Annotated in this window: 477 protein-coding genes, 7 tRNA genes and 1 pseudogene (2 of these 485 cut by a window edge); 238 read left to right on the top strand and 247 right to left on the bottom strand. The window is 67.3% G+C overall.

What is annotated here, in order from left to right:
- From leuS to hisH, 5 genes are all read right to left on the bottom strand, one after another.
- Nucleotides 1–474, bottom strand: partial view of a leucine--tRNA ligase gene (leuS, locus tag ACSR87_RS09835; protein WP_498530340.1) — the beginning only. The gene continues 2,403 nt to the left of window position 1, outside the view; only the first 474 of its 2,877 coding nucleotides appear in the window; the start codon lies at nt 472–474; the stop codon falls past the left edge of the window.
- A 219-nt stretch (nt 475–693) separates the two neighbouring features.
- A complete protein-coding gene (hsp14, locus tag ACSR87_RS09830; protein ID WP_498530339.1) occupies nt 694–1,137 on the bottom strand; it encodes an archaeal heat shock protein Hsp14 in 444 nt (147 codons plus the stop codon).
- A gap of 116 nt (nt 1,138–1,253) precedes the next feature.
- Nucleotides 1,254–1,664 carry an archaeal heat shock protein Hsp14 gene (hsp14, locus tag ACSR87_RS09825; RefSeq protein WP_498530338.1) on the bottom strand — a complete coding sequence of 137 codons (411 nt, stop codon included), beginning with the start codon at nt 1,662–1,664 and terminating at the stop codon, nt 1,254–1,256.
- A gap of 139 nt (nt 1,665–1,803) precedes the next feature.
- On the bottom strand, nt 1,804–2,610 hold the full coding sequence (gene pheA, locus ACSR87_RS09820) for a prephenate dehydratase (protein WP_498530337.1): 807 nt from the start codon (nt 2,608–2,610) through the stop codon (nt 1,804–1,806).
- A 54-nt stretch (nt 2,611–2,664) separates the two neighbouring features.
- Nucleotides 2,665–3,324 (bottom strand): imidazole glycerol phosphate synthase subunit HisH, encoded by a 660-nt coding sequence (gene hisH / locus ACSR87_RS09815; protein WP_008577123.1) that lies wholly within the window; start codon nt 3,322–3,324, stop codon nt 2,665–2,667.
- A gap of 450 nt (nt 3,325–3,774) precedes the next feature.
- On the opposite strand from hisH, the gene ACSR87_RS09810 reads away from it, so the two are divergent.
- From ACSR87_RS09810 to phnE, 3 genes are all read left to right on the top strand, one after another.
- Nucleotides 3,775–4,632 (top strand): PhnD/SsuA/transferrin family substrate-binding protein, encoded by an 858-nt coding sequence (locus ACSR87_RS09810; protein WP_008577120.1) that lies wholly within the window; start codon nt 3,775–3,777, stop codon nt 4,630–4,632.
- 93 nt (nt 4,633–4,725) lie between these two features.
- Nucleotides 4,726–5,529 carry a phosphonate ABC transporter ATP-binding protein gene (gene phnC, locus ACSR87_RS09805; RefSeq protein ID WP_498530336.1) on the top strand — a complete coding sequence of 268 codons (804 nt, stop codon included), beginning with the start codon at nt 4,726–4,728 and terminating at the stop codon, nt 5,527–5,529.
- Nucleotides 5,519–6,484 (top strand): phosphonate ABC transporter, permease protein PhnE, encoded by a 966-nt coding sequence (gene phnE, locus ACSR87_RS09800; protein WP_008577116.1) that lies wholly within the window; start codon nt 5,519–5,521, stop codon nt 6,482–6,484. Before phnC ends, phnE begins: the two co-directional genes overlap by 11 nt.
- A 133-nt stretch (nt 6,485–6,617) precedes the next feature.
- Here the strand turns inward: phnE and ACSR87_RS09795 are convergent, their stop codons facing one another.
- Genes ACSR87_RS09795 through ACSR87_RS09785 form a run of 3 tightly spaced genes read right to left on the bottom strand, consistent with a single transcriptional unit; the run spans nt 6,618 to nt 8,017 of the window.
- Nucleotides 6,618–7,214, bottom strand: coding sequence for a uracil-DNA glycosylase (locus ACSR87_RS09795; RefSeq protein ID WP_498530335.1), 597 nt, complete (start codon nt 7,212–7,214; stop codon nt 6,618–6,620).
- A gap of 24 nt (nt 7,215–7,238) precedes the next feature.
- The gene (locus ACSR87_RS09790) at nt 7,239–7,850 is read right to left on the bottom strand and encodes an endonuclease dU (protein ID WP_498530334.1); all 612 of its coding nucleotides are present in this window, start codon (nt 7,848–7,850) and stop codon (nt 7,239–7,241) included.
- Nucleotides 7,847–8,017 carry a DUF5786 family protein gene (locus tag ACSR87_RS09785; protein ID WP_004044482.1) on the bottom strand — a complete coding sequence of 57 codons (171 nt, stop codon included), beginning with the start codon at nt 8,015–8,017 and terminating at the stop codon, nt 7,847–7,849. The genes ACSR87_RS09790 and ACSR87_RS09785 overlap by 4 nt, the downstream gene beginning before the upstream one ends.
- A gap of 129 nt (nt 8,018–8,146) precedes the next feature.
- On the opposite strand from ACSR87_RS09785, the gene ACSR87_RS09780 reads away from it, so the two are divergent.
- Nucleotides 8,147–8,773, top strand: coding sequence for an MBL fold metallo-hydrolase (locus ACSR87_RS09780; RefSeq protein WP_498530333.1), 627 nt, complete (start codon nt 8,147–8,149; stop codon nt 8,771–8,773).
- Nucleotide 8,774: 1 nt separating this feature from the next.
- Nucleotides 8,775–9,155, top strand: a complete 381-nt coding sequence (locus ACSR87_RS09775; protein ID WP_498530332.1) for a hypothetical protein — start codon at nt 8,775–8,777, stop codon at nt 9,153–9,155.
- 15 nt (nt 9,156–9,170) lie between these two features.
- Here ACSR87_RS09775 and ACSR87_RS09770 read toward each other — a convergent pair whose 3' ends face one another.
- Together ACSR87_RS09770 and trxA are read right to left on the bottom strand one after the other, a co-directional pair.
- Nucleotides 9,171–9,317, bottom strand: coding sequence for a 50S ribosomal protein L40e (locus ACSR87_RS09770; protein ID WP_004044485.1), 147 nt, complete (start codon nt 9,315–9,317; stop codon nt 9,171–9,173).
- A gap of 113 nt (nt 9,318–9,430) precedes the next feature.
- Entirely contained in the window at nt 9,431–9,697 is a 267-nt protein-coding gene (gene trxA, locus ACSR87_RS09765; protein ID WP_049896156.1) for a thioredoxin, read from the bottom strand.
- A 239-nt stretch (nt 9,698–9,936) separates the two neighbouring features.
- Here trxA and ACSR87_RS09760 point away from each other — a divergent pair, with 239 nt between their 5' ends.
- The 4 genes from ACSR87_RS09760 to ACSR87_RS09745 all read left to right on the top strand — a co-directional run bounded on the left by ACSR87_RS09760 (nt 9,937) and on the right by ACSR87_RS09745 (nt 12,628).
- Nucleotides 9,937–10,101, top strand: coding sequence for a preprotein translocase subunit Sec61beta (locus ACSR87_RS09760; protein WP_004044487.1), 165 nt, complete (start codon nt 9,937–9,939; stop codon nt 10,099–10,101).
- A gap of 55 nt (nt 10,102–10,156) precedes the next feature.
- Nucleotides 10,157–10,765, top strand: coding sequence for a pyridoxal 5'-phosphate synthase glutaminase subunit PdxT (gene pdxT / locus ACSR87_RS09755; protein ID WP_405309257.1), 609 nt, complete (start codon nt 10,157–10,159; stop codon nt 10,763–10,765).
- Nucleotides 10,766–10,843: 78 nt separating this feature from the next.
- Nucleotides 10,844–11,146, top strand: a complete 303-nt coding sequence (hisE, locus tag ACSR87_RS09750) for a phosphoribosyl-ATP diphosphatase (RefSeq protein WP_498530331.1) — start codon at nt 10,844–10,846, stop codon at nt 11,144–11,146.
- 228 nt (nt 11,147–11,374) lie between these two features.
- Complete coding sequence (locus ACSR87_RS09745; protein ID WP_498530330.1) at nt 11,375–12,628, top strand: MFS transporter; 1,254 nt, start codon at nt 11,375–11,377, stop codon at nt 12,626–12,628.
- 30 nt (nt 12,629–12,658) lie between these two features.
- Here the strand turns inward: ACSR87_RS09745 and npdG are convergent, their stop codons facing one another.
- The 4 genes from npdG to ACSR87_RS09725 all read right to left on the bottom strand — a co-directional run bounded on the left by npdG (nt 12,659) and on the right by ACSR87_RS09725 (nt 15,057).
- A complete protein-coding gene (npdG, locus tag ACSR87_RS09740; RefSeq protein WP_498530329.1) occupies nt 12,659–13,327 on the bottom strand; it encodes an NADPH-dependent F420 reductase in 669 nt (222 codons plus the stop codon).
- A 90-nt stretch (nt 13,328–13,417) separates the two neighbouring features.
- Nucleotides 13,418–13,633, bottom strand: a complete 216-nt coding sequence (locus ACSR87_RS09735) for a DUF7534 family protein (protein ID WP_498530328.1) — start codon at nt 13,631–13,633, stop codon at nt 13,418–13,420.
- 49 nt (nt 13,634–13,682) lie between these two features.
- The gene (locus tag ACSR87_RS09730; RefSeq protein WP_498530327.1) at nt 13,683–14,537 is read right to left on the bottom strand and encodes a TIGR01548 family HAD-type hydrolase; all 855 of its coding nucleotides are present in this window, start codon (nt 14,535–14,537) and stop codon (nt 13,683–13,685) included.
- A gap of 88 nt (nt 14,538–14,625) precedes the next feature.
- On the bottom strand, nt 14,626–15,057 hold the full coding sequence (locus tag ACSR87_RS09725) for a UPF0146 family protein (protein WP_498530326.1): 432 nt from the start codon (nt 15,055–15,057) through the stop codon (nt 14,626–14,628).
- Between the two features lie 39 nt (nt 15,058–15,096).
- Here ACSR87_RS09725 and ACSR87_RS09720 point away from each other — a divergent pair, with 39 nt between their 5' ends.
- From ACSR87_RS09720 to rtcA, 3 genes are all read left to right on the top strand, one after another.
- On the top strand, nt 15,097–15,618 hold the full coding sequence (locus ACSR87_RS09720) for an archaemetzincin family Zn-dependent metalloprotease (RefSeq protein ID WP_004065304.1): 522 nt from the start codon (nt 15,097–15,099) through the stop codon (nt 15,616–15,618).
- Nucleotides 15,619–15,699: 81 nt separating this feature from the next.
- Nucleotides 15,700–16,149 carry a universal stress protein gene (locus ACSR87_RS09715; RefSeq protein WP_498530325.1) on the top strand — a complete coding sequence of 150 codons (450 nt, stop codon included), beginning with the start codon at nt 15,700–15,702 and terminating at the stop codon, nt 16,147–16,149.
- Entirely contained in the window at nt 16,150–17,253 is a 1,104-nt protein-coding gene (rtcA, locus tag ACSR87_RS09710; RefSeq protein ID WP_498530324.1) for an RNA 3'-terminal phosphate cyclase, read from the top strand. It begins immediately after the preceding gene.
- A 25-nt stretch (nt 17,254–17,278) separates the two neighbouring features.
- Here the strand turns inward: rtcA and ACSR87_RS09705 are convergent, their stop codons facing one another.
- From ACSR87_RS09705 to ACSR87_RS09690, 4 genes are all read right to left on the bottom strand, one after another.
- Nucleotides 17,279–17,761, bottom strand: a complete 483-nt coding sequence (locus tag ACSR87_RS09705) for a YbhB/YbcL family Raf kinase inhibitor-like protein (protein WP_498530323.1) — start codon at nt 17,759–17,761, stop codon at nt 17,279–17,281.
- 54 nt (nt 17,762–17,815) lie between these two features.
- Nucleotides 17,816–18,757 (bottom strand): VOC family protein, encoded by a 942-nt coding sequence (locus ACSR87_RS09700; protein WP_498530322.1) that lies wholly within the window; start codon nt 18,755–18,757, stop codon nt 17,816–17,818.
- 132 nt (nt 18,758–18,889) lie between these two features.
- Complete coding sequence (locus ACSR87_RS09695; protein WP_498530321.1) at nt 18,890–20,704, bottom strand: ribosome biogenesis/translation initiation ATPase RLI; 1,815 nt, start codon at nt 20,702–20,704, stop codon at nt 18,890–18,892.
- A 2-nt stretch (nt 20,705–20,706) separates the two neighbouring features.
- Nucleotides 20,707–21,021 (bottom strand): EMC6-like membrane protein, encoded by a 315-nt coding sequence (locus ACSR87_RS09690; RefSeq protein WP_498530320.1) that lies wholly within the window; start codon nt 21,019–21,021, stop codon nt 20,707–20,709.
- Nucleotides 21,022–21,145: 124 nt separating this feature from the next.
- Here ACSR87_RS09690 and ACSR87_RS09685 point away from each other — a divergent pair, with 124 nt between their 5' ends.
- A complete protein-coding gene (locus ACSR87_RS09685) occupies nt 21,146–21,439 on the top strand; it encodes a MarR family transcriptional regulator (protein ID WP_004044502.1) in 294 nt (97 codons plus the stop codon).
- 114 nt (nt 21,440–21,553) lie between these two features.
- Here ACSR87_RS09685 and ACSR87_RS09680 read toward each other — a convergent pair whose 3' ends face one another.
- Both ACSR87_RS09680 and ACSR87_RS09675 read right to left on the bottom strand, forming a co-directional pair.
- Nucleotides 21,554–23,434 (bottom strand): PINc/VapC family ATPase, encoded by a 1,881-nt coding sequence (locus tag ACSR87_RS09680; protein WP_008577095.1) that lies wholly within the window; start codon nt 23,432–23,434, stop codon nt 21,554–21,556.
- A 117-nt stretch (nt 23,435–23,551) separates the two neighbouring features.
- Complete coding sequence (locus tag ACSR87_RS09675; protein WP_498530319.1) at nt 23,552–25,183, bottom strand: methyl-accepting chemotaxis protein; 1,632 nt, start codon at nt 25,181–25,183, stop codon at nt 23,552–23,554.
- 164 nt (nt 25,184–25,347) lie between these two features.
- Between ACSR87_RS09675 and ACSR87_RS09670 the strand changes: the two genes are divergently transcribed.
- The 5 genes from ACSR87_RS09670 to ACSR87_RS09650 all read left to right on the top strand — a co-directional run bounded on the left by ACSR87_RS09670 (nt 25,348) and on the right by ACSR87_RS09650 (nt 31,738).
- A complete protein-coding gene (locus ACSR87_RS09670; protein WP_498530318.1) occupies nt 25,348–26,442 on the top strand; it encodes a M20 family metallopeptidase in 1,095 nt (364 codons plus the stop codon).
- A gap of 350 nt (nt 26,443–26,792) precedes the next feature.
- Entirely contained in the window at nt 26,793–28,307 is a 1,515-nt protein-coding gene (locus ACSR87_RS09665) for a carboxypeptidase M32 (RefSeq protein ID WP_008577089.1), read from the top strand.
- A gap of 91 nt (nt 28,308–28,398) precedes the next feature.
- Nucleotides 28,399–28,575 (top strand): HVO_0416 family zinc finger protein, encoded by a 177-nt coding sequence (locus ACSR87_RS09660; RefSeq protein ID WP_004044508.1) that lies wholly within the window; start codon nt 28,399–28,401, stop codon nt 28,573–28,575.
- A gap of 157 nt (nt 28,576–28,732) precedes the next feature.
- On the top strand, nt 28,733–30,583 hold the full coding sequence (locus tag ACSR87_RS09655; RefSeq protein WP_008577086.1) for a UvrD-helicase domain-containing protein: 1,851 nt from the start codon (nt 28,733–28,735) through the stop codon (nt 30,581–30,583).
- Between the two features lie 6 nt (nt 30,584–30,589).
- On the top strand, nt 30,590–31,738 hold the full coding sequence (locus tag ACSR87_RS09650; RefSeq protein ID WP_498530317.1) for a M24 family metallopeptidase: 1,149 nt from the start codon (nt 30,590–30,592) through the stop codon (nt 31,736–31,738).
- Here ACSR87_RS09650 and ACSR87_RS09645 read toward each other — a convergent pair whose 3' ends face one another.
- Nucleotides 31,739–31,981 (bottom strand): DUF7533 family protein, encoded by a 243-nt coding sequence (locus ACSR87_RS09645; RefSeq protein WP_498530316.1) that lies wholly within the window; start codon nt 31,979–31,981, stop codon nt 31,739–31,741.
- A gap of 147 nt (nt 31,982–32,128) precedes the next feature.
- Here ACSR87_RS09645 and ACSR87_RS09640 point away from each other — a divergent pair, with 147 nt between their 5' ends.
- Nucleotides 32,129–33,955, top strand: coding sequence for an SLC13 family permease (locus ACSR87_RS09640; RefSeq protein WP_498530315.1), 1,827 nt, complete (start codon nt 32,129–32,131; stop codon nt 33,953–33,955).
- 1 nt (nt 33,956) lies between these two features.
- On the opposite strand, the gene ACSR87_RS09635 is transcribed toward ACSR87_RS09640, so the two are convergent.
- Nucleotides 33,957–34,691, bottom strand: a complete 735-nt coding sequence (locus ACSR87_RS09635; RefSeq protein ID WP_498530314.1) for a DUF502 domain-containing protein — start codon at nt 34,689–34,691, stop codon at nt 33,957–33,959.
- A gap of 109 nt (nt 34,692–34,800) precedes the next feature.
- Here ACSR87_RS09635 and ACSR87_RS09630 point away from each other — a divergent pair, with 109 nt between their 5' ends.
- Nucleotides 34,801–35,412 (top strand): riboflavin synthase, encoded by a 612-nt coding sequence (locus tag ACSR87_RS09630; protein ID WP_498530313.1) that lies wholly within the window; start codon nt 34,801–34,803, stop codon nt 35,410–35,412.
- A 69-nt stretch (nt 35,413–35,481) separates the two neighbouring features.
- Here ACSR87_RS09630 and ACSR87_RS09625 read toward each other — a convergent pair whose 3' ends face one another.
- The gene (locus ACSR87_RS09625; protein WP_498530312.1) at nt 35,482–36,519 is read right to left on the bottom strand and encodes a PrsW family intramembrane metalloprotease; all 1,038 of its coding nucleotides are present in this window, start codon (nt 36,517–36,519) and stop codon (nt 35,482–35,484) included.
- Between the two features lie 157 nt (nt 36,520–36,676).
- Between ACSR87_RS09625 and ACSR87_RS09620 the strand changes: the two genes are divergently transcribed.
- Nucleotides 36,677–37,051, top strand: a complete 375-nt coding sequence (locus ACSR87_RS09620) for a DUF7532 family protein (protein ID WP_498530311.1) — start codon at nt 36,677–36,679, stop codon at nt 37,049–37,051.
- Nucleotides 37,048–38,454 (top strand): ribonuclease FAU-1 family protein, encoded by a 1,407-nt coding sequence (locus ACSR87_RS09615; RefSeq protein WP_498530310.1) that lies wholly within the window; start codon nt 37,048–37,050, stop codon nt 38,452–38,454. Before ACSR87_RS09620 ends, ACSR87_RS09615 begins: the two co-directional genes overlap by 4 nt.
- A 319-nt stretch (nt 38,455–38,773) precedes the next feature.
- Here ACSR87_RS09615 and ACSR87_RS09610 read toward each other — a convergent pair whose 3' ends face one another.
- The 7 genes from ACSR87_RS09610 to ACSR87_RS09580 all read right to left on the bottom strand — a co-directional run bounded on the left by ACSR87_RS09610 (nt 38,774) and on the right by ACSR87_RS09580 (nt 45,142).
- Nucleotides 38,774–39,106 (bottom strand): NifU family protein, encoded by a 333-nt coding sequence (locus ACSR87_RS09610; protein ID WP_004058105.1) that lies wholly within the window; start codon nt 39,104–39,106, stop codon nt 38,774–38,776.
- Between the two features lie 160 nt (nt 39,107–39,266).
- Entirely contained in the window at nt 39,267–40,742 is a 1,476-nt protein-coding gene (locus tag ACSR87_RS09605) for an LVIVD repeat-containing protein (RefSeq protein WP_498530309.1), read from the bottom strand.
- A gap of 446 nt (nt 40,743–41,188) precedes the next feature.
- Nucleotides 41,189–42,157, bottom strand: a complete 969-nt coding sequence (locus ACSR87_RS09600; RefSeq protein WP_008577071.1) for an ROK family protein — start codon at nt 42,155–42,157, stop codon at nt 41,189–41,191.
- Nucleotides 42,158–42,241: 84 nt separating this feature from the next.
- Complete coding sequence (locus ACSR87_RS09595; protein ID WP_004044521.1) at nt 42,242–42,919, bottom strand: TIGR00266 family protein; 678 nt, start codon at nt 42,917–42,919, stop codon at nt 42,242–42,244.
- Between the two features lie 80 nt (nt 42,920–42,999).
- On the bottom strand, nt 43,000–43,458 hold the full coding sequence (locus ACSR87_RS09590) for a universal stress protein (protein WP_008577067.1): 459 nt from the start codon (nt 43,456–43,458) through the stop codon (nt 43,000–43,002).
- A 192-nt stretch (nt 43,459–43,650) separates the two neighbouring features.
- The gene (locus ACSR87_RS09585) at nt 43,651–44,031 is read right to left on the bottom strand and encodes a DUF5611 family protein (RefSeq protein ID WP_004044523.1); all 381 of its coding nucleotides are present in this window, start codon (nt 44,029–44,031) and stop codon (nt 43,651–43,653) included.
- A 70-nt stretch (nt 44,032–44,101) separates the two neighbouring features.
- Entirely contained in the window at nt 44,102–45,142 is a 1,041-nt protein-coding gene (locus ACSR87_RS09580; protein WP_498530308.1) for a DUF7093 family protein, read from the bottom strand.
- A gap of 104 nt (nt 45,143–45,246) precedes the next feature.
- Between ACSR87_RS09580 and ACSR87_RS09575 the strand changes: the two genes are divergently transcribed.
- Together ACSR87_RS09575 and ygfZ are read left to right on the top strand one after the other, a co-directional pair.
- The gene (locus ACSR87_RS09575) at nt 45,247–45,546 is read left to right on the top strand and encodes a DUF6432 family protein (RefSeq protein ID WP_498530307.1); all 300 of its coding nucleotides are present in this window, start codon (nt 45,247–45,249) and stop codon (nt 45,544–45,546) included.
- A gap of 142 nt (nt 45,547–45,688) precedes the next feature.
- Nucleotides 45,689–46,786, top strand: coding sequence for a CAF17-like 4Fe-4S cluster assembly/insertion protein YgfZ (ygfZ, locus tag ACSR87_RS09570; protein ID WP_498530306.1), 1,098 nt, complete (start codon nt 45,689–45,691; stop codon nt 46,784–46,786).
- 30 nt (nt 46,787–46,816) lie between these two features.
- On the opposite strand, the gene ACSR87_RS09565 is transcribed toward ygfZ, so the two are convergent.
- The 4 genes from ACSR87_RS09565 to ACSR87_RS09550 form a co-directional block, all read right to left on the bottom strand.
- Nucleotides 46,817–47,899, bottom strand: coding sequence for a geranylgeranyl reductase family protein (locus tag ACSR87_RS09565; protein WP_498530305.1), 1,083 nt, complete (start codon nt 47,897–47,899; stop codon nt 46,817–46,819).
- A gap of 75 nt (nt 47,900–47,974) precedes the next feature.
- Nucleotides 47,975–48,991, bottom strand: a complete 1,017-nt coding sequence (locus ACSR87_RS09560; RefSeq protein ID WP_498530304.1) for a hypothetical protein — start codon at nt 48,989–48,991, stop codon at nt 47,975–47,977.
- A gap of 49 nt (nt 48,992–49,040) precedes the next feature.
- Complete coding sequence (gene uvrA / locus ACSR87_RS09555; protein ID WP_498530303.1) at nt 49,041–51,989, bottom strand: excinuclease ABC subunit UvrA; 2,949 nt, start codon at nt 51,987–51,989, stop codon at nt 49,041–49,043.
- A gap of 120 nt (nt 51,990–52,109) precedes the next feature.
- Nucleotides 52,110–52,466, bottom strand: coding sequence for a cell division protein SepF (locus tag ACSR87_RS09550; protein ID WP_004044531.1), 357 nt, complete (start codon nt 52,464–52,466; stop codon nt 52,110–52,112).
- 220 nt (nt 52,467–52,686) lie between these two features.
- Here ACSR87_RS09550 and ACSR87_RS09545 point away from each other — a divergent pair, with 220 nt between their 5' ends.
- Complete coding sequence (locus ACSR87_RS09545; protein ID WP_498530302.1) at nt 52,687–53,367, top strand: DUF1028 domain-containing protein; 681 nt, start codon at nt 52,687–52,689, stop codon at nt 53,365–53,367.
- Nucleotides 53,368–53,410: 43 nt separating this feature from the next.
- On the opposite strand, the gene ACSR87_RS09540 is transcribed toward ACSR87_RS09545, so the two are convergent.
- Entirely contained in the window at nt 53,411–53,890 is a 480-nt protein-coding gene (locus ACSR87_RS09540; protein WP_004044533.1) for an RNA-binding protein, read from the bottom strand.
- Nucleotides 53,891–54,037: 147 nt separating this feature from the next.
- On the opposite strand from ACSR87_RS09540, the gene ACSR87_RS09535 reads away from it, so the two are divergent.
- Together ACSR87_RS09535 and ACSR87_RS09530 are read left to right on the top strand one after the other, a co-directional pair.
- Nucleotides 54,038–54,340: a DUF7562 family protein gene (locus ACSR87_RS09535; RefSeq protein ID WP_008578483.1), complete on the top strand. Its 303-nt coding sequence runs from the start codon at nt 54,038–54,040 to the stop codon at nt 54,338–54,340.
- A 120-nt stretch (nt 54,341–54,460) separates the two neighbouring features.
- The gene (locus tag ACSR87_RS09530; RefSeq protein ID WP_004044535.1) at nt 54,461–55,780 is read left to right on the top strand and encodes an RNB domain-containing ribonuclease; all 1,320 of its coding nucleotides are present in this window, start codon (nt 54,461–54,463) and stop codon (nt 55,778–55,780) included.
- 138 nt (nt 55,781–55,918) lie between these two features.
- Here the strand turns inward: ACSR87_RS09530 and ACSR87_RS09525 are convergent, their stop codons facing one another.
- The 6 genes from ACSR87_RS09525 to ACSR87_RS09500 all read right to left on the bottom strand — a co-directional run bounded on the left by ACSR87_RS09525 (nt 55,919) and on the right by ACSR87_RS09500 (nt 59,083).
- Nucleotides 55,919–56,158 carry a DUF7385 family protein gene (locus ACSR87_RS09525; RefSeq protein ID WP_498530301.1) on the bottom strand — a complete coding sequence of 80 codons (240 nt, stop codon included), beginning with the start codon at nt 56,156–56,158 and terminating at the stop codon, nt 55,919–55,921.
- 96 nt (nt 56,159–56,254) lie between these two features.
- Nucleotides 56,255–56,629, bottom strand: coding sequence for a hypothetical protein (locus tag ACSR87_RS09520; protein WP_498530300.1), 375 nt, complete (start codon nt 56,627–56,629; stop codon nt 56,255–56,257).
- Between the two features lie 742 nt (nt 56,630–57,371).
- Nucleotides 57,372–58,373: a tyrosine-type recombinase/integrase gene (locus ACSR87_RS09515; RefSeq protein ID WP_498530299.1), complete on the bottom strand. Its 1,002-nt coding sequence runs from the start codon at nt 58,371–58,373 to the stop codon at nt 57,372–57,374.
- Nucleotides 58,370–58,603, bottom strand: a complete 234-nt coding sequence (locus ACSR87_RS09510; protein ID WP_498530298.1) for a DUF7389 domain-containing protein — start codon at nt 58,601–58,603, stop codon at nt 58,370–58,372. The genes ACSR87_RS09515 and ACSR87_RS09510 overlap by 4 nt, the downstream gene beginning before the upstream one ends.
- Nucleotides 58,600–58,791 carry a hypothetical protein gene (locus ACSR87_RS09505; protein WP_115860522.1) on the bottom strand — a complete coding sequence of 64 codons (192 nt, stop codon included), beginning with the start codon at nt 58,789–58,791 and terminating at the stop codon, nt 58,600–58,602. Before ACSR87_RS09505 ends, ACSR87_RS09510 begins: the two co-directional genes overlap by 4 nt.
- Before the next feature lie 106 nt (nt 58,792–58,897).
- Nucleotides 58,898–59,083: a ribbon-helix-helix domain-containing protein gene (locus ACSR87_RS09500; protein ID WP_042666125.1), complete on the bottom strand. Its 186-nt coding sequence runs from the start codon at nt 59,081–59,083 to the stop codon at nt 58,898–58,900.
- A gap of 101 nt (nt 59,084–59,184) precedes the next feature.
- Between ACSR87_RS09500 and ACSR87_RS09495 the strand changes: the two genes are divergently transcribed.
- Nucleotides 59,185–59,445: a hypothetical protein gene (locus ACSR87_RS09495; protein WP_042666122.1), complete on the top strand. Its 261-nt coding sequence runs from the start codon at nt 59,185–59,187 to the stop codon at nt 59,443–59,445.
- 216 nt (nt 59,446–59,661) lie between these two features.
- Complete coding sequence (locus ACSR87_RS09490; RefSeq protein ID WP_008612858.1) at nt 59,662–59,925, top strand: hypothetical protein; 264 nt, start codon at nt 59,662–59,664, stop codon at nt 59,923–59,925.
- A 10-nt stretch (nt 59,926–59,935) separates the two neighbouring features.
- Here the strand turns inward: ACSR87_RS09490 and ACSR87_RS09485 are convergent, their stop codons facing one another.
- The 7 genes from ACSR87_RS09485 to ACSR87_RS09455 all read right to left on the bottom strand — a co-directional run bounded on the left by ACSR87_RS09485 (nt 59,936) and on the right by ACSR87_RS09455 (nt 62,947).
- The gene (locus ACSR87_RS09485; protein WP_008612859.1) at nt 59,936–60,520 is read right to left on the bottom strand and encodes a tyrosine-type recombinase/integrase; all 585 of its coding nucleotides are present in this window, start codon (nt 60,518–60,520) and stop codon (nt 59,936–59,938) included.
- A gap of 101 nt (nt 60,521–60,621) precedes the next feature.
- A complete protein-coding gene (locus ACSR87_RS09480) occupies nt 60,622–60,900 on the bottom strand; it encodes a hypothetical protein (protein WP_498530297.1) in 279 nt (92 codons plus the stop codon).
- Between the two features lie 135 nt (nt 60,901–61,035).
- Nucleotides 61,036–61,260 (bottom strand): hypothetical protein, encoded by a 225-nt coding sequence (locus ACSR87_RS09475; protein WP_188423500.1) that lies wholly within the window; start codon nt 61,258–61,260, stop codon nt 61,036–61,038.
- Complete coding sequence (locus ACSR87_RS09470) at nt 61,257–61,871, bottom strand: ATP-binding protein (RefSeq protein ID WP_498530296.1); 615 nt, start codon at nt 61,869–61,871, stop codon at nt 61,257–61,259. The genes ACSR87_RS09475 and ACSR87_RS09470 overlap by 4 nt, the downstream gene beginning before the upstream one ends.
- A 2-nt stretch (nt 61,872–61,873) precedes the next feature.
- Complete coding sequence (locus ACSR87_RS09465) at nt 61,874–62,314, bottom strand: hypothetical protein (protein ID WP_498530295.1); 441 nt, start codon at nt 62,312–62,314, stop codon at nt 61,874–61,876.
- Entirely contained in the window at nt 62,307–62,768 is a 462-nt protein-coding gene (locus ACSR87_RS09460; RefSeq protein WP_498530294.1) for a hypothetical protein, read from the bottom strand. The genes ACSR87_RS09465 and ACSR87_RS09460 overlap by 8 nt, the downstream gene beginning before the upstream one ends.
- Nucleotides 62,765–62,947: a hypothetical protein gene (locus ACSR87_RS09455; protein WP_188423497.1), complete on the bottom strand. Its 183-nt coding sequence runs from the start codon at nt 62,945–62,947 to the stop codon at nt 62,765–62,767. Before ACSR87_RS09455 ends, ACSR87_RS09460 begins: the two co-directional genes overlap by 4 nt.
- A 129-nt stretch (nt 62,948–63,076) precedes the next feature.
- Between ACSR87_RS09455 and ACSR87_RS09450 the strand changes: the two genes are divergently transcribed.
- From ACSR87_RS09450 to ACSR87_RS09405, 10 genes are all read left to right on the top strand, one after another.
- Complete coding sequence (locus ACSR87_RS09450; RefSeq protein ID WP_498530293.1) at nt 63,077–63,274, top strand: sugar kinase; 198 nt, start codon at nt 63,077–63,079, stop codon at nt 63,272–63,274.
- A 3-nt stretch (nt 63,275–63,277) separates the two neighbouring features.
- Nucleotides 63,278–63,784: a hypothetical protein gene (locus ACSR87_RS09445; RefSeq protein WP_498530292.1), complete on the top strand. Its 507-nt coding sequence runs from the start codon at nt 63,278–63,280 to the stop codon at nt 63,782–63,784.
- 10 nt (nt 63,785–63,794) lie between these two features.
- The gene (locus ACSR87_RS09440) at nt 63,795–64,235 is read left to right on the top strand and encodes a hypothetical protein (protein WP_498530291.1); all 441 of its coding nucleotides are present in this window, start codon (nt 63,795–63,797) and stop codon (nt 64,233–64,235) included.
- An 81-nt stretch (nt 64,236–64,316) separates the two neighbouring features.
- Nucleotides 64,317–64,724, top strand: a complete 408-nt coding sequence (locus tag ACSR87_RS09435) for a hypothetical protein (RefSeq protein WP_498530290.1) — start codon at nt 64,317–64,319, stop codon at nt 64,722–64,724.
- Nucleotides 64,724–64,915 (top strand): hypothetical protein, encoded by a 192-nt coding sequence (locus tag ACSR87_RS09430; protein ID WP_498530289.1) that lies wholly within the window; start codon nt 64,724–64,726, stop codon nt 64,913–64,915. Before ACSR87_RS09435 ends, ACSR87_RS09430 begins: the two co-directional genes overlap by 1 nt.
- Nucleotides 64,912–65,487 (top strand): hypothetical protein, encoded by a 576-nt coding sequence (locus ACSR87_RS09425; protein ID WP_498530288.1) that lies wholly within the window; start codon nt 64,912–64,914, stop codon nt 65,485–65,487. Before ACSR87_RS09430 ends, ACSR87_RS09425 begins: the two co-directional genes overlap by 4 nt.
- A complete protein-coding gene (locus tag ACSR87_RS09420; RefSeq protein WP_498530287.1) occupies nt 65,484–65,927 on the top strand; it encodes a hypothetical protein in 444 nt (147 codons plus the stop codon). Before ACSR87_RS09425 ends, ACSR87_RS09420 begins: the two co-directional genes overlap by 4 nt.
- Nucleotide 65,928: 1 nt before the next feature.
- Entirely contained in the window at nt 65,929–66,354 is a 426-nt protein-coding gene (locus ACSR87_RS09415; protein WP_498530286.1) for a hypothetical protein, read from the top strand.
- Nucleotides 66,347–66,547: a hypothetical protein gene (locus ACSR87_RS09410; protein ID WP_498530285.1), complete on the top strand. Its 201-nt coding sequence runs from the start codon at nt 66,347–66,349 to the stop codon at nt 66,545–66,547. The genes ACSR87_RS09415 and ACSR87_RS09410 overlap by 8 nt, the downstream gene beginning before the upstream one ends.
- Nucleotides 66,537–66,671, top strand: a complete 135-nt coding sequence (locus tag ACSR87_RS09405; RefSeq protein ID WP_498530284.1) for a hypothetical protein — start codon at nt 66,537–66,539, stop codon at nt 66,669–66,671. The genes ACSR87_RS09410 and ACSR87_RS09405 overlap by 11 nt, the downstream gene beginning before the upstream one ends.
- An 18-nt stretch (nt 66,672–66,689) precedes the next feature.
- Here the strand turns inward: ACSR87_RS09405 and ACSR87_RS09400 are convergent, their stop codons facing one another.
- The 8 genes from ACSR87_RS09400 to ACSR87_RS09365 form a co-directional block, all read right to left on the bottom strand.
- Entirely contained in the window at nt 66,690–67,178 is a 489-nt protein-coding gene (locus tag ACSR87_RS09400) for a ribbon-helix-helix domain-containing protein (RefSeq protein ID WP_498530283.1), read from the bottom strand.
- Nucleotides 67,179–67,422: 244 nt separating this feature from the next.
- Nucleotides 67,423–67,989, bottom strand: a complete 567-nt coding sequence (locus ACSR87_RS09395; protein ID WP_498530282.1) for a hypothetical protein — start codon at nt 67,987–67,989, stop codon at nt 67,423–67,425.
- Between the two features lie 277 nt (nt 67,990–68,266).
- A tRNA-Ala gene (locus tag ACSR87_RS09390) sits at nt 68,267–68,338 on the bottom strand.
- A gap of 255 nt (nt 68,339–68,593) precedes the next feature.
- Entirely contained in the window at nt 68,594–68,902 is a 309-nt protein-coding gene (rpsJ, locus tag ACSR87_RS09385) for a 30S ribosomal protein S10 (protein WP_004044563.1), read from the bottom strand.
- A 2-nt stretch (nt 68,903–68,904) separates the two neighbouring features.
- The gene (gene tuf, locus ACSR87_RS09380; RefSeq protein WP_004044564.1) at nt 68,905–70,170 is read right to left on the bottom strand and encodes a translation elongation factor EF-1 subunit alpha; all 1,266 of its coding nucleotides are present in this window, start codon (nt 70,168–70,170) and stop codon (nt 68,905–68,907) included.
- Nucleotides 70,171–70,361: 191 nt separating this feature from the next.
- Nucleotides 70,362–71,315 carry a homoserine dehydrogenase gene (locus tag ACSR87_RS09375; protein WP_498530281.1) on the bottom strand — a complete coding sequence of 318 codons (954 nt, stop codon included), beginning with the start codon at nt 71,313–71,315 and terminating at the stop codon, nt 70,362–70,364.
- The gene (locus ACSR87_RS09370; protein WP_498530280.1) at nt 71,312–71,881 is read right to left on the bottom strand and encodes an amino acid-binding protein; all 570 of its coding nucleotides are present in this window, start codon (nt 71,879–71,881) and stop codon (nt 71,312–71,314) included. The genes ACSR87_RS09375 and ACSR87_RS09370 overlap by 4 nt, the downstream gene beginning before the upstream one ends.
- 298 nt (nt 71,882–72,179) lie before the next feature.
- Nucleotides 72,180–74,363 carry an elongation factor EF-2 gene (locus ACSR87_RS09365; protein ID WP_498530279.1) on the bottom strand — a complete coding sequence of 728 codons (2,184 nt, stop codon included), beginning with the start codon at nt 74,361–74,363 and terminating at the stop codon, nt 72,180–72,182.
- 190 nt (nt 74,364–74,553) lie between these two features.
- On the opposite strand from ACSR87_RS09365, the gene ACSR87_RS09360 reads away from it, so the two are divergent.
- On the top strand, nt 74,554–75,309 hold the full coding sequence (locus ACSR87_RS09360; protein ID WP_498530278.1) for a DUF5781 family protein: 756 nt from the start codon (nt 74,554–74,556) through the stop codon (nt 75,307–75,309).
- A gap of 99 nt (nt 75,310–75,408) precedes the next feature.
- On the opposite strand, the gene ACSR87_RS09355 is transcribed toward ACSR87_RS09360, so the two are convergent.
- The 9 genes from ACSR87_RS09355 to ACSR87_RS09315 all read right to left on the bottom strand — a co-directional run bounded on the left by ACSR87_RS09355 (nt 75,409) and on the right by ACSR87_RS09315 (nt 85,860).
- Nucleotides 75,409–76,023 (bottom strand): 30S ribosomal protein S7, encoded by a 615-nt coding sequence (locus ACSR87_RS09355; RefSeq protein ID WP_498530277.1) that lies wholly within the window; start codon nt 76,021–76,023, stop codon nt 75,409–75,411.
- 2 nt (nt 76,024–76,025) lie between these two features.
- Nucleotides 76,026–76,454, bottom strand: coding sequence for a 30S ribosomal protein S12 (locus ACSR87_RS09350; RefSeq protein WP_004044570.1), 429 nt, complete (start codon nt 76,452–76,454; stop codon nt 76,026–76,028).
- A 226-nt stretch (nt 76,455–76,680) separates the two neighbouring features.
- On the bottom strand, nt 76,681–77,574 hold the full coding sequence (locus tag ACSR87_RS09345; protein WP_498530276.1) for a mechanosensitive ion channel family protein: 894 nt from the start codon (nt 77,572–77,574) through the stop codon (nt 76,681–76,683).
- Between the two features lie 54 nt (nt 77,575–77,628).
- Nucleotides 77,629–78,048 (bottom strand): NusA-like transcription termination signal-binding factor, encoded by a 420-nt coding sequence (locus tag ACSR87_RS09340; RefSeq protein ID WP_004044572.1) that lies wholly within the window; start codon nt 78,046–78,048, stop codon nt 77,629–77,631.
- 2 nt (nt 78,049–78,050) lie between these two features.
- Nucleotides 78,051–79,310: a DNA-directed RNA polymerase subunit A'' gene (gene rpoA2 / locus ACSR87_RS09335; protein WP_498530275.1), complete on the bottom strand. Its 1,260-nt coding sequence runs from the start codon at nt 79,308–79,310 to the stop codon at nt 78,051–78,053.
- Nucleotides 79,303–82,227 carry a DNA-directed RNA polymerase subunit A' gene (locus ACSR87_RS09330; protein WP_498531054.1) on the bottom strand — a complete coding sequence of 975 codons (2,925 nt, stop codon included), beginning with the start codon at nt 82,225–82,227 and terminating at the stop codon, nt 79,303–79,305. The genes rpoA2 and ACSR87_RS09330 overlap by 8 nt, the downstream gene beginning before the upstream one ends.
- 12 nt (nt 82,228–82,239) lie before the next feature.
- The gene (gene rpoB / locus ACSR87_RS09325) at nt 82,240–84,069 is read right to left on the bottom strand and encodes a DNA-directed RNA polymerase subunit B (RefSeq protein ID WP_004044575.1); all 1,830 of its coding nucleotides are present in this window, start codon (nt 84,067–84,069) and stop codon (nt 82,240–82,242) included.
- A gap of 1 nt (nt 84,070) precedes the next feature.
- Complete coding sequence (locus ACSR87_RS09320; protein ID WP_004044576.1) at nt 84,071–85,636, bottom strand: DNA-directed RNA polymerase subunit B''; 1,566 nt, start codon at nt 85,634–85,636, stop codon at nt 84,071–84,073.
- The gene (locus ACSR87_RS09315; RefSeq protein ID WP_004044577.1) at nt 85,633–85,860 is read right to left on the bottom strand and encodes a DNA-directed RNA polymerase subunit H; all 228 of its coding nucleotides are present in this window, start codon (nt 85,858–85,860) and stop codon (nt 85,633–85,635) included. Before ACSR87_RS09315 ends, ACSR87_RS09320 begins: the two co-directional genes overlap by 4 nt.
- 267 nt (nt 85,861–86,127) lie before the next feature.
- Between ACSR87_RS09315 and ACSR87_RS09310 the strand changes: the two genes are divergently transcribed.
- Together ACSR87_RS09310 and ACSR87_RS09305 are read left to right on the top strand one after the other, a co-directional pair.
- Nucleotides 86,128–86,200 (top strand) — tRNA-Asp (locus ACSR87_RS09310).
- Between the two features lie 29 nt (nt 86,201–86,229).
- Nucleotides 86,230–86,302, top strand: a tRNA-Asp gene (locus ACSR87_RS09305).
- Nucleotides 86,303–86,703: 401 nt separating this feature from the next.
- Here the strand turns inward: ACSR87_RS09305 and ACSR87_RS09300 are convergent.
- The 3 genes from ACSR87_RS09300 to ACSR87_RS09290 are packed head-to-tail and all read right to left on the bottom strand — an operon-like array spanning nt 86,704 to nt 88,462.
- Nucleotides 86,704–87,060, bottom strand: a complete 357-nt coding sequence (locus ACSR87_RS09300; RefSeq protein ID WP_498530274.1) for a fluoride efflux transporter FluC — start codon at nt 87,058–87,060, stop codon at nt 86,704–86,706.
- Nucleotides 87,057–87,392, bottom strand: a complete 336-nt coding sequence (locus ACSR87_RS09295; protein ID WP_498530273.1) for a CrcB family protein — start codon at nt 87,390–87,392, stop codon at nt 87,057–87,059. The genes ACSR87_RS09300 and ACSR87_RS09295 overlap by 4 nt, the downstream gene beginning before the upstream one ends.
- A 20-nt stretch (nt 87,393–87,412) precedes the next feature.
- Nucleotides 87,413–88,462, bottom strand: coding sequence for an ATP-binding protein (locus tag ACSR87_RS09290; protein ID WP_498530272.1), 1,050 nt, complete (start codon nt 88,460–88,462; stop codon nt 87,413–87,415).
- 75 nt (nt 88,463–88,537) lie between these two features.
- Between ACSR87_RS09290 and ACSR87_RS09285 the strand changes: the two genes are divergently transcribed.
- On the top strand, nt 88,538–88,981 hold the full coding sequence (locus ACSR87_RS09285) for a DUF7382 domain-containing protein (protein WP_498530271.1): 444 nt from the start codon (nt 88,538–88,540) through the stop codon (nt 88,979–88,981).
- Nucleotides 88,982–89,005: 24 nt separating this feature from the next.
- On the opposite strand, the gene ACSR87_RS09280 is transcribed toward ACSR87_RS09285, so the two are convergent.
- Nucleotides 89,006–90,274 carry a TiaS agmantine-binding domain-containing protein gene (locus ACSR87_RS09280; RefSeq protein WP_498530270.1) on the bottom strand — a complete coding sequence of 423 codons (1,269 nt, stop codon included), beginning with the start codon at nt 90,272–90,274 and terminating at the stop codon, nt 89,006–89,008.
- A 142-nt stretch (nt 90,275–90,416) separates the two neighbouring features.
- Here ACSR87_RS09280 and ACSR87_RS09275 point away from each other — a divergent pair, with 142 nt between their 5' ends.
- Entirely contained in the window at nt 90,417–91,391 is a 975-nt protein-coding gene (locus ACSR87_RS09275) for a transcriptional regulator (protein ID WP_498530269.1), read from the top strand.
- 58 nt (nt 91,392–91,449) lie between these two features.
- Here ACSR87_RS09275 and ACSR87_RS09270 read toward each other — a convergent pair whose 3' ends face one another.
- The 6 genes from ACSR87_RS09270 to ACSR87_RS09245 all read right to left on the bottom strand — a co-directional run bounded on the left by ACSR87_RS09270 (nt 91,450) and on the right by ACSR87_RS09245 (nt 96,873).
- Nucleotides 91,450–91,704: a glutathione S-transferase N-terminal domain-containing protein gene (locus ACSR87_RS09270; RefSeq protein ID WP_004065346.1), complete on the bottom strand. Its 255-nt coding sequence runs from the start codon at nt 91,702–91,704 to the stop codon at nt 91,450–91,452.
- Between the two features lie 102 nt (nt 91,705–91,806).
- Entirely contained in the window at nt 91,807–93,195 is a 1,389-nt protein-coding gene (locus ACSR87_RS09265) for an aryl-sulfate sulfotransferase (protein ID WP_498530268.1), read from the bottom strand.
- 91 nt (nt 93,196–93,286) lie between these two features.
- A complete protein-coding gene (locus tag ACSR87_RS09260) occupies nt 93,287–94,759 on the bottom strand; it encodes an NCS2 family permease (RefSeq protein WP_498530267.1) in 1,473 nt (490 codons plus the stop codon).
- 186 nt (nt 94,760–94,945) lie between these two features.
- Nucleotides 94,946–95,659 carry a phosphoribosyltransferase family protein gene (locus tag ACSR87_RS09255; protein ID WP_498530266.1) on the bottom strand — a complete coding sequence of 238 codons (714 nt, stop codon included), beginning with the start codon at nt 95,657–95,659 and terminating at the stop codon, nt 94,946–94,948.
- Nucleotides 95,660–95,733: 74 nt separating this feature from the next.
- Nucleotides 95,734–96,264: an orotate phosphoribosyltransferase gene (pyrE, locus tag ACSR87_RS09250; RefSeq protein ID WP_498530265.1), complete on the bottom strand. Its 531-nt coding sequence runs from the start codon at nt 96,262–96,264 to the stop codon at nt 95,734–95,736.
- Nucleotides 96,265–96,330: 66 nt separating this feature from the next.
- On the bottom strand, nt 96,331–96,873 hold the full coding sequence (locus ACSR87_RS09245; RefSeq protein ID WP_004065352.1) for a CDP-2,3-bis-(O-geranylgeranyl)-sn-glycerol synthase: 543 nt from the start codon (nt 96,871–96,873) through the stop codon (nt 96,331–96,333).
- Between the two features lie 126 nt (nt 96,874–96,999).
- Here ACSR87_RS09245 and ACSR87_RS09240 point away from each other — a divergent pair, with 126 nt between their 5' ends.
- Complete coding sequence (locus ACSR87_RS09240; RefSeq protein ID WP_498530264.1) at nt 97,000–97,839, top strand: proline dehydrogenase family protein; 840 nt, start codon at nt 97,000–97,002, stop codon at nt 97,837–97,839.
- Between the two features lie 81 nt (nt 97,840–97,920).
- Nucleotides 97,921–98,565 (top strand): DUF502 domain-containing protein, encoded by a 645-nt coding sequence (locus ACSR87_RS09235; protein ID WP_008577012.1) that lies wholly within the window; start codon nt 97,921–97,923, stop codon nt 98,563–98,565.
- Between the two features lie 83 nt (nt 98,566–98,648).
- Here the strand turns inward: ACSR87_RS09235 and ACSR87_RS09230 are convergent, their stop codons facing one another.
- Nucleotides 98,649–99,587, bottom strand: coding sequence for a branched-chain amino acid transaminase (locus ACSR87_RS09230; RefSeq protein WP_004044594.1), 939 nt, complete (start codon nt 99,585–99,587; stop codon nt 98,649–98,651).
- A gap of 90 nt (nt 99,588–99,677) precedes the next feature.
- On the opposite strand from ACSR87_RS09230, the gene ACSR87_RS09225 reads away from it, so the two are divergent.
- Nucleotides 99,678–100,568: an NAD-dependent epimerase/dehydratase family protein gene (locus tag ACSR87_RS09225; RefSeq protein WP_498530263.1), complete on the top strand. Its 891-nt coding sequence runs from the start codon at nt 99,678–99,680 to the stop codon at nt 100,566–100,568.
- A gap of 30 nt (nt 100,569–100,598) precedes the next feature.
- Here the strand turns inward: ACSR87_RS09225 and ribB are convergent, their stop codons facing one another.
- The 3 genes from ribB to ACSR87_RS09210 all read right to left on the bottom strand — a co-directional run bounded on the left by ribB (nt 100,599) and on the right by ACSR87_RS09210 (nt 102,621).
- Complete coding sequence (gene ribB, locus ACSR87_RS09220) at nt 100,599–101,288, bottom strand: 3,4-dihydroxy-2-butanone-4-phosphate synthase (RefSeq protein WP_004044596.1); 690 nt, start codon at nt 101,286–101,288, stop codon at nt 100,599–100,601.
- On the bottom strand, nt 101,285–102,025 hold the full coding sequence (locus ACSR87_RS09215; RefSeq protein ID WP_498530262.1) for a DUF120 domain-containing protein: 741 nt from the start codon (nt 102,023–102,025) through the stop codon (nt 101,285–101,287). Before ACSR87_RS09215 ends, ribB begins: the two co-directional genes overlap by 4 nt.
- 443 nt (nt 102,026–102,468) lie before the next feature.
- Nucleotides 102,469–102,621 (bottom strand): DUF7563 family protein, encoded by a 153-nt coding sequence (locus ACSR87_RS09210; RefSeq protein ID WP_498530261.1) that lies wholly within the window; start codon nt 102,619–102,621, stop codon nt 102,469–102,471.
- Nucleotides 102,622–102,834: 213 nt separating this feature from the next.
- Between ACSR87_RS09210 and argS the strand changes: the two genes are divergently transcribed.
- Nucleotides 102,835–104,598, top strand: a complete 1,764-nt coding sequence (gene argS / locus ACSR87_RS09205) for an arginine--tRNA ligase (protein ID WP_498530260.1) — start codon at nt 102,835–102,837, stop codon at nt 104,596–104,598.
- Between the two features lie 45 nt (nt 104,599–104,643).
- On the opposite strand, the gene ACSR87_RS09200 is transcribed toward argS, so the two are convergent.
- Nucleotides 104,644–104,781 (bottom strand): hypothetical protein, encoded by a 138-nt coding sequence (locus tag ACSR87_RS09200; RefSeq protein WP_004044600.1) that lies wholly within the window; start codon nt 104,779–104,781, stop codon nt 104,644–104,646.
- Between the two features lie 39 nt (nt 104,782–104,820).
- Complete coding sequence (gene minD / locus ACSR87_RS09195) at nt 104,821–106,671, bottom strand: cell division ATPase MinD (protein ID WP_498530259.1); 1,851 nt, start codon at nt 106,669–106,671, stop codon at nt 104,821–104,823.
- A gap of 156 nt (nt 106,672–106,827) precedes the next feature.
- Here minD and prf1 point away from each other — a divergent pair, with 156 nt between their 5' ends.
- Complete coding sequence (gene prf1, locus ACSR87_RS09190; RefSeq protein ID WP_004044602.1) at nt 106,828–108,072, top strand: peptide chain release factor aRF-1; 1,245 nt, start codon at nt 106,828–106,830, stop codon at nt 108,070–108,072.
- A gap of 66 nt (nt 108,073–108,138) precedes the next feature.
- Here prf1 and ACSR87_RS09185 read toward each other — a convergent pair whose 3' ends face one another.
- The 11 genes from ACSR87_RS09185 to ahaH all read right to left on the bottom strand — a co-directional run bounded on the left by ACSR87_RS09185 (nt 108,139) and on the right by ahaH (nt 119,711).
- Nucleotides 108,139–108,522: a DUF6276 family protein gene (locus ACSR87_RS09185; protein WP_498530258.1), complete on the bottom strand. Its 384-nt coding sequence runs from the start codon at nt 108,520–108,522 to the stop codon at nt 108,139–108,141.
- Nucleotides 108,523–108,604: 82 nt separating this feature from the next.
- A complete protein-coding gene (locus tag ACSR87_RS09180; RefSeq protein WP_004044604.1) occupies nt 108,605–109,312 on the bottom strand; it encodes a V-type ATP synthase subunit D in 708 nt (235 codons plus the stop codon).
- 198 nt (nt 109,313–109,510) lie between these two features.
- A complete protein-coding gene (locus ACSR87_RS09175) occupies nt 109,511–111,487 on the bottom strand; it encodes a bacterio-opsin activator domain-containing protein (protein ID WP_498530257.1) in 1,977 nt (658 codons plus the stop codon).
- 129 nt (nt 111,488–111,616) lie between these two features.
- The gene (locus tag ACSR87_RS09170; RefSeq protein WP_188148022.1) at nt 111,617–113,023 is read right to left on the bottom strand and encodes an ATP synthase subunit B; all 1,407 of its coding nucleotides are present in this window, start codon (nt 113,021–113,023) and stop codon (nt 111,617–111,619) included.
- 4 nt (nt 113,024–113,027) lie between these two features.
- Nucleotides 113,028–114,788: an ATP synthase subunit A gene (locus tag ACSR87_RS09165; RefSeq protein ID WP_498530256.1), complete on the bottom strand. Its 1,761-nt coding sequence runs from the start codon at nt 114,786–114,788 to the stop codon at nt 113,028–113,030.
- 6 nt (nt 114,789–114,794) lie between these two features.
- Nucleotides 114,795–115,115 carry a V-type ATP synthase subunit F gene (locus ACSR87_RS09160; RefSeq protein ID WP_004044608.1) on the bottom strand — a complete coding sequence of 107 codons (321 nt, stop codon included), beginning with the start codon at nt 115,113–115,115 and terminating at the stop codon, nt 114,795–114,797.
- Nucleotides 115,112–116,158: a V-type ATP synthase subunit C gene (locus ACSR87_RS09155; RefSeq protein ID WP_498530255.1), complete on the bottom strand. Its 1,047-nt coding sequence runs from the start codon at nt 116,156–116,158 to the stop codon at nt 115,112–115,114. Before ACSR87_RS09155 ends, ACSR87_RS09160 begins: the two co-directional genes overlap by 4 nt.
- On the bottom strand, nt 116,155–116,739 hold the full coding sequence (locus tag ACSR87_RS09150) for a V-type ATP synthase subunit E (RefSeq protein ID WP_004044610.1): 585 nt from the start codon (nt 116,737–116,739) through the stop codon (nt 116,155–116,157). The genes ACSR87_RS09155 and ACSR87_RS09150 overlap by 4 nt, the downstream gene beginning before the upstream one ends.
- A gap of 21 nt (nt 116,740–116,760) precedes the next feature.
- A complete protein-coding gene (locus ACSR87_RS09145; RefSeq protein WP_004044611.1) occupies nt 116,761–117,018 on the bottom strand; it encodes a F0F1 ATP synthase subunit C in 258 nt (85 codons plus the stop codon).
- 172 nt (nt 117,019–117,190) lie between these two features.
- Nucleotides 117,191–119,392: a V-type ATP synthase subunit I gene (locus tag ACSR87_RS09140; RefSeq protein ID WP_498530254.1), complete on the bottom strand. Its 2,202-nt coding sequence runs from the start codon at nt 119,390–119,392 to the stop codon at nt 117,191–117,193.
- A complete protein-coding gene (gene ahaH, locus ACSR87_RS09135) occupies nt 119,379–119,711 on the bottom strand; it encodes an ATP synthase archaeal subunit H (protein ID WP_004044613.1) in 333 nt (110 codons plus the stop codon). The genes ACSR87_RS09140 and ahaH overlap by 14 nt, the downstream gene beginning before the upstream one ends.
- Nucleotides 119,712–119,866: 155 nt before the next feature.
- Between ahaH and ACSR87_RS09130 the strand changes: the two genes are divergently transcribed.
- Nucleotides 119,867–120,490: a methyltransferase domain-containing protein gene (locus tag ACSR87_RS09130; RefSeq protein WP_004044614.1), complete on the top strand. Its 624-nt coding sequence runs from the start codon at nt 119,867–119,869 to the stop codon at nt 120,488–120,490.
- Between the two features lie 66 nt (nt 120,491–120,556).
- Here the strand turns inward: ACSR87_RS09130 and ACSR87_RS09125 are convergent, their stop codons facing one another.
- Nucleotides 120,557–121,039, bottom strand: coding sequence for a type IV pilin domain-containing protein (locus ACSR87_RS09125; protein WP_008579688.1), 483 nt, complete (start codon nt 121,037–121,039; stop codon nt 120,557–120,559).
- A 39-nt stretch (nt 121,040–121,078) separates the two neighbouring features.
- Nucleotides 121,079–122,470 (bottom strand): DUF7094 domain-containing protein, encoded by a 1,392-nt coding sequence (locus ACSR87_RS09120; protein WP_498530253.1) that lies wholly within the window; start codon nt 122,468–122,470, stop codon nt 121,079–121,081.
- A gap of 146 nt (nt 122,471–122,616) precedes the next feature.
- On the opposite strand from ACSR87_RS09120, the gene ACSR87_RS09115 reads away from it, so the two are divergent.
- The 4 genes from ACSR87_RS09115 (at nt 122,617) to ACSR87_RS09100 (ending at nt 126,637) form a co-directional block, all read left to right on the top strand.
- The gene (locus ACSR87_RS09115) at nt 122,617–123,636 is read left to right on the top strand and encodes a helix-turn-helix transcriptional regulator (protein WP_498530252.1); all 1,020 of its coding nucleotides are present in this window, start codon (nt 122,617–122,619) and stop codon (nt 123,634–123,636) included.
- Nucleotides 123,637–123,705: 69 nt separating this feature from the next.
- Nucleotides 123,706–124,503, top strand: a complete 798-nt coding sequence (locus tag ACSR87_RS09110; protein WP_498530251.1) for an electron transfer flavoprotein subunit beta/FixA family protein — start codon at nt 123,706–123,708, stop codon at nt 124,501–124,503.
- The gene (locus ACSR87_RS09105; RefSeq protein WP_498530250.1) at nt 124,500–125,453 is read left to right on the top strand and encodes an electron transfer flavoprotein subunit alpha/FixB family protein; all 954 of its coding nucleotides are present in this window, start codon (nt 124,500–124,502) and stop codon (nt 125,451–125,453) included. The genes ACSR87_RS09110 and ACSR87_RS09105 overlap by 4 nt, the downstream gene beginning before the upstream one ends.
- A gap of 341 nt (nt 125,454–125,794) precedes the next feature.
- Nucleotides 125,795–126,637: a polyprenyl synthetase family protein gene (locus tag ACSR87_RS09100; RefSeq protein ID WP_008576980.1), complete on the top strand. Its 843-nt coding sequence runs from the start codon at nt 125,795–125,797 to the stop codon at nt 126,635–126,637.
- A gap of 38 nt (nt 126,638–126,675) precedes the next feature.
- On the opposite strand, the gene ACSR87_RS09095 is transcribed toward ACSR87_RS09100, so the two are convergent.
- Together ACSR87_RS09095 and ACSR87_RS09090 are read right to left on the bottom strand one after the other, a co-directional pair.
- Nucleotides 126,676–127,809 carry a DUF373 family protein gene (locus tag ACSR87_RS09095; RefSeq protein WP_498530249.1) on the bottom strand — a complete coding sequence of 378 codons (1,134 nt, stop codon included), beginning with the start codon at nt 127,807–127,809 and terminating at the stop codon, nt 126,676–126,678.
- A 130-nt stretch (nt 127,810–127,939) separates the two neighbouring features.
- A complete protein-coding gene (locus ACSR87_RS09090) occupies nt 127,940–129,823 on the bottom strand; it encodes a PAS domain S-box protein (RefSeq protein WP_498530248.1) in 1,884 nt (627 codons plus the stop codon).
- A gap of 108 nt (nt 129,824–129,931) precedes the next feature.
- Here ACSR87_RS09090 and ACSR87_RS09085 point away from each other — a divergent pair, with 108 nt between their 5' ends.
- On the top strand, nt 129,932–130,927 hold the full coding sequence (locus ACSR87_RS09085) for a radical SAM protein (protein WP_498530247.1): 996 nt from the start codon (nt 129,932–129,934) through the stop codon (nt 130,925–130,927).
- A 144-nt stretch (nt 130,928–131,071) separates the two neighbouring features.
- Here ACSR87_RS09085 and ACSR87_RS09080 read toward each other — a convergent pair whose 3' ends face one another.
- Nucleotides 131,072–131,758, bottom strand: a complete 687-nt coding sequence (locus ACSR87_RS09080; protein WP_498530246.1) for a hypothetical protein — start codon at nt 131,756–131,758, stop codon at nt 131,072–131,074.
- A 90-nt stretch (nt 131,759–131,848) separates the two neighbouring features.
- Between ACSR87_RS09080 and ACSR87_RS09075 the strand changes: the two genes are divergently transcribed.
- The 3 genes from ACSR87_RS09075 to ACSR87_RS09065 all read left to right on the top strand — a co-directional run bounded on the left by ACSR87_RS09075 (nt 131,849) and on the right by ACSR87_RS09065 (nt 133,807).
- A complete protein-coding gene (locus ACSR87_RS09075; RefSeq protein ID WP_498530245.1) occupies nt 131,849–132,331 on the top strand; it encodes a TRAM domain-containing protein in 483 nt (160 codons plus the stop codon).
- Between the two features lie 76 nt (nt 132,332–132,407).
- Nucleotides 132,408–132,902, top strand: a complete 495-nt coding sequence (locus tag ACSR87_RS09070; protein WP_008576971.1) for a Tfx family DNA-binding protein — start codon at nt 132,408–132,410, stop codon at nt 132,900–132,902.
- 119 nt (nt 132,903–133,021) lie between these two features.
- The gene (locus tag ACSR87_RS09065; RefSeq protein ID WP_498530244.1) at nt 133,022–133,807 is read left to right on the top strand and encodes an SDR family oxidoreductase; all 786 of its coding nucleotides are present in this window, start codon (nt 133,022–133,024) and stop codon (nt 133,805–133,807) included.
- A gap of 18 nt (nt 133,808–133,825) precedes the next feature.
- Here ACSR87_RS09065 and ACSR87_RS09060 read toward each other — a convergent pair whose 3' ends face one another.
- On the bottom strand, nt 133,826–134,830 hold the full coding sequence (locus tag ACSR87_RS09060) for a mannose-1-phosphate guanylyltransferase (RefSeq protein ID WP_498530243.1): 1,005 nt from the start codon (nt 134,828–134,830) through the stop codon (nt 133,826–133,828).
- Nucleotides 134,831–134,896: 66 nt separating this feature from the next.
- Entirely contained in the window at nt 134,897–135,178 is a 282-nt protein-coding gene (locus ACSR87_RS09055; RefSeq protein WP_008576965.1) for a DUF7091 family protein, read from the bottom strand.
- 168 nt (nt 135,179–135,346) lie between these two features.
- Here ACSR87_RS09055 and ACSR87_RS09050 point away from each other — a divergent pair, with 168 nt between their 5' ends.
- From ACSR87_RS09050 to ACSR87_RS09040, 3 genes are all read left to right on the top strand, one after another.
- Complete coding sequence (locus tag ACSR87_RS09050; protein WP_008576963.1) at nt 135,347–136,282, top strand: replication factor A; 936 nt, start codon at nt 135,347–135,349, stop codon at nt 136,280–136,282.
- Complete coding sequence (locus tag ACSR87_RS09045) at nt 136,283–136,873, top strand: RPA family protein (protein WP_004969002.1); 591 nt, start codon at nt 136,283–136,285, stop codon at nt 136,871–136,873. It begins immediately after the preceding gene.
- 164 nt (nt 136,874–137,037) lie between these two features.
- Nucleotides 137,038–137,451, top strand: a complete 414-nt coding sequence (locus ACSR87_RS09040; protein WP_004044633.1) for a DUF8146 domain-containing protein — start codon at nt 137,038–137,040, stop codon at nt 137,449–137,451.
- A 39-nt stretch (nt 137,452–137,490) separates the two neighbouring features.
- On the opposite strand, the gene ACSR87_RS09035 is transcribed toward ACSR87_RS09040, so the two are convergent.
- The gene (locus ACSR87_RS09035; RefSeq protein WP_008576960.1) at nt 137,491–137,952 is read right to left on the bottom strand and encodes a DUF5814 domain-containing protein; all 462 of its coding nucleotides are present in this window, start codon (nt 137,950–137,952) and stop codon (nt 137,491–137,493) included.
- Nucleotides 137,953–138,102: 150 nt separating this feature from the next.
- Between ACSR87_RS09035 and ACSR87_RS09030 the strand changes: the two genes are divergently transcribed.
- Nucleotides 138,103–138,175, top strand: a tRNA-His gene (locus tag ACSR87_RS09030).
- A 518-nt stretch (nt 138,176–138,693) separates the two neighbouring features.
- Entirely contained in the window at nt 138,694–139,518 is an 825-nt protein-coding gene (locus tag ACSR87_RS09025) for a competence/damage-inducible protein A (protein WP_498530242.1), read from the top strand.
- Between the two features lie 18 nt (nt 139,519–139,536).
- Here the strand turns inward: ACSR87_RS09025 and ACSR87_RS09020 are convergent, their stop codons facing one another.
- The gene (locus ACSR87_RS09020; protein WP_008576955.1) at nt 139,537–140,709 is read right to left on the bottom strand and encodes a M50 family metallopeptidase; all 1,173 of its coding nucleotides are present in this window, start codon (nt 140,707–140,709) and stop codon (nt 139,537–139,539) included.
- 86 nt (nt 140,710–140,795) lie between these two features.
- Here ACSR87_RS09020 and ACSR87_RS09015 point away from each other — a divergent pair, with 86 nt between their 5' ends.
- The 6 genes from ACSR87_RS09015 to ACSR87_RS08990 all read left to right on the top strand — a co-directional run bounded on the left by ACSR87_RS09015 (nt 140,796) and on the right by ACSR87_RS08990 (nt 146,351).
- Nucleotides 140,796–141,185, top strand: a complete 390-nt coding sequence (locus ACSR87_RS09015; RefSeq protein ID WP_089779715.1) for a cupin domain-containing protein — start codon at nt 140,796–140,798, stop codon at nt 141,183–141,185.
- Nucleotides 141,186–141,326: 141 nt separating this feature from the next.
- A complete protein-coding gene (locus tag ACSR87_RS09010) occupies nt 141,327–143,381 on the top strand; it encodes a DEAD/DEAH box helicase (RefSeq protein ID WP_498530241.1) in 2,055 nt (684 codons plus the stop codon).
- Between the two features lie 71 nt (nt 143,382–143,452).
- Nucleotides 143,453–145,309 (top strand): SLC13 family permease, encoded by a 1,857-nt coding sequence (locus ACSR87_RS09005; RefSeq protein ID WP_498530240.1) that lies wholly within the window; start codon nt 143,453–143,455, stop codon nt 145,307–145,309.
- A gap of 49 nt (nt 145,310–145,358) precedes the next feature.
- Nucleotides 145,359–145,431, top strand: a tRNA-Pro gene (locus tag ACSR87_RS09000).
- A 66-nt stretch (nt 145,432–145,497) separates the two neighbouring features.
- Nucleotides 145,498–146,016: a PD-(D/E)XK family putative nuclease gene (locus ACSR87_RS08995; RefSeq protein WP_498530239.1), complete on the top strand. Its 519-nt coding sequence runs from the start codon at nt 145,498–145,500 to the stop codon at nt 146,014–146,016.
- Nucleotides 146,017–146,144: 128 nt separating this feature from the next.
- Nucleotides 146,145–146,351 (top strand): DUF8053 family protein, encoded by a 207-nt coding sequence (locus ACSR87_RS08990; protein WP_282349170.1) that lies wholly within the window; start codon nt 146,145–146,147, stop codon nt 146,349–146,351.
- 3 nt (nt 146,352–146,354) lie between these two features.
- On the opposite strand, the gene ACSR87_RS08985 is transcribed toward ACSR87_RS08990, so the two are convergent.
- Together ACSR87_RS08985 and ACSR87_RS08980 are read right to left on the bottom strand one after the other, a co-directional pair.
- On the bottom strand, nt 146,355–146,600 hold the full coding sequence (locus tag ACSR87_RS08985; protein ID WP_498530238.1) for a type II toxin-antitoxin system HicA family toxin: 246 nt from the start codon (nt 146,598–146,600) through the stop codon (nt 146,355–146,357).
- A 1-nt stretch (nt 146,601) separates the two neighbouring features.
- Entirely contained in the window at nt 146,602–146,862 is a 261-nt protein-coding gene (locus ACSR87_RS08980; protein ID WP_008576934.1) for a type II toxin-antitoxin system HicB family antitoxin, read from the bottom strand.
- Between the two features lie 277 nt (nt 146,863–147,139).
- Here ACSR87_RS08980 and ACSR87_RS08975 point away from each other — a divergent pair, with 277 nt between their 5' ends.
- The 4 genes from ACSR87_RS08975 to ACSR87_RS08960 all read left to right on the top strand — a co-directional run bounded on the left by ACSR87_RS08975 (nt 147,140) and on the right by ACSR87_RS08960 (nt 150,259).
- Nucleotides 147,140–147,400, top strand: a complete 261-nt coding sequence (locus ACSR87_RS08975; RefSeq protein ID WP_498530237.1) for a DUF7386 family protein — start codon at nt 147,140–147,142, stop codon at nt 147,398–147,400.
- 39 nt (nt 147,401–147,439) lie between these two features.
- Nucleotides 147,440–148,216, top strand: a complete 777-nt coding sequence (locus ACSR87_RS08970) for a hypothetical protein (protein WP_498530236.1) — start codon at nt 147,440–147,442, stop codon at nt 148,214–148,216.
- Between the two features lie 233 nt (nt 148,217–148,449).
- Nucleotides 148,450–149,463: a hypothetical protein gene (locus tag ACSR87_RS08965; protein ID WP_498530235.1), complete on the top strand. Its 1,014-nt coding sequence runs from the start codon at nt 148,450–148,452 to the stop codon at nt 149,461–149,463.
- A 7-nt stretch (nt 149,464–149,470) separates the two neighbouring features.
- Complete coding sequence (locus tag ACSR87_RS08960) at nt 149,471–150,259, top strand: sce7726 family protein (protein ID WP_498530234.1); 789 nt, start codon at nt 149,471–149,473, stop codon at nt 150,257–150,259.
- Between the two features lie 386 nt (nt 150,260–150,645).
- On the opposite strand, the gene ACSR87_RS08955 is transcribed toward ACSR87_RS08960, so the two are convergent.
- A complete protein-coding gene (locus tag ACSR87_RS08955; RefSeq protein ID WP_498530233.1) occupies nt 150,646–150,822 on the bottom strand; it encodes a hypothetical protein in 177 nt (58 codons plus the stop codon).
- A gap of 217 nt (nt 150,823–151,039) precedes the next feature.
- On the opposite strand from ACSR87_RS08955, the gene ACSR87_RS08950 reads away from it, so the two are divergent.
- A complete protein-coding gene (locus tag ACSR87_RS08950; RefSeq protein ID WP_004065446.1) occupies nt 151,040–151,231 on the top strand; it encodes a hypothetical protein in 192 nt (63 codons plus the stop codon).
- A 62-nt stretch (nt 151,232–151,293) separates the two neighbouring features.
- Here the strand turns inward: ACSR87_RS08950 and ACSR87_RS08945 are convergent, their stop codons facing one another.
- The gene (locus ACSR87_RS08945; RefSeq protein ID WP_498530232.1) at nt 151,294–151,578 is read right to left on the bottom strand and encodes a DUF7861 family protein; all 285 of its coding nucleotides are present in this window, start codon (nt 151,576–151,578) and stop codon (nt 151,294–151,296) included.
- 3 nt (nt 151,579–151,581) lie between these two features.
- Entirely contained in the window at nt 151,582–153,183 is a 1,602-nt protein-coding gene (locus tag ACSR87_RS08940; protein WP_498530231.1) for a spermidine synthase, read from the bottom strand.
- Nucleotides 153,184–153,314: 131 nt separating this feature from the next.
- Here ACSR87_RS08940 and ACSR87_RS08935 point away from each other — a divergent pair, with 131 nt between their 5' ends.
- Nucleotides 153,315–153,998 carry a CRISPR-associated protein Cas4 gene (locus tag ACSR87_RS08935; RefSeq protein ID WP_498530230.1) on the top strand — a complete coding sequence of 228 codons (684 nt, stop codon included), beginning with the start codon at nt 153,315–153,317 and terminating at the stop codon, nt 153,996–153,998.
- On the opposite strand, the gene ACSR87_RS08930 is transcribed toward ACSR87_RS08935, so the two are convergent.
- The 3 genes from ACSR87_RS08930 to ACSR87_RS08920 form a co-directional block, all read right to left on the bottom strand.
- The gene (locus tag ACSR87_RS08930) at nt 153,984–154,595 is read right to left on the bottom strand and encodes an L-threonylcarbamoyladenylate synthase (protein WP_498530229.1); all 612 of its coding nucleotides are present in this window, start codon (nt 154,593–154,595) and stop codon (nt 153,984–153,986) included. The two genes, ACSR87_RS08935 and ACSR87_RS08930, sit on opposite strands and share 15 nt — an antisense overlap.
- A 91-nt stretch (nt 154,596–154,686) precedes the next feature.
- A complete protein-coding gene (locus tag ACSR87_RS08925; RefSeq protein ID WP_004045368.1) occupies nt 154,687–155,193 on the bottom strand; it encodes a redoxin domain-containing protein in 507 nt (168 codons plus the stop codon).
- Nucleotides 155,193–155,456 carry a glutaredoxin family protein gene (locus ACSR87_RS08920; RefSeq protein ID WP_498530228.1) on the bottom strand — a complete coding sequence of 88 codons (264 nt, stop codon included), beginning with the start codon at nt 155,454–155,456 and terminating at the stop codon, nt 155,193–155,195. Before ACSR87_RS08920 ends, ACSR87_RS08925 begins: the two co-directional genes overlap by 1 nt.
- 161 nt (nt 155,457–155,617) lie before the next feature.
- Here ACSR87_RS08920 and ACSR87_RS08915 point away from each other — a divergent pair, with 161 nt between their 5' ends.
- Complete coding sequence (locus ACSR87_RS08915; RefSeq protein ID WP_498530227.1) at nt 155,618–157,033, top strand: hemolysin family protein; 1,416 nt, start codon at nt 155,618–155,620, stop codon at nt 157,031–157,033.
- Between the two features lie 87 nt (nt 157,034–157,120).
- On the opposite strand, the gene ACSR87_RS08910 is transcribed toward ACSR87_RS08915, so the two are convergent.
- The 3 genes from ACSR87_RS08910 to ACSR87_RS08900 are packed head-to-tail and all read right to left on the bottom strand — an operon-like array spanning nt 157,121 to nt 158,806.
- Nucleotides 157,121–157,396 carry a hypothetical protein gene (locus ACSR87_RS08910; RefSeq protein WP_498530226.1) on the bottom strand — a complete coding sequence of 92 codons (276 nt, stop codon included), beginning with the start codon at nt 157,394–157,396 and terminating at the stop codon, nt 157,121–157,123.
- Nucleotides 157,393–158,592 (bottom strand): inorganic phosphate transporter, encoded by a 1,200-nt coding sequence (locus ACSR87_RS08905; RefSeq protein WP_498530225.1) that lies wholly within the window; start codon nt 158,590–158,592, stop codon nt 157,393–157,395. The genes ACSR87_RS08910 and ACSR87_RS08905 overlap by 4 nt, the downstream gene beginning before the upstream one ends.
- 46 nt (nt 158,593–158,638) lie before the next feature.
- On the bottom strand, nt 158,639–158,806 hold the full coding sequence (locus ACSR87_RS08900) for a DUF7859 family protein (protein ID WP_008576886.1): 168 nt from the start codon (nt 158,804–158,806) through the stop codon (nt 158,639–158,641).
- A gap of 96 nt (nt 158,807–158,902) precedes the next feature.
- Here ACSR87_RS08900 and ACSR87_RS08895 point away from each other — a divergent pair, with 96 nt between their 5' ends.
- On the top strand, nt 158,903–159,868 hold the full coding sequence (locus ACSR87_RS08895) for an ArsR/SmtB family transcription factor (RefSeq protein ID WP_498530224.1): 966 nt from the start codon (nt 158,903–158,905) through the stop codon (nt 159,866–159,868).
- A 207-nt stretch (nt 159,869–160,075) separates the two neighbouring features.
- Here ACSR87_RS08895 and ACSR87_RS08890 read toward each other — a convergent pair whose 3' ends face one another.
- The gene (locus ACSR87_RS08890) at nt 160,076–160,594 is read right to left on the bottom strand and encodes a metallophosphoesterase (protein ID WP_498530223.1); all 519 of its coding nucleotides are present in this window, start codon (nt 160,592–160,594) and stop codon (nt 160,076–160,078) included.
- Nucleotides 160,595–160,727: 133 nt separating this feature from the next.
- On the opposite strand from ACSR87_RS08890, the gene ACSR87_RS08885 reads away from it, so the two are divergent.
- Complete coding sequence (locus tag ACSR87_RS08885; RefSeq protein WP_498530222.1) at nt 160,728–161,672, top strand: cation diffusion facilitator family transporter; 945 nt, start codon at nt 160,728–160,730, stop codon at nt 161,670–161,672.
- Nucleotides 161,673–161,732: 60 nt separating this feature from the next.
- Here ACSR87_RS08885 and ACSR87_RS08880 read toward each other — a convergent pair whose 3' ends face one another.
- A complete protein-coding gene (locus ACSR87_RS08880; protein WP_498530221.1) occupies nt 161,733–162,758 on the bottom strand; it encodes a threonine aldolase family protein in 1,026 nt (341 codons plus the stop codon).
- A 116-nt stretch (nt 162,759–162,874) separates the two neighbouring features.
- On the opposite strand from ACSR87_RS08880, the gene ACSR87_RS08875 reads away from it, so the two are divergent.
- Nucleotides 162,875–163,957, top strand: a complete 1,083-nt coding sequence (locus ACSR87_RS08875) for an aminopeptidase (protein WP_498530220.1) — start codon at nt 162,875–162,877, stop codon at nt 163,955–163,957.
- 289 nt (nt 163,958–164,246) lie between these two features.
- Complete coding sequence (locus tag ACSR87_RS08870; protein WP_008576870.1) at nt 164,247–164,399, top strand: hypothetical protein; 153 nt, start codon at nt 164,247–164,249, stop codon at nt 164,397–164,399.
- A 5-nt stretch (nt 164,400–164,404) separates the two neighbouring features.
- On the opposite strand, the gene lrp is transcribed toward ACSR87_RS08870, so the two are convergent.
- A complete protein-coding gene (gene lrp, locus ACSR87_RS08865) occupies nt 164,405–164,863 on the bottom strand; it encodes an HTH-type transcriptional regulator Lrp (protein ID WP_004045355.1) in 459 nt (152 codons plus the stop codon).
- 126 nt (nt 164,864–164,989) lie between these two features.
- Between lrp and glnA the strand changes: the two genes are divergently transcribed.
- A complete protein-coding gene (gene glnA, locus ACSR87_RS08860) occupies nt 164,990–166,360 on the top strand; it encodes a type I glutamate--ammonia ligase (protein ID WP_004045354.1) in 1,371 nt (456 codons plus the stop codon).
- 132 nt (nt 166,361–166,492) lie between these two features.
- Here glnA and ACSR87_RS08855 read toward each other — a convergent pair whose 3' ends face one another.
- From ACSR87_RS08855 to ACSR87_RS08845, 3 genes are all read right to left on the bottom strand, one after another.
- The gene (locus ACSR87_RS08855) at nt 166,493–167,458 is read right to left on the bottom strand and encodes a phosphatase PAP2 family protein (protein WP_004065476.1); all 966 of its coding nucleotides are present in this window, start codon (nt 167,456–167,458) and stop codon (nt 166,493–166,495) included.
- 1 nt (nt 167,459) lies between these two features.
- On the bottom strand, nt 167,460–168,797 hold the full coding sequence (locus ACSR87_RS08850) for a YihY/virulence factor BrkB family protein (RefSeq protein ID WP_115891750.1): 1,338 nt from the start codon (nt 168,795–168,797) through the stop codon (nt 167,460–167,462).
- Between the two features lie 88 nt (nt 168,798–168,885).
- Complete coding sequence (locus tag ACSR87_RS08845; protein ID WP_498530219.1) at nt 168,886–170,016, bottom strand: tRNA (guanine(26)-N(2))-dimethyltransferase; 1,131 nt, start codon at nt 170,014–170,016, stop codon at nt 168,886–168,888.
- 144 nt (nt 170,017–170,160) lie between these two features.
- Between ACSR87_RS08845 and ACSR87_RS08840 the strand changes: the two genes are divergently transcribed.
- The 8 genes from ACSR87_RS08840 to ACSR87_RS08805 all read left to right on the top strand — a co-directional run bounded on the left by ACSR87_RS08840 (nt 170,161) and on the right by ACSR87_RS08805 (nt 175,683).
- Nucleotides 170,161–170,505, top strand: coding sequence for an SWIM zinc finger family protein (locus ACSR87_RS08840; protein WP_004065483.1), 345 nt, complete (start codon nt 170,161–170,163; stop codon nt 170,503–170,505).
- A gap of 96 nt (nt 170,506–170,601) precedes the next feature.
- Nucleotides 170,602–171,429 (top strand): HVO_0234 family beta-propeller protein, encoded by an 828-nt coding sequence (locus ACSR87_RS08835; RefSeq protein ID WP_004045348.1) that lies wholly within the window; start codon nt 170,602–170,604, stop codon nt 171,427–171,429.
- 60 nt (nt 171,430–171,489) lie between these two features.
- Nucleotides 171,490–172,341 carry a ribose-phosphate diphosphokinase gene (locus tag ACSR87_RS08830; RefSeq protein ID WP_498530218.1) on the top strand — a complete coding sequence of 284 codons (852 nt, stop codon included), beginning with the start codon at nt 171,490–171,492 and terminating at the stop codon, nt 172,339–172,341.
- A 54-nt stretch (nt 172,342–172,395) separates the two neighbouring features.
- The gene (locus tag ACSR87_RS08825; RefSeq protein WP_004045346.1) at nt 172,396–172,626 is read left to right on the top strand and encodes a DUF7860 family protein; all 231 of its coding nucleotides are present in this window, start codon (nt 172,396–172,398) and stop codon (nt 172,624–172,626) included.
- The gene (locus tag ACSR87_RS08820; RefSeq protein ID WP_006600772.1) at nt 172,627–173,262 is read left to right on the top strand and encodes a uracil-DNA glycosylase; all 636 of its coding nucleotides are present in this window, start codon (nt 172,627–172,629) and stop codon (nt 173,260–173,262) included.
- 288 nt (nt 173,263–173,550) lie between these two features.
- Entirely contained in the window at nt 173,551–173,967 is a 417-nt protein-coding gene (locus tag ACSR87_RS08815) for an HIT family protein (protein ID WP_008610406.1), read from the top strand.
- Nucleotides 173,968–174,055: 88 nt separating this feature from the next.
- Nucleotides 174,056–174,871 (top strand): DUF7847 domain-containing protein, encoded by an 816-nt coding sequence (locus ACSR87_RS08810; RefSeq protein ID WP_004065504.1) that lies wholly within the window; start codon nt 174,056–174,058, stop codon nt 174,869–174,871.
- A gap of 68 nt (nt 174,872–174,939) precedes the next feature.
- Entirely contained in the window at nt 174,940–175,683 is a 744-nt protein-coding gene (locus ACSR87_RS08805; RefSeq protein ID WP_498530217.1) for a ParA family protein, read from the top strand.
- A gap of 87 nt (nt 175,684–175,770) precedes the next feature.
- On the opposite strand, the gene ACSR87_RS08800 is transcribed toward ACSR87_RS08805, so the two are convergent.
- From ACSR87_RS08800 to ACSR87_RS08790, 3 genes are all read right to left on the bottom strand, one after another.
- Nucleotides 175,771–176,904 carry a tyrosine-type recombinase/integrase gene (locus ACSR87_RS08800; protein ID WP_006600775.1) on the bottom strand — a complete coding sequence of 378 codons (1,134 nt, stop codon included), beginning with the start codon at nt 176,902–176,904 and terminating at the stop codon, nt 175,771–175,773.
- A 1,269-nt stretch (nt 176,905–178,173) separates the two neighbouring features.
- A complete protein-coding gene (locus ACSR87_RS08795; protein ID WP_006600776.1) occupies nt 178,174–181,695 on the bottom strand; it encodes an LAGLIDADG family homing endonuclease in 3,522 nt (1,173 codons plus the stop codon).
- A gap of 53 nt (nt 181,696–181,748) precedes the next feature.
- Nucleotides 181,749–182,354: a conditioned medium-induced protein 4 gene (locus ACSR87_RS08790; RefSeq protein WP_498530216.1), complete on the bottom strand. Its 606-nt coding sequence runs from the start codon at nt 182,352–182,354 to the stop codon at nt 181,749–181,751.
- Nucleotides 182,355–182,522: 168 nt separating this feature from the next.
- Here ACSR87_RS08790 and ACSR87_RS08785 point away from each other — a divergent pair, with 168 nt between their 5' ends.
- The 4 genes from ACSR87_RS08785 (at nt 182,523) to ACSR87_RS08770 (ending at nt 186,697) form a co-directional block, all read left to right on the top strand.
- A complete protein-coding gene (locus ACSR87_RS08785; RefSeq protein WP_115860596.1) occupies nt 182,523–183,101 on the top strand; it encodes a biotin transporter BioY in 579 nt (192 codons plus the stop codon).
- A complete protein-coding gene (locus ACSR87_RS08780; RefSeq protein WP_498530215.1) occupies nt 183,102–183,803 on the top strand; it encodes an energy-coupling factor ABC transporter ATP-binding protein in 702 nt (233 codons plus the stop codon).
- The gene (locus tag ACSR87_RS08775; RefSeq protein WP_498530214.1) at nt 183,797–184,501 is read left to right on the top strand and encodes an energy-coupling factor transporter transmembrane component T family protein; all 705 of its coding nucleotides are present in this window, start codon (nt 183,797–183,799) and stop codon (nt 184,499–184,501) included. The genes ACSR87_RS08780 and ACSR87_RS08775 overlap by 7 nt, the downstream gene beginning before the upstream one ends.
- Before the next feature lie 81 nt (nt 184,502–184,582).
- Nucleotides 184,583–186,697: a (Fe-S)-binding protein gene (locus ACSR87_RS08770; protein WP_498530213.1), complete on the top strand. Its 2,115-nt coding sequence runs from the start codon at nt 184,583–184,585 to the stop codon at nt 186,695–186,697.
- A 42-nt stretch (nt 186,698–186,739) separates the two neighbouring features.
- Here ACSR87_RS08770 and ACSR87_RS08765 read toward each other — a convergent pair whose 3' ends face one another.
- The 9 genes from ACSR87_RS08765 to alaS form a co-directional block, all read right to left on the bottom strand.
- Complete coding sequence (locus ACSR87_RS08765) at nt 186,740–187,702, bottom strand: L-lactate dehydrogenase (RefSeq protein WP_282349096.1); 963 nt, start codon at nt 187,700–187,702, stop codon at nt 186,740–186,742.
- Between the two features lie 192 nt (nt 187,703–187,894).
- Nucleotides 187,895–188,347, bottom strand: a complete 453-nt coding sequence (locus ACSR87_RS08760; RefSeq protein ID WP_004045327.1) for a ferritin-like domain-containing protein — start codon at nt 188,345–188,347, stop codon at nt 187,895–187,897.
- A gap of 117 nt (nt 188,348–188,464) precedes the next feature.
- The gene (locus tag ACSR87_RS08755) at nt 188,465–188,839 is read right to left on the bottom strand and encodes a VOC family protein (protein WP_498530212.1); all 375 of its coding nucleotides are present in this window, start codon (nt 188,837–188,839) and stop codon (nt 188,465–188,467) included.
- Between the two features lie 44 nt (nt 188,840–188,883).
- Nucleotides 188,884–189,207: a 4Fe-4S dicluster domain-containing protein gene (locus tag ACSR87_RS08750; protein ID WP_498530211.1), complete on the bottom strand. Its 324-nt coding sequence runs from the start codon at nt 189,205–189,207 to the stop codon at nt 188,884–188,886.
- A 202-nt stretch (nt 189,208–189,409) separates the two neighbouring features.
- Entirely contained in the window at nt 189,410–189,700 is a 291-nt protein-coding gene (locus ACSR87_RS08745) for a DUF7853 family protein (protein WP_004065541.1), read from the bottom strand.
- Nucleotides 189,701–189,808: 108 nt separating this feature from the next.
- On the bottom strand, nt 189,809–190,972 hold the full coding sequence (locus ACSR87_RS08740) for an acyl-CoA dehydrogenase family protein (protein ID WP_498530210.1): 1,164 nt from the start codon (nt 190,970–190,972) through the stop codon (nt 189,809–189,811).
- 163 nt (nt 190,973–191,135) lie between these two features.
- A complete protein-coding gene (locus ACSR87_RS08735; protein ID WP_163488461.1) occupies nt 191,136–191,849 on the bottom strand; it encodes a type 1 glutamine amidotransferase in 714 nt (237 codons plus the stop codon).
- A 114-nt stretch (nt 191,850–191,963) separates the two neighbouring features.
- Entirely contained in the window at nt 191,964–192,740 is a 777-nt protein-coding gene (locus tag ACSR87_RS08730; protein WP_498530209.1) for an alpha/beta fold hydrolase, read from the bottom strand.
- Between the two features lie 108 nt (nt 192,741–192,848).
- The gene (gene alaS, locus ACSR87_RS08725) at nt 192,849–195,617 is read right to left on the bottom strand and encodes an alanine--tRNA ligase (protein WP_498530208.1); all 2,769 of its coding nucleotides are present in this window, start codon (nt 195,615–195,617) and stop codon (nt 192,849–192,851) included.
- Between the two features lie 122 nt (nt 195,618–195,739).
- Between alaS and ACSR87_RS08720 the strand changes: the two genes are divergently transcribed.
- Nucleotides 195,740–196,225: a TspO/MBR family protein gene (locus ACSR87_RS08720; RefSeq protein ID WP_004045319.1), complete on the top strand. Its 486-nt coding sequence runs from the start codon at nt 195,740–195,742 to the stop codon at nt 196,223–196,225.
- Nucleotides 196,226–196,372: 147 nt separating this feature from the next.
- A complete protein-coding gene (locus ACSR87_RS08715; RefSeq protein ID WP_498530207.1) occupies nt 196,373–198,733 on the top strand; it encodes a GAF domain-containing sensor histidine kinase in 2,361 nt (786 codons plus the stop codon).
- A gap of 67 nt (nt 198,734–198,800) precedes the next feature.
- Here ACSR87_RS08715 and ACSR87_RS08710 read toward each other — a convergent pair whose 3' ends face one another.
- On the bottom strand, nt 198,801–199,784 hold the full coding sequence (locus ACSR87_RS08710) for a replication factor C small subunit (RefSeq protein ID WP_498530206.1): 984 nt from the start codon (nt 199,782–199,784) through the stop codon (nt 198,801–198,803).
- 150 nt (nt 199,785–199,934) lie between these two features.
- Here ACSR87_RS08710 and samp2 point away from each other — a divergent pair, with 150 nt between their 5' ends.
- The 3 genes from samp2 (at nt 199,935) to ACSR87_RS08695 (ending at nt 201,043) form a co-directional block, all read left to right on the top strand.
- Complete coding sequence (gene samp2 / locus ACSR87_RS08705) at nt 199,935–200,135, top strand: ubiquitin-like small modifier protein SAMP2 (protein WP_498530205.1); 201 nt, start codon at nt 199,935–199,937, stop codon at nt 200,133–200,135.
- Nucleotides 200,136–200,143: 8 nt separating this feature from the next.
- On the top strand, nt 200,144–200,581 hold the full coding sequence (locus tag ACSR87_RS08700) for a GNAT family N-acetyltransferase (protein WP_498530204.1): 438 nt from the start codon (nt 200,144–200,146) through the stop codon (nt 200,579–200,581).
- An 81-nt stretch (nt 200,582–200,662) separates the two neighbouring features.
- Entirely contained in the window at nt 200,663–201,043 is a 381-nt protein-coding gene (locus ACSR87_RS08695) for a DUF7344 domain-containing protein (protein ID WP_498530203.1), read from the top strand.
- A 9-nt stretch (nt 201,044–201,052) separates the two neighbouring features.
- Here the strand turns inward: ACSR87_RS08695 and ACSR87_RS08690 are convergent, their stop codons facing one another.
- The 4 genes from ACSR87_RS08690 to larB all read right to left on the bottom strand — a co-directional run bounded on the left by ACSR87_RS08690 (nt 201,053) and on the right by larB (nt 203,881).
- The gene (locus ACSR87_RS08690) at nt 201,053–202,426 is read right to left on the bottom strand and encodes a phosphoglucomutase/phosphomannomutase family protein (RefSeq protein WP_498530202.1); all 1,374 of its coding nucleotides are present in this window, start codon (nt 202,424–202,426) and stop codon (nt 201,053–201,055) included.
- A gap of 62 nt (nt 202,427–202,488) precedes the next feature.
- On the bottom strand, nt 202,489–202,728 hold the full coding sequence (locus tag ACSR87_RS08685) for a GIY-YIG nuclease family protein (RefSeq protein WP_004045312.1): 240 nt from the start codon (nt 202,726–202,728) through the stop codon (nt 202,489–202,491).
- Between the two features lie 94 nt (nt 202,729–202,822).
- Nucleotides 202,823–202,972, bottom strand: a complete 150-nt coding sequence (locus tag ACSR87_RS08680; protein ID WP_187367346.1) for a DUF7563 family protein — start codon at nt 202,970–202,972, stop codon at nt 202,823–202,825.
- A 147-nt stretch (nt 202,973–203,119) separates the two neighbouring features.
- Nucleotides 203,120–203,881 carry a nickel pincer cofactor biosynthesis protein LarB gene (gene larB / locus ACSR87_RS08675; protein ID WP_004045311.1) on the bottom strand — a complete coding sequence of 254 codons (762 nt, stop codon included), beginning with the start codon at nt 203,879–203,881 and terminating at the stop codon, nt 203,120–203,122.
- A gap of 184 nt (nt 203,882–204,065) precedes the next feature.
- On the opposite strand from larB, the gene ACSR87_RS08670 reads away from it, so the two are divergent.
- Nucleotides 204,066–204,233, top strand: coding sequence for a DUF1931 family protein (locus ACSR87_RS08670; protein ID WP_004045310.1), 168 nt, complete (start codon nt 204,066–204,068; stop codon nt 204,231–204,233).
- Nucleotides 204,234–204,397: 164 nt separating this feature from the next.
- Here the strand turns inward: ACSR87_RS08670 and rpiA are convergent, their stop codons facing one another.
- From rpiA to ACSR87_RS08650, 4 genes are all read right to left on the bottom strand, one after another.
- Nucleotides 204,398–205,090, bottom strand: coding sequence for a ribose-5-phosphate isomerase RpiA (gene rpiA, locus ACSR87_RS08665; RefSeq protein ID WP_498530201.1), 693 nt, complete (start codon nt 205,088–205,090; stop codon nt 204,398–204,400).
- A 60-nt stretch (nt 205,091–205,150) separates the two neighbouring features.
- Entirely contained in the window at nt 205,151–206,275 is a 1,125-nt protein-coding gene (locus tag ACSR87_RS08660) for an ORC1-type DNA replication protein (RefSeq protein WP_498530200.1), read from the bottom strand.
- A gap of 117 nt (nt 206,276–206,392) precedes the next feature.
- Nucleotides 206,393–206,662 (bottom strand): hypothetical protein, encoded by a 270-nt coding sequence (locus ACSR87_RS08655; protein ID WP_008576786.1) that lies wholly within the window; start codon nt 206,660–206,662, stop codon nt 206,393–206,395.
- A gap of 83 nt (nt 206,663–206,745) precedes the next feature.
- Nucleotides 206,746–208,740, bottom strand: coding sequence for a MutS-related protein (locus tag ACSR87_RS08650; RefSeq protein WP_498530199.1), 1,995 nt, complete (start codon nt 208,738–208,740; stop codon nt 206,746–206,748).
- Nucleotides 208,741–208,917: 177 nt separating this feature from the next.
- Here ACSR87_RS08650 and larE point away from each other — a divergent pair, with 177 nt between their 5' ends.
- Nucleotides 208,918–209,811, top strand: a complete 894-nt coding sequence (gene larE, locus ACSR87_RS08645; RefSeq protein ID WP_498530198.1) for an ATP-dependent sacrificial sulfur transferase LarE — start codon at nt 208,918–208,920, stop codon at nt 209,809–209,811.
- 54 nt (nt 209,812–209,865) lie between these two features.
- On the opposite strand, the gene ACSR87_RS08640 is transcribed toward larE, so the two are convergent.
- Nucleotides 209,866–210,504, bottom strand: coding sequence for a histidine phosphatase family protein (locus ACSR87_RS08640; RefSeq protein ID WP_498530197.1), 639 nt, complete (start codon nt 210,502–210,504; stop codon nt 209,866–209,868).
- A 74-nt stretch (nt 210,505–210,578) separates the two neighbouring features.
- Here ACSR87_RS08640 and ACSR87_RS08635 point away from each other — a divergent pair, with 74 nt between their 5' ends.
- Nucleotides 210,579–211,061, top strand: a complete 483-nt coding sequence (locus ACSR87_RS08635) for an SRPBCC family protein (RefSeq protein ID WP_498530196.1) — start codon at nt 210,579–210,581, stop codon at nt 211,059–211,061.
- Between the two features lie 30 nt (nt 211,062–211,091).
- Here the strand turns inward: ACSR87_RS08635 and ACSR87_RS08630 are convergent, their stop codons facing one another.
- Nucleotides 211,092–211,412 carry a hypothetical protein gene (locus ACSR87_RS08630; protein ID WP_498530195.1) on the bottom strand — a complete coding sequence of 107 codons (321 nt, stop codon included), beginning with the start codon at nt 211,410–211,412 and terminating at the stop codon, nt 211,092–211,094.
- Between the two features lie 112 nt (nt 211,413–211,524).
- Nucleotides 211,525–212,874 (bottom strand): Sec-independent protein translocase protein TatCo, encoded by a 1,350-nt coding sequence (gene tatCo, locus ACSR87_RS08625; RefSeq protein ID WP_498530194.1) that lies wholly within the window; start codon nt 212,872–212,874, stop codon nt 211,525–211,527.
- A 130-nt stretch (nt 212,875–213,004) separates the two neighbouring features.
- Here tatCo and tatCt point away from each other — a divergent pair, with 130 nt between their 5' ends.
- The 4 genes from tatCt (at nt 213,005) to ACSR87_RS08605 (ending at nt 216,401) form a co-directional block, all read left to right on the top strand.
- Nucleotides 213,005–215,161, top strand: coding sequence for a Sec-independent protein translocase protein TatCt (gene tatCt / locus ACSR87_RS08620; protein ID WP_498530193.1), 2,157 nt, complete (start codon nt 213,005–213,007; stop codon nt 215,159–215,161).
- A gap of 119 nt (nt 215,162–215,280) precedes the next feature.
- Nucleotides 215,281–215,457: a ribbon-helix-helix domain-containing protein gene (locus ACSR87_RS08615; RefSeq protein ID WP_007275542.1), complete on the top strand. Its 177-nt coding sequence runs from the start codon at nt 215,281–215,283 to the stop codon at nt 215,455–215,457.
- Entirely contained in the window at nt 215,450–216,169 is a 720-nt protein-coding gene (locus tag ACSR87_RS08610; protein WP_498530192.1) for a queuosine precursor transporter, read from the top strand. Before ACSR87_RS08615 ends, ACSR87_RS08610 begins: the two co-directional genes overlap by 8 nt.
- Nucleotides 216,170–216,224: 55 nt before the next feature.
- Nucleotides 216,225–216,401 (top strand): hypothetical protein, encoded by a 177-nt coding sequence (locus tag ACSR87_RS08605; RefSeq protein ID WP_004065585.1) that lies wholly within the window; start codon nt 216,225–216,227, stop codon nt 216,399–216,401.
- A gap of 72 nt (nt 216,402–216,473) precedes the next feature.
- On the opposite strand, the gene ACSR87_RS08600 is transcribed toward ACSR87_RS08605, so the two are convergent.
- The 3 genes from ACSR87_RS08600 to ACSR87_RS08590 all read right to left on the bottom strand — a co-directional run bounded on the left by ACSR87_RS08600 (nt 216,474) and on the right by ACSR87_RS08590 (nt 218,754).
- The gene (locus tag ACSR87_RS08600; protein ID WP_008576747.1) at nt 216,474–216,875 is read right to left on the bottom strand and encodes a DUF7475 family protein; all 402 of its coding nucleotides are present in this window, start codon (nt 216,873–216,875) and stop codon (nt 216,474–216,476) included.
- Between the two features lie 148 nt (nt 216,876–217,023).
- Nucleotides 217,024–217,803 carry a 23S rRNA (uridine(2552)-2'-O)-methyltransferase gene (locus ACSR87_RS08595; protein WP_008576746.1) on the bottom strand — a complete coding sequence of 260 codons (780 nt, stop codon included), beginning with the start codon at nt 217,801–217,803 and terminating at the stop codon, nt 217,024–217,026.
- Nucleotides 217,804–217,968: 165 nt separating this feature from the next.
- On the bottom strand, nt 217,969–218,754 hold the full coding sequence (locus ACSR87_RS08590) for an Lrp/AsnC family transcriptional regulator (RefSeq protein ID WP_008576745.1): 786 nt from the start codon (nt 218,752–218,754) through the stop codon (nt 217,969–217,971).
- 264 nt (nt 218,755–219,018) lie between these two features.
- On the opposite strand from ACSR87_RS08590, the gene ACSR87_RS08585 reads away from it, so the two are divergent.
- Nucleotides 219,019–219,168, top strand: a complete 150-nt coding sequence (locus ACSR87_RS08585; RefSeq protein ID WP_498530191.1) for a hypothetical protein — start codon at nt 219,019–219,021, stop codon at nt 219,166–219,168.
- The gene (locus tag ACSR87_RS08580) at nt 219,165–221,414 is read left to right on the top strand and encodes an amino acid permease (protein ID WP_498530190.1); all 2,250 of its coding nucleotides are present in this window, start codon (nt 219,165–219,167) and stop codon (nt 221,412–221,414) included. Before ACSR87_RS08585 ends, ACSR87_RS08580 begins: the two co-directional genes overlap by 4 nt.
- Here the strand turns inward: ACSR87_RS08580 and ACSR87_RS08575 are convergent.
- Nucleotides 221,411–221,878, bottom strand: a complete 468-nt coding sequence (locus tag ACSR87_RS08575) for an arsenate-mycothiol transferase ArsC (RefSeq protein WP_498530189.1) — start codon at nt 221,876–221,878, stop codon at nt 221,411–221,413. The genes ACSR87_RS08580 and ACSR87_RS08575 overlap by 4 nt on opposite strands.
- 273 nt (nt 221,879–222,151) lie before the next feature.
- Here ACSR87_RS08575 and ACSR87_RS08570 point away from each other — a divergent pair, with 273 nt between their 5' ends.
- Nucleotides 222,152–222,895 carry a DNA polymerase sliding clamp gene (locus ACSR87_RS08570; protein ID WP_004065599.1) on the top strand — a complete coding sequence of 248 codons (744 nt, stop codon included), beginning with the start codon at nt 222,152–222,154 and terminating at the stop codon, nt 222,893–222,895.
- Between the two features lie 65 nt (nt 222,896–222,960).
- Here ACSR87_RS08570 and ACSR87_RS08565 read toward each other — a convergent pair whose 3' ends face one another.
- Both ACSR87_RS08565 and ACSR87_RS08560 read right to left on the bottom strand, forming a co-directional pair.
- The gene (locus tag ACSR87_RS08565) at nt 222,961–224,766 is read right to left on the bottom strand and encodes a sensor histidine kinase (protein ID WP_498530188.1); all 1,806 of its coding nucleotides are present in this window, start codon (nt 224,764–224,766) and stop codon (nt 222,961–222,963) included.
- 71 nt (nt 224,767–224,837) lie between these two features.
- On the bottom strand, nt 224,838–225,431 hold the full coding sequence (locus tag ACSR87_RS08560; protein ID WP_498530187.1) for a DUF7474 family protein: 594 nt from the start codon (nt 225,429–225,431) through the stop codon (nt 224,838–224,840).
- Between the two features lie 165 nt (nt 225,432–225,596).
- Here ACSR87_RS08560 and ACSR87_RS08555 point away from each other — a divergent pair, with 165 nt between their 5' ends.
- Nucleotides 225,597–226,706, top strand: coding sequence for a DNA primase (locus tag ACSR87_RS08555; protein ID WP_498531053.1), 1,110 nt, complete (start codon nt 225,597–225,599; stop codon nt 226,704–226,706).
- 110 nt (nt 226,707–226,816) lie between these two features.
- Here ACSR87_RS08555 and ACSR87_RS08550 read toward each other — a convergent pair whose 3' ends face one another.
- Nucleotides 226,817–227,020: a DUF7472 family protein gene (locus tag ACSR87_RS08550; protein ID WP_498530186.1), complete on the bottom strand. Its 204-nt coding sequence runs from the start codon at nt 227,018–227,020 to the stop codon at nt 226,817–226,819.
- Nucleotides 227,021–227,239: 219 nt separating this feature from the next.
- Here ACSR87_RS08550 and ACSR87_RS08545 point away from each other — a divergent pair, with 219 nt between their 5' ends.
- Nucleotides 227,240–227,887: an SWIM zinc finger family protein gene (locus ACSR87_RS08545; protein ID WP_498530185.1), complete on the top strand. Its 648-nt coding sequence runs from the start codon at nt 227,240–227,242 to the stop codon at nt 227,885–227,887.
- A gap of 27 nt (nt 227,888–227,914) precedes the next feature.
- On the opposite strand, the gene hjc is transcribed toward ACSR87_RS08545, so the two are convergent.
- Together hjc and ACSR87_RS08535 are read right to left on the bottom strand one after the other, a co-directional pair.
- A complete protein-coding gene (hjc, locus tag ACSR87_RS08540; RefSeq protein ID WP_089777244.1) occupies nt 227,915–228,337 on the bottom strand; it encodes a Holliday junction resolvase Hjc in 423 nt (140 codons plus the stop codon).
- A gap of 71 nt (nt 228,338–228,408) precedes the next feature.
- Complete coding sequence (locus ACSR87_RS08535; protein WP_498530184.1) at nt 228,409–229,197, bottom strand: TrmB family transcriptional regulator; 789 nt, start codon at nt 229,195–229,197, stop codon at nt 228,409–228,411.
- A gap of 121 nt (nt 229,198–229,318) precedes the next feature.
- On the opposite strand from ACSR87_RS08535, the gene ACSR87_RS08530 reads away from it, so the two are divergent.
- Nucleotides 229,319–229,651, top strand: a complete 333-nt coding sequence (locus ACSR87_RS08530; RefSeq protein WP_115802708.1) for a DMT family transporter — start codon at nt 229,319–229,321, stop codon at nt 229,649–229,651.
- Nucleotides 229,652–229,727: 76 nt separating this feature from the next.
- On the opposite strand, the gene ACSR87_RS08525 is transcribed toward ACSR87_RS08530, so the two are convergent.
- Nucleotides 229,728–231,014, bottom strand: coding sequence for an adenosylhomocysteinase (locus ACSR87_RS08525; protein WP_498530183.1), 1,287 nt, complete (start codon nt 231,012–231,014; stop codon nt 229,728–229,730).
- A gap of 99 nt (nt 231,015–231,113) precedes the next feature.
- On the opposite strand from ACSR87_RS08525, the gene ACSR87_RS08520 reads away from it, so the two are divergent.
- Nucleotides 231,114–231,425 (top strand): helix-turn-helix domain-containing protein, encoded by a 312-nt coding sequence (locus tag ACSR87_RS08520; protein WP_004045280.1) that lies wholly within the window; start codon nt 231,114–231,116, stop codon nt 231,423–231,425.
- Nucleotides 231,426–231,513: 88 nt separating this feature from the next.
- Here the strand turns inward: ACSR87_RS08520 and ACSR87_RS08515 are convergent, their stop codons facing one another.
- Nucleotides 231,514–232,806 carry an amidohydrolase gene (locus ACSR87_RS08515; protein WP_498530182.1) on the bottom strand — a complete coding sequence of 431 codons (1,293 nt, stop codon included), beginning with the start codon at nt 232,804–232,806 and terminating at the stop codon, nt 231,514–231,516.
- 163 nt (nt 232,807–232,969) lie between these two features.
- Between ACSR87_RS08515 and ACSR87_RS08510 the strand changes: the two genes are divergently transcribed.
- Both ACSR87_RS08510 and ACSR87_RS08505 read left to right on the top strand, forming a co-directional pair.
- On the top strand, nt 232,970–233,317 hold the full coding sequence (locus ACSR87_RS08510) for a DUF7471 family protein (protein WP_498530181.1): 348 nt from the start codon (nt 232,970–232,972) through the stop codon (nt 233,315–233,317).
- A complete protein-coding gene (locus ACSR87_RS08505; protein ID WP_004045277.1) occupies nt 233,314–233,826 on the top strand; it encodes a winged helix-turn-helix transcriptional regulator in 513 nt (170 codons plus the stop codon). The genes ACSR87_RS08510 and ACSR87_RS08505 overlap by 4 nt, the downstream gene beginning before the upstream one ends.
- Nucleotides 233,827–233,850: 24 nt before the next feature.
- Here the strand turns inward: ACSR87_RS08505 and ACSR87_RS08500 are convergent, their stop codons facing one another.
- A complete protein-coding gene (locus tag ACSR87_RS08500; protein ID WP_498530180.1) occupies nt 233,851–234,951 on the bottom strand; it encodes a peptidase in 1,101 nt (366 codons plus the stop codon).
- Between the two features lie 77 nt (nt 234,952–235,028).
- Here ACSR87_RS08500 and hisG point away from each other — a divergent pair, with 77 nt between their 5' ends.
- Nucleotides 235,029–235,874 carry an ATP phosphoribosyltransferase gene (gene hisG / locus ACSR87_RS08495; RefSeq protein WP_498530179.1) on the top strand — a complete coding sequence of 282 codons (846 nt, stop codon included), beginning with the start codon at nt 235,029–235,031 and terminating at the stop codon, nt 235,872–235,874.
- Nucleotides 235,875–235,906: 32 nt separating this feature from the next.
- On the opposite strand, the gene ACSR87_RS08490 is transcribed toward hisG, so the two are convergent.
- The 4 genes from ACSR87_RS08490 to ACSR87_RS08475 all read right to left on the bottom strand — a co-directional run bounded on the left by ACSR87_RS08490 (nt 235,907) and on the right by ACSR87_RS08475 (nt 238,289).
- Complete coding sequence (locus ACSR87_RS08490) at nt 235,907–236,875, bottom strand: CPBP family intramembrane glutamic endopeptidase (protein WP_498530178.1); 969 nt, start codon at nt 236,873–236,875, stop codon at nt 235,907–235,909.
- 18 nt (nt 236,876–236,893) lie between these two features.
- Entirely contained in the window at nt 236,894–237,271 is a 378-nt protein-coding gene (locus ACSR87_RS08485; protein WP_498530177.1) for a DUF7473 family protein, read from the bottom strand.
- Nucleotides 237,272–237,349: 78 nt separating this feature from the next.
- Nucleotides 237,350–237,919 (bottom strand): TATA-box-binding protein, encoded by a 570-nt coding sequence (locus tag ACSR87_RS08480; protein WP_004045271.1) that lies wholly within the window; start codon nt 237,917–237,919, stop codon nt 237,350–237,352.
- Nucleotides 237,920–237,977: 58 nt separating this feature from the next.
- Nucleotides 237,978–238,289, bottom strand: coding sequence for a DUF5658 family protein (locus tag ACSR87_RS08475; protein ID WP_008576715.1), 312 nt, complete (start codon nt 238,287–238,289; stop codon nt 237,978–237,980).
- Between the two features lie 157 nt (nt 238,290–238,446).
- On the opposite strand from ACSR87_RS08475, the gene ACSR87_RS08470 reads away from it, so the two are divergent.
- Complete coding sequence (locus ACSR87_RS08470; RefSeq protein WP_008576714.1) at nt 238,447–239,403, top strand: methyltransferase domain-containing protein; 957 nt, start codon at nt 238,447–238,449, stop codon at nt 239,401–239,403.
- 102 nt (nt 239,404–239,505) lie between these two features.
- The gene (locus tag ACSR87_RS08465; protein WP_008576713.1) at nt 239,506–239,715 is read left to right on the top strand and encodes a hypothetical protein; all 210 of its coding nucleotides are present in this window, start codon (nt 239,506–239,508) and stop codon (nt 239,713–239,715) included.
- Nucleotides 239,716–239,753: 38 nt separating this feature from the next.
- Here the strand turns inward: ACSR87_RS08465 and ACSR87_RS08460 are convergent, their stop codons facing one another.
- The 3 genes from ACSR87_RS08460 to ACSR87_RS08450 all read right to left on the bottom strand — a co-directional run bounded on the left by ACSR87_RS08460 (nt 239,754) and on the right by ACSR87_RS08450 (nt 241,898).
- Complete coding sequence (locus tag ACSR87_RS08460) at nt 239,754–240,203, bottom strand: hypothetical protein (protein WP_498530176.1); 450 nt, start codon at nt 240,201–240,203, stop codon at nt 239,754–239,756.
- Between the two features lie 66 nt (nt 240,204–240,269).
- Nucleotides 240,270–240,872: a protein sorting system archaetidylserine decarboxylase gene (locus tag ACSR87_RS08455; RefSeq protein ID WP_498530175.1), complete on the bottom strand. Its 603-nt coding sequence runs from the start codon at nt 240,870–240,872 to the stop codon at nt 240,270–240,272.
- A complete protein-coding gene (locus tag ACSR87_RS08450) occupies nt 240,873–241,898 on the bottom strand; it encodes an AAA family ATPase (RefSeq protein ID WP_498530174.1) in 1,026 nt (341 codons plus the stop codon).
- 141 nt (nt 241,899–242,039) lie between these two features.
- Here ACSR87_RS08450 and rnz point away from each other — a divergent pair, with 141 nt between their 5' ends.
- Nucleotides 242,040–242,987 carry a ribonuclease Z gene (rnz, locus tag ACSR87_RS08445; RefSeq protein ID WP_008578549.1) on the top strand — a complete coding sequence of 316 codons (948 nt, stop codon included), beginning with the start codon at nt 242,040–242,042 and terminating at the stop codon, nt 242,985–242,987.
- A gap of 48 nt (nt 242,988–243,035) precedes the next feature.
- Nucleotides 243,036–243,914, top strand: a complete 879-nt coding sequence (locus ACSR87_RS08440) for a PhzF family phenazine biosynthesis protein (protein ID WP_498530173.1) — start codon at nt 243,036–243,038, stop codon at nt 243,912–243,914.
- A gap of 40 nt (nt 243,915–243,954) precedes the next feature.
- Here the strand turns inward: ACSR87_RS08440 and ACSR87_RS08435 are convergent, their stop codons facing one another.
- Both ACSR87_RS08435 and ACSR87_RS08430 read right to left on the bottom strand, forming a co-directional pair.
- On the bottom strand, nt 243,955–244,299 hold the full coding sequence (locus ACSR87_RS08435; RefSeq protein WP_498530172.1) for a DUF8108 domain-containing protein: 345 nt from the start codon (nt 244,297–244,299) through the stop codon (nt 243,955–243,957).
- An 8-nt stretch (nt 244,300–244,307) separates the two neighbouring features.
- Nucleotides 244,308–245,303 carry a prohibitin family protein gene (locus ACSR87_RS08430; RefSeq protein ID WP_498530171.1) on the bottom strand — a complete coding sequence of 332 codons (996 nt, stop codon included), beginning with the start codon at nt 245,301–245,303 and terminating at the stop codon, nt 244,308–244,310.
- A 175-nt stretch (nt 245,304–245,478) separates the two neighbouring features.
- Between ACSR87_RS08430 and ACSR87_RS08425 the strand changes: the two genes are divergently transcribed.
- Nucleotides 245,479–247,476 (top strand): DUF460 domain-containing protein, encoded by a 1,998-nt coding sequence (locus ACSR87_RS08425; protein WP_498530170.1) that lies wholly within the window; start codon nt 245,479–245,481, stop codon nt 247,474–247,476.
- Between the two features lie 30 nt (nt 247,477–247,506).
- On the opposite strand, the gene ACSR87_RS08420 is transcribed toward ACSR87_RS08425, so the two are convergent.
- Complete coding sequence (locus ACSR87_RS08420) at nt 247,507–247,719, bottom strand: hypothetical protein (RefSeq protein ID WP_498530169.1); 213 nt, start codon at nt 247,717–247,719, stop codon at nt 247,507–247,509.
- Between the two features lie 81 nt (nt 247,720–247,800).
- Entirely contained in the window at nt 247,801–248,181 is a 381-nt protein-coding gene (locus ACSR87_RS08415; protein ID WP_498530168.1) for an ATPase, read from the bottom strand.
- A gap of 20 nt (nt 248,182–248,201) precedes the next feature.
- Between ACSR87_RS08415 and ACSR87_RS08410 the strand changes: the two genes are divergently transcribed.
- Both ACSR87_RS08410 and ACSR87_RS08405 read left to right on the top strand, forming a co-directional pair.
- A complete protein-coding gene (locus ACSR87_RS08410; protein ID WP_498530167.1) occupies nt 248,202–249,188 on the top strand; it encodes a tyrosine--tRNA ligase in 987 nt (328 codons plus the stop codon).
- 99 nt (nt 249,189–249,287) lie between these two features.
- Nucleotides 249,288–250,121: an alpha/beta hydrolase gene (locus tag ACSR87_RS08405; RefSeq protein WP_498530166.1), complete on the top strand. Its 834-nt coding sequence runs from the start codon at nt 249,288–249,290 to the stop codon at nt 250,119–250,121.
- A gap of 25 nt (nt 250,122–250,146) precedes the next feature.
- On the opposite strand, the gene ACSR87_RS08400 is transcribed toward ACSR87_RS08405, so the two are convergent.
- Nucleotides 250,147–250,326 (bottom strand): DUF7470 family protein, encoded by a 180-nt coding sequence (locus ACSR87_RS08400; RefSeq protein WP_004065675.1) that lies wholly within the window; start codon nt 250,324–250,326, stop codon nt 250,147–250,149.
- A 104-nt stretch (nt 250,327–250,430) separates the two neighbouring features.
- On the opposite strand from ACSR87_RS08400, the gene eif1A reads away from it, so the two are divergent.
- The 5 genes from eif1A (at nt 250,431) to ACSR87_RS08375 (ending at nt 254,941) form a co-directional block, all read left to right on the top strand.
- Complete coding sequence (gene eif1A, locus ACSR87_RS08395; protein WP_004045248.1) at nt 250,431–250,721, top strand: translation initiation factor eIF-1A; 291 nt, start codon at nt 250,431–250,433, stop codon at nt 250,719–250,721.
- A gap of 88 nt (nt 250,722–250,809) precedes the next feature.
- Nucleotides 250,810–251,682, top strand: a complete 873-nt coding sequence (rio1, locus tag ACSR87_RS08390; RefSeq protein ID WP_498530165.1) for a serine/threonine-protein kinase Rio1 — start codon at nt 250,810–250,812, stop codon at nt 251,680–251,682.
- A 93-nt stretch (nt 251,683–251,775) separates the two neighbouring features.
- Nucleotides 251,776–252,318 (top strand): KH domain-containing protein, encoded by a 543-nt coding sequence (locus ACSR87_RS08385; RefSeq protein ID WP_004065679.1) that lies wholly within the window; start codon nt 251,776–251,778, stop codon nt 252,316–252,318.
- A gap of 248 nt (nt 252,319–252,566) precedes the next feature.
- Nucleotides 252,567–254,219 carry a thermosome subunit alpha gene (thsA, locus tag ACSR87_RS08380; RefSeq protein ID WP_004065681.1) on the top strand — a complete coding sequence of 551 codons (1,653 nt, stop codon included), beginning with the start codon at nt 252,567–252,569 and terminating at the stop codon, nt 254,217–254,219.
- A gap of 308 nt (nt 254,220–254,527) precedes the next feature.
- Nucleotides 254,528–254,941 (top strand): hypothetical protein, encoded by a 414-nt coding sequence (locus ACSR87_RS08375; RefSeq protein WP_498530164.1) that lies wholly within the window; start codon nt 254,528–254,530, stop codon nt 254,939–254,941.
- A 186-nt stretch (nt 254,942–255,127) separates the two neighbouring features.
- On the opposite strand, the gene ACSR87_RS08370 is transcribed toward ACSR87_RS08375, so the two are convergent.
- The 4 genes from ACSR87_RS08370 to ACSR87_RS08355 all read right to left on the bottom strand — a co-directional run bounded on the left by ACSR87_RS08370 (nt 255,128) and on the right by ACSR87_RS08355 (nt 256,408).
- Complete coding sequence (locus ACSR87_RS08370; RefSeq protein ID WP_498530163.1) at nt 255,128–255,331, bottom strand: hypothetical protein; 204 nt, start codon at nt 255,329–255,331, stop codon at nt 255,128–255,130.
- 52 nt (nt 255,332–255,383) lie between these two features.
- Nucleotides 255,384–255,659 carry a hypothetical protein gene (locus ACSR87_RS08365; protein WP_498530162.1) on the bottom strand — a complete coding sequence of 92 codons (276 nt, stop codon included), beginning with the start codon at nt 255,657–255,659 and terminating at the stop codon, nt 255,384–255,386.
- 240 nt (nt 255,660–255,899) lie between these two features.
- Nucleotides 255,900–255,973: transfer RNA gene (locus ACSR87_RS08360), tRNA-Arg, on the bottom strand.
- A 57-nt stretch (nt 255,974–256,030) separates the two neighbouring features.
- Nucleotides 256,031–256,408 (bottom strand): YccF domain-containing protein, encoded by a 378-nt coding sequence (locus tag ACSR87_RS08355; RefSeq protein ID WP_498530161.1) that lies wholly within the window; start codon nt 256,406–256,408, stop codon nt 256,031–256,033.
- A gap of 139 nt (nt 256,409–256,547) precedes the next feature.
- On the opposite strand from ACSR87_RS08355, the gene ACSR87_RS08350 reads away from it, so the two are divergent.
- Complete coding sequence (locus ACSR87_RS08350) at nt 256,548–257,117, top strand: AAA family ATPase (RefSeq protein WP_004045240.1); 570 nt, start codon at nt 256,548–256,550, stop codon at nt 257,115–257,117.
- Nucleotides 257,118–257,119: 2 nt separating this feature from the next.
- Nucleotides 257,120–257,536, top strand: a complete 417-nt coding sequence (locus ACSR87_RS08345; protein WP_049922186.1) for an RNA-binding domain-containing protein — start codon at nt 257,120–257,122, stop codon at nt 257,534–257,536.
- A gap of 34 nt (nt 257,537–257,570) precedes the next feature.
- Here the strand turns inward: ACSR87_RS08345 and ACSR87_RS08340 are convergent, their stop codons facing one another.
- The 4 genes from ACSR87_RS08340 to ACSR87_RS08325 form a co-directional block, all read right to left on the bottom strand.
- The gene (locus ACSR87_RS08340; RefSeq protein WP_498530160.1) at nt 257,571–258,593 is read right to left on the bottom strand and encodes a nucleoside recognition protein; all 1,023 of its coding nucleotides are present in this window, start codon (nt 258,591–258,593) and stop codon (nt 257,571–257,573) included.
- A 74-nt stretch (nt 258,594–258,667) separates the two neighbouring features.
- On the bottom strand, nt 258,668–259,228 hold the full coding sequence (locus tag ACSR87_RS08335; protein ID WP_498530159.1) for a magnesium transporter: 561 nt from the start codon (nt 259,226–259,228) through the stop codon (nt 258,668–258,670).
- A complete protein-coding gene (locus tag ACSR87_RS08330) occupies nt 259,229–259,810 on the bottom strand; it encodes a magnesium transporter (RefSeq protein WP_498530158.1) in 582 nt (193 codons plus the stop codon).
- A gap of 109 nt (nt 259,811–259,919) precedes the next feature.
- Nucleotides 259,920–261,317, bottom strand: coding sequence for a signal recognition particle protein Srp54 (locus ACSR87_RS08325; protein WP_498530157.1), 1,398 nt, complete (start codon nt 261,315–261,317; stop codon nt 259,920–259,922).
- A gap of 90 nt (nt 261,318–261,407) precedes the next feature.
- Between ACSR87_RS08325 and ACSR87_RS08320 the strand changes: the two genes are divergently transcribed.
- Together ACSR87_RS08320 and ACSR87_RS08315 are read left to right on the top strand one after the other, a co-directional pair.
- Nucleotides 261,408–262,400 (top strand): D-2-hydroxyacid dehydrogenase, encoded by a 993-nt coding sequence (locus ACSR87_RS08320; protein ID WP_498530156.1) that lies wholly within the window; start codon nt 261,408–261,410, stop codon nt 262,398–262,400.
- A 33-nt stretch (nt 262,401–262,433) separates the two neighbouring features.
- Entirely contained in the window at nt 262,434–263,051 is a 618-nt protein-coding gene (locus ACSR87_RS08315; RefSeq protein ID WP_498530155.1) for a LysE family translocator, read from the top strand.
- A 42-nt stretch (nt 263,052–263,093) separates the two neighbouring features.
- Here the strand turns inward: ACSR87_RS08315 and ftsY are convergent, their stop codons facing one another.
- From ftsY to ACSR87_RS08275, 8 genes are all read right to left on the bottom strand, one after another.
- Nucleotides 263,094–264,467, bottom strand: coding sequence for a signal recognition particle-docking protein FtsY (gene ftsY, locus ACSR87_RS08310; RefSeq protein ID WP_498530154.1), 1,374 nt, complete (start codon nt 264,465–264,467; stop codon nt 263,094–263,096).
- Nucleotides 264,468–264,499: 32 nt separating this feature from the next.
- A complete protein-coding gene (pfdA, locus tag ACSR87_RS08305) occupies nt 264,500–264,970 on the bottom strand; it encodes a prefoldin subunit alpha (RefSeq protein ID WP_498531052.1) in 471 nt (156 codons plus the stop codon).
- Entirely contained in the window at nt 264,970–265,146 is a 177-nt protein-coding gene (rpl18a, locus tag ACSR87_RS08300; protein WP_007275895.1) for a 50S ribosomal protein L18Ae, read from the bottom strand. Before rpl18a ends, pfdA begins: the two co-directional genes overlap by 1 nt.
- 81 nt (nt 265,147–265,227) lie before the next feature.
- The gene (locus ACSR87_RS08295; RefSeq protein ID WP_498530153.1) at nt 265,228–265,893 is read right to left on the bottom strand and encodes a translation initiation factor IF-6; all 666 of its coding nucleotides are present in this window, start codon (nt 265,891–265,893) and stop codon (nt 265,228–265,230) included.
- A gap of 3 nt (nt 265,894–265,896) precedes the next feature.
- Nucleotides 265,897–266,175 (bottom strand): 50S ribosomal protein L31e, encoded by a 279-nt coding sequence (locus ACSR87_RS08290; RefSeq protein WP_004045216.1) that lies wholly within the window; start codon nt 266,173–266,175, stop codon nt 265,897–265,899.
- Between the two features lie 3 nt (nt 266,176–266,178).
- On the bottom strand, nt 266,179–266,331 hold the full coding sequence (locus tag ACSR87_RS08285) for a 50S ribosomal protein L39e (RefSeq protein WP_004045214.1): 153 nt from the start codon (nt 266,329–266,331) through the stop codon (nt 266,179–266,181).
- Nucleotides 266,332–266,480: 149 nt separating this feature from the next.
- A complete protein-coding gene (thpR, locus tag ACSR87_RS08280) occupies nt 266,481–267,035 on the bottom strand; it encodes an RNA 2',3'-cyclic phosphodiesterase (protein WP_498530152.1) in 555 nt (184 codons plus the stop codon).
- Between the two features lie 26 nt (nt 267,036–267,061).
- On the bottom strand, nt 267,062–267,679 hold the full coding sequence (locus tag ACSR87_RS08275; RefSeq protein ID WP_498530151.1) for a histidine phosphatase family protein: 618 nt from the start codon (nt 267,677–267,679) through the stop codon (nt 267,062–267,064).
- Between the two features lie 91 nt (nt 267,680–267,770).
- Here ACSR87_RS08275 and ACSR87_RS08270 point away from each other — a divergent pair, with 91 nt between their 5' ends.
- Nucleotides 267,771–268,511, top strand: coding sequence for a tetratricopeptide repeat protein (locus ACSR87_RS08270; protein WP_498530150.1), 741 nt, complete (start codon nt 267,771–267,773; stop codon nt 268,509–268,511).
- The gene (locus tag ACSR87_RS08265) at nt 268,512–268,814 is read left to right on the top strand and encodes a DUF424 domain-containing protein (RefSeq protein ID WP_004968868.1); all 303 of its coding nucleotides are present in this window, start codon (nt 268,512–268,514) and stop codon (nt 268,812–268,814) included.
- Between the two features lie 45 nt (nt 268,815–268,859).
- Here the strand turns inward: ACSR87_RS08265 and ACSR87_RS08260 are convergent, their stop codons facing one another.
- Nucleotides 268,860–269,948, bottom strand: a complete 1,089-nt coding sequence (locus tag ACSR87_RS08260; RefSeq protein ID WP_498530149.1) for a PAS domain-containing sensor histidine kinase — start codon at nt 269,946–269,948, stop codon at nt 268,860–268,862.
- A 220-nt stretch (nt 269,949–270,168) separates the two neighbouring features.
- Between ACSR87_RS08260 and sufS the strand changes: the two genes are divergently transcribed.
- The 3 genes from sufS to sufU all read left to right on the top strand — a co-directional run bounded on the left by sufS (nt 270,169) and on the right by sufU (nt 272,606).
- Nucleotides 270,169–271,443 (top strand): bifunctional cysteine desulfurase/selenocysteine lyase SufS, encoded by a 1,275-nt coding sequence (sufS, locus tag ACSR87_RS08255; protein ID WP_498531051.1) that lies wholly within the window; start codon nt 270,169–270,171, stop codon nt 271,441–271,443.
- A 74-nt stretch (nt 271,444–271,517) separates the two neighbouring features.
- The gene (locus ACSR87_RS08250) at nt 271,518–272,105 is read left to right on the top strand and encodes a mechanosensitive ion channel domain-containing protein (protein WP_498530148.1); all 588 of its coding nucleotides are present in this window, start codon (nt 271,518–271,520) and stop codon (nt 272,103–272,105) included.
- Between the two features lie 72 nt (nt 272,106–272,177).
- Complete coding sequence (gene sufU, locus ACSR87_RS08245) at nt 272,178–272,606, top strand: Fe-S cluster assembly sulfur transfer protein SufU (protein ID WP_089777204.1); 429 nt, start codon at nt 272,178–272,180, stop codon at nt 272,604–272,606.
- 59 nt (nt 272,607–272,665) lie between these two features.
- Here the strand turns inward: sufU and ACSR87_RS08240 are convergent, their stop codons facing one another.
- From ACSR87_RS08240 to htpX, 5 genes are all read right to left on the bottom strand, one after another.
- Nucleotides 272,666–273,079 (bottom strand): helical membrane plugin domain-containing protein, encoded by a 414-nt coding sequence (locus tag ACSR87_RS08240; protein ID WP_498530147.1) that lies wholly within the window; start codon nt 273,077–273,079, stop codon nt 272,666–272,668.
- A gap of 10 nt (nt 273,080–273,089) precedes the next feature.
- On the bottom strand, nt 273,090–274,235 hold the full coding sequence (locus ACSR87_RS08235) for an NAD(P)/FAD-dependent oxidoreductase (protein ID WP_498530146.1): 1,146 nt from the start codon (nt 274,233–274,235) through the stop codon (nt 273,090–273,092).
- 225 nt (nt 274,236–274,460) lie between these two features.
- The gene (gene radA / locus ACSR87_RS08230; protein WP_498530145.1) at nt 274,461–275,492 is read right to left on the bottom strand and encodes a DNA repair and recombination protein RadA; all 1,032 of its coding nucleotides are present in this window, start codon (nt 275,490–275,492) and stop codon (nt 274,461–274,463) included.
- Nucleotides 275,493–275,752: 260 nt separating this feature from the next.
- Complete coding sequence (pspAB, locus tag ACSR87_RS08225; protein ID WP_498530144.1) at nt 275,753–276,358, bottom strand: PspA-associated protein PspAB; 606 nt, start codon at nt 276,356–276,358, stop codon at nt 275,753–275,755.
- Between the two features lie 6 nt (nt 276,359–276,364).
- Nucleotides 276,365–277,246 carry a zinc metalloprotease HtpX gene (gene htpX, locus ACSR87_RS08220; protein ID WP_498530143.1) on the bottom strand — a complete coding sequence of 294 codons (882 nt, stop codon included), beginning with the start codon at nt 277,244–277,246 and terminating at the stop codon, nt 276,365–276,367.
- Between the two features lie 124 nt (nt 277,247–277,370).
- Between htpX and ACSR87_RS08215 the strand changes: the two genes are divergently transcribed.
- Both ACSR87_RS08215 and ACSR87_RS08210 read left to right on the top strand, forming a co-directional pair.
- Nucleotides 277,371–278,012, top strand: a complete 642-nt coding sequence (locus tag ACSR87_RS08215) for a phosphoribosyltransferase (protein WP_498530142.1) — start codon at nt 277,371–277,373, stop codon at nt 278,010–278,012.
- 37 nt (nt 278,013–278,049) lie between these two features.
- Entirely contained in the window at nt 278,050–279,177 is a 1,128-nt protein-coding gene (locus ACSR87_RS08210; protein ID WP_498530141.1) for a 60S ribosomal export protein NMD3, read from the top strand.
- A 136-nt stretch (nt 279,178–279,313) separates the two neighbouring features.
- Here ACSR87_RS08210 and ACSR87_RS08205 read toward each other — a convergent pair whose 3' ends face one another.
- The 3 genes from ACSR87_RS08205 to ACSR87_RS08195 all read right to left on the bottom strand — a co-directional run bounded on the left by ACSR87_RS08205 (nt 279,314) and on the right by ACSR87_RS08195 (nt 282,108).
- Entirely contained in the window at nt 279,314–279,508 is a 195-nt protein-coding gene (locus ACSR87_RS08205; protein ID WP_004045182.1) for a DUF7317 family protein, read from the bottom strand.
- A 404-nt stretch (nt 279,509–279,912) separates the two neighbouring features.
- The gene (locus tag ACSR87_RS08200) at nt 279,913–281,823 is read right to left on the bottom strand and encodes a helicase C-terminal domain-containing protein (protein WP_498530140.1); all 1,911 of its coding nucleotides are present in this window, start codon (nt 281,821–281,823) and stop codon (nt 279,913–279,915) included.
- 81 nt (nt 281,824–281,904) lie between these two features.
- Nucleotides 281,905–282,108 carry a DUF7561 family protein gene (locus tag ACSR87_RS08195; RefSeq protein WP_004045177.1) on the bottom strand — a complete coding sequence of 68 codons (204 nt, stop codon included), beginning with the start codon at nt 282,106–282,108 and terminating at the stop codon, nt 281,905–281,907.
- Nucleotides 282,109–282,225: 117 nt separating this feature from the next.
- Between ACSR87_RS08195 and ACSR87_RS08190 the strand changes: the two genes are divergently transcribed.
- From ACSR87_RS08190 to ACSR87_RS08180, 3 genes are all read left to right on the top strand, one after another.
- The gene (locus ACSR87_RS08190; RefSeq protein WP_498530139.1) at nt 282,226–283,110 is read left to right on the top strand and encodes a YkgJ family cysteine cluster protein; all 885 of its coding nucleotides are present in this window, start codon (nt 282,226–282,228) and stop codon (nt 283,108–283,110) included.
- Between the two features lie 109 nt (nt 283,111–283,219).
- A complete protein-coding gene (locus ACSR87_RS08185) occupies nt 283,220–284,152 on the top strand; it encodes an NAD(P)H-binding protein (protein WP_498530138.1) in 933 nt (310 codons plus the stop codon).
- A 94-nt stretch (nt 284,153–284,246) separates the two neighbouring features.
- Nucleotides 284,247–284,942 (top strand): DUF7530 family protein, encoded by a 696-nt coding sequence (locus ACSR87_RS08180; protein WP_498530137.1) that lies wholly within the window; start codon nt 284,247–284,249, stop codon nt 284,940–284,942.
- 26 nt (nt 284,943–284,968) lie between these two features.
- Here the strand turns inward: ACSR87_RS08180 and ACSR87_RS08175 are convergent, their stop codons facing one another.
- Nucleotides 284,969–285,145, bottom strand: a complete 177-nt coding sequence (locus ACSR87_RS08175; protein WP_004045169.1) for a DUF5786 family protein — start codon at nt 285,143–285,145, stop codon at nt 284,969–284,971.
- A 165-nt stretch (nt 285,146–285,310) separates the two neighbouring features.
- Here ACSR87_RS08175 and ACSR87_RS08170 point away from each other — a divergent pair, with 165 nt between their 5' ends.
- Nucleotides 285,311–286,318 carry a DUF5784 family protein gene (locus ACSR87_RS08170; protein ID WP_498530136.1) on the top strand — a complete coding sequence of 336 codons (1,008 nt, stop codon included), beginning with the start codon at nt 285,311–285,313 and terminating at the stop codon, nt 286,316–286,318.
- A gap of 156 nt (nt 286,319–286,474) precedes the next feature.
- Here ACSR87_RS08170 and ACSR87_RS08165 read toward each other — a convergent pair whose 3' ends face one another.
- Nucleotides 286,475–286,759 carry a DUF5789 family protein gene (locus ACSR87_RS08165; RefSeq protein WP_004045161.1) on the bottom strand — a complete coding sequence of 95 codons (285 nt, stop codon included), beginning with the start codon at nt 286,757–286,759 and terminating at the stop codon, nt 286,475–286,477.
- Nucleotides 286,760–286,891: 132 nt separating this feature from the next.
- Here ACSR87_RS08165 and ACSR87_RS08160 point away from each other — a divergent pair, with 132 nt between their 5' ends.
- Together ACSR87_RS08160 and ACSR87_RS08155 are read left to right on the top strand one after the other, a co-directional pair.
- Nucleotides 286,892–287,686 (top strand): PHP domain-containing protein, encoded by a 795-nt coding sequence (locus ACSR87_RS08160; RefSeq protein ID WP_498530135.1) that lies wholly within the window; start codon nt 286,892–286,894, stop codon nt 287,684–287,686.
- A gap of 75 nt (nt 287,687–287,761) precedes the next feature.
- Entirely contained in the window at nt 287,762–287,926 is a 165-nt protein-coding gene (locus tag ACSR87_RS08155) for a DUF6757 family protein (RefSeq protein ID WP_004045157.1), read from the top strand.
- An 80-nt stretch (nt 287,927–288,006) separates the two neighbouring features.
- Here ACSR87_RS08155 and ACSR87_RS08150 read toward each other — a convergent pair whose 3' ends face one another.
- On the bottom strand, nt 288,007–288,519 hold the full coding sequence (locus ACSR87_RS08150) for a DedA family protein (protein ID WP_498530134.1): 513 nt from the start codon (nt 288,517–288,519) through the stop codon (nt 288,007–288,009).
- Nucleotides 288,520–288,624: 105 nt separating this feature from the next.
- On the opposite strand from ACSR87_RS08150, the gene hemB reads away from it, so the two are divergent.
- The 7 genes from hemB (at nt 288,625) to hemL (ending at nt 296,180) form a co-directional block, all read left to right on the top strand.
- Nucleotides 288,625–289,608 (top strand): porphobilinogen synthase, encoded by a 984-nt coding sequence (gene hemB, locus ACSR87_RS08145; RefSeq protein ID WP_405311495.1) that lies wholly within the window; start codon nt 288,625–288,627, stop codon nt 289,606–289,608.
- Between the two features lie 340 nt (nt 289,609–289,948).
- A complete protein-coding gene (locus ACSR87_RS08140; RefSeq protein WP_498530133.1) occupies nt 289,949–291,367 on the top strand; it encodes an ammonium transporter in 1,419 nt (472 codons plus the stop codon).
- Nucleotides 291,364–291,723: a nitrogen regulatory protein GlnK1 gene (gene glnK1 / locus ACSR87_RS08135; RefSeq protein ID WP_498530132.1), complete on the top strand. Its 360-nt coding sequence runs from the start codon at nt 291,364–291,366 to the stop codon at nt 291,721–291,723. Before ACSR87_RS08140 ends, glnK1 (ACSR87_RS08135) begins: the two co-directional genes overlap by 4 nt.
- A gap of 379 nt (nt 291,724–292,102) precedes the next feature.
- A complete protein-coding gene (locus tag ACSR87_RS08130) occupies nt 292,103–293,476 on the top strand; it encodes an ammonium transporter (protein ID WP_498530131.1) in 1,374 nt (457 codons plus the stop codon).
- A gap of 3 nt (nt 293,477–293,479) precedes the next feature.
- Nucleotides 293,480–293,851 carry a nitrogen regulatory protein GlnK1 gene (gene glnK1 / locus ACSR87_RS08125; protein ID WP_498530130.1) on the top strand — a complete coding sequence of 124 codons (372 nt, stop codon included), beginning with the start codon at nt 293,480–293,482 and terminating at the stop codon, nt 293,849–293,851.
- A 192-nt stretch (nt 293,852–294,043) separates the two neighbouring features.
- The gene (locus ACSR87_RS08120) at nt 294,044–294,751 is read left to right on the top strand and encodes a CPBP family glutamic-type intramembrane protease (RefSeq protein ID WP_498530129.1); all 708 of its coding nucleotides are present in this window, start codon (nt 294,044–294,046) and stop codon (nt 294,749–294,751) included.
- A 91-nt stretch (nt 294,752–294,842) separates the two neighbouring features.
- A complete protein-coding gene (gene hemL, locus ACSR87_RS08115; RefSeq protein ID WP_498530128.1) occupies nt 294,843–296,180 on the top strand; it encodes a glutamate-1-semialdehyde 2,1-aminomutase in 1,338 nt (445 codons plus the stop codon).
- Between the two features lie 34 nt (nt 296,181–296,214).
- On the opposite strand, the gene ACSR87_RS08110 is transcribed toward hemL, so the two are convergent.
- Nucleotides 296,215–296,400: a hypothetical protein gene (locus tag ACSR87_RS08110; protein ID WP_239638788.1), complete on the bottom strand. Its 186-nt coding sequence runs from the start codon at nt 296,398–296,400 to the stop codon at nt 296,215–296,217.
- Nucleotides 296,401–296,523: 123 nt separating this feature from the next.
- Entirely contained in the window at nt 296,524–296,913 is a 390-nt protein-coding gene (locus ACSR87_RS08105) for a hypothetical protein (RefSeq protein WP_498530127.1), read from the bottom strand.
- Between the two features lie 124 nt (nt 296,914–297,037).
- Here ACSR87_RS08105 and hemC point away from each other — a divergent pair, with 124 nt between their 5' ends.
- From hemC to recJ, 5 genes are all read left to right on the top strand, one after another.
- A complete protein-coding gene (gene hemC / locus ACSR87_RS08100) occupies nt 297,038–298,111 on the top strand; it encodes a hydroxymethylbilane synthase (RefSeq protein WP_498531050.1) in 1,074 nt (357 codons plus the stop codon).
- Between the two features lies 1 nt (nt 298,112).
- Nucleotides 298,113–298,997 carry a uroporphyrinogen-III C-methyltransferase gene (gene cobA / locus ACSR87_RS08095; RefSeq protein ID WP_498530126.1) on the top strand — a complete coding sequence of 295 codons (885 nt, stop codon included), beginning with the start codon at nt 298,113–298,115 and terminating at the stop codon, nt 298,995–298,997.
- Nucleotides 298,994–299,737: a uroporphyrinogen-III synthase gene (locus ACSR87_RS08090; RefSeq protein ID WP_498530125.1), complete on the top strand. Its 744-nt coding sequence runs from the start codon at nt 298,994–298,996 to the stop codon at nt 299,735–299,737. Before cobA ends, ACSR87_RS08090 begins: the two co-directional genes overlap by 4 nt.
- Before the next feature lie 24 nt (nt 299,738–299,761).
- Complete coding sequence (locus ACSR87_RS08085) at nt 299,762–300,943, top strand: MFS transporter (RefSeq protein WP_498530124.1); 1,182 nt, start codon at nt 299,762–299,764, stop codon at nt 300,941–300,943.
- Between the two features lie 136 nt (nt 300,944–301,079).
- The gene (recJ, locus tag ACSR87_RS08080) at nt 301,080–302,510 is read left to right on the top strand and encodes a RecJ family nuclease (protein ID WP_498530123.1); all 1,431 of its coding nucleotides are present in this window, start codon (nt 301,080–301,082) and stop codon (nt 302,508–302,510) included.
- On the opposite strand, the gene ppk2 is transcribed toward recJ, so the two are convergent.
- On the bottom strand, nt 302,507–303,337 hold the full coding sequence (gene ppk2, locus ACSR87_RS08075) for a polyphosphate kinase 2 (protein ID WP_498530122.1): 831 nt from the start codon (nt 303,335–303,337) through the stop codon (nt 302,507–302,509). The two genes, recJ and ppk2, sit on opposite strands and share 4 nt — an antisense overlap.
- A 555-nt stretch (nt 303,338–303,892) precedes the next feature.
- Here ppk2 and ACSR87_RS08070 point away from each other — a divergent pair.
- From ACSR87_RS08070 to ACSR87_RS08055, 4 genes are all read left to right on the top strand, one after another.
- On the top strand, nt 303,893–304,114 hold the full coding sequence (locus tag ACSR87_RS08070; RefSeq protein ID WP_004065778.1) for a DUF7557 family protein: 222 nt from the start codon (nt 303,893–303,895) through the stop codon (nt 304,112–304,114).
- A gap of 158 nt (nt 304,115–304,272) precedes the next feature.
- On the top strand, nt 304,273–304,590 hold the full coding sequence (locus ACSR87_RS08065; RefSeq protein WP_498530121.1) for a DUF5783 family protein: 318 nt from the start codon (nt 304,273–304,275) through the stop codon (nt 304,588–304,590).
- 44 nt (nt 304,591–304,634) lie between these two features.
- Nucleotides 304,635–305,012 carry a NifU family protein gene (locus tag ACSR87_RS08060; protein ID WP_004045112.1) on the top strand — a complete coding sequence of 126 codons (378 nt, stop codon included), beginning with the start codon at nt 304,635–304,637 and terminating at the stop codon, nt 305,010–305,012.
- A gap of 78 nt (nt 305,013–305,090) precedes the next feature.
- The gene (locus ACSR87_RS08055) at nt 305,091–306,632 is read left to right on the top strand and encodes a sulfatase (RefSeq protein ID WP_498530120.1); all 1,542 of its coding nucleotides are present in this window, start codon (nt 305,091–305,093) and stop codon (nt 306,630–306,632) included.
- A gap of 21 nt (nt 306,633–306,653) precedes the next feature.
- On the opposite strand, the gene ACSR87_RS08050 is transcribed toward ACSR87_RS08055, so the two are convergent.
- Nucleotides 306,654–307,550: a ketopantoate reductase family protein gene (locus ACSR87_RS08050; RefSeq protein ID WP_498530119.1), complete on the bottom strand. Its 897-nt coding sequence runs from the start codon at nt 307,548–307,550 to the stop codon at nt 306,654–306,656.
- Nucleotides 307,551–307,622: 72 nt separating this feature from the next.
- Entirely contained in the window at nt 307,623–307,910 is a 288-nt protein-coding gene (locus tag ACSR87_RS08045) for a DUF7130 family rubredoxin-like protein (RefSeq protein ID WP_498530118.1), read from the bottom strand.
- Nucleotides 307,911–308,086: 176 nt separating this feature from the next.
- Between ACSR87_RS08045 and ACSR87_RS08040 the strand changes: the two genes are divergently transcribed.
- The gene (locus ACSR87_RS08040; RefSeq protein WP_498530117.1) at nt 308,087–309,349 is read left to right on the top strand and encodes an outer membrane protein assembly factor BamB family protein; all 1,263 of its coding nucleotides are present in this window, start codon (nt 308,087–308,089) and stop codon (nt 309,347–309,349) included.
- Nucleotides 309,350–309,507: 158 nt separating this feature from the next.
- Here the strand turns inward: ACSR87_RS08040 and ACSR87_RS08035 are convergent, their stop codons facing one another.
- From ACSR87_RS08035 to ACSR87_RS08025, 3 genes are all read right to left on the bottom strand, one after another.
- Nucleotides 309,508–314,604, bottom strand: coding sequence for a DNA polymerase II large subunit (locus ACSR87_RS08035; RefSeq protein WP_498530116.1), 5,097 nt, complete (start codon nt 314,602–314,604; stop codon nt 309,508–309,510).
- Nucleotides 314,605–314,606: 2 nt separating this feature from the next.
- Nucleotides 314,607–315,026, bottom strand: a complete 420-nt coding sequence (locus ACSR87_RS08030) for a PPC domain-containing DNA-binding protein (protein ID WP_008576578.1) — start codon at nt 315,024–315,026, stop codon at nt 314,607–314,609.
- 83 nt (nt 315,027–315,109) lie between these two features.
- Nucleotides 315,110–315,277: a DUF7556 family protein gene (locus ACSR87_RS08025; RefSeq protein WP_004045091.1), complete on the bottom strand. Its 168-nt coding sequence runs from the start codon at nt 315,275–315,277 to the stop codon at nt 315,110–315,112.
- Nucleotides 315,278–315,512: 235 nt separating this feature from the next.
- On the opposite strand from ACSR87_RS08025, the gene ACSR87_RS08020 reads away from it, so the two are divergent.
- The 23 genes and pseudogenes from ACSR87_RS08020 to ACSR87_RS07910 all read left to right on the top strand — a co-directional run bounded on the left by ACSR87_RS08020 (nt 315,513) and on the right by ACSR87_RS07910 (nt 342,373).
- Nucleotides 315,513–317,351: an ABC transporter substrate-binding protein gene (locus ACSR87_RS08020; protein ID WP_498530115.1), complete on the top strand. Its 1,839-nt coding sequence runs from the start codon at nt 315,513–315,515 to the stop codon at nt 317,349–317,351.
- Between the two features lie 212 nt (nt 317,352–317,563).
- A complete protein-coding gene (locus ACSR87_RS08015; protein WP_498530114.1) occupies nt 317,564–318,613 on the top strand; it encodes an ABC transporter permease in 1,050 nt (349 codons plus the stop codon).
- 6 nt (nt 318,614–318,619) lie between these two features.
- A complete protein-coding gene (locus ACSR87_RS08010; RefSeq protein WP_004065798.1) occupies nt 318,620–320,059 on the top strand; it encodes an ABC transporter permease in 1,440 nt (479 codons plus the stop codon).
- Nucleotides 320,056–321,135 (top strand): ABC transporter ATP-binding protein, encoded by a 1,080-nt coding sequence (locus ACSR87_RS08005; RefSeq protein WP_004065800.1) that lies wholly within the window; start codon nt 320,056–320,058, stop codon nt 321,133–321,135. The genes ACSR87_RS08010 and ACSR87_RS08005 overlap by 4 nt, the downstream gene beginning before the upstream one ends.
- Nucleotides 321,132–322,466 carry an ABC transporter ATP-binding protein gene (locus tag ACSR87_RS08000; protein WP_498530113.1) on the top strand — a complete coding sequence of 445 codons (1,335 nt, stop codon included), beginning with the start codon at nt 321,132–321,134 and terminating at the stop codon, nt 322,464–322,466. The genes ACSR87_RS08005 and ACSR87_RS08000 overlap by 4 nt, the downstream gene beginning before the upstream one ends.
- Nucleotides 322,467–322,468: 2 nt before the next feature.
- Nucleotides 322,469–322,924 (top strand): DUF7555 family protein, encoded by a 456-nt coding sequence (locus tag ACSR87_RS07995; protein ID WP_498530112.1) that lies wholly within the window; start codon nt 322,469–322,471, stop codon nt 322,922–322,924.
- A 61-nt stretch (nt 322,925–322,985) separates the two neighbouring features.
- Nucleotides 322,986–323,564 (top strand): DUF7529 family protein, encoded by a 579-nt coding sequence (locus ACSR87_RS07990; protein WP_008576573.1) that lies wholly within the window; start codon nt 322,986–322,988, stop codon nt 323,562–323,564.
- 132 nt (nt 323,565–323,696) lie between these two features.
- A complete protein-coding gene (locus tag ACSR87_RS07985) occupies nt 323,697–324,551 on the top strand; it encodes a CBS domain-containing protein (RefSeq protein WP_498530111.1) in 855 nt (284 codons plus the stop codon).
- Nucleotides 324,544–326,328: a glycine--tRNA ligase gene (glyS, locus tag ACSR87_RS07980; RefSeq protein ID WP_498530110.1), complete on the top strand. Its 1,785-nt coding sequence runs from the start codon at nt 324,544–324,546 to the stop codon at nt 326,326–326,328. The genes ACSR87_RS07985 and glyS overlap by 8 nt, the downstream gene beginning before the upstream one ends.
- 6 nt (nt 326,329–326,334) lie before the next feature.
- On the top strand, nt 326,335–326,937 hold the full coding sequence (locus tag ACSR87_RS07975) for a dolichol kinase (RefSeq protein WP_498530109.1): 603 nt from the start codon (nt 326,335–326,337) through the stop codon (nt 326,935–326,937).
- Between the two features lie 43 nt (nt 326,938–326,980).
- Nucleotides 326,981–327,457, top strand: a pseudogene (locus ACSR87_RS07970) (cation:proton antiporter regulatory subunit); the annotation flags it as partial.
- Between the two features lie 9 nt (nt 327,458–327,466).
- The gene (locus tag ACSR87_RS07965; RefSeq protein ID WP_498531049.1) at nt 327,467–328,681 is read left to right on the top strand and encodes a cation:proton antiporter; all 1,215 of its coding nucleotides are present in this window, start codon (nt 327,467–327,469) and stop codon (nt 328,679–328,681) included.
- A gap of 540 nt (nt 328,682–329,221) precedes the next feature.
- Nucleotides 329,222–330,436: an argininosuccinate synthase gene (locus tag ACSR87_RS07960; protein WP_498530108.1), complete on the top strand. Its 1,215-nt coding sequence runs from the start codon at nt 329,222–329,224 to the stop codon at nt 330,434–330,436.
- A gap of 1 nt (nt 330,437) precedes the next feature.
- The gene (argH, locus tag ACSR87_RS07955; protein ID WP_405311535.1) at nt 330,438–331,904 is read left to right on the top strand and encodes an argininosuccinate lyase; all 1,467 of its coding nucleotides are present in this window, start codon (nt 330,438–330,440) and stop codon (nt 331,902–331,904) included.
- Nucleotides 331,905–332,224: 320 nt separating this feature from the next.
- Complete coding sequence (lysW, locus tag ACSR87_RS07950) at nt 332,225–332,404, top strand: lysine biosynthesis protein LysW (RefSeq protein WP_004045057.1); 180 nt, start codon at nt 332,225–332,227, stop codon at nt 332,402–332,404.
- Between the two features lies 1 nt (nt 332,405).
- On the top strand, nt 332,406–333,281 hold the full coding sequence (gene lysX / locus ACSR87_RS07945) for a lysine biosynthesis protein LysX (protein ID WP_498530107.1): 876 nt from the start codon (nt 332,406–332,408) through the stop codon (nt 333,279–333,281).
- Nucleotides 333,278–334,321, top strand: a complete 1,044-nt coding sequence (gene argC, locus ACSR87_RS07940) for an N-acetyl-gamma-glutamyl-phosphate reductase (RefSeq protein ID WP_498530106.1) — start codon at nt 333,278–333,280, stop codon at nt 334,319–334,321. The genes lysX and argC overlap by 4 nt, the downstream gene beginning before the upstream one ends.
- Nucleotides 334,322–334,375: 54 nt before the next feature.
- Entirely contained in the window at nt 334,376–335,308 is a 933-nt protein-coding gene (locus ACSR87_RS07935; protein WP_498530105.1) for an acetylglutamate/acetylaminoadipate kinase, read from the top strand.
- Nucleotides 335,308–336,444, top strand: a complete 1,137-nt coding sequence (locus ACSR87_RS07930; protein ID WP_498530104.1) for an aspartate aminotransferase family protein — start codon at nt 335,308–335,310, stop codon at nt 336,442–336,444. The genes ACSR87_RS07935 and ACSR87_RS07930 overlap by 1 nt, the downstream gene beginning before the upstream one ends.
- Nucleotides 336,441–337,592, top strand: coding sequence for a [LysW]-lysine hydrolase (locus tag ACSR87_RS07925; protein ID WP_498530103.1), 1,152 nt, complete (start codon nt 336,441–336,443; stop codon nt 337,590–337,592). The genes ACSR87_RS07930 and ACSR87_RS07925 overlap by 4 nt, the downstream gene beginning before the upstream one ends.
- Before the next feature lie 79 nt (nt 337,593–337,671).
- A complete protein-coding gene (gene argF / locus ACSR87_RS07920; protein ID WP_004065839.1) occupies nt 337,672–338,568 on the top strand; it encodes an ornithine carbamoyltransferase in 897 nt (298 codons plus the stop codon).
- Nucleotides 338,569–338,710: 142 nt separating this feature from the next.
- Nucleotides 338,711–340,915, top strand: coding sequence for an ATP-dependent DNA helicase (locus ACSR87_RS07915; protein ID WP_498530102.1), 2,205 nt, complete (start codon nt 338,711–338,713; stop codon nt 340,913–340,915).
- Between the two features lie 81 nt (nt 340,916–340,996).
- Nucleotides 340,997–342,373: a cytochrome P450 gene (locus ACSR87_RS07910; protein ID WP_498530101.1), complete on the top strand. Its 1,377-nt coding sequence runs from the start codon at nt 340,997–340,999 to the stop codon at nt 342,371–342,373.
- A gap of 53 nt (nt 342,374–342,426) precedes the next feature.
- On the opposite strand, the gene ACSR87_RS07905 is transcribed toward ACSR87_RS07910, so the two are convergent.
- Together ACSR87_RS07905 and ACSR87_RS07900 are read right to left on the bottom strand one after the other, a co-directional pair.
- The gene (locus ACSR87_RS07905; RefSeq protein WP_498530100.1) at nt 342,427–342,924 is read right to left on the bottom strand and encodes a 2'-5' RNA ligase family protein; all 498 of its coding nucleotides are present in this window, start codon (nt 342,922–342,924) and stop codon (nt 342,427–342,429) included.
- Between the two features lie 53 nt (nt 342,925–342,977).
- Complete coding sequence (locus tag ACSR87_RS07900) at nt 342,978–343,172, bottom strand: DUF7554 family protein (protein WP_004045037.1); 195 nt, start codon at nt 343,170–343,172, stop codon at nt 342,978–342,980.
- Between the two features lie 100 nt (nt 343,173–343,272).
- Between ACSR87_RS07900 and ACSR87_RS07895 the strand changes: the two genes are divergently transcribed.
- Together ACSR87_RS07895 and ACSR87_RS07890 are read left to right on the top strand one after the other, a co-directional pair.
- Nucleotides 343,273–344,478, top strand: coding sequence for an SPFH domain-containing protein (locus ACSR87_RS07895; RefSeq protein ID WP_498530099.1), 1,206 nt, complete (start codon nt 343,273–343,275; stop codon nt 344,476–344,478).
- Nucleotides 344,479–344,921: 443 nt separating this feature from the next.
- Entirely contained in the window at nt 344,922–345,416 is a 495-nt protein-coding gene (locus ACSR87_RS07890; protein WP_008576549.1) for an acyl-CoA thioesterase, read from the top strand.
- Between the two features lie 39 nt (nt 345,417–345,455).
- Here the strand turns inward: ACSR87_RS07890 and ACSR87_RS07885 are convergent, their stop codons facing one another.
- The 5 genes from ACSR87_RS07885 to uvrB form a co-directional block, all read right to left on the bottom strand.
- The gene (locus tag ACSR87_RS07885) at nt 345,456–345,896 is read right to left on the bottom strand and encodes a universal stress protein (protein WP_498530098.1); all 441 of its coding nucleotides are present in this window, start codon (nt 345,894–345,896) and stop codon (nt 345,456–345,458) included.
- Nucleotides 345,897–345,965: 69 nt separating this feature from the next.
- Nucleotides 345,966–347,048, bottom strand: coding sequence for a sulfite exporter TauE/SafE family protein (locus ACSR87_RS07880; RefSeq protein WP_004065846.1), 1,083 nt, complete (start codon nt 347,046–347,048; stop codon nt 345,966–345,968).
- 14 nt (nt 347,049–347,062) lie between these two features.
- Nucleotides 347,063–347,257, bottom strand: a complete 195-nt coding sequence (locus ACSR87_RS07875) for a hypothetical protein (RefSeq protein ID WP_042665333.1) — start codon at nt 347,255–347,257, stop codon at nt 347,063–347,065.
- Nucleotides 347,258–347,456: 199 nt separating this feature from the next.
- Nucleotides 347,457–347,876, bottom strand: a complete 420-nt coding sequence (locus ACSR87_RS07870) for an NUDIX hydrolase (RefSeq protein ID WP_498530097.1) — start codon at nt 347,874–347,876, stop codon at nt 347,457–347,459.
- A gap of 6 nt (nt 347,877–347,882) precedes the next feature.
- The gene (gene uvrB / locus ACSR87_RS07865) at nt 347,883–349,991 is read right to left on the bottom strand and encodes an excinuclease ABC subunit UvrB (protein WP_498530096.1); all 2,109 of its coding nucleotides are present in this window, start codon (nt 349,989–349,991) and stop codon (nt 347,883–347,885) included.
- A gap of 88 nt (nt 349,992–350,079) precedes the next feature.
- Here uvrB and ACSR87_RS07860 point away from each other — a divergent pair, with 88 nt between their 5' ends.
- Nucleotides 350,080–350,349 carry a DUF7553 family protein gene (locus ACSR87_RS07860; RefSeq protein ID WP_498530095.1) on the top strand — a complete coding sequence of 90 codons (270 nt, stop codon included), beginning with the start codon at nt 350,080–350,082 and terminating at the stop codon, nt 350,347–350,349.
- 145 nt (nt 350,350–350,494) lie between these two features.
- Here the strand turns inward: ACSR87_RS07860 and ACSR87_RS07855 are convergent, their stop codons facing one another.
- On the bottom strand, nt 350,495–351,094 hold the full coding sequence (locus tag ACSR87_RS07855) for a transcription antitermination protein (protein WP_498530094.1): 600 nt from the start codon (nt 351,092–351,094) through the stop codon (nt 350,495–350,497).
- A 195-nt stretch (nt 351,095–351,289) separates the two neighbouring features.
- Here ACSR87_RS07855 and ACSR87_RS07850 point away from each other — a divergent pair, with 195 nt between their 5' ends.
- Nucleotides 351,290–352,732, top strand: a complete 1,443-nt coding sequence (locus ACSR87_RS07850) for a short-chain fatty acid transporter (RefSeq protein ID WP_498530093.1) — start codon at nt 351,290–351,292, stop codon at nt 352,730–352,732.
- Between the two features lie 52 nt (nt 352,733–352,784).
- Here the strand turns inward: ACSR87_RS07850 and ACSR87_RS07845 are convergent, their stop codons facing one another.
- Nucleotides 352,785–353,645: a sulfurtransferase gene (locus ACSR87_RS07845; RefSeq protein ID WP_004968763.1), complete on the bottom strand. Its 861-nt coding sequence runs from the start codon at nt 353,643–353,645 to the stop codon at nt 352,785–352,787.
- 251 nt (nt 353,646–353,896) lie between these two features.
- Here ACSR87_RS07845 and ACSR87_RS07840 point away from each other — a divergent pair, with 251 nt between their 5' ends.
- Nucleotides 353,897–354,673 (top strand): sulfurtransferase, encoded by a 777-nt coding sequence (locus ACSR87_RS07840; protein WP_498530092.1) that lies wholly within the window; start codon nt 353,897–353,899, stop codon nt 354,671–354,673.
- A 9-nt stretch (nt 354,674–354,682) separates the two neighbouring features.
- Here ACSR87_RS07840 and ACSR87_RS07835 read toward each other — a convergent pair whose 3' ends face one another.
- On the bottom strand, nt 354,683–355,735 hold the full coding sequence (locus tag ACSR87_RS07835) for an AI-2E family transporter (RefSeq protein WP_498530091.1): 1,053 nt from the start codon (nt 355,733–355,735) through the stop codon (nt 354,683–354,685).
- A 130-nt stretch (nt 355,736–355,865) separates the two neighbouring features.
- Between ACSR87_RS07835 and ACSR87_RS07830 the strand changes: the two genes are divergently transcribed.
- The 3 genes from ACSR87_RS07830 to ACSR87_RS07820 all read left to right on the top strand — a co-directional run bounded on the left by ACSR87_RS07830 (nt 355,866) and on the right by ACSR87_RS07820 (nt 359,913).
- Nucleotides 355,866–357,002 (top strand): thiamine ABC transporter substrate-binding protein, encoded by a 1,137-nt coding sequence (locus ACSR87_RS07830; protein ID WP_498530090.1) that lies wholly within the window; start codon nt 355,866–355,868, stop codon nt 357,000–357,002.
- A gap of 9 nt (nt 357,003–357,011) precedes the next feature.
- A complete protein-coding gene (locus ACSR87_RS07825; RefSeq protein WP_498530089.1) occupies nt 357,012–358,733 on the top strand; it encodes an ABC transporter permease in 1,722 nt (573 codons plus the stop codon).
- 94 nt (nt 358,734–358,827) lie between these two features.
- Nucleotides 358,828–359,913 (top strand): ABC transporter ATP-binding protein, encoded by a 1,086-nt coding sequence (locus ACSR87_RS07820; protein ID WP_405311562.1) that lies wholly within the window; start codon nt 358,828–358,830, stop codon nt 359,911–359,913.
- 28 nt (nt 359,914–359,941) lie between these two features.
- On the opposite strand, the gene ACSR87_RS07815 is transcribed toward ACSR87_RS07820, so the two are convergent.
- The gene (locus tag ACSR87_RS07815) at nt 359,942–360,622 is read right to left on the bottom strand and encodes a class I SAM-dependent methyltransferase (RefSeq protein WP_498530088.1); all 681 of its coding nucleotides are present in this window, start codon (nt 360,620–360,622) and stop codon (nt 359,942–359,944) included.
- 125 nt (nt 360,623–360,747) lie between these two features.
- Here ACSR87_RS07815 and ACSR87_RS07810 point away from each other — a divergent pair, with 125 nt between their 5' ends.
- Together ACSR87_RS07810 and ACSR87_RS07805 are read left to right on the top strand one after the other, a co-directional pair.
- Nucleotides 360,748–361,206, top strand: a complete 459-nt coding sequence (locus tag ACSR87_RS07810) for a DUF2391 family protein (protein ID WP_498530087.1) — start codon at nt 360,748–360,750, stop codon at nt 361,204–361,206.
- A gap of 93 nt (nt 361,207–361,299) precedes the next feature.
- On the top strand, nt 361,300–361,878 hold the full coding sequence (locus ACSR87_RS07805) for a DUF7090 family protein (protein WP_498530086.1): 579 nt from the start codon (nt 361,300–361,302) through the stop codon (nt 361,876–361,878).
- Between the two features lie 21 nt (nt 361,879–361,899).
- Here ACSR87_RS07805 and ACSR87_RS07800 read toward each other — a convergent pair whose 3' ends face one another.
- The 3 genes from ACSR87_RS07800 to ACSR87_RS07790 form a co-directional block, all read right to left on the bottom strand.
- The gene (locus ACSR87_RS07800; protein ID WP_498530085.1) at nt 361,900–362,754 is read right to left on the bottom strand and encodes a DUF7089 family protein; all 855 of its coding nucleotides are present in this window, start codon (nt 362,752–362,754) and stop codon (nt 361,900–361,902) included.
- A gap of 4 nt (nt 362,755–362,758) precedes the next feature.
- Nucleotides 362,759–362,845: a hypothetical protein gene (locus tag ACSR87_RS07795; RefSeq protein WP_422653684.1), complete on the bottom strand. Its 87-nt coding sequence runs from the start codon at nt 362,843–362,845 to the stop codon at nt 362,759–362,761.
- Between the two features lie 162 nt (nt 362,846–363,007).
- Entirely contained in the window at nt 363,008–363,253 is a 246-nt protein-coding gene (locus tag ACSR87_RS07790) for a ferredoxin (protein ID WP_498530084.1), read from the bottom strand.
- Nucleotides 363,254–363,362: 109 nt separating this feature from the next.
- On the opposite strand from ACSR87_RS07790, the gene ACSR87_RS07785 reads away from it, so the two are divergent.
- Nucleotides 363,363–365,855: an ATP-dependent DNA helicase gene (locus tag ACSR87_RS07785; RefSeq protein WP_498530083.1), complete on the top strand. Its 2,493-nt coding sequence runs from the start codon at nt 363,363–363,365 to the stop codon at nt 365,853–365,855.
- Nucleotides 365,852–366,346, top strand: a complete 495-nt coding sequence (gene cgi121, locus ACSR87_RS07780) for a KEOPS complex subunit Cgi121 (RefSeq protein ID WP_498530082.1) — start codon at nt 365,852–365,854, stop codon at nt 366,344–366,346. The genes ACSR87_RS07785 and cgi121 overlap by 4 nt, the downstream gene beginning before the upstream one ends.
- A 161-nt stretch (nt 366,347–366,507) precedes the next feature.
- Here the strand turns inward: cgi121 and ACSR87_RS07775 are convergent.
- Nucleotides 366,508–366,580: transfer RNA gene (locus ACSR87_RS07775), tRNA-Gln, on the bottom strand.
- 132 nt (nt 366,581–366,712) lie between these two features.
- Between ACSR87_RS07775 and ACSR87_RS07770 the strand changes: the two genes are divergently transcribed.
- On the top strand, nt 366,713–367,285 hold the full coding sequence (locus ACSR87_RS07770; protein WP_008576515.1) for an IMP cyclohydrolase: 573 nt from the start codon (nt 366,713–366,715) through the stop codon (nt 367,283–367,285).
- 91 nt (nt 367,286–367,376) lie between these two features.
- Nucleotides 367,377–368,036: a metallophosphoesterase family protein gene (locus tag ACSR87_RS07765; protein ID WP_008576514.1), complete on the top strand. Its 660-nt coding sequence runs from the start codon at nt 367,377–367,379 to the stop codon at nt 368,034–368,036.
- A 29-nt stretch (nt 368,037–368,065) separates the two neighbouring features.
- On the opposite strand, the gene ACSR87_RS07760 is transcribed toward ACSR87_RS07765, so the two are convergent.
- Together ACSR87_RS07760 and ACSR87_RS07755 are read right to left on the bottom strand one after the other, a co-directional pair.
- The gene (locus ACSR87_RS07760; protein WP_498530081.1) at nt 368,066–369,412 is read right to left on the bottom strand and encodes a tryptophanase; all 1,347 of its coding nucleotides are present in this window, start codon (nt 369,410–369,412) and stop codon (nt 368,066–368,068) included.
- 225 nt (nt 369,413–369,637) lie between these two features.
- Nucleotides 369,638–370,816, bottom strand: a complete 1,179-nt coding sequence (locus ACSR87_RS07755) for an aspartate kinase (protein ID WP_115801961.1) — start codon at nt 370,814–370,816, stop codon at nt 369,638–369,640.
- A gap of 187 nt (nt 370,817–371,003) precedes the next feature.
- Here ACSR87_RS07755 and ACSR87_RS07750 point away from each other — a divergent pair, with 187 nt between their 5' ends.
- Together ACSR87_RS07750 and ACSR87_RS07745 are read left to right on the top strand one after the other, a co-directional pair.
- Nucleotides 371,004–371,432: a hypothetical protein gene (locus ACSR87_RS07750; RefSeq protein WP_004044961.1), complete on the top strand. Its 429-nt coding sequence runs from the start codon at nt 371,004–371,006 to the stop codon at nt 371,430–371,432.
- Nucleotides 371,433–371,539: 107 nt separating this feature from the next.
- Complete coding sequence (locus tag ACSR87_RS07745; protein ID WP_498530080.1) at nt 371,540–372,349, top strand: ZIP family metal transporter; 810 nt, start codon at nt 371,540–371,542, stop codon at nt 372,347–372,349.
- A gap of 123 nt (nt 372,350–372,472) precedes the next feature.
- Here the strand turns inward: ACSR87_RS07745 and ACSR87_RS07740 are convergent, their stop codons facing one another.
- Together ACSR87_RS07740 and ACSR87_RS07735 are read right to left on the bottom strand one after the other, a co-directional pair.
- Nucleotides 372,473–373,600 carry an oxidoreductase gene (locus tag ACSR87_RS07740; protein WP_498530079.1) on the bottom strand — a complete coding sequence of 376 codons (1,128 nt, stop codon included), beginning with the start codon at nt 373,598–373,600 and terminating at the stop codon, nt 372,473–372,475.
- Nucleotides 373,601–373,738: 138 nt separating this feature from the next.
- Entirely contained in the window at nt 373,739–375,340 is a 1,602-nt protein-coding gene (locus ACSR87_RS07735; protein ID WP_498530078.1) for a DNA-directed DNA polymerase II small subunit, read from the bottom strand.
- 144 nt (nt 375,341–375,484) lie between these two features.
- On the opposite strand from ACSR87_RS07735, the gene ACSR87_RS07730 reads away from it, so the two are divergent.
- Nucleotides 375,485–376,267 (top strand): S26 family signal peptidase, encoded by a 783-nt coding sequence (locus ACSR87_RS07730; protein ID WP_498531048.1) that lies wholly within the window; start codon nt 375,485–375,487, stop codon nt 376,265–376,267.
- 41 nt (nt 376,268–376,308) lie between these two features.
- Here ACSR87_RS07730 and ACSR87_RS07725 read toward each other — a convergent pair whose 3' ends face one another.
- Nucleotides 376,309–378,015, bottom strand: coding sequence for a Cdc6/Cdc18 family protein (locus ACSR87_RS07725; protein WP_498530077.1), 1,707 nt, complete (start codon nt 378,013–378,015; stop codon nt 376,309–376,311).
- A 1,397-nt stretch (nt 378,016–379,412) separates the two neighbouring features.
- Here ACSR87_RS07725 and ACSR87_RS07720 point away from each other — a divergent pair.
- The 4 genes from ACSR87_RS07720 (at nt 379,413) to ACSR87_RS07705 (ending at nt 384,430) form a co-directional block, all read left to right on the top strand.
- The gene (locus ACSR87_RS07720; protein WP_004044952.1) at nt 379,413–380,054 is read left to right on the top strand and encodes an Era-like GTP-binding protein; all 642 of its coding nucleotides are present in this window, start codon (nt 379,413–379,415) and stop codon (nt 380,052–380,054) included.
- A 6-nt stretch (nt 380,055–380,060) separates the two neighbouring features.
- Complete coding sequence (locus tag ACSR87_RS07715) at nt 380,061–380,453, top strand: DUF2073 domain-containing protein (RefSeq protein WP_004044951.1); 393 nt, start codon at nt 380,061–380,063, stop codon at nt 380,451–380,453.
- A 48-nt stretch (nt 380,454–380,501) separates the two neighbouring features.
- Nucleotides 380,502–381,488, top strand: coding sequence for an OapC/ArvC family zinc-ribbon domain-containing protein (locus ACSR87_RS07710; protein ID WP_498530076.1), 987 nt, complete (start codon nt 380,502–380,504; stop codon nt 381,486–381,488).
- Between the two features lie 344 nt (nt 381,489–381,832).
- Entirely contained in the window at nt 381,833–384,430 is a 2,598-nt protein-coding gene (locus tag ACSR87_RS07705) for a DEAD/DEAH box helicase (RefSeq protein WP_498530075.1), read from the top strand.
- 24 nt (nt 384,431–384,454) lie between these two features.
- Here the strand turns inward: ACSR87_RS07705 and ACSR87_RS07700 are convergent, their stop codons facing one another.
- Together ACSR87_RS07700 and ACSR87_RS07695 are read right to left on the bottom strand one after the other, a co-directional pair.
- Entirely contained in the window at nt 384,455–384,844 is a 390-nt protein-coding gene (locus ACSR87_RS07700) for a universal stress protein (RefSeq protein ID WP_498530074.1), read from the bottom strand.
- A gap of 80 nt (nt 384,845–384,924) precedes the next feature.
- Nucleotides 384,925–385,524, bottom strand: a complete 600-nt coding sequence (locus ACSR87_RS07695) for an Sjogren's syndrome/scleroderma autoantigen 1 family protein (protein WP_049897090.1) — start codon at nt 385,522–385,524, stop codon at nt 384,925–384,927.
- Between the two features lie 206 nt (nt 385,525–385,730).
- Between ACSR87_RS07695 and mdh the strand changes: the two genes are divergently transcribed.
- Nucleotides 385,731–386,645, top strand: a complete 915-nt coding sequence (gene mdh, locus ACSR87_RS07690) for a malate dehydrogenase (RefSeq protein ID WP_498530073.1) — start codon at nt 385,731–385,733, stop codon at nt 386,643–386,645.
- A 64-nt stretch (nt 386,646–386,709) separates the two neighbouring features.
- On the opposite strand, the gene ACSR87_RS07685 is transcribed toward mdh, so the two are convergent.
- A complete protein-coding gene (locus tag ACSR87_RS07685; protein WP_498530072.1) occupies nt 386,710–388,449 on the bottom strand; it encodes an excinuclease ABC subunit C in 1,740 nt (579 codons plus the stop codon).
- Nucleotides 388,450–388,581: 132 nt separating this feature from the next.
- Here ACSR87_RS07685 and ACSR87_RS07680 point away from each other — a divergent pair, with 132 nt between their 5' ends.
- Nucleotides 388,582–390,105, top strand: coding sequence for a methyl-accepting chemotaxis protein (locus tag ACSR87_RS07680; protein ID WP_498530071.1), 1,524 nt, complete (start codon nt 388,582–388,584; stop codon nt 390,103–390,105).
- A gap of 23 nt (nt 390,106–390,128) precedes the next feature.
- Here ACSR87_RS07680 and ACSR87_RS07675 read toward each other — a convergent pair whose 3' ends face one another.
- Nucleotides 390,129–390,665 carry a VIT1/CCC1 transporter family protein gene (locus tag ACSR87_RS07675; protein ID WP_498530070.1) on the bottom strand — a complete coding sequence of 179 codons (537 nt, stop codon included), beginning with the start codon at nt 390,663–390,665 and terminating at the stop codon, nt 390,129–390,131.
- A gap of 111 nt (nt 390,666–390,776) precedes the next feature.
- Here ACSR87_RS07675 and ACSR87_RS07670 point away from each other — a divergent pair, with 111 nt between their 5' ends.
- From ACSR87_RS07670 to ACSR87_RS07660, 3 genes are all read left to right on the top strand, one after another.
- A complete protein-coding gene (locus ACSR87_RS07670) occupies nt 390,777–391,052 on the top strand; it encodes a DUF7967 family protein (protein WP_498530069.1) in 276 nt (91 codons plus the stop codon).
- Between the two features lie 114 nt (nt 391,053–391,166).
- Entirely contained in the window at nt 391,167–392,147 is a 981-nt protein-coding gene (locus tag ACSR87_RS07665; protein WP_498530068.1) for an ABC transporter ATP-binding protein, read from the top strand.
- A complete protein-coding gene (locus ACSR87_RS07660; RefSeq protein ID WP_498530067.1) occupies nt 392,144–393,067 on the top strand; it encodes an ABC transporter permease in 924 nt (307 codons plus the stop codon). The genes ACSR87_RS07665 and ACSR87_RS07660 overlap by 4 nt, the downstream gene beginning before the upstream one ends.
- Before the next feature lie 63 nt (nt 393,068–393,130).
- Here the strand turns inward: ACSR87_RS07660 and ligA are convergent, their stop codons facing one another.
- The 4 genes from ligA to ACSR87_RS07640 all read right to left on the bottom strand — a co-directional run bounded on the left by ligA (nt 393,131) and on the right by ACSR87_RS07640 (nt 397,746).
- Complete coding sequence (gene ligA / locus ACSR87_RS07655) at nt 393,131–395,230, bottom strand: NAD-dependent DNA ligase LigA (RefSeq protein ID WP_498530066.1); 2,100 nt, start codon at nt 395,228–395,230, stop codon at nt 393,131–393,133.
- Between the two features lie 100 nt (nt 395,231–395,330).
- Nucleotides 395,331–395,549: a DUF6199 family natural product biosynthesis protein gene (locus ACSR87_RS07650; protein WP_498530065.1), complete on the bottom strand. Its 219-nt coding sequence runs from the start codon at nt 395,547–395,549 to the stop codon at nt 395,331–395,333.
- A 91-nt stretch (nt 395,550–395,640) separates the two neighbouring features.
- On the bottom strand, nt 395,641–396,993 hold the full coding sequence (locus ACSR87_RS07645) for a cytochrome P450 (protein WP_498530064.1): 1,353 nt from the start codon (nt 396,991–396,993) through the stop codon (nt 395,641–395,643).
- Between the two features lie 99 nt (nt 396,994–397,092).
- Complete coding sequence (locus ACSR87_RS07640) at nt 397,093–397,746, bottom strand: helix-turn-helix domain-containing protein (RefSeq protein ID WP_498530063.1); 654 nt, start codon at nt 397,744–397,746, stop codon at nt 397,093–397,095.
- A gap of 171 nt (nt 397,747–397,917) precedes the next feature.
- Between ACSR87_RS07640 and ACSR87_RS07635 the strand changes: the two genes are divergently transcribed.
- The 9 genes from ACSR87_RS07635 to ACSR87_RS07595 all read left to right on the top strand — a co-directional run bounded on the left by ACSR87_RS07635 (nt 397,918) and on the right by ACSR87_RS07595 (nt 406,644).
- Entirely contained in the window at nt 397,918–399,237 is a 1,320-nt protein-coding gene (locus tag ACSR87_RS07635) for an O-acetylhomoserine aminocarboxypropyltransferase/cysteine synthase family protein (RefSeq protein WP_498530062.1), read from the top strand.
- Nucleotides 399,234–400,481, top strand: a complete 1,248-nt coding sequence (gene metX / locus ACSR87_RS07630; RefSeq protein WP_008576473.1) for a homoserine O-acetyltransferase MetX — start codon at nt 399,234–399,236, stop codon at nt 400,479–400,481. Before ACSR87_RS07635 ends, metX begins: the two co-directional genes overlap by 4 nt.
- Nucleotides 400,482–400,610: 129 nt before the next feature.
- Nucleotides 400,611–401,906, top strand: coding sequence for an O-acetylhomoserine aminocarboxypropyltransferase/cysteine synthase family protein (locus ACSR87_RS07625; RefSeq protein WP_498530061.1), 1,296 nt, complete (start codon nt 400,611–400,613; stop codon nt 401,904–401,906).
- Between the two features lie 106 nt (nt 401,907–402,012).
- Entirely contained in the window at nt 402,013–403,134 is a 1,122-nt protein-coding gene (locus ACSR87_RS07620) for an inorganic phosphate transporter (protein WP_006600870.1), read from the top strand.
- A 140-nt stretch (nt 403,135–403,274) separates the two neighbouring features.
- Nucleotides 403,275–403,664: a ferredoxin Fer gene (fer, locus tag ACSR87_RS07615; protein WP_004974109.1), complete on the top strand. Its 390-nt coding sequence runs from the start codon at nt 403,275–403,277 to the stop codon at nt 403,662–403,664.
- A 119-nt stretch (nt 403,665–403,783) separates the two neighbouring features.
- Nucleotides 403,784–404,725 carry a hypothetical protein gene (locus ACSR87_RS07610; RefSeq protein WP_498530060.1) on the top strand — a complete coding sequence of 314 codons (942 nt, stop codon included), beginning with the start codon at nt 403,784–403,786 and terminating at the stop codon, nt 404,723–404,725.
- Between the two features lie 73 nt (nt 404,726–404,798).
- A complete protein-coding gene (locus tag ACSR87_RS07605; RefSeq protein ID WP_498530059.1) occupies nt 404,799–405,851 on the top strand; it encodes an A24 family peptidase in 1,053 nt (350 codons plus the stop codon).
- A gap of 82 nt (nt 405,852–405,933) precedes the next feature.
- A complete protein-coding gene (gene hisI, locus ACSR87_RS07600) occupies nt 405,934–406,302 on the top strand; it encodes a phosphoribosyl-AMP cyclohydrolase (RefSeq protein ID WP_498530058.1) in 369 nt (122 codons plus the stop codon).
- Between the two features lie 90 nt (nt 406,303–406,392).
- A complete protein-coding gene (locus tag ACSR87_RS07595) occupies nt 406,393–406,644 on the top strand; it encodes a hypothetical protein (RefSeq protein WP_498530057.1) in 252 nt (83 codons plus the stop codon).
- Nucleotides 406,645–406,686: 42 nt separating this feature from the next.
- On the opposite strand, the gene glmM is transcribed toward ACSR87_RS07595, so the two are convergent.
- A complete protein-coding gene (gene glmM / locus ACSR87_RS07590; protein ID WP_498530056.1) occupies nt 406,687–408,051 on the bottom strand; it encodes a phosphoglucosamine mutase in 1,365 nt (454 codons plus the stop codon).
- A gap of 164 nt (nt 408,052–408,215) precedes the next feature.
- Here glmM and hisA point away from each other — a divergent pair, with 164 nt between their 5' ends.
- The gene (gene hisA, locus ACSR87_RS07585) at nt 408,216–408,932 is read left to right on the top strand and encodes a 1-(5-phosphoribosyl)-5-[(5-phosphoribosylamino)methylideneamino]imidazole-4-carboxamide isomerase (protein WP_004065951.1); all 717 of its coding nucleotides are present in this window, start codon (nt 408,216–408,218) and stop codon (nt 408,930–408,932) included.
- A gap of 56 nt (nt 408,933–408,988) precedes the next feature.
- On the opposite strand, the gene ACSR87_RS07580 is transcribed toward hisA, so the two are convergent.
- Together ACSR87_RS07580 and ACSR87_RS07575 are read right to left on the bottom strand one after the other, a co-directional pair.
- Complete coding sequence (locus tag ACSR87_RS07580) at nt 408,989–409,177, bottom strand: hypothetical protein (RefSeq protein WP_498530055.1); 189 nt, start codon at nt 409,175–409,177, stop codon at nt 408,989–408,991.
- Between the two features lie 45 nt (nt 409,178–409,222).
- Nucleotides 409,223–409,381, bottom strand: coding sequence for a hypothetical protein (locus ACSR87_RS07575; RefSeq protein WP_498530054.1), 159 nt, complete (start codon nt 409,379–409,381; stop codon nt 409,223–409,225).
- Between the two features lie 121 nt (nt 409,382–409,502).
- Between ACSR87_RS07575 and hisB the strand changes: the two genes are divergently transcribed.
- Nucleotides 409,503–410,096 carry an imidazoleglycerol-phosphate dehydratase HisB gene (gene hisB / locus ACSR87_RS07570; RefSeq protein ID WP_004044873.1) on the top strand — a complete coding sequence of 198 codons (594 nt, stop codon included), beginning with the start codon at nt 409,503–409,505 and terminating at the stop codon, nt 410,094–410,096.
- A 36-nt stretch (nt 410,097–410,132) separates the two neighbouring features.
- Here hisB and ACSR87_RS07565 read toward each other — a convergent pair whose 3' ends face one another.
- On the bottom strand, nt 410,133–410,819 hold the full coding sequence (locus tag ACSR87_RS07565) for a DUF8528 domain-containing protein (protein WP_498530053.1): 687 nt from the start codon (nt 410,817–410,819) through the stop codon (nt 410,133–410,135).
- Between the two features lie 150 nt (nt 410,820–410,969).
- On the opposite strand from ACSR87_RS07565, the gene trpY reads away from it, so the two are divergent.
- Both trpY and ACSR87_RS07555 read left to right on the top strand, forming a co-directional pair.
- Nucleotides 410,970–411,473 (top strand): TrpY family transcription regulator, encoded by a 504-nt coding sequence (gene trpY, locus ACSR87_RS07560; protein WP_008576448.1) that lies wholly within the window; start codon nt 410,970–410,972, stop codon nt 411,471–411,473.
- Between the two features lie 327 nt (nt 411,474–411,800).
- Complete coding sequence (locus tag ACSR87_RS07555) at nt 411,801–412,433, top strand: IMPACT family protein (RefSeq protein ID WP_498530052.1); 633 nt, start codon at nt 411,801–411,803, stop codon at nt 412,431–412,433.
- A 284-nt stretch (nt 412,434–412,717) separates the two neighbouring features.
- Here the strand turns inward: ACSR87_RS07555 and ACSR87_RS07550 are convergent, their stop codons facing one another.
- The 4 genes from ACSR87_RS07550 to ACSR87_RS07535 all read right to left on the bottom strand — a co-directional run bounded on the left by ACSR87_RS07550 (nt 412,718) and on the right by ACSR87_RS07535 (nt 415,464).
- Nucleotides 412,718–412,921 (bottom strand): DUF7569 family protein, encoded by a 204-nt coding sequence (locus tag ACSR87_RS07550; RefSeq protein WP_004044866.1) that lies wholly within the window; start codon nt 412,919–412,921, stop codon nt 412,718–412,720.
- Between the two features lie 165 nt (nt 412,922–413,086).
- Nucleotides 413,087–413,767: a uracil phosphoribosyltransferase gene (gene upp / locus ACSR87_RS07545; protein WP_004044864.1), complete on the bottom strand. Its 681-nt coding sequence runs from the start codon at nt 413,765–413,767 to the stop codon at nt 413,087–413,089.
- A 108-nt stretch (nt 413,768–413,875) separates the two neighbouring features.
- Complete coding sequence (locus ACSR87_RS07540) at nt 413,876–414,109, bottom strand: DUF8107 family protein (RefSeq protein ID WP_498530051.1); 234 nt, start codon at nt 414,107–414,109, stop codon at nt 413,876–413,878.
- Nucleotides 414,106–415,464, bottom strand: coding sequence for a CobW family GTP-binding protein (locus ACSR87_RS07535; RefSeq protein ID WP_498530050.1), 1,359 nt, complete (start codon nt 415,462–415,464; stop codon nt 414,106–414,108). Before ACSR87_RS07535 ends, ACSR87_RS07540 begins: the two co-directional genes overlap by 4 nt.
- A 101-nt stretch (nt 415,465–415,565) precedes the next feature.
- Here ACSR87_RS07535 and ACSR87_RS07530 point away from each other — a divergent pair, with 101 nt between their 5' ends.
- The 3 genes from ACSR87_RS07530 (at nt 415,566) to ACSR87_RS07520 (ending at nt 418,789) form a co-directional block, all read left to right on the top strand.
- Nucleotides 415,566–415,862, top strand: a complete 297-nt coding sequence (locus tag ACSR87_RS07530; protein WP_004044859.1) for a DUF7990 family protein — start codon at nt 415,566–415,568, stop codon at nt 415,860–415,862.
- A 1-nt stretch (nt 415,863) separates the two neighbouring features.
- Entirely contained in the window at nt 415,864–416,829 is a 966-nt protein-coding gene (locus tag ACSR87_RS07525; protein WP_498530049.1) for an ArsA family ATPase, read from the top strand.
- Nucleotides 416,830–416,965: 136 nt separating this feature from the next.
- Complete coding sequence (locus ACSR87_RS07520; protein WP_498530048.1) at nt 416,966–418,789, top strand: carbon starvation CstA family protein; 1,824 nt, start codon at nt 416,966–416,968, stop codon at nt 418,787–418,789.
- 55 nt (nt 418,790–418,844) lie between these two features.
- On the opposite strand, the gene ACSR87_RS07515 is transcribed toward ACSR87_RS07520, so the two are convergent.
- Nucleotides 418,845–419,507 (bottom strand): DUF8052 family protein, encoded by a 663-nt coding sequence (locus ACSR87_RS07515; RefSeq protein ID WP_498530047.1) that lies wholly within the window; start codon nt 419,505–419,507, stop codon nt 418,845–418,847.
- Nucleotides 419,504–419,884 carry a cupin domain-containing protein gene (locus ACSR87_RS07510; protein ID WP_498530046.1) on the bottom strand — a complete coding sequence of 127 codons (381 nt, stop codon included), beginning with the start codon at nt 419,882–419,884 and terminating at the stop codon, nt 419,504–419,506. The genes ACSR87_RS07515 and ACSR87_RS07510 overlap by 4 nt, the downstream gene beginning before the upstream one ends.
- 88 nt (nt 419,885–419,972) lie before the next feature.
- Here ACSR87_RS07510 and ACSR87_RS07505 point away from each other — a divergent pair, with 88 nt between their 5' ends.
- From ACSR87_RS07505 to ACSR87_RS07480, 6 genes are all read left to right on the top strand, one after another.
- On the top strand, nt 419,973–420,182 hold the full coding sequence (locus tag ACSR87_RS07505; RefSeq protein ID WP_008579894.1) for a DUF8007 family protein: 210 nt from the start codon (nt 419,973–419,975) through the stop codon (nt 420,180–420,182).
- Nucleotides 420,183–420,255: 73 nt separating this feature from the next.
- On the top strand, nt 420,256–420,948 hold the full coding sequence (locus tag ACSR87_RS07500; RefSeq protein ID WP_004065968.1) for a DUF5828 family protein: 693 nt from the start codon (nt 420,256–420,258) through the stop codon (nt 420,946–420,948).
- Nucleotides 420,949–421,070: 122 nt separating this feature from the next.
- Nucleotides 421,071–421,307 carry a DUF8001 family protein gene (locus tag ACSR87_RS07495; protein WP_004044839.1) on the top strand — a complete coding sequence of 79 codons (237 nt, stop codon included), beginning with the start codon at nt 421,071–421,073 and terminating at the stop codon, nt 421,305–421,307.
- Between the two features lie 82 nt (nt 421,308–421,389).
- Nucleotides 421,390–421,761 carry a helix-turn-helix domain-containing protein gene (locus ACSR87_RS07490; RefSeq protein WP_004044838.1) on the top strand — a complete coding sequence of 124 codons (372 nt, stop codon included), beginning with the start codon at nt 421,390–421,392 and terminating at the stop codon, nt 421,759–421,761.
- 94 nt (nt 421,762–421,855) lie between these two features.
- A complete protein-coding gene (gene thrC / locus ACSR87_RS07485; protein ID WP_498530045.1) occupies nt 421,856–423,115 on the top strand; it encodes a threonine synthase in 1,260 nt (419 codons plus the stop codon).
- Nucleotides 423,116–423,263: 148 nt separating this feature from the next.
- Entirely contained in the window at nt 423,264–423,842 is a 579-nt protein-coding gene (locus tag ACSR87_RS07480; RefSeq protein ID WP_498530044.1) for a hypothetical protein, read from the top strand.
- Nucleotides 423,843–423,878: 36 nt separating this feature from the next.
- Here ACSR87_RS07480 and serA read toward each other — a convergent pair whose 3' ends face one another.
- A complete protein-coding gene (gene serA / locus ACSR87_RS07475; protein WP_006600886.1) occupies nt 423,879–425,456 on the bottom strand; it encodes a phosphoglycerate dehydrogenase in 1,578 nt (525 codons plus the stop codon).
- A gap of 138 nt (nt 425,457–425,594) precedes the next feature.
- Between serA and ACSR87_RS07470 the strand changes: the two genes are divergently transcribed.
- Nucleotides 425,595–426,260 carry a DUF7504 family protein gene (locus tag ACSR87_RS07470; protein ID WP_498530043.1) on the top strand — a complete coding sequence of 222 codons (666 nt, stop codon included), beginning with the start codon at nt 425,595–425,597 and terminating at the stop codon, nt 426,258–426,260.
- A gap of 30 nt (nt 426,261–426,290) precedes the next feature.
- Here ACSR87_RS07470 and ACSR87_RS07465 read toward each other — a convergent pair whose 3' ends face one another.
- Nucleotides 426,291–426,728 (bottom strand): DUF7522 family protein, encoded by a 438-nt coding sequence (locus tag ACSR87_RS07465; RefSeq protein WP_008576422.1) that lies wholly within the window; start codon nt 426,726–426,728, stop codon nt 426,291–426,293.
- 139 nt (nt 426,729–426,867) lie between these two features.
- Here ACSR87_RS07465 and serB point away from each other — a divergent pair, with 139 nt between their 5' ends.
- From serB to ACSR87_RS07445, 4 genes are all read left to right on the top strand, one after another.
- Nucleotides 426,868–427,515 carry a phosphoserine phosphatase SerB gene (gene serB, locus ACSR87_RS07460; RefSeq protein WP_498530042.1) on the top strand — a complete coding sequence of 216 codons (648 nt, stop codon included), beginning with the start codon at nt 426,868–426,870 and terminating at the stop codon, nt 427,513–427,515.
- 51 nt (nt 427,516–427,566) lie between these two features.
- On the top strand, nt 427,567–427,758 hold the full coding sequence (locus tag ACSR87_RS07455) for a hypothetical protein (RefSeq protein WP_498530041.1): 192 nt from the start codon (nt 427,567–427,569) through the stop codon (nt 427,756–427,758).
- Nucleotides 427,759–427,993: 235 nt separating this feature from the next.
- Nucleotides 427,994–428,410: a DUF2178 domain-containing protein gene (locus ACSR87_RS07450; RefSeq protein ID WP_498530040.1), complete on the top strand. Its 417-nt coding sequence runs from the start codon at nt 427,994–427,996 to the stop codon at nt 428,408–428,410.
- Entirely contained in the window at nt 428,407–428,619 is a 213-nt protein-coding gene (locus ACSR87_RS07445; RefSeq protein WP_498530039.1) for a helix-turn-helix transcriptional regulator, read from the top strand. The genes ACSR87_RS07450 and ACSR87_RS07445 overlap by 4 nt, the downstream gene beginning before the upstream one ends.
- A gap of 31 nt (nt 428,620–428,650) precedes the next feature.
- On the opposite strand, the gene lpdA is transcribed toward ACSR87_RS07445, so the two are convergent.
- The 5 genes from lpdA to lipA form a co-directional block, all read right to left on the bottom strand.
- A complete protein-coding gene (gene lpdA / locus ACSR87_RS07440) occupies nt 428,651–430,078 on the bottom strand; it encodes a dihydrolipoyl dehydrogenase (protein ID WP_498530038.1) in 1,428 nt (475 codons plus the stop codon).
- Nucleotides 430,078–431,649, bottom strand: a complete 1,572-nt coding sequence (locus ACSR87_RS07435) for a dihydrolipoamide acetyltransferase family protein (RefSeq protein ID WP_498530037.1) — start codon at nt 431,647–431,649, stop codon at nt 430,078–430,080. The genes lpdA and ACSR87_RS07435 overlap by 1 nt, the downstream gene beginning before the upstream one ends.
- A 3-nt stretch (nt 431,650–431,652) precedes the next feature.
- The gene (locus tag ACSR87_RS07430) at nt 431,653–432,636 is read right to left on the bottom strand and encodes an alpha-ketoacid dehydrogenase subunit beta (RefSeq protein ID WP_405311622.1); all 984 of its coding nucleotides are present in this window, start codon (nt 432,634–432,636) and stop codon (nt 431,653–431,655) included.
- Nucleotides 432,633–433,739 carry a pyruvate dehydrogenase (acetyl-transferring) E1 component subunit alpha gene (gene pdhA / locus ACSR87_RS07425; RefSeq protein WP_498530036.1) on the bottom strand — a complete coding sequence of 369 codons (1,107 nt, stop codon included), beginning with the start codon at nt 433,737–433,739 and terminating at the stop codon, nt 432,633–432,635. The genes ACSR87_RS07430 and pdhA overlap by 4 nt, the downstream gene beginning before the upstream one ends.
- A 296-nt stretch (nt 433,740–434,035) precedes the next feature.
- Nucleotides 434,036–434,971, bottom strand: a complete 936-nt coding sequence (gene lipA, locus ACSR87_RS07420; protein ID WP_498530035.1) for a lipoyl synthase — start codon at nt 434,969–434,971, stop codon at nt 434,036–434,038.
- A gap of 650 nt (nt 434,972–435,621) precedes the next feature.
- On the opposite strand from lipA, the gene ACSR87_RS07415 reads away from it, so the two are divergent.
- Nucleotides 435,622–437,909, top strand: partial view of a DEAD/DEAH box helicase gene (locus ACSR87_RS07415; RefSeq protein WP_498530034.1) — the 5' portion only. It continues 55 nt past the right edge of the window; 2,288 of the gene's 2,343 nt are visible here — the first part of the coding sequence; it begins with the start codon at nt 435,622–435,624; its stop codon lies beyond the right edge, outside the window.

Here is a 437,909-nt window from a genome sequence, read left to right as displayed (position 1 = left end):
CTTCGAGTAGCGCTCGTTGTTGGTGGTGAACTCGCGCCGCCAGTCCACCGACAGGCCGAGCGACTGCATCCCCTTCTTGTAGTGTTCCTCGATGAAGTACCGCGCCCAGCCCATGGGCGATTCGAGGTCAGAAAGCGTGTCCTCGGGGACGTTGTAGGTGTCTGTCAGCACCGAGAGCTGTTTCTCCTCGCGGTTTTGCAGGCGCTCGACCGCGCCGATGATGGGCGTGCCGGTGACGTGCCACGCGATGGGAAACAGGACGTTGTCGCCCTGCTGGCGTCGGTAGCGAGCGTACACGTCGGGAACGGTGTACGTCCGCGCGTGCCCGATGTGCATCCCGCCGCTGGGGTACGGATAGGGCACCGTCACGAACGTCGCGTCGTCGGCGTCTGCGTCCGGGTCGGCCTCGTATCGGCCGGACTCGGACCAGCGCTCCCGCCAACGCGCTTCGAGTTCCTGCGGGTCGTAGTCCATATCCGTGGTAGTGGCACCCCGGCCTAAAATAACTCCTATACTCGACTTGCGCGGCTGTCTGATTCCGGCAGATGTTGCCTCTCAGTGGCATGGGTGCGACTGGAGAAATCGAGTCGTGAGACGGTGTATCACAAAGACAGCAAAACGGAGAACGTGAGAGACCCACCACGGGTAGACCATCGCGGGCGACGTGTCAGAGACTCCAGCGTCACCGCCGACTCAGTCGATGTCGATGCGGCGGGAGTCGTCGGGGTCGGCGTCGCGCTTGGGGAGAGAGACCGTCAGCACGCCGTTGTGATAGCTGGCGGACGCGCCGTCCTCGTCGACCGACTCGGGGAGGCGAATCGTCCGGCGGGCGGACTCGTGGCGGCGTTCGCGGCGGAGGTACTCGCCCTCGGCGCGTTCCTCGTCGAGTTCGCGCATCGCTTCGACCGTCAGCGTGCGGTTAGCGACCGACAGGGCGATGTCCTCCTTCTCGTAGCCCGGAAGGTCGACGGTGACGACGATTTCGCCGTCGTGGTCGGTGACGTCGATGGCCATCTCGTGGCGGACCTGCGCCATCATGCCCGAACGGTCGAACTGTCGTCCCATCTCGTCGAACTGGCGGGACATTCGCTCGAACAGTTCCTCGAAGTCGTCGAAGGGGTTGGTACGTCGCATCATGTGTGTTTTCACCGAGGCATACGGACGCCGTCTGAGGAGATAATCGTTGCCGGAACGTGGATAGCAGTTCGCACGGCTCGGGAGCCAGAGCGCCGGTATGCAAAAGATGAGCCGCGTCACTCGATGTCGATTTCGGTCGAGTCGTCGCCCGCGGGTTCGGCCTTCGGGAGCGTCACGGTCAGGACGCCGTTTTTGTACGATGCAGTCACCTCGTCGCGCGCGACTTCGGCGGGGAGCGTAATCGTCCGGGAGACCGAGCGCTGACTCCGCTCGCGGCGGACGTACTGCTCGTCGTCGACCTCGCTCGACTCCTCGTGGTCGGCCGCGATGGTGAGTCGCCGCCCGCTGACGCTCACGTCGAGGTCGTCCTTCTCGAAGCCGGGGAGGTCCGCGACGACCTCGATGGCCTCGTCGTCGTCGACGACGTCGAGGGAGATGTCTTGGAATCGACCGATACCGGACTCCTCGAACGACCGGCCCATCCGGTCGAACAGGTCTTCTATCTCGTCGAACGGGTTTCGCTGCATACGCGTTTAGATACGTCGCCGACGACAAAGAAAGATGTGCTCGGACTCACACGTTGAGAGCGACCGGGCGGACGTGACGGAGCGGGACGGGGTGGACGCAGCGAGGTGCGGCGCTGGGCGTCTCGGCGTCGAAACGGCGTCAGTACAGGACGTGTCGGGTGTCGTACGACCCGAGGACGCGGACCCAGCCGTTGCTGGCGATTCCCTCCACCTCTTCGAGCGCCCCTTGCATCCGCTCCTCGTAGAGACCGGCGTCGGCGTCGATGTGGAACAGGTAGTCACCGAGGCGGTTGCCGCTCGGCCGCGACTCGATGCGCGAGAGGTTGATGTCGCGTTCGGCGAACGCTTCGAGCAGTTCCAAGAGGAGTCCGGGGTAGTTGGCGTTGGGGTAGACGACGAGCGAACTCTTGCCGCCGGCGTCCGAGCGGGCGGACTCGGGGCCGATGACGAGGAACCGCGTCGCGTTCGACGACTGGTCCTGGATGTCCTCGGCGATGATTTCGAGGTCGTCGCCAACGTTGTCGGGGTGACCGATGCCCGCGACCGACGGGTCCGCGCGGGCGCGTTCGACCCCGCGGGCCGTGCTGGCGACGGCTTCGAGCTTCGCGTCGGGGTAGTTCTCTTCGAGGTAGGACCGACACTGCGCGAGCGCCTGCGAGTGGCTGGCGACGACATCGAAGTTCGCGCTCTGGGCCAACAGCGCGTGGCGGATGGGCGTGACGATTTCCTGGACGACGCTCACGTCCGAGTTCGCCACGGCGTCGAGGCTCTCGGTGACGCTCCCTTCGATGCTGTTTTCGATGGGGACGACACCGCGCTCGAACGACCCGTCGGCGACCGCTTGGACGATAGACGTGACCGATTCTCGGAAGGCGACGTCGTCGGCGACCGCGCGGGCGGCGCGATGGGAGTACGTGCCCGACGGACCGAGCGTGACTGCCTGCATGGGCACCCCTTCACGAAGCGGCGACAAAAGACCGTCGGGGCAGGCAGATTCGGCCTATCGCTCCGCGCAGAACTCGACGAAGTTGCGGAGGATGGTCAGCCCGGTCTCGCCGGACTTCTCGGGGTGGAACTGCGTGCCGAAGACGGTACCCGCCTCGTTGGCGACGACCGCGGGGAACGCCACGCCGTAGTCGGTCGAGGCGACGACCGCGCCCTCGTCGTCCGGGTCGGCGTAGTAGGAGTGGACGAAGTAGGCGTACTCGCCGTCGACGCCCTCGACGAGCGGGTGGTCGCGCCGGACGTTGAGTTCGTTCCAGCCCATGTGCGGGACCTTCTGTCCCTCGTCGAACCGGACGTTGCGGCCGGGGATGAAGTCGAGTCCCTCGACCTCGCCCTCGCCGGCGTGGTCGGCCTCCTCGGAGGAGGTGAGCAGCATCTGCATCCCGAGACAGATGCCGAAGACGGGCGTCCCGTCGGCGGCGGCCTCGGCGAGCGGTTCGCGGAACGGTCCGGCGTTTTCCATCCCCTCGGAGAACGCGCCGACGCCGGGGAGAACGATGCCGTCGGCGTCGTCGAAGTCGGCGGGGTCGTCCGAGATGACGACGTTCGCCCCCGCGCGTTCGAGCCCGCGCATGGCGCTCCGGAGGTTTCCGAGCCCGTAGTCGACCATCACCACGTCGGCGAGGGTCTCCTCGGGCGGCTGTGTCGTGCTCATACCGAACGTCCGCAGAGGACAGCAAAGTGATTTTCCCTCGGGGTGAGTGCTCCGCGCGAGAGCCGTCGGAGACCGGCCGCGCGACCCTGCCGCACGCCTCTGACCCGTCGCGTGAAGGGGTCCGAAGTCCGAACTCGAAGCCCCCACGGGGGCTTGCAGGGGCGATAGCGCCGTCAGCCTGAGAACACCAATTCTATTCAATACGAATATAGAGAAAAAATAGCAAATCTTAACAACAAGTGTCGGAATTACAAGACGAGTTCAATGGCGAGTAGACGAGAATTCATCAGAACGGCAGGAATCACTGGCGTCGCGGGGTTGACGGCGCTCAGTGGATGTACGGGTGGCGACGATAGTTCGGAATCGACGACGACCACGACGGAGTCGGGAGCGTCCTCGGAGACCGAGGCGACGACGTCGACGACGACCGAGTCGTCACCAGAGTCCATCATGTTCGCGCTCACGCCCGCCGAGTCGGACGTGGACGTGGAAGCGCAGTATCAGCCGCTTTTCAACTACATCGAGTCCGAGGTCGGCGTCACGGTCGAATCCACCGTGGCGGCCGACTACGCGGCGGTGTTACAGGCGCTCGACAGCGGGCAGGCCGACATCGCCGACGCCGCCCCCGCAATCGCTATTCAGGGCGGGAACGAGGGCATCACCGAGGTCATCGGCATCCGCATCGCCTACGGGGCCTCGCGATACTTCTCGCTCATCACGACGACGCCCGACAGCGACATCGAAGAGCTGACCGACCTCGAAGGCGAGACGGTCGCGTTCGCTGACCGCCTCTCGACGAGCGGGGCGCTGTTCCCGCTGTCCATGCTGAGCCGAGCCGGACTCGACACGGGCGGCGCGCCCGACGGCAACCCGGTGGACTTCGAGGCGCAGTTCTCCGACCACTCGACGGCCCGCGAGACGCTCATCAACCGCGACGACGTCGTCGCCGCCGGTACGGGCGCGTTCTCGACGGCCCCGCACGTTCCGGAAGACCAGTTCCCCGACCAGTTCCTCGATATGTCCGCCGAAAACGACGGCGACCTCGGAACGGCGTCGCCCGAACTGCAACTGCTGTCGTGTTCCGACCCCATCCCGCGTGCCCCGATTCTCGGCCGCACCGACATGGACCAGGGGCTGTACGACGACATCGAAGAGGCGCTGCTCAACGTGACCGAAGACGACCTCATCAACGAGGACCTCGAAGACGACCAACAGCTCTGGTTTACCGGGGTCGACCAGGGCTCCGTCGACGACTACGCACCCGTGCAGGAAGTCCTCGACGAACTCGGCGTCACGCTCGGTCAGTAAGCGCGACTCCCCGGTTTTGTTCCCGTGCCGTGCGGTCGATAGCCGACGAACGGCTCGACCGCACGCGAACTACGCGACGCGACAGACACGATAATGAGTACGATTGAAGTAACGAACCTCAGCAAATCCTACGGAGATGTCACGGCCCTCGACGACGTCTCGTTTACTATCCCGGACGGCGAGTTCGTCGTCGTCCTCGGGCAATCGGGGGCGGGGAAATCGACCCTCCTCCGCTGTCTCAACGGAATCACTCGCCCGACGAGCGGGTCGATTACCATCGACGACGCGAACGTGATGGGGCCGCGAAACGACGTGGCAATGATATTTCAGCAACACTACATCCTCGGACAGATGAGCGCGTACAGCAACGCGCTCACCGGGGCGCTCGGCCGGACATCGTTCCTCGGCAGCCTGCTCGGCATGTACGACGGCGACGACAAGCAGGAGGCACTCCGCGCGCTCGAAACCGTCGGACTGCTCGACGAGGCCAACCAGCGCGCCGGGAAGATGAGCGGCGGGCAGCAACAGCGCGTCGGCATCGCCCGCGCGCTGGTCCAGAACCCGAACCTCCTGCTCGCGGACGAACCCGTCGCGAGCCTGGACCCCGCGAGCGCGGAGACGGTGATGCGGTACATCCGCGACGCGGCCGACGAGCGCGACTTGACGACCATCGCGAGCCTCCATCAGGTCAACATCGCCCGCGAGTTCGGCGAACGGTTCATCGGAATGAAAGACGGACAAATCGTCTTCGACGGCTACCGCGAGGACTTCAACGTCGACGTTATCGACCGCATCTACGGCGACATCGAGACGGAGGCCATCCGCGAAGAACAGACCGACGAGCCGCCCGAAAACAACGCGGCCGCCACAAGCGGAGCGAGGTCACATGAGTACTGATACCGACCGAATCGAGGACGCACTGCGGAACATCCAGATTGCAAAGCGAGTCAGACTGCTGTTTTCAATCGTCGTCCTCGTCCTCTTCGCGTGGTTCTTCACGAACGCGCTGAGCGAGGTCGGCTTTTCCATCGGCGAAATCGTCGAGTACTGGCCGGAGTTCACCGACGCGCTGGGTGACTTCTTCCCGCCGGGGACGCTGTTCGGCGTCATCCCCTTCGTCGACGTCAGCCAGTACTGGGCGTTCATCCAAGAACGGAACCTCCTCCTCCAGTTCCAGGACGGCAACCCCGTCCTCGGCGCGGTGTTCGTCACGTTTGCGATGGGCTTTGCCGGGACGGTCCTCGGCATCCCCGGTGCGCTCATCCTCGGCGTCCTCGGCTCCGAGCGCGTGACGCCGTACCCGTTTAACTTCATCTTCCGCGGGACGATGAGCGTCATCCGCGCCATCCCGGCGCTGGTGTGGGCGCTCATCTACATCCCCCTCGGCGGCGTCTCGCCGTTCACGGCGACGCTCGCCATCGGGACCGACACGATGGGGAACCTCGGTCGCCTATTCACGGACGCCCTCGAGGAAGTCGAGGACGGACCGATAGAGGCCATCGAGTCGACCGGCGCGAACAGCCCCCAGAAGGTCGTCTTCGGGATGCTCTCGCAGGTCTTTACGCCCTTCATCGCGTGGACGATGTACATCCTCGAAATCAACGTCCGCATCGGTGTCACGATGGGACTCATCGGCGGCGGCGGCCTCGGACAGGTGCTTCAGACCCAACGCGGTCTGTTCCGGTACACGAACATGATGGCGACGATTCTCGTCATCTTCATGCTCGTCGTCTCCGTCGAGTTCGTGAGCCAGCGGGTCCGGTCGTACATCCGCGGCAACGAGGAAGGGACGAGCCTGCTCAAACTCATCGTCGAGTTCCCGCAGCGGATGGCCCGCTCCGTCTGGGAGTAGGCGTCCGCCCGCTCGGTGACGCACCCGCGGTTCGGTTTTTATCGCTTCCCCGCGTCTCACAGCGTCGCCCATGTCGTCGCCGCCGACTGCACTAGGTCGCGTCTCGCCTCCTCGCCGGCCGCCCGCGCCGCGCTCAGAAGTCACCGAGACTGGCCTGTCCGTCCGCGGAGTCCGCGAGCCCCGAGAGGTCGGCGGCGCGCGCGATGGTCTCGAAGAAGCCCTCGCGTTGGCTCCGGTCGTACAGCGTCGCCGCGGGGTGGACGGAGAGGAGGACGCGGTAAGAGGCGTCCCCGACGCGGGCGTCCACGACCGACCCGGACTCCTTGGTGATGGCGACGCCGCGGTCGAGGAGGTGCTGGGAGGGCACCTTTCCGAGGGTGACGATTAGCTCGGGGTCGACGAGTTCGAGTTCGCGGGCGAGGTAGCCCCGGCAGTTCGACAGTTCGTCGCTCGTCGGGTCGCGGTTGTCCGGCGGGCGGCACCGCACGCAGTTGGTGATGCGAACGTCGGCGCGGGCGAGGCCGGCCTCGCGGAGCGCGTCGTCCAACACGGAGCCGGAGCGACCCACGAACGGCTCGCCGCCCTCGTCTTCCTTCGCGCCCGGCGCTTCACCGAGGAAGAGCAGGTCGGCGTCGTCGGGGCCGACCCCGTTGACGATGCGACTCCGCGAATCGACGAGTTCGGGGCACCGCTCACAGCCCGTCACGCAGAGGCCCTCCATGTGTTCCATACTCGGTTCGAGGGCGGGGACGGCTTAATCCCCGGCGAAGCGTCGCGCGGCGCGGGCCGCCAGTCGGGCCACGCGAATCGGCTCGGGGCGGCCGCCGGACGGGGTGAACCCGCGGACGACTTGCGCGGCCTCATCGCCGTCGCAGCCGGCGGCCCGGACGAACACCGTCTCGCCGTTCACCTCGACGGGTCGGCGGGGCGGGGCCGCGCGGTAGGTGTCGAGTCGGCGGTCGAGCGCCGCGCCCGAAAAGTGCGCCGCGAGCGCGGGCTCGAGCCCCTCGCTCTCCTCGAAAGAGACTGAAAGGACCGGGCGGTCGAGCGCCGCGGCGAGGCGGTCGATGTCGACGAGGTTGAACCACGCCGGAGCGATGCCGGAGACGAGCAGGTAACGTACGTCCTCGCGGTCGAGCGAGGAGTACAGCGCCGCGACGGCGTCGGTCGCGTCGTCGCCGCCGACGGTGCACGTCTCGAAGGCGAGGCCGTCGACGACCCGGTCGGCGCGGACGACCGCGCCGCAGAGGACGCTCTCCGGAGACGGGTCTGTGGAAAAATGAGCGTCGTCAGCGTCGTCTGTGGGTGCGCGCGCCGCCCCGGAGTAGGATTCCGCGACCCCGAGGGCGCGAGACCCCGACTTCACTCGTCTTTAATCTCCTGGAGCCGGTCGAGGAGTTCGTCGTTGGACGCGCCGATTTCGAAATCGACCTCGCCCTCGTGTTTCTCCTCACTCGTCGTGACGCCGTCTTCCTCGTCGAAGTCGACGTTCTGGTCTCCTTGTTCGGACTCGTCGTAGCTCCCAAATCCCATACAGACGTACGTACACGACCGAGCCCCAAAAAGGATTTGTCGCGTGAGCCCGATGTTCGGGGGCGATTCACGCGGCGAGGTGACGCCTCACCCGCCCGACTTTTTCCGGTCGAGCGCGTACGCGGCGGTATGGAAGTCATCCCAGTCACCGCCGACGCCGAGACGTTCACCTGTAACGCCTATCTCGTCCTCGGCGAGCGAACCGTCCTCGTCGACGCCGGGACGATGCCGGGCGTCGAGTCGGTCGTCGCAGAACACACCGACGACCTCGACGCGGTGGTCGTCACCCACCAGCACTCCGACCACGTCGGCGAACTCGACGCGGTGGTCGAGCGGTTCGACCCCGACGTGTATGCCTACGCCGACCACCCGCTTCGGACCCACGAGCTCGGAGACGGCGACCACGTCGAGATGGGCGACGAGTCGTTCGAAGTGGTCTACACGCCGGGCCACGCCGACGACCACGTCTCGCTCGTGAGCGGGCGGTCGCTGTTTTCGGGCGACGTGTTCGTCTACAACGACGGCGCGTTCGACGACGGCAGTTTCGGCCGCACCGACATGCCGGGGCAGTCCCGCGAGCGCCTCATCAACAGCCTGCACACGCTCTCAGACCGCCTTCCCTCGACCGTCGAGGCGCTGTACGCCGGCCACGGCGACCCCTTCGAGAACGAGGCCGGCGGCGACACCGTCCGCGACGCGCTCGAACGCGCAATCGAACGCGCGGAGCGGCGCGAGCCGAAGTACCCGGAGGCCTGAGATGGCGACCGACGCGGTCACGGAGCCGAGCGATGACCTGACGCGACTGCACTACGTCGGCGTCGCCCTCGCGGCCGTGACCGGCGTGATTCACCTCGTCCTCGGCGCGGGCGCGCTGGCCGCGAACCCCGCCGATCCGCTCGGCATCGCGTTCGTCGGGGCCGCCGCGGGGTTCGCGGCCGGTATCGTCGGCGTCCTCCGCGGCGACGAGCGCAACCGCTCGCGGGTGGTGTTGCTCGGTATCCCCTTCACCGCCGGGCAGGTCGTCCTCTACGTCGCGCTGAACTGGCCGAATATCTTCGGCATCGGCGGCGTCGCGGACAAACTCGTCCAGCTTGCGCTGCTCGCGGTGCTGTTCGCGCTGTATCGGCGAGACGCCTGAAAGAAGCGTGCGGGCTTACGCGGCGCGGCGTTCCTTCGACTTGGGTCGAAGGTGCTTGTAACCGCACTTGCGGCACTGCTTTGCCTTCTGGGGATTGCGCGCGTTGCACCGCATGCAAATCTGCTTCTCGAGCGTCCGCTTCGTCGCAGCGTCACTAGCCATGCATACGAGTCCCGCCGCCGGTCGTATAACGCTTGCGAGACACACCGCCGGCGCTCGCGGCGCGCTCGGCGGTCGTCCGGATGGGTCGGAAAACGCGGCGGTCCGCGGCGCGCTTACGCGCCGGCCTGGCTCAGCGCCGATTCGATGTCGTCGCGCTGGGTGACACCGACGAAGCGGTCGACGATGCCGTCGTCGTTCTCGACGATGAGCGTCGGAAGCGAGCGAACCTGATACTGGTTGGCCACGTCCTGCTCCTCGTCGACGTCGACCTTGACGAACTCGACGGTCTCGTAGTCGCCTTCGAGCTCGTCGAGAATCGGGTCCTGCGTCTTACAAGGGCCGCACCAGTCCGCGTAGAAGTCCAAGAGTCGAACAGTCATCGTATCCCGACGCAACTTGCCCGCCCCGGCGCATAAGGATTACTCATGGGCCCGCGGCTCTCCGGTTGTGCGCCCGTCCAGTTCAGTCGAATTCCAGCCGTCTGAGCGTCGAGACGGCCGTCAGCCGACTCGCCAGCCGAACGGATTCGCCGGCAAGTCGGGAGGCGTTCCGGCCGGGCGACCCCGCGGCACCGGAGCGAGCCGAAACGTTTAGGCAGCGGACGCACGGACGGTGGAACATGAGCAAGGGCCAGAACAGCGGCGGTCTGATGTCGAGTGCGGGCCTCGTCCGCTACTTCGACGCGGAGGACCGCAACGCGATTCGAGTCAACCCCAAGACCATCTTCGCCGCGGGGGCGCTGTTCGGCATCGGCGTGCTGGTGCTGAACTCGCTCGCGTTCTGAACCGCGCCGACCGCCGAACGGACGCTTTTTGTCCACGGCTTCCCGAGACCCGTCTATGACCACGCTACGCGCCGGCGTCGTCGCCGTGCAGGGCGACGTGTCCGAACACGCCGACGCCGTCGAGCGGGCCGCCGAGGCCCACGGCGTCGACGCCGAAATCGTCGAGATTCGAAGCGACGGCCTCGTCCCCGACTGCGACGTGTTACTCATGCCGGGCGGGGAGTCGACAACCATCTCCAGACTCCTCGAACGCGAGGGCATCGACGACGAGATTCGCGCCCACGTCGAGGCTGAAAAGCCCGTCCTCGCCACTTGTGCCGGCCTCATCGTCGCCTCCCGTGACGCCAAGGACGACCGCGTGACGACGCTCGACCTCCTCGACGCGACGGTCGACCGCAACGCCTTCGGCCGGCAGGTCGACAGCTTCGAGGCCCCGCTGGACGTGGCCGGTCTCGACTCGCCGTTCCCCGCGGTGTTCATCCGCGCGCCCCTCATCGACGAGGTCGGTGAGGGCGTCGAGGTGCTTGCCGAGTGGGACGGCAACCCCGTCGCCGTCCGCGACGGCCCCGTCGTCGGCACCTCCTTTCACCCCGAGTTGACGCCCGACAGCCGCCTCCACGACCTCGCGTTCTTCGACGAACTGGCGGTCGAGATCGACGCCTGAGCGGCCGGCTAACTGGCTGAGTGACGGCCGCTCGCCGGAACCAGAGGGTCTTTTTCCGCGCCCGCCCGTCGTGCGACCATGGACGCCGACACCCCGACCGACGAGGTCTTGGACGAACTCTTTGCGACCATCGAGTCGCGCAAAGCCGACCTCCCCGAAGACTCCTACACGACGACGCTGTTCACCCACGAGAAAGGCGAGAACTACGTCCTCGAAAAGCTCGGCGAGGAGACGACGGAGACCATCCTCGCGGCCAAGGACGACGACCGCGAGGAACTGCTCTACGAGAGCGCCGACCTCGTCTACCACCTGCTCGTCGTGCTGTCGATGAAGGACGCCTCGCTCGACGACCTGCGCGACGAGCTGAAAGCCCGCTTCTGAGACGGGGTCCCGCGACCGCGACCGCGACTGCGATGCCGTCGCCGGTAGTCGCTCGCCGCGCCGACGCCCGCAGTTCCCGGACGAGACGGCCCGATTGCAAAGCACCAAGAGCGTGCGTTTACGATAGCGCACCCTCTCGATGCACGCCCCTCGAACCCGCGACTCCCAGTCCGCTCCCGCGCACCCCACGCCCCACCGCGCCGCGTCCGCCTCCCGAGGGTCGGCGGCGTGAGTCGGCTGTTCGGCGGCGACGAGCCGTCAGTCGAGTTCGTCGCGGGCAGCCTCATCGCGGGCGTCTTCTTCGGCGGCGTCGGCGCGGGCGTCGCCTTCCCGACGTTGCCGACGCTCGGCCCCATCATCGGCATCACGCCGTTCGTGGTCGGTCTCATCCTCTCGGCCAACCGGTTCACCCGGCTGGTCGTGAACACGCCCGCCGGGCAGATACTCGACCGGATGGGGACGCGCCGACCGATGATAGCCGGCTTCGTCGTGCAGGGGCTGTCGCCGTTCGGCTACGTCCTCGGGCTGAATCCCGGGCCGATTCCGCTCGACAGCGCGACCGTCTTCCTCCTGTCGCGGGCCTGCTGGGGCGTCGGCTCGGCGTTCGTCTTCGTCGGCGCGTTCAGCACTATCACGCACGTCACCTCGGGCGAAAACCGCGGCAAGTGGGTCGGCTACATGCGCGGCGGGCAGAGCCTCGGGTTCCCCGCAGGCCTCGTCGTCGGCGGCCTCGTCACCGACGCGTTCGGCTACGCCACCGCGTTCGCCGTCGCGGGCTGTGCGGGGCTGTTCGCCGCCCTCGTCGCCATCTCCGTCCTCCCGGACGTGAAAACCGACGTGACGGCGGCGAGTTCGCTCCGCGAGGTGCCGCGGCTGGTCAGCGCCGATATCCGCATCTTCACCGTCGGCACCGTCAACTTCGCCGTCCGATTCCTGTTTTCGGGCGTCCTCCTCTCGACGGCCGTGCTGTACGCGACGGCGAACGACATCTCGCTCGGCGGCCTCTCGGGGGCCGGCGTCAGCGGCGTCGTGATGGCCGTCGGCGTCGTCGCGTCGAGCGTCACGACACTCGTCGTCGGGCGGTACTCCGACCGGCTGTCGAACCGTGCGGCGCTGACGCTCCCCGCGCTGGCCGTCCTCGCGGCCGGGTTCGCCCTGCTGGCGCTCGTGGCGACGCTCCCCTCGACGCTCGCGGGCGTGGCGCTCATCGGCGTCGGCGTCGGCGGGTCGAACCCGCCGCTTTTGGCCTATCTCGGAGACCTCAGTCCGGCCGACGACGTGGGCAAACTCGGCGGCGTCTACAACGTCTTCGGGGACTCGGGGTCGACGCTCGGCCCGCTCGTGGCCGTCCCGCTGGCCGAGGTGGTCGGCTTCCGCGTCGAGTACCTCGCCTGCGTCGCGCTCATCGCCGTCGTCGGACTGCTCGTTGCGCGGACGCTCTACGGAGAGGCGGCGACGGTGCCGCGGTCAGAACTATCGTGAAAACGGGATTCAGACGCCGGTCGGACGGCGCTACTTGAACTGGATGCCGAGGTCGTGCAGGCCGTCGTTGTTCCGAGCGACGTTGATGAGAAGCGGGGTGATGCCCTCGATTTCGGAGGCGTTGGCGAGGCCGCCGCCGTCAAGCGCGCGGAGGCCGTCGATGCCCTCGGCGAGCAGGCGGACCGTCTCCTTCGCGTCCTCGTCGTCGGCGACAAGGAGGGTGTCGATGCCGAGGTCGGCGTCGAGGTCGGCCAGTCGGCCGGCCGCGAGGTTGTGGAACGCGCCGACGACCGGCACGTCGTCGGGGGCCGCGTCGACGACGAGCGCCGTCACACTCCCCGCCTTCGGCGGGTGGTAGTGGAAGCCGTCGTCGTCGCGCTTCATGCCCGCCGCGGGCGTGACGAGCACGTCGCCCTCGGACAGAGAGTCGGAAACGGCCTCGACGGTGTCGGAGACGTGGTACGGCGGCACGGCGAGGACGACCACGGAGGCACGGTCCGCGGCCATCTCGTTCGTGAAGCCGTTTACCTTCACGTCGCGGCCGCGGCTGGAGAGTTCGGTCTCGTACTCGTCGGCCTTCTCGCGGGCCTTGTCGGGGTCGCGCGACCCGATGATGACCTCGTGGTCGGTGTGGTAGGCCCAGCGGAGGGCGAGGCCCTCGCCGATGTCGCCGGTCCCACCGAGGAGTGCGATTCGCATACACACACCTCCGGACCGAGCCGACCTAAAGGGTTGTGCGACCGGTCGGTTCTGCCTGTGTTCGCGGCGGACGGCGGCGGGTGGACGGCGCTATCGACCCCCATCGTCGGACTCGACGAGCGCCTGCACCCGCTCGAAGCCGTCGCGGTAGACGAGCCACCACGCGACCACCGGGGCCAAAAGCAACGGCGGGCCGACGAGCACCAACTGCGCGAACGGGTCCGGCGGCAGGAGGTACGTCCCGACGACGACCACGAGCGCGTCGAGCGCGAGCAGCGTGACGACGAAGGCGCGGAGGTGTCCCATCAGCGGCCCTCCGGGGTCGAACCGGGAGTTGGAGTCTGCGTCAGAACCATCAGTCGAGCAGGTCCGGAACCTCGTTTACGTCCTCGACGACGGCGGCCGCGCCGATTTCGGAGAACTTCTGTCGGCCGTCGTCGCCGGTCAGACCGCCCGAGAGGACGCCGACGCCGTAGTAGACGCGCTCGGGGTCGGCGGCGTCGGCGTTCAGCGCCGTCTTCACGTCGTCGAGGGTGTCACCGACGAAGACGACCGAGTCGGCTCCGAGGCGCTCCGCGACCGTCACGAGCGCGGCGGGGTGGGGCTTGCCCTCCTCCCAGTCGTCCATCGTGAATCGGTGGTCGTCGGCCACGTCGAGGGCGACGCGGTCGAGCGCGATGTCGGCCTCGGCGGCGGGGCGACCCGTGACGACGCCGAGTTCGCGGTCGCCGAGGGCGTCGAGCGTCTCCTTTTCGAGGAGCACCGGCTCGTCGTGGATGTAGCCGGGGGCCTCGAACGGCGGGTCGCCGCCTTCGAGGTCGCGGTAACGGTCGCTCCCGAGGTAGAGCGCCTGAAACGTCTCGCGGAGCGCCTCGGGGTTCCACTCGTCGAAGACGACGCTCGGCTCCGAAAGCAGGGCTTCGACGGCCGCCTCGGCGGCGTCGAGGCCGCCGCCGCGGGCCTCGATTTCGTCGGTGAACGCGGCGACCGACAGGTCGGTCTCGCGGGCGGCGAGGACGTACAGTGCCGCCGCGTAGGTGAGTTCCCAGTCGTTGTTGAAGCCGCCGGCGTCCTTGAACAGCTGGACCTCGTCGCGGGAGATGGTCGTGCCGTAGTGTCGGTCCACGGATTCGACGATAGCGCGCCGGTAGGAGTCGGCGACGTCGACGAGCACTCCGTCGATATCGAGGACGACAGCGTCCGCGTGCATACCGGATGCGCGCGACGAGCGGGCAAGTGCCTTACTCTTGGGCCCGGGCGAGCTAGTCCCGCCGGGCGAGCTAGTCCCGCCGGGCGAGCTAGTCCCGCCGGGCGCGCTGGTCCCGCCGTCCGCGCTCGGCGGCGTACAGGGTGTCGCCCGGCAGCGACTCGCGGGCGACCGGAACCGACGGCTCGTCGTAGCCGAGCGTGGTAAACAGGAAATCGGCATCGGCGCGGCGGGCGACCTCCGCGGCGGGGCGGTGGAGTTCGACGGGGGCGTTCAGCGCGTAGACGACCTCGGCGGCGGCGTAGGGGCCGAGGTCGGAGGCGTCGGCGCGGGCGAACACGTCGTCGCGGACGAACGAGACGCCGTCGGGGACGGGGACGTCGTGCACGTCGACGGCGACCACGTCGACCCCGCGGGCGGCGAGGGCGGCCGCCACCGACGGCTCCCGGCCGACCCCGACTTCGACCGCGCGGTCGTACCCCGACAACCGTCCGACGAGCGCGTCGCGCAGCGATTTTTTCACGTCGGGATATTTATGAAGCGCCCCCGCTTAATCCCTCGCATGCTCGTCGATATCGTGCCTATCGGGGATATTTCTGCGGCCGTCAAGCGGGAGGCATCCGCCGGACTCCGCTCCGTCTACGACTGCGACGTGACCGTGCAATCGAATCAGGCGATACCCGAGGGCGCGTTCGACCGGAGCCGAAACCAGTACCGGGCCGAGCAGTTCATCGAGCTGGCGAGCCGCATCGGGCGCGGCGAGAAGAACATCGGCATCACGGAAAAAGACCTCTACTACCGCCGCCGAAACTACGTCTTCGGCCTCGCGTACCTCAACGGCAACGGCTCCGTCATCTCCACGTACCGTCTCCAAACCTCCAGCGACGGCGGCATCACGAACAAACCCGCCGAAGAGGTGCTGTCCGACCGCGTGCGGAAAGAGGTCGTCCACGAAATCGGCCACACCCTCGGCCTCGAACACTGCGACAACAACAAGTGCGTCATGTCCTTCTCGCCGACGGTCCGAGAGGTCGACGTGAAAGAAGAGAACCTCTGTGGCACTTGCAGTCGGCTCGTCCACTAGCGCCCGAACGCGAGTCCCGCCCGTCTGGTCTCGTTCCGTCTCGACTCACCCTTTTTCTCGTCTCGACACCTGTATTCAGGTATGAACTTCGTCGTTGCAGTAGACGGGTCTGCGGCCGCCGACAGAGCGCTCGACCACGCGCTCGCCATGCTCGAACCGCTGGGTGCGACGGTCACAATCGTCCACGCGGTCGAACCGCAGGTCCTCGTCGAAGGCGGCGAGGAGCCGGTCGCGGGCGTCGCGGGGGCCGGCGACCGTATCGTCGCCGAGAGCCTCGAAGACGCGGAATCGCGCGCCGAACGCGTCCTCAACGCGGCCGCCGAACGCGCCGCCGACGCCGGCGTCGACGCGGCCACGGAACTCCTCTACGGCGACCCCGTCGAGGCGATTCCGGCCTACGCCGACGAGGCGGACGCGGACGGCATCTTCGTCGGCCACCGCGGCCTCTCGAAGCGCTACGAGGGACTGGTCGGCAGCGTCGCCAAGGAACTCGTCGAACGGGCGTCCTGCCCCGTCACCGTCGTCCGCTGAATGCGACGACTCGACGGCAGAAACGGCGGCGGCCAACCCCTTCGGACCGCCCTCGCGCTCTCGCTCGTCACCGGCGAACCGTTCGAGATGACGAACGTCCGCGGGAACCGCTCGACGCCCGGGCTGAAAGCCCAACACGTCGCCTGCGTCTCGGTCGCGGCGGCCGTCTCGAACGCCGCGGTCGACGGCGGCGAGGTCGGCTCCTCGACGCTCCGCTTTTCGCCCGGCGACGTGCGAGCCGACCCGGTCGAGGTCGCCGTCGGCACCGCCGGGAGTGCGACGCTCGTCTGCGAGACGCTCCTCCCGGCGGCCGTCGCCCTCGACGACCCGCTTTCGCTCGCCGTCACCGGCGGCACCGACGTTCGGTGGTCGCCGCCGGCCGACTACCTCCGGTACGCGAAGCGCCCGCTGTGTTCGGCGTTCGGCGTCGAGTTCGGCGTCTCGGTGCCCCGCCGCGGCTTCTACCCGGCCGGCGGCGGCGCGCTTTCGCTCCGCATCGAGCCGGCCGAGCCGACGCCGCTGGCGCTGGACCGCCGCGCGGACCCCGACGAACTCCGGGTCTACTCGGTCGAAAGCGACTCGCTCGCGGACGCCGCGGTGGCCGACCGGCAGGTCGAAGGCGTCCGCGACGCGCTCGCCGAGGCGGGCGTCGAGCTCCCCGTGCACGCCGCGGCCTCGTCGGTCGAAAGCGACTCGCCCGGGTCGGCCGTGGTCGTCGTCGCGCGGGGCGGAGAAGGCGAGAGAGGCGGCGACTGCTCCGCGTCGCTCGTCGCCGGCTTCGACGCCTACGGCGAGCGCGGCACGCCAGCCGAGGCGGTCGGGTCGCGGGCGGCCGCCTCGTTTCTCGACTGGCTCGGCGGCGACGCGCCCGTGGACCGCCACATGGCCGACCAGCTGCTCGTCTGGGTCGCGCTCGCCGGGGGTCGCCTGCGAATTCCCGCCGTCACGGACCACGTGCGGACGAATCTCGACGTGATTCGAGCCTTCGGCTACGACGTGGCGCTCCGGGCGGCCGGAGACGGCGATGGCGGCGCGGGGACGGGGACCGGGGCGGGCGCTGATTCCGGCGCGGGCGCAGTCGTCGAGTCCGACGGCGGCCGGTGACCGGAGGGGCACGTTTTCGGCCGTTTCAGGGCGCGTAAGTCCCGTTCAATTTCGTCTCGGCGACGACGTGTCCCGCGATAGCGCGTTTCAGGTCGGCTTTCGTCGCGCCGGCGTCGAGGTCGAGGGAGGTGTCGAGCGCGTACAACAGGAACCGATAGGTGTGCTCGCCGTCCGGGGGGTTCGGGCCGCCGTAGCCCGGTTCGCCGTAGCTGTTGGTTCCCTCGACCGCGCCCGGCGGCGTCTCGCCCGCCTCGATGGCGTCAGTCTCGGGGTCGATGTTCCAGACCAGCCAGAGGTCCCACACCTCGCCCGCGGGTTTCACCGCGTCGGGGTCGTCCATCACGAGGGCGAGCGAGGCGGTCCCGGGTGGCACGCCGCCGATTCGGAGCGGCGGGCTCTCGTTTTCGGTCGCGTAGCCGTGGGTGCGGGGTATCGGGCTTCCGTCGTCGAACGCCGGGCTCCGGAGGGTGAGCCCGCGGCGGCGCTCGCTCGAATCGCTCGATATCATACCCTCTCGTTGGGCGACCAGCGACAAAATTACTCGTTCGGGAAATCCGACGCGTCAGCGGTTGCGAACGACGCGAACGCCGATTCCGTCGGAGTCGGAGACGACGAGCGACTCGGTCGCGGTGGACCCGTCGGCCGCGTCAGTCGCGTCGCCGTCGCCGGACCCGGGCTCGTCGGACCCGTCCCGTTCGACCTCGTGGCCGGCGCCGACCAGCGACTCGCGGACCGCGTCGAGCGTCGCGGCGTCGGGGACGACGACTTCGAACCATTCGATGCCGCGGCTTTCGCCGGCCGGGGCGCTTCGGGTGTTCCAGCTGTTCAGGCCGACGTGGTGGTGGTACTCGCCGGCGGCGACGAACGCCGCGCCGGGGGAACCCTCGTCGCGGACGCGCATACCGAGCGCGTCGACGTAGAACTCCCGCGACCGGGCCACGTCGGTGGCTTCGAGGTGGACGTGGCCGAGGTCGGTGCCGGCGGGCGCGCGCTCGTCGCCGGCGGCGTCGGCGGCGAGCGCCCCGAGGTCCAACGAGAGCGTGTCCATCGACACCCGGCGGTCGTCGGTCCACGGCCACTCCTCGCGCGGGCGGTCGCGGTAGACTTCGACGCCGTTGCCCTCCGGGTCGCGGAAGTACAGCGCCTCGCTGACGAGGTGGTCGGACGCACCGGAGAGCGTCGCACCCGTGTCGCTGGCGCGGGTTCGAGCGCGGGCGAGCACGTCACCGAGCGCGCCGCGGTCGGGCACGCGAACCGCGAGGTGGAACAGCCCGGCCTCCCGGCGACCGCGCTCGGGGGCGTCGGAGTCCTCGTCGAGGACGACGACGGGCGTCTCGCCGGCCGAGAGCACCGCTCGCGACCCGTCGCGGTCGACCTCGACCGCGAGGCCGACCACGTCGCGGTAGAACGGGACGACGCGGTCGAGCGAGCCGACGCGGAGCGCGACCCGGCCGAGGTGGGTGTCGTCCGTGAGCGAGCCGTCGGATGGGGAATCGTTCGTCATACCTCCGTCTTCGAGCGTGGCCGTGAAAACGTCCGTAGTAACATCGGAGTCACTCGCGGCGCGGCGTGTAACCGGGGCGAGTCGGCGGGAAAAGGAACGAAGCGGACGGAAACGCGGACGGGCGACGGGTCGCTACTCGGCGTAGTAGTACTCGCCGGCGCGCTTCTGCTCGCGGTCGAGTTGCGAGTCCGGCTTGTTGATGCGCGGGCGCTGGGTGCGCTCGTCGCGGCGGAACGTGATGTCGAGGTCCGACAGGAAGTCGTTCATACCGTCGCGCATCTCCTGCGGTTTCGAGGCGTGGCCCTCGATGGACGGCTCGCCGTCGAACACCATCAGGCGGTCCGCGAGCAGGTCCATCATGTAGATGTCGTGGTCGATGACCATCACCGTCGCGTCGTGGTTCTCGGCGTAGCGGCGGATGGCCGAGGTGGCCTGCACGCGCTGTTCCACGTCGAGGTGGGCCGACGGCTCGTCGAGCAGGTAGAGGTCGGCGTCCTGCGAGAGACACGCCGCGATGGCGACGCGCTGGCGCTCGCCGCCCGAGAGGTCGGTGAGATTGCGCTCCATGATGCGGTTGAGCTGGAGCGGGTTCGCGATTTCGGTGTTCCAGTACGACGAACCGAACTGGTCGGTGATAGACGAGAGGAACGCGTCGACCCGCATCGGCTGGTCGATTTCGATGTACTGCGGCTTGTAGGAGATGTCGAGCGCGAAGTCGAGGTCGCCCGCGTCGGGCGTCAGGTCGCCCGTAAACAGCTGTGCGAGCGTGGACTTCCCGATACCGTTCGGACCGACGACGCCGAGCACTTCGCCGTTGTAGATGGTGCCGGATTCGACTTCGAGCGAGAACTCGCCGTCGCCGTAGGACTTGGCGAGGTCGGGGTACTCGACGAGGGGTTCGGCCTTCGTCGTCTCCCGCGGCGCGTGTTCCTCGAAGGTGATGGCCTCCGGGCGGATGCGCATGTTCTCGTTCGAGAGGTAGCCCTTCAGATACTCGTTGATGCCGTTTCGGACCGACTTGGGGTCGGTGATGACACCGTACGCGCCGGGCTCACCGTAGGCGACGTGGAGCGTGTCGGCGAGCAGGTCGAGGATGGCGAGGTCGTGTTCGACCACGAGCACCGCGCGGTCTTCGTCCTCCGCGAGTTCGCGGATGAGCCGCGCGGCGGTGACGCGCTGGCCGATGTCGAGGTACGGCGAAATCTCGTCGAGGAAGTAGAAGTCGCGGTCGCGGGCGAGCGTCGCCGCGAGGGCGACCCGCTGAAGCTCGCCGCCGGAGAGCGTCTCGATGTCGTTGTCGACGACGGGACCGATGTCGAGGCGGTCGATGTAGGAGTCGAGCGCGCCGCGCTCGTCGGTCGCTTCGAGGAGTTCGCGCGCCGTCCCGTCGAACTGCTTGGGAATCTGGTCGACGTACTGCGGCTTGCGCGCGATGGAGACCTCGCCGTCGCGGACCTCCTCGACGTAGTTCTGGAGTTCGGTCCCGCGGAAGCGGTCGAGGACGGCCTCCCACGTCGGGTCGTCGTCGTAGTTGCCGAGGTTGGGGACCATCTCGCCCGCGAGGGCGCGGACGGCCGTGGTCTTCCCGATACCGTTCGGGCCGAGGATGCCCGTGACCGACCCGGACTCGGGGACCGGAAGCCCGTACAGCGAGAAGGCGTTTTCGCCGTAGCGGTGGGTCGGCTCCTCGTCGAGTTCCGACGGGAGGTTGATGATTTCGATTGCATCGAAGGGGCATTTCTCGACGCAGATGCCGCAGGTCTCACCGAGACAGATTTCCTCGGAGATGCGCACCTGGTCGGGGCCGCCCTGCTCGGCGTCCTCGCCGCGGAGCGTGATGCACTCTTTGCCCGTCCGGTTCGGCGGACAGAAGTTCGAGCACTCGTAGCTACAACGGTCCGGGGAACACCGGTCCAAGTCGACGACGGCGATACTATCGTCGGCCATCGTTAGATCTGAACACCCGAAGTCAGCAGGATGGCGAACGTGATGAACCAGAGCGCGAAGGTCATGAACACCACGTAGAGGTAGTCCTTCGCGCCGAACCCGTTGACGTCGACGCCGACGACGCGAAGCACCGGGAACTGGATGAGGACGAGCGCCCCGAGGATACCCACGGCCAACTGATTGGTCGCGGCCTCGGGACTCGTCCCCACCACAGCACCCGAAACCACCGCGGCGGCGATGCCGGCGAGGCAGGCGAGTGTCGTGACCGTCACTCCGCGAATGTGACTGGAGAGTCCGGTCTGCGTTTCCGTGGCCATGTGTTCCCGTGCGATATCCGGCGTCAAAAGCCGTTCGTTCCTCCCGCCGCCCCGCGGATAAAGCGTTGTCGGCCGGTCGCAGGCCAACAAGGTTTATGCTGGTAGCGCGTTTCGATTCGTAACGATGGCTGGAACAGAAGAGGAGAGTCTCGACGACCTCCCACCGAGTGCGAAGCTTGTTTTCAAAGTGCTCGAATACAACGGTCCGCTCACCCAGAAAGGCATCGTCGAAGAGTCGATGCTCTCGGCGCGAACCGTTCGCTACGCGCTCGAACGACTGGAGGGAATCGGTATCGTCGACGAGGACGTCTACTTCGCCGACGCCCGACAGAACCTCTATCAGTTGACCGATCTCGCGCCGCAGCAGGCGCAGGCCAAAGCCGACGGCGGCAAGGAAAAGGCCTGCTGCGCCGAGTAATCAGAACCGCCGCGGAACCACCGCACGCTTCGCAGTCGGTGTCGTAAGAGACCAGTTGCGACGTGTCGACCCGGTCGAACTCCGACCGACGAAAACGACGATTCGGCCGTTCTGTTAGGCCGGAACGACCGTAATCTGCTGTTTTCTGTCGATTGCGTTCTCCAGTTCCTCGGCGATGGCGCTGCCGCGGGAGACCTGAATGTCGCCGCCGCGACCGACCGTCGCCGTGAACAGGTACTCCCCGTCGGCGCGGACCTCGACCGTCTCACCGACGTGGCCGTCCATCCGAACGACGACGTGCCGCGAGGTGACCTCGGGCGTCACGACGACGCCCTCGTCGGTCCCGCCCGCGGAGGCTGACGCGCCGGACTGTCCGCCGGCGTTCGCACCCGCGTGCTGTCCCGACGACGAGGGCTTCTCGTCGTGGGTCCGCACGTCGATATCGATTCCAAGTCGGTCTTCCACGTCTGAGATGCGGCCGCCGCCCTTCCCGATGACGTAGGAGATATCGTCCTCTTCGACGTAGACGACCGCGCGGTTCTGGCCCTGCAAGTCGACGTCGACGTGGCCGCGGGCGATGGAGCGAATCTCCCGTTCGATTTCCTGTTTCGCCAGCCGGGAGACGCCGCTTTCCTTCTCTTCTCCGTCCTCGCCGAGCGGGACGGTGACAACCTGCCGGTTGAACGTGTAAATCTCGTACTTCGGGGTGCCGGTCTCGAAGTCCCGAATCTGGATGACCGGGCGGGCGAGGTCCTCCGCGAAGAGGCCCTCGGGCACCTTCACCTCGGTGCGCACGTCGTACACCGTGTGGACCTCGCCGTCTTCGATGTAGACGACGGTGTCGACGACCTGCGGAATCATGCCGAGTTCGACCCGGCCGACGAGGCGCTGGAGCGCGTCGATGGCGCGGGTGGCGTGGACGACGCCGACCATGCCGACGCCCGCGAGGCGCATGTCCGAGAACACCGAGAAGTCCTCGGTCTTTCTGACCTCGTCGTAGATGGTGTAGTCGGGGCGCACGAGCAACAGCGAGTCGGCCGTCTTCGCCATGTCGCCGCCGAGGGCGGTGTACTGGGTGATGTCGGGACCGACCTGGAGGTCGCGCGGCTTCTCCATCGTCTTGACCGCGTAGTCGCTGTCGTTGAGGAACTCGGCGACCGCCTGCGCGAACGTGGACTTCCCGGCCCCGGGCGACCCGGCGATGAGGACGCCGCGCTGGCGCTCGGAGAGTCGGTCGCGGAGTTCGTCGGCGAACTCGTAGTCGTCGAGTTCGGTCTTGACGATGGGCCGGACGGCGGTGATTTCGATGCCGTCGGCGAACGGCGGACGGGCGACCGCGATGCGGTAGTCGCGGAACTGGACGATGTCCATGCCCGGCTCGGAGAGTTCGACGAAGCCGTCGGTGGCGGCGCGGGCGGAGTTGACGATGTCGTCGGCCCACTCCTTCATCGTCGCCTCGTCGGTCGGCTCGTCGGCGATGGGCTGGTAGTGCATCTCGCCGACCGCGCCGCGTTTGGCCTTCGGCCGGGTGTCGGTCTTGAGGTGGACCGACATCGTCTGGTCGTCGAAGAACCGCTCGATGATGAGCCCGCCGGAGCCGCGGACCGCGGCCTCGACGTACTCGACCGAGACGCCCTTCGCCTTCGCCACTTCAGCCTGCACCACGTCGCTCGTCAGGAGCGTCGCCGACCGCTCGGTGGCGATGTCGCGGATGAGCGCGTCGATGTCGCCCTCGCCGGCACCTTTCGTCTCGCCCGAACTCGGGCGACGGCCGACGTACGTGAGGTCGATGACGCCGTCGTCAGCGAACTCTGCGAGACGCTGGAGCTCCGAAAGGCCCTCCCAGCCCGTGTCACGGCCGTCGTTGGCCTGCGATTCGAGTTCGCTGACGACCGCCTCGGGGACGAGTACGTCGGCACCCTCGTAGGTGCCGTCGTCGACTCGCTCGGACACGCGACCGTCGATGACCGCGCTCGTGTCCGGCACTATCTTCATGCGCGTGAGTTTGGGCGGGTGACGGATAAGGTTGTAGATAAAAGCGGTGACACCGCCGGCGGGGCGTCGGATGGTACCGCGTCCCGCGTTCCGCGCCCCGCGTCCTGCGACCCCGACTCAGTCGTCGCCCGGCGCGACGGCTCGCTCGCCGTCGACCACCTCGAACGACTCGACGAGGTCGTCGAGGTCGGCCGCCTGCGACGACAGCACCTCGGTCTGGTCCGCGAGGTCGCCGATGGACTCGGACTGCTCCTGTGCGGTCTCGACGACGGTTCGCGACTGGCCGGCGGTCTCCTCGGAGATGTTCGCCACGTCGTCGACGCGGGCGGCGATGTCCGCCGCCGACTCGGCCTGCTGGTCGGTCGCGGCGCTCACCTCGGCCACGCTGGCGTCGATATCCGTCACCATGTCCACGATGGTCTCGAACTCGCTGATGGCCTCCGTGACCGTCTCCAGACTGTCGGCGACCTGCCGGTTCATCTCCCGCACGTCCGCGAGCGTCTCCTCGGAGTGCTCGGTGATGTCTGCGATGAGGCCCGAGACCTCGTCGGCGGAGTCGCGGGTCTCCTCGGCGAGCGACTTGACCTCCTGTGCGACGACGCCGAAGCCGTCGCCGGCCTCGCCCGCGTGGGCGGCCTCGATAGCCGCGTTGATGGCGAGCAGGTCGGTCTGCGAGCCGACGTGGTCGATGAACGCCGCGATTTCGTCTATCTCCTCGATGCTCTCGGTGAGTTCCGCGACGGCGTCGGCGGTGCGGTCGATGCGGGCCTCCACGGTGTCTAACTCCTCCATCGCCTCGGTCGCGGCGGCGCGGCCGACCTCGCCGCGCTCGGAGGCCGTCTCGGCCGTGGTGGCGACCTCGTCGGCGGAGGCGGCTATCTCCTCGACGGTCGCGGAGAGCGTGTTGAGTTCGTCGGAGACCGTCTGGAGGTGTTCGGTCTGCGTCCCCGCGCCGTCGGAGATTTCGGTGACCGAGGCGGCGACTTCCTCGCTGGCGGCGTCGGCTCGGCGGACGTGCTCGCGGGCGGTCGAACTCATCTCCGACACCTCCTGTGCGAACGACTGCACCTCCCCGATGGTCGACGAGAGGGTGTGGACGAGGTCGTTGTAGGTCGCCGCGACCTCCTCGTATCGCTCGTCGTCGACGCCCCAGTCGTCGATGTCGATGGTGGCGGTGAGGTCGCCCGCCTGCGCCCGCGAGGTCGCCTCAGCGAACGCCTCCACGAGGTGCTGGAGGTTGCGCGTGTAGTCCGCGAGGTCGCGCTGCATCCGGTCGAGCGCGTCACCGAACTCGCCCGGTAAGTCCTCGTCGAGCGCCGGGTCGTCGAACCGCTGGTCAGCAAGCGCGCCCGCCTGCGAGGCGACGACGCAGAGGTGGTCGTGCATCGCGCCGAAGTCGTCGGCGAGGCGAGCCACCTCGTCGGTGCCGCTCACGTCCGGGGGGCGGACCGACAGGTCGCCCGCCGCGACGCCCGCGGCCGCCGACGAGATGGACTCGATTGGCGAGACGATGTCTTTTCGCGTGATGATAATCGTGTTGACGAACGCGAGGCCGGCACCGAACAGGAGGAGCGCCGAGAGTTCGAGTCGGAGCGCGCCGGTCGCGACCCACGGAAGCGCGGCCTGCGCGATCGAGACCGCGAACTGGATGGCGACGGCGGCGACGACCTTTCTCTCGACCGAACCCGAGATGCCGAGCGCGTCCATGCTTCCCCAGAGCAACCGTTCGTACGTCGAGACGAGTCGCATACTCCGACGTGTGGGGTATACGTCATAAGCCGGACCGGGTATTCTCGGAATTTGATAACGGTCCCCCGCGGGGCGGCGCGAGGGAGTGCCCGACCGCAGTCGCGACGGGTCCGCGGCGGGACCCGGACGCACACGCTTTTGGAGCGACCCGCCAACGGGCCGGCATGGACGAACTCCGCGACCTCACGGAGACGCTCGTGTCGGTGCCGAGCCACGAGGACGAGACCGCCGCCGGCGACGCCATCGAATCGTGGCTCCGCGAGGAGACCGACGCCGACGTGACCAGAGACGACGCGGGGAACATCGTCGCCCGCGTCAACCCCGGCGCCGGCGAGTCGCTCGCGCTCGTCGGCCACCACGACGTGGTTCCGCCGGCCGACCGGCAGACCACGGACGACGGCGACTACGTGGTCGAGACCCGCGACGGCCGCCTCTACGGCCGCGGCGCGGCGGACATGAAAGGAGCCGTCGCCGCGTCGATGCTCGCTTTCCGCGACGCCGCCGCCGACGCCGATTCGGAGGTCGTCTTCGCCTCGTTCGTCGGTGAGGAACTCGGCGGGGAGGGCGTCCGTGCGGCCCTCGACGACGGCTTCGAACTCGACTACGCCGTCGTCGCCGAGGGCTCGACGAACTACACCGGCCCGGACCGGACGGACGTGGTCGTCGCCCATCGGGGCCGCCGGGCGAGTACCCTCGTCGCGTCCGGGACCGCCTGCCACGCCAGCGAACCCGAGCGCGGCGAGAACGCCGTCTACCGCGCGACCGACGCCGTGGACGTGGTCCGCGGCCTCTCCGTGCCGGACGCCGAGGTCCTCGGCCACCCCGTCTCGGGGAGCATCGCCGTCACCGAAATCGACGGCGGGAGCGCGTGGAACGTCATCCCCGACCGCTGCGAGGTGACCATCGACGAGCGGACCGTCCCCGGCGGCTTTGCTGACCTCGCGCTGGCGGCGGAAATCGAGGGCGTCGAGCGGGTCGTCGAACAGGACCTCCCGCCGATGGCGTGCGACGACGCCGAGTTCGCTGACCGCGTCCTCGACGCCGCTCGGACGGTCCACGAGGCCCGCGGCGACGCGACCCCCGAACAGACGACGAAACCCCACGCGACCGACGCCGGATGGCTGGCGCAGGCAGGTACGACTTGCGTCGTCTACGGCCCCTCGGAACCCGGCGAGGCGCACACGAAAGACGAGAGTGTGGCGCTCGACGTGCTGGCGCGGTGTTACGAGACGTATCGCGCGCTCGTTGAAGACTGGTGAGAGCCACCGACTCCGCCCGCGACGACACCTGAACACTCCACTCGCAACGATACCTGAACACTCCATCCGCGACGACGCCCGAGACACCACCGGGCGGGACTGAAAGGGGCCGCGAGCGAGGGCGAACCCCGGCGGCGTGAGCACCGCAGGCCGGCGGCCGAGGAGCGCGCGTCGCCGCGGGAGTCGTCGCTCGCGGGGGCTTTCGCGGTGGTATCGACCGCGGCCGTTACGTCGGGGGCGATTGCGGTATCCCCGGGGACGGAGCGGCAAGCGACAACCGCGTATCAAAAGCCCACCACGGATACCCACCTCCTGCGATTTAATACGCCTCCGAGACCACCGTTCGTACCATGGCACAGTCCTCCGCGGAATCCGACTCGGAGTCGGCGTACGACCGACTCCTCACGAAGTACAAGCGAATCGCCAACGTCGAGAACGCCGGCGGCATCCTCTCGTGGGACCAGCAGGTCATGATGCCCGACGAGGGGACGCCCGCGCGCTCCCAGCAGATGTCCGCGCTCTCCGCCTTGAGCCACGAACTCCTGACCGACGACGAGTTCGGGGACCTCCTCGACGCGGCCGAGGCCGACGATCCGACCGACGAGCAGGCCGACGTGCTGCGCGAACTCCGCCGCGACTACGAGCGGGCGGCCCGCGTGCCGAACGACCTCGTCGAGCAGATTTCGGCGGCGTCGTCGGAGGCCATCCCGGCGTGGAAGCAGGCGAAAGCCGAAGACGACTTCGAGAAATTCGCGCCACATCTGGAGAAACACGTCGAACTGAAGCGGCAGTACGCCGAGCACATCGACCCCGACCGCGACCCCTACGAGGTGCTGTTCGAGGACTACGAGCCGTGTCTCCCGCTCGAACAGGCCGAGGAGATTCTCGCCGAGGTGCGCGAGGTGCTCGTCCCGATGATAGAGGACATCCGCGAGTCCGACACGGACCTCGCGGTGGACGCCTTCGAGGGCGAGTTCCCCGAGGACGACCAGGAGGAACTCGTCCGCGACGCGCTCACGACGCTCGGCTACCCGTGGGAGCGCGGCCGCCTCGACACCGCCCCGCACCCGTTCTCGTCGGGGACGCAGTTCGACGCCCGCGTGACGACCCGCTACGACGAGTCAGACGTGCTCGGGTCGCTGTTTTCGACCGTCCACGAGTTCGGCCACGCGCTGTACACGCTCGGCCTGCCCGACGAGCACTACGCGACCCCGCTCGGTGAGGACCGCAACCTCTCGGTCCACGAGTCGCAGTCGCGGCTCTGGGAGAACCACGTCGGGCGCTCGCGGGCCTTCTGGCGGCACTTCCTGCCCACGCTCGAAGACCGGTTCCCCGAGGTCGACGCGACGGTCGAGGAGGCCTACGAGGCGGCCAATCAGGTGTACGACGACAACCTCATCCGCGTCGAGGCGGACGAACTGACCTACCACCTCCACATCGTCATCCGGTTCGAACTCGAACGCGACCTCATCGCCGGCGACCTCGCCGTCGAGGACGTGCCGGAGGCGTGGAACGACAAGTACGAGGAGTATCTCGGCATCCGCCCGGACACCGACTCCGAGGGCTGTCTGCAGGACATCCACTGGGCGTACGGGAACTTCGGCTACTTCCCGACGTACTCGCTCGGCTCCATCATGGCCGCCCAACTGTTTTCGGCCGCAGAGGAGGAAATCGACGACCTCGACGGGAAACTGACCGACGGCGAGTTCGACGACCTCCGGGAGTGGCTCCGGGAGAACGTCCACCGCCACGGCCGGCGCTACGAGACGAACGACCTCGTGAAGCGAGCCACCGGCGAGGCGTTCGCCGCCGACGACTTCCTCGACTACGTCGAGTCGAAATACGGCGCGCTGTACGACCTGTAAGCGAGCGGAACAGTCCGCCGCAGTCGCCCGATTTTCGACGACTCGGAGTCGTCGTAGGAACTAAATAGGGGTATGCCATATCATACCATGTATGGCCTCAGCACCCAGTGACGACTTGTTCGACCAGTTCTTGACCGACCGCGGTCACGAGACAGAACCGGCACGCTGGGACCGATCCTATAACAAGTTGCAGTGCCCCGACTGCGGGGCCCTGCACGACATGGGCGCGGCGACCTGCTCCGTCTGCGGGTGGGTGCCGGAGGCCTGACGCGTCCGAACTGACCACGCCACGAGCACCTGTTCTCGACGGTTTCTCACCCGTTCGGTGAGCCGTCCGCGAACGCCCGGCGAGTACGCTACTCCGGGCGCGTTCGCCCTCGTCCGAAGCACGTCGCTTATCACCGATAAGACCGTGAACGTGCACAATGAGCGAATCCGACGTGACCGTCACCCGGCTGTTCGGCGGCCCGGGAAGCGGGAAGACCACGGCCTTGCTCGACAAGGTCGAGGAGATTCTCGAACAAGACGGCGTCACCATCCGCGACATTCTCGTTGTCTCTTACACCCGAGCCGCGGCGGCCGAGGTCCGCGACCGGCTCGCGGAGCGACTCGACATCAACCCCCGGTCGCTGAAGGGGAACGTCTCGACGATGCACGCGAAGGCGTACGAACTCTTGAGCCTCTCGCGGAACGACGTGGTCGGCGAGAGCGACAAACAGGAGTTCTGCGAGGAGTACGGCATCGAGTTCGAAGACGAGTACGGCGGTGCGGGCCGCCGGACCGCCCGCTCGACCACCATCGGCAACAAGGTCATCGCCACGAGCCAGTGGCTCCAGCGCACCCGCCGCGACGTGTCCGACTGGTACGACGTGCCGTTCCAGTGGAACGTCGAGGAGGTCCGCCTCCCGCCGGAAGTCGACCCGAACGCCCAAGAGGGCAACAAGTACACCCCGACGTGGCCCTCCGACGACGACCGCATCGACATCCCCGAGGCCATCCGCGCGTGGCGCGCCTACAAGGGCGAACACGGGCTGGTCGGATTCGCTGACATGCTCGAACGCGTCAAGCAGCGCGCGCTCGTCCCCAACGTCGACTACCTCGTCATCGACGAGTTCCAGGACATCACGACCCTCCAGTACGACGTGTACGAGGAGTGGAAGCCCCACATGCGGGGCGTTCTCATCGCCGGCGACGACGACCAGGTCGTCTACGCGTGGCAGGGCGCGGACCCGAACCTCCTTCTCGACGCCGAACGCGACAACGACGAGATTCTGCCGAACTCCTACCGCCTCCCGTCGAACGTCCTCAACGTCGTCAACCGAGAGATTCGCCACATCGACAAGCGACAGGAGAAGGACCTCAAGCCCCGCAAGGAGGGCGGCGCGGTCGAGGCCGTCGAGAGCCCGTCGATGCTCGAACTCGCCCGGAACGTCCGCTACACCGTCGAGAAAGACGAGGGCACCGTGATGGTGCTGTTCCGCGCGCGCTACCAGATGTTCCAGTTCATCGACGAGTTCCTCCCGTCGGGCATCCCCTTCTCGACGCTGACCGACCAGCGCATGTGGACCGACCGGCTCACGCAGTACGTCCGCGCGGTCGAGGCGCTCGACGCCGAAGAGCCCGTCAACGGCTTGGAGGCCCGCCGCCTCGCGGACATGCTCCAGGACTCCGCGTTCGGCACGAACGACCGCGACGACCTCTTCGACGCTATCGACGACAGACAGGAGGAAGTCGGCGTCGACGACATCACGAACATCGAGTTCACGCCGAAGGAAATCAAGAACTTCGCGCCCTTTGCCCCCGACAGTTCGTCCGCGAGCGACATGGTCCGCAAGGTGACGAGCTTCCAGCGCAAGTCAGTCAACGCGTACTTCGGCGGCGGCTACGAGGAGATGGACCCCAGTCGCGTCCGCGTCGGCACCATCCACTCCGCGAAGGGTCGCGAGGCCGACCACGTGTTCATGGCGACCGACCTGACCGAGAAGGTGGTCGAGCAGATGGCGGCGTCCGTCTCCGACGAGGAGCTCGAAGCCCGCGGCATCGAGGAGTTCACCGCGACGACGAGCCCCGTCCCGCTCATCACCGACAACGAGCGCCGCGTCTTCTACGTCGGGATGTCCCGCGCCCGCGAGCGCCTCATCGTCCTCGAAAACCTCGTCACCGGCGCGCCGACGCTCCCCATCAGCGTCCTGCTCCACAACGAGATTCGCGAGGACCCCGCGCAGGAACTCGTCGACGACGCGCAGGAACTGCCCGCGCCCGAACCCGAGGCGTAACGTCTCGTGCGGTGGAGTCCGCGCGGCGGCGACGCCATCGACGCCGCCGTGTCCGAGCGAGACGCCGTCGGCTTCGTCGCCGTCTCCCGCGGTGCCGACCCGACGAGTCACTACCTCACCGGCCGCGCGTTCGACTGCGACCTCGTGTTCGTCCGCGTCGACGGCGAGACGCATCTCCGAGTCCCCTCGACCGTCGAACCGCCGTCGCTCCCGGTCGCCTCGGTCCGCGTCGACGACAGGCCGCCGGGGACGGCCGCCGCGGCCGTCCTCGCGGAACACGGCGCTTCCGAAGGGACCGTCCTCGCGCCCCGGACGGTTCCGCACGACGCCGCGCTCCACCTCGAAGCGGCGGGCTACGACCTCGCGTCGACCCCGGCGGTCGAAGCCGCCCGCGCCGTGAAAGACGACGCCGAGCGCGACGCTATCGAGGCCGCTCAGCGCGCGGCGACCCGCGGCGTCGGTCGCGCCGCCGCGATACTGTCGGCGGCGACGGTCGAGGAAGGTGACGGCGGCGACGGCGACGACAACGGCGACGACGAACAGTCCGTCCTCCACTGGGACGGCGCACCGCTGTCGACCGAGCGACTCCGCCGGCAGGTGAACGCGACGCTCGCGGCCGAGGGCGTCGATGCCGCGGGTGCGACGACGGTTCGTGCGGGGACCCGAGGCGACGGGGGCGAGCCGGTCGAACTCCGGCCGGGCGAACCGATAGTCGTCTCGGTCGGCCCGCGCGGGCCGACCGGTTACCGGGGCGCGCTGGCCCGAACCTTCGTCGTCGACCCCGACGGCGGGTGGGAACGCCGGGCGCACGTCGCCTGCGACGCCGCCAGAAAGGTCAGTCTGGTCGAGGCGGACCCCGGCGACGACGCCGGCTTCCTCGGGAGCGAACTCCGGGCGGAGACCGCCGCGTTCGGCTTCTCGATGGCCGACGAGGTGACGAGAGACGTGGGCGGCGGCATCGGCCTCGCGGCCCGGGAGGACCCGCCGCTCGACGGCGACCGAGAACTCGTCGCCGGCAACGTCCTGCGCGTCCGCGCCGCGGTCACGCACCCGGACCACGGGCGGGTCGAACTGACCGACGTGTTGGTCGTCGGCGACGACGGTCCGCGACTGCTCGGCGGCGCGCCGACCGGTCTCGACCCGAGTCGCTGGTAGTTACTCCTCGTCGTCCGGCTCTTTCGCGACGCCGCCGACGACTTTCTCGGCCGCGAGCGAGGGGAGGTCCTGCGGCATGGTAAGGAACTTCGGGAGCGCGACCATCAGCACCGCGAGAAGGAGCATCGCGCCGCCGAAGACGGTCCGCCCGTCGGCGAGGAGCGTGAGGCCGAAGCCGCCGACGGGGATGGCGAAGATGAGGGTCGCCGCGAGACCGATCATCTCCATGATTCCGAGTCGCATCGCCCGGGGCTACACCGCGGGCGACTAAAAGCGTCGCGACCGGCGCGTGGGCGCGAGCGCCGATGGGGCGGGTGAGACGGGCGACCCGTCGCCGCGTCCGACAGTCTCGCGGGGTAGGATTAAGCCGCCTCCGAATCGACTGCCCGCATGGTCGCCGTCACGTCCGGAATGCTCGTCGTCTTCGCCCTCGTCGTCGTCACGATGGCGCTGTTCGTGACGGAGGCGGCCCCGCCGGACGTGACGGCCATTGGCGTCATCGTCGGGCTGGTCGTCCTCGAACCGTGGACGCGAGTCGACCTCCAGACGGGGCTGTCGGGGTTTTCGAGCGCCGCGACGATTACCATCCTCTCGATGTACGCCCTCAGCGAGGGGGTTCGACAGACCGGCGCGATTCGCGTCCTCGGCGACGCGGTCGCCTCGTTCACGAACGGCAGCGAGAGCCGACTGCTCGCCGCGGTCGTCGGCCTCACCGGCCCCATCGCGGGCGTCGTCAACAACACGCCGGTCGTGGCGGTGTTCGTGCCGATGGTGTCGGACCTCGCGGACCAGGCGAACGTCTCGCCGTCGAAGCTCCTCATTCCCCTCTCGTACGCCTCGATGCTCGGCGGCACGCTCACCCTCGTCGGGACGGCGACGAACCTCGTCGCCAGCGAGGCCTACGCCGAAGCCACCGGACTGCCGCCGTTTTCGATGTTCACGTTCACGCCGCTCGGGGCGCTCGTGTTCGTCGTCGGCGCGGGCTACCTGCTTGCGGTCGCGCCGCGGCTCCTCCCCGAGCGAATCGAGCCCGGGAACCGAACCGGCAACTACGGCGTCGAGCCGTTTCTCGCCCGCGTGCTCGTCCCCGCGCGGTCGCCGCTCGTCGGCATCCCCGCGGGCGACGTCTCCGACGACACCTACCGCGACCTCAACGTGGACATCCTCGACGTGCTCCGCGGCGGCGAACACTTCATCGCGGCCGACTCCGACCGCGAGGTGGCCGCCCGCGACATCCTGACCGTCCGGGGCGACCCCGCGACGATTCGGCGCTTCTGCGACCTCGCAGACCTGCGATTTCTCCCTCGCGCGTCGGTCACCGACGCCGAACTCGACCGCCCCGACCGCGTGGCGCTCGTCGAACTCGTCGTCCCCCGAGAATCCGGCCTCGTCGGCGAGACCATCGGCGGCGCGCGACTCCGCGAGCGGTACGACGCGACCGTGCTCGCGGTCCGCCGGCGCGGCGGCGACCTCATCCGCGAGCACTTCCGCGACGTGGACCTCCGAGCCGGCGACTCGCTGCTCCTCCAGACGACGAACGAGACGGCGCGGTATCTCCGCGACAGCGGCGACTTCGTCGTGACGAGCGAGGTCGCAGACGAGTTCATCGAGGACAACGGCGGGCTGTCGCCCACGGCGTTCCGGGCGTTCGCCGTCGTCGCGGCGGTCATCGGGCTGGCCGCGCTCGGCGTCGTCCCCATCGCCATCGCCGCGCTCGGCGGCGTCGCCGCGATGGTCTCGCTCGGCTGTCTGTCCGCGAGCGACGCCTACGACGCGGTGAGCTGGAACGTCATCTTCCTGCTGGCGGGCGTCATCCCGCTCGGCCGGGCGCTCCAACTGACCGGCGGCGTCGCGCTCATCTCTGAGTTCGTCGGCGTCGCCGCGACCTACCTGCCCGTCATCGCCGTGGTCGCCGCGTTCTACCTGCTCACGGGGCTGCTGGCGAACGTCATCACCCCAGTCGCGAGCGTCGTCCTCCTGCTCCCGGTCGCCATCGACACCGCGTTCGGCCTCGATGCCGACCCCTTCGGCTTCGCGCTCGCGGTCACGTTCGGCGGGAGCACGGCGTTTATGACGCCCATCGGCTACCAGACGAACCTCATGGTGTACGGGCCGGGCGGCTACCGATTCACCGACTACCTCCGCGTGGGCGCGCCGCTCCAACTCCTGCTCGCGGTCGTCACGACCGCCGGCATCGCCCTCATCTGGGGCGTGTAACTCACTCGGCCCGGCTCTCGCCCGCGTTGCGACGCTGGTCAGTCTCCGCCCGGACGCCGTCCTCGCCGTTCGAGGGGTCGTACCCCGCGGGTCCGGAGGGGAGCGTCTCGGGGTCGTCGACGCTCAGCCCCGTGGTGACGAGCAGCCGGAGACCGCGGCGGACCGGCATGTCGAGTTCGCGAATCTCGTCGGCCGAGACCATGACGAGCGCTCCGGCGGTCGGGTTCGGGCTGTGCGGGACGAACACGGTAAACAGGTCGTCGTCGGAGACCTCGGAGACCGACGGCGGGGCCTCGTTTGTGACGAAGCCGATGGAAAACAGCCCCTCGCGCGGGTACTCGACCAACACCACGCGGTCGTAGCCGGCGGTCGGTTCGGTGAGCGACTCCGACACCTGCCGGACGCCGAAGTAGATGGTGCGGACGAGCGGCAGGAGCCGAACGCCGCGCTCGAAGCTCCCGAAGAGCCGCTGACCGAGGCTCATCGACGCGAGGTAGCCGAGAAGCGAGATGGCCACGGCGATGGTGAGCGCCGACAGCACCTGCGAGATGAAGACGATGTCGCCGGAGTAGTTGAGCGCCCCGGCGAGGAAGGGCGTCACCTGGCGGACGACCGGGCGGAGCGCGGCGGTGATGCGGTTGAACGCGAACTGGAGGACGAACACGGTCACGGCCAGCGGGGTCACGAGAATGAGGCCGGTGACGAAACTGCTCCGCAGTCGGGCCAGAACGTCCATACCGACTCTCCGGACGATGACGGTAAAATTGTATGGGCGAGAGTGTCACGAAAACGTGATGGTGAACGGAAACGATAGGCATTAACTGCACCCGACCGAAGCCGCGGGTATGTTCACGGGAATCGTGGAGGGTCCGGGCGAAATCGTCGCTGTGACCGACACCGACGGCGGTCGCCGCCTCCGCATCCGAACCGACCTCGCGTTCGACGACCTCCACCACGGCCAGTCAATCGCGGTCTCGGGCGTCTGCCTGACCGTCGAGGCGTTCGGTGACGACTGGTTCGAGGTGTTCCTCGCGGCCGAAACCGTCGAGAAGACCGACCTCGGTGATGCGGTCGAAGGCGACCGCGTCAACCTCGAACGCGCCCTCGCGGCCGACGACCGCTTCGACGGCCACATCGTGCAGGGTCACGTCGACGGGACGACGACGGTCACGAACGTCGAGCGCGTCGGCGACGACTGGTTCTTCGAGTTCGACCTCCCCGAGTCGCTGGCGAACTACGTCGTCCAGAAGGGCTCGGTCTGTCTCGACGGCATCAGCCTCACCGTGGCCGACCGCCGCGAAGGCTCCTTCGCCGTGGCCATCATCCCGACGACCTACGACCTGACGACGCTCTCCGAAAAGGCGGTCGGTGACCCGATTCACGTCGAGGTGGACGTGGTGGCGAAGTACGTCGAATCGATGCTCGACGGCTACGCCGAGCGACTGGTTGCCGAGTAGGAGTGGGGAGACGCCACGGTTCGCCCCGGTTCGTCTCGGGTTGCTTTTTCCTGCCGTCGCCGCCTCGCTTCAGTCCTCGAACTCAGTCTGCTCCGAGCTGAACGACGCCGCGCTCGGACCGGGCGCGTGAGCGCTGTGGTAGGCCTGACTGTACCGTCGGAGCTTCCCGATGAGGTAGAGCCCGAAGACGCCGTCGTAGATGATAACGTAGACGAGGAAGGCCGCGAGGCCGCCGAGGCCGGTTATCGCCCCGATGGCGGTCGAGCCGAGGCCGACCGTCGAGTTGTACGTCGCGTGGACCAGCGCCGCGAGGATGAGGCCCTTGATGACGATGGGGCCGGCGTTCTCCTTGTTGAACTTGGCGAGGCCGAGGTAGTAGCCGGCGATGGCCGAGTAGATGACGTGCCCCGGCCCGGCGAGCGCGCGGACCGCGGTAATCGTCCCGCCGGCGGCGATGATGCCGACGCCGCCGGAACCCACATCGAGCCCTGAAGAAGTGAGATTCCGAGTGATATACAGCGCGTTTTCGATGGTGGCGAAGCCGAGGCCGGCCATCGCGCCGTAGACGGCCCCGTCGATGACGGCGTTGAAGCTGTCGTGAGAGTAGGCGTACAGCCTGACCGCGAGGAGCTTGACGGTCTCTTCGACCGGGCCGACGACGAGGAAGTAGAACACGACGCTGCCGAGGAAGCCGAGCGCCAGCTGGAACTCGCCCGCGATGGTCTGGCCGACGTTGCTCAGAAGCGAGTTGAGAATCGCCGCGAACGTGGCCGTGAGGACGCCGAGGAGGAACGTCACCACGAGCATCGAAAGCGGCTCGTTTTGGGTCACGTCGGAGTAGTAGACGTAGCCGGCGAGCGCGAGCGCCGGCAGCGCCGAAAGCAGGGTGAGCGCGCCGACCTGCGGGTCGGTGAGCGCCGAGAGGCCGCCGATACCGACGAGGATGAGCAGCGCGGCGAGGATGACGACCACTCGCGTCGACGCGACCAGCAGCCGGTAGAGCGCGACCGCCAGCCCGTCAACCGAGGTTCGTTCCTCCCACGTGGCGATGTCGTAGAGGTCGCCCGAGCCGTCGGACGCCTGCTCGACTGGGTCCTGCTGGTCCATTACGTGGCATAAAGGGTATTGCGTCTGGTAATAGCTTCGGCTACGGCATCCCGTGACGTGGGGGGCGGAGGGTCGACAGTCGGATGGCCGGCGACCGGCGACCGACTGGTCGACGGCCGACCGTACGACGTTAATGCCTCCGCTCCGAAGGCCGGGTATGCACTTCGACCCCCGCGAACAGGCGGCGCTCCGCGAGGTCGGCCTCGACACCGACGACCTCCGGGCCGCGTCGGACCTCGTGAGCGACGCAGTCGAATCGGACGCAGACGCCATCGCCGCGTTCTTCGGCGACGGCGGCACGGTCTACTCGGACATGGAGATGGCCCACAGCGCGAGTGACGTGCAGGAACACGCCGTCGACCACGTCGACCTCTACACCCACGGCGCGGAGCTCCGGGGCTACCTCAAGTTCGACTCGTGGGGCGTCCCCATCGAGGGCGGTCGCGTGCTCTCGGAGGAGACAGTCGAACTGACGCTCGGGCCGACGGTCGACGCCCGCGTCACCTTCGCCCGCGACGCCGACGAGCTATGAGAGTCCGCGTCCGCGGCATCTACGCCACCGCGCTCACGAGCGTCTTCCTCGACGCCGGCCACGACGTGGTGCAGGCGTCCGGCCCGATTCGCGAGCGCTTCGACGCCGAGTTCGACTCGTCGGACCACGACGTGTCGGTCGAGACGACGCGGAACCGACAGGGCGTCGGCGCGACCGGCGCGCCCGAGGCGGTCGAAGCGGCCACCGAACGCCTCTCAGACCTCGGCATCGACACCTTCGCGTGGGACGACCCCGCGCCGACCGGCGCGGTGTTCGACGCCCGCGTGACCGACACCCTCGGCGGCGGCGCGGTCTGCGACCTCGGAGAGACCGAGGGCTACCTCTCGTACGGCGACATCGACGGCCGCGTCGAGGTCGGCGACGAGGTCCGCGTGCAGGTCGCGGAGTCGGCCCCGCCGTGGGCTTCCCGCCGCGCCGAACTGACCGGCGAGGTCCGCGCCGTCGCGGGACTGGCGACCCTCGACCCCGATTCGGAGGGCGTCCGCGTCGACACCCGCGACGAGGCCGCCGCCCGCGAACTGGCCGGCATGACGGACCTCCTCGGCGGCGACCCGCCCGAGGGCTGGGGCATCCGCTGGCACCGCGACGCCGTCGACGCCGACATGAGCGCCCTGAACGACGCGCTCGACCGGGCCGCCGAGGTGGCTGAGGAACTCGACGACGCGCTCTCCGAACCCGTCGACGCCCCGCGGCCGGTCGCCGCGCCCACCGCGACGACGTGGGTCTGGTTCGGTCGCGAGACCCGCTTCGAACTCGATTCCCAGCGCCGGGCCGTCGAGACGACGATGCCCGGCCACCACCGGACGAAGGCCGCCTCACCGAAGGCCTCCGCCGGCGTCGACCTCGCGGAGGCGCTCTGCGAATCGGTCGGCGACGGCGAGTTCCCCTTCGGCGTGGTGACCGCGCAGTTCGGCCCGCTCGAAGGCGACGACGTGGAAATCGGCCACGGGAAGCCCGACGGCCGGCTCATCACGCTCGGCTCCGGCGAGGTGACCGAACGCGACCCCGAGGGAACCGTCGAACTCCGGCGGGGCATGAGCGGCGGCGGCACCTACGACGCCCTCGGCGTCGACCGCGAGTCCGGCGACGTGGCGGTCACGAAGTTCCGAGAGGGGCGGTGGTGGTATCCGACGGTGTACCGCGATTCCGACGGCGGTATCAAGGGGACCTACGTCAACATCTGCACGCCCGTCGAGTGCTTCCCCGATGAGATTCGATATATCGACCTGCACGTCGACGTGGTGAAACACGCCGACGGGACGGTCGAACGCGTCGACGACGACGAACTCGACGCGGCCGTCGAGGCGGGACGCATCTCGGAAGAGCTGGCGGAAAAAGCGCGGTCGGTGGCGTCGAGTCTGGAGTCGGCGCTGTCGGGGTAGGCGTCGCAACTCCGGAAGACGGTCAGTCGTCGTTGCCGGGGAGGACTCGGTCGTCGCGGTGGCGGGAGGCGTCGGCGGCCGATAGCTGGGCCGGCAGACGAACACCCCGCGAAGGCCACACGGAGAGCGAGCGTGAAAAAGACCAATATAGTCATACGGTCGACACGACTGGATACGTATTGAGAACCGCGGAACGGGGCGCTCGTGTCGGAGGGAACAGTACGGCTACGACCGAAGGGAGTAGCCGCCTTTTTGGTCCAGATTTTTTGGCGGGGTTCGAGGCAACGAAGTTGCCGAGGACCCCGTGAAAAAAGGTGGGCTAGAAGTGCCCCGGACCCTCGTCGCCGTACTGGAGTTCGCCGCCGCGGCCGCCCTCGACGGTGCTGCTGCCGTGGTCGCCGGAACTGGGGACCTTGACCTGCACGTCGGTGATTTCGTCGAACGTCATGATGAGGTCCGACTGGATGTTCTGGGCGGTGATGTTCGAGATGCCGCACCCGGCGCACGCACCCCCGAGTTCGACGACGACTTCCCCCGATTCGGCATCGGCCTTGCGCACGACGCTGTTGCCGCCGTGCATCTGGATAATCGGCATCTGACCGACCATCCACGTCTCGACGCGCTCTTTGAGGCTCTCCGACTCGTCGCTCATACCCCGATGCTTCGAACCCCACGGATTAGAATGAAACGGTTCTCCCGACGCGCCGGCCGGCGAGAGAAAGGCTGTCTCGGTCGTTCGTGATAGACTCGACGCGGGAACCACGCGGTGCGGTGTTCCCGTCGACGCTCTCGGGCGCGAGCGTCGGTCGCCCTCAGTCGCGCCGCTCGCGACGGCGGACCAGCCAACCGGCGACGCCGAGCGCCGCCGCGCCGACGCCGAGTCCGAACCCCGGCGCGTCGGTCGTCGAGGTCGACGGTTCGGTTTCGGACGCCGGCGCAGCCGCCTCGCTTCCGGTCGGGGACGGCGTCGGCGTGTTGACGAGCGATTCGGTGGTCGGCTCCGCCCCGAGCGTCGGCGGGTCGCGCTGGTCGCCGGCGTGGTCGGGGAACGTGTAGAGCGCGGGCGACGCGTCGCCGACGCCCCAGTTCGACGCGACGAAGACGCCCTCGTCGGCGAACGAGTAGGCGTACTGCGCGGTCCAGAAGCTCGCGCGCTCGGGGTCGCGCCACCAGGCGAGTTCGACGGGGTCGGCCGGGTCCGACACGTCGTGGCGCTTGACGCCGCCGCGGTACCACGAGGTGTAGAGCCTGTCGTCGCGGAAGTCGAAGTTGTGCGCCGTGGTCCAGACGCCGCCGAGCGTCGGGTCCGGGCTGGCCGGCGGCTCGATGGTCGAGAGCCGCTCCGGATTCGCGGGGTCAGTCACGTCCCAGAGTTCGACGCCGCCGGGGCCGCCGACGAGCTCGGTCGTCCCGTCGTCGCGGTCGACCTCGATTGCCCACGACTCGACGCCGACGCCGAGGAGGTCGCCGGCGTCGTCGGTGGCGACGTAGTGGTGGTTTCCGGGCGGCGTCCGCCGCTCGCGGTTGCGGCCGCGAGGGGTTAGCGCGGCGAGTGCCTCGGGGTCTCCGGGAGAGACTGCCCCGAGGACCGACGGCGACGCGGGGTCCGAGAGATCGACGAGCCACGTCCCGGCGTCCCAGAGAGCGACGTGCGCGACCGCGTCGCGGACCCACACGTCGTGGACGGACCGCATCGAGGGCGGCACGTCGGCCCAGCGGTCGTCGGCGTCGACGACCGACCAGCGGCCGAGTTCGTCGCCGGAGTCGATGTCGAGGACGACGAGCGGATTTCGGTCGCCGTCGTTAGCGGTCAGATACGCCCGGCCGTCGGCGGCGAAGCAGTTGTGGATGGGAAAGCCGGTCTCGTGGAACGCGATTTCGTCGGGGTTCGCGGGGTCGGACACGTCGACGACGAGGACGCCCGCCGGCGCGCCCGGAATCGGGTTGGCCGGTCCGACGACCAGCAGGGTGTCCCCGTCGAGTTTCGCGTCGTAGAGGCCGCGGAAGGGGCCGTCTTCGCGGTCCGAAAGCGGGTCGCGGCGCTCGGCGAGGAGTTCCGGGCGGTCGGGCGTGGAGATGTCGACGACGGCGTAGCCGCTGGTCGCGGCGACGAAGACGGTCTCGCCGTCGGCCGACACGACGGCCTCTTTCGCGCCGTCGATGTCGATGCGGCCCAGCGGCTCGAAGGGACCGGGATGTGCGGTGGCGGGACGGGAACCGGCGACGGCAGCGGTCGTGACGGCGAGCGCGCTCCCGCCGACGGTGCGGAGGAACTGGCGGCGGTCCACGGTGAATCTGCGGGTGCCGAGGGGAAAAATCGGACGGAGGTGCTGGTACTGAAACGAGCGAGGACCGCTCAGTCTGCACTGGGTTGCGTGAGAACTGAAGCGACGCCGGCGGGGATGGGTGGGTGGGTGGGTGGGTGTGGGTGGGTCACCCCGGCGGCGTCGGTCGGTCGACGATGATGGTGGGGGTTGTCGACCAGTCCCGTTCTAGGCTTCCGGTGGAACGCCCGTGCACCGTTCGGTTCGACGAGAACGGGAACGCGCCGACCGGCGCGCCGAGCGACTCGGCGTCGTCGGGTGCACGTCATCGCGTTTCTCGACCGGGGTTATAAGATTGCGCCACCGAGTATCAATCGAGATAATTCGGTTGTGGTGACAGGAAGTGCCACGTCGCAGCCGCGAGCGGTCACCGGTACCATCTGCGCCGAAACCCGCGAATCCTCGCGGCCTCACAGCCGCGAACGGTCACCGGTGCCACCGGTCATCGCGCTCGCCAACGCCCCCTCGACCACGACCTCGTCGCCGAGCGTCGTCAGTTGAATCTCGGGGATGTTCGACATGACCATCTCGCTCATCTGCTCGCGGATGGGCTCCAACACGAGGTCCGGGTTGTTGAGCGCGACCGCGCCGCCGACGTAGATGATGAGCGGCGCGTACGCGTGGACGATGTTGGCGACGCCCATCGCGTTCCAGTGGCCCAGTTGGCTGATGATGTGGTCTGCGAACTCGTCGTCGCCGGCGTGTTCGAACACGTCGACCGCGGAGAAATCGGGGTCGGAGATGGGGAGCGCGGTTTCCACGGGGTCTTCCTCGTGGAGTTCGCGAGCGTACTTCGGGATGTTGTTCCCCGAGCAGTAGCCCTCCCAGTGACCGTTGTGGCCGCAGCCGCACGTCATGAAGCCGTGCGGGTCGAGCGTCAGGTGGCCGACCTCGCCGGCGTTGCCGTCCCATCCGGCGAGGACGTGCCCGTCGACACAGACCCCCGCGCCGATACCGGAGGAGATGGTGAGGTACACCATGTCGTCGGGGTTGCGGTCGGAGTGGAACCGCTCGCCGATGACGCCGGCGTTCGTGTCGTTGTGCAGGTACACCTCGTCCGTCTCCAACAGCACCGAGAGGGGACCGGTCAGCGGGATGCGGTCGATGGTGTCCGGGAGGTTCGCCGGGTTTTCGACCGCGCCCTCGGCCAAGTCGAGCGGGCCGATAGCGCCGATACCGGCCGCGACCGCGTCGCTCGGGTCGATGCCCGCCTCGGCACACGCCTCGCGGACGACGCCGAGGACCGCCTCGGTGACCGCGATTCCCGTCGGGCCGCGCGGAGTGTTGTCACGGGCCTCTCCGAGGACGGTTCCATCGTCGTCGCCGACCACGGAACGGACGTTCGTCGCCCCCAAGTCGACGCCCACGTAGTACGCCATCGTTCCCATAGGGATGCGCCCACCACTTAACTAAGCGGGATTTTCGGTAGATTTACTCGCGGCGATGTAAGTCCCGGGTCGGGGTTACGCGGAGTTGTTGGTCGGGAGTTTAGGGATGAGCCACGAGAGGAACGAGTCCATGCTGCGCGACTGTATCCAGACGGTTCCCGGGCCGGTGAACGTACAGACGAGGCCCTCGCCGCTGAACAGGGTGGACTTCAGGCCGCCGACGCGCTCGACCGAGAAACTCGTGGTTTCGTCGAAGGCGACGATGTGGCCGGTGTCGACCGTGTAGCGTTCGCCCTCACCGAGTTCGACCTCGTGGATGGCCCCGTAGCTCGACAGGAAACTGTCACCGGTGCCGGTCAGTTTGAGCAGGAACAGCCCCTCGCTCCCGAAGAAGGTCTTCGCCCCGCCGAAGGAGGTGTCGAGGTCGAGCGCGGGGTCGGAGGCGATGTACGACCCGGACTGCACGTACAGGGTCTCGTCTTCGAGGCCGTGGTGGACGATGTCGCCCGGCAGCGGGGGCGCGAAGGAAACCTCGCCCGCCTGCCGCGCGCTGAACGTGTTCTGGAAGAACGACTCACCGCCGAGGACGCTCCGCTTGAGCGACCCGAACAGGCCGCCTTTCGCGTTCGTCTCGATGTCGATGCCGTCGGAGTAGCTGACCATCGCGCCGGCCTCCGACCGGAGCGACTCGCCCTCGTCGAGCGAGACGGTGAGGAGGGCGAACGACGGGCGGTAGTCGATGGTGTGGTCCATGCGGGAGTTGACGGCGCGCTAAGATATGTAGTTGCCTGCGAAAATCGGGAACATCGAGGGGTCGCGCCGCCCGCGACCCGTCACTTGGTGTCCGCGCGGACGAACGTCACGGGGCACGACGCTTCGAGCATGACCTCCTGTGCGACGCTCCCGAAGACGGCCTTGCCGGTCGGCGAGCGCTTCCGACCGCCGACGACGAGGCGGTCGGCGTCGACCTCGCCCGCGAGTTCGACGAGTTTCTCGCCGTGGTGGCCGACTCGGCCGTGGATAATGTAGTCGATGTCTGCGTCGTCGAAGCGGCGCGTGAGTTCGCGGACGGTGGCGTGTCGTCGGGCCACGTCGTCCGCCGAAACCTCCTCGGCCGTGATATCGAAATCGAGGTTGTCGAGCGCGTCGTCGTACTCGTCTTTCGTGAAGACGTGCCCGATGACGACCGTCGCGCCGGTCGGCCCGGCTACGTCGATTGTCTCCTCAGCGAGTCTGTCGATGCGCTCGGCGTCGCCCGCGCCGACCGCGAGCAGGATAGTTTCGATAGCCATACCAGTCCGTTCGTCCCGGTATCACTTAACCGTGCCGGAGATTTTTACTCGAACCGAAGTAAAAATTCATATCCGACCGTGTTACGGTCGCTCGCACTGAGTGTGTCACGAGGGAGCGATATGTGCGTTTCGCTGGCAGCGCGGCCGCTCGGTGGGCGACTGCGTGAGAAAATCCGGACCACGTCGGACGGCTCAGACGTCGGGCGCGTCGTCTTCGACCGCGCGCTTCATCGAATCGCGGCGGGACTTCGCGTCGCGGCCCGTCGCCTCCAGGAGGAAGTCGTTTTTCGCGCTGACGGCCTCGCCGGCGGCTTCGAGGTCTTCGGGAGCGAGGTCGGCCGGGTCGGCCTCCTCGAAGTTGACCGCGAGTTTGTCCTTCTTGCCGCTGTACTTGACCGCGCCGGCGACGATGCGGGTGAACACGGGGTTCTTGGGCTCGCCGACGACGTAGAGGTCGCTGCCTTTGAACTCCTCGGTGCCGGTGATGGGGCCGAAGTAGTCTTCGACCGTCGCTTCCATGTCCGGAATTCGCTCTTCGAGCGTCTCCCCACGACGCATCTTGTACTCCTTCATGGACGCCTTTTCGACAGGGTATGGTTTACCTGTTTCGCGACTCCGCGACGCCTGCGAGGGCGTGCCGCGGTCAGGACTCCCGCTCGGCTATGTAGCCCTTTTTACACTCGGGGCAGATGTCGCCGGCCCGCATCGACGACGAGGACGCGCCGCGGGCGTGGCCGCAGTTCGGACAGTAGTACTCGACGGCGTCGTCGGGGGCTTCGTTGCCGACGTTCGACTCGTCGGCCCGGACGAAGTCGTCTTCGTCCTCCGCCTCGACGTACTGCCCGTTCGCCTGCTGGGTCGACGAGCCGTTGTTCTCGGGCGTCAGACCGCCGCCGAACGAGACCGAGACGGGCTCGCCGTCGTCTGGCTGGGCGTTCCAACCCTCGTCGTCGCCCGGCGCGTCGGGCCACGCGCCGCGTTCGCGGGTCTGGCTCCCTTCGGGCTCCGCCTCGGCGTCGGTCTCGACGCCCGCCTCTGCGTCCGCGTCGATGAACTCCGCGTCGTCGCCGTCGGCCGGCGGCGTCGGGTCGTCGGTCTCGACCTCGTCGACCTCGTCGGGCCACTGCGTTCGGTCGCGGGTGGCCGACTGCGATTCGTCGTCGTCGAGGATGATGCCGTCGTCGGTCACGGGCGGCGCGTCGGCGGTCCCGGCGTCAGCAGTGCCAGCGTCGGCGCTCGCGGCCGGCTGGTCGCCGGGCTGGTCGGCCGGCTGGGCGTCGGGCGTATCCGCGCTCGCGGCCTCGGTCGGCTGTTGCGCCGCGGGGTTCGGGGTGGCGTCCGCGTCCGTCTCAGCGGCGGTTGCGGCGTCGGCTTCGGCCCGCGTCTCCGCGTCCGGAGCCGTCTCGATGGCGGCGTCCTCGGCGTCGGAGACGCCGGGCTGCGGGTTCGCCGGCTCGAAGCCGGCGGCCGCGGTCTCGACTTCGCCCTCCGTCATCCCGACCTCCTCGGGCGTTCGGATGGCCGTGACCTCCTTGTTCTCGCTGATGACCTGTTCGTGTCCGCACCGCGAGCAGACCTGTATCTCCCGAATCGAGACGACCACCTCGTCGCCGCGTTCCTCGCGCTCCCGTTCCGTCTCGGCGTCTCCGTAGGAGTGCCCGAGAAGACGGCAAGTAAGTCCCATTACGCGAGGATTCCGGGATTCGGAAACAAAAAGCTACCCCCTGCCCGTCGGACGCCCGTCAGACGGGCGGTACAAGTAAACAGGAGGCGAACGATGTACCCGCTATGAGAGCGAGGCGGGAGTTTCGGAACCGCCGCGACATCGAGGTCGCGGTGCTCGACGCGCTCGTCGACCGCCACGACGAGGGGATGACGGTGTTCGAACTCCGTGCCGCCGTGGACGCCGACATCGACACCATCGAAGCGGCGCTGTCGGCGCTGAAAGACGAGAGCCTCATCGTGGTCGAAGAGGCCGACACGGGGGTCCTCATTCACGCCGACGAGCGCGTCGTTCCGGACCCGAGCGAAGCCGTCGAAGAGGACGCGTCGCTGTTCGAGAGACTCCGCGAGCGGTTCGGGCTCTGAGCGCGGCGACGCGGAGCACAGACTCGTTTTGACTACCCGCCCGCCGGCCCGCGACCGAAAACCGGGACGGCCCCGCACCAAAAGCCGGGGGTGTCGTCCGGGAGTGGGAGGGTTTTACGCGCCGAAGGCGAAACGGGGAGTAATGACACTCGTCGCCGACATCCACGAGGCACACGGTGCGACGTTCGAGACGCGCGGCGGAATCGAGGTCGTGAGCCACTACGGCCGCCCCGAGCGGACCCACCGCGCCGTCAGAAACGGCGTCGGCGTCATCGAACACGGCTACGGCGTGGTCGTCGTCGAGGGCGAAGACCGGGTCGACTACGTCGACAACGCGGTGACGAACACCGTCCCCGACGAGGACGGCGAGGGCGTCTACGCCCTGCTTCTCGACCCCGACGGCCGCATCGAGACGGAGATGTACGTCTACAACGCGGGCGAGCGCCTGCTGATTTTCACCCCGCGGGACCGCGCCGAACCGCTCGTCGAGGAGTGGGGCTCGAAGACGTTCCTCCAGCGCGTCAAGATACGCGACGCCTCCGACGAGTTCGGCGTCTTCGGCGTCCACGGCCCCCAGTCGACCGAGAAGGTCGCGAGCATCCTCTCGGGAGCGGGCGCACCCGAACCGGGGCTCTCGTTCGTCCGCGGCTCCATCGGCGGCGAACTCGGCGTCACGGTCGTCGCCTCCGACAACCCGACCGGCGAGGAGGGCTACGACGTCATCTGCCGCGCGAAGGACGCCGAAGACGTGCTCGACGCGCTCCTGTTCTACGGCAACCCCTCGGTCCCGGTCGGCTATCGGACGTGGGACAGCCTCACCGCCGAGGCCGGCACGCCGCTTTTCGAGTCGGAACTCCGCGGCAACGTCCCGAACGTCGTCGGCGTCCGCAACGCGCTGGACTTCGATAAGGGCTGTTTCGTCGGTCAGGAACTCGTCTCGAAGATAGAAAACCGCGGGCGACCCTCGCGCCGGCTCGTCGGCTTCCGCGCCGACGCCCTCCCCGCCGCCGGTGCCGAGGTCACGGCGGACGGCGAGTCGGTCGGAACCGTCACCCGCGCCGTCGAGAGCCCGATACTCGACGCGCCCATCGGCTTCGCGCTCGTCGACTACGGCCTCGACGCCGACGCCCTGACAGTCGCGGTCGACGGCGACCGCGTCGAGGCGACCCGCGAGTCGCTGCCGTTCGTCGAGGGGAGCGCGGTGTCGGCGCGGATTCCGACGTATCCGGGCGAGAACTAGACTCGGTGTGCTTGGCGGCTCCCGGCCGTCTCAGAGCAGTTTCTTCAGGTGCTCGCGCGAGAAGAACGAGCTCGGCTTGTCCATGTGGACGCCGATTTCCCCAGACAGCGACCGGAGGCCGACCCGTTGGAGCCACTCGGGGAAGGAGTAACACCGGCGCACGAGGTGGCCCAGCCGAATCTCCCGCGAGAGTTCGTCGCGCCACGCCGACTCGTAGGCCGACAGCGTCTCGGGGTCGTCGGGGTCGATGGTCGACGCGGCGATGTCGGCCGCGGTCATCCCGTAGAGGATGCCGCCGCCAGTGAACGGCTTGGTCTGCGCGGCCGCGTCGCCGATGAGGAACGCCCGCCGGGTCGTCGTCCGGTCCGGCGGGCCGATGGGAATGGCTCCCGAACAGAAGTGCTCCGTCTCCACGTCGTAGGTGTTCGTGAGCGCGTCGAACATTTCGTTGACCTCAGCGCCCGGCGGGGCCGCGAGGCCGTACTCGACGCCGGCGTCGCCGCGGGGGATGCGCCACGCGAAGAATCGCGGGACCGTGAGGTGCACGTCCACGAAGTCGCCGTCGTCCGGCTCGGGGTCGAACGCGAGGACGCCGTGGAGCGTCTCCGACGGTTCGGGGAGGGAAAGCGCCCGACGGACCCGCGAGGTCGGGCCGTCGCAGCCGGCGACCATCTTCGCCTCGAACCGGACGGTGCCGGCCTCGCCGGCGACGCTGGCGGTCAGTCGGACACGGTCGTCGAGTTCCTCGACGGCGGTGACGGTGTGGCCCTCGCGCACGTCTGCGCCGGCGTCGCGAGCGCAGTCAGCGAGGGTGCGGTCGAGTTCGACGCGGTCGATGACGTTCGAGACCTCGCTTTGCTTGTAGAACGGGTAGGCTTTCGAGTTCGGGCCGCCGACGCGGAAGTTCGCCCCGTAGATTCGGTTCTGAAACAGGCGGTCGCGCGCCTCGTCGGGGACGTACTCCCAGATGTCGGTGCTGACGTGGCCGGAGCACGCGAGGGGCGTCCCGACCTCGCCTTTCTCCAGCGCGAGCACGTCGTAGCCCGCGTCGGCCGCGCGGCGGGCGAACCGCGCGCCGGCGGGACCGACGCCGACGACGGCGAAATCGTACATGGTTGGGCGTCGCCGCGCCGACCCATGAATCTTCTCGCTTCGGGCGGCGGCGCGAACCGACCGAAAACCGCCCGACTACCCGACGACCGCCAGTCCCGCGGCGGTTCGTCGCGTCCCGTCCCACGGGACCTCGATGCGGTCCCACGAGTCACCGAAATCGGTCGTCCGATAGAGGCCGCGGTCGTTCGCGGCGTAGCACTCGCCGCCGCTTTGCCCGGCGGCCAAGACCGCGCGGGTCGCGCCCGACCCGGTCGGCAGGCCGGTCTCGTCGAGGCGGTCCCACGACTCGTCGCCGTCGCCCTCGTCGTCCGACGAGTCTCGCCTGCGGTAGAGGTACGCCGCCGCCGACTCGACTCGGTGAGCGCGCATCGGCCCGGAGGCGGCCGTCAGAAGCACCGAGTCCGGGTCCGCGGGGTCGACGACGACGCTCCAGCAGTAGCCGTGGCCGAGCCCCGCGGTCGGCGTCGTCCACGTCTCGCCCGCGTCGTCGGTCTCGGCGTAGCCGTCGCCCGCGGCGACCCGGACGCGGCCCAGTCGGTCGGGGTGCGTCGCCATCGAGTGCGTGTCTCGCTTGCTCGACGGCACGCGGTCTTGCCACGTCTCCCCGCCGTCGAGCGAGCGGACGAGCGCCCCGGCTTCGACCGCGACGAACAATCGGTCGGCGTCGGTCGGGTCCGGCTCTATCCAGCGGACGTGGTGGGTGTGCGGGCGGGGCGGAAACGCCCACGACGACGCCGAATCGAGGGTCGAAAGCGGCGCGAGTTCGGTCCACGTGTCGCCGGCGTCGCGAGAGCGGAAGACGGCCGAGGGCTCGGTGCCGGCGTAAATCACGTCCGGGTCGACCGGCGAGACGGCGAGGCTCGTCACCGACTCGGGGAGCGCGTCGGTGCCGACCGCGTGCCACGACGCCCCGCCGTCGGTCGTGCGGAAGACGCCGGCGTCGAAGGTCCCGCAGAACGCCCGGTCCGGCGCGCGCGGGTCGGCCGCGACGCACTCGATTCGGTGCTCGCCGAGTCGTCGTCGAGCGGTGAAGTTCTTCGACGACCCCGAGACCGCGAGGACCGCGCCGTTCGCTGCGGCGTAGAGGTGCATGGGGGACGTAGGCGCTCGGGGATGAAAAATCGACCCGCGCGGACCGCGCTCAGTCGTCGTTCGCCACTTTCGCGGGCTTGCGGCGGTCCGACCGCGGGCCTTCCTCGTCCACGTCGGGGAGGTAGTCGCGGAGGTACCGGCCCGTGTGGGAGTCGGGGTTCGCAGCGATTTCCTCGGGCGTGCCGCTAGCGACGATAGTGCCGCCGCCCGCGCCGCCCTCGGGACCGAGGTCGACGATGTGGTCGGCGTTCTTCACGAGGTCGAGTTCGTGTTCGACCACGAGCACGGTGTTGCCGTTGTCGACGAGGCGCTGGAGCACCTCGATGAGCTTCCGCTCGTCTTCCTTGTGGAGGCCGGTCGTCGGCTCGTCGAGCAGGTAGAGCGTGTCGCCGGTCTGCTTCTTGCCGAGTTCTTCCGCGAGTTTGACGCGCTGTGCCTCGCCGCCGGAGAGCGTGGTCGACGGCTGGCCGAGCTGCATGTAGCCGAGGCCCACGTCGTGGAGCAGTTGGAGGCGGCGGCGAATCTGCGAGTTCGCCTCGAAAAAGTCGAGCGCCTCGTCGACCTCCATGTCGAGCACGTCGGCGATGGTCTTGTCCTTGTACGTCACGTCGAGCGTCTCGGCGTTGTAGCGCGCGCCGTTACACTCCTCGCAGGGCACGTACACGTCCGAGAGGAAGTTCATCTCGATTTTGACGTTGCCCTGCCCCTTGCAGGCCTCGCAGCGGCCGCCCTTGACGTTGAAGGAGAACCGACCCTTCTCGTAGCCGCGCTGTTTCGAGAGCTTCGTCTCGGCGAACAGCTCGCGGACGTAGTCGAAGACGCCGGTGTACGTCGCCGGGTTCGACCGCGGGGTGCGGCCGATGGGCGACTGGTCGATGAGCCGCACCGTCTCGATTTCGTCGTAGCCCTCGATGGCGTCGTGCTCGCCGGGGTCGACGGAGGTGTTGTCGTTCATCCGGCGGGCCAGCCCCTTGTAGAGAATCTCGTGCATCAGGGTGGACTTGCCCGACCCCGAGACGCCGGTGATGGCGGTGAACGTCCCGAGGGGAAGCGGCACGTCGAGGTCGTCGAGGTTGTGCTGGCGCGCGCCGCGGACGACGAGTTCGCCGTCGCCCTCGCGCCGCGCGTCGGGCACGTCGATGTCCTTGCGACCCGAGAGGTAGTCGGCCGTGATGGAGTCGTCGGCCGCGACGATGTCGTCGAAGTCGCCCTGCGCGACGACCTCGCCGCCGCGCTTGCCCGGGCCGGGGCCCATGTCGATGATTTCGTCGGCCCGGCGCATCGTCTCCTCGTCGTGTTCGACGACGATGAGCGTGTTACCGAGGTCGCGGAGGCCTTCGAGCGTGTTGAGCAGCTTGTCGTTGTCGCGCTGGTGGAGGCCGATAGACGGCTCGTCGAGGACGTAGAGGACGCCCACGAGGCCGGAGCCGACCTGCGTGGCGAGGCGGATGCGCTGGGACTCGCCGCCCGAGAGCGTGGCGGCCTCGCGGTCCAAGGTGAGGTATTCGAGGCCGACCTCGGTCATGAAGCCGAGGCGGGCGCGAATCTCCTTGAGAATCTCCTGTGCGATGGTCCGGTCGCGCTCGGAGAGCTCTGTTTCGAGGCCCTCGAAGTGTTCGAGCGCGCCCGCGATGGTCATGCGGTTGACTTCGGGGAGCGTCGTACCGCCGACGCGGACGTGCCGGGACTGCTCTTTGAGCCGCGAGCCGTTGCAGTCCGGACAGGTCGTGACGGCCATGAACTCCTCGATGTGGTCGCGCGTCCGGTCGGAGTCGGTCTCGACGTGGCGGCGTTCGAGGTTGCCGACGACGCCCTCGAAGGGGTGTTCCTTGTGGCGCGTGCCGTTTTTCGTCGTCCACTCGAACACCACGTCCTCGATGGTGCCGAACAGGAAGGCGTCCTGCACCTCGTCGGAAAGTTCTTCGAACGGCGTGTCGACGCTGACGCCGAAGTGGTCCGCGACGTTGTCGAGCTGACGGCGGTAGTACGTCCGGTTGTAGCTCCACGGCTCGAAGACGTGCTTCAGCGGCTTCGAGGGGTCGGTGACGACGAGGTCGGGGTCGACCTCCTTCGCCTTGCCGAGGCCCTCGCACTCCGGGCAGGCCCCGTGGGGGCTGTTGAACGAGAACGAGCGCGTCTCGATTTCGGAAAAGCGGAACGACGAGTTCGGATTGCCGAGTTCCTCGGAGAACTCGACGACGAGGCGGTCGTCGCCCTCGCCCGCGAGCGACCCGGTCGACCGGGTGTTGGAGGCGAAGGGGAGGTCCTCGGGCGGGTCGGGGACGATAAGTTTGAGGACGCCGCCGGCCTCCTCCAGCGCGGTCTCGACGGAGTCAGCGATGCGGGAGCGCGCCTCGGGCGCGACTTTCACGCGGTCGACCACCACGTCGATGGTGTGGTCGTAGTTCTTGTCGAGTTCGGGCGTCTCGAACGAGAGGTCGAACTCCTCGCCGTCGACCTCGACGCGGGCGTAGCCCTCAGAGACGAGGTCCGAAAACAGGTCCTTGAACTCGCCTTTCTGGTCGCGGACGACCGGCGCGACGACCTTCGCGCGGGTGCCCTCGGGGAGTTCGAGAATCTGGTCGACCATGTCCTGTGCGGACTGCTCGCCGACCTCCTCGCCCGTGATGGGGTCGTATTGGGTTCCAACGCGGGCGTACAGGAGGCGGAGGTAGTCGTGGAGTTCGGTGACGGTCCCGACGGTCGACCGGGGGTTGTTGGCCCCGTTCTTCTGGTCGATGGAGATGGCGGGCGAGAGACCCTCGACGGCCTCGACCTTCGGCTTGTCCATCTGGCCGAGGAAGTTCCGCGCGTAGGCCGAAAGCGACTCGATGTACCGCCGCTGGCCCTCCGCGTAGACGGTGTCGAACGCGAGGGAGGACTTGCCTGACCCCGACAGGCCGGTGACGACGGTGAACGTCTCGCGGGGGATGCGAACGTCGAGGTTCTTGAGGTTGTGCTCTTCGGCACCGCGAACCTCGATGTAGTCCTTGCTCATTCGGACGACTCTAGGAACGAGAGGACCGAATAGCCATCGGTTCGGGCCGTTCGAGCCGCATCGCTCGCGTCTGCGAGTCGGAGAGAAACTGGTGCGTAAGCGGGGCGTTGTCCGCCGGCGTCAGCCGTTGAGCTTCTGCCGCGAGATAGAGATGCCCGTGGGCGTGATGACGATTTGGTCGTCGCCTTTCTGGACGATGTCGCCGTCGACCTCGCGCGCGACCTGTCGGAGGTCGTCGATGATGTGCTCCATCGTGCTGTCGGAGGTCGTGTGGCGGGTGATGTCCGCGATGACCAGATTGCCGTCGTAGACGGCGTCCTTGATGGCGATAACGTCCTGCTGGCCGCCGATTTCGGCGATGTGAACCGAGAGGCCGGCGTCGCCGCGAGCGGTGTCGAAGTCGTCGAGGTCGAGTTCGACGTAGTCCTCGGTCGTTCGGGAACCACCACCACCGAGAATCTTACTCATGATACCCATAGGACGTAGAGAGGCCACAACGGGGTTAGTTCTTACGTCAGACGATTGTCTGATTTCAGACAGGTCTCGCCCCGACGACGCGCCGAATCGCCGGCAGGACCGCCGCGAGCGCGTGCGACCGTGGAGTCGGCGGTTCTCACGGGCGTCCGACGCGCGCGGGACGGCCGCGGCGTTTCGCCGGGTGTTTTTAGCCAGCGGCGCGCGGGGGCAGACGAACACGATGACCTTCAGCATCTGCGTCCGCGAGTCGTACGTCGACGCCGACGGCGACGACCAGCACCGCTTCGGCGTCGCCGTGACGACCCGCCTGCCGGGCGTCGGCGCGCTCTGCCCGTTCGCAACCGAACACGGCGCGGTGGCGACACAGGCGCTGACGAACGTCGAACTCGGGGAGAAAGGCACGGACTACCTCGAAGACGGCCTCGCCGTCGACGACGCCTTACAGGCGCTGTTGAACGCCGACGACGGTCGGGCGGAACGACAGCTCCACGGCGTCGGTTCGGAGGCGACGTTCGCTTTCACCGGCGACGACTGCCTCGGCTGGGCGGGCCACCGCGAGGGCGACGCCTACACCGTCGCGGGCAACCTGCTCACGGGCGAGGCGGTCGTCGACGCTACCGCCGACGCGTACGAGCGGACCGCCGGCGGCGACGAACCGCTCGCGAAACGACTCATCGACGCGCTCGGCGCGGGGCACGCCGCGGGCGGCGACAAGCGCGACGACCTCGATATCCAGAGCGCGGCCGTCGTCGTGACTTCGACCGAGGACCGCGAGATGGAGCCGTACTACAACGACCTCCGCGTCGACGCGACGGAGACGCCGCTTCGCGACCTGCGGGAGACGTTCTCGATGGCGCGGGAGGGGTACGAGGCGGCGCTGGAGAAGTACGCCGAAGCGTAGCCGAGCGGAGCGCACGCCGAGCCCTGAGACCGCGGCGGTCGGCTCAGACCGAGAATTCGAAGAGGTCGTCGCCGACGTGGTGGATGGATTCGACGACCTTGCCGGAGTCACCGACGAGGTCGGCCCCGTCTTCGAGCGCGCGACCCACGGCGAGCACCTTGCCGTGGGTCTCCTCCGCGATGACGACCAAGTCGCCCGCCTCGATGGACTCGTCGGCCTCGGTGATGCCGGGACGCATCACGTCGGCCCCGCTGGAGACGAACGAGACCGCGCCAGCGTCGACCGTGACGACGTTCGTCGTCGGCGGGAACTGGTTCGCGCCCTTGACCGTGAGAAACGGCTGGTCGTCGACGTACATGACCGCCGGCTCGCCGTCGACGAGGACGACCTCGTAGTCGGCGTCCGCGAACTCGACCGCCTCGAACGCGTCGCCAGCGAGGGCGACGCCGAGGGACGATTCGATGGAGTCGCACAGCGCGTCGATCTCGTCGCTTCGGAGGTGGTGGCGGGACTTGACCTTCATACCGGGTCGTGGACGCTCACGGCCGATAAATCGACCGCTCCGCATCGACCCGCGGCGAGCGTCGGCGATGACGCCCGGTCGGCGTCCGACGCGCGTCAGACCGCGACAGGATAAACTGCTAAGTACGATTGGGTCCACTCCCCTCATATGTGGCGCTCCCGGACGAACCGGGACCGGAATCGTGTCGTGTGCATCGCATGCGGTGACGCGGTCCTCCGGTCGGCGGCGCGCGAGTACGACAAAGAGGGGAACCGCTGGGAACGACACGGCAAGCGGTTCGAACACCTCTGTAAGTCCTGTTACCGGGGACTCTGCCACCAGCCCCGCGAGGAACTCGAAGGCCTCCTCGTCGACATCGAAGCACACGGCATCTCCGACGAGGAGTTCTTAGTCCGCTACTTCGACGCGGTCAAAGAGCGGTACGAATCGCCCGGCGAGCGCGGTCGCTGAAGACGGGTTCGGCGGCCCGTCGCCGGGCCACGCAAACGCGCGTCGACGAGTGATATCGATTCTCGTACGTCGCGGCTCGTGCCCGACACTCATTTCTCCCTGCCCCGTCTAGTCGGGGCTATGTCAGACGACGCGCAGGCGTACGCCGGGACCGCCGAAGGGCAAGGACCGGTGGAGATAGACGCCGAACTCGCGCGACACCTCCAGAACAAGCGCGAGGAACTGTTCGAGGAGTTCGAGATTCGTGACGCGTTCCCGCCGGAAGTCCTCTCGGAGGCGCGTGCGCGCACCGACGGCGTCCACGAGGAGATCGAAGACGAACTCGAACACCGCAAAGACCTCCGGGACCTCACGACGTGGACGACCGACCCCGTCGACGCCCAGGACTTCGACGACGCCCTGAGCATCCGCGAGAACGAGGAGACGTACACGCTGTGGGTCCACATCGCCGACGTGACCCACTACGTCCACCCCGGCTCGGAGATGTGGGCCGAGGCCGTCAAGCGCGGCAACACCGTTTACCTCCCCGCCTACACCATCCACATGCTCCCGCCGGCGCTGGCCGAGACGGTCTGTTCCCTCGTCCCCGAGGAGGACCGCCTCGCACACACCGTCGAGATGGAGATCAAGAAGGACACGCTCTCGTTCGAGTCTATCGACATCTACAAATCCGTCATCCACTCCAACGAACGGCTCACCTACACGCAGTGTGAAAACCGGCTGGAAGACCCCGACCTCCCACTCCACGAGGAGAACGCGCTGGTCTTCGACCTCGCGGACCAACTCCACGAACAGCGCAAGGAAGACGGCTCGCTCGTTCTCAACCCGAGCCGCGACCGCGCCCACACCATCATCGAGGAGTGCATGCTGAAGGCGAACAAGGCCGTCACGCACGAACTCATGTGGAACCGCGGCGTCGAGGCGATGTACCGCGTCCACCCGCAGCCGACTCCCGACCAGTGGGACAAGGCGCTCCGCGAAATCACCGAACTCGACGGCGTGAGCATCCAGTCCACGTCGTGGGACGAACCCCGGAAGGCCGTCAACGACGCCTTGGAGAGCGCGAACTCCCGCACGCTGAACAAGATTCAGCGCGCCGTGCTGAAGGTCATGCCCCGCGCGAAGTACATGAACGACCCCTTCGGCGGCCACTACGCGCTCAACTTCGACATCTACGGCCACTTCACCTCGCCCATCCGCCGGCTGTCGGACCTCATCAACCACTGGATCGTCCACGAAAACGACGTGCCCGAGGACCTCGTCGAACTCTGCGACCGCGCCTCGGACCGCCAGAAAGACGCCGAGACGGCCGAGCGACTCTACAAGCAGTTCCTCCAAGAGGTCGGCTTGGACCCCTACGCGGTCAACAACCGCGGTATCGTCACCGTCGACGACGACGGCGAAGTCATCGACGAAAACGGCCTCCCGCCGCAGGAATAATCCGGCGGTCGCTCCCGTTCGACCACTTGTTTTTGGCCGACGAGAATCCACCGGCCGCTACTGGCGAGACGGGCGCGGAGTGACGGAGTCGTAACCGAGAGGCTGAAACGGTGGCCCGCGTCCGACCGCCACGACCGCTTACTCCTCTTGTTTGTGCGTGAACAGCAACACGTCGCCGTCGTGTTGGGTCACACAGAGGTCGAGCATCATGCTCAGTTCGAGGCTGTTGTAGTCGTTCTCGCAGACGACCAAGTCGTCGAACGGCTCTTCGCACGCCGGACAGGCGATAGAGACGGTGTTTTGGTAGGTGGTGACGCCGCCGCTGGACTCGTAGGGCGTGAGCGACGACCGGAGTTCGTCGAGTTCCTCGTCGTTCATGGACGTGTTGTGCGCGGGGCGTGCGTATAATTCTTCACGGTCGGACATCGGTCACGGTCGGACGTGACGGCGGATTGCCGACTCGCGACTGCCGGCTCACGATGGCCCGGCGTCGTCCAGCCCGCAGACCCACCGGAAGTGCGGATGGACCCACGACAGCCCCGCGGCGTTGGCCTCGACCCACGACGATGGGTCGCTCAGCCGACGCGACAGCACCTCCGCGCGTTCCTCGTGCGTTCCCTCCCGGTCGAACGGGATCAGTTCGAGCGTCTGCGACGCGGGATTGAAAAAGACCGCCCGCTCGGTGTCCGCGTCGAGGCCGACCAACCGCGAGCCGTTGGCGTCTCTCTGGAGCAACGCCTGCGCCATCCGGTGTTGGTGGACCCCGCGACGCGTCTCGCGGAGTTTCGACACGATTGCTCGAAAGAGGGCCGTCGGGTCCGACGGGGGTTCGCCTCGTCGCGTTTCCATACCGACGCCCTCGAAGCGAGACGGTAAGAGGGTCCGCCATGAGCGGAGTGAAAGTGTCGGGTTCGGCGGAAGTGAACGATGTTTCCGAGCGCGCTCGACGGCTAGGTCACGCTCGGACGACGAACAAAGCCGGTTTTCGTTCAGCAACGCTGACCGGCCCGAGCGCGTCCGGTACGACGGGGAGTGGTACTTCGTTCGGGTCGCGATTGTGTAGTCGTAGAACGCGACGACTCAGTATTCGTCACGGTGGGTAGCGTCACAAAAACAGCAGTGGCCTAGGCCGTGAGGTACTGAGTGAAAATGGCAATGTTAAAACAATTCTTTGCGTGCGATTATAGTATGGAATCCCCTCCAAAAGACTTCATGCTGGGGCGGTCCAGCGCATGGTCCAGTAAATTTGGACTGGTGATTATTTCGCTACCCTCTATTGGATTCTCTGCGGTCGTATCACGGTTCCTTGGTGTCAACTCACCAAATTCAATCGTTGAACTCTTCTATTTTCTAAGCACGTTCTGCACCGTACTTCTCATATCAATGTTCAGTACGTACTTCGTGGCATATCAACTCGGTATGGGACAGAAATGAGAAACCGGACGTGCATCTGTCTGCAACGCAGTAGTGACTCGTCGGACTCCTAAGTGACGACTCGCCGTGTTGCGTCGCGAAAATGGTAGTGGACTCGCGGGGAAGGTTCCGGTCGGAAATCGCACGGGGCTGTGCGGCTGGCAGGTAGTGTTGTGACTCATGGCAGGTTCTGGATTCGAACGTTCATCTTCTCGCGCGGGGTCCGCGCGTCGTAGTGCTGGTACAGGATGTCGAGCGACACGTCCGACCGCTCCGAAATCGTCTCCGGCGAGACCTCGCGGTTCAGGTAGGCCGTGATGTGTCCTCGACGAACGGCGTGGGGCGACCGCGACGACGGGCACCGACTCGGATAGCCGTCTGACCCGACCGCGTCGCACGTCGCTCGCTTGCGGTCGTGCGGACAGTCGCCGTACTCGCAGGGGCGCGTCAGCTTCCCGACCCACTTGTAGATGGTATCGCCGGTCGGACGGCCGTATTTCGACGTTATCAGCGGGCGGCGGCCGTGGTCGTCGACGACATCGTGCCGGTTCGTCGCGGCGTACTCGTCGACGACCTCGAACCACTCCGGTCCGAGGTAGACCCACCGCTCGCCCTTCGTGCCGTTCTTCAGAGCGGTATCGGTCTCCGGCCGGTGGACCAACTCGACAGCGTGGTCGTCGGCGTGCAGGTCACCGACATCGAGCGCCCGAAGCGCACCCCGACGCATCCCGGTCCGCCAGAGCAACGCCATGATGACGTGCTCGCGGCTCGCGTACTGGTAGCGGTCGAGGTAGTCGAGAATCGACTCGGCGCGGTCCGCCGACAGGTGGATGTCGCGCGCCTCGGCACCGTCGGGAAGATCCGGCGCGTGAACGCGCTCGCGAAGGCCGTCCTCGACGCCCTCGATGTCGGCCCAGAAACCGAGCGCCGCCCGCACGGTGCTCAGTTGCTTCTGGAGCGTGATGGGCGCGATGTCGCCTCGACGCCACGCGACGAAGTCGGCAAGGTCGCGGCCGGACAGGTCGTTCAGGTTCTCGATGCCGACCTCCTCGCACCAGTCGAGGAAGTGATTCAGTCGAGTGCGCGAGTTCTGCAGGGTCGACGCGCGGACGCTCGGTTCGCGGTGACGCAGGAAGCGCGTGACGCCCTCCTCGGGGGAAAGCGGTTCGAGGTCGGTCACGCGCTGGCACCTCCGAGTTCCGTCTGGGCGTCGTCGCGTCGGCGGCGACCGTCCGGCTGGATGGTGCGGATGTCGTCGGCCCACTCGCGCAGTCGCTCGCGGGCACCGTTCACCTTCTCGTCGAGTTCTTCGAGCGAGTCGGCCGAGACCTCGACCTGCATCTTCTCCTTGTCCTGCGACCCGGTGCCGCGGGTGACGACGAGCTTCACGTCGAACGAATCGTCACTCATCCTTCCAACACCTGCTCGACGTTCTCGCAGGGGACCCACGACGGAAGTGGACCGCCGCAGAGACGGATGTAGTCGTCGTAGAGGACGATTCGGCCCTCGTGTCGAACAGTCTCGTCGCTACCGCTCTCGAAGTAGAACGCGACTCCGTGAGGGATGACCGCGACCGGCGTCGAGTGAACAGTCGTCACGGTCAGAACACCTCGACGCAGTACGCAACGCTGGACTTACGTGCCGCGCGCGACTGCTCCGAACCGGGGACCGTCGGGTTGCTGGCAGGCACTTTGGCGGGTCCCCTCATGCTTCTGCAGGCGCTTCGTCGGTCAGTTTGTGCTCTGGAACTCTAAACGGTGAGTCAGGTGCCTGACGGATGAGGTGCCGAATGTAGCCAGCACGGCTCATCTTGTGCACTTTCGCTATTTCTTCGATGTCGTCAACCATCTCGATTGGCATCGAGACGGAGACGGTCACATTCCGGGACATTACATCCTGTCTGTATTCATGTATTCACTTAACAATTGGGGACAAGTATACAACCGGCAAGCGTCACCACTTAGTAAGAGTAATTCAATAATTCAATTATCATGGCACAGGCGAGTTTCCGGTTCGAGGACGACATCGAGGACCGGATAGAGCGCCGAATACTCCCCGGCCAGTCCAAGAGTATCTGGTTTCGGTACGCGACCGAATCGACGATTGCCGTCGACCAGATGCTGGACGAACTGTTCGAACCGTGGGAGTACGACAAGCGACAGGAGCTAATCGAAGCGGCTGTGAAGAAAGAGGTCGACCGCCGAAAGAACGGCCCGCACGACTTCGACAACCAGAGTAACGACCCGCTCTAACTCGCCTTCAAACTCACTTTCGCTGGCTCGGTTGTGCATTCTCTCGAATCACTTCACGCACCCACCGCTCTCTAGTCCAGTCATCGGGTTTCGCATCGTCAATCCACTCTATCCTCTCGTACGGCATCGAGACCGTCAGAAGTACTTGAACGCTCATAGTCAGTTTGTTTATAGCGAGAGCGAGGATTAAAACCACGTGCAGTTGACGTGTTCGGCATGGGGTTCATCCGAAATATCTGGAAGAACTGGCAACTGACGCTTCTTGTTCTGATTTCGATGGGCGGGCTCTACGGCGCGCTCGCGAGCTTCGCGCGAGTGTACGACCTGCGGCTTGTTCAGTACGATGTCACCGAGGCACTTCAGCTACTGCAGGCGTCCTACGTCATCCTCGTGCTGACCGTCATCGTCCTCGGTGTCGTCGTCGTCGGTCTCTCGATTACGGTTTGGCGTCTGTCGGTGCAGGTTGAGAACATCGGCTGACCTATCCGACCTACAGCCACCCGATTTTCTCCATCCCACGCGCCTGCGCTTCGAGACTGTACGCGCCGAGGTAGTTTTCTCTGAACGTCTCCCAGTCGGCCCACCCGCCCCATTCCATGATGATACCGTGCTCGACCTCGCTCTCGACGAGGTGTTGGCCCCACGTCCGGCGGAGGTCGTGCGGACCGAGGTAGGTCCATCCAACTTCGCCGGTCGCGTCGTGACGGCGCTCGGCGGCTTTCTCGACCCACCGCCGGACGGTCCGCGTTGTGTGCTCGACGACGGGCACGTCGCTGTCGTCGTCGCGCCAGTCGTCGGCGGCGGCGATGGTCGCGGCGAGTTGCTCGGGGATGGGCGTCTCGCGATACTTGTCGCCCTTCCCGGCCCAGACGCGCAGGAACTTGCCCGCGGTCGTGTCGACCACGTCGTCGGGCGCGACATCGACGGCCTCCGCGACGCGGAGCCCGCACCGGACCATGAGGCCCATCGCGATTCGCTGTTCGGTGTCGTCGGCTTCGTCGAGGAGGTCGGTGACCTCGTCGGGCGTCAGCCAGACTTTCTTTCCATCCTTCTCGGGGTAGTTTTCCATCTTCATGTGTCTGATTTCCTCGCTAAGCAGACAAAATAGCGCTATTTCCTAGAGTTTTGGGGTCGGTTCAGGGGCCGGTGGGCGTGATTCTGTCCGAGAATCAGGTGTTATCGGTCGAAGGGCCACCACCCACCTGCCCCGACGTAGACCGCATACGAGCACGTGAGAGCCATCGCGATAAGATGGGTCGGTGTCGTGACCGTGGTGGTGCAGAAAAGCCAGACGACGGTCACGAGGGCGAACAACCAGTACGGAATCACTAGGCACCAGTTGACCGACGACTCTTGCTCAGGGTCTTCTCTGGGGGCGACGTAGACTGACCTCGGCTCTGTCTCTCGCTCGTCACGTGTCCCCGGCATCGACCACTCAGGACGGTCGTCGGTCACCGGCCGTCCCTCCATCCTCGACGAGCCGCGCGCGCCGCGACGTAGACCGCGGCCGCGAGGCCGACCAACTCTCCGACGACGCCGAACAATCGACTCGACGGACTGGGTGGCTCAGGCGGTGGAAGGAGGAGGTCGTCACTCACGCGACTCACCCCACGAGATGACGAGTGCCTTCTTCGCGTCGGTCGTCAGTGGGTCCTGTATCTGCGACTCTGGCGGCACGTCGTAGGTCCACCACGAGACGACGTCGTCCGATAGCCACTCGGCGAGCGTCCGAAGCGCGTCGACGACATCGGTCTCGTCGTCCTCGACGGGCTGGAGATACACCCGCGTCCCGCCGAATCGGAAGTGCGTGTTCATGCGTACGCCTCCTGCGTCTCCGCGCGGTGCAGTACGTTCATCCGCTTGTCGAAGACGACGTACTGGTACGGCTCGGTCGGGAGGTCGTCACGCGGTATCGAGAAGTACCGCAGAAAGCCGTCGTGGAACACGGCCCACTCACCGACCCACACCCAGAACTTGCATTGCTTGATGGGCGTGTAATCGAGGTCCGACGGGTCCTGCGTGGCGATAACGACCTTCAGCGCCTTGTCGCGGTCCTCGTGGAGCATCCGCTTCACCGGGTTGTCCGACTCGACCTCGCCGTCGGGGAGGACGTTCTGCGCCTCGTCGAAGATGACCTGCGTCGGGAAGCCGGTCGCCTCGTGGTACTCGTGGGCGACCGTCCGCGCCTGCCGCGCCGTTTCGAGCGGGGAGTCGGTCACCCAGTTCAGTCGCGTCGCGTCCGACGCGCGAGCTTCGCCGACCGACCGGACCGTCGCGGCGTCGTCGAGGTCGCGCCCGGTGATGCCGTCGGTGTTGGTGAAGTTGACCCAGATGCTCAGGCCGGGGAACTCGGCTTGCATCTCGCGCAGCAGGGTCGTCTTCCCGCCGCCGGAGTCGCCGGTAACGACCGTGTGGTACGCCTGCATCGTCACGCACCTCCGACACCCGCGAGCGGCGCGAGGTCGTCGTCGAGGTCCTCGTCGTTCTGACCCGCGTCGTCGCTCTGGTCGCCGTCGTTCTGCTCCTCGACGTGGTCGAGAATCAGGACGGCCGTCTCGGCGAGCCCGACGACTACGTCGAAGCCGGCGGGCATCCCGTCGATGTCGCCCATCTTCTGGAACCCGCGGAAGACCCGCTTCGGGCCGCCGCGCTCCGGAGCCCACGGCGATTCGATTTCGTCGAGCGACCGCTTCGGTTCTGTCGAGAGAACCATGTCGCGGAGCGTCGACGACGACCCCACCGACTCCTCCGCGGGCGCACCCTCGGCGGCCGCGTGGTTCGCCGTAGCGCCCATGTTCGGGACGCCGGCGTCACGGACGAACGTGTCGCCCGGCGACGGTGGGGACGGTATCTCGCCGTCCTCAGGCATCGTACGCCTCCCCGCACTCGATGCAGACGCGGTCGTACTGGGTCAGGACCGCCGTGTTCTTCGCGGACGGGTTGCGAGCGCGCAGAACAGCGTCGGCGTCGACGTAGTCGTCCGACCCGCAGTCGGGGCACCCGTCGACCTCCTCGGTGTCCTTGCCGCCGTCCGTGACGGGCTCAGGCGCGCCGTGGATGGGGTTTCCGCCGTCGGTCATCGCCTTCTGAGTGTCCGACACTTCGATGTCCCCCGATTCGGGCGGGTTCGCCGGGTCACTGTCGGGGACTGAACCGCGCTTGCCTGCTGGCTCACCAGCGCCGTCGAGGGGCTGAATCATCGTGTCCCAGTCTCGAAGCGGGCACCCCGGCCGGTGGTTGTGGATTCCCTGCGCCGCGTAGAACAGCCCGCAATGCTCGCATTGCTGGTCCGTGGGGTTCTGAGGCTCTTTACTGCCGTTCATGCGATGAGCCCTCCGAGCATCGAGACGCCCGACTGAGTGACGTGTACTGCACCGCTGAGTGCGCCACACTCGCCGAGGATGCCGATTCCGAACGCTCCTTTCACGAATGGTCTCGTCTCGTCCGAAGCCCGGAGATAGGCCACGAGCGTGCCGAGAACTAGTGTCGGGTAGCCAATCATACTGTGTCGAACAGTCAGGCGACCGTGAATGTAAAATAACGAGTGCTGTACGACGCTCAATAATTGAATTGTTGAGCGTATTCCACTACACTTCGAACTTTTTCACAATCGCCCGTTGTCGGAGACGCAATGGCAAAAGTACCGCTTGAACTACTCGGCATCGAGGTCGACACCGACGACCCCGGTGAATCCGCACAGAACCTCGGTCTCGGGGTTGTTGGCGTCGCCCTCACGATGGGCGTCGTCGGAGCAGGAGCGTACGTGTACAACAGCATACGGCAGAAAGCCGGCGTCACCGACGACGACGTGAACATCCCGGGGGTCTAACCGATGCCGGGAACACTCAGCTACAACGGAGACCTCGCCGAACTCGACGGCGACGTGCGACCTATTCGCGGCGACGACCTCGACCAAGACACGCTCAAGGCTGGCGCGGAGGTCACGGTCTACCGCGAGAAGGTCCCGCAGGACAAGGACCTCTGGTTCGGAGCGGGCGGGAAGGACCGCGCAAGCGCGGACTCCTCGCCCATGCACGCGGACATCGTCGCCTCCGGCAACGGGAGCGGCACGGCGGGCGACACCATCGGCGGCACGCTCTACGCCGCCATCACCGACTCCGACGGCCGCGCGCTCTACACCCGCAAGCTCGGCGACTTGGAGCTTCTCTCCGAGTTCGCCAGCGAGTCGCCCACCGAGCGTCCGCTGATGTACTCGCTCGCGCCGTACGCGATGCCCGGTCGGTTCGTGGAGTTCCGCATCGACGCCGACGCGAACAGCGACGGCAAGGAAATCGACCCGGCTAACAGCGACGTGATGCTGTACCGGAGTTCGCTGTAGAGGTCCCACCATGGGAATTTTATCGAAGCTCACGACCGACGAGCGCCGCGAGACGCCGCACATCCAAGACGAGGTCCCGGCCGACACCACCGGCCACGAGGTCGCGTGGGTCGCGCCCGCCGACTGCACCGTCGAGCAACTGTCGCTGTGGGCGGCCCCCGGGTCGGAGGACGCCCTGCGTTTGCGGCCGGTGATTCGGCGCATCCGGGGTGACCCGGACAACCCGGAGTCTGCCGAGGATACCGACATTCCGAGCTACGGCGACGGCGAGCAGTTCGTGACCGGTGAGCCAGACGGCGACCGCTACCACGTCAACGCGGAGATGCGCGAGGGTGACCGAATCGTCATCATCGCCGACAACGAGAGCGCCGACTACGGTTACCGCTTCCGCGCGCTTCCAACCGTCGACAACCTCGGTGGGATTCGGCGCGTCATCGGGGGGGTGTTCTAAATGCCGGGGCGGCCGCCGTGGAGCCAACCCGGTACGCAGGGTGGGGGGCAAACCGTCGCCACGCAGAACCGACCGGAAATCGTGAAAGTCAGCAAGGACCAGACCGACGACGTGCCCGACGGGTCAACCGAGACGACCTCGTTCACGCCCCCGGAAGGAAAGATGTGGCGACCCGTCGGTCTATTCCTCCAAGTTGACACGGAAGCCGATTCGCCGGGTGGCGGCCACAACTTCGCGCTCAACTCGGTGGGCCTCTCGGTCCTCCGAGGGTCATCCAACTACACGGACGAGATCAAGTATTTGGACGGGGCTTTCGTGACGGCGAGCAACTACCAGATTCCCGACTCAGACACGGGAGTCCTTCAGGCACTCCGCTCGATGCGAGCCACGCCATCGTCTCCAATCTCGGTGGCGTACCAGAACAACCTCGGGGTCGTCCAACAGAACACCCGCCAGATAACGCTCGTCTTCGAGGAGAGTGGTTTCTGATGGACTCTGTTGCCGTCTCGAAGGTCGGCGGTGAGTTTCCGGACACCGAGACAATCACCGTCGGCGAGCAGGTCGACCGGCGCGTCACCACCAAGACCGGACCGACGGTCGTCACCGTCACCGTGACGGAGATTGCCGAGCTCCCCGGCGGCGGCTACCAGGTGTCCTACACGCACGGGAGGCAGGCATGATAATCGACCAAGACGAGTCCGGTGGTGGTGTGCCCGGAGGCAGCGACTCAATCCCGGACTACTCCAACGACGATGACGACAACACCGTCCCGACCGACGACTACGACGGCACGGGCGGGTACGGCTCCATCGGTGACGACGATGATGACGACGATGACGACAACGGCCTCGACCCCGGCAACTCTGAGAGCGGGATGCCGGGCGGAGGTGACCCGGCGAACGACGCCGTCTCCCCCGACCCGAACGAAAACAGCGACGGCGACGAGGTTACGGTCAACCCCGACGGCTCGGTGAGCATCGACGAGGACCGACTGAGCGGCGACTATGAGTCCGTCGAGGATGTCGTCGACGAGGTCCGCAACATCGTCGGCGGCGGGTCGAGCGAGACGCCGCAAGTCGGTGACATCACCGCTCTGGAGGAGCAACTTCGCAACCTCCGCGAAAGTCTCACCGGGATGGGCGAGTCGACCGGCGACTCGTCGAGCGGCGGGCTTCTCGCGGTTGGCGCGGCTGGCATCGCGGTCGTCGTCGCCATCGGCGCGGCGGTCCTCGCGGGAGGTGACGACAAGTGAGCGGTCCGCTCGGACTCGACTGGGTCGATAACTCCGAGGAGTGGGACCCGTCCGACCCGGCCGTCCTTGCGACTGTGCGCGAGCACGGCGGCGACACCTTCGCCGACCGCATCCACCTCTTAGCAGACGGTCGCCTCCGACAACAGGTCCTGATGGACGGCAACCCGTTCGCCAGCACTTACTTCGACGTCGACCCGTCGCTCGTGTCCTCGACGAGCGAGAGTGACGACGGCGAGACCTCGGTCGGCGGTGGGTCGTCCTCGCCCTCGACCGAGTCGCCGGGCGGCTCGTCGAGCCCGTCGACGGGTACGGATGACTCGGCCGAGAGCGCGCCGGGTGTCGGGTGGCTCCTCGATGGCGACGGGTCACGACGAAACTTCATCGCGCTCGTCGCGGCCGCCGCGGTCGCCATCGGCGCGGTCGTTCTCGGAGGTGACTGACGTGAGCCTCTTCGACGGGTTCGTTGAGACTGCGTCGCGCGGCGCGAATGAGATGATAGAGGCTGGTGAGAATGCCACCGGCATCGAGTACGAGTGGACTGGTGTCGAGCCGACCGACGTGGGTCCACTTCTCGGTGGGCCTGCTGGGTGGGTCTATCTCGCGGGCGAGCAACAGCTTCCCGACGGTCCGGTGACAGACATCGTCGACGGGACTTTCGGCGGCGACGACTCGCCTCTGAGCAACCCAAGTGACGAAGGCGGAGACGACACGGCGATGTGCCAAGCTATCGAGAGCGTGACGGGTCTCTCGTGCTCGGACATATCGCTCGGCGTCCGCATCCTCTTCGGGGTCGTCATTCTCGGTGCCGTTCTCTGGCTCGTCCGGCCACTCCTCACAATCGTCTCGGGGGTGGTCGGCGGTGAGTGAGCTGACCGACCTCCTCCTCCAGACGACCGACCCGGTGACGGCGCTACTCCTCCTCGGGCTCGCCGCGCTGGTACTCTGGGTCCGACAAGACCTCCACGAGGACCTGCGCATCATCCGCGGGCGCGTGCGGCGCGTCGAGGACTGGGCGGTGGCTACCGACGGTGGCGTCGAGGAGGACGACGATGAACGGTAGTGTCACCCTCAGTCCGCTGGAACTCCTCGCAGTCGCGGCGCTCCCACTCTCGGCGATTTCGGGAGTGCTGAAGGCGCAGATACAGCGACGGTTCGGAGAAAAACAGGCGGACGAGTCGACTTGACGGCCGATTCGACTCTTCTTAGTCGGCTCCTATTTCTCTGTTAGCCGGGTTGGTGAGCTCGTCCATCTTTGTCTCGGCATCGTCAGACTCAGACGGTGACTCGGTTTCAGTTCGATTCGCACCTCGGACGTACAGCTGACCTGAACGGACAACGAGCCAGTCCAGACGTTCGAGCGGTTTTAGGTACAGGTCTCGGATGAGTCCCGAACTGGTCGAGAACTTCGATGCGAGCGCTGTCTCGGCAACCTCGACTTTCACGCGCTGGTCGCGGCCACCACGAGAGAGTTTGAGTAGCTGGCGGTACGCTTGTCGAAGGTCGTCGTCTTCGGGAAGGTGCTCGGCGCTGTCGTCGTCGCTATACTGTTCGAGTTCACTTCTCAGCGCCTCGCGGACGATTTCAGCCATGGGCTTTCCGGTCTGTTCTGAGGCAGATTCGAGGGCGTCCCGCAGGTCGCTTTCGCACCTGACGCTGAACTCGGCACCCTTCCCAGAACTTGTGAAGGTCATCGACTCACCACCACACATTCGACGGCGGTGTGTGGTCCACTCGAAACAGGGGTTCGGGGTGCAATATGAACGGCTCGCACATCTGAAAAGTTGATTCTCTGACCCTCGTTTCGAGTAAAGGTATACGCGCACGTCACCCCCATCCGGTGGCTGTGCGGAGGTCTCGCGCGGGGGTGTGCGCGCCCGCGAGAGCGTCGGGGCTGGTCGACTCGTGGTGCTGGTGCTCGGGAGTAGGTGGTGCAGGTCATAGCTGGTCCTCCGGGTGGCCGAAGACGCGCCCGTCGTGTCCGGTGGTCGGTGCGTCGATGGCGGTCCAGTCGTGCGAATCGTCGCGAGGACGTCCTTCAGCACACTCACCGGGCGGAGCTTCGTCAGCGGAAGCGACAGCGCCGCATCCGTCGCACTTCAGGGCTCGCCGGCCGCGGCCGCCGTCGGCGACAAGGTCGGGTTCTGGTTCGGTCGCGCTCGGTGCAACGTGCTCGGCTGTGTCGTGGGCGGTGATGGGTTCGCCGGTGACGTCGAGCCCGGCGGCGTCTCCGAAGTGGTTGTGCGACCACTCGGCTTTCCGCAGGACGCACAGGTGGGCGCACGGCGAGTCCTCGTCGTCGCGGAACTCGAAGCCCTTGCAGTCGCACCCGCCGACGCGAGCACCGCGCTCCTTGCCGTACTCGACGGCGTGCGTCTCGCCACCCGGGAGAGTGACGAGGTAGGTCGTCGGGCCGGTGCGCTCGACCAGCGCCGCGACGGGGTCGCCCCGCTCCCACGAGGTCGTCAACTCGTCACGCTCACGCTTGAAGTCGAGATACTGCACTACGCCCCACCTCCGTTGCACTCAGGGCAGGTCCGGCGAGGGAGTCCGCCGCGACTCGTCGTCGTCGTGAGACGAGACCCGCAGGTCGGACAAAACCGTCTCATCGTCGCCCCCCGAAATCACTCGGCTCATCGACAGACGGCAGAGACCCGACTAACGAGGTCTCGTGAACTCTCGATGGGTGGGGTCTTTCTTTCGCTCCCCCAGAAACGAGACTTGGCGCTACGAACGCTGTCGCTCCGGTTTTTGGAACCTTCGGAGCCGAGTTAGAATTGGATGGACTCGCGGGGATTTGAACCCCGGGCCTCTTCCTTGCGAAGGAAGCGATCTGCCACTGATCTACGAGCCCTCATTCCCACGGAGTCGTGGGATACACTTATACCCTATGTTTTGTCCGCAGTCGGGCATGCGATAGCATCCCGTTCCGTCGGGCGATTCTGCGGGCAATTGCTCGCGTGTCGAACGGAAGGTGAGATGACACGCGCCTTAGCGCTGAAGGTCAGCTCGGAGGCAGAGTCCTCCGGACGCGCGCCTCGACAGCCGCGAGTGTGACGGGCGAGCCGTCACGAACGAGCGGCCCGGGAGAGCCCGGACAGCGCCGTCGTTAGTCTTCGAGGACGATCTCGATGCTGACGTCGTTCGGAACCTGAACGCGCATCAGCTGGCGCAGAGCGCGTTCGTCAGCGTCGAGGTCGATGAGACGCTTGTGGACGCGCATCTCCCAGTGCTCCCACGTCGCCGTCCCCTCGCCGTCAGGCGATTTTCGGGCGGGGACTTCGAGCGTTTTCGTGGGCAGCGGGATCGGCCCGCTGAGGTTGACGCCCGTCTTGTTCGCGATCTCGCGGACGTCGTCGCAGATATCGTCGAGGTCTTCCGGACTCGTGCCGGCGAGCCGAACGCGTGCCTGTTGCATCGTTATCGCTCGTTGACTTCGAGCACTTTGCCGGCCGCGATGGTCTGACCCATGTCACGGACAGCGAAGCTGCCGAGCTCCGGAATCTCGGAGGACGGCTCGATGCTGAGCGGCTTCTGCGGACGGACGGTCACGATGGCAGCGTCGCCGGACTTGATGAAGTCCGGGTTCTCCTCAGCGACCTCACCCGACGCGGGGTCGAGCTTCTGGTCGATGGACTCGATGGTACACGCGACCTGCGCCGTGTGGGCGTGGAAGACCGGCGTGTAGCCAGCGGTGATGACCGAGGGGTGCTGCATGACGACGACCTGCGCCTTGAACGTCTCGGCGACCTTCGGCGGGTCGTCAGCCGGGCCACAGACGTCGCCGCGGCGGATGTCGTCCTTGCCGACGCCACGAACGTTGAAACCAACGTTGTCGCCAGGTCCGGCCTGGTCGACTTCCTCGTGGTGCATCTCGACGGTCTTGACCTCGCCGCCGACGTCAGAGGGCTGGAAGCTCACGTTGTCGCCGGGGTTGAGGGTACCCGTCTCGATACGGCCGACCGGGACCGTACCGATGCCGGAGATTGTGTAGACGTCCTGGATGGGCAGGCGCAGCGGCGCGTCCGTCGGCGGCTGCGGTGCCGGCAGGTTGTTGAGTGCTTCGAGGAGGATGTCGCCGTCGTACCACGACGTGTTGTCGGAGCGCTCGGCGATGTTGTCGCCCTCGAAGGCCGAAATCGGGACGTAGGTCGCGTCGTCGGAGTTGAAGCGGACCTGCTTGAGGAGCTTGTTGACCTGCTCCTTGACGTCCTTGTACTTGTCTTCGCTGTAATCGACGACGTCCATCTTGTTGACCGCGATGATGAGTTCGCCGATGCCCAGGGTGCGGGCGAGGAAGACGTGCTCGCGGGTCTGCGGCGCGACACCGTCGTCGGCGGCGACGACGAGAACCGCGTTGTCAGCCTGCGAAGCACCGGTGATCATGTTCTTGACGAAGTCGCGGTGGCCAGGACAGTCGACGATGGTGAAGTAGAACTCGTCCGTGTCGAACTCCTGGTGGGCGATGTCGATGGTGACACCGCGCTCGCGCTCTTCTGCGAGGTTGTCCATGACGTAGGCGAATTCGAATCCGCCCTTGCCCTTCTCCTCGGCTTCCTCTCGGTGCTGCTCGATGACGTGCTCCGGGACGGAGCCGGTCTCGAACAGGAGTCGGCCGACGAGCGTACTCTTACCGTGGTCGACGTGGCCGATAATGGCCAGGTTCTGGTGGGGTTTGTCGCTCATTGGTGTGGTCACGCGCTAAGGCGCTCTGTGGGGAATGTTTTTGCTGAAACCCCTAAAACGATTTCGATACGCGCTACGGGCCGTCTAACCGCCGTACTGCGATTTGCGGAACCATACCACGGTCGTGGGGGCAGGGAGTTCAGCCGAGGTCGACAGTCGAAGAAAACGAGAGGTACGAGCCCTCTGTACGCCTATTCGAGCCGAGAAACGTCGGACAAGACGGCCGTCGCCGTCTCGGGACCGCCCGCTCCGCGGCCGCTGATGTTCAGCTGCCCCGCGTGTTTGGTCTCCAACTGGACGATGTTCTGCGTGCCCGTGACCGACAGCGCGGAGCCCTGCGGAATCAGCCGCGGAGCCACGCGAACCCCGTCGGCGGTCGCCTCGCCGATGAGTCTGACCGTCCGGCCGTCCTCGGCGGCGAGGTCGAGCGCCGTCCCCGGGACGTTGCGGATTCCCTCGACTGCGGCGTCGTCGAGCGCGTACTCCGTCTCGCCGTCGGAGAGGACGTTCGCGAGGATGACGAACTTCAGCGCGGCGTCGATGCCGTCGACGTCGAAGGTCGGGTCGGCCTCCGCGACGCCGAGGTCCTGCGCCTCCGCGAGGACGTGTTCGTAATCGAGTCCCTCGGCGGCCATCCGCGAGAGGATGAAGTTTGCCGTCCCGTTCAGCACGCCGCGCGCGGCGGTCACGTGCGGCGCGCCGAGGTCCGAGATGGTCGAGAGGATGGGAATCGCGCCGCCGACAGCCGCCTCGAACTGCACCGTCCCTCCGCTTTCGGCTTCGAGCGCGCGCAGGTCGGCGTAGCGTTCTGCGACCGGGCCTTTGTTCGCGAGCACGACGTGGCGGTCGTCGGCCAGCGCCCGCTCGACGTGCGAAAAGCCGGGTTCGGCGTCACCGAGCGTCGTCGGCGTCGCCTCCACTAACACGTCGTAGTCGGCGTCGAACACCGCTCCGGGGTTCGCCCCGCCGACCACGCCCTCGCGTTCCTTGCGGTCGTGGACCGCGCTCGGGTCGAGACCGTCCGGGTCGACCACGGAGGACGACGAGTCCGCGAAGGCGACGACCTCGTGGCCGTAGTCGCCCGCGAGGTCGAGCACCGAGCCGCCGACCGCGCCCGCACCGAGCACGGCGAGTCTGAGGCTCATTGGGTCCCCTCCGCGAGCGGCTCGACGACGTGCAGCTCCTTCTCGGCGGCGATGTCGCGGACGACTCCGAGCGTCTCGTCGACGCGGCCGGAGCGGACCGCGAGTCGGAGCCGTGCGCTCGACGCCTCGTCGGTCCCCTCGCGGGCGGACAGCGACAGGTCCTGAAGCGTCGCGTCCGCCGAGGACTCGATTCGGTGGAGCGTGTCCGAGAGGTCGGAGTCGACGATGTCGCCGACGAGGATAACCATCACCTCTTCGCCGAAGTGCTCCGCACCGGCGCGGATGACGTTGACGCCGGCGTCGCGGAGCGCCTCGACGATACGCGCGAAGCGGTCGGGCGGGCATTCGAGGTCGACCTCCACGGGGATGTGTCCGCGCGGCGTCAGGCTCCCGCGCTCGTGGAAGATGGAAAGCAGATTCCCGCCGTTGTCGGAGATGGGCTTGAGCGCGGCCAAAAGCTGTCCGGGCTCGTCGACGAGTTCGAGCCGAATCGTGTGCGGTTTCGGCATCTCGCCGCTTCCGTCGGCCTCGGCGTCGCTCTCGCCGTCGAGGTCCTGTGCGCTCATCGCCCCACCTCCGTGGGCCGTCCCGACGCTGTTGTCCGCGACGCGCGGTTCGGTCGTGGTTTCGCGTCGTCGCGCCAGGAGTCGAGAGACGTACCCTTACGCATATCTACCCGTGATTCGGCCACGCGGTATAAGCCTTCGCAGCCGACACGGTTTGCCGACGCCGGGAGCGTGCTGGCATGTGTCACAGACGGCCGCCGAGAAGCGAAGCGAACGGTAGATGCGGCGCGGATGGGGCCGACGGACCGGGGCTATCGCTGCCCGGGTGAAAAAACGAAAGCGGCGCGAAGGGTCGCGCTTAGATGTAGTCGATAGCCTGCGAGAGTTCGAGCTTCATGCCCTTGCGCTCGCGGATCTCCATAATCTTCTCGCGCTGGAGGTTGTCCGAGAGCACGCGGAAGCCGGCGTTTTCCGTGTTCCAGGAGGCGCGACCTTCCGTCGCGGAGCGCACGTCAGACGAGAAGCCGATCATCTCTTCGACGGGCGCGATGCCCTCGATGACCATGAGGTCACCTTCCTGGTACATGTCGTCGACGCGGCCGCGGCGACCCTGAATCTCGCCGGAGGCCGAGCCCATGTACTCGGACGGAACGTCGATGCGGACGTTCTGGATGGGTTCGAGGAGCTTCACCTGGCCCGCGATGAGCGCGCGGTGGACCGCGTCACGCGTCGCAGGGATGACCTGGGCGGGACCGCGGTGGATGGTGTCCTCGTGGAGCCGCGCGTCGTGGAGGCGGAGGAGCGTCCCCTGAACAGGTTCCGCGGCGAGCGGACCGTCGTCGAGCGCCTCTTCGAGACCCTCGATGACGAGTTCCATCGTCTCGTTGAGGTGCTGGATACCCTTCGTGTCGTCGATGAGGATGTTCGTCCCGTGGATGTGTTCGACGTTCTGGGACGTGTCCTTGTCCATGCCGGCTTCCTGGAGGGCCTCGCGGCGCTCCAGTTCGGGCATGTCCATCGAGATTTCGCCGAGCTTGATGGAGTCGACGATGTCCTGCGAGAGGGGTTCCGCCGTGATGTAGAACTTGTTGTGGCGGTTCGGGGAGACGCCCTCGACCTCGTGGGACGAGCCCTGAACCTGCTCGCGGTAGACGACAATCGGCTCACCGGTGCGGACCGGGATGCCCTGGTTGTCGCGGATGCGCTGGGTGATGACTTCGAGGTGGAGCTCGCCCTGACCGGAGATGAGGTGCTCGCCCGTGTCCTCGTTAATCTCGATGCGGATGGTCGGGTCTTCCTTCGCGACCTGCTGGAGCGTCTGGATGAGCTTCGGCAGGTCGTCCATGCGCTCTGCCTCGACGGACTTCGTGATGACGGGCTCGGAGATGTGCTCGATAGACTCGAACGGCGTCATCTCGACGGACGAGACGGTGGAACCCGCGATGGCGTCACGGAGACCCGTGACGGCCGCGATGTTCCCCGCGGGAACGCCGCGGTCGAGTTCCTCGCGCTCGCCGCCCATGAACACACCGACGGACTGGACGCGGTTCTTGCCCGCGGTCCCGGAGACGTAGAGCTCCTGACCCTTGCGGATGGTTCCGGAGAACAGGCGACCCGTCGCGATTTCGCCCGCGTGGGGGTCCATCGAGATGTCGGTCGCCATGAAGACGACTTCGCCGTCGTCGTCGACTTCGCGCATCTGGCGCGCGATTTCAGACTCGGAGTCTCCGCGCCAGACCGTCGGGATACGGCGGGGCTGGGCGTCGAGCGGGTTGGGGAAGTGCTCCGCGACCATGTCGAGGACGACGTCCGAAAGCGGCGTGCGCTCGTGGAGTTCCTGGCGGTCGCCACCGCGTTCGAGTTCCATGATGTCGCCGAAGGAGATGCCGGTCTCCTCCATCGACGGCATGGAGACGCCCCACTTGTAGAGGGCGGACCCGAAGGCGACGGTCCCGTCTTCGACGGAGACCGTCCAGTCGTAGTCCTTCTCCTCGGTCATCCCGCGGATGAGCTCGTTGACGTCGGTGATGACGTCGACGAGGCGCTTCTGCATCTCCTCGGGACCTTCCTGCAGTTCGTTGATGAGGCGGTCGACCTTGTTGATGAAAAGCGCCGGCTTGACGCCCTCGCGGAGCGCCTGACGCAGGACCGTCTCGGTCTGCGGCATGGCACCCTCGACGGCGTCGACGACGACGAGCGCACCGTCGACTGCGCGCATCGCGCGCGTCACGTCGCCACCGAAGTCGACGTGGCCCGGCGTGTCGATGAGGTTGATGAGGTGGTTCTCGCCTTCCCATTCGTGGGTCATCGAGACGTTTGCGGCGTCGATGGTGATGCCGCGTTCCTGTTCGTCTTCCTTCGTGTCCATCGCGAGCTGCTGGCCGGCAGTCTCGTCGGAGATCATGCCTGCACCCGCGAGGAGGTTGTCGGAGAGGGTCGTCTTACCGTGGTCGACGTGAGCGGCGATGGCGATGTTCCGGATCTGCTCCGGCTTGTCCATCAGTTTCTCACATTCCTGGACGATCTTCTTTCGTCGGCCCATTATACAAGGGTCTACCGGCAGGAGGGTCAAAAGAGTAGTGTTTTTGCCGAGCGGATTTCCCATTTTCAGCCGCCCTACCGCCGGGGTATGAGCATTTTTGTCACGATAGGCGCGACTGTCCGCCGGACGCGAATCTCGTCGCCGCGCTCGGCGCAAGAGTCATGTTGGTTGATAACATTCCTCAACTTGAATGGACCTCCGAGTCGTCGGGGGCGCGCCGGCAGACCCGTTCTTGAGCGCCGCCGACCTGTTCGAAACCGAGTTCGAGCTTTCGTACCCCGTGTTCGTGCGCGTGCGGGACGACCCCGACTCCCGAACGTGGGCCGGCCACTATCAGGACCGTCACGTCCTCAACATCTCCCGGCAGGCCGCCACCAGCGCGATGGCCCGCGAGCTCGCGCTCCACGAGCTCTCGCACATGGCCCGAAACGAGGAGGGTCACGTCTCGCACTATCAGTCGACGCGCGAGGCGGTCTTTCTCGCGCTCGCGGGCCGGACCGTCGAGCGCCGAAAGCTCGCGCACTGCTATCAGATTGCCAACCACTGCAAGGACATCTACGCCGACGACCTGACGCTGTCTGTCGCGCCCGCGGACAAACTCGTCCAGTTCCTCGAATCGCAACTGGCCGCGGCGCTCGCTGACCGACCGCAGTCGCCCGCGCGGCCGGGCTCCCGACTCGTCACCGCAGGGTCGGACCCCGACATCACGGCCGTGAACGCCGCGTTCGCCCTCGCGCTCGTGGAACGGCACGACCTCGTCGAACCGGACCACCGGCTGTACGACCTCGCGCACGCCGCGGCCGACGACGCGCCGTCGGTGTCGCTCGACACGTTCAAAGAGCGGTTCCGGACGCTCGCCGCCGACCCCTCGAAAAGCGAGTACCGCCGGACGCTCGTGGACGTGGTGAAAAACTACGTCGTCAACCCCGGAGTGGCGGCCGACTGAACGCCGCGCGACGACTGCGAGAAAGCGGCGAACGAACAAGCGACCCCGCCGTACGGCGTCGTCACTCGCCGCGGTGAAAAACGAAAGAGAGTGGAGAGATTACCGGGCCGCTTCGGCGACGCGCTCTTTCTCCTCTTTCTGGGAGATGGCGTACGTCTGGACGTCGTAGTCGGCCGCGCCGACGAGCTGCTGTGCGAGCGCCTCGGCGGCGGTGGTCGTGGACTTGTAGGAACCGCTGAGGGTACCCTGCGCGATGAACTTCAGCGCCTCGTCGACGCGGCGCTGCGGGGCGACGTCGACGGCCTGCGGGACCGAGATGCCGCCGTACTTGAGGCGGACGGTCTCCTCGCGGGGACCGGCGTTCTCGACCGCGCGGATGAGCACCTGCACGGGGTTCTCCTCGGTGCGCTCGTTGACGATTTCGAACGCGTCCTTGACGATTTTGCTCGTCTTCTGCTTGTGTCCCGTGTTGTCCTCGGTCTGCATCAGGCGGTTGATGAGCCGCTCGACGATGCTGATCTCGGACTTCTGGAACTGCTTCGAGGCGTGACGACCCATCGTGTGGGCGATGGGCGTCGCCTTGATGTACCGGCTCATGCTGGGGTCGGTGTACTCCATCTCGGAGACGTCCCAGACGCCGAACAGAAGCGCGTTCTCTTTCGCTTCCTCGCTGCTCGCGGGGGACTCGGGTTCGGGTGCGTCGCTTTCCGACATTGTTAGCGCACCGGCTTTTCAGCGTTCCCGCGGACGAGTTCGATCATCGAGACGCCGTTGACCTTCTCGACCTTGTAGTTGACGCCCGAAAGGTCGCCCATCGCGCGACCCTTCGCGCCGCCGATACCGGCGATGGTGACTTCGTCGTGCTCGTCGATGAACGAAATCGCGCCGTCACCGGGACAGAAGGCGGTGACCTGCTTTCCGTTCTTGATGAGCTGAACACGGACGCATTTCCGAATCGCCGAGTTCGGCTGCTTTGCTTCGATACCGACCTTCTCGAGGACGATGCCGCGACCCTGCGGGGCACCCTCGAGCGGGTCGGACTTCTTGCCGAGACCGCGCTCACGGCGCGCGTACTCAGAGTCGGACCAGCGGCGCTTCTGCCGGTCCTGCTTGAGCTTGCGCGCGGCGTATTTGCCGTTCGCCATAGTGAACAACAGTTCCAGATGGAGCTACTTAAGCCTCCCTTTTCGAATCCGACGAGACGGCTTCAGGAGCGATTAGCGACCCCTAAGGAGGCATCTGAGGTCGTTTCGTAGATTCGAACGACGGCACCTCCGCGTCGAAGAGGGACTAAACCGCCCGGAGATGGTGTCGTTTCACCCACGCATGCGAACGACCGCCACACCGGAAGGTTTCGGTCTCGCGGGCGGCTCACTCGCCGTCGCGCTCGCCGACGAGGTCCACGTCGAGGCGACCGCTGACCTCCCGTCCCGACGCCGGCCCGAGCGTCAGCCCCTCCTCGTCGAACCGTCGCTTGACGCGCCGTCGGTACTGTGAGCGAACGTCCACGAGGCTCACGTCCATCGGTGATTCGACCCAGAACTCCGTCTGGAGCCCGACCGAACTCCCGGCGAACTCGACGATGCGCGCGGTCGGCTCCGGGTCGTCCAGCACGCGGTCGTCCTCCCGCGCCGTCTCGACGAGTTCGCGGAGCGCCAGTTCCGCGTCGTCGGCGTACGCGATATCGACGCGTTCGGTGATTCGGTAGCGCTCTCGGCCGTACGGGCGGGTGAGGGCGTTCGTCGTGAGCTCCGTGTTCGGCACGGAGATGGTCTCGTTGTTCACCGTCCGCACGCGCGTGACCCGGAAGTCGACCGCCTCGACGACGCCCTCGCCGCCCGGCCACGATATCCAGTCGCCGACGTTGAAGTCCGGGTCGGCAACGAGAAAGAGCCCGCTGATGAGCGCGCCGATGACCTCCTGTCCGGCGACGCCGACGACGAGCGTGAGCGCCGCGACGATGAGCGCCGTGTCCGTGAGCACCGAGGCGTAGCCCGCGCCGACGACGCCCGCAAGCGTCGCGAGCGCGATGACGAAGGCGTGCGCGTAGGTCTCCGTCGCCGACTGCAACGTCGGGTTGTTCCGGTTCCGGGCGCTGACGAGTCGCGTCACGCCGGGGACCAACAGCAGCCGGCCGACGAGATAGACCGCGACCGCCGCGGCGGCGAACCCCGCGGTCGCGCTCGCGAGCTCCTCGTACTCCGAGAACTGCGTCGGGTCGAGTTGCCCGGCGGCGACCCCGACCGACGGTCGTGTCGACGACATGCGTAGCTCGCCGTTCGGTGGGGACAAAAACGTGTGGTCGAGGCGGCCGCCGCGTTACGTCAACTGGATGTCGTCGATGTCGTAGTGGCGACGCGCCAACTCGCGGGCGGTGTCGATGGTCTTCCCGCTCGCGCCGATGGCGACGCCGCGGTCGGCTTCGGCGACCTCGACGTACGCGACGGTGTCGTTCTGCCGCGAGAGCGTTACGTGTCGGACGGCCGCCGGCGCGAGCGCGCTCGCGACGAACGCCTCGGGCGTGTCGGCGTCCTCGACCAGTTCGACTGTCCGGCCGAGTTGGCGTTCGACCGACTGGACGGTCCGTCCGCCCGGACCGATGGCCGTCGCCATGTCGCCCGCGGCGACGAGGAAGACGACCCGGTCGTCGAAGACGAGACAGTCGTGGGCGGTCGCCTCCGTCTCCTCCTCGAAGAGGGCGATGAAGCGCCGGGCCGTATCCGACAGCGTAACTTTCATCGTCAGTCGTCGGACGGTTCGGGTGCCGCGTTGGCGTCCGCGTCCTCGACGTCGAGCGAGCCCATGCGGAGGTCCACGTCGCCGGTGCCGATAGCAATCGGCTTGCCGACGATGACGTTCTCGATGACGCCGTCGAGGTCGTCTTCCTCGCCGTGGATGGCGGCGTCGAGCAGGTGGTTGACCGTGACCTCGAACGCGGCGCGGGCGAGGACGGAGTCCTTCGACCCGGAGATACCGTGACGGCCGATGGACTCGATGGTCCCGTCGTTCGTCATGATGTCCGCGACGAGCATCAGGTGGCGGATGTTCACGTCGTCGAGGCCCTGCTCGCGCAGCGTGTTCATCGTCTCGTCGATGATGGCTTCGCGGGCGGCCTCGATACCGAGCTGCTTGTGCACCTCGTGGATGTTGTTCGAGGTGGTCCGGGAGGCGTCGACGCCCTCGATGGCGAGCGCGTCGCCGAACGCCGAGCCCTCGGTGTAGAGGACGAACTCCTCTTCGTCGGTGTCCTCGTTGTTCTCCTTCCGGATGACGACGCGGGAGACCTCCTCGATGCCCTTGAACACGATGTCGCGCAGCTCCTCGACGAGTTGGAGGAGCCGGCGGTAGCTCGGGCTCTCGGGGCCGAACTCGATGAGCGTCCCCTCGCGTCGGGTCTTGATGCCGAGCGCGTCCTCGATGGTCTCGGCGATCTCGCTCGCGACGACGCCCTCGTCGTCGTACGTCGGCCAGCGTTCGAGGAGCGTCTCGTCGTTGAGGTTTACCTGCACGACCATGTCGGCGACGTTGGTCGAGATGTCGCCGAGCGCCAGAATCTTCGTGGACTCGATGTTCCAGACGACCTGGTGGGCGAGTTCGCGGTTGTTCGCGTACTCGTCTTCGAGGTACACCGTCATCATCGGCGTGTCGGGGGTCTTCCGCGCGTCCACCAGCTCGATGAGCCGCGGCAGCCCCTGCGTGACGTCGATTTCGGCGACGCCCGCGTAGTGGAACGTGTTCATCGTCATCTGCGTCCCAGGCTCACCGATGGACTGCGCCGACACCGTCCCGACGGGGTCGAGCGGGTCGACGCGGGTGTCGAGGTAGCGCGCCTCGACGGCCTGCGCGATTTCGCCGGCCTGGTCGAGGGTGACGCCCTCGCGCTCTTCGATGGTCTGGTAGATGCGGTCCTTCAGGCGTCGAGACAGCTCTTTGGACTCGACGACGTCGACGATGGCGTCGTCGACGAACTCGTAGTCGGCGGTTGCGTCGTGTTCAGTCATCGGATTCGACCCCCGCACGGGCGTCGACACGCGGTTCGGCGTGCTCGGAGAGGTTGGTCGGCGGTTCGCGCTCGCCGAGGAAGCGTTCCTTCTCCTCGTTGGAGCTGAACTCCGAGGTGAGGATGCGGTCGGCGATGTTCTCGACGTCGATGGGCATCTCTTCGTCGGACGAGACCTTCACCGGGCTCGTGCCGTCCTCACCGAACTCGAACTGGACGATGGTCCCCGACGTGTCGCGGACGGAGCCGTCGTACTGCGCTTCGAGCTCGGAGAGGGCGTTGATGAGCCGGCGCTGCAGGTAGCCGGACTTCGAGGTCCGAACTGCCGTGTCGACCAGCCCTTCGCGACCACCCATCGCGTGGAAGAAGAACTCACGCGGCGTGAGGCCGGCGCGGTAGGAGTTCTCGACGAAGCCGTGTGCTTCCGCCGAGAGGTCGCCTTTCTGGTAGTGGCTCAGGGTGCGGCCCTCGTAGCCGCGGTTGATGCGCTCGCCCCGAACCGCCTGCTGGCCGACACAGCCGGCCATCTGGGTCAGGTTGAGCATGGACGCACGCGCGCCGGATTTCGACATCACGACCGCGGGGTTGTCCTCCTCGAAGTGGTCCTCCGCGATTTCGCCGGCGGAGTCGCGCGCCTTGCCGAGGCGCTGCATAATCTTCATCTCCAGCGTCTCGTCGACGGAGCGACCCGGCAGCGATTCGAGCTCGCCCGCCTCGTAGATTTCGATGAGCTCCTGAATCTTGTCGTAGGCGGCGTCGATGGCCTCGTCGACCTGCGCCGTCGCCTCGTCCGGGATGGACTCGTCGTCGATACCGATAGACAGCCCGAAGTGCATGATGGCGCGCATCGCGAGCGAGGCAATCTCGTTGATGAAGATGCGCGAGCGCGTCTTCGAGTAGTCCTTCGCGAGGGCGTCGACGATTTCGCCGCCGAACGCGCCGACGGCGTCCTCGTCGATGGTGCCCTGAATGAGCTGGCCGTCTTCGATGGTGACCGTGTCGCCGACCTTCGAGGTGAACTCCATGTTCAGGTCGTCCGGCAGGAGTTCCGAGAAGATCTGCTGGCCGGTCCAGTAGGCCTGCCCGTCCTCGTTTTCGCCCGCGGGCTCGGGGAGCGTGTCCACGCGCGTCGCGCGGAGCAGGTCGAGCGCCTGCGTCTCGACGAACTCGGGGTTGTCGTGGGTGAGCAGGTAGGTGCCCGAGATGTGGTCCTGAATCGCGCCGATGATGTTCTCTCCGAAGCGCGGCGAGAGAATCTGCTCTTGGACGCGCATGAGAACGCGCGCCTCGGCACGGGCCTCCTCGTTCTGGAGGGCGTGCATGTTCATCTCGTCGCCGTCGAAGTCGGCGTTGTACGGCGGACAGACGACCGTGTTCAGACGGAACGTCTTGTACGGCATCACGACGACTTCGTGCGCCATGATGGACATCCGGTGCAGCGACGGCTGTCGGTTGAAGATGACGATGTCGCCGTCGACGAGGTGGCGGTTGACCTCCCAGCCGAGTTCGACTTTCTCCGCGAGTTCCTCGCAGTTCTTCTCGGTCACCTTCAGACGGCGGCCGTCCGGACGGCGGACGTAGTTCGCGCCGGGGTGGCTCTCGGGGCCGTTACGGACGTACTGGCGAGCCTCGTCGATGTTGCGCTCGGTGACGTTCATCGTCTGGGTCATCTCGGACGCGACGCGGTCCGGGACGCCGACCTCGTTGAGCGAGAGCGTCGGGTCCGGCGAGATGACGGTACGCGCCGAGAAGTTGACGCGCTTCCCGGACAGGGAGCCGCGGAAGCGACCCTCCTTGCCCTTCAGGCGCTGGCTGAGCGTCTTCAGCGGGCGGCCGGAGCGGTGACGCGCCGGCGGCGTGCCCGAAATCTCGTTGTCGATGAACGTGGTGACGTGGTACTGGAGCAGTTCCCAGAGGTCCTCGATAATCAGCTGCGGCGCACCCGCCTCGCGGTTCTCCATGAAACGCTGGTTGATGCGGATGATGTCCACGAGTTTGTGGGTCAGGTCGTCCTCGGAGCGCTGGCCGTTGTCCAGCGTAATCGAGGGACGCGCCGTGACCGGCGGGACGGGGAGGACGGTCAGAATCATCCACTCGGGGCGCGACCGGTCGGGGTCGATGCCGAGCGTGACGAGGTCCTCGTCCGGGATGTCCTCGAACCAGTCGCGGATGTCCGAGGGCATCAGCTTGTTCATGTCCTCTTCGGTGAGGTCGAGGTCGAGCGCCTTTTCGAGCGCCTTGCGGTCGTCGCCGACCGGGCGGAACTCGCCGGCGAGCACCTGATTGACGCGCTCGGCGTCGAGACCGGTCTCGTTGGCGAGGGTGACGGGGTCGACGCCCTCGTCGTCCTCGTCGTCGGGGTCGGGCTGCATCGCTTCGGCGATGCGCTCGGAGTAGTCCCCGGCGAGCACGTTCTGGACCTCGTAGTAGGTCGTCGGCTTCTCGTGTTTGATGTCGTGCTGCGGCGAGCCGCAGTGAGGACAGCGGTTGGCCTTGCGGGCCTGCCGGACCGCCGACTTCATCACGTCGCTCCAGTCGTCGCCGAGTTCCTTCGTGCGACCGAGCTTGTCGCGGTACTCGTCTGCTTCCTCGTCCGTCAGCGAGAGGCGACCGCACTCCCGACACGTCGAGCGGAGCAGGCGGCGGATGAGCTTCGTGAAGCCGACGTGGATGACGGGCGCGGCCAGTTCGATGTGGCCGAAGTGCCCGTTGCACGACCCGGAGTGCTGGCCGCAGGTGCGGCATTGCAGCCCAGGGTCGATGACGCCCAGCCGCGGGTCCATGAGACCCATGTCGATTGGGTAGCCGTCGTCGTCGTAAGTGTCCGCGGTGATGACCTTCGTCGCGGACATGTCTCGGTACGTCTCCGGGTCCATCAACCCGAACTGGATGCTGCCGATTTCTTTGGGTGTCTGCATTGACATGAGTGGTTAGACCGCGTCCTTCAGTTCGATTCGCGGGCGGACGCCGAGCGCGACCATCTCGTCGAGAAGCAGCTTGAACGCGTAGCTGATCTCGATTTCGTGGATGTTGTCCTCGTCGCCGGTGACCGGGTCGTAGATGCGGCGCTGGTCGCGGTCCTCGACGGCGACCATGCCGGTGTCGGCGGAGATGTAGACCTTCTCCTTGTCGGAGGAGTCGAGCAGGCGCTCCTGGAGCACCATCGCGGCACCGTGGCCGATGACGGTGTCGCGCTCCATCTCCCCGAGACGGAGGCCACCCTCGCGGGCGCGACCCTCCGTCGGCTGGCGGGTGAGCACCTGCACGGGACCGCGCGAGCGGGCGTGCAGCTTGTTGCTCACCATGTGGTACAGCTTGTGGTAGAAGATGATGCCGACGAAGATTTCGGCCTCGATCTTCTCGCCGGTGACGCCGGAGTACATGACCTCCTTGCCGGAGGACATGAACCCGCGCTCTTCGAGCGCCGAGCGGAGCTCCTCTTCGTTTTCGCCCTGGAACGCGGTGCCGTCGACGCGGCGGCCTTCGAGCGCGCCGACCTTGCCGCCGAGCATCTCCAGCACGTGGCCGACCGTCATGCGCGACGGCAGGGCGTGCGGGTTGAGCACGAGGTCGGGCACGACGCCGTCGGCGGTGAAGGGCATGTCCTCCTGGGGAGCCAAGTGGCCCACGACACCCTTCTGTCCGTGCCGGGACGCGAACTTGTCGCCGAGTTCCGGAACGCGCTGGTCGCGGACGGACACCTTGGCGAGCTTCGAGCCGTCTTCGCCCTCCATGAGCGTGACCGTGTCCACGACGCCGGATTCGCCCGAGCGCATCGTGACGGAGGTCTCGCGGCGCTTCTGCGGCGAGAGCCCCGCCATGTCGTCGGGCTCTTCGAGGAACCGCGGCGGCGAGGTCTTGCCGAGCAGCACGGAGTTCTCGTCGACGACCGTCTCGGGGTTGACGAGGCCGTCCTCGTCGAGGTGCGAGTACGCGTCTTCACCGCGCGCGCCGCGCACGTCCTGCGACGGAATCTCGAAGCGGTCTTCCTGACCGCCGGGGTAGCGGCGCTCTTCGCCCTCGTAGGTGCGGAAGAAGTGCGAGCGGGCGAGGGCGCGTTCGACCGAGCCTTTGTTCATGACGAGCGCGTCCTCGATGTTGAAGCCCTCGTAGGACATGACGGCCACGACGAAGTTCTGGGCCGCGGGTCGCTCGTCGAACCCGATCTGCTCCGTGGTCTGCGTTTTGACCATCGAGAGCTGCGGGTAGTGCATGAGGTGCTGGCGGGTGTCCGGGCGGATGCGGTAGTTCGCCGCGGGCAGCCCCAGCGACTGCTTCATCATCCCTGCCCCCATCGTAATGCGGGGCGAGGCGTTGTGCTCCGGGTACGGAATCATCCCGGCACCGATGCCGAAGATGAGCTGCGGGTCGATTTCGAGGTGCGTGTGGTCCTCGTTGAGTTCGTCCTCGTCGACCGCGACGTAGATGTCTTCTTCCTCCTCGGCGTCGATGAACTCGACGAGCCCGCGCTCGACGAGGTCGTCGAAGTCGAGTTCGTCGTTGTCGAGCGCCTCGACGTGGTCGTCGTCGAGGAGCGGCTCGCCGTCTTCGACGACGATGAGCGGACGGCGGGCGCGGCCCGCGTCGGCGTTGATGATGACTTCGCGGGTGCGCTCTTTGACGGAGACGTTCACCATCTGGCTCACGTCGCCGCGGCGACGCGCCTCTCGAATCTGTGCCGCGAGTTGGTTGGGGTCCGGGTGGGTCCCGACGAGACTACCGTTGACGTATACTTTCGCTTCTCGCTGTGCCTGAGCCATGTTAGTCGTCCGCGGGTGCGGCGTCGACGCTGTCGATGCCGGGGATACCCTCGACACCCATCGACGCGAGTTCTCGTTTCAGCGACTGTTCGTCTTCGACGTTCTGGGAGAGCTCCATCGCCTGCGCGAAGTTCTTCACCAGCCCACAGTTCGGTCCCTCGGGGGTCTCGGAGGGACAGATGCGACCCCACTGGGTCGCGTGCAGGTCGCGCGCCTCGAAGTGCGGCTGCGACCGTGACAGCGGACTGCGAAGGCGACGCAGGTGCGACAGCACACCCATGTAGTCGGTGCGGTCGACGAGCTGGGAGACGCCGGAGCGGCCGCCGACCCAGTTGCCCGTCGCGATGGGGTGTTCGAGCCGCTCGGTGAGCACGTCGGACCGGACGACGGTGTTGACCGTCAGGTTCCGGTTCCGCATGTTAGCGCGTTCGAGCTGGTACTTCACGTCGCGAGCCAGCTTGTTGAGCGCCGTCCGGAAGAGGTCCTTCATGAGGTCGCCGGAGACCTTCAGGCGCTTGTTGGCGTAGTGGTCCTTGTCGTCGGAATCGCGGCGCTGGAGCGCGAGTTCGAAACACGCCTCGGCCATGCGACAGAGGTAGTACGCCTTGTTCATGCGCACTTCCTCTTCTTCCGCGCCCTCCTCGTGGAGGTGCGGAAGCAGGTAGCGGTCGATGACGTAGTTGGCGCGCTTGAGCTGGTAGTTCTTGCCCTGGCCGCCGGCGACGCGCTTGCCGAGCGCCTCGATGGCCTGCTCTTGGGTCTGCACTTCGGCCTCCTCGAGGTTTTCGAGCATGAACTTCACAATCTCCGGGTCGTCGGAGACGCGGTGGACGATTTCCTCGTCGGATTCGAGACCGAGCGCGCGGACGAGCGTCACGAAGTTGACGCTCCCGGAGACGGACGGGAACGAGACTTCGAGGAGCCCCTCGCGGTTGCGTTCGCAGAGCACGAGCGCGCGGTAGCCGCGGCGCTGGCTGAACGTCTTCGCGACCTGAATCTCGTCGCCGTACTTCGTGTCGTACTCGGCGAGAATCTTGTTCGGCGCCAGGTCCTCCGAGGTCATGAGCACGCGCTCGGAGCCGTTGACGATGAAGTAGCCGCCGGGGTCGACGGGGTCCTCGCCGATTTCGACGAGGTCCTCGTCGGAGAGCTCCGCGATGTTACACTTCGAGGAGCCGACCATGATGGGCATCCGGCCGACCTTCGTCTCGGCGGTGTCGACGACGACCTCCTCTTCTTCCTCGCCGCCGCGGACGATGGACATCTCCATGAACACGGGGGCGGAGTAGGTGATGTTGCGCAGGCGCGCTTCCTGCGGGAAGAGGAGTTCCTCGGAGCCGTCGGCCTCGCGGACGCGGGGCGTCTCCACGCGGACGCCACCGAGTTCGACGTAGACGGGTTCCTCGCCCTCCTTGTCGCCGATGTCCGTTTCGATGGTCGCCTTCTCCTCGACGACGTCCATCATGCCGCGTTCGAGGAACGCGTTAAACGAGCGGAAGTGGTGTTCAGCGAGCCGTTCTTCGGAGAAGTACTTGCGAGAGACCTCGCGTCGCGCTTGTCGGTTCATTCAATCACCAGTCGATATACGACTGCTTTGTCTGTCGTTCGAGAGTTCCGAACGATCTTGATGACGTCGCCGGGCTCTGCGTCCTCGGGGAGCGCCGGGTCCTTCAGCTTGATCTTCGGGAGATTCGTCTTCTCGACGTTGTACTCCTGTAACACGTCCTCGACGGCCTCGTCGTCGAGTTTCGTGTGTTCCGGAACCAGTTTGTGTTGGCTTACGTCTACCATGTATGGTGCTGCTGGGTGCTGGAAGAAGCTGTCACGGGATACTACGGCTGATTTTGGGACGCACCCATTTAACCCTTGCCAACTGCGTCGGAGAAAGGCGACGCTATCGGCAGTCACGCACCGGAGATGCGCGAATCGTCACACGTTGGCATGGGGTGTCGCGATATAAATGTCTTCGGGGCGAGAATCGCGGTACCGCGGGCCAAGGGCAACCCAGATGGTAAGTCTTATCTATAAACCTCGGCTACGAATGAGTGCAGACGGAGGGCCCGGGTGGTGTAGTGGCCCATCATACGACCCTGTCACGGTCGTGACGCGGGTTCAAATCCCGCCTCGGGCGCTCTCCGTACCGCAAACTCACTTCAGTAAGCCCGGGTGGTGTAGTGGCCCATCATACGACCCTGTCACGGTCGTGACGCGGGTTCAAATCCCGCCTCGGGCGTACTTTTCGATGAATTACTCACTGAGCGCCGAGTCTCGTCTCGGCGCGAACGTAATTCTCGTAAATACCCAAAAGGGATTGAACCCGACGACGAGCGAGTGAAAACGAGCGAGTCGGCACGGTTCAAATCCCGCCTCGGGCGCTTTTCCGAACGTTACAAGCCAAGCGACGCGTCTTGTCGCGTCGCGACCCCTACGTGCTGTAACCGCCAGACAGAGGGATTTGAACCAGGGAGCGACGCGAACGGAGTGAGCAACGCGACCGAGGTTCAAATCCCGTCACACCCGTTCGTTCACGTCGTTCACTCACGGGAGTTCCTGAGTTCACCTCACGCTGTTCGGTGAACTCCCGCCTCGGGCGTACGTTTCGACGAATTACCCAGCGAGCGCCGCGCTCCGCATTCAGGCAACCAACCCGCCCATCGCCCCTCCAATCGCAACCCCGACCAACGCCGCCACGAGCGTCCCGAACGCGTACCGAGCCGCCGTGCCGTAGTCGCCCGCCTCTGCGAGTTCCGCGACGCCGACCGCGAACGACGAAAAGGTCGTAAAGGCCCCGCAGAAGCCGGTTCCGGCGAGGGTCGCGGCCGCGTCGCCCACGGGCGCGGTGGCGATGAATCCCAGCGCGACGCTCCCGAGAACGTTCACCGTGACGGTGCTCCACTTGCCGACGACTCGCTGGTCGACAGTGTGTCGGGAAACCGCGCCGGCCATCCCGCCGACGCCGACGAGGACGGCCGAGAGAAGCGAGAGACTCATCGCCGTCCTCCGAACGCGAGGCCGAGCGCGGCGGCGGCGAAGCCGAGCGCGTAGTTCGCGCCGACGTTGAGCGCGCCGCCCACCGGCGACAGCGACGCGGTCTGGACGGCGAACGTGCTGTACGTCGTGAGCGACGAGAGCAGCCCGGTTCCGAAGAACAGCTGCGCCCGGCGGGAGGAGACCGACGTGACGAACGTCCCGAGGGCGAAGCTCCCGAAGACGTTCACCGCGAGCGTGCCGCCCGCGCCGGGAATCGCGACGGAGACGGCGTAGCGAAGCGTCGCGCCGGCGAACCCGCCGAGGGCGACCAACGCCAGTTCCGAGCGGTCCATACGGCAGTTCTCCGGGGAGGCTACTCTATGGTTTCGGAACTGCCAGACTCGGAAACCGCCCGCGGCGTCGCGCCGCCGTCGGGCGTCTCGCGGGGGCGAACCCGAACGTCGTGGACGGTCTCCGTAGTGTCGTCAACGACGAGCGCACAGCCGCGTTCCCGCGGGAGTCGAACGCGGAGCGACTCGTCGAAGTACGTCGGGTCGGCGGCGGCCATCGCTGACACGTCGGGGCCGGCGGTGAGTCGGTGGACGACCCGGAGGTCGGCCTGCGAGACGGCGACCTCGGGGAGCGCCGAGGGGCGTTGGGTCGCGAGGACGACGCCGACGCCGGGGGCTCGTCCGCGCGTGAGAAGCGTTCGAAGCGCGGGGTCTGCGAGCCCGCCGACGAACGCGTGGGCCTCGTCGAGAAGGAGCCACGGGATTCGGGAAACCGAGCCCGCGACGCGGGCGTCGTAGAGGCCGCGGGCGACGACGCGAACCACGGCGCTCGCGGGGGTCGCCTCCAGTCCCGAGAGGTCGAGCACGTCGGGGTCGGGGCCGCAGAGCGACCGCGGGTCGAGCCCCTCGGGGTGAAACACGTCCCACGAGTCGGCCAACGCGAGGTGGTTCGCCGCGGCTCTGCGCGTTTCGGGGGCGGCGTCGTCGTCGTCGACCGCCCCGCGCATCGCCACCAGCGAGTCTTCCTCGGCCGCGAGTCGCCAGACGAGCGACCCCGCGGGCGCGGTCGGGTCGAGACCGAGCAGCTCCGGCCACGCGCTCGGCGGGAGCGCGTCGGCGCGGACGCGCGGCGAGTCGTGAACCGTCGCGTCTATCGGCGACTCGGTGAGGCCACAGAAGACGCCCATCGGGTCGATGACGACCGGCGCGACGCCCGCAGCGCGTGCCAGTCCTTCGGCCATGACGCCGAGCGTGTGGGACTTCCCGCTGCCGCGCTTGCCGACGACGGCGGCCGCGTGCGGACGGTTCACGTCGAGGCCGACGGTCGCGCCGTCGCTCCCGTCGCGGGCGCGGTAGCATCCGAGTCGACAGACCGGGCCTTCCTCGTCCGACTTGCGGCCGATGGTGTGCATGGCACGGACTGGCCGCGCGATGCGACTTGAACTCCCGGACGAGGGTTTATATACGAACCCGCGGCCAGACGGTCCATGCTCGATATGTTCCGGTCAGACACGCGCGCTATCGAAGGACTCCCGGTTCGCCTCGTCGTCGCCCTCGTCGTCGGCGTCGCCAGCATGAGCGTCATGCTCAACATGCTCTCCGGCGTGCAGGGTCTCGCCACCTCGGAACTCGACGTGAAACCGACGCCCGACGTGGTCGGTCCGGGCGAACAGGACCTCAACTTCACCGTCGTCGACCACGAGGGCAACCCCGTCGAGGGCGCGACGGTTATCGTGAAGTCGGGAACCGCCGAAATCGACGGCGTGGCGACGGCGAAAAGCGGTGACGGCGGGTCTGCGACCGTCAACGTCGACGCCGAACTCGGCGCGAACCGCGAGGACGGAACGCTCGTCGTGGACGTGAAACCGCCCGCCGGGGAGTCGTTCGTCGACCGCCGCGAGAACACGAACGTGCTGGTGGTTCAGGACTGAGCGCCGAACACGCGAGCCGCGACCTCAGCGCTCCGGGTGCGTCGCCGCGTCGAAGCCGCCGCGAACGAGCGGCTTGGCGATGTGTCGGCGGGCGCACGGCGGCACCTCGTACCAGCCGGGTTCGAGGTCGCGGTCGACCGCCCGCTCGACTTTCCCGGGCGCGTCGGTCCCGCAGTCGCGGCACCGATACCCCTGATTTCTTCCGGCGCTTTTCATCGTCCGCCCGCAGTCGGGACAGACGGGCGTCGCGGGTTTCGTCCGCACGAGGTCGCGGACCGCGAACTTCTCCAGTTTGAGCGTCCCGTCTCCGACCTCGCCGCAGGCGGTGACCGCGTCGCCGACGCGGAGCGCCCGCACGCGGTTTCGGAAGCGCTTCGTCGGTTCGAAGGCGGCGACCGAGACCGCAGAGCCGTCGGCTTCGAGGTCGAAAAAGACGTGACCACCCGGTCGGGTCTCCGGTTCGGAGGCGACGGTGCCGGCGACGCGGTAGGCGCGGCCGTCGCGGAGGTCCGAGACGACGCCGTTCCGGAGGTGCGCGTCGGTCCCCTGATTCGTGCGAAACGTCGCCGAGCGGTCGACGGGTTCGGAGTCGATGGCGGCGGCGACTCCGCGAACGGTATCGGCGTCGTCGCCGCGGATGCCGTGGAGAATCGGTCCCGGCGCGTTCGGCACGCAGACAGCTTCGCCCTCCTCGCGGTCCACGGTGTCCCACGCGTCGGGATACGCCGCGTCGGCGGCGTCGAAGACGGAGTCGACGTCGACCTCGCGGGGCGTCCCGCAGCGGTGGAACTCGCGGTAGGAGATGTGTTCGTGGGTCCACTCGTCGAAGGCGGCCCACGCGCCGACGGCCGCGAGCGCGCCGATGCGGCCTCGACCGCCGTGCCAGCCCTCGGTCAGAAAGCCGGAGCGCTCCGCGAGGTCGACTGCCGCATCGAGGTCGTGGAAGTCGCGGACGGCGTCGCGGGCGAAGTCGGCGACGGCGGTCGAAACCGTGTCGGGAGACCCCGGCGCGACGACGATACCCGGGCTGGTCCGGTCGTCGTCGAGGACGGCCCAGCGGTCGAGTTCCTCGCGGGCGAGGTCGAACGCCGCGCCCGCGGGGAGGTCGGTGTGAATCGCCAGCGCCGCGTTCCCGCGGGTCTTGTGCTCGACCGCCGGGTTCAGCCGGACGAGGAGTCGCCGCTCGACGGTCCCGCCGCGCGCCTCGACGGCCTCGGCGACGAGCGTCGCCAGATAGGTCGTACACATCCCGAGGGTGCGGGAGTCGGTGTCGTCGAGGCCGATGACGGTCATACGCGGAGATTGCCGGACGGCGCAGTAACGCCTTTCGGGTCGATTACGGCTATATAAATGCGGCATCGGGAAGGGAGATATCACGGCGAGGGCGTCGGTATCGGGGAAAACGCTTTATGGGCCGAATCGCTTATTGCCCCCTATGTCCCGGTCAGCGCTGGTTGGTAATGTCGCCGCGATGCTCCAAGACGCGGGCTTCGTCGTGAGCGACCGCATCGCCATCCGGCCGAAGAGCTTCGACCTCGCCGCTCGGAGGGGCGAGGACCTGTTGCTCCTCAAGATACTGGGGAACATCGACGCGTTCGACGGCGTCACCGGCTCGGAGATGCGACGCCTCGGCTCGTATCTCGACGCCACGCCGTTGGTCGTCGGGCTTCGAACCCGAGACGAGGACCTCAAACCCGGCGTCGTCTACTTCCGCCACGGCGTGCCGGTGTTGAACCCCGACACCGCCATGGACCTGTTCGTAGAGGAGGTTCCCCCGCTCATCTACGCCGCCCCCGGCGGACTGTACGTGAGCCTCGACGGCGACGTGCTCTCCGAAGAGCGGCAGGAGCGCGGATGGAGCCTCGGGCAGCTCGCGACCGAACTCGGCGTCTCGCGGCGCACCGTCTCGAAGTACGAAAACGGCATGAACGCGAGCATCGAGGTGGCGATTCACCTCGAAGAGCTGTTCGACCGTCCCTTCTCGAACCCGGTCGACGTGCTCACGGGCGCGGAGGACGTGCGCGACGCCGAGCCGACGCCCGACGACCCCGACGTGGACCCCGACGACGAACACGTCCTGTCGGTGCTGACGCGCGCCGGCTTCACCGTCCACCCGACCGCCCGCGCGCCGTTCAAGGCCGTCAGCGAGGACGCCGGGCGGAAAAAGGAGACGAACGTCCTCACCGGACACTCGCCGTTTACCCGGAGCGCCGAAAAGCGCGCCCAAATCATGTCGTCGCTCGGCGAAATCACGCGGACGCGCTCGGTGTACTTCGTCGAGGAACAACAGAAGCGCGAGTCGGTCGACGGCACCGGCATCGTCAGCTGTGAAGAACTCGCCGCCATCGACGACCCCGACGAGATTCGCGACCTGATTCGCGAGCGGACCCGCGACCCCGCCGAGAGCTAATCGTCGCGGGGTGGGCGGCGAGCTGTACTGCCGGCGGAAAAATCAGTGACGGGCGCGCTTACGCCGCCGAGCCGTAGGTCTCTTCGAGGTAGTCGACGATATCGTCACTCTCGGGCATCCCCTCGACGCCGTGTTCCTCGTCGACGAGGACGGGGACGCCGGTCTGGCCGCTTACCTCTTCGACTTCCTCGCGCTCGGCGTGAGCGCTGGGGACCATCCGCGACTCGTATTCGAGGTCGAGGTCGGCGAGTTTGTCTTTCACCTTCGCGCAGTACGGACAGCCTTGCAGTTCGTAGAGGATGAGGTCGGACATCAGCCTGGGGTATGGAGCCGCGGCTAATGAGTGCCATGGTCTTCTGCAATCGAACCACACGACCCCGAAAGGCGCGCCGCGGGGTCGGCCGCGGGGTCAGCGTTATCTCCCGAACAGCTCGCGGACCGCGTCGAGTAGTCGCTGGCGCATCAGATACAGTTCGCCGGCGGTCGCGGTGAGCCCGACGCCGACGGCGCACACCGCCCAAAACAGGTCCCACGGCGTCATCCACACCGGACGGAGCCACGGCAGGACGTGCGACAGTCGCGTCGACAGCCCGCTCATCGGTTCTTCGAGCGGCGTCCCGGCGAACGTCGACTGAACCCGCGAGACGAAGCCGACGCTCCCGTCTCCGCCCGCGGTGATGTTCGCGCTCCCGGTGATGGGGTACGAACCGCTGGCGTTGAGGTCCCGAATCGTCGGCCCGGAGGACTCGTCGCCGTGGGCGACGCGCTCGGCGTCGTACGGCCCCCACGTCGCGTAGTACTCCCAGACGACCTCGCCGGTCGGCGTGACCTCTATCACTCGGTGGTTGAGCGTGTCGACGATGAGCGTGTTGCCGTTGGGGAGGCGGTCGGCGTCGCGCGGCCAGTTGAGCGTGTTCTTTCCGACGGACCACGTCCGGACCCACTCGCCGTCTTCTTTCGCGTACTCGACGACGCGGTTGTTCCCGCTGTCGGCGACGAGCATGGTCGGCGTGCCGTTCTCGCTGACCAGCCAGTCGGGATTGTGCTGTTCGTTGAGCACGTCGTAGTCGTCGTCGGTGCCGAGGCGCTCGACGATGTCTTTCGACTCCATGTCGACGACGATTGCCTGGTCGAAGTTTCGCGGCGACAACAGGAGCCGACCGTCGCCGATGTAGTCCACGTCGTTGACGTGGCTCCAGTCGGCGTTGTAGCCGCCGTCGGTGTCGGCTGGGAAGTGGTTCTTGAAGTACCACTCCCACGTTATTTCGTCGGTCGTCCGGTTGTACACGACGATGCGGTCCTCGCTGACGCCGGCGGAGTCGTTCCACTCGCGCATGTTGGCGATGAGGAGTTCGTCCTCGCCGAAGGCGTCAACGTCGTGGGTGTCCTCCATATCGAAGCGCTGTTCCCAGACGCGTTCGCGGGTGTCCGGGTCGAGTTCGAAGACGACGGTGTCGGTCCCGCGCGGCGACGAGACGAGCAGGTTCCCGTTCGGGAGCGGGTCGACGTCGAAGAACCACGCGTTCCCGTTGACCGAGTCGTCGTACGTCCACTGGAGGCTCCCGCGTTCACCGACCGAGACGACCCGAGCGGGTTTCTTCGGGTTCGTGTTGCCCTGGAAGGTGTAGCCTTGGACGCTCACAATCGTCGACCCGTTGGCGGGGCTGGTGACGGTCCCCGGTTGGAGGCTCGTCTGCTGCCCGGGGTCGTACGTCACGGCAGAGACGGCCGAAGGAGCGAGAAGGCCGATAATGAGGAGGAACACGGCTCCGCGGAGGGCGAGCCGTTCGTTGGGAATATTCATATGGAGTGGGTTAGCACCGGGGTTGTTCAATACTTTATGAATCCGATTAGGTCGTGAGAAAATCAGCGCGACGAGAGAGTCGTCGGCGCGGTCAGACCTGCGCCTGGAGCATCCCCGAGGTGCGGATGACGAAGTAGAGGACGAACGCGACCGCGAGCGCCCACTGGCCGGCGCTGACATCGTCGTACTCGCCGGCGGCGACCTTCACGAGCGGGTACGAGACGATGCCCGCCGCGATGCCGTAGGCGATGGAGTACGTGAAGGGCATGACGAGGATGGTCATGCCGGCGGGGATGGTGAACGTGATGTCGTTCCACGCGATGTCCACGACGTTGCGGAGCATCACGACGCCGATGACGACGAGCGCGATGTGGGAGGCGTACTGCGGGATAGCCGTCGCGAGCGGGACGATGGCGAGCGAGCCGAGGAACAAGAGGGCGACGACGAGCGCGGTGAGGCCCGTTCGGCCGCCCTCCTCGACGCCGGTGGCGGACTCGACGTAGGTCGTAACCGTCGAGGTGCCGAGCATCGCGCCCGCGGTGGTGCCGACCGCGTCGGCCATGAGCGGCTTGTCGATGTCGGGGAGGTCACCGTCGTCGTTGAGGAAGCCCCCGGCCTGCCCGACGCCGACGAGCGTGCCGGCGGTGTCGAAGAAGTCGACGAAGAAGAACGTGATGACGATGAGGGCGAAGCTGAACGCTTCGACGTTGCCGAAGCCGGAGATGAACGCCCCGGCCAGCGGCGTGATGTCGTAGGTTGCGGCACCTCCACCGGGCATAACGAGGTCAACAGCACCAAGGAGAGGGAGGGAAATCGTTGTCGTCGTTGCACCCGCGACCAGACCCGCATCAGGAGCAACGAACCCGAAGGCAGTAACAGCCCATCCGAGAATCGCCGTGCCGGCGATGCCGATGATGATAGAGCCGGGGACGTTCGCCGCGTAGAGCGCGAACGTGAAGAACAGACCGACGATGGAGACGATGGCGATGGGGTTCGACGCGAGGTCCCCCATCGTGACGAGCGTCGAGTTGTCGTTGACGACGATGCCCATCGCCTGCAACCCGATAATCGCCAAGAACAGTCCGATACCGGTCCCGACGGCCATCTTGACCGGTTCGGGGAACACCTTGATGATGGCTTCCCGCGCGCCGACGGCGGTGAGCGCGATGAAGATGAGTCCCTCGACGAAGACGGCCGCGAGCGCCGTCTGCCACGGGACGCCCAGCGCCCCGACGACGGTGAACGCGAAGAAGGCGTTCAGGCCGAGCCCCGGCGCTTGCGCGAAGGGTCGGTTGGCGTAGAACGCCATAATCGTGGTCGCGATGGCGGCCGCGATGATGGTGACGACGGCGAGCATCGACTGGACTTCGCCCGGCGTGTAGCCGGCGATGGCGATGCCGTCGACGCCCTCGATGTACGGTTGGTCTGTGAGAAGCGACGGGTTGACGACGACGATGTACGACATCGTGAGGAACGTCGTGATGCCCGCGAGAATCTCGGTCCTGACCGTGGACCCGTGTTTATGCACGTCGAAGTAGTTTGCGAGGGTTTCAGAGAGCCCCATGATGCACGACTAAGCATACCCACGATTGCACACATAAGCATTACCATCCTCCCGAGCAGAATTATCCACGAACGTGAATTAAACCACCCATTCGACGTGTCAGACCGGCACGGAAGTGCCTATTTCTACGTCGCCCGTAATTGAACTGAGTAGTTCAGAACAGTTTATCCGCGGGTCCGTGAGCCGTCAGTCGAAACTGCTCAGCGCGCCGACCGGCGCGTCAGTGAGTTCGCGGGCGCGGTTCGTTCCCTCGTCGCCGACGGCGATGAGCGCGAAGACGCCGGCGATGTCGGCGTCGGCCTGCAAGGCGATGTCCAAGAGGAGTTCCTGGGTCTCGCCCGAGCGGATGAGGTCGTCCACGACGAGGACGCGCTCGCCGTCGTCGATGGCGCTGGCGGGGAGGTAGTAGGTGAGTTCGATGCCGGACGCGAGGCGCTGACGGGATTCGATGAAGTCCTCGACCGCGGTCTCTTTCGACTTCTTCGCGTACGCGAGGCGCGCGCCGAAGTAGCTCGCCATCGCCGCGCCGAGGGTGATGCCGTCGGTCGCCGCGGTCAAAATCACGTCGGGGCGTTCGAGGTCCAGCGTGTTCGCCGCGACGGGCGCGACGAGGTCGAGGAACGACTGGTCGAAGACGACGCCGGAGTTGTCGACGTAGCCCTCGTCGTCGAATCGGACGCGGGCTTCGAGTTCGTCTGCGAGCGCGTCGCGGCCGACGCCCTCGACGACCTCGCGGGCGCGTTCGACCCCGGGCAGGACGTGCCCGTTGACGTAGCGGTTGAGGTCGCCGGCCGGCAGTCCTGTGAGTTCGGCCAACTCGTCGTACGTCCGGGTCTCTTTGAGCATCCGGAGCACGGAGACAGCCTGCAACTGGAGTGCGGCCTTCTCTGCTCTGTTCATGCCTCCGGCTTCGTACTTGCACAAAAATGAATACTTCGATTGTCGATTCCGAGTGAATTAGTCACAAGCGTGTATTAGCCGTCGGCGTCGGCCAGCAGGTCCTCGGCGGTGAGAAGCGACTCCAGTTCGATGTCGTGGTCGGCCAACAGCTCCGCCGCGCCCTCCTGTCGGTCCACGACGACGACGACGCGATCGACGACCGCGCCGGCCTCGCGGAGCGCCTCCACGGCGTCGACGGCGCTCTGGCCGGTCGTTGCGATGTCTTCGAGGACGACGACTTCCTCGCCCTCCTCGAGCGCGCCCTCGATGCGCTTTGCCGTCCCGTACTCCTTCGCCTTCTTGCGGGCGATGACGTACGGCTTGTTCGTCTCGACCGCGGTGGCGGCCACGAGCGGGACCGCGCCGAGCGCGACGCCGGCCAGTTTGTCGTCGTCCGCGACGCGCTCTGCGAACGCTTCGGCGATGAGCTTCAGACACCGGGGGTCGGTCTCGAAGAGGTACTTGTCCACGTAGTAGCTCGACGTGCCGCCGTGGGAGAGCTCGAACTCGCCGAACTGGACCGCGTCGGCGGCTCGGAGCGCCTCGATGAGTGCTGCGTTCGCCATCTTGTTTCGAGAGGGTTCAGGGAGGCGCTTAAGCGGGACGGTTCGGGTGGGCGGTAACCGCGTGGATTACCACGGCTCGTTTTTTAGTCCCAGCAGGTACGCGCCGACGTTGGTGACGACGTGTAACACGGGCGTCATCACGAGCACCACCGCGAGCACGGGCAGGGAGAACGTCGCCGCGAACCAGCCGGGCGCGGCGACGAACGCGAGGGCGAGCGCGCCGACGACGAAGTCGAGTTGGTCGAGGCCGGGGAAGGCAGCCCCGCGCTCGCGACCCGAGCGACGCTTGATGAACGACGCGCCGATGTCACCGAGCATCGCGCCGAGCGCGAGACCGAACCCGGCGGCGAGCGGGAACGTCGGGAGCGAGACGCCGAGCGCGCCCGAGGCCGCGGGCCCGACGGCGTTGAGGACGACGGCGAGGAGCGTCCCGGCTAGCGTCCCGGCGGCGGTGCCGCGCCACGTCTTGCCGTCCCCGAGGACGCGCCGACCGCCCCACGTTCGGCCGCCGTCGATGGGGCGACCGCCGCCCGCGAGGACGGCGGCGTTGTTCGGCACGTACGCGGGCAGCATCGCCCAGAAGGCGGTGGCGACGAGAGAGACGACCATACCGACCCGTCGGCGGCGAAGACTGTAAGTTCCGACGGTTCGTCGCCGGGCGAGGCGACGGTGTCGTTCGATTTCGCGCCCGAATCGATGATAACCCTCAATAGCTGACGGTCGCAATCGTTCGTTATGATTCCGCCCATCGCGAGCAGGTTCGTCGCGGGAGAGTCCGCGGCGGGAGCGCTCGACCACGCCCGACGGATGAACGACGACGGCGTGGCGGTCATCCTCAACCTCCTCGGGGAGCACTACGCCGAGCGCGCCCCCGCGGACGAGGACGCGGCGGCCTACGTCGACCTCGTCGAGGACATCGCCTCGACCGGCATCGACGCCTGCGTGTCGGTCAAGCCCTCGCAAATCGGCCTCGACGCGGGCGACCGCGTGTTCGAGGAGAACTACCGGCGCATCGCAGAGGCGGCCGACGAACACGGCGTCTTCCTGTGGTGCGACATGGAGGACCACGAGACGACCGACGTGACCCTCGACGCCTTCGAGGAGCTCGCCCGCGAGTTCGACGGCGGGATGGGACTGTGCGTGCAGGCGAACCTCAAGCGCACGCCCGACGACCTCGAACGCCTCACCGACGTGCCGGGGAAAATCCGCCTCGTCAAGGGCGCGTACGACGAGCCCGCGTCGGTGGCTCACAAGCAGAAATCGGCGGTGAACGAGGCGTACAAGGAACTCCTCGCGTACCTGTTTCGGGAGTACGACGGCGGCATCGCGGTCGGGAGCCACGACCCCGAGATGATTGACTACGCCCGGGACCTCGGCGCGGAGTACGACCGCAACTACGAGGTGCAGATGCTCATGGGCGTGCGCGAGGACGCCCAGCGCGAACTCGCCGCCGACGGCGTCGAGGTGTGGCAGTACGCGCCCTACGGCGACAAGTGGTTCTCCTACTTCTACCGCCGGGTCCGCGAGCGCAAGGAAAACGCCCTATTCGCGCTCCGCGCGGTCGTCGGCGTCTGATCGGGAGGCGAACAACGGCGCGTGTCTCTCGTCCCACACTAGAAATCCCCTTATGCCCACGGGTTCACGTACCCGATATCAATGTCCTCGTGGAGACGCGATTTTGCCAGCGGTCTCGTAGTCCTCGTCCCGCTCATCGTCATCCTGTACATCCTCGCCTTCTTTTATAACGGAATCACGTCGATTCCGTACGTTGCGACGGTTCTTTCCACCGACGGGACGGTGACGCCGCTTTCGGAGGCGCTCGGATTTGTCATCTCCATCATCATCTTCCTGCTTTTGGTCCTCTCGGTCGGCTACCTGATGCGGACGACGGCCGGCCGCCTGCTCGAATCCGGCCTCGACGCCGCCATGAACAAGGTCCCGCTCGTCCGAATCGTCTACAACGCTTCTAAACTCGCGGTCGAAACCGCGCTCACCGGCACCGAAGACCTCCAGAAGCCGGTCCGTCTCGAAACGTGGCCGGGCATCCGCATGACCGCGTTCAAGACGGGGAAGACGACCAAAGACGGCCGGGAAGTCGTCTTCATGCCGACCGCGCCGAACATCACCACCGGGTTCGTGATGGAGGTCGACCCCGAGGATATCGAAGAAACCGGCGAGAAGGTCGAAGAAGCCCTCACGCGCGTCCTCTCGGCCGGGTTCGCAGAACAGGAAACCGTCGACGAGTTCGACATCGAAGTGACCGAGGAGTCCGGCGACGGGCAGGTCGCCGCCGACGAGTAAGGCTCGCGCCCCGCGCCGGCGGTCGTCGCTATCGGCTCGCGTCGGGACCGCGGCAAAAAACTGGTTTTCGCGGGCGTCTCGGGTTACTGCTCGTCGACGTAGGTGAACCACTCTTCGTGGTCGTCGGTGCGGCGCTCCACGAGGTCGAAGAAGGCGGACTGGAGCTCCTCCGTGACCGGGCCGCGGGTGCCCTCACCGATGACGACGTTGTCGACCTTGCGGATGGGAGTCACTTCGGCGGCGCTGCCGGTGAAGAACAGCTCGTCGGCCGTGTTGAGTTCGCCGCGGCTGATGGTCGCGCTGTCGTCGACCTCGTAGCCGCGCTCGCGGGCGAGCGTGATGACGGTGTCGCGGGTGATGCCGTCGAGGATGCTCTGGGAGAGGCCGGGCGTGTAGATTTTCCCGTCGCGGACCATGAAGATGTTCTCGCCGGGACCCTCGGCGACGTTGCCCTCCTTGTTCAAGACGATAGCCTCGACGTAGCCGTTGCGGCGGGCTTCCTCGCCCGCGAGCATGGAGTTCACGTAGAGCCCGGTCGTCTTCGCGTTCGTCGGAATCTGGCTGGAGGCGTGCTTACGCCACGACGAGACCATCACGTCGACGCCGTTTTCGAGCGCGTCCTCGCCGAGGTAGGTGCCCCACGGCCACGCCGCGATGGCGACCTCGGTCGGGTTGTCCTTGGGGCTGACGCCGAGCGAGTCGTAGCCGTAGAACGCGATGGGACGGATGTAGCCGCCGTCGAGGTCGTTGCGCCGGATGACCTCCAGCGTCGCCTCGGTGAGTTCCTCGCGCGTGTACGGAATCTCCATGTCGTAGGGCTTCGCGGACTGATAGAGCCGTTCGAGGTGCTCCTCCCAGCGGAAGATGGCCGGGCCGCGGTCGGTGTCGTAGGCGCGAACCCCTTCGAAGACGCCCGTCCCGTAGTGGAGACCGTGGGTGAGGACGTGCACCGTCGCGTCCTCCCAGTCCTTGTACTCTCCACTCTGCCAGATCGTCGAGACATCCATCTCGTCAAATCCCATGTAGTGGCCTTCGGCGGCCCCCTCTAAAATCATGACGACCCGACTACCGCGTCCCCCGCGGTTTTGTCTGCGGGCCGCCATGACGGGGGTATGAGCCTCGAATCCGTCGCGGTCACGGGCGGGACCGGGAACCTCGGACCGACCGTGGTCGCCCACCTCCGCGCGAGCGGCTACACCGTCACGAATCTCTCGCGGCACAGCGAATCGGCGCTCGCGGACCGCGACTACCGCGTGAGCGCGCTGGACCCGGGCGACCTCACGGCGGCGCTCAGCGACGTCGACGCCGACGCACTCGTCCACCTCGGAGCCATCTCGACGCCGACGAACGACCCCGGCCACCGCGTCTTCGAGAGCAACGTCCAATCGACCTACGTCGTCCTCGAAGTCGCCGCCGCGCTCGACATCGACCGGGTCGCCCTCGCCTCCAGCATGAGCGCCATCGGCGGGAGCTTCGAACCCGACCCCGCCCGAATCGACTTCCTCCCGGTGGACGAGAGCCACCGCGCGACGCCCTCGAACCCCTACGGCCTCGGGAAGTACGTCGCAGAACAGACCGCCGCGGGGTTCGTCCGCCGCGACGACGCCCCCGAGACGGTCGCCAGCCTCCGATTCCCGTGGATGCCGAGCGAGGAGGAGGCCCGCCGGACCTTCGCGGAGGCCGACCGCTCGCTGTCGGGACTGCGGGACGCCGGGCACTTCCACACCGCGCGCAACACGCTGTTTGCGTACCTCGGTCGGGAGGACGCCGCGCGACTCGTCCGCCGGGCGCTCGAAGCAGACTTCGCGGGCCACGAGGTGTTCTGGGCCGCGGCCGCCGACACCTCGACGACCGTCGAATCTGCGACGCTCGCCAGTGAGGTCTACCCCGACGCGGAGACCAGAGAGCCGCTTTCGGGCCACGAAGCGCTCGTCTCGACCGAGAAGGCGAAGCGACTGCTCGGGTGGGAACCGACGTGGTCGTGGCGCGACGGGCGCGCGTGAGAAGGTAAATCCGGGCGACCCCTCGGTCGTTCAGACGAGTTCGTCGATGAGGCCGTCGCCGTCGACGAAGGCGAAGCCGTGTCGGTCGGCGTAGTCGCGGGCGGCGTCTTTCGGGAGCGCCGCGCCGGTCTCGTCGTCCAGCATCTCGCAGACGACGACCGCGGGCGAGATACCCGCCTCGTCGGCCAATGCGAGGCCGAGTTCGGTGTGGCCCTGGCGGTCCGAAAGCAGGTTCGGCGCGCCGCGGAGCAGGTGGACGTGACCGGGCGCGCGGAACTCGCCGCCGAAGTCGTCGGCGTCGTACTCGCCGGCGCGGGCGGCCTCGGCGACGGGTGCGAGCCGAGAGATGGTCATCGCGCGGTCGCGGTCGGTGATGCCCGTAAACGAGTCGCGGTGGTTCACCGTGAAGGAAAACGACGACCGCGAGTCGTACGCGAGGTCGTGAGACGACGCGGCCGGGTGGTCGAGCACGTCGTCCATGAACGGGAGACCGAGAGACTCCGACACGTCGTTCGGAAGGGCGACGCAGACGAGGCCGCCGGCGTCGTTGCGCATCCGGGCCACGTCGGCGGAACCGACCGCGCCCGCGGGGTAGACGAGGTCAGTCTCGCCCTCGCGGTCGTCGAAGTCGTGGACGAGCACCGGCTCGCCGGCGCGGAAGGCGTCGAGGACGCGCGAGACGGCGTCGAAGTCGCCGGTCGATTCGGCGGTGCGGCTCATTCGTACTCCGCCTCCTCGACGCGGACCGTGACCGCGTCGCCATCGTCGAGGTCGAGTTCGTCGCGGAGCTTGTCGGGCGCGATTATCTCTAGTTGCGACTCGTCGTGGTGGGTCCGCTCGGGGACGATGATGTGGACCGGCTCGTAGGAGTCGCCGCCGGCTGCGACGGAGGCGGCGTAGCACGTCGCCGGGCCGAAGGTGCGCTCGTCGTCCTCCCAGCCGTCGATGGGAACCGCGTCGAGGGCGGTCATCCCGGCGCGGGTGCGGACCGCGTCGTCGTCGAGGCGGACGTTCAGCGTGCCGGGGAACGGCTCGTAGCCGAGTCGGTCTTTGAACTGCTTCATATACCCCGAAAGCGAGATGTAGTGGCGACCCTCGCCCATTCCGCCGGTGACTTCGCCCTCGAGGACGACCACGGAGGGCGTCTCGAAGATGCGCCGGTAGTCGGCGTACTCCTGTCTGAGCGCGGACTCGCCCGCGTCGGTGATGGTTATCCACTGGCCGTCAGAGACGACCTCGCGGTCGATGAAGTCGGCCTCTTCGAGGCGTTGAAGCCGGCGAGAGGCCGTCTGGTTCGACACGTCGAGTCGATTCGCGACGCCGGAACAGGAGAGCTTGACCGGGCCGGAGCGCCCGCCGTCGAGCGCGACGAGCTTGAGCGTGGCCAACTCGTCGTACCCGACCGCCGCGGCGACTGCCGATTCTGACATACTCCCGGCTTCGAACGCGCGCCCCATAAGCGTATCGTAAGTGGAATGCGTCTCAAAAATGAGATGGGTGACGGGGAGAGAACCGGCGGGGTGGAACCGCCGTAGATACGCGATAGTTCCAATCGGGAACGGGTAAGTCCGTCGGTCAGTCTACCGCGGTGAGAAGGAATGGGTCCGGGGGAAGCGCAGCCACACCGCGTGATTCGACGAGTGGGCGTCAGCCGTTGGAATCGGTGGAGCGCGGCTCACGGCCGAGGTGGCGGTCCGCGGCCGGGGGCGATGGACCGGGACCGAATCGGGGCACGTCGGGCCGAGTTGGGGCGACGTCGAACGAGTCCGAGGCGCGCGGAACGGTGGGGACGACACGGGACGCTGTGGGGAAGCGAGGGAGTGATACCGTGCGTGCGGTTCCGCGCGCCCGAATCCGTGAATTCGTCCGAATCCGTCGGGTCGACGACCGAACGGCGACCTCAGAGCGACGACGCCCGCCGCTCGGAGCTGACCTGTGAGATACCCGCGTTCGCCGAGCAACTGGGACACGCGTAGACGTTGCCGTCCTCGTCACCGAAGACACGGACGAAGTCGTTCGACACGAACGCATCGCAGTGGTTGCATTGACTCATGGGTGGGTGGTGAGAGCGGCGGGTCGCCGCCCCGTGGTTTGAACGTCGTCCCCGGACGATATACCACTACTACCTTACTAGTAAGGTATCGACGCGGGTGGCGCTAAGACCACCCCGAAAACCGAGGGGAGCGAACGTCCCCCGGTCGGCACGGGCCGCGGTCGCCCGGACGGTTCGGAAAGGCCTTTAGCCGCCTATCGAGAATCCGCGTACATGTTCAGACAGTTCCGTGAGGAGGTCGAGACGGCGCTCTCTGCGGCGCTTTCGTCGCTCGACCTGCCCACCGACGACCTCGGGGTCGAGGAGCCGCCGGAGGACGTACCCGCGACGCTCGCCTCCAGCGTCGCCTTCCGACTCGCCGGGGTCGTCGGCGCGCCGCCGCCGAAAATCGCCGCCGACATCGCAGACGAACTCTCCGTCGAGGGCTACGACTACCTCGCCACGGTCGACACGCAGGGCCCGTACGTCAACTTCCACGTCTCCGACGCCTACTACGACGACACCCTCGACGCCGCCGCGAGCGACGAGGCGTACGGTCGCCTGCCCGCGACCGGCGACAGCGTCGTCGTCGAGCACACGAGCGCGAACCCGACCGGGCCGGTCCACGTCGGCCGCACCCGCAACCCGGTCATCGGCGACGCCGTCGCCAACCTGCTCGACTTCGCCGGCAACGACGTCGAGCGCCACTACTACGTGAACGACGCCGGCCGCCAGATGGCCGTCTTCACGTGGGCCTACGAGACGTTCGACGAGGATGACCTCGAGGGCGAACCCGCACGGGAGCGCGTCGAGTACGACCTCGTCCGCTACTACCGCAAGGGCAACGCGTTCCTCGAGGAGGCCGACCCCGAGGAAGTCGAACGGGCCGAAGCGGAAATCACCGAGATTCTCCAGGGCATCGAGGAGGGCGACGAGGAGACGTACGCCCGCGTCGAGACCGTGGTCGACCGGGTGCTCGGCGGCATGCGCGAGTGCCTCGAACGCCTCCCCGCGGAGTTCGACGAGTTCGTCAAGGAGACGCGGTTCATGTTCGACGGGAGCACCCGCGACCTCGCGGAGCGCCTCAAGGAGACCGACCACGCCGTCTACGAGGAGGACGCGTGGCAGCTCGAACTCGACGACTACGGCTTCGAGAAGAACCTCGTGTTCCTCCGGTCGGACGACACCTCGCTGTACACGACGCGCGACCTCGCCCACCACGAGTGGAAGTTCGACAACTACGACCGCGCCGTGACCGTCCTCGGCGAGGACCACAAGCTCCAGTCCGGCCAGCTCCGCGCCGCGCTCGACATCCTCGGCAACGACGTGGACAAACTGGAGAACGTCATCTACTCGTGGGTCAACCTCCCCGGGGGCGAGACGATGTCCACCCGGAAGGGGACGGGCGTCATGCTCGACGACCTCCTCGACGAGGCCATCGACCGCGCCCGCGACGAGGTCGAGACCCGCCTCGAAGGCCGCACCCGCGACGACGACCTCGACGAGGCCGACATCGACCGCATCGCCCGGCAGGTCGGCATCGGCGCGGTCCGCTACGACATCGTCTCCAAACAGCCCACGAAGACCATCACCTTCGAGTGGGACCAGGCGCTCAACTTCGAAGCCCAGTCCGCGCCGTACATCCAGTACGTCCATGCGCGCTGTTGCGGCATCGCAGACGAGGCGGCCGCCGCCGGTCTCGACGCGAGCGAGGCCGACCCCTCGGTGCTGACGACCGACGCCGAGCGCGACCTGCTGGCGACCATCGCGCGGTTCCCCGCGGTCGTCGAAACCGCGGCCGACGACCTCGAACCCCACACCGTGGCGACGTTCGCCCGCGAACTCGCAGAGGTGTTCAACACCTTCTACCGCGAGTGTCCCGTGCTCGACGCCGACGAGGAGGTCGGCGCGGCCCGACTCGCGCTCGTGGAGGCCTCGCGGAACGCGGTGGCGAACGCGCTCGCTATCGTGGGCGTGGAAGCGCCCGAGTCGATGTGACCGCGGGCGAATCGGGTGTTTCGGTGACGGCGTTTTTCGAGCGGTTCAGAAGAAAAGCGGGAGCGCGACGGCCCCGGAGATGAGCGACCCGCCGACCGAGAAGACGACGGCGGCTCCGCTGCCGAGCGCGAGAACGAGAAACAGGACTATCCACCAGAAGGGAACGGACTCGGATTCTGCCATAGAGGGCATTCCGCAGACGCGAGTAAAAGACCTTCCCGTTTAGCCGAGGAAGCGACTGAGGAACCCCGTTTTCTTCTCGTCGCGCTCGTCGTCGTCGAACGACTCGACCTCCTCGACGAGCGAGGTGGTGTAGACGCCCTCCTCGTCGTCTTCGGGTGAGTCGTCGGCGTCCGGGTCGGCCTCAGTCGCGTCCGATTCGGCCTCGGCCGCATCCGGTTCGGCCTCCGCAACGAGCGGTTCGTCCGCGCCGGGCGCGTCCGCCTCCTCGACCGACGCCGAGGACGCCGAGCGCGACTCGTCTGCGACCGCGCCTTCCGCGAGCGGGTCCGCGTCCGCCGAGTCGGTGTCGGCGTCGACGTCCGAAACGACTTCGTCGTCGGCCACGGCGACCGTCTCCTCGTCAGCAGCCGGCGTCCCGCGGGTGACCGCGTCGAGGTCAGCCGCCAGCGGGTCGGTGTCGGACTCCTCGTCACCGACCGGGTCGGAGTCCGCGAGTACCGGGTCGTCGGACGCGTCGGCGGCCAACGGGTCGGCCGGCGCGTCGTCGCCGGGGTCGACCGCGGAGTCCACGGCGGGGTCTGCGGCGGACTCGGACGCGTCCGCGCCATCGGCAGGGTCGGGTTCCGCGGGGTCGTCCGGCTCCTCGACGGTGCTGGCGGAAAACGGAATCGACGCCGCGAGGTCGTCGTCGGTGTCCGAATCGACTGCTGGCTCCGGTTCGGTCTCGGCGTTCGGTTCCGACTCCGGTTCGGTCTCGGCGTTCGGTTCCGCCTCCGGTTCGGTCTCGACAGTCGATTCTTCCTCGGGCTCGGCTTCGACGTTCGGTTCCGCCTCCGATTCGGGTTCGGGGTCCGCCGTGGCCCGGTCTTCGTCCGCGACTGCGGCGGCGTCGGGGTCGGCCACGGAGTCCGACCCCGAATCGGGTTCCGGAGTCGCCGCCGGCCCTTCCAGTGAGTCGGCGTCATCCTGGGCGACCGAACTGTGTTCGCTCGTCGCCGCCGGGGCGGCTCCGTCGTCGACCCCGTCGCCGCTGTCCTCGACCAAGTCCGAGTCGGAGTCAGGGCCGGGGTCGGGCTCCGGGTCGGCGGCGTCCGCCGGTTCGGGAGTCGCGTCCGCTTCGTCTCCCGCGTCCGTCGCGTCCGCCTCGTCCGTCTCGTCCGCCTCGTCGTCCAGACCCGGAACCGGGACCGGCTTTCCGGTGAGCGCCTCGGCGAGCGCGCGGTACCCCGCGGTCGCGATGCTGTCGGGCGAGTGAACGACGACCGGGTCCCGCGTGCTGAGCGCTTCGCGGATGGCCGGGGACTCGGGGACGACAGCGATGACGCCGGTATCGAGGAGCGAAGCGACCACGTCGGCGTTCGGCTTCGACTGGTCGACGCGCGTGAGGACGACGCCGACCACGTCGGCACCGATGCGGTCTGCGAGCTGTCGGGTCTTTTCCGTGTCACCGAGCGCCTCGCGCTCCGTCGTGGAGACCAGGATAACCTCGTCGGCGAGCTTCAGCGGGACGAACGTGTCGTCGCTCAGCCCCGCACCGGTGTCGATGATGACGATGTCGTAGCTCGCTTCGAGCGTCGAGATGATCGGTTCGAGCTCCTTGGCGTTCGCGGTCGCGAACGCTTCGAGCGCGTTCGAGCCGGGGAGCACCGAGAGTCCCGCCGGTCCGTCGTAGACGGCGGTCTCGACCGCCGCCTCGCCTGTCAACACGTCGTGGAGCGTCGCCCCGTCGGGGTCGACGCCGAGCGCGCCGGCGAGGTTCGGCATCCCGAGGTCACCGTCGACGACGACGACGTCGTGACCGGCCATCGCGAGCGTCGTCCCGAGGTTGGCCGTGCTCGTCGTCTTTCCAACCCCGCCTTTCGCGCTGGCAACTGCGTACACCCGGGCCATAATTCCAACGTCGAAGTCCACCCGTGACAGCAACATAAATGTTCTCCGACCGTGCTCGTCTCCGCACGTCGGTTCGGACGGCCGCTCGTGCGGCGAGATACCGCGGCACGTGCCCAGTCAAAGGTTACTTAGCCGCTGGAGGGACTAGGTGGAGTGATGAGTAGCGACGCCGAGGAGGCGAGCGAGGACCGCCGAAAGTACGAATTCAAGAAGGTCATCGAAGACCTGCGAGAGTACGAAGGGTCGGGAACGCAGCTCGTCACCATCTACATCCCCGAAGACAAGCAGATATCCGACGTGGTCGAACACGTCATCACGGAGCACAGCGAAGCGTCTAACATCAAATCGAAGCAGACGCGAACGAACGTCCAAGACGCCCTGACGAGCATCAAGGACCGACTCCGGTACTACGGGAACTTCCCGCCGGACAACGGCATCGTGATGTTCTCCGGCGCGGTCGACGCCGGCGGCGGCCAGACGACGATGGTCACCAAGGTACTCGAAAGCCCGCCGGAGCCGATTCAGTCGTTCCGGTACCACTGCGACTCGAACTTCCTCACCGGGCCGCTCGAAGACATGCTCATGGACAAGGGCCTGTTCGGCCTCATCGTCCTCGACCGCCGCGAGGCCAACGTCGGCTGGCTCAAGGGCAAGCGCGTCGAACCCGTCAAGAGCGCCTCGTCGCTCGTCCCCGGCAAGCAGCGAAAAGGTGGTCAGTCGGCCCAGCGTTTCGCCCGCCTCCGCCTCGAAGCCATCGACAACTTCTACCAGGAGGTCGCCGGCATGGCCAACGACCTGTTCGTCCCCAAGCGCCACGACATGGACGGCATCCTCGTGGGCGGCCCCTCGCCGACGAAAGACGAGTTCCTCGACGGCGACTACCTCCACCACGAACTGCAGGACCTCGTCGTCGGGAAGTTCGACGTGGCCTACACCGACGAGTCCGGCCTCTACGACCTCGTCGACGCCGGGCAGGACGCGCTGGCCGACCAGGAGGTCATCAAGGACAAAAAGCAGATGGAGGAGTTCTTCGAGAAGCTCCACCGCGGCAACGAGTCCACCTACGGGTTCGAGGCGACCCGGAAGAACCTCGTGATGGGGTCGGTCGACCGCCTCCTCATCTCCGAGGACCTGCGGAAAGACATCGCCGTCTACGACTGCGGCGGCCAAGAGGAGTACGAGCTCGTCGACCACCGTCACGACACGCCCACCCACGAGTGCGACGACGGCTCGGAGGCCGAACTGAAAGACCGCGAGGACGTCATCGAGTGGCTCATGGACCTCGCAGACCAGCGCGGCACCGAGACGAAGTTTATCAGCACCGACTTCGAGAAAGGCGAACAGCTCTACGACGCGTTCGGTGGCATCGCCGGCATCCTCCGGTACTCCACCGGCGTCTAAGCGACCTCCTCCTCGGCGTCTTCGCGCGCCACGGTATCGGACAGCACAGAGCGGCGGCGCTCGCGCTCAGAGGAACGCGTCCAACTGTGACTGCCGCCGAGCGACGTCGAAGTGCGGGTCGGTCGCCGCCCGCTGGAGTCGGTCGAGCGTGAGGTGCACGTCCGCGCCGGCGCGCTCTGCGAACTCGACGCAATCGACGATACCGGCGCGGTTGAGCGCGAGCGAGTCGAGCATACCGACGAGGAGCGCGAGCGCCGCGCCCGCGTCACCCTCGGGGAGCGCGTCCGCGAGCGGCCGCGAATCGCCCTCCGTGAGTGGTGCCTCGGTCGAGTGAAGTCGGAGACAGTCGGCGCACAACCCGACGGTCAGCGCCGCCTCGGGCGCGTGGGCTTCGAGCGGTTCGGGCACCGCGAAGACGGCGAGTTCGCCGTCACAGTCGGGACAGGACATGAGACGTTCTACGCGCCGATAGGATGAAAAACGGTCGGAGACCCGACCGAGAGAGGAGTCGAGAGAGAACAGGCGGCCCCGGTCAGTCTGCGGTCGCCGCTTCCGCGTCTGCGTCCGCGTCGGCTTCGGCCGCCGCCTTCTCCGCGGCGCGTTCTTCCTTTTCTTCTTCTTCCTTCTTCGCCTTGATTTTCTTCAGGCGGAAAATCTCCTCGCGCTCCTGTTCTTCGAGCTTCTGCTCGATGTACTCCTGATTCTCGTACAGCTCCGGGAGCAGTTTGAACTCGAGCGCGTTGACGCGGCGCTTCGTCGTCTCGATTTCCTCGAGCATCTTCTTCATGGCCGTCTCGACCTCCGCGGCGAGGATGATGGATTCGAGGAGTTCCTCGTAGGCGTCCGCGGCCTCGTCGATGCGGGCCGAGGAGCCGAGCAGCCCGTAGCCGCGCTGGTCGAGGCTCTTTTTCACGCGCGAGGACTCGATCTGCGGGACGACGACGCCCATGATGTTCTTCGACTGCGTCGTGATTTCGGGGTACTCCTTCAGCGCGGAGGCCGCGCCGCGGACCGCCACGTCGCCCTCCATGGCGCGGGCCATGTTGATTTTGTTCTGCGCGCGCTCGTAGTCCTGATTGAGGTTGGCCCGCACGTCCTGGGCCTGGTCGAGGATGTCCATGAACTCCATGATGAGCCCGTCACGCTTCTGTTCGAGCGTGTCGTGGCCCCGCTCGGAGAGTTCGATGCGATCTTCGATCGCCATCAAGTTCTTGCGGGTCGGCTTGACGTCTTCGGCCATCGTTGCCGGGGGTTGTTCGCCTGGGGTGTTAATCTTTTACTGTCTGGCCGGCCGGACCGGGCGAAATCGGGCGTGCTTGGAAGTGTCACGTCCGCGGGTCGGTACCGCGATTCAGTCCGCAGGTCGCCACGGGGGCTGAAGTCGTCACACCGGAGGCGGTAGCCGTTGAGCGACCGTCAAAAAACCGGAGCCGCCCGGCTAGTATGGGTCTCTATCGAAAAGTCGTGAGATGAGTTTGCGCTCCGCGGCGTGCAGGTGCTGGTGGAACGTCGCCCGCGAGACGCCCATCGTCTCCGCGAGTTCCTCGCCGGTGACGGCGTGAGGCCACTCGAAGTAGCCGCCGAGGTAGGCGAGTTGGAGCGCCGACTGCTGTCGGTCGGTGAAGTCGTCGGTGACGCTCGCGACGAACTCGCGGCGCGCCTCCGGCGGTTCCGACCGATTCGTGACGGAGTGGAGTTCGGCGTTCGCCGCGACCGTCTGCAAGTCGTCGAGGAGCGCCCGGCCCGCCACGCGGTCGGAAATGATGACCGTGAGCCGACAGCCGAGGCGGTCTACTTCGAGGTCGACGAGCCGCCCACCCGCGTCAGCGACGAGGTGAAGGAGCGACCCGTCGTCGAAGGTGAGCTCGTAGAGTTCCGCGTCGTCGCCGCGGGGAAGAACATCGACGCTTCGAAGGCCGTCGAGGTCGGTGTCGGCTTCCTCGAACTCGGTCGCGGGGTGCGTCGAGACGAACAGGCTCACGGTCCCGTCGTCGTGTTGGGCCGAACCGCGATACGAGAGTTCGCAGTCGCCCGCGACGGCGAGTCGGACCAACGGCTGGGTCTCGTCGCGCACGTCGAGTTCGAGTTCGAGCCGCTCGTCGGACAGCAGTGACCGCCGGCTCTCGAAGGCGTCGATGGCCGCGCCGACCGCCCGCCCGAGCGTCCCGAACACCACTCGGACCTGGTCGTCGAGTTCCGCGACATCGGTGTAGACTGTCAGGACGCCGTAGAGCGTCCCGCTGTGGACCAACGGGACCGCGATGACGGAGTCGAACGGGACGAGCGTCTCGGCGTGGACGCTGCCGTCGCCGACGGCCGCCGACTGGACGGCCCGCGACTCCGCGGCGCGAGCGGTGGGGTCGTCGGGATTCGACCGACTGATTTCGAGGCCGTCGAGGAACGCCGTGTCCGTGCCGGCCCGCTCGTTGGGAACGATGACCGCCGGCGAGAGGTCGCAGTGGCCGACCCACGCGCAGTCGAACGACCCCGCGGCGGTGACGCGGTCGCAGACGGCCGCTTCGAGTTCCTGTCTGCTCTCGGCGCGGACGAGCGCGCTCGTCACGTCCGCCAACAGCCCCTCGATGTGCTCGACGAGCGTCTGGAGGCGCGCGCGCTCCTCGTCGACTCTGGCGGCGTAGCGCTCGGCGGCCGCCTCCGCGCGCACGCGCTCGGTGATGTCCGTCTGGAAGCCGACGTAGTGGGTCACCTCGCCGTCCGGCCCGCTTAGCGGCGCGACATCGACCCGATTCCAGAACGTCTCGCCGTTCGCGCGGTAGTTCAGCAGTTCGACCGACGCCGACTCCTCGGCCTCGATGGCGCGGCGGAGGGCGGCGACTCGCTCGGGGTCAGTGTTCGGCCCCTGAAGATACCGGCAGTTCCGCCCCAGCGCCGCGTCGGCCGAGTAGCCGGTCATCGTCTCGAACGCCTCGTTGACGTAGACGAGCGGTCGGTCGGGCAGCGAGCAGTCCGCGATGGTGATGCCGACCGGAGCCTCGTCTATCGCCTGTTCCTTCAGGTCCTCCGTGATCTTGCTCGCGGCCGCCGCGCCGCGGCGACGCCACGCGACGGCGCTTTCGACCCGTTCTGGAAGCCGTTCGAAGAGGTTCGAGTCGACGACCGGGACCACGTCGGCCGCGCCCGCGTCGCGGGCGGCCGCCGCCGAGAGGTCGCCGTCGGGCGGGACGACGACGACCAGCGGAACCGCGAGCGCACCGTGGACCGCGTTCACGTGGGCGAGGCGGTCGGTTCCGAGCACGACGCAGTCGACCGATTCGGCCTCGGCGCGCCGGCCGGCCGCGTCGACCGAGGGGGCGACCGACACCGAAAGCGGCGAGAGTACGTCCACGAGTCGCTCCCGGTCGACGGCGGGACCGACGACCGCGAGGACGCGGGTGGAAGACGAGGTGGCGTCCATGCGGAGTCGTCGTGGCCGAGACGTAAGGAAGTTCTCGCGGGCGACGCGCGGCCGCGCGGCTCGGGAGGCGAGTGTCGCGAATAGAAGCGGAGAATCGAACCGAGGGACGAACGCGGCGTTCGCCGCGGTCTAGGCTTCCGCTTCGACCGACTCGGCGTCTTCGTCGTAGTAGTCCTCGATGAGCTCTTCGTCGATACGGTTGAGCTCGGACTTCGGAAGCGTCGACAGGAGGTCCCAGCCGATGTCGAGGGTGTCCTCGATGGACCGGTCCGTGTCGAAGCCCTGGTTGACGAACTCGGCTTCGAAGCGCTCTGCGAAGTCGAGGTACTTGTTGTCGCGCTCCGACAGCGCCTCGCGACCGACGATGTTCACGAGGTCTCGCAGGTCTTCACCCTCCGCGTACGCCGCGTACATCTGGTCGGACACGTCGGCGTGGTCCTCGCGGGTGAGGCCCTCACCGATACCGTCGTCCATGAGACGCGACAGGGACGGAAGCGGGTTGATCGGCGGGCGGATGCCCTGCGAGTTGAGGTCGCGGTCGATGTAGATCTGCCCTTCCGTGATGTAGCCGGTCAGGTCGGGAATCGGGTGCGTGTCGTCGTCACCCGGCATCGTGAGGATGGGAATCTGCGTGACAGACCCCTCGCGGCCCTCGATGCGACCCGCACGCTCGTAGAGCTGTGCGAGGTCGGTGTACATGTAACCCGGGTAGCCACGGCGACCGGGGACCTCTTCGCGAGCCGCGCCGATTTCGCGGAGCGCCTCGCAGTAGTTGGTCATGTCGGTCAGGATGACGAGGACGTGGTAGTCCTTGTCGAACGCGAGGTACTCGGCGGTCGTCAGCGCGAGTCGCGGCGTGACCGTCCGCTCGACTGCGGGGTCGTCCGCGAGGTTCGTGAAGACGACCGAGCGTTCGAGTGCGCCCGTGCGCTCGAAGTCCTCCATGAACTCGTTGGCCTCTTCCTGCGTGATACCCATCGCGCCGAAGACGACTGCGAACTCCGATTCTTCGCCGCTGTCTTCGTCCTCGGGCACCGTCGCCTGACGGGCGATCTGGAGCGCGAGGTCGTTGTGGGGAAGCCCCGACGCGGAGAAGATGGGGAGCTTCTGGCCGCGGACGAGGGTGTTCATGCCGTCGATGGCGGAGACGCCGGTCTGGATGAACTCCTCGGGGTACTCGCGGGAGTAGGGGTTGATTGCCGCGCCGACGATGTCCCGACGCTCGTCGGGGACGATCTCGGGGCCGCCGTCGATGGGCTGGCCGGACCCGTCGAGCACGCGCCCGAGGAGGTCCTCGGTCACGGGCATCTTGAGGGTCTCGCCGAGGAACTTGACGGACGCGTTCCTGTCGATACCGGTCGTGCCTTCGAACACCTGAATCGCGACGAGGCCCTCGGAGGATTCGAGGACCTGTCCGCGCTTGGTCTCGCCTTGGGGCGTCTCGATTTCGACGATTTCGTCGTAACCGATCGGCTCGTCGACCTCGGCGAACACCAGCGGGCCGCTGATTTCGGTGATGGTCTGGTATTCCTTCATGGTCTCAGTACAGCTCGCGGAGCTGCTCGGTGATCTCTGCTTTGAGGTCCTCGATGTACGCCTCCCAGTCTTCCTGCACACCGATGCGGTTCAGCCGGGGAGCCGCCTCGATGGCCTGAATCTCTTCGACGGGGACGCCGGCTTCGAGCGCCTTGAACGCCTCGTCGTTGAACGTGTGGATGGCGGTGAGGATTCCGTACGTCTTCTCGGGGGAGCAGTACGTGTCCGTCGGGTGGAACGCGTTCTGCTGGAGGTACGCCTCGCGGAGGTAGCGAGCGATTTCGAGGGTCAGCTGCTGGTCCTCCGGGAGGGCGTCCTTACCGACGAGCTGAACGATTTCCTGCAGTTCGTTCTCCTCGTCGAGCACGTCGACGGCCCACTGGCGCTCTTCGGCCCAGTCGTCCTCGACGTTCTCGACGAACCACGGGTCGAGCTGCTCTTGGTAGAGCGAGTACGACTCGTTCCAGTTGATGGCCGGGAAGTGACGGCGCTCTGCGAGGTCCGCGTCGAGCGCCCAGAACGTCTTGACGATACGCAGGGTGTTCTGCGTGACCGGCTCGGAGAAGTCGCCGCCCGGCGGCGAAACCGCGCCGATGACGGAGACGGAGCCTTCCTCGCCGTTGACGGTCGTGAAGTAGCCGGCGCGCTCGTAGAACTCGGAGAGACGCGCGGCGAGGTACGCAGGGTACCCCTCTTCGCCGGGCATCTCTTCGAGACGCGACGAAATCTCGCGCATGGCCTCTGCCCACCGGGAGGTGGAGTCGGCCATGAGCGCAACGTCGTACCCCATGTCGCGGTAGTACTCCGCGATGGTGATGCCGGTGTAGATACAGGATTCGCGGGCTGCCACGGGCATGTTGGACGTGTTCGCGATGAGGCACGTCCGAGCCATGAGCGGGTTACCCGTCTTCGGGTCGTCGAGTTCCGGGAAGTCCTCGATAACCTCGGTCATCTCGTTACCGCGCTCGCCGCAGCCGACGTAGACGACGATGTCCGCGTCGGCCCACTTGGCGAGCTGGTGCTGCGTGACCGTCTTCCCGGAGCCGAACGGCCCCGGAATCGCTGCCGTTCCACCCTTCGCGATGGGGAACAGACCGTCGAGGATGCGCTGCCCCGAGACGAGGGGTTCGCGCGGAGTCTTCTTCTCCGCGGCGGGGCGAGCCTGACGCACCGGCCACTCCTGGTGCATCGTGATTTCTTCGCCGTTGTCGAGTTCGACGACCGTCTCGGTGACGGAGAACTCGCCTTCCTCGGCGGCGACGACCTCGCCGCCCTCGAAGTCCGGCGGGACCATGACCTTGTGCTCGATGGTCACGGTCTCGGGGACCGTCCCCACGACGTCGCCGGAGGCGACCTCGTCGCCCTCGGAGACGGTGGGTTCGAACTCCCACTCCTTTTCGAGGTCGATACCCGGCGCGTCGACACCGCGGTCGAGGAACGCCGAGTTCATCTTCGACTCCAGCACGTCCAGCGGACGCTGGACGCCGTCGTAGATGGCGTCCATCATCCCCGGGCCGAGGTCGACGGTCAGCGGTTCGCCCGTACTCTCGACGGGTTCGCCGGGACCGACGCCGGAGGTCTCTTCGTACACCTGAATAGTCGTGAGGTCGCCCTCGATTTCGATGACCTCGCCCATCAGCCCTTCGTCGCCGACGTAGACGACGTCGTTCATGCGGGCGTCGAGGCCACGGGCGGTCACGACCGGACCACTCACGCTTGCGATGACACCGTCCTCGCGAACGGAATCTTGTGTTGCCTGACTCATGTTTGGTTATTCGTCCATCAGATCGATACCGATTGCTCTCTTGATCTGGTCACGGAGGCCGCTCGCGCCGCCGGAACCGCCGAGCGTCACGAGCGTCGGCTCGATGCTGCGCTCGACCGACTGCCGGGCGTTACGCGAGAGGTGGTCGAGGTCGTCTTCGTGCATCACGATGATGCCGACGTCCTCGTCCTCCAGCGTCCGCGTCACGGCCTCGTCGAGTTCGTCGTCCTTCGCTTCGTCCGGGACGTTCTCGAACTTGCGGACGCCCGCAAGCCGAAAGCCCGTGGTGAAGTCCGGACTGCCGATAACTGCGATTTCCTGGCTCATAGGATGACCAGCTCCGCTTCTATTGCATCGGGGTCCAGCCCGGCTTCGCGGCCGCGGGCGATGGCCCGGATGTTGTCAACCTCGCGCTCCTTGGCGAGGATGTACGAGACGATTGGCGTGACAGAAAGCGGGAACACGTAACCGAGCGTGTCCGCGTACTCCAAGAGCGCCGCGTCGAGGGCGCGCTCGAAGCCGATGAGGCTGTCTGCCGCTTCGAGGTCCGAAAGGGCCGCCGAGAGGCGGTCGCCGTATCGGCTGTCACGAATTTTCGACACCAGCTCGTCCGGGCTGGTCGCCAGCGACGCGAGCTCCGTCGCGCGGAACAGCGTGCCGCCCTCGATGAAGTAGTCGACGGGGTCGAGGTCGGCACCGCTGCGAGCGATGCGGAGCGCGTTTCGGGCGTTTCGGAAGTCGATTTCGGCTTCGAGGAACTCGCGGTACTGCTTTGCCTCTTCGCCGACGACCAGGTCGTCGAGCAACTGCTCGTAGAAGGCGCGGTCGACCGCGTTCTCCAGCGGGACGAGGACGCCGACTTCCTCGTACTCCTCGTAGGCGGCCGCGAGGCCGTCACCGAAGATGGTGCCGGAGAGGACGCTGACGACCTCTTCTATCTCGCCCGCGTCGAGCAGTCGCGAGATGAGGCGGTCGTCGAACTCGCCGGCGCGGATGAGGTCGGATTCGACCTCCTCGCGGGACGCACCGGAGTAGAGACCGCGGATAATCGTCTTCACGTTCCACGCGTCGAACTTGCGGAGATACCGCGCGATGAGGTCGTAGAGGCGGCCGTCTGCCCAGCCGAGGATATCGTTGAACTGCTTCGCCAGATTCTGGTTCAGCGCGTACTCGATGAGGTCGACGCCGGAAAAACGGCTGCCCAGCGCGTTGACCTCGGTCTCGTACTCCGATTCCTCCATGAACCGGGCGATTTCGGCCGGTCCCATGCGGACCAGTTTGCGGTACTCCTCGTCGCCGAACAGGGCACTACGTCGCGCTCGAACGCGAGCGATGACGTATTCGGGATTCGAGCCGCCGGTAGTGCTCATTGGTCGTCGAACAGTCGCGCACTCACTTCCTTCAGGTTGTCCTCCCAGACTGTGTCGAGGACCGAGTCGAAGGTGTTGTTCACCCGGACGCGCGAGTTCGACCCCTCGACCACGACGCCACCGAGGCAGTCGCGCTCGCCGGCGAACTCGTAGCCGTCGTAGTCTTCGAGGATGCTCGAAAGCAGCTCCTCGTCGTCGGCGCGGCCGTAGACGGAGACTTCGTCTGCGTCTTCGAACTCGACCGCCGCCGCGTCGAGCAGCGAGCGGGTGAGCTCTTCGCGACGGTCGCCTTCCAGCTCGGCGAGTTCGCGTTCGACCTGCTCGCGGACGCGCTGGAGCACGTCACGACGGGCGCTGAGTCGGGCCTGCTTGGCTTCGAGCTTCGCGCTGGAGAGCGCCTGTTCGCGCTCCCGTTCGAGTTGTTGCTCGACGTCCGCCTTCCGCGATTCGAGGAGCTCTTCGGCGTCGGCCTCGGCCTCGGCGACGATCTCGTCTGCCTGTTCCTGGCCGTCCTGCCTGATGTCCTCTGCGCGTGCGCGGGCTTCGTCTCGGATGTCCTCAACGACGTTGTCCAAACTCATAATGGGAAAGAGAGGGGGTGCTTAGGCCGCGAAGACAACGACCAGTGCGAGGATAACGAGGGTCTCGGGGAGAACCGTAAGGACCAGCCCGTTGACGAAGAGGTCGTCGTCTTCCGCGATGGCGCCCATCGCGGCGGAGCCGATGCCACGCTCCGCATAGCCTGCGGCGAAGGCGGCGATACCGACGGAGAGGGCCGCCGCGGCGTCGGCGGTGATAGCGGGCGAGGAAGCGGCTTCACTCTGCAGTGCAGTCATGAGGGGTTCGATTGCTTCAATCATTGTGTGTTCCTGAGTACCGGATTGTCGTCTCCGAACGTCTGCATGTGGCGTCAGCCGTATCATAAAGGTTCCCAAAACGTCTGGACGGTCTGTCTACGACGGCGGAATCGTCGTCATTACAAAAGCGGCCGCTCCGAGCGGACAAAAGTCAAAAAAGAATCGACGATGAGGGTTAGTCTTCGGTCGTGAACTCGCGGTCGTAGCCGAACGGGTTGTACGCGCGGCCGCCGCCCTCGAAGAACTTGTTGAAGAACTCGACGTACTCGAGACGCACGGCCTGCAAGCCGGCGCTCGTGACGCCGAGCGCGAGGACGACCAGGTGACCGACGACGAGGACGAGCAGTCCGCCCACGACGCCCGCGGCACCCGTGTGGAAGATGCCGCCGAACAGAATCTCGGTCACTTCGTGGCCGTGATAGCTCACGGTTCCTGCCGCTTCGAGTGCAGCAGCGTCGGGCATTCCGCCGAGCCCGAAGTGCCAGCCGCCGTGGTCGTCGACGTACACGCCGAAGACGAGCAGGTTGACGGCGAACGCCATCGACGCCTTCGCGATGAGGACCGCGCCGAGACGCGTGTACGACAGGACGTTCGAAAGCGGGGCGGCGAACTCGACGAGTTCGGCCAGTTCGGCCGTCCCGAGCAGCCCCGCGCCGAGGAAGTACAGCCCGAGGCCGATCCAGCCGACAGTGTACGAGAAGCCGGAGAAGCCGAGCGGGATGAGCCCGTCAGCCGCGAACGTGGTGAACAGGAACTCCGGCGGGACGCCACCGAGCGCGTCGCTGAAGATCCAGATCCACAGGCCGTTCAGCATGAGGATCCACGAACCGCTTTCGAGGACCGCCTCCTTCGCGCCGTGGAGTTCGTAGTTCTCGAAGAAGTCGAGAATGTACCCCACGTTGATGTGGAAGATACCGACGGCGACGCTCACGGTGAGCCAACCGAGGGCCCACTCAGAGGTGGCCGGCGACAGCCCCTTCTCGATGGGCGGGTGCGACAGCCCGAGCATTCCTTCCCAGAAGTACTGGGTGATGAGGTGGAAGCCGAATATCTCGCCGTAGAGGATGCCGAACAACGTCGTAAACAGCCCCGCGGCGAGGGTGACGCCACCCATGCTCTTGAGCGCACCGTCCTCGAACTTCGAGTAGAGGAAAAAGCCGATGGCGGTGTAGATGACACCGTACCCGAAGTCACCGATCATGAACCCGAAGAACGTCGGGAACGTCAGGAACAGGATGATGGTCGGGTCGAGCTCGTGGTAGTTCGGGCGGTTAACCGCCTGCACGAGGATTTCGAACGGCTTGACAGCGCCGCTGTTCTTCTGGACGACCGGCGGGTCGTCGCTGGACATCGAGACCGTTCCGCCGTCGGTAACGGCGGCCGTGCCGCCGGTCTCGGTGACGTCCTCTCGCGCGTGGTCGTGTCCGTCGCGCGAGAACTCGGCGCGTTCGAGCTCCTCGACGGCGACGTGCTCACCGACCTCGTCTTTGAGCGTGCCCGCGAACGTGTTGTAGCGCTCCGTCGGAATCCAGCCCTCGGCGACGAAGGCGTTCTCCGTCGTCGCGAACGAAAGCGGCGCTTCCGTCTTCTGAACGTCGATTGCGAGTCGCTCTTCGGCGGCGAGGAGGAACTCGCCCTCCTCGACGGCGATGTCGTGGAGCTCGGATTCGACGGTTTCGAGCTTCGACTCGGTTTCGCGCTTCTTCTGTTCGAGGTCACGGATATGCTCTTCGGGGCTTCCCGAGGCGTCCGGGACTTCGAGCGTGGCGAACTCGACGCCGACCAGCGCGTCGGCGAGCGCCATCTCGTCGGCACCGTCGACCGGCCGACCGAAGACGGCGTGCGTGCGCTCGCCCGAGAAAATCTCGTAGGCGCGGATGTCGTCGGCGTCGACGACGGCGCGCTCGACGGGCTCGACCTTCCCTTGGCCGACGACGACCTGCAGCGTCTCGTACCCCGAAAGCAGGTCGAGGTCGAGTCCGAGGTCGACGAACGGCTCCATCGCGTCGATTTTTTCGTCCACCGCGCGGAGCTCGTTTTCGAGCTCGGAGCGGCGGTCGTCCAGTTCATTGACTTCGGCTCGAATCTCTTCGAGGGGCTCGCCGAGCGCGTCGTCGGGGACGATGCGCTGCCGGCCGGAGTCGGTGTCTTCGACCCCGAGGATGCTTTTGAGCGAGCGGACGGTGACGAGCTTATCGGACGCGCTCTCGGCGCCCTCGATGGGCGACCCCGTCTCGAATCCGAACTCCTCCTGCCACGAGCCGTCGTATTCGGTGACGTGCAGCAGTCGGAGGTCGTGGACGGCCTCGATGACCTCGGGCATGACGCCCTTGGAACCGGTCACCGAGACCTTGCTCATCTGCTCAGGTCTGAGCATCCACCGCCTCCTCGAATTTGCCGATGGCGAACTCGACCGCGTCGTCGATGTGGTCTTCCGCCTCGGCAACCAGTTCGTCGCGGGCGTCCTCGCCTTCTTCGAGGATGCGTTCCCGCTCCGTCTCTATGTCCGCGCGTCCCTCCTGAAGACGCTCGGATTCGAGCTCTGCGGCCTCTTCTTCGGCCTCGGAGCGAATCTCATCGGCTTCCTCACGCGCCTCCGCGACGAGCTCCTCACGTTCGGCCTCGGCCTCTTCAACGATGTCGTCGGCCTCCTGCTCGGCCGTTTTGATTCGTTCGAGAACCTCTTGTCTCGGCATACTCGTATCACAGGAACGTTGCACAAGCGCTGTATAAGGTGTTTGCGGAAAGTCTGTGACAGACGCTCGGAAAACGCGGCGATTTACCCCCCTCGAACGCCGACCGGCGCGGCGAATCCGCACCGTTATCATCGGCGAGTTCTAATCCCGGCGCGATGGGAGTCCTCGAAAACAAAGCGCGGGCCCGCCTGTTCTACAAGTACCTCTCGAAGGTGTACGACCGGGTGAACCCGTTCATCTGGAACGAGGAGATGCGCGACGAGGCGCTGGAGATGCTCGACATCCAGCAGGGCGACCGCGTCCTCGACGTGGGCTGTGGCACCGGCTTCGGAACCGAGGGACTGCTCCGCTACACCGACGACGTCCACGGCCTCGACCAGAGCATCCACCAGATGCAGAAGGCGTGGGAGAAGTTCGGCAAGCACGACGAGGTCCGATTCTACCGCGGGGACGCCGAGCGGCTCCCCTTCGCTGAGGACTCGTTCGACGTTATCTGGTCGTCCGGCTCCATCGAGTACTGGCCGAACCCGGTCACCGCGCTCGAAGAGTTCCGCCGCGTGGTGAAACCGGGGAGCAAGGTGCTCGTCGTCGGCCCCGACGACCCGAAATCCGGCGTCTTCCAGAAGCTTGCGGACGCCATCATGCTGTTTTACGACGAGGAGGAGGCCGACCGGATGTTCGAGGCCGCCGGCTTCGTCGACATCGAACACCACATCCTCCAACGCCAGCCGGGGAGCCCGCGGGCCATCGTCACCATCGCGCGCGCACCCGAGGAATAATCGCTGACCGCCGCGGTCGACGCGGTCGCTCGTGTTCGTCGCTGTCAGCGCATCGTCGCGACCGACTCACGACGCTGTCGCTTCGAGCGCCGCGACCGGCGTGTCGCCGTCGAAGACGCGGACGGTCACCGTCGCACCCGGCTCGATAGTCGGGTCGTTCGTCCCCGCGAGTTCGAGGGTCGCCGTCTCACCGACGGTCCACCGGGGGTCGGCCGCGGCGTTGAACGGGCCGGTCGGACCGGGTTGGAACCCGCTGGCCGAGAAGAACGGCACGGGCGGTTGGTGCGCGAGCGACTCACCGTCCACCGAGATACGAACCGCGAGCGAGTCCACGTCGAGCGGCGCGCCGCCCTCGTGAGTCAGCGACAGCGTGTCACCCGAGACCCCGAGCGACAGCGCCGTGGGTCGAGTCGGCGTCGGCGAGGCGTCGGCCGCGTCGAACGCCGCCGCGCCAACAGCGGCCGCGATGACGACCACGAGACCGATGAGGAGCACGCTCCCGATGAGTACTGACGAGCCGCGGGTCGAGCGGCGGAACTGACGAGGCATCGAGACGGGGTGGTCCCGTCATGGGATAAGAAGCTCCGGTCAGCTGACCGTCGGAGAACCGACCGTTGGCGAGTCGCCGGGTGCGCCCTGCGGGACCGTCCGGGAGGGGCCGGGCGACTCGGTCGATTCGGTCGGCGTCGACGTGACCGTCGGGGACGTGTCGTTTTCCGTGGCGGTTGGGTTCGCCGCGAGGGTGGGCGTGGGCGTCGGATCGGCCGTGAGCACGACCGCCGAGTTGCCCTTGATAACCGTGACGGTGTAGGGCGCTGACGGCGAGACGGTCCAGAGCGTCCCGTCGGAGCCGGTGTGACCCAACAGCGTGCTCTCCTGGCTGGCTTCGAGTCCAATCGTGACGTTCGCGTCGACCGGGTCGCCCGTCTCGCTTTCGTTCAACTGGATTCGGAGCGGTCCGCCGGGGTAGGTCCGGTCGACGGTGAGCGCCAGCCCGTCTCTGACCCCGGTGGCGGTGGCGGTGGTCGAAATCGACCTGAGGGGACGCGTCTGGGACTCCTTGAACACGCGTCCGCTTCCGGTGTCAACGTACGCCGTCAACTGCCCGTAGTTGTAGTTGATTCGCACGCGGTGGCTGTCGCCGGCACTGATGACGTTGGTCCCGTTCTGTGCGGTGCGGCTGGAGTAGATAGTCGGGTAGTTCTCCGCGACGATGTCGAGCGCCTCCTCGTAGGTGACCGTGCGCTGGTCGCGGTCGCGGAGGTCCGCGCGGTAGGCCTCGCGGACGTACTCGCCGTTGGCGACGACGCTGAGGACGACCCCGGTCTCGCTCGTCCGCACGGAGAACCGCGCGGCGTCGGCCTCGCCGGTCATGACCGCGACCGCGTGCGTCCGAACGGGACCGGTGAACGTGTCGAGTTCGCGTTCGAGCGCCGCGAGCCGCCCGGAGCTAATCGAGAAGTCCGACGTTCGGCTCGTGACGTCACGGAGGGCGACGCGCCGCTCGTTGAGCGCCCGCGCCTCGGCGTCGATTCGCGCGAGTTCGATGAGGAGCTCTCGCGCGGTGAGGTTGTCGTCGTTGAACCGTTCGATGACGGAGCGCTGTGCGCTCTGGAGCGCGATTGCGCGCTGCTCGATGCCGTTTAGCTCGTCGAGGATGAGCTGTTGTCGGGTGCTGTCGTCGCTCGCGGACTCGATGCGCTCGATAGACGCCCCCGTCTGAATCCGCCCGCCGGCCCTGAGCGCGGAGAAGTCGAGAGAGGGACCGAGGTCGACGTGGTGGGCTTCGACCGTCGACCGGACCAGCTCCGACGACGGGATATCGAGGACGTGAATCGTCTCGTTGGACGGCGACTCGACCTGTGCGTGGGTCGCCCCATCGAGCGCCAGCGAGGGGGACGAGCCGTCGGTCGGACCGACCGCGCCGAGCACCGGCGACGCCACGAGGAGCATGACGACGACGAGCGGGAGGGCCTTCATCGCCGTGAGGGTACACGGGGGCAGTACTAAAATGACCCTCTTGCTGCTGTCGACGACGGCGACGACGGGGGCGTCTCTCGACGGCGTCTGACGCTGTTGAATCGATGGAAAGCGTTTTCATCGCCGGACGAAACGGATTTACGTATATGCGGAGCGCCGCCCTCATCGTTGCCCTCCTCACCATCGTCGCCGGCGTCGCAGTCCCAGTGACGGCCACGGACGTGGCCGCGGCCGGCACGCAGAGCGCGGACGCGGTCGCCGGCGTTCCCGACACCGATGTCACCGATTCGAGCGCGGACGCGGACGAGACAGCGACGCTCGCGAAGCTCGGCCGCGGACCGCTCGCCGCCCAACAGACGACGCTCGAACGGTCACCGGAGACGGAAATCTCGATTCAACTACGCGCTGATCGCTCCGCGAACTGGCGGGTCGAGACGCGCTACGAGCTCGAGACGCAAAACGAGACCGGCGTCCTCGTGTTGACGTTCACGTGGACGGACTTCGCGGAACAGACCAGCGAGGGTCTGCGCGTCGGCGACGCCTTCTCGGCCGGTAACGACGGGACGTGGCTCACGTCGCTTCGGTCGAATCAGAACCTCACGATTCAGACGCCGCCGGGGTACGCCGTCAGCGACACGGACATCCCGCTCGAGAACAACGCCGTCGTCGTCGAGGGGCCGCGAACCTTCGAGTCGACCGAGCAGTTGAGCGTGACGTACGTCTCGACGGGCCCGGAACAGACGATTCCGTGGACGCTCGTCGGCGGCGGTGCGGTCGTCCTCGCGGTGCTCGTGGCCGGCGTCGTCCTGTTCACACGGCGGGGGCCGAGCGGGGCGGAGCCGGCCGGAGCGTCGGTGAACTCCGAACCGCGACGGGAGCCGACGCCGGAGCCGACCGACGAGTCCGCACCGGACGACGACGGTGAGGAGCGCGACGAGGTCGACGTCGACCTCGACCTGCTTTCGGACGAAGAGCGGGTCGAACTCCTCTTGGAACGGAGCGGCGGGCGGATGAAGCAGGCGAACATCGTCAAGGAGACCGGCTGGTCCGACGCCAAGGTCTCACAGCTCCTGTCGGCGATGGCCGACGAGGAGCGCGTCGAGAAGCTGCGTCTCGGCCGCGAGAACCTCATCTCGCTGCCCGACGAGGACGAAGACGAGGAGTAATCGGGCGACGGCGTCGCGGACGGCCGCGGTGCGAAAACGTTTATTCGCCCCGGTCGGTAGTGAACGTTGATGAAAATTCTCGTAACCGTCAAGGAGGTAGCCGAGGTCGAAGAGGACTTCGAGCTCGACGGGCTCCGCGTGGCGGACCAGTACCTCGACTACGACCTCAACGAGTGGGACGAGTACGCGGTCGAGGAAGCCGTCCAAATCGCCGAGGGGAGCGACGACGACGTGGAGGTCGTCGCCGTCACCATCGGTCCCGAGCGGTCCGAAGAGACCATCCGCATGGCGCTCGCCAAGGGCGTCGACCGCGCGGTCCGCGTGTGGGACGACGCGCTCGACGGCGTGGACCTGCTCGACGTGGCCGCGAAGACGCGCCTCCTCTCGGCGGTCGTCGAAGACGAGGACCCCGACCTCGTCCTGACGGGCGTGCAGGCCAACGACGACAGCTTCGGCGCGACCGGCGTCTCGCTCGCCTCGGCAATCGGCTTCGAGTGGGCCGCGGTCGTGAACGCCCTCGACCTCGACGCCGACGGCGGCGTGGCGAACGTCCGCCGCGAACTCGAAGGCGGCGTGGAGGAACTTACCGAGGTCGACCTCCCCGCGGTCCTCACCATCCAGACCGGCATCAACGAGCCGCGCTACGCCAGCCTGCGCGGGATTCGACAGGCCCAGTCGAAGGAAATCAAGCCGCTCGCGCTCTCCGACCTCGGCCTCGACGCCGCGGCGGTCGAGTCCGACCTCGTCTTGACCGACGTGTACGAGCCGGAGACCGAGTCCGACGCGACCTACTTCGAGGGTGACGCCGGGGAGCAGGCCGCCGACCTTGCGACCGTCCTCCGCGAGAAGGGGGTGGGCGCGCAATGAGCGACGTGCTCGCCGTCGTCGAGCACCGCCGCGGAAGCCTCCGCGACGTGTCGTTCGAACTCGTGACGGCCGGGAGCGACCTCGTCAGCGACACCGGCGGCGAACTCCACCTCGCGGTCATCGGCGGCGACGTGGACGCCTTCGCCGGGGAGCTCTCGCTCGCCGGCGTGGACACGATTCACACCGTCGCCGAGGGCGACGAGTTCAACCACGACGTGTCCGTGCAGGCCGTCGAAGCGCTCGCCGAGGAACTCGACCCCACGTACGTCCTCATGGGCAACACGGTCAACGGCCTGGACTACGCCCCCGCGGTCGCAGAGCGCCTCGACCGCCCGCTCGTGACCGACGCCATCGGCCTGGAGAACGACGGCGGTCTCGTCGTCACCCGCGAGATGTACGCCTCGAAAGTCGAATCCACCGTGGAAGTCGACGCCGACCGCGCCGCGGTCACCGTCCGCCCGGGCGAGTGGGACGCCGCCGAGGAGTCGGGCGAGCCCGCCATCGAGGCGTTCTCGTTCGACCTCGATGAGTCTCGCGTGCGCTCGCGCGTGACCGGGTTCGAAGAGGTCGGCAGCGGCGACGTGGACATCGCCGACGCCGACGTGCTCGTCTCCGTCGGCCGCGGCATCGAAGACGAGGAGAACATCGAACTCGTGCAGGAGCTCGCCGACGCGCTCGGCGCGACGCTGTCGTCGTCGCGGCCCATCGTCGACAACGGCTGGCTCCCGAAGGACCGGCAGGTCGGCCAGTCCGGGAAGGTCGTCACGCCGAAGTTCTACATCGCAGTCGGCATCTCCGGCGCGGTCCAGCACGTCGCCGGGATGAAGGGTGCTGAGAACATCGTCGCCATCAACACCGACCCCAACGCGCCCATCTTCGATATCGCTGACTACGGTATCGTCGGCGACCTCTTCGACGTGGTACCGGAGCTCATCGAGCAGTTCGAGTAAGTACCCGGCCGTTTTTGGTCCAGATTTTTGCGGACGCGAACTCGTGAGCGTCCGGAAAAAGGTGGTCGTACGTGGTACCGGAGCTCATCGAGCAGTTCGAATAGAACCGTTTGCGCTGCGGGCGGCCTGGGGCCGCCCTCGGCAAAAGCGTCACCAAAAACGCTCCTCGCTCACGGCACGGGGCAGCGTGGACGAACGTGAGACGCCCAGCGTGAGAGAACGCGAAAGGGCACACAATCTCGACCTTGCTGACGGGTCAGGAACCGCCGACGGCGACCGCCTCCGCGCTCGGTTTTCGGAAATCCGGTACGTACTTCCCTACCCAACCCTACGAACCGACAATGGAATACCTGGAGCGCCGGGTCACGATGGTAAACGACCGCCTCGAGGAGGTCGTCTCGGCGGTCGAGCCGTCGGAGCTCGCCGACCAACTCGACCACGTCGCTCTCGCGGGGGGCAAGCGCGTCCGCCCCGCCGTGACCATCCTCGCCTGCGAGGCCGTCGGTGGCACCCCCGAAGACGCCGTCGACTTCGCGGTCGGCGTCGAACTCGTCCACAACGCCTCGCTCGTCGTCGACGACATCATCGACCGGTCCGACATCCGCCGCGGCACGCCGAGCGCGTGGGCCGAGTACGGCTACGGCCCGGCCATCATCGCCTCCGACGGCCTGCTCGGGGAGGCGTTCGCCCTCCTGTCGTCGTCCGACCGCGCCACCCGCATCGTCGCCGAATCGATGGTCGAACTCGGCGAGGGCGAGGCGACCGAACTCGTCGCGGTCCCCTCGAACGAAGCCGAGTACATGCAGCTCGCCCACCGCAAGACGGGCGCGCTGTTCCGCGCCGCCGCCGAACTCGGCGCGGTCGCGGCCGGCGGCGACGCCCACGTCGTCGAGGCGTTCGGTGACTACGCGGCCCGCGTCGGCGTCGCCTTCCAGATTCGCGACGACGTGCTCGACGCCACCGCCGACGCCGAGGAACTCGGCAAACCCACGGGACAGGACGCCGAGATGGGCCGGCCGTCGCTCGTGCAGGTGACCGACCTGACCCCCGAGGAAGCGAACCGCCGGGCCCGCAAGCAGGCCGACGAGGCGCTTTCGGCCCTCGAGTCCTCGGGCGTCGACGACTCGGAGCCACTCGAATATCTCCGCGACCTCGCGGAGTTCGTCATCGTCCGCGAGAGCTGAGGAGTCGAGCGGAAACACAGTCTGCGGGGGAACGCCGATTACGCCGGTTGCTCGTTTTCGCCGTCCGAGCCGGTCGGGTAGCGCGACTCCGCCACCGCGAACGTGAGCGTGCTCAGCACGCCGAGGAGCGTGCCGACCGTGAGCGCGACGGCGAGCCCGGGGAGGTAGAACTTCTGGACGCCGACGACGCCCTCGGGGAGGAAGAAGCCGGACAGCGCGTACAGAACGATGGCGATGGCGAACACGTAGAACGGCGCGTTGAGGTAGCGCCACTTGAACCGGTCTTGGAGGTACTCGTCTGTCACCTGTCCGAGACTGCTCGTGATGCCGGCGGCGGCGAACCACTCGACTGCGCCGTGGACGAGCGTGGCGAGGACGAGCCCCGCCGGGGGGTCGCCCGCGACGCTCTCCGAGACGGTTTCGAGGAGTTCGACCCCGCGGACGCCGCCGACGACGAGGAGCGCCGCGGCGGCGACGTAGGTGATGATGGTGACGCGGCCGGCGTAGAGGACGTTCCGCGCGCGGTTGGCCGCCTCGTCGACGGCTGATTCGAGGCCGAGTCCGCGAAACAGCGTGTACAGCCCGAGGAGCGCCGAGATGAGGCCGAGGACGACCGCACCGGGCACGTCGAAGAAGCTGGCGATGGTGACGAAGGGGTAGATGAGAAGCAGGATGCCGAGCGGGACGAGGATGGTCCCGCGGGTCTCGGGGTCGGCGAGCACCTGCTTCATCGTGTAGTACATCGATTCGAGGTTCTGGGCCTGCCTGACGACGACCCGGCGAACCCCGTCGATGGGGACGCGAGAGCGGATGACCGGGAGGACGGACTCGTCCTGTGCGCCGTCGGTGATGACGATGGCGTGGACTGGCTCGCCGGTCGAGAGGCTCGCGAGGACGGTGTCTATCTCGTCGCCGATGGCGCGGTTCGCCTTCACGTCGCTGCCTTCCAACCCGGTGACCGCCGCGACTTCGACCTCCTCGTCCTCCGATTCGAGGAGTTCGTCGTGGACCTGAATGCCCTGAAAGAGGACGTTCACGTCGGAGTCCTCCGGGTCCGCGGTGGCCAGCGCCACCGCGGCGTCCTCGACGCGCTGTCGGCCGACGACGGGCGTCGACAGACCCGTCTTGCGGCCGAGGTCGTCGTCGAGGTCGACACAGAGGACCAAGAGCATCGTTGACTCCTATGCCACGGGGATATATCTGCTTTCGGGGGAGCGGTCGCGGTGGCGCGGTCCGTCGGTCTCACCGAGCGAGCGGTCGGCCTCGGGCGCGCGGTCGCGACCCGCCCGTGAGCCGCGGCGCTCACTCCGCCGCGCCGGCCTCGCCGACGGGGTCGAAAAGCACCTCGAAGCGCGCGCCGGCCGCGCCGTCGACGGCCCGAACCGCCCAGCCGTGGGAGTCGGCAATCTGCCGGACGATGCCGAGTCCGAGGCCGTTTCCGTCGCCGTCTTTGGTCGAAAAGCCGGCGTCGAAGACGCGGTCGCGAATCGACGCCGGGATGCCGGGCCCGTTGTCCTCGACGAAAAAGCCGCGGCGCGACGGAAGCGCGCCGACGCGAATCACGAGGTCGGTCGGCTCGTCGCCGCGGTCGGCCGCGCCGGCGCGGCCGTTTCGAGCGTGCTGCAGCGCGTTCCGAAACAGGTTCTCGAAGAGGCGCGTCGTCCGGCTCTCGTCGGCTTCGACCACCGGAAGCTCGCCGATTTCACAGCGGACGCGGTCGGCGTTCGACGAGCACATCTCCCAGCCGGTGGCCGCGGCGTCGGCCAGCGAGACCTCCGTCGCGTCGAGGACGGAGCGTTCGTCGCGGGCGAGAGAAAGCACGTCTTCGACCACGTCGGTGATGCGTCGGTGGGCGCGCTCGACGTGGTCGAGGTGGCTGTCGTCGTCGAGTTCGCGTGCGAGTTCGAGCCGGCCCTGTGCGACCGCCAGCGGCCCGCGGATGTCGTGCGAGAGGACGCGGGCGAAGGCGTCGAGCCGGGCGTTCTGCTGGGCGAGTTCGCGCTCGTGGCTGATGCGTTCCGTGAGGTCGGAAATCACGCCGAGGATGTTCGTCACGTCGCCGTTCTCACCGAGGAGCGGGACCGCGCGGGCGGTGGCCCAGTGGATACGCTCGCTCCCCTCGGGAACGAAACGGAACTCGAACTCGTATTGGTCGTCGACGGCACCGTCTCGGATGTCGACGAACATCTCGTCGATAGCCCGCGTCAGTTGGTCTCGGTCGTCGACGTGGATGAGGTCGAGGAACGAGTTCGGGTCATCGTAGAGAAGCGACACGTCGCGTCCCCAGACGCTCTCGAACTGGTCGTTGATGTAGACGATGTCGAACTCGGTGGGCTCCGAGATGAACACCATATCCGGGAGCGACGAGATGATTTGGCTGGTGAGGCGCTCGGACCGTCTGAGGAGTCGTTCGGACTCCAGTCGGGCCGTGACGTCCATCGCGGTCCCGACGACGACCGGCTCGCCGTCGACCGTCGTCCGCTGGCCGGTGATTTCCAGCGCGGTCAGCTCGTCGGCGTAATCCCGGACGCGGACGGTGTACGACATCGATTCGACGCTGCCGTGGGACCTGTTTCGCAGGCTCTCTTCGACGATGGCGCGGTCTTCTTCGACGACGAACTCGGTGATGGGTCGGCCGACCACCTCGTCCGTGTCGTAGCCGAGCAAGTTCGAGAGATACTCGTTGACGAACGCGACCCGGCCGTCGCGTATCACGTACAGGCCGACGAGCGACTGCTCGGCGACGACGCGGAGCCACGCGTGCAGTTCGTCGAGTTCGGTCGACTGGCGGGCCGCGGCGACCGCCTTCGAGATGCGGTGGGCGAGCACCGCGATTTGAGCGTCGGTCGGTCGCTTGTCGACCACGTCGGCGACGCCGGCGGCGATCGCCTCGCGGACCGTCTTCTCGGAGTCGAGCCGGGTGAACAGAATCACGGGCGGCGGGTTCGGCAGCTCGCGGACGCGGAGCAGCGTATCGAGACCGGCGGTGTCGTCGAACTCGGTGACGATACAGTCGAACGGCGTCTCGGCGTGCGTCGCGAGCGCCACGGTCGGCGCGTCGACCGCCGCGACATCGAGGCGGTCGCAGGCGTCGAGCGCCGACGCCGTGTCCGCGGCCGTCTCGGTGTCGTCGACGAGGAGCACCCGTACTGGGGGCTCAACACGAACGACGGGACCGAGAGACATGAGATGGTGTCAGTCACAGACAATAATAATCGTACCGGCGAAACCGGGGAGCAACCGACCGAAGTCGGACGCCTTTTGACGGTGCGCCAAGTAGGTGTCCGTAATCGAATGATCTCGAAGGGATGCGAACAGTGCGCCATGGGCGGGAAGATGGTCCTGTTCGTCTACGGGTACTGCGACCAGCGCGATTGTTTCTACTGCCCGCTCGGCGAGAATCGCAAGAACGTCACCGACGTGTACGCCAACGAGCGGAAAGTCGAGTCCGACGCCGACGTCATCGAGGAGGCGAAACGCATGGACGCGCTCGGGTCGTCCATCACCGGCGGCGAACCGCAGGAGGCGCTCGACAAGACCTGCCGATACATCTCGCTTCTCAAAGACGAGTTCGGTGAGGACCACCACATCCACCTCTATACGGGAATCACGGGCGGCCGCGAGAACATGCGCCGCCTCGCCGAGGCCGGTCTCGACGAGATTCGCTTCCATCCGCCGCTCGAGCTCTGGGGCGATATGCACGGCACCGAGTGGGAAGATATCCTCTACATCGCCCGCGAGGAGGGCCTCACCCCGACGTTCGAGATTCCGGGCATCCGCGCCGAACGGGAGTTCCTCGAGTTCCTCGACGAGGGGGCCGCGGAGTTCTGCAACATCAACGAGTTCGAGATGTCCGACGGGAACTACCGGCGGATGCAGGAGAAGGGCTACGAACTGCAAGACGGCCACATGTCGGCGGTCGACGGCTCGAAGGAGGCCATCCTCGACGAGATGGGCGACCACGAGCGCGTCTACTTCTGCACCTCCGTGTTCAAGGACGCCGCCCAGCACAGAAATCGCCTGAAGCGCATGGCCCGCAACCTCCGCCGCCCCTTCGACGAGGTGACGGACGACGGCACGCTCGTCTACGGCAAGACCTACACGCCCGCCGAGCGGTTCATCGAACTCGGCGTCCCCGACGAGTTCTACAGCATCAAGTCGAACCACGTCGAGGTCGCGTGGTGGCTCCTCGAAGAGATGATCGAAGACGGCGACGTTGACGACGGCGAAATCGTCGAGCAGTACCCGACCTACGACGGCACGGTCGTCGAGCGGACGCCGCTGGCCTGAGTTCCGGTGTTTTTGGTCCAGATTTTTGCGGAGTGAGCGAACGCGAACTCCGGAAAAAGGTGGGATGGAACCGTGGTCGAGCGGACGCCGCTGGCCTGAAGTCTGCGTCGTTTTTCCAGATATGTCCGGAGGTTCACGCGCCCGTCACGACCGAAAGCGGTGAGGCTGCCCCCGGTTTCTCGCGAGCGCGACGGACAGACTCGGCGTGAGTGCCGCGGCGACAGCCGCGGCCGTGGTCGGCCCGAGAGGGAGACCCGTCGCGACGCCGGCGGCCGCGACCGCGACGCCGACGAACACGCCCGCGGCGATGCCGGCGCGCTGCTGGCGGTGTGTCGGCCTGAACCCGCGGGCGTCGGCGTAGAGCGCGCCCGAGAGTCCGAGGACGAACCCGAGGAGCGCGCTCGTCGTCCCGAGGCGCGGGGCGAGCGCGAGAAACGCCGCGCCGACGACCGCACAGCAGGCGAGCGACTGGACCGGCGACAGCGGATTCACGTCCGCGCCGAACCGGACCGCGTAGGCGACGGGCGGAAGCGACACCACGACGGCGGCGAACACGCCGTCGAGCGGTTCGACCGTCGCGCGTTCGAGGACGGCGGTCGCCGCGGTCAGGAGGCCGATGGCTACGCCGAGGCCGAGGACGACCCGCGGCGGGAGCGCCTCGGAGGGGTCGTCAGACCGGAGGACGCCGAAGGCGGCGAAGGGGTAACAGACGGCGGCACCGAACAGGAGCGGGCGAAACAGCGCGCCCGAGAGAACCGCCGCGGAGACGGTCGCAGAGAGGCCGAGGAAGACGCCGATAAGGAGTGCGAACTCGGGGACGCGTTCTGCCATACCGCGGGGTTCGAGCGCGCGAGGGAAAGCGTTTCGGCGGGCGACGGGCTACCCGCAAGCGTTTAGAGTGCCCCTAGTGTACCTCCCCGCATGTCCGACTGTCCACTCGCGGACGACTGCCCGAGCTTCTCAGAACGAATCGCGGGCATGGGGTGCCAGTACTACGGCGACCGCGGCGGCGCGGAGTGGTGCGACCACTACGAGCGCCCCATCTCCGAGCTCAAACAGCAGCCCGTCAAGCCGGGAGAGGAGGTCATCGTCACCGTCGAGGACATCCACGAGAGCGGTGCCGGCGTCGGGCGGACCGAAGACGGCTTCATCGTCTTCGTGGACGGGCTCCTGCCGGACGCGCGCGCCATCGTCCGCATCGACCGGGTGAAGGGGAGCCACGCCCGCGCGAAGAAAATCGTCGAGCGCCTGCCGCTCGACCCCGAAGCCGAGGGGGACGAGGCGGGCGAGACGAGCGGGACGGGCGAGTCAACCGGCGCGGACGCCAAATCGAAGGGAAGCGGTCGCGACGGTCCGAAGCGCCCCGAGGCGCTCGGCAGCCGAGACAACTTCTGGGGCGAGTAACGCCGAGTCGGCGGCGGCGTCCCGTGGACAGTCAGCCTGCTGTATCTTTTTTCACCCCCGAGACCTACCCCGAGGTATGAGCGATGCCGGACGCGACGACGAGACGGTCCCCGACGTAGACCAACTGCTCGACAGGGCGGGGTTCGACCCGGACGCGAGCGTCCTCACGCGAAGGCAAGCGGAAGTGCTCGCGCTGCGCGAGCGTGGGGTCCGCCAGTCGACTATCGCCGACTTCCTCGGCACCTCGCGCGCGAACGTCTCCAGCATCGAAGCCAGCGCCCGCGCCAACGTCGAGAAGGCCCGCGAGACGGTGACGTTCGTGGACGCGCTCACCGCGCCGGTTCGCGTCGAGGTCCCGACCGGAAGCGACCTCTACGACGTTCCCAAGCAGGTGTACGACGCCTGCGACGAGGCGGGCGTGAAGGTGAACCAGACCGCGCCGGATCTGATGAAAATCGTCTCCGACGCGGCCGGCGACGCGGTGGAGGGGAGAGAAATCAAAGAACAGCTGTTCGTCGGCGTCACGAGCGACGGCCGCGTCCGCGTCCGCAGACACGCCGACGGCGTCTGAGCCCGTACAGCGTACAGCGCGCAGCCGACCGCACCGACCCGCCGTTCTGACGGCCCCGATTCGCCACACGTCGTGCCGCGAGGCCCACGCTTTTGCTCGCGGCGGTCGTCGCCCCGGACATGGAACTCGGACTCGACGGCGACACGGTCGTCGTCACGGCGAGTTCGGCCGGTCTCGGGCGCGCGAGCGCCGCGGCGCTGGCCGACGAAGGAGCGAACGTCGTCGTCTGCGGGCGCGACCCCGAGCGCCTCGCGGCGACCGAATCGGAGCTTGGCGACCTCGACGGCGACGTCCTCGGCGTCAAGACCGACATCACGAGCAAACGGGACGTCGAGGCGCTGGTCGAAGCAGCCGTCGAGGAGTTCGGCGGCGTCGACCACGTCGTTACCTCGGCCGGCGGCGTGCCGCCGGGCGGCTTCTCCGACCTGACCGAACAGGAGTGGTACGGCGCGTTCGACATGCTCGTCATGAGCGCGGTCTGGACCGTCCGGGCGGCGCGGCCGCACCTCGAAGCGAGCGACGCGGGCACGATTACCTGCATCACGTCCACGTCGGTCAGAGAGGTCATCGACGACCTTATCCTCTCGAACGCGGTCCGCCGCGGCGTCATCGGCCTCGTGAAGTCGCTGTCGCGCGAACTCGCGCCGGGCGTGCGGGTGAACGCGGTGCTACCGGGCGCACACGAGACGAGCCGCATCGAGGAACTGGTCGAGGCGGCCGTCGAGCGCGGCGACCACGACAGCTACGAGGAGGGCCTCGACTCGTGGTCCGACGGGATTCCGCTGGGCCGCGTCGGCGACCCGCGGGAACTCGGTGACGTGGTCGCGTTCCTCGCCAGCGACCGCGCGAGCTTCGTCACCGGGGCCTGCGTCCCGGTCGACGGCGGCCGGCTGCGGAGCGCCTGACGCGGCGCTCGACCCGTCTCAGAACGCGTCGCGGTCGCGGAGGACCGAGACCGCGTCGCGGACTCTCTGCGCTTGTTCTTTCGGCACGACGAGCACCCGGTCGTCCCACGCGACGACCGCGAGGTCGGAGACGCCGACGAGCGAGACGTTCGCGCCGTCGGTGGCGACGACGTTGTCCGCGGCGTCCACGAACACCGGGTCGTCCCCGAGCGCGACGTTGCCGTCCCCGTCGGCGGCGACGATTCGTTCGAGGGCGTCCCACGAGCCGAGGTCGTCCCACTCGAAGTCGACCGGGACGACCGCCGCGTCGGCGGCGCGCTCCATCACCGCGTAGTCGATGCTGACGGCCTCGGCCGCCGCGAATCCGGCGTCCGCGTCGCCGTCGTCGAGGGCGTCGAGGAGGGAGGAAAGCGGCGAGTCGCGCGCGGCGGAAAACAGCGCTTCGGGCGTCCACGCGAACATCCCGGCGTTCCAGAGGTAGCCCTGGTCGACGTAGCGGGCGGCCGTCTCGGCGTCCGGTTTCTCGTGGAACGCGGCGAGGTCGCGGGCGTCGCCGCGGTTCGCGCCGGGTTCTATGTAGCCGTAGCCGGTCTCCGGGCGGGTGGGTTCGACGCCGAAGGCGACGAGGGAGTCGGTGTCGGCGGCGACGCGCGCCCCGCGGGTCATCGCCTCCGCGAAGCCGTCGCCGACGTGGTGGTCGCTCGGGAGGACGACCACGACTGGGTCGTCGTACGATGCGGCGATGCGGTGGGTCGCGTAGACGAGCGCCGGGCCGGTGTCCTTGGCCGCGGGCTCGACCACGACCTCGGCGTCGGGCGCGTGGTCGGCGATGTCGCCCGCGAACGCCGGCCGCGTCGAGACGACGACGTGGTCGGCGAAGTCGGCGCGGGCGACGGTCTCCGCGAGCAGCGAGCGGTCGCCGCCGAGCGGGAGGAACTGCTTGGGCCGGTCGCTCCGGCTCGCGGGGTACAGGCGGGTGCCGGTGCCGCCGGCGAGGACGAGCGCGACGAGTGGGCGGTCCATACGGGCCGGTGGTGCCACAGCCTCAAAACCGTACCACGTCGCGCTCGCCTCGCTCCCCCGCGTCGCCTACCACGTCTCGACCATCCCCTCGCGGATGTCCTCGACGCAGCCCTGACAGTCGGGGTGGTCGGGGTCGAAGCAGGCGGGCCGGCCCTTCCCGTCGACGGCGACGGCGCGGCGCTCGGCGTGGCGGCGACAGACGAGTTTCGCGCGGCCCTCGGCGTCCCGCGGGAGCGACTTCGCCGGGGGCGAGTCACGACCGTCTCGGTAGGCGCGCTTGGCCTCCTCGTAGCGCTTGCCGGCCGAGCGGGCGGCGCTGCGGATGATGCTTTCGAGGCGGTCGTCCATGGTGTCGAATGCGTCCCCGTGGCTATCAATTCCTCGCTCGGTGCGACGGTTCTGGCGCGCTCTCCGGCGTGACGTTCACTTTCACTCCGGCTCAGACATTTTTATATGAATACGCATCCAACCTCGATATGCCTCCCAATGGAAACCAAGGTGGAGGCGAGGTAGACCATGACTGATTTGCGAACCCACGCGGCTGAGATAGCCGACCAGTTCTCGGACCACCTAGACGTGTCCGCGGACGAAGTCGAAGAACGTTTAGAGAGCCTCGTCAGCGAGTACCGCGTCCCCGTCGACGAAGCGCGGCGGAGCGTCGTCAACAGTTACCTCGACGAGGCCGGCATCGAGCGCGACGAGCTCGCCGGCGGCGCCGGCGGGAACGAACAGACCCTGCTCAACGACATCGACGAAGACGAGCAGTGGGTCGACGTCCGCGCGAAGGTCGTCGAACTCTGGGAACCCCGGAGCGAATCCGTCGCGCAGGTCGGCCTGCTCGGCGACGACTCCGGGCGGATGAAGTTCATCGCCTTCACCACGTCCGAACTCCCCGAACTCGAAGAGGGGAAGTCGTACGCGCTCGGCAACGTCGTCACAGACGAGTACCAGGGCAACTTCTCCGTGAAGCTCAACCGGACGACGAGCATCACCGAACTCGACGAGGAGATCGAAGTCGGCGACGACTCGACCAGCGTCGAGGGCGCGCTCGTGGACATCCAGTCCGGGAGCGGCCTCATCAAGCGCTGTCCCGAGGAGGGCTGCACGCGCGTCCTCCAGAACGGGCGCTGTTCCGAACACGGCAGCGTCGAAGGCGAGTTCGACCTCCGCATCAAGGCCGTCGTCGACGACGGCGACGAGGTCCACGAAGTCATCTTCAACCGGGAGATGACGGAGGAGCTGACCGGAATCGAACTGGACGAGGCGAAGCAGATGGCCATGGACGCCCTCGACACCACCATCGTCGAAGAGGAGATGCGCGGTGACCTCGTGGGGTTCTACTACCGCGTCACCGGCCCGACGCTGGGTCGGTACGTGCTCGCCAACGAAGTCGAGCGGCTGCGCGAGCCAGCGGACGCAGAAGAACTGCTCATCAAAGCGAGGTCGATGTAAATGAGTTCCAACGAGATCCCCACCCGAGAGGTCGCCCGGCGCGTCTTCGCACAGGAGTTCAACGACGCCGGTTACACGTTCAAGGAGTCCGACGACGAGCGCGCGCCCGTCTACCTGCTGCTTCCGACGGGCGAGAGCGCGAACCGCGTCTTCCTCGTCGGCACGCTGACCGAGAAGGAAGACGTCGGCGAGGACAACGAGTACTGGCGCGGTCGCATCGTCGACCCGACGGGGACGTTCTTCGTCTACGCCGGCCAGTACCAGCCCGAGGCCGCCAGCGCGCTGCGCGACCTCGACGCGCCCGCCTACGTCGCGGTCGTCGGCAAGCCGCGGACCTACGAGACCGACGACGGCAGCATCAACGTCTCCGTCCGCCCCGAGTCCATCACCGAGGTCGACGCGGCCACGCGCGACCGCTGGGTAACAGAGACCGCGGACAAGACGCTCGACCGCATCGCGGCGTTCGACGACGAGGGCGACGAGTACGCACGGATGGCCCGCGAGCACTACGACCTCGACCCCGAGGAGTACAAACGCGCCGCCATCGCCGCGCTCGAAAGCCTCGAACAGGCCGACGAACTGAGCGCGTAAGCGGGCGTCTCGCTCCGTTTCGTGCGCGTCGGCAACCTGAACGACGACCGACGACCGACGGCCGAGTTCCACCGTCACACGCCCCTTTTTGCGACGAATTACGACGCCCGGGACCCCTCGTCTGACGAACCATTAAGTGGCCTCACCACGGACCGACCAATATCATGGGCAACAAGAACAAGACCATCTCGTTTCGCGTCAACGAGGACGCGTTCGAGACCCTTCGGGAGATAGCCGAGGAGCGGGACATCTCCCTGTCCGCCGTCTTCCGCGACTACGTGGACACGTTAGTTGCCCACGACGGTCAGGTGCAGGTCGTCCCCAAACACGAACTCGAAAAGCTGCGCGAGGGCGAAGACGAGTCGTTCCCACCGACCGTGGAGGTTCCCAAGAGCTTCATCCGCGAGCACGAGCGCCTCGAACTGGAGGCCGAACACCTCCGCGAGCAGCTCGAAGAGCACAAGGGCTACGTGAACTACCTGCGCGAGCAGGTCGAAAACGACCACGACGACGTGGAGGAGGTCATCCAACTGGAAGACCTCGATACGGGCGACGAGCCGTCGTTCCGCCTCGGCTAAGCGCCGTCGTCTCCGCCGCGGCGTCCGTGCCCACCGATTTCAGCGAGGACCGACGAGGTCCTGCTTCGCCCGCCGCGCCTCGTCCTGCATCTCTCTGTCTCCTTCCACGTCCGCGAGCGCCTCGACCGATTCGAGCGTCCGGACCGAGTCGTCGAGGAACGAAAGCACGTCACCGGGGTAGGCGTACACCATGTAGTCGTCTGTCATCACGTCCACGATGGCGTCGGGGCCGAGGCCCTGCGCGCGGAGTTCGAGCAGGTACTCGATGAACTGGCGCTCGGGGTAGCCGGTGTAGATGTCGTCGGAGTTCTCGCAGTCGAGGAAGTCCTGCGCGAAGTCGAGCAGGCGGTCGCGGGTGGCGTCGTCCACCTTGGCGAGTCCCTCGCCGGAGTAGAGGATTTCGAGGGTCGCACCGCTGAAGACGCGCTTAGGGATGTTCGTATCCAGTTGCGAGACGATTTGGCGGTGGTTTTTGAGATAGATCTTGTCGGTGATAGCCACTGCTACCCGCGACTTCGGGCCACCGCGGCAAAAGCGTCCCGCTCGCCGTCGCGGAGGGGCCGATGGGGATGGCCTCTGTTACGTACTGTCATTCCGGGGCCGTAGCGTAACGTATTTTAGTCGTAGCGAATTAGGATGGATTGCAACGTGTCCGGGTTGGGGTAGTGGACTATCCTTCAGCCTTGTGGAGGCTGAGACGCGGGTTCAATTCTCGCACCTGGACCTTCTCTCTACATTTTGGCCGGCGAGCACCGCGTCGCGTATGCGGGCCCGTCTCGAAATTTACGGTGGGGTATGGCTGCGAGATTGAACCAGTGAGCAACTTGTTGCGAACGAGGTTCAATTCTCGCACCTGGACCTCTTCTCTAAATTTCGACCGGCGAGCGCCGCGTCGCGTGTGCGAGCATCTCGAACCGCCCACCAGACCCAAGTGCGCCACACACTAACATTCATCATGGGATGAGCACCCAACTCCGCGCGGACGACTCGGTGTTCGACCGCATCCGCGACGCGATACTCAACCGCGGCGACCCGGAGGACAACGAAGACCCCGTCGGCCCAACAGTTCCGACGGGCTAATCGGTCGGTCCACGAGGTCGTCGTCGGTCCACCTCGCTTTTCGGCGCTCGAACCGTCGGGCGCGACCAGTCCCGAAGCGGCGGTGCTATGGCCGTCGTCGATAACGCGAAGGGAACGCCGGAAACGGGCAGGTCTTTCGTCTGGAAGTACTAGCACTCGGCCATGCAAATCGCCATCCTCACCGTCGGCAACGAACTTCTGGCGGGAGACATCGAGAACACGAACGCGACGTGGTTAGCTCGGCGGCTCACCGAGGGTGGGGCGACGGTGGCGCGGATTCAGACGGTCCCCGACGACCACGGGGTCATCGCCGGGACGGTCGCTGACTGGGCGGCCGCCTTCGACGCGGTCCTCGTCACGGGCGGCCTCGGCGGGACGCCGGACGACATCACGATGGAGGCCGTCGCCGCCGGTCTCGACCGGGCGTTCGTCGTCAACGAGGAGGCCGCGGCGCAGGTCGAATCGACCATCGCCGCGATTCTCGAACACCGGTCCGACATCGACTTCGACCTCGAACCGGAGTGGTACGCCTCGATGCCCGCCGACGCCGAGGTGCTCCCGAACGAGGAGGGGCTCGCGCCCGGCTGTCGGGCGGGGAACGTCTACGTCTTACCGGGCATCCCCACGGAGATGAAGCCGATGTTCGAGTCCATCGCCGAGCGGTTCGCCGGCGACGTTCGGTCACGGGTGGTCTACGCCGACGCGCCGGAGGGGGCGGTCGCCCGCGAACTCGGCGTCGTCACCGAGCGCTTCGGCGTGGGCGTCGGGAGCTATCCCAACAGCGGCGGGCCGACGCGAATCAAGCTCACCGGCGGCGACCCGGCGGCGCTCGACGAGGCGATGGCGTGGTTCCGGGCGAACGCGACGGTCGACTTCTACGAGAGCGAAGCCGCGGTCGAGGCGGCACACGAGGCGGAGACGGGCGGCGAAGAACGAAGTCAAATCGGCCGCGACGACGGGCGGTTGGGCAGCCACGGCGGCGAGTAATCGAGCCAGCGATGCGGGTCAGCGAAGCTGTGCGAGGCCGGCGTCGGAGCGGGGCATGGCGTCGAGCGACCCGCGACTGCGGATGATGTTGAAGGCGGTGACGAGGTCCGACCGGGAGACGAGGCCGACGAGTTCCCCCGCCTCGTCGACGACCGGGAGGCGGCCCACGCCGCGTTCCTGCATGAGGGCGATGGCGTCCATCGCGTCGGCGTCGGGGGTGATGGTCGCCAGTTCGTCGCTCATGATGTCGTCGACGCGGAACGCGTCGCGTTCGACCTCCTTGACGCCGCGGGCGTCGTCGAGGGTGACCATGCCGACGAGGTCGCCGTTTCTGAGCACCGGGTAGCCCGTGTGGCGCTCGACGAACATGCGTTCGAGGAGTTCCGCGACGGAGGTCTTCTCGTCGACCACGTCGAGGTTATCGCGGCCGGTCATGATGTCGCGGACGACCACGTCTTGGAACGTCGCCTTGAGGACGGTCTGTTGGGCCTCGCCGGACGCGCCCATGTAGATGAAGAAGGCGAGCGCGACGAGAAACAGGTTGAAAAACAGGCCGAACAGGCCGAGCAGGAACGCGAACACCTTGCCGACCTCGGCGGCCATCTGCGTCGCTTTCGCGTGCGGGCGGTTCCGTGCGAGGAGCGCCCGGAGGACGCGCCCGCCGTCCATCGGGAAGCCGGGGAGCATGTTGAACACGGCGAGAGAAACGTTCACCAGCGCGAGGTAGCCGAGGACGAACTGCGCGGGGGCCTGCGACTCGGGGAGCAACAGGAAGCCGGCGTAGGAGACGACGCCGATGGCGACCGAGACGACCGGGCCGGCGACGGCGATGGTGAACTCCTGTTTCCAGTCCTCGGGTATCTCCTTGAACCGGGCGACGCCGCCGAAGAGCCAGAGCGTGATGGACTCGATTTCGTAGCCGTAGCGCATGGCGACGAGCGAGTGGCCGAACTCGTGGAGCAGGACGCCGGCGAACAGCCCGATGGCGGCCGCGCTCCCGAGTACCCACTGCATCGACCCCGCGGAGATGGCCGCGCCGTCGATGGTCGAGCCGAAGAGGTCGTTGACGATGAGCGCGAGATTCGTCACGTCCGAGCCGATGAGCCACGCGAAAAGCGGGAGAACGATGAGGAACGTGAGATCCAACTTTATCGGGATGCCGAAGACGCTACCGATGCGGATTCCTCGCATACCCGTAGTAGCCGCGGAGGGGCCTTAAGCAGTCAGGGCGGAGAGACGGGGAAATGCTTACGCGGGCGGGCAATCGACGAGGAGATATGAGCGATTCCCGACCGGAGCCGGTGGTCAAGCGGAGCGCGGACATCGAGTACGAGGCGGTCGGCGCGGCCGACGGGATGTCGAAGGGCGTCCTCGTCTCCGAGGCCGACGGCGCGCCGAACTTCGCCATCCGGCGGTTCGTCCTCGATTCGGGTGCATCGGTGCCAAAACACACCAACGAGGTCGAACACGAGCAGTACGTCCTCTCGGGCCGGTACGTCGTCGGCATCGGGGACGAGGAGTACGAGGTCGAAGCCGGCGACTCGCTTCTGATTCCCGCCGGCGTCGTCCACTGGTACCGAAACGAGTCCGACGAGGAAGGGGCGTTCCTCTGTGCGGTCCCCAACGGCGACGACGCCATCGAACTCGCCGACGACGCCGACGCCTGAGCGCGGTTGGCCGTCAGTGGCCGTCAGTGGCCCTCGGGGGTCGGGGCGCGAAGACACGGTACGAAGGCGCGTGCGGGTCGCTATCGAATCTGAGCGGTCGCAGGCGAATCGCTGAAATACCACGTCGCCGTAGCAGGCACCGTGTCTAAACAGGTCACCCGCGTCGACACGCTGTTTCTCCACCAGACGGGAGACGACTACCTCGTCGTCGCCCGCCGGGACGGAAAGCGGGTGCTCCGCGGCAAGCTCGAACTCAAAGAGACGAACGCGGGGCCCCGCCCCCTGCGCTTTCTGGTGACGCGGAAGGGAGAGGATTCGCCGCGCGACCCGAGCCAGTTCGTCGAACTCGCCCGGTCGGCCGCCCGCATCCGCATCTCGCAGCAGACGCCGAAGGACGGCCGCGACGAGCTAAAGGAGATGCTCGACGGCTACCAGCTTGAGGCGCTGACGGTGCGGACCTGCCGCCGCTGTGCCGTCAACGGGCGCTACTCGCCCATCACCGACGACACGGCCATCAAGGCCGAACACGAGCACATCTGCCGCGACTGCGCCGTCCAAGAACTGGAGGGCGAACTCTCATTCGCGGGCGGCCTCACGCAGGCGGCCCAAGAGCGCCTGGAGGAACTGCTGTACGAGACGGGCGACCTGACCCGTATCACGAACCTACTGCAAGGCGAGTTGGACCCCGACCTGACGAAGTTCGACACCATCAGCGCGACGACGGAGGACGTGGAGTTGGTCGAGACGAGCACGCTCGACCTCCACCCGAACCTGAAGTCGATGCTGACGGAGCGCTTCGACACCCTGCTCCCCGTCCAGAGCCTCGCCATCGACAACGGCCTGCTCGACGGCGACGACCAACTCGTGGTGAGCGCGACGGCGACCGGGAAGACGCTCGTCGGCGAACTCGCCGGTATCAACCGGATGCTGAACGACGACGGGAAGATGCTGTTTCTCGTCCCGCTCGTCGCGCTCGCCAACCAGAAACACGAGGACTTCAAGGAGCGCTACGGCCACCTCGGCAAGGTGACCATCCGCGTCGGCGCGAGCCGAATCAACGACGACGGCAACCGCTTCGACCCGAACGCCGACGTCATCGTCGGCACCTACGAGGGTATCGACCACGCGCTCCGGACGGGCAAAGACCTCGGCGACATCGGCACGGTCGTCATCGACGAGGTCCACACCCTGAAAGAAGAGGAACGCGGCCACCGCCTCGACGGGATGATAGCCCGCCTGAAACACTACTGCGAGTCCCGCGCGGACCGCCGCGAGGGTTACGGCGGCGCGCAGTGGATTTACCTCTCTGCGACCGTCGGCAACCCGAAGTGGCTCGCACAGAACCTCCGGGCGAACCTCGTCGAGTACGAGGACCGCCCCGTCCCCATCGAGCGCCACGTCACCTTCGCCGACGGCCAAGAGAAGCCGCGCATCGAGAACCGCCTGGTGCGACAGGCGTTCGACTCGAAGTCCTCGAAGGGCTACCGCGGCCAGACTATCATCTTCACCAACTCGCGGCGGCGGTGTCACGAAATCGCCCGGAAGATAGACAACAACGCCGCGGCGTACCACGCCGGCCTCGACTACGGCCAGCGAAAGCGCGTGGAGCGGCAGTTCGCCAATCAGGACCTCGCGGCCGTCGTGACGACCGCCGCGCTCGCCGCCGGCGTCGACTTCCCGGCGTCGCAGGTCATCTTCGACACGCTGGCGATGGGCATCGAGTGGCTCTCCGTCCAGGAGTTCAGCCAGATGCTCGGCCGCGCCGGCCGACCCGACTACCACGACAAGGGCGTCGTCTACCTGCTCGTCGAACCCGACGCGAGCTATCACAACACGATGGAGATGACCGAGGACGAGGTGGCGTTCAAGCTCCTCAAAGGCGAGATGGAGGAGGTCAGGACGGTGTACGACCAGTCGTCGGCGGTCGAGGAGACGCTGGCGAACATCGTCGTCGCCGGCACGAAGGCCAAGGCGCTCAACAACCGCATGCTCGGGGAGTTGCCGACGACCCACGCGGTCGGGAAGCTCTTGGAGTGGGGCTTCATCGACGGCCTCGACCCGACGCCGCTCGGCCTCGCCGTGACCCGGCAGTTCCTCTCGCCGAAAGAGGCGTTCGCCATCCTCGACGGCATCCGAAAGGGGTCGTCGCCGTACGAAATCGTCGCCGACCTCGAACTCGACGAGGAAGGCCGGTAGCGACGACGTGCTCGGCCGAGAGACAGTCCGAATCCCGCACGCTTTTTGGCCGCCGACGCGTCGGTGACCGCGTGGTAGCGATAACGCCGGACATCCTCGTCGTCTTCGCCGTCATCCTCGTCGCGCTGGCGTTCTTTGCGACCGAGCCCGTTCCGGTCGACGTGACGGCCATCGGCGTGATGGTGTCGCTGATGCTGATTCAGCCCGCCTCCGAGGCGCTCGCCTCGGCGGGGATGCTCGGAGCGCCAATCATCCTGTTCGAGTCGTACCCCGGCGACGCCCTCTCGGGGTTCGCCAACACGGCGACGCTGACCGTCCTGGCGATGTTCATCCTCAGCGAGGGCGTCCAGCGGACCGGCATCATCCAACTGCTGGGCGCGAAGATATCGACGTTCACCGGCGACAGCGAACTCCGACAGCTCGGCGCGACCGTCGGCGTCGTCGGCCCCATCTCCGGCTTCATCAACAACACCGCCGCGGTCGCCATCCTGCTCCCGATGGTGACCGACCTCGCGGAGCGCGGACGGACCTCGCCGTCGAAGCTTCTCTTGCCGCTGTCGTACGCCTCGATGTTCGGCGGCATGCTGACGCTCATCGGTACGTCGACCAACATCCTCGCCAGCGACGTCTACTCGCGCATCACTGGCGAAGCACCCTTCTCGATGTTCGAGTTCACCGCGCTCGGCGCGGTGGTCATGGCCGTCGGCGTCGTCTACCTCATGACAATCGGCCGGCGGCTCACCCCGGAACGAATCGAACCCCGACGCGACCTCACCGAGGAGTTCGAGATGGCGGAGTACCTGACCGAGGTCGTCGTCCGCGAGGACTCTCCGCTCGTCGGCCAGCAGGTCCAGCGGGCGCTCGTCGAGACGGAGTTCGACGTCGACCTCCTCCAACTCATCCGCGGCGAGAGCGTCTTCCTCGAACCGCTCGGCCCGAAGGAAATCCAGCCGGGCGACGTGTTCACCCTCCGGACCGACCGCAACACGCTCGTCGAACTGCTCGACGTGGAGGGCCTCGACCTCGTGCCGGCGACCGTCACCGAAGACGAACTCGAACTCGCCGACCGCGGCCAGAACCTCGTCGAAGTCGTCGTCGCGCCGGGGTCGGCGCTGGTCGGCGAGTCGCTCGCCTCGGCGAGTTTCAGACAGCGGTACGACGCGACCGTGCTCGCGCTCCGCCGCGGCGGCGAACTCATCCGCCGGCGGATGGACAACCTCCCGCTCCGCGTCGGCGACACGCTGCTCGTGCAGGCGACCGTCGAGAGCATCGAGCGCCTCGACAACAACCGCAACTTCATCGTCGCCCAGGAAATCGAGCGCCACGACTACCGCGAGTCGAAGATTCCGGTGGCCGTCGGCATCGTCGCTGGCGTCGTCGCGCTCGCCGCGCTCGGCTTCCTGCCCATCGTCGTCGCCGCGCTCCTCGGCGCGCTCGCCATGGTCGCCACGAAATGTCTCCGCCCGACCGAACTGTACGACGCCGTCCAGTGGGACGTTATCTTCCTGCTCGCTGGCGTCATCCCGCTCGGCATCGCAATGGAGAACTCCGGGGCCGCCGGCCTCCTCGCGGAACTGGTCGTGACGACCGGCGACTACCTCCCCCTCATCGCCGTCCTCGGCGTGTTCTACTTCGTGACGGCGCTCCTGACGAACGTCATCTCGAACAACGCGAGCGTCGTGCTCATGATTCCGGTCGCCATCGAGGCCGCGACGACGCTCGGCGCCGACCCGTTCTCGTTCGTCCTCGCGGTCATGTTCGCGGCCTCGACGGCCTTTATGACTCCCGTCGGCTACCAGACGAACCTGTTCGTCTACGGTCCCGGCGGCTACAAGTTCACGGACTACATCCGCGTCGGCGGCCCGCTCCAGTTGCTTCTCGGCGTGGTGACGACCGTCGGCGTCGCGTACTTCTTCCCCCTGACCTGACGGGGCGGAACGAAACCCTTTACTCCGCGACGGGGAGAGTCGTATGTGCGGGACCGTGGGTTAGCCTGGTATACTTCGGGCCTTGGGTGCCCGTGACCCCGGTTCAAATCCGGGCGGTCCCATTGGGTTTATAAACAAGGCGGCCCGTTTTACCGCGTTTCTCCACCCGAACAGAGGGAGGTCTGCGCGTGAGCCTCGCGCCCTCGAAGCGCGCGGGTGAACGCGCTGAAGCCGACCAGATTCAACGCGTCGACGGCTTCGAAGCCGCACCGAAGAACGGAGACGACGGGCAAGAACTCCCGTACGACATCGTCTGCGTCCGCGCAGTCTGGCCGTCACCAGACCTCCCCTTCGTCGGCGTGCTCGTCCTCGAACAGGGCTCCGAAGTTGAGTCCAAATCCTGCGCCGTCGTCATCAACGAATCGCAGGATCGTGGACGCTACTACCTCAGAAAGAACCAGCACGAAGCGCTCGTCGAACTCGGAGCGTTCTATCTGTTCTCCGTCCGCGACCCGAATACTGACGAGTTCATCGCTGCGAAAGTCGTTCCCGCGACCTCGGTCACTGACCTCAACGTCTCATGGATCGAGGCGGAGGGGCACGCGACCTTCGGACAGATCACCTGGACGCAGATCTTTGACCGCGAGGAGGTCGAGTCGCGACGAGCGCCGCGGCGTCCTCCGGGTCGAACTCCATTACGTACATGATACGAAGACGGCGGCTACCCGTTGTGCAATAACATTCAGGAATTCCGGAGGATTTGGTGCGTGGTCCTATCGAGATTCTCACCCCGTCCGAAGGATTAAGTACAGACGGGTGGCCGACCGCGGTAGCGATGTTCAGAAAACTTCGAAATCACGATGGGACGCCGCTGATCGCGCTAGATAAGAATGAGTTAGAGATGGATGGGGTTCTCGAGGACGGTACAGCACCGGAGGGGAAACAGATGCACGTACAGCGTCTCGACGAAGGCGTGTACGTGGTTCGGAACGTGACGGACGGTGGAATCGCAGAGCTCCCGGAATCGATTCCGCACCGATGACCGTTACAGCGTCTGTTCGACCCACTCGCACCACGAGTGGAAGTCCTTCGCGCCGGACTGCTTGGCGATGGATTGGAGCGTCCCGGTCGGGATATCCGACTTCATCGGCACGGTTACCGTTCGAACTTCGTCGGTCTCGGGATGTTCGTACCGCAACTGAACGTGGCTCCCGGTTCGGCCAGCGGGTTCGAAGTCATGGCGGGTCAACGCCTTCACGACTTCCCGGCCGGAGAAGGTCGTTCGCGCCACGTTACTGCATGAAGTCCGGAAGCTCTCGATCGTCGAACTCGTCGGGATCGAGTCCCAACTCCTCAAGATCTTCGTCCGTGACGGGTTCGCCACCTCCTTCGTGCAGTAAGAGTGCCTCCGAGAGCATCCGAAGCGCCTCAGACTTCGTCTCGCCGAAGGATGCGATCCCCGTCTCGATGTCTCGGGCGGTGATACTGCCGTCATCCTCGTGGATGAACTCGACGCCCTCCTCGCCGTTATCATCACGGGTCGCACTAGCCATACTGAACTCGAATCGGTCTCGGAGGATAAGCGTTCGGACGGGCCGTAACCCCGTGCAGACCCCTTTTCAATTCCTCCCCCCAGGGGTCAGGCGTGAATGTATACGGCATCCTCGATGTATGCACCTTCGTCGACGTCGACGAGACATAGATTTGGGCTGGTCCGACCAGGTGGCCGGCGCGGTCGTGGTCATGGGTCACCCAGGGTATAAGAAGAATCAGCGTTCGTTCACTCGAGATGCACGCAAATCGACCCCCGGTGCATACGGTGGTTCATAAATGACCAAGCGAACCAGCCTGAAGTTGACCGATGAACGGCAGCTGCTCTTTGACAAAGCGAGCGAGATCGTAGCGCGAGACGCATCGGACGATCCACCACGGAGTGATGTGATCGACGCGGCGCTCACGCACTTGATTGAGAGCTACGAAAACCTCGAGGATGCTCGGGATGCGTATCCGCCGCAGACTGTGAAGGACTGTTGCAATACGTCCGTGTTGGGGATGCGGTATCGGACGAGTTTGGAGAGTCGATGGAGGTAGGCCCTTCTGTTAAGTAGGTGCTTTTATTCGTATAACAAGATGGATTTTGGACCAACGGTTTTATCAGCTGCAATTGGAGGGCTGGCTGCAACGTTAGGAGCAAAAGGGGTCTGGAAATGGATTACGAGGCCCAAGCTCGTTGCCGAACCAGAGGCAATGAAGCTGGAAGCAACTCACTATGAAGATCCTTGGCGCCACGGTCAGTACTTTGTCAAGGTCAAAAACCGAGGACGGTCACTAGCCAGCAATTGCAAGGTTAGAATTTCCCTTGAGGGTTCGTTGGAAACAACGCAATCAGAGCCAGTAGATTCACCAGAAGGGATGGAAATGAAAGATGTTCCTGTGACCAAATCATATTCCATCAACATTTCAAGGAACTGGGAAGAGCATGAATCACCGACCAGAATAAACATCAATCGTGGAGAAATTTCCGAATTTTTTCTATGTCATGTTGATTGGGAGTGGTCTCCACCCAATAGATCCGACACAAGTATTGAATTTGCTGAAAGGCATTCTCCAGAGTCTTTTGAAGAAGGAGATAGCTTCTGGAAGTCAAAACCAATTCGAATAGAGAATAATGGGCTAATTCCTTCGGGACCAGTCGTAGATTTAGAAGCAAAGATGTCACGTGACGAGTTTGAAAAAATCAACTGGGACACACAGAAGATTATACTCACGAATTCAAACGGCAAAAAAGTAGAATACGAATTGAATTTTGAATGGAATGATTCAATTCCAGACATAACACTAACACAAGGAGAGTCTCTAAGCCGTGTTTACCCTATGATGTACTCACTTCCGGAGAGAGATCCTTAGTATGGTCAAGAATAGATGTTAATTCTCATCACGCGGAGATTGTTGGATCAAGTAACGAAGATAACCTATTCTAAGCCAGAAAGAACTATATTTGGAAAGACTAACGTCCCAAAATCCAGATTTTAACTATATTTATAACATTCCTCATGTTATGTGGAGAGGCCTACACGCGGCTATCACAGGTATGCGGTTCTGGAGAATAGTTAAGTAATTATAATAACTATTTCATCACGATGAGTGAATATGGATACGTACCCGTGGTCCGACATGGGTACAATGAAAAGAGAGTACTCGAGGAGTTCAAAGACCACGCAGACAACGTCCGACTTGACTACGCCGACAAGATAACACCTCTAATTGAACTAATTGAAAAAGACGACATTGACGAACTCGACTCTTACCGTCAATTCAGTAGTGAACGGTTCATTGAATACCCGTACCACTTGAGAGACTCAGATAACAAGCACGCTAGCAGCGTTCAAGAACTACTCAATGACTTCGGTGATATCGAGAAGATCTATCGAGAGGCGATTGAGGATACTAATGACATTCCAGTCGTCTCGGGATCGGCACAACGTCCTATGGACTACGGCAACCATCGGAGTCGGTACCTTTCGCTCCAATCAGAATATGATCGACTAGCTATTCGGTTGAATATTCGGGGCGTTGCGCTCGACTCTAGACAAAAGCAAGATGTCTTAGAGATAATTGACGAATTGCGTGCAGAAGATGTGATACTGCTGGATTTAGTAGACGTTGGTGGCATGGATACTGGAGCCTACCAAAATCTCGAGTGGGCAGCTAATCAGATCGACGAACAAGAGTACTATGTGTTAAATGCGTTCCAGTATACCGAATCTAATCACAACTACGGGCCGATAGCGGCACAGAAACTCGGTGCAGCTGGTTTCGGAGATTACGTCATCAATATGCGCTTCCCACAAGAGATGAATTTTGCACCTCCAGTCTCGTACATCCGTCTATACGACCCTGAGATTCACGAAATTCAAAACTATGGAGGTTCCAACTATGATGATGCTTTAGACGAGCTAAACAAGTCCAATGACTGGAATCCCTCTGCCTCACCATTTGTTGCTGAAGCATTGGATGACCCGAACCTTGATCCGTCAACTTGGAAGAGGATTAGGATGGGGCACTATATGTGGTCTGTTGCGGACGACACTCTGGACAGGATGGAGACAGACATCGGACCTGATTTAGACGCGAAAGGAGATAGAGAGACATAGAATAGGTATGGCCACGAAAGAGGATCTAATTCGAGAAATTGATTTCAATTATCTAAAGCACATCGCTGTAGAGACGTGCCTACTAAAAAATAGTACGAGGTATTTTGATTTCGAAGACTTCGTTGAGGGTTTCGTTCGAGCACTAAGCCGAAACGAATGTGTATTTTTCAATGAATCATACAAGGACGATAAAGACCCCAAAGCAGCGGCAAGTGAATTTAATTATAAATTCCGCCCAGACGAAGACGTACTCCGAACAGAGTTCCTCTCATTTCTGACTTGTAGCTCGGATTGTAATAACGAAGCCATATTCTGTGAATTTCCGGTTGGGAATAACCGCTCTGACGTGAACCGATTCAACGGATCTTCGCACACATATGAGCTGAAATCACCACGTGATTCGTTCCGTCGATTGGACGACCAGCTTGAAACCTACAGTAGAACATTTGAATATACATTTCTTGTAGTTTCGGAAAATGTTGACATTCCAACCGATATCCCAGATCCAGTTGGGTTGATCTCCTATAATTATCCGGAGTTTGATTTCCAAATTGTCAAAGAACCTCTCCGTGCCAACAACTTATCACCCCAATTCCAGTTGGAACAACTCCAGCTGAAGGAGTTAGAGGATCTATCTGGCGATGCTTATGATAATAGTCAGCCTTTGGACAGTAGACGACAACAGCACATAGAAACAGTACTGTGCAACCACACACCCGAAGAAATCAATGAGGAATTTAAAACGTTAATCAAGAACCGATACTTGTCCTCGCCTACGCCAGACCCTGCAGATTAATTCGATTTTTGAACAGACGATACTATTTGTCTTTTTGTGATTTAGACCTCACACCAGACTAGACCAACACTCTGGCCTCACCTTATCTGGCGGTCTCGGCTTCGGAACCGGCCGAATCAACCCCGCGTTCACCTTCCCGTCGAGATACAACTGACCCCAAATCGTGATCTCAAACATATCGGCGTTCCGCTCGTCGATAAACGGCGACGCCAACCCAGCGTGACACAGTACACGACACCGCTGTCGAATCTGGTGAAGCGTCGTCTCACGACCAACCTCCCAATGAATCGTCTCCGGCGAACCCCAGCCATGCTCGTGGAGATACTCGAGAATCCGGTCATCACAGATGGTCATCCAGTCACCTGATTTCCGCATCTCAGATTGCGTCACGCGGACGCAGAGCCCTCTTCACCATTCTCGCCGTTCAGTTCTTCAGTGCTGAGTTCTCCTTCGAGATAGCTTTCGCCGGTGGCTGTGATGACGTAGACACCATTTCCGAGGTGCTGGAGTAGCCCTTTCTCGTTGAGCTTCGAGAGCCGCCGCGAGAGCGACGAACGAGACACCAGAAAGTGTTTCAGCAGAACCCTTGTGGGATTGAAGTGTACCGCTGTCTTGCGATTACACCTACCGTCTCAGATAGTTTCAACAGAACTCCTGTGAGATTGAAGTCTAATAGTGGGACTCACGGGATGGGCGACTGCTGTGTTTCAATGACCAAACGAGAACCACGAGACGGCGGCGGGAAGACTTTTGCAACGAGCGGGAAACGTCTCGACTGAGATGTCAATCCAGCCGCTCGATGTCCTCGGCGGGGTCATGTTCCTCGCCGGCCTCGCGGTCGTGACCGGCGTGGTCGCGTCCGCGGTCGCCGCGGGTCAGCGCCTCGGCGTCGGTGCTCTGCTCATGGTGCTCGGAACGGCCGCCGTCGCCGGGCCGCGCATGTATCAAAAAGCCCTCGAAGCGACGAACTAACCGGCATCGCACCCGGTCCGACCCGTTTTTCTGGCCGTCAGGTCGAGTGTGCGGCCGCAGAGTTACCGCCGCTTGGTTCGATACCAGAATCGACAGTCGACGGGCGACTCGCCGGCGTCGACATCGAGTCGGCGGAGAAACAGGTCGCGGACCGCGAAGGTGACGACCAGTTCGACCGAGCCGTCGCCCGCACGTTCGACCGTCTCGTCAGCCGGTCGGTCGCTGCCGGCCGGGCGCGCGCGGACCACCCAATGGCCGTCGCGTTCGACGGCCGACTCGACGACGCCCTCGGTCCAGCGGTCGCGGTCGTGCGTCGGCTCTCTGGCGTGGATTCTGTCGTGGACCATCGCCTACGTCGCCCTCGCGACCGCGCTCCGGGTAGTGGCGTTCCTGTCGGCCGCGCGCTGTTCGGTCTCGTTCGTCCGCTGGATGACGTAGCGTTGGCCGACCATCGGGTCCAAGAGGCTATCGACCGGGGCGCGGTCGTCGGTGAGAAGCGGCACGTCGTCGGTGGGTTCGTCGTTCCGGTAAGAGGTGAGTTCGGCCGCGAGGTCGATGCCGATATTCCGGTTCCGGTTCCGACGTTGTAGCTCCTCGGCGGTCACGAGCGTTTCGTCTTTCGTCGCCACGACCTCGATGTTCTGGACGACGACGCGCCCGGCGGTGGGGAAGCTGTACACCTGTGGATAGACCGACTGTATCGTCTTGTACTCCGCGCGGTAGAACTGCGAGGCCGGGCCGCTGGGCGCGGAGATGACGTTGGCGAACAGGACGCCGTCGTCGTCGAGGCGGTCCGACGTGAGCTGCATGAACTCCTGTGTCGTCAGCTGGAACGGGACCTTGTCTTTCTGGTAGGCGTCGAGGACGATGAGGTCGTACGTCCGGTTCGTCTCCCGGAGATACTGCCGGCCGTCCATCGTGTGGACGTTGAGTCGCGGTGACTCCTCGACGCGGAAGTACTCCTCGGCGACGGAGACGACCTCGGGGTCGAGTTCGACCACGTCGACGGTCACGTTCGGGTACTTTTCCAAGAACACGCGCGGGCCGGTGAACCCGCCGCCGCCGACGAACAGCACGCGGTCGATATCGTCGGACAACAGGAAGGGGACGTGAAAGTACGACGTGTAGTCGAAGACGTGCCGCGTCGGGTCGTCGAGGTCCATCGCGCTGTGGGGCTGGCCGTCGAGGTAGAGCGTCCGCGTCCCGCCCGCGTCGGCGACGCGAAGCTCTTGGTAGGCAGTCTGGGTGTGGTAGACGGTGCTGCCGCGGGAGTCGAGACCGACGCCCCCGGTCACGGACGCGAGGACGAGGACGGCGGCGATGCCGACGCTCCAGACCGCTTCCTCTCGACCGATATCGGGTCGGGCGAGCGCGAGCGCCGTCACGACCGAGACGAGGCCGAAGACGAGCCCGATGTTGGTGACGCTCAGGGACGGGATGAGAACGTACGTGGTGGCGAACGCGCCGATGATGCTCCCGACGGTGCCGACGGCGTAGACGTGCCCCGAGGCCGACCCCACGTCGGTCCGCCCGGAGAGTTCGGCCGCGTAGGGGCTGATGAAGCCGAGGAAGTAGGTCGGCGGCCCGAACAGGAGCGTGATGGCGGGGAGCGACGCGAACCGACTCGGGACGGGGAGGCCGGCGGTCGACTGGATGAACAGGTCGCCGAGGAGAATGACGCCCGCGATGTACGCCGCGGTGCCGATGAAGACGCGGGCGAGCGCGCCGGTCGACGCCTGCTCGGCCTGCTGTCCGCCGCGGTGGTAGCCGAGGCTCAGCGCCGCGAGGAAGACACCGATAATGCTCCCCCACGTGTAGATGCTGCTGCCGAACTCGGGAGCGACCATTCGCCCGGCGAGAATCTCCAGACCCATGCTCGTGACCCCGGAGACGAACACGGCGAGTTCGGGCCGCGTCATCCGGAGCCACGAGCCGGCGGCGGTCGATGCCATGTCAGTAAGCCAAGGGACACGACCGTATTAATTCACGCACGGCGGCGAGCCATATGCCGCCGGCGAACGCAGATGCCGCCGTGCCGCGCATCGTGCGAACCCTCTTACCCGATGCCGGAGCCAGCCCTCCCGTGTCCGCTCTCGTCGCCGCCTCCGACCTCGCTCGCGCCGCGTACTGCCCGCGACAGCTCTACTACGCCCGCCGCGACGACGACCGAACGCCGCCGCCCGCGGTCCGCGAGGTTCGCGCGCTCGCCTTCGACTACCCCAACCTACTCGACGCGACCGATGACGAACTCGCGTCGCGGCCGATTTCGGTGTCGCCCGCGGCGTACCGCGAGCGCCTCGCCCGACTCCGCGAGCGCGACGACTGGGACGCGCTCACCGACCCCGTCGCCCGCGACGAACTCCTCGCGGGCAAGGACTGCCGTGGCGTCGCGCACAAACTCGTTCGCCAATCCGGCGACGAGCGTGACCAGCCGCCGGTTCCCTCGCTCGTCTCGCCGGGCGAGCCGCCCGAGCGCGGCGTCTGGGAGCCCCAGCGCGTCAGGGCCGTGGCGCTGGCGAAGGCGCTCGCGTGGGAGCGCGAGGCACCGGTGCCGCGGGCGCTGGTCGAGTACCCGGCGGTCGGCGTCGTGCGGACGGTCAGGCTCACGACCGGGAACAAGGCGGCCTATCGGCGGGCGCTCCGCGTCGCCCGCGACCTCGATTTCGTCCCGTCGCGGCTCCGCGACTCCGCGAAATGCGAGTCGTGCGCCTACCGGGAGCGCTGCGGCGTGAAAACGTGGTCGTTAGCGTCGCTACTCGGTCGGTGAACCGTCGTCGTCGTGCTCGTCTAACCACGCCTCGATGTCGTCGGCCATCGCGCCGCGGCGGTGGACGACCCCGCGACCGGGGTCGACGACGGTGCTCTCGGTTCCGGGTGTCGTCCCGCCGTCGAGGACGGCGGCGACCGCGTCCCGAATCTCGTCGGAGAGCTGCGAGGGATGCGTGATGCTCCCGGTTCCGGAGCGGTTGGCGCTGGTCGCGGTGACGGGCGTCCCGGCCGCCCGAAAGAGGTCGACCGCGAGTTCGTGGTCGGGGATGCGGACGCCGACGCGGTCTTTCCCGGCGACGAGCGCGTCCGGCAGACTGTCGCGTCGCTCCACGACGACCGTCACCGGGCCGGGAAGGAACCGGCGCATAAAGGCCTCCTCGCGGTCGTCGACCTCGACGAACTCCAGCGCGGCGTCCACGTCGGGGAAGCCGGCGGAAAGCGGGTTGTCTCGGTCGCGACCCTTGATGTCGAAGACGCGTTCGACCGCGTCGGCGTTCGTCGCGTCCGCGCCCATGCCGTAGACCGTCTCGGTCGGGTAGACGACCGCCTCGCCGCGGCGGATGGCGGCGGCGGCACGCTGTACGTCGTCGCTCATGTACGAACCGACGCGCAACGGGCGAAAAAGCGTGACGAAACGGCGATTTCGCGGGCGAATGCGGTCGACGCGGCGAGCGTCGGGAAGCGGCTTACAGGTCGTCGAGGGCGTCGGCGATGCCCTCGTAGTCCGGGAAATCCGGCCACTCCGCGGCGACCCAGCGGTACTGGACCGTCCGCTCCTCGTCGAGGAGGAACACGGCGGGGCGGTGTTCGGTGACGCCGGCCATGCCGTCGAGGTCGTGTTCGAGGTCGTAGTCGGCGGCGACGCCGGCCGCGGGGTCCGAAAACAGGCGGGCGTCAACGCCGCGCTCCGCGAGGAACGACTTGTGCTCGTACGGCGACGAGATGGAGACGCCGACCGTCTGTACCTCGTCGGGGACGCCGCGGTCGCGGAGTTCGTTCCAGACGTACGTCGCGGGGAACGCGCCCGCCATCGTGTGAAACACGAGGAGGACGGGCCCGTCGTCGGTGAGGTCCGAGAGGGCGGCGTCCTCCCAGAACTCCGCGTTGACGAGCGGGCGGGTGAAGTCCGGGGCGGTATCGCCCACGGACGGAGCGTCGTGGTCGGGCAGAGAGACGACGTCGAACTCCGGCATCAAGCTCCCTCCCCGTAGGTGTGTTCGAGGTAGTCGACGATGTTCGCCGACTCGGACATCGTGACGCCGGTGTTGTCGTCGACGATGGCCGGGACCGAGCGCTTGCCCGAGACGCGCTTGACGACGTTCCGGTCGGAGTGCATCGGTTCGACGAACCGCGACTGGTAGGCGAGACCCTGTTCGTCGAGCGTGCGGACGACCCGCTCGCAGAACGGGCACGCTTGCAGTCGGTACAGCGTAATCGCCGGTTGCTCGTCGGACATGGGCGGCTGTTGGGCAGAGCGTCGCCTAAGCCCTTCGCTCGCGGGCATCCGCGCCGCAACATCGGTTCGACGGCCGGACCGGGGAGAGCGAACGACGCGCCGGCCGAGGCAGTGTCGAGGGCAACTCTTAATTCCGGTCCCGCGCAAGACAGTGTAGTTACATGGGTTTGCCGCCGATACAGTTACCTCCAGCCTCGACACTCGCGGCCGCACAGGTCTCGAATATTCCGCTGGACGACACGACGATCACAGTCCTCGGCGTGGCTGCGATTATCGTTCTCGTCGGTCTCTCGGCGTTCTTCTCCTCGTCCGAGATCGCGATGTTCTCGCTCGCGAAGCACCGCGTCGACTCGATGGTCGAAGAGGGGATTCCGGGCGCGGAGCGGGTCAAGTCGCTCAAAGACGACCCGCACCGCCTGCTCGTGACCATCCTCGTCGGCAACAACATCGTCAACATCGCGATGTCGTCGCTGGCGACCGGGCTCCTCGCCGTCCTCGACTTCGGCGCGGGCGAGTCGGTCCTCATCTCGACGTTCGGTATCACCACGCTCGTCCTCCTGTTCGGTGAGAGCGCACCGAAGTCCTACGCCGTCGAGAACACAGAATCGTGGTCGCTCCGTATCGCACGCCCCCTGAAGTACGCCGAGCTACTGTTGCTCCCGCTCGTCGTCCTGTTCGACCACCTGACGCGGCTCGTCAACCGCGTCACCGGCGGGCAGACCGCCATCGAGACGACGTACGTCACCCGCGACGAGATTCAGAACCTCATCGAGACGGGCGAGCGCGAGGGCGTCATCGAGGAGGAAGAACGCGAGATGCTCGACCGCATCTTCCGCTTCAACTCGACTATCGCCAAGGAGGTCATGACGCCCCGCCTCGACATGACCGCCGTCCCGAAGGACGCGACCATCGACGAGGCCATCGAGACGTGCGTGCAGGCCGACCACGAGCGCGTCCCCGTCTACGACGGGAACCTCGACAACATCATCGGCATCGTCAACATCCGAAACCTCGTCCGCGAGAAGTACTACGGCGAACGCGGCGTCGGCATCGCCGACATCGTCTCGCCGACGCTCCACGTCCCCGAGTCGAAGAACGTCGACGAACTGATGGCCGAGATGCAGGACACCCGGATGCAGATGGTCGTCGTCATCGACGAGTTCGGGACCACCGAGGGGCTCATCACCCTCGAAGACATGGTCGAGGAAATCGTCGGCGACATCCTCGAAGGCGACGAGGAAGAGCCGTTCGAGTCGGTCGACGAGAACACCTACCTCGTCCGCGGCGAGGTCAACATCGACGAGGTGAACGAGATGCTCGACATCGAACTCCCCGAAGGCGAGGAGTTCGAGACGCTCGCCGGCTTCATCTTCAACCGCGCCGGCCGCCTCGTCGAGGAGGGCGAGGAAATCAGCTACAACGACATCGTCATCCGCATCGAGCAGGTCGACAACACGCGCATCATGAAAGCCCGCATCCGGACCAACGCGGGCATCGAAGCCGCCGACGGCAACGGCGACGGCGACGACGAGGAAAACGGCGGCGACGAGGAAGCGGAAGTCGAGCCCGACACCTGACCTGACCTGACCTGACCTGACCTGACCTGACGACGCGACGGAGTCGCCACCGCCGACACCCGGTCGAACCCGTTTTCCGACCGCGAGTTATCCGAGGAGCGCAACCGACAGCACCACGAGCACCAGCGACGCCAACGCGAGAAACACCAGTCCGGTCGCGTCGGCGGTGCCGTCACCGAGCCGTCGCGCCCGTCCGCGGAAGCGAATCGCCAGCGCGAACGCGCCGAGGCCGACGGTCCCGAAGGCGAACCCGCGGAGCGAGATGCCGGTCACGACCGCCATCGCGACGTGGTAGACGCCGAAGGCGGCCCAGAGCGCGGACACGAGGGTGGTAAGCGCGACGCGGAGCGCACGGACGTTCACACGCCGAGTACGCTCGACGCGAGCGTAAAGACGCCGTAGCCCAGTCCGAGCGCGAGGGCGAGCGAGCCAATCCACGCGAGAACGGTGTAGAGCATCTTCCGCCCGGAGACCCCCGAGCCGCCGGCGGCGTAGCCCGAACCGATGATGGCGCTGACGATAATCTCGTTAAAGGAGACGGGGACGCCGAGGGCGACGGCGGTCTGGGCGATGGCGAACGAGGGAATCATCGCCGCGATGGAGCGCCGGGGGCCGAGCGAGGAGTAGTCCTGCGCGAGCGCCTTAATCATGCGCGGCGCGCCGGTCCACGACCCCGCGAGGAGGCCCAGTCCGCCGCCGACGAGGAGCGCCGGGAGCGGGACCGCGACCACGTCGAGGAGGGGAACGAGCGGTCCGATGGCGAGGCCGACCTGACTACCGCCGGCAGAGAAGGCGACGAGACCGCCGAGAACGAGCAGGAAGCGCCGTTGGCCGCGAGTCTTGTCGGTCGTCACCCAGCGGCCGACCACGGCGGCGGCGGCGAGCGCGACGAGAAGCGAGGCGGCGACGAACCAGCCCGTCTCGCCGAGGACGCCGAGACCGGTCAGTTCGACCGCGGCGGCCCGGGCGATCGAGGCCGACCCCGACGCGCCGCCGAGGCCCGCGAACTCCATGTTGGCGACGAGCAGGCCGACGAGGCCGGCGAGCGCGGGGACGGTCCACCGTTCTGAGACGCCGTCGGCCCGGAGGAGTCGGGCGGTCGCGTACGACGCCCCGCCGCCGACGAAGGGCGTGAGCACCCACAGCGAGACGATTTGTTGGTACTTCGACCACGCGGGGTCGCCGCCCATGGCGAGGCCGACGCCGACGACCGCGCCGGTGACGGTGAAGGCGGTCGCGATGGGGTAGCCGGCGAAGACGCCGATTGCGACGAGCACCGCCGCGGTGAGGAGCGCGACGACCGCCGCCCCCGCAGTCAGCGTGACGCCGCCGATGAGTTCCGTCCCGACCGCGTTGGTGACGTTCGCACCTTGCAGAAACGCTCCGGCGAAGCCGAGCAGGCCGACGATGAAGCCCGCGCGCATCACCGAGATGGCGTTGGCTCCGACCGCGGGCGCAAAGGGCGTCGACCCAGACGACCCCGCGCCGATAGCCCACGCCATGAACAGGCTGGCGAGCGCGGCGACGACGAACGTGGCGAGCGTCGCGGTGGCTACCACGGGGCTCCCCCCAGGCTGTCGTCGGCGTCGGCTGTTGTCCCGTCCATCAGCGGTGGCGCGCCTCGTCGTACCCCTCGCTCAGTCCGAGAAGCGTCCGACGGATGAGGAGATAGCCGAAGAAGACGAAGAGCAACAACGCGGCGAGCAACCCGACGAACACGGGATTCCCCGCGAGAAAGTCGACGAGACCGTCTACGACCAAAGGGTCGGTCATGTGGGTGGGTTCGGCGGGCACGAGGTATAGCAATTTCGGCGACGGGTCGTGAAAGAATACGAACACTCATGGGAAGCGGTGAGTAACGCCGATTCGATGGCCGACCTCATCCCCTCCAGCCCGGGCGACCCGGACGACGACCGGGACGACCGAGACCCCAAGGTCATCGGCCTCGACAGCGACGAGGCGGACGACCTCCTCGGCGCAATCTCCTCGTCGACCGCCCGGACGGTCCTCGCGTCGCTCCACGAGTCGCCGGCGACGCCCTCCGACCTCGCCGCCGAAATCGACACGTCCCTCCAGAACGTCCAGTACCACCTCGGCAACCTCTCGGAAGCGGGGCTCATCGAAGTCGCGGACACGAGGTACTCCGAGAAGGGCCGCGAGATGAACGTCTACACGCCCGCTGACCGGGCGCTCGTCGTCGTCGCCGGGCGCGAAGACGAGACGAAGGGTCTGAAGGGCGCGCTCACGCGCCTCATCGGCGGCGTCGGCGTCCTCGGCATCGGCGCGGCCGTCGTGAACCGACTCGCCCGTGCCGGGTCGGTGCTTCCGTTCGGTCTCGGAGGCTCGGCCGGCGGCGCGGGCGACTCCGGTGCCGGCCAGAGCGGCGGCTCGGGAGCCGACCTCAACGCGACCCGGACAGCCGATTCGGCTAACGCCACTCCCGCGGCGGCCGAGACGACATCGACCCCGACGCAGGCGGCCACAGAGACGGCGACGACGACCGACGGCGGCGGTGGGTTTAGCATCGCCGAGGCGACCACGACCGCGGATTCGACGACGCAGACCGCGGAAGCGACCCGAACCGCGGTCGAGTCGACGCCGACCGTGACGGAAGCCGCGCAGACCGCGACGGAGACCGTGACCGCGACGCCGACGCAGACGCCGGTTCCGGACACGACGGCCGCGCAGACGGCCACGGAGACCGCGGCGCGGGTCACGTCCGGGTCGGGCGGACTCGCGGAGACCATCGGGACGCTCTCGCCGGGGACGCTGTTCTTCCTCGGCGGGCTGACCGTGCTTCTCGCGTGGGTCGCGGTGGGCGTGCTGCGTGACTAAAACGGCTGTTTGAGCTTACGGTGCGTATTTGATACCGTCACCCGTAGGAGTGAGTGCGAGGTCGCGCGTGGCCCCCAACGACGACGGGGCTGCCATCCGTGCCCCCTGCCCCTCTTCCCGTCGTCTCGCGCGGCCTCGGACTGCCCCCCAACAGACCCGCTCCGGTCTGTTCCCGCTGCTTCTTCCGGCCCTCCACCGGACCTCGTCCTATTCCTCGGGGACGATACGAAACGTCTCGAACGTCTCGCCGTCGACCGTGACGAGTCGCCCGCGGAGGCCGCCGTCCGGCAGTTCCTCCAGTTCCGCGTGCGCCTTGCGGTTGCCCCGCGGTTGGGCGTGGCTTCCCGGGTTGAGGAGCGGAATCGGCCCGGTGCCGTGAAAGCCCGGCCGGTGGCTGTGTCCGAAGATGACCGCGTCGGCCCCGCGCTCGCGGCCGAACATCGACAGCGCGGTGTTCCCGCCGCGGCGGGTGTGAGTCACCGCGAACTCGACGCCGCCGTAGGTGACGTTCCGCGCCGCGGGAATCCGGTCGCGAATCTCGGAGCCGTCGTTGTTGCCGTACACCGCGAGGAAGCTGTCGGCCTCGTCGACGAACGCGTCGAGGACGGACTCGCGCATGAAGTCGCCCGCGTGGACGACGAGGTCGGCCTCGCGGACCGCGTCGAGGGTTCTGTCGGTCAGGCGATGACCGTCCGTGCTGTGGGTGTCGGAGACGACGACGAGCATGCGCGGGGCTAGGGCCCGGAGGGATTGAAACCTACCGACTGCGGCGTCGGTCCGCCCGGCGGCCCGTCGAGGATGGTCCGTCTCTCGATTCGCCGTCGGTAGCTCTATCCGGGCGGGGGGAGTGGCCCACGACATGGCAGGCAGTACGTCCGTCGTCGTCGCCGCGCTCTTCGCGAACGGGGCGATTGCGATTCTCAAGTTCCTCGGCTTCCTCGCGACCGGGAGTCCCTCCATGCTCTCCGAAACGTATCACTCCATCTCCGACACCGGCAACCAGGTGTTTCTCCTCATCGGCATCCGCGACAGCAAGCGCGGCGAGACGCAGTCGCACCCCTTCGGCCACGGGAAGTCGCAGTTTTTCTACTCCTTTCTCGTCTCCGTGATGTTGTTCGGTATCGCCGGCTGGGAGTCGGCCAAACACGGCTACGACGCCCTGATGCATCCCGGCCACGGCGGGGGCGGCGAGGCGCTCGTCCTGCTCGGCTTCGAAATCGAGCCCGTGTTGGTCAACGTCGCCATCCTCCTCGGGGCGATTGCCTTCGAGAGCTACGCCTTCCTGAAGGCGAACGCCGAACTCCGCCGGCAGATAGAAGAATACGAGTGGAGCGGCCTCGTCGAGGCCTTCCGGGAGACGAGCGACGTGACGACGCTCACGGCGTTCACGGAGGACACCGTCGCCCTCGTCGGCGCGGTGCTCGCGCTCGTCGGTATCGGCCTCACCGAGCTCACGGGCAACGAGCTGTTCGACGCCGGCGCGGCGCTCCTCATCGGGATACTGCTCATGGGCTTCGCCATCGCGCTCGCGTGGGAGAACAAACGCCTGCTCATCGGTGAGAGCGTCCCCATGGACGAAGAACAGGCGCTCCGCGACATCGTCAAAAACGACCCGCGGGTCGTCCACGTCGACCACTTCCGCGCGTCCTACGTCGGTCCCGAGAAACTGCTCGTCGCCCTCGACGTGAGCTTCGACCCCGAACTCGACACCGAGGAACTGGACGACCACATCACCGAAATCGAGGACGAACTCAAGGCGGCCGACGACCGGGTCCACTTCGTCTACATCGAACCCGAGTTGTAATCCGAACGAACCGAGTGGGCCGCCACCGGCCGACCGCGACTCACGGCGGCTTCCCCCGACCTACCGCGATTCGACCGCGTCGGCGACGAGGTCGACCGCGCGCTCCACGTCCGCACGCGAGACGTTCAGATTCGTCGTAAAGCGGGTGTGGTACTGGCCGAAGGTTCCGCCGAGGACGCCCGCGTCGTCGCACAGATTCACAAACTCCTCGGCCGTCAGTCCGGCACCCTCGGAGTCGACGACGACGATGTTCGTGTCGGGCGTCGGCACCGACAGACCGGAAACGGCGTCGAGACCCTCGGCGAGGAGCGTCGCGTTCTCGTGGTCGTCGGCGAGGCGGTCGACGTTGTCGAGCGCGACGAGCCCCGGCGCGGCGATGAGACCGGCCTGTCGCATGCCGCCGCCGAACTGCTTTCTGACGCGGACGGCCTCCTCGATGAACGACTCGGGACCGGCGAGCATCGAACCGACTGGCGCGCCGAGCCCCTTCGAGAGACAGAACATCACCGTGTCGACGCGCTCGACCATCGCCGTCGGGTCCTCGTCGAGGGCGACGCAAGCGTTGAACAGGCGCGCGCCGTCGAGGTGGACCGGAATCCCGAGGTCGCGGGCGGCGTCGGCCGCGGCGTCGATATCGGCTTTCGGAACCGCGACGCCGCCGCGGGCGTTGTGGGTGTTTTCGAGACACAACACGCCCGTGCCGGCGACGTGAAGCGACTCCTCGCGGGCGTGGTCGCGGACCTGTTCGGGCGTCGGCGCGGCGCGCTCGCCGGCGTCGTAGGCGCGGACCTGCAAGCCCGACAGTTGGGCGAAGCCGCCGACCTCCCACTTGTAGACGTGCGCCTTCTCGTCCACGAGCGCCTCTTGCCCGGGGTCGGCGTGGACGCGGGCGGCGATTTGGTTGCCCATCGTCCCCGACGGCACGAACAGCGCGGCCTCCTTGCCGACGAGTTCGGCGGCGCGCGCTTCGAGTTCGTTCACGGTCGGGTCGTCGCCGTACACGTCGTCACCGACGGCGGCGTCGCGAGCGGCCTCGCGCATCTCGTCTGACGGGAGCGTGACGGTGTCGCTTCGGAGGTCAATCATGCGCGGAGAGACCGCGCCGACGGAGAAATAATCGGTGGTCCGCGGGGCGTTCTCGGCCGGGGGCGCAATATTTGCGCTTCGAAAGGTGTTTGCCCCGGGGACACACACGACGCGGTATGGACCCGCGCATCCGCGAGCACGCACAAACCATCGTCGACCACTCCACGAGCGTCGAGGCCGGCGACAACGTCGTCGTCTCCGCGCCCTCGGTGGCCGAGGACCTCGTCACGGCCGTCCACGAACTGCTCGGCGACCGGGGTGCGAACGTCGTCGCGATGGACGCGAACCCGCGATTCACCCGCGCGTTCCTCCGCGCCGGCGACGACGACTACGAGACGCCCGAACACATGCTGGCGCTTTACGAGGAGACCGACGTCATCATCCGCGTCCGCGGCGAGACGAACGCCACCGAACAGAGCGACGTGCCGCCGGAGACGAACGCAGCGTACAAGCGCGCCTACAAGCCCGTGCAGGGCGAGATGCTCACGAAGCGCTGGTGTCTCACCCAGTTCCCCGCGAAGGGGAGCGCCCAACTCGCGGGCATGAGCACCGAGGCCTACGAGAACTTCGTCTACGACGCCGTCACCCTCGACTGGGAGGCGCAGGGCGAACTCCAACAGCAGTTAGTCGACATCCTCAACGACGGCGACGAAGTGCGCATCAAGTCGGGCGACGAGACCGACGTGACGATGCGCATCGCCGGCAACACCGCCATCAACGACACGGCCGAACACAACCTCCCCGGCGGCGAGGTGTTCACCGCGCCCGTAAAGGACTCCGTGAACGGCGAGGTCCACTTCGACCTGCCGCTGTACCGGCAGGGCCGCGAGGTCTCCGGCGTCCGCGTCCGCTTCGAGGACGGTGAAGTGGTCAACTACTCCGCCGAGGGCAACGAGGAGGTCTTAGACGGCGTGTTCGACACCGACGAGGGCGCGCGCTACCTGGGCGAACTCGGCATCGGCATGAACCGCAGCATCGACCAGTTCACCTACAACATGCTGTTCGACGAGAAGATGGGCGACACCGTCCACATGGCCGTCGGCTCGGCGTACCCCGAGACGGTCGGCGCGGACAACGAACTCAACGAGAGCGCCGAGCACGTCGACATGATCGTCGACATGTCCGAAGACTCGGTCATCGAGGTCGACGGCGAGGTCGTCCAGCGAGACGGCACGTTCGTCTTCGAAGACGGGTTCTGACCGGACCGCCGGCTCCGCCGGGCAGCGAAAACTCGCAACATTTCATCTCCAGTTTATCGCCCGGTGAATCGGCTCGCGTCGTCCGGGTTTCCAGTCGAAACGAGAGCCTTCGAGCGGTCGTCGGAAACGGCGCGGAGCCGCGGGCGAAACTCGGGCGGAACGCCGGCCGCATCGAGCGACCCTCGCGGGTCTCCAGTCGAGGCGGGTCCCGTCCGGATATAGACAATTCGATGACAACTATACACACACGCCAGTAGATTTATTCCGCCCAGTCGACGAACACGAACCGATGCCAGCGGTTCAGTGCCGGGAGTGTGGACGCGACGTGGCGGTCCACGAGATAGAGACGACGACGAAGACGACGCCCGACGGCTTCGACACGCGATATCGGTGTCCCTACTGCAAGGCGGAGATGCGCGACGTAAAAACGCGAATCGTCTGACGGCGTTACTCTTCGAGGTCGAGGTCGAACTGCTCGTTTTCGGTGACGGCGTTGAGCACGACCGAAGTGTTGGACTCGCGGATGTCCGCGTCGGTGAGCAGTTTCTTGATCTGCGTGTTCATGCCGTCGGTGTCGCGGAACTTGCCGATGGCGATGATGTCGTAGTCGCCGGTGACCTCGTACACCGAAATCATCTGCTTTTCGGCGCGGAGGCGCTCTGTAATCTCGGGGAGCGCGGAGCCCTCGACTTTGAGTTGGATGACCGCGGTCACGTCGTAGCCGAGCGCGTCGTAGTTGACGCGGGGGGTGTAGCCCTCGATGACGCCTTCGTCTTCGAGGTCTCGCAGGTGGTTCGAGACGGTCGTCACCGACACGTCGAGCTCTTCAGCGAGGCTTCGCAGACTCGCTCGACCGTCGCCGAGGAGCGCATTGATGAGCTTCGCGTCGAGGTTTTCGTACGTCATTACATCCAAAGACCGTCCGGGGGCATTAGAATTTTACGAATATCCAATTCTGTGGCGAGGTGCGGGGAATTGCATTAAGCGGAAATGTCTTTATAGTGCGGGTGTTCGAATCGCGTGTTCAGGAAAATGACGGAAGACAACGCACTCACCGACGGCGGCCTGAGCGACGAGGCACAGGCAGTCATCGACGAAATCGAAGAGAAGAACGTCGACTTCCTCCGACTCCAGTTCACCGACATTCTCGGAACGGTGAAGAACGTCTCCATCCCGGCTTCGCAGGCCGAGAAGGCGTTCACCGAGGGTATCTACTTCGACGGTTCCTCCATCGACGGCTTCGTGCGCATCCAGGAGTCCGACATGCGCCTCGAACCCGACCCGTCGACGTTCGCCGTCCTTCCGTGGCGGAAGAAGGAAAACAGCGCCGCCGGTCGTCTCATCTGTGACGTGTTCAACACGTCCACCGGCGAGCCCTTCAGCGGTGACCCGCGTGGCGTCCTCAAGCGCGCTATCGAGCGCGCCGAGGAACTCGGCTATGACGTGAACGTCGCTCCCGAACCGGAGTTCTTCCTGTTCGAAGAAGACGAAGACGGCCGCGCGACGACCGTCACGAACGACGCCGGCGGCTACTTCGACCTCGCCCCGAAGGACCTCGCGTCCGACGTGCGCCGCGACATCATCTACGGCCTCGAAAGCATGGGCTTCGACATCGAAGCTTCGCACCACGAGGTCGCCGAGGGTCAACACGAGATTAACTTCACGTACGACGACGCCCTCTCGACGGCCGACAACGTCGCCACGTTCCGGTCCGTCGTCCGCGCCATCGCGGCCGAACACGACCTCCACGCGACGTTCATGCCCAAGCCAATCCCGCGCATCAACGGCTCCGGCATGCACACGCACATCTCGCTGTTCAAGGACGGCGAGAACGCGTTCCACGACGGCGACGACGAGTTCGATCTGAGCGACACGGCCAAGAGCTTCGTCGCGGGCATCCTCGACCACGCGCCCGCCATCACGGCGGTCGCTGACCCGACGGTCAACTCCTACAAGCGCCTCGTCCCCGGCTACGAAGCGCCGGTCTACATCGCGTGGTCCGACCGCAACCGCTCGGCGCTCATCCGCAAGCCGGCCGCCCGCACGCCGGCCGCCTCGCGCATCGAGGCCCGCTTCCCCGACCCGTCCTGTAACCCGTACCTCGCGTTCGCCGCGCTCATCCACGCCGGTCTCGACGGCGTCGAGAAGGGCCTCGACTGCCCCGACCCGGTCCGCGAGAACATCTACGAGTTCGACGAGGCAAAGCGCGAAGAGTACGGCATCGAGACGCTCCCGAAGGACCTCGGCGGCGCCGTCGACGCCCTCGAAGAGGACGAAGTCATCCAGGAGGCCCTGGGCGACCACGTCTTCGAGAAGTTCGTCGAAGCCAAGCGCTCCGAGTTCAAGGACTACCTCGTCGACGTCTCCCAGTGGGAGCTCGACCGGTACCTCGAGACGTTCTAAGCGTCGCGCACGCCCAACACCGATTTTTCTTTCGCTCCCGCTCGCCGGAGAGCGACAGCCACCGGTATCGCAGTCGGCGAGAAACCAGAGACAACACTACCTAGAACCTGAGCAACACACCGAAACAGGCTCTCAGTCGGCGCGCCGGGTCGCTCCGTTTCCGAGCCCGAGTCGGCCCTGTATCCGCGGCGCGACGAGGATGAACGCGACCACCGCCGCGGTGACGAGCACCGTCACCGGAACCGAGGCGTCGGCAACGTCGACGCCGACCCAGAGGCCGCCCGCGCCGAGGAACGCGACGAGCGCGACCGGCGGCGACAGCGTCGGGAGCGACTCGTGGCCGGCGAGTCGCGTCCAGCCGAGGAGACCGCCGAGCGACCCGCCGAGCGCCGCCGCGGCGTTTTCGGTGTGCCCGGAGAGACCCGTGGCGAACACCACCGCGAGCGCGAGGACGCTGAGGCCGGCCGCGATGGCGAACAGGCGCGCCGGGTCGAGATGGCCGGTCGCGTCGGGGTCGTCCGCGGCGGCGACCACGGACACCGCCTTCAGGAAGCCGAGGCCAAGGAGGACGCCGACGACGATGTCGACACCGTAGTGGACGCCGAGGAAGACCCGCGAGAGCGAGACGATGCCGACGACGACCGCCGCGGCGACGAGCCGGCGGCGACGGTCCCACACGTCGAGAAGCGAGACCGCGGCCCCGTAGACGACGGTCGTCCCGAGGGCGTGGCCGCTCGGGAACCCGAAGCCGTCGTCCGTCGTGAACGAGACGAACAGGTCCGAAAGCGGCGACGGCCACGCGGGCGCGGCGGCGACGGCCGCGGTCGGCGGTCGCGGCAGGGCGAAGCCGACTTTCAGCGCGGTGACGAGCGCCAGCGACCCGAGCGCGAGGCCGACGAAGGAGGCCGCGGTTCGCCGCGGGCGCGCCGTGATTCGGGGCCGACAGAGCCAGTACAGCGAGGTGAACGCGACGAAGAAGAACCACTGGTCTCCGAGTTGGGTGACGAGACCGAACAGGAAGACGAGCGCGTCCGGGGCGTCCGCGAGCACCAACTCCCCGAACCCGCGGGTCTGAAGCGAGAGCGCGGACCGGAACATCTCAGCCGCGGCGTTTGCGGACCGCGTCGATGGCGCGCCCGGGGACGCCGAGGGCGCTCAGGCCGATGCCGAAGATGACGAACAGGACGTAGAGTCCGAGCGTCGATAGGAAGATGATGAGCATGGCGACGACCGCGATGAGGTCCGACTGGAGGTAGTGAAACGCGCCGAGCGTGAGGACGACGCCGTAGCCGAGCACGAGGTAGGGACCCCACCCGCGGGCCTTGCCGCGGCGCATCCGGCGGCGGACGTAGCGCTTCAACTCGGCTTCGAGCTTGGGCTTTTCGACCGTCCGGTCGGTCACGTCGTCCTCGAATGCGTCGAGGTCGGCCCGAAGTTCCTCGACCTGCGATTCCAGCTCCTCGATGTCGGGAGCGCCGCGCGGGGAGACGGACGCGCCGGTCTCCGCGTCGTCGGCGTCCTCCGTCCGCGGCCCATCGGTGTCACCTCGGTCGTCGCTCATATCCGTACGAGCGTCATGTCGGCCTCCCGTATGTTGTACCTGCCGGTCCACTCCGGGCGGTCCCCCCGGCGGGTCACGCGGTTCTGCGGGCGACGCGTCGCCGCCGACCCCCGCGAGGACCGCGTTGACGACCGCGCCGGAAAGCAGGATGAGCCCCGAGAAGTAGAACCACGTCACGAGCAACAGGAGCGTCCCGAGCGCGCCCGCGACCGACGCGCCGGCCACCGACGCGTAGATGCCGAAGCCGACCCCGAGGAGGGTCCAGCCGACGGCCGCGAAGACGGTCCCCGGCACGACCTGTCGCGGCGAGAGGTCGGCGTCGGGGAAGACGTAGTACAGCGGGAAGAACGCCGCACAGAGCGTGAGCAACAGCAAAAGCGGCGAGAGCAGTTGGAGAAACGGCACGTCAAGCAGGCCGAGCAGCGCGGTCAGCACCGCGACGCCGATGGTGCCGACGCCGATGCTGGCGAGGGCGATAGCGCCGTCGCGGAGCTGGTCGAGGAGGCCACCCGCCTCGGAGCCGTAGATGCGCGAGAAGGCGATGTCGAGGCCGCGAAAGAGCTTCAGCGCGCCCCACACCGTCAGCCCGAGGCTCACCGCCCCGACGCTTCCCTGCCCGGTTCGGTCGGAAAGCGCCTCCTCGACGAGGCCCTGGCCCGTCGGAACGAGGTACTGCTCGACGAGCGTCTGGAGTTGCGCCTGCAGTTCCGCGCCGCCGACGGCGGTGGCGACGACGACGCCGAGGACGAGAAGCGGAATCAGCGAGACGAGCGCGTAGTACGAGATGCTGGCCGCGAGAAACGAGATTTCCTTCTCCCGAATCGTGTCGACGACCGCCCGCGCGACGGGAACGGCGGTTCGGATGTTGGCGCTCACGTATCACCGAAACGACACGGGAGGCAAAGAAGCTACCCGCCGAAGCGGCGGTGTGTACCGGTTACGACGCGGTTCGCCGTCGCCCTCGTCACGCCTCGGGGTCGAGCGCGGCGGTCGCCTCGCGTATCTCAGCGACCGTCGCGTCGGTCTTGAACGCGGTGCCGTGGTAGTGGGCGGGGGTGGCGTCGTAGCCGGCGTCGCGGAGGGTTTCGAGGAACGTCTCCATCTTCGAGGCCGACCGGCCCCAGAGCTTACAGAGGCGGTGCTGGTCGAAGTGGGTCGGCGTATCGAGTTCGACCGCGAGCGTGTCGAGGAGCTTTCGGGCGCGTTTCGCGGTGCCGAAGTCCTCTGTCACCTCGTCGCGGACGGCCCCGGCGAACGCCGGTTCGGAGACGGGACCGAGCCAGATGGGGCCGGCTTCGAGAATCCGGGTCGAGTCGCAGTTGGCGCACGCCTCGGGCGGGTGGGCGATGAGCGAGCGCTCGGTCTCGCGGTGGAGGCAGTCCTCGCAGTGGTAGACGAAGCCGGTCGATTCGAGGAGTTCGTCGGCCTTCGTCGCCCGCTCGTCGAGTTCGAGATACGCCCGCGCGTAGTGGCGCGTCGCGTGCGAGAGAATCGGGACGGCGGCCTTGTCGTAGCGGGCGGCGGTGCGGACCATCGCGCCGAGGAGCGTCCGAAGCCCCATCTCGGGGTGGTAGTCGGTGTTCTGCGGGAGACAGCCGTACTTCCGGATGCCGCTTTTCTGGTGTGCGCCGCACAGCGGGGCGGTGTCGGTGGCGGTGACGCAGACGAGGTCGCGGGTGTTGGCGAAGGCGGGGTCCGCGAAGGGCATCGGCGTGCCGAAGGGGTCGAGGTCGACCACGTCGAAGACCTCGTCGTACATGAGGGCGTTGGCGTTGCGGTGGACCGCCTCGCCGCCGTTGCCGGCGCGGTCGAGGTTCGACTGGGCGAGTTCGACGGCGTCGGCGTCGAGGTCGGCGCAGGTCACGTCGTAGCCCTCGGCGGCGGCGCGGACGCCCCGGATGCCCGAGGCGGCCATCGCGTCGAGGTAGCTCTCGGCGCGGGGTTCGCGCTCGCGGAAGGCGCGGAGGACGGCCGCGGTGATGTCCCGGTTCAACTCCTGTGTGGGGTTGTAGAAGACATCGTCGCCGGTCCCCGCTGACGCCCCGTCGCGGGCGTCGGGAACCTCGATTTCGACGCCTCCCTCGCTCACGTGCATACCCGCAGTCGCCCGCGCGGGCGGAAACCGGTTGCGATGCGATTGTGCGGTGCGGTTGTACGACGCGATTGCGACGCGATTGCGGCGGTCGGTCCACCCCGCGGCATCGAATGCGTTTTCACCGCCACCGACGAACTCGGGAGCGTGGATTCGGCCGACGACTGGCGAGCGGCGCTCGCGGAGACCGGGCGACTCTCGCCGCAAATCGTGCAGGCCATCGTCGACGCCCACGGCGACCGGGGCGTCACGGCCATCGAGGCCGTCTCCGAGCGGCGGGTGAAGCGCTACCGCGACTTCGACGTGGTCGTCGGCTACGACGACGAGTACGTGGTCGAAGACCGGGGCTGTACCTGCAAGGACTCCCAGTACAACCTCGACCCCGACGAGGGCGAGCGCTGTTGGCACGTCCTCGCGGTCGACGTGGCCGAGGCCCTCGACGAACTCGACCACCACGACATGTGGTACTCCGACGTGCGGGAGTTTCTGTAAGCACACGGCTCACTCGCGCGCCCGTTCGGCCCGTCGCCGCGCCGCGGGAACGACCACAATCCTTTCCGAACCCCGCCGCGAACCTCGGGCCAACGGATGGCTGATTTCGACCTCTCTATCGACGAAAAGCGGGTGTACGCGGACAAGTCCGGCAAGCAGACGGCGTACGTCGCCGCCGGCGTCGGGGTCGTGACCGTCGACGTCTCCGACGACCTCGTCGGGGGGTTCCGCATCGACCGCCGGTGTACCGCGCTGGACGCCGCCGGGTCGCCCGGGGAAGTCGTCGTCGCCACCGACGAGGACGTGCTGCTCGTGCAGGGCGACGACTACCACGAACTCGACTTCGGCCCCGCGGCGGCCGTCGGCTTCCACCGCAATCGCGTCGTCGCCGCCGACGACTCGGGTCGGGTCGCCCGCTTCGACGAGTCCGGGTGGACCGACCTCGGCGCGGTCGGGGCGGTCCGCGCCCTCGACGGGAGCCTCGTCGCGGCCGACGACGGCGTCTACCGAATCGGTGACGGCGGCCTCTCGCACGTCGGCTTGAACGACGTGACCGACGTGTCCGACCCCGCGGGCCGCCTCGGCGGCGACTCGGGAACCCCGCTCGCCGCGACCGACTCGGGACTGTACGCGCTCGGCAACGGCTGGATGGACGCGCTCGACGGGGCGTTTTCGGCGGTCGCGTCGATGCCGGACGGCCGCGCCCACGCGGTCGGCCCGGACGGCGTCGTCGCGCGCGACGAGGAGTCGGGCGCGTGGGAGGCCGCGCCGATTCCGCTGGACGAGTCGGTCGTCGCGCTCGCCCACGACGCGCGGGCCGCCTACGCCGTCACCGACGCGGGGAGCTTCTGCGTTCGGCTGACCGGGGGCGACTGGCGGACGCAGGTGCTCGGGTTAGAGACGGTCGGCGTCGCGGTTCGCTGACACGCGACGCGGCTGAACGCAACGAAAAGCGGTTTTACCCCCCACGAGAGACGAACGGGTATGCTCGTACCCGGCGCATCCTCGCAGGCACTCGCGGCCGCGCTCGCCGACGAACTCGGCGAGTCGCTCGCGGCCGTCGAGTACGACCGCTTCCCCGACGGCGAGACGCTGGCCACGGTCCCCGGTTTCGACGCCGACGCCGCCACCATCGTCGCCAGCACCGCCAGCAACGACGCCTACGTCGAACTGCTCCAACTGCAAGACGCCGTCCGCGAGGCCGGCGCATCGGCGGTCACGACGGTCATCCCGTACATGGGCTACGCCCGACAGGACAAGGCGTTCGAGGCCGGCCACCCGATTTCGGCCCGCGCGGTCGCCCGCGCCGTCAGCACGACGACCGACCGCGTCGTGCTCGTCAACCCCCACGAGGACGCCGTCGCCGACTTCTTCGACGTGCCCGTCGACATCGTCGACGCCGCCGGGCGACTCGCGGAGCCGCTCCCCGAACTCGACGCCCCGCTGTTTCTGTCGCCCGACTCGGGAGCCATCGACATCGCGGAGACCGTCCGCGACGCCTACGGCGAGGGCGAGACCGACTACTTCGAGAAGGTGCGCCACTCCGGGACCGACGTGGACATCACGCCGAGCGACGCCGACTTCGCGGGCCGCGACGTGGTCATCACCGACGACATCATCGCCACCGGGTCGACCATGAGCGAGGCCGTGTCCGTCCTCGCCGACGGCGGCGCGAAGCGCGTCTTCTGTGCGACCGTCCACCCGCTTCTCGCCCGCAACGCCCGCACGAAACTCGCGCGCGCCGGTATCGAGCGCGTCGTCGGTACCGACACCATCGAACGCGACGTGAGCGAGGTGTCCGTCGCGCCCGTTCTCGCCGGCGAAATCGAACGATAACGTATCACACACTCTCTCGAAACGGTTTTGCCAGTCCCCGCATCTCGGGATAGTATGGGACGCTACGGAGACATCGACTACCCGCGGATGACCAAGACCGGCCTCGGACTGGGGCTCGCGCTGTTCCTGTTCGGCGCTATCGGCGCGAAAGTCGCCCTCGCGGTGAGCGGCGGTGCCATCCCCGGCTGGGAGCGAACGCTGTTTTTCGACGCCGAGTGGCTCGGCATCGCGCTGGTGCTGTTCTCGCCGATTATCTTCGGCATCGTGCTCCCGCTGACGGAGTAGATGGTCGACGCCGACCCGCGGTTCCCCGACGCCGACGAGACGCTCGTCCTCGAACCCGACTGCGCGCGCTGTCCGGCGCTCGTCGACTGCCGCAACCGCATCTCGTGGGGCGTCGGCCCCGACGACGCGACCGTGATGGTCGTCGGGGAAGCGCCGGGCGCGGGCAACCCCGACGCCGACCGCTGGCGGGGCGGCAACTGGACCGGGATGTCCTACACGGCCCGGCACTCCGGCCGCCGCATCCGCGAGACGATGGCCGCCGTCGGCTACGAATCGGGCGTCTTCTACACGAACGCCGTCAAGTGCTTCCCCTCGGACGGCGAGGGGTCGAACCGCGCGCCCACGGCCGCCGAGAAGGCGAACTGCCGCGACCACCTCGTTTCCGAACTCGAAGCCGTCGACCCCGACGTGGTGGTCCCGACCGGCCGCCACGCGACCGAAAGCGTCCTCGCGCTCGACGACGCCTCGCTGGACGGCTTCCTCGATACCGTCCTCGACCCCGTCGAGAGCGAGCGGTTCGGCTACACCGTGGTCCCGCTTTTACACCCCTCGTACCGCGACGTGTGGCTGTCGCGTCTCGGCTACGAGTTAGACGAGTATCTGGCCGACTTGGAGGCGTTGCTTCCCGAGCGGTAACCCACCGATCATTGCGCAATTCAGTAGATGTATTGCGCAATCTGAGATGGATTGCGCGCAATATCAACTAGTTCGCCGAGGGAACAGCGGGAGGTTGCGCAATCGAGGGTCGATTGCAGTTGCGATTGCGTGCAATTGGCGCAGTTGCGTCTCTCACAGACGAGACCCTCCACAATCGGCCGGGGAGGTTCGGTGGACACGCTCCACCTGTGCCGACAGCGAGACAGACGAGACGGCACGCACGGACCGGTCCGAACTTTCTTTTCCTCGCCAATCGACGTGCCACGTATGTCCGACTGCATCTTCTGCGCCATCGTCGACGGCGACATCCCGGGCCGAATCGTCCACGAGACCGACCACTCGCTTGCGTTCCTCGACGCCAACCCGCTCGCGCCCGGCCACACGCTCGTCGTCCCGAAAGAGCACCACGCCCGCCTCGACGAGGTTCCGGCCGACGCCGCGGCCGACCTGTTCGCCGCCGTGAACGACCTCGTGCCGCGCGTCGAGGCGGCGGTCGACGCCGACGCGACGAACGTCGGCATCAACAACGGCCCCGCCGCCGGCCAGGAGGTCGACCACGTCCACGTCCACATCGTCCCGCGGTTCGAGGGCGACGGCGGCAGTCCCATCCACGCCGTCGCGGGCGAGCGCCCCGACCTCTCCGACGAGGAACTGGCCGACATCGAGGCGGCCATCTCGGGCTGAGGGCACGCTGTCGCTCCAGCCGGCGCTACATCTCCCGCCGAACGTGTCGATGTAAAAACATATACGGGCGCCGCGAGTGCCGACTGTCGTGGCAGTCCTCCAATCGTTTCGAACGGCCCTCCGAATCGTCACCGAGACGCCGGTGCTCGTCGCGTTCGCCCTCGCGTTCGGCCTCATCGGCGCGTTGAACAACGCCTCCGGTCCGGCCGGGGCCGTCGGCTCGCTCCTCCAACTCCTCGCCGTGCCGGCGCTCACCGGCGCGTTCTACACCGTCGCCGACGGCGCGCGCCCCGGCTCCGACACCGACCTGCGCGCGTCCACCGCGGCACAGCGCTACTACGTCAGCCTGCTCGGCGCGACGCTCCTCGCCGGATTGGTCGTGTTCGTCGTCGCGATGGTCGTCGGCGGCAGCGTCCTCGGCTACGTCGGGTTCGACCGACTCAACGCGGTGCTGAACGGCTCCGCGAGCCTCACGCCCGCCGAACTCGCCGCGTCCGGGGTGGCGCTCGTGGTCCTGATGGCCGTCGTCTACGTCTTCACCTTCTTCGACACCGCCGTCGTCCTCGACGGGCAGACCGCCGGCGGGTCGCTCAGCAGAAGCGTCGACTTCGTCCTCAGCAACCTCCGGGCCGTCGTCGGCTACGCGGTCGTCGCGACCGCAGTGACCTCGGTCGTCGACCTGCCGGTGCTCTGGTTCGTCACCCTCGACGGGGCGACCACCGTCGCCGGCGCGGTGACGGCGTTCCAAGCGCCGATGTCGACGGTCGATATCGCCGTCGTGGCCGTCGGTTCGACGGTCACGACGCTCGTCGGCCGAACGTACAAGGTCTGTTTCTACCGGGCCTGCGCGGACGCCGCGCCGGGAGCGGACCCGGAATCGGGTGACGGCGAGTGGACGGCGTAGTCGCGCGTCCGGCGACGCCGGCGGCGGGCGACCGAAGCTATTAATCTGAGCACCCGACCACTCGCGGTATGTCCATTCCCACCACCATCGCGCTCGTCGGGGCCACCGGCGGCGCGGGCACGACCCGACTGTCGCTCGAACTCGCCGCAGCGCTCGCGACCGACGGCCGCGACGTGGCCGTCCTCGACGCGGCGTTCGCCACGCAGGGCCTCTCAGACTACGTTTCGGGGACGCTCGACCCCGACGCGACGGCGCTTGTCACCGACGCCGCCGACGTGCCGCTGGAGTCGGGGCTGGTCGCGTTCGAGACCGACGCCGAGGGACGCGTCGCCGTCTGCCCGGCCGCGGCCCCCTTCGAGCGGCTCGCGCGGGCGATGACGCCCGACGCCGCGCGGGCGTTCGAAGGTCGTATCGCCGAGGCCGCAGACGGCTTCGACCACGTCCTCGTCGACGCGCCGCTCCTCGCGTCGAACCAGACGGTCGCCGCCGCCGCGGCCTGCGACCGGGTCGCGCTCGTCGCGCCCGCCACGGACCGCGGTGCCGACGCCGTCGGTCGACTCAGCGCGCGGGCCGCCGACATCGACACCGACGTCGACGCCGTCGTCTCCACGTTCGGGGAACTCCGCGACGCGGACGTCGTCGTCCCCGAAACCGAGGCGGACGGCATCGCCGACGCGCCGGCGTGCCGCGACGACGCCGAACTCGCGGCGGGCGTCGCCGCGGTCGCGGAGGTCGTCCTCGACGTCGAAATCGAACCCGCGGCCGCCACCGGCGGGGTCCTCGGCTCGGTCGGCGAGTACGTCCGTCGCTGAGCGCACGGGGCGTCGAGTACGTTGGGAGAACAGTCGTGCGTCTCGGCCGCTGGCGGTTGTTGGATTTCAATCCAGAGTTCAACCGCATCACAACGAGAATTCGGTAGAAAGACCCAGCGAGTACATATTTTCTAGATATACAGTCTCGATATCCTCATAGTATGTATGGATATAGCTGTCAATCGTCTCTCGATTCGGGTCAGCACTCTCAATTCGATCTCCACGCATATACTGAACCAACTCACGTGGGATCTCACACTCGACTTGCCAGTATGTGCTAAACCGATGCCGCCCGTAATGACTCGTCACCGCTCGATGAACATCGGTCTCGTCATACTCTGGCCTGAACACGCTCGTCCACACGCGGTTGATCGCTTCAGGGGTGATTTGCGAAGCTGTCGTGTGACTCTGGAACACCCACTGACTCCCCGTATCTGGTCGTACCAATAAGTGCTGCACGAGTGATTGGTACACCTCGTCATCTAGTGGGAGGAGTCGCGCTCGGTGTGACTTATTCCCCGGTTCCTCGTATCTCGACGGGATGTAAACCGCCTGGGAGAGGTCCTCGACGATGGGGGTTGTTCCAAGTCCAGGGTATGCTGTGTTCAGTTCCTCGTGGTCAACTGCGAGGTTCGCCAGTCGGAGATTACTCACCTCACCGGCCCGCAGACCCAGTTTGAGTTGTAAGACGACAATGAGACGGTCGCGGACATCGGTGATCGTGCGGACGATTTCACCGAGGCGCGTTGGCGAAATTCTCGGCGGGTCTTTCGAGGGGGGTTGTGACAAATCCGTTGTCGCGAACACGTACTCGAACGGATTGTAGCCAGGATCATGCGGGAACACTGAATCGGCCTGCCAGTAGCGATACACTCGATTGAGTCGGTGAAGCCGTGTCCGAATTGTCACGGGCTTCAGCTCTCGCGTTGAGAGACAGTTCTCCACGTACCGGAGGATATGGTCCTCGCTCGGACACGCCGGGTGCCGTCCTACACTGGACATATGGCGAGTCCACTCGTCGATGAGTTGCTGGTATGCTTGTGTGGTTCTAGGGGCAGGGTCGTCTGGCTCGAGGCCACATTTCAGGAAGACCTCAAATGGATCCACCGCCAGCGCTTCGAAGGTCGACTCGTACACCGACAGGGGATCACGTTCTCGTCCGAACGCGGCGCCAATTTCATCGCGAAGTGCATTGCCCGCCGAGTCATAGTCGTCGGTCATTGCGGTGCACCTCCCAACATCATTGTTCTCCTGTCTTCTTCGCCCACAGCGCTTGTGCCGTGGGATAGCTCGCCGCCGCCATCCACACGGGATGATACACGTGTGGGTATCCTGGATGCCGCTGAAGCCATGTGAAGAACTCTTCAACACGAATCCAGTATTCAGAGTAGACTGTGTTGAGCGTCCGCGTCTCCGTTAACTCTGCAAGCCACGCCTCCACGTCGACCGGTCTTGCACACGCGTGATGCCGACCCCGCGACTCTATGTACGACGTGAATGCGGAGCCTGCTTTCCGCAATGTTGCACGGTACGCGTTCGAATCGAAATTGGGGTTCCGTGAGTTGACGAATTCATCCCACACATCTCGTGTCTCAAACGTCGATGAAAACCGCTCTAGTCGTGATCGAGAGGGGACGTCATTCAGTTGTTTGTAGATGCCCATCCGCCGGTGTACGTTGTTTGATTTTTGTCGATTCATACGAATTCGACCGCTTCAGGCAGCCGACACCCCTGTCGGCTGCCAATAAAATCTCATGTTCGACTTGATGGCTGAGAGTGTACGATATCACCAGTACAGGGCACGGGTGTATCCGCAACAAGACGTTCACAAGGCGTCTTCGACATCTGTTCCGAGTGAGTTCGTATATAGTCTACATGGCCATGAATATCCGCGATAGGCCCTGAGGCCCGAATTAGTGAATTTTGGATTCCTACTCAACTCGTGTTCCGTACTGTACCGAAATTCCGTATTGCCGGTACACCTCGACGTAGGTAGGGTGTATCGGGGATATAGAAATATGCTGTCCACTCGAATAACCACCTGAGACTGACAGTGAGTCAGAGCGAATCACCAGTGGTTGAAATCGTCGTAGAGAGTATACAGCCCTGTTCGAGCTAGTATTCGACTTCACGTCGACGTCTCGAAATAGGTATCTGACGGCCGTTTCACGACAGCACCACGGGCGATAGCTGGCTACACCCCTGTTCGAGCCTTATGTTGCGGATACACCCAATCGGTGTACTCGAAGCGGGGAGAGTGAATCCGTCTCGATATGAAGTGGGGGTTGTGATGCAAAGGGAGATTTCTCTGACTGCTCTTCCGGAAGCTTCTCAAAGGATTCGGCGGCGATAGCTTGCCGGGAAGTGACTTCATAAACTTTGCAGTTTTGACTATCTCGGTACTTGTGAGAGGAAGAATTGAGACCGTCCACAGGCGCTCCCAGACCGGCTGACATCGACGCAGTCGGCCAAGACTCGGGCGATAAATGTCTACGTCGCGCGGTACACGTCGCCGCGGGGCTCGTAGATGTCGCCTTTCATCTTCAGCTTGTCAAGCTGGTCGTTGACCGTCTTTTCGTCCATGTTCAGTTCGCTGTTGGCGCGTTCGAGGACCTCCTCGTGGGGCGCGCCCTCCTCGTACTCCTCCTGCATGGTTCGGATGAGTTCGAGCAGGTTCTTGATGCGGTCGCGCTGGGTCTTCGAGCGGCCCGTCTCGACGATGTCGGCGTCGAATTCGCCGGTCTCTGGGTCCATGCCGATGTCGCGCAGGCAGGACTCGACGATGCCCGTGACGCGCTCTGCGTCCTCGCGAGTCACCTTGTCCGAGAGGCGGACGCGGGCCGAGGCCTCGCCGAGGCGGACGAGCGCTTCGAGCTTCCGGGCGGTCACGGGAACGGGCGCGTCCTCGTCGGCACCGCGGGCGCGGAAGTCGACGTAGAAGTCGCGGATGACCTCCTTCGCCTCGTCGGTCATCGTCGGGTAGCAGGTGCGCTTCGCGTAGGCGATGTACTTGCGGAGCAGGTCCGCGTCGATGGTGGGCGCGACCTCGTCGGTGACGGCGTCGACCTGCTGTTCCGTGAACTCGGAGTTGGCGACGTTCGTCCGCTGGGTGTTCAGCTCGCCCGCGTAGTTGGTCTTGAGGATGTGGTCCGCGAGCTTGGAGTCCTCGTCGGGGTCGGGGTCGTCCGTGACCGTGAAGATAAGGTCGAACCGCGAGATGAGCGCGGGTTCGAGGTCTATCTGCTCGCCGATGGGTTCGTACTGGTCGAAGCGGCCGTACTTCGGGTTCGCCGCGCCGAGGAGCGAACACCGCGATTTGAGCGTCGCGTTGATGCCGGCCTTGGAGACCGAAATCTGCTGTTGTTCGAGCCCCTCGTGCATCGCAGAGCGGTCTTCGGGCCGCATCTTGTCCAGTTCGTCGACCGCCGCGATACCCTTGTCCGCGAGGACGAGCGCGCCGGCTTCGAGCGTCCACTGCTGGCCGTCGCCGAAGTCGTCGCGGACGGCGGCGGCGGTGAGACCTGCCGAGGACGAACCCTTACCGGAGGTGTAGACCGAGCGGGGCGCGATGTGGCGGATGTACGATAGCATCTGAGAGTTGTGCGAGACGAGCCCGTTGGAAACGTAGCTGTGGGTGCCTTCGACTTCGAGGTCGTACACCCACTCTTCGGCGGGTTCGACGCGCTCTATCGACTCGATGCACTCCCAAGCGACGTTGCCGTCGACGAGCGACCGGAGTTCAGAGACGCGGTCTACAACCGAGCGCCCCCCGTCAGCGACCGCTCGTGCCCCTTCGCCGTCTCGGCTCTGTAGTGCGTCTTCGAACGCCGAGACGACACGGGAGAGGCTTCCGCGACTCGGGGTTCGGTCGCCCCGTTCGTAGTGCTGGTACGTCGACCGCGGAAGCCCGCATTCGGCCTGCGTGAGCCCGAGTTCCTCGCGGAGTTCCCGAAGCTCTCCGCCGGCGGGAATCAAGTCGGTGTTCGTGTTCCCGTCCGTTCCCACGAATTCGGCGGTTGCGAGCGACTTCCGTTCGGTCACGAATCCGATTTCGTCGACGTACGTCTCGAAGTCGTCACCGCTGATTCGGAGCCGGTAGCTCCCGTTGTGTCGGGGGCGCAGTTGCGACCGGATGCCAGCGGTGAGCAGGAGCGTTCGAACGTCTTCGAGGAGTTCGCGGCTCATCGAGGCGACCGTTATCTCTCGTTGACTCGCCGAGACGTGGCCTTCGCCTTCGATGAGCGCGCGGAGGAACGCCCGCCGGGTGTCCGCGCTCGCAGACATGATCTGCTCCGGGATTCGTTGCTCGGCCGAGCCCGCCAAGAGCGTCGGGGAGAGGTTTTCGAGGAAGCTAACGAACTCCCCGGACCCACAGATGACCTCGCGCGCGCGCTTTCCTTCGTGCGAGGACCGCTCGAAGTGGTTGACGCCGAGACGGTCGAACGCGTCTGCCACGTCGTCGAGCACTTCGCGGTCGTTGTTCGTGACGGAGACGAACCCAGTCGCATCGTCGCGCTGTTCGACGTACCCCTCAGCCACGATGTAGCCGATGAGCCGAGCGAGCCAAGGCTCCCACTCGTCTGGGAGTTCGAGTCGAATCGCGTTGTGCGACTTCGAGCGCCGGAAGTCGACGTCGAGTTCGTCCCGACCCGTCGCCGGAAGTGAGTTCGGTGCCGCGAGGAACGCTCCTTCGGTTAGGCCGTCCGCCCTGACCGCAGTCGTCACCCCGTCGGTGCGGGTGAACAACGGATGGGAGGGGGTGACCTCGATTTCGCGGCCGGTGTTCGTCCGGATACGGAGCATTCGGTCCGGAGCCTCTCGCTTCCAGACTTTCGTCGCCTGTCGCGGCGTGAGCGTTCCGTCGGGGCCGAGCGACGGGACGGTGAACTCCGCGGTGTCCCAGACGCCGTCGTCAATGGGTTTCGGGTCGTCGAGGTTCGATTCGACCAACTCTCGAATCGGCACGTCTCGCCCGTCGGCGAGCGTGACTCGCGTGTCTCCGTCGACACACTTCCCGGTACCGGGGTCCCCTATCAACAGCATGTGCAGGTCGCCGCGAATCCGCGAGCCGTCGGGCAGGTGCTTCGTGACGCCCGAGAACAGTTGGAGAATCATGGCCATCTTCTCCTGCTCGTAGCCGTAGATAGCGGGCGCGACGGACTCGACCATCTTCTCGTAGATGGCCGGGTCGTTCGAGAGTTCGACGATTTCGGCCACGTCCTCGTCGGATATCTCCATGTCCTCGAACTCCTCGTCCTCGATGGTGAGCGAGATGCCCTCCATGTAGTAGTCGAAGACGGGCGTCTTCTCGTTGCCCGATGTCTGCTGTTCGATGTGGAGGACGCCGACGACGGTGACGTGGTCGCCGGCGGTGACCTTGCCGGTCACGTCGTCGGAGAGGTTGATGTCGATGCTCTGCGGCGTCTCGCCCCCGCGCAGGCCCTCGGGGGACTCCTGGACGCGCAGTTTCTGTGAGTCGACGAAGTTCGACTGGTCGAAGTCGATGCGGAACGGCCCCTGGCGCTCGCATCCCTGACACTCGTGGGGTTCCTGAAAGCCGCCGTCGCCCTGCGGGATGTAGCTCATCGTCCCGCAGCGCTGGCACTCGAAGGCGGCTTCCGTGATTTTCGGACGCACGTCGGTCGCCTTCCGGACGATACCCTGCACCGAGATGAGCGTCCCGATGTGGTCGTCGTTGACCCTGAGGTTCCGGATATCGACCGTCTCGGGGAGGTTTCGCATCCGGACGTGCGCCTGCCCGAGTTTCACGTCCGCGGGGAGGTCGAACAGGCGCAGCGCCTCCTCCGCGTACTCCTGGAACTGGCCGGGCTTCGTGATGTAGTCGTCCGCGAGTTCCGAATCGAACCGATAGAGGTCGTCGTAATCGATGTGCAGCGACCGCTTTTCCTTCGGGTACTGCTGTGCGAGCGTCCCGATCTCCTCTCGGTAGTAGTTTCGGTAGAACTCGATGAACCGTTCCGTCAGGTCTCGGTTCTGGGGGGCCTGCGCCATCGCACAGGGGTATGTCCCCAATCGGTTAAGAACCTTCGTCGTTCGGCCGACCGTTACAGCGACACGTCGGTCTCGATATCTTCCGTCGCCTCGCGGAGACCGTCGCGGCGGGCGTCCTCGGCCATCCGGTTCGAGAGGTCGTCGTCGGTCAGAAGCTCCGCGAAGTCGTCGCGGAAGCGGTAGTTGGCCCGGCTCGAACGGATGTCCGCCTCGGCGACGGGGCGGCACTCGGAGACGACCTCGACGGGCACGTCGAGCGCCTCGGCGATGGCCTCGTCGTCCGCGCCGTCGACGAGCAGGGTGTCGAAGCGGTCGGCGTCGAACGGGAACTCGCGGTCAGCGTCGCGGACGAGGTGGAGGTCGAACCGGGCGGTGCGAACCGCCTCGGGCGACGCGTCGAGTTCGACCGCGAGGTCGGCGTCGGAGTCGCCGTCGAAGAAGCCGACGACGAGCGCGACGAGCGCGTCGTCGTCGAACTCGGTGTCGAACGCGTAGCGCTCGCGCATCGTCGCCACGATGTCGCGGACGTGCTCGCGGACCGCTTCGGGGTCGTCCACGTCGGCGAGCGACCCGCGCGACTCGGACTGCTGTTCGGTCACGGTGTCCGAGCCGGTCGCCTCGATGAAGATGTCGCGGAGTTCGGCGGTCTTCTCGTCCATACCCGGAACGTGGCACGCCCAGCGTCTTTAATGATGCTGACCCGACTAACCGGAGAGCCGCCCGAGCGCCGGAGAGACGCCCCGAATCGGCCGACGAGCATCGAACCGACCTCCCGCCCGAGTCTGTAAACCGATAAGTTAAACTGGGTTTACGAGACAGCGACGAGCATGGCAACCGAACACGAGTCAGTCGAACTCGTCGGCGACGAACTCGTCGGCAACATCGCCCGCGCGGCCCTGTTCGCGGCGCTCATGGGCGCGAGCGGGTACGTCTCGTTCCCGAACCCCATCTCACCGATTCCGGTGACGATGCAGGTGCTCGTCGTCTTCCTCGCGGGCATCTTCCTCGGCCCCGTCTGGGGCGGCGGCTCAATCGCGCTCTACCTCGCCGCCGGCGGTCTCGGCGCGCCGGTGTTCGCCGGGGGCTCGGCAGGGCTCGCGCCGCTCGTCGGCCCGACCGCCGGCTACCTCTGGTCGTACCCCGTCGCCGCCGTCGTCGTCGGCCTCGTCGTCCACGGCGGTATCAGCGTCGGTGACTACCGCGTGAGCACTCCCCGGCTCGTCGGCGCGATGGTCGCCGGGACCGTCGTCGTCTACGCCTTCGGCACGCTCGGCTTCGCGTACGTCAATCGCGTCGGCCTCGAATCCGCCTTCTGGACGGCCTCCGCCGCGTTCATCCCCGCCGAGGCGTTCAAAATCGCCGCCGCCGTCGGCATCGTCCGCTCCGACGCCATCGCCGCCCAGTAGATGATTCGCGTCGAGGGACTCGTCCACCGGTACGGCGACACGGTCGCGGTCGACGGGGTCGACCTCGCCATCGACGACGGCGAGTATGTCGTCGTCGCGGGCGCGAACGGCTCCGGCAAGACCACGCTCGTCCGCCACTTCAACGGCCTGCTCGACCCCGACGAGGGAACGGTGTCGGTCAACGGCCGGACCGTCTCGGACCACCTCGTCGCCGCCCGGACCGCGGTGGCGATGGTGTTCCAGCACCCCGAAGACCAACTCGTCGCCGCGACCGTCGGCGCTGACGTGGCGTTCGGCCCGGAGAACCTCGGGCTCGACCGCGACGACATCGACCGCCGCGTCCGCGAGTCGCTCGCCGCGGTCAACCTCGACGGCCGGGAAGACGAGCGCGTCGACTCCCTCTCCGGCGGCGAGGTCGAGCGACTCGCCATCGCCGGCGCGCTGGCGATGCGCCCCGACCACCTCGTCTTGGACGAACCGTTCACCGGCCTCGACGAACCCGCCCGGCGCTCCGTGCTCGCCCGCCTCCGCGACCTCCGCGCCGAGGGAACGAGCCTCGTCGTCGTCACCCACGACCTGCGCGACGTGGCCGAACTGGCCGACCGCGTGGTCGTCCTCGCCGACGGCGACGTCGCCCTCGACGCCGCGCCCGACGAGGCCGCAGACCGCCTCCCCGACCTCGACGTTCGCCCGCCGTGCTGACCTACGAACCGGGCGACACTCTCGCCCACCGACTCGACCCGCGGACCAAGCTTGCGGTGCAGGTCGCCTTCGCGGCGGCCGGCTTCGCGCACACGACGCCCGCCGGACTCGTCGCGCTCGGCGTCGTCGCCGCGGGCTGTCTCCGCGCCGCCGACGCGTCCCCCGTTTCGGCCCTCCGCGACCTCCGCTACGCGATTCCGTTCCTCGCGCTCGGCCCGGTCGTCGAGGCCGCCCGCCTCGGCGCGCCGTGGTTCGACCCCGAGGCGGCCGTCGAACCCGCGCTCGCCAGCGTCCGCGTGCTACTCGTCTTCTTCGTCGCGGCGGCGTACGTCAGGACGACGCCCGTACGCGAGTCCCGCGCGGCGATTCAGCGGCTCGTGCCGGGTCGGTTCGGCGTCGCCCTCGGCGTCGGCGTCGCCCTCGTCTTCCGGTTTCTTCCCTTGGTCCGCCGCGACCTGAGCCGCGTCCGCGAGGCGCAGGCGGCCCGCCTCGGGAGCGAGCGGCGGCTGGACGAACGGCTCTCGCTCGTCGCGGCCGGCGGCCTCCGACGGTCGTTCGCGCGGGCCGACGCCCTCGCGCTCGCCCTCCGCGCGCGGTGTTTCGCGTGGAACCCGACGCTTCCGGAGATTCGGTTCGGCCGGCGCGACGCGCCCGGACTCGTCCTCGCCGCCGCCCTCCTCGTCAGTCTCGCGCTCTGAGGTCGCCCGAGGCGCTCGTAATCCGCCGACCGACACGCCTCGGGTGGCAAGATTTAACCCTTCGTTCTCCGGTGATTGATTATGGACTTTGCGGCACAGGCGGATGTTACGCGGGAGACGTTCTGGACGATTAGTCCGGTCGGCGAGGCGCTCTTCTACGGTCTCGCCGCCATCGCGTCGCTCGTGTTCCTCTACGGGGTGTACGAGCGGTTCGCGCGATACGCGAAAGGTGGTGAAGACCCGTTCGACCGGCTGTCCGACCTGCCGGGACGGACGGTTCGGGCGGCGAAGGTGGTGTTCTCCAACGAGAAGCAGTTCAAGCGCGACCGGTTCGCCGGCGTGATGCACGCCTTTATCATGTGGGGCTTTCTGACGCTCCTCATCGGGACGACCATCCTCGCCATCGACATCGACGTGTGGCGGCGGGTGACGGGCAGTTCCTTCTTCGTCGGCGACTTCTACCTCTCGTACTCGTTCGTCATGGACCTCATGGGGCTGTTGTTCGTCGTCGGCGTCGGGATGGCGCTGTGGCGGCGCTACGGCGTCCGACACCCGCGGCTGTGGGGCAAACACACCGGCTTCGAGGACGCCGCGTTCGTCTGGACGCTCTTTTTCCTCGGCGTCGGCGGCTACGTCCTCGAAGGCATCCGCATCGTCGGCACCGACTTCCCCGACTTCGAGACGGTGAGCTTCGTCGGCTACTTCGTCGCCCTCGTGTTCGACGCCGCGGGCATGGGACAGGGCCTCGCGCAGACGCTCTACTGGTTCGGCTGGTGGTCCCACGCGCTCCTCGCCTTGGCGTTCGTCGCGGCCGTCCCCTACGCCAAACCCTTGCACATGCTCACGTCCTTCGCCAACATCGTCACCGCCGACGAGAAGGCGGGCACGCGCCTGCCGAAGGTGCCCGCGGACACGCCGCCGGACGAAATCGGCTACGTCTCCGAGGACGACTTCTCGTGGAAGGCGATGCTCGACATGGACGCCTGCACGAAGTGCGGCCGCTGTACCGACGCCTGCCCGGCGAAGGCCTCCGGCCGCAACCTCGACCCGCGGGACGTGATTCTCGACCTGAAGGCCTACCGCGAGTCGGTCGACGCCGGCGGCGACTCCATCGACATCGTCGCGGACGGTGGCACCTCCGTCGTCGACGCCGAGTCGATGGAATCCTGCATGGCCTGCATGGCCTGCATGGACGCCTGCCCGGTCGATATCGAACACCTCACGCACTTCACCGAGATGAACCGCCGGCTCACCGAGACGGGCCAACAGCAAGAGCCGGTGCAGGAGGCGATGATGAACATCTTCCAGAACGGCAACGCCTTCGGGGACCCCCAGCGCAAGCGCCCCGACTGGACCGACGACCTCGACTTCGAGGTGCCCGACGCCCGCGACGAATCGGTCGAGTTCCTCTGGTACGTCGGTGACTACCCCTCCTACGACGAGCGTAACCGCGCCGTCGCCCGCTCTTTGGCCCGCATCTTCGAGGAAGCCGGCGTCTCCTACGGCATCCTCTACGAGGACGAAGGGCACGACGGCAACGACGTGCGCCGCGTCGGCGAGGAGGGCCTCTACGAGATGCTCGTCGAGGACAACGTCGCCGCGATGGCCGACTGCGAGTTCGACAAAATCGTCTGCACCGACCCGCACTCGTACAACACGTTCAAAAACGAGTACCCGGAGATGGACGACTCGTTCGACTACCCGGTGTACCACTACACCCAACTGGTCGAGCGTCTCGTCGGCGACGGCCGCCTCGGCCTCGCGGGCGACGAACTCGCCGCCCAGACGGTGACGTACCACGACCCGTGTCACCTCGGCCGGTACAACGGCGAGTACGAAGCGCCCCGCGAGGTCATCCGCGCGACCGGCGTCGAACTCGCCGAGATGCCGCGCAACCGCGACCAGTCGTTCTGTTGCGGCGGCGGCGGCGGCGGCCTCTGGATGGACCACGATGAGGGGTCGAAGCCGTCCGAGGAACGCCTGCGCGAGGCGCTCGACGACACGACCGGCGGCGTCGAGCGCTTCGTCGTCGCCTGCCCGATGTGCGCGACGATGTACGAAGACGGTCGTAAGACCGGCGACTACGAGGAAGCCATCGACGTCGTGGACATCTCCGAACTCGTCGTGGAGGCGCTCGACGCGAAGGCCGCCGCGACGGGGACGGGCGCGGACACGACGCCCGCGTCTGCCGACTGAGTCGGCGGCGCGGCTGTTCTGTTTTCCTCGCTTTCTTCGCTTCTATTCTAAGTCCAAGCGGTCGATTGACTCGCGGATGACGCCCGCCGACTCCCGGAGCGCCGCCGTCTCGCTCTCAGAGAGGTCGAACTCGTGGACGTCGCGGACGCCGCGTTGGTTGACGGTACACGGGAGGCTCATGTAGACGTCGTCGATGCCGTGTTCCCCCGAGACGAGCGTCGAGACGGTGAGGATGGAGTTGTCGCCGCCGAGGATGCGCTCGGTGGTCGCGGCCACCGAGCGGGCGACGCCGTAGTTCGTCCGCTCCTTCCGCTCGATGATTTCGTAGGCCGCCTCGCGGACCTCCTCTTCGACGCGGGCTTTGAGCGCGTCGATGTCGTCGACGCCGTGGCTGGTGGCGTACGACTCGAACGGGATGCCGCCGAGGTTCGCCGAACTCCAGACGAGTACCTCGCTGTCGCCGTGCTCGCCGACGACGTAGGCGTGGACGTTCGCCGGGTCGAGGTCGAACTCGCGGCTGAGCGAGTGGCGGAACCGCGACGTGTCGAGGACGGTCCCCGACCCGATGACGCGCTCGGCCGGCAGGTCCGACACCTTCCACGTGACGTACGACAGCACGTCGACTGGGTTGGTGACGATGAGCATCACGGCGTCGTCGTTCAGCCCCTCGGTAATCTGCGGAATCATGTCGGCGAAGATGTCGGCGTTCCGCTCCATCAGGTCGAGGCGGGTCTCGTCGGGCTTCTGGCTGGCTCCGGCCGTGACGATGACCACGTCGGCGTCCCAGCAGTCCTCGTAGTCGCCCGTCCGCACCCGGACCGGCGACGTGAAGTACGCGCCGTGGTTGAGGTCCATCGCCTCGCCCTCGACGCGCTCTTCGGCGATATCGACGAGGATGATTTCGCCCACGAGACTGCTCTCCATCAGCGCGAACGCCGTGCTCGACCCGACTGCGCCGGCGCCGCCGACCACCGCGACCGTACCTTTGCCGCGTTCAGTGCTCATACCGGTCGTTCGAGCGACGGATTGATAAAAATAAACCCCTGTTTCGAAGAACTGGGAATACTACATTTGTAACAGATGATAATTTGTTAGATACGGGTCGATAATGACACATTTTTCGAAAAGTAATGAATACGGAGCGCGGTCGAACCCTCGTGCGGTCGCCCGTCGGTCGGCGCTCGGCGCTCGGTGGACCTATTCGCGGTCGTACTCTTTCTTGAAACCACGGAACTCGGTCCGGTGGGCCTCCTCGTCGGCGAGGATGGTCACGGCGAGGTCCTCGGTGACGGGGTCGTTTGCCTCCTCCGCGGCGTCGATGAGCGCGCGGTAGGTCTCGATGGCGTCCTCTTCGGCCGTGAGGACGCCGTTGATGACGGCGAGCACGTCCGTGCTGTCCTCCGGGGGCTGGAGGTCGTGCTGGCGCGCCTCGAATGACGCCGAGCCCGGCGGCTGCTCGTCGAGCTGCTTCAGCCGGTTGCCCAGCTGTTCGGCGTGGGTGAGTTCCTCCTGAATGTCGGTCTGGAGGGACTCCTTAATCTCCTCGGCCCGGACGCCGTCGAGGACGATGGAGTTGGTCATGTAGTTCATCACGGTCTCGATCTCGTCCTGATAGGCGCGCTTCAACAGCGCGGTTACGTCCTCAGACATAGCGACTTCGTATTGACGCTCTGGCAACAAATAGCTGTTCGCCGCGGTGAGTCGGACGGGCGGTCGACCCGTCGGCGTCGGTGAAAATCGGCGTCTGAGACGGGTCGACGGCGCGGCTCAGTCTTCGAGCGCGACGAGTTCGACGACGTAGCCGTCGGGGTCCTTCACGAACGCCGCGCGGGCGTTCGCCGGGTCGATGTCGACCGGCGGCTTCACGACTTCGGGCGACTGCACCTCGACGATGTCCTCGAACGCGCGGTCGGCGTCGGCGACTTCGACCGCGACGTGGTCGATGCCGGCGGGCTCGACGCGCGCCGCCGAGGTCGGGTCGTACTTGAACTGCAGTTCCATGTCGGTGTCGTCGCTGCCGACGTAGACGTTCCGGACGCCGTCGAGTTCGAACTCGTTGGTCCGTTCGAGGCCGAGGTCGGCGTAGAAATCGAGCGTGGCGTCGATGTCCGAGACGACGAGGGCGGTGTGGATGAGACCCATGGCCGACGCGACGCGGCGGGGAGAGATAACGTCTGGTCTTCGCGTCAGGCCTGCCGCGAGGCGTCCACGTCGATGGCGTCGACGGGACAGATGTCGACACAGAGCATGCAGTCGATACACTGGTCTTCGTTGGTCGGTTCGACCTTTTTCTCGCTCACCGGGTGGTCCGGCGTGTCGACCCACGTGAACACGTCGACGGGGCAGTTTTCGAGGCACGCGCCGTCCGCGAGACAGATGTCGTAGTCGACGGCGACGTGGGTGCCGTGGATGCCGAGTTTCTCCGGCGGTTCGACAGGTCCCCAGACGGCGACGCCGTTTTCCTCGCCCGCGCGTTCCCGGTTCTGGTCGAAGCTCGAGTCGATAGCCATCGCCGGGCGTTGGCCGTACCGCGTACTAAAACGTCCGAATCGAGACGCGAGAACTCGGAGACGGAGTCGGGGTCGAAGTCGGTGGTTGGGGCGGGGTCGGTCACCGAGACGACCGGGACGCATCGGCGGCATCACCGGAGAACGCGGCCGCTCGGGAACCTCGGAAGCGGAAAAAGCCAGCGGGCGAGCGTCGGGCGGGCGACTAAGCCCGCGCGGCCTCGATGTGTTCGAGGACGCGCGAGATGTGGTGGTCGTCCCGGGCGGGAGCCTGTGTCCGATAGGTTCGGAGGGCGTCTACGAGATAGTCGAGTTCGGCGCTGTCGAAATCTTCGTCGCCGGCCTCGACCCGTGCGAGCAGGCCGGGGGCCGGCGTCGGCTCTTCGTCTGCATCGACCGCCCGCTCGATGGCGTCGAGCAAGGCGGCGTGGACGACCCACGTCTCTTCGCGAGACAGGTCGAGCGCCGTCGGACGGTCCTGGGCCGATGTGGTCATTGTGGGGCCTCTATCGTAATCTATGGTCGGGGAGATATAAATGTATGTGTGCTGTTGTCATACGTCACGCACGACCGCGAAAGCCACGGGGGCGTCCGCTCCCAAGCCCTAGTGGAATGCTTCGATTCCCGTCAGGTCAGCGCCGAGGACGAGCGTGTGGATGTCGTCGGTCCCCTCGTAGGTGTAGACGGTCTCGATGTTCTCCATGTGGCGCATCGGTGAGTAGTCGGTCGTGATGCCGTTGCCGCCGAGCATCTCGCGGGCGGTTCGGGTCACCTCGCGGGCGACGCGGACGTTGTGGCGCTTCGCCATCGACACCTGCTGGTGTCGCAGGTCGCCGCGCTCTTTCAGGTCGGTGAGGCGGTGGGCCATCAGTTGCGCGTTCGTGATTTGGGTCGCCATCTCCGCGAGTTTGCCCTGCTGGAGTTGGAACCGCGCGATGGGGCCGCCGAACTGGTCGCGGTCCTTCGCGTACTGACGGGCGTCCTCGAAGGCGTCGCGCGCCGCGCCGACGACGCCCCACGCGATGCCGAACCGCGCCTGCGTGAGACACGACAGCGGCCCCTTCATTCCCTCGACGCCCGGGAGCACGTCTTCTTCGGGCACGCGCACGTCGTCGAGGCCGATTTCGCCCGTGACCGACGCGCGCATCGAGAGTTTGCCCTCGATTTTGTTCGTCGTCACGCCGTCGCGGTCGGTCTCGACGAGGAACCCGCGGACCGGCGACTCCTCCGCCGACACGTCGCGCGCCCAGACGACCGCCACGTCCGCGATGGGCGAGTTCGTAATCCACGTCTTCGAGCCGTTGAGGACGTAGCCGTCGGCGTCGCGCTCGGCGCGGGTCTCCATCCCCGAGGGGTCCGAGCCGTGTTGCGGTTCGGTCAGGCCGAAACAGCCGACCGCCTCGCCCGACCCGAGCTTCGGGAGCCACCGCTCTTTCTGCTCGTCGGAGCCGTAGGCGTGGATGGGGTAGATGACGAGCGACCCCTGCACGCTCGCCATCGACCGGAGGCCGGAGTCGCCGGCTTCGAGTTCCTGCATCAAGAGGCCGTAGGCGCGCTCGCCGAGACCGGGGAGGCCGTAGCCGTCGAGGTTGGGCGCGTAAAAGCCGAGGTCGCCCATCTTCGGGATGAGGTCGGTCGGGAACGTCCCCGCCTCGTAGTGCTCGCCGATGTCGGGTTTGACCTGCTCGTCGACGAAGCGGCGGGCCTCGTCGCGGACGAGTTTCTCTTCGCCGGTCAGGTCGCCCTCCAATCCCAGATAATCGAGCATGATAGACCCTGCGCTCGGCGCGGTGAAAAGCGATTCGCTCGGTCACGATTTGCGGGGACGGGAGGCCGAAAAGCCGGAGATGAGAGCGGGCTGGACGCGACTCGGCGGCGGCCCGGATGCGGCTCGGGTACGACTCGAAGACGGCTCGCGACCGTCGGAACGCTCAGGCCGCCGATTCGACCGAGCCCGCGTTCGTCCGGTTCACGTAGGTGACGAAGTTGTCGAACAGGCGCTTTGCCTCGCAGGCGGCGGCGTAGTTCTCCGGCGTGATGCCGTCGACGACCGAGCGAATCCGCTCGTCGGGGAGGAAGTCCTTCTGGCGGGCGATGGCTTCTGCGGTGTCGGTGTCGTACTCGGGGTGGAACTGGACGCCGAAGGCGTGATTCCGGCGGAACGCGTGGACGCCGAACTCGTTTTGGGCGAGGAGTTCCGCGCCCGACGGGAGTTCCGTCACCCGGTCGCCGTGGGAGGTGAAGACGGTGAAGCGCTCACCGATGCCGGCGAGGATGTCGTTCCCGTCGTCCGGGCGAGTCCGCTCGATTTCGTTGTAGCCGAGTTCGAACGCGCCCATGTCCTCGACGGTGCCGCCGAGCGCCGCCGCGACGACCTGGTGGCCGAAACAGACGCCCAAGAGGGGGACGCCGCGCTCGTCGGCGTCGGCAACCCACGACACGAGGTTGCGAATCCACGGCTCGTCCCAGTAGACCGAGGACGACGAGCCGCTGATAACGACGCCGTCGTAGTCGAAGTGGTCGGGGAGACGGCCGTCGGTCACGTCGAACTCGACGAGGTCGGCGTCGAGTTCGCGCCTGAAGTTTCGTGACGTGCTCGAATCGCCGTGGGAGGCGTCCAAGAACGCGAGTCGCGGGCGAGTCATCGTGGAGAGACAATCGGTGCGGCTCTAAAGAAGTTGCGCCCGGAACGCTCACTGCCGGCATCTGCGACGGGGCGTGTCGGCGGCGACCGCGGGGAGAGCGCCCGACAGCGACGCTCAGTCGTCGTCGAGCGATTCGAGAAAGGAGACGAGCGCGTCGTTGACGAGCCGCGACCGCTCGACGGTGACGAGGTGGCGCGCGCCCGCGAACGACTCGAACTCGCCGCGCGGGAGACCCTCGGCCAGCGCGCGGCCACCCTCGACCGGCCAGACCGGGTCGTCGCCGCCGTGGAGGACGAGCGTCGGGACCGTCACCTCGTACAGCGGGCCGGCGTCGTAGTCGGCGACGGCGGCGGCCTGCGCGGCCCACGCCTCGGGGTCGGCGTCCTCTCGCTCGCGCCACGAGACGAGTTGCTCGACCACGTCAGGCTGTTCCGCGCGAAATTCTTCGGAGAGCGCCGGCGCGAGCGACTCGCGGAGCGCGGCCGGGTCGTCGGGCGCGGCGGAGAGCGGGTCGGGGTCGATACACTCTCCGGAGGCGGCGGTGCCGACGAGCGTGAGGCTCCGGGCGCGGTTCGTCGTCCGCGCGGCCTCCAGCGCGACCAGTCCGCCGAGGCCGAATCCGACGAGGTGGGCCTTCCTGACGTTCGCGTCCGCGAGGACGGCCACGAGGTCGGAGACGAGCGTTGCGACCGAGTACGGCCCCGCGGGCGCGTCGGAGCGACCGGCCCCGCGGAGGTCGGTCACGAGGCTCTCGTAGGGGCCGGCGACGGCGGCGTGCTGCCACCCCCACTGCCACGCGCCGTAGCCCGCGTCACCGACGAAGGCGACCGTCTCGCCGTCGCCCTCGCTGTCGTAGTACAGTTCGACCCCGTCCGCGACTGCCGTGGGCATACCGGAGGCTCGGCGGGCGAGCGACTTAGGGCGTCCGTCTCGGGGACGCGGAGGAAGCGAAAACGAGAGCGAGAGCGAAAGCAAACCCGGGTCGGTCGCGCGACCGACTCAGGCGTTCAGGACCGTCCGAAGCACGTCGGGGGCCTCGTCGAGCGCGCCGTCGAGCGCGTCCACGTCGGGGCCGCCGCCCTGCGCGAAGTCCGCGGGACCGCCGCCGCCGCCGCCGACCTTGCCGGCGAGTTGACCGACGACCTGCCCGGCGTTGATGCCCACGCCGTCGGGGACGCCGACGACGAACTGGGCGCTCCCGCCCGCGGCGGAGCCGAGAACGGCGACCGTCCCCTCTTCGACCAGCGCGTTCGCGGTCGCGCGGAGTTCGTCCGCGTCGCCGTCGAGGCGCTGGACGACGGCGGGCGTGCCGTCGATGTCGATTTCGTCCGCCCCGGCCGCGGCGCGCGCCTCGGCGAGTTCCGTCTTCAGGCGGTCGATGGTCTTGCCGCGGGCCTTCCACTCGGTGAAGAAGCGCTCGGCCGTCTCGGGCACGTCCGCGGGGTTCACGTCGAGCACGTCGGCCGCGCCGTACAGCGCGTCCTCGGTGCGCTGGGTGGCCTCGACGGCCGCGTCGCCCGCCGCGAAGACGACGCGCTCGACGCCGTCCTGCACGGGCTCCGTCGTCAGCACCTTGATGGCCCCGATGTCGCCGGTGCGCTTGACGTGGGTGCCGCCGCAGGCCTGCACGTCGCTGCCGACGTGGATGAGGCGAATCTGCTCGCCCGGCGGGATACCGCCCTGATAGAGGTCGAAGCCGTACTTCTTCTCGGCGTCGCGGCGGTCCGGCCACTCCTGTTTGACCGGGATGTTCCGCATCACGATTTCGTTGGCGACGCGCTCTATCTGCTTGACCTCCTCGCGGGTGATGCGCTCGTAGTGGGTCACGTCGAGCCGCGAGCGGTCGACGCCCTTCGACGCGCCGGCCTGCCGGATGTGGTCGCCGAGGACCGTCCGGATGGCGTGGCCGATGACGTGGGTCGCCGTGTGGTGGCGCATGAGCCGACGGCGGCGCTCGGCGTCGAGCTGGCCGCGGACGAACTCGCCCTTACCGGGGTCCTCGTCGGTTCGGTGGAGCACCACGTCGCCCACGATTTGCACGTCGGTCACTTCGACCGTCGTGTCGTCGGTGGCGAGCGAGCCGTGGTCGGCGGGCTGGCCGCCGCCTTCGGGGTAGAACATCGTCTGGTCGAGGACCACGTCGTAGCCCTCCTCGCGCTCGAACACGTCGAGGACGACGGCCTCGAACTCGGTGCGCTCCTGGTCGTCGTAGTAGAGCTTGTCCGTCGCCGGCAGGTCGCCGAGGCGGTCGTCGCGCTCGTCGGCCTCGCCCTCGCCGTCGACCTGCTCGTGGCGGTCGGCGACGAGCGAGTAGAAGTCGTCGGGGATGTCGACGGTCGCGCCGCGCTCTTCCGCGATGTCCTGCACCATGTCGGGCTGGATGCCGTGGGAGTCGTACAGCTCGATGAGCTCGTCGAGCGGGATGGGCTCGTCCGTGTCGGCGTAGTCGTCGGCGAGCTGCTGGACCTTGCGGGAGCCGCGTTCGAGCGTCTTTCTGTACTTGCGCTCCTCGCTGCGGACGATGTCGCGGATGGTGTCGCGGTTCTGGTAGTCGAGGCGCTCGGCCTGCATGTCCACGAGTTCGTCGAGCGGGGCGTCCACGCCGAGGTTGTCCACGAGGCGCTTGGTGCGCCGGAGGACCATACGGGCGAGGTAGCCCGTCCCGACGTTCGAGGGGACGATGCCGTCGCCGAACATGTACGCGAGGGTTCGGCAGTGGTCCGCGATGGCGTAGATGTCTTCGAGCGGGCGGAGCAGCGAAGTGAGTTCGGCCTCGTCGACGCCGAGTTCGCCCGCGACTTCGGCGCGCGCGGTGGCGAGGTCGTCGATTTCGTCGATGTCGAGGTGGCCCGAGAGCTTCGCCGCGCGGTGGATGAGTTCCTCCTCCTCGTCGGTGTGCTCGATGCCGACGTTGTCCTTCAGGAACTCGATCATGTCGGGGTAGACGGCCTCGTACACCGTCGGCGTCCCCTGCGACACCCACGTCCACCGTTCGAGCCCGTAGCCCGTGTCGACGATGTAGGTGTCCATCGGCGAGTAGGTGTTGCCGTCCTTGAGTTCGTAGTCGCCGTCGGGGTCCTGCTTCATCGACATGAAGACGAGGGTGGCGAGTTCGGCGCCGCGGTAGAGCACCTCGAAGGCCGGACCGGCGTTGCCGCCGCCAACCCACGGGTCCTCGATGTAGGTGATTTCGGAGATGTCAGCGCCGAGCGACTCGAAGAACTCGTCGCAGAGGCGGACCGTCTCGTCCTTCCAGTAGACCTCGCCCTCGTAAGCGTACTTGTCGCCGGCCTCCTCGCGGGCGTTGAACGCGTGGTGGGCCATCATCTCGAACGCCATCGTGTGGCGACCGGTCTTGCCCACGTTGTCGATGTCCTGCATCCGGATGCAGGGTTGGGAGACGGTCAGCGGGTTGGCCGGCGGCGGCGTCTCGCCGGACGTGACGAGCGGCTGGAAGTCGTAGATAGAGGCCTGCGTCAAGAGCACGTCGTCGCGCCAGCGGTTCGCGGCGACCGGGTAGGGGTCGATGCGCTCGTGGTCGTGGTCCTCGAAGAAAGAGAGGAACTTCTCGCGCATCTCTTCGAGGGTGTACTCCTCGTCGAAGCCGGGGTTGTCGATGAAGGTGTAGTCGTCGGCGGGCGGTTCACCGCAGGTCTCGCGGTCGGGGTCTCGTGTCCAGAAGTGGACCCCCGTCACGGGGCACTGCTTCCGGTAGAAGCCCTCCTCCTCGAAGTAGTCGAGGCGGTACTCCGCTTCGAGTTCGCTCATTGCCAAACTCTGGTCTACCGTCGGGTAAAACAGTTCCGGGAAATGGACGCAGACGCCCGATTCCCCACAATTTCGCCCGCACGGGCCGCGTCGTTCTTTTCCCACCCGAGCGAACGAGGAGTATGAAACTCGCTTCGCTCCGGCGGCGACCGGCGGTCGAACTGCTCGCGTGGGTCGCCCTCGCGCAACTCGCGGGCGCGCTCGGGAGTGTCTTCACCGTCACCGACGCGGGGTCGTGGTACGCGACGCTCGCCCGCCCGTGGTTCGCCCCGCCGAACTGGGTGTTCGGCCCGGTCTGGGTGACGCTGTTTACCCTCATGGGCGTCGCCGCGTGGCTCGTCTCCCGGCGCGACCACCCCCGCCGCGAGCGGGCGCTCGCCGTCTTCGTCGGCCACCTCGTCGTCAACGTCGCGTGGTCCGCGGCGTTCTTCGGACTGCGGTCGCCCGCGGTCGGCCTCGCCGTCATCGTCGTCCTCCTCGCGGCGATTCTGGCGACGACGCGCGAGTTCGCCGCCGTCAATCGGCGCGCCGCCGCCCTCCTCGTCCCCTACCTCCTGTGGACGTGCTTCGCCGCCGCGCTCAACTACGGATTCTGGTCGCTAAACTGAGGAATCCGGCGAGGTCAAAGCGCCGCGCCGCCGAATCGGACCGCTCGCGGCGTGTTCTTGCTCATTGAAAACATGCCGCAACGATTATAGTTCTCGTCGCCCTCCAGTAGGGGGACTGCCGTGCACGCGACGGACCCAACGGTTTTCGTGGACGACGACTTCGACGATATCGACCTCGGCGACGGGGTCACGGTGGCGTCAGCGAGTGACGAGAACGACCCGAGCGACGCTGCGTGCGTCGTCGTCACGGACCCGGACGCCGAGACACCCCGCGACGTGCCGACGATTCTGTACACCGAGGTGTCGCCCGAGGCCGTCGAGCGGCCGGCCCGATTCGACGCCTACGTCAGCCGCGGCGACCGCGCCGGACTCGAAACGCAGGTTCGCTGGGCGCTGTCGTCGGCCGGTTTCGCGAGCGGGCACGACGACAGGGCGGAGAGCGGAGCGGTGACGGGTTCCCGAACCGACGCCGAGTGGGACCGGCTCAAACGGCTCTACGAGGGGACGACCGACCTCATCGCCGCCGAGACGGTCGAGGAGTTGTACGAGCGAGCCATCGGTCTCACGGAACACATCCTCGAATTCGACAACACCTCGTTTTTCCGCCACGACGGCGAGGGCTTCTACGTCGTCGCCAACGACGACGACGTGGCAGAAACGGGCCCGATTTCGACCGACATGGGCCTGCTCGGGGAGACGTACCGGACCGGCCGCTCGTTTCTCGTGGACGACGTGCGCGACCACCCGGTAGCCGACCCCAACGACCCCGCCTATCGCTCGGCGGTGAGCGTCCCCGCGGGCGACGACGGCGTGTTCCAAGCCATCTCGAACGAGGTCGGCGCGTACGACGAGACCGACCGCACGCTGGCCGAACTCCTCGTGTCCTACGTCTCCGAGACGCGGAGTCGCATCGAGTCCGAAGCCGCCGTCAGAAAGAGCCGCGAGCAGATAGAGCGACTCCACCGAGGAGCCACCGAACTGGCCGCGGCGACGAGCCTCGACGAACTGTTCGAACAGACCGTCGAAATCACCGACGACATCCTCGAGTTCGACATCAGCTACGTGGGCGTCGTCGAGGACGGCTACATCGTTCCGGCGGCTATCTCGTCGGACGCGCCGGCCGACGGCGCGGAGCGCGTCCCGCTCGACGACGGCGGCATCGCGGCCGAGGTGTACCTGTCGGGGAACACGGACATCACCGACGACGTGCGCGACCACCCCGAGGCCAAGCCGGTCAAGCGGATGTACCGCGCGGTCCTGAGCGTCCCCATCGGGGACCTCGGCGTCTTTCAGGCGACCACGTTCACCCCCGGCGCGTTCGACGAGCGCGACGCCGAACTGGCCGAACTCCTCATGGCGCACGTCGCGGTCACGGCCGAGCGCATCCGCGCCGAGTCGCGGCTCCGTGAGGAGCGCGACCGCTCGACGGCGCTGTTCGAACACGTCTCCGACGCCGCCGTCGCCTACGACGTGGAAGCCGGCGCGGTCACGGTCCGCGACGTGAATCGGGCGTTCCAGTCGGCGTTCGGCTACGACGCCGACGACGTGGTCGGAAGCGACCTCCTCGGGCGAATCGTCCCGCCGGTGCCGGACCCGGACCCGGTGCCGGAACCGGGGGGCGACGAGACCATCCCCGAACTCCTCGTCGCCACCGGCGAGAGCTACCGCGGGGAGGTCCGCCGCCGGACCGACGGCGGCGTCCGCGAGTTCATCCTGAACGTCGTCCCGCTGTCGCCCGGCGAGGAGCGCGGGGCGGGCTACGCCATCTACACCGACATCACGGAGCGGAAGACCCGCGAAAGCGAGCTAGAGCGACAGAACGAGCGATTGGAGGAGTTCGCGAACATCGTGAGCCACGACCTTCGCAACCCGCTTTCGGTCGCCCGCGGGAACCTCGAACTGGCCCGCGAGACCGGCGACGAGGTGCGGTTCGACACCGCCGAGCGGGCGCTCGAACAGATGGAAGAACTCATCGACGACCTGCTGTCGCTCGCCCGCCGCGGCCAACTGGTCGACGAGACGGAGCGCGTCGACCTCGGGGCGGTCGCCCGGCAGGCGTGGGCGACCACCGATACCGGCGACGCCGAGTTGGTCACCAGCCAGTCGGTCGTCGTCGACGCCGACGAGGACCGCCTCGCCGAACTGCTTTCCAATCTGTTTCGGAACGCCGTCGAACATGGTTCCACGGGCAACCAGACTGCGTCTGGTGACGCCGCCGAGCACGGCTCGACGGGCAGTCGGGATACTCCCGACGACGCCGTCGAACACGACGGCCGCGACGTGCGCGTCGAGGTCGGCGGCGTCGACGGCGGCTTCTACGTCGAAGACGACGGCCCCGGCATCGAGCCCGAGCGCCGCGACGAGGTGTTCGAACCGGGCGAGACGACCGGCGAGGACGGCATCGGCTACGGGCTGGCCATCGTCCAATCCATCGCCGAGGCCCACGGCTGGTCGGCCATCGTGACCTCCGGAACGGCGGGCGGCGCGCGCTTCGAGTTCCGGGCGTGACAGACGCGAAAACGAGTGGAGAGACCGGAGACCGCGGCGTCGAAACGACCGGTGCAGTGTCCTGCGTTCAGTTCTGCGAGAGCGCGAGCGACGCGAGGAGCGCTTCGAGCTGGACCTGCTCGTTCGCGCCCTCGGAGATGCGGTAGTCGGCCTCGCCGATGCGCTCCATGAGGCGGACGGCCTCGCGCTCGTCGAGGTCGAACTCCCAGACCGAGCGGTGAAGCTGGTCGATGATGTCGCCGCCGGCCATCCCGGTGTCGACGATGAGCGTCTCTAACTGCTTGCGCGCGGCCGTGAACTCGCCGTTGATGGCGGCCCGGACCATCTCCTCGATGTCCTCGGGGCGGGCCGTCGAGGTAATCATGTAGACGGCCTCCTCGTCGACGACCTCGCCGGTCGTCGCGGCGGCCTGCAGGGAGTTGATGGCGCGGCGCATGTCGCCGCCGGCGGCGTAGACGAGCGCGTCGAGGCCGTCTTCCGTGACCTCGATGTCCTCGGCGGCGGCGATGTCGCGGACTTGCTCCGCGACGGCGTCGTCGCCGAGCGGGGAAAACCGGAACACCGCGCAGCGCGACTGGATGGGGTCGATAATCTTCGAGGAGTAGTTACACGAGAGGATGAAGCGCGTGTTGTCGGAGAACTGCTCCATCGTCCGGCGGAGCGCCGACTGCGCGTCGTTCGTCAGCGAGTCGGCCTCGTCGAGGAAGATGACGCGGTAGTCGTGGCCGCCGAACGACGAGCGCGCGAAGTTCTTGATGCGGTCGCGGACCACGTCGATGCCGCGCTCGTCGGAGGCGTTGAGTTCGAGGAAGTTGCCGCGCCAGTCATCGTCGTAGATGGCGCGGGCGATGGCCGTCGCGGAGGTGGTCTTGCCGACGCCCGCCGGCCCCGCGAACAGGAGGTGCGGCAGGTCGTCGCGCTCGATGTAGCTCCGCAGGCGCTCGACGATGTCGTCCTGCCCGTAGACGTCGTCGAAGGTCTGCGGTCGGTACTTCTCGATCCAGATTTCACGACCCGTCGGGGCGTCGCCCGACTCCGCGGCCTCGCTCATATCCGTTCTACCGACCGCCCCGCACATAAACCGTGCGAGACGGAGAGCCGAACAGACACCGCCCCAGCGGCGGGCCGAACGCCGGGGCGCGAGGCCGCCGGGGCGGCCGAAGCCGACGGACTGAAACCCGCGCCCGACCCACGAGCGACCATGAACGTGACCGTCGAGGTCGTCGGCGAGGAGACCCACGAGGTCGCCGTCGGCGACGGCGGGACCTACGCGGACCTCGTGCGGGCGGTGGACCTCAGCCCCCACGAGGTGACCGTCCTCGTCGACGGCCGCCCCGTCCCCGAAGACCAGCCCGTCGAAGTCGACCGCGTGAAGGTGCTCCGTCTCATCAAAGGCGGGTAATCGGCGACATGGACGACACCGCTGAAGCCGGCGGCGACACCGAGGCCGACGACACCGCCGAAGACGACGACATTCGCGTCCGCGAGGGCGACCCCGACGAACTGGTGGCCGTGATGCGCGTCCTCGACGCCGGACTGCTCGAAGCCGACGCGGGCGAAGTCCGCGACCGGCTGGGTGCGGGCGACTGCCTCGTCGCCGAGGCGTCCGACCGAGTCGTCGGCGCGCTGGCGCTCGACGGCGACTATATCGAGACCGTAGCCGTCTCCCCGAGTCGCCGCGACCGGGGGGTCGGAACCCAACTCGTCCGGGCGGCGCTCGGCCGCCGCGGGCGACTCGTCGCCGACTTCGACGGGGGCGTCCGGCCGTTCTACGAGTCGCTCGGATTCGACATCGAGGAGCGAGACGACGACGAGGGGCGGTTTCGCGGCGTCCTGCGCGACGAGTGACGGCTGTGCCGCCCGGATGTTGAGCGTTAACAATCGACACAGATTTAGCCGCCGGTCGTCAAGCGCTAGGGAGTCAAGGCCATGGCACACCGAGACCGGAGCGACCGTATCCTGACCGACTGGGACCGCGTGTTCGACGCGCTCGCGGACCCGTCGCGCCGCTACGTGCTGGAGTACCTCCACGACCGGTCGGAGCCGGCGACGGTCTGGGACCTCGCGGTCGCCCTCGCGGTCCGGACGACCGACCTCCCGCCCGACGAGGTGGACGTACAGGTCGTCCAGCAGGCGGAGGTCGGCATCGTCCACGTCCACCTGCCGAAGCTTCAGGCCGCCGACCTCGTCGAGTCCGGGGGCGACGGCGTCTCGCTGACCGAGCACGCGGAGACGCTCCCGCTTTTCACGCCAGCGTACCGCGGAGTCGTCAGACCGGCCGGCGACGAAGAAGAGAGACGAGAGCCCTGACCCGTCCGCTCAGACGAGCGGTTCGACAAGTTCGCGGCCGGCTTCGAGGAGCGCCGAGACCGCGTCCTCGCTGCCGGCTTCCGCGTAGACGCGCATCTTCGGCTCCGTCCCCGAGGGACGGACGAGGAGCCACGAGCCGTCTTCTAAGAGGAGCTTGAAGCCGTCGAGCGTGACGACCTTGGCGATGTCGCGGCCGGCGACCGTCTCCGGAAGTACGTCTTCAAGGTCGTCGATGACGCGCGCTTTTTCGGCATCGGGGCAGGCGACGCTTATCTTGTCGGCGACGATGTCGCCGTGTTCGGCCTCGATGCGGTCGAGGCGAGCGTCGAAGTCCTCCTCGGCGGTCGCGGCGGCCGCGAGCAGACCCATGAGGACGCCGTCCTTCTCGCGGACGTGCCCGCGGACGGAGAAGCCGCCGGACTCCTCGCCGCCCATGAGCGCGTCGTGTTCGCGCATGCCGTCTGCGACCCACTTGAAGCCGACCGCGGTCTCGAACACCTCCTCGCCGTGGGCCTCGGCGATGCGGTCGATGAGGAACGTGGTCGAGACGGTCCGAATGGCCGGCCCGGCGTCGGATTCGAGCAGGTAGTCGTAGACGGCGGCGAAAAAGAGGTTCTCGTCGAGGACGCCGCGGTCGGGCGTGGCGATGCCGATACGGTCGGCGTCGCCGTCGTTGGCGACCCCGAGGTCCGCGTCGTGTTCGGCCATCGCCTCGGCGAGGCCGTCGAGGTTCTCCGCGGAGGGCTCCGGCGAGATGCCGCCGAAGTCCGCGTCGCGCTCGCAGCGCAGGCGAATGACCTCCGCGCCGGCGGCTTCGAGGAGCGCGTCGGTGACGCCGCGGCCGCTGCCGTGCATGGCGTCGTAGACGACCGTGAGGCCCGAGAGGTCGTCGCCGACGAGGTCCATCGCGTGGTCGGCGTGCGGCGAGACCACGTCCACGCGCTCGATGGTGCCGCGTTCTGACTCGGGCAGGAGGTCCGGTTCGGCGAGTCGCTCGGCGACCGCGTCGGTCACGTCGGGGAGCGCCGGCGCGCCGTCCGAGGGGATGAACTTCACGCCGTTGTACTCCGGCGGGTTGTGCGAGGCCGTGACCATGAGCGCCCCCGAGAGGCCGCGCTCGGCGATGGCGTAGGCGACGAGCGGGGTCGGGCAGTCGCGCTCCGGCAGGAGCACGTCGAAGCCGTTGCCGGCGACGACCTCCGCGAGCGACTCCGCGAAGCCGGGGGAAGTCTCGCGAGCGTCGTAACCGACCAGCACCGGCGCGGTGAAGCCCTCGTCGGCGAGGTAGTCCGCGACCGCCTGTCCGACGACGCGGACCCGGTCGTCGGTGAAGGTGTCCAGCGTGGCGCGCCACCCGTCGGTCCCGAATGAGATTTCGTCCATACGCGCACCACTCCACGGTGGGGCAAAAAACTACGTTACGAGCCGACGGAGAGGAGAGGCGCTCACGACTCGACGAGCCGCTGTTTCTCTCGGCGGCGGAGCTGTTTAATCTCGTACTCGCGGGACATCGCGGCCGACTTCGAGTCGAACTCCTCGACGTGGACGAGCTCGACCGGGGTCCGACCGCGGGTGTACTTCGCGCCCTCGCCCGCGTCGTGTTCCGCGACGCGTCGCTCCACGTCGGTCGTGTAGCCGGTGTACAGCGAGCCGTCGTTACACTCGATGACGTAGACGAAGTGCACGAGAGAATGGTTCAGGGGCGCGGGTATGAACCCTACGCCCGACCTCGCGCACGGGATGTTGGCTTCGCGTGGTGGTCTTTTCTCGCTTCAGTGGTCATGCGGTGCGGGCACGCTGTCGAGCGACCTCCGCGATACCCGCGTTCGCCGAGCAGTTGGGACAGGCAAGAACCTGACCGTCCTTGTCGGCGAACACGCGTGCGAAGCGCTCGGAGACGTGTGACCCGCAGTGGTCACAGACTGGCATTGTTGCGGTCCGGCAGCCACCAAGCCGGTGTATGACATACGGTACCCCACCCATATGAGGGCTTCGCGCGTGTGCGTACGCACGCGAAATCGCGCACGACCACGAGGGGACAGACGTGGGCGACGACGGGGGACGGACAGCGCCCGGTCAGGCGTCGTCGTCGCGGGCGTCAGCGACTGCGCGGGCGATGAGTCCGGCCTGCGCGCCGGCGATGTAGCCGGCGTCGACGTTCACCGCGGAGAGGACGGTACACGACTGGAGCATCCCGAGGACGGCCGCCTCGCCGTCGCCGCCGTGGCCGTAGCCCGTCGAGACGGGCAAGCCGATGACGGGCGTGTCGACGAGGCCGGCGACGACGGTCGGCAGCGCCCCCTCGCGGCCGGCGGCGACGACGACCACGTCGGCCTCGCGGAGCGTGTCGAGGTTGTCGAGCACGCGCCCGAGGTGGGCGACGCCCACGTCTTCGATTCGCTCGACGTCCACGCCCATCTCGCGGAGGACGGCGGCCGCCTCGCCCGCGGCCTCGGCGTCGGAGGTGCCGCCGGTAGCGATGGCGACGGTTGCGTCGAGGTCGGGGCGCTCGAACTCCGGCGCGGCCGCGACGACGGTCTTCGCCCGGGCGTCGCGGTCGATGTCGGCGTCCGGGAGGGCGTCGGCGACGGCCTCGGCGTGGGCGGTGTCGGCGCGGGTGACGAGCGCCCGACCGCTGGTCTCGACCGCCGCGACGGCCAGCGTGGCCGTCTCGTCGGGCGTTTTCCCCTCCGCCAGAATCGCTTCGGGGACGCCGCGCCGCGTCTCTCTGGCGGCGTCGAACCGCCCGGCGTCGGTCGTCGCGTACCCGGAGAGTCGTACCTCCGCCTCGGCGGGCGAGAGCGAACCGTCCGCGACCGCCTCCAAGATGTCGCGCATGGCCGCACGTTGGCCCGAGGCGTACTCATACCCGTCGTTCCGAGCTCTCGGGGATAAAGCATATATAAGTGGAGATTGTTCCCGGTAAATCCGTCCTCATAGAAGCGCCATAACCCCCAAATCCGGCGGTATTAACGTCCAATATAGGAAAGTTTATTAAAGGAGAATCGGTAGGATATCCTGTATGGCAGACCTCATTGTCAAGGCAGCCGTCAAGGAAGCGCTCAAGGACAAGAACGTGGCCTCGGACTTCTACGACGCTCTCGACGAGGAAGTCAAGGAGCTTCTCGAAGACGCTGCTCGCCGCGCTGAGCAGAACGACCGTAAGACGGTCCAGCCCCGCGACCTGTAAACTCGGTCTTTAGACCTCTCGTTCTTTTATCGCCGGTCGGTGAGCGCCGGTTGTGTCTCCCAGAGAAAGCGACCCGCCCCGTGAGCCGAGGCGGTCGAGGTGGGACGTTCGAGCGCCGGACCACTCGGTCTGCCGGATTCCGTTCGAGCGCCGGACCAATCGAGTCAGAGTTCAGTGACTTCCACGCCGTCGTCGGTGCCGACGTAGACCGCGTCCGCGAGACCGACGAACAGACCGTGTTCGACCGCGCCGGGGAGCGACGCGAGGTCGGTCGCGAGCGACTCGGGGTTCGGAATCGCGCCGAACTCGCAGTCGAGGACGAGATTTCCGTTGTCGGTGACGACGGGGCCGTCCTTTCGCTCGGCGCGGCGGAGCGTTGCCTCGCCGCCGAGGTCCGAGACGCCCGCCGCGACGGTCGTCCGCGCCGACGGGAGCACCTCGACGGGGACGGCGTGCGAGAGCGTTTCCGCGATTTTCGAGGGGTCGGCGACGACGAGGAATCGGTCGGCGAAGGCGTCGACCACCTTCTCGCGGGCGTGGGCCGCGCCGCCGCCCTTGACGAGCGCGCTGTCCGCGAGCGAAACCTGGTCGGCCCCGTCGATTGCGAGGTCGATGGCGTCCACCTCGTCGAGGTCCGCGACGGGGATGCCGCACTCGCGGGCGAGTTCGCGGGCCGCGAAGGAGGTCGGGACGCCCCGGACGTCGAGGCCGTCGGCGACGCGGTCGCCGATGGCGCGGATGGCGAACGCGGTGGTGCTGCCGGTGCCGAGGCCGACGACCGCACCGTCTTCGACCGCTTCGACCGCCGCCGCCGCGGCGCGGCGCTTCTGCGCGTCGGTTCCGCCGGTAGTCTTCATGGCTCAGCCGACTCGGCCGGCGAGTAAAAATGGTCCCGAAACGGGGCGGGCGAGACGCCCTCAGAGGCGGTCCAAGACCGCGTCCGCGTCGTAAGCCAGCGAGATGGCGCGGGTGCGACCGCGTCCCTCGATTTCGGTGTATCGGGCCTCGATGACGCCCAGTTGGTCCAGTTTGTTCACGAGTTCGGAGTAGCGCGTGTAGCCGAGGTCGGTCGCCTCGTTGAAGGCGTCGTACACCGCGCCGGCGCGCTCGCCGTCGTACTCGGCGACGACCCGGACGAGTTCGCGCTCGGGGTCCGAAAGCCCCTGCAGACACCGCGAGAGGTGGACGTACTTCGACTTGTCGTAGGCCGCCTCCACGTCCTCCATGTCGACGGTGCGGGAGGCGCGCATCTCGGCGTGGAGGCCGGCCCGCCGAAGCAGGTCGATGCCGACCCGGAGGTCGCCGCTGTCGGCGGTGAACTCCGCGACTTGGTCGAGTTCGGGCGCGCCGATAACGTCCTCGTGGAAGCCGCGTTTCGACCGCCCGCGGAGGATATCGACGATTTCGTCCACGTCGTAGCGGGGGAAAAACACCTCCTCGGGCCGGAAAACGCTCTGGACGCGCCCGTCGAGTTCGTCGATGACGTCGAGCGAGAGGTCCGACGAGATGATGATGACGCCGATGCGCGCGCCGGAGTGCGCCTCGTGGGCGCGCAGCAGCGAGTAGAGCGTGTCGGACGCCTCGTTCTCGTAGAACAGGTAGTTCACGTCGTCAAGCGCGACGACGAGCACCTCGTCGTCCTCGACGAGGCGGTCGGTTATCTGGCCGAACAGCTTCTTGAACGAGATGCCCGACGACGGGGGTTCGTACTCGAAGATGTGCTCGAAGACGCGCGAGAACACCGCGTAGCGCGTCGAGTCGACCTGACAGTTCACCCGGACGGTCCGGACGCCCGACTGCGTGCCCAACTCGCCGAACAGTTTCTGGACCGCGGTGGTCTTGCCCGTCCCCGGCGGCCCACGCACCATCGTGTTCAGGGGGCGAGAGCCGCGGACCGCGGGCCGAAGCGCGTACTTCAGGCTCCGCAGTTGGCTCTCGCGGTGGTTGAACGTCTCCGGAACGTGGTCGATTTCGAAGACGTGTTCGTCGCGGAACACCGTCTCGTCCCACGACAGCATCCCCTCTTCGGGGTCCTCCCTCATCGAGTAAAGTACCACGCGCGGGGGACTTAATCGTTTACCGCGGCGGCGTCCGACGGGGGGCAGACGCGTTCGCGTCGTCGCCGCGCTCCGGTGGGAGGTCGCGAGCCGATACGTCACCTACTGAAGGAGCCGAACGATTCGGTAGCCGATGGCGACGAGCAGAATCAGTCCGACCGCGCCGATACCGAGGACGACCGGCGAATCGGCGGTCTGCGAGAACGCGCCCAGCGCCGGGAGCACGAAGACGGACAGCACGAGGAACCCGCCGAACAGCAAAAACAGCAGGTAGACGGCGGTCCCGAGCACGTCCCAGATGGCGTTTTTCGTGGCGTGGTAGACGAGGTCGTACTGCTGTCGTTCCTCGGGGGAGAGCGAATCGGAGGGCACGGGGGAAATTATCGACGAGTCTAAATAAATTGTGTGTCGCCCCGGGCAACCGCGTCAGTCGAATATCGCCACAGGCGGTCGCGTCAGTCGAACTTCTCCAGCAGTCGCCCGTAGAAACTCGTCTCGTTCTCGCCGGCCAGTTTCTCCACGATGAGTTCCGGAGTCGACCGCGCGAGGTGGTCCTTCACGGGCGAGCGGTTGACGACGAGTTCGCCGTCCTCCAGTCCGACCGCCTCGATGCCGTCGACCGCGACCGACACGTCGGCGGCCCCCCGGATGCCGCCGGCGAGGTGGGAGACGAACACCGCGGCCGCGCCCTGTTCCGCGAGTTCTTCGAGGATGCCGGCGATGATTTTGGCCGACGCGCCGGGTTCGGTGATGCTCTCCAGTTCGTCCACGAGGACGAGTCGGTCGGCCGCGCCGTCGGTGAGCGCGGCGAAGTCGCGGAGCGTGCTCTCGAAGGCCCCGGCGTCGAGGGTGCCCTGCGACTTGGCGTAGTAGTGGAGTTCGGAAAACCGCGAGAGCCGAACCGACTCGGCGGGGACGGGAAGCCCCATGTGCGCGAGGACGACGACGAGGCCCACGAGGTCGAGCGTCGAGGTCTTGCCTCCGCTGTTGACGCCCGAGAGGAGCGTGACGCCCGAGACCTCGTAGTCCACGGGGTCAACGTCGTCGAATTCCACGTCGAGGAGGGGCGAGCGGCCGGCCTCGATGGCGAACGAGCCGGCACCGTCGTCGCCGGCCGCGCCGGTGAACTCGGGGAAGGCGCAGTCGAAGTCGCGGGCGAACCGCGAGACGGCGAGGCGCACGTCGAGTTCGAGCGCGTCGCGGACCAGCGTCTCGACGGGGTCGCGCAGGTCCCCGAGGTCGGCCGCGAGGCCGGCTTTCAGCTTCGCGGCGCGGCGGTCGCGAGCGGCCTTGAGTTCGGTTCGGAGGCGGCCGACCGCCTCCTCGTCGTGGCCGAGCGGGAACGACGGGTCCTCGGGGAAGACGCGCTCCGTCAGGTCGGCCTCGCCGGGGCGCAGCGACAGCGACTCCACGAGGTGGTCGCGGGCGGCCGAAAGCGCCTCGTCGAACTCGTCTTCGAGTTCGCGCGACAGCAGGGAGTCGACGCGCGCGCCCTGCTCGACGAGCGACAGGAAATCGGTCCCCTCGATGGTCACGTCGCGCTCGCGAATCACGTCGCGGAGGCGGTCGTTGGCGGCCGATTCGGCGGTCGAGACGGCGGTGTCGAGGTCGTCCACCGCGTTCGAGAGTCGTTCGAGTTCGTCGTCGCCGAGGACGGTCCCATCGTCGGCCAGTCGGGAGAGCGCGTCGCGGAGGGAATCGAGGTCGCACGGCGGAGAGAGTCCGGCGGCCTCGTGGACCGCGGCGGCCGCCTCCAAGGCCTCGCGGTTCGCGGCGAAGAAGGCCAGCAGTCGCTCGGGGACGACCTCGTCGGTCCGCTCGGCGGCGTCCGGGAGGACGCGCACGTCGCCGTCCACGTCGATGCCGGCGAACGACTCGTCCAACACGACCACCGTCGAGTACGACCGCGCGAGTTCAGCGATGTCGCGGCCGTCCTCGACGACCTCGATGGAGAGTTCGGGAAACGCCTCCTTGGCGGCGGCGTAGCGCTCCGCGTCGGCGGTGGCGAGACAGCGCTCGCGGACGCGACGCGGCGTCGGGTCCGCGAGGGGTTCGACGCCCGACAACGCCGCGAGCACGTCCGGGTCGGGGTCGAGGTCGGTCGCGTCGGCGGCGAACGCCCGGACCTCCTCGATGCGCGAGGCCGACCCGGTGGGAAACAGCGTCTCCAGTCGCTTCTCGGCGTACGTCGTGACCGTCCGCGCCTGCAAGAGACCGAGCGCGTCGCGGTAGAGTTCCGAGGCGCGGTCGGTGGCGAGGAAGCCGCCGGGGTCGTCGTGGTCGCGGCGAATCGCGCCGCGGGCGATGGCCGCCGCCCTGCCCTCGGTGAGCCCCGGTGCCCGCGCGAGCGCCGCTACGTCGCCGTCGGTGAGGGCTCGCTCGGCGTCGTCGAGTTCCGCGAGCGCGGCGGCCGTCTTCTCGCCGACGCCCGGGATGGTCTCGAAGTCCATTCGGGCGGACCTATCGCGGCATAGGACAAAAAGTCGCGGGGTGGTGACTCCGGGACGACGGACGGGTCGCGCCGACACGGGAACGCCCGTCGCAGCCGGTTTTACGGCGCGTGCGCCCTTCGCGGTCGTTCGCGCCGGGGGCGAGGGGCTTTTGCCCGTCGGCCGGGAAGGGAGGCCATGAGCGAGCGAGACGTCGCGGCGAAGGCCGACGCAGTACGCGAGGCGCTCGCGGAGCGCGAGAGCGTCCTCATCGCCTTTTCGGGCGGCGTGGACTCCAGCGTGGTCGCCGCACTCGCCCACGAGGCGCTCGGTGACGACGCGGTCGCCTGCACCGCGAAAAGCGAGACCCTGCCGGACGCCGAGTTGGACGACGCGAAGCGCGTCGCCGAGGAAATCGGCATCGAACACCTGACCGTCGAGTTCTCCGAGTTGGACAACCCCGACTTCGTCGCCAACGACGACGACCGGTGTTACCACTGCCGGACGATGCGCCTCGGTAGGATGTACGAGGCCGCCCGCGACCGCGGCATCGAGGCCGTCTGCGACGGGACCAACGCCTCGGACCCCGGCGAGGGCCACCGACCCGGCCTCCGCGCCGTCGAGGAGTTAGAGGTGCTATCGCCGCTTCTCGCCCACGACATCACGAAATCGGAGGTCCGCGCCATCGCCGACGACTACGACCTGTCGGTCGCCGACAAGCCCTCGATGGCCTGTCTCTCCTCGCGGATTCCGACCGGCCTCGAAGTCACCGAGGAACGGCTCTCGCGGGTCGAACGCGCCGAGACGATTCTGCGGACGTGGGGCTTCGAGCAGTTCCGCGTCCGCGACCACGACGGCCTCGCCCGCATCGAGGTCGCGCCGGAGGAACTCGACCGCGCCCTCGACGCCGACTTCGTCCGCGCCGCCCGCGACCACCTGAAGGACGCCGGCTTCGACCACGTCACGCTGGACCTCCACGGCTACCGGACCGGGAGCGTCAGCCCCGCGTCCGAGGCGGGGGCGGACGCCGACGCGGGCGACGACCTCCTCGTGGACGACGTGTTCGCGCAGGACTATCCGATGCGGAAGTAAGGAACCGCGAGGAAACGAGCGCCGCGGCCGCGCCGAAAACCGACCGCAGAACGCTTACGCCGTCAGAAATCGCGTCTCGTTCTCGGTGACGACGTGGACGAGCGGCTCGTCGCCGTCGTCGCTCAGTTCGACTTCGAACTCGCAGATGCCGCCGTTGTCGAGCGGTTGCGACAGCATCGTCTCGACGATATCGAGGCCCTTCACCTCACCGAGCGACAGCCGAATCGGCGCGCCGTGGCTGACGACGAGCACCGTCTCGTCGGCGTCGAGCGAGTCGGCGAGCCCCTCGTGGGCGTTGAGGACGCGGCGGCGGACCTCGACGAGGCTCTCGCCGCTCGGGGGGCGCTCGCGGGCTGCGGGCGCGCCGACCGCCGAGAGGGAGTACTGCGGGTACCGGTCGGTGAGTTCGTCGAATTCGAGCCCCTGAAACGACCCCACGTCGCGCTCGCGCCACGCCGAGTCGAGGACGGGTTCGAGGCCGAGTTCGCGGGCGACGGGGCGGGCGGTCTCTTGGGCGCGTTCGATGTCGGAGGAGACGAGGCGGTCGACCTCGTAGCTGTCCGCGACGTGGCGCGCGAGGGCGTCGGCCTGCTCGCGGCCGCGCTCTGTGAGCGACACAGGGGCCCACCCCTGTACGCGCCCGGCGCGGTTCCACGTCGTCTCGCCGTGTCTGGCGAGAAGAAGGGTTGCCATACGTCCGTCTCTCTCCTCACCGGCAATGAACGTTCCGCGCGAGATTCACGGTCTCGGCCGCCCAACTGTTAGGTATGGCACACGAACTCGTCACGAGCATCGAGATAGACGCCCCGCCCGAGCGGGTGTGGGAGACGCTCGTCGACTTCGACCGCTACCCCGAGTGGAACCCGTTCATGCGAATCGCCGGGCGGCCGAACGAGGGCGCGACGCTCACCGTCCACCTGCGACCGCCGGGCGGGCGCGAATCGGAGTTCGAACCCGACGTGACCCACTGCGAGAAGCACCGCGAACTGCGCTGGCTCGGCCACCTCGTCGTTCCGGGGCTGTTCGACGGCGAACACCGGTTCCGACTCGAACCGCTCGACGGCGGCGAACGCACCCGGTTCGAACACGCGGAGACGTTCTCGGGCGTCCTCGCCGGACTCCTGTTGCGGTTCGTCGGCGAGCAAACCCGGGCGGGATTCGTCGCCATGAACGAGGGGCTGAAGACGCGCGTCGAGGGCGTGGTCGCGGCCGAGAAGCGGGAGGCGACGGAGTCGTCGGACGCGGCGTGATTCCCCGCGGTCTCGGAGAGATTCGGCGCGTTACAGTGACTCGCCGCAGAAGCGGCAGGTATCCCGGTCGGCTTCCTCCAGCGAGTGGCAGTTCGGACAGGGGACGGTCTCGGTACGGGCGGAAGAGATGCCGTCCGGCGACCGCGACTGACCCGCGCGGCGGCCCACCCCGGGTTCGTCGCGCCCGAGGTTGAGGTACAGCGCCAAGCCGAGAATCCCGCCGACGAACACCGAGAGGCCCCAGAGGAAGGCGTTGTGCGAACTGTGTCTGGTCGCGTCGATGCCGGCCCAGACGCTCACGGCAAACCAGAGCGGGAGGGCGACCACCGACAGGGCGACGAGGTCGGCCATCGTGTATCTATTCTAACTATTTTGAAATAGGTCTTCTGAACGGTCGGCAGTCGGTGAAAGCGAGGCAGAACGACCCGGCCGAGGGATCGACGGGAGGAAAACGAGACGCCGGTCAGTTCCCGGTCCAGCGTAAGGCCGCGAGCGTCCCCTCGAACAGGGTAATCATCGTCGCGCCGATGATGATGGGGGCCATCCCGGTCGGGTCGGGGCTGACGAGGAACGCGAGGCCGACGAACGCGCCCCAGAACAAGAGGCGGCGGTCTTCGAGCCACCGTCGGGTGACGAGGTTCATCATGATGGCCAGTTCCACGAACAGCGGAATCTGAAAGACGACCGCCATGTAGCCCATCAGGATGAGGATGAGGTTGAACGTCTCCTTGAGGCCGAACGCGACGACCGCGGTCCCCTCGGTGTAGGAGGTGAAGTACGCGAAGATGGCCGGCAGCACCACGAAGTGGGCAAAGAGGACGCCGACGAGCGCGAGGACGAGGCTCGTCGGGACGGCCGCGAGGTAGTACTTGCGCTCTTTCGGGTAGAGGCCGGGGCGCATGAACAGGTACGTCTCGTAGACGAACACGGGGAGGCCGATGACGGTTCCGGCGAGGCCGGCGACCTTCAGTTTGGTGAGGATGAGTTCGAGCGGGCCGTAGAGCCGCGGCCGGCGGTCGACGATGGTCTCCGCGCCGGGGATGTGGGAGTTCCAGAGGAAGTTGATGACGTCGGTCGCGCTCGGGATGTGGACGCCGAAGGCGGCCTGCGTGTCCACGAGCGCGTTGAGGATGTCCGCGCCGGGAAACAGCACGAGCGTAATCGCGCCGGCGACGCCGAGGACGACCGCCAACCGGCGAATCATCTCCTCGATGTGCGCGGTCAGCGGCATCTCCTGGTCGCTCTCGGGGGCCTCGCCGACGAGGCCGCCGACGTCCTCGTCGTCGAAGTCGTCGCTCTCGAACTCGGGGTCGTCGAAGTCGGCGTCCTCGGCGGCGACGGACGACGGGGCCACACCGCCCATCTCGTCCTCGCCGGTCAGCGCCGGGCTCGCGCCGTCGGCGGCCGCGTCCGGGTCGGCGTCGTCAGCCGACTCGTCGCTCGAATCGTCGTACGTCCCCTCGGGAACGTGCGACGTGTGTTCGTCGTCAGCGAGGAGACGCGGTTCGTCGTCAGAGTCGGCGTCGGAATCGGTAGCTGAATCATCCGCGTCGTCGGGAGCCGCGTCGGAATCGGAATCGTCGCCGTCGTCGCCCGTCTCGGCAGCAGCGTCGGCAGAAGCGTCGTCGTCAGACCCATCGGTGGCGGTCTCGTCTCGCGGGGTGACTCGACCGTAAACCGGACCGTCGGACGACGAAGACGCGTCGTCGGCGTCGTCGGCGTCGCCGTCGGACGAGCGCTGGTCGGTGTCGTCCGAGGCGTCCGTCTCGTCGTCGGCCGCAGAGAGCCCTGCGTCACGCTCCTCGTCCGCCATTCAGGTGTCCTACGCTTCCGGCCAGTTATAGGTCTTTTCGCATCGCCCCGAGGAGGCGCGCCGAGGGAGCCGAACTCACGCCCGCGGTGAAAAAGATTGATAACCGCCAGACTGCTTTCGCCACGTACGTATGTCCAGCGCCCTCGACGAGGACACCCAACAGACCATCGCGGCGGGCCGCGAGACCGCCGGTGCGATGCTCCGAGCGGCGCAAAAGGACCTCCAGAAGGTCTTTATCGTCTTCCTCGTCGGGTTCCTCGGCACGTTCTACGCGCTCCGACTCTACGTCTGGGAGTTCTTCCGTGGCGTGACCAAGGCGCAGATGGACGCCAGCGTCTCCGGCAACGTCAGCATCATCGCCCAGACCCCCTTCGACGTGATTCTCTTGCAGGCCAAAATCGGTCTCGTCGTGGGGGTGCTGTTCGCGCTTCCGCCGTTTATCTACGTCTCGCGGGACGCGCTGAAAGCCCGCGACGCGTGGCCCAAATCGCCCGTCGCGCCGTGGAAACTCGCGCTCATCGGGCTGACGATGGTCGCGCTGTTCGCCGCGGGCGTCGCCTACGGCTACTTCGTCTTCTTCCCGTTCACGTTCGCGTTCCTCGCGCAGAACGCGATTTCCGCCGGCTTCACGCCGAGCTACTCCATCGTGAAGTGGGCGCAGTTCATCTTCCTGCTCACGCTCTCGTTCGGCCTCGCGAGCCAACTTCCGCTCGCGATGACCGGGCTCTCGTACGCCGAAATCGTCCCCTACGAGCTGTTCCGCGACAAGTGGCGGCACGCCATCGTCGGTATCTTCGCCTTCGGCGCGCTGTTCACGCCACCGGACCCGTTCACCCAAATCATGTGGGCGGTGCCCGTCATCTCGCTGTACGCCTTCAGCCTCTATCTCGCTCGCGTGGTCGTCACGGCCAAACGCGGCAGCGAGAAGATGGACGTCAAGGCGACGGCGGCCCACCACTGGAACCACCTCGCGGGCGTCGGCGTCGTCGGCGGCCTCCTCGTCTACGCCTTCTACGAGTACGGCGGCGTCGAACTCGCGAACGCCGGACTCGCCGCGGTCGGTAGCGACTACGTGTTCCTCAACCCCGGGTCGCAACTCTCGCTAGGCGCGTTCGTCGTCGCCGGCGTCGTCGTCGGCCTGGTGTTCGGACTCGCCTACCTCGTCTACCGCGACATCGAACGGCTCGAACGGACCGAAGTCGGCGTCGGTGACCCGACGAAACTCGACCTCTCGGCGCTCGACGTGGCGGGCGTCCGCGCCGCGCCGCCGGAGGCGTTCGCAGACCTCGAAGAAGACGAGGTGATGGCCCTCGCGTCGGCCGCCATCGACGACGGCGACAAGGCCAAAGCGCAGGCGCTCATCGACCGGTTCGACGAGGCCGAGGCGGACCGCGAGGCCGAAGCGGCCGACGCCGAAGACGAACCGGGCGAACTCGAAGACCGGACGACCCGCGCGGGCGGCGCGTTCGTCTCCGAACTGACCGAAGGCGAGACCGACGAGGACGACATCGGCGGCTACTACACCGACATCGCGTTCATCGTCGACTCGCTCACCTCGCGGGCGTTCTGGGTCGTCGGCTGGTTCATGCTCGTCCTCGCGACGACGTTCGGCTGGCTCTACACCGGCGGTATCAGGGACGTGTACGACGACTTCCTCGGCCGACTGCCAGCCGCCGTGCGACCCGAGGAAGTCCTCAACGTCGTCGCACTCCACCCGATGGAGGCGCTCATCTTCGAGGTGAAGTTCTCGACGATTCTGGCCGTGCTGGCGACGCTCCCGCTCGTCGCGTACTTCGTGTGGCCCGCGCTCCGCGAGCGCAACATCATCCGCAAGCGACGCCGAACCGTCTTCGTGTGGACCGGCGCGCTCGCCGGCGGTCTCCTCGGCGGCTTCGCGCTCGGCTACACCTACGTCGCGCCGACGGTCATCACGTTCCTCGTGGAAGACGCGCTCGCGGCGAACATGATAATCTCCTACCGCATCACCAACTTCTTCTGGCTCATCTTCTTCACCACCGCGGGCATCGGCCTCCTCGCCGACGTGCCCATCCTGATGGTGCTTCTCAACACCGCCGGCATCAGCTACCGGATGATGCGGAATCGCTGGCGCGAGGTCACGGTGTTCATCCTCGCCATCTCGGCGGTGTTCACCCCCGCGAGCATCACGACGATGTTCATGGTGACGCTCCCGCTGATGGCTGCCTACGGCGTCGGTCTCGGCGTCCTGTTCGTGCTGACGGTCGGCGGCCGGCGCGACCTCTCGCCCGCCCGCGGCGCGGCGGAGTGAGCGCGGCGCACCCGCGAGGGGCCTCACGAACCCGTCGACTCGACGACGCGAAGACGCGCCAGATATCGCCGCTGAGGCCGTTGAAAAGGCGTTAAGTATTCTCACGAGAATCCCCGAGTATGGCCAAGATAAGCGTCGAGATACCCGACGAACTGCTCGCGGACTTAGACGAGCACGTCGGCGACGACGGGAAGTTCGTGAACCGAAGCGATGCGGTTCGGGCGTCCATCCGGAAGACGCTCGACATCCTCGACGAAATCGACGACCGACACAACCGCCTCGTCGAAGATGAGTGAGGGGCGCTCGGCCATCGGACAAGTCGCCCTCGTCGGCCTGTTCGTCACCGCGCTGACGACGGCGCAGTTGACGGCGTCGAAACTGCTCTCGATTCCCCTGCCGTCGGCGGTGGGCGAACTCCCGTTCGTCGGCGCGGCCATCCTCATGCCGGGGGCGGCGCTGGCGTACGCGGTCACCTTCTTCGCGTCCGACTGCTACTCCGAACTGTACGGCCGCCGGGCGGCGCAGGTCATGGTGAACGTCGGCTTCGCCATGAACTTCGTCCTCCTCGGCCTCGTCTGGAGCACCATCGCCGCGCCCGCCGCCAACCCCGAGTTCGCCGCGCAGTTCGCCACGGTGCTCTCGTCGGGGACGAACGTCGTCGCCGGGAGCCTCCTCGCGTACCTCGTGAGTCAGAACTGGGACGTCATCGTCTTCCACGGCATCCGGGACCTGACCGACGGCTCGTTCCTCTGGCTCCGCAACATCGTCTCGACGGCGACGAGTCAGGCCATCGACACGGTCATCTTCGTCGGCGTCGGGTTCTACGCCGCGCCGACGGTCCTCGGCATCGGAGACCCCTTCGAGTGGAGCGTCCTCGTCGGCCTCGCGGTCGGCCAGTACCTCCTGAAGCTCCTCATCGCAATCGTGGACACCCCGTTCGTGTACGGGACCGTCGCGCTCCTCCGCGGCGACGACGAGTCCGCGACCGACGGCTGGGTCGCGGACTGAGACGCGACCGGGGCGACGGACGGCTTATCTCTTTTGGTAGCATACCACACGGTGTATGGCCGACGAGCACCGCCACAGGCTCACCGAGCGAGACGGGATGGAGATGGGGATTCGCTGTCCGAACTGCGGGACCTACACGTCGTTCGGTGACATCCTCGCCACCGGGGCCTGTCGCGGCGGTTGGAAGGGCTGCCGGACGGGGCTTCGACTCGACCTCGTGGTCGTTGAGTGAAAAGATGCGACGGGGCGGCGGACCGCCAGAACGTCGAGACAGCGGGGCGACGGGTCGAACGCGGGACGTGGCTCAGGCGGCCCCGTCGGTCTCGGGCGAGTCGCTCAGATAGAGGTACGCCGCCGCGGCGCTGAAGACGGCCTCGCCGCCCTTCGAGAGAATCGCCATCTCGCTGACTCGCCCGCTCATGACGACCCACGCCACGATTTGAGCGAGCGCGAACGCGATGGCGACGAGGTAGAACTCGCGCCGCCAGAACTTGCTCAGGTAGACGGCGATGCCCGCGAGGAAGCCGACGCCCGCGAGGACGAACAGAATCGCCTGCGTCTGGTCGAACTGCATCAACACCGGCGCGAGCGAGAAGTGGGCGTACACGGACGCCAACGCCCCGAGGATGGCGACGTACGGAACGATACCCGACGGGAGGCCGGTGAACAACGGTTGGGACTCGGTGGTCGTCGTATCTGCTGACATGGGTGACACGAGCAGAGTCGTGTCAAACACGGATAATGGTTGCCCGAAGTTAGACACAAATTGCGGCGGGCGCGGAGCCGTCGGCGCGGTCGCGGGCGGGCACGGGACGCGCCGGACTCGACGTGAGAATCGACGCGCAGTCGTCGTCTCAGTCTTCGTCGTCGATTGGTTCAGCGAACGCGAACCGCGGTTTCACGTCGGTGACGCGGACCGTCGGCGTGTCGCCCGCCTCCGTCCCGGAGACGAACAGCGTGAACTCCTCGACTTTGGCGATGCCGTCGCCCTCGCTCCCCACGTCGACGATTTCCACGTCGAGTTCGTCGCCCTTCCGAACCGGCGCGGTGAGGAAGTGCTTGCCGACGAGGTACTGCTCGGAGGAGCTATCGCGGGAGGCGTCGGGGCGCATCGACCGGACGTACTGGAACTCCCGTTCCATGTCGGCGCGGAGGTCCGCCACGTCCGGGCCGTCGAACACCTTCACGGCGAAGTCGCCGCCGGTCGCCAACAGCTCCTGTGCGACCTCGAACGCCTGTCGGGCGAGGTAGACCGAGCGGGCGTGGTCCAGCGAGTACTCGCCGGTCATGTTCGGTGCCATGTCGGAGACGACGGCGTCGGCTCCGCGCTCACCGATGACGGCCGTCAGTTCCTCCTTCGTCTCGTCTTCGGTCATGTCGCCGCGAATCGTCTGGACGTTGTCGCGGTCGATGCCGCGGATTCGCTGGAGGTCGACGCCGACGACCTTGCCGTGGTCGCCGACCGCCTCGGAGGCGACCTGGAGCCACCCGCCGGGGGCGGCACCGAGGTCGACGACGGTGTTGCCGGGGCCGAACAGACCCGCGTCGCCGTCGAGTTGCTTCAGCTTGTAGGCCGAGCGGGCGCGGTAGCCCTCCTGTTTGGCCTTGTTGTAGTAGTGGTCTTTCCGTGCCATGCTTACCTCGTTGAACTGCCCGTGATGTTCCGCGTGGGAACAGCCGGCGAATTCGCGTTCATATCGGGTGTGACGTGGTCAGCCCGGAAAGGCACATCGGATAGCGCCCGGAGACGGGGCGGCGCGGCTGCCAGCGCGGAAACCGCGGACGCGACACCGCCGAAGTCAGCCCGCAGACGACTCCGTCTGTGGACCGCGGAACGCCGACAGCGCGTCCGCATCCGCGTCCCCGCCGGCGCGGGAGAGAACCGTCACGATGTCGTCCGGCTCGATGACCGTGTCCCCGTGCGGGGTGAGTTCGCGGTCGCCCCGCTCGATGGCGATGACGAGCGTCTCGTCGTCGAGAATCCCCCGCTCGGAGGCGTCTTCGAGCGTGAGGCCGGCTATCGGCGCGTCGGACTGCACGGGGACCTCGACGACGCTCGCGTCGCCGGTGAGGCTGATGAAATCGTTGGCTTCGGGCGCGTGGCCGCCGTCGTCGGGGTCGAACGGGCCGTAGGGGGCGAACAGCTCCTCTTCGAGCAGGTCTTCGTCTTCGATGTGGATGCCGATGTCGGTGAGCAACCGCGCGACGCGCCGGAGGTCGCCGGTGCTCTCGCCGACCGCGAGGACGTGGAGGTTGCGGCGACCGGTCATCAGCGTCCGGACGTTGATGACGCCCGGAATCGCCCGCGCCTCGTGGGCGAGCGCCTCTCGTTCGGTCACGGGAACGTCGCAGAGATAGAGGTTCGTGAGCTTCCCCCCGGCGAGTTCGAAATCGACCTGCGCGGTGCTGCCGCGGATGATTCCTGAGTCTTCGAGCTTGTGGATTCGGTTCCGGATGGTGGCTCCGGAGACGCCGGCCTCCGCCGCGAGCGTGCTGGCGGACGTGTTACGCGCATCGTCCATGAGGGCGTAGAGGATGCGTCGGTCGATCTCGTCGAGCCGGTGGTCGGTGTTTCGATATGGCATCTGTGACTGTGTCGCGTTTCGATTTGCGAAGATAGCTACCCCGCGTTTTCATATAAGGCTTGTCTGGGCGGTGTCCGCGTTTCGATACGGAACGAGTCGGGCGCGCACCGCCGAGTGAGGTATCACCACGAACCGTCCGTGAGCGTCCGCTCCGCGGAGACGGGCCAGACCGAACAGTTCGGTCTTAGAAATTATACTCGTCAATATTTTCGAATCCGTAGTGAAAAGGTAGAACTTATATCGTTACACAACCGGGTAGCGACTATGAACGAGACGAACATCACCGATACGGCCGGTAACACGGCTCTCAGCGGCACGCTCGGGGAAATCGAGTCACAATCGCGTCGAGGAATCGGCGTCGTCCGGCTCCCGAAGCGATGGACCAAGGGAGCCAGCACGGAGGCCAACGGATGACCGACGAGGAGCTCGCGAAGGACCTCGGCCTCCTGTCGGCGCTGACCATCGGTATCGGGACGATGATCGGCGCGGGTATCTTCGTCCTGCCCGGGGTCGCGGCCAGCACCGCCGGCCCGGTCGTCGTCGCCTCGTTCGTCGTCGGGGGGCTCATCGCGCTGGTGAACGCGCTTTCGGTCTCCGAACTCGGCACCGCGATGCCGAAGGCCGGCGGCGGCTACTACTACGTCAACCGCGCGCTCGGGCCGCTTTTCGGCTCCATCGCCGGCCTCGGTGACTGGATGGGGCTGGCGTTCGCCTCCGCGTTCTACAGCATCGGCTTCGGGCAGTACCTCGCGACGCTCGTTCCGATGCCGGGGGTCCTCTTTCTCAACGAGGTGCAGGTCGGCGCGCTCGTCGCCGGTGCCGTCTTCGTGGGCGTCAACTACATCGGTGCCAAGGAGACCGGCGGCGTGCAGACGGTCATCGTCACCGTCCTGTTGGCGATTCTGGCCCTGTTCGCGGTTCAGGGCTGGCTGTCGTTCGACCTCGCCACGCTCGTCGGCGACGGCGGTATCGCGCCGTTCGGCTACGGTGCCATCCTGCCGGGAACGGCGCTCGTGTTCGTCTCGTTTCTCGGCTACGCGAAGATTGCGACGGTCGCCGAGGAACTGAAGAACCCCGGTCGGAACCTCCCGCTGGCGGTCATCGGGAGCGTCGCCATCGTCACCGTCCTCTACGCGATTCTCGTGAGCATCATGCTCGGCGTGGTTCCGTGGCCGGAACTGAGCCAGAGCGCGCCGCTGACGCAGGCGACGCAGGTCGCGTTCCCCGGCGGACTGGCCGGCCTCGCCGTCACCATCGTGACGCTGGGTGCGCTCCTCGCGACCGCCTCCAGCGCGAACGCGTCGATTCTGGCGTCCGCCCGAATCAACTTCGCGATGGGGCGGGACCGAATCGTCACCAACTGGCTCAACGAGATTCACCCGAACTACGCGACGCCCTACCGTTCGATTCTCGTCACGGGTGCCGTCATCATCCTCTTCATCGCGGCGCTCGGCCGAGACATCGAGGTGCTGGCGAAAGCCGCGAGCGTCCTCCACCTCGTCGTCTACGCGCTCATGAACGCGGCGCTCATCGTCTTCCGGGAGACGGACCCCGAGTACGACCCGGCGTTCACGGTGCCGCTGTACCCGTTTACGCCGCTTTTCGGCATGGCGCTCTCGCTCGGACTGCTGGCGTTCGTCGGCGGCGAAGAGCTCCTTCTGTCGGGGCTGTTCGTCGTCGGTGCGGCCGTCTGGTACTTCGTGTACGCACGCAACAACGCCGACAGACAGGGCCTGCTGGGTCGGCACATCCTCACTCGCGGCGACGAGTTACCGGCCTCGGTCGTCGACGCCGCGGCGACGGTCGCGCCGAACGGGTCGGGGCGCGTCGAGGACGCGCCGGCGACGACGACGATGGTCGCGGTTTCGAACCCCCGAACCGAGCGGGCGCTCGTGACGCTCGCGGCCGCGCTCGCGAAGTTCGACGGCGGTCGGGTCCTCGCGACGCACGTCATTCAGGTCCCGGACCAGACCTCGCTGGCGGCCGCCGCCGACCAGCGCGACCGCATCTCGAAGGCGTCCGAACGGCTCATGGCCGACGCGCGAGCCGACGTCGAACAGCTGGACGTGCCGGTCGATACGCGGACGATTCTCTCCCACGAGGGGCTCGCGGAGGTGTTCGACGCGGCGCGCCAACACGGCGTCGACCGGGTCATCATGGGCCACAGCGGCGCGAAACTCGCCGGCGGGCGAGTCGAAGGCGCGCTCGACGAACTGACGCACGACCTCCCGTGCGACGTGGTCGTCCTCGACGGGGAGGAGTTCGACCCGAGCGAGGTGCTGCTTCCGACGGCGGGCGGGCACTCGTCGGACCTCTCCGCGGAGGTCGCACGAGCGCTGCAAGCGACGACCGACGCGCACATCTCGGTGCTGCACGTCGCTGACGAGGTCGCGGCCGGCCGGGAGTTCCTCGAACAGTGGGTCGCGGAACACGACCTAAACGGAGTGGAGCAACTGGTCGAGACGGGCGACGTGGAGACCGTCATCGGCGAGGCGGCGGCGGACAAGTCGCTCGTCCTCGTCGGCGCGACGGAGACCGGCCTGCTGTCCCGACTCGTCGGCGGGTCGCTGGTGCTGTCCGTGCTCGACGACCTCGAGACGACCGTGTTGCTGGCCGAGCGCCCCCGGCGACGGTCGCTCCGAGAGCGGCTGTTCGGCTAACCCGCGAGTTCGTCGAACAGCGCCGAAACGCGCCCCTCGATGTCGTCGCGAATCGCCCGGACCGCATCGAGGTCCTTGCCGTCAGGGTCGTCGAGGTCCCAGTCGCGGGCGTCGCCGCGCCACGTCATGGGACAGATGCCCTCGGCCGAACAGCCCATCGTGACGACGATATCCACGTTCAAAATCTCGTCCTGCTCGATTGCGCGCGGCGTCTCGTCGGCGAGGTCGAAGTCCTTCTCGCGCATGACCGCGACGACCTCGTCGTGGACGCGGTCGGCGGGGTCGGTGCCGCCGGTGACGACCTCGATGCGGTCGACGACGCCGCGGTCGGCGCGCTCCCGGCGGGCGAAGGCCGTCGCCATCTGGCTCCGGCCGGCGTTCTGGACGCAGACGAAGGCGACGCGGGTCGGCGTCGCGTCGGTGTCGGTGTCGGCGTCAACATCGACATCGGCGGCGTCGGTCATCGCTCGGCACCTCGTCGGCGGGCGGCTGGGTTCGTCTCGTCGTTCCCCATGGGCGGGAGTTACACAATCAGCTATTTGAGTGCTTTGAAGCCCTAGACCTTCGAAATCGACGGGTTAGCTATGTGCGAAAATAGTGACAACAACACCCATGGGGAGCCGGACGGAGCGGTGGGGTGCTCGCGGGAGCGCGCACGCGGGAGAGCGTGCGAACATCATATTGCGGTGAGTCCAAATCAGGAGTATTTTTAAGACCGCTGTCGTACGACGGCACATATGTTCAAGGCCATCGTGAGCGCCGCGACGCTCCGGGACGCGCTCGACTCCGTGAGCGTCCTCGTCGACGAGTGTAAGATTCGACTCAACGAGGAGAGTCTCTCCATCCGCGCCGTCGACCCCGCGAACGTCGGCATGGTGGACCTCACGCTCGACGCGGCGGCGTTCGAATCCTACGAAGCCGACGGCGGCGTCATCGGCGTCAACCTCTCTCGCCTCGAAGAGGTCGCCGGGATGGCGGGCTCGGGCGACCTCATCCACCTCACGCTCGACGAGGAGACGCGCAAGCTCAACATCCGCATCGACGGGCTGTCGTACACGCTCGCGCTCATCGACCCCGACTCGATTCGCCAGGAGCCCGACATTCCGGACCTCGACCTCGCGGCGAACATCGTCCTCGAAGGGACGCACCTCGACCGCGGTATCAAGGCGGCCGACATGGTTTCGGACCACATCCGCCTCCGCGTCGACGGCGCGGAAGAGACGTTCCACATCGAGGCCGAGGGCGACACCGACGACGTGGACCTGTCGCTTCCCCCGGCGGACCTCATCAGCATCGAGGCCGGCGCGGCCGACTCGCTGTTCTCGCTCGATTACCTGAAGGACATGAACAAGGCGATTCCGACCGACGCCGAGGTCACCGTCGAACTCGGCGAGGAGTTCCCGGTCAAGCTTCACTACCAAATCGCAGAAGGGATGGGCACCATCACGTACATGCTCGCCCCGCGCATCCAGAGCGACTGAGCGGACGTTTCGGCGGCCGCGTCGTTGTCCGACCACCGAGCCGTCCCACTCGTTTCTCTCGATTCTCACCGGTCAGCGACCGCGCCGCCCGACTCGTCGCCCGCGTCTCGACACCAGGACGGCAGTCGAACCGTCGCCGTCGTTCCGGTCTCGGGGCGGTCCGCTGAGTCGGCCGCCGCGTTCCCGTCACTCTCGCCCGACGCCTCCGCCGCGTCACCGCCATCCACCGACCCGTCCCGTCCGTCTCTCACGTCGAAGGTGAGTTCGCCGCCGAGCGCGTCGACCGTCCACCGGACCGCCCAGAGGCCGAGCCCGCTGCCGTGTTGGAGCGGCGATTCCCCGCCGCCCTCGACCACGGACCGCTCGTAGTCGGGGACGCCCGGGCCGTCGTCCTCGACGACGACGACGAGGTCGGCGTCGACCGCGCGAATCGATACGGCGACCGTCGGGTCGTCGCCGCCGTGTTCGAGCGCGTTCTCGACGAGTTCGTCGACGAGGAGCTTCGCCGCGGACTCGCTTCCGGAGACCAGAAGCGACTCAGGGGCGTCGACGTCGACCGAGCCGGCGTCGAACTCCGCGCGGAGCTCTGCGACGCGGGCGCGGGCCGTCGCGGCGACGTCGAAGCGACTGCCACCGTCGATACCGGCCATGACCCGCTCGACGGTCCGGGCCTTCTCACCGAGCGAGAGGAGTTCGTTCGACCGGGTGCGTATCGTGTCGGTGGGGGCGCGCTGGTCCGGCGGAAGCCGGTCTGCGAGCATGTCGGCGTAGCCGATGACGACGGTCATGTCGTTCCGGAGGTTGTGTCGGAGGACGCGGTTGAGTACTTCGAGGCGCTGGCGACGGCGGACCCGCCCCGTCACGTCGGAGACGGTGACGGTCCGGCCGAGGTGGCGGCCGTGCTGGTCTGTGACCGGCGAGCACGTCACCTCGTAGGTCCGGCGGCGACGGTCGACCGTCACGTCCACGAGCTGTCGGTCCTCGTCGAGGTCGACGCCCGGAAGCACCGACGAAAGCGGGTCGAGCGCCGCGGCCGGGTCGACGTCGAGAAGGGACGCGGCGGTCTCGTTGGCGTCGACGATGCGGTGCTCGCGGTCGAGGACGAGGATGCCGACGCCCACGTCGTCGATGGCGGCGCGGCGGCCGAGCCGACTCGTCGCCGGCGAGAGGCCGAACAGCTGGAACCGGTAGAGCGCGTGGCCGAACGTCGCGCCCGTCACGGCGAGCGCGATTGGCGTGAAGTTCACCACGGGAAGCGGGCCGACGGCGAAGGTGTGAGCGACGTGGGCGACCGTCGGCGCGGTCGAGCCGATAGCGAGCGTGACCGCCTGCTCGCGGTAGTGCGAGAGCCGCTCGACGAGCATCTCGATGACGAGGACCAGCCCGGTTCCGATGATGACGTAGCCGTACACCGCGTGGATGTAGTACCAGAGGTTCGGGTCGAACCGCACCGTGGCCGCACCGAACACCGGGTCGATGTGGTAGTTGGTCCACAGCAAGCCGTGGCTCGGGTTCGTGGCGACCGCGACGACAGTGATGGCCGGAAACACGAGGAGTGCGGCGATGAGCCGTCGCGAGAGGAGGTCGCCGCGCCCGGTGTAGGAAAGCGAGAACGCGAACCACGCGGGCGCGATGACGGCCTGTGCGATGTCGATGGGGAGTTGGAACCAGACCCGGAGTTCGGGGTCGAACACCGTGAGCGCGACGCCGTAGGAGCCGGCCCAGAGCGCCGCCGAAAACAGGAGGACGGAAAGCGACCGCGAACCGGGCTCGGTGCCCTCGCGCCAGGCGACGGCCGCGATGGAGACGGAGACGAGCGCCGCGACGAAACAGAGGACGACCAACGGCGAGACGGCGGCGACCGAAGACACGGGTAAACCTCAGACTCGGCGCTCGTAACAGTTGTGGGCCGCGGCGAAGTTCGAGCGGTCGCGGCGTCGACTCAAGAGCGGTAGCGGTCGATGACGCGCTTGGCCGAGACGGCCTTTTCCTTCCAGCCGTAGCCCGCCTCGTAGACGTGGCGCTTCTTCTCGACGAGTTCGGCGGGCGTCGCCTCTTCGAAGCCGCCGCGGTCCCACGCGCCGGTGTCGCGGAGCCAGTTGACGACGTTCTCGCGCGTCTCGGGCCACGACAGGCCGACCATCTCGTACCACGCTATCATGGCGAAGACGGCGTTGTCGTGACAGCCGGGGACGCTCCCGTACTGGTGGAGCGTCCGCATCGGCTCCCGGGTCGGCTCCGAGACCTCCTCTCTGAACTCCTCGGCGGTGAGCAGTCGGAGGACGCCCGAGTTCGCTTCCGACACCCGCTCGTCGCGCTTGAGTCGGCGGAGCGCGGCCTGTTGGAGCGGCCCCCACTCGCCCGGCGCTTCGCGGCGAAGCGTCTCCTCGTCGCACGGGCCGCCCGTGAGGACGGAGACGATGTCGACGTAAGCCCGCTCGACTTCGACCCACGGCGTCCCCTCGAAGCGACAGTCGGCGTCGTGGAGACTGGTCGTGGCGCGGCAGTCCGGACACGGGTAGTCGAAGTGCGGCACGTGAGAGCCTGAGGAAGTGGTCGGTAATAGGTTGTGTGATGCGCCGTCGTCGCGGGCGGCACCCGCCGCGAGAACCGACCGCGGGAATGGGCCGCACGGCCCACGGCCGCCACCGCCGAATCCGTCGCGTTTATCGGTGGGCACCCGGAACGTGGCGGTATGCGGATGCGCCCGCTCCACGCCCGATACCCGTTTTTCGCCGCGGCCAGAGAGGCGGTCGAATCGGCGGACGTCGCCATCGCGACGCTCGTCGCCGAGGACGCCCCGGCCGTCGAGCGTGGCGTCGAGCGCGTCGAACGCGCCCTCATGGAGGGCACCGTCGAACCCGACCCCGACGAGGCCTACCCGTGGGAGACCAAGACGGAACTGCTTTCGTACCCCATCTCGCGCATCATCGTCTCGCTCGTCGAGACGCCCGCGGCGGTGGACAAGTACGCCCGCGCCGAGGCCGACACGGCCTACGAGCGCATGCTCGCCGACTTCGACGCCGGCGACGACGACGTCCACGGCGAGGCCCGCGCGAGTCTCGACGACTTCCTCCGCGAGTTCGACCTCGACGGCGCGGTGCGGGCCGAGTCGAACCGGACCCGCAACAGTCGCCGCGCGCCCGACCACTACTGGGTCGACGTGGGGCCGTATCTCACCTACTCCGACACCGACTGGGGCGCAGAGTGGCGACTCGTCAACCGCTCGCTGGCCGACGGCGCGGTCCGCGTCACCCGCGAAGAACTCTCGGAACTGCTCCGCGAGGCGGTCCGCCGCCGGGTCGCAGAGGGGCTTCCCTTCGCCGTCCGCGGCAGCGACGCGGGCGACCGCCTCGCCGACGCGCTCAAACCCCACGTCGAGCGCCTGCGGAACCTGCTTTCGGACCGCGGCGCGGTCAACGCCGTCTACGTCGACGCGGTGGACCCCGACCACTTCCCGCCCTGCGTCGAGGCGCTGTTGGCGCGGGCGCAGGACGGCGAGTCGCTCCCGAACGAGGCGGCGTTCGCGCTCGCGGCGTTCCTCGTCGGCGTCGGCCTCGACCCCGAGGAAGTCGGCGGCGTCGCCGGCGACGCGAACGCCGAGGAACTCCAAAAGCGGGCGACCGTCCTCGCGGACTCCAGCGGGTCGCAGTACGCGCCGCCGACCTGCGAGACGATGCAGGCGTACGACCTCTGTGTGAACCGCGACGACCGCTGTGACACCATCAAGCACCCGATGAACTACTTCGAGACGGCGACGAACGACGCGGACGCGGCCGCCGCGGACGCCACGGACGAAGCCGCCGACTGACCGGACCACGGGAGACGGTTCTGCGAGCCGTCAGCCGACTGACGAGCGCCGCCGCTGCGTGTCGAGCGCCCGCGCGACGGCGAACCCGTCGTCGAAACCGACCAGCCGGGTTAGGAAGAACGCGACAGCCAAACGCCGATACCAGCCATCACGAGGACGAACGCCGTGATAGCGCCGACGAGTGCGAGCCCGCCGGTGGGGACGAGTCCACTCTGGTTGTAGGTCGCACCGATGCCGACGATGAGGGCGATAAACACCCCGACCGCGACGATGGAGACGGCAATCTTCCGCCGCATCTCCGCTTCGATAGCCATGCGACGACGTATCCGCGGCCGTTCTAAAAGGTCTTCGATGGGCGGATGCCCGACGAGAGCCACTCACGCGCCCGATTTTCCACACGAAACGAGGGTTTAGGTCGTTCGAGAACCTACACGCAGGTGACGGAAACCGACCTCGAACAGCCGTTGGTAAGGTCGGACTTCCGCACCACTATGACGCACATCGCACACACACCCGCGTCGACCCGCCGCCCGGTGCGCCGCAAGACTACGCTCCCGTCGGACGGACTGGCCGGGCGCGCCCGCCGCGCCCGCGTCGAACCGATGGCCGTCCGGCCGCTCCGCGACGGGCGCTACGTCGTCGAGACCGACGGCGGCACCTACGTCGTCGACGTGGAGGCGCGCACCTGCACCTGCCCCGACAACGCCATCCGGCACGCCCGCTGTAAGCACCTCCGCCGGGTCGCCATCGAAATCACCCGCGGCGAGGTCCCGCCGCCGGGCCGCCGGCGCGCCACCTGCGCCGTCTGCGGCGACGAGACGTTCGTCCCGATGGACGCGACGGGGCCGCAGCTCTGCCGCGACCACGAACACCGCGCCGGCGACCTCGTCCGCGACCGCGAGAGCGGGAGCCTCCTCGTCGTCACGCGGGCGCTCGGCACCCGCGCCGACGAGACGCCGACGGAGACGGGGAAACTCGTCGCCGCGTTCGAGAGCAACCGCGACTACGGCGACCACGAACCGACGTTCGAGGCGGTCTATCTCGACTCGCTGCCGGTGAACGCCGGTCTCTCCGACCTCGGTGAACTGCACGCCTACCGGTTCCCGGCCTCGCGGCTCAGCCGCGTCGAGCGCGGCTTCGTGGGCGCGAACTCGCTCGGCGAGCGACTCGCTCGGGCGTGAGCGAGCGCGGAAAATCGCGTCGCGACCTCAGTCGCCGCCGAGTTTCGTCTGGGTCGGGCCGCCGGTGAACGATTCGAAGTCTTCACCGTCCGCCAACGCCGTCTCCTTTTTCACGCGGTAGTTCCCGCCGTCGGTCACGTAGAGTTCACTGGGATGGAAGAAGTACCAGTCCTCGCGGTCGAATCGGACGGCGATGCGGGCTTTCGCGCCGAAGTTCCGCGAGAAGTAGACGAGTGCTTCGACCTCCTCGCCGCTCAGGTAGATGGGGCGGCCGCTGGAGGCCTTCGCCTCGATGGCGTAGAAGACCTCGCCGTTGCCCGCGAGCACGTCGGGGAGTTCGCGCGTCGTCGCGCTCCCGGAGGCGGGCGCGCGCATGACCGCGAACCCGGCCTCGTCGAGAGCGTTGACGAGTTCGCGCTCGCGTCGGTCTCCCTTTCTGTTCGAAGACATGGTCGGGAGTCGGCCGCGGGCGGTGATAAATGGGGCGAACGGCGTCCGGGAGCGCCACCGGAACGCCGGCGTCACTCGAAAAGCGGGACGGCGTCTCCCCACAGCGCCCGGAACTGCCGGTCGAACTCGTCGACGACGCCCGCGTCCGTCACCACGACGACGCCGAGGCGGTCGGCGGCGGACTGCGGGTGCGGAATGTCGACCGACGCGACCGTGCCGTCGACGACATCGAACGAGACCGGCAGGCTCGGCAGACACCGGACTCGAACCGTCTGCGGCTTCGACGCCACGAGGTCCCGAAACTCGTCGGGGAGCGAGTCGAGCACGGAGTCGCTGAGGAGCAGCGACACGTCGAGGTCGTCGCGAGCGCCCTCGAAGAACGCGTCGAACTCCGTGCGGAGCGTCTCCCACGGGGCCCGCTCGTACGGCGGGCCGACCGCGGCCGAGACGGATTCCGTCGCCGCCCGGACGTGTTCGTGCATCGCCGCCCGCATCTCGTCGCCGCCGAGGCGGCCGAGCCAGACGCTCCCGTCGGCCGGCGGCGTCGGCAGGAGGTTCGACCGGACCGCATCGGCCACGTCTCGGTACCGCGTCCACTCCTCGCGCAGTTCCGCCGCGCGCTCGGCCAGCAGTCGCTCGACCGCCGCGCCCGGGTCGACGGCGACGTACCGCGTCGGCTGGGTCGACTGCGCGCGGACCAGCCGGCGCGACCGAAGCCCGTTGAGCACGTCGTAGACCCGGCCGTTCGGGACGCCGCTCGCGTCCGAGACGGTCGCGGCCGTCGCGGCTCCCGTGACGAGGAGCGTCCGATACACCTTCTCCTCGTAGGTCGACAGGCCGAGTTCGCCGAGTTCGGTCATGGGGAGGAGTCCGTCGCCCGGTGGTTAGTAAGTTGATAGTTCCTGTTGGCCGGCGAGCAACGGACCGCAAGTGGCGGGCGATTGCAGAACGCTCATTCGGGTCGTGGCGGGACCGACGGACATGAACCCGTACGTGTTACTCGCCGGCGCAATCGCGTCGGAACTCGTCGGAACGACCGCGCTCAAACTGTCCGCGGGGTTTTCGAAGCCCGTGCCGAGCCTCGGCGTGGTGGTCGGCTACGGCCTCGCGTTCTACCTCGTCTCGCTGACGCTGGAAGAACTCCCCATCGGCGTGGTGTACGGGACGTGGGCCGCGCTGGGCATCGTCGGCGTCGCGGCCATCGGCGTCGTCGTGTTCGACGAACCGGTCGACCTGACGGGCGTCGTCGGCCTGCTTCTCATCCTCGCCGGAATCTACTGCGTCAACGTCCTCTCGGAGATGGCCGCGCACTAACGCCGGCGAGTGGGCCGAACGCGGTCGCTGACGGGGGGCAGCTGTGAGAAACGAGAGAGAGCGTGGGTGCGGTCGCTTACGTCCCGTGGGCCCAGCTACCCATGTACTCGCGCTGCTCGTCGGTCATCGAGTCGAACTCGATGCCCTCGGCTTCGAGTTTGATTTCAGCGACTTCGCGGTCCAGTTCGTCGGGCACGTCGTGGACGCCGGCGTCGTAGTCGTCGCCGTTCTCGACGAGTTCGCGGACGACGACGGCCTGCACGCCGAACGACTGGTCCATGACCTCGACCGGGTGGCCGAGCGCGATGGGCGACGCGAGGTTGACGAGGCGGCCCTCGGCCAGGACGTTCAGGCGGCGGCCGTCCTCGAGTTCGTAGGCGTCGACGCCGTCGCGGGCCTCGTACTCGTCGACCGCGAGGTCAGACAGCGCGTCGAGGTCGATTTCGATGTCGAAGTGGCCGGCGTTGGCGAGGAGGACGCCGTCTTTCATGTTCTCGAAGTCCTCGCGGGTGATGACGTCGCGGTTGCCGGTGGTCGTGATGAACACGTCCCCGACCTTCGCGGCCTCCTCCATCGGCATCACGTCGTAGCCCTCCATGTGGGCTTCGAGCGCGCGGCGGGGGTCGACCTCGGTGACGATGACGTTCGCGTTCTGGCCGGCGGCCTTCTTGGCGACGCCCTTGCCGCAGTAGCCGTAGCCGCCGACGACGACGTTCTTGCCGGCGTACGAGAGGTTCGTCGTCATGGCGATGGTGGCCAACGACGACTCGCCCGTGCCGTGGACGTTGTCGAACAGGCGCTTCATCGGCGTGTCGTTGACGGCGAAGACGGGGTAGTTCAGTTCGCCGTCTTCGTCCATCGCGCGGAGGCGGTGGACGCCGGTCGTGGTCTCCTCGGCCCCGCCGACGATGGTGTCGATGAGTTCGGGGTACTCCTCGTGGATGGTAAAGACCATGTCCATGCCGTCGTCGACCGTGACGGTCGGCTCGTGGGCGATGACGGCGTCGATGGCCGCGTAGTAGTCCTCCTCGTCGACGCCGCGGACGGCGTAGGAGGTGATGTCGTCGTTGGCGTCGAGCGCCGCCGACACGTCGTCGTGGGTCGAAAGCGGGTTGCAGCCGGTGATGGCGACTTCCGCGCCGCCGAGCGCCAGCAGTTCCACGAGGTTCGCCGTCTTCGCCTCGACGTGCATCGCCATGCCGACGACCTCGCCGGCGAGCGGCTGTTCCGACTCGAACTGCTCGCGGAGCTCTTGCAGGATGGGCATGTGCTGGAGCGCCCAGTCCATCTTGCGTCGTCCCTCGGTCCGGGCGGCCTCGACATCGTCGAGGTGCTCGGAGACGGGAGCGTAGTGTTTGCTCATACCCGTGGGTTCGGAGAGGGGTCCGAAAACCCTACCGAAGGCGGTCGCCGCCCCCCGAATCTACAAGTGTCAACCGTGAGATTGTACCGCCGAGGGCCGATGCTCGTCATAGATAACGGCAAGACGCTCGCCGAACAGGAGTTGTTCGCCCTGATGAGCGCCCCCGCAGTTCCGGACCTCTTGCGCGTCGCCGACGAGCCGCTGACGGTCAAGGAGCTGAGCTGTCGGGCCGACGTGCCGCTGTCGACGGCCTACCGGGAGGTCAAGCGGCTCCACGAGGCGTCGCTGTTCGAGAAGTCCATCATGGTGGACCACAGCGACGGCCGACACGTCGCGCAGTACCACCGGACGTTCGAGCGCATGGAGGTCAGCGTGACCGACGACGGACTGCGCATCGAACTGGCCGGGTAGCGGGGTCGGAGGTCGGTGCGGCGGCGGAGGCGGCGGCAGAATCGGCGGCGGCGACAGAACCGGCGGCAGCGGGGTCGAAGACGGCGATTCAGACGCGCTCGCGGAGCGACGCGACCGCCTCGCTGGCGCGGGCCATCACGGCGTCCTCGTCGAGCGTCAGCACCTCTCGGTCCCGCATCAGCACCCGGCCGTCGCAGACCGTGTGGCGAACGTCGGAGCCGCGGGCGGCGTACGCGAGGTGGCTCACGAGGTCGTTCGGGGGCGTGAGATGCGGCGCGTCGAGGTCGACGACGGCGAGGTCGGCCGCGCCGCCGACTTCGAGCGCGCCGCCGGGGAGGTCGACGGCGGCGGCGGAGCCGGCGGTCGCCATCCGTACCACGTCGGGCGCGGCGACGGCGCTGGCGTCCTCGGCGGCGAGTTTGCCGAGCATCGCGGCGTCGCGCATCTCGTCGAACATGTCGAGGTCGTTGTTCGAGGCCGCGCCGTCGGTGCCGAGCCCGACCGTGACGCCCGTGTCGAGCAGTTTCTGGACGGGGGCCATGCCGGAGGCGAGCTTCATGTTCGACGCCGGGCAGTGGACGACGCCGGTGCCCGCGTCCGCGAGCAGGTCGATTTCCGCGTCGTCGACGTGGACGCCGTGGGCGAGGAAGTCGTCGGCGGTGAGCATGCCGAGGTCCGTCGCGTACGACAGGGGGCGCTCGCCGCGCTCGTCGACGATGGGGTCGACCTCGTCGGTCGTCTCGTTGGCGTGGTAGTGGACCGGGATATCCTCGTCGTGGGCGTCGGCGACGAACTCGCGGAGGTACTCCTCCGCGACCGTCGTCAGCGAGTGCGGCATCGCGGCGGTCCGAATCCGACCGTCGGCCGCGCCGTCGAACTCGCGGGCCACGTCGAGGCTCTCGTCGATGTCGGCCCGCGCGTCCGCGTCGTCCTTTCCGAGCGTGACGACGCCGTGACCGAGGCGGGCGCGGACGCCGGCCTCCTCGACCGCGGCGGCGATTTCGGGGACGTGGAAGTACATGTCCGCGAACCCGGTGGTTCCCGACTTAATCATCTCCACGAGGCCGAGTTCCGCGCCGGCGCGCACGTCGTCGGGCGTGAGCGCGCCCTCGGCGGGCCAGATGTCCTCGCGGAGCCACGCGTCGAGCGGCTTGTCGTCGGCGTAGCCGCGCAGGAGCGTCATCGCCACGTGGCAGTGGGCGTTCACCAGACCGGGCGTGACGAGACAGCCCTCGGCGTCGAGCGTCTCGTCGGCGTCGGCGTCGAGGTCCGCGCCGATGTCGAGGATGGTTCCCTCGTCTCGGTCCACGAGTACGTCCGCGTCCTCGACCGTCGCGTCGGGGCGGAGCACCTGTCCGCCCGCGATTCGGAGCGTGTTCATGTCGCTCGTTCGGGTCGGCGGGGTGGTGAATCCACCGTCTCGCGGCCGCGAGGCGCGAGCGTCGATTTAGCCTCCGAGCGGGCCGAATACCGCCGGTAGTCCGATTCCCGAAAATCGAGAACGAGCACCCTCCCTTAGGTCCGAACCCCCAGTATCGGGGGACATGGAGCCCCCGTCGAACCTCGCGCTCGTTCCGGGGCACGTCCAAGCGGGCGGTCCGTGGATGACCGCGGTCGTCGTTCTCGCGGGCGTCTCGTCGGTCACGCTGGCCGCGCTCGGCGTCGCCGTCTTCCTCCGGCGGCGGACGCGGTCGCACCTGCTCGTCGCGCTGGCGCTGTTGGCGTTCGCGTCGCGGGCGGCCGTCGCGGCGCTGACGCTCGGCGGCGTCCTCTCCGATTTCGACCACCACGTGGTCGAACACCTCTTGGACCTCGTGATGGCCGGCCTCGTCCTCGCGGCCATCTACTACGCCCGGAGCATCGAGCGCGAGGCGGGGGTCAACGACCCATGAGTGAGACACGAACCCGCGTCGCCGACCACATCAAGCACAACCCGGGAGTCCACTTCAACGAGCTCGTTCGCGCGCTCGACCTCGCTCCCGGCCAGGTACAACACCACGTCCGCAGACTGCTCTCCGACGAGACGGTCCGCCGCTCCGAGTTCTACGGACGGACGCACTACTTCCCCCCCGAGTTCGACGCGTGGGAGCGCGGCGCGCTCGCGCTCGTCCGCCGGGAGACCGCCCGCGACATCCTCGGCCACCTCCTCGAACACGGCGACGCCCGCCCCGACGACGTGGCCGACGACATCGGCGTCGCCCGCAGCACGCTGGAGTGGCACCTCGACCACCTCGTCGAACGCGACGTGGTCCGGAAGGAACGCGACCTGCACAACCGCGTGACGCTCGTCCTCACCCACCCCGAGCGGACGACCCGGCTGTTAGACGACGTGTCGCCGTCGCTCCCCGAGCGGTTCGTCGACCGGTTCGACCGCCTGCTCGACCACCTCGTCGAAGGATAACTTCGGGTCCGAAAAGCGGCGTCTCTACGCGCCCGTTTCGCCCGGCCCGGAGCCGTCTCGGAGCCGTTCGATGCGCGACGCCAGCGACGGCTCGAACGAGAGACGCGACCCCGCACGGCCGGTGTCGACCTCGTCCGCGGTCGCGTCGAGCGCGTCGGCGACGGCCGCGCGTCCGACCCGCTGTGCCGCCGCCTCGTCGGCCCGGTAGATGAGCCGTTTGCTCGCGTACTCGCCGGTCACGAGAACTATCACGCCGACTCCGGCGAAGACCAAGAACGACAGGACGAACCCGAGCGGCGACCACGCGAAGCCCCCGAAGACGAGTCCAGCCGCCGCGCCCACGGTGAACAGGCGAATCTCGTAGACGTACCGAGCGACCCGCCCGGCGTCGACCGCGAGGAGCGCCGAAACCGTCTCGTCGTCGTAGCGGTCGAGCAGCGAGTCGGTGAGAAAGAGCGTCTTCCGACCGAGCGGGCCGCGGACGAGGTGGTCCGAGCGGTGGCCGCCGCCGTCGAGGAGGCGAATCCGAGCGACCGAGAGACCGGCGCGGTCGCACAGGCGGTCGAGTCGCTCGCGCGTCGCGTCGTCTGGGACCGCCGTCGTCTGCGAGACGCTGACGAACGGTGCCGAAAAGACGTACGCGGCGGCGACGAACGCAAGCATGGTGAGCAGGCCGCTGGTCTCCAAAACCCGGAATTCGACGTGTAGCACGGTCACCACGCAGAAGACGAGTGCCGCGATGAAGAGCTGATAGCGGAACATCTTCGCGGCGGCCGTTCCCGCACCTATATCGGCGTCTCGAACGCGCCTCGCCACAGGGAACGCGCCCATATACGAGACGGTCGCCACGACCGCGGCACCGACGCCGATGAGCGCCCAGCCGAGAACCACCCACGGCCAGTCGGTCGGGAGACCGACGGCCGCGAGGAGCGCCCGGTCCGCGTTCGTCCACCAGACGACGCCGACGAACAGGATGGCGGCGTAGAGCCAGTTGCTTCGCACTCGCTGTCTGAACCGCTGGACCGACGCATCTCGGCGCTCGTAGAGACCGGCGCTGACGCGGGACCAACCGGCCCCGAGGAGGGCGACGCCGACGAGCGCGCCGGCGAACGTGACGGGAACCATAGGTGACACTTCGTAGACGTGTTAAAAACCGTTCCGGCTTGCGAAAGTCAATTACCTCCGGGACGTGACGGAGAGGTATGCGAATCGCCGTGCCCAACAAGGGCCGCCTGCACGAACCGACGATTGAACTCCTGGAGCGTGCGGGGCTGCACCTCGACAACGGTGCCGAGCGCAAACTCTACGCCGGGACCGTCGACCCCGACGTGACCGTGCTGTTCGCCCGCGCCGCAGACATCCCCGAGTACGTCCGCGACGGGGCCGCCGAGGTCGGCATCACGGGCCTCGACCAGGTCCGCGAGTCGGGCCACGAGCTCGAAGACCTGCTCGATTTGGAGTACGGCAAGTGTCGGCTCGTCCTCGCCGCGCCCGAGGACGGCGACATCGAGACCGTCGACGACGTGTCGGGCAAAGTCGTCGCAACCGAGTTCCCGCACATCGCGCGGACTTACTTCGAGGAGGCGGGCATCGACGCCGAAGTCGTCGAAGTCACGGGTGCGACCGAACTGACGCCGCACGTCGAGATGGCCGACGCCATCATCGACATCACCTCGACCGGAACGACCCTGCGGGTGAACCGCCTCGCGGTCATCGACGAGGTGCTGTCGTCGTCGGTTCGGCTGTTCGCCCGCCCCGACGTGGTCGACGACCCGAAGGTCCAGCAGCTCCTCATGGCGCTCGAATCCGTCCGCTCGGCGGAGGGCAAGCGCTACCTGATGATGAACGCGCCGCGCGAGAAACTCGACGAGGTGAAGGAGGTCATCCCCGGACTCGGCGGCCCGACCGTGATGGACGTCGCCGGCGACTCGACCGTGGCCGTCCACGCCGTCGTGAACGAGCGCGACGTGTTCGAGGTCGTCAGCGACCTGAAAAGCGTCGGCGCGAGCGGCATCCTCGTGACCGAAATCGAGCGGTTGGTCGAGTAAGCGACGCGGCCATCGCGCCGAGTGTCAGTTTTTCACTGTTTCCAGCGCAGCTCCGGCACCGTGACCGACGGGTCGAACCCGAGGTCGCCGCGGCGCACTCGGACGTACGCCGCGATGCAGACCGCGCCGAGGACGATTGCGCCGACGCCGAGCAGACCGGCCTCCGGGCCGAACGCGCCGCCAGTAATCACGTCAGGGCCGCGTGCCGTCGTCTCGACGAGCGACGTGCCGAAGTCGAGGCCGCTGACCGCAAAGCCGAAGACGCCGCCTTGCACGAAGTTCCACGAGATGTGGATTCCCGTCGGGATGGCGAGGTCGCCGGTGAGCGCGTAGCCGAGGCCGAGCATGACGCCCGCGAGGGTGATGCTCGTCGTGCTGGCGAACCCCGCGTTCGGGTTGGTGTAGTGGGCGACGCCGAACACCGCCGACGAGACTGCGAGGCCGCCGGCGACCGCCGCGTCCGAGCCGAGCCGCCAGCGGAGGCCCTCTGCGACGTCGGTGAGGACGATTCCCCGAAGCAGGAGTTCCTCCGCGATGCCGACGACGACGAAGAACGCGAGGAGCGACCCGACGCCGAGCAGTCGGTCGACGCCGAGCGGGGCGGGAGAGACCGCAATCCAGCCGGCCGCGACGCCGACGACGAAGACGGCGGTCATCAGGCCCGTTCCGAGCGCGAGGCCGAATCCGAGGTCGACCGCCCACTCGCGGTCGAGCCCGAGGCCGAGGTCCGCGACGGTCCGCCTATCGACGTACCGCGCGACGACGAGCGCGGCGAGACCGCTCGCGCCGACCGAGACGAGCGAGACGACGAGCGACACGAGGCGGCTCGACCCGGCGAGGCCGCCGAGCGCGGTCGAAAGCGAGAATCCGACCACCAGCGAGACGGCCACGAAGACGACGGGCGTCAAGAGCAGACGAAACGGGGCGCGTGGCCGGCGTTCCGCGTCGTTCCAGAGGAGTCGGCGGGGAGACACGAACGGGGGTTCGGCGGCCTCGGGCAAGAAAGTACGGCGGGTGGCTCAGAATGGCGCGGTCAGCAGGATGGCGGAGAGGCCGAACAGGACGAGACCCAGAAGCACCGAGACGACGAAGTGGATGACGACCACGTACGCCGACAGGCGGTTCGACCGGCCGTAGAGGTACTTGACGAAGCCGAAGTCGAGACCGAGCGCGAGCGCGAGCGCGACGAAGGAGTTCCAGCCGAAGGAGGTGAAGACGACGGCGATGGCCGCCGGGACCGGTCCGACGGCGAACGCCTTTTTCAACTCCACGTCGCCGAGGACGTTCCGCGCGGCGATGTGGGCGGTGAGAGAGAGGAACAGCGCGAACAGCGCGAACGTTCCGGCGACGGCCGTGACCGGCGCACCGGCGGCCGTCTGCAAGGTGAGCGCGTCCATACCGGCCCGAAGGACGCGACTGACTTAGATTCGGTCGATTCGAGTCCCGGTTACGCGACGCAGTCGAGGTTCGGTGGGTTAGAACGACCCGTTCAGGAGGCCCAGTTCGGAGAGCCGCGAGATGATGACGTCGACCGCGGCTTCGGCGTCTGTCGGCTGTTTGCCGCCCGTGATGACGAGCTTGCCCGACCCGAAGAGGAGCGCGACGACGCTCGGTTCGTCGAGGCGGTAGACGAGGCCGGGGAACTGCTCCGGCTCGTACTCGATGTTTTCGAGACCGAGCCCGATGGCGATGGCGTTGAGGTTCAGGTTCTCGCCGAGGTCCGCGCTCGTGACGATGTTCTGCACGGTGATTTCGGGGTCGTCGTCGACCGGAATCTGAAGCTCGCGGAGCTTGTCGAAGACGATTTCGAGGCTCTCGTGGACGTCATCGGTCGACTTCGCGCCGGTGCAGACGATTTTCCCGGACCGGAAGATGAGCGCCGCGGACTTCGGCTCCTGGGTGCGATAGACGAGTCCCGGAAACTGCTCGGGGTCGTAGTCGGCACCCTCGAGGTCCATCGCCACGCTCTGGAGGTCGAGCTCTTGGCCGATTCCCGTGGAGGCGACGACGTTTTCGATGTTGATTGTGTCCTTGGGGTCGGTCATACAACGATTTAAGTCACGTATTTAAGGGTTAAAAAGATTGGTGCGAGGGAATGACAGCTTACGCGCGGCGGTGAATAATCCGGGCGTTTCGAGCGGTGACGACCGCGCCGAGAACTGTCAGTGAAAGTGGAACTGCGAGTCGGGCGACCGCCGGCTTGAGCACCCAGTAGGCGGCGAAGAACAGCGCGACCGAGACGAGTTTCAGCACCGCAAACGAGCCGGGACCGGGGTCGCCGCCGGAGAGGCGCCGCACGATGGGGTTTCCTTCCTGCACACCCGCCGTCCTGACACCGAGGACGGTCGTGACGTAGTCTCCGAGCCCGTAGGTGAGTGCCGCCGCGCCCCAGAGAATGGCGTCGAGAGAGGTCATGCGAGTGGATTCGGAGCGCCCGATATAAGTCTCGCCGTCGCCGGGTTGTCACGTTCGGCGGGGTCGCCAACGTCGGGGGGCGCGTCACCGCCCCCGCGGGCGCGACGACGACCGATACCCTCATTTCCGCGGCCCGTCAGGTCCGAGCGTGTACGGATTGGAACTCGCCGGCGAGGAAGACGCCTTCGCCGCCCGCGAGGCCGAGGCGGCCGCGACGGGCGTGACGGTCGTCGCCCCCGGCCTCGCCACCGCCCGCGGCGTCGACCCGGAGCGCGCGAGGCGACTCGCCTACACCCGGCGCGTCGTCGAACTGGTCGGTCGATGCGAACCCGATATCGAGGCCGCCCGCGCCGTCGTCGCGGCCGCGAACGTCGACCGCGAGGGGACCGTCGCCGTCCGCGCCCGCGACGTGCGAGGACTCACCGGTATCAGCACGACCGACGCCGAGCGCGAACTCGGGTCGGCGCTCGTCGGCCGCGGCTTCGGCGTCGATTTGGACGACCCCGACCACGAGCTACGGGTCTACTTCTCCGAGGGCGCCTGTCTCGTCGGCTGGACCGCCGTCGAGGCCGTCCGCGACTTCACCGACCGGAAACCGACCGACCGGCCGTTTTTCCAGCCGGGCAGCATGGCCCCCGTGGACGCCCGCGCCTTCGTCAACATGGCCGGCGCGGAGCCCGGTGCCCGAATTTTGGACCCGATGTGCGGCACCGGCGGCGTCCTCCTCGAAGCCGGCCTCGTCGGTGCCGACGTGGTCGGCGTCGACGCCCAAGCGAAGATGGTCGGCGGCGCGCGGGAGAACCTGCGCCACTACGTCGGCTCCGGCGACGTAATCCGCGGCGACGCCACCGCGCTCCCCCTCCGCGACGATTCGATGGACGGCGCGGTGTTCGACGCCCCCTACGGCCGGCAGTCGAAAATCGCCCGCCACTCGCTTGCGGACCTCGTCGGCGGGGCGCTGGCGGAGGTCCGCCGGGTCGCCCCCGGCTGCGTGATGGTTGCCGACCGGTCGTGGGCTGAGGCGGCCGAGGACGCCGGCTGGGAGGTCGAACGGGTGTTCGAGCGCCGAGTCCACCGGTCGCTGGTGCGGTACGTGCATCTGCTGCATCGGTAGTCGGAATCGGCGGCGGTGCGGCGACTCCGACACGGCCGCAGCCGAGAGGGGGTTTGTTCAACCGCTCGACAAGACTATGAGCGAGCGCGTCGAATCGGAGGCATGTCGCGCACGGTTCGAGAGACCCTCGCCGAGGCGTACGACCCCGACCCGCGGGCGATGGCTATCGTCGCGATGGGGTCGTCGTTCCTGCTGGTGTCGCTCCTGTCGAATCCCGACGTGTCGAACCCGTCCTACCTGTTCGGTCTCGTGGCGGCGGTCCTCTCGCTCGTCGTCTCGGTCGCGGTGCTGGCCGTCGAGACGCGCCGGTAGCCGAGGCGACCGGAGATGACTGGAGGCGACTGAGACCGTTAGAGGACTTCCTTCTGCAGTGAGATTTCCCCGTCCGAGCCGACGCGCACCATCACGTACTCGTAGTCCTGAATCCGCCCGTCGTAGGCCACTTCGCCGTCGACGAGGAGTTCCACGTCGCAGGTCTCGGCGTCGGTCTGTCGGATGAGCGTCTCCGTCTCTCCGGGCGAGAGTTCGATGTCGCTCTCGCGGCACGCGGGGTTCAACACGACTTCGCCGGAGAAGCCACCGTCGACCCGGACGCGAACGAGCTCCGACCCCTCGCAGAACTCCGTCCGCCCGCAGTCGTCCGTGGTGGTCGCGGCCCGTCCGGATTCGGTCGACTCCGACTCGGAGGTGTTGGTTCCGCTCGTGGTCGTCGTCTCGGTCGAGGGCTCGTCGGGGCCGCCGAGACATCCCGAGAGGAGGGCGAGCGAGCCGAGAGACGCGAGGACTCGTCTTCGCTGCATGAAATGTAGTTTCTATGTCACAATAAATGTCTTGTGCCGGCGGGACAGCCCGGGGCGCTCGTCCGGCTATCGCCGCGCCAACACCGTCTCGCCCGCCCGCACCGACTCACCTTTTTCGACGACCACGTCTTCGGAGCCGTATTCCGGCGGCAACAGCACGTCCGCCCGCGAGCCGAAGTCGATGTGGCCGAGTTTCTGCCCGCGGGCGAGTTCGTCGCCGGGCGCGACGTACGAGTGAATCCGGCGGGCGAACGCGCCGGCGATGAGCGACACCTCGTGGTCGCCCGCGTCGGTGTCGAGTTCGATATCGACGCGCTCGTTGCGGTCGGAGTCCTTCGAGAACGCCGGTTTGTGCGCGCCGGGACGGTGGGTGACGGTTCGGACCGAACCGGAGACGGGCGCGCGGTTGACGTGCACGTCGGTGACGTTCATGAACACGCCCACGCGGACGCGGCCGTCCTCGACGCGAATCACGGAGACGCGCCCGTCAGCGGGGGCGACGACGCCCGGTTCGTCGGGGGGCGAGCGCTCGGGGTCGCGGAAGAACCAGAGGACGAACGCGCCGACCGCGAGCAGCACGGCCCCGAGGGGCGGGAAGACGACCGCCGCGACTGCCGCGCCGAGGAACGCGGGGAGCGCGAACCGTCGGTAGCCGGGTGCGAACTGCATCTATGCCTCGCCGCGGACGTCCGCGCCCCAACTCGTGAGGAGGTGGGTGATGTGCAGTCGGTCGTCGATGCCCGTCGAGATGTCGAGGTCGACCTGCCCCGCGAGTTCGTGCAGGCGGGCGAGTTCGCCGTCAGCGAAGCGCTCGGGCGTCGAGTCGGCGACGCGGAGGATGTCGCGGAGGAGCTCCTGCCCCTCGTAGCCCTCGTCGTCGAGGAGCGTCGTGAGGGTCTTGCGGGCGTCCTTGATGTCGCCCTCGCGGGCGTTGATGAGGAGCGTCTTCAGCTCGTCGTCGAAGCCCACGTCGCCGAGGGCGGCGTGGACCGTGGACATCGTAACCTCGTCGGCCTCGGTGGCCGTCCGCTGGGCCGAGAGGATGGCCTTGCGGACGTTCCCGTTTGAGGCGTCGGTGAGGAACTGGAGGCCGCCATCGTCGTACTCGATGCCCTCGGCGTCGAGGATGTCGGCGAGGAGGGTTTCGAGGGTGTCGTCGTCGGGGGCGGGCATGGGAATCGGGAAACACCGCGAGCGAATCGGCGGGATGAGCTTCGAGGGCTGGCGCGTGGTGATGACGAACTGCGTGGTCCGGTGGTGCTGTTCCATCACGCGGCGGAGCGCCTGCTGGAAGTCCTCGCGGATGGATTCGGCGTTGTCGAGGACGATGGTCTTGTACTCGCCTGACATCGGGGCGTAGCCGGCGGACTCCTTGAGCACGCGGTTTATCATGTCGCGTTTCGCCATGCGACTGCGACCGTCGAGGAACTGCTCGAACCGCGGGTCGGCGCGAATCTGCTTTTTCGTCCGGTTGAAGAAGTCCGCGACGTTGAGTTCGATGAGGTCGTTTTCGGGGTCCGCGTGCGCCTCGTGAGCCAGCGCGCGGACGGCGGCGGTCTTGCCGACGCCCGGCGGGCCCTGCACGACGAGATTCATCGGTTCGTCCACGGCGCGTCGGAGGCGGTCGCGGACCTCCGGCTGTGGGAGGTCGTCGAGCCCCGGCGCGTGCGTCTCGGTCCACAGCGGCGCGTCCATTGGACTCCGGTAGCAGGCGGTCGGGTAAGAATCGGTCGGTCCGGGGCGTCGGGCGGACTCGGCTTCTCGTGGGGCGAGCCCCGAGGCCGGGACGGATTCGACGCACGTTTAGTCCCGCCGGTATCATTCTGGAGCATGTCCATGCGCGCGACCTTCCTCGGGACCGGCGGGGCCGTCCCCACCACGGCGCGTGCGCCGAGCGCGTTCCTCGTGAACCGCGACGGCGAGCGCCTGTTGTTCGATTGCGGGGAGGGAACCCAACGCCAGATGATGCGCTACGGGACCGGGTTCGGCGTCAGCCACCTGTTCGTCACCCACCTCCACGGCGACCACATCCTCGGCATCCCCGGCCTGATTCAGACGCTCGACTTCAACGACCGCGACGCCTCGCTTGCCATCCACGGCCCGCCGGGGAGCAAGCGCCACCTCGAAACACTCGTCCACGCCGGCGGCTACCAGCCCGGTTTCCACGTCTCCGTCCACGAGGTTCGACCGGGGAACGTCGCCTACCGCGCCGACGACTACGAGGTCCGCGCGTTCGACACCGAACATCGGACCGCCTCGGTCGGCTACGCCCTCGTCGAAGACGACCGCCCCGGCCGGTTCGACCGCGAGAAGGCAGAAGAACTCGGCGTCCCCGTCGGCCCGGCGTTCGGCCGCCTCCACGCCGGCGAGGATGTGGAACTCGAAGACGGAACCGTCGTGCGCTCCGAGCAGGTGGTCGGTGACCCCCGGCCCGGTCGAACCGTGGTCTACACCGGCGACACTCGCCCGCTGGATTCGACCGTCGAAGTCGCCCGCGACGCCGACCTGCTCGTCCACGACGCGACGTTCACCGACGAGGAGGCCGAGCGAGCGAAACAGACCGCGCACTCGACCGCCCGCGAGGCCGCCCGAATCGCCCGCGACGCCGACGTGCGGCGGTTCGCGCTGACGCACGTCTCCGCGCGGTACGCCGCCGACCCGAGCCCGCTTCTCGAACAGGCCCGCGAGGTGTACGACGGCGAGGCGTTCGTCGCCGAGGACGGCCAGAAACTGGAGGTCCCGTACGCCGACAGCGACGGCGGCGGGGCCGAGACCGGCGAGTAGTCCGCGGGCCGCGGTACGCTTTTCTCCCGGCCGGGCGCATCCGTCGATGTGCCGCAGAACGCCTTCCACACCGTCGACGTGTTCGCCACGGCGAAGTACGCCGGGAACCAACTGGCTGTCTTCGAGGACGCGGACGCGCTGCGTTCCGACCAGATGGCCGCGCTCGCCAACGAGATGAACTACTCGGAGACGACGTTCATCGAGGGCGGGTCGCCCGACGACGGCTACGACGTTCGCATCTTCACGCCGGACGGGGAGATTCCGTTCGCCGGACACCCGACGCTCGGGACGGCCGCCGTCCTCCGCGACCACTTCGGCGCGGGCGACGAGGTGACGCTGAACCTCGGCGTCGGTCCGATTTCGGTCGAGGTCCGGACCGACGGAAGCGACAGCGAGCAGTACTGGATGACGCAGAACGCGCCGAGGTTCGGCGCGGAACTCGACCGCGAGACGCTCGCGGAGGTGCTGTCGCTCGACGCGAACGACTTCGACGCCGACTGGCCGATACAGGTCGTCTCGACCGGCCTCCCGGCGGTGATGGTGCCGCTCCGCGACCGCGACGCGCTCGCCCGGAGCGAGGTGTTTACCCCGGCGTACCGGTCGTTCTTCGACGACGTGGGCGTCGAGAACCTCTTTCTGTTCTGTCCGGACCCCCGCGACGACGCGAACGACTTCGCGGCGCGGATGTACGCGCCCGGCCACGGCGTCGCCGAGGACCCCGCGACCGGGAGCGCAAACGGCTGTTTCGCGGGCTACCTCGCCCGCCGTCGCTACTTCGGAGACGACGAAATCGAGGTCACGGTCGAGCAGGGCTACGAGATGGGCCGGCCGTCGCACCTCCACCTCGAAGCCGAGGACCGCGGTGACGAGGTGGCGGTCCGCGTCGGCGGGCGCGTCGAGTTCGTCTCGAAGGGGAGACTCGTCTGAGCGGCCGCTGAGCGGGGAACAGAGTCAAAAAGGGGCCGATTCAGTCCCGGTGGGCGTCGCAGACCGGATTCTCGCCGTCGTCGAGGAGGACGACCGGAACCCCGATAACGACCCACTCGCGGACGTAGCGCCGGCGCGTCGTCGCGGACGACCCGCATTCGACGCAGACGGCGTCGGCCGGTTCGACGGTCGACTCGATGATTCTCGTTCGCGGACCGACGGCCGTCCGTGCGTACGCCGGCTGTTTTGAGAGGAGCGCCACGAGGCCCGCGGCGACGACGAGGCCGACGACCGGCAGGACGAACCGGCCGGCACCGGAGCGCGCGAGGACGCCGACGATGACGAGTAACATGACCGCGACGGCCAGTTCACGGAGGAGACGCATCGACGGCGTCAGGTGCTCGTCTCGTTTTCGGAGCCGGACGAAGATGACGAACTGGACGACCCCGACGAACTGGACGACGCGGAGCGAGCGTCCGACGACGAATCCGACGACGACGAGCCGTCGTTATCCAGCGACCGGACGAACTGCGGGTAGCCGCCGTCACCGACCGGGATGTAGACGGTGTCCGTCTCGTCGAGTTTCTCGATGTACTTCTGGGCCAGCACCTCGTCGGACAGCGACTGGGCGATGATGCGGTTGGCGTCGGCCTGCCCCTGCGCCTCGATGCGCTTGCGCTCGGCCTCCAGCTCCTCGACGGCGAGTTCGTCCTGCTTCTGCTGGCGGCGCTGTTCGGTGATTTCCTTCTGTTCGACCGCTTGGGCGTACTCGGCGGGGAGTTCGACGTTGCGGACCTGCACCGCTTCGAGGATGAGGCCGTCGTCGGCGAACTCCTCGGCGAGTTCCTTCTCGGCGGCGGCCTTCAGTTGGGTCTGGCCCTCGCCGGTGTAGATGACGGTGACGGGGAGCCGACCGGCCTCGGTCCGGAGCACCGACCGAATCGACGGCCGAATCAGGCGCTCTTCGGCGGTGGCGAGCGTCCGGTAGTTGCGGTAGAACTCGACGGCCTGTCCGGCGTCGATGCGGTAGCGGACGGTCACGTCGATATCCGTCCGAAGCCCGTCTTCGGTCAGGACGGTGATGGCGTCGTCGCCCCGTTTGTCACCTTCGCTCGTCGACGACGACATCGTGTACGACTGCGGTCGCACCGACAGCGACGAGGTCGACTGCGAGACGGGGTTGACGAAGTGCGCGCCGGGTTCGAAGACGGTGCCGGTGGTCGCGCCCCACTTCTTGACCACCTTGACGTTCCCCTCTTCGACGGGTTCCCACGCGAGGAGCCCGGCGATGGGGGCGGCGATAAGGAGGAGGGCGACGACACCGATGAGGGCGATGCGCGTCAGCGACCGGGAGGTCACCGACGGCGGGTCGGGGATGTCAGAACTCATCACTCTATTTTCAAATAGCCGAGACTTGTTTGTTTCGTGTCAAACGTAGGTCGCGGCGGCGACTGTCCCCGGTGGCAGCGGCGTCAGCGGCCGAGTCGCGCAACCGCGACACCCGGCCGCGTCGGCACCCGCGACCGGCGTGGAGTATATATCCGGCGCGGCCCTAGTCGCCGTCGTGAACGACCGGACGAGTGCGCTCGACTCGGTCGTCTTCGGCGTCGACATCCAGAGCGGCGATATCCGCGGCGACTCGCCGTCGTACGCGCTGGTCGTGTTGGACACCCGAGACACCGAGTCAGACGAGGTCCGAATCGAACGAGACGTGGTCTCCTTCCGAAAGTTACGCCGCCTCATCGAGCGCGACGAACCGCGCGTCGTCGCCACGGACAACATGTACGAGTTGGCGACCGACAAGGACGATTTAGTCCGCTTCCTGCGGTGGCTTCCCCACGGGACGAAGTTGGTGCAGGTGACCGGCGCGGAGCGACCGGAACCCCTGTCGCGGGTCGCCTCGCGCCACGGCGTCCCCTACGGCAAAGACCCGATGGAGGAGGCCGAGGCCGCGGCGCGCCTCGCCCTCGGTAACGTCGGCTACGAGGTCGCCGCCTTCGAGAACACGACGACCGTGAAGGTCTCTCGCGGCCGCTCGACCGGCAAGGGCGGGTGGAGTCAGGACCGCTACACGCGCCGCATCCACGGGTCGGTCAAACAGCAGTCCCGCGAGGTCGAGTCCTCGCTGAAGGAGGCGAATCTCGACTACGAACGGGACGTGACCGAGAAGTACGGCGGCTACTCGCAGGCGCTTTTCACCGTCGAGGCGCGGCCCGAGGACATCCCCGTGTCCACCCACCGCTCGGGCGACACCCGCGTCGAAATCGAGCGCGAGCGACGCGACGGCATCGAGTTCGAACCGCTCGTGAAGCGCCGCGACCGCGTCATCGTCGGCATCGACCCCGGCACGACCACGGCCGTCGCCGTCGTCGGCCTCGACGGGCGCGTCCTTGACGTGCACTCGACGCGCACCGCCGACACCGCCGCCGTCATCGAGTGGCTCATCGAGCGCGGGCGGCCCAGCCTCGTCGCCGCCGACGTCCAGCCGATGCCCGAGACGGTCGAGAAGTTCCGCCGGAGCTTCGACGCCGCCGGCTGGGCCCCCGCGAGCGACATCCCCGTGGACGAAAAGCTCCACCGCACCCGCGACATCGACTACGAAAACGACCACGAGCGCGACGCCCTCGCCGCGGCGCTGTTCGCCTTCGACGACCACGAAGACCAGTTCGAGCGCATCTCCCGGAAGGTCCCCGCCGACGTGGACAGAGAGGAGGTCATCGCCCGCGTCCTCACCAGCGAGGAGTCGGTCGAGGCCGTCCTCCGCGAGATGGACGACGACGCCGACGACGGCGGCGACGACGCCGACGACGAATCCCACGAGGAGCCCGAACTCACGCCCGAAGAACGCGAGATTCGGGAGTTACGGTCGCGGGTCGAACGCCTCGAATCGCACGTCGAGGACCTGAAATCGACCATCGAGGAGAAAGACGAGACCATCGAGGAGTACAAAGAGGAACTGTCCGACGCCCGCCGCGAGGAGCGCCGCGAGGCCCGCGAGCGCCGCGAAGTCACCCGACTGGAACGCGAGAACGGCCGATTAGAGCGGAAGGTCGAATCGCTCGAAGCCGACAAGGCGGAGCTCGCAGACAAGCTCGACCAGCTGAAGTCGCTGTGGAAGCTCGACCACTCGAACTTCGCGGACGTGAACACCGACGGCAGTTTGGTGCCGGTCAAAATCGTCGAGCAGTTCACCAACGGCGCGCTCGACCACACCGTCGAGGAGTACGGCATCGCCGCCGGCGACGTGGTCTACCTCCGCGACGCCAGCGGGGCTGGGCGAACGACCGCCGAGCGACTCGCCGGATTCGACCCGCGGGTCGTCCTCCGGTCGGGCAACCTCTCGGAGGTCGCGGACGAAGTGCTGTTCGAGGCCGATATCCCGGTCGCACCCGCCGACGGCGTGACGATTCAGGAGATAGACGAACTCGCCGTGGCGAAGGAGTCCGAGGTGGCTGCCGCCATCGACGACTGGGAGGACCGTGCCGAGGAGCGACAGAAGGAACAGCGCGAGGAGATGGTTGACCAGATTATCTCCGAACACCGCGCCGAGAACCGGCGGTGACCGGCCGAAAGTGAGACGCGCGGACGGGCCTCATTCGCGGTTTCGCTCTCGCGGCCACGCTCGAACGAGCGAGGCGGCCAACAGGAGACCGATAGCTAACGCGGCACCGCCTGAGACGAGACGGATGACGTTGTCGAGGTAGACGCCGGTCCCACTCGACGAGACGAGGTACGTGAGGAGAGCGAGAAACAGCGAGACGACCATGAGCCATCGACGGATTGGGTTCGCGTCGGCGGAAGGCATACCGACGGGATGCGTGGCTGTTCGTAAATCGGTTCTGGGATCACTGAAGACGGTGACGAGAGCCGCGGCCGCCGAGGGTCGTCACTCCTCGGTCGCGTCGTGGCCGACGACGACGGCCACCACGAAGTACAGTGCCGCCCCGACGAGCGGGACCAAGAACGCGAGCACGGCCCAGAACGTCGCGTTTCGCCCCTTGAGCGTCGCGTCCTTGTGGACCCGGTACGGCAGGTAGACGTGAAACGCGAGGAAGTAGACGGCGAAGCCGAGGATGTACGGGAGGAGGTCGCCGCCGCGGACCGACGCCCACATGACCGCGAGCAGGCCGAAGACGACGAGGATGAGCGCGGCGAAGATGATGACGGGCGCACGCGTCGTGGTTCCTGAGTCGGACATCACCCGGAGTTGGGACCGGTGGATGTTGTCCGTTTCGCCCGCGAACGGCTTCCAGAAGTCATATCCCACATCACCGACACCGAACAGGTATGGACGCATACGACCTGATCACTCGGAACGCCTCCGAAGTGGTCACGGAGGACGAAGTGCGCGCGCTGGCCGACGACTCCGAGGGCAAGCGAGCGTACGTGGGCTACGAGCCCTCCGGCGTCCTCCACATCGGTCACATGCTCACCGCCAACAAGCTCATCGACCTCCAAGAGGCGGGCTTCGAGGTAGTCGTACTCCTCGCGGACGTACACGCCTACCTCAACGGCAAGGGCACCTTCGAGGAGATTCGCCAGACGGCCGAGCGGATGAAAGCGCAGTTCATCGCCTACGGCCTCGACGAGAGCCAGACGGAGTTCGTCCTCGGCTCGGAGTACCAGCTCGACGAGAGCTACGTCCTCGACCTGCACGCGCTCGAACTGGAGACAACGCTCTCGCGCGCCGAGCGCGCCATGGCCGAAATCAAAAGCGGCGACGGCGTCACCGTCGCGCAGGCGGTCTACCCCATCATGCAGGCGCTCGACATCGTCTACCTCGACGTGGACCTCGCCATCGGCGGGATGGAACAGCGCAAGGTCCACATGCTCGCCCGCGACACCCTGCCGAGCATCGGCGAGGAGTCGCCGACCTGCATGCACACGCCGCTCATCGCGGACCTCGGGACGGGCATCGGCAAGATGTCCTCCTCGGAGGGCGTCACCATCTCGATGGAGGACACCACCGAGGACATCGAAGACAAGGTCAACGGCGCGTTCTGCCCGCCGACGGCCGACCCCGAGCCGACCGACGAGGGCGAGGAGCGCGAGAACCCCGTCCTCCAAATCTTCGAGTACCACGTCTTCCCGCGCTTCCAGCGGGTCGTCGTCGAGCGCCCCGAGCAGTACGGCGGGAACCTCGAATACGACGACTACGAGACGCTGGAGGCCGACCTCGAATCCGGCGAACTCCACCCCGCCGACGCGAAGGGCGCGCTCGCGAACTACCTCGACGAACTCATCGAGCCGGGCCGCGCGAAGATAGCGGAGTAGTCGCCGCGCTTCGCCGGTAGGTCACCCTTCTTGACGACCCGCCGCTCGTCGCTCGCCGCCGCCCAAACCAATAGGGGCCCGCCGCACCGACGAGTCGGTATGCCCCACCCTGCCGACGTTCTCGTTCATCGAAATCGCACTATCACGGACCGCGAGGAGCGCACGCTGACCGCGGACCTGTACTGCCCCGACTCGCCGGCGGCCGAGGTGGGCGGCCCGGCCGAGACGACCGAACCGGCCCGTCCGCTCGTCGTCTTCGTCTACGGCGGCGCGTGGGAGACCGGGTCGACCGGCCAGTTCGCCCGCTGGGCGCTCGACGCCGCCGACGAGGGGTTCGTCGCGGCCGAGGTGTCGTACCGACTCGGCCACGAAGCGCCGTTCCCCGCGCAAATCGAAGACGTGTGCGAGGGTATCGACTGGCTGACGGACCGCGCGGACGAGTTCGGCATCGACCCGGACGCCGTCGCGGTCGTCGGGCACTCCGCGGGGGCGCACCTCGCGTTGCTGGCGGCGCTTTCGGGCGGCGACGAGTTCGGGCGGCGGACCGACATCGACGCCGCGGTCGGGGTCTCCGGGGTCTACGACCTCCGAGCCGACGACCACGAGCGCGCAAGCGAGTCACTGCCGCTGTTCGATGGCCGGCCGTCGGCCGCCGAGTTGCGTCGGTGCTCGCCGATTACGCGCGTCGGCGGCGACAGCGGCTCTGAGGTCGCACCCAGCGCTGACGCGCCGCCGACGCTGTTGCTCCACGGAAGCGAGGACTCGGTCGTCGAACCGGGCCAGAGCGCCCGGTTAGCGGACGCGCTCGAAGCCGCCGGAAACGAAGTCGAGTACGACGCCGTCGACGCGGCCGACCACGTCTTCTTGCACTCGTCGTACCACTATCCAGCGGTGCGAAAACGGGTGTTCTCGTTCCTCCGCAAATCGCTGTGAGCCGAGGGCCGGAGTCGAAGGCCCGTCAGGCCATCCCGAACATCTTCATGACGCCCTCGGCGAGGCCGCCGGCGACGAGGCCGAGCCCGGCGACGACGAACGCGAGGCCCGCCGCGACGACGGGGGCCTGAGAGGCGACGATACCGATACCCACGAGCAGCGAGACGACGCCGGCGATGCCTTTCGTGCCGAGTTTGTCGAGCATACGAGACGGCGGGTCGGGACGGCCCTAAACGCGTCGTTCCGTCGGACGCTTCCTACCGGCCGAACGTCGGCGGATTTAACCATGCCCACGTCGAACGCTCGCGCATGAGCGACGACGAGAACGAGAGCCGCCGAGACCTTCGAATGCCGAACGACGACGAAGTGTTCGCCGTCGTGACGAACATGCTCGGGGCCAATCGTATTCGCGTCCGCTGTGCCGACGGCGTCGAGCGGACCGCTCGCATTCCCGGCCGAATGCAGAAGCGAATCTGGATTCGAGAGGACGACGTGGTGCTCGTCGAGCCGTGGGACTGGCAGGACGAGAAAGCCGACGTGAGCTGGCGCTACGAGAAGTCCGAAGCCGACCAGCTCCGCCGCGAAGGCCACATCCAGTAACGCGTGCGAGACAGCGCCGATTGTCTGCCAAGCGACCCGAAGTCGGAGCCTGTGCCCTTTTCATCTCGCCTCTCGTAGCCCTAGTCCAATGACTGACGAGTTCGGCATGGTCGAACCCCAGGAGGGCGAGGCGTTCGGCGACGAGTGGGAGGAGATAGACGTCTCCGACGACGAGGCGGACCGCATCGCGCGCCGCAAGGACCGCGACTTCGACGAGTTCCGGATGCGGTTGAAGGACGCCGACCAGTTCAAAGTCGAGCAGTCGGTGTTCGACGACGCGACCTTCGCCGCCATCTACAAACTCGTCCAAGACGGCTACATCGACGCGTTCGGCGGGCCGATTTCGACGGGCAAGGAGGCCAACGTCTTCGAGGCGCTCGGCGGCGACGACGCGGACGTGGCGGTCAAGATATACCGCATCAACGCCTCCGACTTCCGGCACATGCGCGACTATCTCGAAGGCGACCCGCGCTTCGAGAACATCGGCCACGACAAGGGACAGGTCGTCCGCGCGTGGGTCAGAAAGGAGTTCGCCAACCTCGAACGCGCCCAGCGCGCCGGCGTCCGCGTGCCGAAACCCATCGCGGTCCAGCGGAACGTCCTCGTGATGGAGCTCGTCGGCGTCGTCGAGGACCGGGCGCGGCGGCTCTCGGAGGTGCGCGTCGAGAACCCGCAGACCGCCTACGAAGTGGTCCGCGAGTACATGCGCCGACTCCACCGCGCCGGCCTCGTCCACGGCGACCTCTCGGAGTACAACCTCATTATCCACGACGGCGAACTCGTCGTCATCGACCTCGGACAGGCCGTCACGGTCCACCACCCGAACGCCGAGGAGTTCCTCCGGCGGGACTGCCGCAACGTGGCCAACTTCTTCCGGCGGCAGGGGGCCGACGCCGACGGCGACTCGCTGTACGAGTTCGTCACGGCCGACGAGGGCGAGGACGGAGACGGAGACGAGTAGCAACCCAGACCCGCCGCGAGACGGGTGTGCGACCGAGACACGCGGCGACCCGCCGAGCGAACGCTTAAACCACTCCGACGGGTATCGGGTGATATGCAGCACGTCAAGGTGCCGCAGGACCGTATCGGTGTTCTCATCGGCGAAGGTGGCTCGACGCTCCGAGAGATAGAGAGTCGCGCGGAAGTCCGACTCGACGTGGACTCGGAGAACGGCAGCGTCGCCATCGACAGCGTCGGCGACCCCGTACTCGGCATGGTCGCTCCCGACGTGGTTCGAGCGGTCGGCCGCGGCTTCGCCCCGGAGGACGCGATGGCGCTCCTCGACGACGACATGATGATGTTCGAACTCATCGATATCGACCGGCACACCCGAAACAAAAACGACATGCGGCGACAGAAGGGCCGCCTCATTGGCGAGAACGGCCGCACCCGCGAGCTCATGGAGGAGCTGACGGGTGCCGACGTGGTTATCTACGGCTCGACGCTCGGCATCATCGGCCAGCCCGAGGAGGTCGAGGTCGTCCGCCGGGCCGTCGAGATGATTCTCGACGGTGCCCCCCACGGCGCGGTGTACTCCTTCCTCGAACGGAAGCACAACGAACTGACCCAGGGCTTCAACGTCCGGCAGAACAACTGAGACGCCACCGCCGACGAGTCCACCGCCGACACGGCACTCGCCCGCATCGTCTTTTCACCGCACCCGCTTCGGGACTGGCGAGACCGCCCGGCGAAAGCCGCACATAAACCGCCGAAATCGACCGCCGTCTCCGAGTCTCGACCACCCCACCGTGTTGCGTTTTGGCATACCAATAAACGAAGCTTTTTTATAGAATCACAAACAATCAAGCGATGACTATGAGCCAGCGAATGCAGCAGGGTCAGCCCATGATCATTCTGGGCGAAGACTCCCAGCGCACATCCGGACAGGATGCGCAGTCGATGAACATCACGGCCGGGAAGGCCGTCGCAGAGGCCGTACGCACGACGCTCGGCCCCAAAGGGATGGACAAGATGCTCGTCGACTCCGGCGGGCAGGTCGTCGTCACGAACGACGGCGTCACCATCCTCAAGGAGATGGACATCGACCACCCCGCGGCCAACATGATCGTCGAAGTCTCCGAGACGCAGGAGGACGAGGTCGGAGACGGCACGACGACGGCCGTCATCAACGCCGGTGAACTCCTCGACCAGGCCGAGGACCTCCTCGACTCCGACGTCCACGCGACGACCATCGCGCAGGGCTACCGTCAGGCCGCCGAGAAGGCCAAGGAAGTCCTCGAAGACAACGCCATCGAAGTCACCGAGGACGACCGCGAGACCCTCCAGAAGATCGCCGCGACGGCGATGACCGGCAAGGGTGCGGAGTCCGCGAAGGACCTGCTCGCTGAACTCGTCGTCGACGCCGTGCTGGCCGTCAAGGACGAAGGCGGTATCGACACCGACAACGTCTCCATCGAGAAGGTCGTCGGCGGCACCATCGACAACTCCGAACTCGTCGAGGGCGTCATCGTCGACAAAGAGCGCGTCGACGAGAACATGCCCTACGCCGTCGAGGACGCGAACATCGCCATCCTCGACGACGCGCTGGAAGTCCGCGAGACCGAAATCGACGCGGAAGTCAACGTCACGGACCCCGACCAGCTTCAGCAGTTCCTCGACCAGGAAGAAAAGCAGCTGAAAGAGATGGTCGACCAGCTCGTCGAGGTCGGCGCCGACGCCGTCTTCGTCGGTGACGGCATCGACGACATGGCGCAGCACTACCTCGCCAAAGAGGGCATCCTCGCGGTCCGCCGCGCCAAGTCCTCCGACCTCAAGCGCCTCGCCCGCGCGACGGGCGGCCGGGTCGTCAGCAGCCTCGACGACATCGAGGCCGACGACCTCGGCTTCGCCGGCTCCGTCGGTCAGAAGGACGTCGGCGGCGACGAGCGCATCTTCGTCGAGGACGTTGAGGACGCCAAGTCCGTCACGCTCATCCTCCGCGGCGGCACGGAACACGTCGTCGACGAGCTCGAACGCGCCATCGAGGACTCCCTCGGCGTCGTCCGCACGACGCTCGAAGACGGCAAGGTCCTCCCCGGCGGCGGCGCTCCCGAGACGGAGCTCTCCCTGCAGCTTCGCGAGTTCGCTGACTCCGTCGGCGGCCGCGAGCAGCTCGCCGTCGAGGCGTTCGCCGAAGCGCTGGACATCATCCCGCGCACCCTCGCCGAGAACGCCGGTCTCGACCCCATCGATTCCCTCGTCGACCTGCGCTCGCGCCACGACGGCGGCGAGTTCGCAGCCGGCCTCGACGCCTACACGGGCGAGGTCATCGATATGGAAGAAGAGGGCGTCGTGGAGCCCCTCCGCGTCAAGACCCAGGCTATCGAGTCCGCGACCGAAGCCGCAGTCATGATTCTCCGCATCGACGACGTCATCGCGGCTGGCGACCTCTCCGGTGGCCAGACCGGCAGCGACGACGACGACGGCGGCGCGCCCGGCGGCATGGGCGGCGGCATGGGCGGTATGGGCGGTATGGGCGGCATGGGCGGTGCGATGTGAGCACCCCCAGATAGGCCTACACCACTCACACCCTGACTTCGCATCGACTCGACTCGCTCGGCCAAATTCACGACGTTTTTTGCGGCTTTACACCCGTTAGCAGCTGCTTTGCCCGCGGACGCGCCGGTTGGGATGCCGTTAATCGAGCGCCCGCATCGCGCCGTCGTCTGACGCCGCGAGACTGTTGTCGTATCGATATTCGATTCGCAACAGAAGTTGACGAATCTATATAAAACGTCCGAGAGGATTCGTGAAACGCCGGTATCCGACTCCATACTTATTTCCCGTGACCTCCTCTGTCATCCTGTATGTCCCCACCCGAGAGCCCGGCGACCAACGCCGACTCGGACGCGGTCACGCCCGCGACTCGGCCGCCGTTTCTGGCCGTCGTCGCGCCTCGGGTCTCCGAGGCGGCGGCGCTCGCGGGACCGCTCCTCCACGGAGCCGGCCCGCTCGTCCGCGCGCCGCACAGTTCCTCCCCGTCACAGCTTCGCGCCACCCTCGCCGCGATGCGGCGACCGGACGCCCCGCTCGTCGTGGCGACCGATAGCGCGGCCGCCGTCCGCGACGCCGACCGCGTCCACGTCATCGACGGCGGCGTCGTGGTCGAATCCGGCGCGCCAAGCGACCTCCTCGCAGCCCCCGGCGTCTACGCCCGACGCTACGGTGCCGAACTCGGCGCGAACTTCGCCGGTCCGGGAAAAGACGTCGATGACGAGTGACGGGCCGGCCGACGCTCGGCGCTCCGGTTCGCCCCAACGTTCACCACCGTTCCCGTGATAGCGGTACGTATGGGAGACAGGGCGTGTTACCGCGAGTTCTGTCCGGACTGCGACGCGCCGGTGACTATCGTCGACGACGAGTGCCCCGGCTGCGGTCGGGAGTTGGCCGTTGTCTGAGACTCCACATCACTCGGACACCCGCGTGTCGATGTGGTGGACCGCGTGCGGGGAGAGATACCGGCCGCCCGGTACCTCGACCCAGCCGTTGACGAGCACGCGGACCGGCCCCTCGTGGAGCACGGACTCCATCTCGGCGTCGCCGTAGACGACCGCGTCGTCTATCGTCTGTTCGAACCGTCCGCTAAACGGGGAATCCGACGCGAAGACCATACACGGGACAACTGGACGACGCGTAATGAGAATAGGAGGAGAGTCGCGGCGTTCACGACGACCCGGAATCGCCCGCCTCGGCGCGCCGGGCGAGGAAATCGACCAGCGCCGAGACCACGAGCAGGGCCGCGACGAGTTGGAGGCCGTGAGCGACGTTCAGTCCGAGCGACGCCGCGAGTCCGAACTGTTCGATGACGTAGAGCGTCGCGGCGACGACGCCCAGACACCCGAACAGGAGTCTCGCGAATCGGCCGCCGAGGCTCGTCGCGAAATTGTAGGCGGCGACGCCGAAGACGACCGCCGCGGCGACGATGCCGAGAACGTCCATGTGAGGCGTATCGTGTCGCTCGACCAATAAAATGTTGATTTTCTAACCCAACTGGCCAACGAGTATCCGGGAGCAGGCTCCGGTAGTCGTCGAGAACAGAGACAGTTCAGGGCAGGAGAAGGCGAGACCGCCGACGCTGTCGCTCGGCGGTCTACTGCAACGAAAAGAGCGCGACGGGATTGAGCAAACGCGAAGCGTTTGCGATGTCCGTCGCGCGAGCGAGGAGCCGAAGGCGACGAGCGAGCGCGACGGGATTCGAACCCGCGACCATCGGATTAGAAGTCCGACGCTCTGTCCGACTGAGCTACGCGCCCTCGATGCCCACAAACCGTCCCTGCAAGAAAAACGAATCGGGTTCTCCCCGTCCCGACCTACCCGTCGAACCGGTACAGCGACGTGACCGCCGGGAGCCGGTTGAGCATCCAGATGCCGACCGGGAGGCCGACGATGGTGAGCGTGAACAGCACCGCCACGTTCGCCCAGATCCAGCTCAGCCACCAGCCGACGAACACGAAGTAGACGGCGCGGACGACGACCGACCGCTGGCCGCGGCCCGAGTCGGGGTCGAGCCGGGCTTTCGGCTCCTTCAACGAGAGCACCGTCGGCACGAGGTTGATGAGCGCGACGCCGAGCGGGATGCCGATGACGGTCGCGTTCAGGAACCACGCGACGTTGACGACGGCGGGCGTCGCCCACCAGCCGACGAAGACGAACCAGAGGGCGCGGACGACGAACGAGCGCTGAGACATAGGCGTAGTACGCGGGGCGAGGCGAAAAGCGACGGGGTGGTCGAGGTGAGGTGGAGCGGGGTGAAGGGAAACGGCGAAACCCGCCACCCGGAGCGACGTGAAGGGAGGCTTTAACAGCGCCAACGCGGTAACACCGGCTATGAGAGTCATCGGGACGGTCGGCCTGCCGGGAAGCGGCAAGGGCGAACTCGCCGAGGTGGCCCGCAACGCGGGCGTACCCGTCGTGACGATGGGCGACGTCATCCGCGAGGAGTGTCGCAAGCGCGGCCTCGACCCCGCGACGGACCACGGGAAGATAGCGACCGCGCTCCGCGAGGAAGAGGGCGACGACGCCATCGCGGCGCGCTCGCTGCCGATGGTCGAACAGCACCTCGAATCGAACGACGTGGTGCTCGTCGACGGGCTTCGGTCGGGCGTCGAACTCGACCGTTTCCGCGAGGCGTTCGGCGACGACTTCGTCCTCGTGAGCGTCGAAGCGCCGTTCGAGACGCGCGCCGAGCGCCTGCTCGACCGCGACCGCGACGACAGCGACACCGACGTGGAGGCGCTCAAAAAGCGCGAACGCCGCGAACTCGACTTCGGCATGGGCGACGCGATGGACCGCGCCGACGTGGTCATCCAGAACACCGGCACGCTGGCTGAGTACCGCGAAACCATCACGAAGCTGTTCGAAGAGGGGCCGGAAGCGCTCGCGGAGGCCGACGCGTGAGCATGATTTACAGCGTCGACGTCCGCATCGAGGTGCCCGTCCGCGACACCGAGGTCACCGACCGCGTCGGCGACGCCGTCGAGAACATCTTCCCCGGCGTCGAACTCGACCACGAACCCGGACAGCTCGTCGGCGAAACCCACGAGCTGGAGCGCTTCTCCGAACGCCTCCACGAGCAGGCCATCCTCGACACCGCCCGCCGCGAGTTCGCCAAGCGCCGCGACGACGACGGCTTCTCGTTCGCGCTGAAAAAGCAGGCCGCGTTCAAGGGCGTCGTCAACTTCTCCGTCGGTAACCCCGACGAACTCGGTGACATCGAAGTGCACGTGACCGTCCGCGACCCCTCCGTCGACGAGGTCATCGACTACATCGCGCCGCCGACCGAAGAGGGGCGGCCGGTCGACCCGAACGACCGCTAGCTCGGCCGACTGCGGCGGGGACGTTCCTTGCTACTCAGGCGACCAACAGCGCCACCGCGACGGCGATGAAGACGATTTTCAGCCCCGTGTTGACGGCGATTACCTTGGACCCGAACTCGGGGCCCCAGATGCCGTACTGGAAGGGAATCGACCGCTTGAACGTCGAGACGGCGAAGGAGATGATGCCGCCGATGAGCATCGTCGCCACGGCCTGTCTCGGCGTGAACGTCTCGCCGATGGCGGGCGCGATGGTCGCCGCGCCGGTCGTCGTGTCGAACGCGAAGGCGACGACGACGGGGACGGCCGCGCCCGGCAGGCCGACGAGGTTCGTCAGCGGACTGGCGAGCGCCGCGAACGATTCGAGGTCGGTCGTCCGCAGGAGGAGCGTGACGGCCACGTAGACGACGGCGAGTCGCGGGACGATGCGTCGAAGCTTCTGCCACGTGCTCCGAGCGGCGTCTTCGAGCATCTCTCGGAGGGAGTCGTCGGTGTCGTCCGCGTCGACTGAGTCGGTCGTCTCGCCGTCCGAGGCGGCCGCCGCGTCGACCGCGCCGCCCGAGCCATCGGTCTCGGCGACGGCGACCGGGGTCGTGTGACGGTCCGAGAGGAGCACCGCGCCGGCGACGACGCCGGTCGCGGTGATGGCGAGCGCGATGGCCGCCCGCGCGCCGACGTACATGAAGCCGACCTCGCGGCCGAGGATGGGGATGAGCACCGGCCAGTAGAACGTGAAGATGTGCTGGACGAAGCCGAAGAACGTGTTGATGGTGACGGCGACGAGGGTCGCCCGGTCGTCGAGGACGCCCGATTCGCGGAACTCCGCGAGCATCCCGTAGCCCGCCGTCGTCGAGGCGGCGGTGGTGACGATGGCCGTCCCCACCTCGTCGGGGAGGTTCGCGGGGCTCGTCAGATACCGCGAGAGCCCGGCGATGCGCTCGACGAGGCCGAAGGCGACGACGAGGTTCGCGGCGAAGACGCCCACGGCGATGTAGGCGGCGATGCGCGCGACTCGCGGGAGCACCTCGAACAGCACCGGGAGGACGGCCGACGGCTGCACGACCGACGGTCGGTGCCGAGCGAACTAATCGGCGTCGGTCGGCGGGAGGCGTTCGAACGTCGGGGGCAGCGGGGTCAGACGAGCACCTGCGCCACCCCGAACAGGACGACGACCCCCAGCACGTCGCAGAGGTTGGTGACGACGGGGATGACCACGTCGTCGGGGTCGAGGCCGAACCGATAGGCGACGTAGGTCGAAGAGAACGTCACGACGACCGCGAGGACGGCGAGCGAAATCCCGCTCGATAAGGCGACGAGGACGACCCGCTGGAGGGCCAGCGACGTGTCGCCGGAGACGAGGAGCGTGGCGACCCACGCGCCCGCGCCGATGACGGGAAACACCGTCACCGCGAGGGCGAGCGTGGCGACGGCGTTGCCCGCGAGTTCGTCGTCGCGGGGCGAAAACGAGAGCGTCCCGAGGTGGAACGACGTGGAGAGTCGCGCCGCGAGGACGCTCCCGAGGTTGCCCGCGGTCCCGATGGTGACGGGGACGAGCACGAGCAGCGACGGGTAGCGGAACAGTTGCGCCTCGAAGCTCCCGAGAACGAGGCCGCTGCCGAGTTCGACGAGCGTGAGCACGAGCAGCACCGGGAGCATCGCCCGCGTGATGGCGCGGACGGTCCACTCGGTCGGCACTCAGAACACCCCCGCGACGGCGAGGACGGTTCGGACCGCGATGAGCAGAAAGAGGACGCCGAACACGTCGCCGGTGGTGGTCACGACCGGGCCGACGATGGTGTCGGGGTTGCGTCCGCGGCGGTAGCCCGCGAAGACGACGCTGACGACGACGACGGTCAGGACGATGCCGGACAGCAGGCCGGCGACGATGGCGACGCCGACGAGAATCGGAAGCGGCGCGACCCGGCTGCCGAGAAGCGTGAGGAGGAAGTACGCGACGACGGCGGCGAACGTGCTCGTGAGCACGCCGTTTGCGAGCGCGGCCGTCGCGGCCGCCCGGAGGCGCTCGTCGCCGCCGGTGACGCGGGGTTCGATGAGCCCCTGATGGAGCGCGGTGGCGATGCGAGCGCCGAGCGAGCCGTAGACGTTCCCGCGGGTCGCCAAGAGCGCGGGAACGAGGACGAGCAGCCCCGGGACGGCCCGGAGTTCGGCCCGCATCCCCCCGAGGACGACGCCGGCGACGAGGCCGCCGACGAGGCTGGCCGCGAGCGCGGGCAAGGCTTCCTTGTAGGCCTCGACCGCCACGTCTCGCACGGTCATTGTGGGGTGCGACGGCCCCGAGCGTTAAAAGTCGGCGGTATCGCGGCGCAGCGAGGCGAGGAACTCGCGCGGGCAAGCACAGAAACCGCGGCGAAGAAATCGTGCGTGTTCAGAACGGCCCCATGCCGCCGAGACCGCCCATGCCGCCACCGCCGCCGCCACCCTGGTTCTGGAGCTTCTTCATCATCCGCTGCATGTCGCCGTCGCCCATGTTCTGGAACTGCTTGATGGTCTGTTCCATCATGCGGTGCTGTTCGAGCAGTTCCTGAATCGTCTCCTCGTCCTGTCCCGACCCCTGCGCGATGCGCCTGACGCGGGACGCGCCGACCTTCCGGGGGTTCTCCAGTTCCTCCTCGGTCATCGAGTCCATGATGACCTCGAACGCGCGCATCCGGTCTTTTGTCACGTCCATCGCGTCGTCCGGAAGCTGGTCTTTGATGCCGCCGCCGAAGCCCGGAATCATGTCGAGCACCTGGTCGAGCGGCCCCATCTTGTCCATCGCCTCCATCTGCTTTTGCATGTCCTTGAGGGTGAAGTTCCCCTTCATCATCTCCTCGGGGTCCCAGTCCTCGTCTTCGGCCTGGGTCTCGGACATGGCGCGTTCGACGCGCTCGGAGAGCTGTTTCAGGTCGCCCATGCCGAGCAGCCGAGAGATGAAGCCGTTCGGCTCGAAGCGCTCGATGTCCTGGACCGTCTCGCCCATCCCGAGGAAGGCGATGGACGAGTCGGTCTCGTTGACGGCGGTCAGCGCGCCGCCGCCCTTCGCCGTCCCGTCGAGTTTGGTGATGACGACGCCGCCGATGCCGATGGATTCGTCGAACTGCTGGGCCTGTTCCTTCGCCCCTTGCCCGATTGCCGCGTCGAGGACGAGCAGGTTCAGGTCGGGCTGGACGACGCCCTCTATCTCCTCGATTTCGTCGATGAGGTCGTCTTCGAGCGCGTGGCGACCGGCCGTGTCGACGATGTGCACGTCGGCGTCCTCGGTCGCTTCGAGCCCCTCGCGGGCGATTTGGACCGGGTCGTCGCAGTCGGGGTCGCCGTAGAAGTCGACCTCGGCGCGCTCGCACATCTGCTTGGCCTGGTCGTACGCTCCGGGGCGGAAGGTGTCGGTCTGGATGACCGCGGGGCGAAGCCCCTTCTTCGAGAACCACCACGCCATCTTGGCGGAGGTGGTCGTCTTCCCCGACCCCTGGAGGCCGGCGAGCATGATGGTCTGCGATTCGAGCGGAATCTCCGTCGACTCGCCGATGAGGTCGACGAGTTCCTCGTAGACGATTTTCAGGACGTGGTCGCGCGCGCTCGTGCCGCCCGGCGGCTCCTCTTCCAGCGCGCGGGTCTTGATGGAGTCCGAGAGATCCATGACGAGGCTGACATCGACGTCGGCGGAGAGCAGGGAGCGCTGAATCTCCTTGACGATCTCCTGAACGTCGTCCTCGTCGAGGCGGGACTTCCCGCGCAGCTTATCGAGACTGCCGCGGAGGGAACTCCCGAGATTGTCGAGTACCATTGTGCGTTCCTACGCCGTCGCGCCGGTAAAGGCTTTATCCGTCGCGTTCGGGGCCAACACCTATCGGCTCGGCCCTCGACAGCGCACTCGATGACCACGATTCTCGTCCTCGACCGTCCCACGCACGGCATCCCGGCGTCGGAGTACGCCGCGGCCCTCCGCGAGCGCCTGCCCGACGCGACCGTGCGCCACCCGAAGACGACCGCCGAAACGCTCGACGCCGCGACGGACGCGACCGTCATCACGGGCACGTCGCTCCCCGACGAGGTGCTCGACGCCGCCGACGACCTCCGACTGTTCGCCGGCGCGACCGCCGGCTACGACCACCTCCCGCTGGACACACTCCGCGAGCGGGGCGTCCGCGTCACCAACGCGTCCGGCGTCCACGGCCCCAACATCGCCGAACACGTCCTCGGGTGGCTGCTCATGATTACCCGCCGACTCGACGAAGGCCTCCGCCGCCAGCGACGACGCGAGTGGCGGAGTTTCCAGTCGTACGGCGAGTTACAGGGGGCGACGGCTACCGTGGTTGGTCTCGGCGCTATCGGACAGGCAGTCGTCGAGCGACTCGACGCGTTCGGCGTCGAGACCGTCGGCGTTCGCTACACGCCCGAAAAGGGCGGCCCGACCGACGAAGTGCTCGGATTCGACGACCTCGAATCGGCGCTCGTCCGCACCGACTTCCTCGTGGTCGCGTGCCCGCTGACCGACGAGACGCGCGGACTCATCGACGGCCGGGCGCTGAGCGCGCTCCCCGAACACGCCGTCCTCGTCAACGTCGCGCGCGGCGGTATCGTCGACACCGACGCCCTCGTCTCGCACCTCCGAAGCAACCGCCTCCGCGCCGCCGCGCTCGACGTGACCGACCCCGAACCGCTGCCCGAAGACCACCCGCTTTGGGGCTTCGAGAACGTCTACATCACCCCGCACGTCTCCGGTCACACGCCGCACTACTGGACGCGGGTCGCCGACATCCTCGCCGAGAACGTCGAACGACTGGCGTCGGCGTCGGACGGCGAAACGCCAACGCTCCGCAATCAGGTCGTTCCGAAGCCGGACTCGGACGCTGGCTCGAACCCCTGAGCTACTTCCCGCGACGAATCGTAGCCCCGGGCGATGACGACGCTCGCGTTCGGCCTCGACGCCGCGACCTACCTCGCGTTCTGCGGGGCGGCGGTCGCGCTCATCCTCGCGCCCGGTCCCGACACGATGTACGTCCTCGCCCGCGGCCTCGACGGTCGCGGACCGGGCGTCCGGTCGGCGTTCGGCATCGCCACGGACGTCCTCTTTCACACGCTTCTCGCGGCGCTCGGCGCGGCGGCGCTCTTTCGAACCGTCCCCGAGGCCGCCGCGGCGGTCAGGTACGTCGGCGCGACGTACCTCGTGTACCTCGGCGTCACCGCCCTCCGAAACGATGAGTTCGACCCGACTGTCGAGACCGAAAGCGGGGCGAGCTTTCGCCGGGGCGTCCTCGTCAACGCGCTCAACCCGAAGGTCGCGCTGTTCTTCCTCGCGTTCCTCCCCGGGTTCGCCGGGCAGGGCGCGGGAGCCGGCGTCAGGATGGCGGGTCTGGGCGCGACCTACGCCACCCTCACGGCGCTGTATCTCTCTGTCGTCGCGCTCGGCGCGGACCGACTCGGCTCGCGGCTCGCGGAGACCCGGGTCGCCAGCGCGCTGAACTACGTCGGCGCGGGGACGATGCTGCTGCTCGGAGTCGTGCTCGTACTGGAGTGAGCGTGAGGCGACCGAAAGAAACGGACGACGGACCGAGGACGATTACTCGTCTTCGCCGAGCAGGCGCTCGACCATCTGCTCGGGGTCGAACTTCTCGATGTGGTCGTAGCCCTGTCCCACGCCGAGGAACAAGATGGGCTTGCCCGTCACGTACGCGATGGAGATGGCCGCGCCGCCGTTGGAGTCGGCGTCGGCCTTCGTTAGAATCGCGCCGTCGATGGCGGCCGCGTCGTTGAACTGCCGGGCGCGTTCGACCGCGTCCTGGCCGGCGACCGCCTCGTCCACGAAGAGGGTGAGGTCCGGGCCGACGACGCGGTCTATCTTCTCCAACTGCGCCATCAAGTCGTTGGAGGTGTGGAGCCGACCGGCCGTGTCGCCGAGGACGATGTCGATGTCGTGGGCCTCGGCGTACTCGACGCCGTCGTAGATGACCGCCGCCGGGTCGCCGCCCTGCTCGTGGGCGATGAGCTTCTTGCCGAGCGCCTCCGCGTGCTCGCGGATTTGCTCGTTCGCGCCGGCGCGGTAGGTGTCGCCGTTGGCGAGCACCGTCGAGTAGCCCTGCTTTTCGAAGTACTTCGCGAGTTTGGCGATGGTCGTCGTCTTCCCGACGCCGTTGATGCCGGTGAAGATGAGCGTGACCGGCTTGTCGGCCTCGGCGATGCGCTGGTCGAAGTCGAACTGCCCGACGCTGATGACCTCGTACAGCGCGTCGTGGAGCGCCTCGGAGACGAGCTGGCCGGTGCTCTCGACCTGCTTTCGCGTCTCTCCGATGAGCTTCTCGCGGATGGTCTCGAGAATCTCCTCTGCGACCTGCATCTCGACGTCGCTCTGGAGGAGCGCCATCTCGAGCTCCCAGAGGGGGTCTTCGAGGTCTTCCTCCTCGATGACGACCTTCCCCGTGGCGAACGCGGCGGCGCGGCGGAGCCGACCCGGACCGGACGAATCGTCTCCGTCTTCCTCGGTCAGCGCCGCCTTCGCGGCGTCGGAGGCAAGCGACTCGCGCGGTTCGACCTCGTCGGCCGTCGGCTCGCCGCTCGGCTCGTCGCCCGCGTCCGCGCCGGCGTCGACTTCGGAACCCGGCTTCGGGGTCGCCGCGGGTTCGGATTCGGATTCGGGTTCGGGTTCGGGTTCGGCTTCGACCGCCGCGGACGCCGACTCGGCGTCCGCGGGAGCGTCGGCCGCGTCGGCTTCGGACCCGGCGTCCGCGTCGCCGACGGCGTCGGCGTCCGCGTCGGCAGCAGCGGGTTCGGACGCCTCGGGTTCGACCGCCGCGTTGTCCGCGTCTGCTGGTGCTGATTCCGCTTCCGCGTCGGCGTCGGCTTCGGCCTCGTCGGCGGCCGCCTCGGCCTTCTCTTCGGCGGTCTCTTCAACGTCGTTACGGAAGCGGTTGAGTTTCTTCTTCAGTCCGTCGAACATCTGAATAGTAGGAGGTGGGGGTAGGGGTTACCTTACTCGTCGTCGCCGTCGTCGCCCTCGCCCTGCATCTGCTGCATCTGCTGCATCTGCTGTTGCTGCATCTGCTGTTGGGCCTGCATCGCCTGCTCTTCGATCTCGTCGCTCTCCTCTTCGAGCTCCTCGATCTGGCCGCGAACGCTCGCGATCTCCTCGTCGAGCGCGTCCTGCTTGCGTCGCAGGGTCTCGATGGCCGTGCTCTGTTCCTGTTCGGCGGCGTAGTTCGCGCCGAGGGAGACGACGATTTCGTCGATGTCCTGGACTTCGGCGCGGAGATACGCGTCGCCGCCGAGGGGCACCTGCACCGTCGAGCCCGTTTCGAGCGTCTCGATGGCTTCGACCGCCTCGTCGATTTCGTCTTTCTCGTCGTTCAGGTCGGAGACTTCGGCTTCGAGCGATTCGATTTCCTCGTCGAGCGCCTGAAGCTCCTGGGAGAGCTGCTGAAGTTGCTGCTGACCGCCACCCATCATGCCGCGGACACCTCGTTGAGCTCGACCTTCGTACGCTTGATTCCGTGCTCGCTCCCGATGAGCGAAAAGGCGCGTTCCTGTGCGACGTTCTCGTTCGGCGCTTCGACAGTCTTCGTGAACTCGTGGACGACGCCACGGCTCGTGAAGCTGCCCGTGATAATGAACTGGCTCATGCACGTCGGTCGGGTGGCGAGCGGGAAAGGTCTTCCTACTCGGAGCGAAACCGAAGCGAGAAACGGGGGGACGCGAGGCCCTCAGTCGATGTAATCGAGGGCGTCTTCGATGCGACCCAGCTCCGGGCCGGTCGTGTCCTCGCCGACGACGTAGCTCTCGTCGTTGGCGACGAGGCCGGAGCCGACGAGCGGGCCGCCGTAGTTGATGGTGCCGATGTCGGCGCGAACGTCGAGCAGCGCTTCGAGCGCTTCGAGTTCGGGTTCGCGCGACTTCGGGTGGCAGAGGACGCCGCGGTTGTTGGCGACGGCCGCCGTCCCGACGGTCCGAACGTCGGCGAGGTCGCCGCGTTCGACGGGGACCTCCAGCGCCTCCTCGACGGCCGCGACGGCCTCGTCGGAGAGCTCTGCGTGGACGTACGCGCCGTAGTCGTTCGCGAGAACGACGTTGCCGGCGGCGTTGATGCGACCGGGAAGCTCGTAGACCGGGAGGTCCACGGCGTCGGTGAGGGCCTCCTTCTCGCGGGACGTGGCGCGGCTCGACACGAGAAGTCCGTTCTCGTTACCCGTCGCTAACGCACCGACCGTTCCCGACCCGCCGACGGTCGTCTTGACCAGCGGCACGTCGAGTTCTTCGGCCATCTGCACGGCGAGCGAGTCGTCGGCGTCCGGGCGGACCAACAGCGCGTCGTCGGTCGCGCGAGCGAAGACGCCGATGTAGGACGAACCGGCGAAGGAGGCGCGAAGCACCGTTTACTCGGCCGGTTCCGCTTCGACGACCGACTCGCCGTCCTCGTCGAAACGCGCGGCGCGGACGCGGAACTTGCTCGGCGGGCTCTGCCGACCGTGCGCCCAGATGTCCTCGTTGATCTGCGTGTCGAGACGCACGTTCTCGGCGTCGACCTTGAAGTGCTTCGCGAGGTGCTCGCGGATGAGCGTCATCGAGCGGCCCGCGCGTTCGTGTGCCGGAACCGCCTGCACGTCTCGGAGCGGGACGGTGACGACGCGCTCCTCGAAGTCGTTTGCGCTCATTGCTTACTCGTCCGTGTTGCTCCGCCGCCAGTTGCGACGCTTGGGGTTTCGCGTGACTTCCATGTCCGTCTTGAGCATGACCCACGCGGGGACGCGACTGTTCTGGCGTTCGAGCTTCGCCAGACGCTTCTTCTTGGACTTCGACTTCTTACCCATAGTGGGCTGTACTTTCCATCCTCCGCATAAAATCTTGTTCCTTCGAGTTTCGGGCGTGTGAGGGGCGTCCGCACGCCCGAATCGGCTGAAACGCGGCTCTCCGCGGGGTCGGCGTCGCGGGCGGCCGACCGACCGACGACTGACGCGCCTCACAGCGAGACCCGCGCCACCGTCTCGTACTCGGGGGCGTCGGGACCGAGGCCGCTCTTCTTCAGGCGCACCTCGCGCACGCGAAACGACCCGACCGTCGGTGACTGGCCCCCGACGACGCGCCGCACGAGGTCCTTCCCGCGGGCGTCGTCCATGCGGGCGAGCGTGACGTGCGGCGTGAACTCGTGGTCTTCGGGGTCGAAGCCGAGTGCCGTCGTCTCGCGCTCGATGGCCTCGTGGAGCCGCGTCAACTCGGTCCCGCCGTCGTCGACGCCGACCCAGACGACCCGGATGTAGTCGAGCGAGGGAAAGACGCCCAGCCCGCCGACCGAGGCGTCGAAGGGGCCGACTCCGGCGGCGTCGACGGCCGATTCGACCGCATCCTCCACCGCTCCGACGCGGTCCGGCGACACCTCGCCGAGGAACTTCAGGGTGACGTGCGCACTCTCGGGGTCGGTGAACCGAAGTCCGTCCGCGTCCGAAAGCCGGTCCTGTACCGCGGCGACGCCCGCCGCGAGCGAGTCAGGGAGGTCGACGGCGAGAAAACAACGCATGGCAGATGGTTGACCCGAACCGGACGTTAACGTTCCGCCGGGTCGCGGTCGGCGTCGCCCGCGCGGTCGTCCGCCTCGGGCGTCCACGTCCGGGCGATGCTGAACGCCTCGCCGTCCACGAACGTCACCTCGTACACGTCGGGCGTCGTCAGCCCCGTCCAGAACTCGCGGCCGTAGCGCGGGTCGTAGGCGTTGAACACGAGCGCCATGAGCGTCCCGTGGGTGCCGACGACGACGTGGCGGTCGGGGTACGCCTCGACGAGGCGGTCGACTGCGGCGACGCCGCGGGCCTGCGCCTCGGCGTGGGACTCGCCGCCGGGGTGCGACGCGTTCGGGTTCGCCCAGAGGTGTTCGACGGCCTGTTCGAAGTCGTCGACGGGCGAGTCCGCGAGTTCGCGTTCTCTGAGGTCCTCGTCGACGATGAGCGGGGCGTCCGCCGCGTCGGCGACGCCCTCGACGGTCGCGCGGGCGCGCTCGGCGGGGCTGGTGGCGACCACGTCCGCGAGGTCCGCGAGGCGGGCGGTGACGCGCGCGGCGTCGCGGCGGCCGCGATGCGAGAGGCCGGAGGTGCGTTCGGCGTCGGAGACGGACGGAACGTGGGCGTGCCGGACGAACGACACGACCGTCGTCGGGGGCGCGGACATTCGGAGACGCTCGCCCGCGGGAGGCTAAAAAGCGGTCGGTGTCGTCCCGCTGACGCAGCGTTTAACCGCCGTGACGCCCAAGCGCGGCTATATGACCGACGACGGCAAGCGACCCCACCGCTTCTCGGAAGGGCAGGGGTTCGACGAGGACTACTCCGACTTCTCGCTCGACCCGCCCGAACTCTCGGTGGACCCGACGAAGGTCGACCCGGTCGACTCGCGCGTCCTGACCGACATCCTCGACCAGCGGAACATCGACCCCGAGGACGTCGACGTCGAGAAACTGCTCGACGTGGCGCTCTCGTACATGCAGATAAACCGCTTCGAGGAGGCCACCGAGGCGTTCGAGCGCGTCGCCCGGTTCGCCGGCGACGACGACGACATCGCCCAGGAGGCGTGGGTGAACAAGGGCGCGGCCCACGGCCAACTCGAAGAGTGGGACGAGGCAATCGGCTCCTACCGGGAGGCGCTCAAACTCGACGACGACGGCGAACACGCCGCGACGGCCCACACCAACCTCGCGTACGCGCTCTGGGAGGCCGGCCAGACGGCCGACGCGCTCGACCACGCGGAGCGCGCCGTCGAACTCGACCCGCGGTTCCCGCAGGCGTGGTACAACCGCGGCTTCTTCCTCCACGAGCGCGGCCTCAACGAAGACGCCGTCAACGCCTTCGACAACGCCATCCGCCTCGGGATGCGCACCCCCGGCGTCCACGAGGAGAAGGCGCGCGCGCTCGAAGAACTCGGGCGCGACGAGGAAGCAGAGCAGGCCCAGCAGCAGGCCGACGACCTCCGCGAGCAGGCCGAAGCGGAACTCGTCGAGGAGTACTAGATGCTCCTCCGCGAGCGGGAGACCCCCGAAGGGCTCCTCGTCTCGGTCTGCGACCCCGACTGCATCGGCGAGACCTACACCGACGACGGCGTCTCGCTGGACGTGACGGAGGACTTCTACGGCGGCGACGAGGCCGAGACCGCCGACGAAGACGCCGTCGTGGACAGCCTCACCCGCGCGACCGTCGCCAACATCGTCGGCGAGGAGTCCGTCTCGGTCGCCATCGACGCCGGCCTCGTGGACGAGGAAACCGTCCTCGAAGTCGGCGGCACGCTCCACGCGCAACTGCTCTGGCTCCGCTGAGCCGCCGTCGAAAATCAGTGCGCTCCGCGCTCCCGCGCCGGTACGTTACGCCGGGCGCTCGACGCCCGTTATCTCGAAGCGAGCGCCGCCGTTTTGGGCCTCGGTGACATCGATATCCCAGTCGTGCGTGTGAACGGCCTGCGCGACGATTGACAGACCGAGGCCGGTCCCCTCCTCGCCCGTGGTGTAGCCGGCCTCGAACACCTCGTCGCGGGTCTCCGCGGGGATGCCGACGCCGTCGTCCTCGACGTAGAACCCCGTCACGTCCGCGTCGCCACAGAGCACGCCGACCGTCACGGTCAGGTCGTCGCTCGCGCCGTGCTCGACAGCGTCGTCGGGAGAATCCCGACTGCCCGTCGAGCCGTGCTCGACGGCGTTCCGAAACAGGTTCTCGAACACGTGTCCCAACAGACTCGGGTCCGCGCGGAACTCGACGGTGTCGGCGACGACGAGGTCGGCCGAGCCGGTGTCGACGTGCTTCCACGCGGCCGTCGCGCGCGTTTCGAGGTCGACGGTCGAGAGCTCCTCGACCGCGTCGTGGCGGGCCAACACCAGCGCGTCGGTGATGATGTCGTCCATCCGGTCGAGCGCGCCGGCGACCTGTTCGAGTCCGTCGGCGGCGACCACGTCGTCGAGGAGCGATTCGACGTAGCCCACGGCGACCGAAAGCGGGTTTCTGAGGTCGTGCGAGAGCATCCGCGCGAGATTCCGGAGGCGCTCGGCCTTCTCTTCGGCCTCCAGTTCCGCGCGCTTTCGGTCGGTGATATCGAGGTGTGCGATTTGAACGTACGTCTCGCCGTCGTCGGTAAATCGAGTCGCCCGCATGGTGAACCAGAGGCGCTCTTCGGGCGTCTCACAGGGGTATTCGAAGGAAAACTCGTCTCTGTCGCCGTCGATGACGGCGCGGATGCCCTCGCTGGCCGTCGTCGCGTCGGCGTCGGCGCTGAGGTCGCAGACGCCGAGGTAGTTCATGCCGACGGAGCTACTGTCGCCCTGATAGCCGTGTTCGTTGCCGAACTCCTGCCACGCGCGGTTGGTGTAGACGATGACGCCGTCCTCGTCCAGAATCGCGAGTTGCGTCGGGAGCGCGTCGAGGCTCGAAAACGCGAGCGAGGACGAGGTGGCGTGCGACATTGTTTCACGAACGGGCGTGAGCTACTTGATTCGTTTGGGTGGGGGCCCGACACGTCGCCGGCGCGGTCGCCGTCGCGTCGCAGTCGCCGTCGTCGCCATCTCGTCGTCGCGTCACCGTCACCGGCCACAGTTGCCGGCTGACGAAACCGAATTCGGTTTCGGAGCCGCGTGCGGACCGAAGACGTGTTGTGCCTACGGGGGTAACTCACACCCAATGAGAGTGCAGGAGTCGTACCCCGTCGACGTCGACGCCATCCGCGCGGATTTTCCCATCCTCCAGCGGAAGGTCGGCGGCGACATCTCGACGCCGGGTGAGCACGACGACGACGACACGCCGCTCGTCTACCTCGACAACGCCGCGACGAGCCACACGCCGGAGCAGGTCGTCGACGCCATCGTCGACTACTACCACGGCTACAACTCGAACGTCCACCGCGGCATCCACCACCTGAGCCAGGAGGCCTCCGTCGCCTACGAGAACGCCCACGACCGCGTCGCGGAGTTCATCGGCGCGTCCGGCGGCCGCGAGGAGGTCGTCTTCACGAAGAACACAACCGAGTCGATGAACCTCGTCGCCTACGCGTGGGGCCTCGACGAACTCGGCCCGGGCGACTCGGTCGTCATGACCGAGATGGAACACCACGCCTCGCTGGTCACGTGGCAGCAAATCGCCAAGAAGACCGGCGCCGAGGTGCGCTACATCCGCGTCGACGACGACGGCCGCCTCGACATGGAGCACGCGAAGGAGCTCATCGACGACTCCACGAAGATGGTCTCGGTCGTCCACGTCTCGAACACGCTCGGGACCGTCAACCCGGTTTCCGAACTCGCGGACATGGCCCACGAGGTCGGCTCGTACATCTTCGTCGACGGCGCGCAGTCGGTCCCGACCCGCCCCGTCGACGTGGAGGCCATCGACGCCGACTTCTTCGCCTTCTCGGGCCACAAGATGTGCGGCCCGACCGGCATCGGCGCGCTCTACGGCAAGCGCGACATCCTCGACGAGATGGGGCCGTACCTCTACGGCGGCGAGATGATTCGGAGCGTCACCTACGAGGACTCCACGTGGGAGGACCTGCCGTGGAAGTTCGAGGCCGGCACGCCGCCCATCGCGCAGGGCGTCGGCTTCGCCGCGGCCGTCGACTACCTCGACGATATCGGCATGGAGAACGTCCAGGCCCACGAGGAACTGCTCGCGGAGTACGCCTACGACCGCCTCAGCGAGTTCGACGACATCGAGATTTACGGCCCGCCGGGCGACGACCGCGGCGGCCTCGTCGCGTTCAACCTCGACAGCGTCCACGCCCACGACCTCTCGAGCATCCTCAACGAGCAGGGCGTCGCCATCCGCGCGGGCGACCACTGTACCCAGCCGCTCCACGACAAACTCGGCGCAGCGGCCTCGACGCGGGCGTCGTTCTACATCTACAACACGAGAGAGGAAGTCGACGCGCTGGTCGACGCCATCGACGCCGCTCGCGAACTGTTCGCCTGAGTAGTCCGTTTTTCGCGGTATCTGGGGCGAGGTCGCCCCAATACATTTGTCCCGCTGACACGTCGTCGGAGCGTATGCTTCAATCGCTGACCGGCTTCCTCGTCGAGACGCTCCGGGAGACCGTCTCGGAGTTCGGGACGGCGGTGCAGGACGCCGCGCCGAAGGTGCTCACGGCGGTCGTCTTCCTCGCGCTCGCCTACGTCGGCATCAAGGCGATACTGTTCGTCGTCCGCGGCGTGCTCGACGGGCTGTACCCCGAAGAACAGGACCTCGTGGTCGAACTCGGCGTCGCCGTCGCGGGCGCGTTCCTCTGGTTCGGCGCGGCGCTCGCGCTGTTGAACATCGTCGGCATGACCGAGGTCGCGGCGAGCCTCGGCACCGCGACCGGCTTCATCGCGCTGGGCGTCTCCTACGCGCTGTCGAACATGATAGCCGACACGGTGGCGGGCGTCTACCTGCTTCGGGACCCCGATTTCAACCCCGGCGACCGGGTGAAAGCCGACCCGGTGACGGGGACGGTCAGCGCCATCGAACTCCGGAAGACGCGCTTCGAGAGCGACGAGGGCGACACCGTCGTCGTGGCCAACCGCGACGTCGAAAAGAAGTGGACGAAGTACGACGCGACCGCGGCCGGAGACGCGGCGGCGACGGACGCGACGTAGGCGGTGAATTCGGCCGAATCGCCGGCCCCGGAATCCTTTTACGGCGCTCGGGCGTAGCCCCGACGAACACCAATGGGCATTGGCTCAGACATGTATCGTCAGCAGATAATGGACCACTACAAGAACCCCCGGAACCACGGTCGGCTGGAGTCGCCGACGTTCACCCACACCGGGGAGAACCCCTCCTGCGGCGATACGATTACGATGGACGTGCAGCTCGCCGACGACGGCGAGACCATAGAGCGCGTCGCGTTCTCCGGCGATGGCTGCGCCATCAGCCAGGCGTCCGCGAGCATGCTCACCCAGCGACTGCCGGGCACGACGCTCTCGGAGCTGGAAGCGATGGACACCGACGACATCACCGAGATGCTCGGCGTCGACATCTCGCCGATGCGCATCAAGTGCGCCGTCCTCGCGCGACAGGTCGCACAGGACGGCGCGAAGATTCACGACGGCGAGATAGAAATCGAGCGGACGAAGACCGAAGACGGCGACGACTGAGCCGACTTCGGCCGACGGCGGCAGGCGAACCGAACGCGATTCGAGCTGTGCGGTTCGAGCTATTCTTCGTCCGTCCCCGCGCCGAGCGCCGCCGCCAGCGCGACGAGGTAGCCGAGCCCCGCCTTGACCTCGGGGTCGCGAGTGGCCCGCAGGAGGCCGACCGCGCCCACGGGCGTCGCCTCCACCTCCTCCGCGTCGCCGACGGCGCGGAGCAGGCGCTTCATCCCGGCGACGGTGTCGGGGTCGGAAGCGTCGTCTGCGACTTCCGCGAGCGAGGTGCCGGTCCGCGCGAGCGACCGCACCATCTCGTCGTCGAGCGCGCCGACGCCGAGTTCGAGCACGTCGATGAGGTCGTTGACGAGGCCGAGTCGCTCGACGAGGAGCGCGACCTCCTCGGGGTTGTTCTCGATGGCCCGCACGAGTTCGTCGGGCACCTGCTGTTCTGTCGTCGTGGTTGGTTCGTGGTCCTGCATTGGTCTCACCTCAGAGCATCCCCTTGGCGGTCAGCCAGTACGATTCGTTGTACGCGTGTTTCGCCCAGTGGATGGGCTTCGACGGCTGGCGCATCGTCGCGGGCGTCTCGTAGTCGAACGAGACGAACGACGCCTCGTCGAGGCCGGTCTCGACGAAGCAGACGGTCTTGCCGTCGTACCGCTTCGTCGGCGTGCGACCCCGGACTTCCGCGGCGATGCGCTCCGCGACCGCGAAGGCCTGGAAGTGCGCCGCGCTCCCGGCTTTCGGGATGGGCAGCGCCGCCGTGTCACCGATGGCGTACACGTCCTCGGCGGCGGTCGCGCGGAGGGTCCGCTGGTCCACGTCGACCCAGCCGGCGTCACCGAGGCCGGAGTCGGTGATGAGTTCGTCACCGCGGTGCGGCGGGATGCCGACCAGTAAGTCGTAGTCCACTTCCGCACCGCTTTCCGCCGAGACGACCCGTTCGTCCGGGTCGACGGCGTCGACGACGAAGTCGGTCTCGACGCGGACGCCGCGGTCGGCCAGAATCGGGTCGGCCCACTCCGCGACCTCGGGCTTCCCGTGACTCCGCTCCATCGGGTAGGTGTAGACGAGGTCCGTGTCCTCGCGCAGCCCGCGGCTCCGGAGCCAGTCGTCCACGATGAACGTGAATTCGAGCGGCGCGGCCGGGCACATGTGGGGCGTCCCGACGACGCTCAACACGAGGCGACCGCCCTCGAACTCCGCGAGGGCGTCGCGGAGCCGTTCGGCCCCGTCGGCGCTGTAGAAGTGGTGTGCGCCCTGCCGGAAGCCGGGGACTGCGTCGGGGTCGAGCTTCGCGCCGGTCGCGAGGACGAGCGTGTCGTACTCGATGACCTCGTCGCCGTCCTGACAGTAGAGGCGCGTTTCGTCGGTGTCGACCCGGCGGACGCGGTTGGTGACGAGGTTCACCCGCTCGTCGACGAGCTCCCGCAGGTCGCGGACGCCGTCGTCCGGCTCCGCGAGTCCGAACGGCACGTACAAGAACACCGGCTTGTAGACGTGTTTCGTATCGTCGGAGACCAGCGTTACCTCCACGTCGCCGTCGTCTATCTCCGACGCGAGTTCCTCGGCGAGACGGTTCGAAACCACCGTTCCACCCGTGCCACCGCCAACGACTACGATTCGGTTCGTCATGGAGTTCACCTACCTAAACGGTGGGCCGCCAACGGAATAGTATTGCAAGCTATTTCCAACATTATGAGAACCAAGCGGCGGTGCAGCCGCTCGGGGCGACGGGGGAAAGGGAGAATGTGGGTGGGAAGGAGGTGCGTGGGGGAACGGGTGACCGTGGAGTCGTGTAAACCGAAGCGGCCAAGCGACCGACCGAGTGATTGAGTGGCCGACCGACCGAGCGTCGGCTTACTCGGGCTTGAGACCGGCGTCCTGCACGCGCATGATGGCCTCGCCGTCAGCGAGGTTCGGCGCGTCCACGAGGCGGACGATACGCTTGTCGCCCTTGGACTTGCGGAGGTAGATGCGGAACGTCGACGTGTGGCCGAGGATGTTGCCACCGATGGGCTGGGTCGGGTCGCCGAAGTAGGAGTCGGGGTTCGACGCGACCTGATTCGTCACGAGGATGCCCGTGTTGAACAGGTCGCCGATGCGCATCAGGTCGTGGAGGTGCTTGTTGAGCTTCTGCTGGCGCTCTGCGAGTTCGCCGCGGCCGACGTACTCGGCGCGGAAGTGAGCGGTGAGCGAGTCGACACAGAGGAGGCGGACCGGCCATTCGGTGTCCTCGTGCTCGCCGGCGAGCTCCTTGGCCTTCTCGGCGAGGAGAATCTGATGGTTGGAGTTGAACGCCTTGGCGACGTGAATCTTGTCGAGGAAGTCGTCGACGAGCGCCTTCATGGTCTCCTCGTCGTCGATGGAGCCCTCCATCCCGCGGTCTTCGAGCGTCGCTTCGAGCGCCTCGTCTTCGAGCCCGCGGACCATGTCGTCGATACGCTCGGGGCGGAACGTGTCCTCGGAGTCGATGAAGATACAGCCGCCGCCGAGGCCGCCCTGTTCGGGCGGAAGCTGGACGTTGACCGCGAGCTGGTGGGTTACCTGGGACTTCCCGGCACCGAACTCACCGTACACCTCGGTGATGGACTGCGTTTCGAGGCCGCCGCCGAGGAGTTCGTCTACCTCGTCGATCTGCCAGCTCAGCTTACCGATCTGCTGGCGTCGTTCGAGGACCATGGAACCGGTCTCGAAGCCGCCCACGTCGGCCGCGTCGCGGGCCGCGTTGATGATGTCGGAGGCCGTGCTGGAGCCGATGTCGGCCTTGTTCGACAGTTCGCCGGGGCTGGCGACCGCGATGGACTGATAGCTGTCGTAGCCGGTGTCTGTGAGTTTGTCGGCCGTCGCCGGGCCGACGCCGGGGAGACTTTCGAGGTCGTCTTCTGCCATACCCAGTCGTTCCGCCTATACCCTCATAAACCCTCGTTAACAGCAAGGTGAAAGTGAAACCGAGGGACGTGGTGGGGTCGGCAATCGGGCCGGTGCGGAGATTCAAGGGCGATATCGCGAGGACAGGGACGGACGGGAGAGAGACTGGGTCGGCTCCGAACTCGGCTGAGAGCGCGGGCTGGCGCGGAAGTAAAATCGAACAGAAAGGGAAGGGGTCGGGGGCTGACGACGAGAGCGTCAGGTGCGACGGGCGAGCGCGGTCACTCCCACGGGTGGCCGTTCCGCGTCGATGGCCACAGCGGGTACCAGTAGCTCTCGTCGCCTTCGATTTCTAGTTCGCCGTCGAGGACGGATTCGAGTTTGAATTCGAGGCTCTGGTTCCGCGACGAGGTTCCCTGCGGGGCGAAGGGGTAGTACGCCCCGCGGCGGAACGAGTAAATCCAGTAGGCGCGGTCGCCGTCGCGCTCGAAACCAAACAGGGCTGCGAGCAGGCGCGACCCGTAGCCGCGCTCGATGAACTCGTCGGCGGCGAAGTGGACGCTCGTCACGAGGTCCTCGGGGTCGTCGTCGGCGAGGACGACCCAGTTGTAGCCGTGGCCATCGGTGTGGCGGCTGAACTCGGTGCCGGTCTCCTCGCTCCCGGCGGTGAGAATGTCCTCCACGGCGTCGACGGTGTCCGCGAAGTCGGTGCTGTCGACGGAGGAGAAACACAGCGCCGCCTCGTCGGCCGAGTCGAATCGGAGGTCCGCCTCCATCGTCAGGTACGCCGTGCTCATCCCGAAGAGGTCCTCGGGGTCCGCTTTCGTGGTCGCGTCGGACTCGGCGCTGATGCCGAGCACGGCGCGGAATGAATCGAACAGCCCCATCGGCGCTTAGACGGTCTCCATCTCGCGCTCCATGTCGCGGAGGCGCTCGACGCGGTTCTCGGTGGAGGGGTGAGTGCTGAACAGGCGACCGATGAAGTCGGACTTGATGGGGATGATGAAGAACGCGTTCATCTCCGAGGAGTCGCGCATGTCGCGCTTCGGGACGTTGTCCATCCGGCCCGAAATCTTGAGCAGCGCGGACGCCAGCGCCGAGGGACGGCCGGTGATAACGGCGGCCCCGCGGTCGGCGGCGTACTCGCGGTACCGCGAGAGCGCCCGAATCAGGAGATACGAGATAATCCAGACGACGAGCGACGCGATGATGGCGACGATGACCGGCGCGTTCTGGCGGTTGTCGTCGCCGCCGAAGAACCAGCCCCAGCGGACGATGAGGAAGGCGATGCTGGAGAGGAACGACGCGATGGTCATGACCATCACGTCGCGGTTCTTCACGTGCGCGAGTTCGTGGGCGATGACGCCCTCCAGTTCGTCGTCGTCGAGGGTGTCCATCAGGCCGGTCGTGACGCAGACGGCCGAACTCTTCTGGGAGCGCCCCGTCGCGAAGGCGTTCGGGACGCGGGTGTCTGCGATGGCGACCTTCGGCTTCGGGAGGTCGGCCTGCTGGGAGAGGCGACCGACCATCGCGTGGAGCTTTCGGGCCTGCGGGCCGTCGTCCTCGTCGACGACGCTCGCGCCCATGCTGTACAGCGCGATTTTGTCGCTGAAGAAGAACTGCGCGAAGAGGAAGACGCCCATGAACCCGGCCATGACGGCGAGGCTCTGGAAGTAGGCGAACAACACCCCCGCGAAGACGATGTAGAGGGCGAACAGGAGGAACATCGTGAGCGCCATCCGCCCCCGAAGTCCCCAGTCCGGTTTCCAGTTCATACCACCTGATTAGTAATCCGGCTAATAAACGCTGTTGGAGTGCGAAGCTGTCGCATACGACCACCCGAATCGTGAAGAATCGGGATATATCGTTTTGCCGCGGGAGCGCGTAGTTCCGGGTGACATGTTCGCCGATAGGGAAGACGCGGGCCGCCGGCTGGCGGACCTGCTCGACGAGCGAGAAGAGACGGCGGACCTCGTGTTGGCCATCCCGCGGGGCGGCCTCCCCGTCGGCGGGGAGGTCGCAGACCGCCTCAGAGCGCCGCTCGACGTAGTGGTCGCCTCCAAGGTCGGCGCGCCGGACAACCCCGAACTCGCCGTGGGGGCGGTCGCCGGCGACGGGAGCGCGTGGTGGAACGAGGACCTGCTTTCGTACCTCGACGTGGGCGACGACTACCTCGACCGCGAGCGCGAGCGCGAGGCCGCGGCGGCCAGAGAGAAGGTGTCGCTGTACCGCGGCGGCGACCCGCTTCCCGACGTGGCCGAAAAGCGCGTGGTCGTCGTCGACGACGGCGTCGCCACGGGTGCGACTGCCCGGGCGTGCCTGCGGCAGGTCGTCGCCGGCGGCGCTGAGCGCGTCGTCCTCGCGGTCCCGGTCGGCCCCCCGAACACCCTCTCGGAACTCGAAGCCGAGTGCGACGCGGTCGTCGCGGTCGAGTCGCCGGAGGCGTTCGGGGCCGTCGGTGCGTTCTACCGCGACTTCGCGCAGGTGTCCGACGAGGAGGCCGCGACGTACCTGCGCGATGGGGGCGGCGGCGCGCCGTGACGCCGAACTTAAGCGGTCGAACGGACTAGAGCCGTCAATGAGCGAATCCCGCGACTTCTGCCCTCGGTGCGGCGACCCGGTTCCGGAGCGACCGGAACCGCTCCCCGGGATGCCGCGCGAGCGCGACGACGTGCTCTGCGACTCGTGTTACTTCGAGGACTTCGACCTCGTGGACGCGCCCGACGAAGTGCAGGTCCGCGTCTGCGCGCAGTGCGGCGCGATTCATCGGGGCAACCGGTGGGTCGACGTCGGCGCGCGCGACTACACCGACATCGCCATCGAGGAGGTATCGAACTCTCTGGGCGTCCACCTCAACGCCGAGGAGGTCCGCTGGGGCGTCGAACCCGAGCAGGTCGACGAGAACAACATCCGGATGCACTGTCACTTCTCGGGCGTCGTCCGCGGCACGCCGCTGGAGGAGTCCGTCGTCGTCCCGGTGAGCATCGCCCGCGAGACGTGCCAGCGCTGCGGCCGCATCGCCGGCGGCTACTTCGCCAGCCTCGTGCAGGTCCGCGCCGACGACCGGACGCCGACGACCGAGGAGGCCGAGACGGCCATCGAAATCGCCGAGTCCTACATCGCGGAACGCGAGGACAAAGGCGACCGCAACGCCTTCATCACCGAGGTGAACCGGACGCCTGACGGCCCGAACATCAAGATATCGACCAACCAGATGGGAAGCGGCGTCGCGAAGCAGATTCGCGAGCGCTTCGGCGGCACCATAGAGGAGCACCCGACGCTCGTCACGGAGGACGGCGACGGCAACGAGGTCTACCGCGTCACGTTCGTCGCCCGCCTGCCGCGGTACACCGCCGGCGACGTCATCGACCCCGAAGACGGCGACGGCCCGGTGCTCGTGCGGAGCAACCGCGGCCGACTCAAGGGAACGCGTCTCACCTCCGGCGACACCTACGAGTCAGAGTTCGAGGAGGGCGAGCGACCCGAGGCCGAGGACCTCGGCTCCGTCGAGGACGCAGCAGAGACCACCGTCGTCACCGTCGAGGACGAACACGCCGTGCAGGTGCTCGACCCCGAGACGTACGAGGCGAAGACCATCCCGCGGCCGGACTACTTCGACCCCGACGCGTCGATGGTGCCGGTCCTCAAAAGCCCGTCGGGACTGCACATCCTCCCCGAGGAAGTCGTCGACGACGACGAGGAGTAAGCGAAAAGCAGCGAGGAGAGGGGCAGAGTACGCCGAAATCGTCGTTTTCTGTTTGTACGACTCGCGGTCCGAGCCAGCGAGAGCGCCCAGAGAGCAGTCGCTAAGAAACGGGCGATAATCGAACGACGAAGCAGAATCAGTCGGCGCTGGCCGGCCGGTCCGCCGAGAGGGACGCGGCCGGAGCGTCGTCTTCGTGCACGGGCACACCGTGGCGCTGGAGGGCGAGGAGCAGGTCGTCTTCGGAGTAGCCGGAGCGAGCGGCCGCCTGCGAGAGTGTGAGTGCCCCACTACGATACAGTGTCATCGCCGTGGCGAGTGCGTTGGTGTGCATGACCGATACTCCACCATTCAGGGGCATTGGTGTTAACTATTTCGTGAGAAAGCGTATCAAAGACAAAGTTAGTGGAAATATAGCTTTACAAACGTTGCGCTATTCCCTGTCTACATCTCTTAAACGGTTAAACGCATTAACAATCATTGAGGAAACGTGGCGGAGGCGGCGACTCTCCTGGACACTATGGCGATTTTTGCCGGACAAACGAGATGTGATGGCATGACATCGTGAGGATGTCACCGACTGTCGGGCGGGGTTATCACTCGTGGGAATCGGTTCAGAAACGTTAATTACCGGCCGACCGACCCACGCCCATGGACAGACAGCAGTTCCTCGCGCTGACGCTCGTCGCGCTCATGATCGGGTCGTCGCTGTTCTCCGCGGCCGCGTTCGTCCTGTAATCACTCGCCCCACACGTCGGAAAGCGGGTGATTGCTCCGGCCGCTGTCGTCAGCGCTCCCGTCCGAGCCACCGGTCTCGCGGCTGTCGGAACCACCGGACGACGTACCGCCGGAGCCGCTCGCGCGACTCCCAGCGGACCCCGAACCGCGAGTCGAGTCGCGCCGCGAGCCAGAATCCGCACCCGACGCTCCGGCCGACCGACCCGTCGAGCCGCCGAGATTCGCGGTCCCGCCGGTTGCGTTGCCCGCGTTGCTCCCGCGGCCGCCCGCCGCGACGGGGTCGAACTCGGGGAGATCGGGTTTCGTCATCCGGTCGACCTGCGCCGCGAACCAGTCGGGCATGTCCGTCCGCGTCTTGTCGAACAGTTGGAGCAGACTGCTGTCGGCGACGTACGTGTCGCCGTGGTCGTCGGGCGCGCGCACGACCCGGCCGCAGGCCTGAATCACGGTTCGGAGGGCGGCGCGGCGGTACCACGCCCACTGGCCGTCTTCGAGGCGGCGGGCGACTCTGGAGTCGTTCGTGTTGAGATACGGCGCTTTGCAGAGCACCTGCCAGCGACAGAGGTCGCCGTTCAAGTCCAGCGCCTCCTCCATTTTCACCGAGAGGAACACCTCCGGGCGGTCGGTCGCCTTCCACGTCTCCAGTTCCGCGTTTCGGTCGTCGCGGTCGTGGCCGCGGACGCGGTTGCCGAGGCCCATCTCGGCGAGTCGGCGGCGAAGCTCCGCCTGAATCGCATACGAGTGGCAGTGAATCAACCCCTTCTCGTCGGGGTGTTTCGCCATCAGGCGAACGACGAGGCGGGCGATTTTGGGCAGCGTCTCGTCGCGGTGCTCGTAGGTCATCTTCCCCTGCGTCACGTCGTACAGCGGCCGGTTCTCGACGGGGAAGGTGTGTTCGACATCCACGAGCGCGACCTTCGAGGGGTCGAGGCCGACAGAGCGGCAGAACGCCGCCTTGTTGAGGATGGTCGCCGACAGGAGCGCGAACTTGTTTCCGCGGTCCCAGACGGTGTGTTTGAGGTACTTCGCGGGGTCGAGCGGCTTGATGGCGATGGGCGACCCCTCGCCGTCGTGCTGGTCGACGACCCACGTCGTCGGGCTCTGGGGGTCGCGGTAGTCCTCCACGAACCAGTTCAGCTCGCCGATGAGCTCCTGTAAGCGGTCTCGGCGGGCAGCCTCCTCGGGCGTTAGTTCGGACTTCGTCAGCAGCTCGTCTTTCTCGCGCTTGCAGACGCCGACGAGCGTCTCCGCGAAGCGCGAGGCGCGTTCGACGGGGTCGCCCGCGGCCGTCACGTCTGGGACGCCGATGTCGTCCCACACCGGGACGGTCCGAGGCTTCAGGTCGATGGTCGCGTACATCTCGGCCCACTCGGCCAGCCCGTGGGCCTCGTCGACGACGACCACGTCGCGCTTTCGGAACACGTCGGAGCCGGCGGTCTGCATGAAGTACGCGAGCGTCATCGCCGCGATTTGGCGGTTCGAGGCGATGGCGCGGTCGGAGAAGTACGGACACCGGTGCCGGACCGAGCAGTCGAAGCCGCGCTTGCGGGCGCAGGGGGCGCGGTCGACCGGCGTGTCTTCCTCCCCGCGGATGATGCAGTTGTAGTTGGACTTGCCGCGGATTATCTTCAGGTCCGAAAGCAGGTCGTCTTCGGCCACGTCGTCCAGTTGCGACACCTGCGGGGTCGTGTAGTAGGCGTCGGTCGCCTGCGCGGGCGAGGTCTCGTCGACGGTCGCCGCCGACCCGGCGATGGCGCGGGCGAGAAGCGACTTGCCGCTTCCGGTCGGCGCGCGGACTAAGACCACGTCATTGCCGTCGGCGAAGGCGTCGCGGATGTCGCGCAGGGCCTGTTCCTGCGCGCCGCGGAAACTGGGGGCCGGAAACGAGTCGATGATGCGCGACGGGTCCACGGTCGATGGAGTTCTCGGACGGGCCTAAATCCACCGCTCCGGGGTGCAGTCGTGTCCGAGACGGCTCGACGAAACGCGGGTCTAAAGCGCCGCCACGTCCTCAGCCGTCGGTTCGCGGTCGCCCGGGAGTCGCTCCATGCAGTCGAAACAGAGGAAGTGTTCGGAGCCGTCGACGAGTTCCAGCGTCATCCCGCCGGACGATGAGGTGGGGAAGTTCCAGAGGTCGCCGATGCCGCCGGCGATGCGGACGCCCTTCCCGCAGGCGTCGCACGGTTCGGAGGTCATGGGGGAACCGAAGAGCCGAGGCGGCAAAAGCGCCCCGCCGCGTCGGCGGAAACGTAATCGGCCGACTCCAGCGACCCGCCGGGAGATTCTTGTCGGCTGGCGTATAACTTTCGTGGCATGCGCGTCGACTGCGAAGGCTGTGCCGGCTGCTGTATCGATTGGCGACCGGTCGCGCCGGCCGCGCTCGACCACGAGCGTCGCGGGCCGCGCGCGCCGCTCGACGACACCTACAACCTCGTCCCGCTGACCCGCGACGAGGTTCGCGACTTCGTCGAGGCCGGGTTCGGCAATGCTCTCTCCCCGCGGCTGTGGGAAGCGCCGCCGGGCGAGGGCGTCGAAATCGACGGCGTCGAACTCGCGGCCGTCGACGGGAAGCCGGCCTTTTTCGTCGGCATGCGCAAGCCGCCGAAGCCCGTCGCGCCGTTCGGACTGGAACGGACGTGGCTCCGCGCCTGCGCGTTTCTCGACCCCGAAACCCTCCAGTGCCGCATCCACGACACCGAGTTCTATCCCGACGAGTGCGCCGAGTACCCCGGGCACAACCTCGTCCTCGAACAGGAGACCGAGTGCGAGCGCGTCGAGCGACACCACGGCGGCGAGCGCCTGCTCGACGACGCGGCCCCGGACGACCTTCACGGCCTGCTCCTCGGTCCCCACGCCCTCGGCGCGAAACTGTTCGTCCACCCCGAGCCCGAGCGATTGGCGGGGACTATCGACCACCTCAAACACCGCGAACTGACGCCCGAAGACCGCGCGGAGTTCGTCGGCGTCGCGGTCGGGTCGCACCCCGGTTCGACCGAGGTGGACGACGACCGCGCCTCGCGGGCGCGTGCGAAGACGCTCGAAAGCGAGTCGTGGGCGGGCGAAGCGGTCGCCGCGTGGGACGCGGTCGCCGGTCGCCTCGGGAGCGCGGCCGACGACGCGCCCGACCCCGACGAGGTCGAAGTCGCTCGCGGCGCGCCCGAAACTCCCGGCTGGGACGCGGTTCGCGACGACGGCTGAGTCGCGGGCGGTAGGATGGCGGGGCGACGAGCGACGGCCGGGCCGCGGGCAGTCGGTGGTCGGTGGGGCGGGCGATACGTTAACATCGTGAGCGGCGCTATCGTATGGCATGAAAGTGCTCGTGACCGGTGCGACCGGGTTCGTCGGCCGGCACCTCGTGCCCCTCCTCCTCGACGCCGACCACGACGTGGTCGTCTTCGTCCGCGACGCGGCGCGCTACGACGGTCCGCCCGGCGTGGCGGTGGTCGAGGGCGACATCTTCGAACCGGCGACGCTCGACCCCGCGATGGTGGGGGTGGACGCGGCGTACTACCTCATCCACTCGATGCACGCCGGCGGCGACTTCGAGGCGCGCGACCGGCTCGCCGCCCGCAACTTCGTGGACGCCGCCGAGTCCGCCGGCGTCGGTCGAATCGTCTACCTCGGCGGCCTCGGCGAGGACCGCGACCAACTCTCGGCGCATCTGCGGTCGCGCCGCGAGGTCGAACACATTCTCGCGTCGGGCGCGCCCGCACTCACGACGCTCCGGGCGGCCATCATCGTCGGCGCGGGGAGCGCGAGCTTCGAGATGGTCCGCCAGCTCGCCACGCGCCTGCCGGTCATGGTGACGCCGCAGTGGGTCGAGACGCGGTGTCAGCCCGTTGCCATCGCGGACGTGGTCGCCTACCTCGCGGGCGTCCTCGACCACCCCGAGACGGCGGGCGAGACCTACGAAATCGGCGGGCCGGACGTGCTCACCTACCGGGAGATGCTCCAGCGCGTCGGCGCGCAGTTGGGCCACGCGCCCCGAATCGTCCCCGTGCCCGTGTTGACGCCGCGGCTCTCGTCGTACTGGATTGGCCTCGTGACCGACGTGGACACGGGCGTCGCCCGCCCGCTCATCGAGGGGCTGAAAAACCCCGTCGTCGTGAGCGACGACCGTATCCGCGACATCGTCGCGGTGGACGAGACGCCGTTCGACGCCGCGGTCGAGCGGGCGCTCCGCGAGGAGCGCGAGCAGCGGGAGAAAACGGTGGAACCGGCGTCGACGACCCCGACGTGAGCGGGACTCGAACCGCCCGCCCGCGCGCCCCGCGCGCCCCGAGCGTCCCGAGCGCGGCGGCGATTGATATACCGCGGGGCCGTAGGAACGGGACATGAACGACGCCCCGGAGTACGGCGAGACGTGGGTGTACGAGAGCATCGTCGGCGCGCTCCCGGGCGTGAACATCGGTGAGTCGGGCGCTATCACCCTCCAAATCGCCGTTTTCGAGGTCGCGGTGCTCGTCTTCGCGTGGGTGTACGACCTGTGGGCCGCGGCGGTCGCGGGCACCGCGGCCATCGTCGTCGCTGCCGCGGGGAGCGTCGTGATGCTCCGCATGGGTGAGTGGACCCGCGCCGCGAGAGTGCCCGCGCCCTATCGACGCCTGCTGTTCGGGTCGAGCATCGAGGTCGTGCTGGGCGTGCTCGCGTTCGTCGCGCTCGTGACGCATCTGTTCGTCTTCGACCCGCGACAGCCGGGGACGCCGCTCATGACGACGCTGTTCGGCCCCGAGCCGCCGGTCGTGGTCGTCTACCTGACGCTGCTCGTCCTCTGGGACCTCTGTTACCGAATCGGCACGTCGTGGTGGGCGGCCGTCGTCGGCCTCTGGGGGGCCGTTCGCTACCGATTCGACGGTCCGACCGCCGAGACGGTCAGGCGAGTGAACCTCCTGAACGTCGGCTTCGCGGTCGCGCAGGTGCTGTTGCTCCCGTTCGTCGCGGACCAGCCGGTGCTGTTGCTCGCGGTCGGCGGGCACGTCGTCGCCGTGACCGTCGTCTCGGTGACGGCGGCGGCGCTAACGAGAGCGTGAGGTACGCAGGAACAGGAAGGGACGGGTCAGTCGTCGGACTTCATCCGCTTGAACTGTTCGAGCAGCGCGTCGGTCGAGTCGCCGGAGTCGTACTCGACGCTGCCGTGGTACGTCTTTCGGTCGTCGTCGGTACCGGGTTCGACTTGACTCGTCATCCGCTCGCGGCGTTCGTGTTCGGCTTCGTCGTATGCCCCCATTGACATGGTTCGACTTACCATGTGGTAGAGTACCACATATAACTATCGGAGACGTTCACAATCGTGATATTCTGGAGACAGGGGGCCGGAGCGCCGAACCGAGACTGGATGAAGCCGAAATTCGGGACTGTCGCAGGAAAGCGTAAAAACAATCGCCGAACTACACCGTGTGTGGCACGCCCGCTTCGCTTTCGTTACGCCCCCGGTCGCTGGGACGAGTCGCGCATCGGCCGCGACATCTTCCAGCCGCTCGACGCCAACCTCGGCGCTGAGATGGGTGCGCCGTGGTACGCACCGCCCGACGGCTACGAGGCCCGACGGTTCGATATGGACAACGGCGACACCGCGCTGTTCGCGTGGACCGACGACCACGCCTACTGGATAGGCAACACCGAGACACCGAGTTCGCTGTGGCGGACCGACAAGGAGGGGTTCGACGAGGCCCCCTTCGAAATCTCCCGGTGGGCCCAGCGCGAGCTCATCGCTGAACTGTTCGACCAGTCGCCGTGGCTGAAGCCCTATCCGCACCTCTCGTGGTTCTTCCTCCCCGTGTTCCTCTCGAAGGACGGCCGCGAGACGACCCGCGAGTTCTTCCACGACCACGCCGCGGGCTTCCCGGACGCGACCCGCGAGGAGGCCCTAGAGTTCTACGAGTCGTTTTTCGTCACGGGCGTCCTCGACGAGTACCGCGAGGTCATGGCCGGAAAGCTCGGCACCTCGGAGTACTTCGACCCGATACGGATGGCCGCGGCGATGGGCGAGTTCGACGTGGCGTACCTCCTCGACGACGCGGGCTACGACATCACGCCCGAAATCGCCGTGGCGACCGGCCACTCCATCGACTTCCGCGCCGAGAACACCCGCGCGGGCGGCGCGCTCATCGAGGTGACGCGCCCGCTGCCGCCGAACCGACGCTCCGTGAGCAACCCCGTCGCCGCCATCCGCGACACGGCTCAGACCAAGACCAACGGTGAAGGCCAACTCGCGGAACACGGCGGCGGCGTGACGCTGTTCGTCGACTGTTCGTCGTTCCCCGACGACGACTGGGCCGCCATCATGGGCGAACAGCCCGACGTTCGGCACCGACCGGCCGTCGTCTTCCGCCTCCGGCCGTCGGGAGCGGTCGAAGGCTACTCTAAGGGGTCGGTCCCGGTGGACCTGCCGTGGCTCACTGAGTGACGGGCGGACTCCTGTCGGCCGTCGGCTGTCGGCCGCTGCGGCCCGGAACGGCGGTGAAACGGGCGAATCAGCGAATGAACGAATCAACGAGCGAGACGAGAGCCGACGGCTCGGGAATCGCGGGTAGAAAAAATCGGAGCGAGACGAGAGCCGACCTCAGAACGAGACCATCTCTGGTCCGTTCTCACCGAGCGGGGACGGGTCGCGGTCACTGTAGTAGCGGCGACCGATTGCCTCGTGTCCGACACCGGTCAAGAGGGCGTCCCGCACGTCCTGCGGGCACGTGTACGTCTCGTCGCCGAGACGGGCCAGGATCTGTGCGACGGTCTCCTGACCGTTCTGGAGCTCGATTACTTCGTCGCCGTGACGTTGGGCGAAGTCGGTCGAGCTAATCGGGTATTCGTGGCGATCAATCGCGTCGCCGAGTCCGTTCAGGCGCATTACACCCACAACTGGACCGGCATCATTCTTAATGATTTTCCATGTATTTGATTAGTGGCATTGGAGTCCTTAATCGTCCTTAATGACGTACTGGGCGCAACGTTTGTCTCCCCCTCGCCCCGACCACGAAACATGGACGACAGCCCGCCGGTCGCGGACCTCCATCTCCACACGACCGCCTCGGACGGCCGGCTCACCATCGACGCGCTCCCCGACGCGGCCCGCGCGGGCGGGGTGGACGTGGTGGCCGTGACGGACCACGACCGCTATCACCCGGACCTCGACGCGCCGGTGGTCGAACGCGACGGCGTGACAGTCGTCCGCGGCATCGAACTGCGCGTCGACGCCGGCGACCGCCGGGTCGACCTCCTCGGGTACGGTCTCAGGGAGCGGCCCGCTCTCGTCGAGACGGTCGAACGACTCCAGCGGAACCGCGTCGAACGAGCGCGCGAAATCGTCGCGGCGGTCGAAGCGGAGACCGGAGTCCGCCTCGATATCGACATCCACGACGGCGTCGGCCGGCCGCACGTCGCCCGCGCCGTCGACGCCAGCGAGGCACCCTACGACTACCAGGGCGCGTTCGACGAACTCATCGGCGCGGACGGTCCCTGCTACGTCGCGCGCGACCTCCCGACGTTCGACGACGGCGTGGCGGCCCTGCGAGACGCCTGCGACGTGGTCGGCCTCGCACACCCGTTTCGCTACCGCGACCCCGCCGGCGCGCTCGAACTCTGTGCCGACCTCGACGCCGTCGAACGCTACTATCCCTACGGCTTCGATGTCGAGACGGACCTCGTCGAGGAGGCCGTCGAGCGCTACGGCCTGCTCGCCACGGGCGGGAGCGACGCCCACGACGAGACGCTCGGCCGCGCCGGGCCGCCGGAGACCGACTTCGCCCGGTTCGCCGCGGAGGTAGACGGTCTCTAACCGTGTTAGTCCGTGAATAACCCCGAACGTGCCGTGGGGCGTAGAGTTAAATCCTATCGGAACTGAAGGGGCGGTATGCAGTGTCACTACTGCGACCGTGAGGCCGCATACGCCGCGGAGAAAGACCACATTAAGGTCGGCCTCTGCGAGCGACACTTCCGCAAGCGGGTCGAGGAACTCGCCGAATCCGAGGAACTCGCCGCCCTGAAGGAAAAACTCGATATTAACCGAACAAAGTGACGGCCACCCCACAGCAGTCCCTCCACTAACGTCAGCCTACCGCCGCCGCGCCGACCCGCCTCGCTCGGCGGCGCGCCCGCTCACGCGAGTACCTGACCGCCGAACACGTACAGCGCCGCGAGCGCGCTCTCGAACGCGACGGTGCCGACCGCCGAGAGCGCGACGAACCGCTTTACCGACATCCCGGACAGCCCGGCCGGAACGGTGAGCATCCCGCGCGTGAACAGCATCGCGTTGCTCAGCGGAACGACGACGGGACCCCAGCGGTCGAACCAGCCGTCGAACCGGTCGAGGGAGTCTTCGCTGACGCGGAACCACGGCCGCGACAGGAGATACTCGCGGCCGCCCCGCTTGGCGACGAGAAACAGTCCGACCTGACCGACGGTCGCGCCGAGCACGGCGACGGCGAGAATCGGAAGCAGCAGTCGCTCGCCGACCAGTACCAGCGCACCGGGGACGAGGAGTTCGCTCGGCGCGATGTAGAGGAGCATCGCGCCCTCCAGCACGAACACGAAAAAGAGGGCGACGAAGGCGAGGTCGGACGCGAGGAGTTCGCGGAGGAAGTCGGGGAGTTGGGCGGTGAAGGCGCTCATGTCGTATGCGTGTTTCGAGCGGAATTATGTTCATTATGGTTTGGATAACGCGGCGCGAACCGACGGGAGCGACGGCATTTTGCCGCCGCCGACCGAACCCGGCATATGGAGTTCACCGACCGCCCCCGCAGGCTTCGAACCGACGGGATTCGACCGCTCGTCTCGGAGACGACCCTCGACGCGACCGACCTCGTCGCGCCCGTCTTCGTGGACGCGACGACCGACGAGCGCGTTCCCATCGAGTCCATGCCGGGCCACGAGCGCGTGCCGGTCGCGGAGGCGGCTGACCGCGTCGCCGAGGTGCGCGAGGCCGGCGTCGAGGCCGTCATCGTCTTCGGCATCCCCGAGTCGAAAGACCCCGAGGGATCCCGCGCGTACGCGCGAAACGGGGTCGTACAGGAGGCCGTCCGCGCCATCACCGCCGAGACGGACGCCTACGTCATCACCGACGTGTGTCTCTGTGAGTACACCGACCACGGCCACTGCGGCGTGCTGGAGGACCGCGCCGAAGACGACCCGACGCTGACGGTCGAAAACGGGCCGACGCTGGACCTGCTCGCGGAAACGGCCGTCTCCCACGCCGAGGCGGGCGCGGACATGGTCGCACCCTCGGCCTCGATGGACGGGATGGTCGGCGCGATTCGCACGGCGCTCGACGACGCCGGTCACGACGAGATACCAATCATGTCCTACGCCGCGAAGTACGAGAGCGCCTTCTACGGCCCCTTCCGCGACGCGGCCGACGGCGCGCCGGCGTTCGGTGACCGACGGCACTACCAGATGGACCCCGCGAACGCCCGGGAGGCGCTGCGCGAGGTCGCCCTCGACGTCGAACAGGGCGCGGACGTGCTGATGGTCAAGCCGGGCCTGCCGTACCTCGACATCGTCCGCGCCATCCGCGAGGGGTACGACCACCCGGTCGCCGCCTACAACGTCTCCGGCGAGTACGCGATGCTCCACGCCGCCGCCGAAAAGGGTTGGCTCGACCTCGACGCGGTCGCCCACGAGTCGCTCCTGTCGATGAAGCGGGCGGGCGCGGACCTCATCATCACGTACTTCGCAGAGCACGTGGCGCGACAACTCGACTGAGACGAGCGGCGAATCGACCGCTCACGACCGACCGGTTCGAGACGCGCACCACGGGACACGATACCGCGGCGCGCACGGCCAAAACACACTTGTCAGGCAACATTTTCCTGAACGTTCGTCCACAGAAGCTCGAAGAATATCAACATCCTTGGACGATATACAACCTTATATGCGTAATATTCTAGCCTATTTTGTGCAGTTGTGGTATTACACCCAAGTAAATTTGACAAAGTCAACCCCACACTTTATGTACTAACTCACCATGAAGCCGAACCGTGATGAAGCACCAGAATCCACACGGATACGGAGCAAAAGTAACTGAACGGTCACCGGAGACCGCATGGGGTGGGCAGTCGTGATACCGCTCCAGGTCGACCCGAGCGTTATCGCGCAGGGGGTCAACTACGTCTGGATCCTCGTCGTCTCGTTCCTCATCTTCTTCATGCAGCCGGGCTTCGCGCTCTTAGAGGCAGGGCAGGTACGCGCGAAGAACGTGGGCAACGTGCTGATGAAGAACATGACCGACTGGGCGCTCGGCGTGCTCGTCTACTTCCTCGTCGGCGCGGGGGTCGCGACAATCGTCGGCGGCCTCACGTCGCCCGGCGGCTTCGACGTCGCCGCCGCGTTCTCGTACATCGGCGACTCCGGCGCGTGGATTGACTGGCTCTTCGGCGCCGTCTTCGCCATGACCGCCGCCACCATCGTCTCCGGCGCGGTCGCAGAACGCATGGACTTCCGCGCGTACATCGTCTTCGCGGCGACCATCACGGGGTTCATCTACCCCGTCGTGCAGGGCCTGACGTGGTCCGGTGGCCTCCTCTCGGGAAGCGGCTACATCGGTGCCGCGCTCGGTGTCGGCTACCTCGACTTCGCCGGTGCGACCGTCGTCCACATGTGCGGCGGCGTCGCCGGCCTCGTCGGCGCGAAGATGGTCGGCCCGCGTAAGGGCCGCTTCGACTCGAACGGCAACAGCCAGCCCATCCCGGGCCACTCGATGCTGCTCGCCGTCCTCGGCACGCTCATCCTCGCGTTCGGCTGGTACGGCTTCAACGTCGGCACGCAGGCGACCGTCCTCGCGGCCACCGACAGCGGCGGACTTGAGTTCATGGGTGCCGCGCTCGGTCGCGTCGCCCTCGTGACGACCCTCGGCATGGGTGCCGGCGCGGTCGCCGCGATGATCGTCTCGACGAGCTACCAGGGCAAGCCCGACCCCCTCTGGATGGCGAACGGCCTGCTCGCCGGGCTCGTCGCAGTCACCGGCGCAGTCCCCCACGTCACGTGGTGGGGCGGCCTCATCCTCGGCGCGCTCGGCGGCGCAATCGTCCTGCCGGCGTACCGCTGGACTGTCGACTCGCTCAAAATCGACGACGTGTGTGGCGTCTTCGCCGTCCACGGCGTCGCGGGCGCGGTCGGCACGGCGCTCATCCCGGTCTTCGCGGTGAGCGGCTTCTCCGGCACCCAGCTCGTGATGCAGGTCGTCGGCGTGGTCGTCATCGCCGCGTGGACCATCATCGCCTCGGCCGTCGTCTTCGCCATCGCGGACGCCGTCTTCGGCCTCCGCGTCTCGGAAGAAGAGGAAGAAGAGGGCCTCGACGCCGGCGAACACGGCGTCTCGGTCTACCCCGAATTCGTCGGCGACGCCGGTCCCGACGGCGCGCTCGGCTCGCCCACGGCGACCGACGGCGGCAGCGACGTCCGCACCGACGGTGGCGTCGAGCAAGACGAGACCGTCGAAGCCAACGGAGGTGACAGCCAATGAGCGACGGAGAACAGGGCATCAAGATGGTGATGGCCATCATCCGCCCCGACAAGCTCTCGGACGTGAAAACCGCGCTCGCAGAGGTTGGCGCGCCGTCGCTCACCGTCACCAACGTCTCCGGCCGCGGCTCCCAGCCCGCCAAGAAGGGGCAGTGGCGCGGCGAGGAGTACACCGTCGACCTCCACCAGAAGGTCAAAGTCGAGTGCGTCGTCGCCGACATCCCCGCCGACGACGTGGTCGACGCCATCGCCGACGCCGCCCAGACCGGCGAGAAAGGCGACGGCAAGATATTCGTGCTCCCCGTCGAGAGCGCGGTGCAGGTCCGCACCGGCAAGACCGGCCGCGACGCGGTCTGAGCGCGCAACTGCGACCGAAGCCGACTGGAAGTCTCCTTTCGCCGCTCTCGTCGTGGTCCGCGCGAGTGCGCACCTGACCGGGGTTCGACGAACACCCCACGCCGTTCTGTTTACTTTTCCGACACTACGTTCGTAGTATTGTGTGGCAACATTTGTTCACTGAGTTCCAACCTTACGTCCTTATACAAGACATACTTCATCTTATATCGGACATACGTCTCTCAGAACACCATTTTGTAGACGTTTGTCAACGCGAACCGTTATATGAACGTCTTGAGATAGCATCTCTCATGGTTCGCGAGACATTCGGTCGCGAATCGAGCACCAATATGAACGACTGTCCAACTTCCCAGCTCGAACCGCTCGCCGGAGGCATCGTATGTTGACACCCTTGCAGACCGACCTCGCCTCGGTCGTCGAAGGCGTGAACCTCGTGTGGGTCCTCACGGTCACGTTCCTCATCTTCTTCATGCACGCCGGCTTCGCCATGCTCGAAGCCGGGCAGGTCCGCGCGAAGAACGTCGCCAACCAACTGACCAAGAACCTGCTGACGTGGAGTATCGGCGTCATCGTGTTCTTCCTGCTCGGCGCGGCCGTATCGTCCATCGTCGCCGCCTTCACCGGCGGCCCCGCGATATCGTCGATTTCCGGCGCGTTCATGAGCCTCTACGCGCCCGACGCCTCGGCGACGACGGCGTGGGTCGACTGGCTGTTCGGAGCCGTCTTCGCCATGACCGCCGCCACCATCGTCTCCGGTGCCGTGGCGGGTCGCGCCCGGCTTCGCGCGTACCTCACGTACACCATCCTCATCGCGGGCGTCATCTACCCCGTCGTCGTCGGCTTCACCTGGGGCGGCGGCTTCCTCGACGCCCTCGGCTTCCACGACTTCGCCGGCGGCATGATCGTCCACGGCATGGGCGGCATCGCCGGCCTCACCGCGGCGTGGATTATCGGCCCGCGCATGGACCGCTTCAAGCCCGACGGCACCGCGAACGTCATTCCCGGCCACTCCATCACGTTCGCCGTCCTCGGCACGCTCATCCTCGCGTTCGGCTGGTACGGCTTCAACGTCGGCACCGCCGCCGCGCCGCTGGCGTACGCCGACGGCGCGGTCACGCTCGGCTCCTTCGCCTACGTCGGCCGCGTCGCCCTCGTGACGACCCTCGGCATGGCCGCCGGCGCACTCGGCGCGGGCGGCGTCGCCATGTACAAGACCGGCAAGGTCGACACGCTCTACGTCGCCAACGGCGTCCTCGCCGGCCTCGTCGGCATCACCGCCATCGCCGACGACATCGTCTGGCCGGGCGCGCTGGTCGTCGGCCTCCTCGCCGGCGCGCAGCTCCCGGTCGTCTTCGAGTTCGTCGAAAAGCGCCTCCGCATCGACGACGTGTGCGCGGTCTTCCCCGTCCACGGCTCCGCGGGCGTCCTCGGGGCGCTGCTCTACCCCGTGTTCGCCGTCCCGCTGTGGCACGGCGGCGCGTCGTTCGTCTCGCTGGCCGTCCCGCAGGTCATCGGCGTCGGCGTCATCGCCATCTGGACGTTCGTCGCCACCGCGGTCGTCTTCGGCGGCTTCCGCGCCGTCGGACAGGTCCGCGTCTCCTCGGACCACGAGCGCGAGGGCCTCGACACGGCCGAACACGGCGTCGACACCTACCCCGAGTTCGGCTCGCCCGACCACGACACCGGCATCCGCACCGACGGCTCCGGCGTCCCGAGCGGGGATGGATTCATGACGACGGGACGGGAGGACTAACCCATGAGTGATGCAGACGTTCCGAACGACGGCGAAATCAAGATGGTGATGGCGGTCATCCGCCCCGACAAACTCTCGGACGTGAAGACCGCGCTGGCCGAAATCGGCGCGCCGTCGCTCACCGTCACCAACGTCTCCGGCCGCGGCTCTCAGCCCGCGAAAAAGAGTCAGTGGCGCGGCGAGGAGTACACCGTCGACCTCCACCAGAAGGTCAAAATCGAGTGCGTCGTCGCCGACATCCCCGCCGACGACGTGGTCGACGCCATCGCCGACGCCGCCCAGACCGGCGAGAAAGGCGACGGCAAGATATTCGTGCTCCCCGTCGAGAGCGCGGTGCAGGTCCGCACCGGCAAGACCGGCCGCGACGCGGTCTGAACGCCGCCGACCGCTGTGTTCGGTCGGTTCGGTCGCGCCGAGCCGTCCCCGGCGTCGTCAGCCTGACGGGCGACGAGGTTATACGCGCTCGGCCGAACGTACCGGTGGCCCCCCACGGGGCGAGAGCCGAACCCACGCGAAACCGTTTTTCCCCTCCGCACCGAGCGTCGTGACGATGAGCGGTGGCTCCACGTGGTGACTGTCGCTGTCCTCGGCGGGCTCGCCGTCGCGCTGTTCGGGATGGCCGCCGTCGGCCTGCTGGCCGACCAACATCTCTCGGACCCCGACGACCTCCGCGCCGACCTCCTCGTCAGCGACGCGAACAAGTGGGCCGTCTTCGCCCTCCTGTGCGGCTACGTCCTCGTCGTCGAGGGACGGCCGCTGTCCTCGATGACCGGCCGCTCGCTGGACCCCCTCGCGTTCGTCGCGGTGGTCGGCGGCGGCGTCTTCGTCCTGTTCGCCGCGAACGCGGTGACGACGCCCGTCTTCGACCGACTCGGCGTCGGCGGCCTCGACGAGGGGATGGCCGGGTTGGGCTCGCTGTCGGTCAGACACCGACTGTTCGTGGCCGGGACCGCCGGCGTCACGGAGGAAGTGCTGTTCCACGGCTACGCCATCGAGCGACTGCTCGAACTCACCGGCAGTCCGCTCCTCGCGGGCGGCGTCTCGTTCGCCGCGTTCACCGCGAGCCACGCCGTCGGCTGGGAGCGCGGCGCGGTCGCCAGAATCGCCGTCCCCGCGCTCCTGACGACGGTCATGTACCTCCTCGTGCGCGACGCGGTCGCGCTCGTCTGCATCCACGCGCTCAACGACGCGGTCGGACTGCTGTTGGCCGGGTCGGTCGAGGACGCCGGCGACGCCGACGGCGCTGACGCGGCCGCGGACGGAACGGCGCGGTAGGTCGTCGCGAAACCGGGGGGACGGTAGTTCGCCGGTGGAAGGCGCTGCCGACCCAGTAAGGTCTTTCCCGCGAGCGGCCGAACCGCCGCGCATGAACCACGACGAGTCAAGGGCGCTGTACGACCGCGCGCTGTCCGTGCTCGCGGGCGGCGTGAACTCCTCCGTCCGGGCGACCCAACCGTACCCGTTCTTCGTCGAGCGCGGCGACGGCGCGCACGTCATCGACGCCGACGGGAACCGCTACGTCGACTACGTGATGGGCTACGGGCCGCTGCTGTACGGCCACGACGCGCCCGAACCCGTCCAGTCCGCGGTCCAGAAGCACGCCGCCGCGGGGCCGATGTACGGCGCGCCGACCGAAATCGAGGTCGAACACGCCGAGTTCGTCGCGCGCCACGTCCCCTCCGTCGAGATGCTGCGGTTCGTCAACTCCGGCACGGAGGCGACCGTCTCGGCGGTCCGCCTCGCCCGCGGCGTCACCGGCCGCGACAAAATCGTCGTCATGCAGGGCGGCTACCACGGCGCACAGGAGTCCACCCTCGTCGAGGGCGGCCCCGACGGCGCGAAGCCCTCGACGCCCGGCATCCCCTCGTCGTTCGCTGACCACACCATCCCCGTCCCGTTCAACGACGAGGAGACCGTCCGCGAGGTGTTCGCGGAACACGGCGAGGACATCGCGGCGGTGCTGACCGAGCCGATTCTGGCGAACACGGGCATCGTCCACCCGGTCGACGGCTACCTCGAAGCGCTCCGCGACGTGACCGAGGCACACGGCGCGCTCCTCATCTTCGACGAGGTCATCACCGGCTTCCGCGTCGGCGGCCTCCAGTGCGCCCAGGGCAAGTTCGGCGTCACGCCCGACCTCACGACGTTCGGGAAGATTATCGGCGGCGGCTTCCCCGTCGGCGCGGTCGGCGGGAAGGCCGAACTCGTCGAGCAGTTCACCCCCGGCGGCGACGTGTTCCAGTCGGGAACCTTCTCGGGTCACCCGGTCACGATGGCCGCGGGCCACGAGTATCTGAAGTACGCCGCCGAAAACGACGTGTACGGGCACGTCGACCGCCTCGGCGAGAAGCTTCGGGCGGGCATCACGGACATCCTCGAAGACCAGGCCCCCGAGTACACCGTCGTCGGCACGGACTCGATGTTCAAGACGGTGTTCACGCGCCACGGCGCGGCCGAGCGCGCCGACGCCTGCGCCGACGGCTGTTCGCAGGTCGAGTCGTGTCCCAACTACGACGCCTGTCCGAAGACCGGCGCGGACGTGTCGAACGCCGAGACCGACCGCTGGGAGCGCGTCTTCTGGCAGGAGATGAAAGACCGGGGCGTGTTCCTCACGGCGAACCAGTTCGAATCGCAGTTCGTCTCCTACGCCCACACCGACGAGGACATCGAGAAGACGCTGGAAGCGTACAAAGCGGCGCTATAACCCGAATCGACGATTCGCCGGCCGCGCGCTGTTTTCACGACTCCGACCCGCTGGCCCGAGAGAGCCCGAAGTACACCGGCAGTCCGAAGACGGCGGCTAGTCCGGCGGTGAGAAACAGCGGGGCGACGCCGGTCGGGTCCGGCGCGAAGATGAAACCGAGCGGGAGCGCGACGACGAACGCGACGCCGAAGGTGAGGGCGAGACGGGCGGACCTGTTCACGTCGGAGTCGTCGTCGCGGAGGCCGATAACTGTTCGGCACTTCGACACGACTGCGAGGCGGCCGAGGCGAGCGAGGACCGTCCGCCGCGACTTCGACTCGGCCCAGCCCGGCCCGAACGCGCCTCACTCGACTCGCAGTCGCGCCTCGGCCGCCCGCCACAGCGGCGGGTAGGTCAGGGCGACGCCGACGCCGAGACAGACCGCCCACGAGACGAGGATGCCGACCGGGTTTCCTTGGAGTTCGAGGAAGACCAACAGCGGAATCCAGACGGCGGTCACGGCGAGGCCGACACCCCAGACGCGGGCGACGAGTCGGAGGCGGAGGGGGCGCGCGAGGAGGAGCGCGAGCGCGACGAGCGCGGCCGCGACGAGGCCGGCGAACCACGGCGGTTCGACGCCGACCGACGAGAGAAACAGGTCGAGGGGCGCGACGACCGAGGTCAGGCCGAACAGGAGGAGGGCGACGACCACGAAGTCACCGACCTGCCGGACGGCCGAATCGAGGGCGGGCATCGTCCGGGTCGTCGCGCGGGGACCGTATCGGTCTTCCGTTCGGATTCGACCCGGCGCGCGGGAGCGAACTGGAGGGCTTTTCAACGCGGGGGCCGGACTGACGCGTATGACTACAACACTTCGCTTGGCGACGCGAGGGTCGGCGCTCGCTCGCGCGCAGGCCGCGAGCGTGCAGGGGGCGCTCGCGGGCCGCCGACTCGACGTCGAACTCGTCGAAGTCGAGACCACGGGCGACCGGATTCAGGACGAACTCATCCACCGGCTGGGCAAGACCGGCGCGTTCGTCCGCGCGCTCGACGAGCGCGTCCTCGACGGCGAGGTCGACGCCGCGGTCCACTCGATGAAGGACATGCCGACCGAGAAGCCCGCCGACCTCGTCGTCGCCGGCGTGCCCGAACGCGCGCCCGCGGGCGACGTGCTCGTCACGGCCGAGGGCCACGACATCGACGACCTTCCGGAGGGAGCCGTCGTCGGCACGTCGTCGCTCCGCCGGCAGGCCCAACTGCTGAACTACCGCGACGACCTCGAAGTCGAGCCGCTCCGGGGCAACGTCGACACCCGTATCGAGAAACTGCTGGCGACGCACCTCCAGCGCGAACACGAGGCCCGCGTCGAAAACGACAAAGAGCGACAGGGCAAGAAGGGCAAGACCGACCACGACGAGGCGTTCGACGAGACCGCCGACGAGTGGTTCGAGGGGCTCACCGAACTCGAACGGCAGGCGCTCGGCCGGAAGGTCGAAACCGAGTACGACGCCATCGTCCTCGCGGAGGCTGGGCTCAAGCGCAGCGGGCTCACCGAGAAGGTGAACTACGAGCGCCTGCCGCGGACGACGTTCGTCCCCGCACCCGGACAGGGGGCCATCGCCGTGACCGCCGCGGACTCGGAGGTCGTCGACCTCATCCGCGACAAACTCGACCACCCGCGGACCCGCGTCGAGACGACCGTCGAGCGGACCATCCTCGCGGAACTCGGCGGCGGCTGTATCGCCCCCGTCGGCGTCCACGCCCTCCTGCAGGGCGAACACGTCCACGTCGACGTGCAGGTGTTGGCGACCGACGGCTCGGAGTCCATCAAGACCTCGCGCGACCTCCCCGTCGGCAACCACGCCAACGCCGCCCGCGAGTTCGCGGCGGCCCTGCGCGACCGCGGTGCCGGCCAGTTGGTCGCCGCCGCCCGCGAGGAGGCCGAGGAGTGAGATGACGGGCGACGACCAGCGCGCGGGAGCCGACGGACACTCGAACGACGACGCGACCGACGGCGACGGCCTCGGCACGGTCCACCTCGTCGGCAGCGGCCCGGGCGACCCGGAACTGCTGACGATGAAGGCCGCCCGCCTCATCGACGAGGCGGACGTGGTGCTCCACGACAAGCTCCCCGGCCCGGAGATTCTCGAGATGATTCCGGCCGAAAAGCGCGAGGACGTGGGCAAGCGCGCCGGCGGCGAGTGGACCCCACAGGAGTACACGAACAACCGACTGGTCGAACTCGCCCGCGAGGGCAAGGACGTGGTCCGCCTGAAGGGCGGCGACCCGTTCGTGTTCGGCCGCGGCGGCGAGGAGATGGAACACCTCGCAGACAACGGAATTCCCTTCGAGGTCGTGCCGGGCATCACCTCGGCGGTCGCCGGGGCCGGTGCCGCGGGCATCCCCGTCACCCACCGCGACCACGTCTCGTCGGTGTCGTTCGTTACCGGCCACGAGGACCCGACGAAAGACGAGTCCGCGGTCGACTGGGACGCGCTCGCCGCGACCGGCGGGACGCTCGTCGTCCTCATGGGCGTCGGCAAGCTCCCGCTCTACACCGCCGAACTCCACGAGGCGGGGATGGCCGGCGACACGCCCGTCGCCCTCATCGAGCGGGCGACGTGGCCAGACATGCGCGTCGCCACCGGCACCCTCGACACCATCGTCGACGTGCGCGACGAGGCCGACATCGAGCCGCCCGCAATCACCGTCATCGGTGAGGTCGCGGCGACCCGCGACCGCGTGAAGGGGTTCCTGCAAGGCGGCGGCGCGGACGCCGTCGCTGAGGCGGGCGCGGACGCGAACCCGACCTCCGGAGGTGCGGGAGGGGACGAATGAGCCAGCAGGTCCGCGCGGCCGTCTTCCGCCCCGACGACGACCGCATCGAGCGCGCCGTCGAACTCCTCGACTCGCTCGGCGCGACCCCCGTCCCCGACCCGATGCTCGCAATCGAGCCGACCGGCGCGACGCCCGAGCCCGGCGCGTTCGTCGTCCTGACGAGCAAGACCGGCGTCGAACTCCTCGACGAGGCCGGTTGGAGCCCCGGCGACGCGGTGCTGTGCTGTATCGGCCCCGCGACCGCCGACGCCGCCCGCGATGCCGGGTGGACGGTCGACCGCGTCCCCGACGAGTACACCTCGGCCGGACTGGTCGACCACCTCGCGCCCGACGTGGACGGCGCGACGGTCGAAGTCGCCCGGAGCGACCACGGCAGTCCGGTCCTCACGGACGGCCTGCGCGACGCGGGCGCGGACGTTCACGAGACGGTGCTCTACCGGCTCGTCCGCCCCGAGGGAGCCGGAGAGTCGGCCGAGCTGGCCGCCGCCGGCGACCTCGAAGCCGCCCTGTTTACCTCGTCGCTGACGGTCGAACACTTCCTCGACGCCGCCGCCGAGCGCGGTATCCGCGAGGAAGCCATCGCCGGCCTGAACGACGCGGTCGTCGGCGCAATCGGGCCGCCGACCCGCGACACCGCGGAATCCCACGGCATCGACGTGACCGTCGTCCCCGACGAGGCGACGTTCGAAGCGCTCGCGGTCGCCGCGGTCGAGACCGCCGCGCCGACGTATCACGAGTGACGTGACGGGAAGCGAGGGAGCGGCGTGACGGGAGCCGAGGCGGGAGACGGCTCGTGGCGCGCCGTCGGCTCGGTCGCCGGCTGGCAGACCGCCGCGAGCCTCTGTTACTACGCCATCTTCGCGGCGACCGGCTTCGTCCGCGACGCGTTTTCGGTCTCCGAATCGCTGGTCGGCCTCTTTCTGACCGCCGGCCTACTCGGCTACACGGTGTTTCTCTTTCCGAGCGGCGCGGCCGTCGATGGCTACGGCGAAAAGCCCGTCATGGTCGTCGGCCTGCTGGCGCTGTCGGTCGCGCTCGTCGGCGTCACGTTCGCGCCGCCGTCGTACCTCCTGTTGTTGGTGACGGTGGCGCTCCTCGGGGCGGCCTACTCGACCGCGATGCCGGCGTCGAACCGCGGCATCGTCGCGGCCGCGCCCGCCGGGAGCAAGAACCTCGCGATGGGGCTGAAACAGGTCGGCGTCACCGTCGGGAGCGGCGCGTCGTCGCTCCTCGTCACCGGCGTCGCCGTCGTCGCGGCGTGGCAGGTCGGCTTCTGGGTCATCGCCGTCTTCGCTGCCGGCTACGCGCTCGTCTTCGCGGCGCGCTACCGCGGAAACCCCGGGACGGGACGGCTCGAACGACCCCGACTCGCCGGCCTCGGCGGCAACCGCCCCTACGTCGCGCTCGTCGCCGCCGGACTGTTCATCGGCGCGTCCATCTTCTCGATGCTCGGCTACACCGTCCTCTACGTGCAGGACGTGGTCGGAACCGGTCCCGCGCTCGCCGGGGGCGTCCTCGCGGCGACGCAGGTGACCGGAAGCGTCGGCCGCATCGGCGCGGGAAGCCTCGCGGACCGCCTCGGCGGGCCCCGCGGCGCGGCCACCGTCGCGCTCATCCAACTGGCCGGCGCGGTCGCGCTCTTTTCGCTCCTCGTCGGAACCGGCGGCTCGCTCGCGCTCACCGTCGCCGTCTTCGTCGCGCTCGGGCTCACCATCCACGGTTCGACCGGCGTCTTCTACTCCTGTCTGAGCGGCGTCGTCGACGACGGCGACATCGGCGCGGCGACCGCCGGCGGCCAGACCGCGCTCAACGTCGGCGGCCTCGTCGCTCCGCCGCTTTTCGGCTTCGTCGTGGAGTCGACGGGCTACGGGGCCGGCTGGGCGCTCGTCGCCGGTTCGACGGTGCTGGCGACCGTCCTCCTGTTCGTCGTCAGGCGGCGAATCTGACGGCGGGAGACGAGTCTTCTTATACCAAACCGCGGCAACCACGCCGCATGCTCCCCGCCGAACTGGAGTGGAAACGAAGGGGTTGCGTGCCCGAACTGCCAGCGTTTATGCCGGAGAGGGCGTGAGTACCACACCAATGGACGGACCCGTCCCCGAACTCACAGAGCACGCGGCGGCCTGCGCGGCCCGCCTCCGCGACGCCGACCGGGTGCTCCTCGCCTCGCACATCGACGCCGACGGGTTGACGAGCGCCGGCATCGCCTCGACCGCGCTCGAACGCGCCGACATCCCCTTCGAGACGGTGTTCTGCCGCCAACTCGACGAGGCCGCCGTGGCCGATATCGCGGCGACCGACTACGACACCGTGCTGTTCACGGACTTCGGCAGCGGCCAACTCGACATCATCACCAAGTACGAGGCGGCGGGCGACTTCCACCCCGTCATCGCCGACCATCACCAGCCCGCCGAGGGCGTCGAGACCGACCACCACCTCAACCCGCTTCGGTTCGGTCTCAACGGCGCGAGCGAACTCTCCGGCGCGGGCGCGAGCTACGTCCTCGCGCGGGCGCTCGAAGCCGAGGGTCGAGACAACCGCGACCTCGCCGCCCTCGCCGTCGTCGGCGCGGTCGGGGACATGCAGGACACGAACGGCGAACTCCGCGGGGCCAACGCGGGCATCGTTGAGGAGGGCGTCGCGGCCGGCGTCGTCGAGGAGGGAACCGACCTCCGTATCTACGGCCGCCAGACCCGCGCGCTCCCGAAACTGCTCCAGTACGCGACCGACGTTCGTATCCCCGGTATCTCGAACAACGAGGCCGGAGCCATCGAGTTCCTCACCGAACTCGACGTGCCCTGCCGCGACGACGACGGCGAGTGGAAGCGGTGGGTCGACCTCACCGGCGACGAGCGCCAGACGCTCGCCAGCGCCCTGATTCGTCGCGCCATCACCAGCGGCGTCCCCGCCTCCCGCATCGACGACCTCGTGGGGACGACCTACGTGCTCTCCCGGGAACAGGAGGGGACCGAACTCCGCGACGTGAGCGAGTTCTCGACGCTCCTGAACGCGACCGCGCGCTACGACCGCGCCGACGTGGGGCTCGCGGTCTGCCTCGGTGAGCGCGACGCGGCGCTCGACCGGGCGCGCAGGCTCCTGCGGAACCACCGCAAGAACCTCTCGAACGGCCTCCAGTGGGTGAAAGAACACGGCGTCCGCGTCGAGGACAACCTCCAGTGGTTCGACGCGGGCGACGAGATACGCGAGACCATCGTCGGCATCGTCGCCGGGATGGCCGTCGGCACCGACGCAACCCGAAACGGGATTCCGGTCCTCGCGTTCGCCGAGAAAGAAGACGGCGAAGTGAAAGTCTCCTCGCGCGGGTCGTACGTGATGGTCAGAGACGGGCTCGACCTCTCGGCGGTCATGCGCGAGGCGTCCCGTGCAGTCGGCGGCGACGGCGGCGGCCACGACGTGGCCGCGGGCGCGACGATTCCGAAGGGCAAAGTCGAGGCGTTCATCGCCGAGGCGGACCGCATCGTCGGCGAGCAGTTGGCTGAGGACGCGGACTAATCGTCGACCGGGTTCTCCCCGAACCGCGCGGGCACCCAGTTTTGACTGTCGATTGGCGGCCGCTCGTATCCGGTATCGTCCTGTCGGGACGGGAGTTCGATGGGGTCGGGCGTGAGGTCCTCGTAGTCGATTTGGTCCAGCAGGTGCGAGATGCAGTTGAGCCGCGCGTGGCGCTTCACGTCGGCGTGGACGACGTGCCACGGGGCCGTCTCGATGTCGGTGTGTTCGAACATCGCGTCTTTCGCCTTCGAGTACTCGACCCACCGAGAGCGCGCTTCGAGGTCCATCGGACTCAGCTTCCACCGCCGCTTCGGGTCGTCTGTTCGCTTCTGAAACCGCCGTTCCTGTTCCTCGTCGCTGATGGAAAACCAGTATTTGACGAGGACGATGCCCGACCGGACGAGCATCCGCTCGAACTCGGGGCAGGTCCGCAGGAACTCCTCGTACTCCTCGTCGGTGCAGAAACCCATCACCCGCTCGACGCCCGCGCGGTTGTACCAACTCCGGTCGAAAAGCACCATCTCGCCCTCTGTCGGAAGCTGTTCGACGTACCGCTGGAAGTACCACTGGCCCTGTTCGCGCTCCGTGGGTTTGCCGAGCGCGACGACCCGCGCCACCCGCGGGTTGAGCCGGCGGGTGATGCGCTTGATGACGCCGCCTTTCCCCGCGGCGTCGCGCCCCTCGAAGACGACGCAGACCCGGAGGTCGCGTTCCTTTATCCAGTACTGGAGTTTCACCAGTTCCTCCTGAAGGCGGTGCAACTCCCGTTTATACTGTTTCTTCTTCAGGACCCCCTCGTCGTTGTAGCGGGGCTCGTCGGCGGACATACGAGAACTGCGAGCGCTGTGACCAAATAGCAAGCGGGGGCGGGCGGTGCGCTCGACGCCGGCGACGACGAACGCCGCGACGGCGACGAGCGGTCTGACCATCCGCCGGAGCAACGGCTGGCGCCAGCGCGTCGATGAGAGTGCGGCGGTCGTACATCACGGGATGCAACCCGGAAAGCGCCTGTCGGGGTGTGCGGCCCGCAATCGCGGCAGACCGAGCTGTTCGACGAGTGGAAATTGATGAAGTATCCACTGTCGAGAGGATTCAACTCGCGTTTGAGTGTATAGTTACCCACATAGATAGTGTTCGACAACCTATCGAGTATAAAAATCGATTGTCCTCAAACAACCCAATCTGGCTATGACTCCCTCGATTCGGATACGGGAGCAGTTCGATATAGCGAGATTTGATTTATTATTGCCGGAGCTGGAGGAAGAAACGGCCGAGTGTAGACCGCGTTCGCGTTCGCCCTCGGGGGCGAAACCCGCGAAATCCTCATATCGGATGCTTGTGTATGTCATGGCACCGGCACGCATGCCGGAGTGGGGTGAACGATGGCGACTGCCAACTCGAACGAGGCCGAATACGACTACCCGGTCGGCTACGAACCGGAGGTACAAACAGAGACGGTCGAACTGGACCGTCGAACCGTCGAGCGACTCGACGCGCTGCGCGAGGACGACGAGTCGTACGACGAACTGATAACCGAACTCGCGTCCATCTTCGCGGCGAGCGAACTCTCCGCCGCGCGCGTGGACAGCCCGCTCATCGAGTGACGCCCCGCGTCGCTCGATTTTCCGTATTTGAGACGCGCTAAGAGAGGAATCGCCGTTCAGAGGACGAACAGTCGATAAATGCTACGTTGCTATACAAAATCTACAACCCCGACGAACTAACCGTCCGATTTTTTGCCGGGAGCGCGAAAGCTCCGGGTATGACCGAGTTCGACCCCGAGAAGTTCGAGGACAAGTACGCCAACTACTTCCCCGAACTCCAGCGCGCGTACAAGAACGCCTTCGAGACGATGAACGACGAGTTCGACTCGTCGCTCATCCACGGGGTCGACCAGCAGATTCTCAACGAGTCCGAGCCGTTCTACGAGGACGACGACTTCTCCGTGCAGCTCCCCGACGACCCCGCGGAGCGGCTGACGGCGGTCGAAATCGACGACGACGAGCTCGATGCCGTCCTCGACCGCTACGTCGACGAGATAGAAAGCGAGCTTCGGCGGGTCTTCGGCGTCGAGGCGTAACCCCGAACCAAAGGCCTAAGCACGTTCACCTCGAAGTCGCGTGCATGAGCACGGAGACGCAGGACGGCGAGGACGACCTCAAAGAGCGTGTCGTGAACTTCCTCCGTCGGAACTTCCCGCAGATCCAGATGCACGGCGGCAGCGCGGCCATCCGCGACCTCGACCGCGAGACCGGTGAGGTTACCGTTCTCCTCGGCGGCGCTTGCTCCGGGTGCGGTATCTCCCCGATGACCATCCAGGCCATCAAGACCCGCATGGTCAAGGAGATTCCCGAGATCAACGAGGTCCACGCCGACACCGGCATGGGCGGCGACGGCGGGATGGGCGGCGACAGCCGCGGCGGCAGTCCGTCGTTCCCCGGCGACACCAGCGACGACACGACCGATATCGAGGACGACCAGGGCCCGCAGGCCCCGTTCTAACTCGACGGTTCGGACGTTTTCGTCGCGGCGGCGGCCGAGAACAGGAGTTTTATCGGCAACTACTCCCCACCCTCGGGTATGACTGCCGAGTCGCCCGAGAACGTCCTCTTCGTCGTCATGGACACCGTCCGAAAGGACCATCTCACGCCGTACGGCTACGACCGCCCGACGACGCCGGGGCTCGACCGGTTCGCTGACGAGGCGACCGTCTTCGAGCAGGCCGTCGCGCCCGCGCCGTGGACGTTGCCGGTCCACGCCTCGCTTTTCACCGGGATGTACCCCAGCCAGCACGGGGCCGACCAGGAGAATCCCTACCTCGAAGGCGCGACGACGCTCGCCGAGACGCTCTCGGCGGCCGGCTACGACACCGCCTGTTACTCCTCGAACGCGTGGATAACGCCCTATACGCACCTGACCGACGGCTTCGCCGAGCAGGACAACTTCTTCGAGGTCATGCCCGGAGAGTTCCTGTCGGGGCCGCTGGCGAAGGCGTGGAAGACGATGAACGACAACGACGCGCTCCGGACGCTGGCCGACAAACTCGTCAGCCTCGGCAACACCGCCCACGAGTACCTCGCCGGCGGCGAGGGCGCGGACTCGAAGACGCCCGCGGTCGTCGACCAGACCATCGACTTCATCGACGACTCCGAGGAGTTCTTCGCGTTCGTCAACCTCATGGACGCGCACCTGCCGTACCACCCGCCGGAGGAGTACAAAGAGCGCTTCGCGCCCGGCGTCGATTCGACCGAGGTCTGCCAGAATTCCAAGGAGTACAACGCCGGTGCCTACGAGATTGACGACGACGAGTGGGAGGACATCCGCGGGCTCTACGACGCCGAAATCGCCCACATCGACGACCAACTCACCCGGCTGTTCGACCACCTGAAAGAGACCGGCCGCTGGGACGACACCATGGTCGTCGTCTGCGCCGACCACGGCGAACTCCACGGCGAACACGGCCTCTACGGCCACGAGTTCTGCCTGTACGACCCGCTCATCAACGTCCCGCTCATGGTCAAACATCCCGACCTCGGCGCGGACCGCCGCGACGACCAGGTCGAACTGGTCGACCTCTACCACACGGTCCTCGACTCGCTCGGCGTCGAGGGCGGCGAACCCGCGAGTCCCGGCGACGACGCTGTCGGCCTCGACCGCACGCGCTCGCTCCTGTCGGCCGACTACCGTGAGTTCGCGCGGGCGGCGAACGACGACCCCGGTCAGCGCCGAGACGGCGAGTACGCCTTCGTCGAGTACTCCCGTCCCGTGGTCGAACTCAAGCAATTGGAGGAGAAGGCCGCGAGCGCCGGCATCGAACTTCCCGAGGACTCGCGGTTCTACTCCCGGATGCGGGCGGCGCGACGGGGCGACGCCAAGTACGTCCGAATCGACCGCGTCCCCGACGAGGCCTACCGCATCGACGTCGACCCCGAAGAGACCGAGAACGTCGCCGATTCGGACGACGAGGCGGTCGCCGAGACGGAAGCCGCTCTCGCGGAGTTCGAAGACGCCATCGGCGGCGCGTGGACCGACGCACTCGATACCGACGTGTCGGACGACTCCGTAGACCAGATGGACGACGAGGCACAGGACCGCCTGCGCGACCTCGGCTACCTCGAATAGCGACCGACGCCGAGTCCCCACTTAGCGTATCCCTGCTCCCCGCTCCCACGCCCGGAGCAACGCCGCGAGCGTCCGGTTCGTCGGCACCTCGAAGCCGTGTTCGGCGGCGATATCCACTATCGCACCGTTGATAGCGTCCACCTCAGTCCGCTTTTCGGCCGCCACGTCCTGCAACATCGACGAGCGGTTCGCGGCGGTCTTTTCAACCACGCGGTCGACTGCCTCGCGGGCGACGCGGTTCGGGAGCGACACACGCTCTAATCGGGCGACTCGGGCCGTTTCGCGGGCCGCTCGGTGTGCGAGTTCGCCGGCGTCGTCGCCCGCGAGCGCGCCGTTTTCGACCCGCGAAAGCGCGGTGACCGCGTTGATGCCGGCGTTGACGGCGAGTTTCTCCCAGCGCCGTCGCGGCATGTCGGTCGCGACGAGCGTGTTGAGCCCCGCGTCGCGGAACGCCTTCCCGACGCGCTCCGCGAGGGGGTCGGACCCGCCGTCGAGCGCGCCCAAGACGATTCGGCCGACGCCGGTGCACTCGACGCGGCCCGGCTCGACGAGCCGCGCCCCGTAGGTCGCCGTTCCCGCGAGGACCGGCGCGTCGAGGCGAGAAACGAGCGTCTCCTCGGTCAGTCCGTTCTGGAGCGACAGCACCGCGTCCACGTCGCAGTCAGCGAGCGCGTCGGCAGCGGCCGCGGTGTCGAACGACTTGACCGTGACGAGCGCGAGGTCCGCGTCGTGGCCCGTTTCGGTCGTCGTCGCGGCCGGCGAGATGTGCGCCGACTCGGCACCGACGATGTCGAGCCCGGCCGCCGATACCCGGGCCGCGTACGGGTCGCGGGCGACGAGCGTCACGTCGTGGGCCGACGCGAGGAGGCCGCCGACGAGCGTGCCCAGACTGCCCGCGCCGAAGACGAGAATTCGCATGGCTACCCGTACTCGGCGGACGACAAAAATGGCGAGTTTCGCGGGTGCGGCGGTCGAATCGGGGGCGAGGCCTCAGTCTTCGGTCCAGTAGTAGAGTTGCTCCCGTTCGGCACCGCAGTTCGGGCAGGCGTCGGGCAGTTCGTCGAGGTCGCCCATCTCGCCGCAGTTGCTACACCGCCACATCAACTCGGCCTCACCGAACTCGTGGCCGGCGCGCTCGTGTTCGACGGACATCCCCGCGAGTCCCTCGCGGGTCGTCACGAAGAAGCCGTCGTCGTCGAAACCGCGGACGCTCCCGAGTTCGGTTCCGTCCGCCGCGTACACCGTCATTCCCACCGTCGGCTGTGTCTCGTCAGCCATACGCGACTAGTCGTCGCGCGAGCGGATAAAAAGGAACGGCCGAATCCGTGTCGAGGTCGAGCAAGCCCATCAGTAGGCCGGCAGTGAGGCCCACATATAAATAATAAATCTAATACCGCGATATAGAATCGCGTAGCTCGACAAAGCACTTACCGCCACGTCATGGATCCGACAGTATGCCCCGTCTTCGGAGCCGCCGCCGATTCCTCCAACTGGTCGGAAGCGCGTCGTTCGGTGTCGCCGGCTGTCTCGGCCGCGACGGCGGGTCGTCCGGTCCTACGACGACCGAGGCGACGACCACCACCGCCGAACCGTCTACGACTTACGGTCCAACCTCCGGGCCGGACGAACGCGTGACGGCCACGCCGCCGGGCGAGCCCGCGCTCTCGCCGTCGGGGGCGTGGCCGCAGTACCGCTTCGACGCGAGAAACACCGGCTACAACCCCGACGTTTCGATTCCGACCGACGCCGAGGAGTACTGGCGGCTGAACGCCGGCGGCTCACCCGTCCTCGACGGCGACCGCCTCTACAACCTCCATGGGCGCGGGCGCGACAAGCGAGCGTTCGTCCGGCGCGACCCCTCGACGATGGGTGAGCGGGCGGTAACCCCGCTTGTCGGCTACGGCGTGAACTCGCCGCCCGTCGTCGCGGGCGACCGAGTCGTCGTCACGACCTTCATCGAGGTGTTCTGTCTCGCCGCCGACCGCGACGAAGTGCTCTGGCGCGGCCCCGAGATGGACGGTATCCACGGCCCGCCCGCGGTGGGCGACGGCGTCGCCGTCGTCTCAGGCGGCGGGTTCGACGGCGTCCCGACCCAGCTTCGGGCGTTCGAACTCGCGGACGGGAGCGAACGCTGGCGCTACGATCTCGAGAGCGACGCGAAGGGCGCGCCCGCCGTCGCCGACGGGGCGGTGTTCGTCGTGACGAGCGACGCCGTCCACGCCATCGACCTCGCGACCGGCGAGCGGCGCTTCCGCGTCGAGGCGCGGGCGAGCGAGTGGACGACGCCGGTGGCGACGCCCGAGGCCGCGTATCTGCCCACCCGCGACGGAAAGCTCCTCTCGCTCGCCCCGAGCGACGGCACCGAACGATGGCGGTCGCCGGGAAGCGGCGCGCCGGTCGTCGCCGACGACGTGCTCCACGTCGCGGTCGACGGGGAAACCGCGACGCTGTCGCGCGACGACGGGACAGAAGTGACGACGCGATTCTTCGGCGCTCCTCACGCGCGCGCACGGGAAACATTGCTAGTTTCCGATGAACAGGGACGACTAGCAGCGTACAACACTGATGAAGAACGTCAGTTATGGACACACCAGACGCCGGAAGTACAGGTAGCGGACGTGATTTCACAGGGCGTCGCCGCCGCAGTCCCCGTCGACGGCGCGGTGTACGTCGTCGCCGCCGACGGCTTCCACGGGTTAGGGGCGGCGCAGGACTGAGACGCCGAGCGGCGGAGTCGCTCAACTCGCAAAACCTGGCGGAAAAACCTATTCCGGAACTACATGAAATCCGCAATTCCCGACTGCTCGTTCTCCACTTTTTCCGAGTCTCGCTCCGCTCGACTCGCAAAACCTGGAGGAAAAAACCGATTCCGGAACTACATGAAGTCCGCAATTCCCGACTGTTTGTTCTTGTCGTTCTCGAAGACCGATTCGAGGCTCTTTTCGAGCACTTCGAGGCGCTGTTTCGTGTAGTCGCGGCAGTCGAACTCCTCCGCCACCTGAATCGCGGTGTCCATGTACTTGTTCACGGAGCCCTGGTGGACCGTGAGGTTCACCCGGCCGCCGCACTCCCGGCAGTCGCCCGAAAGTGGCATCCGGCGGTACTTCTCGCCGCAGTCGAGACACCGCGTCTCCTGCCGCGAGAAGGCGCGGAGGTTGCCGATGAGGTCCGGCAGGAAGTGGTACTCGATGACGCGCTCTGCCACGTCCGTCTCGTCGACCGCCCGGAGCTTCCGCGCGAGGAACAACTGGGCGTCCATCTTGTCCATCATCGACCCGAGGGTCTTGTACGCAGAGAGGTCCGGGCCGGCGGCGATGTCCGTGGTGTCGTGGGTGTGGTCGAACCCGGTGTACTCGCGGTCGGTTCCGAGGTACTCCTCGGCGATGGTGACCTCGTCTTCCCAGTCGTCGGGGTCTTCCATTCGCAGCGTCGCCTCGTAGAACTCGCGGGGGTACTGCCGCACGATGTCCATGTTGTGCGCCTCGTCGTCGATCTCCGAGGGGTCGATGCGCGAGGACATGACGAGCGGCGCGTCCATCTGCCCGCCGCGCTTGTCGGGGAGATATTCTTTCGAGAAGTTGAGAAGACCGTCCATGAGGAGCATAACGCAGTCTTCGTCCCCGTCGCACTGCGCGACGTGGAGGTCGTTGGCGACCAGCGAGTTGGTATCTTCGACGGTCAACGAGTAGGTGTGGTCGATATCGCTTTCGAGATATTCGACCGAGACGACTTCGTCGAGCCACGTATCCCCGCCATCCGAGAAGAGACGCTGGCTTCGGATGTCCGTGTCGTCGAGCGCGCTCGCCAGCGCCTCACTCTTTCGAGGGAGGTGGAATCCGACTTCCTCGGCGAATCGGACCGCGTTCTCCGACGTGAGTTTGAGGACCCACGAATCGAACGTCGGGACCTCGTCTCCATCGTAGAACTCCGCCACCGCACCGGTCTGTGGTGTTCGGCGCTCAGAGTAGGTCTTCGCGGCGATGCCGAATCGTTTGAGGGCGGCAACGAGGTCGCGTTTGAGGTCGTCGCTCACGGTGTGCGCGCGGATCTCCACACGGTCCGAAGACGCGCTTCCGTCGCCGGAGAAGTACGCCGACAGGAAGGACCGAAGAACCGGCTTGGGGCCGGTAAGTATCGAGTCCGGGACGCGTTTGTCCTCGGCACGCGACCCGCATCCGATGACGTCCGCAAACAGCGACTGAACGAGTCTGCTCGAAATCGTGACCTTCCACTCGTTCTCCTCGAACGCGTCGACGCCGAGCGCTTCGCTAACGGTATCGAGGATGCGTTCTCGGGCGATTTCGTCCGGAATACAGACCGTTGTCTGGTAGAAGTTCCCAGGCGACGCTCTCGTGAATCCTTCCGCGGCGTAGTATCCCAGTACAGTTCCGAACGCTTCGTCGATATCGAGCACTCTCGAAACGGTCGCGGTATCGCGGCGAACGCCAAGAGATAGGTCACGCGGAAGCACGTCGACGACCGTTTCGACGTCTCCGAGAACCTCCACGAACGCCGAGGCCGGAACGCTGTCGCGAGAGACCCAGTTGTAAACCGTCGAATCGCTCCGTCCGAGCCGCTCGGCGACCGGTTTCAGATAGCCGCTCGCTTCGGTATGCTCGTCGAAGAGCGACCGGATTCGGTCCGCACCGAGTCCCCGAATCATCAGGTCTTCGGCCGGTACCGACTCGCCGTTCAGGAACTCCGCGAGCAAGTCGAACTGAGCCGGATCCGCGTCGATGTCGATGCACTTGGGCGACGGAAGCGCGTCGCCTTCGTCGAGTTCGTGCGCGGGAATCCGCGTGAACCCGCCGTCGCCGGCTCGAATCACCGTGTGGTCTGGAGTGACCGTTAGTTCTCTCCCACCGCGAGTCTCGATTCGTACGAGGTGGTCCTGTGCGACGTGCTTAGAGACGGCTTCGACCGGTTTCATCGTCTCTCGTCCGTCTCTGGCCAACGACGGGACGTACACGTCCCCGTCCAGTTCCTGAACGAGGGTCCCGAAGTCGTCGGTATCCGGGTCATCGAGCCGTTCCTCGACGAGCGTTCGAACCTCGTCGTATCGCCACCGGTCGGTCTCGTCCCGGAACCAGATCTTCGTCTCCGGATGGAAGCAGTTCCGGCGCTTCGCGGCGTGGAAGTACGGATGCGCATATCCGACCGCGGCTGTCGTGAATCCGACAACTCTGCCGACGACCGCGGCGGAGGTGTGGGGTGCCATCCCGAAGACGAGTTCGCCGATGAGGTCGTCGCGCTCGTCGATTTCGTAGAAGCGGTCGAGGCCGTAGAACTGGTCGAGGAGGTCGTCGACGAAGTCGGCGGTCTGCATCATGTGCTGGGCCGCGCCGTTCGAGAGGACGATGTCCTGGACTTTGAGTTCGACCAGTTGGTCGTCGAACCGGAGAGGTTCGCCGTCGATGTCGGTCTCGTAGCCGAGTTCGCGGAAGTGGTCGGCGGTCACGTCGAGTTCCTCGGGGCGGACCGCGGTGACGGGCAGGTCGGTCATGTCGTAGCGGACGGTGCCGTCTTTGAACGACGACACGTCGTGTTTCGCCCGCAGGACGCCCTTCTCGATTGGTTCGGGCGTCTTGTTCGCGGAGGTGAGCCCCTTCACGCCCTTGAGAATCTGGAACGACGACTCGCGCTCGCCGACGCGTTCGAGGGCGTTTCGGTACTCGGTGTTCAGGTCGATGTCCTGCCACTCGGCGCTCTCGACGTCCCACTCGCAGCGCTCGCAGTAGACGCGGCCCGACTCGTCGGGTTCGATGACGCTCCCGCAGTCGTCGCACTCGTAGTGGGGTTCGGTGTGACCGCCGCACTCCGGACATTTCGATTTGAAGCCGAACGCGCCGCAGTCGGGGCACTTGCGCTGACCGAGGCGGACCGAAATCTGGCCGCGCTTGCCGGACTCGCCGCGGTGTCTGGCGGCGTCGCCAACGTCGCGTTGGCTCCCGCCGGCCTCGCCGATGGGAAACAGCGTGTGGACCGCGGGCGAGAGGTCGCGGCGCTCGGACTTCTCCGGACGACCCATGCGGTTGCCGATGCGGGTGGGCGCGCGCTCGCGGACGACGAAGGGCGCGACCTCGTTGACGGCCTCGACGGCGTTATCGCCGTCGTCCCACCCGCGGGCGCGCTCGGGGAGGTCGGGGAGTTCCCACGTCCGCTCGCGGTCGTCGGTGAGACCGAGGCTCCGGGCGAGCGGTCGCCACACGGGGACGCGAAGCGTCTCGTCGGTCTGTCGGTGAGCGACGAGCAGGTGTTCGAGCGCCTCCCGAATCTCGGGCGTGTTGTCGAGGACGAGCGTTCCCTCCAGTCCGCGCTCGGGTTCGTTGTCGTGTTCGAGCGCGGCCGCCGTGCCGCCGTCGGCTTCGGCGGCGACGATTTTACCGGCCGCGACGGCGTCGGCGAGCGCGTCGAACCGCTCGACAGAGATGTCGTGCCAGAGGTAGGTGTAGACGGGATGGAGCGGGGCGTCGAACTCGGTCGCCCACGAGAGGGCCTGTTCGACCGACGGCTCTTCGAGGTCGACGGCGGGGTCGTCGCGGAGCGCCTGCACGTTGGCCTCGGTCGCCTCGAACTCCTGAATCCACCACTCGAAGACGTACGAGGCGGGCGCGAGCGGGTGGTTGTTCTCGACGAACTCCCCGAAGTTGACGAGGTACTCGCCGAGGTCGAGAATCTTCTCGACGCCGTTCTGGAGTTCCTTCGCCTCCTCGGGGTCGTCGATGCGGCGCACGTCGCCGTTGGCGAGTCTGACCGTCGGCCCCTCGATGGAATCGACGGGGACGACGCCGCCGGCCTTGCCGGGACGCTCGGTCTTGATTTGGGTGCCGGTGGCGATGAAGTCGTCCACGATGTGCATCGTCGCGGGGTGGACGCCCGCGGTCGCAAAGCCGTGGTTGCGGGCGCGGCCGTAGCGCAGGCGGAAGCCGCCGGGCGCGGAGGGGTGGCCGAACACCGGGCGGCCCGCGATGAGGTCGCGGAGGAACTTGGTCGCGGGTTCGACGCGGGCCGGGCCGTCGGGGGCGTCGCTCTCGGCGTCGTCGGTCTCTGCGTCCGGGTCGGCCTCGGCCTCGTCGGCTTCGTCGCCGTCGTCTCCCGCGTCGCCGGCGTTCGCGGCGTCCCCGCCGTCCTTGCCGATGGTGCCGTCGATGAGGTCCTGGAGCCACGGCCAGTCGACCTCGTCGAGTTGGCGGGTGTAGCGCTGAATCTTCGGGGCTTTGAGCGCGATACCCTCGGCCATGACGAGACACATGCCGCCGCGGGCGGAGTTGGTGTCGACGCGTTCGAGGTCGCGGTAGCCCGAGACCTCCTCGTCGCCGGTGGCCTCGCCGTCGAGCATGATTGGCATGTTCTCCGCGATGAAGCGCGACTCCTTGTCCTTCGGCGAGTACTGGAGGCCGGTCTCCTTGTCGTAGAGGTTTATCTCCTCGACGTAGCGCTCGACCTCGTCGGTTCGAGCCTTGTACTCGTCGATGTCGAGCAGCGAGCGGGCGTAGTCAGCGACGAGCACGGAGAGCGCCTGTGCGGTGCCGCCCGCCGAGCGAATCGGGCCGGCGTAGTAGACGTTGACGAACTCCGTGCCGTCGTCGTTTTCGAGGATTTCGACGCGGTCGATGCCCTCGATGGGGGCGGCGACGACCCCCTCGGTGAGGAGGGCGACGGCGGTGCGGACCGCGCCCTCGACTTTGCCCTCGCGGGAGTCGTAGTCACCGACGTTGCCGTCGACGAAGTCCGTCACGAGTTCGAGCGCGGCCTCCTCGCGGGACATCTCGCCTTCGAGTTCGCGGACGCGCTCTGCGACGCCGTCGATGCCGAGGATGTTTTCGACGCGGTCGGCCATGTCCTTGGCGACCGGAATCTCGACTTCGGTCTTCGGGTCGTACCCCGTCGCCTTCGCGGCCTCAGCGAGGTCGAACGCCTCGTCGAGGCGGGCTTCGATGCGACGGAAGTACCGGGTTTCCTCCTCGCGCACGGTTACAGCCAGAGGTCGAGGTCGGTCACCGCGTCGTGATCGCGTTCGAGCGGTTCCTCGAAGGCGCGGAGGTTCAGTTCGCCCGCGAAGACGGTCGCTGAGTCGAGATGTCCCGCGAGCGCCTGGCCGCTCCGCCGAGAGAGAACCGCGTGCGTGTGTGCGAAGGGCTCGCCGTCGAGGAGCGCGACGTTACCCACGCAAGCGGCGACTTCGAGCGGCTCGTCGAACGTCACGGACTGGTACTCCTGGTCCGTCTGGTCGTAAAACCAGAGTTCGGCGTCCTGGACGGCACCCATGGCGTTGAACCACGCGGACTCGATGTCCTTGCGCGCGCAGAACTCCTCGATCTCCTCGCGCCAGTCCGCACCGTGTTCGAGACGGGCGAGGTACTCCTCGCTCACCGTCACCGCTCGAGCGTTCATGCAGCGTACCACGAGCGAGTCGGACTAAAATGTGAATGGTCTGTCCGCCGGGCGTCCGGCGGCGGGCTTACGGGCCGGTGCGATTACTGCCACTCGTCGAGCGCGAGCGCGTCGGCTACGTCAGCAGCGAGCCACGCGTCGTCGCGGGAGATATCCGCGATAATAAGACGCTGGCCCGTCTGAGAGCGATCCACCGAGGCCATGACCTCGGCGCCCGAGTCGTCGACGGAAGCCGTCGCATCCGGCGTCATGTATGATACATAGTGACACCCCTATATAAGTGGACCGAAACTGCGGGCCGAGAAGTGTCCCGTTGACTGATTCTGTCGCCTCGAAAGCAGGTTTGAAATGTAAAACGAGTTTTGTAGGGATTCTCGTGGCAGTTTTCGCCGCTTGGGTATGGAACTACCACCCTTCCACGCTACACTATATCAAACAAATCGAATACGGTAAGTTTATCCACGCGCCGGGAAAATTTCGTTCTGAATGCCAGACACTAACAAACTCTCGCGTCGCCGCTTCCTGAAGGCAACGGGTGGGGCTGCCACGGCCGCCGCTCTCGCCGGTTGTACCGGCGGTGATGGTGAAGAGACGACGACGACCGAATCCGGTGGCGAGGAGACCACCACCTCGTCGACGACCCAAGAGGACACGGGCACGGAGCTGTCCGGGTCGGTGTTCAACCGCACCCTCTCGGGGACCATCACGACGATGGACCCCGTCGCCGCGACCGACACGTCGTCGGGCATCCTCATCCAGCAGGTCTTCGACTGCTTGATGTCCTACCAGAACGCCCTCCCGACGGTCGAAAACGAACTCGCCGCGGACTACACGGTCTCCGACGACTTCACGACCTACACGTTCGAGCTCGCGGACGCGACCTACCACAACGGCGACCAGGTCACCGCCTCGGACTTCATTTACTCGTGGGAGCGCCTCGCGGCCTCCGAGAACAGCCGTCGCGCCTACTTCATCCTCGACTCCGTCGGCGTCGAACACGAGACGGACGACGAGGGCGACTACGTGCCCGGGTCGCTCGGTCTCGAAGTCGGTGAGAGCGAGAGCGAACTCGTCGTCAACCTCTCGGAGCCGTTCCACGACACCCTCGAAATGTTCGCCTACACCTCCTTTGCCGCCCTTCCCGAGGGCGTCCTCGGCGACGTCGAGGGTCACGACGGCGAGATGGAGTACACCGAGTTCGCGTCGAACAACCCCATCGGTGCGGGTCCGTTCGAGTTCGCGTTCTGGGAGCAGGGCACCGCCGCGGCCGTCTCCAAGTACGACGACTACTACGGGCAGGTCGCGCAGGTCGACAACGTCCGCTGGCAGGTCATCGAGGACGACACGGCCCGCTACAACTACGCGATGAACGAGAACGCGGACTACTTCACCCTGCCCACCGCGCAGTACGACCCCGGACTGGCTCAGGTGGAGTCGACCGACGAGTACGGTCGCGAAATCGGGACGTATGGTCCCGTCCGTAACGGGAAGACGCTCAACTACGTCGGCGTTCCGACCCTCTCCATCTACTACGTCGGCTTCAACATGAACAAGGTCCCGAAGGCGGTCCGTCAGGCGTTCGCCTACGTCCTGAACCAAGACCAGATGGTCTCGGAAGTGTTCAAGGGCCGCGGCTCCGCGGCGGAGCTCTTTACGCCGCCGACCATCTTCCCCGGCGGTGCGCAGGCCGCGAGCGACCTCGTCAGCTCCGACTACCCGTACAGCGCGGGCGAGACGGACATCGAGGCCGCCCGCCAGGTCATGGAGGAGGCCGGCTACGGTCCGGACAACCAGTTCGAGGTCCAGTGGACCCAGTACAACAACAACGCGTGGGAGGAGATGGCGAGCATCCTCCGCGACCAGCTCGCATCCGCCCACATCAACATGCAGATTCAGAAGGCCGACTTCTCGACGCTTCTCGAACGCGGCCGCAACGGTCAGCTCGAAGCGTACACCCTCGGCTGGATTGCCGACTGGCCGGCCCCGGACAACTTCCTGCAGCTCATGAACCCGCCGCAGACGGACACGTCCAAGCAGGGCCCCATCTCGTACGTCAACTGGACGGCCGAAAACGGCGACGCCGCCCAGCAGGCGACCGACGCCTATCAGCAGGTCGTCAACAACCCCGCGCCGACCGACGAGGCCCAGCAGGTCCGCGACGAGGCCTACGTCGACATCGAGATGGCCAACTGGGAAGACGTCGCGATGCTGCCGGTCTACAACCAGAAGGAAGAGACGTTCTGGTACGACACCGTCGACATCGAACCGTTCGGTGGAATGGGTCCGAGCCGCCAGAAGCTCAACACCGTCACCCTCAACCGATAAAACCGAGGAACACGGGAACGCTTTCGCGTCCCGTCTCAATCGAAACGGCCGAATATTTTTGACAAGCGTACAATTAGTGGCCACTATATGAAATAATCTGGTATCAGAGTTGCTGAAACTGCGATATTTGGACCTCAAAGCGCAAGACATATCCATACCACTCAGTAAAAACTTACAACAATGTCCGCTCGAACGGTCTGCGAGGTGATGCCATGAGTCGATGGCAGTACTTCCTCCGCAGGGTACTGATGTCGATTCCTGTCGTCATCTTCGGGACGACGATTACGTTTGCCCTCATCCGCCTGGGGCCACTCGACCCCGTTTCAGCGATTCTGGGGACGCAATACAACCCACAGGCGGCAGAACAGATTCGAACGAACCTCGGGTTGAACCAGCCGCTATGGAGTCAGTACCTCGACTTCATGTACGACCTGTTCACCTTCCAACTCGGCCAGTCGTGGGTCATCGCGCCCGGGACGACCGCGTACGAACTCATCGAAATCTACGCGCCCCGGACGATTTGGCTCGGGTTCTGGTCGGTCGTCATCGCGCTGTTCGTCGGGATTCCGCTCGGCTTCTACGCCGGGCTGAACCCGAACACGCCCTCCGACTACGCCGCTTCCTTCGGCGGAATCGTCTGGCGCGCGATGCCGAACTTCTGGCTGGCCATCATGCTCGTCACGGCCCTCTCACAGCTCGGGTCGTGGACGAACGGCCTGTTCACGTGGCAGACGTGGATTGTCAGGACGAACGTCGTCACACCCCCAGCGCTCGGCTTCTTCCAGTCGCCGGTCGAACAGTTCCTCGCTGACCCCGGCGGGTGGATCGAGTCGTTCGTCCGAGCGACGAAGCAGATAGCCCCCGCGGCGCTGGTCCTCGGCTCTGCGTCGATGGGCAACGAGATGCGTATCGGCCGTACCGCAGTCCTCGAAACTATCAACTCGAACTACGTCGAGACCGCCCGCGCGAAGGGCGTCACCGGGCGCTCGCTCGTCTGGAAGCACATCTTCCGGAACGCGCTCATCCCGCTCGTGCCCATCATCACGGGCGAGGCGTTCCTGCTTCTCGGCGGGTCGGTGTTCGTCGAGACGGTTTTCGCCATCAACGGCCTCGGCTGGCTGTTCTTCAACGCCGCCATCAACGGGGACCTGCCGCTCATCGGGACGCTGATGTTCATCTTCATCCTCATCCTGGTCGGCACGAACATCCTTCAGGACTTCCTGTACACGATTATTGACCCGCGCGTCGGGTACGACGGGTGAATCACAGTGAGCACGACAACCGAAACCGAAATTCCGCTCCGACAACGAGTCGCTGAGAACCCCCAGCCCGCGCTGATTTGGGCCGCCGTCGGTGCAGTCCTCGTCGGCGTCGAACTGGGCGCTATCCTCCAAGTCGTCGGTGCCGTCGCCGGCGTGGTCGTCAACCTCCTTCCCGGTGACCCGGGCGCGTCCGCCGTCCAGTCGCTGCAGGCTGCGTTCGACGCGATTCCGACGCTCGTCTCCCGGGACGTGATTCCGAACCAGGGCTACTGGAACGGGACTAGCTACCAGAACACCTTCCTCGGGCTCTCACCCGCGGTCGCGTGGGCCATCCGCGTCGTGTTCGTCTACGCGTACGCCTTCGCGGTGCTGGCGTGGGCGTGGAACGGCTACAACCGGTTCCGCCGCCACTACCGCCGCGTCGACTGGACGCCGCGGGACGACGTGGTCAACCGCTTCCGGAATCACTCCTGGGGCAAGTTCGGGCTCATTATCGTCATCACGTTTGTGGTCATGGCGGTATTCGCGCCCGCGCTCGGTCCGACCACGATGGAGCGGAACATCCTCCAGCCGTACGACTACGAGGTCAGCTACTGGAGCGAAGACACCCAGAGCGTCGAGACCGTCCTCGTCGGCGAGGCCAACATCGGCTCCGGGTCGCAGGGGGCGGGCGACGAGAACGTCGCGCCGCTGACGTACGACGACTTCGGCAGGTTCCATCCGTTCGGCACGGCGACAAACGGGAAGGACTTGTTCACACAGGTGGTGTTCGGGGCCAGGATATCCCTGACAATCGCCGTCGTCGCCATGGGTATCGCCGGCCTCATCGGACTCGGCTTAGCCATGATAACGGCGTACTACAAGGGACTGGCCGACTTGGCGACGGTGTTAGTCTCAGACTCGATACAGGCGTTGCCGGTCATCATGGTCCTCATCTTGATGCTCGTCATCTTCCAGAACACCTGGGTGAGGGAGTTGTACGACGGCGCGGTGCTCATCATCCTCATCTTCAGTATCGTCTACTGGCCGTTCATCTGGCGGTCGATACGTGGCCCGGCGCTCCAGGTCTCCGAGGAGGACTGGATCGACGCCGCGAAATCATTCGGACAGACGCCGACGCAGGTCATGCGCAAGCACATGGCACCCTACGTGTTCAGCTACATGCTCATCTACGCCTCGCTCAGTCTCGGTGGTATCATCATCAGCGTCGCCGGGCTCTCCTACCTCGGGCTCGGCATCACCGCGCCGACCCCCGAGTGGGGCCGGCTCATCGCGAACGGACAGCAGTACGTCGCGAGCCCCTCGTGGCACATCTCGCTGCTTCCCGGCCTCCTCATCACGCTCGTCGTGACCGGCCTGAACGCCTTCGGCGACGGCATCCGCGACGCCATCGACCCGCAGGCGGACACCGGTGACGAGGCCGCGGCCACCGGAGGTGGCGCATGAGCACCGAACAGGCGCGCTCGGCCCGCACCGAGGGCGAGCCGCTGCTCTCCGTCGAGAACCTCCGAACGTCGTTCTACACCGACAAGGAGGTCATCCGCGCGGTCGACGGCATCTCGTTCGACATCTTCCGCGGCGAGACCGTGGGCATCGTCGGCGAGTCCGGGTCGGGCAAGTCCGTCACGGCCCGCTCCATCATGCGGCTGGTCGAAAAGCCCGGCCGCATCGAAAACGGCCGCATCATGTACGACGGCGAGGACCTCCTCGACAAGTCGGCAAAGCAGATGCGCTCCATCCGCGGCGGCAGCATCGCGATGGTGTTCCAGGACCCGCTGACGAGTCTGAACCCCGTCTACACCGTCGGCAACCAGATTAAGGAGGCGCTTCGCCTCCACCGCGGACTGAGCGGGTCGGCGGCGACGAAAGAGGCAATCGAGCTGCTCGAAGCGGTCGGGATTCCGGACGCCCACCGTCGCGTCCGCGAGTACCCCCACCAGTTCTCCGGCGGGATGCGCCAGCGCGCCGTCATCGCGATGGCGCTCGCGTGCGACCCCGAACTGCTCATCTGCGACGAGCCGACGACGGCGCTCGACGTGACTATCCAGGCGCAGATTCTGGAGCTCCTCGAAGAACTGCAAGAGGAACGCGACCTCGGCATCATGTTCATCACCCACGACATGGGCGTCATCGCCGAAATCGCCGACCGCGTCAACGTGATGTACGCGGGCGAAATCGTCGAGAGCGCACCCGTCGTCGAACTGTTCGAGTCGCCGAAACACCCCTACACGCAGGGGCTTCTCAACTCCATCCCCGGACAGGGGCTCGACGAGGACGAACAGCTCGCGACCATCGAGGGCGACGTGCCGACGCCGAACGAGGACCCGACCTACTGTCGGTTCGCCCCCCGGTGTCCGAAGGCGTTCACCGAGTGCGACACGGTCCACCCAGAGCCCGTCGAAGTCGGAGACGGCACGGGCCGACACCGCGCGTCGTGCCTGCTGTACCCCGACGACCTCCCCACGGAGGAGGCGGTCGCCGTCCACCGCGAGGGCGGACAGCGCGGAGGTGACACGCGATGAGTACGACATCCACGGAAGAAGAACAGACTGCGAAGCCGCGCGGAGATACCATCCTCGAGGTCAACGACCTCAAGACCTACTACGAGGACGGCGGCATCCTCGGGAGCAACCCTGTGAAGGCGGTCGACGGCGTCTCGTTCGACATCCAGCGCGGCGAGACGCTCGGGCTCGTCGGTGAGTCCGGCTGCGGGAAGTCCACGCTCGGTCGCACGCTGATGCGCCTCGAAGAGGCCACCGCGGGCGAGGTCAAGCTCAACGGCACGGACATCACCACGCTGTCCGGCTCCGACCTCAAGCAGTTCCGCGAGGACGTGCAGATGGTGTTCCAGGACCCCGATTCGAGCCTCAACGAGCGGATGACCGTCGGCGAAATCGTCCGCGAGCCGCTCGACGTTCACGACTGGAAGACGCCGTCAGAGCGCCGCGAACGCGTCCGCGAACTGCTCGAAACCGTCGGGTTGCAGGAACAGCACTACTACCGCTACCCGCACCAGTTCTCCGGCGGCCAGCGCCAGCGCATCGGCATCGCCCGGGCGCTCGCGCTCGAACCGGAGTTCATCATCCTCGACGAGCCGGTGTCGGCGCTCGACGTGTCCGTGCAGGCGAAGATTCTCAACCTGCTCGAAGACCTGCAAAACGAGTTCGGGCTGACGTACCTGTTTATCGCCCACGACCTCGCGGTCGTCCGCCACATCTGCGACCGCGTCGCCGTGATGTACCTCGGCAACATGATGGAAATCGGCCCGGCAGACGAGCTGTTCGACGAGCCGGCGAACCCGTACACTCACGCGCTGTTGTCGTCGATTCCGGAGCCGGACCCGACCGTCGAGCGCGACCGCATCACCCTCCGCGGGACGCCGCCGAGCCCGCGGGACCCGCCGTCTGGCTGTCCGTTCTCGACGCGCTGCCCGGTGAAGATTCGCCCGGCGGCGTACAGGGAGATGGACCCCGACCTCTGGGAGCGCATCGAAATCTTCCGCGAGGTCCTTCGCGAGCGCTCTCGCGCCGACCCCTCGCTGAGCGACCGCGTCCGGAAACTGCTCGGCCGCGAGACCCACCGCGCCGGGATGGACGAAATCATCCCCGAACTGTTCGGCGACTTCGACGCGCCCTCGGACGTGATGAACCACATCCGCGAGGCCGCCGACTACGCCGAAAACGACGACGAGGACGCCGCACGGACCTACCTCCGGGAGGAGTTCGGCAGCGTCTGTGACCACGAGCGACCCGAACAGCTCGCGGTCGGCAACCGGGGGCGACTGAGCCTCTGTCACCGCCACGAGGCCGAGTACGAGGAGCCGGCGACCGTCTTCGAGACGCTCGTCCAATAGCCATGGAGTTCGACCCACGCCGATTCGGCGTCAAGGCCATCGACGCCGTGGTCTACGCCGTCTCCCTCACCGGCGTGGTGTTCGTCGTGACCGCCGTCGTGAGCACGCTCGCCGGCAACGGACTGCCCGGCGCGAAGTGGCTCATGTTCTTTCTCGGGTTCGCCATGTTCGGCTACGCGTCGCTCAAAGTCCGCCCGAAGGCGGCGTGGAAACGCGGGGACGAGAACGACGGTAACGGCGGCAACGGCAGCAGCGACGGCGGCCTGTTCTCGGGGAGCGACGAACCGGTCGGCGTCGAAAAGCTCGTCGGGGACGCGCTCGACGCGATACTCCCGCCGCGACTGCGACCGGCGAACAGCGACGAGCGGCCGTCGAGCGGGGTGAAGCTCCTCCTCGCGTCGGTCTGTATCCTCGCGACTTCGTACGCGATGGAAGTCGTCTTCGAACTCAACTACTGACCGGCTCGGAGCCACCCGTGACCTTCGATGCCTTTTACCATATACGTCGTCCAGAACGGGTATGGCCGAGCTCGGAGACGACGAGACGCCCGAGGCCGAACGGATCGCGAGCGATGCGGACCGTCGCCGCGAGGCGTGGGGCGCGACGCTCGACGACATGACAGCGATGGCCGACGAGTTCGAGGACGAGGGGTGGGAGACGGTCCGCATCCCGGCGGGTGACAGCGGCCCGTTCGGCCCCTCCAGCGGCAAAGGCGACGAGGGGGCGTTCGGCCTCGCGTACGTCATCCCCGGCGACAAGGCCGAGACCGTCGCCGACCTGTTCGAAGCGACCTCGTTCCCCGAGTACGAGGTGTACCGCGCGGAGAACGACGGCCGCGTCTACATCGTGACGGCGCTGTTCTCGCCGGAGACCGAGACCGCGGTCTTCATCGCGGGCGCGTGGGACCTCCGCGAGGCGCTTGAGTGTGCGACCGTCGCCGTCGAGGAGGGGCGGATGTACTCCTACCTCCAGAAGCTCGACGGCACCGTCGTCGGCGTCGTCGAACACGACGACCCCGAGAAGTTCTTCCCCAACCTCGACGCGATTCGGCGGTACGCGCCGAACAGCGACGACGAGGGCGAAGGCGGCGAGAACTGAGCCGAGGACCGTTCTGCTTCTGCGCCGCGTGCGCACCGTCTGTCCTCCGACCCTCGCGAGCGGCGGCGGACGCCTGTCAGCGAGGCGAAAGCGTTCGCAGAGTACATTAGGCGGGGGGAAGAAAGCGGGTGTATGAAAGTAGCCGACGCGATGACCCGCGGTGAGGAGGTCGTGACGGTGTCCCTGCCGGGCACGCGCGACGACGTGCTGGAATACCTCCAAGAGCGTGGGTTCTCTTCTGTTCCTGTGGTGAAAGAGACCGACGAGGGGACGAAGTACCGAGGGCTCATCTCTCGGGAGGACCTCATCGAACACCCCGACGAGGACCAGCTAGCGGTGCTCGTCCGCGAGGTGCCGACCGCGAGCGCCGACGACGACCTCGAAGCGGTGGCCGCGACGATGGTCTCGGAGGGTGCGCGCCGAATCCCCGTCGTCGACGGCGACGCCATCGAAGGCATCCTCACCGTCACCGACGTGGTCCGGGCCATCGCCCGCGGCGACATCGACGGCGAGACCGAGGTCGGTGGCGTCGCCGCCCGCGACGTGAACACCACGTACGTCGACGTGCCGCTCCACATCGTCGAACGCGAGATATTCTACGCGAACGTGCCCTACGCGGTCGTCCTCGACGACGAGGCCTCGCTGGCCGGCATCGTGACCGAAGTCGACATCATCGAGGTCGCCCGCGTCGTCGAAGGCGAGGCCGGCACCGGCGACTCGGTCGCCAATCAGGACGACGAGTGGATGTGGGAGGGCATCAAGGCGGTCGGCAACCGCTACATCCCGACCCGGAACGTCGAGATACCGGCCGAACCGGTGTCGAAGTTCATGACCGACGACCTCGTGAGCGTCGCCACGCGTGCCACCGCCAAGGACGCCGCCCAGACGATGATTCGCGAGGACATCGAGCAGATTCCGCTCGTCTCCGGCGACGAACTCATCGGCGTCGTCCGCGACATCAACCTGCTGGAGGCGCTGTATGAGTGAGGGCGACGAGTCCGCCGCGCTCACCGAACTCGCCAAGCGACGGGGCTTTTTCTTCGGCTCCTCGGAGGCCTACGGCGGCGTCGGCGGCTTCTACACCTACGGCCCGCAGGGCGCGGCCCTAAAGTCCAACGTCGAGGAGGCGTGGCGCGAGCGCTTCGCCGTCCAGGAGGGTAACCTCGAAATCGAAGCGCCGACCATCATGCCCGAGCCCGTCTTCGAGGCGTCGGGCCACCTCGACGGCTTCGACGACATGCTCGTCGAGTGCGCCGAGTGCGGCGAGTCCCACCGCGCGGACCACCTCATCGAGGACAACTCCGAACTGGAGGACGCCGAGACGCTGTCGCCCGAGGCGGCCGCGGAGAAAATCGCCGACCTCGGCCTCGTCTGTCCGACCTGCGGCGCGGACCTCGCCGGCCAGTCGGTCGAGGACTTCAACCTCATGTTCGAGACGAACATCGGCCCCGGTTCCTCGACGCCGGGCTACCTCCGCCCCGAGACGGCGCAGGGCATCTTCGTGGAGTTCCCGCGCATCAAGGAGTACGCGCGCAACAGCCTCCCGTTCGGCGTGACGCAGGTCGGCCGCGCCTACCGCAACGAGATTTCGCCGCGGAAGAGCATCGTCCGCACCCGCGAGTTCACGCAGGCCGAACTGGAGCACTTCATCGACCCCGAGCGCGACGAGGCCGACCTTTCGGCGGTCGAGGACGTGGAGGTGCTTCTGTACCCCGCGACCGAACAGGAAGCCGACGACGGCGACTACGTCGAGACGACCATCGGCGAGGCCGTCGAGGACGGCATCATCGGCAACGCGTGGCTCGGCTACTTCCTCGGCATCGCCCAGGAGTGGTACGAGACCGTCGGCGTCGACATGGACCGCTTCCGCTTCCGCCAGCACCTCGCGGGCGAGCGCGCCCACTACTCCTCTGACTGCTGGGACGCAGAAAGCGAGGTCGACGGCGACTGGATAGAAATCGCGGGCTTCTCGTACCGCAGCGACTACGACCTCTCGAAGCACGGCGAGTACGGCGACGACGACTTCACCGTCTTCCAGCAGTACGACGAGCCGAAGACGGTCGAGCGCGCCGTCGTCGACCCCGACATGGCGACGCTCGGTCCCGAGTTCGGCGCGCAGGCCGCCGACGTGGCCGAGGCGCTGGAGACGCTCGCCGAGCGCGACCCCGACGCCTTCGACGCCGACGAGGTGACGCTGGACATCGACGGCGAGGAGATTACCGTCGACACCGACGTGGCGAACTTCTCGGTCGAGACGCAGACCGAAGCGGGCGAGCACATCACGCCGCACGTGGTCGAGCCGTCGTTCGGTATCGACCGCACGGTGTACACGCTTCTCGCGCACGCGTACGAGACCGACGAAGTCGACGGCGAGGCGCGGAGCTACCTCTCGCTTTCGCCGTCGGTCGCGCCGACGAACGTCGGCGTCTTCCCGCTCGTGAGCAACGTGGACGAACTGGTCGACCTCGCCGACGACGTGGCCGAAGAACTCCGCGCGGCCGGCTTCGCGGTCGTCTACGACGACTCCGGCAGCATCGGTCGGCGCTACCGCCGACAGGACGAGGTGGGCACACCGTTCTGCATCACCATCGACCGCGACGGGCTCGAAGGCGACGGCGCGGACACCGTCACTATCCGCGAGCGCGACAGCGGCAAGCAGGTCCGACTGCCCGTCGACGACCTCGTCGGAACGCTCGTCGGCCTGCGCGCCGGCACCGCCTCGTTCGACGACGTGCTCGACGCAAACGAGGTCGTCGAGGCGTAACCCGCCGTGGGGCGACCGAGCACCGCCGAGGTGAAGCGGCGACTGGTCCACGCGAGCGGCTCGGGGATGCCGCTTTTGTACCTCCTCGGGCTGGTCGAGTGGCGTACCCTCGGGTATCTGTTCGTCTTCCTCGCGGCGGTCGTCAGCGTCCTCGAACTGCTCCGGCTGTTCGGCGGCCTCGACTGGGCCGTCTACGACGACCTCACCCGCGAGTACGAACAGGACAACGTCGCCGGCTACGCGCTGTACGTCTACAGCCAGACGGCCGTCGCGCTGGTGTTCGGCCCCCACATCGCGGTTCCGGGGATGCTCATGCTCACCATCGGCGACCCGATAAGCGGCCTCATGGGCTCCGCACCGGTGGGTGAGTTGAAGTCGGTGCGGACGCTCGCGGCGATGTTCGCGGTCTGTTTCGCCCTCGCCGCGCCGTTCGTGGTTCCCGTCTCGGGGGTCGTCGCGGGCGGCCTCGCCGCGGCTGCCGGCGCCGCCGGGGCGACGCTGGCCGACGGCGCGAAGCCGGTCGTCGCCGGCTACGTCATCGACGACAACCTCTCGATTCCGCCGGTCGCCTGTACCGCCATCGCGGCGACGCTCTGGCTGCTCACCTGAGCGGAAGGCGGCTTTATTTTGCCCGCTCGCCAATCGTCGGGACATGACTGTCTACGAGAGCGACCTTCCGGGCGTCGGGAAGAAACACGAGGTGGACCTCGGCGACGGCTCCCGGCTGGTCATCGTGACGCACAACACCGGCAAGCGGGAGGTGTTCCGGCGCGCGAGCGCCGACAGCGACTCCGAGAAGCTGTTCGAACTCACCGACAAACTCGCCCGACAGGTGGGGACGCTCCTCGAAGGCGCGTACTTCCAGCCGGTCCAGACGGAGACCATCGAGACGCTGCTGGGTGGGGACACGCTCATCGAGTGGGTCGAGGTCGGCGCGAACTCCGACCTCGCGGGCAAGACGCTCGGCGAGTCCGACCTCCGGCAGGCGACCGGCGCGTCCGTCATCGCCATCGAACGGGGCGACGAGGTCGTCACCTCGCCCGGCGGCGACGCCATGGTCGAAGCCGGCGACACGCTCGTCGTCATCGGTCCCAAGACGGCCTGCCGCGACTTCGTCGCGCTCGTCGAAAGGGGCCTGATGGCGGCGGCGCTGCTCGAATTCGGCTATCTGTTCGCCGTCCTCGCGGTCGTCGGAGCGGTCGCGCTCCGCCTCGGCCTGTCGGTGATTCCCCTCTACGTCGGCGGCGGCGTCGTCGCCGGGCCGTACGTCGCCGGGCGGTTCGGCCTCCCGTACGTCCCGAACGGCGAGGTCGTGACGATTCTGGCGGAACTCGGTATCGTCCTCCTCTTGTTTTTCCTCGGCCTTGAGTTCAGCCTCGACCGACTCCGGGCGTCGGGGGCGAAAATCGGCCGTGCGGGCGTCATCGACCTCGCGGTGAACCTCCCCATCGGCGTCGCCATCGGCCTCGTCCTCGGCTGGTCGCCGGTCGAGGCGCTCCTGCTCGGCGGCATCGTCTACATCTCGTCGTCGGCCATCGTGACGAAGACGCTCATCGACCTCGGGTGGATTGCCGACCCCGAGTCGGAGCCGATTTTGGGCACGCTCGTCTTCGAGGACCTCGCTATCGCGGTCTACCTCGCGGTCGTCACCTCGCTCGTGCTCGGCGGCGACGGCGGCGTCGCGGCCATCGGGCGGTCGCTCGCCATCGCCTTCGGCTTCCTCGGCCTGCTGTTCGTGGCCGTCCAGTACGGGACGGCGCTGTTCGCCCGCGTCCTCGACGTAGAGAACCAAGAGGCGTTCGTCCTGCGGGCGCTCGCGGTCGTCGTCCCAATTTCGGGCGCGGCGCTCGCGCTCGGGGTGAGCGAGGCCGTCGCGGCGTTCTTCGTCGGCATGGGCTTTTCGACGAGCGGCCACCGGGAACGACTCGAACACCTGCTCGTCTCCGTGCGCGACGTGTTCGCCGCGGTGTTCTTCTTCTGGATTGGGCTCGGCACCGACCCGACGCTGTTGGCGGCGGCGGCCGTCCCGCTCGCCATCGCGGTCGTCCTCTCGACGCCGTCGAAGGTTCTCTCGGGCTATCTCGGCGGTCGGGCGTACGACCTCTCGGCGCACCGGTCGCTCCGGGTCGGCGTCGGGATGGTCCCCCGCGGCGAGTTCTCGCTCGTCATCGCGGCGCTGGCCGCCGCGGGCACGACGCCGGTGATGCGCGACATCATCCCGGCGTTCGCCGTCGGCTACGTGTTCGTCATGAGCGCGCTCGGCACGGTGTTGATGCAGCGGTCCGACCTCGTGGAGCGTCTGGTCTTCCGCGGCGGCGAGACTGACGGCGAGGCCTCGGCGGAGGGCGCCTGAGTCGCCCCGGCGGGGCGTGTTCGAACCGTCGGTGGCGAATCGACCGCGGCCGACGCCGACCGACCCGAACGTCGAGGCCGACTCGAACGACTCGACTGCTCGACCGGCCACAGAACACTTACCCGAAGAGCCGTCACGTTGCGGGTGCTATGACCCTTATCGAGTGGCTCATCATCGCAGTCGTCGTGGTCGCGGTTATCGCGCTCGTCCTCGCGCTCGTCGACAACGAACTGCTGGTCGAACTCGCCGGGGAGTTGCTCGACTGAGGAAACGTTTGCGTCGCCGGAAGCGTTTAATAGGGAAGCCGCCGTAGCGTCTCACAACCATGGCGACTCGCAGCACTTGCGCCACTTTTGCCCCGCTGCGAGCCGCGGCTGTCCGACCCCGACGACGGGCCCTTTAGGGCCACAATCATCACCTCCTTCGGGACACGTCGAAACCGCTAATCTCCTGTTTTCGTGCCCATAGGCATCTCTACCTCTTAATTTCACAGAACGAATGCAAAGAATTTATCTGTATGTCCCCGCCACAGACGAGTACATGAAGAAAGTCGCACTCGCGTTCTCGGGCGGACTCGACACGACAGTCTGCGTCCCGATTCTCGAAGAGGAGTACGGATACGACGAAGTCGTCGGCGTCACGGTCGACGTCGGCCAGCCCGAAGAGGAGTTCGAGGAGGCCTACGAGACGGCCGAGGCCCTCGGACTGGAACACTACGTCGTCGACGCGAAACAGGAGTTCGCACAGCTCTGTCTCGACTCGGTCTGCGCCAACGCGGACTATCAGGGCTACCCGCTCGGCACCGCGCTCGCACGCCCGGTCATCGCCAAGGCGATTCTCGAGAAAGCCGAAGAAGCAGGCTGTGACGGCATCGCTCACGGCTGTACGGGCAAGGGCAACGACCAACTCCGCTTCGAGGCGGTCTGGCGCGCCTCCGACCTCGAAGTCATCGCACCCGTCCGCGAGATGGGCATGACCCGCGAGTGGGAAATCGAGTACGCCGCCGAGAAGAACCTCCCGGTGCAGGGCGGCAACGAGGGCGTCTGGTCCATCGACACGAATCTCTGGAGCCGTTCCATCGAGGGCGGCAACCTCGAAGACCCCGGCTACGTCCCGCCGGAGGACATCTACGAGTGGACCGACCAGCCCTCGGACGAGACGGAACTCATCGAAATCGCGTTCGAAGACGGCTACCCGGTCGCCGTCGACGACGAGGAGCTCGAACCCCTCGAACTCATCTCGCTTCTCAACGAGAAGGCCGGCAAGCACGGCGTCGGCCGCACGGACATGATGGAAGACCGCATGCTCGGCCTCAAGGTGCGCGAGAACTACGAGCACCCGGCCGCGACGACGCTCCTGAACGCCCACGAGGCGCTCGAAGGGCTCGTCCTCACGAAGGAGGAACGCGACTTCAAGGCCACCGTCGACAACGAGTGGTCCCAGAAGGCCTACGAGGGCCTCATCGACGCCCCGCTCGTGGGCGCGCTGAACGCCTTCCTCGAAAAGACCCAAGAGCGCGTCACGGGCACCGTGACCATCAAGTTCGAGGGCGGACAGGCCCGCCCGGTCGGCCGCGAGTCCGAGTACGCCGCCTACTCCGAGTCCGCCGCCTCCTTCAACACGGAGACGGTCGACGGCATCGAGCAGGCCGACGCCACGGGCGTCGCCAAGTACCACGGCTTCCAGGCGCGCCTCGCCAACCAGAACGCGAAGAAAGAAAAGCCCGAACTCGCCGCAGACGGCGGTAGCGACTGAGATGGCAGGCGAGGACGGCGACTCCGAGGGCGTCATCCGCCGGGACCGCTTCAGCGGCGGCCCCGCCCGCGGGTTCATGTCGAGCCTCGCGGCCGACGAACGCATCTTCGAGGCCGACCTCGCCGTCGACCGGGCGCACGTCGTGATGCTCGCGTCGCAGGACATCATCGAGTCCGAGGTCGCGAGCGAGATTCTCGCCGCGCTGGACGAGGTCGAGGCCGCGGGCCACGACTCGCTTTCGGGCGGCGAAGACGTCCACGAGGCCATCGAGGCCGCCGTCATCGACATCGTTGGCCCCGACGGCGGAAAGATGCACACCGCCCGCTCGCGCAACGACGAGGTGGCGACCTGCATCCGCTACCGCCTGCGCGAGGACGTGCTTTCGGCGCTCGACGCGGCGCTCGCCCTGCGCGAGTCGTTACTCGAGACGGCCGCCGAACACACCGAGACGGTGATGCCCGGCTACACGCACCTCCAGCCCGCGCAACCGACGACGGTCGCGCACTTTCTCCTCTCGTACGAACGGGCGGTCGCCCGCGACTGCGCCCGCCTCATGTGCGCGTACGAGCGCATCAACCAGTCGCCGCTCGGGTCGGCCGCCTTCGCGGGGACGCCCTTCGACGTGAACCGCGAACTCGCCGCCGACCTGCTCGGCTTCGACCGCGTGATGGAGAACTCGATGGACGCCTCCGCGACCCGCGACTTCCTCGCGGAGACGCTGTCGGCGCTCACGACCCACGCGGTCACGCTCTCCGGCCTCGCCGAGGACCTCGTGATATTCTCGAACAAGGGGCTCGTCGAGCTGTCGGACGACTACTCGTCGACCTCCTCCATCATGCCGCAGAAGAAGAACCCCGACACGATGGAGCTCGTCCGCGCCGTCGCGGGCGACGCGGTCGGAGAACTCACCGGCCTCCTGACGACGCTAAAGGGGCTGCCGCGTGCGTACAACCGCGACCTCCAGCGCGCCCACAAACACGCGTTCCGCACCGTCGACGACGTGGGCGAGGCGGCCGCGGTCGCCGCCGGCGCGGTGGCGTCAGCGGCGTGGCCCGAAGACGAACTCGCCGCGGCCGCGGGCGACGGCTTTTCGACCGCGACCGGCGTGGCTGACCTGCTGGCGATGGCCGGCCTGCCGTTCCGCACGGCCCACGAGGTCGTCGCGGAGGCGGCCGCCCGCTCCGAGGGAACGCCCGACGTGGCAACACTTGACGCCGTCGCTACGGACGTATTAGGTGAGTCACTCTTTACGCACGTGACAGCCGAGGCCGTCGAAGCCGCGCTCGACCCGACCGAGAGCGTGGCGAGTCGCGATTCGGTCGGCGGGCCCGCGCCCGCCGCCGTGGAAGCGACCCTGTCGACGGCCCGCGACGAGCTCTCGGACGACGCCGCCGCGGTCGCGGACGCCCGCGACTCACTTTCGGCGGCCGCCGAAGGCCTCGACGAGGAGGTTTCGAGCTATGTCTGAGTCCGACCGCGCAACGCCCACGGGCCTGCTCCGACGACCGCGAGCGGTCGCGCCGCGACGACCGGCGGGGCTCCGACGACCCCGACCGGAACCGCGGCGACGACGACCACGACCGACGCGGGGGACGGGTCGACCGGTCCGACGACCGGTCCCGTCTCCGGCGTCGAGTGAGCGTGGCACCCAAGCTCGACGCGTCGTTCAGCCGACCCGTATTGTCGGCAGATTCGACAGATAACACCCGTTAGAGGCTTCTTTGCATTAATTTTCTCCGCGTAATTTTCGACGGCTTTAATACCATCCGTCGACCAGCCACGGATGTAATGAGCGACACCATCACCGCGGAAGACCCGCTGAGCGGAGAGGAAATCGAGCTGCCGGCCGACGTCGAAGTCGGTGAAATCATCGACAGCCCCGCCACGGGCGCAGAGCTTGAGGTCGTCTCCCTCGACCCCGTGACACTCGAAGAAGCGCCCGAACTCGAAGAGGACTGGGGAGAGTAAATTGCACGTTGGACTGCTCTATTCCCGGATTCGCCGCGACGAGAAGCTGCTTCTCAACGAGCTTCGCGACCGCGGCCACGAGGTGACGAAGATAGACGTTCGGAAAGAGCAGTTCGACCTCACGGAGCCGCCGGAATCGTTCGACGGACTCGACGTGGTGGTCGACCGCTGTCTGGCGACGAGCAGGAGCATCTACATCACGCGCTTCCTGAAGTCGTACGGAATCCCGGTCGTCAACTCCCACGAGACCGCCGATATCTGCGCCGACAAGGCGAAAAACAGCCTCGCGCTCGCGGACGCCGGCGTCCCCACGCCGAACACGAAAGTGGCGTTCACGGTCGACTCGGCGATGGACATCGTCGAGGAGTTCGGCTACCCCTGCGTCCTCAAGCCGGTCGTCGGCTCGTGGGGTCGCCTGATGGCGAAAATCGACTCCGAGTCGGCCGCCGAGGCCATCCTCGAACACAAATCGACGCTCGGTAACTACGAGCACAAGGTGTTCTACATCCAGGAGTTCGTCGAGAAGCCGGGCCGCGACATCCGCGTGCTCGCCACCGACGGCGAACCCGTGGCCGCGATGGTCCGCTCGTCGGACCACTGGCTCACGAACGCCGCGAAAGGCGCGAGCGTCGAGGAGTTCGAACTCGACGACCGCGCGAAGGAACTCGTCAAACAGGCGTCCGACGCGGTCGGCGGCGGCCTGCTCGGCGTCGACCTCATGGAGACGGGAGACGACTACACCGTCCACGAGGTCAACCACACCGTCGAGTTCAAGGCGCTCAACGACGCCGTCGAGGCGGACGTTCCCGCGACGGTCGTCGACTGGCTCGAAGCCAAGGTCGACGGCGAGCAGTCGCTGGCGGAGGTCTCGGCGTGAGCGACCAACTCACCGCGGGCGTCGTCGGCGGCTCCGGGTTCACCGGCGGCGAACTGCTCCGCCTGCTCGACGGCCACCCGAACTTCGATATCGAACAGGCGACAAGCCGCTCCTACGAGCGCAAGACCGTCGGGCACGTCCACCCGAACCTTCGTCACCTCGACCTCCGTTTCACCTCGCCGGAGGACCTCGAATCCGTCGACGTGCTGTTCACGGCGACGCCCCACGGCGTCTCGATGGAGCACATCGACGCCTTTCAGGACGCGGCGGACACCGTCGTCGACCTCTCCGCGGACTTCCGCCTCTCCGAGGCGGCGCAGTACGACGAGTGGTACGACGGCCACGTCTGCCCCGAGTATCTGGAGCAATCGGAGTACGCGCTCCCCGAACTGAACCGCGAGAACCTCCCCGGCGCGGACCTCATCGCCGCGGGCGGCTGTAACGCGACCGCGACGATTCTCGGCCTCAAGCCGCTTTTCGACGCTGGCATCCTCGCCGGCGACGAGCAGGTCGTCGTGGACGTGAAAGTCGGCTCGTCGGAGGGCGGCGCGGGCGCGAGCAAGGCGTCGTCGCACGCCGAGCGCTCGGGCATCGTCCGCCCCTACGCGCCGACCGGCCACCGTCACGAGGCCGAAATCGAGGAGTACCTCGGGCTTTCGGTCTCGTTTACCGTCCACGCGGTCGACATGGTCCGCGGCGCGGCGGCGACCTGTCACGTCTTCCCCGACGGCCCCGTCTCGAAGGGCGACATGTGGAAAGCGTTCCGCGGCTCCTACGGCGACGAACCGTTCATGCGCACCGTCGCCGGCGGCGGCGGCGTCTACCGCTACCCGGAACCGAAGTCGGTCGCCGGGACGAACTTCGGCGAGGTCGGCTTCGAAGTCGACCCCGGAAACCGACGACTCGTCGTCTTCTCGGCCATCGACAACATGATGAAAGGCTCCGCGGGGCAGGCGGTCCACGCCGCCAACATCGCGCTCGGGCTGGACGAGACCGCCGGACTCGACTTCACCGGCTTCCACCCCGTCGGCTCGCCCTGACCGCACCGCCCCCGAACGCTCGCCCCGACCCACGATTTACGCACCATCTCGACTATGACAGGATACACACGCGAGGAACTGCTCGCGGCACACGAACAGCTCGTCGACAACGAAGCGAACCTACTCACCGATGGCGGCTCCGAGCCGCCGGTCGTCGTCAAAATCGGCGGCGCGAAGGCCGTCGACCCGCAGGGAGCCGTCTCCGACGTGGCCCACCTCGTCGCCAACGGCACCGACGTGGTCGTCGTCCACGGCGGTTCGACCGCCGTCGACGAGACGCTCGAAGAACTCGGTGAGGAGCCGACCTACGTCGAGTCGCCCTCGGGCGTCTCCGGCCGCTTCACCGACGAGCGCACCATGGAGGTCTTCTCGATGGTGATGCCCGGCAAGCTCAACACCGACCTGACGGCGCTGTTCCGCGAGGCGGGCGTCGACGCGCTCGGCCTCTCGGGCGTCGACGGCGGCCTTCTGACCGGCCCGCGCAAGTCGGCCGTCCGCGTCGTCGAAGACGGCAAGAAGAAAATCAAGCGCGGCGACCACTCCGGGAAGATTACCGCGGTGAACGCGACGCTCCTCGAAACGCTCCTCGACGGCGGTTACACGCCCATCGTGACCGTTCCGATGCTCGCCGACGACGGCGTGCCGGTCAACGCCGACGCCGACCGCGCCGCCGCCGCAGTCGCGGGCGCGCTCGGCGCGAAACTCGTCGTCCTCACCGACGTGAAGGGCGTCTACGCCGACCCCGACGACGAGTCGACGCTCATCGAGACGGCCGACACGCCCGAGGAGTTCTCGGCGCTCGAATCGGCCGCCGAGGGGTTCATGACGAAGAAGGTCATGGCCGCGAAGGAGGCGCTCGACGGCGGGGCCGCCGAGGTCGTCGTCTCCGACGCGAACCTCAACGACCCCATCGTGACGGCGCTCAACGGCGGCGGCACGCACGTGACGCCCGGCGCGCTGGTCGAAGCAGAGGAGGCTGAGCAGTAATGTCAGGATTCGTCTTCAACGAGAAACCCATCGCCATCGAGTCCGGCGAGGGGCCGTACCTCTACGCCGACGACGGTACCGAGTACCTCGACTTCGGCGCGAGTTACGCCGTCGCGGCGCTCGGCCACTCCCACCCCGCGGTCACCTCCGCGATTCAGGAGCAGGCCGCGAAGTTGACCTACGTGCAGGCGTCGTACCCCGTCGAGGTTCGCACGGAACTCTACGAGAAGTTGGCGACGCTCGCACCCGGCGACATCTCGAACGTCTGGCTCTGTAACTCCGGCACCGAGGCCAACGAGGCGGCGATGAAGTTCGCCCGCTCCGCGACCGGCCGCCAGAAAATCGTCGCCACGAAGCGCGCCTTCCACGGTCGCACCCTCGGGAGCCTCGCGCTGACGTGGAAACAGAAGTACAAGAAGCCCTACGAACCGGTCGCCGGCGGCGTCGAGTTCGTCAGCTACGGCGACGAAGAGGAACTCGCCGAGGCCGTCGACGACGAAACGGCCGCGGTCTTCTTAGAGCCGATTCAGGGCGAAGGCGGCATCAACCCCGCGACGGCCGAGTATCTTCAGACCGCCCGCGACCTGACCGAGGACGCCGGCGCGGCGCTCGTCTTCGACGAGATTCAGACCGGCATCGGTCGCACCGGGTCGCTGTGGGCCTGCGAGAACGCCGGCGTCGTCCCCGACATCCTGACGAGCGCGAAGGGTATCGCCAACGGCCTGCCGCTCGGCGCGACGCTCTGCGCCGACTGGATTGCCGACGGCGCGGCCTCCCACGGCTCGACGTTCTCCGGCGGCCCCGTGGTCTGTGCGGCGGCGAACGCCACCCTCGACACCATCGTCGAGGAGGACCTGCCCGGCCACGCGGCCGCGGTTGGCGACTACCTCACGACGGAACTCGAAGCCGCCGTCGAAGAACACGACCTGCCGGTCCGCGAGGTCCGCGGCGACGGCCTCATGGTCGGCGTCGAGGTCAAACGCGGCGCGAACCGCACGCTGAAGCACCTCGCGCTGTCCGAGCAGTTGCTCGCGCTCCCCGCGGGCCGGACGGTCGTCCGGTTCCTGCCGCCGCTCGTCATCGACGAGGAGCACGCCGACCGCGCGGTGGACGCCATGACGAACGTGTTATCATGAACGCCGAAATCGACCGCGAGGACGGCGGCGAGGCGGACGCGGAGACCGAGACGGAGTCGGCGGCCGACGCAGAGGTCGACGTGACCCCCGACGCGGACGCCGACACCGACGCCCTCGACGAGGGCGAGTGGGCCGACGCGCGCCACCTCCTCTACGACATGGTCTCGACGCCCTCGGTGTCGGGCGACGAGGAGGCGGCCGCCGAGGTGCTGAAGGCGTTCTTCGAGGCGCACGACCGCGAGGTGTGGATAGACGAAATCGGCAACGTCCGCGCGCCGGCCGACGACGCGGTGCTTCTCACCTCCCACATCGACACCGTCCCCGGCGACGTGCCGGTGAAAATCGAAGACGGCGTCCTCTGGGGTCGCGGCAGCGTCGACGCCACCGGGCCGCTCTGTTCGATGGCCGCGGCGGCCGTCGAGACGGGCGCCTCGTTCGTCGGCGTCGTCGGCGAGGAGACCTCCTCGCGCGGCGCGTGGCACCTCGTGGAAGACCGCGAGGAGCCCGACGCGGTCGTCAACGGCGAGCCCTCGGGCTGGGACGGCGTCACGCTCGGCTACCGCGGGTTCCTCTCCGGGACGTACATCTCGACGAGCGAACTCGGCCACTCCTCGCGGCCCGAGGAGAACGCCATCCAGTCCGCGGTCGCGTGGTGGTCCCGCGTGGCCGACTTCTTCGACGAGGAGCGCGACGGCGTCTTCGACACCGTGACGACCAAGCCCGTGACGTTCGACGGCGGCCCGACCGACGACGGCCTCGCGGTCGAGGCGACGGTGGACGTGCAGTTCCGCGTCCCGCCGCGGCTCTCCATCGACGACGTGCGCGAGGTCGCGGAAAGCGAACTCACCCGCGGCGGCGTCCACTGGAACAAGCCCATCCCACCGGTCATGATGAGCCCCCGCACCGACGTGGCGCGGGCGTTCCGCGTCGCCATCCGCAACGTCGGCGGCGTGAAGCCTCGGCTCCTCCGCAAGACCGGGACCAGCGACATGAACATCTTCGCCGGGACGTGGGACTGCCCGATGGCGACCTACGGTCCCGGCGACTCCGACCTCGACCACGCTCCGAACGAACACCTCGACCTCGCCGAGTTCGACAGCGCCATCGACGTGCTCGTCGACGTCTGCGAGCGCCTCGCGGACGACTGAGGCGAGACGAGCGACGGCGAGAACGAGGGACCGACCGACCGAGACGACGAACCGACACGGAGACACGACATACGACACAATGCTCGAAACCACCCACTTCACCGACATCGACGACATCAGCGCATCGGAGTTAGACCGCGTTCTCACCCGCGCCGCCGACATCAAGTCCGGCGACGACGAGACGCAGCTCACCCGAGCGACGCTGGCGATGCTCTTCGAGAAACCGAGTACCCGGACGCGTGTCTCCTTCGAGACGGGGATGACCGAACTGGGCGGCCACGCGCTGTTCCTCGGCCCCGAGGACATCCAGCTCGGCCACGGCGAGCCGCTTTCGGACACCGCGCGCGTGCTGGGTCGCTACGGCGACGCCATCATGGTCCGCCTGTTCGAACACGAGGACCTCCTCGAAATCGCGGAGCACTCCGACGCGCCGGTCATCAACGGCCTGACCGACGACGCCCACCCCTGCCAGACGCTCGCCGACCTGCTCACCATCCGCGAACACGTCGGCGACTTCGACGAGGTGTCCGCGGCGTGGGTCGGAGACGGCAACAACGTCGGCCAGTCGTTCGTCCTCGGCTGTGCGATGGCCGGCATCGACCTCACCGTGGCGACCCCGCCGGAGTACGGCGTCGACGACGACGTGCTCGAGAAGGCCGCCGAACTCGGCTCGACGCCGACGATTACGACCGACCCCGAGGAGGCCGTTTCGGACGCGGACGTGGTCTACACCGACGTGTGGATTTCGATGGGCCAGGAGGACCAGCGCCACGAGAAACTGCAAGCGTTCGAGGGGTTCCAACTCAACGAGGAGTTGCTCTCGGGGACCGACGCGCAGGTCATGCACTGCCTGCCGGCCCACCGCGGCGAGGAGATTACCGGCGACGTGCTCGAAGGCGAGCGCTCGCTCGTCTGGGACCAGGCGGAGAACCGCCTGCACGCCCAGAAGGGTCTCATCGTCGAACTGCTCGAATAAATTCGGGTCCACGGCGGTCGCGGCTCTTTGCAGCTTCTCAGAAGACGCCGTCGAGCGCGGAGGTACGCTCTACCGTTCCCGTCGCCTCCGGCGGTGTCGAGGCCTCCGAGCCTTTTAATCGGATGGCGGCCGAGATTCTCCCGTGGCCCACGCCAACGGCGCACCCGACGACGGCGACGCGGACGGAGCGTGGCGGTTCTTCCCGTACGACGAGCCGTACCCCAATCAGGAGGCGGCGATGTCCGGCATCGCCGACGCGCTCGGCGACGAGCGGAACGTCCTCCTCGAAGGGGCGACCGGGACCGGGAAGACAATCTCCGCGCTCGTGCCCGCGCTCTCGTACGCCCGCGAGCACGACAAGACGGTCGTCATCACGACGAACGTCCACCAGCAGATGCGCCAGTTCGTCGAGGACGCCCGCGCCATCACCAGAGAGGAGGCCATCCGCGCGGTGGTGTTCCGCGGGAAATCCTCGATGTGCCACATCGACGTGGGTTTTCAGGAGTGTCAGACGCTCCGCGATACGACCCGAAGCATCGTCGAAAAGGAGTCCGACAAGGCCGAACTCTCCGAGCAGGCGCAGTCGCTCCTCGACGGGATGCGCGAGGGCGAATCCGGCGCGGCCGACGCGCGAAGCGCCGTCACGGACGAACTCGACGCCATCGACGACGAGTTGGCGGAGTTGAAGGAGGGCAACTACTGCGAGCACTACTACAACAACCTCGCGCGGAACACAGACGAGTTCTTCCAGTGGCTGTTCGACGACGTGCGGACGCCCGACGAGATTTTCGAGTACGCGGGCAAGCAGAACCTCTGCGGCTACGAACTGCTCAAGGAGGGGATGGAAGGCATCGACCTCGTGGTCTGCAACTACCACCACCTGCTCGACCCGATGATACGCGAGCAGTTCTTCCGGTGGTTGGACCGCGACCCCGACGACGTGATTACGGTGTTCGACGAGGCGCACAACATCGAGAGCACGGCCCGCGACCACGCGAGTCGCGCGCTCACCGAGAACACGCTCGAAAGCGCGATGAACGAGTTGGAAGACGAAGACGACTCGCGGGCCGAGAGCGCCCGCAACGTCATCGGGACGTTCCTCGACGCGCTCCGCGACAGCTACGAGGAGGCGTTCGGCTTCGGCGAGCGCGAGCAGGTCGGTGAGAACTGGTACGACCTCTCTATCGCCAGTCAGGGTCGCCGCGACGACCTGACGATGGAGTTCCTACAATCCTACGAGGGCCGCGGCATCGACGTGGAAGTCGAACTCGCCCTCCAGTTGGGCAAGCAGTTAGACGAGCAGTACGAAGACGCGTACAAGAACGGCGAGGCGACGACGCGCAAGGAGTGCCAGACGTTACAGGCGGCGAACTTCATCGCTGACTGGACGGAGCTGGGCGACGAACTCGGCCGCCACCCGATGCTGTCGGTCCGCCGCGACGGCGGCACCGACGAGATTTACGGCCGCGCGGAACTGTACACCTGTATCCCGCGGGAGGTCACGAAGGAGCTGTTCGAGGAGGTTCACGCGAGCATCCTGATGTCGGCGACGCTCCGTCCGTTCGACGTGACGGAAAGCACGCTCGGCCTCGACGACCCGGTGACGATGGCCTACGGGCTCGAATACCCCGAGAAGAACCGCCGGACGTTTTCGGTCTCGCTGCCCGCGCTGTTCTCCTCCGAGCGCGACGACCCCGGCACACAGGAGACGGTCGAGGAGGTGCTCGCGGACGCCGCCGGCTTCACGCCGGGGAACACGCTCGCGTTCTTCCCGTCGTACGCCGAGGCCGAGCGCTACCACGAGCGCCTGCGCGCCAACCCGGACATCGACGCGGAGCTGTTTTTAGACGAACCGGGCGTCCGCGCCGAGGAGATGCGCCGGGAGTTCGTCGGCAAGGACGGCGCGGTGCTTCTCACCTCGCTGTGGGGGACGCTCGCGGAGGGGGTGAGCTTCGACGGCGACGACGCCCGAACGGTCGTGGTCGTCGGCGTACCCTACCCGCATCTCTCCGAGCGGTTGGAGGCGGTACAGGACGCCTACGACCGCGTCTACCGTCGGAAAAAGGACGCCGGCTGGCGCTACGCCGTCGAAATTCCGACGATTCGAAAGACCAGACAGGCGCTCGGGCGGGTCATCCGCGCGCCCGACGACTTCGGCGTCCGCGTGCTGGCCGACAAGCGCTACACCCGCGAGAGTTCCTCCATGGGGAAGTACGGCGTCCGCGGGTCGTTCCCGGTCGAAGAGCGCGCTGAAATGGTCGATATCGCGCCGAACAAACTCAAGTTCGCCATGCTGAACTTCTACACCGACCACGACGCCTACGACGGCGACCCGCCGCGACCCTGAGCCTGAGCGGGTCGCGCTCGGCGCGGAAAGGCCGGTCGCGACCGCCGTGCGATTCTTACCTGTTCGAACCAACACAGGGTGATGAGTGCGACCCCTCCCGGCCCGAAGGGCCTCCCGTTGTTCGGCGCGAGCAGACAGTACGCCCGCGACCCGTTTACGTTCCTGACGGCCGTCGCGGACGCCTACGGCGACGTGGTCCACTTCGACCTCGGCCCGCTGGACACGTACATGCTCACGAACCCGGCGGACGTCGAGACGGTGCTCGTGAGCGAGGCGTCGAAGTTCAGAAAGCCGCAGTTCCAAGACCGCGCCATCGGTGACCTGCTGGGCGACGGCCTGCTCATGAGCGAGGGCGCGACGTGGAAGAAACAGCGCCAACTCGCCCAGCCGGCGTTCGACGTGCGGCGCATCTCGACGATGGCCGGCATGATGACCGACCGGACGGAGTCGATGCTGTCGTCGTGGGGCGACGGCGACGTGGTGGACGTGCAACTGGAGATGGCGCGGCTGACCGTCGAGATAATCGTCGACGCCATGTTCGGCACCGACCTCGACGACGAGCGCATTCGGCGGGTACAGGAGAACCTCGAACCGCTGGGCGCGCGGTTCGAACCCGACCCGCTTCGGTTCCTGACGCCCGACTGGGCACCGACGCGAGAGAACCGCGAGTACAAGCAGGCGCTGTCCGAACTCGAATCGCTCGTCTGGGACATCGTCGAGGAGCGCCGCGGGACCGAGTACGGCGGGACGCCGGCGTCGTCGGTGCCGGCCGAGGCGACGGGCGAGGAGCGGCCGATGGACCTGCTTTCGATTCTGCTCCGCGCCTACGACGAGGGCGAACAGACCGAACAGAACCTCCGCGACGAGCTGATGACGATGCTCCTCGCGGGCCACGACACGACGGCGCTGACGCTGACGTACGCGTGGTACCTGCTCTCGCAACACCCCGAGGCGGAGGCGAAGCTCCACCGCGAACTGGACGAGGTGCTCGGCGGGCGGACGCCGACGTTCGAGGACGTGCGACAGCTGGAGTACACAGAGCGCGTGCTGAACGAGGCGATGCGGCTGTATCCGCCGGTGTACGTCATGTTCCGCGAGCCGAAGGTGGACGTTCGCCTCGGCGGCTACCGCGTCCCCGCGGGGTCGGCCATCATGCTCCCGCAGTGGGTCGTCCACCGCTCGGAGCGCTGGTGGGACGACCCGTTGGAGTTCGACCCGGACCGCTGGGCACCCGAGCGGGCCGACGACCGGCCGCGCTTCGCGTACTTCCCGTTCGGCGGCGGGCCGCGCCACTGCATCGGCAAGCATCTCTCGCTGCTCGAAGGGCGGCTCATCCTCGGCACCGTCGCCCAGCGGTACGAACTCGACTACGTCCGCGACGAGCCGTTCTCGCTCCGCGGGTCGCTGACAATGCATCCCGAGGAGCCGATGGGGATGCGGCTCCGGGCGCGCGACTGACGGCGCGACCAGCGGACACGGGCACACCGCCGACGCCGGTCGAACCCTCGCCGTCAGGCCGGGAGCGAAATCGAGGCCGTGGTCTCGCGGAACGACGAGTCGTAGATATCGAGTTGCGAGACGGTCCACTCGATGGGGTCGAGCGGCTGGCTCGCGACCGCGCGGGCGTCCGCGACGCTGCCGCCGCGAGCGAGCGTGACGTGCGGGACGTAGTCGTCGCCCTCGATTCCCTCGATAGCGCCGAACTCGTCGGTGAGCGTCCGGTGGAGGTCGAGAAGGCCGGGGCTGTCGACCGCGAGGAAGACGACCGGCGCGGCTCCGCGGGGCGGCTCCTCGAAGAATCGGATGTCAGTGACGCGGGCTTCGAACGCCGGTTGGCCGGCGAGCGCGCGCCGCAACTGTTCGCGGAGGCGGTCGAGGTCGGCGTCTTCGAAGCGCTTGCAGACGAGCGTGTGCCGGTCGCGAACCCGGTCGAACGGGGCGAGGTACGGAAACAGGTCGGACGCGAGGCGGGCGACCCGCCCCGGAACCGGGACGTTCAGACTGTACACGCCCGTGTCTCACGCGAGAGACACAAAGGCGTATCGTCGTCGCCGCGGGAACGTCAGATTCGGTCGAGCAGCCAGAGGACGATGAGCGCCGCGACGACGAGTCCCAAAAGCGGCTGGAGCGGGCCGAGCAGCGCACCGAACAGCCCGAGCACCTCGCCGATGATTTCGAGGACGAGCCAGACGAGGACGAGCAGGAGGATGATTTTCAGCAGGTCCTCCACGTCGATTCGGCCGCGGTTCGTTCGCATACCGGGGCGTGGGGCGTTCGCGGACAAATAGTTGGTGGCCGGGTGAGTGGGTGGGTGAGTAGCCGGCTAGCTTTATTCCGTCTCGGTGTCACTCTCCACCATGGACAGCCTGTTCTACCAGCTCGGGAAGCTCTCGGCGTCCTCCTCGTCGTCTTCGTCGTCGGGCGCGGAGCGGGTCGACAGCGAACCCGGCCGAATCCCGCGGTGGCTCGGTCCCCTCGCGGTCGCGGTTGTCGTCTTCGGCCTCGCGGTGGTCGTCTTCCCCGTCACGCCGCTGACGCTCACGGGCTACGTCGTCCTCGCGCTCGCCGTCGCCGCGGTGTACGACGCGGTCGAAATCGTGCAGGCGTACGAAAAGCGGACGCTGACGGTGTTCGGCGACTACAAGGGCATCCTCGAACCGGGGCTGAACGTCGTCCCGCCGTTCGTCTCGAAGACCTACCGCTTCGACATGCGGACCCAGACGCTCGACGTGCCCTCCCAAGAAGCCATCACGGAGGACAACTCGCCGGTCACGGCCGACGCAGTGGTCTACATCCGCGTGATGGACCCCGAACGCGCCTTCCTGCAAGTCGACAACTACCGCCGGGCCGTCTCGCTGCTCGCCCAGACGACGCTCCGGGCCGCCCTCGGCGACATGGAACTCGACGACACGCTGGCCCGCCGCGACCACATCAACGCGCGCATCCGCCGGGAACTCGACGAGCCGACCGACGAGTGGGGCGTCCGCGTGGAGTCCGTCGAGGTCCGCGAGGTGAAGCCCTCGAAGGACGTCGAGAACGCGATGGAACAGCAGACCTCCGCCGAGCGCCGCCGCCGCGCCATGATTCTCGAAGCGCAGGGTAAACGGCGCTCCGCCGTCGAGAAGGCGGAGGGTGACAAGCAGTCGAACATCATCCGCGCGCAGGGCGAAAAGCAGTCGCAGATTCTCGAAGCGCAGGGCGACGCCATCTCGACTGTGCTTCGGGCCCGGGCGGCGGAGTCGATGGGCGAGCGCGCCATCATCGACAAAGGCATGGAGACGCTGGCGAACATCGGCACCTCGCCGTCGACGACGTACGTCCTGCCGCAGGAACTCACGTCGCTGCTCGGTCGCTACGGTAAGGGGCTGTCCGGCTCGGACGTACAGCAGGCGGCGGGACTCGAAAGCAAGGCGTTCGACGAGGAGACCCGCGAACTCCTCGGCCTCGACGACATCGGTGAAATACTCGGGGAGTTGGACGGCGTCGAGACGGCCGACATCTCCGCGGACGCCGTCGACATCGAAATCGAAGACGGCGGCGTCGAGGCTGAGCGCGTCGAGTGAGAGAAAATCGGAGGCGCGAATCAGTCGGAGACCCGTCCGACGCACCGGGGGCCGGTGCAGCGTCGTGTCCGGTCTGCGGGGGCGACCGGCGCGAGTCCCGTCGTCCGACCGTCGCGGTTCGGTGAGGCGCGAGGCGGACGTGAGACGGGAGCGGCTCGGTGCGTCGACTTTCGGGTCGCGGTTGATTTCCCGCCCGTCCGGTCGAACGAGAGTCGGAACCCTCCGGGAACGTCCTCCCGAACGGGGACGAGACGGGCGTCGGCGTCCCACCACCGGTCTGCGGTTCGCGCAGACACCACACTAGACGGAACAAACACTATTAATCATCTAGGTCGTTGGAGCACCGCGCGCCCCACGAGAGCCAACCCGAGCGATTAATCGCCTTTATTTCTATTTTTCAAGAGGTAGAATAATTTAACCACGTCCGACTCTGACGGTGTGGCATGCAACAGCAATCGTCGGTCGGGACGCGGTCGCTGTCGGCGTCTCGCGCCGAGATGAGCGAGATTCTGATGCCCAACGACACGAACAACCTCGGACGCGCCCTCGGCGGGCGGATTCTGGAGTGGATGGACGTCTGCGGGGCCATCGCCGGGCGGCGCTTCGCTGAACGGCAGGTGGTCACGGCGTCGATGGACCACGTGGACTTCCTCGCACCCATCGACGTGGGCGACGTGGTGACCGTCGAGGCGTACGTCTTCGACACCGGCCGCACCAGCATGGACATCAAGGTGGACGTGACCGCCGAACGCCCGAGCGAGGGCGACCGCCGCGAGACGCTCACATCGTTTTTCACCTTCGTCGCGCTCGACGACGACGAGAATCCGGTTCCGGTCCCGGACCTCGCCTGCGACTCCCAAGAGGAGCGCGAACTGCGCGACTCGGCGCTCCAGAAGCGCCGCGAGCACCGCGCCGCGCTGGCAGAAGAGTTCGAGTAGCGCGGCCCGCTCGCGGACCGCGGGTTCTTGTTCTTATTCTTATTCTTCGTCCGCCGCGCGGACGGTCAACACCGGCGCGTCCGACTGCCGGACGACGCGCTCGGTGACGGAGCCGACGAGGTAGTGGTCGAGACCGGTGCGGCCGTGGGTCGCCATCACGACGAGGTCGATGTCGCCGTCGGCGGCGTAGTCGACGATAGTCGAGTGCGGCACGCCCTCCACGACGATGCGTTCGGTCTCGACGCCCTCGGGGAGCGCCTCGACCGCGGCGTCGGCCGCCGACTCCGCGCGGTCGAGTTCGGATTTTTCCCACACGTCCGGCGCGATGCCGGCCGAGGGCGACTCGAAGCGGTTGCGCGAGTCGGCCACCGACAGCACGTGAACCGTCGCGCCGTAGGTCTCCGCGAGGGTCGCCGCGTGTTCGATGGTCGCGTCGGTCGCGTCGCTGCCGTCGGTCGGAAGCAGGATGTGGTCGTACATGGGTGAGAGTTCAGAATCGAGGACTGTGAAAGTGGTGCCAGTGGGGGTGGTTCGGGTGGTCGTGAGTCGTTAGATACCCAGCGCCATCAGGAACAGCGCCAGCGAGATGACGGCGAAGAGGACGCCGACGAAGTTCTTGATGACGCTGGTCTCCAGCGCGTTCGACACGTAGGGCGCGATTTGGCCGCCGAGGACCGTCGCGGGGACGGTGAAGACGACCATGTTCCACGGCGTCGTCGCGAGGCTCAGCGAGTGGCCGCCGACGAGGCCGCCGCCGAAGACGTGGACGAGCGACGCCAGGATGGCGGTCAGCGCGACCACGATGTGGTTCGTGCCGATGGCGACGCGGACGGGGACTTTCGTGCCGAGCATCGAGATGATGCCGAGTTCACCGATACCGAAGCCGGCGAGGCCCTGGAACATCCCGCCGACGCTGTAATTGGCGAAGCGACGCAGGTAGCCGCCGCGGGTGTAGGTGTAGTCGTCACCGTCGCGGTCGACGCGGGTGACGGTGCCGTCGTCGGCCGTGTTGACGCCCGCGGGGCCGAGCTTACCGGGGTCGTTGGGGAGGCTCGCGGAGACGCCGCCGTCGGTGGCCGCGGCGTGGTCGGAGTCCGACGAGCCGTGGTCCTCGTGGCCGAGGTCGGCGTTGAAAAGCAGGTACGACGCGGCGAGCAGCGCGATTCCGAGCAGCGCGTGGAACACCACGTCGGGGATGACGAACGAAAGCAGCGCGCCGCCGACGACGAACGGGATCGACCCGCCGACGAGCGTCAGCGCCAGCCGCCGGTCGACGAGACCGTACTGGATGAAGGCGACGGCCGAACTGGAGAGGCCGAACGCCTCGCTGATGAGGCCCACCTTGACCAGCGTCGACGAGTCGAGCGGGTGCGCGAAGATGGGGAAGATGAAGATGAGAAACGGGACGAAGAGCGCCGACCCGCTGATGCCGACCGTGTTCACGATGGTCGCGCCGGTGAGGAACACCGGGAACAGCCACCAGTACTGGAGCCAGTACTCCATGCCTGCACCCGACGGCGTCGGTGCCATGGTGAACACCGAGACGAGGAACAGCAGGGGAGCGATGAACACGAGGATGTGTTGGTACTTCAGGAACGACTTCTGAACGTGACTGAGAGACTGAGAGCTCATGGTTCTCGTTGTTGTCAGTTCGCAGTAGCGTTCGCGTGCACTCGCGTGGAGTGACGCGTCGAAAACAGCCCGTTTGCCGAGTCATCAGCGGCACCGACCCGCGCGCGTTCACCGTCTCCCGAGGATGCGACCGCGTCGCACACCGGGTGGACCGGCGTGCGGTGGTCGCCCGAACTGTCGAGCACGGAGTGCTCGAATCCGCGGACCATTCAGGTAATACCTCCGTTGGGGTAGGCGTGGTGAACGGAGTGGGTTGCAGGCTCGTCCGCCGAGGTGCGGATCACGGTGGAACGGCCATAGCGAAGTCGGAGTAATAAGTCTTGATGTCGACCCACTGATTTGGGTACGGACCACACACCGACGCGCGTCGAAAAACCAGTAACATGTGTTTCTATCCAAAATCTGCGCTCACTCGTTGAGTTCGAACGCCCGTCTGACCAGCGCCCGTTCGGTCTCGTAGGTGAGCCGTTGGAGGGCTTCGACCGGGGTAACCCACTGGCGCGCGTCCACCTCGCCGTCCGGTTCGAACGGGCGCTCGTCGACGACGCGCATGTGCCAGACGAACACGCCTTTCGGCCCGGTCGGCGCGCCCGCGTCGTCGGGGACGCGGTACTCGTAGCGCCCGGCGAACCGGCCGCAATCGACCTCGCATCTCGTCTCCTCGCGGACCTCTCTGACGGCGGTCTCGACCAGCGTCTCGCCGGGTTCGAGTTTCCCCTTCGGGAGCGACCAGTCGTCGTAGCGCGGCCGGTGGACGACACAGAGTCGGCCGTCGTCTCGGCGGAGGAGGCCGCCGGCTGCGAACGTCAGGGTTGGGGGGTGAGACACGGCCGGTCAGAACTCGTCCGGCGGCGCGAGACCGTCGTCGTCGCCGTCTCCGCCGTCGCCGTCGTGTTCGTCCGGGTACTCGGGCGCGACGCCGTCTTCGAGCGCGTCCACGTCGAACTCGCGGCGGAGCGTCTGGATGCGGTCGCGGATGTCGGCGGCGAGTTCGAACTCGAGGTTGTCGGCGGCCTCCTGCATCCGGTCTTCGAGGAAGGCAATCTGTTCGACGGCTTCGTCGGCGTCGGCGGGGGCGTCCCCGGAGACGCCGCGGGTGTCGGTCTTGCTCCCCGGCAGGTTCGTCTCCCCGACCTCCTTTTCGATGGTCGTCGGCGTGTGGCCGTGTTCTTCGTTGAACTCCTGTTGGATGCGGCGGCGGCGCTGCGTCTCGGAGATGGCGGCCTCCATCGCATCCGTCATCTCGTCGGCGTAGAGCACGACCTCGCCGTTGACGTTGCGGGCGGCGCGGCCCATCGTCTGGACGAGCGTGGTCTCGGAGCGCAGGAAGCCCTGCTGGTCGGCGTCGAGGATGGCGACCAACGAGACTTCGGGGATGTCGAGACCCTCGCGGAGGAGGTTGATGCCGACGAGCACGTCGATGTCACCGAGGCGGAGCGACCGGATGAGCTCGTGGCGTTCGAGCGTGTCGGTCTCGTCGTGCATGTAGGCCACGTCGACGCCGGCCTCTTCGAGGTACTCGGTGAGGTCCTCGGCCATCCGTTTCGTGAGCGTCGTGACCAGCACGCGCTCGTCGCGGTCGATGCGCTCGTCGATGCGGGCCATCAGGTCGTCGACCTGTCCGGTCGCCTCCGTCACCTCGACTTTCGGGTCAACGAGGTGGGTCGGCCGGACGATTTGCTCGACGATTTGGTCGGAGTGCTCGCGTTCGTAGTCGCCGGGCGTCGCGGAGACGAAAAGCGTCTGCCCGACGGTCTCTTCGAACTCCTCGAAGGTGAGCGGGCGGTTGTCGTAGGCTGTCGGCAGGCGGAAGCCGTTTTCGACCAGCGAGTCCTTCCGGGACTTGTCGCCCGCGTACTGGCCCTTTATCTGCGGGAGCGTGACGTGCGACTCGTCGATGACGGTGAGGAAGTCGTCGGGGAAGTAGTCGAGCAGCGTGTAGGGCGCGTCGCCCGGCTCGCGGTCCGAGAGGTGGACCGAGTAGTTCTCGATGCCGGAGCAGTGGCCCGTCTCGCGGAGCATCTCGATGTCGAAGGTGGTGCGCTCTTCGATGCGCTGGGCGGCAACGAGGTCGCCCTGTCGCTGGAAGTGCTTCACCCGCTGTTCCATCAGCTCCTCGATTTCCGAGATTGCGCCTTCGAGCTGTTCTTCGGGGATTGAGTAGTGCTCCGCCGGGTGGACGAGCACCGCCGGCTCCGACGACTTCACCTCGCCCTCCAGCGGGTCGAGCTTCAGCATGCGGTCGATTTCGTCGCCCCAGAACTCGATGCGGACGGCGTAGCGGCCGTACATCGGGAACACCTCGACGGTGTCGCCGCGGACGCGGAACGTGCCCTGCCGGAAGTCCACGTCGTTGCGCTCGTAGTTGAGGTCGACGAGGGCGCGAAGCAGTTCGTCGCGGTCCATGCCCTGGCCGACCTCCAGCCGGAGGGACATATCGGTGTAGTTCTTCGGGTCACCGAGGCCGTAGATGGCCGACACCGAGGCGACGACGATGACGTCGTCGCGGGTGAGAAGCGACCGGGTCGCGGAGTGGCGGAGCCGGTCGATTTCCTCGTTTATCGACATGTCCTTGTCGATGTAGGTGTCGGTCTGTTCGATGTACGCCTCGGGCTGGTAGTAGTCGTAGTAGGAGACGAAGTACTCGACCGCGTTGTCGGGAAAGAGGCTCTTGAACTCCTCGTACAACTGGGCGGCGAGCGTCTTGTTGTGCGCGAGGACGAGCGTCGGCTTCTGAATCTCCTCGACCACCCACGAGACGGTGTTGGTCTTGCCGGAGCCGGTGACACCGAGCAGGGTCTGCACGTCGGCACCCTCGCGGAAGCCGCGGGCCAGCGCCTCGATGGCCTCGGGTTGGTCGCCGGCGGGGTCGAAGGGGGCGTCGACGCGGAATTCGCGGTCTGCGTCGGGTCTGTCGGCGGACAGGGGACCGGACTCGCTCATTGCCGGTCCTTGGGTCGCGGCGTACTTGAGCGAGGCGGTGCTTGTCGCCGGAGGAACGGTTTTGGGGCGGGCTATCGAACGTTCCCGTATGACCAGAGCCGAACTCGAACGCGCGAGCAACCTGCTCAAGGAAGCCGCCGAGGCGACCGAGGGCGACGTGCAGGAGCGACTCTACGAACAGTCCGACCAACTGGCGACGCTGGCGACGCGCGAGCAGGGACCGGACCACGGGCGACTCGCCCGGCACATGACGGTCCTTCACGACCTCGCCGAGGACCTCGACGGCGACGCGGCTGAGACGGTCCGCGAGGCCCGAAGCGAAGTCCTCGAATACCGCAAGGGCGTCCCCGGCGTCTGACGACCGGCGGACAGACCCCCTCATTTCTACTGGAACTCACTCACATACGCCGCGCGTCGGTGCTGTCGGTACGCGGTGAGCAAAAACGGGTTTTCACGCCGAGCGGGTCGCCAACGGCGGCCCCGGCGCGGAGACAGATGGCCGCTTAACAGACGTTCTTCGGCTTGACGCCCATGCCTTCGAGCGTCTCGACGTACTCGTCGTAGGCGGCTTCGACCACCGCGTCGGCGGCCTCGCGAGCGACGGCGTCGTCGTCGACGAGGTCGGAGACGGCGGCTTCGAGCGTGTCGAGTTGGTCGTTGAGGTCGGATTTGAGCGTGCGGAAGTCGTTGGCGGCCATCGGGTCCGCGTCACCGACGAAGAAGCCGACCATCTGCTCGACGGTCTTCAGCGAGACGAGCGCGCGGGCGAGCGCGCCGCCGAGGCGGCCGTCGGTCGTCTCGAACTCGGCGAGCACATCGTAGACGTTCGGCTTCGACCCGTCTGGCTCCGCGCCGACGGCCTCGGCGTGCTCGCGGGCGGTGTCCGCGAGGTCCGAAAACAGCGCGGCGGCCTCGTCGTTCGGTTCGTCGTCGGCCCACCAGTCGAACAGGTCGGCGGCGGCGGCGGCCTCGGCGGCGGCGGCCGCGCGGACCGCATCGCCGTCCATCTCGCCGCCGGTGACGGCGTACAGCGCCTTCGAGGAGCCGAGTCGGGAAAGCGGCGTCTCGTGGTCGTCGCGGAGGGTGTCGAGGAGTTCGGTCATACGGCCCCGTACGTCCGTCTCGGGTTTGTACCCATCGGCGGCGGCGAGTCCGGCGCGAGTCCGCGACGGTCGGGCGACGCTCGGGCGACGCTCGGTTCACCGGCCGACGAGCCGGCGATTCGTGACATTCAACCGAGCCGAATCCGTCCGAATATTAAACATTATATATTGTATTATCATGAAGTAATCCGGACAATGACAAACGCTATCAGGCAGGCGGCGGAGCGGAGTTCGAAACTGGTCGAACAGTACCTCCCCGACGCGTTCCTGTTCGCCATCATTCTGACCGGGGTGGCGTTCGTGCTGGCTCTGGTGTCGGTCGCGCCGGGCGAGGGGACCGGCGTCGTCGGGCACGCCGGAAACCTCCTCGTCGAGGGCTGGTACGGCGGCTTCTGGAACCTGCTTTCGTTCGGGATGCAGATGACGCTCATCCTGATGACGGGCTACGCGCTCGCACAGACGAAGCCCGTAGACCGGCTCCTGACGCGGCTCGCGGGCGTCCCGAGCACCGAGCGGGGCGCGGCCGCGATGGTGCCGGTCGTCGCCGCCGCGGCGTCGTTCGTCCACTGGGGACTCGGCCTCGTCGTCGGGGCGCTGTTCGCTCGGAAGATAGCGACCGAGATGCGCGGCATCGACTTCCCCATCGTCGTCGCCGGCGCGTACTCCGGCTTCGTCGTCTGGCACGGCGGCCTCGCGGGGTCGATTCCGCTTCTGTTGAACACCGAGGGGAACTTCCTCATCGAAGCGGGCATCCTCGACACGACGTTCGGCACCGGCGGGACCATCTTCACGGTCGCCAACCTCGTGTTGGTCGTCGCGGTCGGCTTCCTCTTCCTGCCGGCGCTGTTCGCGCTCATGTACCCGACCGACGAGACGAAGAAGACGCCCATCGACCCCGCGGAGTTCGAGACGGCGACCGACGGCGGCGAGCAGGCGACGGGCGGATGGGCCTCCACGACCGTCCCCGAGGACGCCTCGCTCGCGACGCGCATCGAACACTCGCTCGGCATCGGCGTGGCAATCGGCCTCGTCGGCCTGCTCGCGGTCGCCCTGTACTTCTTCGAGGGCATTCAGAACGGGACGATGCCGTGGAACAACCTCAACCTGAACATCGTCAACTTCGGCTTCCTCTTTCTCGGCCTGCTGTTCCACGGGACGCCCAAGGCGTACATCGAGGCCATCGTCGAGGCCGTCGAGAACGTCTGGGGCATCATCCTCCAGTTCCCCTTCTACGCCGGCATCATGGGCATCATGGCCTACGCGCCGGAGGGCTCGGTCAGCCTCGCCACGCAAATCGCACAGGGCATGGTCGCCGTCGCCCCCGACGGGACGCTCCCGGCGTTTGCCTTCTTCACCGCCGGCCTCGTGAACTTCTTCGTTCCCTCCGGCGGGGGCGAGTGGGCCGTCATCGGTGAGACGCTCGTCACGGCCGCGAAGGCGTCCGGCGAGTCCATCCCGCGAGTCGCCGTCGCCGCCTCGTGGGGCGACGCGTGGACCAACATGATTCAGCCGTTCTGGGCCATCCCGCTGCTCTCCATCAGCGGCCTGTCGGTCCGCGACATCATGGGCTACTGCGTGATGGTGCTTCTCGGCGCGGGCGTACTCGTCGCCGTCGGTATCAGCGTCCTGCCGATGTAGCCCGCAAAAGAAACCGTACGGTCGGGTCCGACTCGAATCGAGCCGAGGCGGCTCAGTTACCCTTCTCGACGGGCGCGCCGACGAGGTTACCCCACTCCGTCCACGAGCCGTCGTAGTTGGTGACGTTCTCGTAGCCGAGGAGTTCGTGAAGGGCGAACCACGCGATGGACGAGCGCTCGCCGATGCGGCAGTAGGCGATGGTGGACTCGTCGCCTTCGATACCCTGGTCCGCGTAGAGGTCGCGGAGTTCGTCGGCGGACTTGAAGGTGCCGTCGTCGTTGACGGTCGCGGCCCACGAGATGTTGCTCGCGCCGGGGATGTGGCCGCCGCGCTGGGCGGTCTCCTGCAGTCCCGGGGGCGCGAGAATCTCGCCGGAGAACTCCTCGGGCGAGCGAACGTCGACGAGGGGAAGGCCCTTGTCGACCGCCTTCTCGACGTCGTCGCGGTACGCGCGGATGTCCTCGAAGGGACCCTTGGCGGTGTAGTCTCGCTCCGGGAAGGACGGGACTTCGTCGGTCGTCGGATAGTCGTTGTCGACCCAGTAGTCGCGGCCGCCGTTCATGAGATGAACGTCCTCGTGGCCGTAGTATTTGAACTGCCAATAAGTGTAGGCGGCGAACCAGTTGGAGTTGTCGCCGTAGAGGACGACCGTGGAGTCCTCGGAGATGCCGTGCGAACCGAGGAGGTCCTCGAAGTCCTCCTTGGTCAGCACGTCGCGGGTCGTCTGGTCCTGCAGCTGGGACTCCCAGTTGAACCCGATGGCACCGGGGGCGTGACTCTCGTCGTACGCCTCGGTGTCCACGTCCACTTCGACGAGTCGGTACGCCGCGTCGTCGCTCTGGAACTCGTCGAGGTGGCTTTCCACCCAGTCCGCGGAGACGAGTACGTCCTTCGCGTAATCGGAGTTTGACATCGCGTTTCCCCGTACAACAGGAAGGCCCATAACTCTCACAGCGACGGCATGTACGGCCTGACCTCGGGTGATGCGGCAATATTGTCCCAGATGTGGCGGGGGAGACGGCGAAAGTAACTCGTAAACCGGCCGTCTCGGGCGGTATCAGGCCGGTATCCGACGAAACCAGCAACAACATCCGCTACCCCGGACACGGGGCGAGGGGTGCGAAGAAGGTCGGACCTAAATCCGCGGCCCGGAAACGTGGGGTCATGGTAGACGTGGTCTCTTCGGATTGGCTCGCGGACCGACTCGGCGACGTGCGCGTCGTGGACGTGCGGGACGGCTGGGAGTTCGACGGCATCGGACACCTCCCCGGCGCGGTGTCGATACCCTTCGACAGATTCCGGAGCGCCGACGGCGACGTGGGGATGCTCCCCGGCCGCGACGCGTGGACCGACCTCCTGTCGGGCGCGGGCGTCGCCGCCGACGACGACGTGGTCGCCTACGACGACACCCACGGCGTCTTCGCGGCCCGCTTTCTCGTGACCGCACTGCTCTACGGCCACGACCCCGAGCGACTCCACCTCCTCGACGGCGACTTCAGCGCGTGGAACCGCGAGCGCGAGACGACGATCGAGGCGACCGATGTCTCGGGGACGGTCTACGAGATAACCGAGCCGGCGGAGACGCCGCTCGTTGACTTCGAGGCGGTCGAGGCCGCGCTCGACGACCCCGAGACCGTCATCGTCGACACCCGCGACCCCGTGGAGTACGACGACGGCCACCTCCCCGGCGCGGTCAACCTCGACTGGCGCGAACTCGTGGACGACGAGACGCGCGGGCTGAAGCCGCGGGACGAACTCGACTCGATTCTGGCGGCCGCGGGCGTCACCCCGGACCGGCGGATCGTCCTCTACTGCAACACCGCCCGGCGCATCAGCCACACCTACGTCGTGCTTACGCACCTCGGCTACGACGACGTGGCGTTCTACGAGGGCAGCCTCACCGAGTGGGAGGAACGCGACGGCGCGGTTGTCGAGGGCTGACGAACGAGGTTACGGCTGGTTCGGGTCGGCCGAGTCGTCCGCGGACTCGTCGCGCTCGTCGCCGTCACCGCCCACGTCGTCGACGCGTAACGCCGCGCCGAGCAGGTCCACCGACTCCACGAGGAGCGCGACGACGAGCGGGCCGGCGATGATGCCGACCGGGCCGAGGCTGAGCAGGCCGCCGACGAAGCCGACGAAGTAGAGGCTCCCCGGCAGGTCGGCGGTCTCCTTGGCGAGTCGGGGGCGAATCAGGATGTCCGGGAGCCACGCGACCGCGAACCCGCCGATAGCGACGACGAGCGCGGCGGCGACGAGGTCGCCGACGGCGGCGTGGTAGACGGCCATCGCCGCGAGCAGGACGCTCGGGCCGACGATGGGGATGAACTGGAGAACGGCCGCGACTGTCGCGAGCGTGACGACGTAGTCGTAGCCGAGCGCCCAGAAGACGACGAGACCGATGGCGAACGTGCCGACGGCGGTCGCCGCCTGCAAGACGTAGATGGCGAACAGCGTCTCGCGAGCCCGCTCGTTGAGCGCCGTCGCCGCGTCCCGGTAGTCGGCCGGGACCAGCGCGAGGAGCGTCCGCCCGACCGCGTCGCCGCTGAGGAGCAGCGCGAACACGAGGAAGCCGAACAGCGTGAGTTTGATGAGCACCACGGGCGCGGCGGTGGCGGCGGTGCGACCGACCGACCGGAGCAGACCGAGACCGACCGCGACCACGTCGTCCAGCGTCACCGTCTCGACCATCCCGAGGAACTCGATAGTCACCACGTCGGGGAGGAGCGCCGCGAGTTCGAGGATGTTGCTCAGGCGGAGAAAGAGGATGACGACGAGCGGCGCGAGCACGACGCCGACGCCGACCGCCGCGACGACGGTGGCGGCGAGGCTGGCGACCCACCGGGAGGCCCCGCGCGCTTCGAGGCGTCGCCTGAGCGGGACGAGCAGGTAGGCGACGGTAATAGCGAAAAACACCGTCGCCAGCACGTCCACGAGCAGGACCGCCGCGAGGAGCGCAAAGAGGGCGAACACGCCGCCGAGGACGTACGGGCGAGAAGTAGTCATCACCCGTGATACTCTCGCTGACGGTAAAGCCGTTCTCCCGGGACAGCCCCCGAAACCGACTGATTCAGCCGTTTACCCGTTTCCGCGAACATCACGCCCGTTAAGTACCACAGAGTACAACAACCGAGTAATGAGACGACGTAGCTTCCTCAAGGCCGCCGGGGCGGGAGGCGTCTCCGCGCTCCTCGCCGGCTGTACCGGGACCGGCGGCGAGCAGACGACGACCGAGGCCTCGGGCGACGCGACCGAGACGACAGCGACGACCGAAGGGACGACCGCGGGCGGCGAGTCGCGGACGCTCACCGTCGGCACCTACGGCTCGTTCGTCGACGCGCCGAGTTCGAGCCCCGGCCCGTGGCTGAAAGAGACGTTCGAGTCGGAGTTCGACGCGACGCTGGAGTGGCAGACGCCCGACTCGGGCGTGAACTACTACATCGAGCGGGGCCTCCGGGGCGTCGAGTCCGGCGCGGACCTCTACGTCGGCCTCGACGCGCAGATGCTCGTCCGCATCGACCGGAAGCTCGACGAGGCGCTGTTTTCGCCCGCCGAGGGGCTGTCCCGCATCGACGACGTAAAGCAGGGGCTGAACTTCGACCCGCAGGGCCGCGCGGTCCCCTACGACACGGGCTACATCTCGCTCGTCTACGACGAGACCTACGGCGACGGCGACTTCGTCGCCCCCGAGACGTTCGACGGCCTGCTGGACTCCGAGTACGCGGGCGCGCTCCTCGCGCAGAACCCCACGTCGTCGGCGACGGGACAGGCGTTCCTGCTTCACACCATCGACGCCAAGGGCGAGGATAACTATCTCGACTACTGGGCGAGTCTGAAGGAAAACGACGTGCGCGTCCTCGGCAACTGGGAGGATTCCTACAACGCCTACTCGAACGGGGAGGCCCCGATGGTCGTCTCGTACTCGACCGACCAGGTGTTCGCCGCCGAGTCCGGCGAGGACATGGCGAAACACCAGATTCGCTTCCTGAACGACCAGGCGTACGCCAACCCCGAGGGGATGGCCCCCTTCGCGGACGCGTCGAACCCCGACCTCGCGGTCGAGTTCATGGACTTCATGCTCCGGCCCGAAGTGCAGGCCGAAATCGCCGTCCGCAACGTCCAGTTCCCGGCGACGACCACCGCGGAACTCCCCGAAGACTTCGCGCAGTACGCCCAAGAGCCGCCGGAAGCCGTCACGTTCTCGTACGACCGGCTTCAGAACAACCTGAGTGACTGGACCGACGCGTGGGCCCGCGAGTTCGCCAGTAAGTGAGGTGAGCCGGTGAGCCGCGCCTCGGCCTCAGTTCGCCGGGTCGCCAGAGCCCTCGAACAGCGGCTGCTCACCCTCGTCGCGGCGCTCACCGCCGTCGTCCTTCTGGTCCTGTTTTACTACCCCGTCGCCACCGTCTTCGCGGACGCCGTCCTCGTCGACGGCCGTCTCACTATCGAGCCCATCGCGGCGGTGCTGACGAGCGAGTTCTACCTCGTCGATATCATCTGGTTCACGGCGAAGCAGGCGTTCTACTCGACGCTCGCCAGTCTCGCGCTCGGCCTGCCCGCCGCGTGGCTGTTCGCCCGCTTCGAGTTCCGCGGCCGCGAGACGCTCCGCTCGCTCACCATCCTCCCGTTCGTCATGCCCTCCATCATGGTCGCCATCGGCTTCGTGGCGACGTTCGGCCGCAACGGGACGCTGAACCGCGCGCTCTCTCTCGTCGGCCTCCCGCCGGTCGAACTGCTGTTCACGCTCGAAGCCATCGTCGTCGCCCACGCGTTCTACAACGCCCCGCTCGTCGCCCGCGTCGTCACCGCCGCGTGGGAGAGCGTGGACGCCCGGACCGTCGAGACCGCCCGCTCGCTCGGCGCGAACCCCCGACGGGCCTTCCGCGACGTGGTCCTCCCCCAACTCCTGCCGTCTATCGGCGTCGGCGCGACCCTGACGTTCATCTTCACCTTCGCGTCGTTCCCCATCGTCCTCGCGCTCGGCGGCTTCCAACTGGCGACCATCGAGGTGTTCGTCTACTCGCGGGTCAGAGACCTCGCGTACGCCGAGGCCGCCAGCCTCGCGGTCGTCGAGACGGCCGTCTCAATCACGCTGACCGCCGTCTACCTCCGGTACGAGGCCGGCCAGCGCTCGGCCGGCGGCGCGGCGAACCCGCTTCCCCGTCAGTCCGTCCTTCCCGCCGACTGGACGCCGAAATCGGCGCTCCGGACGGTCGGCATCGCCGGTTACGCCCTCGTCGTCGGACTGGTGTTCGTCGTCCCCGTCGCCAGCATGGTGCTGGCGAGCGTCACCGGCGGCGACGGCGGCCTCACCCTCGCCAACTACGCCTTCCTCGCCGAGCGGCAGGCGACCGGCGCGAGCTTTCAGGTCAAACCCCTGCCGGCCATCCTGAACTCGCTGGGCTTCGCCGCGGGGACGCTCGTCGTGGCCGTCCCGATGGGCGTGACGATGGCCGTCCTCACGACCCGCCGGTACCGCGGGCGCGGCCTCATCGACGTGCTCTCGATGGCTCCCTTCGCCGTCTCGGGCATCGTCGTCGGCCTCGGCCTGCTCCGCGGACTGGTGTTCGGCGTCGACGTGTTTGGCACGCGAATCCGCGTCACCGGCGCGCTCGCCATCGTCGCGGCCCACGCCGTCGGCGCGTACCCCTTCGTCACCCGGAACGTCGCGCCGCTTTTCGCCCGGCTCGACGGCCGGCTCGTCGAGTCCGCGCGCTCGCTCGGCGCGACCAGAACCCGCGCGCTCGTGGACATCGAACTCCCGCTCGTCTGGACCGGCGTCGTCGCGGGCGCGGCGTTCGCCGTCGCCATCAGCATCGGTGAGTTCGACTCGACTATCATCCTCGCGGAGGGCGCGGGAAGCTACACGATGCCCGTCGCCGTCGAGCGATTCCTCGGCCGACGGCTCGGCCCCGCGACGGCGATGGGCTGTCTCCTGCTTCTCGTCACGTCCGCCAGCTTCCTCGTCGTGGACCGCTTCGGCGGCCGGTGGGGCGAGCTATGAGGGAGCGCGGAGGGCGAACCGAGGGCGAGCCGCGGGAAGTGAGAATTATGACCGTCCGCCGGGGAGAGTGGAACGTGACTTCGGAGGCGAACCCGTGAGACTCGAACTCGACGCGGTGTCCAAGCGCTACGGGTCGACAACGGCGCTCGATTCCGTCTCGCTGTCGGTCGACGACGGCGAGTTCTTCACGCTCGTCGGCCCCTCCGGCTGCGGGAAGACGACCACGCTCCGCTGTATCGCCGGCTTCGAGTCCCCGACCGAGGGGACCGTCCGCTTCGACGGCGAGTCGATGGTCGGCGTCGCGCCCGAGTCGCGGGGCGTCGGCGTCGTGTTCCAGAACTACGCGCTGTTCCCGCATCTCAGCGTCGGCGAGAACGTCGCCTACGGCCTCCGCTTTACCGACCCGCCGGGCGGGGGCTCCCGCGACGAGCGCGTCGCGGAACTGCTGGACCTCGTCGACCTCGCGGGATTCGAAGACCGCGACCCCGACTCGCTATCTGGCGGCCAACAACAGCGCGTCGCGCTCGCCCGCGCCCTCGCGCCCGGCCCGGACCTGCTGCTTCTCGACGAGCCGATGTCGGCGCTGGACGCCCGACTCAGGGACCGACTCCGCCGGCAGGTAAAGCGCATCCAGTCGGACCTCGGCGTGACGACCGTCTACGTCACCCACGACCAGTCGGAGGCGCTGGCGGTCTCGGACCGGGTGGCCGTCCTCAACGGCGGCCGCGTCGAACAGGTCGGCCAGCCCCGCGAACTCTACCGCCGCCCGCGGACGCGGTTCGTCGCGGAGTTCCTCGGCGAGAACAACGTCCTCGACGGAGTCGTCGAGTCTCGACCGGAAACGGGGGGGATTCGCGTCGGCGTCGGCGACGCGGTGTTCACGCTGGCCGAGGGGCGGCGAGTGCTCGGGGAGGCGGGGTCGAGAGCGGGAGCCGGCGACGAACTCACCTTCTGCGTCCGGCCCGAACAGCTTCGGGTCGGCGCGGGGACGAACAAAATTCGCGGAACCGTCGTCGACACCGAGTTTCAGGGGGCGACGACGCGGGTCAGACTCGACTGGGGCGGGACGGAACTCGTCGTGGCGGTCGAAGACGGCGGCGAACAGTCGGACGCGGGGTTCGAGGTCGGGACGACGCTCGAAGTCGGATTCGCCCCGGCGTCGGCTCACGTCGTCGAATAGGTCGAAACGGTCGGTTTTCCGCGCCGTCTCAGGGCGCGACGCCGACGGTCAGGAGCGTGCCGAACGTCCGGTAGCGCTCGACCATCGCTTCGCGGGTCTCCCAGTCGTCGGTCGGGAACTCGGTCGCCGCCGGGATGTCGATGTCGAGGTCTGCGATGGAGTCCTGTTCTGCGACGTGGAGGCCGGCGTCGCGGAACGCCTCGCGGTACTCCGCGTGGGACCACCGGGTCATGTCGATGGAGATGAGGTCCTGCCACTCGTGGGAGTGGACGTTCTCCTCGTAGTAGTTGACCGCGCAGTAGAACGTGCCTCCGGGCCTGAGGATGCGGGCGATTTCTTCGAGGGTGTGGTGCGGGTCGGCGGCGTAGTAGAACGCCTCCATCGACCAGACGTGGTCGACGCTGTCGTCCTCGAACGGGAGGTCGTCGAAGTCGCCGACGAGAAACGAGAGGTCGTCGGTGTCGGTGTACGCGCGGGCGTTCTGGACCATCTCGGGCGAGCCGTCGAGGCCGAATCCGCGGCCGATACCCTTCGTGTCGCGGAGCGCGCGGAGGGCGTAGCCGCTTCCGGTTCCGAGGTCGACGACGGTGTCGCCTTCCTCGACGGGCATCCGTGCGAGCGCGTGCTTCGCGGTGTGCCAGTGTCGGTCCTCCATGCCCTTGTCGCGGCCGTCGGCCGCCCAGGCGTCGAACTCGTCGCGGACGCTCATATCGGAGCCTCGCGCGCCGGGGTGAAAATGCGTTCGGACCGGACCGCACAGACGGGCGAGTCCGACGACGACCCGGCCGCACCTCCCGTCGCGCGTTTTAATTGCCGCCGTCACGACGACGGGGTATGGTCGGAGTCCGCCGCCGGTTCGCGCTCGCCGACACCGCCCAGCAGGTCGTCGGCGGCTTCCTCCTCGCGGGGCCGTTCGTCGTCACCGAGGAGGTGTGGGTGCTCGCGCGGAGCATGTCGTTCGCGCAGGCGCTTCTCACGCTCTTTATCGTGCTCGCGGTCGGCTACGGCGCGCTCTACAAGGCCGACGACCGCGACCCCGACAGAGAGCGCGAGGTCGGCGGGATTCCCGTCCGATTCATCTCGCTCATCTCCGTCTCGTATCTCTCCGTGTTCATCCTCGCGCTCGCGTTCGACGCGCCGGGGACGTTCCTCTCGGACGTGTCGGGAGAAGTCCTCGTCTCCGTGCTCGGGTACGAACTCGACCTCGCGGTGCTCCGCATCACGCTCAAGGCGACGAGCGTCGGCGCGGTGTTCAGCGTCATCGGCGCGGCCACGGCCGACTCGCTGTTCTGACCTCGGCCGGAGGCGTGAACATACGTCACGATTCCGGGACGACGCCGCCCGAGCGGCATGAAGGATTAAGTCGGCAGGGTAACTGCTTGGGGTATGGATTACGAGCTCGCCATCGAAGACGCGCCCGCGACGATTCCGGGCGGCACAGGTATCTTGCTCCTTCATCCGAGCATCGGCGAGACCGACCGTATCGACACCGACTTCTTCAAGGTCGACACCGACCGCTTCCTCGTCGTCTCGACGCGGACGACCGCGCGCGAGGTCGAACAGAAACTGGAACACTACGAGGTCGACGAGTCCAGCGCCACCATCCTCGACACGCTGTCTATCGAGCGCGGCTACTCCCGACGCAGTTCGGACAACATCCACTACGTCGCGGCCCCCGACGACCTCGACGCCATCGTCGAGAAGACCCGGCAGTTCCTCGAACGCCACGACGGAAAGCTCCGGCTCAGCGTCGATTCGGTCACGGAGATGGCCTACTACGCCGACGAGGACCGCGCCTTCGAGGCGACGAAACAGATTCTCGAACTCCTCGAGGAGTTCGACGCGGTGGGGCTGTTCCACCTCTCGAAGGAGGTCCACGACCAGGAGACGCTCGACCGCTTCCGCGAACTGTTCGACGGCGTCGTCGACCTCGACGAGGACGGTACCGTCGAAACCGAGTTCTGAGGCAGAACGCGAGGCGACCGACTACGCCGAGTCGGCGTCGTCGGCGGCCGAGTCGTCGTCGGCCGCGCCGTCACCCGATTCCGCGTCGTCGTCGGCCGCGAGCTGCTCGAACGTCTTTTCGGCCCACTTGACCGCGTAGCTCGGGCCGTGGTCGCGGTACGCCGCGGTGTCCAGCGCCGAAAACGGCGCGGGGAGGTCGCGGCCGTGTTTGACGGCCGAACACGCGAACTCGGTCGCCTCGGCGAACGAGAGTCTGCCGAGCGCGACGAGCCGCGGGAGATTTTCGAGGCGGTCGTCGAGGCGGCCGCCGGCGTCGACCCACGCCTCGTGGAGGCGGTCGTGGTCGCCCTCCCACGACGCGAACGCCTCGCGGGTGTGGAGGCCGACCCAGCCCTCGTAGAGGGCGGCGGCGACCTGATACGTCTCGCTCGGGCCGAGCGGCGTCGCCGCCGCGAGGGCGGCGTACTGCTCACCGAAGAAGGGGAGGAAGTGTTCGGGAATCTCGTCGTTCCCGGCCTGCACGAACGCCTCGGCGATGAGGAAATCCAGAAAGTCGTCCGGCGTCCCCTTCGCGCGGTACTTCACCAGCACGACCGGCGGGTCGGTCTGTCGGGACCACGTCACGGTGCCGTCGCCGGGCATCCCGATGGTGAAATCCGACGACGCGTAGCGCCGAAGCTGTTGGGGCGCGTCGTCCGGTAGCCACTCGGCAGGGTACGCCGCCGGGGAGAGCGACTCGACCACCAGCCCGAGGTTTTCGGCGGCCTCGGGGGGAATGGTGTCGAAGTCGCCGGCCACGTCCAACACGAGCGCGCCGGGGGCGTAGTCGTCGCGGACCGATTCGAGGTCCGACGGCAGGCTGCGCGTCTCGAACATCCGTTCAGGCGATGCTCATCCCGACGAACACGACGGCAAGCAGGGCCGACACGCCGACGGTACCGAGCACGATTTTCGTCGCTTGGCTCATAGTGGCACGATTAGGGGCCCGCCGCTTAACTGTTACACTCTATCGTCGGTCGAATCTCCAGTCGAAACGGAGGGGTTCGGGGACGCGGCCCACGGTCGGCGGTCACACGGGTCGGTCGCGGCGCGGACGCGAGAGAAAACAGCAGGCTCGTCGGCGTCGCGGTCAGGGAACGAGCTGTTCGCCGTCGTCATCGAGGATGCGGATCGCCTCGACGGGGCAGACGCGGGCGGCGAACTTCGCGTCGAACTCGGCGTCCTCGGGAATCTCGCGGACGAAGACGCCGTCGTCGGTCTCCTCGGCGTCGAGGAGGTCGGCCTTGCCGTCGTCGACGTTCTTTTCGAAGCCCTCCCACTCGTCGACACACTGGAACATGCCGATGCAGGTGTCGCGGTCGTACTCGACTTTCATGCGCCACCGTACCGCCGGGCCGTACAAAGCCCTGCCGACGCGGGACCGGCGCGCCCGCGCCCGAACCGACCCGATGGCTTAAACCGGGGGACGGTCCAAGGGAGATGCAATGCGAACTGCGGACCTGACGGGCCTGCCGACGGGGATTCCCGAGGCCCTCCGCGACGAGGGCATCGAGGAGCTGTATCCGCCGCAGGCCGAGGCCGTCGAGGCCGGGCTGACGGACGGCGAGAGCCTCGTGGCCGCCGTCCCGACCGCGAGCGGGAAGACGCTCATCGCTGAACTGGCGATGCTGTCGAGCGTCGCGCGCGGCGGGAAGGCGCTGTACATCGTCCCGCTCCGGGCGCTCGCCTCCGAGAAGAAAGCCGAGTTCGAGCGCTGGGAGGAGTACGGCATCGACGTGGGCGTCTCGACCGGCAACTACGAGTCCGACGGCGAGTGGCTCTCCTCGCGCGACATCATCGTCGCCACGAGCGAGAAGGTGGACTCGCTCGTCCGAAACAACGCGGCGTGGATGGACCAACTCACCTGCGTCGTCGCCGACGAAGTCCACCTCGTCGACGACCGCCACCGCGGGCCGACGCTGGAGGTCACGCTGGCGAAGCTCCGCCGACTCAACACGAACCTGCAAATCGTCGCACTCTCGGCGACCGTCGGCAACGCGGGCGTCGTCTCCGACTGGCTCGACGCGAAGCTCGTCAAGTCCGACTGGCGACCCATCGACCTCAAGATGGGCGTCCACTACGGCAACGCCGTCTCCTTCGCCGACGGGAGCCAACGCGAGGTGCCGGTCGGCCGCGGGGAAAGACAGACGCCCGCGCTCGTCGCCGACGCGCTGGAGGGCGACGGCGAGGGCGACCAAGGCTCCTCGCTCGTCTTCGTGAACTCGCGGCGCAACGCGGAGTCCGCGGCCCGCCGCATGGCCGACGTGACGGAGCGGTACATCACCGGCGACGAGCGCAGCGACCTCGCGGAGCTCGCCGCCGAGATACGCGACGTGTCCGACACCGAGACCTCCGAGGACCTCGCCAACGCGGTCGCCAAAGGCGCGGCGTTCCACCACGCGGGACTCGCCGCGGAACACCGAACGCTCGTGGAAGACGCCTTCCGCGACAGACTCATCAAATGTATCTGCGCGACGCCGACGCTCGCCGCCGGCGTCAACACCCCGAGCCGCCGCGTCGTCGTCCGCGACTGGCAGCGCTACGACGGCGACTACGGCGGGATGAAACCGCTGGACGTGCTCGAAGTCCACCAGATGATGGGTCGCGCCGGTCGGCCCGGCCTCGACCCCTACGGCGAGGCGGTGCTGTTGGCGAAGGACGCCGACGCCCGCGACGAGCTGTTCGAGCGGTACATCTGGGCCGACGCCGAGGACGTGCGGTCGAAGCTCGCGGCCGAACCCGCGCTGCGGACGCACCTGCTCGCCACGGTCGCCTCCGGCTTCGCCCACACCCGCGAAGGGCTGCTCGAATTCCTCGACCAGACGCTGTATGCGACCCAGACCGACGACCCCGAGCGACTCGGACAGGTGACCGACCGCGTGCTCGACTACCTCGAAGTAAACGGGTTCGTCGAGTTCGACGGCGAGACGATTCGGGCGACGCCCGTCGGCCACACCGTCTCTCGACTCTACCTCGACCCGATGAGCGCCGCCGAAATCATCGACGGCCTCGAATGGGCGGCGGACCACCGAAACGAGAAGCTCCGGGCGCTCGCGGGTGAGACGCCCGAGAAACCGACACGAGCGCGGAGCGAATCGGACGACGGCACCGACGAAAATGGCGGGTTCCAGCGAGCCAGTGAGATGGTCGCGGCGGGGAGCGGCGGCGGAGACGGAGAGAGCGGCGACGGCAGCGAGAGCGACGATGACGCCGACGCCGACGCGTTCGAGACCGACCGGACGTATCCGACGCCGCTCGGCCTCTATCACCTCGTCTGCCGGACGCCCGATATGTATCACCTCTACCTGAAGTCCGGCGACCGCGAGACCTACACGGAACTGTGCTACGGGCGCGAACCGGAGTTCCTCGGGCGCGTGCCCTCGGAGTACGAGGACGTGGCGTTCGAAGACTGGCTGTCGGCGCTGAAGACCGCGAAACTCCTCGAAGACTGGGCCGGCGAGGTGGACGAGGACCGCATCACGGAGCGCTACGGCGTCGGCCCCGGCGACATCCGCGGGAAAGTCGAGACGGCCGAGTGGCTCCTCGGCGCGGCCGAGCGACTCGCCTCCGAACTCGACCTCGATTCGGTGTACGCGGTCCGCGAGGCGAAAAAGCGCGTCGAGTACGGCGTCCGCGAGGAACTGCTCGACCTCGCCGGCGTCCGCGGCGTCGGCCGAAAGCGCGCCCGCCGACTGTTCGAGGCCGGCGTCGAAACTCGGGCCGACCTCCGCGAGGCCGACAAGTCGCGCGTCCTCGCCGCCCTCCGGGGTCGCCGGAAGACGGCCCAAAACATCCTCGAAGCCGCAGGAAGAAAGGACCCCTCGATGGACGAGGTGGACGAAGACGACGCGCCGGACGACGCCGTCCCCGACGACGCCGGCTTCGAGACGGCCAAAGAGCGCGCCGACCAGCAGGCCAGTCTGGGTGATTTCGAATGAGGCTCCTCGAAGCCGAGGCGACCGTCTCGGACCTCGATTCGTTCATCGCGACCGTCGGCGACGTGGCCGACGAGACGGGCGCGACGGTGCAGGCGTTCGACGCCCGGTACGTCGTGGACCGCGAGCACCTCGAACGAGCGGTCGAACTCGCCGACCGGGCCATCGCCCGCGGCAACGAAATCGCCCGCGACCGCGCCGTCGAAATCCTCCTCTACGCCAGCGGCCGCCGGCAGATTAACCGCGCGTTCGAAATCGGCGTCTCGGAGGGGACGCTCCCGGTCGTGCTTCTCGTCGACGGCGGCGACGAGGCCGCCGCCGAGGCCGCGCTGTTCGACCGCCTCGACCTCGAACCCGCAGAGACCCTCGGTGATTACGACGAGAGCCTCGTCCGCGGCGTGTTCGACGTGGGCGAGACGGAGTTGCGCGTCGTCGACGGCGACCTCCCATCGCTGGTCAGAGAGCGAGTCGCGCTGCTCGCGGTCGACCGCTAAGCGTTTTTCGCGGCCCGTATCGGCCGTATTCGGAGGTCCTGCGAATCCGTGCTCAAAAACTCCACTCGAAACGAACCCCTTGGGTTTTCGAATCCTACCCCTTCGTTTCAACTGGAGAACAGGGGATGGCACGGCCTCGAAGAACGTGAGAATCGGAGAAGTAGTCCCACCAGGATTCGAACCTGGGTCGTTGCCCCCAGAAGGCAACAGGATTGGCCACTACCCCATGGGACTTCGCATCAGTTCGTACTTCGCGGGTATTTGTAAACGTTGCGTGTCGGTTCCGCCGTGGGATTTTATGGCACGGTGACGGACAGACGTGCATAAACCGCCAGCTATTTGCCCCTATTCTATCCACTGTCGTGTATGTACGTCGGACGTTTCGTCGTCGTTGGCCCCGGAATCGGTGCGTATCGCGTCTCCTCTCGGTCCTTCCCGAACCGACAGGTCGTCGACCGGGACGACGCCCTGACCGTCGGGCCGACGCCCGACGCCCCCGAGACCGACAACCCCTACATCGCCTACAACTGCGTCCGCGAGGGCGGCGACTACGTCGTCGTCGGCAACGGCTCGCAGGTCGACCCCGTCGCGGAGAAACTCGACCTCGGCTACCCGCCGCGCGACGCGCTCGCGGAGATTCTGCTCGCGCTCGACTACGAGAAAGACGACTACGACACGCCCCGCATCGCCGGCGTCGTCGGCGACGACGAGGCCTTCATCGGTATCGTCCGCAAGGACGCCCTCGTCGTCGAAGCCGTTACCGAACCGACGCTCGTGGCGACCTACGAGGAAGACGACCCCCGCGCGTTCGACCTCGACGCGGAGACCGCCGCCGACGCGGCCCGCGAACTGTACGACCACGAGTTCGAACACGCCGTCTGCGCCGCCGCCGCGACCGTCGGCGACGCGGTCGAGACCGCCTTCTACAACGGCGAGTAACGCGACTTCGGCGTCTCGCCGCGGGCGGGCGCGCTGTCGTACGAGCCACCTCGGCCCGAGATTTTTCAGCCGCGCTCTCGTACACGGAGCCATGCGTCTGGGCGTCATCTCGGACGTGCACGGGAACCTCCCGGCACTCGAAGCGGTGCTCGAATCGATGCCCTCGGTCGACCGACTGGTCTGCGCCGGCGACGTGGTCGGCTACAACCCGTGGCCCGAGGAGTGCGTGTCCGAACTCGCAGAACGGGACGTGCCGACCGTCTCGGGGAACCACGACCGCGCGGTCACGTCGGGGACTGGCTTCCGCTTCAACAGCATGGCGGCCGCGGGCGTCGACTACGCCCGCGACGCGCTGTCGCCGGCGTCGATGGAGTGGCTCTCCGGGCTTCCGAAGACCCGAACCCTCGCCGACGGGCGGGTCAAACTCGCCCACGGCCATCCGAACCACCCCGACCGCTACACCTATCCCGACGACTTCTCGCCGTCGCTCCTCGACGACGAGGACCTGCTGGTGTTGGGTCACACTCACGTCCAGGGCCACCGAATCTACGACGACGGAATCGTGCTGAACCCCGGTAGCGTCGGCCAGCCCCGCGACGGCGACCCGCGGGCGGCCTACGCGGTCGTCGACCTCGACGCGATGGAAATCGAGGCGGAACGCGTCAACTACGACATCGACCGCGTCGCGGAGCGCGTGCGCGAGGCCGGCCTGCCGGAGCGACTGGCGAGTCGGCTGTACGAGGGAAAATAGGGGGAACGCGAGGAGCTGTCCTGAAGCCGTCAGTTCGACACCGGTTCGAGCCGCGCCGAGAAATGCCGAAGCTCCTTCATCGGCGGCTCCGCGACGATTTCGAGGCCGCCGTACTCGCCGGCGGAGTCCATCACCTTCGCGGCCGTCTCAGCGACGTGTTCGAGGTGTTCGCGGCTGTATGTGCGCCGCGGGAGCGCGAGGCGCACGAGGTCCGGCCGGTCGGTGCCGGGGAACGCGAAGCCGCCGAGTTCGACGCCGCGAACGCCGCCTTCGAGGTAGAGCGCGCAGACGAGTTCCTGTCCGGGGAACTCCTCTTTCGGGATGTGCGGGAACACCTCGCCGGCATCGAGATAGACCGCGTGGCCGCCGGTCGGCTGGTAGACGGGGACGCCGGCCTCGACCAGCAGGTCGCCCAGTTCGGCCACCTGCTCGACGCGGTCGGACACGTACGGCGGCGTGACGGCCTCGCGGAGGCCGACGGCCATCGCCTCGATGTCGCGGCCCGAGAGGCCGCCGTAGGTGGGAAAGCCCTCGTAGAGGATGGCGCGCTGTTTCGCGTGTTCGAACACCGTCTCGTCGCGCATCGCGGCGAAGCCGCCGATGTTGACGAGGGCGTCCTTCTTCCCGGACATGGTGATGGCGTCGGCGTGTTCAAACTGCGCGCGGGCGATTTCGGCAACCGAGTGGTTCTCGTAGCCCGCCTCGTGGGTCTTGATGAAGTGGGCGTTCTCCGCGAACCGGCAGGCGTCGATGACGAACATGGCGTCGATGTCGCGGGCGAACTCGGCGGTGGCGCGGATGTTCGCCATCGAGACCGGCTGGCCGGCGACGGAGTTGTTCGTGATGGTGAGGGCGACGACGGGAATCGCGTCGGCCCCGACCTCCTCGACGAGCGCGTAGCCCGCGTCGATGTCGAAGTTGCCCTTGAACGTCTCCGTCGAGTTGGGGTCGCGGGCGGCGGGCGACGGGCAGTCGACCGGCTCCGCACCCTGATTGACGACGTGGGCGCGGGTCGTGTCGAAATGGGAGTTGTTCGGCACCACGTCGCCGTCCTCCAAGAGGACGCCGTAGAGGACGTTCTCCGCGCCGCGGCCCTGATGGGTCGGCACGACGTGCTCGAAGCCCATCACGTCGCGGACCGACTCCGCGAGCCGGGCGAACGACTCGCTGCCGGCGTAGGCCTCGTCGCCGCGAATCATCGCCGCCCACTGCTCTGCGGACATCGTTCCCGTCCCCGAATCGGTCAAGAGGTCGATGTACACGTCGCGAGCGTCGAGGTTGAACGCGTTGTAGCCGGCGCGTTCGAGGGCGGCCTCGCGCTCCTCGCGCGAGGGGAGTTCGATGGGCTCGACCATCTTCGCCTTGTACGATTTCATGCCCGCAATAGGCCCGCGAATGTGAAGTAATCGGCAGGCGGAAAATCGAGGGACGACGCCCGATTTTCGGCGCTCGTGGACTGGTGTGTGCATCGGTGTCGCCGGCTGTTCCGTTCTCGCCACGAGCCGACTTCAGCGACCGCCGACGACCACCGGTCGAGCGATGTCACTTTCGGGGACGCGAGCGCGCGAGAAACTGCTTCGAGAGCAGCGACGAGAACCGGCTCAGAACTCGTCTTGGATGATGCCGAGCGTCTCCTCTCGGTCGTCCCACGCCACGAAGATGGCGACGGAGGTCGCGGAGGTGATGGCGTCGTGGATGTTGATGCCGGCCTCGGACAGCGGCTCGACGATGTCGAGGATGACGCCGGGGCGGTTCGGGAGTTCGCCGCCGGTGACGCGGACGACGGCGATGTCGTCTTCGACGGTGACCGACGACAGCGCGTCGTCGGCGACGACGCGGTCGTGGAGGACGGCCTCGGCCCGGTCGGAATCGTCTTCGAGGACGTAGAACGTGATGGAGTCCATCCCGGAGGCGACCGAATCGACGTTGATGTCCTCCTCTCGGAGCGCGGTCGAGAGGTCCGCGAGGATGCCCGGTCGGTTGCGAATCGCCCGCCCGGCGACGGTGAGACACGCGAGGGGCTCTTCCTGCATGTCGATGAGGTTGTGGAACTCGCCTTCGATGAGCGTCCCGCCGGTGAGCAGGTCGCCGTGCTGGTAGTGGACGACGCGAACGTCCAGCGCCGCGTCCTTGTACGAGAGCGCGGACGGCGCGACGACCTCGGCCCCGCGGAACGAGAGGTTTCGGAGTTCGTCGACGGTGATGCGGCCGACGTTGCGCGCGCCTTCGACCACGCGCGGGTCGCCGGTCATGACGCCCTCCACGTCGGTCACGATGACGACCTCGTCGGCGTCCATGTAGTTGCCGAGCATCACGGCGGAGGTGTCGGAGCCGCCGCGACCGAGCGTCGTGATTTCGCCGTCGTGATTCTGCGCGAGGAAGCCGGTGATGACCGGGACGACGCCGTCGAGTTCGGCGGCGAGCTTCGCGGCCCGCTCTCTGGTCGCCTCGACGTCGACCTCGCCGAGGTCGTTCGTGATGACCGGCCACTCGTCGGTGCCGGGTTCGACGAACAGGGCGTTGACGCCGCGGGCGGCCAGCGCCGCCTTGAGCATGCGCACGCTGGTCCGCTCGCCCATCGAGACGATTTCGGCGCGGTCGCGGTCGTCGGCCTCGAACTTGATCTCGTCGAGGAGGTCGTCGGTCGTCGAGCCCATCGCGGAGGCGACGACGGCGATTTCGTGGCCGTGTTCGACGGCCGCGGCGATGGAGTCGGCGGCGCGGTTGATTCGGTCGCCGCTACCGAGCGAGGTGCCGCCGAACTTCGCGACTACGCGCATCGTTCCTCCGGTGCGTGGCGTCGCTTCGGGGCTCCGTTGGTAAACATGCGAGGGGCTAACGCGGGGGGACGTATAACTATGTCCTCCGATTCAACCGTTGCCGTCACCCGCGAGTCCGGCGCTGAGACGGCCCATACCGACGGCTCGCGGGCGGAGATTTATCACCGAAGCCGCGGAACGTTCGGGCATGGATGTCAGAGACGCCGTTGACACCGACGCCGAGGCGCTCGCCGCCGTCGCCGACGCGCCGATACGGGCGATGCGTCGGCTGATACGCGACCGGACGGTCCGCCTCGCCACCGCCGAGACGAGTTCGGACCCCCACGCCGACGCGCCGGCCGACGACGAACCGGTGCTCGGCTTCGTCGGCTTCGACGTCCGCGACGGCGTCCTCCACGTCACCCGCCTCGGCGGCACCGAGGCGGCGGTGCGGCGACTGCTCGAAGAGCCGCTGCGCTTCGCCAGCGCCGAAGACCTGCCGGTCGAGGTGCTCGTCCTCGAATCCGAGGCTCCGCTGTGCGAGGCGGTCGAGCACGTCGGCTTCGACCGCGTCGGCCACGGCCCGCGGTTCGAAGGGTCCCCGACGCTTCGGTACGTCCTCGACGAGACGGGATAGTCGAGCCTCGCGGCCGGCGAGAACGACGGAGGGAATACATACCTCCCGCTCGTCAGGTGGTCCATGACCGAACGACGCGGGTACCGGCGACCGGAAGTGAGACGGCCGTGACGGCGGTCGAAGAGCTGTTCGTCTCGCTCGCCGGGTCGAGCCCGGTGATGCAGGGCCTCCTCGGCGGCATCGTCATCGCCGGGATGAACATGCTCGGCGCGCTCCTCATTCTCGTCTGGCGCGACCCCTCGAAGCGCTCGCTCGACACGCTCCTCGGCTTCGCCGCCGGCGTCATGCTCGCCGCGAGTTTCACGAGCCTCATCCTCCCCGGCATCGAGGCGGCGGGCGGGAGTCCGGTTCCCGTCCTCGTCGGCTTCGTCATCGGCGTCGTCGTCCTCGACCAAGCCGACCTGTGGATTCCGCACGTCCACATCCTCGTGACCGGCAAGACCCGAGCGGACGCCCCGGAGACGGACAAAAAGATGGCCTCAGTCATCCTGTTTATCGTCGCCATCACCATCCACAACATGCCCGAGGGTCTCGCCGTCGGGGTCGGCTTCGGCTCCGGCGACCTCGGGACCGCCATCCCGCTGATGCTCGCCATCGGCATCCAGAACATCCCCGAGGGGCTGGCCGTCTCCATCGCCGCCGTCAACGCCGGGCTTCGGAACACGACCTACGCGACGTTCGCGGGCATCCGCGCCGGCCTCGTGGAGATTCCGCTCGCCGTCTTCGGCGCGTGGGCCATCCAGTACGCCGCGGCGCTGCTTCCCTACGCGATGGGCTTCGCCGCCGGCGCGATGCTGTTCGTCATCTCCGACGAAATCGTCCCCGAGACGCACTCGAACGGCCACGAGCGCGTGGCGACGTTCGGGACGATGGTCGGCGTCGTCGTGATGCTCTACCTCGACGTGACGCTCGGGTAGTCGAAGCAGCGGCGCAATGCCCGAAAACAGGGCGCTCCGGGAACCTGCAAAAACGGGAGTTCGAGTGGAAGCGAAGGGGTTCAGTCGTCGAGTTGCCGGTAGAAAGTCGCTGTCGAGTGCGCGTCAATCGTCCGCGAGCGGCGGCTCGGACGGGACCTCATGGTCCGAGAGCCCGGCGGTCGGCGCGAGGTACTTCGCCGGGTCGAACGCGTCGAGGTCGTCGCCGGCGGCCACGCGTGCCGGCCAGTCCGGGTTGGCGAGCGCGCTCGTGCCCAGCGTGAACAGGTCCGCGCCAGCGTCGACGGCGGCCCGCGCCGCGTCCGGGTCGCCGAGCCCGCCGTTGGCGATGACGACCGTGTCATCCGTGACGTACTCGGCGGCGGCCTCAGCGAGCGACGGGCCGTCCGCGCCGAAAGTCGGAGTCGTCGCGTCGGTCTCAGTCGTGTGAACGTAGTCGGCTCCGGCCGCCGACAGCTCCTCGAAGAAGACCGCGGCCGCGTCCTCGCCCTCGGGCCACTCGTAGTCGCCGGCGGTCACTTTTTCCTGCGAGACGCGGATGCCGACGACGAACTCCTCGGGGACCGCGTCGGTGACCGCCGAAAGCACCTCGGCGGGGAATGTTACGCGGGACTCGGGACCGCCGCCGTACTCGTCGCCGCGTCGGTTCGCGTCCGCCGCGAGGAACTCGTTGAGCAGGTAGCCGTTCGCGCCGTGAAGTTCCACGCCGTCGAAGCCGGCTTCGACCGCGTTCGTCGCCGCCCGCACGAACCCCTCGCGGGCGGTTGCGAGGTCGGTCTCGTCGGCCGCCTTCGGGACCGCGAACTCGCCGCTGCCGCCGTAGGCCTCGGCCTTCTGGCCGTCTGGCTGGACCGCGGAGGGTGCGAGCGTCCGGTCGCCGTCGAGGTGGGGGTTGCCCTGCGACTGCGCCCCGGCGTGCATCAACTGCGCGAAAATCGGCGTGTCGACCTCGTGGACGGCGTCCGTGACGGTCGTCCACGCCTCGACGTGGTCGTCGGTGACGAGTCCCGGCTGGTTCAGATAGCCCTGACTGTACGCGTCGTCCGTGTAGACGCCCTCGGTGACGAGAAAGCCGAAGCCGCCGTCGGCGAACTTCCGGTAGTAGTGGGCCATCTCGTTGGTCGCCAAGCCCTCGTCGGTGGCGCTGATGCGCGTCATCGGTGCCAGCCCGACTCGGTTGACGAGCGACAGGTCGTTCAGGCTCGTCGCGTCGAACAGCGCGTCGTCAGTCATCACCGATGCTGTGCGCGTCGCGGATAAAAAGCGACGGCGGAATGGTCCCGACCGTCGCACATCCGGCGTGCTAACAAGGATCATACTGTCGGGAGAGCGGTCGCTGAGTCGAACGGTCGTCAGTAGTGAACGGCCGCCTCAGGAGAACTTCCGGACCGTCATGTTCAGCGTGTCGAGGTCGACGATGGGCGCGTAGCCGGCGTCGGGGTCGATGTTGACCGATTTCTGGAAGTCGGTCTGGGCCTGCCAGCAGCCGGAGTTGACCGCGAGGACGTTGTGGTACTTGCCCCAGCCGAGTTTGTGGACGTGGCCGGTGTGGAAGATGTCGGGCACGTCCTCCATGACGAGGTAGTCGAGTTCCTCGGGCGCGAGGCGGGTGTGGCCCCCGAACTGCGGCGCGACGTGGCGCTTCTTCAGGAGCTGGTACATCGCCTTGTGCGGCTCGTCGTAGCTCGCCTTGTCGGCCGGCAGCTCGGCGATGACCTCGTCGAGCGAGACGCCGTGGTACATGAGCACGTTGACGCCTTCGAGCGTGACCATCGAAGGGTTGCTCGTGATGCGGGCGTCGTGAGCCGACATGATGTCGCGGAGTTCGTCGTCGAAGCCGGGTTGGGGCTCCGCGAGTCGGACCGCGTCGTGGTTGCCCGGAATCATCACGATTTCCAGGTCGCCGGGCACCGATTTGAGGTGTTCGGAGAACGCCTCGTACTGCTCGTAGATGTCGATGACGTCGAGTTCTTCGTCCTGATTCGGGTAGACGCCGACGCCTTCGACCATGTCGCCGGCGATGAGGAGATACTCGATTCGCGCTGCCTCCTCGGTGTGGAGCCAGTCGGCAAAGCGGTTCCACGCGTCGGCCATGAACTCCTGACTGCCGACGTGCACGTCGGAGATGAGCGCCGCCTGCACGTCCCTGTCGGCGGTGTTGGGGCGGTGGCTCCGCGGCACGTCGGGGAAATGCATCGAGTCGACGAAGAGGATGCCCGCGTCGCCCGACAGCGTCCCCTGCACGGCGATGCACTCGTCCATGAGGAGTTCGTCGACGTAGCCCGCGATGTCCTTGTCCTTCATCACGAGACAGGGGAACGTCCCCGTCGTGTCCTCGAGGTCGATAATCCAGTGGCCGCTCTTGGTGGAGCGCACGTCGTCGACGAGGCCGATGAGTTCGGCGTCCTCGCCGCCGGACATGTTCGAGATGGCCTTCGCGGGGCGGTGGTTGACGCGCCCGCGGAGCAGCTTCGAGAGCTTCTCGTAGCGGTCGCGGAACACCTTCACGAAGTCGTCGTACTCGCCGGTCCCCGTCGACTGGCCGGTCATGTCGTTGGCGATTTCGAGGGACCGAAGCGCCGGGTCGACGTTCCGACCGCCCGATGTCCCCTGCGCTTCGGCTGGAGCAGACTGGTCGGTGTGGGCCGCGTTGTCGTGCGATGTTGCAGCGGAAACGGAGGGGTCTGATGCGGCGGAGGCGGCTGGGTCGGCATCCGCGGCGTTCGCAGCGTCCGCAGCGGCCGGGGGCGTCGGTTCGGTTCCCGACGGGTCCGCGGCGGGGGCGGACGCGAGCACCTCGCGGACGTGGTCGGCGGTGATGCGAAGCGCGTTGTCCGGGGCGGCTTCGACGACGCGGGCGAGGGTTCGGCCGGGGTCGTCGGAGCCGGCGATGAGGGTCACGGCCTCGCGTTCGGCGTTGTAGCCGCGACCGACGAGCGTCCGGACGATGCGCGCCGGCGTCTCCAGTGGCACACCCGGAGTGCGCGACACGCGGCAAAAAGGATGCCGAAACCCAGAACGTTGAAACCCAGTCCGGGTAAACTGGGAGTGATGAGTGACGACGATGGCCGCCCGCCCTCCCCCGACTCGCGGCGCGGTCCAACCTCCGACGAAGGCGTGCTAACTCGGCTTCGGACGGCAGAGGAGGGGCCGCTTCTGTTCGTCCGCGAACTCCTGACGAGCGCGCTCGCCGTGTTGGCCGTCGGGTTGCTCCTGTTCGCGCTGAGCGGCGTGTGGCCGCCGATGGTCGCCGTCGAAAGCGGGAGCATGGAACCGCACATGCACAAAGGCGACCTCGTGTTCATCACGGGGCCGGAGCGATACGCCCCCGACTCGGCGGTCGAGGGGACCGCCGTCGTCACGGCCGAGACGGGCGCGGAGGTCGACTACCGGAAGTTCGGCGGCCCCGGGAGCGTCATCGTCTACGACGACCCCGGGTCGGCAGGTCCCCCGATTATCCATCGGGCGATGTTCTGGGTCGACGACGGAGAGAACTGGTACGACCGGGCGAACCCCGAGTACATGTCGGCCGACAACTGCCGAGAACTCGCCAACTGCCCCGCCGAGTACAGCGGCTTCATCACGAAAGGCGACAACAACCCCCGGTACGACCAAGTAAGCGGCATCGCCGACCCGGTCCGCCCCGAGTGGGTCCAAGGCGTCGCGCGAATCCGTATCCCGCTTCTCGGGTGGGTTCGGCTGACGCTCGCCAACTCGATGGCGACGACGACGCCGGTCGCGCCCGCCCCTGTCGAGTTCGTCGACGTGCCGACGATGGAAACGGCGGTTCCCGACGCGTCGACGGCAAACGCGGCGGGAAGCGACGCGCCGGCGACGACGGCACCGCTTCGGGTCGAAGCGGGGAACACACCGATGCGGACCGCCGCGCTCGCGGCGTGACGCGAGTGCACTAAAAGCGTCGGACGTTCTTCGTTCGTTCCTCAGTTGTCGAACCGCGCCTGCACGAACGGCTGTGCGCTCTCGATGTCGCCGAGTCGGGAGTCCGTCAGCAGGACGGCCTCGGTCTCGTCGATGGGGACGGACAGGCTGATTTCCTTGGTCCGGCCGTAGCGACCCTTCGAGACGACGACGGCGTTGACGATGCCGAGCATGTCGAGTTCCGAGATGAGGTCGGTGACGCGGCGCTGGGTCAGCACGTCGGCGTCGATCTCCTCGCAGAGGCGCTTGTAGATGTTGAACACCTCGCCGGTGTTGATGTTGCGGACGCCGTTTTTCTCCAGGAGGATGATGGCGAAGAGGACGATTTTCGACTGCGTGGGCAGGGTGCGGACGACCTCGACCACCCGGTCGAGTTCGATTTTGTCCTGCGCCTGTCGGACGTGGGCCTCCTCGACGGTGTCGGCCTGCCCGCGCTCCGCGAGTTCGCCGGCCGTGCGGAGCAGGTCGAGGGCGCGCCGGGCGTCGCCGTGTTCCTGCGCGGCGAACGCGGCGCACAGCGGAATCACGTCGTCGGTGAGCGCACCGGGCTTGAACGCCACGTCGGCGCGGTGCTGGAGGATGTCGCGGAGTTGGTTCGCGTCGTACGGCGGGAAGACGATTTCCTCCTCGCCGAGGCTCGACTTGACCCGGGGGTCGAGGAAGTCGGTGAACTTCAGGTCGTTCGAGATGCCCATGATGGAGATGCGGGAGTTGTCGAGTTCGGAGTTCATCCGCGAGAGGTTGTAGAGCGTGTCGTCGCCCGACTTCTCGACCAGTTTGTCGATTTCGTCGAGCATGATGACGACCACGCGCTCCTTGTAGTCGACCGCGTCGAAAAACGTCGTGTAGACGCGGTCGGTCGGCCACCCGGTCATCGGCACCGTCTCCATCTCGTCGGCGTCGTCGTCGAGTTCCGCCGCGCGCTCGTCGATTTCGGCGATGGAGTCGTAGGGCGTCTCTTCGAGGGCGTTGGGGTCTTCGGTCGCCCGCGTGCGCATCTCGTCGAGGCGCTCCTGTTCGGCCTCGATGCGCTCGACGTTCTTCTCGATGAACTTGTTCGCGAGCTGGGCGAGCACGCGGTACTGCGTGTCCGTCACCTCGCAGTTGATGTACTCGACCTCGCAGGGCACGTCGTACTTCTGGGAGGTAGATTCGAGCTCCTGGCTGACGAACTTCGCGCTCGCGGTCTTCCCGGTCCCCGTCTTCCCGTAGATGAGGATGTTCGACGGCGTCTCTCCGCGCAGGGCGGAGACGAGAATCGTCGCCATCTGGTTTATCTGGTCAGTCCGGTGCGGGAGTTCGTGTGGCGTGTACGACGGGCGGAGGACTTCCTTGTTCTCGAAAATCGGCTCGCCGGCGAGAAGGTCGTCGAACAGCCCTTTCGACCCTTCGTCGTCGTTGAGAACGACTTTGTCGAGGCCGACGTCGGGGTCTTTGTGCTGGTCGAGGTCCTCGTCGGACGCGTCGGGTGCGTCGGCGTCGGGACCGATGCTCGCCTGAATGTCGATGTCTTCGGGCGACACGTCGTCCTCGACGGCGGAACTGTCGGCGGAACCGTCGGCGGAACCGTCACCGCCGGACGCGTCGTTACTGGGTATGTCGTCGGTGTCGGTGCCAGCATCGGCGTCGGCGTCCGCGCCGCCATCGTCCGGCGTGCTGTTCCCGGCTTCCCCTCGTGCGCCGCCTCGCGGATTCTCTTCCTCGTCCATCGTGAATACCCCTTTGTTTCAAGTGGAATAGTCGCCCGCGGCGGCGTATAGGGTGCGTGAAGCCGGTGATAGTCGGCATTTACGCATCACGCCGAAGAAGGCGATTCCAGATGATGCAAAGGAACCAAACGAACAGTCGGTACAAAAATCTTACTTCTCCGACCCGTCCGCCGCCGTTCGACCGGAACTCGGCCGGACGGGACCGTTTCAACACGAGAACCCGCGCGTATCAGTATCGCTCCCCCGGCGATGTCGTCGGTACCGGCGGTCGCTGGGAGACGAACCAGACGGCGAGCAGACAAATCGAGTCGCGTCGGAAAGTCGGCTCGGGTCGAGTCGAGTCGAAACAGGCCGAGACCGAACAAGTCGAGACCGAACAAGTCGAGTCGGCCGAGTGGTGGGTAACGAGTTGCGCCGGCAACTGCGCGGCAGCGTGACTGAACGATGGTGGGTAGCCGGATGGGTGTCGGAGACCGAGTACCGACAGTAACTGAGCAGTGGCGGTGACCGACCAACGGGCGTCGTTGGAGTGGAACTCGACGTGCGATGTGTCCCCGACAGGAAAACTCGATGGGAGTGACCCCTTCGTTTCGTGTGGAGATGCCCGAATAACGATTTGGACGAATTCGAGTAGTAGAGCGAGTATCAACCCTGTGTAACGTCTCGATTTCTTCTGCAATTAACTGTCGTTCTCCAGTTCGACGGGAAACGCCTGCGTCTCGATTCCCCCACACCCCTTCGTTTCAGGTGGAGCCGCGAGCAGGAGGGGAGGGGGTCTCGGCAGTCTTTGTATAGCGGTGGTTTTATCACAGATATCCGCATACCATACCCGTAGTAGAGAGAAAACTAATATTATTACTTGTTCCATCTATTCAATTAACATCCGATCGCCGTCTAGCGGTCTCCCCCCACCCACCCCTTCGGCCCGTTCCACCTGAAACGAAGGGGTGGGGGTGTTGCCTTGCGAGTCGTTCACGTCCCGCAGCTCGTGTCATCTTATCAGAACTACGACTACTGCGGCGAGGACAGAGTGCGGGGAGGTCGGCGCGGCGGCTTCAGTACCCTCGTCGTGTTCGAGAGACGCTGCGGTACTCTGGAGGTCACTGCTCGGTGTCCGTTCGAGTTACGCACGTGTACGCCCAAAGTAACAACTAAGCGAATGCGGTACCGCCGCCGAGCGGCCGCCTTTCGGTCGCTCGGTACGTTCCGACCGAACGCCGGCCTGTCGATTTCGTCGTTCGCGTTCGTCCAATCGGACTGACCGCCGTCACCGACGTTCTTTTCTGTCGTTTTGTCGACCACGTGACTGGTGTCTGACGTAGTGCTTAAGTGAGTCCGGTTGGGTGATACCTCCATACGCCCTCCACGACGCGTTCGGGAGGTGCGGGAGGCCCAGGATGGGACTGCTCACAGATTTAAGAGACAGCATCTCACGAGTCGTCGACCGGCTCTTTTCGGAGAGCGAGCCGAAGCGGATCGGTATATATGGCCCGCCCAACGCCGGGAAGACGACTCTCGCAAATCGTATCGCCCGTGATTGGACCGGTGACGCCGTCGGTCCCGAGAGCCACATCCCTCACGAGACTCGCCGCGCCAGGCGGAAAGAGAACGTCGAAATCGAGCGGAACGGCAAGAAAGTCACTATCGACATCGTCGACACCCCGGGGGTTACGACGAAGGTCGATTACAAGGAGTTCCTCGAACACGACATGGAGAAAGACGACGCCGTTCGCCGGTCCCGCGAGGCGACCGAGGGCGTCGCCGAGGCCATGCACTGGCTCCGCGAGGACGTCGACGGCGTCATTTACGTGCTCGACAGCACGAAGGACCCGATATCGCAGGTCAACACGATGCTCATCGGTATCATCGAGAGCCAGGACCTGCCCGTGCTCATCTTCGCGAACAAAATCGACCTCGAAGACTCGAACGTCGAGCGCATCGCGAACGCGTACCCACAGCACGAAACAGTCGAGTTGTCAGCGCTCGAAGGGGAGAACATGGACGAAGTGTACGCCAAAATCGCGAAGTACTTCGCGTGATTCACCATGCCTGAAGCAACCGCCTCCGACAACGGCTCCGACGGGGTCCAGATAGACCTCTTCAGCGGGAATCGGATGGCAAACCTCACCAGCATGGAGAAGATTCGACTCATCCTCGACGGCGTCCGTGACGGAAACATCGTCATCCTGGAGGAAGGCCTCTCGCCCGACGAGGAGTCGAAGCTTATCGAAGTCACGATGGCCGAGATAAGCCCCGACGAGTTCAACGGTATCGAAATCGAGACGTATCCGCGTTCGCAGACCGCAGACCAGAGCTTCCTCGACCGGCTCATGGGCCGACAGTCGACCCAGAAGCTCACGGTCATTGGTCCTGCGAACCAGATTCAGACGCTTCACAAGGACGAGAATCTCATCAGCGCGCTCGTCTCGCGAAAGTAGGGGGCCCCACGAACGCCCTCACGCGCCATCCGGCGCCAACATCCACCAATGCCACATCAATGCACCACGTGCGGTAAGGTGTTCCCCGACGGCTCGAAGGAGATGCTCTCGGGGTGCCCGAGCTGCGGCGGCAACAAGTTTCAGTTCAAGCCCGCGTCGAGCGGGAGCGCTCCCGCGAGCGCAAGCGACGATACGCCGTCGACGGGCGGCGCCGGAACGCGGGACCTGAGCTCCTCGGCGGCCGACGCCGTCCGAGACCGCGCACAACAGCAGTCCCATCCCGACTCGACCGACGAGGAGTCGATGACCGTCAGCGACTGGGCGAACGCGAATGCGGACGCGAACGCCCCACAGCGATCCGAGACCGGTGACACCGCCGGTTCGACCCGAAGCGAACCGTCGTCGACCGGTGCGGCCGGGTCGAGCGACGCGGCCGACGCGGGTGGCGAACCCGAAGACAAACCTCGTGGTTGGGGCGAGTGGCCGTCCGCGCCCGGCGAGTCTCCGGGAGCAGACCCGCAGGAGCCCCCAGCGTCGCGGAACAAATCCCGAGGTGAGCCCGCGACGGAGCGACCCAGTAGCTCGGCGGACTCGGCTTCGCCGCCGGACCGCGACCCCGATAAAATCAACGCGCGCGAGACGGACGAGGACAACTCCCAGAAGAGCGCTCGGAGCGATGTCGTCACGCCGGAGGAACTCGCCGCCGCCGACGCGAACCGACGCGGTTCGGGGGCTGAGACGCCGTCGGAAGCGCCGCCCGCCTCCGAGGGGGCGGCCGGTCAGCCCGCCGACGCGCCCACGGATGCGGACGGCACAGTCATCGAGCCTTCGTCCGACGAGCGGCCCGACCTGGACCAGCTTCGCGAGGAGCTCAACGACCAGTTCGAGAGCATCAAAATCGTCAACCCCGGGCAGTACGAACTCAACCTCATGGAGCTGTACGACCGAAGCGAGTACATCATCTCGCTCCGCGAGGACGGCCGGTACGTCATCGAAGTTCCGGACACGTGGGGCCCCGGTAACCGCGAGGACTGAACGCGCTTTCCGCGCCGCCCGACTTTTCACCCCGTCGTTTCCGGTGGAACGCCGACCGTCCGGCCTCGTACGCACGAGTCCATCCGTCGAATCGGCACAACCGTTATATACGATAGTTGAGAGTATATCTCCTTGGGGAAGCGCTATGTCCAATCCGCACAACGAAAAGGTCGCTGAGTGGGCGTCGCTCCTCGGAGCGTCGCTCCCGACCGCGCGACCAGACGACCCCGACCTCGATACCGCTGACAGCACGGGGTAACGACCGCCGCGGCGAGGCCCGGCGGACGCTTTACTTTCACCCCGCTCTGCGAACCCTTATCGGCAAGGGCGAGCAATCGTCACCGATGTCGGCCTCCGAGGACGTTGCGTACGTGGACCACCCGCTACTCGCGCCGTCGTTCATCGAGCGGCGGCTCTATCAGATTCGCCTCGCTGGGACCGCGCGCGACGGCCACACGCTGGTCTGTCTCCCTACTGGTCTCGGGAAGACGACCGTCAGCCTGCTCGTCACCGCCCAGCGCCTCCACGACGTGGGCGGAACGTCGCTGTTTCTCGCGCCCACGAAGCCGCTGGTCCAGCAGCACGCCGATTTCTACCGCGAGGCGCTGACCGTCCCGGACGACGAAATCGTCGTCTTCACCGGCGACGTTCGGCCCGACGACCGGGCCGAACTCTGGCAGGAGGCCCAAATCGTCATCGCCACGCCGCAGGTCATCGAAAACGACCTCATCGGCAACCGCATCTCGCTTCGGGACGTGACGCACCTCACCTTCGACGAGTGCCACCGCGCGAGCGGCGACTACGCCTACGTCTACATCGCAGAGCGCTACCACGCCGACGCCGAAGACCCGCTCGTCACGGGGATGAGCGCCTCGCCCGGCGGCGACGAGGAGGCCATCCTCGAAGTCTGTGAGAACCTCGGCATCGTCGACGTGGAGGTGATGACCGAGGAGGACGCCGACGTGTCGGAGTACACCCACGACACGGACGTGGAGTGGAACCGCATCCAACTCCCCGACGAGATTCTGGAGATACGCGACGCCCTCAACGAGGTCATCACCGACCGACTGGAGAAGCTCAAGCAGTTGGGCGTCACCAAATCGACGAAGCCCGATATCTCCCAGAAGAAGCTCAACCGGATGCGCGCGGAGCTCCAGCGGCTGATGAACGCCGACAAGTCGGAGGGCTATAAGGGGATGTCGACGCACGCGGAGGTGATGAAGCTCCGCCGGGCGGTCGAACTCGTCGAGACCCAGTCGGTGGAGTCGGTCCGGCGGTACTTCGAGCGCCAGCGCAACGCCGCCCGGTCGTCGGGCGCCTCGAAGGCGAGCCAGCGACTCGTCGCCGAGCCGAAGGTCCGCGAGGCGATGCGGAAAGCCGAGTCGTTCGACGGCCTCCACCCGAAGTTCAGGAAGACGCGCATCCTCCTCGCGGAGACGCTCGGCATCCAGAACGGCGAGCGCGTCATCGTCTTCACCGAGTCGCGCGACACGGCCGAGGCGCTGACGGAGTTCCTCTCGGAGAGCTTCTCGGTCCGGCGGTTCGTCGGGCAGGGCGACCGCGAAGGCTCTGACGGGATGACCCAAAACGAACAGCAGGAGACCCTCGACAAGTTCCGAAACGGCGAGTTCGAGGTACTCGTATCGACCTCCGTCGCGGAGGAGGGCCTCGACGTGCCCGAGGTCGACCTCGTGCTCTTTTTCGAACCCGTGCCGACCGCTATCCGGTCCATCCAGCGGAAGGGGCGGACCGGCCGGCAGGCCGACGGTCGCGTGGTCGTCCTCCTCGCGGAGGACACCCGCGACGAGGCGTACTTCTGGATATCGCGCCGCCGCGAGAAGACGATGCAAAACGAGCTTCGGGACCTCAAGGGCGCGGCCGACGACCTCGAAGCCGAACTCGACCCCTCCCAACGCGACCTCTCGGCGTTCGCGGGAGACGACGGCAGCTCCGCCGGTAGCGCGGGGAGTTCCACCGGAAACGAGGGGGTTGACGCCGCGAGCGAGGGCGATGCGAACGGGGCGTCGGCTGCCGCGTCATCCGCCTCGAACGCCCGGACCGCGACCGCCGCGGCGACCGACTCGGACGGACAGTCCGGCCTCGCCGACTTCGGTCCATCGGACGAGACGTTGGCGCGGGCGGACGACGGCGACGACAGCCACGACGAGGACGCCGACCCGGCCGACGAGGCAGGCGACTCGGATGCCGACCCATCATCGGAGTCCGGAGCCGACGGGAGCGACGAGGTGGACGACTCGGCCACCGTCGCCGCGGCGGGCACCGACGACGAGGACACCGTCGAAATCGTCGTCGACCAGCGCGAACTCGACTCCAACATCGCCCGCACCCTCTCGAAGCGCGAGGACCTGACGACCCGGCTGGAGACGCTCGCGGTCGGTGACTACGTCCTCTCGGACCGCGTCGCGGTCGAACGAAAGAGCGTCTCGGACTTCCTCGACACGCTCACGGGCGGCGACCGGTCGATATTCGAGCAGATAGCGGACCTCACGCGCCACTACGCCCGGCCGCTGCTCGTCATCGAGGGCCGCGGGCTCTACGAGGAGCGCAACATCCACCCCGGCGCGATTCGCGGGGCGCTGTCGTCGGTCGCGGTCGACTTCAACGTGAGCGTGCTGTTCACCGAGGACGAAGACGACACCGCGGAGCTGCTGGCGACCATCGCCACCCGCGAGCAGACGGACCGCGAGCGCACCGTGAGCGTCCACGGCGGCAAGAGCGCGAAGACGCTCGACGAGCAACAGGAGTACGTCGTCTCCGCCATCGCGGACATCGGCCCGGTCACGGCGCGGACGCTGCTCGAAGCGTTCGGAAGCGTCGAGGCGGTCATGACCGCAAACGAGGACGACCTCAAGGAGGTCCGCGGCGTCGGCCAAGTCACCGCCGAGCGAATCCGCGAGGTCGTCGGCTCGGAGTACCGCTGAGCAGCGGTCGCCGCCCACGACGCCTCAGGGGACGATAGTCACCGGGACGGCCTCGGCCCGAAGCACCGTCTCGGCGGCGCTCCCGAAGACCGTCCGCTCGACGATGCCGTCTTCGTGGTGACCCATCACGACGTGGTCGAAGCCGCCGCGCTCGACGGTGTCGAGAATCTCCTCACCGACGCGGTCGGCGGTCCACACGTCGACCGTGATGGTCGAAAGCTCCGGTTCGCCGCCGAAGTCGCCCGCTTTGAGTCTGCCGCGCGCGCCGTCGAGAATGGCCTCCGTCGCGTCGGTCTGGTTGTTCGTGTAGTGGACGACGTGGAGGCTTCCGCCCATCCCGTCGACCATCTCGATGGCGAAGTCGAGCGCGCGTTTGCTGGCGTCGGTGCCGTCGATGGGGATGAGAACGTCCATACGAAACAGAGGACCCGCGGGGCGGTAGTTCTACCGCCCGGAGCGACAGCCGACGCGAGGTGGCGAGGACAGGCAGTCGGTTATCGGTCGAGCGCCGAGATGGCCTCGGCGGCCTCGCGCGCGGCGGTTAGATACTCCGTCGCCCGCCGCGGGTCGTCGGTGGATTCGGCGCGTTCGGCGGCCCACGTCAGCGTCCGTACGAGCGACTCGCGCGCGGCGGTCACGTCGCCGGCGACCTCGCGGGGCGCGCGTCGCTCGGTGGCCTCCCGCTCGCCCGCGGTTCGCGTCCGAGTCGGTGCCGCGGCGCGCCCGTTCGCGCCGGTGGGGTCGCGGCGCGTCTCGTCGGCGGCCTCGGTGCTCCCCGCGGAGGCGGCCGTCTCGTTCGCGTTCGCCTCGGCTTCGGCTTCGCTTTCGTCGGCTTCGACGGCCGCTTCGGCGGCCTGCTCGGCGTCTTGGTCGGCGTTCGCCGCGGCCTGCCCCTCGGCCTGACAGGTCGGACAGAACACCTGTCCCTCGTAGCGGAACAAGGGGTCGCCGCAGTTGTCGCAGTGCTTGTTCGTCATCGTCGCTCCCTTGAGGAGCAACTCGCTCATCCGCTGGGTCGACCGGCGCTTCGTTTCGTCTCGCTCGTACTTCTCCCGAAGTCGCTGGCGCTCTGCTTCCTTGTCGAAGTCGCTCATGTGCGTGTGGACGCGACGTGCGTCGAAAAACCCCACGGCGTCGTTCGACCGGTTTCGTCACCGGCGGTCTCACCGGCTCTCGCGCCCGAGTCCACCCCGTCGCTGTCGCCCGAAGTTCGACGACTGACGAATACGAAATCGACAGACTGCGGTTCGGTGCCCGTTCCGAAACGTTTACTCGGAATCCACAGCGTCGTTAATGTGGCATGACGAAAGTTAGCGTGATTGGTGCGGCCGGCACGGTCGGTGCCGCGGCTGGGTACAACCTCGCGCTTCGCGATGTCTGTGACGAACTCGTGTTCGTCGACATCCCGAAGATGGAAGACAAGACGGTCGGACAGGCGGCGGACACGAACCACGGCATCGCGTACGACTCCAACACGGTCGTGACGCAGGGCGACTACGAGGACACCGCCGGCTCCGACGTGGTCGTCATCACGGCGGGCATCCCGCGGCAGCCGGGACAGACCCGTATCGACCTCGCGGGCGACAACGCCCCCATCATGGACGATATCGGCTCCTCGCTCGCGGAGCACAACGACGACTTCGTCTCCATCACCACGTCGAACCCCGTGGACCTGCTCAACCGTCACCTCTACGAGACGGGCGACCGCGACCGCCACAAAGTCATCGGCTTCGGCGGCCGCCTCGACTCCGCCCGCTTCCGCTACGTGCTGAGCCAGCGCTTCGACGTGCCGGTCAAGAACGTCGACGCGACCATCCTCGGTGAGCACGGCGACGCACAGGTGCCGGTCTTCTCGAAGGTCCGCGTCGACGGCAACGACCCCGCCTTCTCCGCCGACGAGAAAGAGGAGATTCTCGGCGACCTCCAGGAGTCCGCCATGGACGTCATCGAGCGCAAGGGCGCGACCCAGTGGGGCCCGGCGACCGGCGTCGCCCACATGGTCGAGGCCGTCCTGCACGACACCGGCGAAGTGCTCCCCGGCTCGCTCGTCCTCGACGGCGAGTTCGGCTACGAGGACACGGCCTTCGGCGTCCCCGTCAAGCTCGGCTCGAACGGCATCGAAGAGGTCGTCGAATGGGACCTCGACGACTACGAGGCCGACCTCATGGACGACGCGGCCGAGAAGCTCCGCGACCAGTACGACGAAATCGCGTAAGCCGCTCCGGCTCGCTCGCGCGACGAATCCAATCCGTCTTTTTCACCCGAGTATCTGACGCCGCTCAGAGCCGCCGCTTCAGTTCGTCGGCCGTCTTCTCGCCGACGCCGGGCACGTCGGTCAGGTCCTCGACAGACGCCTCGCGCACGCCCTCGACGCTGCCGAACCGCGTCAGCAGCGCCCGGCGGGTCTTCTCACCGACGCCGGGCACGTCGTCGAGGACGGTCTTCACCTCGTCTCGGAGCGTCTGGTGGTACTGGACGGCGAAGCGGTGGGCCTCGTCGCGGACCCGCTGGAGGACGTGCAGGTGCGGCGCGTCGTCCGGCCAGTCGAAGGTTCGGTCGGGCGTGACGACCAGTTCGCGGTCCTTGGCGATGCCGACGGCGGGCACGTCCCAGCCCGTCTCGTCGAGGGCGTCGAGCGCGGCGTTCAACTGGCCCTTGCCGCCGTCGATGAGGAGCACGTCGGGGTCGGGGCGGTCGTCGCGGCCCTCCAGCGCGCGGGTCGCCCGCCAGCGGACGAGTTCGCGCATGTTCGCGTAGTCGTCGTTGCGCTCGGGGAGTCGCCGCCGGCGGTAGTCCGCGGTCTCGGCGCTCCCGTCGACGAAGCACACGTCGCTGCCGACGACGGCCTTGCCCTGCGCGTGGCTCACGTCGAACCCCTCGATGCGGGCGACGCGGCGCACGTCGAGGTCGAGTTCGCGGGCGAGCGTTGCGAGGCCGTCGTCGCGGCCGGCGCGCCGGCGGGCGTTCTTCAGCGCGAGTTCGACCAGTTTCGCCTCGCGGCCCGCGCCGGGGACGCGGACGCCCACGCCCTCCGATTCGAGCCACGCGACCACGTCCTCGTCGTCGGGGTGCTCCGAGAGGACGACCGCGTCGGGGAGGTCGCGCTCGGCGTAGAACTGCGCGAGGAACGCCGAGAGGACGGCGGCCGTGCGGTCTTCGCCCTCGGGCGCGTCGAGGTGGTGGCGGGTCCGGTCCACCAGTTGACCGCGCTCGGCGTGGAGTCTGGCGACCGTCGCCGAGTCGCCGCGGAGCGAGACGCCGAGCACGTCGATGGCGCGCTCGTCGGACTGCGACGAGACGGCGTCCTCGCCCGCGCCGTGGAACGACTCGACGGCCTCCAGTCGGTCGCGGAGGTTGGCGGCGCGCTCGAACTCCGCGTCCTGCGCGGCCGCCTCCATCTCCCGTCGGAGCGGGTCCGCGAGGACGCCCGTCTCGCCCTCGAAGAATCGAACCGCCGATTCCACGTCCTCGCGGTAGTCGCGCTCCGCGATTTCGCCGGTACAGGGGGCGGTACACAGGCCCATCTCGTAGTCGAGACACGGCCGCGAGCGGTTCGAATACTTGTGGTCAGAACAGCCGCGGAGGCCGTAGGTCTCTCGAATCGCCTTCACGACCGTCTCGACGCGGCCCTTGTCGGTGTACGGCCCGAAGACGGTCGCGGAGTCCTCGGGGTCGCGGGTGACCTCGATGCGCGGGACCGCGTGGGCCGTCAGTTGGACGAGCGGGTAGGATTTGTCGTCTTTCAGGCGGACGTTGTAGCGCGGTTGGTGGCGCTTGATGAGGTTGGCTTCGAGGAGCAGCGCCTGCGTCTCAGTGTCGGTAACGGCGAAGTCGATCTGTTCCGCGCGGGCGACCATCCGGGAGATGCGCTCCGAGCGCGGGTCCGCGTACGACCGGACTCGCGCGCGGATGTCGACCGCCTTCCCGACGTACAGCACCGCGTCGCCGGCGACGAACTGGTAGACGCCGGGGTCCGACGGCAGCGCGCTGGCTCGTTCGCTGACCGCGGCAGGGTCCATCTGGGGTGGCTTACCGCGCGAGGGGCTTGAGGTTGACGCGTCGGGCGCACCGCCCTCCAGCGGCCACCCAATTATCTCATTTGATACTGTCCTCGAAAGATACTCCTGTGATGCCCTGAAACGAAGTCGATAATGTCACTTGGTATACTCTCACGCGTCCGCTCGTGGTTCGGTGAGGAGACGCCGTTACCGGACGGCGGAATCGCCGCCGGTTCCGCCACCGACGCGCCGGACCTGAACGTCGACGACGACGTACTGCTCGACGGCGTCGGGCTTCCGGCGTTCGTCCTCGACGAACAGGGTCGCATCGCGGCGTGGAACGCCGGCGTGGAGTCGTTGACCGGCACGTCCGCGGCCGACGCGCTCGGCCGGCGCGACCTCGGTGAGACGTTCTACGGCAACGCCGCGGCCCGGGTGCTCGCGGGGCAGGTCCTCGACAACCCCCGCGACGCCGCGTCGCTCGACGGCGTGGAACTCGACGACCCCGACCGGCTGCTGTACGCCGCGGAGGAGACGTTCGCGGACGCGAACGGCGACGACTGTCACGCCCGGCACACCGCGATGCCGCTGTACGAGGGCGACGAGCTCGTCGGCGTCCTCCAGACCGTCCGCAACCGGACGACCGAGGTCGAGCGCCACCGCGAGGTCGCCGCGCTCGTCTCCGAGGTCGAATCGACGCTGACCCAGTTGAGCCAAGGGAACCTCGACGCGCGGGCGACGATAGACGACAGCGGGGCCGTCGACGACCAACTCTATCTCGTCGTCGACGCGGTCAACGAGACGGCGCGGAACCTCTCGACGCTCGCGTCGAACGTCGAAGACGAGACCGAGACGGCGACCGCGGCGGTGACGCGGGCGGCGTCGGCGGCCGACGCCATCGTCGAGAACGTCGACGAACAGCGCGACCTCCTCGACGAGGGCGCGACCCAGATGCAGCAGTTCAGCGCGACGATGGAGGAGGTTGCCGCCACCGCCGACGAGGTCGACACGGCGGCCACGGAGGCGCGGGAGGCGACCGCCGAGGGCCGCGAGGCCAACAGCGAGGCGCGGGAGGCCACGGAGAGCGTCGTCACGATGGGCGACGAACTCGTCGACCGCGTGACCGAACTCGGCGGCCGCATGGACGACATCGAGGCGGTCGTCGAGGTCATCTCCGAGGTGGCCGAACAGACGAATCTGCTCGCGCTCAACGCCAACATCGAGGCCGCCCGCGCGGGCGAGGACGGCGACGGGTTCGCCGTCGTCGCGGAGGAGGTGAAGTCGCTCGCCGACGAGACGCGCCAGCACACCGAAGACATCACCGCGCAGATAGAGAACATCCAGTCGCAGACCGACGAAGCGGTCCACGCGGCGACGGAGTCCAACGACCGTATCGAACACGCCGACGAGCGCATCTCCGAGATGCTGGCGGCGTTCGAGGAAATCGCCGCCTCCATCGACACCGCCGCGGACGGCGTCGCGGAGGTCTCCCGCGCGACCGACGAGCAGGCCGAGGCGGTCGAGGAGCTGACCGCGACCATCGAGGACGTGCGCGACCGGACCGTCGAGACCGAGGGCGCGGTCGACAGCATCGTCGCGGCGACCGACGAGAGCACGCAGGCGCTGTCGGCGCTCGCCATGGAAGTCGAGGAGCTGACCGGGAGCCGGTCCGCCTGACGTGAGTCGGACACGCGTCCGCGTCAGGCGACGCCGGCGAGGAGGTTCCCGACCGCGTAGGCGACCGTGGCGGCCGCCATTCCGACGACGAACATCTCGACGCCGTTAGCGAGCCACGAGCGGTTCGTCACGAGGCTCCGACTCGCGCCGACGGCGAAGAACGCCGCGGCGGTGACGGCGATGGAGACGGGAAACAGCGGTTCGACCCGGAGCACGTACGGGAACAGCGGGGCCCATCCGGCGACGATGAAGGCGGCGAACGTCGCGGCGGCGGTCCTGACGGGCGTCTTCCCGTCGGTTCGGACGTGCCCGTCGCCGCGGGCGTCGTGGTAGTCCTCTTCCGAACGCTCTGAGAGGTAGTTGCTCATGCCCATCGAGAAGCCGTCGGCGAACAGGTTGGCGAACCCGAGGACGATGACGATGCTCGGGCTCAGCGACGCGCCCGCGACGCCGGCGACGACGGCGAACGTCGTGACGATGCCGTCGTTCGCGCCGTAGATGAGTTCCGGGAGGTACCGGCCCGACGACTCCACGTCGTCCCCGAGCAGCGTCTCCAACATGCCGGAATCGTACGCTTGCGGAGCGAATAAACGATAGGGGGACTCCGGGCGCGGCACGCCCCGCGATGCGATGCCGGCACGCGTAAGGGAACCCCGGCCGAACCACGGCCCATGAGCGACGACGACACGACGCGGCTCTGGTTGGTCGAGCGGTCCTACGACGACCGCGACCTCATCATCCTCATCTACGCGACGCCCGACGGCGAGTACGAACTCCGGAAGGAGCTCGCCGCGGCCGTGATGCACCAGCGCCGGATGACCGTGACCGCCGCCATCGACGCGCCGACGGGGAATCTCGAACCCGTGGATGACGACGACCTGCGCGAGCGGTACGCGGCGGAGGCGACGAAGATGGCCGACTCCCACGAACCCGGCGACGAGGTCTGACGCTCAAACGGCGGCGAACTGCGCCCCCGACGGCCCCCGGTTTCCGCCCGCAGCGTTATCGGCCGTGATTTCCGCACCTAAAACACTTTAAGGCAGTGCGACGCAGGCCCGCCCATGGCCGCCATCGAACTAAACGGGGTGACGAAACGGTTCGAAGACGACGAGGGACTGTTCGATACCCTCCTCCCATCGTCCGAACCCGACACCGTCACCGCCGTCGACGACCTCTCGTTCTCCGTCGCGGAGGGGGAGGTCTTCGGGTTCCTCGGTCCCAACGGTGCTGGAAAATCGACGACGATCAACATGCTTCTCGACTTCGTGCGTCCGACGAGCGGGTCCGTCCGCGTGCTCGGACACGACGCGCAGGCCGAGAGCGTGGCCGTCCGTCGTCGGACCGGCGTACTCCCCGAGGGCTACGAGGTGTACGACCGGCTCACCGGGCGCGAACACGTCGAATTCGCCATCGAGTCCAAGGAAGCCGACGACGACCCCGACGAACTGCTCTCCCGCGTCGGCTTAACCCCCGACGAGGCCGACCGCCGCGCCGGCGGCTACTCCAAAGGGATGTCCCAGCGCCTCGCGCTCGCGATGGCGCTCGCCGGCAGTCCCGACCTCCTCGTCCTCGACGAGCCCTCCTCCGGTCTCGACCCCGCCGGCGCGCGCGAGATGCGCGACATCGTCCGCACCGAGGCCGACCGCGGCGCGACGGTGTTCTTCTCCAGTCACGTCCTCGCGCAGGTCGAAGCGGTCTGTGACCGCGTCGGCATCATGCGCGACGGCGAACTCATCGCCGAGGACACCATCGAGGGCCTCCGCGACCGCGTCGACGCCGAGGCGGTGCTCCGAATCGACGTCGACGGCGACGCCGACCTCGACGCGGTCCGCGCGCTCGACGGCGTCTCGTCGGTCGAATCGGACGGCGGTCGCCTCGTCGTCGGCTGTACCGACGACGCCAAGACCCGCGTCATCGAGGCCGTCGAGGCCGGCGGTGCGACCGTCGCAGACTTCGAGACCGACTCGGCGTCGCTGGAGGACATCTTCCTCGCGTACACCGAGGGCGACGACCCGGCCGACGAACCGGAGGTGGCGGCGTGACGCTCGAATCCGTCGCGCGCAAGGACTTCCGCGACGCTCTCCGGTCGCGGTGGCTCCTCGGGCTGACGCTGTTTTTCGCCCTCCTCATCGGCGGGTCGACGGCGCTGTTCTACGGCGTCCTGCTCTCGGGCGCGGGCGCGAACTCCGAGACGCTGTTCGGTCTCACGACCGCTCCGGGCGGGCTGTTCAACTTCTCGTACGCGGGCATGCTCGGGTTCGTCCTCGCGCTCATCGCGCTCGTGACGGCCCACGGCTCGCTCATCGACGAGCGCGAGTCGGGCACCATCAAGCTCCTGCTGTCGCTGCCGAACTCCCGGCGCGACGTGGTGTTCGGAAAGCTCGTCGGCCGCACGCTCGTCGTCCTCGTCTCGATGCTCGTCGGCTTCGTCGTCGCCCTCTTCGCGATGCTGTTCACCGGCGGGCAAGTCATGTTCGTCTCCTACGCCGGGCAGGTCGCCCTCTCGGGACTGCTCGCCACGGCGTTCGTCTCCATCGGCGTCTGGCTCTCCGCGACCTCGGCCTCCCAGCGGCAGGCGCTGTTCGGCACCGTCGGACTGTACTTCATCTTCGCCGTCCTCTGGTCGACGGTCGCCACGGGCGTCCCGCGGCTCGTCAACTGGGTCATCGAACAACTCGGTCTCACCGCGCTGACCGCGCCGCAAATCGTCCAGATGCGGCTTTTCATCAAGTACCTGAACCCGCTTCGGGCCTACGAGACGCTGGTCGCGGAGCTGTACGGACCCGCGGTCGCCGCCCGCCTGTTCAAGGCTGGCCTCGCCGAGCGACTCGCCATCGAATCGACGTTCTCGCAGTCGCTGCCGTTCTACTTCACCGGGCCGTTCATCCTCGCCATCCTCATCGCGTGGATTGTCGTCCCGCCGCTGCTCGGCTACCGGGCGTTCGAGAAGGCCGACCTCTGAGGCCGACGTACCGAGCCTGAGGCGGTCGCCTCAGCGCCCGTCTCAGCGAACCGATTGACCGTTCTATTCCGGCGGATACGCCACGCCGCGCTCCGCGAGCAGGTCCTCGAACTCGGCTTCCGCGAGCGTCGGCACGTCGTTCGCCTCGGCGTCGTCGCGCTTCGACCGGCCGGGGTTCTCCCCGACGACGAGGTAGTCGGTGTTGCCCGAGACGGACCCCGTGACGTTGCCGCCGTGCGATTCGACGAGTTCTTTCACGTCACCTCTGCTCGCGGCGAGCGTCCCGGTCACGACGAACGTCAGGCCGTCGAGTTCGTCGCCGCCGGATTCGACGGGTTCGGGGTCGACGCCGCGGTCGAGGAGCGCGCGAATCACGGCGCGGTTGTCCGCGTTCTCGAAGAAGTCGCGGACGCGACGCGCCACCGTCTCGCCCACGTCGGGCACGGTCGTCAGGCGTTCTTCGAACGCGTCGAACTCGCCGTCCTCGGCATCGGCCTCGATGGGGAACGCCTCGATTGCCCCGAACTCGCGGGCGAGGCCGCGGGCGGTCGCCTCGCCCACCTCGGGGATGCTCAGGCCGACGAGGAACGAGTCGAGCGACGGCTGCTTGGCGTTCTCGACGGCGGCCACGAGGTTCTCGGCGCTCGTCTCGCCCCACCCCTCCAACCCGGCGAGGTCGTCGGTCGTCAGGTCGTAGAGGTCCGCGACCGTCTCGACGAGGCCGGCGTCGACGAGTTGGGCGACGCGCTCCTCGCCGAGGCCGTCGATGTCCATCGCGCCCTTGACCGCGAAGTGGCCGATAGAGGCCTCCCGCTGGGCCGGACACGACAGCCCGCCCGAGCAGAACGCAAGCGGGCCGTCGCGGTCCACGGCGCTCCCGCAGACGGGGCACTCGTCGGGGAACTCGTAGCTCCCGCCGCCGTCTTCGGTGACTTCGACCACCTGCGGAATCACGTCGCCGGCGCGCTTGACGCGGACGCGGTCACCGACTGTGACGCCGAGGGCGGCTCTCTCGTCGGGATTGTGGAGCGTCGCCCGCGAGACGGTGACGCCGCCCACGTCCACGGGGTCGAGGATGGCGACCGGCGTGAGTCGGCCCGTCCGCCCGACCTGCACGACGATGTCGCGGACGGTCGTCACCTCGTGGCGCGCGGGGAACTTGTAGGCGAACGCCCAGCGGACGGAGCGGCTCTTTTCGCCCAACTCTTCGCGGGCCTCCCGCGAGTCCACCTTGATGACCGTGCCGTCGATTTCGTAGTCGAGGTCGTCGCGGGCCGCCTGCATCCGGTCGCGGTAGTCGATGGCCCCCTCAACGTCCGCGGCGCGCTCGATGCGGTCGGTGACGCGGAGACCCCACTCGCGCAGGCGGTCGAGGGCGGCCCACTGGCTGTCGGGTCGCGCGCTCGCGTCGAGGATATCGTAGAAGAACACCGCGAGCGGGCGGTCGGCGACGACCGAGGGGTCGAGGTTGCGGAGCGTCCCGGCGGCCGCGTTCCGGGGGTTGGCGAAGGCGTCCTCGCCGGCCTCGACGCGCCGGGCGTTGAGGTCGCTGAAGTCGGACTTCGGCATGTAAATCTCGCCGCGGACGGCGAGTCGGTCGGGGTGGTCGCCGCGGAGGGAGAGGGGAACGGTCGGAATCGTCTTCACCTGCGCGCTCACGTCGTCGCCGCGGCGGCCGTCGCCGCGGGTGGCCGCGCGGACGAACTCCCCGTCCTCGTAGACGACTTCGACCGAGAGGCCGTCGAACTTGGGTTCGCAGACGTAGTCGACCGCGCCGACCTCGCGGCGGACGCGCTCGTCGAACTCCCGGAGGTCGGCGGCCTCGGTGCTCTGGTCGATAGAGAGCATGGGCGCGACGTGTTCGACCGTCTCCAGCGCGTCGATGGGCTCGCCGCCGACGCGGTTCGTCGGGCTGTTGGTCGTGTCGAGGTCGAACGCGCCTTCGAGCGCGACCAGCCGGGAGAACAGCGCGTCGTAGGCCGCGTCGGAGACGAGCGGGTCGGCCGCGACGTAGTAGCGGTGGTCGTGCTCGCGGACGGCTTCGCGGAGGAGCGCGGCCTGCTCCTCGGCCGCCTCGCGCGAGAGCGACTCGGCGGGCTCGAACTCGGTCGGCGGGTCGCGGAGATAGGGGTTCGACTCGGCGTCGACGTCGGCGTCGCTCATTGGTTCGGGTGTCGGCCGGACGGCGGGTAAACGCTCCGGGGTGGCGGCGGCGCGGGCCGACGCGACCGGCGGCGACGACCTCCGCCCGAACCGACCCGCGTCACGCGAACAGGTAGGCGACCCCGAGCGCGGACACGAAGACGCCGACGAACCGCGTGAGCGTCACGTTCCACTCGGCGGGTTCGACCTCGTCTTTCGGGGTCTTGCTCCCGATGGCGTCGACCCGCTCGCCGAGTTTCGACACGCGGTAGGGGAACGCCGCCGCCGGGAGACCGACGGCGAGAAAGACGGCGGCGACGAGGAGGGAGTCTCCGGCCATGGAACCGGGTCCACGGCCTCGGAGAATAAGCGTGTTGGCGACGGTCGAAGCGCGTTGGGGCTCCCTGCCGCGGACGCGACCCGCGCGACGCTCACCTGCGGTTCACGACCATCTCGACCGACCCCTCGGGCCGGAGGGTAATCGAGGGGTCGAACGACAGGTCGTGGGTCGGGTCGACCGTCCACGACCGGGCAATCGTCGCCAGCGCGAGGCGCGCTTCCAGCATGGCGAAGCGGTCGCCGATACACCGCCGCGGGCCGCCGCCGAACGGGAAGTAGGCGTACTTCGGGAGGTCGCGTTCGAAGTCCTTCGTCCACCGACTCGGCCGGAAGTCGAGGGGGTCGTCGTAGAACCGCGGGTCGCGGTGGAGCACCCACTGCTGGACCGAGACGGTCTGACCGGGTTCGACGCGGTAGCCGCCGACGGTGTCGGGTTCGGCGGCCTCGCGGATGAGTTCCCACACCGGCGGGTAGACGCGCATCCCCTCCTTGATGACCTGCTCGGTGTAGATCAGGTCGTCGAGGTCGCCGAAGCCGGGCCGGTCGCCGCCGAGGACGGCGTCGAGTTCCTCGCGGAGCGTCGCCGCCTGCTCGGGGTTCGTCCCGAGGAGGTGGAGCGTGTAGGTGAGCGCCAGCGCGGTCGTCTCGTGGCCGGCGAGGAGGATGGTCACGAGTTCGTCGCGTATCTGCTCGTCCGGCAGGGGTTCGCCGTCGTCGTCGCGGAACGTCAACAGGAGCGAGACGATGTCGTTGGCCTCGGGGTCGGGGTCGTCCTCGCGGTGTTCGGTCACGATGCGGCCGACGACCTCGGTGAGGTCGTCCAGCGCTTGCTGGTACCGGCGGTTGCGCGGGGTGGGGACCCACCGGGGCACGTCTACCGGGCGCTTCATCGAGGTGGACGAGTAGTCCATGACGGTTTCGAGGGCGTCGCCGACGGCGGACTCCTCCTCGCGGATATCCACGTCGAACAGCGTCTTCGCGGCGATTTCGACGGTGAGGCCCATCATGTCCTCGTGGATGTCGCGCGTCTCGCCGTCCGCCCACGACGACAGCATGCGCTCCGTGTACTCGACCATCACCTCGCTGTACCGCTGGAGCATCTGCGGGAGGAACGCCGGTTGCATCAGGTGGCGCTGTTGTCGCCAGAACTCGCCCTCGCTCGTGAGCAGGCCGTCGCCGAGGACCGTCCCGAGCGACTCCTGAAACAGTTCGCCTTTGATATACCGCTGGTTCTCCTGCACGAGGACGTGTTCGACGAGTTCGGGGTCGCTCAGCTGGTAAAACGAGATGCCGCCGATGTCGTACTCGGCGACCGGGCCGTACTCGCGGGCGACCTCGGTGACGAACGCGAGCGGGTCGTCCGCGTACCGGAGGGTGTGGTGAACCACGGGCTTCGACGGGGGACTCGGCGGTCGTTCTCGACTGCCTTGCGTGGCTTCTGACATGGCTGAAACTACGGGCGGAACCGGGATGGCGCTACTGCCGATGCCCGCCGGCCATTTATATAGTGGCCCATCAAGTCGGTGATTCGACGCCGGCGGGGGTCAGCCGAGGCGGTTCATCACGCGCGATTCGACCTTCCGAAGGTGTTCCGAGACGGTGCTCTGCGAGCAGTCGAGTTCGGCGGCGAGTTCCTCGACCGACACCCGCCGCGGGATGTCGTAGTAGCCGCGCTCGACGGCGGCGTCGAGCACTTCGCGCTGGCGGGCGGTGAGGGCCGCGCGGACGCCGCCGCGGACCGGTTCGTAGTCCGAGAGGCCGTCGACGCAGAACGCGTCGGTGAGCGAGTCGGGAAGCGACGCGACCGCGCCCGTGAGTTGCGCGTGGCTCCCGAGGACGTTGACGACGACGCCATCGCGGGTGAGTCGAATCGGCGTGTCGAGAAGCAGGTCGTGTTCGTCCACGAGTTCGAGGAGGCGGCGCACGTCGTCGTCGGGGACGAGGTGGACGTGGCAGACGACGCCGCCGTCGGCCGTCTCGCCCGCGTCGAAATCGACGATATCGGGGTGGTCGGCCAGCCGCGCCTCGATGTCCGGCGGCGCGTCTTCGAGGACGCAGAGTTCGACCACGGTCCCGTCGGGCCGGAGCCGCAGGTCGCGAAGCTCCCCGCACGGGTGGCGGCCGTCGACCGCGAACACGTCGTACGGGCTCCCGAACGGGTTCTCGTCGGCGTCGAAGTGAGCCCGGAGACACTTCATGGGTTATCTCTCCCCTCGCGCCGCCGAGGTATGCAAGTTACTCTCCGACGCTGACCGCCTCGTTATCCCCGCGCTCCTCTCCGGACCGGCCGCCGCGCCCCGGCCGCAACCACGGGCAACGCTTGCCGTAACTGACGGTTATTCCTCTGTCCAAGATTATGCACCTCATACATGAACCGAGGTTTTCGCACGCTCGGCCTCCACGCCGGACAGGAGCCGGACCCGGCGACAGGGGCCCGCGCCCCGCCACTCTATCAGACCACGTCGTACGTCTTCGACGACGCGGACCACGCCGCAGACCTGTACGCACTCGAAGCCGACGGCGACGTCTACTCCCGCATCTCCAACCCGACGACTCGCATCCTCGAACGCCGCCTCGCCGCCCTCGAAGCGGGCGTCGACGCGGTCGCTACCGCCTCGGGCATGGGCGCGCTCGACGCGCTCACGACCGTCCTCGCGTCGGTCGGCGACAACGTCGTCCTCTCCGAGGACATGTACGGCGGCACGGCCTCGTACTTCTCGAAGACCGCCGTCAGGCGCGGCATCGAATCCCGAACCGTCGAGACGCTCGACATCGAGGCCTACGAGGACGCCATCGACGACGACACCGCCTTCGTCCACGTCGAGACGGTGGCGAACCCCTCGCTGAAGACGCCCGATTTCGAGGCCATCGCTGAGGTCGCCCACGAGAACCGCGTCCCGCTCGTCGTGGACAACACGTTCGCCACGCCCGCGCTCTGTCGGCCCATCGAACACGGCGCTGACATCGTCTGGGAGTCCACGACGAAGTGGCTTCACGGCTCCGGCACGACCGTCGGGGGCGTCGTCGTCGACGGCGGTACCTTCCCGTGGGACGCGGCCGACTACGACGAACTTTCCGGCGAGAACCCCGCGTTCGGCGTCGACTTCGTCGAGCGATTCGGTGAGCGCGCCTTCGCCGAGGCCGTCCGCCAGCGCGCCGTCAGGAGCACCGGCAGTTGTCAGTCGCCGTTCGACGCGTGGCAGACCCTCCAGGGCGTCGAGACGCTCGCGCTCCGGATGCGCGCCCACTGCGACAACGCCCGCCGCGTCGCCGAGTTCCTCCGCGACCGCGACGGCGTCGCGTGGGTCACCTACCCCGGCTTCGAGGACCACGAAACCCACGACCTCGCCTCGGAGTACTTGCAGGGCGGCTACGCCGGCATGGTCACGTTCGGTCTCGACGGCGAGGACGACGAGGCGGCCTACGGGGCCGCCAAGACCGTCTGCGAGTCGGTCGACCTCGTGAGCTTCCTCGCCAACATCGGCGACGCGAAGTCGCTTCTCATCCATCCCGCGTCGACCACGCACGCCCAGCTCTCGATGGACGAACAGCGCGCCGCGGGCGTCGCCCCCGATATGCTCCGGCTGTCGGTCGGCATCGAGGACGCCGACGACATCATCGACGACCTCGACCGGGCAATCGAACACGCCTTGCGTCAGCAGGCCGACGGGAACTCGGAGGATAAATGAGCCGCACACGAACCACGCCCGGCCGCCGGGTCGAATCAGACGTCGTCGACATCGGGGAACACGAGTTCGAGTCGGGCGAGATACTGCCCGACCTGAAAGTCGCCTACGAGGCCTACGGCGAGTTCGACGGACAGAACGCGGTCCTCGTCTGCCACGGCCTCACCGGGAGCCAGCACGTCGCCGGCCACGGCACGGAGTCGGGCGTCTCCGGGCAGGCCCGCGCGTGGTGGGGCGACATCGTCGGGCCGGGCAAGGCCATCGACACCAACGACTACTACGTCATCTGCGTGAACGTTCCGGGGTCGTGTTACGGCACGAGCGGCCCGGCAAGCGAGGGGCCGGACGGCGAGCCGTGGGGCACGGACTTCCCGCCGGTCACCGTCCACGACTGGACCCGCGCCCAGCGCCGCTTGCTTGACCACCTCGGCGTCGGTCGCCTGCACGCCGTCGTCGGCGGCTCCGTCGGCGGCATGAACGCCCTCGACTGGGCCGTGCAGTTCCCCGACGACGTGGAGCGCCTCGCCGTCGTCGCCTCCGCGGCCCGCCTCGATTCGCAGTGTCTCGGCATCGACGCCGTCGCCCGCCGCGCCATCACCTCCGACCCGAACTGGAACGGCGGCGACTACTACGGCGAAGAGCGCCCCTCGCCCGACGCGGGCCTCGGCCTCGCCCGCCAACTCGGCCACCTGATGTATCTCTCGAAGGACTCGATGGAGCGCAAGTTCGGCCGGCGCTCCGCGGGTCGCGGCGAGCGCGGCGACGCCTTCCCGTCGGACCCCGCGGCGTCCTTCTTCCCGTACCGCGAGGTCGAATCCTACCTCGACTATCAGGCCGAGAAGTTCGCAGAGCGCTTCGACGCCAACGCGTACCTGTACCTCACGCGCGCCATGGACGACTTCGACCTCTCGGAGGGCTACGAGTCCGACGCGGCCGCGCTCGCCGCCTTCGAGGGCGAATCGCTTCTCGTCTCCTTCACCGGCGACTGGCATTTCACGACCGAGCAGTCGGAGTCGCTGGCGGGCGCGTTCCGCCGCGGCGACGTACCGGTCGCCCACCACGTCGTCGAGTCCGACCACGGCCACGACGCGTTCCTCGTCGAACCCGAGAAGGTCGGACCGCCGCTCGCTGACTTCGTCGACGAGGGCGTCGCGGGGCGCGCCGTGACCGACACCGCGCCCGACGGCGGAGAATCCGACGAGGACGAGGACTTCGCCCCGGTCCACTCCTCGCTGTTCTCGCGCTGAGCCGCGGGGCGACGCGGGGACGACCCTCGGTTCTCAGGGATTTCTTGTGGGTCGCTACCGTGTCGCAGAACCCGGCGGGAATTGCGACCGACGCCGTGCTTTAGCCCCGTCCGGGCCGACGTTCGGGTCATGACCGACGACGACAGCCCGGGCTTCCACACGCGGAGCCTCCACGCCGGACAGAGCCCCGACGACGCGACGGGCGCGCGCGCCCCGCCGCTGTACCAGACCACCTCGTACGTCTTCGACGACGCCGCCGACGCGGCCGCGCAGTTCGCCCTCGAAAAGCCGGGCCACATCTACTCGCGGCTGATGAACCCGACTGTCGGGATGTTACAGGAGCGCCTCGCCTCGCTCGAAGGCGGCGTGGGCGCGGTCGCCACGTCGTCCGGGATGGCCGCGTTCGACCTCGCGACCTTCCTGCTCGCCTCGGCCGGCGACAACATCGTCTCCGCGTCGTCGCTGTACGGCGGGACCTACACCTACCTCACCCACACCGTCGAGCGCCGCGGCGTCACGACCCGGTTCGTGGACACCCTCGACGTGGACGCCTACGAGGCGGCCATCGACGACGACACCGCGTTCGTCCACCTCGAAACCATCGGCAACCCGGCGCTCGTGACGCCCGACATCGAGGCCATCGCGGAGGTCGCCCACGACCACGGGACGCCGCTGTTCGTCGACAACACGTTCGCGACGCCCTACCTCTGCAACCCCATCGAACACGGCGCTGACCTCGTCTGGGAGTCGACGACGAAGTGGATTCACGGGGCCGGCACGACCATCGGCGGCATCCTCGTCGACGGCGGCAGCTTCCCGTGGGACGAGTACGCCGACGACTACCCCGAAATCGCCAAGCCGAACCCGGCGTACCACGGCGTCAACTTCGACGAGACGTTCGGCCCCGCCGGCTTTACCTACGCCGCCATCGCCCGCGGCCTGCGCGACCTCGGCAACTCCCAGTCGCCGTTCGACGCGTGGCAGACGCTCGAAAAGCTCGAATCGCTCCCGCTTCGGATGCGCGCGCACTGCGAGAACGCGCAGTCCGTCGCGGAGTTCTTAGACGACCACGAGAAGGTGTCGTGGGTGAACTTCCCCGGCCTCGAATCCCACGAGACCCACGAGGAGGCGTCGAAGTACTTGGATGGCGGCTACGGCGGCATGATTACCTTCGGCCTCACTGACGGCTACGAGGCCGCCAAGGGAACCGTCAACAACGTCGAACTCGCGTCGCTTCTCGCCAACGTCGGCGACGCGAAGACGCTCGTCATCCACCCGGCGTCCACGACGCACCAGCAACTCACCGACGACGAGCAGGCCGCCGCGGGCGTCACGCCCGACATGGTCCGCCTGTCTGTCGGCATCGAGGACGTCGACGACATCATCGACGACCTCGACCAGGCGATTCGCGCCGCGTCGAACTGAGCGGGCTTCGGCGTCGCCCGAGCGACCGACCGCCGTTCCTTTTATTCCCGCGCCAGTAGGTATCTCCGTGGTAGAAGCACTCCTCTTCGTCGGTCTCCTGGTGGCAGTGTTCGTCGGGTTCAACATCGGCGGCTCGTCCACGGGGGTCGCGTTCGGCCCCGCGGTCGGGAGCGACGTGCTCGGGAAACTCGCCGCCGCGGCCCTGATGACCGGGTTCGCGCTCCTCGGTGGGTGGACCCTCGGTCGAGAGGTGGTCGCCAAGATGGGCGGCGAAATCGTCCCGCAAAGCGAGTTCACCCTCGCGGCGAGCGTCGCCGTCCTCTTTTTCGTCGGCCTCGCGCTCTTGGTCTCGAACACCTTCGGCGTCCCCGCCTCCACGTCGATGACGGCGGTCGGGGCCATCGCGGGTCTCGGCCTCGCCCACGGGTCGCTCGACGCCGGCGTGATGCTCGAAATCATCTCGTGGTGGATCGTCGCGCCCGTCATCGCCTTCTGGATATGCGCGGTCATCGGGAGGTACGTCTACCCTTACCTCGACGCGTGGCTCAAACTCGACCGCAGCCCCGGCGCGCTCGTCGCGCTCGACCGCGACGGCGGCTTCCCGCGGCCGCGACTCGGCCCGAACACGACCTACCGCGAGTTCGGCAGCACCGTCCTCGTCGTCGTCGTCGCCTGTTACATGGCGTTTTCCGCGGGCGCGTCGAACGTCGCCAACGCGGTCGCTCCGCTGGTCGGCAACGGCGCGCTCGAGATGAACACGGGCATCCTCGTCGCCGGCGGCGCTATCGGCCTCGGCGCGTTCACCATCGCCCGCCGGACGCTCGACACCGTCGGCAACGACCTCACGCAACTGCCCATCCTCGCGGCGCTCATCGTCGAGACGGTGAGCGCGTCGCTCATCTCCTTCCTTTCGGCTATCGGTATCCCCGCCAGCCTCGCCGTGAGCGCGACGATGTGTATCGTCGGCCTCGGCTGGGGTCGGGCGACTCGAACCGTCACGCTCGGTGAGGCCCTGAGCGGCGGCGAGTCCCCGCAGGTGTCGGTCAACGCGCTCACCGTCGAGCGAGAGGACGAGGTGCCGAAGATGGGCGAGGAAGCGCCGGACGAACTCTCCGCGCAGGACCTGTTCGACCCCGGCACGACCGGGCGCGTCATCTTCTTTTGGATGCTCACGCCCTCGCTTTCCGCTATCGCGTCGTACGCGTTGTTCTCCGCCGGCATTGTCTGACCCGTACACCCGCCGCACCTGTCATTCTACAACCATCACGGTCAAAAATGTAATAAACGGGCGGTCGCCGCCGGAACGCGGGCCGAATTCGGCGCACGGAACAGCAAAGTCTAATGGGGTGGCCTTCGAATCCTCTGTCGATGCCCACGGTAACCTACCTCAACTACGAAGTTCTCGACGACAACGGCTGGGACCTCGACGACGACGACCTCTTCGAGCAGGCCGCCGACGCCGGTCTCGACGCCGAAGACTACGGTGAGATGGAAGTCAACCAGGGCGAGTACATCCTCGAAGCCGCAGAGGCGCAGGGCTACGACTGGCCCTTCAGCTGCCGTGCCGGTGCCTGTGCGAACTGCGCGTCCATCCTCAAGGAAGGCGAAATCGAGATGGACATGCAGCAGATTCTCTCCGACGAGGAAGTCAACGACAAGAACGTCCGTCTCACCTGCATCGGTTCGCCGGTCGAGGACGAGGTCAAGATCGTCTACAACGCGAAGCACCTCGACTACCTGCAGAACCGCGTCATCTAAGGCGCTCACCCGCACATTTCTTTCGACGCGCCGACCCGTGACCGGCGGGTCCGCCATTTGTCCGCGCAGTGAGCCGCGAGGCCGACAGCGATTTGTCCCGCGGCGCGGTCGCTCCACCCGTGTCGAGGCTCGTGACCGCCGTCCGCGCGTTTCGCCCCGACCGCTCGCTCCCCAGCGAAGCGTCCGAACTCGGTCGAATCGGGCTGTTTCTCGCCTGTCTCGCAGTCGCGAGCGCGGCCAGCTACTGGGTGTCGCTCAGACTTCTCGGCGTCCCGGTAGTCGGCGCGCTCGCGTCGCCGAACGTCGCCGGCCTCGCGGTCCCGACGCTCGTCTACGCGCGCTATCGCGGTGTCCCGCCGTCGTTCGGTCTCCCCGAGCGCTCCCGCATCACCGACGCGCTGGCGGCGGCTCTCGCGCCGGGACTCGCCGTCGTCGCCGCGAGCGCACTCCTCGCGGTCGGCTTTGACGCCTCGCTCGCCGCGCTCCTCGGGTGGACGTACCACCCGGAGGCGTCGGTCGCAACGGCGGCAGTTCAGGCCGCCGAAGACGTGGTTCTCTCCGGCCTCGGCTTCGGGCTCCTCGTCGCGGTGGTGTTCGACCTCGCCTCGTCGCGGGTCGGGCTCGCGCCCGCTCGGGCGGTCGTCGCTGCGGCCGCGCTCGCGACGTTCTTTCAGTCGGTGCTTCGGGACGCCGCCTTCACGCTGGTCGTCTTCCCGAAACCGTGGCGCGTCACCGTCCTCGGCCTGCTGCTCGTCGCGACCGTCTGCGGCTGTGTCGCGGTCGGCGTGACGTACCGAAGCGCGGCCGAGCGCTCGCTTCGGCCCGTCTCGCGGCCGACGCTCGCCCCCGTGTTCGCCTTCGGACTGCTCGGTCTCGCTGTCTTCGGAACCGTCTTCGTCGACGTCCCCGGCGGCGTCGTGCACGTCCTGTGGGCGCTCGCGTTCGGACTCGCCGCCGTCGGCTACCAGCGCTCACGGTCGGTGTGGGTCCCCGCGGCCGCGCTGGCGCTGTTTTCGCTTTCGGTTCGGCTCGTCGGCTTCGTCGAACTCGCGGCGTTCTGACCCGCCGCCGGGGTCGGTTTCAGGATTGATACCCGTCCCGAACACCTAACTCCCCTGCCCCCCGTCTCCGGGTATGTTCGGTATCGGCACGCTCCCCGACCTCCTGCGGTTGGTGGTACTCCCCGTCCTCGCGTGGACCGCGGTACGCGACGTTCGCACGCGGCGCGTCCCCAACGTCGTCTGGTATCCGCTGGCCGCGTTGGGTATCGTCCTGCTCGCGTGGGAACTGCTCGGCCACGTTCCGCCCGAGACCGTCTTCGACCGGCTCTACCTGATTCGCGTCGGCGTGAGCATCTGCCTCGTCGTCCCGCTTTCGTATCTGTTCTGGCGGCTCGGCGGCTTCGGCGGCGCGGACGCGAAGGCGCTCATGGTGTTCGCTATCCTGCTCCCGACGTTCCCCAGCTACACCCTCGCCGGGACGGAGTTCCCGCTGGCCACCACCCGCCTCGGCGTCTTCTCGATGACGGTTCTCACGAACACGGTCATCGTCGGCCTCGCCTACCCGCTGTTTCTCGCCGCCCGGAACCTCGCGGACGGCGAGTTCGAGTTCCCCATCTCGTTCGTCGGCCGCCGCGTCTCCGTGTCGTCACTCTCGACGGCCCACGGCCGCCTGTTCGAGTCGCCCGAGGGCGTCACGCGGAACGGCCTCGACCTCGACGCGCTCCGGATGTACCTCCGCTGGCGCGGCCTGACGCTCGCGGACCTGCGTTCGAACCCGGAGGACCTCCGTGACCCCGACAGCATCGGCGAGACGTTCGACCCGACCGACGGCGCGGTCCACCGCGCGGCCACCGACGGCGGCGCGTCGGCCGATTTCGATGGCGACGGCGAGACCGTCGACGCCGCCGACGGAGACGCCCCCGGAGACGACGGCCGCGAAGCCGACTCTGGCGGGTCGTTCGACGACCCGTGGGGCGCGGAGCGGTTCCTCGACAGCATCGAAGGCAGCGCCTACGGCACGTCGCCGGAGAAACTCCGCGGCGGACTGGACCTCGTGACGACCCGCGAGTCGGTGTGGATTTCGCCGGGCATCCCGTTTCTCGTCCCCATGTTCGTCGGCCTCGTCGTCGCGTTCGTCTACGGCGACATCCTCTTCGGCGTCCTCGGCGCGCTCGGTATCGTCTGAGTCGCCGCGGAGTCGGCGTCGGGGCGCGTCTTCCGCGCGGCGACGCACAAGAGATAACCCCGACGACCGCGTGGCCCGAATCATGACCGTCGATGTCGACTTCGGCGAGGACGGCCTCGTCCCCGCCGTGGCGCAGGACGCCGACTCCGGAGAGGTGCTCATGCTGGCGTACGTCTCGCCGGAGGCGCTCGACCGAACCGTCGAAACGGGCCGGGCGCACTACTACTCGCGGAGCCGCGACGAACTCTGGGAGAAGGGGGCGTCGAGCGGCCACACACAGGCGATTCGGGAGGTCCGCGTCGACTGCGACGCCGACACCCTGCTGTATCTCGTCGACCAGACCGGCGGCGCGTGTCACACCGGCCACCGGTCGTGTTTCTACCGCACCGTCGAGGGCGAGCACGTCGGCGAGCGCGTCTTCGACCCCGACGCGGTCTACGACGACGAGTGACCGATGCGAGCCGACCGATGACGACACCGACTGGCGCGGCGACCACGGCGACCCCCGTGGCGACCGACCGATGATTGCGACCGCAGGCCGATGGTGAACGTCAGTCCGATTTCGCTGGTCGCCATCGTCGTGGGGCTGACCTGTTTCGCCCTCGGCGGCCGACTGCTCAAGAGCGCCGCGGCCGCCCGTCGGGTCGCCCGCTCCGACGACCCGGAGTTCGTCCTCGACCCGACCCGCGAGGACCCGCCGGACGACGACCTCGACGGCGACGACCTCGAACGCGGCTTCATGCTGCTGGTGTTCGGCGCGCTGGCGCTCCTGTTCGCGGCGATTAGCCTGTGAGCGGCGCGCGAAAAGAGGTTCTTTCTGCCCGGTACTATCGAGTTACAGCGTCGCAACCGCGCGTCGGAGCGCGTCGGCGGCGTCCTCGGCGAGTTCGGTCGCGCGCTCCTCGGAGCGGCCTTCGGCGTAGACGCGGACTTTCGGCTCGGTCCCGGAGGGGCGGACGAGCACCCACGCGTCGCCGTAGTCGAGGCGGTAGCCGTCGGTCGTGTTCGGCGTCGCGTCGGCCGATTCGGCGTAGTCGGCGGCGGCGTTGAGCATCGCCGTCAACTCGGCTTCCTCGTCGTATTCGAGGTTGATGCGGACGTTGTAGTAGTCCTCGTAGGGCGCGACGAGTTCGCTCGCGGGGCGTTCGGCGACGAGTTCGAGGAACTTCGCCGCGATGTACGCGCCGTCGCGGACGAGGCGGTAGTTGGGGTAGAACACCCCTCCGTTGCCCTCGCCCGCGATGGGGACGTTCCGCCCCTCGCGCCAGAGTTCGCGGATGCGCGTGATGAGGTTCGTCGAGCCGATGGGCGTGAGTTCGAGGTCCGCGTCGACCTCCTCGCAGACGTCGACGAGGCGCTGGGAGACGTTCACGGCGGAGACGGTCGCATCGCCCGGTTCGAGGTCGGCGGCCGCGAGGGCGGCCAGCGACGCCTCGCCGGAGATGCACTCGCCGCGCTCGTTCACGAAGACGGCTCGGTCGGCGTCGCCGTCGTGGGCGATTCCAACGTCGGCGTCGGTCGCGCGGACGAGTCGTTCGAGGTCGCGGAGGTTCTCGGGGACCGGCTCGGACTGGCGACCGGGGAAGTGGCCGTCGGGCTGGGCGTTGACCGTGCGGACCTCGCAGCCGAGTTCGCGGAGGAAGTCGGGCGTGACGAGCGACCCGGCCCCGTGGCCGGGGTCGAGCGCGACCGTGAGGTTCGCGGCGGCGATTTTCTCGCGGTCGACGTTGGCGAGGAGGTCCTCGCGGTAGTCGTCGTTCGCGGTCTCGACCGACCGGACGCGTCCGACGGCGTCCCACCCGGCCACGTCGAACTCCTCGGCGAGGATGTGGTCTTCGATGCGCTCTAGCTCCTCGACGGCGAGTTCGACGCCGTCGTCGCCGACGAGTTTGACGCCGTTGAACTCCGGGGGGTTGTGCGAGGCCGTGATGACGACGCCCGGAACGGCCTGATTCTCGCAGTAGCGGACCGCCGCGGGGGTGGGGACGACGCCGAGGTCGTCCACGTCGACGCCGACGCTCGCCAGTCCGGACTCGGCGGCGTTGACGAACATCTCGCCCGTGGTTCGGGTGTCCCGTGCGACGGCGACCCGGCCGGTGTTCCAGACCGTGCCGGCGGCCTTGGCGACGCGGAGGACGAACTCCGGGGTGAGGCTCTCACCCACCACGCCGCGGGTGCCGCTGGAACCGAAGAGTTTCATTGAGTGTGTGTGAACCCCGGCGCGACAAAGCCGTTCCGAACTGTTGGTTCGCTTGTTACGTTCGTCGCCGCGTCCCGGTCACCGACTCCCGGTCGCCGTATCCGCACCAACTCCGAGTCGCCGTATCCGGTGCGTTTACGCACGCCGCTCGCCCACGGTGACGTATGTTCCCGGAGTTCGAAGTCGTCCCCGCGGTCGACATGCAAGACGGCGAAGTCGTCCAGCTCGTGCAGGGCGAACGCGGCACCGAAAAGAGCTACGGCGACCCGGTCGAAGCCGCTCGACGCTGGGTCGACGCCGGCGCGGAGACGCTCCACCTCGTCGACCTCGACGGCGCGTTCGAGGGCGAGCGGAAGAACGCCCCGGCGGTGGACGCCGTCCTCGACGCGGTCGACGTGCCGCTCCAACTCGGCGGCGGCATCCGCACCGCCGACGACGCCCGCGACCTCTTGGACCGCGGCGTCGACCGCGTCATCCTCGGCACGGCGGCCGTCGAGAACCCCGATATCGTCGCTGAACTCGCCGCCGACTACCCTGACGGCGTGATGGTCAGCCTCGACGCGAAAGACGGCGAAGTCGTCGTCTCCGGCTGGACCGAGGGCACCGGCCTCGACCCCGCCGAGGCGGCCGCCCGCTACGAAGAACTCGGCGCGGCGGCCATCCTCTTTACCGACGTGGACGTGGAGGGGCAACTCGAAGGCGTCCACCTCGAGACGACCTCGGCGGTCGTCGACGCGGTCGACATCCCGGTCGTCGCCTCCGGCGGCGTCGCCTCCCTCGACGACGTGCGTGCGCTCCGCGAGGCGGGCGCGGCGGCGACCGTCGTCGGCACCGCGCTCTACGAGGGTCGATTCACGCTCGAAGAAGCGATGGAGGCGTAGTCGCGTCGTCGGCACGCCGAGACGTGGCCGAGGCGTGGCCGGGACGCCGCGCGCCGCTACGCGTCGAGATACGCGGCGACGGCCGCGGCGAGGCTCTCGACGGTCCCGTAGACGCCGACGGCGACGAACAGTGCGCCGATAATCGCCGTCTCGGGGCGTGAGGTCGCCAGAAACGGCCCGGCGAGGACGAGCATACTGACCGTCACTACGTCGCGTTTCGGGCTGGCGGTCGCTCCGCGCCGCATCAATCGTTCGCCCCCGGACGACTCGATTCTAGTCGCATCGGTCGGTTATCGCCCACTCAGGACGCCCCCGCCAAGTACGACCGCGCTGACCGCGAGCGTCACCAGCGCGACGCCGAACGCGACGGCGACCCCGGACCGCGCGGTGAGCAGAAGTCCCCCGACGCAGATGGTGTACCCCACCACCAGCGCTCCCTTTCGCTGCATACTCCACCGTACGCGTCCGAACGCATGAACGTCAGTCAGACGCGCGTCTGACGCGTCGGTGGCGTGCCCCGCCCGCTCGACGACGAGAATCCCTATATGCGCGGCACGCCTCGAACGCGACATGAGCGACGCCGACCGACGCGCGGCCGTCTCCCGCGAGACGGCCGAGACGACCATCGACGTGACGCTGGCCATCGACGGCGACGGCGACGCGGTCGTCGACACCGGTATCGGATTTTTCGACCACATGCTGGAGGCCTTCGCCAAACACGGCCTGTTCGACCTGACGGTCCAGTGCGACGGCGACCTCCACATCGACGACCACCACACCGTCGAGGATGTGGCCATCGTCCTCGGCGAGGCGTTCACCGAAGCGCTCGGTGACAAGCGCGGCATCGTCCGCTACGCCGACCGCAAGGTCCCGCTCGACGAGGCCGTCGCCTCCGTCGTCGTCGACGTGTCGGGCCGCCCCTTCTTCGAGTTCTCGGGCGACTTTTCCCAACCGTACGTCGGCGAGTTCACCAGCCACATGGCCGAACACTTCGCCATGTCGCTGGCGATGAACGCCGGCCTCACGCTCCACGCGGGCGTCGAGGGCGACAACGCCCACCACGAGGTCGAGGCGCTGTTCAAGGCGCTCGCGCGCTCGCTCGACGACGCGACCCGCGTGGACCCGCGGCGCTCCGACACGCCGAGTACGAAAGGAAAACTGTAATCGCCGCCTGCTCTCTGAGTCCGCGCGTTCGACCGCTCAGGGCCGCCGGAGCGTCCCCGAGTCGTCGACGAGCAGTCCGCGTTCGATTGCGTAGTCGAAGATGTCGGCCACCTCGTCGTCGTCGAGGTCGTACGCGCCGGACGCCAGCGCCTCGACCTCCGCCCGCTCGACGGGGAACTCGCGGTTCTGGAGGATGCGGATGACCTTTCGGAACTTCGGCGGCTCCTCGCTCCGGTCGGACTCGCCGTCGGGTCGGGGCTTCTCGTCGGCCGCCGACGCGGAGGGCTCGTTCTCGGCTTCGGTTTCGGTCTTGGCCTCGGCTTCGTGGTCGTCCACGTCGTCGTTGTCGTTCGCGTCGTCTCCCGGAGAACCAGCGTCGTCGCCCTCGTCGGGCGAGTCGTGGTCCGTCGGCTCCGGCGGCGTCGGCGCGGGGTCGACCGCGTTCACGTCGACCGAGGCGGCCGCGCCGCCCGACCCGCTCGCGGTTCGCTCGGGTGCCGCGGACGCGCCCGTCTCGGCCCGCGCGTCGTCGGCCACGTCCACGTCGGCGTCGACGCCGAGCCGGGAGAGAAGCGGCGCGATGACCTCGCTGAGGGTCTCCTCGCAGTGCTCGCAGAGGACGACGCGCCGCTGGTCGTCGGCCGGCGTCAACGCCGGCGGCAGTACCTCGAACACGCCGACGGCGTCGGTCCCACAGAAATCGCAGGTGCGTAGTTCGCGCATGGACGACCGGTCTCCGCGCCGACGGTTAAACCCATTCCCCGGACGCGGCGTCGGCGGCCTGCCGGCGGGGTCGCCGCCGAATCCCTCGGCCGCGGCGTCGCCGGTGACGGACCACTTAATGCATCCGCCCGCAAATCCCCCGACCAACGAATGTTCGACGAGATTATGGAGAAGTTCGAAGGCAGCCCGAGCCAGCAGGCTGTCATTCGGCTCCTCTTGGAACGGGGCTTTTCCGTCAACGACCAGGGCCGGGTCGTCTCGGGCGGCATCGAGATACCGAACACCGGCATCGCCCGCGAGGCCGACGTCGACCGGCGGGTCGTCGACTCGACGACCGACGCCATCCTCGACGACGAGGAGCTTCGACGAATCTTCCAGAACATCTCGTCGATTCCGAGCCTGATGGACCTCGCGCCGGTGCTCGACCTCTCCGTGCTCACCGTCGAGGTGGCCGACGCCGACGAACCCGGCATCGTCGCCACCGTCACCTCGAAACTCGCTGACGCGGACATTTCGATTCGCCAGACGATAAGCGAGGACCCCGAGTTCACCGACGACCCGAAGCTCTACATCATCACCGACGAGCCGGTTCCCGGCGACCTGCTCAACGACCTGTCGAACCTCGGCTTCGTCCGCCGAATCACTATCGCCTGAGCCCGCCCGTCGGCACCGCGAATATTCTGTCAACACGGCAATAAGATTCTTGTAACCTCCAACGGTAGTTTTTCGCATGGTGTCCATGCGCAGTTGCATGTGCTGTGGTGAGCCGATTTCCGAGACACGCCACCTCTGCGGCGTCTGCATCCAAAACGGGTGTACGTCGTACGCGGACGCCTGCGGCCAGTAGCGCGTCGATTCCGGTTCGAACCCCGTCGCCGTCGCTTCCTGTTGGTCGCGTCGCTTGCCCTCCTCGCCGCCCGCGTCGGTGCGCCGACGACACGGTGCGAACGCTTTTCCACGCCGCGACGCCAACTCGGTGGCATGACCGACGCCTATCGAACCGTCGCCGGCCGGGCCGACGCCCGCTTCGAGGTCAACGGCTCGGAGTTCATCGGCTACGTCTCCCCCGCGGAGACGGTCGAGGAGGCGGAGGCGTTCGTCACCGAAATCGAGGAGCGCCACCCCGACGCGACCCACAACGTCCCCGCTTACCGGGTTCCCGCGGGGTCGTCCTCGTCGTCGGTCCCCGGCGAAGGGAGCGTCATGCTCCGCGAGTACCAGAGCGACGACGGCGAGCCGAGCGGTTCGTCGGGAAAACCGGCGCTCAACGTCCTCGTCCAGCAGGACGTGCGCAACGTCGCCGCCGTCGTGACGCGCTACTACGGCGGCACCAACCTCGGCGTCGGCGGCCTCGCCCGCGCGTACTCCCGGGCCGTGAAAGAAGCGCTCGACGCGGCGGGCGTCGTCGAGGAGATTCCCCACGAGCGGTTCACCGTAATCGTCGAGTACGACGACTCGGGGAGCGTTCGCGGGCTGTTAGAAAGCGCGGGCGTCGAGTTCGAGGCCGCCTACGAAGCCGACGTGTCCTTCGAGGTTCGCGTCCCCGTCGAGGACGGCCCGGAGCTCCGCGACCGCATCCGGAGCGCGACCAGCGGCCGCGCGAGCATCGAGTAGCGCGGCCGTCGGTCCGATTCGACGACCCTCACCGCGTCGGCGCTCCCTCCGTTTTGTTTTCGCCCCCGACTCGCGAGCCCGCGGGACTTCGACCCGAAACGAAGGGGTTCGCGGACTCGGGTGTCGACCCCGCCGCACCCCTTGTAACAGTCTCTCACAGTAGTCTACGGGGGTGCGGTTCGGGACGTTCGACTCGAACGAAAACCCGCCGAGGGGAATCGTTTCTCGACCCGAAAAGAGGGGGTCTGCGAGGTCGTGGGAGACACGGCCCCGACCCGACGCCGTCAGTCGACGATTATCTCGGAATCCGTCGAGTCGTCCGACGACCGTTTGGGCGACATCTGTTCTTCGTACTGGGTGATCCAGTCCGCGAAACAGGTCGGACAGAGCCGCTGGTCATCCACGGTCGAGCCGTCGACCTGCAACTGGACCGCACGAGCGAGGGCGTCTTCGACCGCTCGTCCACAGCCGTCGCACGGGTCGCTCATCGTCGGCACCCTCCGGCGGTGCGAGGTTCGTCCATGCGTCGGAGGTGCGCGGGCGGTAACTTAGTCGTTACCCGAATCCGGGCCGGCGGTCGTCGCGACCGCCCGCGAGCCGTGACGCGACGAGGCGGGGCGAGGCGGGACGAGGCGGGACGAGACGAGACCGAGTTACGTCGTGCGGAACGCGCGGTCGCCGGCGTCGCCCAGTCCGGGGACGATGTAGCCGTCGTCGTCGAGGTAGTCGTCGATGGCGACCGTCAGCAGGTCGACCTCGGGGAACTCGTTGTCGACGCGGAGCAGGCCGTCGGGCGCGGAGACCGCCGAGAGGACGAACAGCTTTTCGGGGTCGACGCCGGCGTTTTCGAGGATGTGGTCGAGGACCGAGCACATCGTCGAGCCGGTGGCGAGCATCGGGTCCGCCACGATGACGGTGTCTTTCTCCGTGATTTCGGGGAGCTTCACGTAGTCGATGGTGATGGGGAAGCCGCCGTCGTCGTCCATCCCCGCCTCCTCGTCGCGGCCGGCGGAGATGACGCCCTGCTTCGCCCGCGGGAACGCCTTGAGCAGCCCTTCCACGAACGGCGTCGCGGCGCGGAGCACGTTGATGATGACGACGTTGTCGAGCCCTTTCACGCGCTCGCCGGTGGTCTCCGCGAGCGGGGTCTGGATGGTGACGTACTCGGTCTCCATCGCGCCGTCGATTATCTCGTAGCCACAGATGCGGCCGAGTTTGACGAGGCCTTTCCGGAAGGCGACCTGCGTCGTCTCCACGTCCCGGAGGCGCGAGAGCGTGTCCTTCGCCAGCGCGTGCGTGATGAGGTACGCGTCGTCTCGGTCTTCGATGGGCATCTTACTGAGAAGGCGGTTTCCCGAAGGACATAAATGCGGCTATCGGCCGCCAGCGGTCGCCTGCGGGTAGTTCACGCGGAGAATGGGTCGGTGACCCATCCCGCGGTTTCAGTTCGTCACGAGGTACGTGACCGCCGTGAGCACGAGCGCCGCCGACGCGACGTTGACGACCGAGAAGGCCGCGAGGTCGATGTACGACAGGCCGTAGACGACCACCGCCGCGAACACAGTCGAGAGGACGAGATTCATCACGAACAGCACCCGCGGGTCGCCCTCGCTCCACTCTATCTCCTCGCCGCGCTTCTCGTCGTCGCCGCCGGCGCGCTCCGACTCGCTGCTCATCGGCGGCCCTCCGGGACCACGCCCGCGGCCGGGACCGAGTCGCGCTCTCGGATCGGCTCCGCGAGCGCGACTTCCTCGCCGGGGTCGGTCGGGAAGTCGCCGGCGTCCGCGGACGCGCCGGGGTCGAGCAGGTGGGTGTCGAGCGCGGCCGCGAGTGCGTCTTCGTCCATGTCGCGGCCGATAAACACCAGTTCGGTCCGCCGGTCGCCGTGGTCGTCGTGCCAGTCGAAGTCGGGGTGGTTGCGGCGGTAGGTGTCCTGTTCGAACTCGGGTCGGGAGGCGACCCACGGGCCGGCGGCGGTGACGTACGCCGACGGGCCGGCCTGACTGTAAGTGTAGTGAACGTCCTCGGCTCCGGCGACCCACAGCGACCCCTTCGCGCGAACGACCGAGTCGGGGAGGTCGCCCAGCACCGCGGCCGCGCCGTCGGGGGCCAGCGGCGCGCGGCGGCGGTAGACGAACGACGTGACGCCGTAGGTCGCCTCGGCGTGCGCGGTCTCGCCGTGGTGGGTACGGTCGTGGTCGCCGTGGTGGGTATGGTCGTGGTCGCCGTGGTGGGTATGGTCGTGGCCGTGGTCATCGCGGTCTGCGTCCGCGCGTTCGTCGCGGCCGCGGTCGCCCTCGTTGTCGTCGCTTCCGCCCGTCTCGCCCTCCAGCGCCGCCCGCCAGCCGACGGGCGCGTCGGGGTCGTGGAGGTCCGACAGGAGCAGGTCCACGTCCACGTCGCCGCGGGTCGTCTCCACCACGGCCGCGCCCGGCCGGAGCGCTTCGACCGCGTCGCGGACCGCCGCGAGTTCCGCGTCGGAGACGAGGTCGCGTTTGTTGAGGACGACGAGGTCGGCGCTTTCGACCTGCTCGACGAGGAGGTCCGAGAGGGGGCGCACCGACCCGTCTCCCTCCACGGCGACGGTCCGGTCCGGGTCGCCGCCGCCGAAGGTGTCCGCGAACAGTCGCGAGTCGACAACCGTCGCGAGGCCGGCCACGTCGTAGCGGGCGGCTGCCCGCGAGGTGACGAACAGCCGGGCGACCGGCCCGGGCTCCGAGACGCCCGACGCCTCCACGACGAGGTGGTCGAACGACCGCTCGCGCGCGAGGCGGACGACCGCGGTTTCGAGGTCGTCTTGTAGCTCACAGCAGATGCAGCCGTTCGACAGTTCGGTCACGCCGCCGCCGACCGCGAGGTCGGACTCCTCGGCAACGAGTTCGGCGTCGACGTTCACGGAGCCCATGTCGTTGACGAGCACGGCGATGTCGCGGTCGCCGGCGTTCGTCAACAGGTGGTTGAGAAGCGTCGTCTTGCCCGCCCCGAGACTCCCGCCCAGCACCGTCACCGGAATCGTCTCCCCCGCGTTCATGAGCGGGCCTACCGGGGCCGCACATATGAAATCGCAGGTAACCAGCGCGGACGTTCGTGAACGATACCCTTTTGTCCGACAGCGGGCGAGTGTGTAAACTGATGACGCTCGCCGCGCGCATCGAATCCTTCCGCGAACTCGTCGAAGAGTGGCTCCGCGGCCTCTACCACGGGATGATTTCGCACCCCGCCTACGAGAAGATAGAACAGCAGGCCGAGGACGACGAGGACGCGTTCATGCTCGCGTGCTTCCCCGACGCGTTCGGCATCCCCTCACCCATCTCCTATTACACCGCCGAACTGCTCCCCTATCTCGAAGACGAGTTCGAGGCGTGGGAGCGGCGGATGTGGGACCGCGGGTCGCTCCTCGAACGCAAGGGCCACCAGTACCACTTCTAACATGCGCAAATTCGTCTTCTTCGGCGGCAAGGGCGGCGTGGGCAAGACGACGATGTCGAGCGCCTACGCGGTCAAGTGCGCCCGCGACGGCGTCCGGACGCTCCTCGTGTCGACCGACCCGGCCCACAGCACGAGCGACGTGTTCGACCAGTCGTTCACCGACGAGCCGGCGGCCGTCGCCGACGAACCGAACCTCGACGCGATGGAAATCGACCCCGAGACCGAGGTCCGCGAACATCTCATGGAGACGAAGCGGGCGATGGGCGACCAGGTCAGCCCGGCGATGGTCAACGAAATCGACCGGCAGATAGAGATGGCCCATCAGACGCCCGGCGCGTACGAGTCGGCGCTGTTCGACCGCTTTATCGACGTGATGCGCTCGGCGGACGACTACGACCGGGTCGTCTTCGACACCTCACCGACCGGCGGGACGCTCCGACTGCTCTCCCTGCCGGAGTACCTCGACGGCTGGATTCAGCGGCTCCTCCACAAGCGCAAGGAGTCGGTCAAACTGTTCGAACGCGCCGCCATCGGCAACAACGAGCCCCGGCGCATGATGGACGGCGACCCCATCATCGCCCGCCTCGAACAGCGCCGCGACGACTTCTCGTTCGCCAAGACGACGCTCCAGGACGACGCCGCCTTCTTCCTCGTCGTGAACCCCGACGAGCTATCGCTCCGCGAGACTGAGCGCGCCATCGACCAACTCGACTCTTACGGCCTCGACGTGCGCGGCCTCGCGGTCAACCGCCTCACGCCCGAACCCGACCCCGACGAGTCGGGCCGGGGGGCGACGTTCTTGCGCGAACGAGTCAAGACAGAGCGCGAGCGACTCGACGATCTCCGCGAGAATTTTTCACCGCCGCTCGTCGCCGCCGTCGAGACGCGGGTCGCAGAGGTCAAGGGTGACTTCCTCGGCGAGGTCGCGGCCGAACTCGACGTAGACACCGCACCGGACACTCAGTAAGCTGTCACAACGAGCCGCGCGGCGGAAGTTTTCGACGCACATCTCCGAACGAACCTGTCGTTCGAACACGATACATTCCTATCTATCGTTACCATTAAGGGAGGCATTTTCGTTTCTCTCAATGGGGCAGCGTACCATGGTACAAGTCATTTGGTTGGTCGTCACGGTGCTTGCGTTGTTTACCGTCGGGTATCTCGGTTACTCCCGATATCTCGCGCAGTTCGTCGAACTCGACGACAGTCGTGAGACGCCAGCGCACAAGTACGAAGACGGTCAAGAATACGTTCCGGCGAAAAAGCCGGTGTTACTGGGGCATCACTATTCGAGCATCGCGGGCGGCGCGCCGATTGTCGGGCCGATTACGGCGGGCGTGGTGTGGGGCTGGGTCCCCGCGCTCGCGTGGATTGCGCTCGGGAACCCGCTTCTCGGGAGCGTCCACGACTTCGTGTCGCTGTCGAGCAGCCTGCGACACGACGGGAAGTCCATCGGCTACATCATCGGCGAGTACGTCGGCGAGCGCGGCAAGAACATGCTGTTGTGGTTCGCGTTTCTCACCATCGTCCTCGTCGTCGCGGTGTTCGCCCTCGTGGTGGCCATCGTGTTCAACGCCTATCCCGAGGCGGCCACGGCGAGCCTGGTGTATATCGTCCTCGCGGTGCTGTTCGGCGTCTACCTCTATCAGCTGAATCTCCCGTTCCTGCTCGGGACGGGTGTGTTCGTCGCGGCGATGTTCGTCGGCGTCTACGCGGGGATTCAGTACCCGATTGCGCTGTTCGAACCCGCGGCCCGCGCACCCGCCGAGACGTTTGTCCTGTTCTCCGGCTCCGGCTCGTGGCTCCCGGGCGCGAGTTCGTTCAACGGGAACACCGCGGCGTGGGTCCCGATTATCCTCGTCTACGGGGCGGTCGCCAGCGCCCTCCCGGTGTGGGTGCTGCTGCAACCGCGCGACTACCTCTCGTCGTTCCTGCTGTACGCGGGCGTCGGCGGCGCGCTCGTCGCCATCGTCGCGGGCACGTTCTTCACGACCCCGACGCAACCGCTCGTGACGAACCTCGAACCGTACTACGGCTTCATCGGTCGCTCCGGCGCGCCGCTGTTCCCGCTTCTGTTCATCACCATCGCCTGCGGGACCATCAGCGGGTTCCACTCGCTCGTCTCGTCGGGCACGACCTCGAAGCAGTTGAACAAGGAGTCCGACGCGCGCGTCATCGGCTACGGCGGCATGCTCGGTGAGGGCCTCCTCGCCACCGTTGCGCTGGCGACGGTCGCCATCATCGCGCCCGACGTGGGCGGCGGTATCGGCCTCGCACTGCCGACGTTCGCCGCGGGCGGCGGCGTCATCCTGTCCAGCTTCGGCATTCCGACTGACTTCGGCGGGCCGTTCATGGCGCTCGTGCTGGTCAGTTTCCTCCTCACGTCGACCGACACCGCGGTTCGCCTCGGTCGCTACATGATGGAGGAAATCGTCGGGACGCCCGAGACGCCGGTCGAGGAGTTCGCGACCAACCGCTACGGCAACGCGTTCGTGCAGTCGCTGCCGGCGTACATCCTCATCACGAGCGGCTCGTGGCTGACGCTCTGGCAGCTGTTCGGGGGCGCGAACCAGCTGCTCGCCGCGCTGGCGCTCCTGACCGCGACCGTCTGGCTCGCCAACTGGGACGACTCCAAGCAGCTTCTCAGCACGGGCCTGCCGATGGCCCTCATGACGTCCATTACGTCGCTGGGCCTGCTGTGGCTCGCGTTCCACGACAACATCTACGCGAAGTTCATGAACCCCGAGTGGATGGCCTCGGCGGGCACCTTCGCGATGGTGTCGGCGGTCGTCCAAATCGTCCTCGCGCTGGTGCTCGTCTATCTGGCGCTGTCGCTGGCGAAAATCGGCTACGACAACATCAAAGACGCCCGGAGTTCGGGCGGCGGTGGCGGTCACGGCGGTCGGTCGCAGCCGAGCGACGACTGACGCGCGGTCGTTCGCCGTTCGGCCTCTGACCACCGACCCTTCGACTCCGTTTTTCTTACCGACGCAACTTCCTGAGGACCCGCCCTAACAGCCCGTCTGAGACCGCCGGCGACCCGTCGCTCCAGAGGGTGAACGCGGCGACCGAGTCGGCGTTCCGGCTCGCCACGGCGTCCTCGTCTGCCGGCGCGATGACGGCGAGGTTCATCTCGTAGTGACCGTAGTAGCCGAACTTCAGGAGCGTCCGGTCCGCGAACTCGGACACGAACGTCCGGACTTCCTCCGGCACCGCGTCGGCGACGAGGACGAAGGTGAAGTCCGTCCCGTAGTGTTCCTCGTCGGGGTCTATCCACTCGTCGGCGAGCGCGTGGCCCAGTTCGACGAGCCGTTCGAGTTCGGCAACCGTCACCGACTCGACCCGCCGCGCGAACATGTACTCCATCGCGTGGTGGTTGGCGTAGTTGATAGACCGGTGGAGGAACTGCTTTTGGCTCTCCATCCGCATCGAGCCGAACAGGTCGAACCGCTCGCCGCAGACGGCGTACTCCCGCTCCAAGTCGTAGTTGTACATGAGTCGCTCGGCCACCCGGTCGAGGTATTCGTCGTCCCACTCGGGGCGGTCGAGGGCGGGAGCCGAGGCCGACTCGGTCGACGCGTCCGCCCCGCCCGGCTCGTCCTGCGTTCCGGCTCCCTCGGCGTCCTCGGGTTCGACGCTCCTCATTCCTCGTCGGAGTCGTAGGGCACGGCGTCGCCCGACACGGCCGGCGAGCCGAGCGCGAGCAGTTCGACCGGCTCCGCGGCGTCCTCGGGGTTGTACGCCCGGTGGGGGCTCTCGGGGTCGGCGACGAACAGCCCGTCGGTGCCGACTTCGAACGTCTCGTCCGGCGTCTCGACGAACAGCGTGCCCGAGAGGACGTAGAACGCCTCCTCCTGTTCTGTGTGGTAGTGGTACGAAAGCGGCACTTGCTCGCCGGGGGCGGCCCGGAAGCGGTTGAGCGCGACGGTCTCTAAGCCCCCCTCACCGCCGATGCGGCGGAGTTCGCACGGGCGGTCGTCGGCGGGCTCGACGGCGGTTGCGTCCACGACGCGATATCCCATGAGACGGAGCAACACGTTCGACCGTATAAGCCCGTCGCGACCCGCCCGGAAACCAAGGTTTATTCGTGAAGGTTTCGAAGCGCGGCGCATGGGAGGTTCGACCCGCGAGGGGTGCGGTCGGTGTTCGATGACGACCGTCGTGGACGCAACCGCCGACGAGTCTCGCGACCCGCTCGGCGACGACCGAATCGAACTCGACGCGTCGGCGCTTCGGGCCGCGTCGCCGGCGGCGTGGCTCGGCCAACTGTCGGCTCGCCTCGACGCGGCCGCCGAGCGCTTCGTCTACGGCGACCGCTAGACGTTCTCACCCGTGTGCGAACCTGTCCCCTCGTAGAGTTTATACCGTCTGGCACGTACTCCCGTCAACGACAATGGAAGAGAGCATCTCCGGGTTCAAACGCCGTGGCACCTGGGACGAGGTCGTCGAACACGGGGAGCGAATCACCCGCGCGCTCCGCGACGCCGACGTCGACAGCACCGCCTTCGACGACTGGGACGAGTGGCGACCGAAGTCCCACGAGCGACTCGGTGAGGACGTAAACGAGAAGACGGCCCAGCAGGCCAGCGTCGGCGAGGGCGAAGGCGAGAAGGCTGGCAAGACGCCCAACGACGACCTCAAGACGGCGGGCGAGAAGCTCTCTCGGTCCTACGAGCGGGTCGAGGAGGGCGACAACGAGGGAGCCGTCGAGTCGTGGCAGGACTCCATCAACTACGTCGCTCGCGCGGCCGACTCCGCCGGGCGGAAGGCGCTGCGGAAGGTCGAGGACACGGTCTACCGCAACGTGATGACCCAGTTGGCACCGTACTACTTCGACAACGAACTCGTGAGCGCGAACATCCAGCGGGTCGGCCGCGGCTCCGGCGACGAGCGGTTCGTCTTCGAGGTGAACGTCAACGACGACGAACTGAAGTCGATGGTGTCGGAGACGCTGCGCGACTTCGAGGACGAAATCGACCGCTGGCACATCGACACGCCGAAAGAGACCGAGGTCGCGGAGGCCGTCGAGGGCGTGGAGGTGCCGACGACCGACGAGGAACACCGATCTAACTGGACGACGAACTGAGCCGGGTCCGGGTTCGGCTCGACTCGCTCGACTCGCCGCCCGCCGCCCGCCGTCGGCACGCGCTTCCGTCGGCACTCGCCGCCATCGACAATACTGATACCGCTCGCCCGCGACCCTCCGGTATGCCCGAGCCGCTCCGAGTCGAGTCCGGCGAACTGACCGCAGACGAAATCCTCGACGCGCTCCGCGAGGGTCGCCGCGTCGTCGTCCAAGCGGAACTGCTCGGCGGCGTCCACGAGGTGACGCTCCGCCACGACGGGACGGTCTTTTACTGCGACACGCCGACGACACTCCACAAACACGAGGACGAAGACGGGATGCGCGCCTGCGTGCTGAAGATGGGCTACGCGAAAGAGTAGCGTCGGTGCGGTTCCCGGCCGCGGCGGCCGCTCGCTCGCCTGTAAGTGAGGGTTTAATCCGACGCACGGCGAACAGGTGTGCATGGCCGACGCACCGGATATGGGCGAACTGATGGAGACCGAGGACCCGAACTTCGGACAGGTCCTCGCGTGCGTCTTCGGCATCCAGAGCCACGAGAGCCGGACGTATCTCGCACTGCTCGACAACCCCGGAAGCACCGTCGCGGAGTTGGCGGAGGTACTCGACCGCGACCGCAGCAACGTCAACCGCTCGTTGACGACGCTCCTCGACAAGGGCCTCACCGAGCGCAAGCGCCGCCTGCTCGACCCCGGCGGCTACGTCTACCAGTACACGGCGACCCCGCTCCCCGAGGCCAAGGAGATGATGCACGCCGCGCTCGACGAGTGGGCGGAGGACGTTCACGCCCGCATCGACGCCTTCGGCGAGTCGTAGGCTCGCGGCCGACCGCGTCCCCGGCGAGTCCGTCGCCCGGCAGGTGCCGCCCAAACCCGCCCGCTTTTGTCCCTCTGGTGCCACCGCCCGAGCAATGAGCCTCGAACTCACGGCACCCGCCCCCGAGGAGCCATCCGTCGCCGCCGACGGCACCTGGCTCGAATGTATCGCGTGCGGCGCGCAGTTCGCGCCGTTCGAGGACGTTCGGTACACCTGCGACGACTGCGACGGCCTCCTCGAAGTGCGCTACGCGTCCCCGCCGACGTGGGACGACTTCGAGGGCCGCGGCGTCTGGCGCTACAACGCCGCGCTCCCCTTCGAAGCGGGCGTCTCGCTCCCCGAGGGCGCGACGCCGCTCCACGAGGTACCCCGCCTCGAAGCCGACGTGGGCGTCGAGACCCTCCGCGTCAAACACGAGGGGATGAACCCCACCGGCTCGTTCAAGGACCGCGGCATGACCGTCGGCGTCCGCGTGGCGAAGGAACTCGGCGTCGGCCGCCTCGCCTGCGCCTCGACCGGCAACACCTCGGCCGCGCTCGCCGCCTACGGCGCGCGCGGCGGGATGGAGACGCTCGTGCTCCTCCCCGCCGGGAAGGTCGCCGCCGGGAAAATCGCGCAGGCGTCGCTCCACGACGCGCGCATCCTCGAAGTCGACGGCAACTTCGACTCCTGTCTCGACATCGTCCAGGACCTCGCCGCCCGCGGCGAGGCGTACCTCCTCAACTCGCTGAACCCCTTCCGGCTTGAGGGTCAGAAGACCATCGGCCTCGAAATCCTCGAGGAGTTCCACGAGGACTACGGCAGCTACCCGGACCGCATCGTCCTCCCCGTCGGCAACGCGGGCAACACCGCCGCGCTCTACAAGGCGTTCCGCGAACTCGTCCAGTCGGGCGCGCTCGACGCCGACGACGTGCCGAAACTGACCGGCGTGCAGGCCGAGGGCGCGGCCCCGATGGTCGAGGCCGTCGAGAACGGCTGGGACGAGACCCGCCGCTGGGAGGACGTCGAGACGCGCGCGACCGCCATCCGCATCGGCAACCCGGTCAACGCGCCGAAGGCGCTCCCCGGCATCCGCGAGACCGACGGCACGGCCGTCGCCGTCTCCGACGAGGAAATCACCGCGGCGCAGCGCGACCTCGCGGCCGAGGGCGTCGGCGTCGAACCCGCCTCCGCCGCCTCCGTCGCCGGCCTCCGAAAGCTCCGCGCCGAGGGCGTCGTCGACGCGGACGAACAGGTCGTCTGTCTCACCACGGGCCACCTGTTGAAGGACCCCGACGCGGCGTTCGAAGCGGGCGACGACCCCGAACCCGTCCCGAACGACACCGAAGCGGTCCTCGAACACCTCGCCGAGTAGGCGCGCCGCCGACCCGGTACCGACCGTCGCTGACCGTCGCTGACGGCCGCGCACGACGGCGCTCGCCGCGGTCCGACCGCCGGCGATGACGCGCGTCGGGTGCGCGTCTGACACATTCTTTTCATTCTGTGGTACGTCGTGGCACACGATGTCGCTCAGCAGTATGCCGACCGGGACCGTCAGCCGGGACGGGGCCGGTTCGAGAACGTACCCGCCGGACGGAATCGACAACGGGCCGTCCGAAACCGCGTCTTCGGCCTCCGCAGCCCCCGCGTCTTCGGCCACGTCCACCAACGCATCCACGGCCTCGTCAGCGCCCTCGTCCTCACCCGCATCCCCACCCGCGTCCGCGACTCCGTCAGCACGGGCGTCCACGGCCTCGCAGTCGCGCGGCCGTCAGCAGTCGCGCGGTCGCCGCCCGTCGCCCCCCGCCGACGCGCGGGGCCGAGACGCCCTCCAGCGCGAGAACGAGGCGCTTCGGCGCGCGAACGCCCGGCTCAACGCTCGACTCGACAGCGCCGACGCCGACCGGCAGAAGATAATCGACCGCTACGAACGGTTGCTGGCCGAGCGTCGGGATGGGAGCCGAAAACAGACCCGCGGCCACTCAGGTCGGCGGAACGAGCGGTCCCGTCGCTCGGGAGTCGAATCGAACGCGGCCGACGCGGTGCGGTCCGCCGTCGGGCGCGTTGTCGAGGGCGTCGCGTCGGCGCTCGGCCGACGGTAGCTCGTCTCGTTTTTCAGAAGATTCGGGTCGGCCGCTTCAGAGCGTGATGAGGTCCACGTCGATGATGCGGTCGTCGGCGAGGAGCTTCTCGCGGACGCTTTCGGGAACGTCGTCGTCGAGGTTGTAGACGGTCAGCGCCTCGCCGCCGGCCTTCGCGCGGCGGGCGTTGAACATCCCGGCGATGTTCACGTCGTTCTCGCCGAGGACGGTCCCGATGAAGCCGATGACCCCCGGCTTGTCGTAGTTGCGGGCGACGAGCATCTGGCCGTACGGGATGGCGTCCAGACGGTAGCCGTTGATGCGGACGATGCGCGGGTCCTCGCCGGTGAAAAGCGTCCCAGAGACGGTCATCTCCTCGTCGCCGTTGCGGACGGTGACGGTCACGAGGCTCTGGAAGTCGTCCGACTGGCGGGACTTCGACTCGACGACCTCGATGCCGCGCTCCTCTGCGACCTGCGGGGCGTTGACGGCGTTGACCTGCCATTCGAGCGGCGCGAAGACGCCCTTCAGCGCGGAGGCCGTGACGAGTTCGATATCCTCGGCGGCGATGTCGCCGGTGTAGGTGACCTCGACTTCGTTGAGGCGCCCGCCCAGCAGTTGGGCGGCGATTTTGCCGGCGGTCTCGGCGAGGCCGATGTACGGCTGGATGCGCGGGAAGGCGCTCTCGTCGACCGAGGGCGCGTTGAGCGCGTTGATAACGGGTTCGTCGCGGAACGCGGCGACCACTTGGTCGGCCGTCGAGACGGCGACGTTCTCCTGTGCGGCCGAGGTGGACGCGCCGAGGTGCGGCGTGACGACCACGTCGTCGACGGACAGAAGCGGGTTGTCGGGCGAGACGGGTTCGTCGGCGAACACGTCGACCGCGGCCCCGTCGATGACGCCGGCGTCGACGGCCTCGGCGAGGGCGGCCTCGTCGACCACGCCGCCGCGGGCGCAGTTGATGAGGTAGCCGCTGCCCATCGTTTCGAGTTCGTCGGTGGAGATGAGCCCCTCCGTCTCCGGGGTCAGCGGCGTGTGGACGGTGAGGAAGTCGGCGCGAGAGAGACAGGCGTCGAACTCGACGAGCTCGGCACCGAGTTGGTCGGCGCGCTCCTCCCCGATGTAGGGGTCGAAGGCGACGATGTCCATCCCGAGCGACGAGAACTTCTTTGCGACCTCCTGGCCGACGCGGCCGAGGCCGACGACGCCGAGGGTCTTGCCGTTGACCTCGTTGCCGAGGTAGTCGGACTTGGCCCACTCGCCGTCTTTCAGGCGGGCGTGGGCCTGCGGAATCGAGCGCGCGGCGGCGAAACCCATCGCGACCGTGTGCTCGGCGGCGGCGCGGACGTTGCCTTCGGGCGCGTTGGCGACGATGACGCCGTGTTGGGTCGCGGCGTCGATGTCGATGTTGTCGACGCCGATGCCGGCGCGTCCGACGATGACGAGGTCGGGTGCCGCCTCGAACACCTCGGCGGTCACCTGCGTTCCGGAGCGGACGATGAGCCCGTTCGCGTCGGAGACGGCTTCGAGCAGCGCGTCACCTTCGACGTCGTACGCGGTCTCTACCTCGTAACCGGCCTCGCGTAACCGGTCCAGACCCGCGTCGGCGATCGGGTCCGTGACGAGTACCTTCATGCGCGTAGGGTCTGACCCGTGCGGGTTAAGGGTTGTCACAACGGCCGATATCGTGACATTGAGACTGTCTCGCATGGGTTGGCGTCCCAACACGTTCGCCCACTAGTATTATCTGCGCGAGTCCGATAGATTCAGTAGATGGTCTTCCGTCCCGAGAACGCTTCGCCGGCGACGCAACCGCCCGAGGTGTCGCTTCCGGACTCCGGGTCCGTACTCATCGCCGGCCCGACGATGACGCGGAAGCGGCGGCTCATGCTCTCGATGCTCGCGCCCGGCGAGCGTACCGACGCGGGGACGGTCGTCGTGACGACGAAAAAGCCCGCCCCGAGCATCGCCCAGGAGCTGTCGTACATCAGCGGGTCGCCCCCGGAGCAGTTCGAGGTCATCGACACGACGAGCGTCGCCGACCTCCTCGATGACCGCGCCGACGCGGAGAACCTCCGGTACGTCTCCAGCCCCGGCGACCTGACCGGCATCGGCATCCACCTGACCGAGTCGCTCCGGGAGCACTACGAGGCGAGCCGGTCGGCCCGCGTCGGTCTGCACGTTCTTTCGACGCTCGTGATGTACACCGACCTCAAACGGCTGTTCCAGTTCCTCCACGTCATCACGGGCCGCATCTCCGCGGCCGGGTTCACGGGCGTCTTCACGCTCGACACCGGCTTCGTCGACGAGCGCGAACTCGCGCTCCTCAAACAGCCGTTCGACGGCTTCGTCGAGACGCGCGACACCGACGGCGACCCCGAGTTCCGGGTCCGCGGCCTTGACGACGGCCCGCGGTCGTGGACGCCGCTTCGAATCTGAGCGGGTTCCGGAGGCGGCCGGCGAGTCTTCTCACGACAGGTGCGTCACCGCGAGGTCGACCAGCGGCGAGTTCGCCCGGTCGAACGTCGCGATGGCCCCCGACCACTCGTCGTGCGGGTAGATGGCGACGACGACTTCGTCGAACCACCTGATGACAGCGTTCAACTCACCGTAGTCGTCGAGTTCGGGTTCGCTGACGGGCTCGCCGAGCGCCTTCATAACGAGTGTCTTCACGCGCTCGGTGCGCGCGTCCGGTTCGAGCGCCTCGTCGATATCGTCGCGGAGGTAGAGCAGTTCGAACGCCTCGCCGTCGTACTGGCCGACCGCGCGCACCTCGGCCTCGTCGAGGTCGTGCAGGCTTCGGACGAACTGTCGGAGCGGACTGTCTCCTTCCTCGCCGAAGTCCCCGGCAAGGTCGGCTTCGACGTCGCTGAGCGTCTCGTGTTCGGCGTCGTGCAGGTCGTCCATACTGTTGTCAGGGAGACGATGGATAAATAGCTGTGCGCGGTCACCCCGGTTTCCCGGCGGTCGGCTCGCCAGCGTCCCTCCCGCGCCGCATAACTGCCGACGCGGAAGCTTTGAAACCCCGCGGCGACGACGGGCAGATATGCGCATCATCGCCTTCGACTTCGACGGCACGCTCTCGGACTCCGAGATGACGGTCCTCCTCGGCAAGAAGAACGGCACGGCCGACGAGATGGCCGACATCACCGAACGAGCCATGAACGACGAGCTGAGCTACGCGGAGAGCCTCCGGTCGCGCGCCCGCCTCCTCGAAGGTCTCGAAGAGGAACTCGCAGAGGAGGCCTACGGCGAGGTGGAACTCCGACCCGGCGCGGCCGACCTCATCCGGCGCCTCCGCGACTACGGCCACCACGTCGCCATCTTCACCGGCGGCTTCGAACGCGGCGTCGAGCGCGCGCTCGAAAAGGAGGGCGTCGAGGTCGACGACATCGTCTCGAACCGCCTGCCCGTGAAGGGCGGCCGACTCACCGGCGGCGTGGAAGGGTCGCTCATCGAGGGCACGAAGGACACGGCGCTGGAGACTCACGCCGCCGAACTCGACGTGCCCATGGACCGAACGGTCGCGGTCGGCGACGGCGCGAACGACCTTCCGATGCTCGAAGTCGCCGGCCTCTCGGTCGGCTTCGTCCCCAAGGACGCGGTCCGCCCGGCCTGCGACGCCGTCGTCGCCTCCATGGACCGACTCGGAAAGCTCTTCGAGAGCCACGGGATTCTCGACGCCGACGAGTAGACTGCTTGGGGTCTGCTAACACTTATCATATTCCGTCCCGTAACACCGACCATGGCAATCAGCGACGTCAACACGCCCGAACTCTGGGTGGCGGGCTTCGCCTTCGTGGTTCTCGCGCTCGCCGCCCTGTTCGAGGGCGTCGTCCTCCTCGATTTCCGCACACTCGGCGTCGACGAATCGATTCCCGCGGCCGCGGCGGTCGTGGGGACGATGCTGGCGCTGTGGTGGTTCGACGACGGGTGAGCGCGCCCGGCGAGTGCGACGGTGAGCGCCCGCGGCCTTGACCCGACACCGGCCCCGGCCCCGACCCCGAATTCGAATCTGACCCGAACCGACGCTGAACCGCTCTTTCTGCGACCGCGCGGACCTCGGAGCGACGCGACCGAACGGGGACAACGATTAAGTCGGTGTGTAAAGTATGCTTTACTGTAAAGCGAACTTTCCACCCGGTCTTCGACCCGGCGCTTTACACAGAACTATGACACAGGTCCAACGCTCACCGACGCCTCGGCTCTCCAGACGACGGCGGTACCGACGCCTGCTGTTCGGTTCCATCGGAGCGGGCGTCCTCGCCTCCCTCGTCCTCCGATTCCTCGACTACCCCGTCCTCGGGGAAGCCGTCTACTGGCTCGGCATCGTCGCCGCGCTCGCCGTCTGGCGCGGCACCGACGTCGCGCTGTTCGACGAGCGCGACCGCTCGCTCGAACGGCGGGCGAGTCAGCTCACCATGACCGTCGCCGCGGTAATCCTCGTCCTCGGTGCGTCCGCCGCCCGGCTCGGCGCGACGCTCGGGCTGTTCGAGGTTTCGCCGTTCGTCTCGGGCGCGCTGTACGGCTTCGTCGGACTGTTCGGTCTCTTCGCCCTGTGCTACCTCTGGGTCCGCGCTCGGACATGAAAAACGGGGTCCGAACGCGCCGCGAGGCCGCCGACCTCAGTCAGGGCGAACTCGCAGAAGCGGTCGGCGTCACCCGACAGACCATCAACGCCATCGAGCGCGAGCGGTACGACCCCTCGCTCGAACTGGCGTTCAAGCTGGCGGCGTACTTCGACTGCCGCGTCGAGGACCTCTTCGACCCGGAACTCGACGGCGACCTGACCGCCTAAAAAATCAGCTCGCCGTTTTTCGGACGCTTCCTCACCGATTCAGCGTGTGAATCGCCTGTCCGAGCGCGTTCTCGGCGGCCTCCATGACCGCTTCCGCGAGCGTCGGGTGGGTGTGGATGGTCGAGGCCACGTCTTCGAGCGTCGCGCCCATCTCGATGGCGAACGCGAGTTCGGCGATGAGTTCGGAGGCCTCAGGGCCGACGATTTGCGCCCCGAGGACGAAGCCGGACTCCTCGTCGGCGACGACGCGGACGAAGCCGTCGGCGTGGTTCGTCGTCAGCGCGCGGCCGGACGCCCGGAAGGGCATCTGGCCGACGACGGGCGAAAAGCCGGCCTCCTCGGCGTCGGCTTCCGTCATGCCGACCGTACCGATTTCGGGGTCGGTGAAGACGGCGGCGGGGACGGCCTGACTGTCGAAGGCGACCGGTTCGCCGGCGACGTGCTCGGCGGCGACGATGCCCTCCTTCGAGGCGACGTGCGCGAGCATCGGCGTGTCCTCGACCACGTCGCCGACGGCGTAGATGTGCTCCACGTCGGTGCGGCGGCGGTCGTCGACCGAGAGGAAGCCGCGGTCGTCGGCTTCGAGGCCGGCGTTCTCGATGTCCATCGTGTCGGTGACGGGCGAGCGCCCGACGGCGACGAGCACCTTGTCGGCGCGGTACTCGTTTTCCTCGCCGTCTTCGGTCTCGGTCGTCACCATGATGCCGTCGTCCTCCTCGCGCCAACCGCTCGCGCCCTCGCCGAAGTGCATGTCGATGCCGAGCTCTTCGGCGCGCTTGCGGACGACGCGGGCCACGTCGGACTCGTAGCCCGGCAGGATGTCGTCGAGCATCTCGACGACGGTCACGTCCGCGCCGAGTTTCGCGAACGTCGTGGACAGCTCCATCCCGATGTAGCCGCCGCCGACGACGACCAGTCGCTCCGGGACGGTGTCGGCTTCGAGGGCGTCGCGCGACGACCACACCGGCTCGTCCCCGAAGTCGAAGCCGGGAATCTGGATGACGCGCGAGCCGGTGGCGATGATACAGTGTTCGAACTCGACGGTCTCCGAGCCCTGCCCCTCGCCGCCGTGGGCGATGCGGACGGCGTTCTCGTCTTTGAACCGGGCGGTGCCCTCGACGAGATTGACGCCGTTGGCCTTACAGAGCTTCTCGACGCCGCCGGTGAGCTGGTCGACGACGCCGCTTTTCCAGTCGCGAAGTTGCGACATGTCCACGACGGGGTCGGCGTGGATGCCCATCTCCTCGGCGTTGCCCGCCTCGTGGGCGAGATTCGCGCCCGTGATGAGCGCCTTCGAGGGGATACAGCCGTAGTTGAGGCAGGTGCCCCCGTAGGCGTCCTTCTCGACCAGCGTCGTGTCGATGCCGTTCTGTGCGGCGCGGATGGCGGCGACGTAGCCGCCGGGTCCCGCGCCGATGACGAGCAGTTCGGTTCCGGTTGCGATGTCTCCGACGACCATTATTCTAACACCAGCAGTTTGGGGTCTTCGAGCAGTTCCTTCACGCGGTTCGTGAACCGAGCGCCCTGCGCGCCGTCGACGACGCGGTGGTCGAACGACAGCGAGAGGGTGAGGACGTTTCGCGGCACGACCTCACCGTCGACGACCCGGGGCTTTTCTTTGATGGCTCCGAGCGCGAGAATCGCCACCTCGGGGTAGTTGATAATCGGCGTGGCGTACTCGCCGCCGATGCCGCCGACGTTGGTGATGGTGAAGGTGCCGCCGCGCATCTCCTCGGGCGCAATCTTGCGGTTGCGGGCCTTCTCGACCTTCTCGTTCATCTCGTCGGCGAGTTCGAGCATCCCCTTGCGGTCCGCGTCGTGGACGACGGGGACGAGCAGACCGGCGTCGGTCGCGGCCGCGACGCCGATGTTGTACTCGTCGCGCAGGACGATTTCCTCGTTTTCCTCGTCGAGCTGCGAGTTGAGGTACGGGAAGTCCTTCAGCGCCGCGATGACGGCCTTCATCACGAACGGCATGTAGGTCAGCCGCGAGCCGCGCTCCTCTGCGACGGGCTTGAGCTGTTCGCGCAGTTCGACGAGCTCCGTCACGTCCACCTCGTCGTGGTGGGTGACGTGCGGAGCGGTGTACTTCGACCGCTGCATCTGATCGCCGATGGCCTTGCGGACGCCCTTGTAGGGGACGCGCTCGCCGGCACCGGGGCCGGACTCGGGCGGTGCGGATTCACTCGTCGCTTCGCCCGTCGCCTCGGCGGTCGCGGTCCCGGCGTCGGCCTCGGCGGCCACCGCCTCGGCGTCCGCGGCCTGCGCCTCGCGCTGTGCTTGGGCGTACTCCTGGACGGCCTCGGGCGAGACGAACGCCTCGCCGTCGCGCATCTCCGTCGCGGGGACGGCGTCGATGTCGACGCCCTCCTCCTTGGCCAGCGCGCGGGTCGCGGGCGCGGCGAGCGTCTGTTTTCGGTCGGCGCTCTCGGCTGGCGCGGACGCGGATGCGGAGGTGGACGCAGACGTTCCCTCGTCGCGCTTCGCGGTCGCGGACTTCCCGTTGGTCTGGACGGTCCGCGGGCCGCTGGATTCGTCCTCGTCGGCGTCGTCGTCCGCGGCGGCGCGAACGTCGCCTTCGGTCACGCGGCCGCTCGGGCCGCTGCCGTCGACGGCGTCGAGGTCGACGCCGAGTTCGCGGGCGAGGCGGCGGACGCTCGGCGGGGCGAACACGCGCCCGCCGGAACTGGACTCGTCGTCGCTAGCGCCGTCGGCGTCGTCGGCGTCGTCGCTCTCGGCCGACTCAGACCCGGCCGCGTCGGCGGCCTCTGCGGCCTCCTCGTCGTCACCATCCTCCTGAATGGTGATGATGACGTCGCCGACGGGGACGACATCGCCCTCCTCGGCGAGGAGTTCCTCCACCGTCCCGTTGAACGGCGAGGGCACATCGACGAGCGCCTTGTCGGTCTCGACCTCCGCGAGCACCTGGTCTTCGGTTACCTCGTCGCCCGGCGCGACGTGCCACGTTACGAGTTCGCCTTCCGCGACGCCTTCACCGACGTCGGGGAGTTTGAATTCCTTGAGCGCCATCGTTCAGAAGTTCACCGCCTCACGAATACCTTCTTCGACGCGGGCGACCGACGGGAGGTAGTAATCCTCCAGCGCGTACAGCGGGTACGGCACGTCGTAGCCCGCGACGCGCTTGACCGGCGCTTCCTGGTAGAGCAGCGCCTCCTCCTGAATCGTCGCCGTGATTTCGGCCCCGAGACCGCCGTTCTTCGGGGCCTCGTGGACGACCACCGCGCGGCCGGTCTTCTTGAACGACTCCACGATGGTCTCGCGGTCGAGCGGCGAGATGGTGCGGATGTCCACGACTTCGGCGTCGATGCCCTCTTCTTCGAGGTTCTCGACGGCTTCGAGCGTCGGGCGCGTCATCGCGCCGAAGGTGAACACGGACACGTCCGTGCCCTCGCGGCGGACGGCGGCCTCACCGATGGGGACCGTGTAGTCGTCTTCCGGGACCTCGCCGCGGAACGCCCGGTAGATGAGCTTCGGCTCCATGAAGATGACCGGGTCGGGGTCGCGGATGGCGGAGATGAGAAGCCCCTTCGTGTCGTACGGCGTCGAGGGGATGACGACCTTCAGGCCGGCCTCGTGCGCGTAGAACATCTCTTTGGACTCCGAGTGCGACTCGGGAGCGCGGATGCCGCCGCCGTAGGGCGCACGAAGCACCATGGGGAGCGTGTAGCGGCCGCGGGTGCGGTTGCGGAACCGCCCCATGTGGCTCACGATTTGGTCGAAGCCGGGGTACATGAAGCCGGAGAACTGAATCTCGGGGACCGGCTTCAGCCCCATCGCGGCCATGCCGATGGCCGTGCCGACGATGCCCGATTCGGCCAACGGCGTGTCGATGACGCGGTCGTCACCGAACTCGTCCCAGAGGCCCTCCGTGGCCCGGAAGACGCCGCCGTTCTTGCCGACGTCTTCGCCCATGACGAGCACCTCGTCGTCGAGGTTCATCTCGGTGTAGAGACCGTCCCGTACCGCCTGCACGATGGTGAGGTTCTGACTGCTCATTCTCGGAGGAATCCTTCGTCGCCGAACTTCTCGCGGAGCGCCTCGAACTCCTCGTACTGCGCTTGAATCTCCGGGGTTCGCTCGGCGTATGCGTGGTTGAACATCTCGCTCGGGTCCGGACGCGGGTCGGACTCGGCCGCCTCGATGGCGTCGGCGACCCGCCCTTTCACGTCTTCTTCGATGGCCTCGACGGCCTCGTCGTCGATGCGGCCCGTCTCGCGGAGGAACGCCTCCAGCCGCGGGATGGGGTCTTTCGCCTTCCACTTCTCGACTTCCTCGTCGTCGCGGTAGACCGTCGGGTCGTCGGCGGTCGTGTGCGCGCCGAAGCGGTACTGGACCGCCTCGATGAGCGTCGGACGGCCCTCGCCCTCGCCGGGGTTCTTCGCCTTGTCGAGCGCCGCCTTCGTCACGGAGTAGACCGCGAGCGGGTCCATCCCGTCGACCTGCACGCCGTCGATGCCGTAGGCGGTCGCCTTCTGCGCCAGCGTCTCGGACGCGGTCTGTCGCTCCCGCGGCACCGAGATGGCCCACTGGTTGTTGTTACAGAAGAAGACGTTCGGCGTGTCGAAGACGCCCGCGAAGTTCAGCCCCTCGTGGAAGTCGCCCTCGGAGGTCGCGCCGTCGCCGAAGTAGCAGATGACGGCCGTGTCGTCCTCGCCGCGGAGTTTCTTCGCCCACGCCGCGCCGGTCGCGTGCGGAATCTGCGAGGCGATCGGCACCGCCGGCGGAAAGATGTTCACGCCCTCGGGCATCTCGTTGCCCTTCTCGTGGCCCATCCAGTACAGAAGCGTCTGCTTCAGCGGGAGGCCCCGGAGCAGCGACGCGCCGTGTTCGCGATAGCTCGGGACCATCCAGTCCTGTTCGTCGAGCGCGATTGCGCTCCCGATCTGTGCGCCTTCCTGTCCCGACAGCGGCGGATACGTCCCCATCCGCCCCTGTCGCTGGAGACTCACCGCCCGCGTGTCGAAGTGTCGGGCGAGACGCATGTACCGGTACATCTCGACGAGCGTCTCGTCGTCGATGTCGGGAACCTCGCCGACGACGGTCCCGTCCTCGTCGAGCACTCGTACCTGGTCCTGCGGGTCGCGCTGAAGCACGCTCACGGGAGAACCCTCCTGTTCATGGCAAAATCGACACCCGCCGGCGTTATATTGTTTTCGTATATAATTTACTTTGACTCGGAATATTGCGTCTCCCGTCGTGCTATGTCAACTCACACGGGGTAAAATTGGACATTTTCGCTTCTAAACGATTCTTCCTGACGTTCATTCGTGTGAACCCACACATCACCGAGAAATAATCGGAAATATCGGCAGCGTTGCAGGACTGTTTCGGGGCAGGAACGGGGTCGGACCCGGTCGGTCGAGTCGCGCGGCGTGGGGTGGAGTAGAGAGACCGCTTACTGTCCGGCGGCCGCGCGGGCGGCCTGCCGCGCCTCCTCGACGCTCGACCCCTCGCGGAGCAGCGCGTCCACGAACAGTTCGCCGGCCTTGTACGACGACCGGACCATCGGCCCGGACGCGCAGTAGAGGAACCCGAGTTCGTCCTCCGCGACGCGACGCCACGTCTCGAAGGCGTCGGGGTGGACGTACTCGAACACGTCGAGGTGGCTCCGGGAGGGCTGGAGGTACTGGCCGAAGGTGACGATGTCAACGTCGGCCTCGCGGAGGTCCGAGAGCGTCTGGTAGACCTCGTGGGCGTGTTCGCCGAGGCCGAGCATGATGGAGGTCTTCGTGTGGATGTCAGACTCGTCTGTCACCTGCTGGAGCACCGAAAGCGACTGCTCGTAGCCGGCGCGGCGGTCCCGAATCGGCCACTGGAGGCGCTCGACGGTCTCGATGTTGTGGGCGATGACGTCGGGTCCGGCGTCGATTATCTCCCGGACGTGGTCGGGTTCGCCCTGGAAGTCGGGAATCAGCACCTCGACGAGCACCTCGGGGTCGCGGCGCTTGATTTCGCGGATGGTCTCCGCGAAGTGGGCCGCGCCCTGGTCCGGCAGGTCGTCGCGGTCCACGGAGGTCAACACGACGTAGTCGAGGCCGATTTCGGTCACCGCGTCGGCGACGTTCGCCGGTTCGTCGGGGTCCAGCGGCTCCATCCCGCCGGTCGTCACGTCGCAGAAGTTACACCCGCGCGAGCATCGGTCGCCCATGAGCATGAACGTGGCCGTGCCGGGGCCGTCGCGGCCGCTCCAACACTCCCCGAGGTTCGGGCAGTTCGCCTCCTCGCAGACGGTGTTGAGGTTCCGGTCCCGGAGCGTCGATTTGATATCGGTGAAGCGCCGGCCCGATGGCGGTCGCATCTTCAACCAGTCTGGCTTCCGCCGCGTGCGCATAGGCAGTTCTTGCGAGGCGACGGGCAAAAACGTGAGGATTGGTCCGCCGTCTGTCGGGTTGCCGGCGCAATCGCTCGCCGGAGGCGACCGAACCCGCGTCCTCGTGGCTTCGCCCAGTACCCGTGCGCCCCGTGCTATCACGCCTTGTTCAGAATCGTTCAAACACGCAGTTATATCACGAAATTCGAAACGTTCGGTTCGGATACATCACGACTTTCCATCAAACAGCATGTACGACCGTGCTAGATATATCACATAACTGAAAAACTTATATTCGAGTAAAGACTTCTATCGAGTATGAACTGGAAACACCGCCGCGACATGACGAAGGCCGAATCGAAGAAGCACGAGGCCACCGCGGGGACGAACTGGTCGTTCATCGCCGCGCTCGCCGGCGCCGCGTAAGCGGGCCGGCGCTTCGGTCTCCGACTCCGCCTCCCCAACCCCCCCACCCACCACCACACTCCGCCGCGTTCCGCCGGAACGCCCCACCACCCACCAACCTCGGCCCTCCGTTTTCCGCTCGTTCAATACCCGCGAGCCGCCGCGCCGGATGGAGAAACGCCTTTCCCCACGGACGACTCGGCTTCGTGTATGACGCTCGTCTTCGTCTCGTCCCCGACGCCAGCGCGCACCCGGAGGTGCGCCCAGTGAAAGTCGCCGAGGCGGTCCCCGAGTTCGCAGACGCCTTCGGGTTCGAGGAGTTCAACCGGATGCAGCGCGAGGCGCTGCCCGCCATCCTCGACACCGACCACAACGTCGTCGCCTCCGCGCCCACCGCCAGCGGGAAGACGGCGCTCGCCGAACTCGCAATCTGCCGCACGCTCCGCGACGAGGGGACGGCGCTTTTCATCGCGCCGCTCCGCGCGCTCACCACCGAAAAGGAAACGGAGTGGGAGCGCTTCGAGGACCTCGGTTACTCCGTCTACGTCGTCACCGGCGAGCGCGACCTGAATCCCCGCCGGGCCGCCCGCGCCGACATCCTCGTGATGACGCCCGAGAAGACCGACTCCGCGACCCGGAAACACGACTCCGCGCGCTACGCCTTCATCGAAGACGTCGACTGCGTCGTCATCGACGAGGTCCACCTGCTGGATTCCGAGACTCGCGGCGGCGTCCTCGAAGTCACCGTCTCGCGGATGCGCCGCATCTGCGACCCCCGAATCGTCGCGCTGTCCGCGACCATGCCCAACATCGACGACGTGGCGGCGTGGCTCGACGCGCCGGACGAGACGACCTTCGAGTTCGGTGACGACTACCGCCCGGTCGACCTCCACGCGGGCGTCAAGACCTACACTCACGGCGAGAACTCCTTCGCCGACAAGTACCGCCGACTCTACCGGGCGTTCGACCTCGCGGAGCCGCACATCCGCGACGGCGGCCAGTCGCTCGTCTTCGTCTCCTCGCGGCAGGACGCCGTCCGCGCGGCCGCCAAGGCCCGCGACGAACTCGCCAAGCGCGACGTGCCCATCGGCGCGCGCGGCGACTACGACTTCCACAACGAGGCGAAGGAACTGAGCAACGATTCGCTCGCCAAGGGCGTCTTGGACGGCGTCGGCTTCCACCACGCCGGCCTCTCGCGGGACGACCGCGAGGCCGTCGAGGAGTGGTTCAAGGAGGGCAAGATTCAGCTCCTGTTTTCGACCTCCACGCTCGCGTGGGGCGTGAACCTCCCCGCGCGCTGCGTCGTCATTCGCGACACGAAACACCACGACCCCCTCGAAGGCGAGGTGGACATCTCGCCGCTCGACATCCTCCAGATGCTCGGGCGCGCGGGTCGCCCCGGCTACGACGACGTTGGCTACGGCTGGGTCGTCTGCGACCGCTCGGACCAGAACAAGTACCGCCGCCTGCTCCGCGAGGGCAAGGAAATCGAGTCGCGCCTCGCGGAAGACCTCGACTCGCACCTCAACGCCGAAATCGCGATGGGGACCATCCGCGACCTCGACGACGTCATGTCGTGGTTGGAGACGACGTTCTACTACCGGCGGGCGCAGTCGAACCCGGCGGCCTACGATTTCGAAGACCTCCGCGAGCGCGTCCGCGACGTGCTCGACCGCCTCGTCTCCCGCGGCTTCGTCGAGATGGACGACGACCTCTCCATCGACGCGACCCCGCTCGGGCGACTCACCTCGAAGTACTATCTCCGACTCGGGACCGCCTCGCGCTTCGCGGACCTCGCGGAACGAGACCGCATCACCGCCGACGACATCCTCGAAACCGTCGCGGGCGCGGCCGACTTCCGGCAGGTGTCGGCGCGCCAGTCCGAGGTGGACGCCGTCGATTCGGTGCTGACGGGCGTCTCGACCACGCTCGAAGACGGCCCGAAGAAGGTGCTCGCCATCCTCCACGCCAGCATGGCGAACTCGACGCCGAGCGAACTCCGGAGCGACGCGTGGGTCATCAAGCAGAACGCGCTCCGACTCCTCTCCGCGCTCCGGGAGTTCCTCGACACGTTCGCGGACGCCCGCGCCGCCAACCTCGCGAAGCGCGTCGAGGCCCGCGTCGACAACGGCGTCAGCAGCGACGCCGCGGCGCTCACGGCCGTGGACGGCATCGGTCCGGGTCGCGCGCGAAAGCTCGCCACCGGCGGCCTCTCGACCCCGGCCGACGTGGTCGACGCCGGCGTGAAGGAACTCACCCGCGCGGGGCTCTCGCAGGGCGTCGCCGAGCGCGTCATCGAGAGCGCGAAGGACCTCCCCGCGCCCGACATCGACTGGGGCGAGTTCCCCGAGTCGGTCGCCCGCGGCGAGAGCGACATGCACGACATCCGGGTGCGGAACGACGGCGGCGGCGGCGGCTCGGTCGGTATCCGCGTCACCGTCAACGACGTGGAGATGTCGGCCAAGACGTGCTACCTCTCGGACGAGGTGACCGTCCCCGTCGGCGTCTTCGGCGCGACGGACGACGAACTGGAGTTCGTCGTTGAGGTCACGTT

It is taken from the genome of Haloferax sp. SDI50 (assembly GCF_059802635.1).
Note: the sequence above shows the minus strand (reverse complement) of the source record. Positions and strands in the feature narration are given on the sequence as shown.

Coding starts and splice junctions, on each gene's coding strand:
- hsp14 (WP_498530339.1), bottom strand. CDS start 1,137: ATGATGCGACGTACCAACCCCTTCGACGACTTCGAGGAACTGTTCGAG.
- hsp14 (WP_498530338.1), bottom strand. CDS start 1,664: ATGCAGCGAAACCCGTTCGACGAGATAGAAGACCTGTTCGACCGGATG.
- pheA (WP_498530337.1), bottom strand. CDS start 2,610: ATGCAGGCAGTCACGCTCGGTCCGTCGGGCACGTACTCCCATCGCGCC.
- hisH (WP_008577123.1), bottom strand. CDS start 3,324: ATGAGCACGACACAGCCGCCCGAGGAGACCCTCGCCGACGTGGTGATG.
- ACSR87_RS09810 (WP_008577120.1), top strand. CDS start 3,775: ATGTTCGCGCTCACGCCCGCCGAGTCGGACGTGGACGTGGAAGCGCAG.
- phnC (WP_498530336.1), top strand. CDS start 4,726: ATGAGTACGATTGAAGTAACGAACCTCAGCAAATCCTACGGAGATGTC.
- phnE (WP_008577116.1), top strand. CDS start 5,519: ATGAGTACTGATACCGACCGAATCGAGGACGCACTGCGGAACATCCAG.
- ACSR87_RS09795 (WP_498530335.1), bottom strand. CDS start 7,214: ATGGAACACATGGAGGGCCTCTGCGTGACGGGCTGTGAGCGGTGCCCC.
- ACSR87_RS09785 (WP_004044482.1), bottom strand. CDS start 8,017: ATGGGATTTGGGAGCTACGACGAGTCCGAACAAGGAGACCAGAACGTC.
- ACSR87_RS09780 (WP_498530333.1), top strand. CDS start 8,147: ATGGAAGTCATCCCAGTCACCGCCGACGCCGAGACGTTCACCTGTAAC.
- ACSR87_RS09775 (WP_498530332.1), top strand. CDS start 8,775: ATGGCGACCGACGCGGTCACGGAGCCGAGCGATGACCTGACGCGACTG.
- ACSR87_RS09770 (WP_004044485.1), bottom strand. CDS start 9,317: ATGGCTAGTGACGCTGCGACGAAGCGGACGCTCGAGAAGCAGATTTGC.
- trxA (WP_049896156.1), bottom strand. CDS start 9,697: ATGACTGTTCGACTCTTGGACTTCTACGCGGACTGGTGCGGCCCTTGT.
- ACSR87_RS09760 (WP_004044487.1), top strand. CDS start 9,937: ATGAGCAAGGGCCAGAACAGCGGCGGTCTGATGTCGAGTGCGGGCCTC.
- pdxT (WP_405309257.1), top strand. CDS start 10,157: ATGACCACGCTACGCGCCGGCGTCGTCGCCGTGCAGGGCGACGTGTCC.
- hisE (WP_498530331.1), top strand. CDS start 10,844: ATGGACGCCGACACCCCGACCGACGAGGTCTTGGACGAACTCTTTGCG.
- npdG (WP_498530329.1), bottom strand. CDS start 13,327: ATGCGAATCGCACTCCTCGGTGGGACCGGCGACATCGGCGAGGGCCTC.
- ACSR87_RS09735 (WP_498530328.1), bottom strand. CDS start 13,633: ATGGGACACCTCCGCGCCTTCGTCGTCACGCTGCTCGCGCTCGACGCG.
- ACSR87_RS09730 (WP_498530327.1), bottom strand. CDS start 14,537: ATGCACGCGGACGCTGTCGTCCTCGATATCGACGGAGTGCTCGTCGAC.
- ACSR87_RS09720 (WP_004065304.1), top strand. CDS start 15,097: ATGCTCGTCGATATCGTGCCTATCGGGGATATTTCTGCGGCCGTCAAG.
- ACSR87_RS09715 (WP_498530325.1), top strand. CDS start 15,700: ATGAACTTCGTCGTTGCAGTAGACGGGTCTGCGGCCGCCGACAGAGCG.
- rtcA (WP_498530324.1), top strand. CDS start 16,150: ATGCGACGACTCGACGGCAGAAACGGCGGCGGCCAACCCCTTCGGACC.
- ACSR87_RS09705 (WP_498530323.1), bottom strand. CDS start 17,761: ATGATATCGAGCGATTCGAGCGAGCGCCGCCGCGGGCTCACCCTCCGG.
- ACSR87_RS09700 (WP_498530322.1), bottom strand. CDS start 18,757: ATGACGAACGATTCCCCATCCGACGGCTCGCTCACGGACGACACCCAC.
- ACSR87_RS09695 (WP_498530321.1), bottom strand. CDS start 20,704: ATGGCCGACGATAGTATCGCCGTCGTCGACTTGGACCGGTGTTCCCCG.
- ACSR87_RS09690 (WP_498530320.1), bottom strand. CDS start 21,021: ATGGCCACGGAAACGCAGACCGGACTCTCCAGTCACATTCGCGGAGTG.
- ACSR87_RS09685 (WP_004044502.1), top strand. CDS start 21,146: ATGGCTGGAACAGAAGAGGAGAGTCTCGACGACCTCCCACCGAGTGCG.
- ACSR87_RS09680 (WP_008577095.1), bottom strand. CDS start 23,434: ATGAAGATAGTGCCGGACACGAGCGCGGTCATCGACGGTCGCGTGTCC.
- ACSR87_RS09675 (WP_498530319.1), bottom strand. CDS start 25,183: ATGCGACTCGTCTCGACGTACGAACGGTTGCTCTGGGGAAGCATGGAC.
- ACSR87_RS09670 (WP_498530318.1), top strand. CDS start 25,348: ATGGACGAACTCCGCGACCTCACGGAGACGCTCGTGTCGGTGCCGAGC.
- ACSR87_RS09665 (WP_008577089.1), top strand. CDS start 26,793: ATGGCACAGTCCTCCGCGGAATCCGACTCGGAGTCGGCGTACGACCGA.
- ACSR87_RS09660 (WP_004044508.1), top strand. CDS start 28,399: ATGGCCTCAGCACCCAGTGACGACTTGTTCGACCAGTTCTTGACCGAC.
- ACSR87_RS09655 (WP_008577086.1), top strand. CDS start 28,733: ATGAGCGAATCCGACGTGACCGTCACCCGGCTGTTCGGCGGCCCGGGA.
- ACSR87_RS09645 (WP_498530316.1), bottom strand. CDS start 31,981: ATGCGACTCGGAATCATGGAGATGATCGGTCTCGCGGCGACCCTCATC.
- ACSR87_RS09640 (WP_498530315.1), top strand. CDS start 32,129: ATGGTCGCCGTCACGTCCGGAATGCTCGTCGTCTTCGCCCTCGTCGTC.
- ACSR87_RS09635 (WP_498530314.1), bottom strand. CDS start 34,691: ATGGACGTTCTGGCCCGACTGCGGAGCAGTTTCGTCACCGGCCTCATT.
- ACSR87_RS09630 (WP_498530313.1), top strand. CDS start 34,801: ATGTTCACGGGAATCGTGGAGGGTCCGGGCGAAATCGTCGCTGTGACC.
- ACSR87_RS09625 (WP_498530312.1), bottom strand. CDS start 36,519: ATGGACCAGCAGGACCCAGTCGAGCAGGCGTCCGACGGCTCGGGCGAC.
- ACSR87_RS09620 (WP_498530311.1), top strand. CDS start 36,677: ATGCACTTCGACCCCCGCGAACAGGCGGCGCTCCGCGAGGTCGGCCTC.
- ACSR87_RS09615 (WP_498530310.1), top strand. CDS start 37,048: ATGAGAGTCCGCGTCCGCGGCATCTACGCCACCGCGCTCACGAGCGTC.
- ACSR87_RS09610 (WP_004058105.1), bottom strand. CDS start 39,106: ATGAGCGACGAGTCGGAGAGCCTCAAAGAGCGCGTCGAGACGTGGATG.
- ACSR87_RS09600 (WP_008577071.1), bottom strand. CDS start 42,157: ATGGCGTACTACGTGGGCGTCGACTTGGGGGCGACGAACGTCCGTTCC.
- ACSR87_RS09595 (WP_004044521.1), bottom strand. CDS start 42,919: ATGGACCACACCATCGACTACCGCCCGTCGTTCGCCCTCCTCACCGTC.
- ACSR87_RS09590 (WP_008577067.1), bottom strand. CDS start 43,458: ATGGCTATCGAAACTATCCTGCTCGCGGTCGGCGCGGGCGACGCCGAG.
- ACSR87_RS09585 (WP_004044523.1), bottom strand. CDS start 44,031: ATGAAGGAGTACAAGATGCGTCGTGGGGAGACGCTCGAAGAGCGAATT.
- ACSR87_RS09580 (WP_498530308.1), bottom strand. CDS start 45,142: ATGGGACTTACTTGCCGTCTTCTCGGGCACTCCTACGGAGACGCCGAG.
- ACSR87_RS09575 (WP_498530307.1), top strand. CDS start 45,247: ATGAGAGCGAGGCGGGAGTTTCGGAACCGCCGCGACATCGAGGTCGCG.
- ygfZ (WP_498530306.1), top strand. CDS start 45,689: ATGACACTCGTCGCCGACATCCACGAGGCACACGGTGCGACGTTCGAG.
- ACSR87_RS09565 (WP_498530305.1), bottom strand. CDS start 47,899: ATGTACGATTTCGCCGTCGTCGGCGTCGGTCCCGCCGGCGCGCGGTTC.
- ACSR87_RS09560 (WP_498530304.1), bottom strand. CDS start 48,991: ATGCACCTCTACGCCGCAGCGAACGGCGCGGTCCTCGCGGTCTCGGGG.
- uvrA (WP_498530303.1), bottom strand. CDS start 51,989: ATGAGCAAGGACTACATCGAGGTTCGCGGTGCCGAAGAGCACAACCTC.
- ACSR87_RS09550 (WP_004044531.1), bottom strand. CDS start 52,466: ATGGGTATCATGAGTAAGATTCTCGGTGGTGGTGGTTCCCGAACGACC.
- ACSR87_RS09545 (WP_498530302.1), top strand. CDS start 52,687: ATGACCTTCAGCATCTGCGTCCGCGAGTCGTACGTCGACGCCGACGGC.
- ACSR87_RS09540 (WP_004044533.1), bottom strand. CDS start 53,890: ATGAAGGTCAAGTCCCGCCACCACCTCCGAAGCGACGAGATCGACGCG.
- ACSR87_RS09535 (WP_008578483.1), top strand. CDS start 54,038: ATGTGGCGCTCCCGGACGAACCGGGACCGGAATCGTGTCGTGTGCATC.
- ACSR87_RS09530 (WP_004044535.1), top strand. CDS start 54,461: ATGTCAGACGACGCGCAGGCGTACGCCGGGACCGCCGAAGGGCAAGGA.
- ACSR87_RS09525 (WP_498530301.1), bottom strand. CDS start 56,158: ATGAACGACGAGGAACTCGACGAACTCCGGTCGTCGCTCACGCCCTAC.
- ACSR87_RS09520 (WP_498530300.1), bottom strand. CDS start 56,629: ATGGAAACGCGACGAGGCGAACCCCCGTCGGACCCGACGGCCCTCTTT.
- ACSR87_RS09510 (WP_498530298.1), bottom strand. CDS start 58,603: ATGAGTGACGATTCGTTCGACGTGAAGCTCGTCGTCACCCGCGGCACC.
- ACSR87_RS09500 (WP_042666125.1), bottom strand. CDS start 59,083: ATGTCCCGGAATGTGACCGTCTCCGTCTCGATGCCAATCGAGATGGTT.
- ACSR87_RS09495 (WP_042666122.1), top strand. CDS start 59,185: ATGGCACAGGCGAGTTTCCGGTTCGAGGACGACATCGAGGACCGGATA.
- ACSR87_RS09490 (WP_008612858.1), top strand. CDS start 59,662: ATGGGGTTCATCCGAAATATCTGGAAGAACTGGCAACTGACGCTTCTT.
- ACSR87_RS09485 (WP_008612859.1), bottom strand. CDS start 60,520: ATGAAGATGGAAAACTACCCCGAGAAGGATGGAAAGAAAGTCTGGCTG.
- ACSR87_RS09475 (WP_188423500.1), bottom strand. CDS start 61,260: ATGAACACGCACTTCCGATTCGGCGGGACGCGGGTGTATCTCCAGCCC.
- ACSR87_RS09470 (WP_498530296.1), bottom strand. CDS start 61,871: ATGCAGGCGTACCACACGGTCGTTACCGGCGACTCCGGCGGCGGGAAG.
- ACSR87_RS09465 (WP_498530295.1), bottom strand. CDS start 62,314: ATGCCTGAGGACGGCGAGATACCGTCCCCACCGTCGCCGGGCGACACG.
- ACSR87_RS09460 (WP_498530294.1), bottom strand. CDS start 62,768: ATGAACGGCAGTAAAGAGCCTCAGAACCCCACGGACCAGCAATGCGAG.
- ACSR87_RS09455 (WP_188423497.1), bottom strand. CDS start 62,947: ATGATTGGCTACCCGACACTAGTTCTCGGCACGCTCGTGGCCTATCTC.
- ACSR87_RS09450 (WP_498530293.1), top strand. CDS start 63,077: ATGGCAAAAGTACCGCTTGAACTACTCGGCATCGAGGTCGACACCGAC.
- ACSR87_RS09445 (WP_498530292.1), top strand. CDS start 63,278: ATGCCGGGAACACTCAGCTACAACGGAGACCTCGCCGAACTCGACGGC.
- ACSR87_RS09440 (WP_498530291.1), top strand. CDS start 63,795: ATGGGAATTTTATCGAAGCTCACGACCGACGAGCGCCGCGAGACGCCG.
- ACSR87_RS09430 (WP_498530289.1), top strand. CDS start 64,724: ATGGACTCTGTTGCCGTCTCGAAGGTCGGCGGTGAGTTTCCGGACACC.
- ACSR87_RS09425 (WP_498530288.1), top strand. CDS start 64,912: ATGATAATCGACCAAGACGAGTCCGGTGGTGGTGTGCCCGGAGGCAGC.
- ACSR87_RS09405 (WP_498530284.1), top strand. CDS start 66,537: ATGAACGGTAGTGTCACCCTCAGTCCGCTGGAACTCCTCGCAGTCGCG.
- ACSR87_RS09400 (WP_498530283.1), bottom strand. CDS start 67,178: ATGACCTTCACAAGTTCTGGGAAGGGTGCCGAGTTCAGCGTCAGGTGC.
- rpsJ (WP_004044563.1), bottom strand. CDS start 68,902: ATGCAACAGGCACGCGTTCGGCTCGCCGGCACGAGTCCGGAAGACCTC.
- tuf (WP_004044564.1), bottom strand. CDS start 70,170: ATGAGCGACAAACCCCACCAGAACCTGGCCATTATCGGCCACGTCGAC.
- ACSR87_RS09375 (WP_498530281.1), bottom strand. CDS start 71,315: ATGAGCCTCAGACTCGCCGTGCTCGGTGCGGGCGCGGTCGGCGGCTCG.
- ACSR87_RS09370 (WP_498530280.1), bottom strand. CDS start 71,881: ATGAGCGCACAGGACCTCGACGGCGAGAGCGACGCCGAGGCCGACGGA.
- ACSR87_RS09365 (WP_498530279.1), bottom strand. CDS start 74,363: ATGGGCCGACGAAAGAAGATCGTCCAGGAATGTGAGAAACTGATGGAC.
- ACSR87_RS09360 (WP_498530278.1), top strand. CDS start 74,554: ATGGACCTCCGAGTCGTCGGGGGCGCGCCGGCAGACCCGTTCTTGAGC.
- ACSR87_RS09355 (WP_498530277.1), bottom strand. CDS start 76,023: ATGTCGGAAAGCGACGCACCCGAACCCGAGTCCCCCGCGAGCAGCGAG.
- ACSR87_RS09350 (WP_004044570.1), bottom strand. CDS start 76,454: ATGGCGAACGGCAAATACGCCGCGCGCAAGCTCAAGCAGGACCGGCAG.
- ACSR87_RS09345 (WP_498530276.1), bottom strand. CDS start 77,574: ATGTCGTCGACACGACCGTCGGTCGGGGTCGCCGCCGGGCAACTCGAC.
- ACSR87_RS09340 (WP_004044572.1), bottom strand. CDS start 78,048: ATGAAAGTTACGCTGTCGGATACGGCCCGGCGCTTCATCGCCCTCTTC.
- rpoA2 (WP_498530275.1), bottom strand. CDS start 79,310: ATGACTGAACACGACGCAACCGCCGACTACGAGTTCGTCGACGACGCC.
- ACSR87_RS09330 (WP_498531054.1), bottom strand. CDS start 82,227: ATGCAGACACCCAAAGAAATCGGCAGCATCCAGTTCGGGTTGATGGAC.
- rpoB (WP_004044575.1), bottom strand. CDS start 84,069: ATGGCTCAGGCACAGCGAGAAGCGAAAGTATACGTCAACGGTAGTCTC.
- ACSR87_RS09320 (WP_004044576.1), bottom strand. CDS start 85,636: ATGAACCGACAAGCGCGACGCGAGGTCTCTCGCAAGTACTTCTCCGAA.
- ACSR87_RS09315 (WP_004044577.1), bottom strand. CDS start 85,860: ATGGTAGACGTAAGCCAACACAAACTGGTTCCGGAACACACGAAACTC.
- ACSR87_RS09300 (WP_498530274.1), bottom strand. CDS start 87,060: ATGAGTCTCTCGCTTCTCTCGGCCGTCCTCGTCGGCGTCGGCGGGATG.
- ACSR87_RS09295 (WP_498530273.1), bottom strand. CDS start 87,392: ATGGACCGCTCGGAACTGGCGTTGGTCGCCCTCGGCGGGTTCGCCGGC.
- ACSR87_RS09290 (WP_498530272.1), bottom strand. CDS start 88,462: ATGCACACCATCGGCCGCAAGTCGGACGAGGAAGGCCCGGTCTGTCGA.
- ACSR87_RS09285 (WP_498530271.1), top strand. CDS start 88,538: ATGCTCGATATGTTCCGGTCAGACACGCGCGCTATCGAAGGACTCCCG.
- ACSR87_RS09280 (WP_498530270.1), bottom strand. CDS start 90,274: ATGACCGTCATCGGCCTCGACGACACCGACTCCCGCACCCTCGGGATG.
- ACSR87_RS09275 (WP_498530269.1), top strand. CDS start 90,417: ATGTCCCGGTCAGCGCTGGTTGGTAATGTCGCCGCGATGCTCCAAGAC.
- ACSR87_RS09270 (WP_004065346.1), bottom strand. CDS start 91,704: ATGTCCGACCTCATCCTCTACGAACTGCAAGGCTGTCCGTACTGCGCG.
- ACSR87_RS09265 (WP_498530268.1), bottom strand. CDS start 93,195: ATGAATATTCCCAACGAACGGCTCGCCCTCCGCGGAGCCGTGTTCCTC.
- ACSR87_RS09260 (WP_498530267.1), bottom strand. CDS start 94,759: ATGGGGCTCTCTGAAACCCTCGCAAACTACTTCGACGTGCATAAACAC.
- ACSR87_RS09255 (WP_498530266.1), bottom strand. CDS start 95,659: ATGAACAGAGCAGAGAAGGCCGCACTCCAGTTGCAGGCTGTCTCCGTG.
- pyrE (WP_498530265.1), bottom strand. CDS start 96,264: ATGGCGAACGCAGCACTCATCGAGGCGCTCCGAGCCGCCGACGCGGTC.
- ACSR87_RS09245 (WP_004065352.1), bottom strand. CDS start 96,873: ATGGTCGTCTCTCTCGTCGCCACCGCCTTCTGGGCGATGCTGCCCGCG.
- ACSR87_RS09240 (WP_498530264.1), top strand. CDS start 97,000: ATGATTCCGCCCATCGCGAGCAGGTTCGTCGCGGGAGAGTCCGCGGCG.
- ACSR87_RS09235 (WP_008577012.1), top strand. CDS start 97,921: ATGTCCTCGTGGAGACGCGATTTTGCCAGCGGTCTCGTAGTCCTCGTC.
- ACSR87_RS09230 (WP_004044594.1), bottom strand. CDS start 99,587: ATGGGATTTGACGAGATGGATGTCTCGACGATCTGGCAGAGTGGAGAG.
- ACSR87_RS09225 (WP_498530263.1), top strand. CDS start 99,678: ATGAGCCTCGAATCCGTCGCGGTCACGGGCGGGACCGGGAACCTCGGA.
- ribB (WP_004044596.1), bottom strand. CDS start 101,288: ATGAGCCGCACCGCCGAATCGACCGGCGACTTCGACGCCGTCTCGCGC.
- ACSR87_RS09215 (WP_498530262.1), bottom strand. CDS start 102,025: ATGGGGCGCGCGTTCGAAGCCGGGAGTATGTCAGAATCGGCAGTCGCC.
- ACSR87_RS09210 (WP_498530261.1), bottom strand. CDS start 102,621: ATGAGTCAATGCAACCACTGCGATGCGTTCGTGTCGAACGACTTCGTC.
- argS (WP_498530260.1), top strand. CDS start 102,835: ATGTTCAGACAGTTCCGTGAGGAGGTCGAGACGGCGCTCTCTGCGGCG.
- ACSR87_RS09200 (WP_004044600.1), bottom strand. CDS start 104,781: ATGGCAGAATCCGAGTCCGTTCCCTTCTGGTGGATAGTCCTGTTTCTC.
- minD (WP_498530259.1), bottom strand. CDS start 106,671: ATGGCCCGGGTGTACGCAGTTGCCAGCGCGAAAGGCGGGGTTGGAAAG.
- prf1 (WP_004044602.1), top strand. CDS start 106,828: ATGAGTAGCGACGCCGAGGAGGCGAGCGAGGACCGCCGAAAGTACGAA.
- ACSR87_RS09185 (WP_498530258.1), bottom strand. CDS start 108,522: ATGTCCTGTCCCGACTGTGACGGCGAACTCGCCGTCTTCGCGGTGCCC.
- ACSR87_RS09180 (WP_004044604.1), bottom strand. CDS start 109,312: ATGGCCGAAGACGTCAAGCCGACCCGCAAGAACTTGATGGCGATCGAA.
- ACSR87_RS09175 (WP_498530257.1), bottom strand. CDS start 111,487: ATGGACGCCACCTCGTCTTCCACCCGCGTCCTCGCGGTCGTCGGTCCC.
- ACSR87_RS09170 (WP_188148022.1), bottom strand. CDS start 113,023: ATGAAGGAATACCAGACCATCACCGAAATCAGCGGCCCGCTGGTGTTC.
- ACSR87_RS09165 (WP_498530256.1), bottom strand. CDS start 114,788: ATGAGTCAGGCAACACAAGATTCCGTTCGCGAGGACGGTGTCATCGCA.
- ACSR87_RS09160 (WP_004044608.1), bottom strand. CDS start 115,115: ATGAGCCAGGAAATCGCAGTTATCGGCAGTCCGGACTTCACCACGGGC.
- ACSR87_RS09155 (WP_498530255.1), bottom strand. CDS start 116,158: ATGAGCACTACCGGCGGCTCGAATCCCGAATACGTCATCGCTCGCGTT.
- ACSR87_RS09150 (WP_004044610.1), bottom strand. CDS start 116,739: ATGAGTTTGGACAACGTCGTTGAGGACATCCGAGACGAAGCCCGCGCA.
- ACSR87_RS09145 (WP_004044611.1), bottom strand. CDS start 117,018: ATGATTGAAGCAATCGAACCCCTCATGACTGCACTGCAGAGTGAAGCC.
- ACSR87_RS09140 (WP_498530254.1), bottom strand. CDS start 119,392: ATGCTCAGACCTGAGCAGATGAGCAAGGTCTCGGTGACCGGTTCCAAG.
- ahaH (WP_004044613.1), bottom strand. CDS start 119,711: ATGCCGAGACAAGAGGTTCTCGAACGAATCAAAACGGCCGAGCAGGAG.
- ACSR87_RS09130 (WP_004044614.1), top strand. CDS start 119,867: ATGGGAGTCCTCGAAAACAAAGCGCGGGCCCGCCTGTTCTACAAGTAC.
- ACSR87_RS09125 (WP_008579688.1), bottom strand. CDS start 121,039: ATGCCTCGTCAGTTCCGCCGCTCGACCCGCGGCTCGTCAGTACTCATC.
- ACSR87_RS09120 (WP_498530253.1), bottom strand. CDS start 122,470: ATGAAGGCCCTCCCGCTCGTCGTCGTCATGCTCCTCGTGGCGTCGCCG.
- ACSR87_RS09115 (WP_498530252.1), top strand. CDS start 122,617: ATGCGGAGCGCCGCCCTCATCGTTGCCCTCCTCACCATCGTCGCCGGC.
- ACSR87_RS09110 (WP_498530251.1), top strand. CDS start 123,706: ATGAAAATTCTCGTAACCGTCAAGGAGGTAGCCGAGGTCGAAGAGGAC.
- ACSR87_RS09105 (WP_498530250.1), top strand. CDS start 124,500: ATGAGCGACGTGCTCGCCGTCGTCGAGCACCGCCGCGGAAGCCTCCGC.
- ACSR87_RS09100 (WP_008576980.1), top strand. CDS start 125,795: ATGGAATACCTGGAGCGCCGGGTCACGATGGTAAACGACCGCCTCGAG.
- ACSR87_RS09095 (WP_498530249.1), bottom strand. CDS start 127,809: ATGCTCTTGGTCCTCTGTGTCGACCTCGACGACGACCTCGGCCGCAAG.
- ACSR87_RS09090 (WP_498530248.1), bottom strand. CDS start 129,823: ATGTCTCTCGGTCCCGTCGTTCGTGTTGAGCCCCCAGTACGGGTGCTC.
- ACSR87_RS09085 (WP_498530247.1), top strand. CDS start 129,932: ATGATCTCGAAGGGATGCGAACAGTGCGCCATGGGCGGGAAGATGGTC.
- ACSR87_RS09080 (WP_498530246.1), bottom strand. CDS start 131,758: ATGGCAGAACGCGTCCCCGAGTTCGCACTCCTTATCGGCGTCTTCCTC.
- ACSR87_RS09075 (WP_498530245.1), top strand. CDS start 131,849: ATGTCCGACTGTCCACTCGCGGACGACTGCCCGAGCTTCTCAGAACGA.
- ACSR87_RS09070 (WP_008576971.1), top strand. CDS start 132,408: ATGAGCGATGCCGGACGCGACGACGAGACGGTCCCCGACGTAGACCAA.
- ACSR87_RS09065 (WP_498530244.1), top strand. CDS start 133,022: ATGGAACTCGGACTCGACGGCGACACGGTCGTCGTCACGGCGAGTTCG.
- ACSR87_RS09060 (WP_498530243.1), bottom strand. CDS start 134,830: ATGGACCGCCCACTCGTCGCGCTCGTCCTCGCCGGCGGCACCGGCACC.
- ACSR87_RS09055 (WP_008576965.1), bottom strand. CDS start 135,178: ATGGACGACCGCCTCGAAAGCATCATCCGCAGCGCCGCCCGCTCGGCC.
- ACSR87_RS09050 (WP_008576963.1), top strand. CDS start 135,347: ATGACTGATTTGCGAACCCACGCGGCTGAGATAGCCGACCAGTTCTCG.
- ACSR87_RS09045 (WP_004969002.1), top strand. CDS start 136,283: ATGAGTTCCAACGAGATCCCCACCCGAGAGGTCGCCCGGCGCGTCTTC.
- ACSR87_RS09040 (WP_004044633.1), top strand. CDS start 137,038: ATGGGCAACAAGAACAAGACCATCTCGTTTCGCGTCAACGAGGACGCG.
- ACSR87_RS09025 (WP_498530242.1), top strand. CDS start 138,694: ATGCAAATCGCCATCCTCACCGTCGGCAACGAACTTCTGGCGGGAGAC.
- ACSR87_RS09020 (WP_008576955.1), bottom strand. CDS start 140,709: ATGCGAGGAATCCGCATCGGTAGCGTCTTCGGCATCCCGATAAAGTTG.
- ACSR87_RS09015 (WP_089779715.1), top strand. CDS start 140,796: ATGAGCGATTCCCGACCGGAGCCGGTGGTCAAGCGGAGCGCGGACATC.
- ACSR87_RS08990 (WP_282349170.1), top strand. CDS start 146,145: ATGTTCAGAAAACTTCGAAATCACGATGGGACGCCGCTGATCGCGCTA.
- ACSR87_RS08980 (WP_008576934.1), bottom strand. CDS start 146,862: ATGGCTAGTGCGACCCGTGATGATAACGGCGAGGAGGGCGTCGAGTTC.
- ACSR87_RS08975 (WP_498530237.1), top strand. CDS start 147,140: ATGACCAAGCGAACCAGCCTGAAGTTGACCGATGAACGGCAGCTGCTC.
- ACSR87_RS08970 (WP_498530236.1), top strand. CDS start 147,440: ATGGATTTTGGACCAACGGTTTTATCAGCTGCAATTGGAGGGCTGGCT.
- ACSR87_RS08965 (WP_498530235.1), top strand. CDS start 148,450: ATGAGTGAATATGGATACGTACCCGTGGTCCGACATGGGTACAATGAA.
- ACSR87_RS08960 (WP_498530234.1), top strand. CDS start 149,471: ATGGCCACGAAAGAGGATCTAATTCGAGAAATTGATTTCAATTATCTA.
- ACSR87_RS08950 (WP_004065446.1), top strand. CDS start 151,040: ATGTCAATCCAGCCGCTCGATGTCCTCGGCGGGGTCATGTTCCTCGCC.
- ACSR87_RS08945 (WP_498530232.1), bottom strand. CDS start 151,578: ATGGTCCACGACAGAATCCACGCCAGAGAGCCGACGCACGACCGCGAC.
- ACSR87_RS08940 (WP_498530231.1), bottom strand. CDS start 153,183: ATGGCATCGACCGCCGCCGGCTCGTGGCTCCGGATGACGCGGCCCGAA.
- ACSR87_RS08930 (WP_498530229.1), bottom strand. CDS start 154,595: ATGAGCGACGACGTACAGCGTGCCGCCGCCGCCATCCGCCGCGGCGAG.
- ACSR87_RS08925 (WP_004045368.1), bottom strand. CDS start 155,193: ATGCCGGAGTTCGACGTCGTCTCTCTGCCCGACCACGACGCTCCGTCC.
- ACSR87_RS08920 (WP_498530228.1), bottom strand. CDS start 155,456: ATGTCCGACGAGCAACCGGCGATTACGCTGTACCGACTGCAAGCGTGC.
- ACSR87_RS08915 (WP_498530227.1), top strand. CDS start 155,618: ATGGGTTTGCCGCCGATACAGTTACCTCCAGCCTCGACACTCGCGGCC.
- ACSR87_RS08900 (WP_008576886.1), bottom strand. CDS start 158,806: ATGACCGACCCTTTGGTCGTAGACGGTCTCGTCGACTTTCTCGCGGGG.
- ACSR87_RS08895 (WP_498530224.1), top strand. CDS start 158,903: ATGGCCGACCTCATCCCCTCCAGCCCGGGCGACCCGGACGACGACCGG.
- ACSR87_RS08890 (WP_498530223.1), bottom strand. CDS start 160,594: ATGCTCGTCGTCGTCTCCGACACCCACAGCACGGACGGTCATCGCCTG.
- ACSR87_RS08885 (WP_498530222.1), top strand. CDS start 160,728: ATGGCAGGCAGTACGTCCGTCGTCGTCGCCGCGCTCTTCGCGAACGGG.
- ACSR87_RS08880 (WP_498530221.1), bottom strand. CDS start 162,758: ATGATTGACCTCCGAAGCGACACCGTCACGCTCCCGTCAGACGAGATG.
- ACSR87_RS08875 (WP_498530220.1), top strand. CDS start 162,875: ATGGACCCGCGCATCCGCGAGCACGCACAAACCATCGTCGACCACTCC.
- ACSR87_RS08870 (WP_008576870.1), top strand. CDS start 164,247: ATGCCAGCGGTTCAGTGCCGGGAGTGTGGACGCGACGTGGCGGTCCAC.
- lrp (WP_004045355.1), bottom strand. CDS start 164,863: ATGACGTACGAAAACCTCGACGCGAAGCTCATCAATGCGCTCCTCGGC.
- glnA (WP_004045354.1), top strand. CDS start 164,990: ATGACGGAAGACAACGCACTCACCGACGGCGGCCTGAGCGACGAGGCA.
- ACSR87_RS08855 (WP_004065476.1), bottom strand. CDS start 167,458: ATGTTCCGGTCCGCGCTCTCGCTTCAGACCCGCGGGTTCGGGGAGTTG.
- ACSR87_RS08845 (WP_498530219.1), bottom strand. CDS start 170,016: ATGCACGTGAGCGAGGGAGGCGTCGAAATCGAGGTTCCCGACGCCCGC.
- ACSR87_RS08835 (WP_004045348.1), top strand. CDS start 170,602: ATGGCTGATTTCGACCTCTCTATCGACGAAAAGCGGGTGTACGCGGAC.
- ACSR87_RS08830 (WP_498530218.1), top strand. CDS start 171,490: ATGCTCGTACCCGGCGCATCCTCGCAGGCACTCGCGGCCGCGCTCGCC.
- ACSR87_RS08825 (WP_004045346.1), top strand. CDS start 172,396: ATGGGACGCTACGGAGACATCGACTACCCGCGGATGACCAAGACCGGC.
- ACSR87_RS08820 (WP_006600772.1), top strand. CDS start 172,627: ATGGTCGACGCCGACCCGCGGTTCCCCGACGCCGACGAGACGCTCGTC.
- ACSR87_RS08815 (WP_008610406.1), top strand. CDS start 173,551: ATGTCCGACTGCATCTTCTGCGCCATCGTCGACGGCGACATCCCGGGC.
- ACSR87_RS08805 (WP_498530217.1), top strand. CDS start 174,940: ATGTCCATTCCCACCACCATCGCGCTCGTCGGGGCCACCGGCGGCGCG.
- ACSR87_RS08800 (WP_006600775.1), bottom strand. CDS start 176,904: ATGACCGACGACTATGACTCGGCGGGCAATGCACTTCGCGATGAAATT.
- ACSR87_RS08795 (WP_006600776.1), bottom strand. CDS start 181,695: ATGGCGCAGGCCCCCCAGAACCGAGACCTGACGGAACGGTTCATCGAG.
- ACSR87_RS08790 (WP_498530216.1), bottom strand. CDS start 182,354: ATGGACGAGAAGACCGCCGAACTCCGCGACATCTTCATCGAGGCGACC.
- ACSR87_RS08785 (WP_115860596.1), top strand. CDS start 182,523: ATGGCAACCGAACACGAGTCAGTCGAACTCGTCGGCGACGAACTCGTC.
- ACSR87_RS08780 (WP_498530215.1), top strand. CDS start 183,102: ATGATTCGCGTCGAGGGACTCGTCCACCGGTACGGCGACACGGTCGCG.
- ACSR87_RS08770 (WP_498530213.1), top strand. CDS start 184,583: ATGGACTTTGCGGCACAGGCGGATGTTACGCGGGAGACGTTCTGGACG.
- ACSR87_RS08765 (WP_282349096.1), bottom strand. CDS start 187,702: ATGAGCACTGAACGCGGCAAAGGTACGGTCGCGGTGGTCGGCGGCGCC.
- ACSR87_RS08760 (WP_004045327.1), bottom strand. CDS start 188,347: ATGTCTGAGGACGTAACCGCGCTGTTGAAGCGCGCCTATCAGGACGAG.
- ACSR87_RS08755 (WP_498530212.1), bottom strand. CDS start 188,839: ATGGGTCTCATCCACACCGCCCTCGTCGTCTCGGACATCGACGCCACG.
- ACSR87_RS08750 (WP_498530211.1), bottom strand. CDS start 189,207: ATGGCTATCGACTCGAGCTTCGACCAGAACCGGGAACGCGCGGGCGAG.
- ACSR87_RS08745 (WP_004065541.1), bottom strand. CDS start 189,700: ATGACCACATCGGCCCAGGACCGTCCGACGGCGCTCGACCTGTCTCGC.
- ACSR87_RS08740 (WP_498530210.1), bottom strand. CDS start 190,972: ATGCTCGATTATCTGGGATTGGAGGGCGACCTGACCGGCGAAGAGAAA.
- ACSR87_RS08735 (WP_163488461.1), bottom strand. CDS start 191,849: ATGACTCGCCCGCGACTCGCGTTCTTGGACGCCTCCCACGGCGATTCG.
- ACSR87_RS08730 (WP_498530209.1), bottom strand. CDS start 192,740: ATGCCCACGGCAGTCGCGGACGGGGTCGAACTGTACTACGACAGCGAG.
- alaS (WP_498530208.1), bottom strand. CDS start 195,617: ATGAGCGAACTCGAAGCGGAGTACCGCCTCGACTACTTCGAGGAGGAG.
- ACSR87_RS08720 (WP_004045319.1), top strand. CDS start 195,740: ATGAAACTCGCTTCGCTCCGGCGGCGACCGGCGGTCGAACTGCTCGCG.
- ACSR87_RS08710 (WP_498530206.1), bottom strand. CDS start 199,784: ATGAGCGAGGCCGCGGAGTCGGGCGACGCCCCGACGGGTCGTGAAATC.
- samp2 (WP_498530205.1), top strand. CDS start 199,935: ATGAACGTGACCGTCGAGGTCGTCGGCGAGGAGACCCACGAGGTCGCC.
- ACSR87_RS08700 (WP_498530204.1), top strand. CDS start 200,144: ATGGACGACACCGCTGAAGCCGGCGGCGACACCGAGGCCGACGACACC.
- ACSR87_RS08695 (WP_498530203.1), top strand. CDS start 200,663: ATGGCACACCGAGACCGGAGCGACCGTATCCTGACCGACTGGGACCGC.
- ACSR87_RS08690 (WP_498530202.1), bottom strand. CDS start 202,426: ATGGACGAAATCTCATTCGGGACCGACGGGTGGCGCGCCACGCTGGAC.
- ACSR87_RS08680 (WP_187367346.1), bottom strand. CDS start 202,972: ATGCCAGTCTGTGACCACTGCGGGTCACACGTCTCCGAGCGCTTCGCA.
- larB (WP_004045311.1), bottom strand. CDS start 203,881: ATGCGCGACATCTTGGAGGCGGTCGCGGACGGTTCGCTCTCGCCCGCC.
- ACSR87_RS08670 (WP_004045310.1), top strand. CDS start 204,066: ATGGCAGACCTCATTGTCAAGGCAGCCGTCAAGGAAGCGCTCAAGGAC.
- rpiA (WP_498530201.1), bottom strand. CDS start 205,090: ATGAAGACTACCGGCGGAACCGACGCGCAGAAGCGCCGCGCCGCGGCG.
- ACSR87_RS08660 (WP_498530200.1), bottom strand. CDS start 206,275: ATGAGGGAGGACCCCGAAGAGGGGATGCTGTCGTGGGACGAGACGGTG.
- ACSR87_RS08650 (WP_498530199.1), bottom strand. CDS start 208,740: ATGGACTTCGAGACCATCCCGGGCGTCGGCGAGAAGACGGCCGCCGCG.
- larE (WP_498530198.1), top strand. CDS start 208,918: ATGAGCGAGCGAGACGTCGCGGCGAAGGCCGACGCAGTACGCGAGGCG.
- ACSR87_RS08640 (WP_498530197.1), bottom strand. CDS start 210,504: ATGGCAACCCTTCTTCTCGCCAGACACGGCGAGACGACGTGGAACCGC.
- ACSR87_RS08635 (WP_498530196.1), top strand. CDS start 210,579: ATGGCACACGAACTCGTCACGAGCATCGAGATAGACGCCCCGCCCGAG.
- ACSR87_RS08630 (WP_498530195.1), bottom strand. CDS start 211,412: ATGGCCGACCTCGTCGCCCTGTCGGTGGTCGCCCTCCCGCTCTGGTTT.
- tatCo (WP_498530194.1), bottom strand. CDS start 212,874: ATGGCGGACGAGGAGCGTGACGCAGGGCTCTCTGCGGCCGACGACGAG.
- tatCt (WP_498530193.1), top strand. CDS start 213,005: ATGTCCAGCGCCCTCGACGAGGACACCCAACAGACCATCGCGGCGGGC.
- ACSR87_RS08615 (WP_007275542.1), top strand. CDS start 215,281: ATGGCCAAGATAAGCGTCGAGATACCCGACGAACTGCTCGCGGACTTA.
- ACSR87_RS08610 (WP_498530192.1), top strand. CDS start 215,450: ATGAGTGAGGGGCGCTCGGCCATCGGACAAGTCGCCCTCGTCGGCCTG.
- ACSR87_RS08605 (WP_004065585.1), top strand. CDS start 216,225: ATGGCCGACGAGCACCGCCACAGGCTCACCGAGCGAGACGGGATGGAG.
- ACSR87_RS08600 (WP_008576747.1), bottom strand. CDS start 216,875: ATGTCAGCAGATACGACGACCACCGAGTCCCAACCGTTGTTCACCGGC.
- ACSR87_RS08595 (WP_008576746.1), bottom strand. CDS start 217,803: ATGGCACGGAAAGACCACTACTACAACAAGGCCAAACAGGAGGGCTAC.
- ACSR87_RS08590 (WP_008576745.1), bottom strand. CDS start 218,754: ATGCCATATCGAAACACCGACCACCGGCTCGACGAGATCGACCGACGC.
- ACSR87_RS08585 (WP_498530191.1), top strand. CDS start 219,019: ATGAACGAGACGAACATCACCGATACGGCCGGTAACACGGCTCTCAGC.
- ACSR87_RS08580 (WP_498530190.1), top strand. CDS start 219,165: ATGACCGACGAGGAGCTCGCGAAGGACCTCGGCCTCCTGTCGGCGCTG.
- ACSR87_RS08575 (WP_498530189.1), bottom strand. CDS start 221,878: ATGACCGACGCCGCCGATGTCGATGTTGACGCCGACACCGACACCGAC.
- ACSR87_RS08570 (WP_004065599.1), top strand. CDS start 222,152: ATGTTCAAGGCCATCGTGAGCGCCGCGACGCTCCGGGACGCGCTCGAC.
- ACSR87_RS08555 (WP_498531053.1), top strand. CDS start 225,597: ATGCGCCCGCTCCACGCCCGATACCCGTTTTTCGCCGCGGCCAGAGAG.
- ACSR87_RS08550 (WP_498530186.1), bottom strand. CDS start 227,020: ATGGCTATCGAAGCGGAGATGCGGCGGAAGATTGCCGTCTCCATCGTC.
- hjc (WP_089777244.1), bottom strand. CDS start 228,337: ATGTCTTCGAACAGAAAGGGAGACCGACGCGAGCGCGAACTCGTCAAC.
- ACSR87_RS08535 (WP_498530184.1), bottom strand. CDS start 229,197: ATGACCGAACTCGGCGAACTCGGCCTGTCGACCTACGAGGAGAAGGTG.
- ACSR87_RS08530 (WP_115802708.1), top strand. CDS start 229,319: ATGAACCCGTACGTGTTACTCGCCGGCGCAATCGCGTCGGAACTCGTC.
- ACSR87_RS08525 (WP_498530183.1), bottom strand. CDS start 231,014: ATGAGCAAACACTACGCTCCCGTCTCCGAGCACCTCGACGATGTCGAG.
- ACSR87_RS08520 (WP_004045280.1), top strand. CDS start 231,114: ATGCTCGTCATAGATAACGGCAAGACGCTCGCCGAACAGGAGTTGTTC.
- ACSR87_RS08515 (WP_498530182.1), bottom strand. CDS start 232,806: ATGAACACGCTCCGAATCGCGGGCGGACAGGTGCTCCGCCCCGACGCG.
- ACSR87_RS08510 (WP_498530181.1), top strand. CDS start 232,970: ATGGAGCCCCCGTCGAACCTCGCGCTCGTTCCGGGGCACGTCCAAGCG.
- ACSR87_RS08505 (WP_004045277.1), top strand. CDS start 233,314: ATGAGTGAGACACGAACCCGCGTCGCCGACCACATCAAGCACAACCCG.
- ACSR87_RS08500 (WP_498530180.1), bottom strand. CDS start 234,951: ATGGTTCCCGTCACGTTCGCCGGCGCGCTCGTCGGCGTCGCCCTCCTC.
- hisG (WP_498530179.1), top strand. CDS start 235,029: ATGCGAATCGCCGTGCCCAACAAGGGCCGCCTGCACGAACCGACGATT.
- ACSR87_RS08485 (WP_498530177.1), bottom strand. CDS start 237,271: ATGGACGCGCTCACCTTGCAGACGGCCGCCGGTGCGCCGGTCACGGCC.
- ACSR87_RS08480 (WP_004045271.1), bottom strand. CDS start 237,919: ATGACCGACCCCAAGGACACAATCAACATCGAAAACGTCGTCGCCTCC.
- ACSR87_RS08475 (WP_008576715.1), bottom strand. CDS start 238,289: ATGACCTCTCTCGACGCCATTCTCTGGGGCGCGGCGGCACTCACCTAC.
- ACSR87_RS08465 (WP_008576713.1), top strand. CDS start 239,506: ATGTCGCGCACGGTTCGAGAGACCCTCGCCGAGGCGTACGACCCCGAC.
- ACSR87_RS08460 (WP_498530176.1), bottom strand. CDS start 240,203: ATGCAGCGAAGACGAGTCCTCGCGTCTCTCGGCTCGCTCGCCCTCCTC.
- ACSR87_RS08455 (WP_498530175.1), bottom strand. CDS start 240,872: ATGCAGTTCGCACCCGGCTACCGACGGTTCGCGCTCCCCGCGTTCCTC.
- ACSR87_RS08450 (WP_498530174.1), bottom strand. CDS start 241,898: ATGGACGCGCCGCTGTGGACCGAGACGCACGCGCCGGGGCTCGACGAC.
- rnz (WP_008578549.1), top strand. CDS start 242,040: ATGCGCGCGACCTTCCTCGGGACCGGCGGGGCCGTCCCCACCACGGCG.
- ACSR87_RS08435 (WP_498530172.1), bottom strand. CDS start 244,299: ATGCGTCTCCTCCGTGAACTGGCCGTCGCGGTCATGTTACTCGTCATC.
- ACSR87_RS08430 (WP_498530171.1), bottom strand. CDS start 245,303: ATGAGTTCTGACATCCCCGACCCGCCGTCGGTGACCTCCCGGTCGCTG.
- ACSR87_RS08420 (WP_498530169.1), bottom strand. CDS start 247,719: ATGCCTTCCGCCGACGCGAACCCAATCCGTCGATGGCTCATGGTCGTC.
- ACSR87_RS08410 (WP_498530167.1), top strand. CDS start 248,202: ATGGACGCATACGACCTGATCACTCGGAACGCCTCCGAAGTGGTCACG.
- ACSR87_RS08405 (WP_498530166.1), top strand. CDS start 249,288: ATGCCCCACCCTGCCGACGTTCTCGTTCATCGAAATCGCACTATCACG.
- ACSR87_RS08400 (WP_004065675.1), bottom strand. CDS start 250,326: ATGCTCGACAAACTCGGCACGAAAGGCATCGCCGGCGTCGTCTCGCTG.
- eif1A (WP_004045248.1), top strand. CDS start 250,431: ATGAGCGACGACGAGAACGAGAGCCGCCGAGACCTTCGAATGCCGAAC.
- rio1 (WP_498530165.1), top strand. CDS start 250,810: ATGACTGACGAGTTCGGCATGGTCGAACCCCAGGAGGGCGAGGCGTTC.
- ACSR87_RS08385 (WP_004065679.1), top strand. CDS start 251,776: ATGCAGCACGTCAAGGTGCCGCAGGACCGTATCGGTGTTCTCATCGGC.
- thsA (WP_004065681.1), top strand. CDS start 252,567: ATGATCATTCTGGGCGAAGACTCCCAGCGCACATCCGGACAGGATGCG.
- ACSR87_RS08375 (WP_498530164.1), top strand. CDS start 254,528: ATGTCCCCACCCGAGAGCCCGGCGACCAACGCCGACTCGGACGCGGTC.
- ACSR87_RS08370 (WP_498530163.1), bottom strand. CDS start 255,331: ATGGTCTTCGCGTCGGATTCCCCGTTTAGCGGACGGTTCGAACAGACG.
- ACSR87_RS08365 (WP_498530162.1), bottom strand. CDS start 255,659: ATGGACGTTCTCGGCATCGTCGCCGCGGCGGTCGTCTTCGGCGTCGCC.
- ACSR87_RS08355 (WP_498530161.1), bottom strand. CDS start 256,408: ATGTCTCAGCGCTCGTTCGTCGTCCGCGCCCTCTGGTTCGTCTTCGTC.
- ACSR87_RS08350 (WP_004045240.1), top strand. CDS start 256,548: ATGAGAGTCATCGGGACGGTCGGCCTGCCGGGAAGCGGCAAGGGCGAA.
- ACSR87_RS08345 (WP_049922186.1), top strand. CDS start 257,120: ATGATTTACAGCGTCGACGTCCGCATCGAGGTGCCCGTCCGCGACACC.
- ACSR87_RS08330 (WP_498530158.1), bottom strand. CDS start 259,810: ATGACCGTGCGAGACGTGGCGGTCGAGGCCTACAAGGAAGCCTTGCCC.
- ACSR87_RS08325 (WP_498530157.1), bottom strand. CDS start 261,317: ATGGTACTCGACAATCTCGGGAGTTCCCTCCGCGGCAGTCTCGATAAG.
- ACSR87_RS08320 (WP_498530156.1), top strand. CDS start 261,408: ATGACCACGATTCTCGTCCTCGACCGTCCCACGCACGGCATCCCGGCG.
- ACSR87_RS08315 (WP_498530155.1), top strand. CDS start 262,434: ATGACGACGCTCGCGTTCGGCCTCGACGCCGCGACCTACCTCGCGTTC.
- ftsY (WP_498530154.1), bottom strand. CDS start 264,467: ATGTTCGACGGACTGAAGAAGAAACTCAACCGCTTCCGTAACGACGTT.
- pfdA (WP_498531052.1), bottom strand. CDS start 264,970: ATGGGTGGCGGTCAGCAGCAACTTCAGCAGCTCTCCCAGGAGCTTCAG.
- rpl18a (WP_007275895.1), bottom strand. CDS start 265,146: ATGAGCCAGTTCATTATCACGGGCAGCTTCACGAGCCGTGGCGTCGTC.
- ACSR87_RS08290 (WP_004045216.1), bottom strand. CDS start 266,175: ATGAGCGCAAACGACTTCGAGGAGCGCGTCGTCACCGTCCCGCTCCGA.
- ACSR87_RS08285 (WP_004045214.1), bottom strand. CDS start 266,331: ATGGGTAAGAAGTCGAAGTCCAAGAAGAAGCGTCTGGCGAAGCTCGAA.
- thpR (WP_498530152.1), bottom strand. CDS start 267,035: ATGCGTTGTTTTCTCGCCGTCGACCTCCCTGACTCGCTCGCGGCGGGC.
- ACSR87_RS08275 (WP_498530151.1), bottom strand. CDS start 267,679: ATGTCCGCGCCCCCGACGACGGTCGTGTCGTTCGTCCGGCACGCCCAC.
- ACSR87_RS08270 (WP_498530150.1), top strand. CDS start 267,771: ATGACCGACGACGGCAAGCGACCCCACCGCTTCTCGGAAGGGCAGGGG.
- ACSR87_RS08265 (WP_004968868.1), top strand. CDS start 268,512: ATGCTCCTCCGCGAGCGGGAGACCCCCGAAGGGCTCCTCGTCTCGGTC.
- ACSR87_RS08260 (WP_498530149.1), bottom strand. CDS start 269,948: ATGTCGCACGCCACCTCGTCCTCGCTCGCGTTTTCGAGCCTCGACGCG.
- ACSR87_RS08250 (WP_498530148.1), top strand. CDS start 271,518: ATGCTTCAATCGCTGACCGGCTTCCTCGTCGAGACGCTCCGGGAGACC.
- sufU (WP_089777204.1), top strand. CDS start 272,178: ATGGGCATTGGCTCAGACATGTATCGTCAGCAGATAATGGACCACTAC.
- ACSR87_RS08240 (WP_498530147.1), bottom strand. CDS start 273,079: ATGCAGGACCACGAACCAACCACGACGACAGAACAGCAGGTGCCCGAC.
- ACSR87_RS08235 (WP_498530146.1), bottom strand. CDS start 274,235: ATGACGAACCGAATCGTAGTCGTTGGCGGTGGCACGGGTGGAACGGTG.
- radA (WP_498530145.1), bottom strand. CDS start 275,492: ATGGCAGAAGACGACCTCGAAAGTCTCCCCGGCGTCGGCCCGGCGACG.
- pspAB (WP_498530144.1), bottom strand. CDS start 276,358: ATGGGGCTGTTCGATTCATTCCGCGCCGTGCTCGGCATCAGCGCCGAG.
- htpX (WP_498530143.1), bottom strand. CDS start 277,246: ATGAACTGGAAACCGGACTGGGGACTTCGGGGGCGGATGGCGCTCACG.
- ACSR87_RS08215 (WP_498530142.1), top strand. CDS start 277,371: ATGTTCGCCGATAGGGAAGACGCGGGCCGCCGGCTGGCGGACCTGCTC.
- ACSR87_RS08210 (WP_498530141.1), top strand. CDS start 278,050: ATGAGCGAATCCCGCGACTTCTGCCCTCGGTGCGGCGACCCGGTTCCG.
- ACSR87_RS08205 (WP_004045182.1), bottom strand. CDS start 279,508: ATGCACACCAACGCACTCGCCACGGCGATGACACTGTATCGTAGTGGG.
- ACSR87_RS08195 (WP_004045177.1), bottom strand. CDS start 282,108: ATGACCTCCGAACCGTGCGACGCCTGCGGGAAGGGCGTCCGCATCGCC.
- ACSR87_RS08190 (WP_498530139.1), top strand. CDS start 282,226: ATGCGCGTCGACTGCGAAGGCTGTGCCGGCTGCTGTATCGATTGGCGA.
- ACSR87_RS08185 (WP_498530138.1), top strand. CDS start 283,220: ATGAAAGTGCTCGTGACCGGTGCGACCGGGTTCGTCGGCCGGCACCTC.
- ACSR87_RS08180 (WP_498530137.1), top strand. CDS start 284,247: ATGAACGACGCCCCGGAGTACGGCGAGACGTGGGTGTACGAGAGCATC.
- ACSR87_RS08175 (WP_004045169.1), bottom strand. CDS start 285,145: ATGTCAATGGGGGCATACGACGAAGCCGAACACGAACGCCGCGAGCGG.
- ACSR87_RS08165 (WP_004045161.1), bottom strand. CDS start 286,759: ATGCGCCTGAACGGACTCGGCGACGCGATTGATCGCCACGAATACCCG.
- ACSR87_RS08160 (WP_498530135.1), top strand. CDS start 286,892: ATGGACGACAGCCCGCCGGTCGCGGACCTCCATCTCCACACGACCGCC.
- ACSR87_RS08155 (WP_004045157.1), top strand. CDS start 287,762: ATGCAGTGTCACTACTGCGACCGTGAGGCCGCATACGCCGCGGAGAAA.
- ACSR87_RS08150 (WP_498530134.1), bottom strand. CDS start 288,519: ATGAGCGCCTTCACCGCCCAACTCCCCGACTTCCTCCGCGAACTCCTC.
- hemB (WP_405311495.1), top strand. CDS start 288,625: ATGGAGTTCACCGACCGCCCCCGCAGGCTTCGAACCGACGGGATTCGA.
- ACSR87_RS08140 (WP_498530133.1), top strand. CDS start 289,949: ATGGGGTGGGCAGTCGTGATACCGCTCCAGGTCGACCCGAGCGTTATC.
- glnK1 (WP_498530132.1), top strand. CDS start 291,364: ATGAGCGACGGAGAACAGGGCATCAAGATGGTGATGGCCATCATCCGC.
- ACSR87_RS08130 (WP_498530131.1), top strand. CDS start 292,103: ATGTTGACACCCTTGCAGACCGACCTCGCCTCGGTCGTCGAAGGCGTG.
- glnK1 (WP_498530130.1), top strand. CDS start 293,480: ATGAGTGATGCAGACGTTCCGAACGACGGCGAAATCAAGATGGTGATG.
- hemL (WP_498530128.1), top strand. CDS start 294,843: ATGAACCACGACGAGTCAAGGGCGCTGTACGACCGCGCGCTGTCCGTG.
- ACSR87_RS08105 (WP_498530127.1), bottom strand. CDS start 296,913: ATGCCCGCCCTCGATTCGGCCGTCCGGCAGGTCGGTGACTTCGTGGTC.
- cobA (WP_498530126.1), top strand. CDS start 298,113: ATGACGGGCGACGACCAGCGCGCGGGAGCCGACGGACACTCGAACGAC.
- ACSR87_RS08090 (WP_498530125.1), top strand. CDS start 298,994: ATGAGCCAGCAGGTCCGCGCGGCCGTCTTCCGCCCCGACGACGACCGC.
- recJ (WP_498530123.1), top strand. CDS start 301,080: ATGGACGGACCCGTCCCCGAACTCACAGAGCACGCGGCGGCCTGCGCG.
- ppk2 (WP_498530122.1), bottom strand. CDS start 303,337: ATGTCCGCCGACGAGCCCCGCTACAACGACGAGGGGGTCCTGAAGAAG.
- ACSR87_RS08070 (WP_004065778.1), top strand. CDS start 303,893: ATGGCGACTGCCAACTCGAACGAGGCCGAATACGACTACCCGGTCGGC.
- ACSR87_RS08065 (WP_498530121.1), top strand. CDS start 304,273: ATGACCGAGTTCGACCCCGAGAAGTTCGAGGACAAGTACGCCAACTAC.
- ACSR87_RS08060 (WP_004045112.1), top strand. CDS start 304,635: ATGAGCACGGAGACGCAGGACGGCGAGGACGACCTCAAAGAGCGTGTC.
- ACSR87_RS08055 (WP_498530120.1), top strand. CDS start 305,091: ATGACTGCCGAGTCGCCCGAGAACGTCCTCTTCGTCGTCATGGACACC.
- ACSR87_RS08050 (WP_498530119.1), bottom strand. CDS start 307,550: ATGCGAATTCTCGTCTTCGGCGCGGGCAGTCTGGGCACGCTCGTCGGC.
- ACSR87_RS08045 (WP_498530118.1), bottom strand. CDS start 307,910: ATGGCTGACGAGACACAGCCGACGGTGGGAATGACGGTGTACGCGGCG.
- ACSR87_RS08040 (WP_498530117.1), top strand. CDS start 308,087: ATGCCCCGTCTTCGGAGCCGCCGCCGATTCCTCCAACTGGTCGGAAGC.
- ACSR87_RS08030 (WP_008576578.1), bottom strand. CDS start 315,026: ATGAACGCTCGAGCGGTGACGGTGAGCGAGGAGTACCTCGCCCGTCTC.
- ACSR87_RS08025 (WP_004045091.1), bottom strand. CDS start 315,277: ATGACGCCGGATGCGACGGCTTCCGTCGACGACTCGGGCGCCGAGGTC.
- ACSR87_RS08020 (WP_498530115.1), top strand. CDS start 315,513: ATGCCAGACACTAACAAACTCTCGCGTCGCCGCTTCCTGAAGGCAACG.
- ACSR87_RS08015 (WP_498530114.1), top strand. CDS start 317,564: ATGAGTCGATGGCAGTACTTCCTCCGCAGGGTACTGATGTCGATTCCT.
- ACSR87_RS08005 (WP_004065800.1), top strand. CDS start 320,056: ATGAGCACCGAACAGGCGCGCTCGGCCCGCACCGAGGGCGAGCCGCTG.
- ACSR87_RS08000 (WP_498530113.1), top strand. CDS start 321,132: ATGAGTACGACATCCACGGAAGAAGAACAGACTGCGAAGCCGCGCGGA.
- ACSR87_RS07995 (WP_498530112.1), top strand. CDS start 322,469: ATGGAGTTCGACCCACGCCGATTCGGCGTCAAGGCCATCGACGCCGTG.
- ACSR87_RS07990 (WP_008576573.1), top strand. CDS start 322,986: ATGGCCGAGCTCGGAGACGACGAGACGCCCGAGGCCGAACGGATCGCG.
- ACSR87_RS07985 (WP_498530111.1), top strand. CDS start 323,697: ATGAAAGTAGCCGACGCGATGACCCGCGGTGAGGAGGTCGTGACGGTG.
- glyS (WP_498530110.1), top strand. CDS start 324,544: ATGAGTGAGGGCGACGAGTCCGCCGCGCTCACCGAACTCGCCAAGCGA.
- ACSR87_RS07965 (WP_498531049.1), top strand. CDS start 327,467: ATGGCGGCGGCGCTGCTCGAATTCGGCTATCTGTTCGCCGTCCTCGCG.
- ACSR87_RS07960 (WP_498530108.1), top strand. CDS start 329,222: ATGAAGAAAGTCGCACTCGCGTTCTCGGGCGGACTCGACACGACAGTC.
- argH (WP_405311535.1), top strand. CDS start 330,438: ATGGCAGGCGAGGACGGCGACTCCGAGGGCGTCATCCGCCGGGACCGC.
- lysW (WP_004045057.1), top strand. CDS start 332,225: ATGAGCGACACCATCACCGCGGAAGACCCGCTGAGCGGAGAGGAAATC.
- ACSR87_RS07935 (WP_498530105.1), top strand. CDS start 334,376: ATGACAGGATACACACGCGAGGAACTGCTCGCGGCACACGAACAGCTC.
- ACSR87_RS07930 (WP_498530104.1), top strand. CDS start 335,308: ATGTCAGGATTCGTCTTCAACGAGAAACCCATCGCCATCGAGTCCGGC.
- ACSR87_RS07925 (WP_498530103.1), top strand. CDS start 336,441: ATGAACGCCGAAATCGACCGCGAGGACGGCGGCGAGGCGGACGCGGAG.
- argF (WP_004065839.1), top strand. CDS start 337,672: ATGCTCGAAACCACCCACTTCACCGACATCGACGACATCAGCGCATCG.
- ACSR87_RS07910 (WP_498530101.1), top strand. CDS start 340,997: ATGAGTGCGACCCCTCCCGGCCCGAAGGGCCTCCCGTTGTTCGGCGCG.
- ACSR87_RS07900 (WP_004045037.1), bottom strand. CDS start 343,172: ATGCGAACGAACCGCGGCCGAATCGACGTGGAGGACCTGCTGAAAATC.
- ACSR87_RS07895 (WP_498530099.1), top strand. CDS start 343,273: ATGGACAGCCTGTTCTACCAGCTCGGGAAGCTCTCGGCGTCCTCCTCG.
- ACSR87_RS07890 (WP_008576549.1), top strand. CDS start 344,922: ATGCAACAGCAATCGTCGGTCGGGACGCGGTCGCTGTCGGCGTCTCGC.
- ACSR87_RS07885 (WP_498530098.1), bottom strand. CDS start 345,896: ATGTACGACCACATCCTGCTTCCGACCGACGGCAGCGACGCGACCGAC.
- ACSR87_RS07880 (WP_004065846.1), bottom strand. CDS start 347,048: ATGAGCTCTCAGTCTCTCAGTCACGTTCAGAAGTCGTTCCTGAAGTAC.
- ACSR87_RS07875 (WP_042665333.1), bottom strand. CDS start 347,257: ATGGTCCGCGGATTCGAGCACTCCGTGCTCGACAGTTCGGGCGACCAC.
- uvrB (WP_498530096.1), bottom strand. CDS start 349,991: ATGAGCGAGTCCGGTCCCCTGTCCGCCGACAGACCCGACGCAGACCGC.
- ACSR87_RS07860 (WP_498530095.1), top strand. CDS start 350,080: ATGACCAGAGCCGAACTCGAACGCGCGAGCAACCTGCTCAAGGAAGCC.
- ACSR87_RS07855 (WP_498530094.1), bottom strand. CDS start 351,094: ATGACCGAACTCCTCGACACCCTCCGCGACGACCACGAGACGCCGCTT.
- ACSR87_RS07850 (WP_498530093.1), top strand. CDS start 351,290: ATGACAAACGCTATCAGGCAGGCGGCGGAGCGGAGTTCGAAACTGGTC.
- ACSR87_RS07845 (WP_004968763.1), bottom strand. CDS start 353,645: ATGTCAAACTCCGATTACGCGAAGGACGTACTCGTCTCCGCGGACTGG.
- ACSR87_RS07840 (WP_498530092.1), top strand. CDS start 353,897: ATGGTAGACGTGGTCTCTTCGGATTGGCTCGCGGACCGACTCGGCGAC.
- ACSR87_RS07835 (WP_498530091.1), bottom strand. CDS start 355,735: ATGACTACTTCTCGCCCGTACGTCCTCGGCGGCGTGTTCGCCCTCTTT.
- ACSR87_RS07830 (WP_498530090.1), top strand. CDS start 355,866: ATGAGACGACGTAGCTTCCTCAAGGCCGCCGGGGCGGGAGGCGTCTCC.
- ACSR87_RS07815 (WP_498530088.1), bottom strand. CDS start 360,622: ATGAGCGTCCGCGACGAGTTCGACGCCTGGGCGGCCGACGGCCGCGAC.
- ACSR87_RS07810 (WP_498530087.1), top strand. CDS start 360,748: ATGGTCGGAGTCCGCCGCCGGTTCGCGCTCGCCGACACCGCCCAGCAG.
- ACSR87_RS07805 (WP_498530086.1), top strand. CDS start 361,300: ATGGATTACGAGCTCGCCATCGAAGACGCGCCCGCGACGATTCCGGGC.
- ACSR87_RS07800 (WP_498530085.1), bottom strand. CDS start 362,754: ATGTTCGAGACGCGCAGCCTGCCGTCGGACCTCGAATCGGTCCGCGAC.
- ACSR87_RS07795 (WP_422653684.1), bottom strand. CDS start 362,845: ATGAGCCAAGCGACGAAAATCGTGCTCGGTACCGTCGGCGTGTCGGCC.
- ACSR87_RS07790 (WP_498530084.1), bottom strand. CDS start 363,253: ATGAAAGTCGAGTACGACCGCGACACCTGCATCGGCATGTTCCAGTGT.
- ACSR87_RS07785 (WP_498530083.1), top strand. CDS start 363,363: ATGCGAACTGCGGACCTGACGGGCCTGCCGACGGGGATTCCCGAGGCC.
- cgi121 (WP_498530082.1), top strand. CDS start 365,852: ATGAGGCTCCTCGAAGCCGAGGCGACCGTCTCGGACCTCGATTCGTTC.
- ACSR87_RS07770 (WP_008576515.1), top strand. CDS start 366,713: ATGTACGTCGGACGTTTCGTCGTCGTTGGCCCCGGAATCGGTGCGTAT.
- ACSR87_RS07765 (WP_008576514.1), top strand. CDS start 367,377: ATGCGTCTGGGCGTCATCTCGGACGTGCACGGGAACCTCCCGGCACTC.
- ACSR87_RS07760 (WP_498530081.1), bottom strand. CDS start 369,412: ATGAAATCGTACAAGGCGAAGATGGTCGAGCCCATCGAACTCCCCTCG.
- ACSR87_RS07755 (WP_115801961.1), bottom strand. CDS start 370,816: ATGCGCGTAGTCGCGAAGTTCGGCGGCACCTCGCTCGGTAGCGGCGAC.
- ACSR87_RS07750 (WP_004044961.1), top strand. CDS start 371,004: ATGGATGTCAGAGACGCCGTTGACACCGACGCCGAGGCGCTCGCCGCC.
- ACSR87_RS07740 (WP_498530079.1), bottom strand. CDS start 373,600: ATGACTGACGACGCGCTGTTCGACGCGACGAGCCTGAACGACCTGTCG.
- ACSR87_RS07725 (WP_498530077.1), bottom strand. CDS start 378,015: ATGGACGAGGAAGAGAATCCGCGAGGCGGCGCACGAGGGGAAGCCGGG.
- ACSR87_RS07720 (WP_004044952.1), top strand. CDS start 379,413: ATGGGACTGCTCACAGATTTAAGAGACAGCATCTCACGAGTCGTCGAC.
- ACSR87_RS07715 (WP_004044951.1), top strand. CDS start 380,061: ATGCCTGAAGCAACCGCCTCCGACAACGGCTCCGACGGGGTCCAGATA.
- ACSR87_RS07710 (WP_498530076.1), top strand. CDS start 380,502: ATGCCACATCAATGCACCACGTGCGGTAAGGTGTTCCCCGACGGCTCG.
- ACSR87_RS07705 (WP_498530075.1), top strand. CDS start 381,833: ATGTCGGCCTCCGAGGACGTTGCGTACGTGGACCACCCGCTACTCGCG.
- ACSR87_RS07700 (WP_498530074.1), bottom strand. CDS start 384,844: ATGGACGTTCTCATCCCCATCGACGGCACCGACGCCAGCAAACGCGCG.
- ACSR87_RS07695 (WP_049897090.1), bottom strand. CDS start 385,524: ATGAGCGACTTCGACAAGGAAGCAGAGCGCCAGCGACTTCGGGAGAAG.
- mdh (WP_498530073.1), top strand. CDS start 385,731: ATGACGAAAGTTAGCGTGATTGGTGCGGCCGGCACGGTCGGTGCCGCG.
- ACSR87_RS07685 (WP_498530072.1), bottom strand. CDS start 388,449: ATGGACCCTGCCGCGGTCAGCGAACGAGCCAGCGCGCTGCCGTCGGAC.
- ACSR87_RS07680 (WP_498530071.1), top strand. CDS start 388,582: ATGTCACTTGGTATACTCTCACGCGTCCGCTCGTGGTTCGGTGAGGAG.
- ACSR87_RS07675 (WP_498530070.1), bottom strand. CDS start 390,665: ATGTTGGAGACGCTGCTCGGGGACGACGTGGAGTCGTCGGGCCGGTAC.
- ACSR87_RS07670 (WP_498530069.1), top strand. CDS start 390,777: ATGAGCGACGACGACACGACGCGGCTCTGGTTGGTCGAGCGGTCCTAC.
- ACSR87_RS07665 (WP_498530068.1), top strand. CDS start 391,167: ATGGCCGCCATCGAACTAAACGGGGTGACGAAACGGTTCGAAGACGAC.
- ligA (WP_498530066.1), bottom strand. CDS start 395,230: ATGAGCGACGCCGACGTCGACGCCGAGTCGAACCCCTATCTCCGCGAC.
- ACSR87_RS07650 (WP_498530065.1), bottom strand. CDS start 395,549: ATGGCCGGAGACTCCCTCCTCGTCGCCGCCGTCTTTCTCGCCGTCGGT.
- ACSR87_RS07645 (WP_498530064.1), bottom strand. CDS start 396,993: ATGTCAGAAGCCACGCAAGGCAGTCGAGAACGACCGCCGAGTCCCCCG.
- ACSR87_RS07640 (WP_498530063.1), bottom strand. CDS start 397,746: ATGAAGTGTCTCCGGGCTCACTTCGACGCCGACGAGAACCCGTTCGGG.
- ACSR87_RS07635 (WP_498530062.1), top strand. CDS start 397,918: ATGAACCGAGGTTTTCGCACGCTCGGCCTCCACGCCGGACAGGAGCCG.
- metX (WP_008576473.1), top strand. CDS start 399,234: ATGAGCCGCACACGAACCACGCCCGGCCGCCGGGTCGAATCAGACGTC.
- ACSR87_RS07625 (WP_498530061.1), top strand. CDS start 400,611: ATGACCGACGACGACAGCCCGGGCTTCCACACGCGGAGCCTCCACGCC.
- fer (WP_004974109.1), top strand. CDS start 403,275: ATGCCCACGGTAACCTACCTCAACTACGAAGTTCTCGACGACAACGGC.
- ACSR87_RS07605 (WP_498530059.1), top strand. CDS start 404,799: ATGTTCGGTATCGGCACGCTCCCCGACCTCCTGCGGTTGGTGGTACTC.
- hisI (WP_498530058.1), top strand. CDS start 405,934: ATGACCGTCGATGTCGACTTCGGCGAGGACGGCCTCGTCCCCGCCGTG.
- ACSR87_RS07595 (WP_498530057.1), top strand. CDS start 406,393: ATGGTGAACGTCAGTCCGATTTCGCTGGTCGCCATCGTCGTGGGGCTG.
- glmM (WP_498530056.1), bottom strand. CDS start 408,051: ATGAAACTCTTCGGTTCCAGCGGCACCCGCGGCGTGGTGGGTGAGAGC.
- hisA (WP_004065951.1), top strand. CDS start 408,216: ATGTTCCCGGAGTTCGAAGTCGTCCCCGCGGTCGACATGCAAGACGGC.
- ACSR87_RS07580 (WP_498530055.1), bottom strand. CDS start 409,177: ATGCGGCGCGGAGCGACCGCCAGCCCGAAACGCGACGTAGTGACGGTC.
- ACSR87_RS07575 (WP_498530054.1), bottom strand. CDS start 409,381: ATGCAGCGAAAGGGAGCGCTGGTGGTGGGGTACACCATCTGCGTCGGG.
- hisB (WP_004044873.1), top strand. CDS start 409,503: ATGAGCGACGCCGACCGACGCGCGGCCGTCTCCCGCGAGACGGCCGAG.
- ACSR87_RS07565 (WP_498530053.1), bottom strand. CDS start 410,819: ATGCGCGAACTACGCACCTGCGATTTCTGTGGGACCGACGCCGTCGGC.
- trpY (WP_008576448.1), top strand. CDS start 410,970: ATGTTCGACGAGATTATGGAGAAGTTCGAAGGCAGCCCGAGCCAGCAG.
- ACSR87_RS07555 (WP_498530052.1), top strand. CDS start 411,801: ATGACCGACGCCTATCGAACCGTCGCCGGCCGGGCCGACGCCCGCTTC.
- ACSR87_RS07550 (WP_004044866.1), bottom strand. CDS start 412,921: ATGAGCGACCCGTGCGACGGCTGTGGACGAGCGGTCGAAGACGCCCTC.
- upp (WP_004044864.1), bottom strand. CDS start 413,767: ATGCCCATCGAAGACCGAGACGACGCGTACCTCATCACGCACGCGCTG.
- ACSR87_RS07540 (WP_498530051.1), bottom strand. CDS start 414,109: ATGAGCAGCGAGTCGGAGCGCGCCGGCGGCGACGACGAGAAGCGCGGC.
- ACSR87_RS07535 (WP_498530050.1), bottom strand. CDS start 415,464: ATGAACGCGGGGGAGACGATTCCGGTGACGGTGCTGGGCGGGAGTCTC.
- ACSR87_RS07530 (WP_004044859.1), top strand. CDS start 415,566: ATGACGCTCGCCGCGCGCATCGAATCCTTCCGCGAACTCGTCGAAGAG.
- ACSR87_RS07525 (WP_498530049.1), top strand. CDS start 415,864: ATGCGCAAATTCGTCTTCTTCGGCGGCAAGGGCGGCGTGGGCAAGACG.
- ACSR87_RS07520 (WP_498530048.1), top strand. CDS start 416,966: ATGGTACAAGTCATTTGGTTGGTCGTCACGGTGCTTGCGTTGTTTACC.
- ACSR87_RS07515 (WP_498530047.1), bottom strand. CDS start 419,507: ATGAGGAGCGTCGAACCCGAGGACGCCGAGGGAGCCGGAACGCAGGAC.
- ACSR87_RS07510 (WP_498530046.1), bottom strand. CDS start 419,884: ATGGGATATCGCGTCGTGGACGCAACCGCCGTCGAGCCCGCCGACGAC.
- ACSR87_RS07505 (WP_008579894.1), top strand. CDS start 419,973: ATGGGAGGTTCGACCCGCGAGGGGTGCGGTCGGTGTTCGATGACGACC.
- ACSR87_RS07500 (WP_004065968.1), top strand. CDS start 420,256: ATGGAAGAGAGCATCTCCGGGTTCAAACGCCGTGGCACCTGGGACGAG.
- ACSR87_RS07495 (WP_004044839.1), top strand. CDS start 421,071: ATGCCCGAGCCGCTCCGAGTCGAGTCCGGCGAACTGACCGCAGACGAA.
- ACSR87_RS07490 (WP_004044838.1), top strand. CDS start 421,390: ATGGCCGACGCACCGGATATGGGCGAACTGATGGAGACCGAGGACCCG.
- thrC (WP_498530045.1), top strand. CDS start 421,856: ATGAGCCTCGAACTCACGGCACCCGCCCCCGAGGAGCCATCCGTCGCC.
- ACSR87_RS07480 (WP_498530044.1), top strand. CDS start 423,264: ATGTCGCTCAGCAGTATGCCGACCGGGACCGTCAGCCGGGACGGGGCC.
- serA (WP_006600886.1), bottom strand. CDS start 425,456: ATGAAGGTACTCGTCACGGACCCGATCGCCGACGCGGGTCTGGACCGG.
- ACSR87_RS07470 (WP_498530043.1), top strand. CDS start 425,595: ATGGTCTTCCGTCCCGAGAACGCTTCGCCGGCGACGCAACCGCCCGAG.
- ACSR87_RS07465 (WP_008576422.1), bottom strand. CDS start 426,728: ATGGACGACCTGCACGACGCCGAACACGAGACGCTCAGCGACGTCGAA.
- serB (WP_498530042.1), top strand. CDS start 426,868: ATGCGCATCATCGCCTTCGACTTCGACGGCACGCTCTCGGACTCCGAG.
- ACSR87_RS07455 (WP_498530041.1), top strand. CDS start 427,567: ATGGCAATCAGCGACGTCAACACGCCCGAACTCTGGGTGGCGGGCTTC.
- ACSR87_RS07450 (WP_498530040.1), top strand. CDS start 427,994: ATGACACAGGTCCAACGCTCACCGACGCCTCGGCTCTCCAGACGACGG.
- ACSR87_RS07445 (WP_498530039.1), top strand. CDS start 428,407: ATGAAAAACGGGGTCCGAACGCGCCGCGAGGCCGCCGACCTCAGTCAG.
- lpdA (WP_498530038.1), bottom strand. CDS start 430,078: ATGGTCGTCGGAGACATCGCAACCGGAACCGAACTGCTCGTCATCGGC.
- ACSR87_RS07435 (WP_498530037.1), bottom strand. CDS start 431,649: ATGGCGCTCAAGGAATTCAAACTCCCCGACGTCGGTGAAGGCGTCGCG.
- ACSR87_RS07430 (WP_405311622.1), bottom strand. CDS start 432,636: ATGAGCAGTCAGAACCTCACCATCGTGCAGGCGGTACGGGACGGTCTC.
- lipA (WP_498530035.1), bottom strand. CDS start 434,971: ATGCGCACGCGGCGGAAGCCAGACTGGTTGAAGATGCGACCGCCATCG.